Here is a 452,532-nt window from a genome sequence, read left to right as displayed (position 1 = left end):
TCAGGCCGAACTGGCCAAACGTGCTCACGCCTCGGTGGACGACATCCTGACCATCCCGCTGGCGGTCAATCCGCAGTGGACCGCCGAGCAGATCAAGAACGAACTGGACAACAACGCCCAGGGCATTCTCGGTTATGTGGTGCGCTGGATCGACCAGGGCGTCGGCTGTTCGAAAGTGCCGGACATCAACGACATCGGCCTGATGGAAGACCGTGCGACGCTGCGTATTTCCAGCCAGCACATCGCCAACTGGCTGCGTCACGGTATCGTCACTCAAGAGCAAGTGATGGAAAGCCTCAAGCGCATGGCGCCGGTGGTGGACCGTCAGAATGCCGGGGATGCGCTGTACCGTCCGCTGGCACCGAACTTCGACAGCAACATCGCCTTCCAGGCAGCCGTCGAACTGGTGATCGAAGGTACCCAGCAGCCGAACGGCTACACCGAGCCGGTCCTGCACCGTCGTCGCCGCGAGTTCAAGGCTGCCAATGGCCTGTAACTGAGCGTTTGCGCCGGACATGAAAAAGCCCTGATCGAAAGATCAGGGCTTTTTCTTTTGCAAATGCGGTTCCCTGTGGGAGCAAGCGGCGCTGACAGGTCTGGCCTAAGACTCCATCCCCAACTCATGCTTCACCAGCCCCAGCAACTGGCCGCTATCAATTGGCTTGAGCAGGAAATCCACCACACTCAAATGCATCGCCGCAATGGCGTCCTTCACGTCGGCATCCCCCGAGACGATGATGATCGGCATCGCCGCCCGCTCCGACTCACGCACCCGGCGGATCAGATCCAGGCCGCCTATGTGGCCCATTCGCAGATCGGTGATCACCAGGCCAATCGCTGGTTTCTCTGCCAGCATTTTGAGTGCGGTCTCGCCACTGGCGGCGGTCAGGCAGCGAATCCCGTCCAGCGCCAGAATTTCCGACAGCAATTCCCGGGCGTCTTTATCGTCATCGACGACCAGCACGCGCTGCGGCGGCAAGTCAGGTTCCAGCATGACGGCACTGAGCGCCTCGCGCTCGGCATCACTCAAAATATCGTGGTCGGACATGGCTTTCTCTACATGTTCAGTTCAATTCCCTAGCACAGTGGTCAGACATCGCTAAGCAGACCTTCAATGTGCACTTCGTCGGATATTTTTCCAATAGGGAGGCTGAGAGGTTTTTCGTACAATTGCGTAAGGCTTTTCCGACATTCCCTCACACACATCACCTACCTAGACTTACGTCCAATGGGCACCCGGACCGCAGGGGCCGACCATGACCGAGTCATCCGACGACAAAAAATCCAAAAAGACTGCGGTTATGGTTATGAGTAAAGCGGACGCCTTCACACAGGCAGGGAAAACCGCGGTGTTGCAGAACATCCAGGGCACCTTGCAATTCCTTCAGCGCTTCCCGCCCTTCAATCAAATGGAACACGCGCACCTGGCGTACCTGGTTGAACAGTGTCAGCTGCGTTTTTATGCGCCCGGCGAAAGCATCATCAAGCCTGCCGATGGCCCGGTTGAGCACTTTTACATCGTCAAGCAGGGCCGGGTCGTGGGCGAACGTCCGCACACGGCCAAGGGCGGCACTGAAACGACCTTCGAAATCACCACCGGCGAGTGTTTTCCCCTCGCCGCGTTGCTGGGCGAGCGGGCGACCCGCACCGAGCATCTCGCCGCCGAAGACACTTTTTGCCTACAGCTGAACAAGCTCGCGTTCATCAAACTGTTCGCCATTTCCAGCACCTTCCGCGACTTTGCCCTACGCGGCGTCAGTAGCCTGCTGGATCAAGTCAACCAGCAGGTCCAGCAAAAGGCCGTGGAAACCCTCGGCACCCAATACTCGCTCAACACCCGCCTCGGCGAACTGGCCATGCGCCATCCGGTGACCTGCAGCCCGGAGACCCCCCTGCGCGAAGCCGTGACCCTGATGCATGAACAGCAGGTGGGCAGCATTGTGGTGGTCGACGCACAAAAGGCGCCGCTGGGGATTTTCACCCTGCGTGACTTGCGTCAGGTCGTGGCCAACGGCACGAATGACTTCAACGAAACCATCGAACGGCACATGACCCATGCGCCGTTTTTCCTGTCGCCCGATCACAGCGCCTTTGACGCCGCCATTGCCATGACCGAGCGCCACATCGCCCACGTCTGCCTGGTCAAGAACCAGCGCCTGTGCGGTGTGGTCTCGGAACGTGACCTGTTTTCCCTGCAACGGGTCGACCTGGTGCACCTGGCGCGCACCATTCGCAGCGCCCAGCGCGTGGAAAACCTGGTCACCCTGCGCGGCGAGATCGGTCAACTGGTGGAACGCATGCTGGCCCACGGCGCGTCTTCGACCCAGATCACCCACATCATCACCCTGCTCAACGACCACACCGTGTGCCGGGTGATCGAGTTGACCCTGGCCGAAAAAGGCGATCCCGGCGTGCCGTTCAGTTGGCTGTGTTTCGGCAGCGAAGGGCGCCGCGAGCAAACCCTGCACACGGATCAGGACAACGGCATCCTTTTTGAAGCGCGGGACGCCGCCCACGCCGCTGAAATCCGCGGCAAGTTGCTGCCCATCGCCCAGCAGATCAACCAGAGCCTGGCCCTGTGCGGCTTCACCCTGTGCAAGGGCAACATCATGGCCGGCAACCCCGAGCTGTGTTTGTCCCGAACCGAATGGGCTCGGCGTTTTGCAGCATTTATCCGCGAGGCAACGCCGGAGAACCTGCTCGCTTCGAGTATCTATTTCGATTTGCGCGTGGTCTGGGGCAGCGAGCAAGGCTGCGAACAGTTGCGCCGCGCAATTCTCGATCAAGTCGGCGACAACCGCTTGTTCCAGCGCATGATGGCCGAGAATGCCTTGCGCAATCGTCCGCCCGTGGGCCGTTTCCGTGAGTTTGTACTGGCCCGGAAAAATGGCGAGAAGGCCACCCTCGACCTGAAGGTCCAGGGCCTGACCCCGTTCGTCGATGCTGCACGTTTACTGGCCCTGGCCAACGGCGTCGAAGCGAACAACACGCTGGAGCGCTTTCGCCAGTTGGTCGACAAGGAGGTCATCGACGCCCTGGACGGTGCAGCGTATGAAGAGGCGTATCACTTCATTCAGCAAACCCGCATGCAGCAACATCAACGCCAGACCCGGGAAAACCTGCCCTACTCCAACCGCGTGGACCCGGACAGCCTCAATCATCTGGACCGACGCATCCTGCGTGAATCCCTGCGCCAGGCCCAACGCCTGCAAAGCAGCCTGACCCTGCGGTATCAGCTATGAGCCTGTTTTCATGGTTGCGCCCGGCCGGCCCGATCCTGTCCGGGGAGCTGCAACTACGCCTGCAACGCTTGCCAACAGCGACGGGACTGAGTGAATGCAGCCTGCGCGAACAGCGCTGGGTAGTGCTGGACCTGGAAACCACCGGGCTGAACCTGAACAAGGACCGCGTGCTGTCCATCGGCGCAGTGGTGATCGAGGACGGCGCGATCGATTTCAGCCAACAGTTCGAACGCACCCTGCAATGCACCGACGTCAAACTCGGTCCCAGCGTATTGATCCACGGCATCGGCCCCAGCGCGATTGCCGCCGGCAGCGACCCGGCGCTGGCATTGGTCGAATTCATGGAGTACGTCGGCGACAGCCCGATCCTGGCCTTTCATGCGCCTTTCGACCAACACATGCTCGGCCGCGCCTTGAAAGATCATCTGGGCTACAAGTTGCAGCATCCCTTTCTGGATGTGGCGGACATTGCCCCGCTGCTGTGCCCGCAAGCCAACATCCGCGAAGCCGGACTGGACGAGTGGATCGACTGGTTCAAGCTCGAAGTCTTCGAGCGCCACAACGCCAGCGCCGATGCCCTGGCCACCGCCGAACTGGCGCTGATCCTGTTCAGCCGGGCACGGCAGCAGCAGATTCATAGCCCGTTGAATTTGCAGCAGCGCCTGAATCAGTGGAAGCGACGGCAGCGCACACCGTCCTTCTGATCTTCGGCCGCTGTTCCGGCCTCATCGTTCCCACAAGGTTATGCACAATCCCTGTGGGAGCGTGGCTTGCCCGCGATAAACGATGACGCGGCCTCCCGACCAACGCCAATTGCTTTACCTCCCCCGCCTCTGACACAATCGCGAACTATTCTCGTTAGTTAACGCTTCCCAATCGGTAATGCAACGTGACGTCAGTCCCAGGCCCCCAGAATGAGCTCGTCGGTGCGTTATATCGCGACCATCGCGGTTGGCTATTGGCCTGGCTTCGGCGCAACGTTGCCTGCCCGCAACGGGCCGAAGACCTGAGTCAGGACACGTTCGTGCGTTTGCTCGGCCGTGAGCAATTGAAGGAGCCGCGCGAGCCTCGGGCCTTTCTGGTGGCAATTGCCAAAGGCCTGCTGTTTGACCACTTCCGCAGAGCCGCACTGGAACAGGCTTACCTCAACGAACTGATGCTGATTCCCGAAGCCGAGCAACCGTCGGTGGAAGAACGGCAAATGATCCTCGAAGACCTGAAAAACATCGATCGCCTGCTCGGTAAGCTGTCGAGCAAGGCGCGGGCGGCGTTTCTCTACAACCGTCTCGACGGCCTCAATCACGCGCAAATCGCCGAACGCCTGGGCGTATCGGTACCACGGGTGCGCCAGTACCTGGCCCAGGGCATCCGGCAGTGCTACATCGCGCTGTACGGTGAGCCGACATGAACCCGATCAGTTCCAGGCCGGTATCGGCACAGGTACTGGACGCCGCGATTGCCTGGCAGCTGTCGCTGGACTCCGGCAACCCGGTCGAGCGTGAAGCGTTCGCCAAATGGCATGCCGCCCACGAAGAACACGCTCGCGCCTGGCGCCAGCTGGGCATGCTCGACCAGCGTTTCAGCGTCGCCAGCGGCCCGGCCCGCACCGCCCTGCTGCAATCGCGCGACAACCTTCGCCGACGCGTACGCAAGCTTGGCAGCGGCCTGGCCAGCGTCGTCGCCGTGATGGGCCTGGCGCTGTTCACCGCAGATCGTTACCTGCCGCTCGACTATTGGCTGGCGGACCAACGCACCGCCACCGGCGAACAACGCACCCTGCGCCTGGCCGACGGCACGCTGATCAACCTCAACACCCACAGCGCCGTGGACGTGCGCTTCGACGAGAAGCAGCGCCGGGTCATTCTTCAGGAAGGCGAGATCCTGGTCGAAACCGCCCATGGCGATGCCCGACCGTTTATCGTCGAAACCCGCGAAGGCAGCATGCGCGCCCTGGGTACGCGTTTTCTGGTCAAGCGCGAAGCAGAAGGAACGCGCCTGAGCGTGTTGCAGTCGGCGGTGGCCGCGCACCCTGAATCGAGCCCGGAAGAACAGATCCTGCGCGAAGGCCAGCAAGTGCTGATCCGCAACGACAGCCTGGGCCCGGTGGCTGCGCTGGGCCTCGGCGCCGATGCCTGGACGCGCGGCATGCTGGTGGTGGACAACGCGCGGCTGGGAGACCTGGTGCACGAACTCGGCCGCTATCGCCGCGGGCATCTGGGTGTGGCGCCGGAGGTGGCCGACCTGCGGATCACCGGCAGCTTCCCGCTCAAGGACACCCACCTGGCGCTGGACGCCCTGCTGCCGACCCTGCCGGTGCAGATTGAGCAGCACACCTCATGGTGGGTGACGGTGGCGGCGAAGACTGAGGCCAAGCGCAATCCCCTGTAGGAGCTGGCCTGCCAGCGATGGTCGTTAACGATAACGCCATGCTCATTGGATAAACGCGGGGCCTTAAAGGGCATAGCTGGGCAAACCGGCTCCTGCTGGTCCGCGATGACCTCGAAATAACTGAATCGAAATTATTTTCATCCCGCCCTATCACTTTTCAGTTTTCGCTCGGCACCTAGGCAATTGAGAAGTATTCCCTTTCAGGAGCCGCCGTATGTCCCGTTCACCAGACACCTTGTTGCGCCCCCGTTTGCTGGCGGTTGCCATTGCGCTTTGCGCCCCCCTGGCCAGTAGCCAACTGATCGCCGCTGAACAGGCCTCCAGCGTTCGCGCCTATAACCTGCCGGCCGCGCCCCTGGCCAGCACGCTGAATCAAATCGCCAGCCAGGCCGGCCTGGCGTTGTCGCTCAATCCGTCGCTGGCGGCGGGCAAGACCTCGGCACCGGTCAAAGGCCAGTTCGACGCCCCTGGCGCCCTGCGTGAAGCCTTGCGCGGCAGCGGCCTGCAACTGGAGCAGAGCGGCAGCGGCACCTACAGCCTGGCGGCCGTGCCCGAGGGCGCCTTGGCCCTGCCGGCGACCAGCGTGATCGGCACACAAGACACTGAAAGCGCCTGGGGACCGGTGCAAGGCTACCTGGCCAAGCGCACCGCCGCCGGGACCAAGACCGACACCGCTCTGGCCGAAGTGCCGCGCTCGATTTCGGTTGCCACTCGCGAGCAGATGGACGATCGCAACGTTCACAGCCTCGACGACGCCGTGCGCTATATGCCGGGCATCACCGCCAGCAGTTACGGCAGCGACACCCGTGCAGACTGGTTGCGTGTACGTGGTTTCGAACCCACCCAATTCCTCGACGGCCTGCCACTGCCTAATGGCGTATACGCCAACCCAAAACAGGAAACCTGGAACCTCGACCGCCTGGCCCTGTTGCGTGGCCCAGCCTCCTCCCTCTACGGCCAGACCCCGCCGGGCGGCCTGCTGGACATGGTCAGCCGCCGCCCCAGCGCCGAGTCCAGCAATGAAATCCAGCTGCAATACGGCAGCGACAATCAGCGCCAGATCAATTTCGCCAGCACCGGCAAGATCGACGATGAAGGTCAGTTCCTCTACAGCCTGAGCGGTGTCGTGCGCGACAGCGGCACTCAGATCGACCATGTCGACAACAAGCGCTACAACATCGCGCCAAGCCTGACCTGGAATATCGACGAAGACACCCGTTTCACCCTGCTCACACAATTCACCCGTGACGATACCGGCATCACCAGCCAGTTCCTGCCGGTCCAGGGCACCAGGATCGACATGCCGTTCGGCGATGTTTCCCATCACAAGAACCTGGGCGACCCGGACTGGGAATACTACGACCGCACCTATTACGCACTGGGCTACGCCTTCGAGCATCGCTTCAACGATGTCTGGCAGTTCCGGCAGAACCTGCGCTACACCAAATCCGATCTTTCTTTCCAGACCATCACCGTCGGCGCCTACCCGTTTACCCAGGTCGACAACGCAGGCAACGTCGGCCGCTCGACCACCAGCACCGACGAAGACATCAGCCAGTTTGCGGTGGACAACAACTTCCAGGCCGATTTCGACACCGGCGATATTCGTCACACCCTGCTGCTCGGTCTCGATCACCAGCGCAGCAATACCAACTACACCTCGATCTTCGGTAGCGCGCCGGCCACCAACGTGGTCAACCCGATCTACGGCCAGACGATCGTTCGCCCACCACGCTCCAGTGCGTTTTATGACTACGACCAGAAGACCTACCAGACCGGCCTGTACGTCCAGGACCAGATGGCCCTCGATCAATGGCGCCTGACCCTGGGGGGTCGTGAAGACTGGGTCCATACCGGCACCAGGTTCTTCAATCACGACGACGCAACCAACACTGAACGCGACAAGAAATTCAGCGGCAACGCGGCAATCAGCTACGTGTTCGACAACGGCTTCGTGCCCTACTTGTCCTACGCCGAGTCGTTCCAGCCGACCAGCAAAGCCACGGCCTCGCCGACCGACTCGTTCAAGCCGACCGAAGGCGAGCAATGGGAACTGGGCCTCAAATATCAACCGCCGGGCAGCAACACCTTACTGAGCGCTGCGGTGTATGACCTGACGCAGAAAAACGTCTCTGTCACCACCACCAACGCCGATAACGTTTCGATCACCAGCCAGACCGGCGAAGTGAAAGTCAAAGGCCTGGAACTGGAAGCCGTTTCCGACGTGACCGAGAATCTCAAGGTCATCGCCGCTTACACCCTGGCCAAATCCGAAGTGCAAAAAGGCGACTTCAAGGGCAATCGCCTGCAACTGATGCCTAACCAGCAGGCTTCGCTGTGGGCTGATTACACGTGGCACAACGGCGTGCTGGACGGTTTCGGCATCGGCGCCGGCGCGCGCTATACCGGCAACACCTACGGCGACCAGGCCAACACCTGGCTAGGCAAGGCCGACGCCTACACCGTGTTCGACGCCGCTGTTCACTATGACCTCGGCCGTCTCGACAACAGCCTTAAAGGCGCCTCGCTGGCACTGAACGCGACCAACCTGCTCGACAAGGACTACATCTCCACTTGCGACGGTTTCTACTGCTACTACGGCGACCAACGCAGTGTCGTCGCCAGTGCCACCTACAAGTGGTAATGGCTTGATCTGACACACCCTGTACCCAGGCCGTCCTCCATGGACGGCTTCGGTATTTCCGAAGGCCATGAAATGAAAAGCAAAACAATTCGCCGCTGGTCCGCCGTGCACACCTGGTCCAGCCTGATCTGCACGGTGTTCCTGCTGATGCTGGCCCTGACCGGCCTGCCGCTGATTTTCCATCACGAGATCGACCATTGGCTGGGCGATGCCGCCGAACTGAAGGTTATGCCTGCGGACACCCCGCACCTGAATTTGCAGCAACTGGTGCAGGCCGCCGAGCAGCATCGCCCCGGCGATGTCATGCAGTACTTCGGTTTCGAGGACGATGAGCCCGACGCCGTGGTCGCGATCATGGCGCCCACGGCGGGAACCGAACCGAACTCGTCTCACACCTTCATGCTCGACGCCCGCACCGGCGAAGCGCTGGAGATGCCGTCGGCCAACGGCGGCTTGATGATGGTCATGCTGCGCTTGCATGTAGACCTGTTCGCCGGGCTGCCGGGCAAGTTGTTGCTGGCGTTCATGGGCATCCTGTTCGTGGTGGCGATCATCTCCGGCACCGTGCTGTATCTGCCGTTCATGCGGCGCTTGAAATTCGCCACCGTGCGCCAGGACAAATCCACCCGGCTGCGCTGGCTCGATTTGCACAACCTGATCGGTGTCGTGACCCTGACCTGGGCCTTGGTGGTCGGCATGACCGGCGTGATCAGCGCCTGCGCCGACTTGCTGATCGCCGCCTGGCGCAACGACAGCCTCAGCGCGATGATCGCGCCGTATCGCGACGCCCCGCCGCTGACACAACGGGCGCCCGCTAGCCGGTTGCTGGACATCGCCAACGAAGTCGCGCCAGACATGCAGCCAGACTTCATCGCCTTCCCCGGCACCCGCTTCTCCAGCGAGCACCATTACGCGGTGTTCATGAAAGGCAGCACGCACCTGACCTCGCACCTGCTGACGCCAGTGTTGATCGACGCCAGCACCCTGCAAGTCACAGCCGTCGCCGAACGCCCGTGGTACATGGACGCCATGGGCATGTCGCAGCCACTGCACTTCGGTGACTACGGTGGCCTGCCGATGAAAATCCTCTGGGCGACCCTGGATGTGCTGACGATCATCGTGCTCGGCAGCGGGGTTTACCTTTGGCTGGTACGGCGCAAAGCCGCGAAACCGCTGCTGGAAAAAGCGGAGAGCGTGGCATGAGGCCCCGGCAGTCGAACTTCTGGAAGGTCTTTGCCACCCCCACTGTCATTGCTCTGTTCACAGCGGCAGGGTTGTTCGCCGCGCTGCTGGGCGATGGCGTGTGGGACGCACTGAGCTGGCTCGGCCTCGGCATCCCCGCCGTCCTCGCCCTGCGCGGTCTGCTGCAACGCAATTGACGCGCCCCCCCCTGTAGGAGCGAGCCCTGCTCGCGATGCACTCGAATACGCCGCCGGGCATCAGGCTCCCCGCGTCATCGTTGACGACCATCGCGACGGTGCGACGATTCGACAGGCTCGCTCCTACAGGTCATACGACGACTATCTATTCCGCCGGTCGCCTCACCCTGTAAATCCCCTGACATATTTGTTGACACTTTAACCTGTGTGCTTCTATAAAGACGCATGTTGTACGACAACCTACAACAACTGCAGCACCAAAAAATCCAAAAATAAAGAATGGTGAAGTGATGAAAGTCAAAGGCATCCGTTGGTGGATGGTCGGTCTGGTGACTGCCGGCCTGATGGTCAACTACCTGGCTCGCAATACCCTCTCAGTGGCCGCTCCGACCCTGATGAGCGAAATGAACATCTCCACCGAGCAGTACTCGCACATTGTCGTCGCCTGGCAGCTTTGCTATGCGTTCATGCAACCGGTCGCCGGGTACATCATCGATGCCATCGGTACCAAAATGGGCTTCGCCATCTTTGCGTTCGCCTGGTCGATCGCCTGCGCGCTGGCGGCACTGGCGACGGGCTGGCAGGGACTGGCGTTTGTCCGTGGCTTGCTCGGCTTGACGGAAGCGGCCGGTTTGCCGGCGGCGGTCAAGACCTCCACCGAATGGTTCCCCGCCAAAGAGCGCTCGGTGGCCATCGGCTGGTTCAACATCGGCTCGTCGATTGGTGCCGTGCTGGCGCCGCCTCTGGTGGTCTGGGCAATCCTGCACAGCGGCTGGGAGCTGGCGTTCCTGATCGTGGGCGGCCTGGGCGTCGCCTGGACGTTCCTGTGGATGATTTTCTACAAGCATCCACGCGATCAGAAGCGCCTGAGCGATGAAGAACGCGACTACATCCTCAGCGGCCAGGAAGATCACTTCAAAGACACAACCCACAAAAAAGGCAGCTGGAAGAAGATCATCGGCAGCCGCAACTTCTACGCCATCGCCAGCGCCCGGATACTCTCCGAGCCCGCCTGGCAAACCTTCAACGCGTGGATCCCGCTGTACCTGATGACCGAGCGGCACATGAACATCAAGGAAATCGCGATGTTCGCCTGGCTGCCGTTCCTCGCCGCTGACCTGGGCTGCGTGCTCGGCGGCTACCTGAGCCCGTTCTTCCACAAGTACTGCAAAGTGTCGCTGTTCACCTCGCGCAAAATGGTCCTGCTGTTCGGTGCTTCGTGCATGATCGGCCCGGCATGCATCGGCCTGGTCGCCAGCCCGTACACCGCCATTGCGTTGCTGTGCATCGGTGGTTTCGCTCACCAGACCTTGTCCGGTGCGTTGTACGCGATCACCTCCGACTCGTTCGGCAAAAACGAAGTGGCCACCGCCACCGGCATGGGCGGCATGTTCGGCTACCTGGGTGCGGCCGCCTTCACCCTGGTGTTTGGCGTGATGGTGACCAAGATCGGCTACAGCCCGCTGTTCGTGGTGCTGGCGATTTTCGACATCGTGGCGGCATTCATCGTCTGGACCGTGGCTCGTGAACTCAAGCCTCAGGCGATTCCCGGCCCTGAAGCCGGACAGACGCTGCAACCCGCCAGCTAAAACACAACCCCTGTAGGAGCGAGCCCGTCGAATCGTCGCACCGTCGCGATGGTCGTTAACGATGACGCCGCGCACCTGACACCGCGCGGCGCTCTCAGGTTTTTCGCGAACTGGCTCGCTCCTACAGGTGACGGTGGTCTTGAGCTATCGCATCCACACGTTATGCTGCGTGACACCGCCACCGACCGAGTCACTGCCATGTCCGCCCCGAGCATGACCCTGTATCACAACCCTCTCTCTCCCTTCGTGCGTAAAGTCATGGTGCTGCTGCACGAAACCGGTCAACAGGACCGCGTGGCCCTGCAGACCAGCGTGCTGACGCCGGTCAATCCCGACCTGGCCCTCAACGAAGACAACCCGCTGGGCAAGATCCCCGCCCTGCGCCTGGCCGATGGCAACATGATCCACGACAGTCGGGTGATCCTCGACTATCTCGACCACCAGCACGTCGGCAACCCGCTGATTCCCCGCGAAGGTCCGGCCCGCTGGCGGCGCCTGACCCTGGCGTCCATGGCGGACGGCATCATGGACGCCGCCGTGCTGATCCGTTACGAAGTGGCCCTGCGTGCCCCGGAAAAACACTGGGACGAGTGGCTCGACGGCCAGCGCGACAAGATCCGCCGCGCCCTGGCTTTACTGGAAAAAGACGCGATCGCCGAACTGACCAGCCATTTCGACGTGGCGGCGATCAGCGTGGCCTGTGCCTTGGGTTATCTGGACTTGCGCCATCCGGACCTGGCCTGGCGTGATGCCAATCCGCAGTTGGCGGCGTGGTATTTCGAGGTGAGCCAGCGGCCTTCGATGATTGCGACCATGCCGAAGATTTAACCCGGCGACACCAACGCACTAGCAGTTCTGCTAGTGGGCAAAAACCGAAAATCCTCCGATGCTCAAGGTCCGGCCAACCGGACCTTGCACGGAGCTCAACCCATGCCCAACTCACCCCATGAAACCCTGCTGTGCCGCTACCACTACGATCCGCTGGACCGCCAGAGCGGCTGCACGCTACCTCAACAACCGGTCATCCAGCGTTTTCATTGTGATGGACGATTGACCACTGAAATCCAGGGCGGTGCGCACTGGAGCATCCTTCAGCACGGCGACCAGTTGCTGGCGCAACGAAATCATCGCGAAGCAAGCGTAACCACCACGTTACTGGCAACCGATCAGCAACGTTCGGTGCTCAACGCCCTCGACGCCTCCGGACCTCATCCCCTCGCGTATACCCCTTATGGCCACCACCCAGCACTGAACAGGCTGCCAAGCCTGCGCGGCTTCAACGGCGAACAACCGGACCCGCTGACCGGGCACTATCATTTGGGCAACGGGTATCGGCAGTTCAACCCGGTGTTGATGCGGTTTAACAGCCCGGACAGTTGGAGTCCGTTTGGCAAGGGAGGAATTAATGCTTATGCATATTGCGGGGGAGACCCGGCAAATAGAGTTGATCCAAATGGGCACTGGTATAAGAGCTTCATCAAGAAACTGAGTAAAAACATCATCAGCAGCCCACACCACCCGACGAAAAAAATCTCAAAAGAGACCACCGATTCGTTTTTACATACAATTGAAATATTGGGCGGACCAAAAGAATTTAAAAAAATTGCAAACCAAAACTACAAAAAGCCAAAACACTACCTAATCAACAATACGCCTGAAGTTAAACCCCTCCCCCCTTCAGACATCGACATGACTATCAACTTTATAGTTGACACGGAGCACGCACAAAACGTAATAACCAGATTTGAGCTTCTAACCACTCACGAAAGAGTCAGTGCAGATATACTTTATGGAGTGCCCACGCTTAAACGCATCGACAGAGAGAACTTGTTCAAGCGACTGGAAAATATGGCAAGCGAGAGAGCAGCTCTATCACCACTCTACGACTTGGCCAAACAACCTCCACCCTCTTATGAAGCGGCTACTCTCCCAACCTATGCGGAGGCAATTAGAAGGGGTGGCGGTAACTGACCGAGGCGTAGCGCAGCAAGTCGGCGACATAGCGTCGGGCTTGCTCGAAGCTCCCATCTTCCCACCGGCCCGTGGATGAGCGACGCCCCCTCTATCAGATCTGCTAGTAGGCAACCGCTGTAAAAACTCCGATGCTCAAGGTCCGGCCAACCGGACCTTGCACGGAGCTCAACCCATGCCCAATTCACCCCATGAAACCCTGCTGTGCCGCTACCACTACGATCCGCTGGACCGCCAGAGCGGCTGCACGCTGCCTCAACAACCGATCATCCAGCGTTTTCATTGCGATGGCCGATTGACCACTGAAATCCAGGGCGGTGCGCACTGGAGCATCCTTCAGCACGGCGACCAGTTGCTGGCGCAACGAAATCATCGCGAAGCAAGCGGGACCGCCACGTTACTGGCAACCGATCAGCAACGTTCGGTGCTCAACGCCCTCGACGCCTCCGGACCTCATCCCCTCGCGTATACCCCTTATGGCCACCACCCAGCACTGAACAGGCTGCCAAGCCTGCGCGGCTTCAACGGCGAACAACCGGACCCGCTGACCGGGCACTATCATTTGGGCAACGGGTATCGGCAGTTCAACCCGGTGTTGATGCGGTTTAACAGCCCGGACAGTTGGAGTCCGTTTGGCAAGGGAGGAATTAATGCTTATGCATATTGCGGGGGAGACCCGGCAAATAGAGTTGATCCAAATGGGCACTGGTATAAGAGCTTCATCAAGAAACTGAGTAAAAACATCATCAGCAGCCCACTCCACCCGACGAAAAAAATCTCAAAAGAGACCCTTGATTCGTTCTCACAAACAATAGAAAGATTTGGCGGAGAAAAAGAATTAAAGAAATATGCAAAACTAAACAAAATGACCCCAAAAGAATACTTAATCAAAAATACACCGGAAGTTAAACGCCTTCCTCCTTCAGACATCGACATGACTGCCAATTCTGTAGCCAGCAGGGAAATCGCACAGAAAGTAATCACCAGATTTGAGCTTCTAACCACTCACGGGAGAGTTAATACAGACATATTTTATGGAGCACCCAAACTTAATCCCGCAGACCGAACCAAGTTGGTCGCACGGCTGAACGCGATGGCAGAGGAGAGAACAAACCTGTCACCTCTCTACGACTTGGCTAAACAACGTGTCATGGATTCTCCACCGTCTTATCGTGACGTTGTAGAGAGCGGCCTCCCAACCTATGCGGAGGCAATTAGAAGGGGTGGCGGTAACTGACCGAGGCGTAGCGCAGCAAGTCGGCGACATAGCGTCGGGCTTGCTCGAAGCTCCCATCTTCCCACCGGCCCCTGGATGAGCGACGCCCCCTCTATCAGATCTGCTAGTAGGCAACCGCTGTAAAAACTCCGATGCTCAAGGTCCGGCCAACCGGACCTTGCACGGAGCTCAACCCATGCCCAATGCACCCCATGAAACCCTGCTGTGCCGCTACCACTACGATCCGCTGGACCGCCAGAGCGGCTGCACGCTACCTCAACAACCGATCATCCAGCGTTTTCATTGTGATGGACGATTGACCACTGAAATCCAGGGCGGTGCGCACTGGAGCATCCTTCAGCACGGCGACCAGTTACTGGCGCAACGAAATCATCGCGAAGCAAGCGGGACCGCCACGTTACTGGCAACCGATCAGCAACGTTCCGTGCTCAACGCCCTCGACGCCTCCGGACCTCATCCCCTCGCCTATACCCCCTATGGCCACCACCCAGCGCTCGATAGGCTGCTGAGCCTGCGCGGCTTCAACGGCGAACAGCCGGACCCGCTGACCGGGCACTATCATTTGGGCAACGGGTATCGGCAGTTCAACCCGGTGTTGATGCGGTTTAACAGCCCGGACAGTTGGAGTCCGTTTGGGGAGGGGGGGTTGAATTCATATGCGTATTGCGCGGGGAACCCAGTCAACTGGAAGGATCCAACAGGTCACTCTGTAATACCTGCCGCTTTTTTTGACGAAATATTCATGAACTTATATAAGTCCATGAAAGGATCGAAAAGTGTACGATTTACAAACATCGTAACGTCTACAGAAGAGCTATTTGGTGGAGTAGAGAAGATAAAAGTTCTTGCGAACAGTAAAAAAATCCATCCCGACGCATTCACTGCTCGCATTCTATCCGAGCAAAAAAAACCTGTTTATTTCCCTACAGAAATTCCTCCAGACAAGGCAAAAGGCATCGAATATCTCCATAGCGCCGAGCAACACCTTCGAAGTACCTTTGATGCAGTCATTACAAATGGCGGTCTGCTCAACCCCAAAAACCCATTTCTTATACACCTGAATGAAGTTGAAATAAGAAATCTGAACACTGAGCTGCTCACTCACAAAAAAGAACTGGCACGAGTCATATCACACGTCTCTTCCCTGCGCATTGAAGGGCCCAGCCGCATCGCCGCACACTTCAATGCACAAGACTTTGTTGATACCGCAAACAGAATCAGAGATTCACGATAGGGCCAAGTCACCAGGTGAGTCAGCAACTCAACAATCCGGCTTATCCGCCGTATACCTTCTCGCCGGATTCACCGCCGCACCAAACTCACGCAAGGCCTTGGCACCAATCAGCAGCGGATAGTTGAAGCTGCTGCGGTCGGTCAGGTTGACCTCGACCGTGCGCTTGACGTTGCCCAGGCACAATTCCAGATCGACCACCGGGCGCTTGGAAGGCGCGGCGGTTTCTTCGTCCTCGTCCTCTTCGGAGCGGGTCTTGATCTTGCTGATCCGCGCGACCTTGTGTTCGTAGACCTTGTTGCTCGCATCCTTGGTGGCGAGGCGGAAACGCACCCAGTTCTCGCCGTCACGGGTAAAGGTTTCGATGTCCTTGGCCGACAGCGACGCCGTCAGGGCGCCGGTGTCCATTTTCGCCTTGAGCACTTCACCGCCGATTTCCGGCAGCGCGATGTATTCGTAACGCCCGTACAGGGTGGGCTCGGCGGCCAGCACCGGCAGGGCTAACAGGGACAGCAGTGCGAGAAGGGATTTCACGTGATGGGCATCCTGGGTGAATGGGCAGCGAAATTTTAGACCGTCAGCGGGCAATTCGTTCGTTCTTGAAATCCCTTCGCGGGCATGCCGCGCTCCCACCGGGATTTGCGTGACTCAAAAACACCGCAATCCACTGCAGGAGCGGGCTTGCCCGCGAAGGGGCCGGTGCCATCAACATCATGATGTGACCGGATTTTCCTGCCCAGCCTACCCATCCAATGGTGAAACATTCGTCATCAGCCGATTTGGCCTGCCGACTGAAGCTGCTTATCATGGCGCGCCCAAAGGCTTTCAAGAGTTACCTATGCGCCGCCTGCTCACCGGCTGTTTCGTCACCCTGCTGCTGTTGCTCAACACCCTGGTCCTGATCGGGCCATTGATGGTATTTGCCCTGCTCAAACTGGTCCTGCCCGGTCGCTTGCGCGATTACGCCTCCTGGTCGGTGATGTGGATCGCCGAGACCTGGTCGGAAATCGACAAGCTGATCTTCCGCCTGTGCATCCCCACCCAATGGGATATACGCGGCGGCGACGACCTGCGTCGCGACACCTCCTACCTGGTCATCAGCAACCACCAATCCTGGGTCGACATTCCGGCGTTGATCCAGACGCTGAACCGACGCACACCGTTCTTCAAATTCTTCCTCAAGAAAGAGCTGATCTGGGTGCCGTTCCTGGGGCTGGCCTGGTGGGCGCTGGATTACCCGTTCATGAAGCGCTACTCCAAGGCGTTTCTGGCCAGGCACCCGGAGCTGGCCGGCAAGGATCTGGAGATCACCCGACAGGCCTGCGAATTGTTCAAACGCCAACCGGTGACGGTCGTCAATTATCTGGAAGGCACTCGCTATACCGCAGTGAAAAGCGCTCAGCAGCAGTCACCCTTCACTCACCTGCTCAAGCCCAAGGCCGGTGGCGTGGCGTTTGTGCTGGCGGCAATGGGCGAACAGCTGGATGCGATTCTCGACGTCACGGTGGTGTATCCGCAGCAGGGGATTCCGGGGTTCTGGGATTTGATCAGCGGCAACGTGCCAAGGGTCATCATCGACATCAAGACCCGCGAACTCGACCCGGCGCTATGGCAGGGCGATTACGAAAACGATCCGCTGTTTCGCGAGAAAATCCAGAACTGGGTCAACCAGCTCTGGATCGAGAAGGACCGGCGCATCGACGCGTTGCGCGGCGAAAGCGGCTGATCAACTGCCGGTGCCGATACCGGTGCCCCAGATGCCGCCCAGGCTTTGCAACAGCGAACCGGCAACGCCCTGCTGACCGAGGTATTGCAGGATCACCGGGGCAAACATGCCGACCATGCCGCTGTCCATGCCCAGCGCGCTGAAGGCGTTGTTCAAGTCGTTGGTGTCCTTGACGTTGCCCAAGGCATTATCCAGTCCTGCCGCCTTGCCGCTTGCACCGAGCAAACCGGCGAGCGCGCCCAGCTCGCCACCGCCCGACAGACTGTCGATTCCCGGCACACTTTTGGCCAGTTCAGAATAATCGGTCGAACTCAGCTGATTCTTCGCCAGCCCCAGCATCGCCCCGGTGCCACCGATCACTTGTTGCGGCGTTACATTCAACTGGCTGAGCGCGCCCAGCAGGTCGGCTGTCTGCGGCGTCGGCGCAGCGTTGGTGGCCGCGTTGCCGCCCTGCATCCCCGAAATGGCGTTGGCCGCATCGCCCAGGCTGAACTGGGCGAAGACCGGGCTGGCCGCCAGGGTCATCAGCGAAGCCAGTGCAATACCGCGTGAAATCTTCATCCAGACATCCTCTATGAAAAACCGCCCGGCAGTGGGCGGTGAAACGCTGCGCGTTGGACTGGTTTCCCCCGACATTGTTCCCGCCCCTGTAGGAGCGAGCCTGCTCGCGAAAAACGCAGGGACAACGCGGTCATTCAGATAGCACGCGTTATCGTTGGCGTCCATCGCGAGCAGGCTCGCTCCTACTGGGATCAGGTTCATCACGATATTTTCCCGGTGCTGCATCCAGTGCCGCTTCACGCCCGTATATCAAGCACGGACAGACATTCCTGGCCGATTCTCCCCAAAAGGATCATCACCATGACACGCACCTCGATCAAAACACCCTTGATTGCCGGCCTACTGACCCTGGCCCTTGGCGGCGATCACACCGCAGCAAAGCCTGGAACTGTGGGCGATACCGGCCGACGGCAAACCGGTTTCCCTCGGGGTGATCCCGGCGGGCGGCAAAGGCAAGGTTGAACTGAGCGACGCGCAGAAAGCGCTGATCGGCAAACCGATTGCACTGGCGGTCAGCCTGGAGCCGAAGGGCGGTTCGCCGACCGGGCAACCGACCGGGCCGGTGTTGTATCAAGGGGCGTTGGCGGCGTTGTAATGGCCCTTATGGCGAGGGGGCTCCACTATCAGTTCTGCCAGTAGGCAGCACTGGCGGATTGCGCCACAGTGAAACCCTGAATGACCGGATATTCAGGGAGCCTTCACCATGCCGTCCAAACGCGCCACCGTGTTGTGCCGCTACCACTACGACGCGCTGGATCGACTGGCCGCCAGCACGCCCTCGGCGCAGGCAATCTCCCAGCGCTTCTACCTGAAAGACCGCCTGACCACCGAAATCCAGGGCGTCGTGCAGCGTTCGATCATGCAGCACGAGGATCAACTGCTGGCGCAGCGAGAACGCCAAACCACCGCCGTGCAAACCCACCTCCTGGCCACGGATCAACAGCGCTCGGTGTTGAGCCTGCTCGACGCCGTTGCGCGGCACCCTCTTGCCTACACCCCCTACGGCCATCGGCAGAACGGCTTGCTCAGCCTGCTCGGGTTCAATGGCGACGGCGGGATCCGGTGACGGGGTCTTATTTGTTGGGCAATGGTTATCGAGCGTTTAACCCGGTGTTGATGCGGTTTAACAGTCCGGACAGTTGGAGTCCGTTTGGGGAGGGTGGGTTGAATGCGTATGGGTATTGTGTGGGGGATCCGGTGAATCGGCTGGATCCTATGGGGCATGCTGGAATTTTTGGATTCCTGAAATGGTTAGGGAAAACCATTGGTTTGAGGCAGTCAAATACGTTAAAGAACACCGGTCTTGACGATATGCCTAATGAGATATTAGAAAAAATATTTGGAAATCTTCAGGGCAAGGATCTTGCAAATGTCTCCCAAACCTCAACACGCATGAACGAATCGGTAAAAGCCTTAACCTCCTTAAACATGATGAGGCTTATTGAAAAAACCTCTGGAAAGAACCTTTTACCTGTCATAACCGATGTCGGGTTTGGGCAAGTCAAAGGAATTGCCCCCTCGGCGGCAGTCCAATCGGGAATAACCTTTCACGATGCCATAAGAAATTATCCGTACCCGATGGTGCAGCATATGAATGACAGAGTTGTGCACTTTGGGCCCCTTCCGCTGGATTTACCTCATCCTGAGCCACTCAATGCATTGGCGTCGGGTATAGGAAGTGGAAATTGGTTTTAAGGTGCGCAAAAAGGGCGACCTCAAGTCGCCCTTTTTATCTATAGCCCTTACGCCGCACTAAACATCTTGTGCGGATCAATCACAAACTTCTTCGGCACGCCGGCATCGAACTCGCCATAACCCTGCGGCGCCTGATCCAGGCTGATCACCTGCACGCCCACCACTTCGGCGATATTGATGCGGTCCCACATGATCGCCTGCATCAGCTGGCGGTTGTACTTCATCACCGGGGTCTGGCCGGTGTGGAAGCTGTGGGATTTGGCCCAGCCCAGGCCGAAGCGAATGCTCAGGCTGCCCATTTTCGCGGCGGCGTCGACAGCACCCGGATCTTCGGTGACGTAAAGGCCAGGGATACCGATCTTGCCCGCCACACGCACCACGCCCATCAGCGAGTTGAGTACGGTGGCCGGGGCTTCGTGTTTCACGCCGTCATGGCCGTGGCCACGGGCTTCGAAGCCGACGGCGTCGATGGCGCAATCCACTTCCGGCTCGCCCAGCAGGGCAGCGATCTGTTCGTGCAGCGGGGTGTCCAGGGACAGGTCGGCGATTTCGAAACCCTGGGCCTTGGCGTGGGCCAGGCGCACGGTGTTGACGTCACCGATGATCACCACGGCGGCACCCAGCAGGCGAGCCGAAGCGGCAGCCGCCAGACCGACCGGACCGGCACCGGCGATGTACACCGTGCTGCCCGGGCCAACGCCCGCCGTCACGGCGCCGTGATAACCGGTTGGCAGGATGTCGGAGAGGCAGGTCAGGTCACGGATTTTCTCCATGGCCCGGTCGCGGTCTGGCAGTTTCAGCAAGTTGAAGTCGGCGTACGGCACCATCGCGTACTCGGCCTGGCCACCGGTCCAGTCGCCCATGTCGACGTAACCATAAGCACCGCCCGGACGCGCCGGGTTGACACTCAGGCACACGCCGGTGTGCATTTCCTTGCAGGAACGGCAGCGCCCGCAAGCCACGTTGAACGGAACCGACACCAGGTCGCCGATTTGCAGGTTCTCGACGTCGCAGCCCTTCTCGATCACTTCACCGGTGATCTCGTGGCCCAGCACCAGGCCGGTTTGTGCCGTGGTACGGCCGCGCACCATGTGTTGGTCGGAGCCGCAGATGTTGGTGGAAACCACTTTGAGAATGACCCCGTGCTCGATCTTGCGACCGCGCGGGTCCTGCATTTTCGGATAGTCGATTTTCTGTACTTCGACCTTGCCAGCGCCGAGATACACCACACCACGATTGCCAGACATGCTTTCACCTCGCTGTTGTTTTTATGTAGCGGTCGCGTCGCCAAGGAGCGGCGGCGCGTTGATTGCCCGGGTTATTGCCTGTTTGTCTTGCGTTGTCTGTCATGCCGTCATCGCGAGCAGGCTCGCTCCCACATTGGAATGCATACCCTTGTGGGAGCGAGCCTGCTCGCGAAAGCGATCTAAAGAACGACCGTGCGATTGGCGTTCAAAAACACCCGTCGCTCAATGTGATAACCAACGGCCCGCGCCAGGGTCAGGCCTTCGATATCCCGTCCCTTGGCGATCAAGTCTTCGGGGTAATGACTGTGATCCACCACCTCGACGCCCTGGGCGATGATCGGCCCTTCGTCGAGGTCGTTGTTGATGTAGTGCGCGGTCGCGCCGACCAGTTTCACGCCCTTGTTGTAGGCCTGGTGGTACGGCTTGGCGCCCTTGAAACCCGGCAGCAGCGAGTGATGGATGTTGATCGCCTTGCCGTCGAGTTTGCGGCACAGCTCCGGTGACAGCACTTGCATGTAGCGGGCAAGGATCACCAGTTCGGCGCCGGACTCTTCGATCACCTGCCAGACCTGACGCTCCTGTGACGGCTTGTCGTTCGGATCCAGCGGGAAGTGGTAGTACGGAATCTGATGCCAGTCGGCCAAAGGCTTGAGGTCCGGGTGGTTCGACACCACGGCAACCACGTCCATCGACAACTGGCCGATGCGCTGGCGATAGAGCAAGTCGTTGAGGCAGTGATCGGCCTTGGAGACCATGATCACCACTTTCGGCCGGTAGTGCGGCGGGGTCAGCTCGAAGGCCATGCCGAAGCCTTCACCGCGCGCCTGCAAACCGGCGCGGAATGACTGCTCGTCGAAACCGTCGGGCTGACGGAATTCCACGCGAATGAAGAAACGGCCCGAGAGCCGGTCATCGAAGGAATGGTGTTCGGTGACGTAGCAGCCCTGCTCGAACAGAAAGCGCGTCACCGCGTCCACCGTGCCGAGGACGCTGGGGCAGTCGGCGGTCAGAATCCATGTGTCTGGGGCGCGGCTCATAGTGCGGTGACTCCTGAGACATCGATAGTCGAAACGGCTTCTTGTGGGAGCGAGCCTGCTCGCGATGGACGTTAACGATGACGCGTTCTTCCTGATACAACGCGCCGCTCTCAAGTCCATCGCGAGCAGGCTCGCTCCTACAAGGTCGGTTGGGGTCAGGCCTGAACGCTCAGCCCGTACTCGGCCGCTGCATCCTGCAACCACAACCACCAGTAATCCGAGAAGCTGCGACGAATCAGCAGTTCCCAGGTGTCTTCGGCGGTGTGACGGATCACCAGTTGCGACTTGGCGAACACCGTGCCAACCGCCTTGCCCACCGGGAAGTTGTTGGGGTGCACGTCGTAGCTGGTGGACTTCATCAGCACCTGGCGCACGTTCGGGCCGCTCAGTTCGAGGATCTGCTGCCCGCCGCTGACGTTGACGATCTGGATGTGCAGGTCGCCCAGCGCTTCACGCAGTTTTTTCTCGGCGGCGAATTCTTCACCGGTCGGCACGATCAGCAGCCATTCATCCGGCCCCATCCATTGCAGGCTGGTTTCACCTTTGACGATGACGGTCAGCGCGGCCGGCAATTCGATGCCCAGGGCCTTGTGCACGCCGGCAGCGAACGCTGCGTCATGGCCATCGCCACGAATGGTCAGGTGACCGAGGAGTTTTTTCTCGCGCACGGTCACGCCGGCGTTCTTGCGACCCTTGCCCACCAGGCTGGCGAGGTCGGCGTGATGCAGCGACGACTCGGCCTTGGCCCCGGAGGTTGGGCGTTGTTGGTAAACATTGGCTGCGGTCATAAAGCACCTTTTCCTGAATTCTGTTGGTTCCGGCCCTTGTGGTGGCAGGTCTACTGCTATCGCGAGCAGGCTCGCTCCCACATTTGACCGGGTTTCCCTGTGGGAGCGAGCCTGCTCGCGATAGCGGCGGCACAGTCACCACAGGGCCCGAGGCCGTCAAACGTTCTGGCGCTCGCCTTTCGGATCGAAGAACACCGAAGAAACGATTTCCGCTTCGATCACGCTGCCGTCCGCCAGTGGCGCGAACACGCGCTCACCCATGCGGTTCAGGCCGCCCTTGACCACGCCCATGGCAAACGAATAGCCCAGGGAGTTGTGCGCGTAGCTGGAGGTCACGTGACCGACCATGGTCATCGGGATCGCCTGCTTGGTGTTGAACACCAGTTGCGCCCCTTCCGGCAGCCATTTGGTCGGATCGATCGGCTTCAGGCCAACCAGCTGCTTGCGTTGATCACGCACGCAGTCTTCGCGGTTCATGCCACGCCAGCCGATCCACGAGAACGGTTTGGTGCGACCCACGCACCAGCCCATGTTCAGGTCGTCCGGGGTCATCGAGCCGTCGGTGTCCTGGCCGACGATGATGAAGCCCTTCTCGGCCCGCAGCACGTGCATGGTTTCGGTGCCATATGGCGTCAGGTTGTACTTCTTGCCAGCATCGACAATCTTCTCCAGCACACCCATCGCATAGTCGGCCTGCACGTTGACTTCGTACGACAGCTCACCGGTAAACGAAATCCGGAACACCCGCGCTGGCACGCCGCCGACCAGACCTTCTTTCCAGGTCATGAACGGGAAGGCTTCGTTGCTCAGGTCGATGTCGGTGACTTCGCTGAGCAGCTTGCGGCTGTTCGGCCCGGACAGGGTCATGGTCGCCCAATGGTCCGTCACGGACGTGAAGTACACCTTCAGGTCTGGCCATTCGGTCTGTTGGTAGATTTCCAGCCATTGCAGCACGCGTGCGGCGCCGCCCGTGGTGGTGGTCATCACAAAATGGTTGTCGGCCAGGCAGGCGGTCACGCCGTCGTCGAACACCATGCCGTCTTCTTTGCACATCAGGCCGTAGCGCGCCTTGCCCACATCGAGCTTGGTCCAGGCGTTGGTGTAGATGCGGTTGAGGAACTCACGCGCATCCGGGCCCTGGATGTCGATCTTGCCCAGGGTCGACGCGTCCAGCAGACCGACGCTGTCGCGCACGGCTTTGCATTCACGCTTGACCGCGGCGTGCATGTCTTCGCCGGATTTCGGGAAGTACCAAGGACGTTTCCACTGACCGACGTCTTCGAACTCGGCGCCATTTTTCAGGTGCCAGTGATGCAGCGCGGTGAAACGCACCGGCTCGAAGATGTGCCCGCAGTGACGACCGGCCACGGCGCCGAAAGTCACCGGCGTGTAGTTCGGGCGGAACATGGTGGTGCCCATCTGCGGGATGGTCACGTTCAGCGAACGGGCGGCAATCGCCAGGCCGTTGACGTTACCGAGCTTGCCCTGATCGGTGCCGAAGCCCAGTGCGGTGTAGCGCTTGACGTGCTCGACCGACTCGAAGCCCTCGCGAGTCGCCAGTTCGATGGCGGCGGCGGTGACGTCGTTTTGCAGGTCGACGAATTGCTTCGGCGCCCGTGCGGTGTTCTTTTCATGGGGCACCTGGAACAGCGCCAGGGTCGGCTCTTCCAGACGTGTCAGGGCTTTGGGCAGCGTCGCTTCGACCGTACCGAAACCGGCTTCGCTGGCCGCGCGCACGCCGCCTTCAAAACCGTCGGCCAGGGAATCACCCAGGCCATAGACGCCGTTGATGCCGCCGACGCATACGCGTTTCTGCGGTGCTTCACCCGGTACGAAACCGAGGATGTCTTCACGCCAGATCGGCTTGCCGCCCAGGTGCGAAGCCAGGTGAACCACCGGGCTATAGCCGCCGGAGCTGGCAACCAGGTCGCACTCAAGCCATTCGCCAGGGCTGGTGACCTTGTGTCCCTTGACATCGATCGCGGCCACGCGGGCAGCGGTCACGTGCTTGCTGCCACGGGCCTCGATCACGGCGCTGCCGGTGAGGATGCGGATGCCTTTGGCGCGTGCTTCTTCCACCAGCGCCCCACGCGGGTTGCTGCGAGCATCGGCGACGGCCACGACTTGCAGGCCGGCGTCGAGCCAATCCAGCGCCACGCGATAGGCATGGTCGTTGTTGGTGCTCAGGACAAGTTTCTTGCCCGGTGCCACGCCGTAACGGCGCACATAAGTCGAGACAGCACCGGCCAGCATGTTGCCCGGCACGTCGTTGTTGCCGTAAACCAGCGGACGCTCGTGAGCACCGGTCGCCAGCACCACACGCTTGGCGCGAACGCGGTGGATGCGCTGACGCACCTGGCCAATCGGGGCGCGGTCGCCGAGGTGATCGGTGAGGCGCTCGTGAATGGTCAGGAAGTTATGGTCGTGGTAGCCGTTGACCGTGGCGCGCGGCAACAGCAGCACGTCCGGGGTGTCCTTCAGCTCGGCGATGACGCTGGCGACCCATTCCACGGCAGGCTTGCCGTCGAGGCTTTCGCGGGAATCAAGCAGGCTGCCGCCGAACTCTTCCTGCTCATCGGCGAGGATCACCCGGGCGCCACTGCGTGCAGCCGCCAGTGCAGCGGCCAGACCCGCAGGGCCGGCGCCGACGATCAGCACGTCACAGTGCTGGTTCATGTAGTCGTAGGTGTCCGGATCGTTCTCGGTCGGCGAGCGGCCCAGACCGGCGGCCTTGCGAATGTACTTCTCGTAGGTCATCCAGAACGATTGCGGGTACATGAAGGTTTTGTAGTAGAAACCCGGTGGCATCAGCTTGCCGCCGACCTTGCCGAGAATCCCCATCATGTCGTTGTTCACGCTTGGCCAGCCGTTGGTGCTGGTGGCGACCAGGCCTTGATACAGCGCTTGTTGCGTGGCGCGTACGTTCGGGATTTGCGTGGCTTCGGTGGCGCCGATCTGCAGCACCGCGTTCGGCTCTTCGGCACCGGCGGCGAAGATGCCGCGCGGACGGGAGTACTTGAAGCTGCGACCGATGATGTCGACGCCGTTGGCCAGCAGTGCAGCGGCCAGGGAGTCGCCTTCGTAGCCTTTGTAGCTCTGGCCGTTGAAGGTGAACGTCAGGACTTTGTTGCGGTCGATCCGTCCGCCGTTGGACAGGCGATTGGTCTGGCTCATACCTTCTCTCCCAGAGCCGTGCTGGCCGCTTTCGGGCTATCGGTCTTGTCGGTGAATTGTGGCTTGGTGCCGATCTTGTAGGTTTCGAGAATCTCGTAGGTCACGGTGTCGCGGGTGGCGTTGAAGTACTGACGGCAACCGGCGGCGTGAATCCACAGTTCATGGTGCAGACCGCGAGGGTTGTCGCGGAAGAACATGTAGTCGCCCCACTCCTCGTCGGTGCAGCTGTTCGGATCCAGTGGACGCGGGATGTGCGCCTGGCCGGATGCGTGGAATTCCTCTTCGGAGCGCAGTTCGCCGCAGTGAGGACAGAAGATATGCAACATGGGGATTTCTCCTGTTAGTGGGCAACCGCAGCAGCGCCGTGTTCATCGATCAACGCACCGTTGTGGAAACGGTCGATGGAGAAAGGTGCGGCCAACGGGTGCATTTCACCCTTGGCCAGACTCGCGGCAAACACGTTGCCCGAGCCAGGAGTTGCCTTGAAGCCACCGGTGCCCCAACCGCAGTTGAAGAACATGTTCGGTACCGGGGTTTTCGAGATGATCGGGCACGCATCCGGCGTGGTGTCGACGATGCCGCCCCACTGACGGTTCATGCGGACGCGCGACAGCACCGGGAACATTTCGACGATGGCCTGGATGGTGTGCTCGATCACCGGGTACGAACCACGCTGGCCGTAGCCGTTGTAGCCGTCGATACCGGCGCCGATCACCAGGTCGCCCTTGTCGGACTGGCTGATGTAACCGTGTACGGCGTTGGACATGATCACGCTGTCGATAATCGGCTTGATCGGCTCGGACACCAGCGCTTGCAGCGGGTGGGATTCGATCGGCAGACGGAAACCGGCCAGCTTGGCCATGTGCCCGGAGTTACCGGCGGTGACCACGCCGACGCGCTTGGCGCCGATGAAGCCCTTGTTGGTTTCGACACCGATGCACACACCGTTTTCCTTGCGGAAACCAATCACTTCGGTCTGCTGGATCAGGTCCACGCCCAGTGCGTCGGCGGCACGGGCAAAGCCCCAGGCCACGGCATCGTGACGGGCCACGCCGCCGCGACGCTGGACGGTAGCGCCCATCACCGGGTAGCGGGTGTTCTTCGAGCAGTCGAGGTACGGAATCTCGTCGGCCACTTGCTTGGCATCGAGCAGTTCGCCGTCGACGCCGTTGAGGCGGTTGGCGCTGACACGACGCTCGGAATCACGGATGTCCTGCAGGGTATGGCACAGGTTGTAGACGCCGCGCTGGGAGAACATCACGTTGTAGTTCAGGTCCTGGGACAGGCCTTCCCACAGTTTCATCGCGTGTTCGTACAGGTGCGCCGACTCGTCCCACAGGTAGTTGGAACGAACGATGGTGGTGTTGCGCGCGGTGTTACCGCCGCCCAGCCAGCCTTTTTCGACCACGGCCACGTTGGTGATGCCGTGCTCCTTGGCCAGGTAGTAGGCGGTCGCCAGACCATGCCCGCCACCGCCGACGATGACCACGTCGTAGACCTTTTTAGGGGTCGGCGTGCGCCACATCCGCTGCCAGTTTTCGTGGTGGCTGAGAGAGTGTTTGAAGAGGCCGAAGCCCGAGTAGCGTTGCATAGTCATTTACTCCAAAACCGCACTCAGCGATAAACCGGGAAGTCCGCGCACAGGGCCGCCACTTGCTCGGCGACATTGGCCTCGACATCGGCGTCGCCGAGGTTGTCGAGGATGTCGCAGATCCAGCCGGCCAGGGTGACGCACTGGGTCACCTTGAAGCCGCGCGTGGTCACCGCCGGGGTGCCGATGCGCAGGCCGGAGGTGACGAACGGCGACTGTGGATCGTTCGGGACAGCGTTCTTGTTCACGGTGATGTGGGCGCGACCGAGCGCTGCATCCGCCTCTTTGCCGGTGAGGCCCTGACGGATCAGGCTGACCAGGAACAGGTGGTTATCGGTGCCGCCGGACACTACATCGTAGCCGCGTTTGATAAATACGCCGGCCATGGCCTGGGCGTTGTCGATGACTTGTTGCTGGTAGGCCTTGAAGCCTGGCTCCAGCGCTTCCTTGAAGCACACTGCCTTGCCGGCGATCACGTGCATCAGCGGGCCGCCCTGGGCGCCGGGGAATACCGCGGCGTTGAGCTTCTTCTCGATTTCTTCGTTGGCCTTGGCCAGGATCAGGCCGCCACGTGGACCGCGCAGGGTCTTGTGGGTGGTGGTGGTGACCACATCAGCGTACGGCAGCGGGTTCGGGTACAGACCGGCGGCGACCAGACCGGCCACGTGCGCCATGTCGACGAACAGCAGCGCACCAACCTTGTCGGCGATCTGACGGAAGCGCGGGAAGTCCAGGGTCTTGGAGTAGGCGGAGAAGCCGGCGACGATCATCTTCGGCTTGCACTCGACGGCCAGGCGCTCGACTTCGTCGTAGTCGATCAGCCCGGTCTTGGTATCGATGCCGTACTGCACGGCGTTGTACAGCTTGCCCGAGGACGACACTTTGGCGCCGTGGGTCAGGTGACCGCCGTGGGCCAGGCTCATGCCCAGGATGGTGTCGCCCGCTTGCAGCAGGGCCAGGTAAACCGCGCTGTTGGCCGAAGAGCCGGAGTGCGGCTGGACGTTGGCGTAGTCGGCGCCGAACAGTTGCTTGGCGCGTTCGATGGCCAGGGCTTCAACCTTGTCCACGTGCTCGCAGCCACCGTAGTAGCGCTTGCCCGGATAGCCTTCGGCGTATTTGTTGGTCAGGCCGCTGCCCTGGGCCTGCATGACGCGTTTGCTGGTGTAGTTCTCTGACGCGATCAGCTCGATGTGATCTTCCTGACGTTGCTCCTCGGCATTCATCGCCGCCAGCAGTGCATCGTCGTAACCCTGGATCTGGTCTTGCTTGCTGAACATCGCGTCTCTCCCAGCGGCATCTATGCGCCATTCGTCTCGGTAAGGCACCGGTGTTTCGGCAGTGCCCTTTGATAGCGATGGTATGACCGGCGCAGACAGGCCAAATGCCTACGGACGCCACGTAAAGGTGCGTTTACGACATGGCGGGGAATGACTGGTCGGGCACTCTTCTCAAATCAGTGAGAAACCCTGTGGGAGCTGGCTTGCCAGCGATGATCGCGTCACATCCAGTATTGATGGCGACTGGTCCACCGCTATCGCTGGCAAGCCAGCTCCCACAGGGTTATACGGCGATCTGGCGGACGAGTAGCAGCACAAGGAAATGCAGGGGATACAGCGCATACGCCCAACGCCGCATCGGTGGTGGTTTTACGCCCTTGGCATGTCGCAACAAGAACAGTCCCAGCCAAGGCGCGATCAGGCATATGGCGATGGCCGGAATGGCCGCAGGATTGCCCAATCGTGCGGCGTGATACAGCACTTGCCATTGATTGGCCGCCAGGCAAACCAGTCCCGGCAACAGCGCGAAATACCAGGGCCGACGGATCACCAGCAGCAGCGCCAACGGCAACAGCACGCCAAAGAAACCGAACATCAATCGCGACCAGAAAACCGCCGCCAGCACCAGGGCGACGAGCGCCAACAGTCGCGCCTGAAGCCCCTGCACTTGCCAGCCCCGTGCCACCAGCAGGCCCAAGGCCAGGGTAGGCAAGACGTTCAAGGTGTCGGGATCCGGAATGTACATCCGGTAAGGCACTTCGCTCACCGCACTGAACAGCAACAACCAGCCCAGATAGCGCCATTGTCCCTCTGACTTCACGGCGGGCTTGCGCGCCAGATTGGCCGCCATCGCCAGGCAAAACCACGGAAACGCCAGACGCCCCGGCACATACAAAAGATCGACGGAATAACCGACATAACGCAGGTGATCGAGCACCATGCTCAGCAGCGCCAGCCACTTGAGCAGATCCAGTGCACCGTCGCGCGGCGTTAAGTGCTGCTGTGTCAAGTACATCGCCACGTGCATAATTGCCCGGTATCGCCGTAATTTTCTGACAGTGACATCCCGTGCGCTCCCCGGACGATCTTCGGTAGAGTGCGCACCCTCATTGACCACGAGACGCTTCACCATAAGCGCCCCGACCACGGAAGCAGGCCATGACCGACAAGAGCCAACAATTCGCCAGCGACAACTACTCCGGCATTTGCCCCGAAGCCTGGGCGGCCATGGAGCAGGCCAACCATGGCCACCAGCGCGCATACGGCGACGACGAATGGACCGCCCGCGCGTCCGACGATTTCCGTAAATTGTTCGAAACCGACTGCGAAGTGTTCTTCGCCTTCAACGGCACCGCGGCCAACTCCCTGGCCCTCTCGTCGCTGTGCCAGAGTTACCACAGCGTGATCTGCTCGGAAACCGCCCACGTCGAAACCGACGAATGCGGCGCGCCGGAATTCTTCTCCAACGGCTCCAAACTGCTGATCGCCCGCACCGAAAACGGCAAGCTGACCCCGGAATCGATCCGCGAAGTCGCTCTCAAGCGCCAGGACATCCACTACCCGAAACCCCGCGTCGTGACCCTCACCCAGGCCACCGAAGTCGGCAGCGTCTACACCCCGGACGAAATCCGCGCCATCAGCGCCACCTGCAAGGAACTGGGCCTGAACCTGCACATGGACGGCGCGCGGTTCTCCAACGCCTGCGCATTCCTCGGCTGCTCGCCAGCGGACCTGACCTGGAAGGCCGGCGTCGACGTGCTGTGCTTCGGCGGCACGAAAAACGGCATGGCCGTGGGCGAAGCGATCCTGTTCTTCAACCACACACTGGCCGAAGACTTCGACTACCGCTGCAAACAGGCCGGGCAACTGGCGTCGAAAATGCGTTTCCTCTCCGCGCCCTGGGTCGGGATCCTGGAAAACGACGCCTGGCTCAAATACGCCAATCACGCCAACCGCTGCGCACAATTGCTGGCCGAGCTGGTCAGCGACATTCCTGGCGTGGAACTGATGTTCCCGGTTCAGGCCAACGGCGTGTTCCTGCAACTCTCGGAACCGGCCATCGCCGCGCTGACCGCCAAGGGCTGGCGCTTCTACACCTTCATCGGCAACGGCGGCGCACGCTTCATGTGCTCGTGGGACACCGAAGAAGAACGCGTGCGGGAATTGGCCAGGGACATCCGTGAAGTGATGTCGCACTAAAAACCCTGGTTTGCACTGCCCCCCTGTGGGAGCGAGCTCGCTCGCGATGAGGCCAGCCCATCCCAAAAAGATGTCAGCTGACACACCGCCATCGCAAGCAAGCTCGCTCCCACAAAAGCCCCACCCACTCGCCCTCATCATTCGCACCTGAAGACTTCGTCTACATTGTTTGTCGAGCCCACCCGCTCTCATAACAATAACCAGGAGCGCACGCATGTCCCTTCAAGGCAAAACGCTGTTCATTACCGGTGCCAGTCGCGGGATTGGTCGGGAGATCGCCCTGCGGGCCGCACGCGATGGCGCAAACATCGTGATTGCGGCCAAAAGCGCCGAACCGCACCCCAAGCTGCCCGGCACCATCTACAGCGTGGCCAAGGAAGTCGAAGCCGCGGGTGGCAAGGCGCTGGCCTTGCAGGTGGATGTACGCGACGAAATCGCCGTGCATCAGGCCCTGGCCCAGGCCAACCAACATTTCGGCGGCATCGATGCATTGGTCAACAATGCCGGGGCAATCAAGTTGACCGGTGTGCAGCACATCGAACTCAAGCGCTTCGACCTCATGCACCAGATCAACACCCGCGCCGTGCTGCTGTGCAGCCAGGCCGCCCTGCCCTACCTGAAGAAATCCGCCGGGCACATCCTCAACCTGTCGCCACCACTGAACCTGGCGACCCAATGGTTCGCCCAATACAGCCCGTATACCGTGACCAAGTACGGCATGAGCATGCTGACGCTGGGCATGAGCGAGGAATTCAAAAACTACGGCATCAGCGTCAACTCGCTGTGGCCACAGACGATGATTGCCACCGCTGCCATCGAGTTTCAGTTGGGCTCACGGGAGTCGTTCAAGCACGCCAGGACGCCGGCGATCATGGCCGATGCCGCCCACGTCATTCTCGGCAGCGCGAATCGCAGCCTGACCGGGCGGTTGTTGATTGATGAGGAGATACTGCGGGAGAACGGGGTGACCGAGTTCGAACACTATCGGTTTGCACCGGGCACCAATGACAAACTGATGCCGGACTTGTTTATCGACTGAACGCGTTAAACACCGATCCTGCCTGTCGGGATCGGTGCCGGCTTTCACGCATTGACGCCATTGCGTTTTTTCGGAAACGGACTACATAAACGCTTCAATCCATCGTCGTAAACTGCCTCCTTGTCTACAAGGAGTGTTACTCATGGCGAACCCCGCTACATGACCATCACCGGAAAGATTCAAGGACTCATCTCCGCCGGCTGCTCAACCCCGGCGTCCATCGGGAACAAGTTTCAAGCCGCGCACACCGATGAAATCATGCTGCTGTCTTTCAACCACAACATGTCCAATATCGGGAACATCAATAAATCCACACACAGCCCGATCATCATCACCAAAGCCATCGACAAATCCTCACCGCTACTGGCCCAGGCACTCTCAAAGAGAGAAGAAATCGAATGCACGCTTCGTTTCTATCGCGTGTCTGCCTTCGGTCAAAAGGAAAAGTTTTATTCCGTTTCGATCAGTGGCGGCGTCATTGTTGACCTGACGTTTGAAGTGCCTCACGCGATTATGCAAAACGATGCAGAACCTCAGGAACATCTCGCCATCCGTTACCGTGATATCGCCTGGACCCACCACGCAGCAGGCACCAGCGGCTACAGCTCGTGGGGCGAAGAGGGATGAACCCCAACCGTTACGACATCTGGGACGTCAACAGCGCCGCAGAAAAACTGATCGCGCAGGCCCACACCCTCAGTACACGCCACCTGTCCCATGGCATGGCACGTGTGCAGTTCAATCAGGAAGTCGCCTGGTACGCCAAGCGCATTGCCGACGATGTCGCTCAAGGTCGAAAAACCCCGGAACAAGGCATACAGGCGTTGCTGCAAGAGCAGCGTGACCTGCTCATCCAATCGCAAGTTGTCACGCGCAAAGGCCCGCACGCGATCGTCGAATCGATTGAAAGAATGCCAACTTCAAGGCTCACGCAACCTGGATTGAAACCGGACTCCGAGCGTTTACTGAGGCATGTTCACGCACAAAATCTCAAAACGAATGCCGCCAGCACAGCCAACTCAGTCGAGGCAACCCCTTCGCCGCACCCAGTCCCCGACTTGAAATTCTTCCCCCGCGAGCGCTGGCCAGCGCCCATACCGGAACCCGAGCAACCGGGCTTCTACATCGTCCCCAAAAGCACGACCGCTGAAAAACTGGAGGCCCAGCTATTCAGCTCCGCCTCCCCCGCCGTCATCGCCAAATTCAAAATCCTTAATCCGAATCTGGATCACGTAAAAGCCGGGTCGATGATTGTGCTGAGTGATCCGAATAATCAGCAATGTACTTATGAGGAAGCGTTGTTGATGCAAGCCGCGCAAGCAGTCAGCACGGCACTGGAGCACCTGACTCCGGAGGAGGCTGACTTTATGGTGCAGCACTATGGCGCAATAGCAACGACCATTACCTATGGATCACTCGTTACCGGTGCAGGCCTGGCCATGTTCGGCAAGCATTTGGACGACATTGGCAACATTCTTCGTGACATTGAGGCATTGCACACTCAAACCTTCCAAAAAGACGGGCGGTTAGGCTCGCACGCTTTTTTCAACGAACGTAAACGCCTACTGAAACGGTTGGACTTTCAACTCACCGCGCTAACTAAAAAAGCAATCGGTTTCCCCGACCATTCCGAACTAAAAAAAGCGCTAGGCATCGCCACTCCGAACTTGGTGCATCGCTGGAGAAAGGCTGGTGCGGCTGGCCAGATCCCAGGCTACGCCACACATATTGAAGGCGTCGCAAAAGCAACCAAGTACGTCAAGTATGGCGGATGGATCGGCACGGCCGTGGGCGGCTCCGCCTCAGTTGTTAAAGTCCAAGGCGTATGCGCAGAGGGCAATGCACAGGCATGTGAAAAGGTGAAATACACAGAAGGGGGGAGCTTTATTGGCGGAATCGCTGGTGGCGCTACAGCCTCCGCCGCCTTAACTGGCCCAGCGATCGGCTGGATCTGCGCTGGACTGGGCGTACCAACTGGCGGGACGGGAACTCTTATATGCAGTCTTATTGTGGTCGGAGTAGGGTCTTTTGCTGGAGGGCTTATAGGCGGGATGGGCGGAGAAATCGCAGGGGAAATAATTTATGAGAATACAAAATGAGTAACACTCAATTTGTTGTTGGGTATTTGTGCGCCATAGTGATTACATCCATGTTTGTTTGGATTGGAGTAGCGCTGCATATGGCCTACACCAAACTGGATATGATGCTGGAACACTTGAAAAACTGCGCAGCCATTATGGTTCGCGCACCTCTAAGGCACGGTGGCCCATGGGGAAAGTTGATGCTTATAGGAGGGATCTCTGGAATTATTACCTTCCCTGGATTTTACCTGAGAAGAGGAGAGCTTAGTTTAAAAGACTTGCAATCGTTTCCCTCACCCATAAAGCGAAAGCTGGCTATTCTGCAATGGAGCGTATGGGGGCTTTTGATTGCCATGGCATTACTTGTTGTGATCGGAAAATCTAGCCTACTCCATTAAGCTCAATACACAGCTGAAGTTATTTACGAGACAGTGAAATGACCGTTAGCACTACAGGTACAGTTTTTATGATTGCAGGCGTTATAGATTTCGTCGAAATCTTCACCTTCCTTGGCGTCATTCTCTATATCAAACAAGATAGACATCACTTTGAACACCTATGGTCGGTGCCATCTGCGTGGCGATAGGCGCTCCAACAGGCGGGCTCAGCACGTTGCTGTGCGGCGTTATATTGTCGAGGATACGAAATGCCCCCTACTGAATCACTAATTGGCCTCCTGTGTTGACTGGTAATTTTGGGATTACTAGCTCTCATTGGAGTCAGCATGCACTTGGCACACACCAAACTGGACATGATGTTGGAACATCTTAAAAACTGTTCCGCAGTCAAAAACCGTGCCCCGCTGAAGCATGGAGGACCATTAGGAAAATTTTTGTTGGTGGGCGGTATTTCCGGAATAGTTACCTTTCCAGGATTTTATCTGAAACATGGAGGCGTAAACATAGAAGATCTACGTAACTTCCCGCCTCGCCTCAAGCAGAAACTGGCCATTTTACAGTGGCCACATGGGGATTATTTACGGCGCTTGCAATACTTATTGCAAGCGCGGAGTTCGGCATATTTTATTAAAGTCTGCTGAGAGGGCTATTTGTATGGCAACTGGACCGCCAACCACTGGTACAGCAACTCTTTTATGCGGCGTCGTCGTGGTCGGAGCTGGCTCTTTAACAGAGGGGCTTGGTGGAAAACAGCTTGGCGAAGCACCGGGAGAAAGTATCTACGAGGCAAATAAATGAGCTTGAATACTGCTAATAAAATATTTCTGTGTGTCGGCTTAATTGATCTCGTCGGTCTTTTCGTCTGGCTTGGCGTTGCACTGCATCTTGCCTACACGAGAATGGACGTAATGCTAAACCATTTGAAAAACTCTCCTGCAGTAACAATCCGAGCCCCCTTTAAAAGCGGTGGACCGTGGGGAAAATTATTTTTACTTGGCGGAATAATGGGCGCCGTAACTACACCTGGAATTTATCTGCGCGACGGAGGTGTAAACATTGAGGAAATTAAAAGTTTCCCAACTCACCTTAAACGCAAGCTGGTTATTTTACAGTGGGCCGGCTGGGTGCTTCTTACGCTAATGTTCGGCCTCTGGGCAGCAGTCACACTCGACCTCATCTAAAACACGTCCAAGAGTAAAAAATAGTGAGACTTTGGGAAACTTCCGATCTTCGCACTTCAGAAATCATATTTTTATTGATTGGCATTGTAGATTTCACAGGCATCTTCATCCTGCTTGGAATTATGTTATACGTCGCCAAAACAAAAACCGGAACAATATTAAACCATCTGACAAAAAGTTCAATTTCCAGCCGAATTATAATGCTGTGGCACGGAGGACCATGGGGGCGAATCTACATGATGGGCGAAATTTTAGGCATCATGAGAAATCCCGAAATTTACATTCACGCCGGGACACTTAGCGCAAAAGACATGGAAAATTTCCCTCGCAAGCTAAGGCAAAGCTTAATTACCCTGCATAAATACGTCTTTATATTCTGGGCAGTAATGATGTGCCTGGGTTTAGTTGCTTGGTTAGGCCTTGTTTAATATCAAGAAAAATTAAGCGCAAAAGATATTCAGAATTTCCCACCCAAACTAAAGCGCACACTACTTACACTGCATAGATACCAAAAAAATTTCGGCTTTACATTCATGGGCTTTGGCTTACTCGCCACATTCAAACTAATTTAAAACCAACTATTAATCCCCATTCGATCTCCCCTGTGGGGAGATCGGCCAATGCCTACAGACTGCTCTCAAAACTCGATCCGCACATCCCCCTTCGGCACGCTGCAGCACGACAAGATAAACCCGTCGGCTTCGTCTTCCTCGGTGATCCCGCCGTTGTGCTCCATCTCGACTTCGCCGCCCAGCTTCAGCACCTTGCAGGTACCGCAAATGCCCATGCCGCAGGCTTTCGGGATCATCAGGCCGACTTTCGCGGCAGCGGCGTGAACGGTCTCGCCCGGTGCCACGCGAATGCTCTTGCCGGAGGCGGTGAATTGCACCTCATGCAGATCGGCCGCGTCGACTTCCGGTGCATCGGCGGCCTGCTCGGCTTGTTCCACTGCATCGGCGCGGGCTTCCGGTGGTGTCGCGCCGAACGATTCCTCGTGATAGCGCTTCATGTCGAAGCCGGCGTTTTCCAGCAGGCGCTTGACCGCGTTCATGTACGGCGTCGGGCCGCAGCAGAACACTTCGCGCTCGAGGAAGTCCGGCGCCATCAGTTCCAGCATCTTGTGGTTCAGGTAACCGCGATAACCGGCCCACGGCTCACCGAGGCCGTGTTTCTCGCAGATCAGGTGCAGGCTGAAGTTGTCGATCCGCGACGCCATGTGCTCCAGCTCGCGGTGGTAAATGATGTCCTTGGGCGAACGGGCGCTGTGGATAAACGTCATGTCGACATTGCCGTTGGTGTCGTAGAACCAGCGCGCCATGGACATGCACGGGGTGATCCCGACGCCGCCGCTGAGGTACAGCACTTTCGGGCTCGGGAAGTCGATGGCGTTGAACAGCCCGACCGGCCCGTGCACCGCCAGTTCCTGGCCTTCGTGCAGGGTGTCGTGCAACCAGTTCGAAACCTTGCCGCCCGGCACGCGCTTGATGGTCACCGAAAAGCTGTACGGCACCGATGGCGAGCTGGAAATGGTGTACGAACGCATGATCGGCTGGCCTTCGATTTCCAGCTCCAGGGTGACAAACTGCCCCGGCTTGAAGAAGAACATGATCGGCTGGTCGGCCATGAAGCAAAAGGTGCGCACATCCCAGGTTTCCTGGATGACTTTGACGCAACGGACGATGTGCCGACCATTGGCCCAGGTCTGGGTGGTTACCGGGTTCAGGAAGTTGTTGGACATGCTGATCTCCACGGCCGACTGTCGGCCTTCATGTTGGCGATTCTGCGTATAGCGCGAACCACCCATTTACCTATCTGCGACATTCACATGCTTATCGCGACCAGCCCCCAACTACCGGGGCTTGCGCGTCGGGAACAGATTGCACCATGTCGCCCATGGATAAGGTTCTGGCCAGCGCCGGCCCCACACTCGCCCCATACCAAGACACAACTTTTACACCTTGCGTAGCAAACCCGAGCAGCACACCTGATTAGCCACTTTCGCCGGCCACGCAGATGGCCTTGAGGATTAAACGATGGACGTCACTACTACCCTGAGCCTGGGCGATCCGCTGGAACCCGCACGCAAGGCCACCGCCCAGATGCTGCAAGAGCGCGAGCGCACGTTCTCGCTGCCGCAGCCGTTTTACTCTGACGATCGCCTGTTTGATATCGACATGCAGGAAATCTTTCAGAAAGAGTGGCTGATCGCCGGCATGACCTGCGAGATCCCCACCAAGGGCAACTACCTGACGCTGCAAGTCGGCAAGAACCCGATCATCGTGATCCGTGGCGCCGAAGGCGTCGTGCACGCGTTCCATAACGTCTGCCGTCACCGTGGCTCGCGCCTGTGCACCAGCGACAAGGGCAAGGTCGCCAAACTGGTTTGCCACTACCACCAGTGGACCTACGAACTCGACGGTCGCCTGCTGTTCGCCGGCACCGAAATGGGCGCCGACTTCGACATGAAGCAGTACGGCCTCAAGCCAGTGAACGTGAAGACCGCTGGCGGCTACATCTTCATCAGCCTGTCGGATAACCCGCCGGCCATCGATGACTTCCTGTCGACGCTCAACCACTACATGGAACCGTACGACATGGAAAACACCAAGGTGGCGGTGCAAACCACCTTGATGGAAAAGGCCAACTGGAAACTGGTGCTGGAAAACAACCGCGAGTGCTACCACTGCAACGCGTCGCACCCGGAACTGCTGAAAACCCTGCTGGAATGGGACGACGTCACCGACCCGCGCGCCGACCAGGCGTTCAAGGACCACGTCGCCGCCTCCGCTGCTGCCTGGGAAGCCGAGAAGATCCCTTACGCCCACGCCAGCTTCGGCCTGCGCAACCGCATCGTGCGCATGCCGCTGCTCAAGGGCACCGTGTCGATGACCATGGACGGCAAGCAAGGCTGCGCCAAGCTCATGGGCCGCATCAAGAACCCGGACCTGGGCTCGATGCGCATCCTGCACCTGCCGCACTCATGGAACCACTGCATGGGCGACCACATCATCGTGTTCACCGTGTGGCCGATCAGCGCCCAGGAAACCATGGTCACCACCAAGTGGATCGTGCACAAGGACGCCGTCGAAGGCGTGGACTACGACGTGGAGCGCATGCGCCTGGTCTGGGACGCCACCAACGACCAGGACCGTCGCCTGGCCGAAGAAAACCAGCGCGGCATCAACTCCACCGCGTACCAGCCTGGGCCGTACTCCAAGACCTATGAGTTTGGCGTGGTGAATTTCGTGGATTGGTACAGCGAGCGGATGTTGAACAATCTGGGGGCTGAGCCTGCACCGTATCTGAAGGGTGTGCCGGTTAGCGGCTAGGGTTTGACGGCGCCCAGACGATAAATCGCCGAGACGTGAGCGCCTTTCAGGGTTCAGGTCTCGGCGGCGGTTAAACCGACAGGCGTTTAAAAATCACGCTTAATCAAATTCGAAAAGTGATTTCCGCGGGTTCAGATCGCAAACCCGCTGCGTTGATGGCGAATACCGTGGCCCGATACGTGCTGTTTTCAGACAAATAATCGTAGCTTGCAGAATTGCCAGAAGTGGCCTTTTCATTTCCGTCATTCAAATAACATACGAAGCTGACTTTTCCGATGTCTTCTGGATCAGTTCGCCATTGAATGTCAGTACGGGTTCCATATTTTTCAACCCAAAGTTCGATAACCGAGTTTGGAAAATCCGGAACTGTAAAGGCAGACTCCGTCGCATAGCCTGACGTCCACCCACTGTCGAACTGATCACAGGTCAACCGAAATCGCCCCGCTGGCAGTGCAACATCAGGTCTGCTTTCCCACGTCCCATCCGGCTCAACAATCGCCGTGCCATAGAGAATAGCGCCTGAGCCTTCTTCATAGAATCGGACTGTTGCGCCTGGCACTCCGTTGTATCCACTGATCAAGGGTTTTCTGGCATCTACGGTCGACCCATTTGTCGGGGTAGAGATAATGGGCGTCGGGACGGATGCCAGCACATTAAAAGTCACGAACTCTGACCAGTCTGATGTCGCACCGTTGATCGTCTGTCTGCACGCCAGTGGATGATTCCAGACCGGATGCAAGTCTACCCTTGCCTCCCAAACGCCTTGAGCGTTTACAACGCCTCCGTCATACGACCCGGCACCTCTGTCATACAGTTCAATGGTAGCTCCAGGCATCCCACCCCCCTTCACCGACGATGCACCGTTTAAATACCATCCTCCGGGCACAGGACTGGTAATTGCCAAACGACTGCCTTTTAGAATATTGCTTTCAATACATTGTTGAACCGTCAGTGCACTGTTGCGTGAGCAGAAATCGAAGTTAATGATATTGCACTTTTTTATTCGATCACCGAACTTTGGAAACCATTGAACCAGATCACTGATAATGGCGCGCGGTCCTCCTATGTTATAGACGGTCGCCGATAATGACCAAGGCGCCGTGCCGGAGGGGGGATTAGCCATGACCGATTCGATGTGCGCTAGAAGCCTGTCCAGTTCTACGATTCCGTCTCCCGCCCACTCGTGATTAATCTTGTTCCAAAAATAGGTGTTGTCGCGGCCACCTGCACAAACTTCATTAGGAACAGCGACAATAATACGCGGCCCCGGATATTGGGCTCTTATCTGTTCAAGAGTGAGCGTGCTCGCAGATCGAGGCAGCATCTTGCCGGTGTAATGCCGCATAAAATGAGCATGAATCGCTGCATAGGGAATTGGCTTATCGCTGCGTTGTTGCGATAGCTCATGAAAATCCAGAATAACGATCTCTCCCGGATTGGTTTCTTGAAACCGGTCGATATCATGCAGCATGTTGGCGAATGTTCTACCGGACGTCTGGCTATGATAAAAAATCAAACCGGAATTGACATTATCGTCACCGTAGCCGGAAAACCACCTGAGCCTTATATCAAGCACCCTTACGCCATTATCCAGTTGATTACGGAAGCTTTTATCCTGGCACGTAATATAAGAATTCGAATACGGCGCTTCATAATCCATGCCCGCGTTATGCGCGCTTGCCAGACTGAGCTGTCCGATTCGTAGAGACTTTATTGAAGAATAAAGATCCGCCATCCAGCTATTTAAACGGTAGGTACTCGTTACATCACCCTCGATTTCCTGTCCATTCTCATCGTAATTCATAACATGACTCCTTTTATTCGTTACTTGCGTTAAGTTAAAAAAACAATAACGCAAAATAAAAAACCCGGAACCTGTTAGAAATAATAGTTTTTTATAGCCATTGGCTCATAGAAAGATAAAAATACAACTTAATGGCCATAACATCAGCCTAATACCCAATCCCGGAAGTCAGCAAATATAAATAATCACCCTCGAACATCTGTGCAAAAAATGATCAACAAGGCCCCAGCGCTTGAGGAACGTGGCGTACAGACCTTTACAGACACCTTATCCACAGGACCACGCACAGTTAATGGGGACAACCGTGCGGAGCGCCGCAATTTTCGCCACAGAAGTTGAAGAAAATCCGTGACTTATCCAGAACCACGGTTTTCAGCAGCACTTGGTTGTTTTTTAACCAACGCTTTGAAACTCACGTATGACGTGGCCTGTAGCGGATGGCGAACACCTTATCCACAGAAGCGCCAACAGACTTTGGGGGCAACTATCCTGGCGCTGTGGAAAACCGCTGAAAGCTACGGATTTTCTAAGTTTGCAGGGGATTTATCCTCGAATTACAGTACTTTGATCAACTTTCAACCAGACGCCTGTAAGCCACGTATTACAAGGCCTGTAGCGGTAAGCGAACATCTTATCCACAGAAGCGCCAACAGAGATTGGGGGCAACTTATGCTGCAGCAGACCTCTTATCCTCAGAAAAAACCTGTGGAAAACCGCAGGTTAGACTGGCTGTTTTTTAACCTGAAGGCTGGAGGCCGCGAATCGTCCGGGCTGTAGCGATGGGCGAACATGTTATCCACAGATGCACTAACAGGGATTGTGCGTAAACCACCGAGGCAGTCATAGATCGAGCGCTCATTCGGACTTGTTAAAACAAAACCGAGCGGAATTCACATCCAGACTCAACTCAAACGCTTTAAACGCAGCCCACCCGAGCAATATCGATGGCACATAGCGCCCCCGCACCAACGACGGTGGAATGGTGAAACCCGGAAAGTACTTGTAGGTGATGTCCGTGGTGCCGCCCGGCAAATTCAGTACTCCTTTGAAGGTTTGAAAACGCCTCCCTGCGGTAGTGGGGGGGCGAGTTGCCAGGGGTCAGGGACCTGATGGCATTCACCTGTTTGCCCGGCGACGCCGACGTCAGGTCATCAACGTTGCCGGTATCGACAATCACCATCGTCGCGTGGTTATCCAGCCGTGCGGGGATGGTCAGCCGCTGGTTGATGTCCAGGCGCGTATAACCGATCGGCGAGTCGCAGCGGGCGTCAGGTGCGGGATTGAGCTCCAGGGCGGTGCGGGTGATTTTCAGACGCCCGAGTTTGCTGATCAGATCGAGGCCCAGCAGATTGTCTCGATCACTGACGAACACCAGTACGTTGTGGAACTCGCTATCGCCCACCTTCAATGCATCGAGAACCCCGAGTCGGGCCGACAGGTCGCTTTCGCCGTAAAACGTGCTGTAGGCGTAATGGGAGTCGGTCAGCAGGTGGATCCCCATCTGCCTGGCGGTCGCCACGTTGACCAGCGTTTGCGGCGCCCCGGTATCCAGGACGAATCGCGCGGAATGGCCATTGGCCGCGCTGACATCGATGAACGGCAGTACCTGGTCGGCGATGAAAGCGTCATTGGCATACGGATGAATGGCCAGCACTTCGTGGCGCTTCGATGGCCGCGCCGAAAAGTCGCCCGTTGCCCTCAAGGTCGATAACGATTCGTCACCGAACATCGAAAACAGCACTTTCAATTCTGGATCGGCCTCGATGGCCCGAGCGTGTTTGCGCTTGATTGCCAGATAGTAGTCCGGCAGTTGATTGGCGGCCTTGAGCTCAAACATCCGTGCGATCACTGTCACTGAACAATCGAGGTTTTCCCCGGCCTCCAGCACGCGGTCGCAGCGCTCACGCATTTGTGCCAGCGACGCCTTCTGCCCCTGCTCCGACGCCAGCCATGGGTAGAAGTCTTGATCGGGCGCATTCAGCCCGTTAGCGGCGGGAGACTGAGTCGATATCAACAGCACAGGCATGCAAAGCGATAGAAGCCTCATAGCCCTCCCACTCATAAAAACCAGGTTTTATGAACAAGCGCTGCCCCTCAGAAAGCTCCGTAATAGCGTGCTGCACCCTGACCAGCGCACAGTGAAAATGTAGCTCAGCGTCGGGCTGTATGGATCGCGTTGCCCGGATTTTATTCGCGGGGTGTCTGGAGGCCAGCGGTGTGCTGACGTTATTCGCGAGCAAGCTCGCTCCTGCAGGGCATTATCGGGTGATCAGGGCCGATACATCAGGTAGGCCTCGCCCGTGACCCGAATCATCGGATGCGGCGTGATCTGGCAGGTATCGACGATACGGAAGCCGTGGCGCTCATAGAAGCGCCGGGCGCCGGTGTTCGCGGCGTAGTCGATCAGGCTCAGGCCGTTGAGCCCGAGCCGATTGGCGCGGTCGTAGGCGTAAGCGAGAAACTGCTTGCCCAGGCCCTGGTTTCGCCAGCCCTCGTGCAGCGCCAGGCTGGATATATAAAGAGTGTCGGGGATTTCCATCGTGGCGTACGGCGCCAGCACTGGATCGGTCACTGGCGCCGCGTACGGGTCGTAACGCATCACGTAGCTGTGCAGCATGCCAATGACCTTCCCGTCGGCCTCGGCGATCAGGCAATTCTGGTAGGAAAAATCCACATCTTCACGGGCATAACGGATGGCTCCCACGTCCAACAGATCCTGCCCGGGCTCTGCTATCTGGCTCCAGATGTAATCCGAAGCGCCTTCCGAGGAAATCTGGAACAGACGCGCAATCTCGCGCGCATCCGCGCGTACCGCCGAACGAAACTCAACCGACATTGATTAAAACTCCACAGATCATCGAGCGCCCGTTGTACGTGGGCGCTCACGGCGCAGCAATGCGCCTCAGGGATGGGTGTTTTTCCGGGTATTGCGGCTAGAGGCTGGGTGGTGTCAGCGCACCACGCCCTCTTCAATCAGCAGCTTGAGAATCGCTTCAGCCCCCGCCTGCGCCGTGACGCCCTTGAGCACTTGCCCACCGCCGCCGCTGGCCTTGGCCGTTGCGGCTTTCATGCGGTCGGCACCGCTCTTGGCCTTGATGACTTTCAGGCGCTTGGGCCGTGGCTTGGCCGGTTGCAGGGTGGCGACCGCCAGCAGTTCATCGTCGACGACTTCCACTTCATTGGCCTGCAACACCCCACGCCGGGCCGGGCCGTAGGCGCTTTGCCGTGGCTTGGGCGCGGCGTTATCCACAGTTGCCAGGAACGGCAGGCGAACCTTCAAGCGACGACGCTGGCCACGGGGCAAGGCCTGCAGCACCAGCGCCGAGCTGCCATCGATGGACTCGACCTGCGCCAGCCCCACCACCAGCGGCCAGCCCAGGCTTTCAGCCAGCAGGAACGGCAACATGCCCGAGCCTTCGCCGGTTTCAGCCTGACTGCCGGTCAACACCACCTGAGCGCCGGCATCGCGCAAATACGCGGTCAGCGCCGGTAGCGCATCCGCGCCCTCGGGTTGTTCCAGGACATGCAATTGCTCCAGCCCCATGCCCAGATAAGCGCGCAACGCGGGCTCGGCGACATCGCCGGCATGCAGCACCTGCAAGTTATCCCCAGCCAACTGCAGACCCAGTTCCACGGCACGCGCATCCTGTTCGGCGCGACGCGGACGGCCGGACGTCGGGTGGGCGCCGATGGACACCAGGCTGATGATTTTCGTGCTCATAACCCTTTCCTTCCCTTAAGCCGCATCGCGCTTGGCGTCGTTGCGGTAGGCCTCTACCGCCGCGATCAAGGCTTGAAGAATCTCGGCGCTTTCGCCGATCACCGACAGGTCGGCCCGTTTGATCATGTCGCAGCCGGGATCGAGGTTGATCGCCACCACCTTGTCGCAGGCACCGATACCCTGCAGGTGCTGGATCGCCCCGGAAATCCCCACCGCCACGTAGACCCGCGCAGTGACCCAGGTGCCCGACGCGCCGACCTGGCGGTCGCGGGCCATGAAACCATCGTCCACGGCAACCCGGGACGCGCCTTCGGTGGCACCCAATGCCTCGGCGGTCCTGTGGAAAAGTCCCCAGTCCTTGACGCCGTTGCCGCCGGAGAAGATGAACTCCGCTTCGGCCATCGGAATCGCCGCCGGGTCCACCGCCACCGCCCCCAGATCCTCGATCCGCGACAGACTGCGCGCAACCGCTGTGGATAACTCCACCGGCAGGGCTTCGTGGCGGGTTTCACTGACCGGCTCGGCGCATTCGGCAGCCGCCAGAATCAGCCGTGCAAGCGGACGCGCAAGGTCTTGCAGACCGGCACCGGCGCGGCCGATGCACGCCTGATCCTTGACCTGCCAGACCCGCGTGGCCGGGCGTTCGCCCAATGCAGCGGCAAAACGGCGACCGAGCTCGCCACCGCCGGTGCGACTGTCCGGCAGCAACCAGTGACGCGGACTGAACTGGTTATCCACAGCCCGCAAGCCCTGGACCCGTTGTTCCGGTGCATAACCGCTGAATTCCTCGCCCTCAAGCACCAGCAGGCGATCGACGCCGGCGCTGGCAAAGGCGCTCTCTTTATGTTCGCCAAAGACCACGGCCAATACCGCGCCATCCTTGCCCGCCAGTTGATGGGCCAGGCCCAGGAGGTCGCGGTCGTGACCGCTCAAGCGGCCACCGACCATGTCCGGTACGACGCTGATGTAGAACGCCGGTGCAGGCACTTGATGCAGCGGCAATTGCACTTCAACGGCGGCCGAGCGCTTGGTCGCGCCGCCCTGTTGCGCGCCACTGCGGTCGATGCGCTTGATGCCGTTCGGGCCGATAAAACCAATGCCATGGGGGTTCTTGCGGATGACGCCATTAGGCCCCATCCAGCTGTGTTGCGCCGGCTGCATGGCGGCGTGCAGCGGATGCAGACGGTTACGGGCGATCCATTCGGCCCGAGGGTCGCGGCGGATAATGTCGCTCATCAGTGGGCCTCCGCAGGTTCACGTTTGGCTGGCGTGGACGGCTTGCTCGGTGCCTGGTCTTCGAGCAGCGCGTCGGCCACCAGTTCGGCAATATCCTTGATCATCGGCCGGGGTTCGACCACGCCTTCGAGCATCGCCGTGCACTGTGGACAACCCACGGCCACCAGTTCGGCGCCGGTTTCGCGGATGTCTTCCATGCGCATGTCGGGAATCCGTTGCTTGCCCGGAATGTCGGTGATCGGCGCTCCGCCGCCACCGCCGCAGCAGCGCGAGCGGAAACCGGAGCGTTGCATTTCCTTGACTTCGATCCCGAGCGCACGCAGGACCTCGCGCGGCGCCTCGTACTCGCCGTTGTAGCGGCCGAGGTAGCACGGGTCGTGATAGGTCACGCTGTCGCCCTTGTGCTGACCGAGGTTCAGCGCACCGGCCTGGATGATTTCCGCCATGTAGGTGCTGTGGTGCTGCACCAGGTAGTTGCCGTCGAAGGCGCCGTACTCGTTTTTCAACACATGGAAGCTGTGCGGGTCGCAGGTGACGATGCGGTTGAAGCGATATTTGGCCAGGGTCTGGATGTTGCGTTTGGCCAGCAACTGGAAGGTCGCTTCATCGCCCAGGCGTCGGGCCACGTCACCGCTGTCGCGTTCTTCGAGGCCCAGCACGGCGAAATCGACCTTCGCGGCTTTCAGCACTTTGACGAACGCGCGCAGAGTGCGCTGGTTGCGCATGTCGAAGGCACCATCGCCGACCCAGAACAGTACGTCGGTGGATTTCTTTTCACTGAGCAGGTTGAGGTTCAAGTCCGCCGCCCAGTTCATCCGTCCGCCCGGCGCAAAGCCGCCCGGGTTGTCGGTGGCGATCAGGTTTTCCAGGACTTCGGCGCCCTTGTTCGGGGTCGCGCCTTTTTCCAGGGTCAGGTGACGGCGCATGTCGACGATGGCATCGACGTGCTCGATCATCATCGGGCACTCCTCGACGCAGGCGCGGCAAGTGGTGCATGACCACAGGGTCTCGGCATCCACCAGACCATTGACGATCGGCTGATGGGGATTGCCGGCGTGTTCGCCAATGGCTTTGCCCGGATACGGGCTGCCGGCGAAGTTGGCATCGGTGCCGCCCGCCAGGCCGACGACCATGTCCTGAATCAGTTTTTTCGGGTTCAGCGGCTGGCCGGCGGCGAACGCCGGGCACGCCGCTTCGCACTTACCGCACTGCACGCAGGCGTCGAAACCGAGCAATTGGTTCCAGGTGAAATCCTTGGGTTTTTCCACGCCCAGCGGTGCAGACAGGTCGGTCAGGTCCAGCGGCTTCAAGCCCGTGGAGCGACCGCCACCAAAGCGCTCGGCGCGACGGTGCCAGGCCAGGTGCAGGGCACCGGCGAAGGCGTGCTTCATCGGCCCGCCCCAGGTCATGCCGAAGAACAGCTCCGATACGCCCCACAGCACGCCGATGCCGAGGATCGTCGCCAACAGCCAGCCGCCGAAGTTCTCCGGAAGGATGCCCGCCACGGGCAGGGTCACCAGGAAAAACGACGCCGAGAACGCCAGCAGGCTTTTCGGCAGGCGCATCCACGGGCCTTTGGACAAACGGCTCGGCGGGTTGCGTCGACGCAGGTAAACGAAGATCGCACCGACGAACATCACCGCCGACATCAGCAGCAGTGCGTACCCGAGGATGCGGTTATGCAGGCCGAAGCCGTGCACCAGAATTGCCAGCACGATGGACGCCACCGCACCACCGGCCGTGGCCACGTGGGTGTTGGCAATGTATTTGTCCCGCGCCACCACGTGGTGCAGGTCGACCATGTAACGCTTGGGCATGGCGAACAGGCCGCCGATCAGGTCGACCTTCGAGGCCCGGCCCCGGCGCCACATGGACACCCGCCGCAACGCGCCCAGAACCGCAAGGCCCAGGGCAGCGAACAACAGGATTGGAAGAAGGGTGTTCAACATGGTGAAGCTCCCAAAGACCTCGGGCTTAACTACCTGGATGCTTTGCTCGACCCCCTGTAGGAGCGAGCTTGCTCGCGATGGTCGTTAACGATGACGCGTGCGGTCTGAAAGAACGCGGCGCCTTCAAATTCATCGCGAGCAGGCTCGCTCCTACAAGGTTATCCACAAGCTCTTAGAAATCCTTGCACAACCGCAACGCGTCGTAGATCGCCGCGTGCACGTTACGCTGGGCCACGCAGTCGCCGATGCGGAACAGCAAATAGCCGTCGCCGCTCTGCTCCAGGCAAGGTTGCGGCTTGATCGCGAACAAGGCTTCGACGTCGATCTGGCCTTTGTTGCGCGAACCTTCCTTCAACGCGTAGTAGATTTCTTCGTCCGGGCGCACGCCGTTTTCCACGACCACCTGGTCCACCACCCGCTCCTCTTTGGCGCCGGTGTATTCGTTTTCCAGTACCGCCACGAGCTTGTCGCCTTCGCGGTAGACCTTCTCCAGCATCATGTCGCCGGTCATGATCACTTCTTTCGGGTACATGCTGCGGTAGTAAGTCGGGAACGACGTACCGCCAATCGCCACGCCCGGCTTGATGTCGTCGGTGACGATCTCGACCTGGCTGCCCTTGTCGGCGAGGAAGTCCGCCGTGGACATGCCGGTGAATTCACAGATGGTGTCGTACACCAGTACGTTCTTGCCCGGTGCCACCTTGCCGTCGAGGATGTCCCAGCTGCTGACCACCAGGCCTTCAGCCGCGCCCCAATGCTCGTTCTGCTCCAGGAACGGATGACCGCCGACCGCCAGCACTACCACGTCCGGACGCAAGTCCATGATGGTTGGCGCATCCGCCGCAGTCCCCAGGCGCAGGTCGACTTTCAGGCGTGCCAGTTCCAGCTGATACCAGCGGGTGATACCGGCGATCTGGTCCCGTTGCGGCGCTTTCGAGGCCGTGGTGATTTGCCCGCCGATGAATTCTTTCTTCTCGAACAGGGTCACGTCGTGGCCACGCTCGGCGGCCACACGCGCCGCTTCCATCCCCGCAGGACCGGCACCGACCACCACCACTTTGCGTTTCACGCCGGTGGTTTTCTCGATGATGTGCGGCAGGCCCATGTATTCACGGGAAGTGGCCGCGTTCTGGATGCACAGCACATCCAGGCCCTGGTATTGACGGTCGATGCAGTAGTTGGCGCCGACGCATTGTTTGATCTGGTCGATCTGGCCCATCTTGATCTTGGCGATCAGGTGCGGGTCAGCGATGTGGGCGCGGGTCATGCCGACCATGTCGACGTAACCGCCCTCCAGAATGCGCGTGGCCTGGTTCGGGTCCTTGATGTTCTGCGCGTGCAGCACCGGAACCTTGACCACTTCCTTGATACCGGCAGCCAAATGCAGGAACGGCTCCGGTGGATAACTCATGTTCGGAATCACGTTGGCCAGGGTGTTGTGAGTGTCACAACCCGACCCCACGACACCGATGAAATCCAGCATGCCGGTGTCGTCGTAATACTTGGCGATCTGCTTCATGTCCTCGTGGGACAGGCCATCCGGGTGGAATTCGTCACCGCAGATACGCATGCCCACGCAGAAATCGTCACCGACCTCGGCACGCACCGCTTTCAACACTTCCAGACCGAACTTCATGCGGCCTTCGAAGGTGCCGCCCCATTCGTCGGTACGCTTGTTGACCCGTGGGCTCCAGAACTGGTCGATCATGTGCTGGTGCACGGCCGACAACTCGACACCGTCCAGGCCACCGGCCTTGGCGCGACGTGCGGCTTGAGCGTAGTTACCGATGACCCGCCAGATCTCTTCCGGCTCGATGGTTTTGCAGGTGGCACGGTGTACCGGCTCGCGTATGCCCGACGGCGACATCAGCGTCGGCCAGTTGAAGCCGTCCCAACGGGAACGACGGCCCATGTGGGTAATCTGGATCATGATCTTGGCGCCGTGCTTGTGCATGGCGTCGGCCAGATTCTGGAAGTGCGGGATGATGCGGTCGGTGGACAGGTTCACCGAGCTCCACCATTCCTGCGGGCTGTCGATGGCCACCACGGACGAACCGCCGCAGATCGCCAGGCCGATCCCGCCCTTGGCCTTCTCTTCGTAATACTTGACGTACCGGTCGGTGGTCATGCCGCCGTCGGTGGCATAGACCTCGGCGTGCGCGGTGCTGAGCACGCGGTTGCGGATGGTCAGTTTGCCGATCTGGATCGGCTGGAACATTGCTTCGAAAGCCATGGCGGGTTCCTCGACTTACAACGGCTTGACGATGAACAAGCCGTCTTCGTGGCCCTCTTCGGAGCCACCGTAGACTTGCTCGGCCACGGTGCGGATCTTGCTGCCGCGAGCGGCCAGGATCTGATCCATCGCACCCGCAAACCAGCCGGTGAACATGTAGTCGACCTTGCGCCCGACCTTGCCGTAGACGTAGACGAACGCGGAGTGTTCGAGCTTGACGCTGGCGGTGCCCTTGTCGAGGTCGATGTCCTGGATCTTGAACAGGCCCCAGCCGCGCTGCGACAGACGCTTCATGTAGTGCTCGAACACCGCGACGCCTTCCAGGCCGTGGCATTCAGCTTCTTTCTCGCACCAGTGCCAGGCGGACTTGTAGCCGGCCTTGTAGAGGATCTCGGCGTAGGCTTCGGCGCCCAGCACTTCCTCGATGCCCATGTGGTTGTTGACGAAGAAATGGCGCGGCACGTACAGCATCGGCAGGGCGTCGGACGTCCAGACACCGGTCTCGCTGTCGACTTCGATTGGCAATTGCGGGGCGATCTTGGCCATGGAAACTTAACTCCAGAAAATTCGTGGTCAGTGCTTAGCAAAGCTTTTGCTTTGCTCTTATAAACAAGCCGTGTGAATGACTTTGGAGCCGTAGCGAGCACGTCGAGAGCAAGGAAGGACCGGAGCGACAAGCGAGACAGTACGGGACGTACGGCGAGCTTGGCGCGAGGACCTGACGCAGCTATCGGCGAGCGGAGTAGGCTCCGGAGTTATTCACTCGCCCCAGACGTCCTTCAGGACGTTCACCCAGTTCTCGCCCATGATCTTGCGTACCACGCGCTCGGAATGGCCGCGCTTGAGCAGGGTCTCGGTCAGGTTCGGGAACTCGCCCACGGTACGGATGCCCAACGGGTTGATGATCTTGCCGAAGCTGGTCAGGCGGCGGGCGTAGCCCTTGTCGTGGGTCAGGTACTCGAAGAAGTCCTGGCCATGGCCCTGGGTAAAGTCGGTGCCGATGCCGATGGCGTCTTCGCCGACGATGTTCATGGTGTATTCGATGGCTTCGGCGTAGTCGTCGATGGTCGAATCGATGCCCTTGGCCAGGAACGGCGCGAACATGGTCACGCCGACGAAACCGCCGTGGTCGGCGATGAACTTCAGTTCTTCATCAGACTTGTTGCGCGGGTGAATCTTCAGACCCGACGGCAGGCAGTGGGAATAGCAGACCGGCTTCTTGGATTCGAGGATGACTTCTTCGGAAGTCTTGGAGCCAACGTGGGACAGGTCGCACATGACGCCGACGCGGTTCATCTCGGCGACGATTTCACGACCGAAGCCCGACAGGCCGCCGTCACGCTCGTAGCAACCGGTGCCCACCAGGTTCTGGGTGTTGTAGCACATCTGCACGATGCCGACGCCGAGCTGCTTGAACACTTCGACATAGCCGATCTGGTCTTCAAAGGCGTGGGCGTTCTGGAAACCGAAGAGGATGCCGGTCTTGCCCTGCTCCTTGGCCTTGCGGATATCGGCGGTGGTACGCACCGGAATCACCAGGTCGCTGTTCTCGCGGATCAGTTTCTGGCTGGCGGCGATGTTGTTGACAGTGGCCTGGAAGCCCTCCCATACCGAAACGGTGCAGTTGGCAGCGGTCAGACCGCCCTTGCGCATGTCTTCGAACAGTTCGCGGTTCCACTTGGCAATAATCAGCCCGTCGATAACGATGCTGTCGGCGTGCAATTCGGCTGGGCTCATCAGGCTGTCCCCTTGTTAGCGATTCATGCGCCGAATCGTCTGCCGGCGCTTTGGGGCCAGCATATGCCTGAGGACCGGGACAACCGGGTGCAAAAACGACAGGGGGTTTGCCGAAAGCGTCAATCCGCGACAAAGGGTCGTCGCCAGGCGCAATCTGCTACCTGTTCAACGCCTTCGGCTTGGGCCAGAATTCGCCGCATCTCTTGAGGCTTTACTGGAAGCTTTACTGGAATAAGGGGCGGCAACGTAATGAAATCCATCATCCTGGCTTTGGCGCTGATAGCGACCGGCGTACATGCGGCGGAGGAATCCGACGACAACCCATGCGACAAAGTGGAAAACGACGTCCAGACCCTGGAATGCTCGGCTTACAGCAAATCCACCGCCGAAGATCTGCTGAGCGAAAACCTCAAAAGCCTGAACGAGCGCATGCAGTCGCTCTACGGCAAGAACCCGTCGCAACTGAGCGACATCACCGCCAGGATCAAGGCCGCTCAGCAGCAGTGGACGAAGACCCGCGACGCCGACTGCGCCGTCGAAGCCTTCCCGGCCACCACCGGCAGCAAGGCATTCACCATTGCGCAAAATGATTGCGTGGCGCGGATGAGTGACGAGCGGTCGGAGTTTTTGGAGTCGATTGGGCAGGAGTAAGAGAACACCGTTCCACTTGAGCTGTAAGCTGCACGCCTTCAGCCAGTAAAGGGATTCAACATGAAAGTCTGCGGCATCGAAATCAAAGGCAGCGAAGCGATCATCGCCGTGGCCATGCTGGAGGGTCAGGCGCTGGGCCATGTTGCGCTCGCGACCAAGAAAATCGCCCTCGACGATGACGACGAAGCCGCCAACGTTAAGGTGTTTGCGGCGCAGGTGGCGTCCTTTGTTCGCGAAAATGCCATTGATCGCATCGCGATCAAGAAGCGCAGCAAGAAAGGCGAGTTCGCCGGTGGACCGACCACGTTCAAGATCGAGGGTGTGTTCCAGTTGCTGGAAAATTGCGAGGTGACGCTGCTGTCACCGCAGACCATCAATGCGCAGAGCAAGAAACACGACTTTGAACTGCCGGGGACGCTGAACAAGTATCAGCATGAGGCTTACAAGGCGGCGTGTTCGGCGCTGATGAAAAAATAAAATCGAAAACAGATCAAATGTGGGAGCGAGCCAGCTCGCGATTGCGGTTTGTCATTTCAGTTGATGTCGCCTGATTCACCGCTATCGCGAGCAGGCTCGCTCCCACATTCTGTTTTGCGTTGAGCTCATACCAACTCCCGCCCATCCCCCAACCGCCGCCGATCCTCCCGTGGGCAGCGCTCATACTTCGCCCGATAACTACGGGTGAAATACGACGGCGACTCAAACCCGCAGGCAATGCTCACTTCCAGCACGCTCATGTCGGTCTGGCGCAGCAATTGCCGGGCCTTCTCCAGACGCAAGCGCAGATAGAAATTGCTCGGTGTGTCGTTCAGGTGCAGGCGAAACAGCCGTTCGAGCTGACGCCGGGTGACTTTGATCGATTCCGCCAGCTCCAGCGTGCTCAGGGGCGGTTCGCTGTGCTGCTCCATTTCACCGATCACGTGCACCAGTTTCTTGTTGCTGATGCCATATCGGGTGGCGACTTCCATGCGCTGGTGGTCTTTGCGCGGGCGGATGCGGCCAAGCACGAACTGTTCGCTGACCTGGATCGCCAGCTCCGGGCCGTGGGCTTGAGCGATAAGGTCGAGCATCAGGTCGATGGAGGCCGTGCCACCCGCCGACGTGATGCGCCGTCGGTCGATTTCGAACAGCTCCTGGGTGACGCTGAGCTGCGGGTAGGATTCCTTGAAGGCGTCGATGGCTTCCCAGTGCAGGGTCAGGCGATGGCCGTCGAGCAGGCCTGCTTCCGCGAGGATGAAACTGCCGGTGTCGATGGCGCCGAGGGTCACGCCTTCGTTGTCCAGCCGTCGCAGCCAGTGCTCCAGCGTCGGGGTGGCGAACTTCAGCGGTTCGAAACCGGCGACCACTAACAGAGTTGCGCCTTTTTTCAGCGGCTCCAGTGCCGCGTCGGCGTTGACCGACATGCCGTTGCTGGCCAGCACTGCTCCGCCATCGGCGCTCAATACATGCCACCGATACAGCTCGCCGCGAAAGCGATTGGCGACCCGCAGTGGCTCGATGGCCGAGATAAATCCAATGGCCGAGAAACCCGGCATCAACAAGAAATAGAAATCCTGGGACATGGAGCGCACTCGGTTGGCGGGAACGAGAGGGCGGGTAGCGTGTTGATGTTGATACGCCACTTGCAAGCGGCATTCAAGAGCACAGGTCGCCGCAGTGCAAGAGCTGGTCGCCGCAGTGCGCTTTCATGGCGCCTTAGCTGCGTAACTTGGCATCACCGGCGCGTCAGACGCCGGAACTCACAATAACGAACTGCCGAGGAAACCTGAGATGAAACGACTGATCAGCAGCTGTGTTCTTGCACTCAGCGGTACCGCTTTCCTGAGCGCCAGTGTCATGGCCGCCGAACCCGCCGCGTGCCAGAACGTGCGCATGGGTGTAGTGAACTGGACCGACGTGATTGCCACCAGCGCCATGACCCAGGTATTGCTCGATGGCCTCGGCTACAACACCAAACAAACCAGCGCCTCCCAGCAGATCATTTTCGCCGGGATCCGTGATCAGCGCCTCGACCTGTTCCTGGGTTACTGGAACCCGCTGATGACCCAGACCATCACCCCGTTCGTCGACGCCAATCAGGTCAAGGTGCTGCAAGCCCCGAGCCTCAAGGATGCACGCGCCACCCTCGCCGTACCGACTTACCTGGCGGACAAGGGCCTGAAAACCTTCGCCGACATCGCCAAGTTCGAAAAAGAGCTGGGCGGCAAGATCTACGGCATCGAACCGGGCTCGGGCGCCAACACCCAGATCAAGGCGATGATCGCCAAGAACCAGTTCGGCCTCGGCAAGTTCCAGTTGGTCGAGTCCAGTGAGGCCGGCATGCTCGCCGCGGTGGATCGCGCGGTGCGTCGCAACGAAGCCGTGGTGTTCTTTGGCTGGGCGCCGCACCCGATGAACGTCAACGTCAAGATGACCTACCTCACCGGCAGCGACGACGCCCTTGGCCCGAACGAAGGCAGCGCCACCGTGTGGACCGTGACCGCGCCTAAATACGCCGAACAATGCCCGAACATCGGCCGCCTGCTGAGCAACCTGACGTTCACCGCCGAAGACGAGAGCCGGATGATGCAGCCGCTGCTCGATCACAAGGACGCCTTCGAATCCGCCAGGCAATGGCTCAAGGATCACCCGCAGGACAAGCAACGCTGGCTTGAAGGCGTCACCACCTTCGATGGCAAACCGGCTGCTCAAAACCTGCAACTGACCAGCAAATGACTCACCCGTAAAAAGACCTGAATTGAACCACCGATTCGCAGCCCGGAAGGGCTGCGGACAGACTAATCACGCCTGCAAGGAACCCCCTCATGAACCACGACGTCATCATCACCTGCGCACTCACCGGTGCTGGCGACACGACCGCCAAGAGCCCACATGTGCCGGTCACCCCGAAACAAATCGCCGCTGCCGCCGTGGAAGCCGCCAAGGCCGGCGCCACCGTGGTTCACTGCCACGTTCGCGACCCTGAAACCGGCAAGTTCAGCCGTGATGTGGCGCTGTACCGTGAGGTGATGGAGCGCATTCGCGAAGCCGACGTCGACATCATCGTCAACCTGACCGCCGGCATGGGCGGCGACCTGGAAATCGGCGCTGGCGAAAACCCGATGGAGTTCGGTCCGAACACCGACCTGGTCGGCCCGCTGACCCGCCTGGCTCACGTAGAAGAACTGCTGCCGGAAATCTGCACCCTCGATTGCGGCACCCTGAATTTCGGCGACGGCGACACCATTTACGTCTCCACCCCGGCGCAGCTGCGCGCTGGCGCCAAACGCATTCAAGAGCTGGGCGTGAAGGCCGAGCTGGAAATTTTCGACACCGGTCACCTGTGGTTCGCCAAACAGATGATCAAGGAAGGCCTGCTCGACAACCCGCTGTTCCAGCTCTGCCTGGGCATCCCATGGGGCGCGCCGGCTGACACCACCACCATGAAAGCCATGGTCGACAACCTGCCGGCCGACGCGGTCTGGGCCGGTTTCGGCATCGGGCGCATGCAAATGCCGATGGCCGCACAAGCGGTGCTGCTCGGCGGCAACGTGCGAGTCGGCCTGGAAGACAACCTGTGGCTGGACAAGGGCGTGCTGGCGACCAACGGCCAACTGGTCGAACGGGCCTCGGAAATCCTCAGCCGCCTCGGCGCCCGCGTGCTCACCCCGGCTGAAGGCCGCAAGAAAATGGGCCTGACCCAGCGCGGATAACCCCTCCTTTCCCCTGTAGGAGCGAGCCTGCTCGCGAAAAAGGTACAGCCGACGCCACTCAGCGCCTGGAATACCATCGCGAGCAGGCTCGCTCCTACAAGGATCACCGAACTATTCAGGAAGTTGCCATGAGCTTTATCACCGATATCAAAACCTTCGCCGCCCTGGGCAGCGGTGTCATCGGCAGCGGTTGGGTGTCCCGCGCCCTCGCCCACGGTCTCGACGTGGTGGCCTGGGACCCGGCGCCCGGCGCCGAAGCGGCCCTGCGCAAACGCGTTGCCAACGCCTGGGGAGCCCTGGAAAAACAAGGCCTGGCCCCTGGCGCCTCACAGGATCGTCTGCGCTTTGTCGCGACCATCGAAGAATGCGTTCGCGACGCCGACTTCATCCAGGAAAGTGCCCCGGAACGCCTGGAACTGAAACTGGAACTGCACAGCAAAATCAGCGCCGCCGCCAAGCCCAACGCCTTGATCGGCTCCAGCACTTCCGGCCTGTTGCCGAGCGAGTTCTACGAGAGCGCCACGCACCCGGAACGCTGCGTGGTCGGCCATCCGTTCAACCCGGTTTACCTGCTGCCATTGGTCGAAGTGGTCGGCGGCAAAAACACCGCGCCTGAAGCGGTGCAAGCGGCGATGAAAGTCTATGAATCCCTCGGCATGCGCCCGTTGCACGTACGCAAGGAAGTACCGGGGTTCATCGCCGACCGCTTGCTCGAAGCGTTGTGGCGCGAGGCGCTGCACCTGGTCAACGACGGCGTGGCCACCACCGGCGAAATCGACGACGCGATTCGTTTCGGCGCGGGCCTGCGCTGGTCGTTCATGGGCACCTTCCTGACGTACACCCTGGCAGGCGGCGATGCCGGCATGCGCCACTTCATGGCACAGTTCGGCCCGGCGTTGCAGTTGCCGTGGACCTACCTGCCGGCGCCCGAACTGACCGACAAGCTGATCGATGACGTGGTCGATGGCACCAGCGAACAATTGGGCAAACACAGCATTTCGGCGCTGGAGCGCTATCGTGATGACTGCCTGCTGGCGGTGCTGGAGGCGGTGAAGACCACCAAAGAGAAGCATGGGATGGCATTTGCCGAATAATGAGCCCCGCAGGTCTGGCCCCTTCGCGAGCAGGCTCGCTCCCACAGGTTTGCGCTGTCCTTGTGGGAGCGAGCCTGCTCGCGAAAGCGGCGGTCCAGTCACCACCAACATTGGAACCGGAATCATGCCCACCCTCACCACCTACCAAACCAGAATCATCCCCGACTGGGTCGACTACAACGGCCACCTGCGCGACGCCTTCTACTTGCTCATCTTCAGCTACGCGACCGACGCGCTGATGGATCGCCTGGGGCTCGACAGCAACAGCCGCGAAGCCAGCGGCAACTCGTTGTTTACCCTGGAGCTGCACCTCAACTATCTGCACGAAGTGAAGCTCGACGCCGAGGTCGAGGTGCACACGCAGATCATCGGTCACGACAGCAAACGCCTGCACCTCTATCACAGCCTGCATCGTGTGGGTGATGACAAGGAACTGGCGGGCAACGAGCAAATGCTGCTGCACGTCGACCTCGCCGGGCCGCGTTCCGCGCCGTTCAGCGAAGGCACCCTGGGCCGATTGCAAGCCATCGTCGCCGAACAAACCGACCTGCCCACCCCCGAGTACATTGGCCGAGTGATCGCGTTACCCCCAAAAAAATAACAAGGAGATCGCCATGAACACCGCCGCCGCTTTTGCCGACTTCCGTACTTATCCGTTGATCAGCGCGCTGAAGGGCGTGCAGGTCATGGCCGATCGTATTCTGGTGGAGTGGGCCGACAACCGCGTCAGCCCGTTTCATCATCAATGGCTACGGGACAACTGCCCCTGCCCGCAATGTGTCTACACCGTCACCCGTGAGCAGGTACTGGAGATCGTTGACGTCCCGGAACACCTGATGCCCACAGAGGCCGGCGTCGATGCTGAAGGCTGCCTGAGCGTACAGTGGCAAGACGGCCACGGCAGTCGCTTCGACCCTGGCTGGCTGCGCGCCCACGCGTACGACGACGAATCCCGTGCCGAGCGCCAGGCTGGCAAACCGAAGGCCAGGCTCTGGCACAGCGATCTGCAACTGCCGGTGTTCGACTACGCGACGCTGATGCAGGACAACGACGCCTTGTTGCAATGGCTGCTGGCGGTTCGCGATGTCGGCCTGACCCAGGTCCGTGGCGTGCCCACCGAACCCGGCTCATTGAAGTTGATCGCGCAGCGGATTTCGTTCATCCGCGAAAGCAATTTCGGCGTGCTGTTCAACGTGCAATCCAAGGCCGATGCCGACAGCAACGCCTACACCGCTTTCAACCTGCCATTGCACAGCGATTTGCCCACCCGTGAGCTGCAACCGGGGCTGCAGTTCCTGCATTGCCAGGTCAACGACGCTGAGGGTGGCGAGAGCATTTTTGTCGACGGCTTTGCCATCGCCGAGGCGTTGCGCCAGGAAGATCCGCAAGCCTTTCAAAGCCTCTGCGAAATCCCGGTGGAGTTCCGCAACAAGGACCGCCACAGCGACTACCGCTGCCTCGCGCCGATCATCGCCCTGAACGCTTGCGGGCAGGTGTCGGAAATCCGCATGGCCAACTTTCTGCGCGGCCCGTTCGATGCGTCGGTGGAGCAGATGCCCCGGTTGTATCGGGCCTATCGGCGCTTTATCGCGATGACGCGCGAGCCCCGGTTCCGCTTGATGCAAAGGCTCAATCCCGGCGAACTCTGGTGCTTCGACAACCGCCGCACCCTGCACGCCCGCAACGCCTTCGACCCTGCCACCGGCGCCCGGCATTTCCAGGGATGCTATGTGGACCGCGATGAGTTGTTGTCGCGGATTCTGGTGTTGCAACGCTAGACCGCGTCCTTGTTCATCGCGAGCAGGCTCGCTGCCACAGGGGTACGCGATCCTCTGTGGGAGCGAGCCTGCTCGCGATGGCGTCCGCACAGGCAACACAAGACCCAGGATTCACAGGCAAAAAAAACCCCGATCAAGCCGTGACAAGATCGAGGCAGAAGGTACTGTTGAGGAGCTGCGCGCGAGGGTGACCAAACCTTCGTGAAGCAAGCTGAATCCAGTGTGCCGACTCCCTTGACCGGCAAGTTAGCCGAAAACGACCTGTTCATAGCCATTGCGGCCATCGCGACAAATCGCCCTTGCCGCCACCCTGCACCCCCACCAGAATCGAGCCACGACACCGTTCCCAGAAGAAGGATTTGCGTCATGATGCACGCCGATTTGATTGACCAGGAAGACCTGTTGGGCCAGCTCAAGGCATTGGGCTTTCAAGTACCGAACGGCTCCACGGCCGAGCAGGCTTGCGAATGTGCGGTACGAGGTTTGAACAACGAACGGGCGATCGTGCTGCGCACGATGGTCAAGCAGATGTACACCAGCAGCGCGACCATCCTGCCCGCCGTGCGTCAGGCCATCGACAAGCAATTGCTGCCGGCGTTGGCGGAGTATCAGCAGAGCCATCGCGCCTGATAAATCCAATCGCGAGCAAGCTCGCTCCCACATGGGATTCGCGTTGAACACACCCTCTGTGAACAACCCAAAAACCCTGTGGGAGCGAGCTTGCTCGCGATGAAGTCCCCTCGGTTTAGAGCCTTACGCTGGCAAACGTCGACTCGTTCCGCGCCTGACTCAGCGCCGACAACGGCCCGGACAATGGCGACAGCACCAGCGCTTGCGGCAGCGGCATCATCGCCACTTGCTGGGTGGTATTGGAGCCTACGCGCTCGTCACGCGGCGGAATGCCGAAGTATTCGCGGTAGCACTTGGAGAAATGCGGCGTGGACACGAAGCCACAGACCGACGCCACTTCGATGATCGACATCGGCGTTTGCTTGAGCAATTGCCGTGCGCGGATCAGGCGCAGTTTCAGGTAGTAACGCGACGGCGAGCAGTGCAGGTACTTCTGGAACAGCCGCTCCAGCTGACGACGGGACACGGCGACATACACCGCCAGTTCGTCGAGGTCGATCGGCTCTTCGAGGTTGGCCTCCATCAGCGCGACGATTTCCTGAAGTTTCGGCTGGTTGGTGCCGAGCATGTGCTTGAGCGGCACGCGCTGGTGATCCTGTTCGTTGCGGATGCGCTCGTAGACGAACATCTCCGAAATCGCGGCCGACAGTTCACGACCGTGATCGCGGCTGATCAGGTGCAGCATCATGTCCAGCGGCGCGGTGCCACCAGAGCTGGTGAAGCGGTTACGGTCGAGGGTGAACAGACGCGTACTCATGGCCACACGCGGGAAAGCTTCCTGCATCGCGGCCAGACATTCCCAGTGCACGCTGCAGTCGAAACCGTCCAGCAGGCCGGCGCACGCCAGGGCCCAGCTGCCGGTGCAGACCGCGCCGAGGCGACGGGACTGACGCGCCTGGCTCTGCAGCCATGACACGTGTTCGCGGGTAACGGTGCGTTGAATGCCGATGCCGCCGCAGACGATCACGGTGTCCAGGGGTGGTGCTTTGTGCATGGAGGCGTCGGGGGTGATCTGCAGACCGTCACTGGCCCAGACCTGACCGCCATCGACTGTGAGGGTGGTCCAGCGATACAGCTCGCGACCGGACAATTGGTTGGCCATTCGCAGAGGCTCCACTGCGGAAGCCAGGGAAATCAGCGTGAAATTGTCCAGCAGCAAAAAGCCGATGGATTGAGGCGCACGGTTCTGGGGTTGGGCCCCGGAGTTGAACGACGTCATCGCGGTATCTCCTCACACAAAGCGGGTGATGGCCTCAGGCGGAGGCTCTTGTTATTGCCATCGTTCTCGCATGGGAGACGGGCTTTGTAATGACAGAGCAAATGCCATGCCTAAATTTGAATGCACGTTCAATAACTCCTAAAAACGACGTCGGAATGAGTCTGCATATGACGCGCGGCGAGTAGGGTTAAGGCGGCCATCGGGCCGGACAAGTGCGCTGCCCCGTTGCGTGTGAGCAAATCGGTAGCACTTGTGGGAACAGGGCTGAAACGATGCGGAAAAGAGTGTCACCGCAGGCACAGGTGACAGACGGTCAGGGTCCCTGGCGACCCCTGACCTTGGGGTCATGATTTACCTGTTTGCGACGCGCCAAAAGGTGGCGCGTTTGAGATCGGGTGTTCATTTAGCGCGCAGTTTTGACTGGTCTGGCCCCATCGCGAGCAGGCTCGCTCCCACAAAGGAACGCATTTCAACTTGGGAGCGAGCCTGCTCGCGATTGGGGTCGACGCGGTCTCAGCACTCTACAGCGCTGACCGCCAACCCGCCGCGCGATGTCTCCTTATATTTGTCATGCATGTCGGCACCGGTATCGCGCATGGTGCGGATCACCCGATCCAGCGAGATGAAATGCTGACCATCGCCGCGCAAGGCCATCTGTGCCGCGTTGATCGCTTTGACGGCGGCAATCGCGTTGCGCTCGATGCAAGGCACCTGCACCAGCCCGCCCACCGGGTCGCAGGTCAGGCCGAGGTTATGTTCGAGGCCGATTTCCGCTGCGTTGCACAGTTGCTCCGGCGTGGCGCCGAGGATTTGCGCCAACCCGGCCGCCGCCATGGCGCAGGCCGAACCGACCTCCCCCTGGCAACCGACTTCGGCACCGGAGATCGAGGCGTTTTTCTTGCACAGAATCCCGACAGCAGCGGCGCCAAGGAAGTAGTCGACGACGTTGGCGTCGGTCACGTCTTCGCTGAACTTCATAAAGTAGTGCAACACCGCCGGAATGATCCCCGCTGCACCATTGGTCGGCGCCGTGACCATGCGCCCGCCGGCCGCGTTTTCTTCGTTGACCGCCAGGGCGAACAGGTTGACCCACTCCATGGCGCTGAGCGTCGAGCCGATCACGTTGGGCTTGTTCAACTCCTGCAAGCTGCGATGCAGCTTGGCCGCGCGCCGGCGCACATTCAGGCCGCCGGGCAGGATGCCTTCGTGCCTGAGGCCGTGATCCACGCAATCCTGCATGGCGCGCCAGAGCGTCATCAGGCCGCTGCGTATCTCTTCTTCACTGCGCCAGACCTTCTCGTTGGCCATCATTAATTCAGCCACGCGCAAGTCGTGCTTTTTGCACAGTTCCAACAGCTCGGCGGCGCTGGAGAAATCGTAAGGCAATACGGTGCTGTCGAGGTCGACGACACCGCTGGAAGCCTGGGCTTCATCGACGACAAAACCACCGCCGACCGAATAGTAGGTGTCGCGATGCAACTCGCCGTGATCGTCTTCGACAATCAGGGTCATGGCGTTGGGATGGAACGGCAGGTTCTCGTCGATCAGGCGCATGTCGCGGCCCCAGATGAACGGCACCGACAAACGACCGTCAAGCAACAGTGTGTGGGTTTCGCGCAGGGTGGCGATGCGAATGCCGATTTGCGACGGATCGATCGCATCCGGCCATTCGCCCATCAACCCCATGATCACCGCGTTGTCGCTGCCGTGGCCAATGCCCGTGGCCGACAACGAACCGAAAAGCCGGACTTCGACGCGCCGTACTTGCTCCAGCAACCCGCGTTCACGCAAGCCTTGCACGAACAGCGCCGCCGCCCGCATAGGCCCCACGGTGTGCGAACTGGAAGGGCCGATGCCGATTTTGAACAGGTCGAAAACACTGATAGCCATTACTGCCGGACTCCTGGATGTGCCAATTCCAGGCGCAAAAGCGCCCGGTGACGGAGCTGCTACGCTCAAGCTGCAATCCGTCAGGATGGCCGCATCATCAGGCTTTTAATGTGTCGTTCGACGTCTCACACCGACGCACTCATGCCCACCAACGCCGCATGTCTTTTACGTCGCGTTTTCGCCGTTTTTTTGCGACGCGGAGGGGGAAAACAGGCTGAAAAAAGCTGTAAACGACGTCACTGACACTGGATGCGACCATCCCTGTACTGGTTACGACGCACCCTGTAGGCGTCAGATTTTCACTGGTACATGATCGTATCGACTCGATTGCAAGGCGCCGTGGTAGAGCTGTCTCCAAAACGCCATCCAACCGCAACCCATAAGTGCGGTGGTCCCAGTCGGAACACTGCCAAAAAAAACACCAAGGAGTCCATCCATGAAAGGTTCCCCGTCGTTGTTGTTGGCCGCCATGCTTAGTCTGCCGCTCTTGGCGCAAGCCGCCGAGCCGGCACAATGCAGTACCGTAAACTTCTCCGATGTCGGCTGGACCGACATCACCGCGACAACCGCAACCACCAGCGTCGTACTCGATGCCCTGGGCTACAAGACCAAGACCACCATGATTTCCGTGCCGGTGACCTACAAGTCCCTGGCCGACGGCAAGAACATGGATGTGTTCCTCGGTAACTGGATGCCGACCATGGAAAACGACATCAAGGCCTACCGCGATGCCGGCACCGTCGATGTGGTGCGCACCAACCTGACCGGCGCCAAGTACACCCTCGCCGTGCCGCAAGCGTTGTACGACAAAGGGCTGCATGACTTCGCCGATATCGCCAAATTCAAGAAAGAGCTCGACGGCAAGATCTACGGCATCGAGCCAGGTAACGACGGTAACCGCCTGATCCAGAGTATGATCGACAAGAACGCCTTCGGCCTTAAAGACGCTGGTTTCAAAGTGGTCGAGTCCAGCGAAGCCGGCATGTTGTCGCAGGTCGATCGCGCGCAGAAGCGCGACACCGCCGTGGTCTTCCTCGGCTGGGCGCCGCACCCGATGAACAAGCGCTTCAAGATCCAGTACCTCACCGGTGGTGACGACTTCTTCGGCCCCGACTTCGGCGCCGCCACGGTGGCAACCAACACCCGCAAGGGTTACACCCAGGAATGCAGCAACGTCGGCCAACTGCTGAAGAACCTGGAATTCACCGTCGACATGGAAAGCTCTCTGATGGGCAACATCCTGGACGACAAGATGAAGCCTGACGCGGCCGCCAAGGCCTGGCTGAAAAAGAATCCACAGGTGCTCGATACCTGGCTCGCTGGCGTGACCACCATTGATGGTAAACCAGGCCTGGAGGCCGTGAAAGCCAAGCTTGCCCAGCCTTGAATTAGGGAGCATCGCTTACGCCGGGCGGCTCACGCCGTCCGGGCTGTTTATTTCCTTGCATGCGGACGTTCACTACCATGCTGATTGATCAGAAAATCCCCCTAGGCCAGTACATCGCGGGCTTCGTTGAATGGTTGACGCAACACGGCGCCAACACCTTCGACGCAATCGCCGTGACACTGGAAACGATGATCCACGGCGTGACGTTTGCGCTGACCTGGTTCAACCCGCTGGCATTGATCGGCCTCATCGCACTACTGGCACACTTCATTCAACGCAAGTGGGGACTGACGGTTTTCGTCATCGCCTCCTTCCTGCTGATCCTCAATCTGGGGTACTGGCAGGAAACCATGGAAACCCTCGCCCAGGTGCTGTTCGCCACCCTGGTCTGCGTGGTCATCGGCGTGCCGTTGGGCATCGTCGCCGCGCACAAACCGATGTTCTACACATTGATGCGTCCGGTGCTCGATCTGATGCAGACCGTACCGACCTTCGTGTACCTCATTCCTACCCTGACCCTCTTCGGTCTGGGTGTGGTCCCGGGCTTGATCTCGACGGTAGTGTTCGCGATTGCCGCGCCTATCCGCCTGACTTACCTGGGCATTCGCGATGTACCGGAAGAATTGATGGACGCCGGCAAGGCCTTTGGCTGCTCGCGACGTCAACTGCTTTCACGAATCGAACTGCCCCACGCCATGCCAAGCATCGCGGCCGGTATCACCCAGTGCATCATGCTGTCGTTGTCGATGGTGGTGATCGCGGCACTGGTGGGCGCCGATGGCCTGGGCAAACCGGTGGTCAACGCACTGAATACCGCTGATATCGCCCTGGGCTTCGAAGCCGGCCTGGCGATCGTACTGCTGGCGATCATGCTCGACCGTATCTGCAAACAACCCGACGCCAAAGTAGGGGGTGACGCATGAGCATTATTCGCTTCGATAACGTCGACGTTATTTTCTCCAGGGATCCACGCGAGGCGCTCAAGCTGCTGGATCAAGGCATGACCCGCAACGAGATCCTGAAAAAGACCGGGCAGATCGTAGGGGTCGAAAAGGCCAGCCTGGACATCGAAAAAGGTGAAATCTGCGTACTGATGGGCTTGTCCGGCTCCGGCAAATCCAGCCTGTTGCGCTGCATCAACGGCCTCAACACCGTCAGCCGCGGCAAACTGTTCGTCGAGCATGAAGGCAAGCAGATCGACATTGCGTCCTGTACCCCGGCAGAACTGAAAATGATGCGCACCAAGCGCATTGCGATGGTGTTCCAGAAGTTCGCCCTGATGCCCTGGCTGACGGTCCGCGAGAACATCAGCTTCGGCCTCGAAATGCAGGGTCGTCCCGAGAAGGAACGGCGCAAGCTGGTGGACGAAAAGCTTGAGCTGGTGGGCCTGACCCAGTGGCGCAACAAGAAACCCAACGAGCTGTCCGGTGGTATGCAGCAACGCGTGGGCCTGGCCCGCGCCCTGGCGATGGACGCGGACATTCTGCTGATGGACGAACCGTTCTCGGCGCTCGACCCGCTGATCCGTCAGGGCCTGCAGGACGAACTGCTGGAACTGCAACGCAAGCTGAGCAAAACCATCGTGTTCGTGAGCCACGACCTCGATGAAGCCCTGAAGCTCGGCAGCCGTATCGCGATCATGAAAGACGGCCGGATCATCCAGTACAGCGTGCCGGAAGAGATCGTGCTGAACCCGGCGGACGACTACGTGCGGACCTTCGTGGCCCACACCAACCCGCTGAACGTGCTGTGCGGTCGCAGCCTGATGCGCACCCTGGACAACTGCAAGCGCATCAACGGTTCGGTGTGCCTCGATCCGGGCGGCGATTCGTGGCTGGACCTGGCGGAAGGCAATACCATCAAGGGTGCCCGCCAGAACGGCTCGGCCCTGGACCTGCAGAACTGGGTACCGGGTCAGGCGGTAGAAGGCTTGGGTCGTCGGCCAACGCTGGTGGACTCGAACATCGGCATGCGCGATGCGCTGCAGATTCGTTATCAGACCGGCAACAAACTGGTGCTGCACGACAACAACCATGTGGTCGGGATTCTCGGCGACAGCGAGCTGTACCACGCGCTGCTCGGCAAGAACCTGGGTTAAGGCAACACACACAAAAACGCCGCGAGAGGATCGCGGCGTTTTTGTTTATCGGGATATAGGGCAATCCAGAGTTGAATCTGATGCCCCCATCGCCAGCAGGCTGGCTCCCACAGGAGCATGTATTCCAATGTGGGAGCCAGCCTGCTGGCGATGAAGCTGACGCGGTGCTTCAGACCCAAACACCGCGCACTTGCTGTTTAGCTGTACACCCGGCCAAGGAGCTGCCGATGGCTTTCAAACTGATCGAGCACGTCACGGGTGATCTGATCCTGGGTGAAGCCCATCAAGTCGTAGTCCTGGCTGCCGTTGTGCAGGTACACCTCGGCGCGGTAGTAACGCTGGCGCGTTTCATCCGACTGAGCCGATTCGGTTGGCGTGGCCAGGTAGCCGTCCAGGCTCACTTCGTAGACAAACGGGTTGCCCTCTTCCATCTCGACCCGCACGCCCATGCAACGCTTGGACTTGCCCAGCAGCGTCTGAACTTCCAGGCCTTGAGCACGCATTTGCGCCGTCGCATCCTGCAACGCCGGGCTCACATGCTTGTCCATGAAACGCTGAACGATCGACTGGCTCGGTTGCAGGTCCAGTTGCGTCAAGCGCTCGCTGAAACCACGACGACCACGCGCCGCCAACTCGGCTTGTTCCTGTTCGATCTGCACGTCCTGGCGCATGGCCTTGTGCAAGCCGAACATGAAGAACACCAGCACCACCGAGAACGGCAAACCGGCCAGCACCACCATGGTTTGCATGGCCTCGAAGTTACCGGCGAACAGCAGGCCAATGGTCACCAGGGTGATCACCACCGACCAGAAGATCCGCAGCCAGTGCGGGGCGTCTTCATCGACATTGCCGCCCTTGCACGAAAGGTTGGCCATCATCACCGCGCCGGAATCCGCCGGAGTCAGGAACAGCACGAAACCGACAAAGATCGACACGCCGATCACAACCTTCGACGCCGGGTAATGCTCCAGCAACTGGTAAATCGCCATGGACGGCTGTTCCAGCGCCGTCTTGCCGAGCTCCACCGCGCCGTGGTTCATCACCAGGTCCAGCGCCGAGTTACCGAAGATCGACAGCCACGCCAGGGTGAAACCCAGCGGAATCAGCAGCACGCCGGCCACCATCTCACGCACCGTGCGGCCACGGGAGATACGCGCGACGAACATGCCCACGAATGGCGCCCAGGATATCCACCAGGCCCAGTAGAACAGGGTCCACAGGCCCAGCCAGCGGTCGGACTTCTCGCTGTCGCCTTCGTACACATAAAGGTCGAAGGTCTTCAGCACCACGCCGTTCAGGTAGTCGCCGACGTTCTGCACGAAGCCGTTGAGCAGGTGCAGGGTCGGGCCGAACAGCAGCACGAAAATCAGCAGGCCGCTGAACAGCACGATGTTCAGGTTGGACAGACGACGGATGCCGTTTTCCACGCCCGACACTGCAGCGATGGTCGCCACGGTGCTCATCACGATGATCACGATCAGCAGGTTGGTGTTGCTGTGTTCCATGCCGAACAGGTTTTCAAGGCCCGACGACACCTGCAGCGAACCAATCCCCAGGTTGGTCACCAGACCCAACAGGGTCACGAACATGCCAAAGCCGTCCACCGCATGACCCGCCGCGCCCTTGACCCAACGTTCGCCCACCAACGGGTACAACGCCGAACGCAACGCCAGCGGCTGGTTATGCCGATAGGCAAAGTACGCCACGGCCAGGCCGACCAGCGCATAGATCGCCCAGCCGTGCAGGCCCCAGTGCAGGAATGTCAGCTGAACCGCCTGACGGGCGGCCAGGTTGCTGCCCGCCACGCCTTCCGGCGGGTTGAAGTAGTGGTCCAGCGGTTCGGACGCACCGAAGTACAGCAACGAAATGCCGATACCCGACGAGAACAGCATCCCCGCCCAGGCGCCGTAGCTGAAGTCCGGGGTGTCGTCCTTGCTGCCGAGCTTGAGCTTGCCGTAGGACGAAAACGCCAGGCCGACGACGAAAATCAGATAGGCGGCGATCACCACCATGTAGTACCAGCCGAAGCTGCGGGACAACCAGGCCTGAGCGGTGCCGAGCATTCTGCCGGCCTCTTGCGGGGCGATGATCAGAATGGCGGTCAACAACAGAATCAACGCGGTAGAGGTGTAGAACACCCAACCGTTGACCGTCACCTTTTCTGGTGGGGTCTTTATTAGCGAGGCAGAACTCATGGCACAGATGCTCCAGGCAGTGCGAGAGAAGAACGCAAGGCAGTGTGGTACCCGACCAATCGGTTAGTGGGCAGCCGACCGGTGGGTGATATAAAGACACGCCGAAAAAAGCCCGAAGCCCCGCAGACGCCAGCGCGTACAGGGTTCGAGCGTTTTCGGATGCCGGTTTTTCGCCATTTACATGTAGGAAAAATCTGTAAGCAGCGACGATTTGTCGCAGATCTTATTCTTTGTTGATTGAACGTTCAATCAAAACAAAATAGACTGGCCTCAGTCCGGTGGTCGTTCTGCGTCCGCCGGAAGGCCTAAGGAGATGTGCAAGATGCCCAAGGTCGGTATGCAACCCATCCGCCGTCAGCAGTTGATCGAAGCCACTTTGCAGGCCGTCGATCAGGTCGGAATGGGGGACGCCAGCATTGCGCTGATCGCCCGTTTGGCCGGTGTCTCGAATGGCATCATCAGTCACTATTTTCAGGACAAGAACGGCCTGATCGCCGCCACGATGCGGTATCTGATGAGCGTCCTGAGCGAGAGCGTCACCCTGCGCCGACAGGCGCTGGCGGATGACAGCCCCCGGGCGCATCTGCGGGTGATCATCGAAGGCAACTTCGACGCCAGCCAGGTCAATGGCCCGGCAATGAAAACCTGGCTGGCCTTCTGGGCCACCAGCATGCACCAGCCGTCTTTGCACAGGTTGCAGCGGATCAACGATCACCGTCTGTATTCCAACCTGTGCTGCCAGTTCCGCCGCGTGTTGCCGCTCGATCAAGCGCGCAGCGCCGCCCGTGGCCTGGCAGCCCTCATTGACGGGTTGTGGTTGCGCGGCGCGCTGTCGGGAGACGCTTTCGACACCGAGCAGGCGCAACGGATCGCTTACGAATACATGGATATCCAACTGGCCAAGCAGGTGAGTTAGAGCACACATAACCGCTCGACCCCTGAACCGCCACCGACCCGCGATGCCAAGGCTGCACGGCGCGCCCGGTGGTTAACGCCAACCACTTATGCTCTTGCGAGGACAATATGGCCCGTTTCGAACTGCAAAAACTCTACATCGATGGCGCGTACTCCGACGCCAGCAGCGACGCCACTTTCGAAGCCATCAACCCGGCTAACGGTGAAGTCCTCGCAACCGTACAGCGTGCGACCAAGGAAGACGTCGAGCGCGCGGTGGTCAGCGCTGAAAAGGGTCAGAAAATCTGGGCGGCAATGACTGCGATGGAGCGTTCGCGCATCCTGCGTCGCGCCGTGGACATCCTGCGTGAGCGCAACGATGAGCTGGCCGCCCTGGAAACCCTGGACACCGGCAAGTCATATTCCGAAACCCGCTACGTCGACATCGTCACCGGCGCTGACGTGCTGGAGTACTACGCAGGCCTGGTGCCCGCCATCGAAGGCGAGCAGATCCCGCTGCGCACCACATCGTTCGTCTACACCCGTCGCGAGCCGCTGGGCGTGGTGGCCGGTATCGGCGCGTGGAACTACCCGATTCAGATCGCCCTGTGGAAATCCGCTCCAGCCCTGGCGGCCGGTAACGCGATGATCTTCAAGCCAAGCGAAGTCACTTCCCTGACGACCCTGAAACTGGCCGAGATCTACACCGAGGCAGGCCTGCCGGCTGGCGTGTTCAACGTCCTGACTGGCAGCGGCCGCGAAGTCGGCACCTGGCTGACCGAGCACCCGCGCATCGAGAAAGTTTCGTTCACCGGCGGCACCGACACCGGCAAGAAAGTCATGGCCAGCGCTTCGAGCTCTTCGCTCAAGGACGTGACCATGGAACTGGGTGGCAAATCCCCGCTGATCATCTGTGACGACGCCGACCTCGATCGCGCCGCCGACACCGCGATGATGGCCAACTTCTACAGCTCAGGTCAGGTCTGCACCAACGGCACTCGCGTGTTCGTACCGGCCCACCTCAAAGCCGCTTTCGAAGCCAAGATCGTTGAACGCGTTGCGCGCATTCGCATTGGCAACCCGCAAGACGAAAACACCAACTTCGGCCCGCTGGTCAGCTTCGCCCACATGGAAAGCGTGCTGGGCTACATCGCCAAGGGCAAGGAAGAAGGTGCCCGCCTGCTGTGCGGCGGCGAGCGTCTGACCGACGGCGAATTCGCCAAGGGCGCCTTCGTCGCGCCGACCGTGTTCACTGACTGCACTGACGACATGACCATCGTCCGTGAAGAAATCTTTGGCCCGGTGATGGCGATCCTCACCTACGAAACCGAAGAAGAAGTGATCCGTCGCGCCAACGACACCGACTTCGGCCTGGCCGCCGGTATCGTCACCCGCGACCTGAACCGCGCCCACCGTGTGATTCATCAACTGGAAGCCGGTATCTGCTGGATCAACGCCTGGGGCGAATCCGACGCCAAGATGCCGGTCGGCGGTTACAAGCAGTCGGGTGTAGGCCGTGAGAACGGCATCAGCTCGCTAAACAACTTCACCCGCATCAAATCGGTACAGGTCGAGCTGGGCGATTACGTCTCGGTGTTCTAAGACCCGAGTCCTGTATTGCTTGCGAGGGCCTCTTCGCGAGCAGGCTCGCTCCCACAAGAGCACATGCAATCCCCCTGTGGGAGCGAGCCTGCTCGCGATTCGAGTGCGCTGCACTCGCCTGGGTCCGACCTGACCACATCTAAAGAGGGTGCATTCAATGTCCCAAGAATTCGATTACATCATCATCGGTGCCGGCTCGGCCGGTAACACCCTGGCGACCCGTCTGACTGAAGACGAAGGCGTCACCGTCCTGCTGCTCGAAGCGGGCGGCCCGGACTACCGTTCCGACTTCCGCACGCAGATGCCGGCCGCCCTGGCGTTCCCGCTGCAAGGCCGTCGCTACAACTGGGCCTATGAAACCGATCCGGAACCGCACATGGACGGTCGTCGCATGGAGTGCGGGCGCGGCAAGGGCCTGGGCGGTTCTTCGCTGATCAACGGCATGTGCTACATCCGCGGCAACGCCATGGACTACGACGGCTGGGCCAAACTGCCAGGCCTGGAAGACTGGACCTACCTGGACTGCCTGCCGTATTTCCGCAAAGCCGAAACACGCGACATCGGCCCGAACGATTACCACGGTGGCGAAGGCCCGGTCAGCGTGACCACGCCCAAGGCCGGCAACAACCCGCTGTTCCACGCCATGGTTGAAGCTGGCGTGCAGGCCGGTTACCCGCGCACCGAAGACTTGAACGGCTATCAGCAGGAAGGTTTCGGCCCGATGGACCGTACCGTGACGCCGAAGGGCCGTCGCTCCAGTACCGCGCGCGGCTACCTGGACATCGCCAAGAAGCGTTCGACCCTGACCATCGTCACTCACGCCCTGACCGACAAGATCCTGTTCGAAGGCAAGCGTGCGGTCGGCGTGCGTTACCTGGTCGGCGCCGCCGAAGAGCGTGTCGAGGTCAAGGCACGCAAGGAAGTGCTGCTGTGCTCCGGCGCCATCGCGTCGCCGCAGATCCTGCAACGCTCCGGTGTCGGCCCGGCCGAACTGCTGAAAAAGCTCGATATTCCGGTGGTCCACGACCTGCCGGGCGTCGGTGAAAACCTGCAGGACCACCTAGAGCTGTACCTGCAATACGCGTGCACCCAACCGGTCTCGCTGTACCCGTCGCTGTTGTGGTGGAACCAGCCGGCCATCGGCGCCGAATGGTTGTTCAACGGCACCGGCATCGGCGCCAGCAACCAGTTCGAAGCCGGCGGTTTCATTCGCACCCGTCCGGAATTCGAGTGGCCGAACATCCAGTACCACTTCCTGCCGGTAGCGATTAACTACAACGGCAGCAACGGTGTGAAAGAGCACGGCTTCCAGGCGCACATGGGTTCCATGCGTTCGCCGAGCCGTGGTCGCATCCAGGCCAAGTCCAAGGACCCACGCCAGCACCCGAGCATCCTGTTCAACTACATGGCCACCGAGCAGGACTGGCAGGAATTCCGCGACGGCATCCGCCTGACCCGCGAAATCATGCAACAGCCGGCACTGGACGCCTTCCGTGGCCGCGAAATCAGCCCCGGCATCGACGTGCAAACCGACGAACAACTGGACAAGTTCATCCGCGAGCACGCCGAAACCGCGTTCCACCCGTCCTGCTCGTGCAAGATGGGCACCGACGAGATGGCCGTGGTCGATGGCGAAGGTCGCGTGCACGGCATGCAGGGCCTGCGGGTGGTCGATGCCTCGATCATGCCGATCATCACCACCGGCAACCTCAACGCGCCAACGATCATGATCGCCGAGAAAATCGCCGACAAGATCCGCGGTCGCAAGCCGCTGCCACGCAGCAAGGCTGACTACTACGTGGCCGGAGATGCGCCGGTGAAAGGCAAGCCGCTGCGTGAAGTGAGCCAGGCAGTTCAGTAACAGCTCACGTACTTGCCTCAAAAAAAACCGCCAACCTTTCCGGGTTGGCGGTTTTTTTTGGCTAACACGATCTACTTACAGCAAACAACAATCATCACATCAAGTAACTAAAATTAATTACAACACCTCAATAAAAAACTCGTAACACTTGCACCAAGACCAGCTTAAAAACTTCCATTACTATCCGCGCCCCGCCCCATGGGACAGGAGAAATTTCAATGGAAATCAATAGCATGCCCAACATCGGCCGAATCAAGACACCAAGTCACTTCAGGGATCAAATATCGAAAGAAAAAACAATCACCATTGACTTCAGTTATTTGACCGGCGTGATTGAATCCTGGTGGAAAAAGAACAGCCAACTAGATACACACACCTTAAAAACACAATTAATCAACCTTCTCTTAACCTATCTGCACGCTGAAGATACTTTCCATTTCGACAAAGTAGGTCTGGCCGATGGGTGCGCAGCCGTCTGCATAAAAAATGTATTCAAACTTGACTCACCAAAACTCGCCTTAACTGTGCATGAAGCACTGGCCGACTTATTTCATCTCACCGACATAAAATACGACTACGAAGAGCACAAAGCACTGTACCTAAAACCCTCTGCAGAAATGTATCGGGAATGGGGCAATGGCCATGGCGATATCACACCACACTCCGATGATTTGTATGAAAACTTGAATGTCGATTACCTGGCCCTGACCGTTTGCCGTGACATCACAAAAACCCCCACTGCCTATTACTTCCCAAGCGATCTGCTTTGCGATTTGAACGATGACGAAATAACCGAATTACTGACTATGCAAGCAACGTTTATTTCCGGCAAAAACGTTAGCGGCCTGAAAGAGCGGGTTCGTCGTGTGGTTGAATTTTCCGAGCTCTACGGTTTCCATTTTTCGCTGGATTTCCGCATTGACTCTGAAAATGGTGAGCGAATGCGCGCAAAACATGGCGGTCAACATGTGCTGGACAAAATCCGAGCCGGTTTGCCAAACGCAAAACACCATGTTTCAACAGCTGAAACCGGTACGTTCCTGATCGTAGCCAACCACAAGATACTGCATGCCCGGCCGATGCTGAATATGGATGCCAATGAGGCTCGTGATCAAGCTCACAACTCAACATTCAGCACAACGCCAAGATTATTGTTCCGAAGCAAAGGTCCCAGGAAGCACTACTTCCCGCTGGATGAAACAACCTATACGGCGGAGGCCCATTGATGGCGACTCCGGATACGCTCATTCGATCCTCGGCCGCCAGCGTTTTTATTGAAGGGGCACGCGACGCAATTACCTTTGGTGTCGCGTTCATTTTCCTCTACTTGTCCATAGGCCTTTTAAGCGCGACGCAATCACTATCGTTGAGCCAGGCGCTGGCAACAACTCTGTTGATATTTTCCACGCCACTGCAATTTCTACTAATACAAAGCTATAACGACGGGTGGGTATTGCTTCCTATCATCGTGGCACTCAACGCTCGCTTTGTATTACTTTCCGCCACACTTGCCCCCTATATCAGAAACACTTCCACCCTGAAAACCATGGCGTCCTTGATTCTGATCACACCTTCGATATTCACGGGGTGCGTCACTCGATTCAAACGCAAGGCCGATCATCCCTTTACCTACATGATCGGCCTGGGCCTTCCCATATTCGGCATATCGATCATCTGCACCTACATCGGTTTCATCGCCGGCGCAGAGTTCACCTCCCCGGTCATCTACGCAGCGATGACACTGTTGTTGCCTCTGCAATTCACCGCCTTGGCCGGCAAACATTGGCCTCATTATTCGGAAGTATCGAGTTACTGGCTTGGTTTTATCGGTGCACCATTATTGGTCTATCTATTCAAGGACTACAGTTTGCTCTGCACGCCTTTCATTATCGGCGGATTGATCGTGCTGATTGAAAACAACTACAAAAAGCGCGAAGGCGTAACCCCATGACAATCTGGCTTCTTATCGCATTTTCCGCCCTGACCGCCTTTGCATTTCGTGCCCTGCCTTTTGCCTTCAAAAACAGCGCCGCGCTCACCCATACCCAAGGTTCCTTTTATCGATTCATCAGCTACAGCGCACAGGCAATGTTGGGTGTCATCATTTACGACACGGCATTCAACAAAAAGGATGCGCTAACCCTGTTCCAGCAATTTGAACCGCTGGATGCGCTGAAGCTGGTTTTGCTGGTCGGTACCTTCATAGCCGTCGCGAAAACAAGGAAAATCCTGCCTGTTTTTTTTGCAAGCCTGTTCATTTATGTCGCAGCTTTCGTCTATCTGAACGGCTGATCGCAGGTCTTTGCCTGACAGTGGAATTGATCGCGAGCAAGCTGCAACGCCTGTTCGCGAACACAATCAGTAGCCAACTCGTCTCCCGTCGAGCGTACTTCGCAATCCTTTCCTCCATTGCTCCGCCCTTGATCCTCCCCCCTTCGCAGGCCTAATCTAGCGCCACGCAAACGTTTCACCCCTCCCCTCGCAACGCCGCTTCACCGTCACTCCATACAAGGAGGTTCCCGAATGTTCGATTTCCATCCCCAGCTCAAGCAGCGTTTTGCTGCCTTGCGCACGGGCGCTGAATTCTTTTCCCTGCGTTATGTGCGCGAGTCCGGCCAGTACCTGTCTGTGCGCAAGAACGTCGCCGAACCGCCGAGCCTGAGCCGTGACGAAGGCGCGATGCTGACGGTGCGGGTCAACGGCGTTGAAGCCTACGCCGCCACCAACGACCTGTCGCAACAGGGCCTGCAAGCCGCCCTCGAACGCGCCGAACAGCAAGCTCGCCGACTCAAGCCGCACGCCTTGCTGGACTTGAGCGAACATGCCGTATCGAGTGCTTGTGCCGATTACTTTTCGCCGAACCTCGACCAGCCGTTCCCGTCCCTGAGTGACTGTTACCAGTTGCTCGGCGCCGAATCCGCCGCCGTGCCCAAGGACGAGCGCCTGGTGAACTGGCAGGTGAGCATCGGCATCACCCATGTCGAGCAGATCTACCTCAACAGCGCCGGCGCCGAATTGCGTCAGGCTCAGCGTTTCGTCTACCCCGGTCTCGACGTCACGGCCTACGACGGCAGCGACAGCCAGACCCGCAGCCTCGGTTGCGAGAACTTCGGCCAACAGGGTGGCGCCGACGTCATCAGCCGTTGCGGCCTGATCGGTGCCGGACCGACCGTCGCCGACCAGGCGCTGCAATTGCTGCTGGCGCCGAACACGCCACAAGGCCCGCGCGACCTGCTGCTGATGCCTGACCAGATGATGCTGCAGATCCACGAATCCATCGGCCACCCGCTGGAGCTGGATCGCATCCTCGGTGATGAGCGCAATTACGCGGGCACCAGCTTCGTCAAGGCCGAAGACTTCGGCAGCCTGCAATACGGCTCGAAGCTGCTCAACGTGACCTTCGACCCGGACATCCCCGAACAGCTCGCCAGCTACGGCCATGACGACGACGGCAGCGCCGCCAGTAAAGAGTTCCTGATCCGCGAAGGTCTGCTGCTGCGGCCATTGGGTGGCGCGTTGTCGCAATTCCGCGCCGGCCTGGAAGGCGTCGCCAACAGCCGCGCCTGCGGCTGGAACCGCCCGCCGATCGACCGCATGGCCAACCTCAATATCGAGCCTGGCGATCAGCCGCTGGAGCAACTGGTCGGCAACATCGAGCACGGCATCTTGATGAGTACCAACCGCTCGTGGTCCATCGACGATGCGCGCAACAAGTTCCAGTTCGGCTGCGAATGGGGCCAGCTGATTGAAAACGGCGAACTCAAGGGCGTGGTGAAAAACCCGAATTACCGGGCGATATCCGCGCAGTTCTGGAAGAGCCTCAGCGCCGTCGGCGATGCCAGCACCTTCAAGGTGCTCGGCACGCCCAACTGCGGCAAGGGCGAGCCGAATCAGGTGATCCGCGTCGGTCACGCGTCACCCGCCTGCGTGTTCAGCCATGTGGATGTATTCGGAGGAGACGCCTGATGAGTCCATCGAAAACCCAGGCCGAGTCGTTCAAGACATTGGTCGCCGGTTTGCGTGAAGCCCTGCGCGAACCGGAACAGTTCACCCTCAGCTATGCCGCCGAGTCGTCGGCTTTCGTGCGCTTCAACCATGCCAGGGTGCGCCAGTCCGGTCAGGTGCAGCAGGCGAGCATCGGTTTGAAATTGATCAACGAGGGGCGACACGCGGACTTGCACATCACCCTGGCTGGCGACCCGGAAGTCGATTTGCAGCGCCTGTCCGAAGGCCTGCAACAGCTGCGCGAAACCTTGCCGCTGCTGCCACCGGATCCGTATCTGTTGCTGAACTACAACGGCTGGCAGAGCAAGAACCTGCAGGAGCATCCGCTGCCGGATACCGAGCAAGTGGTCGCTGAAATCGCTCAAGCCGCGGAAGGCCTGGATCTGGTCGGCTTCTACGCCGCCGGCCCTATCAGCCGTGGTTTTGCCAGCTCTGCCGGCGCCTTCGGCTGGCATCAGGCCAACAGTTTCAACTTCGATTTCAGCCTGTTCCACGAAAATGGCCAAGCGGTGAAAGCCAGCTACGCCGGGCACGACTGGAGCAGCGAAGGCTTCGCCAGACGCTTCCGGCAGGCCCGCGAGCAGCTTGAGTTTCTGGGCCGACCATTACGCACGTTGGCGCCCGGTCAGTACCGCGCCTACCTCGCGCCAGCGGCATTGGAAGAGATCATGGGCATGCTGTGCTGGGGCGGTTTTTCGGCGCAGTCGATCGCCAGCAAAAGCAGCCCGTTGCAGAAGCTCTACGGGGGCGACCACGCGTTCAGCCCGCTGGTCTCGCTGGACGAAAAAGTCAGCGGCTCATTGAGCCCGGCGTTCTCCGACGAAGGCTATCCGCGCAGTGACCTCAAGCTGATTGTCGAGGGCAAGGCAGGGGCGCAACTGGTGGGTTCTCGCAGCGCCGCCGAATACGGCTTGACCGCCAACGGCGCCAGCGGCGGCGAATCACCGAATGCCTTGAACATGAAGGGCGGTACGTTGCCCGAAGCTGAAATCCTCAAGCAACTGGGCACCGGCTTGTACATCAGCAACCTGTGGTACCTGAACTACTCGGACCAACCGGCGGCCCGTCTGACCGGCATGACCCGGTTTGCGACGTTCTGGGTCGAGAACGGCGAGATTCAGGCACCGGTCAGCACCATGCGTTTCGACGACAGCGCCTTCAGCCTGCTCGGTTCGCAGTTGGAGGCGCTGACCCAGGAACGCGAGATGCTGTTGTCGGCCAGTACCTACAGCCAGCGGGCGACGGCTTCGGCGTTGTTGCCGGGGGCGTTGGTCAGCAAACTCACCTTGACCCTGTAAACACAAAAAACCCCGGCACACCGGGAATCCTGTGGGAGCGAGCCTGCTCGCGATAGCGGTAGTTCAGTCGACGTTAATGTTGAATGAAAGGGCCTCATCGCGAGCAGGCTCGCTCCCACATGGACTGCGATCACTTCAACCTCCAAGAGGTCCCATGCCCAACCGCCCTCCTCTCGACGCTGTCACCGCCCGCTGGGTGCCGTGGGTCGTCGCCATTGCCTTCTTCATGCAGTCCCTCGACGGGACGATCCTCAACACCGCCCTGCCGGCCATGGCTCGCGACCTGGCTGAAGATCCGCTGCGCATGCAGGGTGTGATCATCGCCTACATGCTTACGGTCGCCTTGCTGATCCCGGCTTCGGGCTGGATCGCCGATCGCTTCGGCACCCGGAAAATCTTCTTCGGCGCGATCCTGCTGTTCAGCATCGGTTCATTGCTGTGCGCGCTGTCGACCAGCCTGACCCTGCTGATCGGCGCCCGGGTCATCCAGGGCCTGGGCGGCGCCCTGATGCTGCCGGTCGGACGGCTGGTGGTGCTACGCGCCTATCCGCGTTCGGAGCTGGTGCGGATCATGGGTTTCATCACCATTCCCGGACTGCTCGGCCCGTTGATCGGCCCGACCATGGGCGGCTGGATGGTGGAATACCTGACGTGGCACTGGATCTTCCTGATCAACCTGCCGGTGGGGCTGATCGGTTGTTATGCCGTGTGGAAATTCATCCCGGACCTGCGCGGCACCGAGCGCACCCGTTTCGATAGCCTGGGTTTCCTGCTGTTCGGTGCGGCGATGATTTTGATCACCATCGCCATGGAAGGCCTGGGAGAACTGCACCTGCCGCACCTGCGGGTGATGTTGCTGCTGTTCGGCGGCATGGCGTGTCTGGCGGCCTACTGGCTACGCGCCGGACACACCGAAAACCCGCTGTTCGCGCCTTCGCTGTTCAAGACCCGCACCTTCGCGGTCGGCATTCTCGGCAACCTGTTCGCCCGCCTGGGCAGCGGCGCCCTGCCGTTTCTGGTGCCGTTGCTGCTGCAAGTGGCGCTGGGCTATTCACCGTCCCAGGCCGGGATGAGCATGCTGCCACTGGCGGCTGCGGCAATGATTGCCAAGTGGGTGGCGCGGCCGCTGATCGAGCGTCTGGGCTACCGCATCGTGTTGACCGGCAACACCCTGGCCCTGGGCATCATGCTGGCGAGCATGGGCCTGGTCAGCGAACAGACGCCGTACTGGCTGCTGCTGTGCCTGCTGGCGATCCTGGGCGCGATCAACTCCTTGCAGTTCACCGCCATGAACACCGTGACCCTGATCGACCTCGATGACGCCAGCGCCAGCAGCGGCAACAGCCTGCTGTCGGTGGTCGCGCAATTGTCCCTGAGCCTGGGCGTGGCCTGCGCCGGTGCGTTGCTCGGCGGGTTCACGGCGAAGGTTGGAAATGACGGCGTGGAGACGGTTCTGGGAGCCTTCCAACTGACATTCGTCACCGTTGGAATCATGGCGATGCTGGCGGCGACAATCTTCTCGCAGCTGTCGAAGAATGACGGACGGCGCGTCAAGCGTCCGGAACAACACATAGAGCCTTAGGGCTAATGGCCATCGGACTGGTACACTGCGCGACATTTTGTTTTGCAGGCCAGTCCCGTGACCACCATCGCCACCGCTTTTAATACTTTGCCGCTGTCCGCCGCCATGCTGGCTAACCTCGACTCCCTCGGTTATGCCCAGATGACGCCGATCCAGGCGCAAAGCTTGCCGGTGATCCTCAAGGGGATGGACCTGATCGCCCAGGCCAAGACCGGCAGCGGCAAGACCGCGGCCTTCGGTATCGGCCTGCTGAACCCGATCAATCCGCGCTACTTCGGTTGCCAGGCGCTGATCCTGTGCCCGACTCGCGAGCTGGCTGACCAGGTCGCCAAGGAAATCCGTCGCCTGGCCCGTGCCGAAGACAACATCAAGGTCCTGACCCTGTGTGGCGGCGTGTCCCTCGGCCCGCAGATCGCTTCGCTGGAGCACGGCGCGCACATCATCGTCGGCACCCCGGGGCGCATTCAGCAGCACCTGCGCAAAGGTTCGCTGGTGCTCCACGGCCTGAACACCCTGATTCTCGACGAAGCCGACCGCATGCTCGACATGGGTTTCTACGATTCCATCGAAGAAATCATCATGCAGGCCCCGGAACGCCGCCAGACCCTGCTGTTCTCCGCCACCTATCCGGTGGGCATCAAGCAGTTGGCTTCCAAATTCATGCGCAACCCGCAGCAAGTGAAGGCCGAGGCGTTCCACGACGACACGCAGATTGAGCAGCGCTTCTACGAAATCTCCCCGGAAGAACGCATGAGCGCGGTGACCAAGGTGCTCGGTCACTTCCGCCCGGCGTCCTGCGTAGCCTTCTGCTTCACCAAGCAGCAGGTTCAGGAAACCGTCGATCACCTGACCGCCAAAGGCATTTCCGCCGTCGGCCTGCACGGCGATCTGGAACAGCGTGATCGCGACCAGGTCCTGGCGATGTTCGCCAACCGCAGTACTTCGGTACTGGTCGCCACCGATGTCGCCGCGCGCGGCCTGGACATCGACTCGCTGGACATGGTGATCAACGTCGAGCTGGCCCGTGACTCGGAAATCCACATCCACCGCGTTGGCCGTACCGGTCGCGCCGGTGAGAAAGGACTCGCGATCAGCCTGGTGGCGCCGTCCGAAGCGCAGCGCGCCCAAGCCATCGAGCAGTTGCAGAAATCGCCGTTGACCTGGGACCAGGTGGACAACCTGACCTCGCAGGGCGGTGGTCCGCTGCTGCCGCAGATGAGCACGCTGTGCATCGGCGCCGGCCGCAAGGACAAGGTTCGTCCAGGCGACATTCTCGGTGCACTGACCGGCGATGCCGGTATTCCCGGCGCTCAGGTGGGCAAGATCGCAATTTTCGACTTCCAGGCCTATGTAGCGGTTGAACGCGGCATCGCCAAGCAAGCCCTGCAGCGCCTGAACGACGGCAAGATCAAGGGCCGTTCGCTGCGCGTTCGTATCCTGTAAGAACACCGCTCTCCACTGTAGGAGCGAGCCTGCTCGCGAAAAATCCGGGCTCACCGCGGTGAGCCAGGTTGCCAGCGTTATCGTTGACGTCCATCGCGAGCTGGCTCGCTCCTACAGGGACCGAAACCGCTCTGAAATTTGTGTGAGGACACCGTTTTGCGCTCTACCGAAGTCGTGATCATTGGCGCTGGCGCCGCAGGGTTGATGTGCGCGCTGACGGCCGCCGGGCGCGGGCGCAAGGTGCTGTTGCTCGACCACGCGAACAAGGCCGGCAAGAAAATCCTGATGTCGGGCGGTGGCCGCTGTAATTTCACCAACATGTACACGGAACCCGGCAATTTCCTTTCGCAGAACGCGCATTTCTGCAAATCCGCCCTGGCCCGCTACACCCAGTGGGATTTCATCGGCATGGTCGCCAAGCACGGCGTGCCGTACCACGAGAAAAAGCTCGGCCAGTTGTTCTGCGATAACAAATCCAGCGACATCCTCGAAATGCTGCTCAACGAGTGCGATCAGGTCGGCGTCAGCCTGCACCTGGACACCTCGATCCAGACCATCGAGAAGCTCGAAAAGGGTTACTTGCTGGACACCACTTTGGGCCAGGTCACCTGTGAATCCCTGGTGATCGCCACCGGCGGCCTGTCGATTCCGACCCTGGGTGCCACCGGTTTCGGCTATCAGGTGGCCAGGCAGTTCGGCCATGAATTGCTGCCGACCCGCGCCGGGCTGGTGCCGTTCACCATTACCGATCAGCTCAAGGAATTGTGCACCGAGCTGTCCGGCACATCGGTCGATTGCCTGGTGAGCTGCAATGACCAGAGCTTTCGCGAGAACATCCTGTTCACTCACCGTGGCCTGAGTGGCCCGGCAATTCTGCAGATTTCCTCGTTCTGGGAATCCGGCGACACGGTCGAGATCAACCTGATGCCCGACCATGACGTGCCGTCCTGGCTGCAACAGCAACAAGCCGAACGTCCCAACAGCGAGCTGAAAACCCTGCTAGGTGAAATCTTCACCAAGAAGATGGCCAACCTGTTGGCGGACAACTGGTTCGTCTCCAAACCGATGAAGCAGTACACCCACGGGGAAATTGCCGCCATCGCCGAGAAACTGGCGAGTTGGAAAATCGTGCCGGCCGGCACCGAAGGCTATCGCACCGCCGAAGTGACCCTGGGTGGCGTCGATACCAACGAGGTGTCGTCCAAGACCATGGAATCGCTGAAAAGCCCTGGCCTGTACTTCATCGGCGAAGTGCTCGACGTGACCGGGCACCTGGGCGGTTTCAACTTCCAGTGGGCCTGGGCTTCGGGCTATGCGGCCGCGCAGTACGTCTGACGCACACAAATCAAATGTGGGAGCGAGCCTGCTCGCGATAGCGGTCTGACAGTCGACATACATGTTGAATGTTCCGGCCTCATCGCGAGCAGGCTCGCTCCCACATTGACCGCGCGTGGTATCAAGGAACAGATTTTGCTACCAGATGTGATCGCCGCCATTGCATCGGCGTCATTACTGGCTCAATTTAGCGTCATCGCCTCGGAAGGCCCTCGCACTTCATGTCATCGACCTCGTTTCGTCAGTCTTTGCGGCGCCTTTGGGCGCTGGATAAATTCAGTTACAGCGTGCGGGTGTTCATCGCCCTGACCGGCACCATGGCGCTGTGTTGGTATCAGGATGAAATGGGGCTGTTGATCCCGCTGTTCCTGGGGATTATCGCCAGCGCCCTGGCCGAGACCGACGACAGTTGGCAAGGCCGCCTCAATGCGCTGGCGGTGACGCTGGTGTGTTTCATGGTCGCCGCGCTGTCGGTCGAACTGCTCTTCCCCTACCCCATCCTGTTCAGCATCGCCTTCGCCCTGGCGGCCTTCTGCCTGACCATGCTCGGCGCCCTCGGCGAACGCTATGGCACCATTGCTTCGGCGACGTTGATTCTGTCGGTCTACACCATGATCGGCGTCGACCAGCGCGGCGGTGCGGTGACCGATTTCTGGCACGAGCCTGTGCTGCTGGTGGCCGGTGCGGCCTGGTACGGTTTTCTGTCGGTGTTGTGGCAGGCGCTGTTCTCCAACCAGCCGGTGCAGCAAAGCCTGGCGCGACTGTTCCGGGAATTGGGTTTTTACCTGAAGTTGAAATCGTCGCTGTTCGAGCCGATCCGCCAGTTGGACGTGGAAGCACGACGACTGGAACTGGCCCAGCAAAACGGTCGCGTGGTCGCCGCGCTGAATAGCGCCAAGGAAATCATCCTGCACCGGGTCGGCAACGGACGGCCGGGCTCGAAACTCAGCCGTTACCTGAAGCTGTACTTTCTCGCCCAGGACATCCACGAACGCGCCAGCTCCTCGCACTACCCGTATAACGCGCTGGCCGAGGCGTTCTTCCACAGCGACGTGCTGTTCCGCTGCCAACGCCTGCTGCGCCAGCAAGGCAAGGCCTGCCGGGCGCTGGCCGAATCGATCCAGATGCGCCAGCCGTTCATCTATGACGCGAGCTTCGCCGAAGCCCTGAGCGACCTGCATGCCTCCCTCGAACATCTGCGCATCCAGAGCAATCCGGCCTGGCGCGGTTTGTTGCGCTCGTTGCGGGCACTGGCCGCCAACCTCGGCACCCTCGACCGCTTGCTCAGCGATGCGAGCAACCCCGACGCCCTGGCCGACGCCACCGACAGCAGCCTGCTCGACCGCTCGCCACGTAACCTCAAGGATGTCTGGGTACGCCTGCGCACGCAGTTGACCCCGACGTCCCTGCTGTTCCGCCACGCCCTGCGCTTGCCTCTGGCCTTGAGCATCGGCTACGCGATGGTGCATTTGATCCACCCGTCCCAGGGCTACTGGATCATCCTGACCACGCTCTTTGTCTGTCAGCCGAACTACGGCGCGACCCGGCGCAAACTCGGTCAACGGATCATCGGCACCGCCATCGGCCTGACCCTGGCCTGGGCGCTGTTCGACCTGTTCCCCAATCCGTTGATCCAGTCCTGCTTCGCGATTGCCGCCGGAGTGGTGTTCTTTACCAACCGCACCACCCGCTACACCGTGGCCACGGCGGCGATTACCTTGATGGTGCTGTTCTGCTTCAACCAGGTGGGTGATGGCTACGGATTGTTTTTGCCACGGCTGTTCGACACCTTGCTCGGCGGCCTGATCGCCGGCCTGGCGGTGTTCCTGTTCCTCCCGGACTGGCAGGGTCGGCGCCTGAACAAAGTGCTGGCCAACACCCTGTCCTGCAACAGCATTTACCTGCGCCAGATCATGCAGCAATACGCCGCCGGCAAAAGCGACGACCTGGCGTATCGCCTGGCCCGGCGCAACGCGCACAACGCCGACGCTGCGCTGTCGACCACGCTGGCGAACATGCTGATGGAACCGGGGTATTTCCGTAAGGAAGCGGATGTGGGTTTCCGTTTTCTGGTGCTGTCGCACACCTTGCTCAGCTACCTGTCAGGCCTGGGGGCGCACCGGGAAACGCAGTTGCCAGCCGATGTGCGCGAGCACTTGATCGAAGGGGCCGGCGTGAAACTGGCCACCAGCATCGACGAAATCGCCCAGGGCCTTGCCAGTAAATCGGCGATTGCCATTCAGAGCGATGAGGAAGAAGCGCTGGCCAATGAGCTTGAGCAGATGCCCGATGAAATCGATGAAGGCCAGCGGCTGGTGCAGACTCAACTGGCATTGATCTGCCGGCAACTGGGACCACTACGGACGCTGGCGGCCCATTTGATCAAGGATACGAGCGAGGATTGAGGGCTGCAGCGTCCTGACGGACGTCATCGCTGGCAAGCCAGCTCCCACAGGGAATTGGGTTGGACACAAATCCTGTGTAACCCACCGGACACTGTGGGAGCTGGCTTGCCAGCGATGAGGCCATCAGCCCCGCCACAATGCCTACATCCCATGCTGCTTCATCAACCGCGCATAACTCCCATCCGCCTTCATCGCCGCGATCTCGCGGTCGAAACCGGCAACGATCTGTTCATGCTGCGGGTTCTTCAGGCTGACCAGAATATGCAGGCTGTTCTCGCTCAGGGACTTGGGCAGAAACTCCACGGCGTTGCGCACCTTGGGCGACTCACGAGCCAGGTAATACCGGGCGACGTACTCGTCCTCCAGGGTCAGCTTGACCCTGGAGGCGGCGACCATGCGCACGGCCATGGCAAAGCCGTGTACCGGGATCTTCTGCAGTGATTCGTCTTCATCGAACGCCGCCGAATAGGCGTAGCCACGCACGACCGCAATCGGATAACCGTGCAGTTGCTGCAGATCGTTGAATTCGATTGGCGCGTCCTTGCGCTTGAGAAAGCGTATGCGATTGATCAGGTACCCAGCGGAGAACTGGCCGATCCTTGTGCGTTCGTCGTTGTACCAGGCGTTGACCAGCACGTCGTAGCGGCCCTCGCCCACGCCCAGCAGTGCGCGTGCCCAAGGCACCTGCTCGAACTCACTGGCATAGCCGGCACGCGCCAGGGCGGTACTGACAATATCGGTAGCCAACCCACCATTGACCAGCGTGGCGTCGGTAAACGGTGGCCAGACATCTGCCACCAGGCGCAGCTTGTCGGCCGCTGCACTTTGCATCAGCAATAACAATCCAATCAAAGCAAAGGCTCGATGCAATCGCGGCATGCTAGAAAATCCTTAGCGGGCGGGCCGCCCGACGTGTTTTTCAGCCAAACTCCAAGCCCCGTACCGGCACACCCAGGCACTAAACATTAGCTCATTGAAGCCACTGCACATCGCTTGAACCCAGATTACACAAAGATGACAGGGGCGCGAAAAATGAATGATGGCATTTTGGTCTTTGTCACAGTTTTCTCCGCCATAAAGACATCCAGCGTCGGGACGCTTAGTATCCCAAGGACGTTTTCAGGGAATCAGGACATGACAATCGATTGGGTCTGCAAACACCACAGCGATCTGGGCAAGGAACAGCTGTACGCCATTCTGCAGCTGCGTGCCGAGGTGTTCGTCGTCGAACAGAAATGCATCTATCAGGATATCGATGGCCAGGACCTGGAGGGTGACACCTGCCATTTGATGGCGTGGGACGGCGATCGCCTGGTGGCCTATCTGCGACTGCTGGACCCCGAGCGACAGGGCGGCGACGTGGTGATCGGGCGAGTGGTCATTGCCCCCGCCGCACGAGGTACCGGGCTGGGTCACGAGCTGATGGCCCAGGCGCTGAAACAGGCCGAAAAGTACTGGCCCGACGTCCCGATCTACCTCTCGGCCCAGGCGCATTTGCAGGGGTACTACGGGCGCTACGGGTTTGTGGTGGCCGGTGAGGAATACGTCGAGGATGGCATTCCACACATCGGGATGCGTCGTCAGTAAGGGCCCCATCGCTGGCAAGCCAACTCCCACAGGTTTTTAGCAAACGACACAAACCTTGTGGGAGCGTGGCTTGCCCGCGATGGCGTCATCACCGGCGCCACATATCTCAGGGATACTCCAGCACCGCCTTGATCTGCCGCAAATTGCGCTCGATCCATCCCCGATCGATCGCTCCCCACTCGCGAATCCGATAGCGCCCGGCATGGTTGCGTGCGCCCTCTTCCTGCTCGAACTCGCAAACGATATCCAGATCCGCCAATGCGGCGATGGTGTCCTGAGCCGTACGCCGAGGCATGCCAGTCACCTCGGTCAACGCCGGAACGCTGCTGGCCAACCCGCTGTCGATCAAGTACGCCACGTACAGGCGACGGTAGAAGCTGCTTTTGGTCTTGCTGACATCCATCTGACGATCCTTTTCTTTTTATTGCATATCCCGCCAGGTCAGGTAGACCCGCACATCGAACTCCACCTGGTGATAGCCCGGCAGCATGTGTTCGCACAGTTTGTAGAACGCCTTGTTGTGATCGGATTCCTTGAAGTGCGCCAACTCGTGCACCACGATCATTTTCAGAAATTCGCAAGGTGCCTCCTTGAATAGCGAGGCGATGCGAATTTCTTTCTTGGCCTTGAGCTTGCCACCCTGCACCCGGGAAATCGTGGTGTGCAGGCCGAGCGCGCGGTGCGTCAGGTCCAGACGGTTGTCGAACAACACCTTGTCGATGGCCGGGGCGTTGCGCAGGTATTCCTGCTTGAGGTCGAGCGCGTAGGTGTACAGCGCCTTATCGCTCTGCACGTCATGCTTTTGCGGGTAACGCTGGCTCAGGTAGTCGCCCAGTCGACCGTCAGCGATCAACTGGCGTACCTGGTCCTGCAGCGTGGCGGGGTAAGCCTGGAGGTATTTCAACGCGGTCATCGGTGCGGCAACACAAGTGACGAAAAGGTCGCCAGTGTAGCGAATTCAATGAGTCAGCGCGCTCCAGTCAAACGGCTGCACAAAGTGGCCGGTGTCTTCGGCCATCATCGGACGCGACACCAGAAAACCCTGCACATACTCGCAACCATTGGCTTGCAGCCAGTTGTACTGCGCAACGGTTTCCACCCCTTCGGCAATCACCAGCATGCCGTAGTGCTTGCACAGCTCGATGACACTGCGCACCAGCGCCGCATCCCGCGAAGAGTCCGGTAGCCGCGCGATCAAATGGCGGTCAAGTTTGAGCGTATCCAGTTCCAGATCGCGCAAATGAGCCAGCGAACACGGGCCGGAACCGAAATCATCCAGCGCGACCCGGACGCCAAGATTGCGCAGCAACCGCAGCTGTTTGCGGGTCTCTTCGGGATGATGCATCAAGGCCGCTTCCGTCACCTCGACCTCCAGATGACGCGCCTGCAAGCCATGACGATCCAGCACCTGACGCAACTCGGTGACCAGGTTAGGCATGGCGAATTGCGTACTGCTCAAACTGACGCCCAGCACCAGATCCTCGGCAAACAGCGCTTCCCAGGCTTTGCGCTGCCCGGCACCGCGATGGTAAATCCAGCTGCCCAGGCGGCTGATCAACCGCGCCTCTTCCAGCAACGGCAAAAACAGTCCAGGCGGCACATCGCCAACGCTGGGGTGCTGCCAGCGCAGCAACGCCTCGAAGCCACGAATCTGCCCGTCGGCGATGGACACCTGGGGTTGATACACCAGGTTGAAATCGCGATTTTCGATGGCCGTGCGCACACTTTCTTCGAGCATCAACCGCGAGCGTGCCCGGCCGTTCATTTCATGATCGTAAAAACGATACTGCTGACGCCCGGCGCGCTTGGCTTCGTACATGGCGATGTCGGAAGCCCGCAACAAACCGTCGAGATTAGCGCCGCAATCCGGAAACGTGGCGATACCGATGCTCGCGCCCAGGGCGATATCCAGGCCATCGATTTGCTGACAAATCGAAACCCGCTCAATCAGTTTTTCCGCGATCTTGGCCGCCTGCTCGGGGAATTCCAGGTCCAGAAAGGCGGTGAATTCGTCGCCGCCCATGCGTGCCAGGACATCGAACGGCCGCAGGCAGGCCTTCAGTTGCTCGGACACCCAACGCAGCACCCGGTCGCCGGCATCGTGACCGAGGGAGTCGTTGACCCGCTTGAAGCCATCGAGGTCCAGATACAACAGCACCCAGGCACTGTCGGTGCGTTCGCCGCGCAGCAGCAGATTTTCCACCGTCTGGTAAAAACCGCGGCGATTGAGCAGCCCGGTGAGCGGGTCGGTGACCGCTTGGGATTCCAGCTGCTGATGCAGGTGACGCACCACCGACATATCCTGAATCGTCACCACCATCGCCCGCTGTTCGGCGGGCAACGGCGCACAGGACAGCGCCACCGACACCTGCTGTCCCGGCGCGGTACGCAACAGCGCATCGTGCAGGCGTAACGTTTCGCCGCGCTTATACCCGGCCAACAGATCCGAATCGGCCCAGACCGGGACATGTGGTTTTTGCAGGAAATCCAGGAACTCCCTGCCTTGCAGCTCTCGCACCGGAGCATTGAGCAGCCGCGAGATCGCCGGGTTGGCAAAGCCGATCCGGCCGTCGTCGCCGACCACCAGAATGCCCTCGGCGGCGTTATCCAATACCGAGGCATTGAAGGCGCGAGCGACCTCCAGGTCATGGCTCAGGCGCTGCAACTCCCGACGATTGCGCTGGTGCTCGAGCAACGCCTGAACCTTGGGCTTGAGAATCTGCGGATCGAATGGCTTGAACAGGTAATCCACCGCGCCACTGGCATAGCCCTTGATCACGGCATCCTTGGACTGCTCGTTGGCGGTGAGAAAAATAATCGGTGTCAGTCGGGTTCGTTGGCTGCCACGCATCAGGCGCGCGACTTCAAATCCATCCATGCCCGGCATCTGTACATCCAGCAATACCAGGTCGACTTCGTGTTCAAGCAACAGGCCAAGGGCCTCGAAACCCGATGCAGCAGTGATGACGTGCCAATCCTGGCGCTGCAACAACGCGCGCAGGCTGATCAGGTTTTCAGGGTAATCGTCGACGATTAATAAGGTTGAGCTGCCTTCGGCTGGCTTGAGGTGGGCGCATTCCATGCTGCTTCTCTATATTCGGGACGTCAGGCCGGGTTCTGGCGAAACCGGACAAATACTCAGTCTTTACTCTAGACCTCGATCCAGAAAAGCAGAAGGTGTCAGAGCGCCATCATTTAACTGAAGCGTCCATTTGCCGACTAACGGTCGGCGCTGAAGACCGCTAAAACCGGCAAAGATGGCATTTCGACAGGATGTTGACGCCAACCAACTGCCGGACGGGCATTAACAAAATAGCCCTCTACGCTTATAAAGACCGCCCAAAATACGCGTGCTAGAGCGATTGGCACGTGCGTGCAGTAAAAAATCGTGGAAGCTTCTGACTATGATCGACCTCGCAACCTGGAACCTCAGCGTTCCCGTCGGCAGCCCGCCGTACACCGTCGAAACCTCCAAACTGGTGAACGGCTTCAAGGATCAATACTTCCATTCCGACACCGGCACGCTGTTTTTCTGGTCCCCGGTGACCGGCTCGCGCACTGAAAACGCCATCTACCCGCGCACCGAGCTGCGGGAAACCTACAGCAATGGCACGCTGAAAAACTGGTACTACCCGGACGCCGACAACTCCCTGCGCGCCACCCTGGCGGTGAACCAGGTACCCAGTTCGGGCAAGATCGTGATTGGCCAGATCCATGCCTATGAAAGCCAGAAGCCCCTGGTGAAGGTCGAGTACCAGTACAAGACCAAGACCTTGACCGGCAACATCGTCGCCAAAGTGCGCATGCACCCCGATGACGATGAGGGCCGGGTGATCACCATCGCCACCGGGGTGAAACTCAATCAGCAGTTCTCCTACCTCATCCACCTCAGCCCCGGCGGCGCACTGGGCATCAGTGCGGCGGGTTACCAGTGGGACACCAATATCAGCGCGACGTGGCGCAACAAACCGTTGTACTTCAAGGCCGGGGTGTATGTGCAGGACAACACCGGATACACCAGCGAGGGAGGGATGGTGACGTTCAGCAAGCTGGATATCGATCACGATAAATAGCTCGGACTCATTGTGGCGAGGGAGCTTGCCGCCACCAGGTCTTCACCCACAAAAAAAACCCGCCTTCCGACGGGTTTTTCATGCGACTCAAACGCTGAGGTCTTAGTTGACCTTGGCGTTCAACTCACCTTTGAGGTAACGCTGGAACATCGCTTCCAGGGAGATCGGCTTGATCTTCGAAGCGTTGCCCGCGGTGCCGAAGGCTTCGTAGCGAGCGATGCACACGTCGCGCATGGCGGTTACGGTGGCGCCGAAGAATTTACGCGGGTCGAATTCGCTCGGGTTGGTGGCCATCAGGCGACGCATTGCGCCAGTGGATGCCAGACGCAGGTCGGTGTCGATGTTGACCTTGCGCACGCCGTGCTTGATGCCTTCGACGATTTCTTCAACCGGTACGCCGTAGGTTTCTTTGATGTCGCCGCCGTACTGGTTGATGATCGCCAGCCACTCTTGCGGAACCGAAGACGAACCGTGCATCACCAGGTGAGTGTTCGGGATGCGCTTGTGGATTTCCTTGATGCGGTCGATCGCCAGCACGTCGCCGGTAGGTGGCTTGGTGAACTTGTAGGCGCCGTGGCTGGTGCCGATGGCGATGGCCAGGGCATCGACCTGAGTGCGCTTGACGAAGTCAGCGGCTTCTTCCGGGTCGGTCAGCATCTGGCTGTGATCCAGAACGCCTTCGGCGCCGATGCCGTCTTCTTCACCGGCCATACCGGTTTCCAGCGAACCCAGGCAGCCCAGCTCGCCTTCTACCGAAACGCCGCAGGCGTGAGCCATGGCTACGGTTTGTTGGGTCACACGGACGTTGTAGTCGTAGTCGGTCGGGGTCTTGCCGTCTTCGCCCAGGGAGCCGTCCATCATGACCGAGCTGAAGCCCAGCTGGATGGAGCGCTGGCAGACGTCAGGGCTGGTGCCGTGGTCCTGGTGCATGCACACCGGGATGTGCGGGAATTCTTCGATTGCCGCCAGGATCAGGTGACGCAGGAACGGCGCGCCGGCGTATTTGCGGGCACCGGCCGAAGCCTGGACGATCACCGGGGAGTCAGTCTTGTCAGCGGCTTCCATGATGGCGCGCATCTGCTCAAGGTTGTTGACGTTGAAGGCTGGAACGCCGTAGCCGAACTCGGCTGCGTGGTCCAGCATCTGGCGCATGCTGATAAGTGCCATTGTGTGTGTCTCTCCCGGTTTGGGTCGTTAATCGTGCCAGCCTGCCGTAGCGGCGGCGGCTATTCAAGTTATTGCAGATCGGGGGTTAATCCCCAGCTGCGAATTCGGTGTTACCAAAACCTCAAGAACTACAAAGATCCCTGTGGGAGCGAGCCTGCTCGCGATGGCCTTCGGGACAACGCGTTTAACCAGACAGCCAGCGTTATCGTTAACGACCATCGCGAGCAAGCTCGCGCCTACAGGTACGGCGTAGTCCGTTTATTGCGCCTTACAGCCACGGCCAATCAAATCATTGGTGGCGACCCAGTAAACCAGGCCTTCCTCACCTTTTATGTGAAACGCCAGCATGTTGTCGCTGTACAACGAACCGGACGCGCCCGGCTCCTGCTTCAAGCGATAGACCTGATCGGCACCGCCCAGGCGCACGTCGACTTCCTTGCGGCTGTCGTCGGTGTAGCGCCAAAGCACTTTGGCCTGGCTGTCGCAGGTCCAGGTGGTCCAGTTATCCACAGGAGCGGAGGACTGGAACAGGTTCAACTGAGCGCAACCAGCCAACAACGCCAACGCCGCAACGGCGATAAAACCTTTCATCCGTGCTCCTCGACTGACAGCCACGCCGCCAGCCCTGAGTAATCAGTCAGACCCGTCAAGGGCAACCACGTTCCTTGGCGGGCGTCTGTGTCTCGTACTTGTCCAGGCCATCGGGCCCGGAACGTTTGTTGATCACCGGATTGGTCTCCGCCTGCCACTCGGCCTGGTAGCAGCCGTTCCGGGGTGCAACCGGCGCAGGGTCCGGCGTGGCTTTCGGGTTACTCCCGCAAGCCGCCAGTGAGCCCGCGACGATCAACAGCGCTAGCGTCTTGACCATGTGAACACTCCCTTGCCTGGTCGAACGGGCGACCCTCAGGCCTTGGCCCGGCTTTCCAGGACTTCAACGGCTGGCAGCACTTTGCCTTCGACGAATTCGAGGAACGCGCCGCCACCGGTAGAAATGTAGGAGATTTGGTCGGCAACGCCATACTTATCGATAGCCGCCAGGGTGTCGCCGCCGCCAGCGATGGAGAACGCCGCGCTGTCCGCAATGGCCTGGGCCAGCACTTTGGTGCCGTTACCGAACTGATCGAACTCGAACACGCCGACCGGGCCGTTCCACAGGATGGTTTTCGACGATTTCAGCAGCTCGGCGAAATTCGCTGCGGTCTGTGGGCCGATGTCCAGGATCATGTCGTCGGCAGCGACGTCGGCGATCAGCTTGACGGTAGCTTCGGCGCTTTCGGCGAACTCCTTGGCCACCACCACGTCCACCGGCAGCGGTACGCTGACCTTGGCGGCGATGGCGCGGGCGGTGTCGAGCAGGTCCGGCTCGTACAGGGATTTGCCGACCGGGTGACCGGCAGCCGCAAGGAAGGTATTGGCGATGCCGCCGCCGACGATCAACTGGTCGCAGATCTGGCTCAAGCTGTTCAGTACGTCGAGTTTGGTCGACACCTTGGAGCCAGCGACGATGGCGGCCATTGGCTTGGCCGGAGCGCCCAGGGCCTTGCCCAGTGCGTCCAGCTCGGCGGCCAGCAGGGGACCTGCCGCAGCGATTTTGGCGAACTTGGCCACGCCGTGGGTCGAACCCTCGGCACGGTGAGCGGTGCCGAAGGCGTCCATCACGAACACGTCGCACAGGGCGGCGTATTGCTTGGCCAGTTCGTCAGCGTTCTTTTTCTCGCCCTTGTTGAAGCGCACGTTTTCGAACAGCACGATGTCGCCGGCCTTGACGTCGACGCCACCCAGGTAGTCAGCCACCAGCGGCACTTCACGGCCCAGGGCCTTGCTCAGGTAGTCAGCGACTGGCTTGAGGCTGTTCTCGGCCGAGAACTCGCCTTCGGTCGGACGGCCAAGGTGCGAGCAAACCATCACGGCCGCGCCTTTTTCCAGGGCCAGCTTGATGGTCGGCAGCGAAGCCAGGATTCGCGCGTCGCTGGTGACTACTCCGTCCTTGACTGGGACGTTGAGGTCTTCGCGGATCAATACGCGCTTACCTTGCAGATCGAGGTCGGACATCTTCAACACGGTCATGGGTCGCATTTCCTGAGTTACTGTTTTGTAGAGACAGAAAGTGAAGTAGCTGTTTGCAGATAATGCTCTGCTACATCCAGCATTCGGTTGGCAAAACCCCATTCGTTGTCGAACCAGGCCAGGATGTTGACCAGCCGGGGGCCGGAAACACGGGTCTGACTGGCATCGACGATGGCCGAATGTGGGTCATGATTGAAATCACAGCTTGCGTGAGGCAACTCGGTGTAGGCCAACAGGCCTTTGAGCGGGCCGCTGGTGGCAGCCTCACGCAGGATCCGGTTGACCTCCACGGCGTCGGTATCGCTGACGGTCTGCATCGTAATGTCGAGGCAAGACACGTTAACCGTTGGCACACGTACGGCTTTGGCCTGAATTCGCCCGGCAAGTTCCGGCAACAGGCGCTCGATGCCACGCGCCAGACCAGTGGACACCGGAATCACCGACTGAAACGCCGAGCGGGTGCGGCGCAGGTCTTCATGGTGATACGCATCGATCACCGGCTGATCGTTCATCGCCGAGTGAATGGTGGTGATCGACACATACTCCAGGCCAATGGCCTGATCCAGCAGGCGCAACAACGGCACGCCGCAGTTGGTGGTGCAGGACGCGTTGGACACCAGCAGTTCATCACCGGTCAGACAATCCTGGTTCACGCCGTAGACGATGGTGGCGTCGACATCCGACTCGCTGGCCATCGGCTGGGAAAACAGCACCCGGGGGGCGCCGGCGTCGAGGAAACGCTGGCCGTCTGCACGGGTGTGGTAGGCGCCGGAGCACTCCAGCACCAGATCGACGCCCAGGGACGCCCAATCGATGCCTTCGGGGGTGGCACTGCGCAGGACCTTCACGCAGTCGCCATTGATATGCAGACAATCGCCGTCGACCTTCACCTCGCCGGGAAAGCGCCCGTGGGTGGAGTCGAAGCGTGTCAGGTATTCGATGCTGGCCATGTCGGCCAGATCGTTGATCGCGACAATTTCAAACCCGGCCTTCTCGCCTCGCTCGAACAACGCACGCAAGACGCAACGACCAATCCGGCCGTAGCCGTTGAGTGCAACTTTGTAGGGACGCGGTTGAGGCATGGGGTTCTCGATTACCGTGGTGAATCCGTTAGTGCAGCATCGCCTGACCTACCGTTATCGCGGGCAAGCCCGCTCCCACAGGTTTTTCTGGCGCTCACAAGATACGTGTTCACTGGAGATTCCTGTGGGAGCTGGCTTGCCAGCGATGGCGTCAGAACAGACGACGCAACTTCTGGATCAGTCTTCCAGCAGTTCTTCAGCCTGACCCAGGATGTTTTCCAGGGTGAAGCCGAACTCTTCGAACAAGGCAGGCGCAGGCGCCGACTCGCCGTAGGTGGTCATGCCGATCACGCGACCTTCCAGGCCGACGTACTTGTACCAGTAGTCCGCGTGAGCGGCCTCGATGGCGATACGGGCGCTGACTTGCAATGGCAGAACCGACTGCTTGTAGCCGGCGTCCTGGGCATCGAACACGCTGGTGCACGGCATGGAAACCACACGCACCTTGCGGCCCTGCTCGGTCAGTTTGTCGAAGGCCTGAACGGCCAGGCCGACTTCCGAACCGGTGGCGATCAGGATCAGCTCAGGCTCGCCCGCGCAATCCTTCAACACGTAGCCACCGCGGCTGATGTCGGCGATCTGCAGGGCAGAACGGGTTTGGTGTTGCAGGTTCTGACGCGAGAAGATCAGGGCCGAAGGACCGTCTTTACGCTCCAGCGCATGCTTCCAGCTCACCGCCGATTCAACGGCATCGGCTGGGCGCCAGGTGTCGAGGTTCGGCGTGCAGCGCAGGCTGGCCAGTTGCTCGATTGGCTGGTGAGTCGGACCGTCTTCGCCCAGACCGATGGAGTCGTGGGTGTAGACATGGATCACGCGCTGCTTCATCAGGGCCGACATGCGCACGGCATTGCGGGCATATTCCATGAACATCAGGAAGGTCGCGCCGTAAGGCACCAGGCCACCGTGCAGGGCAACGCCGTTCATGATGGCAGTCATGCCGAACTCGCGCACACCGTAGTACATGTAGTTGCCACTGGCGTCGTCAGCGGTGACGCCCTTGCAGCCTTTCCACAGGGTCAGGTTGGAACCGGCCAGGTCAGCCGAACCGCCGAGGAACTCAGGCAGCAGCGGACCGAAAGCGTTCAGCGCGTTCTGGCTGGCCTTGCGGCTGGCGATGGTTTCGCCTTTGGCGGCCACTTCGGCGATGTAGGCATCGGCCTTTTCGCTGAAGTCTGCCGGCAGGTCGCCGCTGAGGCGACGGATCAGTTCGTTGGCTTCAGTCGGGAAAGCGACGGAATAGGCCGCGAAACGCTGGTCCCACTCGGCTTCGACGGCGCGGCCGGCTTCCTTGGCGTCCCACTCGGCATAGATGTCGGCCGGGATTTCGAACGGGCCGTGGTTCCACTTCAGCGCCGCACGGGTCAGGGCGATTTCCGCGTCACCCAGCGGGGCGCCGTGGCAGTCTTCCTTGCCTTGCTTGTTCGGCGAACCGAAGCCGATGGTGGTCTTGCAGCAGATCAGGGTCGGCTGCGAGCTTTTGCGTGCCGTCTCGATCGCGGTCTTGATTTCTTCCGGGTCGTGACCGTCGACATTGCGGATCACTTGCCAGTTGTAGGCTTCGAAACGCTTCGGCGTGTCGTCGGTGAACCAGCCTTCGACTTCGCCGTCGATGGAAATGCCGTTGTCATCGTAGAAGGCAATCAGTTTGCCCAGGCCCAGGGTACCGGCCAGGGAAGCGACTTCGTGGGAAATGCCTTCCATCATGCAGCCATCACCCAGGAACACGTAGGTGTGGTGGTCGACGATGTTGTGCCCTGGACGGTTGAACTGGGCCGCCATGACTTTTTCAGCCAGGGCAAAACCCACCGCGTTGGCCAGGCCCTGGCCCAGTGGACCGGTGGTGGTCTCGACGCCGGGGGTGTAACCGAATTCCGGGTGGCCCGGGGTGCGGCTGTGCAGTTGACGGAACTGCTTCAGGTCGTCGATCGACAGGTCGTAGCCGGTCAGGTGCAGTAGCGAATAGATCAACATCGAACCATGACCGTTGGACAGCACGAAGCGGTCACGGTCGGCGAACGATGGATTGGTCGGGTTGTGCTTGAGGTAGTCGCGCCAAAGCACTTCGGCGATATCTGCCATACCCATAGGGGCACCGGGATGGCCGCTGTTGGCTTTTTGCACGGCATCCATGCTGAGTGCACGAATGGCATTGGCACGCTCACGACGGCTGGGCATCGCTGATCTCCTGCGGGTTCTGAATCGAGAGTGATAAAAATGAAACGGAAAAAAGGCGAGCATTTTCCCTCACACGGACGTCTCGGGGCAATGACAGATAGTCATCTGGGGGCGTTTTTCCCATGGATTGCGGCGCTTTCGCCTGATGAAACCTTTCCGCTGTTCGTTTGTAGAGTTAACCACCTCGCAAGAAGTGCCATCCATCGAGCAATATCAAAACTTTTTGATATTGCCCTTGCGGTGTTTTCGACGCGTGTCTAGACTGCCGGCCTTATGAATTTACGCGTGCCTTCCATTCAACATGACGATTGCGATGAGCTGGCAGCCTTGTGCAAGGCTGGCGGCGATCCTCTGCGGTTGAATGTATTGCGCGCCCTGGCCAACGACTCGTTTGGCGTACTGGAACTGGCGCAGATCTTCGGCATCGGCCAGTCAGGCATGAGTCATCACCTCAAGGTCCTGGCCCAGGCCGACCTGGTGGCGACCCGCCGTGAAGGCAATGCGATTTTCTACCGTCGCGCCCTGCCCCACACCGAACTGCTGGGCGGCAAGCTGCACGCAGCCTTGCTCGAAGAAGTGGACAACCTGTCCTTGCCTGTCGATGTGCAGTCACGGATCACTCTGGTCCACGGGCAACGGGCAGCGGCCAGCCAGGATTTTTTTTCACGGGTCGCGGAGAAGTTTCGCGCCCAGCAAGACTTGATCGCAGGCCTGCCGCAGTACCGCGAAAGCGTGGTGGCCTTGCTCGACAAACTGAGCTTCGGCGCTGGCGCCTCGGCGATTGAAGTCGGCCCCGGCGACGGCGCGTTTCTGCCGGAACTGGCGCGCCGCTTCACACAGGTCACCGCGCTGGACAACAGCCCGGCGATGCTTGAACTGGCCCGCCAGGTTTGCGAACGCGATGCGCTGGCTAACGTTACCCTGCAACTGGCCGATGCATTGAACGGCGTCAGCCTGACGGCAAATTGCGTTGTATTGAACATGGTGTTGCACCATTTCGCCGCGCCGGCCGAAGCGCTCAAGCGCATGGCCGACTTGCTGAAACCAGGCGGTAGCCTGTTAGTGACAGAGTTATGTAGCCACAACCAGAGTTGGGCCAGGGAGGCCTGCGGTGATCTCTGGTTGGGGTTTGAACAGGACGATCTGGCCCGTTGGGCCACCGCTGCGGGACTCGTTCCCGGGGAAAGCCTCTATGTAGGCTTACGTAATGGTTTCCAGATCCAGGTCCGCCATTTTCAGCGACCGGCTGGCAACACTCACCATCGGTAAATATCAGGAAAACATCGAGATGAGCGAATACTCCCTTTTCACCTCCGAGTCCGTGTCTGAAGGGCATCCGGACAAAATCGCCGACCAGATTTCTGATGCGGTGCTGGACGCCATCATTGCTGAAGACAAGTTCGCCCGTGTGGCGTGCGAGACTCTGGTGAAAACGGGCGTGGCGATCATCGCCGGCGAAGTCACCACCTCGGCCTGGGTTGACCTGGAGCAGATCGTCCGTGACGTGATCATCGACATCGGCTACACCAGCTCCAACGTCGGCTTCGACGGCGCGACCTGCGGCGTGATGAACATCATCGGCAAGCAGTCCCCTGACATCAACCAGGGCGTTGACCGTGCCAAGCCTGAAGATCAAGGCGCTGGCGACCAAGGCCTGATGTTCGGCTACGCCAGCAACGAAACCGACGTGCTGATGCCTGCACCGATCACGTTCTCGCACCAGCTTGTACAAAGGCAAGCCGAAGCCCGTAAATCCGGCCTGCTGCCTTGGCTGCGTCCGGACGCCAAGTCGCAAGTGACCTGCCGTTACGAAAACGGCAAGGTGGTCGGCATCGACGCCGTTGTTCTGTCGACCCAGCACAACCCGGAAGTGTCGTACAACGACCTGCGCGAAGGCGTGATGGAGCTGATCGTCAAGCACGTGCTGCCTGCCGAACTGCTGTCCAAGGACACCCAGTTCCACATCAACCCGACTGGCCAGTTCATCATCGGTGGCCCGGTGGGCGACTGCGGCCTGACCGGTCGCAAGATCATCGTTGACAGCTACGGCGGCATGGCCCGTCACGGCGGTGGCGCGTTCTCCGGCAAGGATCCATCGAAGGTTGACCGTTCGGCTGCCTACGCCGGCCGTTATGTCGCCAAGAATATCGTCGCTGCCGGCCTGGCCGAGCGCTGCGAGATCCAGGTTTCCTACGCCATCGGCGTCGCTCAGCCGACTTCGATCTCGTTGAACACCTTCGGCACCGGCAAGATCAGCGACGAAAAAATCGTCAAACTGGTCCGCGAAGTCTTCGACCTGCGCCCATACGCCATCACCAAGATGCTCGACCTGCTGCACCCGATGTACCAGGAAACCGCTGCATACGGCCACTTCGGTCGTACCCCGGCGACCAAGACTGTGGGCGACGACACTTTCACCACATTCACCTGGGAAAAAACCGACCGCGCCGAAGCACTGCGTTCTGCTGCCGGCCTGTAAGCCTTCCCGCGGTACCCAAAAGCCCTGCACGGTTCGCCGTGCGGGGCTTTTTTATGCGTTCTCATCGTATTGCCGCCTTCGCGAGCAAGGATTTTTTTGGGGGGAGGCATATTCTGCGTACATCATCGAACCCTGTGGGAACAGGCTTGCCCGGGAAGAGGCCGGCACTGCCCGCAGAAATACCCGGCAAAACTCCCGCTCCTCGCACCCATCATTAATGACCTAGCTTTCAAACACCCCCATGAGCAAGGACGCTCACGATGTTCCGCAACCTGTGCCTGTCTTTCACCTGCCTGCTCATTTTCTCCTGCCTGAACGCCCATGCGGACCAATGTCCCGACTGGCCTCCCGAACGGGCCTTGATCGAAGTCACCGCCCTGCAAAAGCAAATCGAAACCTGGGACGATCACTATCACCGCCAGGGTCGCTCGCTGGTCGCCGATGAGCTGTATGACCAATCCCGGACACGCCTTGCCGAATGGCGCCAATGCTTCAAGCTCGGTTCGTCCACAGAACCACTGCGCACCGCGCGCGGCACGGTTCCCCACCCTATCGTGCACACTGGCCTGGAAAAACTGCGCGACGCCCGCGCCGTCGAGCATTGGCTGCGCGGCCGCTCCGATGTCTGGGTTCAACCCAAGGTCGACGGCGTGGCGGTCACCCTGGTGTATCGCAATGGCCTGCTGGCAAAGGCCATCAGTCGCGGCGACGGCGTAAGTGGCCAGGACTGGACGGCCACGGCGCGCCAGATCCCGGCCATTCCCGGACAACTGTCGCAACCACGGGATTTGCTGGTGCAAGGCGAACTCTATTGGGGCCTGACCGACCACGTACAAGTTCAAGCCGGCAGCCTCAACGCCCGAACCAAGGTGGCCGGCCTGATGGCCCGCAAGGTGCTGGATGCCGGACAGGCGGCGGGTATCGGCCTGTTTGTCTGGGACTGGCCACAGGGGCCCGCGACATTGCTCGCCCGCCATGCGGCCCTGAATGCGCTGGGCTTCCCGGATACCGCCGCCTACAGCCAGCCGATCGATGGTTTTGCCGACGCCGAGCGCTGGCGTGATCACTGGTACCGCTCGCCCCTGCCCTTTGCCAGTGATGGCATCGTCCTGCGTCAGGAACAGCGCCCGCCTGCCGAACGCTGGCAGGCCAAACCGCCGTATTGGATCGCCGCCTGGAAATACCCCTTCGCCCAGGCCCTGGCCGAAGTGCGCAAGGTGCATTTCAAGGTCGGCCGGACCGGGCGCATCACCCCATTGCTGGAGCTGACACCGGTGACACTCGATGACCGGCAAATCAAACGCGTCAGCGCAGGCTCCCTGCAACGCTGGCAAACCCTGGATATTCGCCCGGGCGACCAGGTCGCCATCAGCCTGGCGGGCTTGACCATTCCGAGGCTGGATGGCGTTGTATTGCGTAGCACCGTACGACCCGAATTGAGGGTGCCGGCGGCAGAAGACTTTCATCCGCTCAGTTGCTGGCAACCGACGCCGGGCTGCGAAAGTCAGTTTCTCGCGCGCCTGTCCTGGCTCAGTGGCAAGCAGGGCCTGGCCTTGCCCCAAGTCGGCCCCGGCACCTGGGAAAGACTTCTTGCAACAGGCCATCTGAACAACCTGTTGGATTGGTTGACCCTCGATGCTCAAGAGCTTGCTAACATTGACGGTTTCGGCGAGCGCAGTGCCGCTCGTCTCGTGGACAGTTTCAACAGTGCCCGGCAACGCCCTTTTGTACGCTGGCTGAAAGCACCGGGCTTGCCGCCGACAGGCCAGGCGAACCTTGCCGGCTCCTGGCAGGAACTGGCCCAGCGAGACACCGAGCAATGGCAGGCCGAGGCCGGTATCGGCCCGGGACGCGCGGCGCTATTGAGCGCATTTTTCCGCGACCCGCAGGTTCTGGCCTTGAGTGAAACCTTGCGTGAGGTGGGGATCGACGGGTTTTAACGATCCAGATGCCCGCCCGCGCGGGAACCCTGTGGTACCGATGCGCTCAAACAAGCCATCGCTGCGTCGACCCGATTGCCTTTTCACCTGGAGCTTTTATGAAATTTCTTTCACCGCTCGCCCTGTTGACCCTCTGCAGCGTGTTGGCCGCCCCGCTGATGGCCGCCGAAGAGGCACCGGAGCTGACCGGTTGCGCCGCCAAGAAGCAAGGCATCATCAATCAGATCGAGCTGGCCAAATCCCACGGCAATGCGGACCAGCAGGCCGGCCTGGAAAAAGCCCTGAGCGAAGTCACCGAACATTGCACCGATGCCTCATTGAAAAAGGAACGGGAAAACAGGGTCCTCGACGCCAAGCATGACGTCAGCAAGCGTCAGGCCGACCTCGACAAGGCCATGAAGAAAGGCGATGCCGACAAAATCAACAAGCGCAAGGACAAACTCGCCGAGTCCCGCAAGGAATTGCAGGACGCACTGGATGAGCTGGATAAGTAAGAACGGATAACGATCAGGAATCTCTGGTGTTGCCAAATCGGCCTTCGCAAGCAGGCTCGCCCCCACAGTTGTCCACATTCATCTGTAGGAGCGAGCCTGCTCGCGAAGACATCAGACCGGGTACCGCCGATCAATGATCCCGAAACGCTTTATGACACGCGCTACAGGCGTCTTCGACCTTCTGCACCGCCGGCCCCAGGTTGCCGGCCTTGTAGGGCTGAACCTGACTGGCGATCACCAGTTCACCGGTCGCTGTTTCAAGGTCGCGGGCCATGCCCTGAAAGCGTGCCTGCTGCTCCCAGACATCGCTTTTGGCGCTGGTGTGATCTTCTTCGCGCACTTGAGGAAAATGCTTCCACGGCTCATGGGACAACGCGTCGAGCTTCACGGCACCGTCCGCGAATTTCTGGCCATCGAACGCAATCCGGCCACGCAACATGCCGCCCAGGTCTTCGCCGGTCTTGAGCATCTGCTTGAAAATAGCCTTGCGCTGACCGAGCGGCGAGTTGGGATCGACACCGCCGCAAGCGGTCAACGTCAGGCAGGCCAGCAATACAACAGAAAGTCTTTTAAGAGTCATGGTGGCTTCAAGTCACTGGAAACGGCGGCCAGTATCCTCGCGTCAACAGCAAACACCAATAGCCCTATTATCAATAAGGGTTGCCTGAGCGCATGGAGCACTCAGGCAACCGGCAAAGGAAATTACTCCATGAACAGCCGTTTCAAGGCGTGGCGTCACCGCCTGGCCTGGACCCTGCCGATGGTGGCCCTGCTCGCAGGCTGCACCGGTGGTGACAACAACAAACCGAAAACCCACGCCCTGGCCACCTACTCCAGTGCCACGTGGGAAGCGCTGCCGGCGGTGTCGGATAACGACCTTGTCGCCGGTTTCGGCTCGTGGCGCAGCGCTTGCACCCGACTCAAGGCCGACCCGGTCTGGGGCACGACCTGCACAGCGGCTGCCAACGTCCCGCAGACCGCCAGCGAGATTCGTGGCTTTCTCAAGCAGAACCTTGATGTCTACGGCCTGCGCGCCGCCAACGATAACCCCAACGGCCTGATCACCGGCTACTACGAACCGGTGTACCCCGGCAGCCTGACCCAGACCGCAACGGCGAACATCCCGGTGTATGGCGTGCCTGAAGACATGATCATCGTCTCTCTGGACAGCATCTATCCGGAACTCAAAGGCAAACGCCTGCGGGGCCGGCTCGAAGGTCGCGTGCTCAAACCCTATGACGATGCAGCCACCATCGAGAGCAAGGGCGTCAAGGCGCCGGTGGTGGCCTGGCTGACCGACCCGATGAACCTGCAGTTCCTGCAAATCCAGGGATCGGGTCGCATCCAGCTCGACAGTGGCCGTCAGTTACGCATCGCTTATGCCGATCAGAACGGCCACCCGTATCGACCCATCGGTCGCTGGCTGGTCGAGCAAGGCGAACTGAAGAAAGAAGACGTGACCATGGGTGCGATCAGTACCTGGGCCAAGTCGAATCCGACGCGCATTCCGGAACTGCTGGGCAGCAACCCCAGCTACGTGTTTTTCACCCGCAACCCCGACAGCAACGAAGGGCCTCGCGGCTCGCTGAACGTGCCGCTGACGGCGGGTTACAGCGCGGCGGTGGATCGCAAAGTGATTCCGCTGGGCAGTCTGTTGTGGTTGTCCACCACCAAACCAGACGGTACGGCACTGGTACGCCCCGTGGCGGCACAGGACACCGGCGGCGCGATTGCCGGCGAAGTGCGTGCGGACTTGTTCTGGGGCACCGGCGACGCCGCCGGGCAATTGGCCGGGGACATGAAGCAGCAGGGGCAGATCTGGATGCTGTGGCCCAAAGGGGCGGCACTGCCACAAGTACCGCAGGTGGCTGATGCAGAAAAGACCAAACCCTGAGACCAGCGTTGGCCGTTAGATAGTTTTCGCGAGCAGGCTCGCTCCCACATTGGAATGCATACCCCTGTGGGAGCGAGCCTGCTCGCGAAGTGGAGATTCAAACAGATACAACAAAAAACGACACAATCAGGCCCATTCCCACCAGCCAGACCAGCGACCGCAAAATCGCCCAGTCCGCCAGATAGCAAATGATGTAAAGCAGCCGACTGGTGATGAACAACACCGACAGCACATTGATCGTCACCAGTTCGGCATTGCCGACCAGGTGCGCCACGATCACGGCCGCCGCAAACGCCGGGGTCACTTCGAAGCCGTTCAGTTGCGCCGCGTGTGCGCGACGACCAAAACCGTTGAGCGACTCGAGAAAGTCCCGGGGGTCATGGTTGTCTTTCAGGTTGTACCTGCCACTGGCCTTGGCGATACCCGTGCACAAATAGGGCAGGAAAATCGCAATCAAAATGCACCATAGAGCAACCGTCATAGAGCAGTCCTTTCTTCACGTTATAGACAATCGGGCTCCCTCGCGGGCCGGTCAGAACTTCATGACCAGCATGCCAACCAACACCAGCCCACAGGCTAAGAGCCGAGGTCTGCCAAAAGGTTCTTTCAGATAGCGCATGCCGAACAGCACCACCAGAATCACACTGATCTCGCGCAACGCCGCCGCTTCGGCAATCGAGCCCAACTGCATGGCCCACAGCACCAGAGCGTAGCTGAACAATACGCAGAACCCGACCGCCAGCCCCAATCGCCACTGCTCACGCCAAAACAGCTTGAATGCCGGCCGCTTGCTCACCCAGGCCAGCAACGGAAATGGCCAGGCACTGAGCAACGTCACCCAGACCAGGTAATCCAGCGGATGCGACCAGCGCCGCAGCGCCTGGCCGTCAATGTAGGTGTAGCAACCGATGCACAAGCCAATCAGCGCCACCACCGGCAACATCGACCACGGCAAACGCGCACCGCCGCCGCCCTGCCAAAGCAGGCACAACATGCCGAGCGGGATCAACAGAATCCCGAAAATCTGCTGATCCGTCAGCGACTCACCGGCAAAGATCAGGGTCAGCGCCAGCACCACCAGCGGCGACAAGCCTCGCATCAGGGGATAGACCAACCCCAGGTCGCCGACCCGATAGGCCTGGATCAGCAAGTAGCGATAGAGCAACTCGAACGCGGCTGACGCCAGGATCCACGGCCAGATGTCCAGCGGCGGCAACGCCACGAACGGCAGCATGATGGCGACAAAGAGCAACGCCACGCTGTCCATGCAGGCCACCACCAGCAGCCGTTCGGCGCTGAATTTGATCAGGGTATTCCACGCCGCGTGCAACAGCGCCGCTACCAACACCAGTGCTGTTGCAAACACGGCACACTCCTTTTGTTGAACCCCAACCTGTAAGAGCGAGCCTGCTCGCGAAAAACGTGAAGGCAACGCAGCCAGCCAGTGCCTACGCGTCTTCGTTCACGTCCATCGCGACGGTGCGACGATTCGACAGGCTCGCTCCTACAGTATTCGGGGCAGATAATTGATTCGCCATAAGTCAGCGGCTGTTTATACTGCAAGCGACCACGCCGCACTCAGTTGCGCACAGACCAATTCCAATAAAATCTGCCCCTGCCCGCTCTCATCGAGAACGGACGTTGGCGCGCGTATGCCTGATCACAGCGTCAAGACTACCGACAGAGACCTTGCGCATGCCACTCGCTTTGCTTGCCCTCGCTGTTGCCGCGTTCGGCATCGGCACCACCGAATTCGTCATCATGGGCCTGTTGCCCGACGTCGCCCGCGATCTGGCCGTGAGCATTCCTCATGCCGGATTGCTGATCACCGGCTATGCACTGGGCGTAGTGTTCGGTGCGCCGATCCTTGCCGTCGGCACGGCGAACATGCCGCGAAAGGCCACGCTGCTGGGCATGACGCTGATGTTCATTCTGGGCAACATGCTTTGCGCGTTGGCGCCGAACTACGCCACGCTGATGGCCGCGCGGGTGATTACGGCGCTCTGTCACGGTGCATTCTTCGGCATCGGCTCAGTGGTGGCCGCCGGACTGGTGGCGCCGAACAAACGGGCCCAGGCGATTGCCATGATGTTCACCGGCCTGACCCTGGCCAACGTGCTCGGCGTGCCGCTGGGCACGGCGCTCGGTCAGTATGCCGGCTGGCGATCGACCTTCTGGGCGGTGTCGGCGATCGGCGTGATCGCCGCGATTGCTCAGTGGGTGTGGCTGCCCAGGAACATCGCCATGGACAAAGCCAACCTGGCCAGCGAATTCAAGGTGCTGGGAAAAACCAATGTGCTGCTCGCGCTGGGCATGAGCGTGTTGGCATCGACCAGTCTGTTCAGCGTGTTCACCTACATTGCGCCGATCCTGCAGGACATCACCGGCGTCAGCCCCCACGGCGTGACCCTCATGCTGCTGTTGTTCGGCGTCGGTTTGACGGCAGGCAGCATGCTCGGCGGGCGCCTGGCCGACAGCCGCCTGCTGCCGTCACTGGTCGGCATGGCGCTGGCCGTGGTGGTGGTATTGGCTGCGTTCAGCCAGACCAGCCACTCGGTGATCCCGGCCGCCATCACCCTGGTGCTGTGGGGAATCTTTGCCTTCGCCCTGTGTCCGATCCTGCAATTGCTGATCATCGATCAGGCCCATGAGGCACCAAACCTGGGTTCGACCCTGAATCAGAGCGCATTCAATCTCGGCAACGCAGCGGGCGCCTGGATCGGCGGCCTGGTGGTGGCCAGCGGTGCCGACCTGGCCGACCTGCCCTGGACGGGCGCGCTGGTCAGCGGCTTGACCGTACTGACAGCGCTGTATTTCATCTATCTGCAGCGGCGCAATGCCGCCGTGGTCAATGTGCCCGGTTGAGCCTTGGCCTTGGTGGCCTGATCACTTTTCGACCTTCTGCGGATCGGACTCCCGGTCTCGGTCCGCCGCTTCCTTTGGTGCATCGCCTTCGCTACGAATCTGCGCATGGCTGATCAGCGCGAAAATAAAACTGCCACCGATGATGTTCCCTGCCAGCGTCGGCCCGGCGAACACCAGCCAGAAATCCTTCCACGGCAGCTCGCCGGCGAACACCAGGTAGGAAACCTCGGCCGAACCGACCACGATGTGGGTGAAATCCCCCAGCGCCATGAGGTAGGTGATGAGGATGATGATCCACATCTTGGCGCTCTCCATGGATGGAATCATCCAGACCATGGTGGCGATCATCCAGCCGGAGACGATGCCCTTGGCGAACATCTGGCTGGCATCGTTCTCCATGACCTTGCGCCCGATGTCGAGAAAGGCCACGTCGGTTTTGCTGTCGAAGATCGGCAGCTCCAGCATGACGTAGGCCACCAGCAAGGTGCCGCACAGATTGCCGACCAGCACCACCGTCCACAGCCTGAGCAATCGACCGAAGTTGGCCAGCGTGGGCTTGCTCATGATCGGCAATACGGCGGTCAGGGTGTTTTCGGTGAACAACTGTTGGCGGGCGAGGATCACCGCGAGAAAACCCGCGCAGTAACCGAAACTGGCAATCACCTTGAAGCCTTCACCCTCTGGCAGCCGGGAATTGAGCAAGCCCATGCCCATCAGGGAAAGGCCCATGGTCAGGCCGGCGGCCAGCGCCGACCACCACAGCGCGGCGATGCTGCGCTCAAGCTCCTGATCGCCCTGGGTGCGGATGATTTCGTGCAGCACCGCCGCGCGCGGCGGCTGGCTTTTTTCGACCTCGTGCTGTTCTTTCACCGAGAGGTCGGGGGTCTTGCCGTCTTTTTGAGTGTCCATGGGGCTCCTGAACCGCTGGCGTGCGATTTAGTTACGACCCTTGCGGTTCGGAGCTGTTCAGTCGTTGCGGCGATGTTGGCGCTTTTGAAGGAGCCGGTTTGCCGGCGATGGCTTCGGCGCGGCCTCACCGAGATTTCGGCGGGGATGCACATGGCGCCATCGCGAGCAGGCTGGCATCACTTGCCGACCGGCACTTCGTCCTTGAACTGGTCTTTGACGTACTTGATCTCGGTGCGGCCGTGGGGCGCCGGCAGACCGTCTTCACCGAGGTTCACAAACACCATCTTTTCAACGGTGAGGATGCTTTTGCGGGTGATCTTGTTGCGCACTTCACAGGTCAGGGTGATCGAGGTGCGACCGAATTCGGTGGCAGTGATGCCCAGTTCGATGATGTCGCCCTGGCGCGAGGCGCTGACGAAGTTGATTTCCGAAATGTACTTGGTGACGACGCGCTGGTTGCCCAACTGGACGATGGCATAAATCGCCGCCTCTTCGTCGATCCAGCGCAACAGGCTACCGCCGAACAGGGTGCCATTGGGGTTGAGGTCTTCTGGTTTAACCCATTTGCGGGTGTGGAAATTCATATTCACTCCTGAGCGTCTTGCCGAATGATGGTCGCTATCTTGGCAGACCCCGGGCTAGAGCTCTATCAACCATCGACTATGGTCTCGATTACCGTTCGGACATCGAACAACAGAAAGACTTTGGAAGATCCGCATAGCCCGCTATAATCGCCCCCGTTTCAAAACGGAAACCTCAACCTGGTACCGTTTTCCCGCCACCTGTCCGAGGGGCGCTGCAGCAGGTTCAACCTGTCAGGCTCGGATGGGGCGTTGCTTGGCTGTCATCGGCCAGACACTAAACGCACAACGGCGCCCATTCGCATACATTACGAATGGAGGCTCTTCATGAGCGCTGTTATCACGCCTGCAGATTTTACCGATTACAAAGTGGCCGACATGTCCCTGGCGGCCTGGGGCCGTCGCGAAACCATCATCGCCGAATCCGAAATGCCAGCCCTGATGGGTCTGCGCCGCAAGTACTCCGAAGAGCAACCGCTCAAGGGCGCGAAGATCCTCGGCTGCATCCACATGACCATTCAGACTGCCGTGCTGATCGAAACCCTGGTTGCCCTGGGTGCCGAAGTACGCTGGTCGTCCTGCAACATTTTCTCGACTCAAGACCAGGCCGCTGCGTCCATCGCCGCTGCCGGCATTCCGGTGTTCGCCTGGAAAGGCGAAACCGAAGAAGAGTACGAGTGGTGCCTGGAGCAAACCATCCTCAAGGATGGCGCGCCTTGGGATGCCAACATGATCCTCGACGACGGCGGCGACCTGACCGAGCTGCTGCACAAGAAATACCCACAGGTTCTGGATCGCGTCCACGGCGTGACCGAAGAAACCACCACCGGCGTACACCGCCTGCTGGACATGCTGGCCAAGGGCGAGCTGAAAATCCCGGCCATCAACGTCAACGACTCGGTCACCAAGAGCAAGAACGACAACAAGTACGGCTGCCGTCACAGCCTGAACGATGCGATCAAGCGCGGCACCGACCACCTGCTGTCCGGCAAGCAAGCGCTGGTCATCGGTTACGGTGACGTGGGCAAGGGCTCGGCTCAGTCCCTGCGTCAGGAAGGCATGATCGTTAAAGTGTCCGAAGTCGACCCGATCTGCGCCATGCAAGCCTGCATGGACGGTTTCGAAGTGGTTTCGCCGTTCATCGACGGGATCAACAACGGCACCGAAGCCAGCATCGACAAGGCTCTGCTGGGCAAGATCGACCTGATCGTGACCACCACCGGCAACGTTAATGTTTGCGACTCGAACATGCTCAAAGCCCTGAAGAAGCGCGCTGTTGTCTGCAACATCGGCCACTTCGACAACGAAATCGACACCGCTTTCATGCGCAAGAACTGGGCATGGGAAGAAGTGAAGCCACAGGTGCACAAGATCCACCGTACCGGTCCTGGCGCATTCGATGCCCAGAACGACGACTACCTGATCCTGCTGGCCGAAGGCCGCCTGGTAAACCTGGGCAACGCCACTGGCCACCCAAGCCGCATCATGGACGGTTCCTTCGCCAACCAGGTTCTGGCCCAGATCTTCCTGTTCGGTCAAAAGTACGCCGACCTGTCGCCAGCCCAGAAAGCCGAGCGCCTGACCGTTGAAGTACTGCCGAAGAAACTCGACGAAGAAGTGGCCCTGGAAATGGTCCGTGGCTTCGGCGGCGTGGTGACTCAACTGACCAAGACCCAGGCCGACTACATCGGCGTGACCGTCGAAGGCCCGTTCAAGCCGCACGCTTACCGCTACTGATCGGATCTGCTGCCTGCTCTCCCTGTGGGAGCGGGCCTGCCCGCGAAAGCGATTTATCATTCAACATTAATGTCGACTGACCCACCGCTTTCGCGGGCAAGCCCGCTCCCACATGGGATATGCAAACTTCACAGGCTTATGCGTTTTCAAGGGTATTCCCATGTCCCAAGATCGTCGCTACAGCTTCGAGTTCTTCCCTACGAAGACCGACGCTGGGCATGAAAAGCTGCTCGCCACTGCCCGCCAGCTGGCAACCTACAACCCCGATTTCTTCTCCTGCACCTACGGCGCTGGCGGTTCGACCCGTGATCGCACCCTCAACACCGTGTTGCAGCTCGAAAGCGAAGTCAAAGTACCTGCCGCGCCGCACCTGTCTTGCGTGGGCGACAGCAAGGATGACTTGCGCGGCCTGCTGAGCCAGTACAAGGCTGCCGGCATCAAACGTATCGTTGCCCTGCGCGGTGACCTGCCTTCGGGCATGGGCATGGCCAGCGGCGAATTGCGCCACGCCAATGACCTGGTTGAATTCATTCGTGAAGAGACCGGTGATCATTTCCACATCGAAGTGGCCGCTTACCCGGAGATGCACCCGCAAGCGCGCAATTTCGAAGACGATATCGCCAACTTCGTCCGCAAGGCCAAAGCCGGCGCCGACAGCGCAATCACCCAGTACTTCTTCAACGCCGACAGCTACTTCTATTTTGTCGAGCGTGTACGGGCACTGGGGGTGAACATCCCGATCGTGCCGGGGATCATGCCGATCACCAACTACAGCAAACTCGCACGCTTCTCCGACGCCTGCGGTGCGGAAATTCCGCGCTGGATCCGCAAGCAACTGGAAGCCTACGGCGACGACACCCAGAGCATTCAACGCTTTGGTGAGCAAGTCATCACCGAGATGTGCGAACGCCTGCTGCAAGGTGGTGCGCCAGGGCTGCACTTCTACACACTGAATCAGGCCGAAGCGAGCCTGGCGGTGTGGAACAATCTGAAGTTGCCGCGCTAAAAGCGATCAAAGCAAGACCAAAAGATCGCCGCCCGCAAAGGCGCCTGCTTGGAAACCGACGTTTCTGCAGGCACCTTCGCCGGCGGCGATCTTTTGCTTTAAACAGCACATTTGTTGATGCGCAACACACGGAGATAGAGCTTCTGGATCCAGTTTCTGGCTCTTTCCCGTTTCTCGTCGTAATCTCAAACCTATGCCTTTGATCACACAGTTAATCGCCGTGCTTGTTTTCACTTGCCTGAGCTTTGCCGCCCGGGGCGAGAAATTGCGCATTGTCACGGAACCCTGGGCTCCTTACGTCTATGAGGAGAACGGTAAATCCCTGGGGCTTGACTACGAAACCACGGCAATTGTCTTCAAGCGTCTGGGTATCGAAGTCGAGTGGCAATTCCTGCCGTGGAAACGCTGCCTGTCGATGCTTGAAACCGGCCAGGCCGATGGCGCGCTGGACATTTTCCACAGCGATGAACGCGACGCGACCCTGCTCTACCCCAGCGAACCGCTCTCCGAAGTGCAGTTCGTGATGTTCTACGCCAACGAACGACCGCACCCCTTCCGCACGCTCGACGAACTGCGCGGCCTGACCATCGGCACCTCGCCGGGCTACCTGTACAGCCAGGACTTCAGGGAATCGACACTGTTCACCCGTGAACCGGCGCCGAGCCATGAAGCCAACTTCGGCAAACTGGTACGCGGGCGGATCGACCTGCTGATTACCGATCGCCGCGTCGGCCAGCACCTGCTCGACGCGCTGCACATCCGCGACCAAATCACCGAAAACCCGACCGTCATCAGCCAGCAGAGCCAATTCCTGGCAGTGCGGCGCAATGCCGGCATGGACTTGCTGGTGCAACGCTTCGGCGCCGAACTCAAGCGCTTCAAGCGCGAGCCGGCCTATGCAGAGCTAAGCGCCCGTTACGGTGCCGACCCGGCCACCGTGGTGACCCCGACGGGGCCCACCGCCACTGCGACAAAAACCGTTGAGCAGCAGGAAAGCGGCGCGCAGTGATTGCTCTGTTATACTCCGGCCTTCCCGCCAGGCTCACGCCCGGACGCTCGGAATCGTTCAAGGCATCTCGACCCCGCTACAGCGCAGCTTTCCGGCCCGCGCGAGCGCTCCAGACGAGCTTTCGAAACCCAGTAGGACCGGACGGGATTGCGTTCCTCTTAAACGCCATTCGCGCCAGGCAAGACTCCCATTGGGCCAAGCCCTAACTAAAACAGGATTACTCATGTCCTTTGCTTCCCTCGGTCTCTCCGAGGCTTTAGTCCGCGCCATCGAGGCAGCGGGCTATACCAAGCCTACTCCGGTGCAACAGCGGGCCATTCCCGCCGTGTTGCAAGGTCGCGACCTGATGGTCGCGGCACAGACAGGTACTGGTAAAACCGGCGGTTTCGCCCTTCCGATCCTGGAGCGGTTGTTCCCGAACGGTCATCCGGACAAATCCCAGCGTCATGGCCCGCGCCAACCACGCGTACTGGTCCTGACCCCTACTCGCGAGCTCGCCGCGCAAGTGCACGAAAGTTTCAAGGTCTACGCACGTGACCTGAAGTTCGTCAGCGCCTGCATCTTCGGCGGCGTCGGCATGAACCCGCAGGTTCAGGCCATGTCCCGCGGTGTAGACGTGCTGGTGGCCTGCCCTGGCCGCCTGCTCGACCTCGCCGGCCAAGGCAGCGTCGATCTGTCCCACGTGGAAATCCTCGTGCTGGACGAAGCCGACCGCATGCTCGACATGGGCTTCGTCCACGACGTGAAAAAGGTCCTGGCCCGCCTGCCGGCCAAACGGCAGAACCTGCTGTTCTCGGCAACCTTCTCCAAGGACATCACCGACCTCGCCGGCAAGTTGCTGCATAACCCGGAACGCATCGAAGTCACGCCGCCGAACACCACGGTCGAGCGCATCGAGCAACGCGTCTTCCGCCTGCCGGCCAACCACAAGCGCTCCTTGCTGGCGCACCTGATTACCGCCGGTGCCTGGGAACAAGTGCTGGTGTTCACCCGTACCAAGCACGGCGCCAACCGCCTGGCCGAGTACCTGGACAAACACGGCCTGAGCGCCGTCGCGATCCACGGTAACAAGAGCCAGAACGCCCGCACCAAAGCCCTGGCCGACTTCAAGGCCGGTGACGTACGCATCCTGGTCGCCACCGACATCGCCGCCCGCGGCTTGGACATCGACCAGTTGCCACACGTGGTCAACTTCGAACTGCCGAACGTCGACGAAGACTACGTGCACCGTATCGGCCGGACTGGCCGTGCCGGTCGTTCGGGTGAAGCGATCTCGCTGGTGGCCCCGGACGAAGAAAAACTGCTGAAAAGCATCGAACGCATGACCAAGCAGAAAATCGCCGACGGTGATCTGATGGGCTTCGATTCGAGCGCGGTGGAAGCCGAGAAGCCTGAAGTCCGCGAGCGTCCGGATGTGCGTAACCCGCGCAACCCACGTGGCCCGCGCGGCGATGGCCCGAACGGCAGCGGTGGCGGTCGCAAGGACAAGGGCAAGGACAAAGGCAAGGAAAAACCGGCGGCCTCCGGTCGCGGCGAGCGCCCGGCCCGTGAGCAAAAGCCACGCGAAGGCACGCCGGCCCGCGAACAGCGCCAGCCAAGCCAGCCGCCACGCGCCGCTGCTGATCGTGCCCCGGACGAGTTCCTGGACGACGATATCGATAACTTCGGTAACCGCGTCGACTACGTGCCACAGCAGAAGCCGACCCAGGGCCGTGGCCGCCGTCCGGGTGCTCCGGCACAAGGCACGACAGCCGGTTCGGGCGCACCACGTGGCGGCAAGCCACAAGGTCGCCAGAACGGTCCGCGCAACAGCGATGGCGCCAGCACCGGCACGCCACCGGCCAAACGCAGCGGCCCACGCAATGGCGCGCCTCGTGACGGCCAGGCCCGTCGCGAAGACTCGCGTAACCGCCGTCCGGCCCGCGACGACCAGCCTCGTTCGGAACCGGCCGTGCAGAACCCGCGTGGCCCGGCACCGAAGATCATGCACAAGGAGTCGAAGGCTGATCGCTTCCCGACACCTGAGCAACTGGATCAACTGCCAAGCCGTCCTCGCGGAGAAAAACCGGCATTGCTGACCCGCAATCGCTGAGTTATCGCTGAAATAAAAAATGCCCCGACTCAAAAGAGCCGGGGCATTTTTTATGGGACAACACAATCCCTGTGGGAGCGGGCTTGCCCGCGATGGTCGTGAACGATAACGCGTTAAACCAGATGCCCAGCGGCGCCTATGGGTTTTTCGCGAGCAGGCTCGCTCCCACAATGGATGTGTGCCCGGCAATAAAAAACGCCCGTGCTCTGAAAAGCAGCGGGCGTTTTTTGTGTCAGGGGCGAAAAATTATTTCGCTTTGACGCCTTCAAACGTGATGTACAGATCGACAGCGTCGGACTGTGGACCCAGGTCCATCATCTTGCCGAAATCAGAACGCTTGATGCTGGTAGTGCCTTCGAAACCGGCACGGTAGCCGCCCCATGGATCCTTGCCTTCACCCAGGAAAGTGGCCTTGACCACGACTGGCTTGGTCACGCCGTGGAGGGTCAAATCACCGGTCACGTCGGCAGTGTCTTTGCCAGCGGCGTTTTTGCCGGTGGATTTGACGCTGGTGGACACGAAGGTGGCTGTAGCGAATTTATCCACTTCCAGGAAGTCTTTGCTGGAGATGTGCTTGTCGCGCTCAGCGTTGTTGGTGAAAACGCTCGCGGTGTGCACGTTGAACTCGATCTTGCTGTCTTCAGGCTTGGCCGCGTCGAAGCTGAACTTGCCGTCGATGTCCTTGAAGGTACCGGTGATGTAGCTGTAGCCCAGGTGGCTGATCTTGAAGTTGACGAAGGCGTGCTGGCCTTGTTTGTCGACGGTGTAATCAGCCGCCATCACATTCGCGGACAGCAGGGCGGAACCGATTGCCAGAGCGGCGAGAGTCTTTTTCAACATGCTTGGTTTTCCTTGGGAGTCGAGGTTGAACTTCAGGCTTTGCGACCCAGCATTCGCTTGAGGGTCACATCACGGTCGATAAAGTGGTGTTTCAAAGCTGCCAACGCATGGAGGCCGGAAAAAATGACCAGCGCCCACGCCAGGTAGAGGTGAATCGCACCGGCGTTATCTGCCTGGTCCGGTAGTCCGGAAACCAGCGCAGGCACTTCAAACCAGTCAAACACCGGAATCCCGACACCTTCTGCGGTGGAAATCAGGTAACCGGCAATCATCACGGCAAACAGGCAAAGATACAGAAAGGCATGGCCCAACTTGGCACCCAGACGCGTCATGGGGCTGTAGCTGCTCAACGTCGGCGGTGGCGGGCTGATGAAACGCCACAACACGCGCAACACCATGAACGCCAGCAACATCAGCCCGATGCTCTTGTGAATATCGGGGCCGGCTTTACGCCAGGGGTCGTAGTAACCCAGATCGACCATCCACAGACCCAGGGCGAACAAACCGAACACCGCCAGCGCTACCCCCCAGTGCAGGAAGATGCTGACCCAGCCATAGCGAGAAGTGGAGTTACGTAGCTGCATTGCCTAGATCCCTGTAAGTGCTGGCCCAAGACTATCGAGTTATCTATCGATTTAAAGCGGAAAATTTTGCTTTGAAATATCGAGAAATACGATCAAGAGTGTGAAATCGCTGAGTTAAGGAAAGATTAAAGGTCAAATTGTCAGAAAAAGTGAATACAAAACTGTGAACACCTGTACTGAAAGATTTATTCGATTTCTGCTCACGGTTTTTTTTCAGGCAAAAAAATCGGGCCTTGAGGCACGACGCTGACCCATTTTCCGGGCGGCATCGCGTTCTGGCGGGAGCAAAGGCACTTTTCGTTGGCGCCTTGGCCGGAGCACTCAATTTAGGAGGGGATCGGGTGGGTTACGATGGCGAGCAGTCAGGCTTTCCGGGCTCGCCATGGTTGTCTTCTCTAATTGTGGTAGACCGGACGTATCTGTAAGCATTCAGGGTCGTACGGATTCATCTCACATTTAAAGTCCAGTTCATGACCATGTCCTTTAGGAAAAAAATGGCCATCTACACATCCAGAAAGTGCGATCAATCCAATTATTAGTGCGAGTGCTTTCATATGACCTCCAGGTTTTTGAAGATCCTGGGATTCAAGAGCAGCCGCCTTCTATCATTTCGCTCTGATTCGGTTGTGGGATGTATCTGATACATCGCTGAGGCGTGTAGGACTGTGCAGCTAAAGCCGGAATGTTTCATGTTTTATGGCAAAAAAAAGCGCGACCCATGGGCCGCGCTTTTTTTACACCTGAAGGTTATTGAGCCTTCGCCTCCGTTGCCGGAGCCGGGGTGGCTGCCGGTTTGGCCGCCGGCTTCTTAGCCGGTTCAGTTTTCTTGGCAGGTGCCTTGGCCGGGGCTTTTTTCGCCTCGGTCTTGGCTGCCGGCTTCTTCGCCGGAGCCTTCTTGGCCGGCTCGGCTTTCACCGGCGTTGCAGGCTTCGCCGCTTCGACCGGGGCTGGCGCAGCGGCCGGCGCAGGTGCAGGAGCAGGAGCAGGAGCAGGAGCAGGAGCCGGCGCTGGTGGCGCGACAGGCTCAGGGGCCTTGACCGGTGCCGGTTTCTTCTCGTCATCCGAGCCACCAAACAGATTGGTGAAGAAGTTGCCTTTCTTCGCCGCCACCGCGCCGGCACCTGCTGCCGCAGCCGCCACCGGAAGCGCTTTCTCCGGCTCAAACGATTTGCCCGCCGCCAGGTCTTCTACCTGGCTGGCCGCACGCTGACCGGTGCGCAATGCGCCTTCCAGGGTGCCCGGGTACAAGGTGTCGGTGTGTTCGCCGGCAAAAGCTACACGCTGGATCGGACGTTCCCACAGGCGCCAGAACTTGCTGATCTGGCCAGGACCGAACGCCAGGTAAGCGCCGCCCATCGAGGGGTCGGTGCTGTAGCGACGGATTTCATAACCGGTAAACGCACCACGGGCCTGCGGGTAAAACGCATGCAGGCGAATCAGCACCTGATCGACCATTTGCTTGTCGCCGAACGCCTGCATCACCCGGGCGTTGTCGCCGGACAGGTTGATCACCACGTTGGCACCGCCCTTCAACGCAGGCTCGACCCACAACATGCCCAGGCCGGTGTTGCTGTAGATCTCGCCGGACATGCGCGCCTTGCTTTCCCACACCGGCGTCTTGAACTTGAGCATGATCTGGTCGCGCCAACCGTAGTTGGTGCCTTTGATTGCTGCCTGATGCTGGGCGTCCAGCGCCGGGGTCATCTGAATCTTGTTCAGGGCGCGCAACGGCACGGCCAGTACGACGTAGTCAGCTTGGTAGCCGACACTGCCGACCTTGACGGTGACGCCGTCCTTGTCCTGGGTGATGGCCGAGACCGGGGAGTTGGTCTTGATGGTTTTCAGCTGCTTGACCAAGGCCTGGGCCAGCACCGGGCTGCCCCCGACCAGACGCGAAGCGCGCAGGTCACGGTCCGACACGCCACGGTAAACACGGCTCTGCTGCGCGTAGTACAGCAGCGACAGGCGCGAAGGTTCGTCGTAGCGAGTACGAATTTGCTGGTTGATCAACTGGCGCGCGGTGGCCGGCAGGTTTTGCTTGTCGAGCCAGCTGGACACGTTGATCTGATCCAGGGCGTGCAACGTGTTGGTGGCGGCCGGGTTCTGCGGGTCGTCGATCGAACGCGCCAGGTCGTCCACGGTCTTTTCGTAGCGCTTGAGTGCGTCGGCGGTGGCCGGCTCCTTGGTCGCCAGGTCGGCAGCGCTGTAATACACGCCGTCGATCAGATAGCCCGGGGTACGCACGAACTCAGGCGCTGGCGTGGTGCTCAGCTTGAAGGTCGAGACGTACTTGTTCAAAACCGGCTGGGTCTTGTCGTTGCCGATCCACTCGCTGGTGGCCATGCCGGAGCGCCCGCCCAGGCTCGGTTTGGCTTCCAGCAGCGTGACCTGCCAGCCCTTGTTCTGCAGCTCGTAAGCCGCCGTGAGGCCCGAAACCCCACCGCCGATCACGATTGCGGTTTTATCCTTGGCCAGCGCAGACACGCTGAACAGCCCCAACATCACCAGCGCACAGGCGCGCAGCCAACCGACAGACATTCAGCGAACTCCGGAAATACACGAAAAATAGCGGTTTTTGCGAGCCAGTCGGCTCAAGAACCGCGAAGGATACGTCAGCCGCCAGACGCCTGCCAGCAGCGTCTGATCGCCCTATACAAAGTAGCTCAATCGACACAATGGGTTGTCCCCACGCGACGCATTGCATAGGCTTGCGCGATTGTAGGTCCGCGCTTGTCACGGACCGCCTCGAGGAGAGTGAAAATGGGCCTGAATAAACAGTGGATGGAACGCGATCTCGCGGTGTTGTGGCATCCCTGCACCCAGATGAAAGATCACGAACAACTGCCACTGATCCCGATCAAGCGCGGCGAAGGCGTCTGGCTGGAAGACTTCGAAGGCAAGCGCTACCTCGATGCCGTCAGCTCCTGGTGGGTCAATGTGTTCGGCCATGCCAACCCGCGCATCAACCAGCGCATCAAGGATCAGGTCGATCAACTCGAACACGTGATCCTCGCCGGTTTCAGCCATCAGCCCGTGATCGAGTTGTCCGAGCGCCTGGTGAAGATGACACCGGAAGGCCTGACGCGGTGCTTCTACGCCGATAACGGGTCGTCCTGCATCGAAGTGGCGCTGAAAATGAGCTTTCACTACTGGCTCAACCGCGGTCAGCCGAACAAGAAGCGCTTCGTGACCCTGACCAACAGCTACCACGGCGAAACCATGGCGGCGATGTCGGTGGGCGACGTGCCACTGTTCACCGAAACCTACAAAGCCCTGCTGCTCGACACCATCAAGGTGCCAAGCCCGGATTGCTACCTGCGCCCCGAAGGCATGAGCTGGGAAGAACACTCGCGAACCATGTTCGCCGCCATGGAACAGACCCTGGCCGAGAACCACGACACGGTCGCGGCAGTGATTGTCGAGCCGCTGATCCAGGGTGCCGGCGGCATGCGCATGTACCACCCGGTGTACCTCAAGTTGCTGCGCGAAGCCTGCGACCGCTATGGCGTGCACCTGATCCACGACGAAATCGCCGTCGGCTTCGGCCGCACCGGCACCCTGTTCGCTTGCGAACAGGCCGGCATCCGTCCGGATTTCCTCTGCCTGTCCAAGGCCCTGACCGGTGGTTATCTGCCACTGGCCGCCTGCCTGACCACCGAAGACGTCTATAGCGCCTTCTACGACGACTACCCTACCCTGCGCGCCTTCCTGCACTCGCACAGCTACACCGGCAACCCGCTGGCCTGTGCGGCGGCGCTGGCAACGCTGGATATCTTCGAAGAAGACAACGTCATCGAGAACAACAAGGCCCTGGCGCGGCGCATGGCCTCCTCCACGGCGCACCTGGTGGATCACCCTAACGTCAGCGAAGTGCGCCAGACCGGCATGGTCCTGGCCATCGAAATGGTCAAGGACAAGGCCAGCAAAGAGGCCTATCCATGGCAGGAGCGCCGTGGCCTGAAGGTGTTCCAGCATGCGCTGGAGCGCGGTGCTTTACTTCGACCTCTGGGCAGCGTGGTGTATTTCCTGCCGCCGTATGTGATCACGCCGGAACAGATCGACTTTCTGGCCGAAGTGGCCAGCGAAGGCATCGACATCGCGACTCGCGACAGCGTCAGTGTTTCGGTGCCGAAGGACTTCCATCCGGGGTTCCGTGATCCGGGCTGACCGTCACTGCACGACCCTGTGGCGTGGGAGCAAGCGCCCTCGCCACAAAAGCGACTCCGATCGAATTCAGTAGAGAACCCCAATGAGACTGTCCCGTTTCTTTATCGACGCCCCCCTGAGCACCGGCGAACACGAATTGCCCGAAGCCCAGGCCCATTACATCAGCCGCGTGTTGCGCATGGCCGAGGGCGATCTGCTGCAACTGTTCGATGGCTCGGGCCAGGAATTCCGCGCCACCCTGGTGGAGGTCGGCAAAAAACGGGTTGTGGTGCAGATCGACGAGCAATTCGCCGGCCAGGTCGAGTCGCCACTGCAGATCCATCTCGGTCAGGGCCTGTCCCGTGGCGAGCGCATGGACTGGGCAATCCAGAAAGCCACTGAACTGGGTGTCAGCGAAATCACCCCGATCTTCAGCGAACGCTGCGAAGTCCGGCTCAAGGACGAACGCGCCGACAAACGCCTGCTGCACTGGCGCCAGGTCGCGATCAGCGCCTGCGAGCAATGCGGGCGCTCACGGGTGCCGGTGATTCATCCGCCGGTGCTGCTGGCCGATTGGTTGAAACAGACTCAGGCTGAATTGAAGCTGGTGCTGCACCCGGTGGCCGAACCACTGGTCAGTCATGCCAAGCCTGCGACGCTGGCCTTTCTGATCGGTCCGGAAGGCGGGTTGTCGGATGCGGAAGTGGATCAGGCCAAGGCCGCTGGTTTTCATGCGGCCCGGCTGGGGCCTCGGGTATTGCGTACAGAGACTGCGCCGGTTGTGGCTCTGTCGGTAGCCCAGCAGCTTTGGGGCGATTTCTAGGCCCCTATCGCGAGCAGGCTCCCACCTTTCAAATGCGTTCCACTGTGGGAGCGAGCCTGCTCGCGATGGCCGCGACGCGGTCTATGGCAACAGCACAGATAACTATTGCACCGGATCGCTTACCGGCTTGGCAATGATCGCCTTGAGTTCGCTGGTCATCGGAAACTCAAGGTTCAAACCCTTCGGCGGGATCGGCTGTTCGAACCAGCGCTGGTAGATGCCGTTGATTTCTCCCGAACTGTACAGATCCCCCAGTGCGCCGTTGATCAGCGCCAGGAACTGCGGGTCGTCCTTGCGCACCATGCAGCTGTAGATTTCCCGCGATTGCTCCTCTCCCACCACCACCCACTTGTGTGGATCATGGGCCTTGGCGCGCTCGCCGTAGAGCAGCGCATCGTCCATGTAGAAAGCGGCGGCACGACCCGATTGCAGCATCTGAAAGGCTTCGCCGTGATCCTTGGCGCTGATCACGAACATGTCGATCTTGTGGTCGACGTTGTAGCTCTTCAGGAAGCGCTCGTTGGTAGTACCGGCAGTCGTCACCACGTTCTTGCCACGCAAGTCGGCGAAGCTTTTGATACCGCTGTCCCTGGCGGTCAGCAATTGGCCTTTTACATAGATGAAGCCATAGGAAAACGCCACTTGCTTCTGCCGCTCGGCGGTCACGCCCGTGGAGCCACACTCCAGGTCCACGGTACCGTTCTGCACCAGAGGAATGCGTGTTTGCGAGGTCACCAGGTTGTACTTCACCTTCAGGTCCGGCAACGCCAATTGCTGCTGGATACGCTCGACAATCTTGCCCGCCAGATCCACCGAATAGCCCATCGGTTTGCCGGTTTGATCACCCACGTATGAGAACGGCACCGACGCATCGCGATAGCCCAGGGTAATGCTCCTGGCATTGGCGATCTTGCTCAGGGTGCCGGTCAGTGGGGCCTCGTTGGCCTGGACCGGACTCGTGAGCAACAGTCCGAGGGTGCAGCCGAGCAACGTGATTTTTTGCATTGTTATTCTCCGTTGTGGGTGTTGGATGAGGGTCATTTCAAACGAGCGGCGATGACAGTGATTTCCACCAGCACCTGCGGTCTCGCCAGCTCGGCCTGCACGGTCGTGCGGCTCGGGGCCTGCCCTGGCGATAGCCAGTTCGACCAGACCTCATTCATGGCGGCAAAATCGTCGGTGATATTTTTCAAGTAAATGGTCGCGCTGAGCATTTGATCCTTGTGGCTGCCGGCTTCGGCCAGCAACGCATCAATCCTGGCCAGCACTTCGCGGGTCTGACCGCCCACGTCCGAGGCTTCACCCGGCACTTGGCCAGAGAGAAATACCAGATCGCCAAACGTCACGGCGCCAGACAACCTCGGGTTGCTGTGGAGTCGGGTAATGGTCATTGCAGTGTCCTCTTGGCAAATGAAAGATCAGGCGGCCCGGTGGTTGAAACCGTGCATATCGATGGAGGGCCGGCGCTGGCCGATCAGTTCACTGAGCAACCGCCCACTGCCACAGGCCAGGGTGAAACCCAACGCGCCATGACCGATGTTGAGCCACAGGTTGCGATAGGCCGTGGCGCCCAGCAACGGCACGCCGCTCGGCGTGGCCGGGCGCATCCCGGCCCATTCGGTGGCCGCGTCATAGGCCCCGGCATTGGGGAAGGTGTCACGGGCCTGACGCTTGATCAACGCCAGTCGTTTGGGGTCTATAGCAGGATCAAAGCCAACGATGTCGACCATCGCGGCCACCCGCAACTGCTCGCCGATCCGTGCGTATACGATTTTGCGGTCATAGTCGGTGATGCTCACATCCGGGGCCTGGTGTTCGGGGCCGATGGGCACCGTCAGGCTGTAGCCCTTGAGCGGGTACAACGGCAATTGCAGACCGGGCAATGCCAACAGCGGACTGCGGTGGCCGGCGGCGATCACCAATTGATCGACCGGCACCACTTGCTCGCCCAGATCGATGGCGCTGACGCTGCCGTTGGCGTGGCGAATGCCGGTCACCGCTTGCCCCAGGCGTAACTCGCAACGCCCGGACGCTTGCAACCGTGTAGCCAATAGCCGGCAGAAAGCATGGCAATCGCCCACTTCTTCGTCCGGCGTATAAATCGCACCGACAAAGGGTGCATCGGCCAGGGCCGGCTCAAGTTGAGCGCACTCGGCCGCCGACAGCACCTGTTGCTGCTGAGGGTCGGCCAGCCGCTGGCATGCATGCTCGAAGCTGGCGCGCTCCCGGAAGGTCACCAGTTTGCCGTTGCGCCGCCATTGGAAGCCTGCGAGCCCATCGTCTTCGCGCCATGCCTTCAATGTGCCTTGACTGAACAGCGCCAGCCGCAGCAAGTGTGCGGCGTTCTCACGGTTGACCGAGCGGCGGCAAGCGCCGAGAAAGGACGCCATCCAGCGCCACTGCGCAGCGTCGAACCGCGGGCGCAGCTTCAAGGGTGATTCGCCGCGCAGCATCCAGCCGATGGCTTGCAACGGCACGCCGGCGTCAGCCAAAGGTGCGACGTAGCGATAAGAGAGTTGTCCACCATTGGCGAAACTGGTTTCGCTGCCCAACGCGTCCCGCGCCTCGATGACGGTCACCTCAAAGCCGTCGCGCACCAGCGCATAGGCCGTTGCCAGGCCAATCACGCCGCCGCCGATGATGCACACACGCTGAGCCATGTCCGTCCTTAAAACCGTTGTGATGACGAAGCCGAGGTTAGGGCCAGGTGACAGGCGGCGAACAATGAATAAAGATGCTTAACCCATAAACAAAGGTTATGGACTCGCCATGCGCCTCCGTCACATCGAGATTTTCCAGGCCATCCGCCAAACCGGATCGATCAGCGCCGCGGCGCAATTGCTGCACGTCTCGCAACCGGCGGTGACCAAGGTGCTGCAGCACGCCGAGCAGCAGTTGGGGTTCCCGTTGTTCTTGCGGGTTCGCGGCAAGTTGCAAGCGACGCCCGAAGCGCTGGAGCTGGAGCGCGAGGTCGACAAGGTCAGCGAAAGCTTGCAAGGCGTGCGGCGCCTGGCCCAGAGCCTGCGTCGCGAACCCGGCCACAGCCTGCGGATCGGCGCCACTCCGGCGCTGGCCCTGTCGTTGTTGCCGCCGGCCATTCACGAGTGGACCGCACGCTACCCGGACATCGCCTGCGAACTGTCCAGCGCCCATAGCCGTGAGCTGGTGCAGAACCTGCTGATGCGTGAAGTGGATGTCGCCCTGACGCTTCAAAGACCGGATCATCCGGGGCTCAAGGCCCAAGCCTTGGCGGGCGGTGTATTGGTGGTGCTGGCACCGGCGGGTTACTGGCCATCGGCGCAGGCCGGCATGCCATTGTCATTGATGGCCCTGGCCGATGCGCCGCTGATTGGCTTGTCCAGTGCCGACCCGCTGGCCGCCCGGCTCGACAGCTACCTCGAAGCGGTCGAACCGCCGCCCCGGGTGCGCATCGCGGTGCAGACCTATTCGCTGGCCCGGGCGATGGTGGAGTCCGGTGCCGGGCTGGCGGTGATCGATCCGTTCACGGCCCTGGGCGCCTCCCCCGCCAAAACGACTATTCGCCCTCTCGCGCCACCGCTGCCCATCACCCTTTACGCGGTGACCCGCGCCACGGAACCGCCGCCCCACACTTTGAGCGACCTGTTGCAGGTGTTCAGTCGACAGGCCCAGGCACAACTCGATCGCATTGCTGGTCTTGCGCCGGATCTGTAGGAGCGGTCACAGGACATAAAAGAAAATCGCCACGAAGTGCAGCAGGCTCCCGGCAATCACGAACAGATGCCAGATCCCGTGGGCATGGCGCAGGCGATGATCGAGGGCAAAAAAGATAATGCCCACGGTGTACAACACCCCGCCCGAGGCCAACCACGCAAACCCGGCGCCACCCAGCGCCGCCAGTAATGGCTTGACCGCCACCAGTACGATCCAGCCCATCACCGCGTAAATCACGATCGACAGAATCCGCGCTTCCGAGCGCGGCTTGATCTCCTGCAAAATGCCGATCAGCGCCAGCCCCCAGACAATCCCGAACAACGTCCAGCCCCAGGGCCCGCGCAAGGTCACCAGGCAAAACGGCGTATAGCTGCCGGCGATCAACAGGTAGATCGAAAAGTGATCGACCTTCTGCATGATCGCTTTCTTGCGCCCGCGCACGCTGTGGTACACGGTCGACGCGCTGTACAGCACCAGCAAGGTGAAGGCGTAGATCGCCATGCTGACAATCTTCCACGGACTGCCGTCCAGACTGGCGACGACGATCAGCCAGACACCCCCGACAAACGCCGCTACCGCCCCGATCAGATGCGTCCAGGCATTGAGTCTTTCCCCGTGATACATGTATTGCTCACCTCGAAATTTCGTTACCGCCGTGCGCAAGGCTCAGGCTTCAAGCGTAAAAGCGCAATGCTTCAAAACACAAATCTCTTTGTAGCCAGCGTGCTGGCGACAGGACCCCAAACTCTACGTTGATCTTCATGACGCCATCGCTGGCAAGCCAGCGCCCACAAAGGTCTGCGTAACCCAATGTAAATAGGCACAATCGGATCATTCCAAAAAGAGTCCGCGCCATGCTGATTGACGAAGAGTTGACCCTGAAAAAACTCGAGGTGTTCCTGGCCTTCATGCGCACCGGCAATCTGGCGCGGGCCGCAGCCGAGTTACAGACCAGCAACGTCAGCGTGCACCGGGCGATCCATTCCCTGGAAAGCGCCTTGCGCTGCCCGTTGTTCAAACACGAAGGCCGCAACCTGACCCCGCTGGAAAGCGCCTACGTGCTGGAAGAACGGGCGCAGAAGCTGATTCAGGACGTGGTCGAGAGCGTACGCCTGACCCGCGAGGCCGCCGGATTTTCCGCTGAACGTTTCAAACTGGGCTCGCTGTATTCGCTGACCGTGAAGACCGTGCCGCAGTTGATCATGGGGCTGAAAATCCGCCGCAGCGAACTCAACATCGACCTGATCCTTGGTTCGAATTTCGACCTGCTCTACAAGCTCAAGAACATGGAAGTGGATGCGATCCTGGTGTCCCTGGACGACAGCATCAACGACCCGGATTGCGAGCAGATCCAACTGTTTTCCGACGATATCTTCCTCGCCACGCCGGCCGATTCGAAGTTCGCCCAACGCACCGAAGTCGACCTCGCCGAAGTGCGCGACGAAACCTTCATCACCCTGACCCAGGGCTTCGCCACCCATCAGGACGGCAAGCGGGTATTCGAGCAGGCGGGGTTCGAGCCGAAGGTGGCGATGCAGGTCAACGACATCTTCACCTTGCTGAGCATGGTCAGTTCGGGGGTGGGTTATGCATTGCTGCCGGGCAGGATTGCGGCGGTGTACGAGAACCGGGTGAAGCTGATCCCGTTGCAGGAAAAATACCGGTTGCAGCAGCACATCGGCGTGGTGTTTCTCAAGGCAAAGGAGCGTGACCCGAATCTGCTGGCGCTATTGGCAGAGTGTCGGATGTATGCCAATCGGCAGGGTTGAGAGCCGCCGCACATCCTTGGCGAGCAAGCCTCGCGCCTACAGGGATTACGCAATCCCCTGCAGGAGCGAGGCTTACCCTCGAAGACATCAGCCCATTAATCCGCGCATGATCAGAAACAGCACCGAAGGCCCGAGCAAACAGCCTAACGCCGTGTAGAACGCGGCGGTCAGGCAACCATAAGGAACTAGCTTCGGATCCGTGGCCGCCAACCCGCCCGCCACGCCACTGGAAGTGCCCATCAAACCACCAAAGATCACCGCACTGCGTGGATTGTTCAGACCGATTACTGGCGCCACGAACGGCGTCATGACCATCACCAGAATGGCTTTGATCAACCCGGCCGCAATCGACAGCGCCATGACCTCGGAACTGGCGCCAATGGCAGCCCCGGTTACCGGTCCGACGATATACGTCACGGCCCCGGCACCAATGGTGGTCAGGCTCACCGCATCGGTATATCCAAAGGCCATAGCCACCGCGACACCAGCGATGAACGACGTCCCGACGCCAACGAACAATGCCAGTACTCCGACAAAACCGGCACGTTTAAGCTCATCGACGCTGACGCCGAACGCCGTCGCCACAATCGCGAAATCACGCAACATGGCACCGCCCAGCAAACCGATCCCGGACAGCAATGGGATGTCCACCACGCCTTTCTGGCCACCGGTCAACGCACCACCGACGTACGACAACAACAGACCGAGCAAAATGGCGATGGCCGAGCCGTGCAGGCGACCTTTGGTAAACGTATTGGAAATCCAGTAGGACACCCACATGGTCACGCCGACAATCGCAAAGCCACTGATCAGGCCGTAACCGGTAATCACTTTCATCAATGATTCGTACATGGCGCTCACCCTACAGTCTTGGGAGGAATGACCGAAGCCGGTTCTTTGTTACCAATACGAACCAGGACCGGCACCAGCGCAAAAGCGATGGCAACTGCTGCCACTCCCGCCAGAATCGCCATTGGCCCGCCCTTGAGCGCGCCATAAACGTTCTGCTGTGCCGCCATGGCAACGACAATCGGAATGTAAACTGCGCTCCAGAATTCAACGCCCTGTTCGGTTTTTCCCTTGAACCAGCCGTTTTTGTTGAGGTAACTGCCGAGCCCGATTAACAGCAGCATCGCAATACCGACGCCGCCGACGTTGGCCGGAATGCCGATCAGCTTGCCAAGCAGTTCGCCGATGAAAATACCCGTCAGGGTACAAAAGGCGAGAAATGCCACACCGTAAATAATCATTGTTGTCGTCCTCAAATTGCATCGTCGAATATTGTTTTTGTTGTTCGAAGCCTGAGTCAGTGATCTAGGATTGGCGGCTTCCCTCCTCACGCAACAGCGCCTGCAGGGTATCGAGCCGTGCACCGTCGAAAGCCATCACGGTGCCCTGCTCGAACACCCGGCGCGCCAGCCCGGTCAACACCGCACCGGGCGGCAGTTCGATCTGTAGACGTACGCCGCGCTCATAAGCGCTTTGTACCGTGCCGCGCCAATCCACCACGCGGCACATGTTGAAAGCGAGGTCGTCGCGCAACGCTTCGATGTGGGTCACCATCCGCGCGCGGCTGCCGCTGAGATAACCCAGGACCGGCGTTTTCAGTGGCACCGTGGCGAAGGCTTCGGCCAGGACCTTCGCCGGCGCATCCAGCAGCGGACAGTGCGACGGCACGCTCACCGCCAGACGCTTGGCCAGCCCGGCGCCATTCACTTTCGCCAACTCGGCGACGGCTTTCATCGCCCCATCGCTGCCGGCAATCACCACCTGGTTATCAGCGTTGATGTTGGCCAGGTAAACCGGCGTGTCGTCGCCGTGAACCCGGGCCAGCAAACCTTCGACCGTAGCCAGATCCAGACCGATGATCGCGGTCATGCCGTAGCCCTGAGGATAAGCCTGCTGCATCAACTCACCGCGCAGGCTGACCAGATGCAACGCATCGCTGAAACTCAGGGCACCGGCCACCACCGCGGCCGGGTAGGCGCCGATCGACAATCCGGCGACGTAATCCGCAGCCACTGACAGCTGCCGTGAGGCCGCCACACCCGCGATCAACAGGCACAGCTGAACGGCCCGCGTCGACTGCAAAGCCGCAGCGGAATCCAGCCGCAAGACATCCTCGCCGAGCACGTCGCTGGCCTCGCTCAGGGTTTCCCGAGGCAAGCGCTGAAGCATGCCCGGCTGCTGCGCGCCCTGGCCGGGGAACACCAACAAGCTGCTCACGCTGCCTGCTCCTGCGGATTCCATGGATCGAGCACCAGACAGGCCTGGCTTGCGCTCTTGAGCAGCACGCGATTCGAAGAGCCGGCCCATTCACGCAAGGCGACGGCGCCAAATGGCGTCTGCAATTGCATGTCCACCACGCACATGGCGGTGTCGAGCGTCGCCAGCAACGCTTGAGCACGGGTGCGACTCAGCGGCTGCGGCGTGCGCAGGATCAGGTCGAGATCACTGCCCTCGTGCAGGGCTGAAAATCCGCTGGCCAGCTCAAACCCGGCACTGCCGCTGACACCCCAGACCCAACCACAGCTATCGAGCAGGGGCCGCAATTGAGCCAGGGCTTTCACCACCGGCAGATCACGGTCGATCACGACATGGCGCAATGCTTCCGGCGTGACCCGACGGGTGATCGACCGGATCGCCATCGACGCCGCGTAACGCTGCTCACGCAGACGGCCACGCAGACCGACCGCGACCTGCCCGGCCGCTGACAATGCACGCCGTACCACCACCGGTTGCCCGGCAAGGACAGACTCGATCACCCACGCAGGCGCATCCGCAGGCAACTGCGCCGGGGTCATCCCCCAGAGCAGGTCGTGGGCCAGCAGCGTGCTCACCACTGCGCCCTCAGCAATTGGCGAACCTGGCTTGAGGCCGCGCGATGGGCGGCACCGAGGCGGCCGCTCAGGTCGCGTCCCTTGGCAGCGACATCGCCGATCGCCAACGTCAGGCACTCAGTCACCCGCGCCAGATCGTTCGCCGAGGGTTGTTCGATCTGCTCCACCGATAAGGTTTCCCAGAGCAAACCGAGGCTGGCATAGCTGTCGATGTCATAGGCCATCGGCGGCACGCTGGCGGCCAGGGTTTCCAGTTCTTCGACACTGCGCAGCGTCACCCGCGCCGCCGAAGCCTTGCCCATGGCATGCACCATCACCCCAGGATCACGCAGGGCAATCAGCCGGTTGGCCTGATAACCGTGGGCAAGAAACGCCCCGGACATGGCCTTGCCCACCAACAAGCCGATCACGGCGTGGCCGGCCAGGCGGGCACGGGCATAACTGTCGGCGGCACCGGCCAGGGCCTGATGGATGCCGAGTGCTTCTTCGCGCCGGCCATAAGCCTGGCTCGGAACGTCGACGATGGCGATCAAGGCACGTTTTTGCGCTTTGTCCTGATCGGCCGTTATGACTTCATCCACCGCTTTGGCCAGGCCCCAACCTTCGAGCAACCCGACTTCGCCGTGACGGGCACGGACGAAACGGTTATCCGGGTCGGCCACCACCGCGATAAACCGAACGGCTTGTTCACCTAAAAATCCATCCGCCACCTTCAGCGAAGCCGGCAAACCTTCGACCGGTTTGGCGCCAGCACTCAAGGCGTTGAACCAGTTCAAGCCTCTCAGGGAATACGAACTCATGAGCGCTCTCCTTGATACAGATCGCGAACCACTGAAGGCTCGATTTGCGGCCCGGCGTCCAGACGCGCCAGCCGTTGCAGGAACAGTTCGGCCTGAGTGCTGCGGTGCTGTGCGGGCAAACCCTGTTTGAGCAATGCGCTGACCTGCTGGCGGATCTGCGCCACGTCGTCCTCGGCGTAGCGATCCACCAGGCCGGTGGCAAACCGTTGCTCGCCACCAGTCAGGCTCCAGATGAACGGACGATCCCGCGAGTCGTATTCCTCAAGCCCGGCCTCCTGTTCGATCACCTGCGGGCCGTTCAGGCCGAGGCGCGCTTCCTGAGTCACCAGCAAGTAGCTGCACAAACCCGCGGCAATCGACATGCCGCCGAAGCAGCCCACGCTGCCGGCCACCACGCCAATCACGGGTTGGTATTGGCGCAGATCGACAATCGCCGCATGAACATCGGCAATCGCCGCCAAGCCGAGGTTGGCTTCCTGCAAACGCACGCCACCGGTTTCCAGCAGCAGCACGGCACGGGTCGGGATGCCGTTGCGGTTGTCTTCGGCCGCCAGCTCCAGGGCACCGGCCAGTTTCGCCCCGCCGACTTCACCGAGGCTGCCGCCCTGGAAAGCCCCTTCGATAGCCCCGATCACCACCGGCAAACCGTCGATGCTGCCCTTGGCAATGATCACGCCGTCATCGGCCTGTGGCACCACACCCTGACGCGACAACCAGGGCGACATGACCCGTTGAAACGGGTCGAGCAATTCGCGAAAGGTGCCGGCATCGAGCAAGGCCTTCGCCCGTTGGCGGGCGCCGAGTTCGACGAAGCTGTGCTTGTGCAGCAGATCTGCGCTGTCAGTCATGGCCGATCTCCTCGAAGCCCTGCTCCAGGCGCAAACGCACCACGCCGGGGGTGGCGCCGAAATCGTGAATGTCGATGTCCATCGCCGGCGGGGTCTGCCCGTCGAACATCCGTGCAAACAGGTGCTGCCAGCGTTGCTCGCTGCCATTGACCGAGGTCTGCACGGTGATGGTCAGCTTGCCGGCCTGACCCGGCTCGATCAGCACTTCCAGATCACCCGAGCCGACACAGCCCACCAGTGTGCGGCCGCGTGGCGGCTGCCCGGCGGGGAATTCAAAGGATAAGGTTTCCATCAAAAAGCTCCCTGATTAAAGCCGTCGCCAGATTCGATGCGGTCGATGAACAGGCAGGCTGCGAGCAGATCGGCAGCACCACCGGGCGAGGCATTCAGCGCGATTAATTGTTGGTCCAGCTCGTGCAAGCGCCGGCGACCGCCGAGGCTGGCACTGCCGCCCGCGTCGAGCACCGCCTGGGCGCCACGCTGCATGGTGTACAGGCCTTGTTCGCCGGCGCGGTAGAGCACGCAGGTGTCGGCCAGTCGGGTCATGATCGCCAGCAGTGCATCGAGCCGGGCGTTCTGTTCGCCATGGCCGGCGGCGCGGCTGCGCTTGAGTTGCGGCAGTGCGCGTTGGGTGACGGCCGGGAAGCCCAACTGCGCTTCTTCCCGGGCACCGCGAGCGCCGTAGCGCTGGGCGACTTGGGCACCATGGCTCAAAGGCCGTGGCGCATGGCGGTCGTCGAGCAAGGCCAGGCGTGCGGCGCGCAAAGCGATGGAACCTGCGCCAGTCGATTCAGGTTCCAGCGCGGCAGCCGCAACCAACAGGCCCAACGCCCAGATGGCCCCGCGATGGGTATTCACGCCGTGGGTGGTGGCGAGCATCGCTTGCTCACCTTCTCGGCCGATCAGCCCGATGACCTCACGCAGGGGCAAACCGATCTCGCCGATCTCGATGGCGACTTCAGCCATTTCCTTGAATGCCGGCCACAATGCCAGTGCCGAGGCGTGCATCAGCCCCAGGTGCAAATCGGTATGGGCGCCGCTGCCGCGTCGGTCCACCAGCGCCGGTTTCGGCGACAGGTCCGCTTCGTCGATCAGCGCGTCCACCGCCAGGTCCGCCAGCCGGTCAGCCAGGGTCAGGGTTTTCGCTTGCAGGTTGAATGCGTGCATTACCAGCTCCTGAATTTGGCGGGCGGGTTGTAGAGACCACCGGACCACTCGACCAGATCGGCCACGCTTTTGGCGGCGAGCAATTCGCGGGTGGCGTCGGTGCGGCGGATACCCAGGTCTTCGGGCAAGGCGATCAGCCCTTCACGGCGCATGCGCGCCGTGTCTTTGGGGTTATGACGCAGGCCGATGGCGGTCACCCCGGCGACGGCGGCGATCATCGCCCGGCGTTCTTCCAGCGAGCGGGCCTTGTAGAGGTAGGCGATGCCTTCTTCGGTGAGCAGATGGGTGACGTCGTCGCCGTAGATCATGATCGGCGCCAATGGCATGCCGCTTTTCTTCGCCACGTCGATCGCATCGAGGGTTTCGACGAAGGTCGGCTTGCCGCCCTCCTGGAAGGTCTCGACCATCTGCACCACGAGTTTTTTGCCGCGTTCGAGCATCGGTTCAGGCGCGTCGCTGTGGCGCATGTCGAGCCAGGCCGGCGTGCCGTGGCGCCGACCACGCGGATCGTGGCCCATGTTCGGCGCCCCACCGAAACCGGCCAGGCGTCCACGGGTCACGGTTGAAGAATGGCCGTCGCCATCGACTTGCAGGGTGGCGCCGATAAACAGGTCCACCGCGTATTGCCCGGCGAGCTGGCTGAACATGCGGTTGGAACGCATGGAACCGTCACGCCCGGTGAAGAACACGTCAGGCCGGGCGGCAATGTAGTTTTCCATGCCCAGTTCGGTGCCGAAGCAATGCACGCTTTCGACCCAACCGCTTTCAATCGCCGGGATCAGCGTCGGGTGCGGATTGAGTGTCCAGTTGCGGCAGATCTTGCCCTTCAATCCAAGGGATTCGCCGTAGGTCGGCAGGATCAGCTCGATGGCGGCAGTGTTGAAACCGATGCCGTGATTGAGCGATTGAACGTTGTGTTTTTCGTAGATACCGCGAATCGCCATCATCGCCATCAGCACGTGCACAGGCTTGATGTGCCGGGGGTCGCGGGTGAACAGCGGTTCGATGTAGAACGGCTTGTCGGCCACCACCACGAAATCGACCCAGGACGCGGGAATGTCGACGCGGGGCAACTCGCTGACGTCGTCCACCAACTGGTTGACCTGGACGATGACGATGCCGTCGCTGAACGCGGCCGGCTCGATCAGGGCCGGGGTGTCTTCGGTACTTGCCCCGGTGTAGATGTTGCCGGCGCGGTCGGCCATGAACCCGGCCGAGAGCACGACGTTGGGGATCAGGTCCACCACCAGCCGCGCATAGAGTTCGATGTAGGTGTGGATCGCGCCGATTTCCAGCAGGCCGTCTTCGAGCAACTGGCTGATGCGCAAGCTTTGCGCGCCGGCGAAGGCGAAGTCGAGTTTGCTGGCGATGCCGCGTTCGAACAGGTCCAGATGCTCGGCGCGCCCGACGCTGGGCATGATCATGTGCAAATCATGCAGCTTGCCGGGATCGGCCTTGACCAAGGAGCGGGAGAGGAAATCCGCCTGCTTCTGGTTGTTGCCCTCCAGCACCACACGGTCGCCGGGCAGAATCAACGCCTCCAGCGCCGCCACGATCTTGTCGGTGGGCAACACCACACCGTCGGCAAGGCCCCGCACCAGTTCGAGACGCCGCTGCTTTTCGCTGCGCCGCCGCGTCCATCGCGAGTCGGGGGATATTGTTGTTGTCATGACCACTCCACGGGTTCGCTGTCGTGGGGTCACCTTAGGAGCGTTGGGTGGGGGGTATCAATCAAGCAGCGTGGTGGATTGTTACGGTCAGGTTAATGGTCCAGGAGCGTTGCGTTCTCAGGGCTGACGACTTCGCGGGCAAGCCCGCTCCCACATTGGATCTGCGGTGTACACAAAACCCTGTGGGAGCGAGCCTGCTTGCAATGGGACCAGTCAGGCCAATCCAGCGATCACAAGCAACTCTTCCAACGCCAGCAAATCCGGAACCCTGGCCACTTGATCACCCACTTGCACCGCTGCTTTTTCCAGCGAGCACAGCGGCACGTCGACATAGCTCAATTGACTGTCGAGCTTGTACGAGCGGGGAATGCCCTGGACCAGCATGGCGATGAATTTCAGCTCGGGGCGGCCGCCGAGGGCGTTGAGGATGACGATTCGTGCGCGCTCACCGATGATGATTTTACTGCCGCACGCCGACTCGAAACTGAGCAGCGGGATTTGCCGGTTGCGCCACGGTACTCGCCCCAGATACCAGGGCGGCGTGTCGAGGTCGAATGCCGCGGGCTGGTAGTCGATCAGTTCGGCGACCGCGACGTTGGGCAGGATCAGGTTACGGTCGGCCAGTGGCAGCAAGAGGCCGGTGAGGTGGCTGGTGCGCTGGTCGATCAGCCGCTCAAGCATGGGTTTTGCTCCATAGGGCGATGCTTTCGAGCAGTACCGACTCCTGGTACGGCTTGCCGAGGTAGTCGTTGACGCCGATGGCCATGGCGCGGTCGCGGTGTTTCTGCCCGGTGCGCGAGGTGATCATGATGATCGGCAGGTGCTTCAAACGCTCGTCGCTGCGCACCAGCGTTGCCACTTCGAAACCGTCCATGCGCGGCATTTCGATGTCGAGCAGCAATACGTCGGGCATGTGTTCTTCAAGCAGCAGCATGGCGTCGACCCCGTCCTTGGCCGTCAGCACGTTCATGCCGTGGCGTTCGAGCAAGCGGCTGGTGACCTTGCGCACGGTGACCGAGTCATCGACCACCATGATCAGCAACGGCCGTTGCGGCTCGCTCTCGGTATCGGGATTCGCCGGACGCTGTGGCACATGGGCTTGCAGGGCGCGGATCGGCGCCAGCAAATCCAGGATCAGCACCACCCGGCCATCCCCCAGGATCGTCGCGCCGGACACGCCCTTCACGGCCGCGAACTGCGGGCCGAGGCTCTTGACCACGATCTCGCGAGTGCCGGCCATGGCATCGACCAGCACCGCGATGTGCCGTTCGTTGCACTGCACCAGCAGCACCGGCAGCGGCAGGTTCTGGCCCAGCAGTTTTGGCCGTGGACTGGTTTTCAGCAGTTCGCCCAGGTAGCACAGTTCATAGCGCTGCCCGGCGTATTCATAGGTCGGCGGGTCGAGGCGGAAATGCCCTTCGAGCTCGTTGGGCAGCACACGGACGATGCCATCGATGGTGTTCAGCGGGATCGCGTACTGATCCTCGCCACATTGCACCATCAGCGCGCGGTTGACCGACACCGTGAACGGCAGGCGAATGCGGAAGTGCACGCCCTGCCCCCGTACGGAATCGATGCTCATGCTGCCGCCCAGTTGCCGGACTTCTTCATGCACGACATCCATGCCGACGCCCCGCCCGGAAATCTGGGTGATTTTCTCGGCCGTGGAGAACCCCGGCTGGAGGATGAATTGCAGCACGTCGCGGTCGCTGATCTCGCTGTTCGGGTCGAGCAAACCGCGCTTGATCGCCTTGCGCCGCACCGCCTCCAGGGGCACGCCGGCACCGTCGTCGCGAATATCGAAAATGATGTCGCCGCCCTCGCGCAACAGATCGAGGGTGATCCGTCCCTGTGCCGGCTTGCCCGCCGCTATTCGCGCCTCGGCAGATTCCAGGCCATGGTCCACGGCGTTGCGCAGCATGTGCTCAAGCGGCGCGGCCATGCGTTCGAGCACGTTGCGATCCATCTCGCCTTCAGCGTTTTCGACGATGAACTCGACGTCCTTGCCCAACTCTTCGGACACCTGACGAACGATGCGCTTCAAGCGCGGCAGCATCCGCTCGAACGGCACCATGCGCGTATGCATCAGGCCTTCCTGCAGTTCGGTGTTGATGCGGCCTTGCTGTTGCAGCAGGTTTTCCGCGTCCTGATTGCGCCGGTCGAGGGTTTCCTTGAGGTCGAGCAGGTCGGAGGCCGATTCGAACAGCGCCCGCGACAGTTGCTGCAATTGCGAGTGACGGTCCATCTCCAGCGGGTCGAACTCTTCGTAACCCAGCCGTTCGGCGTCGACTTGCTGGCGGCTGAGGATCCGACCCTGGGTTTCGATATCGAGTCGACGCAACTGATCGCGCATCCGCTCGATGGTGGTTTCCATCTCGTTCAGGGTGATTTGCGCATCGCTGACCTGCTGCTCGATGCGGCCGCGAAAGATCGATGTCTCGCCGGCCAGGTTGACCAGGTCATCGAGCAGTTCCGCCGAAACCTTGACCATGTCGGCCCCGGCATCGGGCTGCTGCGGGGCTTCGTTTTTTGCGGTGACGGGCAGCGAGATTGGCGCTGGCGCTTCAGGCAGCGTCGGGTGGCTGAAGTTCTTGATCGCGTCGATCAGCCGATCGGCCGGCGGCAAGGGTTCGCCGGCGCGGGTCGCGTCGAGCATTTGCGCCAGACGGTCATGGCTGCGTTGCAGCAGCTCGAACAACGCCGACGTGGGTTTCAGCACCCCGGTGGATAAACCTTCGTAGAGAAACTCCAGCTCATGGGCCAAATCGCCGATCGGGGCGATTTCCACCATACGGGCGCCGCCCTTGAGCGTGTGCAGGTCGCGCAGCAGGGTTTCCACTTCCTGACGATTCGACGGCTCGGCCTGCCAGCGCACCAGCGCCGCACCGGAGCTTTCGATGATGTCGAAACCTTCTTCGAGGAAGATGTCCAGCAGCTCGCTGTCGTGATGGGCCGAGTCATGGCTGGCCGCAGGTTCGATCACATCGGCGTGGCCCGTTTGCCCTTGGCGCAACACGCGGATCGCTTCGATCAACTCGCTCGAGTCGCCCAAGGGCTGGTGCTGTTGCAGTTGCTCAAGCAATTGCGCCAACCGCTCATGGCTGCGTTGCAGCAAATCGGTCAACCCGACGCTGTAGCTGTAACGACGGTCGACCAGGCCTTCGTAGAGGTTTTCCAGTTCATGGGCCAGGTCACCGACCGGCTCGACCTCGGCCATGCGCGCACCGCCCTTGAGGGTGTGCATGTCCCTTTGCAAGGACGACAGCGGCGCGACGTTCTGCGGCTCGCCCAACCAGCGCTGCAAGGCCTGGCCGGCGCTTTCGAGGATATCCACGGCCTCTTCGAGGAAGATCGAAACGATCTCGTCGTCCAGCTCACGTTCCTTTGCAGGAGCGAGCCTGCTCGCGATGGACTCACAGGCGCCGCGTCTATCCTGCGATAACGCGTCATCGTTGACGTCCTTCGCGAGCAGGCTCGCTCCCACAGGGGGCAGGCTGTTTTCGAGTTCGGCGGTGGCATCGGACAGTTCGCGGATGCTCAGGGTGCGGCTGCCGTCGCTACGGATCAGGCCCATGGCCGACGGGTCGAGGCTCTGATCGAGCAGGCCGTGCAAGGCGCGAATACGTTCCGGGCGCGGACTGACTTCCTGGCCGGCAGCCAGTTCATCAAGCATGTTGATCAGCGCTTCGTGGGCACTTTGCGCTTCCTGGAAAAACGCCTCGCTGACCGCCAGGCTGCTTTCTTCCACCGCACCGTAAAGGTCGAGCAAGGCTTCGCATAGCTCATCGACAGGATGCAGATCGGCCAGGTGCGCACCTTCGCCGAGGGTGGTCAATTCATCCAGCAACGCACTGAGTTCCTGGCGTTCGCCAGGGTGTTGCTGCCAGCGTTGCAACAGGCTTTCGGCGTCCAGCAGGATGTCCATGCCCTGGGCCAGAAAGTTGTTGATCAATTGCGGATCGCGCTTGATGCGCAGCCCTGTGCTCGAGGTGTTCGACAGGCTGGCCAGACGTTCGGCCAACACTGCCTGGGTGCGTTGGATCAAGGCCGCCGCGTCAGGGATCTCGGCCAACGGGTCCATCTTCAGTTGGCGCAGGCCGAGGCGGAACAATCCTTCGGCTTCCAACAGCAATTCGACTTCGTCCAGATCCAGGGCGATCTGGTGGGCCTTGTATTCCCGGGCCAGTTGATCCAGCGGCGCGGCCAGCTCGGCAATCGGCAACACCCCGGCCATCGACGCGCTGCCCTTGAGGGTGTGCAAGGCGCGTTGCAGCTCATCGCTGGCCTGCAGCGGCACGTGTTCGGCAGCCTGATCCAGGAAGCGGTTGAGGCTGTTCAAATGGGTTTCGGCTTCTTTGCGGAAGATCTCCAGCAGCAAGGGATCAAGGGCCGCGACGTCCTGGGTATCTTCATCGGCGGCCCATTCCTCGCCCTTGGCCAGGGCATGGGCGCGGGCAGCCAATTGGTCGACGTCGTTGCGCTGGCGTTGTGCACCGGCGGCAAATTCGGCCACCAGTTCCGGCAGCAGCGCCACCACTTCAGCCAACAGTTGTTGCACCGCAGCGCCCGGTACGACGCTGTGCTCCAGCACGCGGTTGAGCAGGTTTTCCACGGCCCAGGCCAGTTCGCCGAGCACCAGCGCACGGACCATTCGACCACTGCCCTTCAGCGTATGGAACGCGCGACGCACTTCCCCCAGGGCTGACGGGTCATTGGGGGTGGCCGACCAGCGCGGCAAGTATTCCCGAAGGATTTGCAGCACCTCATCGGCCTCTTCAAGGAACACTTCGCGCAGTTCGTCATCCACCGGCTCTTCACCGGCAGGCGGCGGCAACAGGCTGCCCGGCGTGGTCAGGGCGGGCGGGTTCAGCGCCGACACCGGGCTGGCCATCACATCCGCCAGGGTCTGGACGATGGCCGGGCCGTCCAGTTCCTGCATCTGCTGCATGACCTGCGCTTCGCTCGGGCTCAACACATCCTCGAGCACCGGCACATGCTGTTCGCTGGGGAAGAAACCGAGTGACGCCAGGCTTTTTTCGGCGATATCGAGCAATGACTCACCAGGTGCTTCCGGGTCATCGTTAAGGCGCTCCAGGTAGTATTCGAGGCTGGCGATAACGTCGGCCAGGCTGTCCAGTTCCTGCCAGTCGGGCTGGCCAGGATCGAGCAGCAGGTGCTCGCGGATGAAGTGATTGCAGGTTTCGATCAGGCTGGCCGCGCGGCTCAACGGAATCATCGCCAGCGCACCGCGAACCTGGGTCAACAGGGCCGGCAGCGCCTGTAAATGCTGACGGTCCCAGTCGGCGTCGATGTAGTCGACGATCATGTCCTTGGCCTGCTGCAGGCAAATGCGCGCTTCCTTGATCACGATCTGGTGAATCTGCGTCAGGTCGGTGGTCGGCAGACGGCTTTCTTCCTGACTCTCCGGTTCCACGGTGCCGACCATGCCGGCCAGCGTCGCTTCGACATAGAGCAAGGCCCCGGCCACATCCATGAGAATCGCGTCATCGGGCGCACGCTGGCCCTGGGCGAGACTCAGCACCACCGCCAATTGGTCAATGATGACCTTGCGCGGCTGACCGAAACCCAGCACCGCCAGGGTGTCGGCGATTTGCCGCAGCGGCGCCAACAGGCTGTCGAGATCGGAAGCGTGTTGCCGGTCGCTGCGCACGAACAGGTCCAGGCGCTCCTTGACCCGCACCAGCTCCTCGCAGAGCGCCGCCAGTACCGAACGCATGGCGTCGCGGTCGGGACCGGCCAGCCGTGCGCGTTCTTCATCGACCATCGCGCTGTCAGGCAGCGCATCGTCCAGTCCGTAGCGATCTTTCATGGTCAGCATCTGCCCGGTGGGGTGTTCGGCTTTGGCAATGTAAAACAGCAAACTCTTGAGCAGCTCCGGCGGCGCCGGTTGATTGATCGCGGACATGCCCTGTTCGAGCAGACGCTTGAGCTCCTTGTCGGCGTCCTTGAACAGGCTGCGCAAGGCGGGGCTGTTGGCAATCGCACCGCCGCGCATGCCTTCGACCAGCGCCGAAGCGACCTGCCACAACGGGCTCAAGGGTGCGGTACCGCACAGGCTTTCGAGACGACTGAATACCTTGGCCAGATAACCGAGGTTAGTCTCGTCATCCTGCTCACGGAGCAAGCCAACCAGGGCCATCTGCAACATTTGCCGCAATTTGCGCAGCACGCTCGGCAGCTCCGCCGGTTCCAGCAGCGCCAGCGATTCTTCGTCCAGCGGCGGCAGATCGGGCAGCTGCGGGCTGAACAGACTGGTTTCCGACAACAGGCCTTCACCACGGGCGCTGCGCAGATCGTTGATCAGCGGCAGCACCACCAGCGGCAAGTCGCGACGCGCGCCCTGGACCCGGTCGAGGTAAATCGGCAATTGCCCCAAGGCTTGCATCAACAGGTGCAGCGCCTCGTCACGGTGGCTGACGCGGTCCTGTTGCATGGCGCACACAAGCTGCTCCATCTCTTCGGCGAGCAGGGCCGCGCCGTAGAATTCGACCATCTGCAAACTGCCGTGAACCTGATGGATGCACGCCAGGCAATCACTCAGCGCGTGCGTCGCCTGCGGATCATCCAGCAGGGTTTCGATGGCGTGATGAGCCTGCTTCAGCGTTTCGGCAATCTCGCCTTTGACCCATTCGAGGGCCACATAGTCGTGCCGATCACCCATAACCACTCCAGTTACCACTTCAGTCAAAATGCCAACGCCCGAAGGCGGTTCAAGCGTTGTCCGTCGCCTGCGCCTGGGCGGCCGGCAAGGTGAAACCGGACACCGACCGCCGCAACTGGCTGGCCATTTTCGCCAGGTTGCCGATGCTCTCGGCGGTGGCGGTGGAACCTGACGAGGTCTGCGTCGTGATTTGCTGGATCACATTCATCGTCAGGGAAATCTGACCGGCAGACGACGTCTGTTGTTGTGCGGCGTTGGAAATACTCTGGATCAGCGCCGCCAGCGTCTTGGAAACCCCTTCGATTTCTTCCAGGGCCACACCGGCATCCTGCGCCAGCCGCGCACCTCGCACCACTTCGGTGGTGGTCTGCTCCATGGAAATCACGGCTTCATTGGTGTCGGTCTGAATCGCCCGCACCAGGGTTTCGATCTGCCGGGTCGCCGCAGATGAACGCTCGGCCAGACGTTGCACTTCATCGGCGACCACCGCGAAGCCGCGCCCGGCATCACCGGCCATGGACGCCTGGATTGCCGCATTGAGCGCGAGGATGTTGGTTTGATCGGCAATGTCATCGATCAGGCTGACAATGTCGCCGATTTCCTGGGAAGACTCGCCAAGACGTTTGATTCGTTTGGCGGTGTCCTGAATTTGTTCGCGGATGTTGTCCATGCCGTGGATGGTGTTGTGCACCACCTCGTTGCCCTTGTTGGCGATTTCCACCGAACGCTCGGCCACCGCCGAAGATTCGGCGGCGTTGGCCGACACTTGATCGATGGACTCGGCCATCTCGTTGATGGCGGTAGACGCTTCGGCGATCTGCTGCGCCTGATGCTCCGACGCTTGCGCCAGATGCATCGCGGTGGCCTGGGTTTCCTGCACGGCGGCCGCGACCTGGCCGGCCGTCAGGTTGATGGTCGCCACCAGGTCGCGCAGTTGGTCCACGGAATAGTTGATCGAGTCGGCGATGGTGCCGGTGAAATCTTCGGTGACCGATGCCGTGACCGTCAGGTCGCCATCGGCCAGGTCCTCGATCTCGTCGAGCAGACGCATGATCGCGTTCTGGTTGCGCTCGTTTTTCTCGGCGGTTTCCCGCAGTTGGCGATTGGTTTCACGCACCATCACCAAACCGATGAGGATGATCGAGGTTAACGCCAACAAACCCAGTACGTAACCGCCAATGGTATCGGTGGTGCGCCCACCCGCCAGGTTTTCGAAACCGCTGGCCAGGTGCGAGGCTTCATCAAGCAGGGTTTGCGACAGGCTGAAAATGTTGGTGGCCGATTCGCGCACCTTGAGCAGTTCGGGCGAGGTTTCGAGGATTTCGTCCACTGAGCCGGAGACGAACTCGAACAGCTCGGAAATCTCGGTCAGTCGCGCGCGCGCATCGCGGTCTTCGACCTGGCTGATCCTCTGCGACACGTTACCCTGAAGCATGCCGTTGAGCACCAGACCGAAACGCGCCGCGTCACGACCGAAAGCATCGGCGGCCTGCTGCGAGTTTTCGTCGCCGGACAATACCGTGTTCACCGCGCCGAGAATCCGTTCAGCCAGCAGCGATTGACGCTGGGCCATCGCCACCTGCCCCGCCGGGGCGCCGCGTTGCAGCAGGATCTCCACCACTTTTTCGTATTCGACCTGCAACTGCGGCACGGTTTCGGCGAGGGTGGCGGCCACCTGATGCAACGACAACACGGTCTGCTCGCTGGAAAGAATGGCGTCGGTGTTCTTCAGCAGGCGTTCCCAATCCAGTTGCACGGCACGCATTTCCGGGCGCACGGTCGCCGGCGCTGGCGGCAGGCCGGTCGCCGGGTCGCCTTTCTTCAGATAGCCCCAGCGCTGGGCAAAATCATTGCGCGCATCGCTGAGCAGCTTGAATGCCGCGGCCTTGCCGGCGGCGGCCTCGGTGGCGTTTTTGGCAATGCGCTGGGACAGCACGCGCAATTCGCCAGCGTGGCCGATGTACTGCTTATCGTAGGTGGCCTGGGTGTTGAGATACGCGAAGTTGGCGAACAGCAGCATGATGAAGATGATCAGTGCGATGAACAGCACGATGATCTGCGACCGACTGCGCGACCCTTCCACTGGCTTGCCTGTTTTTGCTTTTATCATCGGTCACCAACACCCTTTAAAGCTTGCCGAAGTACCTGTGGGAGCGAGCGTGCTCGCGATAGCGGTGGATCAATCGATAGCAATGCTGGCTGTGGGTCCGTCATCGCGAGCAAGCTCGCTCCCACAAGGGTCCACGTTTATACCGCGACGTTCATGAATCCCTGGGATCGCGCCAACGCAAACGGGCTGAACACCCGCCAATGCTGCTCGCCCTGAAAACAGCCTTCGACGAACGCCGCCACCGGCCCCTGCAATTCGTCAGCGGGTACGGCCTCCAGGCTGTCCCGAGCGAAGTGCTGGAGACCGAAGACTTCGTCGACCATCAAGCCGGCAAACACATCTTCGTGCTCCACCACCAATACCCGTCGCTGTCTTCGCGCGGTCGACAGCTCGTAACCAAAAAAGCCACACAGGTCCATGATCGGCAATAACCGCCCGCGCAAGTTGGCCACGCCCTTGACCCAGGGCTTGACCCCGGGCAGTTGCGTGAAGCGCGGCTCGTGCAGCACTTCGCCGACTTCGCCCATGGGCGCGACATACCAGTGTTCGCCCACGCGAAAGCCGATGCCACTCCAGCTGTCCTGCCGGGGCGGCTGGGACGGCAAGTCCGCGGCCAGCAGACGACAACGCTGGTCGATCTGCAGCAGAAGCTCGAAGGCGGTCAGTGACTCGCTCATGGCTGGACGATCAACCGGGCAATACGTTGTTCAGGGTCTTGATCAGGGTTTCTTCGTCGACGGGTTTGGTCAGGTAGTCCCTGGCCCCTTGGCGCGTGCCCCAGACCTTGTCGGTTTCCTGATCCTTGGTGGTGATGATGATCACCGGGATATGCCCGGTTTCCGGGTCCTTGGTCAACTGACGGGTCGCCTGAAACCCGTTGAGGCCGGGCATGACGATGTCCATCAACACTGCGTCGGGCTTTTCCTGGCGCGCCAGGGCCACGCCGTCGGCGCCGTTTTCGGCTTTCAATACTTCATGACCGTGCTTTTCCAGCATGCCGGTCAGTTTGTACATTTCAGTCGGCGAATCATCGACGATCAGGATACGTGCCATGGTCTTCCCCATTCTTGTCGACGCCAGGCACGTTGGCCGAGCGTCACTGTAGGTGTCTTACTGCGGCAAAACGGCGGCAAAGCCCGGAACATGGGCCTGGATCGCGTTCAGCAGTTCTTCCTTGCTGAAAGGCTTGGTCAAAAACTGGTCGGAGCCGACGATACGCCCCTTGGCCTTGTCGAACAGCCCGTCCTTGGACGACAACATAATCACTGGCGTGGACTTGAACGCTGGGTTGTTCTTGATCAAAGCGCAGGTCTGATAGCCATCCAGACGCGGCATCATGATGTCGACAAAGATGATGCCGGGGTGATTGTCGGCAATCTTGGCCAGGGCATCGAAACCGTCGATGGCGGTGATCACTTCACAGCCCACGTTTTTCAACAGCGTTTCGGCGGTGCGACGAATCGTCTTCGAGTCGTCGATCACCATGACCTTCAAGGCGCTGGAATGCTGTTCCATAAATGCTCTGCCGTCGCCTTTGCGAATCAAATTGTCCATTTCCGGTAACCGGAGGGCTCGAAACCCTTGATGTTCAAGGGCCAGTACCACTTGGCAGCCTTTTTAGCACAGTCTCCAACACCAATCTATCGGCCAGCCTTCGCGGTGGTTTTTCCTTGACCGGGAACACACTCAGCGCCACTCTGACGCCACTTTTATACGGTCTCTTGGACTGATTTTTTGTGGGAGCGAGCCGGTTCCTACAGGGATCGACATAGGCCTCACCCACTTTAGAGGAAACACCCATGAGCGTTCGCGTCGGGATTGTCATGGACCCTATTGCCAGCATTTCCTATAAAAAGGATAGCTCGCTGGCCATGCTGCTGGCCGCGCAGAAGCGCGGCTGGGAATTGTTCTATATGGAACAGCGCGACCTGTACCAGGCCGAAGGCCAGGCGCGGGCGCGGATGCGTCCGCTGAAGGTCTTCGCCAATCCTGAAAAATGGTTCGAGCTGGAAGCCGAGCAAGACGCACTGCTGAGTGATCTGGACGTGATCCTGATGCGCAAGGATCCTCCGTTCGACATGGAGTTCGTCTACTCCACGTACCTGCTGGAGCAGGCCGAGCGTGCTGGCGTGCTGGTGGTCAACAAGCCGCAGAGCCTGCGTGACTGCAACGAAAAACTGTTCGCCACGCTGTTCCCGCAGTGCACGCCGCCGACCATCGTCAGCCGTCGCCCGGATGTGCTGCGCGAATTCGCCGACCACCACGGCGACGTGATCCTCAAGCCGCTGGACGGCATGGGCGGCTCGTCGATTTTCCGCCACACCGCGGGCCACCCGAACCTGTCGGTGATCCTCGAGACCCTGACCCTGCACGGTCAGCAGCAGATCATGATCCAGGGCTACCTGCCCGCCATCATCGATGGTGACAAACGTATCCTGATGATCGACGGCGAACCGGTGGACTACTGCCTGGCGCGCATTCCCGCCAAGGGCGAAACCCGTGGCAACCTGGCCGCCGGTGGCCGTGGCGAAGCGCGCCCGCTGACCGAGAAAGATCGCTGGATCGCCGCGCAAGTCGGCCCGACCCTGCGCGAAAAAGGCCTGCTGTTCGTGGGTCTGGACGTCATTGGCGAGCACCTGACGGAAATCAACGTCACCAGCCCGACCTGCATTCGCGAGATCGATAATGCGTTCGGTACCGACATTGGCGGCCTGCTGATGGAGGCTATCGACAAGAAGCTGCAAGCCGCAGGCAACAAGCCAAAGGCTTGATACAGCTTGTCGCTCGACACTTGAAGCTTGAAGCTAAAAACCAACATTGCGTTATCATGCCCAGCCCACGAAAACGCGATGTTGGTTTTTTGCCCCATGACCCTCCCGTCCGATCTGCCCGCCGAACTCGCCCACCGTGGCGTGCGCCCGGCTGATCGCCTCGGTTTTACCCTGTTTCTTGCGGCGCTGATTCACCTGGCCTTGCTGTTGGGCGTCGGCTTCACGATGGTCGAGCCCAAGCAAATCAGCAAAACCCTGGAAATCACCCTCGCCACGTTCAAAAGCGAAAAGAAGCCTGAGAAAGCCGATTTCCTCGCCCAGGAAAATCAACAAGGCAGCGGCACCCTGGATAAAAAGGCGATCCCCAAGACCACCGAGGTCGCGCCGTTCCAGGACAACAAGGTTCAGAAAGTCACGCCACCGCCAGCGGCCAAGCCTGAAGTGCGGGAGGCCCCGCCCAAGGCGGCGGTGACCACCGTCGCGCCGAAGCCGAAAAAAGCCGCAGCCAAGACCGAAGAACCCAAGACCGACACCAAACCAACCGTGGCCGCGCCGACGTTTGACACTGAACAGTTGTCCAGCGACATCGCCAGCCTGGAAGCGGAACTGGCCAATGAACAACAGTTGTACGCCAAGCGCCCGCGCATCCACCGCCTGAGCGCCGCCTCGACCATGAAAGACAAGGGTGCCTGGTACAAGGAAGATTGGCGCAAGAAAATCGAGCGCATCGGCAACCTCAATTACCCCGAAGAAGCCCGGCGCCAACAGATTTACGGCAGTTTGCGCCTGATGGTGTCGATCAACCGTGACGGCTCGCTGTATGAGGTGCTGGTGCTGGAGTCCTCCGGGCAACCGTTGCTGGATCAGGCGGCACAGCGCATCGTGCGCCTGGCCGCGCCCTTCGCTCCGTTTACCGGGGATCTGTCGGATATTGACCGGCTGGAAATCATTCGCACCTGGAAGTTTGCCCGTGGGGACAGACTCTCAAGCAACTGACCTACCGTAGCCTTGTGGGAGCGAGCCTGCTCGCGATGGTCGTCAACGATAACGCTGGAAGATTGAGACCACGCGGTGTTCTCAGGGTTATCGCGAGCAGGCCCGCTCCTGCAGGGATTGTGTCGCCAACAGCAATTTGCGGCATTCCCTGCGCATCCCCAGCTTGTCAGTTTGCCCCTCCAACGCCACACTAGCGCTCATGAAAAACGTCAGCCCCAGCTACCTCAAGCATCAATTCCTGATCGCCATGCCGCACATGGTCGACCCGAACTTTGCGCACACCTTGACCTACATCGTCGAGCACACGGCCAACGGTGCCATGGGGCTGGTGGTCAACCGTCCGCAAGACCTGAATCTGGCCGATATCCTCGAGCAATTGCGCCCGGATATCGAACCACCTGCACTCTGCCAGCATGTGCCGATTTTCATCGGCGGCCCGGTGCAGACCGATCGCGGGTTTGTCCTGCATCCTTCGGGGCAGAGCTATCAGGCGACCGTTGATCTGGAAGGCGATTTATCCCTGTCGACCTCCCAGGACGTACTGTTCGCCATCGCCGACGGCGTCGGCCCGGCGAAAAGCCTGATAGCCCTCGGTTATGCCGGCTGGGAAGCCGGGCAACTGGAAGCCGAACTGGCGCAGAACGCCTGGCTGACCTGCCCGTTCGACGCTGACGTCCTGTTCAACACCAGCAGTGAATTGCGCCTGGAAGCCGCCGCCAAGCACCTGGGCATCAACCTCAGCCTGCTCACCAGCCAGGCGGGGCACGCCTGATGGCCCTGCGGCTGATCCTCGGATTCGACTACGGCACCAAACAGATCGGCGTTGCGGTAGGCCAGGTGATTACCGGCCAGGCCCGCGAGCTGTGCACCCTGAAAGCGCAGAATGGCATTCCCGACTGGGATCAGGTCGAAGCCCTGATCAAGGAATGGAAACCCGACGCCGTGGTGGTCGGCCTGCCGCTGAACATGGACGGCACGCCCAGCGACATGTGCGCCCGCGCGGAAAAGTTCGCCCGTCGCCTGAATGGCCGCTTCAACCTGCCCTTCTATACCCACGACGAACGCCTGACCACGTTCGAGGCCAAGGGCGAACGCCGTGATCGTGGCGGCCAGAAAGGCAGTTACCGCGACAACCCGGTCGATGCCATCGCCGCCGCCCTGCTGCTGCAAGGCTGGCTCGACGAAAACAGCGCTTTGTTCGAATCCTGATGCACCCAATCCTGAAGAGTCGCCATGCGGCTCTTTTAGTAACAACCCGAGCCAACCCAAGCACAACCCGACTCGGGTCCAAGAAGGAGCAACCATGAGCCTGCCCAATCCCACCGAACTGATCAGCCAGATGGCGATCCGTCTCAAGGCACACCTGGAACACCGTGGCATCAGCGAACCGCGTTACATCGGCATTCGTACCGGCGGCGTCTGGGTCGCCCAGGCCCTGCTCAAAGAGCTGGGCAGCCATGAGCCCCTCGGCACGCTCGACGTTTCCTTCTACCGCGACGACTTCAGCCAGAACGGCCTGCACCCGCAAGTGCGTCCCTCTGCCCTGCCGTTCGAAATCGAAGGCCAGCACCTGGTGCTGATCGACGACGTACTGATGAGCGGCCGGACCATCCGCGCGGCCATGAACGAACTCTTCGACTACGGGCGTCCGGCCAGTGTGACGCTGGTGTGCCTGCTGGACCTGGACGCCGGCGAACTGCCGATCCGCCCGAACGTGGTGGGTGCAACACTGTCACTCGCCGCCCACGAGCGCGTGAAGCTGTCCGGCCCGGAGCTCAAGCTCGAAGTGCAAGACCTCGCCCTTTAATTCGCCCTATTGAGAGTCCCCCTTGCGATGACGCCTCTAGAAACCAAGCGCCCGCTGCAGCTCAATGATCAGGGCCAGCTGCGCCACTTCCTCTCGCTCGACGGTTTGCGCCGCGAGCTGCTGACGGAAATCCTCGACACCGCCGACTCGTTCCTCGAAGTCGGCGCCCGCGCGGTGAAGAAGGTCCCGCTGCTGCGCGGCAAGACCGTGTGCAACGTGTTCTTCGAGAACTCCACCCGCACCCGCACCACCTTCGAACTGGCGGCCCAGCGCCTGTCGGCGGACGTGATCACCCTGAACGTGTCCACGTCGTCGGCGAGCAAGGGTGAAACCCTGCTCGACACCTTGCGCAACCTGGAAGCCATGGCGGCCGACATGTTCGTCGTGCGACACGGTGACTCCGGCGCCGCGCACTTCATCGCCGAACACGTGTGCCCGCAGGTGGCGATCATCAACGGCGGCGACGGCCGTCACGCCCACCCGACCCAAGGCATGCTCGACATGCTCACCATCCGCCGGCACAAGGGCGGCTTCGAGAACCTCTCGGTGGCCATCGTCGGCGACATCCTGCACTCGCGGGTGGCCCGGTCGAACATGCTGGCGCTGAAAACCCTGGGCTGCCCGGACATCCGCGTGATCGCCCCGAAAACCCTGCTGCCGATCGGTATCGAGCAATACGGCGTGAAGGTCTACACCGACCTGGCCGAAGGCTTGAAAGACGTCGACGTGGTGATCATGTTGCGTCTACAGCGCGAACGCATGACCGGTGGCCTGCTGCCGAGCGAAGGCGAGTTCTACCGCCTGTTCGGCCTGACCACTGCGCGCCTGGCCGGCGCCAAGCCCGATGCCATCGTGATGCACCCGGGGCCGATCAACCGTGGCGTGGAGATTGAGTCGGCGGTGGCCGACGGCCCGCACTCGGTGATCCTCAATCAGGTGACCTACGGCATCGCCATTCGTATGGCCGTTTTGTCCATGGCCATGAGCGGGCAGACTGCCCAGCGCCAATTCGAGCAGGAGAACGCCCAGTGAAGCTCAGCATTCTCGGTGCCCGCGTGATCGATCCAGCCAGCGGCCTGGATCAAGTTACCGACATCCACATTGAAGCCTGCAAGATCGTCGCCATTGGCGCCGCACCGGCCGGTTTCGTCGCCGTCGACACCCTCGACGCCAAAGGCCTGGTGGCCGCCCCTGGGCTGGTCGACCTCAATGTTGCCCTGCGTGAACCGGGCTACAGCCGTAAAGGCTCGATCGTCAGCGAAACCCGCGCGGCCGCGGCCGGTGGCGTGACCAGCCTGTGCTGCCCGCCAAAAACCAAACCGGTGCTGGACACCTCGGCGGTGGCCGAACTGATCCTCGACCGCGCCCGCGAGGCCGGCAACACCAAAGTCTTCCCGATCGGCGCCCTGAGCAAAGGCCTGGACGGCGAACAGCTGGCAGAGCTGGTCGCGTTGCGCGATGCCGGCTGCGTGGCCTTCGGCAACGGCCTGGAGAGCTTCCGCAACACCCGCACCCTGTGCCGGGCGCTGGAGTACGCGGCAACCTTCGACCTGACGGTGATTTTCAACTCCCAGGACCATGATCTGGCCGAAGGCGGTTTGGCCCACGAAGGCCCGACCGCGAGTTTCCTCGGCTTGCCGGGCATTCCGGAAACCGCCGAGACCGTGGCCCTGGCCCGGGACCTGCTGCTGGTCGAGCAAACCGGCGTGCGCGCGCACTTCAGCCAGCTCACCAGCGCTCGCGGCGTAGCCCTGATCGCCCAGGCCCAGGCCCGTGGCCTGAAGGTCACTGCGGATGTCGCCCTGTACCAGTTGATCCTGACGGACGAAGCGCTGATCGACTTCAACAGTCTGTATCACGTCCAGCCGCCGCTACGCACCCGCGCTGACCGCGAGGGTCTGCGTGCGGCAGTGAAGTCGGGCGTGATTTCGGCGATTTCAAGCCACCACCAACCCCACGAGCGCGACGCCAAACTGGCGCCGTTCGGTGCCACCGAGCCCGGCATCAGCAGCGTCGAACTGCTGCTGCCATTGGCGATGACGCTGGTGGAAGACGGTTTGCTGGACTTGCCGACCCTGCTGGCGCGCCTTGGCGCCGGTCCTGCCGAGGCCTTGCGCCTGCCGGCCGGCAAGCTGGCGGTGGGTGGCGCGGCGGATATCGTGTTGTTCGACCCTGCGGCTTCGACCGTGGCCGGGGAAAGCTGGCTGTCCAAAGGCGAGAATTGCCCGTTCATCGGACATAGCCTGCCGGGTCTGGTGCGTTACACCCTGGTGGATGGACGGATCAGTCACCAAGCGTAAGACCGTGTCATCCCAATCGCTAGCAGGGCTAGCTCCCACAGGGGATTTGTGAGGTTCACAGACCCCCCGTGGGAGCTAGCCCTGCTAGCGATGGCTTACTGAAAGGCACCTCGGCTCTGCGCGTTACGCAGCGAAACCTGGTCATTCAGCGTCCAGAAGTCATACAGCACGCCCACGAAGAACAGCCCGCCCGTCAGCAGGTAGATCAACCCGCTGATCCATTTCCCCTGGTACATCCGGTGCACACCGAACACCCCGAGAAACGTCAGCAGAATCCACGCGACGTTGTATTCGATCGGGCCGGCGGTGAACCGCAGGTCGGCTTCACGGTCCATTGACGGGATCAGGAACAGGTCGATCAACCAGCCAATCCCCAACAAACCGAAGGTGAAGAACCAGATCGTCCCCGTGACCGGTTTGCCGTAATAAAAGCGGTGAGCGCCGGTGAAACCGAAAATCCACAACAGATAACCAATCACTTTGCTGTGGGTATCTTGGTGGGGAACGGGTTGTTGATAGGTGTTCATGGATGACCTCGATTCACACGATAGATAAATATTCTTGAATTCTTTGTGACTTTTTTACGAGCACCCGACGTATGGCAAGTGGTACGTTGTCTCCCGTCAAAGCCTTATAGCACCTGACTTCTGTCCGACAATGGCGTCTTTTTGCCGCTTATTTAGTTCCGTTGACCCCCAGGTTGAATCGACCAACGGCCTCGGAAGGGACAAAAAAGCTGTTATAAAGTTGCGCGCTAACCCATACGAGCCCTGCCTAATGCGTCCATTTATAAAGACATGGCTAACCATTTGCCTGTTATTGCCACTGGCCGCCCACGCCACCAATCGTGAGCAACGTCTTCCGAACGTCAATGGTTACACGCCGAAATCCCATGCTTCTGCTCCTTCGAACAAAAGCAAAAAATCAGTCAAACACGCTCCACAGCTGGCCAGCAACAAAAAAGGCCTGGTTCCGCCGATGGCGAACAAGGAAAGCAGCAATGTGCTGAGCCGTGCGGTCAATGTCCTCGGTACGCCGTACCGTTGGGGCGGCAGCAGCCCGAGCAAAGGCTTCGACTGCAGCGGTCTGGTGAAATACGCGTTCAACGACGCCACGTTTGACCTGCCACGCACCTCCAATGCCATGGCTAGCGGTCACGGCGAGAAGGTCAATCGCAACGACCTGAAGCCAGGCGACCTGATTTTCTTCAACATCAAGAGCCGTCGAGTCAATCACGTTGCCATCTACCTGGGCAACGACCGCTTCATCCACGCACCACGTCGTGGCAAGTCGGTGACCATCGACACACTGAAGAAGCCGTACTGGGAAAACCACTACGCCGTTGCCAAACGAGTTCTGCCGAAAGATCAGAACGCGATGCGGGTTGTTCAGCGCTGATTACATCCGCTGGAACCTGCTTCGAATGTAACGACCTCTTCGCGAGCACGCTCGCTCCCACATTGGAATGCAGTCCCCTGTGAGAGCGAGCTTGCTCGCGAAGCCTCCTGTAAAGCGCCACAGCTTCCCCTCAGAAATTATCCGGTGACCGCGCCTTCTCCCGCGCATGGTCGCGGCTGACCAGGCCCTTGGCCACCAGCTCCTTCAGTCCCATGTCCAACGTCTGCATGCCCAGCGACCCGCCCGCCTGAATCGACGAATACATCTGCGCCACCTTGTCTTCGCGGATCAGGTTCCGGATCGCCGACGTGCCGAGCATGATCTCGTGGGCCGCCATACGCCCGCCGCCAATCTTCTTGACCAGGGTCTGGGAAACCACTGCCAGCAACGACTCGGACAACATCGAGCGCACCATCGACTTCTCATCCCCCGGAAACACGTCGATGATCCGGTCGACGGTCTTCGCCGCCGAGGTGGTATGCAGCGTGCCAAACACCAGATGACCGGTCTCGGCGGCCGTCAACGCCAGGCGAATGGTCTCCAGGTCGCGCATCTCGCCCACCAGAATGACATCCGGGTCTTCGCGCAGGGCTGAACGCAAGGCTGCGGGGAAGCTGCGGGTGTCGCGATGGACTTCGCGCTGATTGATCAGGCATTTGCGCGATTCGTGGACGAACTCGACAGGGTCTTCGATGGTGAGGATATGGTGGTGACGATGGTTGTTCAGGTAATCGATCATCGCCGCCAGCGTCGTGGACTTGCCGGAGCCGGTCGGGCCGGTGACCAGCACCAGGCCACGGGGAGCGTCGGTCATTTTGCGAAACACATCGCCCATGCCCAATTCCTCCATGCTCAAGACCCTGGAGGGGATGGTGCGAAACACGGCGCCAGCACCACGACTCTGGTTGAACGCATTGACCCGAAAACGCGCGACGCCAGGCAAATCAAAGGAAAAGTCGGTTTCCAGGTGCTTCTCGAAGTCCACCCGCTGGGTGTCGTTCATGATGTCGTAGATCAGCGCCTGCACTTCCTTGTGATCCAGGGGCGGCAGGTTGATGCGCCGCACATCGCCGTCGACACGAATCATTGGCGGCAGGCCCGCAGACAGATGCAGGTCGGATGCTCCTTGTTTGGCGCTGAACGCCAGCAGCTCAGTGATATCCATAGCACGCCTCAATTCCAGTAGAATGCCGCCAACCTCAGACCCGCTGGCGCCCCTTGAATGTCCACGATAGCAGACAACATTGCACTGGTTAGTTCGCGCATCCGCGCCGCCGCCCTCGCCGCCAACCGGGACGAACACAGCGTCCAGCTGCTGGCCGTGAGCAAGACCAAACCCGCACAAGCCCTGCGCGAAGCCTATGCCGCCGGCCTGCGCGACTTTGGCGAAAACTACTTGCAGGAAGCCCTGGGCAAGCAGCTCGAATTGGCCGACCTGCCCTTGATCTGGCACTTCATCGGCCCCATTCAATCGAACAAGACTCGCGCAATCGCCGAGCACTTCGCCTGGGTGCATTCCGTGGATCGCCTGAAAATCGCACAACGCTTGTCGGAACAGCGACCTGCCGATCTGCCACCGTTGAACATCTGCATCCAGGTCAACGTCAGCGGTGAGGCCAGCAAATCCGGCTGCACCCCGGCCGACCTGCCGGCCCTGGCCAATGCCATCAGCGCCCTGCCTCGCCTCAAGTTGCGCGGATTGATGGCGATTCCCGAGCCGACTGAAGATCGCGCCGCCCAGGATGCCGCCTTTGCTGCCGTGCAGAATCTGCAAGCCAGCCTGAATCTGCCGCTCGACACACTCTCCATGGGCATGAGCCACGATCTCGAATCGGCCATCGCTCAAGGCGCCACCTGGGTCCGCATTGGTACGGCCCTGTTTGGCGCTCGCGACTATTCACAGCCTTGATCCATGGCTTACACACTTTTTATAAGGACCTGACATGAGCAAGACGCGTATTGCCTTTATCGGTGCCGGCAACATGGCCGCCAGTCTGATCGGCGGCCTGCGGGCCAAAGGCCTGGACGCCGCGCAGATCCGCGCCAGCGATCCGGGTGAAGAAACCCGCGCCCGCGTGAGCGCCGAACACGGCATCGAAACCTTTGCCGACAACGCACAGGCCATCGACGGTGCCGATGTGGTCGTGCTGGCGGTCAAGCCTCAAGCGATGAAAGCGGTCTGCGAAGCGATCCGTCCAAGCCTGAAGCCTGAGCAACTGGTGGTTTCGATTGCCGCCGGCATCACCTGCGCCAGCATGAATAGCTGGCTCGGCGCCCAACCGATCGTGCGCTGCATGCCCAACACCCCGGCACTCCTGCGCCAGGGCGTGAGCGGCTTGTTCGCCACCGCCCAGGTAACCGCCGAACAACGCCAACAGGCGCAAGAGCTGCTGTCGGCCGTCGGTATCGCCCTGTGGCTGGACGAGGAGCAGCAACTGGACGCGGTCACCGCGGTATCCGGTTCCGGCCCGGCGTATTTCTTCCTGCTGATCGAAGCCATGACCGCTGCGGGCGTGAAACTCGGCCTGCCAGCCGACATCGCCGCTCAACTGACCCTGCAAACCGCACTGGGCGCGGCTCACATGGCGGTCTCCAGCGACGTCGACGCCGCTGAACTGCGTCGCCGCGTCACCTCGCCGGCGGGCACCACGGAAGCGGCGATCAAGTCGTTCCAGGCCGGTGGCTTCGAAGCGCTGGTAGAAAAAGCATTGGGCGCCGCCGCGCACCGTTCGGCCGAAATGGCTGAGCAACTCGGTCGCTAATCAGCTCTTACAAAGGAATCAATGATGCTCGGACTCAATGACGCTGCCATTTTCGTGATTCAAACCCTGGGCAGCCTGTATCTGCTGGTGGTGCTGTTGCGCTTTATCCTGCAACTGGTGCGGGCGAACTTCTACAACCCGCTCTGCCAGTTCGCCGTGAAGGCCACTCAACCGCTGCTCAAGCCACTGCGCCGGGTCATCCCGAGCATGTTCGGGCTGGACATGTCGTCACTGGTGCTGGCGCTGATCGTGCAAATGGTGCTGTTCGCCGTCATCCTGCTGCTCAGCGGCTACAAGGTGGACGTGCTGTTCCTGGTGCCATGGGGTTTGATCGGCATTTTCGCGCTGTTTCTGAAAATCCTGTTCTGGGCGATGATCATCAGCGTGATCCTGTCCTGGGTCGCTCCGGGCAGCCATAACCCTGGCGCCGAGCTGGTGCAGCAGATCACTGAACCGGTACTCGCGCCGTTCCGCCGGATCATTCCGAACCTGGGCGGCCTCGACATCTCGCCCATCTTCGCCTTTATCGCGCTGCAGTTGCTGCAGAGCTGGCTGATTCCGCGCCTGGCGTACTACGCCCTGATGCCAAAAGAGCTGTTCGGGCTGATCTGATACTGATGCGGCGGCCCGGTTGAGCGAGTCATCGCTCATCGCGGGCTAGCCCCGCTGACCACATTGGAATCTGTACTCCTGTGGGAGCGTGGCTTGCCCGCGATAGCCGCACCTCGGCCGTTCAGGAAAAATCAGGCCCGCCCTTTGCTTGCCGCTAACCCCACTGGTCTTTAGACTTACGCCTCATTTCAACGAGAGCAGGGTCGATGCCAGCTGCCTTCCCCCCCGATTCTGTTGGTCTGGTGACGCCGCAAATGGCGCACTTCAGCGACCCCCTGGCGTTGGCCTGCGGTCGTTCGCTACCAGCCTATGACCTGATATACGAGACCTACGGCACGCTGAACGCCACGGCGAGCAACGCCGTGCTGATCTGTCACGCCTTGTCCGGGCACCACCACGCGGCCGGCTATCACAGCCCCGACGACCGCAAACCCGGTTGGTGGGACAGCTGCATAGGCCCCGGCAAGCCCATCGACACCAACAAGTTCTTTGTGGTCAGCCTGAACAACCTCGGTGGCTGCAACGGCTCCACAGGCCCAAGCAGTATCAATCCCGAGAGCGGCAAGCCGTTTGGCGCCGACTTTCCGGTGCTGACCGTGGAAGACTGGGTGCACAGCCAGGCGCGCCTCGCCGATGTGCTCGGCATCGGCCAATGGGCGGCCGTCATCGGCGGCAGCCTGGGCGGCATGCAGGCCCTGCAGTGGACCATCACTTACCCGGACCGCGTGCGGCACTGCCTGGCCATCGCCTCGGCACCGAAGCTGTCGGCGCAGAACATCGCCTTCAACGAAGTGGCACGCCAGGCGATCCTCACCGACCCGGACTTCCATGGCGGTTCGTTCCAGGAACACGGCGTGATCCCCAAGCGCGGGCTGATGCTGGCGCGGATGGTCGGGCACATTACCTACCTGTCCGACGATTCCATGGGCGAGAAATTCGGTCGCGGCCTGAAAAGCGAGAAGCTCAACTACGACTTCCACAGCGTCGAGTTCCAGGTCGAAAGCTACCTGCGCTACCAGGGGGAAGAGTTCTCCGGGCGGTTCGACGCCAACACCTACCTGCTGATGACCAAGGCCCTGGACTACTTCGACCCGGCCGCCAATTTCGATGATGACCTGGCCAAGACCTTCGCCGGTGCCACCGCCAGGTTCTGCGTGATGTCGTTCACCACCGACTGGCGCTTCTCCCCTGCCCGCTCGCGGGAACTGGTGGACGCGCTGATGGCCGCGCGCAAGGACGTCTGCTACCTGGAGATCGACGCACCGCAGGGCCACGACGCCTTCCTGATTCCGATCCCGCGCTACTTGCAGGCGTTCGGCAATTACATGAACCGCATAACGTTGTGAGATAGCCATGAGAGCTGATCTGGAAATCATCCAGGAATGGATCCCCGCCGGTAGCCGCGTGCTCGACCTCGGTTGTGGCGATGGCGAGCTGCTGACCTGGCTGCGCGACAACAAGCAGGTCACCGGCTATGGCCTGGAAAACGACGCGGACAACATCGCCGAATGCGTGGCCAAGGGCATCAATGTCATCGAACAGGACCTGGACAAGGGCCTGGGCAACTTTGCCAGCAACAGCTTTGACGTCGTGGTCATGACCCAGGCGCTGCAGGCGGTGCATTACCCGGACAAGATCCTCGACGAAATGCTGCGGGTCGGACGCCAGTGCATCATCACCTTCCCCAACTTCGGTCACTGGCGCTGCCGCTGGTACCTGGCCAGCAAGGGACGGATGCCGGTTTCCGAGTTTCTGCCGTACACCTGGTACAACACGCCGAACATCCACTTCTGCACTTTCGAAGACTTTGAAGCCTTGTGTCGCGAACGTGAAGCCAAGGTCATTGATCGGCTTGCCGTGGATCAACAGCATCGGCACGGGTGGGCCAGTAAGCTATGGCCTAATCTGTTAGGTGAGATCGGTATCTACCGCGTCAGCAGCCCGGGGCTTGCAGACCATAAGGTCGCGGTCTGAATCACCCACATTCCGAGGAGAAAATCATGGGTCGTCTAGCGCTGTTTCTACTCACCGCCTGCCTGAGCGTCACGGCCATGGCCGCCGACGTCATCAAGAGCGAGCGCCAGGAAACCTTTGGCGACGTGACGGTGCACTACAACACCTTCAACTCCACGTACCTGACGCCGGACATCGCCAAGTCGGCCGAACTCATTCGCAGCAAGAATCAGGGCGTGATCAATATTTCGGTGCTCAAGGACGGCAAGCCGCTGATGGCCCAAGTCACTGGCACGGTCAAAGACCTGACCAGCCAGAGCGTGCCACTGAGCTTTAAACAGATCACCGAGCAGGGCGCCATTTATTACATCGCCCAGTACCCTGTGCCTCAACAGGAAACCCGCACCTTCGAGATCAAGGTGCAGACCGGTGACAAAATTAACACCATCAATTTCAACCAAGAGCTCTTCCCCGGCGAATGATCAACTTCACGCAACTCGTACTGGCCAGCCACAACGCCGGCAAACTCAAGGAACTCCAGGCCATGCTCGGCGACTCGGTGCAACTGCGCTCGATCGGCGAGTTCAGCCAGGTCGAGCCTGAAGAAACCGGTTTGTCGTTCGTCGAGAACGCCATTCTCAAGGCCCGAAACGCCGCGCGCATTTCCGGCCTGCCGGCGCTGGCCGACGATTCCGGGTTGGCGGTGGATTTCCTCGGTGGCGCGCCGGGCATCTACTCGGCGCGGTATGCCGATGGCAAGGGCGATGCGGCGAACAACGCCAAACTGCTGGATGTCCTCAAGGACGTGCCCGAGGCCGAGCGTGGCGCACAGTTCGTCTGCGTGCTGGCCCTGGTGAGACATGCCGAAGACCCGCTGCCGATTCTCTGCGAGGGCCTGTGGCACGGTCGCATCCTGACGGAGGCCAGCGGCGAGCACGGCTTTGGCTACGACCCGCTGTTCTGGGTGCCGGAGCGCGATTGCTCCAGCGCCGAGCTGAGCCCGGGCGACAAGAACCGGATCAGTCACCGCGCCCGCGCAATGGATCTGCTGCGCCAGCGTCTGGGCCTGAAATGACCCACGACCGCTCCGCGTCGCCGCTGATTTTCGGCGGTGCCGCGCAATCGCCTCGGGCGGCCCTGCCGGTACTGCCGCCCCTGGCGCTGTACATCCACATCCCGTGGTGTGTGCGCAAATGCCCTTATTGCGACTTCAACTCCCATACCGCCAGCCCGGTGCTGCCGGAAGAAGAGTACGTCGACGCCTTGCTGGCCGACCTTGATCAGGACCTGCACGCTGTCTATGGCCGCGAGTTGAGCTCGATTTTCTTCGGTGGCGGCACGCCAAGCCTGTTCAGCGCTGCCGCGTTGGGCCGACTGCTCAAAGGCGTGGAACAACGCATCCCCTTTGCCCACGACATCGAAATCACCCTGGAAGCCAACCCCGGCACCTTCGAGCAAGAGAAATTCGTTGCCTACAGGGCGCTCGGCATCAATCGCCTGTCGATCGGTATCCAGAGCTTCCAGCAGGCAAAGCTCGAGGCACTGGGGCGGATTCACAACGGCGACGAAGCGGTGCGAGCCGCCGGCATGGCGCGCCAGGCCGGGTTCGACAACTTCAATCTGGACCTGATGCACGGTCTGCCGGATCAGTCCCTGGAGGACGCCCTGAGCGACCTGCGCCAGGCCATCGCCCTGAAGCCGACCCACCTTTCCTGGTATCAGCTGACCCTGGAGCCGAACACCGTGTTCTGGAACCAGCCGCCGACGCTGCCGGAAGACGATACGTTGTGGGACATTCAGGAAGCCGGCCAGGCACTGCTGGCCGAACACGGTTACGCGCAGTACGAGGTCTCGGCCTACGCCCAACCGGGCCGCCCGGCACGGCATAACCTCAATTACTGGAGTTTCGGCGACTTCATTGGTATCGGCGCCGGCGCCCACGGCAAGCTCAGCCACCCGGACGGGCGCATCGTGCGCACCTGGAAGACTCGCCTGCCGAAGGACTACCTCAACCCAGCCAAAAGCTTCCAGGCAGGCGAGAAAGCCCTGACCAACGACGAAATGCCGTTCGAGTTCCTGATGAATGCCCTGCGCCTGACCGAAGGGGTCGAATCGCGGCTGTATCCGGAACGCACCGGACTGTCCCTGGAAAGCCTGGCCGAAGCTCGTCGCGAAGCCGAACAAAGTGGCCTGTTGCAGGTCGAACCGACACGTCTGGCGGCTACCGAGCGCGGACAGCTATTCCTCAACGACTTGCTGCAGAAGTTTCTGACATAAGGAAATCGAATGGATCTGGTACTCGACCTGCTCGCCACCGTTTCTCGCTGGAGCCGCAGCAATCTCTCGGAAATCGCCCTGGCCCTGGTGGGCTGTCTGCTGGTGCTGTTCGGCGCGGATTTCAAGGGCTGGGTCGACCAACGACTGGGCAGCATCGCTGGCGCCTTGCGCGTGCCGCTGATGGCCCTGCTGTGCATGATCGGCAGCGGCGCCGCCCTGATCTACGCCACGCCGTGGATCGTTCGGGGCTTGAGCCAATTCAACAACTACAGCCTGGCGCCGGTGTTGCTGGTGGTGCTGGTGCTCATCGGCGTCGTCGCTGACCGCCGCTAACTTTCGGCTGTACATAAAACAACTGTGGGAGCGAGCCTGCTCGCGATGAGGGGCTGACATTCAACCTCTTCGTCGACTGTCAGACCGCTATCGCGAGCAGGCTCGCTCCCACAGGTTTTACGCCAGTTTTTCGAACTTCAGATCCCACACGCCATGCCCAAGACGTTCGCCACGGCGTTCGAACTTGGTGATCGGCCGCTCGGCCGGGCGCGGTACGCACTTGCCGTCTTCGGCCAGGTTGCGATAACCCGGCGCGACGCTCATCACTTCCAGCATGTATTCAGCGTACGGTTCCCAGTCGGTAGCCATGTGCAGAATGCCGCCGACCTTCAACTTGCTGCGTACCAGCTCGGCGAACGACGCCTGAACGATGCGACGCTTGTGATGACGGCTCTTGTGCCACGGGTCCGGGAAAAACAGCATCAGGCGATCGAGGCTGTTGTCGGCCACGCAACGGTTGAGCACTTCGATGGCATCGCAATCGTAGACCCGCAGGTTGGTCAAACCCTGGGTCAGCACGCCGTTGAGCAACGCACCAACGCCCGGACGGTGTACTTCGACGCCGATGAAATCCTGCTCCGGAGAAGCCGCCGCCATTTCCAGCAGCGAATGGCCCATGCCGAAACCGATTTCCAGCGAGCGCGGTGCCGAGCGACCGAACACCTGGTCGAAGTCCACCGGCGCGTCGGCCAGGGGCAGCACGAACAGCGGTGCGCCCTGCTCCAGGCCACGTTGCTGGCCTTCGGTCATGCGCCCGGCACGCATCACGAAACTCTTGATGCGGCGGTGTTGGCGCTCGTCGCCTTCTTCCGTCTGGATAGGCGTGTCGTTCGATTCAGTCATCAATGGCTCTTACTTGATCAGACCATCCAGCGGCGAAGAGGCGCTGGCATAGAGTTTTTTCGGCATGCGGCCAGCGAGGTAAGCCAAACGGCCCGCAACGATGGCGTGTTTCATGGCTTCCGCCATCATGATCGGCTGTTGGGCGTGGGCGATCGCCGAGTTCATCAGCACGGCGTCACAACCCAGCTCCATGGAGATGGTCGCGTCGGAAGCGGTACCGACCCCGGCATCCACCAGCACCGGGATTTTGGCTTCTTCAAGGATGATCTGCAGGTTGTACGGGTTGCAGATCCCCAGGCCCGAACCGATCAGACCGGCCAGCGGCATCACCGCGATGCAGCCGATTTCCGCCAGTTGCCGGGCGATGATCGGGTCGTCACTGGTGTAGACCATCACGTCGAAGCCTTCCTTGACCAGCGATTCGGCGGCCTTGAGGGTTTCGATCACGTTGGGGAACAGGGTTTTCTGGTCCGCCAGCACTTCCAGCTTCACCAGGTTGTGGCCATCGAGCAGCTCACGGGCCAGGCGGCAGGTGCGCACGGCCTCGACTGCGTCGTAGCAACCGGCGGTGTTCGGCAGAAAGGTGTAGCGATCCGGCGACAGGAAATCCAGCAGGTTCGGCTCGCCCTCGTTCTGGCCGAGGTTGGTACGACGCACGGCGAAAGTGACGATCTCGGCACCCGAGGCCTCGATGGCCAGGCGGGTTTCTTCCATGTCACGGTATTTGCCGGTACCCACCAGCAAACGCGACTGGTAAGTACGACCGGCCAGGACGAAAGGCTTGTCGCTACGAACGATGCTCATGGGAAATCCTCTGTAGGAGTGAGGGTCTTGCAGAATTTTCGGCTCATGCAGGCCAGACGGCTAGCCACCGCCGATGGCATGCACGACTTCGACGTTGTCGCCGTCGTTGAGCGTGGTATCGGCATGCTGACTGCGCGGAACGATATCCAGATTGAGTTCCACCGCCACCCGGCGTCCGGTCAGGTCCAGACGGGTCAGCAGGGCCGCAACGGTTTCACCGTCGGGCAGTTCAAAGGATTCGCCGTTCAACTGAATGCGCATGCCGGATGCCGCCATCATTTTTAGGGGCTGGCATTCTAGCCCGATCGTGACCTAAAGGTCAGCAACAAGCGTCAAGCGGTAAGCTGCAAGCGCCAGGCGGCAAGGCCCAGGCAAAACCAGCCAACCAGGAATGCCAGGCCGCCAAAAGGCGTGATGATGCCAAGCTTGCTGAAGCCGGTCAGGGTCAGCACATACAGGCTGCCGGAGAACAGCAGGATGCCGATGGCAAAGGACGCACCGGCCCAGGTGATCAGCCGACCGGGAATCTGCGTGGCCAGCAGCGCCACACCCAGCAATGCCAGGGTATGCACCAGCTGATAGGTGACGCCAGTGTGGAAAATGGCCAGGTACTCGGCACTCAGGCGATTTTTCAGACCGTGGGCGGCGAACGCGCCAAGGCCGACACCGGTGAAACCGAAAAAAGCGGCCAGCATCAGAAAGCCACGCAGCATGAAGAACTCCAGTCAGACGCAATCAACAGGGTCTGTATAATGGCCCGCTCAACGGGTTCGGCCAAGCCATCTCTATGCTGCGTATATATTTCCGTCGTTTCACGAAGGCCGTGCTCTGGTTCATGGGCGGCAGCGTATTGCTGGTGCTGATCTTTCGCGTAGTGCCGCCACCGGGCACGGCATTGATGGTCGAACGCAAGATTGAATCGTGGTTCAACGGCGAGCCCATTGACCTGCAACGCACCTGGAAGCCCTGGGATGAAATCTCGGACGACCTGAAAGTCGCGGTAATCGCCGGGGAAGATCAGAAATTCCCGGAGCACTGGGGCTTTGACTTCGGGGCGATCCAGGCCGCACTGGCCCATAACGAGCTCGGCGGCACGGTTCGCGGCGCCAGCACCCTGAGCCAGCAGGTTTCGAAAAACCTGTTCCTGTGGTCAGGTCGCAGCTGGTTGCGCAAAGGCCTGGAGGCCTGGTTTACCGGACTGATCGAAGTGTTCTGGCCCAAGCAGCGGATTCTTGAGGTGTATCTCAACAGCGTCGAGTGGGATGACGGGGTATTTGGTGCCGAGGCCGCTGCACGACATCACTTTGGCATCAGCGCGAAAAACCTCAGCCGCCAGCAATCGAGTCTATTGGCCGCTGTGCTGCCAAACCCGCGCGTGTGGAGCGCCAGCCATCCGACTTCGTACGTTTCGCGGCGTGCGGGGTGGATACGGCAGCAGATGAGCCAGTTGGGGGGGGACAGTTATTTGATTGGACTGAACGATTCCCGCCGGGCGCCGTGGTCTCAGTAACACTGCGTATCCCCTGTGGGAGTGAGCCTGCTCGCGATGAGGTCATCACATTAAACATTGATGTCGTCTGATTCGACGCCATCGCGAGCAGGCTCGCTCCCACATTGGGGATGTGTGAGGCCAGAAACAAAAACGCCCCGATCAATGATCGGGGCGTTTTTTATTGCCTGCTTGCCGGTTACGCGGCAATCGACAACTTGAGTTTGTTCATCGCGCTCTTCTCGAGCTGACGAATACGCTCGGCCGATACGTTGTACTTCTGCGCCAGATCGTGCAGCGTGGCTTTTTCTTCTGCCAGCCAACGCTGATAGAGGATGTCCCGGCTGCGGTCGTCCAGCACTTCCAGCGCTTCGTGCAGATTGTGATTGGAGTTGTCGCTCCAGTCGGCATCTTCCAGTTGACGGGCCGGGTCGTACCGGTGGTCTTCCAGGTAGTTGGCCGGCGACTGGAAAGCACTGTCATCATCAGCTTCGGCAGCCGGGTCGAAGGCCATGTCATGGCCGGTCAGGCGACTTTCCATCTCGCGCACTTCCCGCGGCTCTACGCCGAGGCTTTCCGCCACGCGATGGACTTCCTCGTTGTTCAACCAGGCCAGGCGTTTCTTCTGACTGCGCAGGTTGAAGAACAGCTTGCGCTGGGCCTTGGTGGTCGCGACCTTCACGATCCGCCAGTTGCGCAGGATGAATTCGTGGATTTCCGCCTTGATCCAGTGCACGGCAAAGGACACCAGGCGCACGCCCATTTCCGGGTTGAAGCGCTTCACGGCCTTCATCAGGCCGACGTTACCTTCCTGGATCAGGTCAGCCTGAGCCAGACCGTAGCCGGAATAGCTACGGGCGATATGAACGACAAAACGCAGGTGGGCGAGCACCATCTGCCGAGCCGCCTCAAGATCCTGCTCATAGTAGAGACTCTCGGCCAGTTCACGCTCCTGCTCCGGCGTCAGCAACGGAATGCTGTTCACCGTGTGCACATAGGCCTCCAGGTTCGCACCCGGGACCAGAGCATATGCAGGTTGCAAAGAATTGGTCATACGAAAAAACCTCCGACTTACATAACTCGTGCAGTTAAGCACTGCGAAAATTGACCAGAAACCGTAGAACAAGTTCCCATAAACGCTGAAAGGTCAATACGAGCAAAATGATACTACTTAGGCGCAAGCTCCCTCAGGTGGCGTGCGACTGCAATCCATGCACCGATATACCCCAACAGCACAGCGCCAAGCAAGAGCGACAGACCGTCGGCAACCGGCACTCCGGCCAGCGCGAAATTACTGCCGTACAAACCGGCCAGTCCGACTACCGCGTCATTCAGCCAGTCAAGGCCAAACGCCAATACGCCCCAGGAAAAAATCCCCGCACCGAAACCATAAAGCGCGCCCATATAAAGAAAGGGCCTGCGCACATAGCTGTCAGTGCCGCCGACCAGTTTAATCACTTCTATCTCTGTGCGGCGGTTTTCAATATGAAGACGAATGGTATTGCCTATCACCAAAAGTAATGCAGAAACCAGAAGCACGGTCAGACCGAAGACAAAACGGTCGCCCAGCTTGAGAATGGCTGCCAGACGCTCCACCCAGACTAAATCAAGCTGCGCCTGCTGTACCTTCGGCAGATCGGAAAGTTTTTGTCTTAATGCTTCAAGTGTCGGCTTATCGACTTCTTTCGGCGTCACCAGGACCACGCCGGGTAGCGGGTTTTCCGGCAACTCCTTGAGGGCGTCGCCCAGGCCGGACTGCTGCTGGAACTCTTCCAGCGCCTGATCCCGGCCTACATATTCGGCATCGGCCACGCCCGGCATGCCCTTGATCTGCGCGCGTAGCGCCTCGCCCTCAGCCGGGCTGGCCTCGAGCTGCAAGTACAGCGAAATCTGCGCAGCACGCTGCCAGGAACCACCCAGACGTTCAACGTTACTTAGCAAAAGTGACAGGCCCATGGGCAAACTCAGGGCCACCGCCATCACCATGCAGGTGAAAAAGCTGCCGATGGGCTGCTTACCCAGTCGGCGCAGGCTGTCCAGCAGGCTGGCGCGATGGCTTTCGATCCAGGCGCGAAACAGCGTCGCAAAGTCCGGGCCATCATCGTCGTCGCCTTTTTTCTTGGTCGGTTGCGGATCGGCGGCCTTCGGCGCCACGCGTTCTGAAACCTTCGGACTGCGAGTTGCACTCATACGCCGGCCTCCCCGTCGCCGATCAATCGACCGCGTTGCAGGGTCAGCATGCGGTGGCGCATGCGCGCGATCAGTGCCAGGTCGTGACTGGCGATCAATACGCTGGTGCCCAAACGGTTGATGTCTTCGAACACGCCCATGATTTCCGCCGCCAGCCGCGGGTCGAGGTTACCGGTCGGTTCGTCCGCCAGCAGCAAAGCCGGACGGTGAACGATGGCGCGGGCAATGCCGACGCGTTGTTGCTGGCCGGTGGAGAGGTCGCCGGGGTACAGATCGGTCTTGTCCGACAGCGCCACGCGCTCCAGGGCCGAATCCACACGCTTGGCGATTTCCGCCTTGGACAGGCCAAGAATCTGCAACGGCAGCGCGACGTTGTTGAACACCGTGCGATCAAACAACAGTTGATGGTTCTGGAACACCACGCCGATCTGCCGGCGCAGGAATGGAATCTGTGCGTTGCTGATGGTGCTCAGGTCTTGCCCGGCCAGCAGCAACTTGCCGCTGGTGGGTCGCTCCATGGCCAGCAGCAGGCGCAACAACGTACTTTTACCGGCACCGGAATGACCGGTTACAAACAAAAACTCACCGCGACGCACTCGAAAGCTCAGCTCATGCAAGCCGACGTGACCGTTCGGGTAGCGTTTACCGACCTGTTCGAAACGAATCATGAACGCTCCCGCTCGGCAAACAGCGCCTGGACAAAGGGTTCAGCTTCAAAAGTGCGCAAATCGTCGATGCCTTCACCGACACCGATGTAGCGGATCGGCAGACCGAACTGCTTGGCCAGGGCAAAAATCACCCCACCCTTGGCGGTTCCGTCGAGTTTGGTCAGTGCCAGGCCAGTCAGCTCGACGGTCTGGTTGAACTGTTTGGCCTGGTTGATGGCGTTCTGGCCGGTGCCGGCGTCGAGCACCAGCAACACTTCGTGCGGTGCATCGGCGTCGAGCTTGCCGATCACCCGGCGAACTTTTTTCAGCTCTTCCATCAGGTTGTCTTTGGTGTGCAGACGACCGGCCGTGTCGGCGATCAACACATCGATGCCACGGGCCTTGGCGGCCTGCACGGCGTCGAAGATCACCGAAGCCGAGTCGGCGCCGGTGTGCTGGGCAATCACCGGGATCTTGTTGCGCTCACCCCAGACCTGCAATTGCTCGACCGCTGCGGCACGGAAGGTGTCACCGGCAGCGAGCATGACTTTCTTGCCTTCCAGCTGCAGTTTCTTCGCCAGCTTGCCGATGGTGGTGGTCTTGCCGGCACCGTTGACGCCAACGACCAGAATCACGAACGGCTTGTTTTGCGAGGTGATTTTCAGCGGTTGCTCGACGGGCTTGAGCATGGCCGCCAGTTCGGCTTGCAGGGACTTGTACAAGGCATCGGAATCAGCCAGCTCCTTGCGCGCGACCTTCTGGGTCAAGCGCTGAATGATCACCGAAGTGGCTTCGACCCCGACGTCGGCGGTCAGCAGACGGGTTTCGAGATCATCGAGCAGCTCATCGTCGATGGCTTTCTTGCCCAGAAACAGGCTGGCCATGCCTTCGCCGATGCTGGCGCTGGTCTTGGACAGGCCTTGCTTGAGGCGGGCGAAGAAACCGGCCTTGGTTTCTTCGGTGCGGACTGGCTCGACCGGCACGACGGCAGGTGCAGGCTCTGGCGCTTTGACAACCGGCGCGGCAACCACCGGCTCAATCACTGGCGACCGAACCGGCTCTTGCGCCACTGGCGTGTGCACAGGAATCGGCGGCGTCACATGGGGCGCCTGCTCATCTTCGACCAGAGCCACCGGCTCTTCCGCCACCGGCAACGTCAGCCAGGGCTGAGCGACCGGGGCCTGTGGCAATTCGGTCGGGGCTTCGTCAACAGGCGCGGCAACCGGTTGCAGCACCGGCTCGGCGATGGGCACCACAACGGGCGCAGTCTCTGCTTGTGGCGCTGGCGTTGGTTCAGGAATTGGCTGTGGCTGTTCGACGGCGGGTTCCTGCGGCTTTTTGCGCAGCCATCCGAACAGGCTTTTCTTTTCGCCAGCCGCAGCTGGGGTCTTCTTGTCGTCGTTGGAACCAAACATGGGGGACGGCTATCTCACGGTAGCGACGCGCCAACGGGCGCCCCGGCAAATAAATATTCGATGCAGAACAGACTGCGATTGACCCAGCTTGTTCACGCGCAACATTTTGTCGAGGTGCTCATCGGCACCTCAAGAAATCGACTTCTCATAGGACTAAAGCAGCAAAATCGGCGAAAAAGCGGAATTCAGTTGATAAATATCCACCTTCCGTCGTAAACCCAATCAACCTGATCAAGCATAAAGGCCTGATAGGCGTGGCCGCCGCTAAAACGGATCAGTATCCTAGCACCTCCTCGCCCGCCTAGGCTAAGACCAAGCGGACAGCCCCAAAGGTTTAAAAACGAATGAATGCTCTAGCCCGCCGCGCTGCTGGCCTGCTGCTCAGCACAGTTTGCCTGCCCCTTTCGGCCCTGGCCGCCGACCCGCAACCCACCCACGAATTCACCCTCGACAATGGCCTGAAGGTCGTCGTGCGCGAAGATCATCGCGCGCCGGTGGTGGTGTCACAGGTCTGGTACAAGGTCGGCTCCAGCTACGAGACTCCGGGTCAGACCGGGTTGTCCCACGCCTTGGAACACATGATGTTCAAGGGCAGCGAGAAAGTCGGTCCCGGCGAAGCCTCACTGATCCTGCGTGACCTCGGCGCCGAGGAGAACGCCTTCACCAGCGACGACTTCACCGCTTATTACCAGGTACTGGCCCGCGATCGCCTGGGCGTGGCCTTCGAACTGGAAGCCGACCGCATGGCCAGCCTGCGTCTGCCGCCCGATGAGTTCGCCCGGGAAATCGAAGTCATTAAAGAAGAACGCCGCCTGCGCACCGACGACAAACCGATGTCCAAGGCCTACGAGCGCTTCAAGGCCATGGCTTACCCGGCCAGCGGCTATCACACGCCCACCATCGGCTGGATGGCGGATCTGGACCGCATGAAGGTCCAAGAGCTGCGCCACTGGTATGAATCCTGGTACGTGCCGAACAACGCCACGCTGGTAGTGGTCGGCGATGTGACCCCGGATGAAGTCAAAGCCCTGGCCCAGCGTTACTTCGGCCCGATCGCCAAACGCGACGTGCCGCCGGCGAAAATTCCGCTGGAACTGGCCGAGCCCGGCGAGCGCCAGATCACCCTGCACGTGAAGACCCAACTGCCCAGCCTGATGCTGGCATTCAACGTACCGAGCATTGCCACCGCCGAAGACAAACGCTCGGTGAATGCCTTGCGCCTGATTTCCGCCCTGCTCGACGGTGGCTATAGCGCACGCATCCCGACCCAACTGGAGCGTGGCGAAGAGCTGGTGTCCGGCGCTTCGTCGAGCTACGACGCCTACACCCGTGGCGACAGTCTGTTCACGCTGTCGGCAACCCCCAACAGCCAGAAAAACAAAACCATCGAGCAGGCGGAAGCCGGTTTGTGGAAGCTGCTCGAACAGTTGAAAACCACCGCGCCGTCCAGCGAAGAACTCGAGCGCGTGCGGGCACAGGTCATCGCCGGCCTGGTTTACGAGCGTGACTCGATCACCAGTCAGGCCACCGCCATCGGCCAACTCGAAACCGTCGGCCTGTCCTGGAAATTGATGGACACCGAACTCGCCGAACTGGAAAGCGTGACCCCGCAAGACATCCAGAAAGCCGCCAAGCTGTATTTCACCCGCGAACGTCTCAGCGTCGCCCATGTTCTGCCAGAGGAGACGACTCATGAGTGAGCGTAAAAAATCGCGCCGGGCCCTGCTGGGCCTGATCGCTGCCATGTTGATCGGCTCTGCCGCAGTCTATTTCGCCAAGACTGATGACTCCATTGCCAGTGAAGCACTGGACAAAGCCAAGGCCAGCCAGAAACTGCAATCGCTGACCGAGCTCAACGGCAAGGCGCCGAGCCATCGCAAACTCGATGTCCAGAGCTGGAACACCGCCGAAGGCGCCAAAGTGTTGTTTGTCGAGGCCCGTGAGCTGCCGATGTTCGACATGCGCCTGATCTTTGCCGCCGGCAGCAGCCAGGATGGCGATGCCCCCGGTCTGGCCACGCTGACCAACGCCATGCTCAACGAAGGCGTCGCCGGCAAAGACGTCAGCGCGATTGCCCAGGGTTTCGAAGGCCTGGGCGCCGATTTCGGCAACGGGGCCTACAAAGACATGGCGGTCGCCTCTCTGCGCAGCCTCAGCGCCGCAGACAAACGCGAGCCGGCCCTGAAGCTATTCGCTGAAGTCGTTGGCAAGCCGACGTTCCCCGCTGATTCCTTTACCCGCATCAAGAACCAGTTGCTCGCCGGTTTCGAATACCAGAAACAGAACCCCGGCAAACTGGCCAGCGTCGAATTGATGAATCGCCTGTATGGCGATCACCCGTACGCGCACTCCAGCGACGGCACGGCGAACACCATTCCGGCCATCACCCTGGAGCAACTGCGCGCGTTCCACCAGAAAGCCTATGCCGCCGGGAACGTAGTGATCGCACTGGTGGGCGATTTGTCCCGCACTGAAGCCGAAGCCATTGCGGCACAGGTTTCCGCGGCCCTGCCCAAAGGCCCGGCTTTGCCGAAAATCGCGCAACCGGCCGAACCCAAGGCCAGCGTCGGCCACATCGAGTTTCCGTCCAAGCAGACCAACCTGATGATCGCGCAACTGGGCATCGACCGTGACGATCCGGACTACGCGGCCCTGTCCATGGGTAACCAGATCCTCGGCGGCGGCGGTTTCGGCACTCGCCTGATGAGCGAAGTCCGCGAGAAGCGTGGCCTGTCTTACGGCGTGTATTCGGGCTTCACCCCGATGCAGGCGCGCGGCCCGTTCATGATCAACCTGCAGACCCGCGCCGAGATGAGCGAAGGCACCCTGAAGCTGGTGCAGGACGTGCTGGCCGATTACCTTAAAACCGGCCCGACCGAAAAAGAACTCGACGACGCCAAGCGCGAACTGTCCGGCAGCTTCCCGCTGTCGACCGCCAGCAACGCGGACATTGTCGGCCAACTGGGCGCCATCGGCTTCTATAACCTGCCGCTGAGTCATCTGGAGGACTTCATGCAACAGTCGCAGAACCTGACTGTCGAGCAAGTCCGCGCCGCACTGAACAAACACCTGAGCACGGACAAAATGGTCATCGTCAGCGCTGGCCCGACCGTGCCACAAAAGCCGTTACCGGCCCCTACTGATAAACCTGCCGAGCAACCGCTCGGGGTTCCGGAGCATTAATGGCCACTTCCCGTCCTAAAAAACCGGTTCACAACGTGCATAACGGCGTGAACCAACTGCGCATCATCGGCGGCGAATGGCGCAGCCGAAAGCTGAGCTTCCCTGACGCTCCGGGCCTGCGCCCGACGCCGGACCGGGTGCGCGAAACCCTGTTCAACTGGCTGGCACCCTACGTCCCTGGCGCCAAGGTGCTCGACCCGTTCACCGGCAGTGGCGCGCTGTTTCTCGAAGCCTTGTCCCGTGGCGCAGCCATGGGCCAGGCGCTGGACGCCAGCAGCCTCGCGGTGTCCAGCCTCAAGGAGCATCTGGGTACGCTGCGCTGCACCACCGGCCAGGTACAGACCGCCGATGCCCTGCGCTACCTGGAAACCCAGCCAGCGGTTGCCTACGACCTGGTATTCCTCGACCCGCCGTTCAACCAGAACCTGTTGCCCGCCGTTTGCACGCTGCTTGAAGAGCGTCAGTGGCTGGCAGACGACGCCTGGGTCTATACCGAAAGCGAAAGCGCACCCTCGACCCTGGGCCTGCCAGGCAACTGGCGCCTGCACCGGGAGCAAAAGTCCGGGCGGGTCTATTATTCGTTGTGGCAACGTATGGCAGAGATTGCCGGCTAATCGATCGGCCTGAACAAGGTGCGTGCCTCCTTCAAGGCACGCGCCGCTGCTTCGAGAACAATCGTGTCCCATCCGTCAGAACGCTTCATCCCTGCCTTCGGCCTCGGCAACCCGCACTTGCAAACCTTGTGGGGACCGCTGTGGCGCAAAACCACACACATCGAGCGCGAGCGTGAACGCCTGTGGCTCGAGGATGGCGACTTCCTCGACCTCGACTGGCACGGCCCGCACAGCGTCGACGCCCCCCTGGTACTGGTGTTGCACGGACTGACCGGTTCGTCGAATTCGCCTTACGTGGCCGGGATTCAAAAAGCGCTGGGCGACCGGGGCTGGGCCAGCGTCGCGCTGAACTGGCGCGGCTGCTCTGGCGAACCCAACCTGCTGCCGCGCAGCTACCATTCCGGCGCCAGTGAAGACCTCGCCGAAACCATCAGGCACCTGCGGGCCAAACGCCCTCTCGCTCCGCTGTATGCCGTCGGTTATTCCCTGGGCGGCAATGTGTTGCTCAAGCATCTGGGCGAAACCGGTAGCGCCAGCGGCCTGCTCGGCGCGGTGGCGGTGTCGGTGCCGTTTCGCCTGGACCAGTGCGCCGACCGCATCGGCCAGGGTTTTTCCAAGGTTTATCAGGCGCACTTCATGCGCGAAATGCTGGCCTACATCAAGAACAAGCAGCGGCAGTTCCAGCACGACGGGCGCGAGGATGGCCTGGCAGCGCTCGCCGCGCTGGGCTCGCTGGAAAACATGCGCACATTCTGGGATTTCGATGGCCGGGTGACCGCACCGCTCAATGGCTTCACCGATGCCGAGGACTACTATCGCCGTGCATCGAGCCGCTACTTCCTGGGCGAAATCCGCACGCCAACCTTGCTCATTCAGGCAGCCGATGACCCCTTCGTGTTTTCCCACAGCCTGCCCCAGGCACAAGAGTTATCGGCCTGCACGCAATTCGAGTTGCAGGCCAAGGGTGGTCACGTCGGATTTGTCGACGGTTCGTTCCGGCAACCGGGGTACTACCTGGAACGGCGTATCCCACAGTGGCTGGCCACCCTGGCTCGCGAGTAGACCGTGAATAACCCTCAGGGCGAATCCATCCACTTCTGGCAGACCGCGCCACTGGCTGGGGTCGAGTTGTTGTCTGCGCGATACATCGAACACCGTTTCGCCCCTCATGTGCACGACGGCTACGTGATCGGCATGATCATGGCGGGCGCCCAGCGCTACCGGTATCGCGGCACCGAACATCTGGCAGGCAGCGGTACGCTGGTATTGATCAACCCGGACGAACTGCACACGGGCCACAAGGGTACGGAGGACGGCTGGCTGTACCGGGCGTTTTATCCCGATAGCGAGCAGATCCTGTCGCTGCTGGCCGAACTCGAATTGCCCACCCGTCACCTGCCGGCGTTCGGCGCCACGCTGTACCGCGATCCGGATCTGGTGAATGGCTTCTGCCAATTGCACCGCTTGCTGGAAAGCCCATCCACCGCACTGCAACAACAGACCGCCTGGCGTGAACTGATGCTTTCATTGCTGCAGCGTCACGCAGCGGTTCCGGATGCCGGAAAACCGGGCAAGGAACACCGGGCGGTGACATTGGCCAAGGACTTGCTGCAAACGCAATTGGCGGCACCGCCCTCGCTGGAAGAACTGGCTGCGGCGGTGAACCTGTCGCCCTTTCACTTTGCCCGGGTGTTCCGCCGCGCCACCGGCATGCCGCCGCACACATGGCTGATGCAACAACGCATCGCCCGGGCACGGGCACTGTTGCAGGACGGTTGTTTGCCGCTGGAAGTCGCGACGCAATTGGGGTTTGCCGACCAGAGTCATCTGAGTCGGCAATTCAAGCAGGTGTATGGGGTGGGGCCAGGGGCGTATCGCAGTGCGCGCCTGTCTTGAAATCTGAAATTCACCCTGCCCCTGTGGGAGCGAGCTCTCTCCCACAAGGATTTGCGGTGACTATTCGCCTTTGGCGACGCCGCGATCAGGCTCGTTGATCCACTCGCTCCACGACCCGGCATACAACGAGCCCAATGGATAACCCGCCAGGCACAGCGCAAACAGGTTGTGGCAAGCCGTCACACCGGACCCGCAATACGCCACCAGCTCCGTCGGCGAACGGTCTTGCAGCTTCGCCGCAAAACGCTGCTTGAGCTGATCGGCCGGCAGGAAACGCCCATCGCTGCCCAGGTTGTCGGTGAACGCCGCACACTGCGCGCCGGGGATGTGCCCGGCAATCGGGTCGATCGGCTCCACTTCGCCCTTGAAGCGCGGCAAGGCGCGGGCATCGAGCAAGGTCAGCGCGGGTTGGCCCAGGCGTTTGTGCAGCTGTTCAGCGCTGAGCAATAGTGAGGCGTCAGGGCTCCCGGCAAAGGTGCCGCGAGTGACGGACGGCGCATCCAGACTCAACGGCAACCCTGCGGCGTGCCAGGCTTTGAGCCCACCATCGAGGATGAACACACCCTCACGCTTGCCCAGCCACGCCAGCAGCCACCAGGCCCGCGCCGCATAGGCACCCGGACCGTCGTCATACAAAACCACTTCGCTGTCGGCATTGATGCCCCAGGCTTGCAGACGCTCGATCAGGGCGGCCGGCTCAGGCAATGGATGACGCCCGGTCACACCCTTGACCACTTTGCCGCTGAGATCGCGCTCGAGATCGGCGAAGCTCGACCCGGCAATGTGTCCTTCGGCATAGCTGCGCTGACCGTAATCCGGGTCTTCGAGGGCAAAACGACAATCCAGAATCACCAACCCCGGCTGGTCCTTCTTCAGGTCCAGCGCTTGCGGGCTGATCAGTTGCGCAATGGGCATAACGGGCTCCTGTGAGGTTGTCGAATGACGATCCTACTGCACTTTGCGCTTCACAGCTCTTCCAGCGCCTGGGCCAACGGCACATAAAACTCCTCGAACAAGGCGTTGACCGCATCGCGCGCCTGATCCGTGACGAAGCCGGCCTCCAGCACCAGCACTTGATAGACCCCGCGCTTGATCGCTTGCTCGCTCAGGTGACTGGAGTTTTCCCGCGTGGTGCACAGAAAGCGCACCCAGGACGTGAGGATGATCCAGGCATTAAGGGTCAGGGATTCGATCTGCACCCGATCCATCTTCAGGATGCCTGCCTCGACGAAGCCCTCGTAGATGTGCGTGCCCTGGATCAGGCAGCGCTGGGAAAAGCGCCGATAGCGCCCGGCCAGGTCTGCATCGCTGTCGAGCAAGTGTTCGAGGTCGCGATGCAAAAACCGGTAGCGCCACATCGCCGACAGCAGCTCCTTGAGGTAGAAGCGCTTGTCTTCCACCGTGGCGGCGCGGCCCTGGGGCGGGCGCAGGAAACTGTCCACCAGGCTTTCGTACTCACTGAACAGCACGGCGATGATCGCCTGCTTGTTGGGGAAGTGGTAGTACAGGTTGCCCGGAGAAATCTCCATGTGAGCAGCGATGTGATTGGTGCTGATGCTGCGCTCGCCCTGTTGATTGAACAGCTCCAGGCTGTTCTGCACGATGCGCTCGCTGGTTTTGATCCTTGGGGCCATGGCTTGAGCTTTAATTCAGAGTGCGTTGACGACCATCTTACGACCTAACCGGACAGGGATAAAACAAAGCTGCGGCAGGATGCCATTTGACTTTCTAGAGCATAGACTCTAAAACAACCCTCATTACAATAAATCCGGAGCCGACCATGACCGCTGGAATTTCCTACCTGCAAGACCAGCAGCAGCCTCTGGAAGAACTCCACAACCTCTTCAACGCGCAGCGCGCCGCCTACGCCGCCAACCCGATGCCACCCGCGGCCCAGCGCCAGCAGTGGCTCAAGGCATTGCGCGACCTGTTGAGCGCTGAACGCGAACCCCTGATTGATGCCATCAGCCAGGACTTCAGCCACCGCAGCCCCGATGAAACCCTGCTCGCCGAATTGATGCCCAGCCTGCATGGTATTCATTACGCCAGCCGCCACCTCAAAGGCTGGATGCGAGCGTCGCGCCGCACGGTCGGCGTGGCCTTCCAGCCTGCCTCGGCCAAAGTGGTTTACCAGCCGCTGGGCGTGGTCGGGGTGATCGTGCCGTGGAACTACCCGTTGTACCTGGCCATCGGGCCTCTGGTCGGCGCGTTGGCGGCGGGCAATCGGGTGATGCTCAAGCTCAGCGAGTCCACGCCTGCCACCGGCTTGCTGCTCAAGGACCTGCTGGGACGAATCTTTCCCGACGACCTGGTCTGCGTGGTACTGGGCGAGGCCGATATCGGGGTCGCGTTTTCACGACTGCGTTTCGATCATTTGTTGTTCACCGGCGCCACCAGCATCGGTAAACACGTGATGCGGGCCGCTGCGGAGAACCTGACGCCCGTTACCCTCGAATTGGGAGGCAAATCCCCCGCCATCGTGTCCCACGACGTGCCCCTCAAGGACGCCGCCGAACGCATCGCTTTCGGCAAGACCCTCAACGCCGGGCAAACCTGCGTGGCGCCAGACTACGTGCTGGTGCCCGAAGACCGCGTCGGTTCTTTCGTCGAAGCCTATCGCCAGGCGGTTCGCGGGTTTTTTCCGACCCTGGCCAACAACCCGGACTACACCGCGATCATCAATGATCGCCAACTGGCGCGACTCAATGGCTATATCAGCGATGCCACCAGCAAAGGCGCGCTGCTGGTACCGCTGTTCGAACAGGGCCAGGGACGCCGTATGGGCCACAGTTTGCTGCTCAACGTCAGCGACGACATGACGGTGATGCAGGACGAAATCTTTGGTCCGCTGCTGCCGATCGTGCCGTACAAGGATCTGGATCAGGCGTTTGCCTACATCAACCAGCGCCCTCGCCCACTGGCGCTGTACTACTTCGGCTATGACAAACGCGAGCAACACCGCGTTCTTCATGAAACCCATTCCGGCGGCGTGTGCCTGAACGACACCCTGCTGCACGTTGCCCAGGACGACATGCCCTTCGGCGGCATTGGCGCCTCGGGCATGGGGCACTACCACGGCCACGAAGGTTTCCTGACCTTCAGCAAGGCCAAGGGTGTGCTGATCAAACAGCGGTTCAACGCGGCGAAACTGATCTACCCGCCGTACGGAAAATCCATTCAGAAACTGATCCAGAAGCTGTTCATCCGCTAACGATCGTCACCGTCGGGTAATAACAACAATGAACCCAAGCCTGTCCGATACACCCGCGCTGTCACGGCGCGGCCTGCTCAAGTTCAGCCTCGGCGCCAGCGCCTTTCTTGCCACGGCCGGATTGGGAGCCAGCCTGAGCGGGTGCTCGTCGAGCATCCCGGCCAGCGGATTTTCGTCTTTGCGCAGTGGCGACCTGCTGTTTCTGCGGGCACTGGTGCCGGTCATGCTCGAGGGTGCCGTGGTCGTCGAAGGTATGTCCGACGCCGTCGAAGGTACCCTGAAAAGCCTGGATTACAACCTTGATCACCTGTCGCCGGAAATGCTCAAGCTGACCCGGCAACTGTTCGACGTGCTGGGCATGGCCGTGACCCGCGGACCACTGACCGGCATCTGGGGCAGTTGGGAAAACGCCAGCGGCGCTGAGATCCGGCATTTCCTCGATCGCTGGGAGAACAGCGCCTTGGGCCTGTTGCGCATGGGACACAGCTCGTTACTGCAACTGGTGATGATGGCCTGGTACGGCCGCAAGGAATCCTGGGCCCATTGCGGGTATCCAGGACCGCCAACGGTTTGAAATCGAGTCGACCCTATCGCGGGCAGGCTCGCTCCCACAGAGGATCGCGTACCCCTTTGCTCGCGAAGACGGCCTCATGAACACCGCTGATCCAAACCATAACAACAAGAGAACCCGAAGATGCCCGTACCCGATCCGTTCCGCGAAGGCATGGCCCGTGGCTGGAAAACCTACAACGGCTCGCAACTGACCCAGGACCTGAGCCTCGAAGCGGATGTGGCGATCATTGGCAGTGGCGCCGGCGGTGGAACCACGGCCGAAATCCTCAGCGCAGCCGGTTACAAAGTACTGCTGATCGAGGAGGGTCCGCTCAAGACCAGCAGCGACTTCAAGCTGCTTGAAGACCAGGCCTACGCCAGCCTCTATCAGGAAGGCATCGGTCGCATGAGCAAGGACGGTGCGATCACCATCCTCCAGGGCCGCGCGGTGGGCGGGACCACGCTAATCAATTGGACCTCCAGCTTCCGCACCCCGGAGCCGACCCTGGAACACTGGGCCAGGGAGCACAACGTCAAGGGCCACTCGCCGGCTGAAATGGCGCCGTGGTTCGAGAAAATGGAACAGCGCCTGGGGGTCGCCCCGTGGAGGGTTCCGCCCAATGCCAACAACGATGTGATCCGCAAGGGCTGCGAGAAACTCGGCTACAGCTGGCATGTGATCCCGCGCAACGTGCGCGGCTGCTGGAACCTCGGCTACTGCGGCATGGGCTGCCCGACCAACGCCAAGCAATCGATGATGGTCACGACCATTCCGGCCACGCTGGAAAAGGGTGGCGAGTTGCTGTACCTGGCCCGCGCTGAAAAGCTCATTCTGGCGGGCGACAAGGTCACTGGCCTGCAATGCATGGCGATGGACGAGCGCTGTGTCGAACCCACAGGGCGCCGCATCACGGTCAAGGCGCGGCATTACGTACTGGCGGGCGGCGGAATCAACAGCCCGGCGCTGTTGCTGCGTTCCGACGCGCCTGATCCGCACAAACGGCTGGGCAAACGGACTTTCCTGCATGTGGTGAACATGTCCGCCGGGCTGTTTGATGAGGTGATCAATCCGTTTTACGGGGCACCGCAGTCGATTTACTCCGACCATTTCCAATGGCTGGACGGCACCACTGGCAGGATGGCCTACAAACTGGAAGTCCCGCCGCTGCACCCCGCATTGGCAACCACGCTGCTCGGCGGTTTTGGCCAGGAAAACGCGCAGCACATGGCCAACCTTCCCCACACTCACGCCATGCTCGCGTTGCTGCGGGACGGTTTTCACCCGGATAGCCCCGGCGGTGCCGTCGAGTTGCGCGGTGATGGCACACCGGTGCTCGATTACCAGATGACGCCTTATGTGTGGGAAGGCTTGCGCCGTGCGTTCCACAGCATGGCCGAGATTCAGTTCGCCGGTGGCGCCAAGGCGGTGATGCCAATGCACGCCGATGCCCGTTATGTGAAAACCCTGGGCGAAGCGCGCACGCTGATCGATGGTTTGAGCCTGGAGCTGTACCGCACCCGGCTGGGCAGCGCCCATGTAATGGGCGGTTGTGCCATGGGCGAAGACCCGAAAACCGCTGTGACCGACAGCCTCGGTCGACATCATCAACTGGCCAATCTGTCGATACACGACGGCTCGCTATTCCCCACCAGCATTGGCGCAAACCCGCAGTTGTCGGTCTACGGGCTGACCGCGCAACTGGCGACTTCCCTGTCCGAACGTTTGAAAAACTCATGAAAACGACGAATATTCCCATCGTCTATAGTGCTTCCTTACCCAACAGGCGACTTGGCCGACCGGTTAGGCTGCGATACCATCCGACTCCCCAACGCACTCCCGCCAGGACGACGCGATGAACCGAGTGTTGTACCCAGGTACCTTCGACCCTATTACCAAGGGCCATGGCGATCTGGTCGAACGCGCCTCGCGCCTGTTCGACCACGTGATCATTGCCGTCGCCGCCAGCCCGAAGAAAAACCCGTTGTTTCCTCTGGAACAGCGCGTGGAGCTGGCCCGCGAGGTCACCAAACATCTGCCGAACGTTGAAGTCGTCGGCTTCTCGACACTGCTGGCGCACTTTGCCAAAGAGCAGAATGCCAACGTGTTCCTGCGTGGCCTGCGCGCGGTGTCGGATTTCGAGTACGAATTCCAGCTGGCCAACATGAACCGTCAGCTGGCTCCGGATGTGGAGAGTCTGTTCCTCACCCCGTCCGAGCGTTATTCGTTCATTTCCTCGACGCTGGTCCGTGAAATTGCAGCCCTTGGCGGCGATATCACCAAGTTCGTGCACCCTGTGGTGGCGGACGCCCTGACCGAGCGCTTCAAGAAATAACCCCCGCACACTGCAAGAGCGAACCTGCTCGCAATGGACGTCAACGAACGCGGGAAACCTGACACCCCGCGGCGTTCTCGGATTCATCGCCAGCAGGCTGGCTCCTGCAGTACGTCGCACCTGCGTGCAACGCAGGCGCCAATGCGGCACAATTACGCGCATTGATTTATTGCGCCCGGGCCTGCCGCCCTGGCTGGAGTTAGCATGTCCCTGATCATCACCGACGATTGCATCAACTGCGACGTCTGCGAACCTGAGTGCCCGAACGCCGCCATTTCCCAAGGCGAAGAGATCTACGTGATCGACCCGAACCTGTGCACCCAGTGCGTCGGCCACTACGATGAACCTCAGTGCCAGCAGGTCTGCCCGGTCGATTGCATTCCCCTGGACGAAGCCCATCCGGAAACTCAAGAGCAGTTGATGGAGAAGTACCGGAAAATCACCGGCAAGGCTTGAGTCTTTCGATATCTGTTCAAACGCCGTCGCGGGCAGGCCCGCTCCCACACGGATCGCTTAAACCCTGTGGGAGCCCGCAGGCGTGTCAGCGCTGACAGCGTGGGCAAAAGACGCTGGCGCGCTGCCCGAGCTTCACTTCCCGCAGCTCTGTTCCACAGACTTTGCACGGTTCAGCGCCACGGCCGTACACGAACAGTTCCTGCTGGAAGTAGCCCGGCTGACCATCACCACCGATAAAGTCCCGCAACGTGGTGCCTCCGCGCTCGATGGCAGCGGCCAGGATGCGTTTGATTTCGATCGCCAGCTTCAGATACCGCGCCCGGGAAATGCTTTTGGCCTCGCGACGGGGGTCGATCCCGGCGGCGAACAGCGCTTCGGTCGCGTAGATGTTGCCGACGCCCACCACCACCGCGTTATCCATGATGAACGGCTTGACCGCCATCGAACGCCCGCGGGATTGCTGGAACAACCGCTCGCCATCGAACAGGTCGGTCAGTGGCTCTGGCCCGAGGCGAATCAACAATTCGTGGTTGAGCGGGTCGAGGCTCCACAGCATCGCACCAAACCGTCGCGGGTCGGTGTAACGCAGGGCCAGGCCCGATTCGAGCTCGATATCCACGTGTTCATGCTTGGCCGCCGGCGTGCCGACCTCCACCAGACGCAGATTGCCCGACATGCCCAGATGACTGATCAACGTACCGACTTCGGCATTGATCAGCAGGTACTTGGCGCGCCGTTCAACCAGCACGATACGCTGCCCGGACAACCGCACATCGAGGTCTTCGGGAATTGGCCAGCGCAGCCGACGATCGCGCACGATTACCCGACTGACACGCTGGCCTTCCAGGTGCGGTGCAATGCCGCGACGAGTGGTTTCGACTTCTGGCAGTTCAGGCATGGTGTTCTCGAATCGGGCGCTCGAAAAAGAAGAAGGTCCGACACTCAGCGGTGAGTGCCGAGATCGCGAATGGTCTGCTTGAGGGTTTCGAAGTCGTAGTCCGACAGACCGACGTAATCGAGCACCAGATGCCCGATGCTGTTCCATTCGTGGTCTTCGGTCTGGTTGCCCAGCACGCGGTAGGATGCACAAATGTGCTCCGCCATCTTCAGGATCGCCAACAGGTTTTTCAACGTGCTGTTGCGCGACGATTCATCGCTGAAGATCGCCAGGGCATTGTGATGGTTGGCAATCGCGGCCGTCACATGTTCCGGCAGGCGCCAGGACTTGGCCGTGTAGTAACCGACCACCGCGTGATTGGTGTTGAACGCTTTGTTCTCGGTATCCACCACCCGGCACTCGGGGCCGGCATTGGCGTAGGCCTGTTCCAGAACGCTCATGTAGTCGGGGAAACGCTGGAGCATCAGCGGTACGCCACAGTCGTGGAACAAGCCCAGGGCATAGGCTTCATCGCCAGCCTGGGTGCCGGTGCGCTTGGCCAGGGTCAGGCAAGTCATCGCCACGTCCTGGGCCGTATCCCAGAAACGGTTCAAGGTGACGATGGTTTCATCGTTCATCTCACCCTTGATCGACTGGGCGTTGATCAGGTTGATGATCGAACGGCTGCCCAGCAGGTTCACCGCGCGCTGGATCGAGGCGATCTTGTTCGTCAGGCCGTAATAAGGCGAGTTGACGATTTTCAACAGGGAGCCCGAGAGACCTGGGTCCTGGGAAATCAGCTTCGCGATCACCTCCAGATCCGGGTCCGGCATGTACTGCTCCATCTGCAAATCCACCATGATCTGCGGTTGAGCGGGCACGCTAATGCCTTGCAGGGACTGTTGGATCTGTTCGGGAGTCAGCTCTTGGGACATAAGTACACACTCTGGGCCAGGCGCAGATTCTAGCGTCTAAAAGCGGGATTCGACATGACAAATCGACAGACATGGCGTTATCGCGAGCGGACAGCCCTCGCCGCATGTCTACCGCTGAACCTGCATACGTCTCAACACGCTATACTCCCGCTCTTTTTTCTGGAGCGACGTCATGTCCCTGCCTAGCCTGCGCCTCAAAGCCAACGCCGACCGTCGTCTGCGCAACGGTCATTTGTGGGTCTATAGCAACGAAATCGATGTAGCGGCGACCCCTTTGCACGGTTTCAAGGCCGGCGATCAGGCGATCCTCGAAGCCGCAGGTGGCAAGCCCCTGGGTATCGTGGCCATGAGCCCGAACAACCTGATCTGCGCCCGCCTGCTGTCGCGCGACATCAAGCTGCCGCTGGACAAGTCGCTGCTGGTGCATCGCCTGAACGTCGCCCTGTCGCTGCGTGATCGCCTGTTCGACAAACCTTTCTATCGCCTGGTCTACGGCGACTCCGACCTGCTGCCAGGTCTGGTGGTCGATCGTTTCGGCGACATCCTGGTCGTGCAGATCGCCTCGGCGACCATGGAAGCCCATAAAGACGACGTGATCGCGGCCCTGACCCAAGTGCTCAAGCCAAGCGGCATTCTGTTCAAGAACGACTCCGCTGCCCGTGATGCCGAAGGCCTCAATCGCTATGTCGAAACCGTCTTCGGCCTGGTGCCGGAGTGGGTTGCACTGGAAGAGAACGGCGTGAAATTCGAAGCGCCGGTCATCCAGGGCCAGAAAACCGGCTGGTTCTACGACCACCGCATGAACCGCGCACGCCTGGCGCCTTATGCCAAAGGCAAACGCGTACTGGACCTCTACAGCTACATCGGCGGCTGGGGCGTTCAGGCTGCTGCCTTCGGCGCCAGTGAAGTGTTCTGCGTCGATGCCTCGGCCTTCGCCCTCGACGGCGTCGAGCGCAACGCCGCGCTGAACGGCTTCGCCGAGAAAATGACCTGCATCGAAGGCGACGTCTTCGAAGCCCTGAAAGAGCTGAAAGCCAGCGAAGAACGTTTCGACGTGATCGTGGCCGACCCGCCGGCGTTCATCAAACGCAAGAAAGACATGAAGAACGGCGAAGGCGCCTACCGTCGCCTGAACGAGCAAGCCATGCGCCTGCTTACCAAGGACGGCATCCTGGTCAGCGCTTCGTGCTCGATGCATTTACCTGAAGATGACCTGCAGAACATCCTGCTGACCAGCGCCCGTCACCTGGATCGCAACATCCAGATGCTCGAGCGCGGCGGCCAGGGCCCGGATCACCCGGTACACCCGGCCATCGCCGAAACCCGTTACATCAAGAGCATCACCTGCCGCCTGCTGCCAAACAGCTAACACCCCCCTGTAGGAGCGAGCCTGCTCGCGAAAAACGCAAAGACACCGCGGATAGCCAGACACACCGCGTTATCGTTGACGTTCATCGCGAGCAGGCTCGCTCCTACAGGTGCAGGACATATCCTGATCCACTGTCGATACGACAACCTCCCGCCCCACGCCTACCGTTTTCTCTTCCCACCATTGAAGAGGACAACGGAATGTCCAACACGCCAAAAGCCCATCGATTACGCACAGGTCGACACTCACAATCCTGTCGCCTCTATCACCTGACCGCTGTCACCCATGAACGACAACCTCTCTTCCAGGATTCGCGCACGGGCCGATTGTTGGTGCACGAATTCAGAAGGGCTCAGGAAGCCGGCCATGCCACGTCTATAGCCTGGGTGATCATGCCGGATCACTTCCACTGGTTGATTGAACTGCACAACAGTGACTTGCCGAAGCTGGTGCAAGCCACCAAATCTCGCTGCACACGCCTCATCAATCAGAAACGGGATCTATATGCTCCTGTATGGCAAAAGGGCTACTTCGACCGAGCCCTGCGTCGTGAGGAAGATCTGAAAGCCATGGCTCGATACATCATCGCCAACCCGCTTCGCGCAGGGCTTGTCGACCGTGTCGGCAACTATCCACTCTGGGACGCCATCTGGCTCTGACGCACAATTCACTGTAGGAGCGAGCCCTGCTCGCGATGAACTCAATGACACCGCGGGGTATCAGATTCCCCGCGTTATCGTTGACCACCATCGTCGGAACGCCGCCCGGAGCAGGCTCGCTCCTACAACAAATTCAGAAAGGGCCCACGCCCTGCCGCATTGACTTGCGTCTTCATCAAATCAATTCTCGTCCACCCCTCACGGAACGAGCGCGTTGATGAATGCCGCACGCCAATGACGCCAACGAAAAGCCGTTAATCGTCCTGCTGCTGATGACCATGACCCTGCTGGGCGTATTCCCGCTGGACGTGGTTCTCCCCTCCTTTCCAGACCTGTCAGCCTCCTTCCGGATTTCGCCTTCCGAGGCGGCCCTGTCTGTCAGTCTGTTCGCCGTCAGCCTGGCGTTCTCCGTGATGCTGGTTGGCCCACTATCGGACATGTGGGGCCGCAAGAAGCTGTTGTTGGGCGGTATCGCCATCGCGGCCATTGGCGCGGCGGGATGCGCGGTTTCCAGTGAATACCGTTGGTTCCTGGGTTTTCGCGTGGTCCAGGCAATCGGCTGCGGGGCATTCTCGCTGTCACAGGCACTGGTGCAGGATTTGTTCGCGGGCCAGGAAAGGCAGCGACTGAGGATCTGGATGGTGACCGCCAGTGGCGTATTCATTTCGATTTCGCCGTTGCTCGGGACCTGGCTGCAATTGCAGCTTGGCTGGCAAGGCAGCTTTTATGTGTTTGTCGCACTGGCCGTTTCAGCAGGGTCAAGCGCCTGCTGGCTGCTCAAGGAGCCCCCAGCTATCCGCACCGCATCGCGCGGGGGATTTTTCAGTGCCTACTGGCATGTGTGCTCGAATGCACGCTTCATGGCTTACTGGCTGATTTCGGCGCTGGCCTTCGCCTGCCATTTTTCGTTCATCGTGACGTCACCCACTATTTTCATGGAACACCTGGCCCTCTCACCCTATGAATACGCCTGGACGCTATTGCTGTACGGCGTTGCGTACGTGAGCGGCGGCGCAGTCGCCAACGCCTTGCAAGATCGCCTGCGAGGGCATACGCAGATCGTTGTTGGCCTGGGGCTGATCGCGGTTTCGGGTGTGCTGATGCTGTGGCTGATTCGCCACTTCGGCCTGTCTGCCGCAGCCGTGCTGGTATCCATGCTGATCTGCACGATCGGGACCACCATCACCAGGCCAGTCGTCAATAACAAGGCGATGAGCATCCACCCGCAATACGCCGGAACCTCGACTTCGGTCGGTGCCGTGCTGATCTTCATGGGCGGCGGCGTCACCAGCGTGGTGATCAATCTCGTGTCCGGGGACCTGACCACGACACTGGCCATTGGTTTTCTGACATTGAGTCTTGCAGGCCTTGGCCTGAATGCACTGATCAACCACAAGAATCAAAGGGCGCTGGACGGTGTATGACACCTGCCGGTCGTCATCCCGCACGCTCCGTATATACCGGATCAACGCTTCACGGCATTCCCTCCTGACGCCAGCCGTGTAGAATCGCGACATTCATCGCCAGTCATCCCCCGGCGGGTTTATGAGCTCAAGCTGAAGCGCGCGGCGATCCCGCAAAGTTTTCGGCAACTTCCGGACACACGGCCATTTCTGAGTGTTCCAGACGTCAATAGAAGCTCACTTCCCTTTTGATACCTGATTTAGCCGCCCGGAGTGCTTCATGCCTGATTATCGCTCGAAAACATCCACCCACGGCCGCAACATGGCCGGCGCCCGCGCACTGTGGCGCGCAACAGGGATGAAAGATGACGACTTCAAAAAGCCGATCATCGCCATCGCCAACTCCTTCACCCAGTTCGTACCGGGCCACGTGCACCTCAAGGACCTGGGCCAACTGGTCGCCCGCGAAATCGAACGCGCTGGCGGTGTGGCGAAAGAATTCAACACCATCGCCGTCGATGACGGTATCGCCATGGGCCACGACGGCATGCTGTATTCGCTGCCGAGCCGCGAGATCATCGCCGACTCCGTCGAGTACATGGTCAACGCCCACTGCGCCGACGCGATCGTCTGCATCTCCAACTGCGACAAGATCACCCCTGGCATGCTGATGGCCGCCCTGCGCCTGAACATCCCGGTGATCTTCGTTTCCGGCGGCCCGATGGAAGCCGGCAAGACCAAACTCGCCTCCCACGGCCTCGACCTGGTCGACGCCATGGTGATCGCCGCCGACTCCAGCGCTTCTGACGAGAAAGTCGCCGAGTACGAGCGCAGCGCCTGCCCGACCTGCGGTTCGTGCTCCGGCATGTTCACCGCCAACTCGATGAACTGCCTGGTCGAAGCACTGGGCCTGGCACTGCCGGGCAACGGTTCGACCCTGGCCACCCACAGTGACCGCGAGCAACTGTTCCTGCAGGCCGGCCGCACCATCGTCGAGCTGTGCAAGCGTTACTACGGCGAGAACGACGAGTCGGTATTGCCGCGCAACATCGCCAACTTCAAGGCGTTCGAAAACGCCATGACCCTGGACATCGCCATGGGCGGTTCCACCAACACCATCCTGCACTTGCTGGCCGCTGCCCAGGAAGCCGAGATCGATTTCGACCTGCGCGACATCGACCGTCTGTCCCGTCACGTGCCGCAACTGTGCAAGGTCGCGCCGAACATCCAGAAGTACCACATGGAAGACGTGCACCGTGCCGGCGGGATCTTCAGCATCCTCGGCTCGCTGGCCCGTGGCGGCCTGCTGCACACCAACCTGCCGACCGTGCACAGCCGCAGCATGGAAGAAGCCATCGCCAAGTGGGACATCACCCAGACCACCGACGAAGCCGTGCATCACTTCTTCAAGGCCGGCCCGGCAGGCATCCCGACCCAGACTGCGTTCAGCCAGTCGACCCGTTGGGAAACCCTGGACGACGACCGTGAAAACGGCTGCATCCGCAGTGTCGAGCACGCCTACTCGAAAGAGGGCGGCCTGGCCGTTCTGTACGGAAACATCGCCCTCGATGGCTGCGTGGTGAAAACCGCAGGCGTGGACGAGTCGATCCACGTCTTCGAAGGCAATGCGAAGATCTTCGAAAGCCAGGACAGCGCCGTACGCGGCATCCTCGCCGACGAAGTGAAGGAAGGCGACATCGTCATCATTCGCTACGAAGGCCCGAAAGGCGGCCCGGGCATGCAGGAAATGCTGTACCCGACGTCCTACCTGAAATCCAAAGGCCTGGGCAAAGCCTGTGCCCTGCTCACCGACGGCCGTTTCTCCGGCGGCACCTCGGGCCTGTCCATCGGCCACGCGTCGCCTGAAGCGGCTGCCGGTGGTGCCATCGGCCTGGTGCAGGACGGCGACAAAGTACTGATCGACATCCCGAACCGCTCGATCAACCTGTTGATCAGTGACGAAGAACTGGCTGCGCGCCGGGTCGAACAGGACAAGAAAGGCTGGAAACCCGTCGAGAAGCGTCCACGCAAAGTGACCACTGCCCTGAAGGCCTACGCCCTGCTGGCCACCAGCGCCGACAAGGGTGCGGTACGTAACAAGGCGATGCTCGACGGGCTGTAAGGCTTAACCGTCGAACAAAAAATACCCCGCGAAGTGCGGGGTATTTTTTTGGACAACATCCGGTCAACTGTAGGAGCGAGCCTGCTCGCGAAAAACCTGAGAGCACCGCGGGGTATCAGGCTTCCAGCGTTACCGTTGACGACCATCGCGAGCAGGCTCGCTCCTACAGTGAAGCAAATCCTTACTGGATTTCTTCCGGCTTGACGATCACCCAGTTCTTGTCCGCCGTTACCGCCAGCCCTTCCTTGGCCTGGGCCGCGGCGTTTTTGGCCATCATGCCCTGGATCTGGGTCATGTACTTATCCTTGCGGTTGACCCACAAGTGAATGCCGCCCTTGGCCACATCGACCCCGTGGAACAGCATGTAGCCGTCACTTGTCGGGGTGTCGCCGCCGACCAGGACCGGTTTTTTCCACTCATTGATGTAAGTCAGGATCGCCGCGTGCTTGCCGGCCATCCAGGTCGCAGGTGTCCACAGGTACGGGGTCAATTCGAGGCCGAGGTTGGCTTTCTCGTCATACTTGCCTGCGGTGATTTGCTTGCGGGCGGTGGTCAGTTCGCCGGTCTTGCGATCCTTGAGCAGCGTGGTCACGCCGATCACGTTCTGCGGTTTGACGTTGTAGCCGTACTTCGGATCGGCAGCGACCATGCGCACCAGTTCTTCGGAGGCGGCGGTCATCACGTAGACCTCGATGCCGTTCTCCATCAACTTGTTGTAGAGCTCTTTCTGGCCGGTGAAGATTTTCGGCGGGTTGACGTCAAGGTTCTTGACCACGTCGCCATCGTAATAAGTGGCCGGTACCGGTTTGCCGGAGGCCATCATCTCGTCGACATAGCCCTTGAGTTCTTGCAGCGTGAAGCCGGAGAACACTTGGGCAACCCATGGGTAGCAAACCATGTCGTCGACTTCGCAGAGGCGATAGTAGTAGCTGAACAGGCTTTCCTTGTGGTCGGCGGTGTCCTTGAACGGCATCAGTTTCAGGGAGGGATCAAGGGTCTCGCGGGTGATCAGGCCCTTGTTTTCCATGAACGGCAGCAAGGACTCTTCGAGGTCATAACGGTAACTGGTGTTGTCCATGTCGAACACCGCGTAGTTACCCTTGTTGGCGTTGGCCGCGATCATCGCGTCCAGTGCCTTGGCCTGATCGGCTGGCCAGTGTTTAAGATCCGTTGCAAACACTTGGCCGGCGAGACCCAGGCAAAGTGCTGCTGCCAGAAATTTCGGTGCGAACTTCATCGGCATTTCTCCCTGATAGAAAGACATCGACGCTAACAAATAACTGTGACAGTCCTCGTCTGTCAGCGACCGCCAGCGTACCTATCGCGCCAGTTGCTTCTCCGAGAGCGACACGCGCTTATTCCAAAAACGACAGTTACGAGATGTTTTTGATATTAATTCATTAGATATCAAGCTGTTAGGCTTGCCGGTTCGCATCTGCCCCGCAAGGCAGTTGGCACATGTCTAACGGGAGTTCCAATGAATCTGCCACTGATTCTGAATCTGCTGGTGTTCCTCGCCCTGCTCCTGGGCCTGGCACAAACCCGCCGCTCCAACTGGAGCCTGGCGAAAAAAGTCCTGCTCGCACTGGGGCTGGGCGTGGCATTCGGCGTGGCCCTGCACACGGTCTACGGTGCCGGCAACCCGGTGCTCAAAGCCTCGATCGGCTGGTTCGATCTGGTGGGCAACGGTTATGTGCAGTTGCTGCAAATGATCGTGATCCCACTGGTATTCGCCTCGATCCTCAGCGCCGTGGCCCGTCTGCAAACCATCCAGACCGATTACGCCGGCAAGGTCGCCGACCTGAATGTGCCGCAACTGTTGCTGTCGTTCATCCCGCAAAACCCGTTCGCGCGTTGAACGTGAGTGGTTCGATCACGGCCGGGGCGATTACCAGCCAGGTGATGCAGCAGACGAATAAAGCGTTGCTGGATGCGGATGAGCATTCGGCGTTGGCGCAGGCTTAAGTCTTTCAACGACTGAGCGGGCCTATTCGCGAGCAGGCTCGCTCCCACAGGGTATAGCGGTGTTCACAGCATTTGTGATTCACCGCAAACCCATTGTGGGAGCGAGCCTGCTCGCGAAGCTTTTAAGCTTTTTCCCAGACTTCGAAGGTGTACGCCGGTTTGTCGCCTTCCGCCGGGTTCGGCACATTCGACACCAGTTTCCACTGGTTCAAATCAAACTCCGGAAACCACGCATCCCCCTCCGGGCTCAGCGCCACACGCGTCAGGTACAGGCGATCGGCCTGCGCCAACCCTTGCGCATACAACTGCGCGCCGCCAATCAGCATCAGCTCATCGACGCCTTGTTCCTTCGCCCATGCTTCTGCGCGAATCACCGCAGCCTCCAGCGACGGATAAACCTCCGCGCCTTCCAGCACCAGATCCGCCTGACGGCTGACCACGATGTTCAAGCGGCCCGGCAGCGGACGACCGAGGGAATCCCAGGTCTTGCGACCCATGATGATCGGCTTGCCCAGGGTGGTGGCCTTGAAGTATTTGAAGTCCCCCGGCAAGTGCCAGGGCATGCTGTTGTCGACGCCGATCACACGGTTTTCACCGAGGGCTGCGATCAGGCTGAGGGGGAGTGATTTAGTCATGCCGGCGAGGATACCAGAGGCTCGGCTTCTCGCAACGTAGCCCCCCCGACAAGCGCTACAGCGGTTATGCTCACGACTCAATCCAAGCGACGGGATGCCGCGTGACTGAACTGAACAACCTCTGGCTGACAGAAACCATCCGCCTGCGCGAAGAGCACGCCGGCCCTCTGGAGGATCTGGAAGCCAATCGCCTCGCCCGCAATGCCGGCGGTGATTTGCCGACACGCATTCAACGCCGCGCCTTGTGGCTGGCCGAGCGCGATGGCCTGAGCGACGCGCTCAAACACTGGCTGCAAGGTGCACGGCTGGCGCTGCTTGTATTGGCCGTGCTGGCCGTGGTCAGTGGCGCCGGGCTGGCGTTTGCCGCCCTGGGTGACGGCCAGATGCCGGTCAATGTGTTCTGGGCCTTGGGCAGTTTGCTCGGACTGAACCTGATCCTGCTGTTGAGCTGGGCGTTGGGCCTGGTGTTTGCCGGCGAACATGGCGCCAGCCTCGGGCGTTTGTGGCTGTGGCTCAGCGAAAAGCTCGCCCGCGACGCCAAAGCCGCGCAACTGGCACCGGCCCTGATCCTGATGTTGCAACGACACAAACTCAATCGCTGGGCCATCGGCGTCCTGGTCAACAGCTTGTGGTTGCTGGCGATGCTCAGCGCGCTGGTGATTCTGCTGACGCTGCTGGCGACCCGGCGCTATGGCTTCGTCTGGGAGACCACCATTCTCGGCGCCGACACCTTCATCAGCGTGACCCAGACCCTCGGTGCGCTGCCGTCCTTGCTCGGGTTCAGCGTGCCGACCGTGGAAATGATCCGCGCCAGTGGCGATGCCGCCCTGAACATCGAAAGCGCTCGCCAGGCCTGGGCCGCCTGGCTGGTGGGCGTGCTGCTGGTCTACGGCGTTGTGCCGCGCCTGCTGCTCGCCGCTTTTTGTCTGTGGCGCTGGAAAACCGGCCAGGCGTCCTTGCACCTGGATTTGAATCTGCCCGGCTATGCGCAATTGCGCGAGCGCTTGATGCCGACCAGCGAACGCCTGGGCATCAGCGATGCCGCACCCGAGCAACTTCATCGGGTCGAAAGCGGTGTCAGCGACCAGCAAAGCGATGGCGCGTTGTTGGTGGCCATCGAACTGGACGACCAGCGTCCGTGGCCGCCGCCACTGCCGAAGAATGTGAGTAACGCCGGCATCCTCGACAGTCGCGAGTCGCGGCACAAACTCCTCGAGCAACTCAGCCGTTTCCCGCCTGCGCGCCTGGCCATCGCCTGCGATCCACGGCGCTCGCCGGATCGCGGCAGTCTTGCGCTGATCGCCGAACTGGCCCGCAGCGCCAGCGCCACCCGCGTCTGGTTGCTGCAAGCACCACCCGGTGAAGCGCTGGACGCCGAGCGCCTTGGCGACTGGCACGTAGCATTGCAACAACTGGAGCTGCCGTTTGCCGATTGCGCACCGCTCAATTGGCTGGAGACGGGTCATGACTAAACCGCTGAAGCTCGCCGTCGTCGGCCACACCAATGTCGGCAAGACCTCGTTGCTGCGCACCCTGACCCGTGACGTCGGCTTTGGTGAAGTGTCCCATCGCCCCAGCACCACGCGACACGTCGAAGGCGCGCGCTTGTCCGTCGACGGCGAGCCGTTGCTCGACCTCTACGACACCCCCGGCCTGGAAGACGCCATCGCCCTGCTCGATTACCTCGAACGCCTGGAGCGCCCCGGCGAACGCCTCGACGGCCCGGCCCGGCTGGCTCGCTTCCTCGAGGGCAGCGAAGCACGACAGCGTTTCGAACAGGAAGCCAAGGTGCTGCGGCAATTGCTCGCCTGCGACGCCGGCCTCTATGTGATCGATGCCCGCGAGCCGGTGCTGGCCAAGTACCGCGATGAACTGGAAGTGCTGGCCGGTTGTGGCAAACCGTTGCTGCCGGTGCTGAATTTTGTCAGCAGCGCCAACCACCGCGAACCGGCCTGGCGCGAAGCCCTGGCGCGCCTCGGCCTGCATGCGCTGGTGCGTTTCGACAGCGTCGCACCGCCCGAGGATGGCGAACGCCGACTCTATGAAAGCCTCGCGCTGCTGCTCGAACATGCCCGTCCGCAGCTGGAGCGTTTGATTGCCGACCAACAGGCTCAACGCCGGGCGCGTCAGCAGAGTGCGCTGCGTTTGATCGCCGAGTTGTTGATCGACTGCGCTGCGTGCCGGCGCAGCGTGGCCAGTGATGCCGAGCAGGAACAACAGGCCATCGGCGAATTGCGCAAAGCCGTGCGTCAACGGGAACAGCGCTGCGTCGAAGCCTTGCTCAAGCTCTACGCTTTCCGCCCGCAGGATGCGGCGGCCAGTGATCTGCCGCTGCTCGATGGTCGCTGGGGCGATGACCTGTTCAACCCCGAGACCCTCAAGCAACTGGGCGTGCGGGTCGGCGGTGGAATCGCGGCCGGCGCCGCCGCCGGGGCTGGCGTCGATTTGCTGGTCGGCGGCCTGACCCTCGGCGCAGCGGCACTGGCCGGGGCCATCGCGGGTGGCGCCCTGCAAACCGCACGCAGTTATGGCAGCCGATTGTTGGGCAAGATCAAGGGGCAGCGCGAACTGACTGTCGATGACAGCGTGTTGCGGTTATTGGCGCTACGCCAACGGCAACTGCTGCACGCGCTGGACGCGCGAGGGCACGCGGCGATGGACAGCATTCAAGTGGCCACGCCCCAGGACAAGACTTGGCGCGAAGGCAAACTGCCGGAAGCCTTGAACAAGGCGCGGGCGTATCCGCAATGGTCGTCGCTCAATCCCCATGCGAAGTTGAATCAGGCGGAGCGGCAGGAACAGATCGATGTCTTGGCAAAAGATTTATAGCGTCTGGTCTGACGCCATCGCGAGCAGGCTCGCTCCCACAGGGGATTGGTGCCAGTCACAGATCCAATGTGGGAGCGAGCTTGCTCGCGATGGCCGCGACTCGGTGCCAGCGGTTTACGCCGCCAACAGCCGCGATGCCTTGTCCTTCAATACCGCCAGATCAATGACCGGCACATGCATCTCTTTGGCCTGTTCATCCCAGTGGCGCATGCGCAGACTGACCGCGCACAACGGGTCTTTTTCGAACGCCTCAGCCTCAGTCTGCGTCATCACCCCGCCCTGATACTCCAGGGTCCGGCGACTGGCTTCACTCAAGCGTTCGTAATACCCCGGCTCCCTGAGCGTCAGATAACGCTTGGCCTGAACGTGATACTCCACCAGACGCGCCATGCGTTCGCTGAAGCCGACGCTGCGCAGGTAGTCGGCGCCCAGCCGCTCATGACTGACCACGCCGAAACCGCCCATGTTCTCCGCGCCTTCGCTGCAGATATGCCCGATATCGTGAAAGAACGCCGCCAGCACCACTTCGTCATCGAAGCCTTCGGCCAGCGCACACTGCGCGGCCTGGGACATGTGCTCGATCTGCGACACCGGCTCGCCGATGTAATCGCTGTCGCCAAAGCGCTCGTACAACCCGAACACTTCGGCGATCACTTGCTCATGACGCGCCATCAGATTTCTCCCAGAACAGTGGCCACGTTGCGCTCAGCCATCGCCGGCCCGACGCTCATGCCGACGCCGGTGTGCATCAACGCCACACTCAGACCATCAGCCGGGCGCAGGAACGAAAACGGCCCCGGCCCCCGTGAACCATAGACACCCTGCCAGCGCTCAACCACTTGCACCTTGCAGCCCAGCGTCTGTTCGGCCAGCTCGATCATCCAGTCGTCGACCTGTTCGGCATTGAAGGGCGATGGATCGCGGCCGTAATGGTGGGAGTCACCGATGATCAGCTCGCCATAGGGCGTCGGGCTGATCAGCAGGTGAATGCCGTTTTCGTGCAGATGCGGTGCGTCCCGCAGGATCTCCGCCCGCACCGCCGCGGCTTCCGGCAAATTGGAGAAGGCGCCGTAATGCACGCAACTCAAACCGGTGAGCAAGGCGTGTTGCAGGTTCAGCTTGATTTGCGGTCGGGCGCGGAGCATTTGCAGGCGGCAGATTTGCGGATCGAGTTCGGCGATCTGCTCGGCCAGCAAGGTCTGATAATCGTGGCCGGAACAGACAATGATCTGCCCGGCGCTGAAACTGCCCGCCGTGCTGTGCAAGCGACCCGGCTCGATATCGCGCACCAGCGTGGAAAAGTGGAACTCGACGCCCAGGTCGCGGCGCAGGAAATCGATCAGCGCCGGAATCGCTTCGCGCGAATACAGCTGCTGGTCGTCCATGCCGTGCAATGCGGCGCGGTGGTGGCGAAATTGGCCGCCGTACAGGTCGTGCAATGCAGCACCGCGCAGCAAGTCGACGCGGTAGCCGTGTTCAACGGCGCGGCCCTCGCAGAAGGCTTCAAGCAACTGTTCTTCGGCCTCGGTGCGGGCGAACAGGTACGAGCCATTGCGCTTGAGCTGCAAGCCGGCGAGTTGCGCCCAGTCACCCCAGATGCCGCGACTGGCGCGGGCCAGCTCCAGCATCGGTCCCGGCGGCTGGCCGGTGACCAGCGCCTGGCCGAAGTTACGCACCGAAGCGCCGACGGGCGTTTCGCTGCGTTCGAAAACCGTGACCTTGAGACCGCGTTTGGCGGCGGCATACGCGTGGGACAAACCCAGGATGCCGGCGCCGACGATCAGCATGTCGTTGTGTTGTGTCATTAAGAGATACCTTAAATTCGAGACCGCTTTCGCGAGCAGGCTCGCTCCCACAGGAGAGCGCATTCCAATGTGGGAGCGAGCCTGCTCGCGAAGAGGCCCTGTCAGCCGATGAAGATTACTTGGCCACGACTTTCTCGGACTTGCCGTCATAGCGCTTGCGCCATTCGGTCAGGATCTCGTCGCGGTTTTTCGAAGCCCAGGCGAAGTCGTTCTTGATCAGGCGCTGCTCATAATCGGCCGGCAACTCGGTCTGCGGCTTGGCGATGCCCGGTTGTGCAAGGACGGCGAAGTTCTCTTTGTAGAGCTCCATGGCCTCCGGGCTGGCCGAGAAGTCCGCGAGTTTCTTCGCTGCGTCTTCGTGTGGCGTGCCTTTGATCACGGCGGTGGCTTCAATTTCCCAGCCCAGGCCTTCTTTCGGCAGGATGATGTCCAGCGGCGCGCCTTGGCGCTTGAGCTGTACGGCCGGGTACTCGAAGGAAATACCGATCGGGAACTCGCCGGCGGCCGCCAGTTTGCAAGGCTTGGAACCGGAGTGAACGTACTGGCCGATGTTCTGGTGCAGGCCGTCCATGTAGGCCCAGCCCTGCTTCTCGCCAAAGGTTTGCAGCCAGGCGCTGACGTCGAGGAAACCGGTGCCGGACGAAGCCGGGTTCGGCATGACGATCTTGCCTTTGTACTCAGGCTTGGTCAGGTCTTGCCAGCTCACTGGCTTGCTCAGGCCCTGCTTCTCGGCTTCGACGGTGTTGAAGCAGATGGTTGCAGCCCAGACGTCCATGCCGACCCAGGCAGGCGGGTTGGCGGCGTCGCGGTAGTTGCCGCCGATCTTGCCCAGATCCTTTGGCGCGTAGCTTTGCAGCATGCCTTGCTGATCGAGGATCGCCAGGCTGGAAGCAGCCAGACCCCAGACCGCGTCAGCTTGTGGGCGGGCTTTTTCGGCGAGCAGTTTGGCGGTGATGATCCCGGTGGAGTCACGCACCCACTTGATTTCAACGTCCGGGTTGGTCTTTTCGAACGCTGCCTTGTAGGCGGTCAGCTGTTCAGCTTCGAGGGCGGTGTACACCGTCAACTCGGTTTTCGCCGCATAGGCGTTCAGGCTGAAAGCGGTGAGGACAGCAGCGGCCAGGGCCATAGGCTTGAACATGATCTTTTCCTGTTTTTGAGTTGACGGGGTTGTACGCAATCAATGACCGGGCGCGGTCTGCCGCCAGGCCTGGGAGCGGCGCAGCAAGCCGCGCGAAGCCCAGGCCAGCAGCAGCGACACGCCCGCCGAGGTGAACAGAATCAGGGTCGACATCGCCGCTGCGCCGCCGACGTTGCCGGCGTCATCCATGTTCAGCACCGCCACCGCCGCGAGGATGGTGTCGGGGCTGTAGAGGAAGATCGCCGCCGAGACGGTGGTCATGGCCGAGACGAACAGGTAGCGCACGATGTCCAGCAGCGCCGGCAGGCAGATCGGCACGGTGACGCGCAGGTAGTGCCGGTACAGCGGCGCCTTGAGCGACAGCGCGGCGGCTTCGAACTCGGCGTCGAGTTGGCGCAGCGCGGTGGTGGCGGTCATTTGCGCGGTGGTCAAATAGTGAGCAATGGTGCAGACGATCAGCAGCGTCATGGTCCCGTAGAGCACATGCAGCGGGTTGCCGGTGAGGTTGAAGAAGAAGACGTACCCCAACCCCAGCACCAGGCCCGGCACGGCCATCGGCACGAAACTGAGCATGCGCAGGGTCAGGTTCAGGCCGCGCTGGCCCTTGGTTTTTTCCATCAGGTAGGCGCCGGTGAAGATCAGCAGGCTGCCGATCAACGCCGTGCCCAGGGCCATCTTCAGGCTGTTGCCGTAGGCCAGCCAGCCACCGCCGGCGGTTTCGTTGAACTGGTAGTGATTGAGCGACAGCGACAGGTTGTACGGCCAGAACTTCACCAGCGAGGAGAACACCGCCATGCCGAACACCAACAGCAACGCAGTGCTGATCAGCAGGACGATGGCCAGGTAGCAACCGTCGCGCCGCTTCGATGGCGCCGGCTTGAACACCTGGGCCCGCCCGCTCATGGAGTCGCCGTGGCGACGGCGCAACCAGGCATCGACACCGAAGCTGAACAGCGCCGGCAGCAGCAACACCATGCCAATCAGCGCACCGCGACCAAACTGTTGCTGACCGACGACGGCCTTGTAGGCTTCCAGCGCCAGCACTTGATAGTCGCCACCGACCACCACGGGCACGCCGAAGTCGGTGATGGTCAGGGTGAAGACCAGGCAGAACGCGGCGAATACGGCTTGGCGGGTCGCCGGCCAGGTGATGCTGCGGAAGGCTTTCGCCGGACTGGCGCCCATGCTGGAGGCGGCATCGAACAGCCGCGCATCCGCCAGGGACAAGGCCGACAGCAGAATCATCAGGGCGTGTGGGAAGGTGTAGATCACCTCACCCAGCACAATGCCCCAGAAACCATAGATGTTGTCCGAGAGCAGGCCACGCAACAGGCCCTGGTTACCGAACAGGTAAACCAGCGCGATCCCCGGCAGCATCGATGGCGCCATCAAGGGCAGCAGGGAAATGCCACGCCAGATGCCCTTGGCCGGGATCAAGGTGCGTTGCAGGGCGTAGGCAAACAGGTAGGCCAGCGGTACGACGATGGCCGCGACGCTGAGGGAAACTTTCAGGCTATTGCCCAGCAACCAGTGGAAATTGTCGCTGGTCACCAGCTCCCTGGCGGAGATCCAGCCACCGCCCTGCCCGGCTTCAGCACTGAACCCGCGCCAGAAAATCGCCAGCAACGGCATCAACACCGCGACGCCCAGCAACACCAACAGAAGGACTTTGCCGCCGACCACGAACAACCGATCGCCGATCTCGGCACGGGAGGTCTGCCGCACCTGCTTGTGTGGCAGCGGCAGCGCGATATTGGCGCTCATCTGGCGAAGACCTGCAGGCTGCGCGGTGGCAAGGCGACCATGATCTGTTGCGAGCCCAGACGCGGCATGGCTTCCGGCGCCAGTTCGGCCAGCAGCGCGTGCCCCGGCAACTGATCGAGCTCGAAGCTCATGCGGCAGCGATTACCGAGGAAGGTGATTTCGCGAACCTTGGCCGGGAACAGGTTTTCTTCGTGCACCGGCGGGTTGACGTTGATCGCTTCGGGGCGACAGAACAAACGGCCCGAGGCGCTTTTGGCGCTGCCGTCGGCCAGGCGCATGTTCATGCCGCCGACCCGGGCGTGACTGTCGCTGCTGCACTGGAATGGCAGCCAGTTACCCTGGCCGACGAACTCCGCCACGAATGGCGTGGCCGGGCGGTTGTAGATTTCCTGTGAGGTGGCGTATTGCTCGACCTTGCCGTTGTTCATCACGGCGATGCGGTCGGCCATCAGCATGGCCTCGTCCTGATTGTGGGTGACCATCAGGGTGGTGATGCCGAGGTTGCGTTGCAGTTGGCGCAGCTCCGTGCACAGATGTTCGCGGACCCGAGCGTCGAGGGCCGACATCGGCTCATCCAGCAACAACAGCGAAGGCGCCGACGCCAGGGCGCGCGCCAGGGCAACGCGTTGCTGCTGACCACCGGACAACTGGCCTGGGTATTTTTTCTCACTGCCAGTCAGGCCGACCAGTTCCAGCATCTGACCGACCCGGCGGCGTACTTCATCGCGACCGCTGCCGGCGAGGCCATAGGCAATGTTCGCTTCGACCGTCAGATTGGGAAACAGCGCGTAGGACTGAAACAGAATGCCGTAGTCCCGTGCCTGGGGCGCCAGGTGGGAAACGTCGCGATCACCGAGGTACAACTCGCCGCTGTCCTGCTTTTCCAGACCGGCGATGCAGCGCAGCAACGTGGTTTTGCCACAGCCCGACGGGCCGAGCAGACACACCAGCTCACCGGCCGCCACGTCGAGGGAAACGTTATCCAGCGCAGTGAACGCGCCAAAGCGTTTCTGGACGCCACGCACTTTCATGGGTGCGCCCGGGTTGGTCAGGGCAGTTGCGATCGAGTTGTTCATGGACGGGCCTCATCTGGCAGATGAAGCTCATCCTAGGGATGTAATGCGTCCGTCATGTGGCAGTGAGGCCAAAACGGCTGATAGTGGTATTCAGGGATTTGGGTTGGGCCTTCAAGGCAGGTGGTGTCTGGACTGACGCCTTCGCGGGCAATCCCGCTCCCACAGGGTTCTCCAGTGAACACAGATCTTATGAACACCAACGACACCTGTGGGAGCTGGCTTGCCAGCGAAGAGGCCAGCACAGGCAACACAACTCTCAGGCCGGCGCCATTTCCTGCGCCAGCCCCAGAAACGCCGCTGGCAGCCGTGCGTTTTTCCGCTCTTTAAGGCAGTACAAATACTCGGGGATCTGCGGTGCGTTCTCGATGGTCAGCACCCGCAGTTGCGGATCATGGGGGACTTCCTGGCGGGCAATGATGCTGATGCCGATGTTGCGCAGCACCGCCTCACGGATCGACTCGCGACTGCCAATCTCCAACAAAGGCCCGAAACACACGCCTGCACCCGCCAGCAGCTCTTCGGTCAGTCGACGGGTGGTCGAGCCCGGTTCTCGCATCAGCAAAGTGTGCCCCGCCAGTGCCCTGAGCGGCACATGATCGTGCACCGCCAGCGGATGATTGCGATGCACCGCCAGCACCAGCGGATCGCTGCCAAGCACCCGGCGAATCAACCGCGCATCCTCCAGCAGTTGCGAGGAGGCCGCGACATCGACCCGATACTCCTCTAGCGCTTCGAGCACTTGTTGCGAGTTGCCGATTTCCACCGACACCTCCACTTGCGGCAGACGCTCGCGAAAGGTCTTCACCAGATCGAGGATGTAATACGGCGCCGTGGCCGCGATGCGCAGCGCGCCTTGAACCTGGCCGCTGTTGCGCAGGAAAAACTCGATGTCGGCTTCCTGCTGCATCAGCGCCTTGACCATCGGCAACAGCCGCGCGCCCTCGTCGCTGACGCTGAGGCGGCGGCCGCCACGGTAGAACAGTTCTACCGAGTACTGACTCTCGAGGTTGCGAATCTGCGTCGTCACCGTCGGTTGGCTCAGGCCGAGCTTTTTCGCCGCCAGGGTAATGCTGCCCAGGCGGGCCACCATGTAAAAAGCCTTAAGCTCGGCACTCAGCACACCTGTCCCTCTTCTTCTACTTGCGCAACAGGCGCAAACCGTTGAACACCACCAACAGGCTCACGCCCATGTCGGCGAACACCGCCATCCACATGGTAGCGAGCCCGGCGAAGGTTACCCCAAGAAAGACCGCTTTGATGACCAATGCCAACGCGATGTTCTGTTTGAGGATGCTCGACGTTTGTCGCGACAGGCGAATGAATGCCGGGATTTTGCGCAGATCGTCGTCCATCAGGGCGACATCGGCGGTCTCGATGGCAGTATCGGTACCAGCGGCGGCCATGGCGAAACCGATTTCCGCCCTGGCCAGTGCCGGCGCATCGTTGATGCCGTCGCCGACCATTGCGACGCGATGGCCCTTGGCATAAAGCGCTTCGATGGCTTGCAGTTTGTCGGTCGGCAACAGATCGCCTTTGGCCTCGTCGATACCGACTTGAGCCGCAATGGCCTGAGCGGTGTGCACGTTGTCGCCAGTGAGCATCAGGGTTTTGATGCCCAGGTCATGCAGTTGCTGGATCGCTTCACGGCTGGAGTCCTTCACCGTGTCGGCCACGGCAAACAGCGCCAATGGGCCGGTCTGATCGAGTAACAGCACCACGGATTTGCCCTGTTTTTCCAGCGCGAACAGTTTCTCTTCCAATTCAGGCGAGCAGAGGTTCAGCTCTTCCACCAGGCGGTGGTTACCCAGGTAATAGACCTGTCCGCCCACCTCCCCGCGCACCCCGCGCCCGGCCAGGGCCTCGAAGTTATCCACAGTCAGCGGCGCGAGCTGTTTATCCACAGCCGCATTGGCGATGGCCAGAGACACCGGGTGATCCGAGCGACCGGCCAGCGCCGCGGCAAGGGCCGGGGCCACTGTTGCGGCAACGGGATCGAGTGACAGGTAATCGGTCTGTACCGGTTTGCCATGGGTGATGGTGCCGGTCTTGTCCAGGGCCAGGTAATCGAGCTTGTGACCACCCTCCAGATAAACGCCGCCCTTCACCAGAATGCCTTTGCGCGCTGCGGCGGCGAGGCCACTGACGATGGTCACGGGCGTCGAAATCACCAGCGCGCATGGGCAGGCCACCACCAGCAATACCAGTGCGCGGTAGATCCAGTCGAACCATAATGCGCCCATGAACAACGGCGGGATGACGGCCACCGCCAGGGCCAGGATGAACACGGCCGGTGTGTAGATTTTCGAGAACTGGTCAACGAATCGTTGGGTCGGCGCCCGCGCGCCCTGGGCCTGTTCGACGGCGTGGATGATCCGCGCCAGGGTCGAATGATTCGCGGCGGCCGTCACGGCGTACTCCAGGGAGCCGGCCTGGTTGATGGTGCCAGCGAACACTTTATCGCCGACGGTTTTCTCCACCGGCAGGCTTTCGCCAGTGATCGGCGCCTGATCGATGGTCGACGTGCCGGACAGCACCTCGCCGTCCAGGCCGATGCGCTCACCGGGGCGTACGCGCACCCGTGCACCGAGTTCGATGGTTTTGACGTCCTGTTCGATCCATGTGCCGTCTGCCTGCTGCACCGTGGCCCGCTCCGGGGCCATCTGCATCAAACCACCGATGGCGTTACGCGCGCGGTCGAGGGACTTGGCTTCGATCAACTCGGCCACGGTGAACAGGAACATCACCATGGCCGCTTCCGGCCACTGCCCGATGAGGATCGCGCCGGTCACCGCGATACTCATCAACGCGTTGATGTTCAGGTTGAGGTTCTTCAGGGCGATCCAGCCCTTTTTGTAAGTACCCAGCCCGCCGCTGAGGATCGACACCAGCGCAATGATCGCTACCACCCAGTTCGGCGCGGCACTGGTGAAATGAATGACTTCGGCCAGCAATGCGCCCACGCCGGACAGCGCCAAGGGCCACCAGGGCTTTTTCTCGACGGCCGGGGCTGGCGCTTCAACGCCCTGCTCCAGCGGCTCGGCCTGCATGCCGAGGGACTTGATGGCATCGATGATCGGTGCGGTGTTCGGCAGGTCGTGGGTCACGCCCAACACCCGGTTGATCAGATTGAATTCCAGCTGCTGCACACCCGCGAGCTTGCCGAGCCTGTTCTGGATCAGCGTTTGCTCGGTCGGGCAGTCCATGGCCTCGATGCGGAAACTGCTCAGCCGCGCGCCAGCGGTCGGCGTTTCGCTCAATTTGACCAGCGACGGCGCCGCCACTTTGGCGGAACAGCAGGAATCGCCGTGACCGCCATGTTCATGCTTCTGTACAGGCTGCAGCTTGTGGCTGTGATCGTGATCGTGATCGTGATCGTGATCGTGATCAGTCTCGGGTTTGTGGGTGTGAAGGGAATCGCTCATTGGGTCGCGTCCATGAAGGTGCCTGTTGCCAAGTAAAGACCCTGTAGCCACTATAGGGTCAAGCACCCATTTGGAGATTGCCGTCATGAAGATTGGAGAGTTGGCGAAACTCACCGACTGCGCCGTGGAAACCATCCGCTATTACGAGCGCGAAAACCTGCTGCCGGAGCCGGCCCGCAGCGACGGCAACTACCGCGTCTACACCCAGGCCCACGCCGAGCGCCTGACGTTCATCCGCAATTGCCGCACCCTCGACATGACCCTCGAAGAAATCCGCAGCCTGCTGGCTTTGCGCGACAGTCCGCAGGATCAGTGCGAAAGCGTGAATGCGTTGATCGACGAACACATCCACCACGTCAAGGCGCGGATCGACGGGCTGCTCGCGCTACAGGCACAACTGCTCGACCTGCGCCAACGCTGTGGCGAAGGGCCGGATATCGATCAGTGCGGGATTTTGCAGCGGCTGGAAGTGAGTGGCGGGGTGGTGGCGACGGAGGTTGAGCATTCACATGTGGGCCGTAGTCACGGCCACTGAACACACCGCTTACCCTTGTAGGAGCGAGCCTGCTCGCGATGGACGTGAACGATAACGCGTATTGCCTGAAAGAATGCGTCGTCATTGAGTTCATCGTCGGAACGCCGCCCGGAGCAGGCTCGCTCCTACAGGGGTACAGCGTACGGCTTCAGACCGCCATCGGCGCCGTCATCGGCGGATGGTGCTCGTAGCCTTCCAGCGAGAAATCGCCCGGCTCGACCAACTCCAGCCATTCCGGCTGGTACACACCCGTCTTGGCAAACTCCGGCACACGATCACTGATCACCAGTTTCGGCATCGGGAACGGCTCGCGCTTGAGCTGCTCGTTGAGCATGTCCAGGTGGTTTTCGTAGACGTGAGCGTCACCGATGAAATAGGTGAACCAGCGCGGCGTGTAGCCGGTCAGGCGACCGATCAGGCTCAGCAGCGCGGCGCCTTCGGTGAGGTTGAACGGCGTGCCCAGGCCCAGGTCGTTGGAGCGGATGTAGAGGGTCAAGGAAATCTCCTTGGTCTCTACATTCGGGTGGAACTGGTACAGCAAATGGCACGGCGGCAGGGCCATTTCATCGAGCTGGGCGACGTTCCAGCCGTGGAACAGGATGCGGCGGCTGCCCGGGTCCTTGATGATGGTATCGACGCATTGGCGAACCTGGTCGATGGCCTTGTACAGCACCACGTAGGCCTGGCCGTCTTCTTCGCCTTCGGCGATCTGGCGGTAGCCTTGCTTCAGGGTCTGCTCGATGGCGGCCTGGTTGCTGACCGGGATCTGCTTGTACGCCGGCCATTTGCGCCATTGCACGCCGTAGATCTCGCCGAGGTCGTCTTCACCCTGGCGGAACGGGTTGGCCAGCCATTGGGCGTTTTCGTTGGCGTTCTGGTCCCAGACCTTGCAGCCCAGGGCGCGGAATTCTGCCGCGTTGTTCACGCCCCGCAGAAAGCCACACATCTCGCCGATGGCGGATTTGAAGGCCATCTTGCGCGTGGTGATCGCCGGGAAGCCTTCCTTGAGGTCATAACGCAGCATCGCCCCAGGGAAGCTGATGGTGTTCACGCCCGTGCGGTTGGCCTGTTTGGTGCCGTTCTTGATGACGTGGGCGACCAGTTCGAGATATTGCTTCATGAGTTACCTGTGTCCTTGAACCCGCAGCCGTCGCTGCGGGGTTCGAATTTATACGGCTGCCGCTGGAGCTGCCGGGGCGCGGTGATACGCCAGCCAGATCAGGAACAGCCCGCCAACGATCATCGGCACGCACAGCACCTGGCCCATGGTCAGCCAGTTCCAGGCCAGATAGCCCAGTTGTGCGTCCGGCACGCGGACGAATTCGACGATGAAACGGAAGATGCCATAGAACAGCGCGAACATCCCGGAAACCGCCATGGTTGGCCGCGGCTTGCGCGAGAACAGCCACAGGATCAGGAACAGCGCCACGCCTTCGAGCGCGAACTGATACAGCTGCGATGGGTGACGCGGCAACTGCGCCGGGTCGCTGAACGGCGGGAAGATCATTGCCCACGGCACGTCGGTCGGCTTGCCCCACAGCTCGGCATTAATGAAGTTGCCAATGCGCCCGGCACCCAGGCCGATCGGCACCATGGGCGCGACGAAGTCCATCAGCTGGAAGAACGACTTGTTGTTCTTTTTACCGAACCACAAGGCCGCCAGCATCACACCGATGAAGCCGCCATGGAACGACATGCCGCCCTTCCACACCTCGAAAATCAGCGTCGGGTTGGCCAGGTACGCACTCAGATCGTAGAACAGCACGTAGCCGAGGCGGCCACCGACGATCACCCCCATCGACATCCAGAACACCATGTCGGAGAGTTTTTCCTTGGTCCAGGTCGGATCGAAGCGGTTCATCCGGCGCGACGCCAGCAGCCAGGCGCCGCCGATGCCGATCAGGTACATCAGACCGTACCAGTGGATTTTCAGCGGACCGATGGCCAGGGCCACCGGGTCGATCTGCGGGTAAGGCAGCATTGCGACTCCTCGTTAGAGTTCAAATCTCAAAAATTCCCGGGCGACGCTGCCACCTCAGGATTAAGCCAGGATTGCGCGGTGCGTCAGAGCAAGAAGTTCAGGCCGACGCAGAACAGCAAAGCGGCAAACAGTCTTTTCAGCAACTTCGGCGACAGCTTGTGAGCCAATCGCGCGCCGATGCGGGCGAAGAACATGCTGGTCAGGGCAATGCCCAGCAACGCCGGCAAATACACAAAACCGAGACTATGGGCCGGCAGCAATGGATCGTGCCAGCCCAGAATCATGAAAAATAATGCACTGGACAACGCAATCGGCAAGCCGCAGGCCGATGACGTGGCCACCGCTTGCGGCATCGGCACACTGCGCCAGGTCAGGAACGGCACGGTCAGCGAGCCACCGCCAATCCCGAAAATTGCCGACGCCCAGCCAATGACACTGCCGGCCACGGTCAGACCGAATTTACCCGGCACCGTTCGACTGGCCTTGGGTTTGAAATCCAGCGCCAGCTGCGCGGCGATGACCAGGGCGAACACACCAATGATCTTTTGCAGGTTTGGCCCGGAGATCGCTTCGGCCGTCACGGCGCCGAAACCGGCGCCGATCAGGATGCCAACGGTCAGCCAGACGAAAATCGGCCAACGCACGGCGCCGCGCCGGTGATGCTCGCGAATGGCGTTGACCGAAGTAAAAATGATGGTCGCCAGGGACGTGCCGACTGCCAGGTGCGTGAGGATCGACGGATCGAACCCTTGCGCCTTGAAACTAAAGACCAGCACCGGGACGATAATGATCCCGCCGCCGACGCCAAACAGCCCGGCCAGCACGCCGGCACAGGCGCCGAGCGCCAGATAGAGCAGAAATTCCATGGTGCTTCACCATCCAACCCCAAAACCGGAGCGGCATGGTAACGGATGCATGGCCCCCGGCTCCACTGGATGGCGATGGATACCCGCACGATGACTGCGTAGAGTGAGCAAAAAACACACAAGGACAACCTTATGTGCCTGATTGTTTTCGCCTGGCGCCCGGACCATGCCCAACCACTGATCGTGGCGGCCAACCGCGACGAATTCTACGCCCGCCCCAGCCTGCCGCTGGCGCAATGGTCCGAAACACCGCAGGTCCACGCCGGACGCGACCTGGAGGCGGGTGGAACCTGGCTCGGCATCGGCGCCAACGGTCGCTTTGCCGCGCTGACCAATATTCGCGATCCGCATCGACCGCCCGGACGCAGATCCCGCGGCGAACTGGTGGCACGCTTTCTTGACGGAGAAATACCCATTGATGAGTATTTAGCCGATGTTGTCGCACGTTCGCCGGAATATGGTGGCTTTAACCTGCTGGTGGGCAACCTGCACGAGCTGTGGCATTTCAATGCCCGGGAGTCGGAAGCCGTCATGCTGCAACCGGGAATCTACGGGGTGTCGAATGCCAGTCTGGATACACCGTGGCCGAAGCTGCTCAGGGCCAAGGCTGCGTTGAGCGCAGCCTTGGATGATCCACGACCCGAGGTGCTATTGGCCTTGCTGAGCGATCCGCAGACCGCGCCGTTCGCCGAGTTGCCGGATACGGGGGTGGGACTGGCGACCGAGACGCTGCTGTCGAGCGTGTTCATTGCCAGCCAGAGTTACGGCACCCGGGCGAGTACGGCGCTGATCGTGCACGCGGACGGTTCGCGGCATTTGGTCGAAAGGAGTTTCGGGCCCTATGGCGGGCATTTGGGGGAGATAGAGATCAGGCTTTGATTTTGTAGTGCATGGACAGGCCCCATCACGAGCAAGCTCGCTCCCACAAGGGGTTTGCGTCGTTCGCAAATCCAGTGTGGGAGCGAGCTTGTCTCGCGATGGGGCGGTCAGTGTTTCAGAGGGTTTTGACCGAAGCCGGATTGATCATCCGCGACAACCCGAGGTTCTTCAGCGCCAGTTGCAGCGAGCTGTGGATCACTTGCGGGTTGTCGATGGTCATCAGCTCGGCCAGCAATTCCTTGGCCTTGCTGAGGTTGATCTGGCGCAGCATCCACTTCACTTTCGGCAAGTTGGTGGCGTTCATCGACAGGCTGTCGAAACCCATGGCCATCAACAGCACCGCCGCCGCCGGATCACCGGCCATCTCACCGCAAATGCTCACCGGCTTGCCTTCGGCATGGGCGTCGCGCACCACGTTTTGCAGTGCTTGCAGTACCGCCGGGTGCAGGTAGTCGTAGAGATCGGCTACCCGTGGGTTGTTACGGTCCACGGCCAGCAGGTACTGGGTCAGGTCGTTGGAGCCGACCGACAGGAAGTCCACCTGCCGCGCCAGTTCCCTGGTCTGGTACACCGCCGCCGGTATCTCGATCATCACGCCAATGGGCGGCATCGGCACGTCGGTGCCTTCGTCGCGCACTTCACCCCAGGCCCGGTGAATCAGGTGCAGGGCTTCTTCGAGTTCATGGGTGCCGGAGATCATCGGCAGCAGGATTCGCAGGTTGTTCAAGCCTTCGCTGGCCTTGAGCATGGCGCGGGTCTGGACCAGGAAGATTTCCGGGTGGTCGAGCGTCACGCGAATGCCGCGCCAGCCGAGGAACGGGTTGTCTTCCTTGATCGGGAAATACGACAGCGCCTTGTCGCCGCCGATGTCCAGACTGCGCATGGTCACCGGTTGCGGGTGGAACGCGGCGAGCTGCTCGCGGTAGATCGCCAGTTGTTCCTTTTCGCTGGGGAAGCGCTGGTTGATCATGAACGGCACTTCGGTGCGGTACAGGCCAACGCCTTCGGCCCCGCGCTTCTGCGCTCGCGCCACATCCGCCAGCAGGCCGGTGTTGACCCACAGCGGCATGCGGTGGCCATCGACGGTCACGCACGGTAGATCGCGCAGCGCATCGAGGCCCAGTGCCAGTTGTTTCTCTTCCTCGACCACATCGGCGAACTGCTTGCGCAGCACGTCACTCGGGTTGGTGTAGACCTCGCCGTGGTAGCCGTCGACGATCATCTGGATGCCGTCGACCTTGGAATACGGCAGGTCGACCAGGCCCATCACCGTCGGGATACCCATGGCGCGCGCCAGGATCGCCACGTGGGAGTTACCCGAACCGAGTACCGAGACCAGACCTGCCAGCTTGCCTTCCGGCACCTCGCCGAGCATGGCCGGCGTCAGTTCTTCGCTGACCAGAATGGTGTTGTCGGGGTAGACCAGGGTTTGCTGACGCTCTTGCTGCAGGTAAGCGAGCAAGCGCCGGCCCAGGTCCTTGACGTCCGAGGCGCGCTCACGCAGGTAGGCGTCGTCCATCAATTCGAAACGGTTGACGTGATCGGTGACCACCTGACGCAACGCGCCCTGGGCCCACTGACCGGTCTTGATCACGGTGGTCACTTCACTGCCGAGCGCCGCGTCGTCGAGCATCATCAGGTAGACGTCGAACAGGGCGCGCTCTTCGGGGCGCAACTGGGTGGCGAGCTTGGCGGACAATGCGCGCATGTCGGCGCGCACACCCTCGATGGCGGTCTTGAACAGCCCCAGCTCGGCGTCGATGTCGATGATGGTCTTGTCGGGCACCACGTCCAGATCGGCCGGAGGCAGCATGACCACTGCCGTACCGACCGCCGCGCCCGGCGAACCCGGTACGCCGACGAACTTGGCTTCCTGAATGCCTTTGCCCTGACGGCCCAGGCCACGGATCGAACCGGTGGCCTCGGCGTGGGCGATAACACCGGCGAGCTGCGCGCTCATGGTCACGAGGAAGGCTTCTTCACCCTCATCGAACTGGCGGCGTTCTTTTTGCTGAATGACCAACACGCCGACGACGCGACGGTGATGGATGATCGGCGCCCCGAGGAACGAGGCGTAGCGCTCTTCGCCGGTTTCGGCGAAGTAGCGGTAGCGCGGGTGATCCGCGGCATTTTCGAGGTTCAGGGGTTCTTCACGCGTGCCGACCAGACCGACCAGACCTTCATTGGGCGCCATGCTGACCTTGCCGATCGAGCGCTTGTTCAAGCCCTCGGTGGCCATCAGCACGAAACGGTTGGTCTCGGGATCAAGCAGGTAGACCGAGCAGACCTGGCTGCCCATGGCCTCTTTGACGCGCAACACAATAATCCCCAACGCCGCCTTGAGATCCTTGGCGGAGTTAACTTCCTGGACGATCTTGCGCAGCGTATTGAGCATGGCTCGGGGTCGAACTCCGTCGTCAGTCGCGCGCTAAAAGGCGCGGGGCAAGCTCTTTGAGGGCGCGTCGATACACCTCGCGCTTGAATGTCACAACCTGGCCCAACGGATACCAATAGCTGACCCAGCGCCAGCCATCGAACTCCGGTTTACCGGTCAAATCCATCCGCACCCGCTGCTCGTTGGAGATCAGGCGCAGGAGAAACCATTTCTGCTTCTGGCCGATGCACAGCGGTTGGCTGTGGGTCCTGACCAGACGTTGCGGCAAACGATAGCGCAACCAGCCCCGGGTGCAGGCGAGAATTTCAACATCTTCGCGCTCCAGGCCCACTTCTTCGTTCAACTCGCGGTACAAGGCGTCTTCCGGCGTCTCCTGGGGGTTGATTCCACCTTGGGGAAACTGCCAGGCATCTTGATTGATACGGCGAGCCCATAGCACCTGTCCGGCATCATTCGTGAGAATGATCCCGACATTAGGACGGAAACCATCGGGGTCGATCACGGCAACAACCTCGCAAACGCATGTCGTCGCATTGTTCCACAAAGGTCGTGAAGGCAGCAACGCGCCGGCCTACCTTATGTGCACTCTTGTGAAAAGTCCGTATTCTGGACGCCTTTCTACAGACTTTTCAGCGAGTAACTGCAATGCGGCTGGCTTTATTCGACTTGGACAACACCCTTCTGGGCGGCGACAGCGACCACGCGTGGGGCGATTACCTTTGTGAGCGCGGCTTCCTCGACGCCGTGGCCTACAAGAGGCGCAACGATGAGTTCTACCAGGACTACCTGGCAGGCAAGCTGGATAACGACGCCTACCTGAATTTCTGTCTCGAGGTCCTCGGCCGCACCGAAATGGCCACGCTGGATCAATGGCACAACGACTACATGCGCGATTGCATCGAGCCGATCATGTTGCCCAAGGCGATTGAACTGCTGGACAGGCACCGCGAAGCCGGCGACAAACTGGTGATCATCACCGCCACCAATCGCTTCGTGACCGGGCCGATTGCCGCACGCCTGGGCGTCGAAACCCTGATCGCCACCGAATGCGAGATGGTCGACGGCCGTTACACCGGGCGCAGCACCGACGTGCCGTGCTTCCGTGAAGGCAAGGTGACGCGATTGAATCGTTGGCTGGACGAGACTGGGCATTCGCTGGAAGACAGCTACTTCTATAGCGACTCGATGAATGACCTGGCGTTACTGGAGCAGGTGGCGAATCCGGTGGCCGTCGATCCGGACCCCAACCTCCATGCTGAAGCCCAAAAGCGTGGCTGGCCGGTCATCAGTCTGCGCGACTGACTGATGACCCTACTGTAGGAGCGAGCCTGCTCGCGATGGTCGTTAACGAAAACGCGGGGCACCTGATGCCCCGCGGTGATCTTGGGTTTTTCGCGAGCAGGCTCGCTCCTACACTGGCTTGGCGCCCATCAAGCCGGCAATGGCGATAAAACAGACAAAGCTGAACAACGCCAAGGCAAAGCTGAACTTGCCGACACCGCCCGGCGTCTTGCGCAACCGGTTCAAGCGCACCAGCAGCCAGAACCACGCCAGCGCCGCCACAGTGTAGAGCACGCTCGATGCCAGCAGCCAGGTCTGCCCCAGCGGCCAGCCCACCAGGTGGACCATCCACCAGCCGGTAAACGGCATGCTCAGTAGCGCCAGCCCCATCAACAGCCAGACAAACACCCGCGGCCTTTGCAGGGTGCGACTTGCCGCCGTCGCATCACCGTTGCGCCGGGCCCGCCAGACCCAGATCCCCAAGCCCAATGCGCCCAGCAGCAACACGACTGTCGCCACCATGTGCGCCGTTTTCAGGGCAGTCAACGTTTCCATGGCTCGATTTCCTTATGGCTTGCCCATCAGCGTAGCCGTTCAGCCGAGAAACAGCTTATAGGCCGGGTTGTCGCTTTCGTCCCAATACGGATAGCCAATTTCCTCAAGCGCTGCGGGTACCAGGTGACGCTCATCGTGCGGCACCTGCAGGCCGGCAACCACACGGCCATCCGCCGCACCATGGTTGCGGTAGTGGAACATCGAAATGTTCCAGCGCCCGCCGAGCTTGTTGAGGAAGTTGAACAATGCCCCCGGACGCTCAGGGAATTCGAAGCGCAGGATCACTTCATCGACCACCTGGGCCGCGCGGCCGCCGACCATGTGGCGAATGTGCAACTTGGCCAGTTCGTTGTCGGTCAGGTCGATCACCGGGAAGCCTTGCTCGCTGAGGCTGGCAATCAGCGCACTGCGCGGGTCGGTTTCGGGGTGCGTCTGCACGCCAACGAAGATGTGCGCCTCGCTGCCGGTGTTGTAGCGATAGTTGAATTCGGTGATCTGGCGCTTGCCGATGGCTTGGCAGAATGCCTTGAAGCTGCCCGGCTTCTCGGGAATGGTCACGGCGATGATGGCTTCGCGACCTTCACCCAGCTCGGCACGCTCGGCCACGTGGCGCAAACGGTCGAAGTTGACGTTGGCGCCGGAATCGATGGCCACGAAGGTGTGCCCGGTGACGCCGTGCTGCTCGACGTACTTCTTGATCCCCGCCACGCCCAAGGCGCCGGCAGGTTCGGTGATCGAGCGGGTATCGTCGTAGATATCCTTGATCGCGGCGCAGATTTCGTCGGTGCTGACGGTAATCACTTCATCGACGTGGTCTTTGCAGATATCAAAGGTGTACTGACCGATCTGGGCCACCGCGACGCCGTCGGCGAAGATGCCCACGGTCGGCAGCACAACGCGCTCACCGGCCGCCATGGCGGCCTGCAGGCAGTTGGAGTCGTCTGGCTCGACGCCGATGATCTTGATTTCGGGACGCAGGTATTTCACGTAAGCCGCGATACCGGCGATCAGCCCGCCACCGCCCACCGGGACGAAAATCGCGTCCAGGCGCCCTGGATGCTGGCGCAGAATCTCCATGGCCACCGTGCCCTGCCCGGCAATGGTGTGGGGATCGTCATAAGGGTGGATGTAGACGTAGCCTTTTTCATCGACCAGTTTCAGCGAATAGGCCAGGGCTTCCGGGAACGAATCGCCGTGCAGCACCACTTTGCCGCCACGGGAGCGCACGCCTTCGACCTTGATCTCGGGCGTGGTCTTGGGCATCACGATGGTCGCTTTCACGCCCAACACCTTGGCCGCCAGGGCCAGGCCTTGCGCATGGTTGCCCGCCGAAGCGGTGACCACGCCACGGGCGCGCTCTTCGTCGCTCAATTGGGTCAGCTTGTTGTAAGCGCCACGAATCTTGAATGAGAACACCGGCTGCAAGTCTTCGCGCTTGAGCAAAATACTGTTGCCCAGCCGCTCGGAGAGCTGACGGGCAGTCTGCAATGGGGTTTCTACGGCAACGTCATAAACGCGCGAGGTGAGGATCTTTTTGACGTACTGTTCAAGCATCGGAAAGCATCACTGAGCGGGTTGGGCAGGACCACGGAGTCTAACCCGGCTTTTGGGCAGACGACCACACTAAACCGGTGGTTTTAAGTCACCCGAAAGAGATCACTCCCTGTAAGAGCGAGCTTGCTCGCGAAAAAACCAAAGGCACCGCGAGGCATCAGGTTTTACGCGTTATCGTTCACGACCATCGCGAGCAAGCTCGCTCCTACAGTAATTGGGTGTGCATCTGACCCGCCAATCGGGCAATGACCTGCCCCGCTCCCAGGGCCTATAATGCTGGCCTTTCGTTTCCCCTCTTCGGCACCTCGGAGCCCGCATGACCCAGGATCAACTCAAACAGGCAGTGGCTCAGGCCGCCGTCGACTTCATCCTCCCGAAACTCGATGACAAGAGCATCGTCGGGGTCGGCACCGGCTCCACCGCGAACTGCTTCATCGACGCCCTGGCCCAGCACAAGGGCGCATTCGACGGCGCGGTTGCCAGCTCCGAAGCCACGGCCGCCCGCCTCAAGGGTCATGGCATTCCGGTGTACGAGCTCAATACCGTCAGCGACCTGGAGTTCTACGTCGACGGCGCCGATGAAAGCGACGAACACCTGCACCTGATCAAGGGCGGTGGCGCAGCCTTGACCCGCGAGAAGATCGTCGCGGCCGTGGCCAAGACCTTCATCTGCATCGCCGACGCCAGCAAGCTGGTGCCGGTTCTGGGCGCCTTCCCGCTGCCGGTGGAAGTGATCCCGATGGCCCGCAGCCACGTGGCCCGCGAACTGGTGAAGCTCGGCGGCGACCCGGTCTATCGTGAAGGCGTGCTGACCGACAACGGCAATATCATTCTCGATGTCTACAACATGCAGATCACCAACCCGGTGGAACTGGAAAAGCAGATCAACGCGATTGTCGGCGTGGTCACCAATGGCCTGTTCGCTGCGCGCCCTGCGGATTTGCTGTTGCTGGGGACCCGTGAAGGCGTGAAGACCCTGCGCGCCGAGTAAGCCAGACACAAAAACTGTGGGAGCGAGCCTGCTCGCGATCAGGCCTGATCAGTCGACTCAGATGTTGAATGATGGACCGAAATCGCGAGCAAGCTCGCTCCCACATTGGTTTTGCAGTGCTGGTCAAGGCTGCGGCGGCTTCTTGAAGACGTAGAACAAGTTCGGCTCGCTCACCAGGTACATCGTGCCGTCGTCGTCCATGGCGATCCCCTCCGCTTGCGGAACGGTCTTTTGCAACCCCTGCCGGCCCTTGTTCAGCGACAGGGTGCTCAGCGGTCGACCGTCCACATCCAGCTCAAGAATCAGCCTCGACTCGTCGGACAGCGCCAACAGGTGACCACTGCGCTCGTCATATTGCAGGCTCGACAGGTCCCGCACGAACATCCCGGCATCACGCCTGGGATTGTTGATGACATGCACCGCGTAGGATTTTTCCGGGTTGAAATGCGGAAACCCGTGCACTTCGTAGATCAACATCGGGTCGCGCTCCTTGGCGACAAACAGACGCTTGCCCACCGAGTCGTATGCCAGTCCTTCAAACCCCTTGTTGCCGCTCATGTGCACGCCAAGCGTCATCTGTTCGGCGTCCGCCGCATCGAGGAAAGTGGTGCCCTGCTCCAGATGAATCTTGATCAGGCGCTGCTGGCGCTCATCTGTGATCACGTAGGTGTCGGCGCTGATGAACTCAACGGCCTCCGGATCGCCAAAGCCGATCAATGCCACGCGACGCAAAATGTTGCCGTCCAGGGACAGCTCGATCAGCTCCGCGTTTTTATTGGTCACGGTGAACAGGCTTTTGCGTACCGGGTCGAAGGTCAACGCCGAAACATCGTCATCCAGGCCTTCGATGACTTGTCCCTCCAGCACCACCTGATAGCGGTCCAGGCCAATGGATTGCGCATTCATCGGCTGCCAAAGCGTGTTCAGGTTGAACCAGGCGCGCTCGAACAGGCGCAGGTACTGGCCAATCGCAGACAACACGATCAGCACAATCACCGAGAGAATCAATATCAATGGTTTGGGGCGGGCAAGTCGACGCATTCAGGCAGCTCGGAATCAAAACAGACGGATGAAATATCACGCCTGTCTGAATTCAAGCTTAAAGGTCATGAGCGCTGAAAAACAATGCAGGAACAGCCGCTGGTCAGCGTTGTTTCTCGAAGCGGTAGAACAGGTTGGGCTCACTCACCATGTACAGCGCGCCGGCGTCGTCCATGGTCACGCCTTCAGCGCGGGGAATGGTGTTTTTCAGGCCATTGAAACCACCCAGCAGGGCAATGAAGCTGACCTGCTCGCCCTTTTTATCCAGCTCCAGCAACAGATGGGAATCGGCGGACAGCACCAGCATGTGCCCGGTCCGCGGATCGATGGTCAGGGCCGAGAGATTGCGCATGTCCAGTGCATGACTGACAAGCTTGACCTTGTCTCCGGTGAGCACCTTGCCGTCGCCTTTCCAGGCAAACAATGCTGGCGGGCGCTCTTCGCCCAGCATCAATTGCTGATTGCGCGAGTCCCAAGTGACCCCTTCGAACGCCTTGTTCTGGTCTTTCGACGGGCCGAGGTCGTATTTCGGGAAATTGGCGATGTTCAGCTCGCGGGTATCGGCATCGACCTTGACGATGGTAATCAAGTGCGCGCGCTCATCGACAATGGCCAACAAGCCGTTACCCAGCACCGTGACGCCTTCCGGATTACTCCAGCCCACCAGCGGCATTTTGCGCAGCACATCGCCCTGCAACGTCAACTCGACCAGAAACGGTTTTTTGCCCATGACCGAAAACAGGGTTTTGGTCTGCGGATCGTAGGCCAGGTCCGACGCTTCGTCCTTTTCCATACCCGACAGGGGCTTGGCGTCGATCACCGCGCGATAATCCGGCAGCCAGACGCTCGCCTGGCGCTCGGCCGGGCTCCTGAACTGCTCGCGCACCCACAGCACGCCACGATTGCCCCAATGCATGGCATATGCGAGGCCATAGGCGACGGCGACGACCAGCAAAAGCCAGGAATACCAACGCATGACGAAGCGCGAACGACGGGCAGGTTTCGACGTGGGCAGCGGTTGGGTAGCCATCAGGGAATGCATCCAGAAATTCAGGCTATGGGTAATAGCACAGTTGGGATCGGCTCAAATGCCGAAACCCTGGAATTATCCAGACAGAATGTGAAAAAAACGGGAAATGGCGGGAACGCCTTGTGGGAGCGAGCAAGCTTGCTCCCACAAGGTTCAGCGGTGTCTCGACTAACGAACGCTGCTGGTGAAGCGGCTGGCGCCCGGCAGCTCCAGGACAATCTCATCACCGACATTCAACGGCCCCACGCCCACTGGCGTGCCAGTGAGGATCACATCACCGGCCTGCAATGAGAAGCAGCCAGCCATGTGCTGGATCATCGGCACGATCGGGTTGAGCATCGCGCTGCTGTTGCCATCCTGGCGAACTTTGCCGTTGATGGTCAGGCGAATGCCGATGTCGGTGAGGTCGGCGAAGGTGCTGCCGGAGACGAAAGGCGCAATCACCGCCGCGCCGTCGAAGGACTTGGCGATTTCCCAGGGCAGGCCCTTGGATTTCAGCTCGGCCTGCTTGTCGCGCAGGGTCAGGTCCAGGGCCGGGGCGAAACCGGAGATGGCGTCGAGCACTTCTTCACGGCTTGGCTTGGTCGACAATGGCTTGCCGATCAACACCGCGATTTCCGCTTCGTAATGCACCGAACCGCGATCGGTCGGAATGCTGAAGCCACCCTCCAGAGGCACCACGCAACTGCCCGGCTTGATGAACAGCAATGGCTCGGTCGGGACCGGGTTATCCAGTTCCTTGGCGTGTTCCGCGTAGTTACGGCCGATGCACACCACTTTCCCCAGCGGGAAATGAATACGCGTACCGTCGACATACTGGTGCTGATAGCTCATGGACCGACTCCTGGTTCGTAGCGCTTGAATTCGAAAATCAAACAGCGAAAATCTTGCCCGGGTTCATGATGCCGTTCGGGTCGAACACCGCTTTGACGGCTTTCATGTACTCGATCTCAACCGGGGAACGGCTGTAGGTCAAGTAATCACGCTTGGTCATGCCAACACCGTGTTCGGCGGAGATCGAACCGTTGTACTTCTCGACGGTTTCGAATACCCACTTGTTGACGGTCGCGCACTTGGCGAAGAACTCGTCCTTGCTCAGGTTATCCGGCTTGAGGATGTTCAGGTGCAGGTTGCCGTCACCGATGTGACCGAACCAGACGATTTCGAAATCCGGGTAGTGTTCGCCGACGATCGCGTCAATTTCCTTCAGGAACGCCGGGACTTTCGACACAGTGACCGAAATGTCGTTTTTGTATGGCGTCCAGTGGGAAATGGTTTCGGAGATGTATTCGCGCAGCTTCCACAAGTTCTGCAGCTGGGTTTCGCTCTGGCTCATCACGCCGTCCAGCACCCAGCCCTGCTCGACGCAGTGCTCGAAGGTTTCCAGCGCGTGATTGGCCACTTCTTCGGTCGTCGCTTCAAATTCGAGCAGCGCGTAGAACGGGCAATCGGATTCGAATGGCGCCGGCACGTCGCCACGGGCCATGACTTTGGCCAGGGCTTTATCGGAGAAGAATTCGAAGGCGGTCAGGTCGAGTTTGCTCTGGAACGCGTGCAGCACCGGCATGATCGAGTCGAAATCGGCGGTGCCGAGGACCATCGCGGTGAGATTTTTAGGTGCCCGATCCAGGCGCATGGTCGCTTCGACCACAAATCCGAGGGTGCCCTCGGCGCCGATGAACAGCTGACGCATGTCGTAGCCGGTGGCGTTCTTGATCAGGTCGCGGTTGAGTTCCAGCACGTCGCCCTTGCCGGTGACCACTTTCATGCCGGCCACCCAGTTACGGGTCATGCCGTAGCGAATCACCTTGATCCCGCCGGCATTGGTGCCGATATTGCCGCCAATCTGGCTCGAACCTGCCGAAGCGAAGTCCACCGGGTAGTACAGGCCGTTTTCTTCGGCCACGTTCTGTAGATGCTCGGTCACCACGCCCGGCTGACAAACGGCGGTGCGGTCGGTGAGGTTCACATCGAGAATCTGGTTCATGTAGTCGAATGACACGACCACTTCGCCATTAGCCGCCACGGCGGCGGCGGAAAGCCCGGTACGACCGCCCGATGGCACCAGTGCCACCTTGTGTTTATTGGCCCACAGGACAATGGCCTGGACCTGTTCGGTGGTCTTCGGGAACACGATGGCGGTCGGGGCCGGGGCAAAATGCTTGGTCCAATCCTTACCGTAAGCATTCAGGGAGTCGGCATCGGTCAGCACCTTGCCGGGCTCAACCAGGGTCTTCAGCTCATCAATCAGGGCAGGATTGGTCATCGACAGAACTCTCGAACAATTCATGGTCATCCTGAGAACGCTTCACGTCGCAGGAATGAGTGTTTAGCGGGGCGCATATGCTAGCATACCGACCCCGCAGCATAGTGCCCAACGGCTGTTCTGCGGCGACGGCTTTCCTGCCGTCCGGGTCAGCTCCGGGCTGCTCCCTTCCCTGCCATTTTTCTCCGGGATACAGGTTTACGCAGATGAGCAAGACTTCTCTCGATAAGAGCAAGATCAAGTTCCTTCTTCTCGAAGGCGTCCACCAATCGGCTGTCGACGTCCTCAAGGCGGCGGGCTACACCAGCATCGAGTACCTCACAGGTTCTCTGCCGGAAGCCCAGCTCAAGGAAAAGATCGCTGATGCTCACTTCATCGGCATTCGTTCGCGCACTCAACTGACCGAAGAAGTCTTCGATCACGCGAAAAAGCTCGTGGCTGTAGGGTGTTTCTGCATCGGCACCAACCAGGTCGACCTGGACGCGGCCCGCGAGCGCGGTATCGCTGTGTTCAACGCACCGTACTCCAACACGCGCTCCGTTGCCGAGCTGGTGCTCGCCGAGGCGATCCTGTTGCTGCGCGGCATCCCTGAGAAGAACGCTTCCTGCCACCGTGGCGGCTGGATCAAGAGCGCGGCCAACTCCTTCGAAATCCGTGGCAAGAAGCTGGGCATCGTCGGCTACGGCTCGATCGGTACTCAACTGTCGGTCCTGGCTGAAGGCCTGGGCATGCAGGTGTACTTCTACGACACCGTGACCAAACTGCCATTGGGTAACGCCACCCAGGTCGGCAGCCTGAACGAGCTGCTGGGCATGTCCGACATCGTGACCCTGCACGTGCCGGAAACCGCTGCGACCCAGTGGATGATCGGCGAGAAGGAAATCCGCGCCATCAAGAAGGGCGGCATCCTGATCAACGCCGCGCGCGGCACCGTGGTCGAACTGGACCACCTGGCCGCTGCCATCAAGGACAAGCACCTGATCGGCGCTGCCATCGACGTATTCCCGGTGGAGCCACGCTCCAACGATGAAGAGTTCGAAAGCCCGCTGCGTGGCCTGGACAACGTGATCCTGACCCCGCACATCGGTGGTTCCACCGCCGAGGCGCAAGCCAACATCGGTCTGGAAGTGGCAGAAAAACTGGTCAAGTACAGCGACAACGGTACCTCGGTATCGTCCGTGAACTTCCCGGAAGTGGCCCTGCCGGCTCACCCTGGCAAGCATCGCCTGTTGCACATCCACGAGAACATTCCGGGTGTGATGAGCGAGATCAACAAGGTCTTCGCCGAAAACGGCATCAACATTTCCGGTCAGTTCCTGCAGACCAACGAGAAAGTCGGCTACGTGGTTATCGACGTAGACGCCGAGTACTCGGAGCTGGCGCAAGAGAAGCTGCAACACGTCAACGGCACCATCCGTAGCCGCGTGCTGTTCTGATCGTGAGCTGATAAAGAAGGGAGCCTTCAAGGCTCCCTTTTTCATGCGCGCAACAGCGTTATTTGACGTTTACGGTGATCTTCTTCGAAACGATCGGCGGATCGAACGGCATGTGGCCGCTGTCGCCCAACTCCAGTTGAAGGGTGTGCTTGCCCGGTGTCAGGGTTACTTCAGCCTGGGTCTGCGCCTTGCCGAAGTGCAGGTGGTTGGCATCGTTCGGAATCGGCGCGCCCGCCGCCGGCAGTTTGTCCACATCGATCAGCAGGTGATGGTGGCCCGTGTTCTTGGTGGGATCGCCTGCCGGCGCCAGCGCGATATTCTCGACAGCAAACTTGACGACGACAGTCTGTGGGACCGTCGCACCGTCTTTAGGAGAAACGATGGACACTTCAGCACCCGCAGGCGCCGGAGTCGCAGCACTGGCCAGCACAGAAACGCCCATCAGCAGGCCAGCCAAAGCAGCACGTGACATAAAGGTTTTCATTCTCTTCTCCAGTTTTTCCGTAAAATCCGCGTGACCATCACAACTTCATGGTCAATCGTTGTCGAAGGCACTCGACAACCATAGCAAAGCGAGCCTGAATCAGAGGGTCGCGATAAAAAATTCAAAGGAGTGACCATGCGCTTTCTGCCTGGCCTGATCTGCCTGCTACCCCTTCTGAGCCCTTTGGCTCATGCCGAACTGATTGATGACGTAAACGACCGCGGCGAACTGCGCATAGCCCTTGAGGCTAATACACCCCTTTTCAGTTTCAAGAAAGACGACAAGCTTGAGGGCTTCGAAGTTGAATTGGGTCAACTGCTCGCCGACGAACTGGATGTTCGGGCTGACTTCGTCGTCACCGACGGCAGCGATTTGCTGACCGGTGTCGAAAGCGGCAAGTACGACATCGCCATCAATCACATAACAGAGACCCCGGCGCTCAAGGAACGTTTCGACTTCAGCGAACCTTACGGTCGCGCCGATGCACAATTGATCGCGCAGAAGGATGAGCCACGCTCAATGCTGCTGGTGCAATCACTGACGGAAGAGAAGCCGAAAACCGGTTCACCCGTGAACCTGGCGATTCCGTTTCAGAAGGGCAATCCGGCATTTCATGCCAGCCTGGAAAACGCATTGCAGCGGATCAAGGCCGATGGCCGGCTTCAGGCGCTGGAGGAGAAGTGGTTTGGGGCAGATGCGGATGCAACGCTGAAACAATGACTCTGCAGGAGCGAGCTTGCGCGCGAAGGACTCAAGTGCGCCGCGCTTACCCAGCTCACACGCGTTATCGTTAACGGCCATCGCTGCGATGTGGCGACCCGACAAGCCAGCTCCTTGAGTTCGGGGTCAGCTCAGGTTTTCCAGGGCTGCCGCCGCTTCAGCCAGCTCCAGCTCGCTGAAGACTTGCACGCCGTGGCGCTTGAGCAGTGCAGCCGTCACGCCTTCGCCACTGACCTTCACCCCACTGAACGTGCCGTCATAGGTCAGCAGATTGCCGCAGGACGGGCTGTTGGCCTTGAGGATGGCAATGCGGATGCCGTGCTGCTGCACCAGTTCCAGTGCCTGACGGGCACCACTCAGGAACTGCGCGCTGACGTCCTCACCCTCGGTCGTCAGCACCGACGCCTGGCCATCCAGCACCTCGCCACCCTGCCCACCGGGAATTTCGGCAGCGGCCCGTGGTGTCGGCAATCCTCCGGCGACCTCCGGGCACAACGGCACGACGCGGCCTTCGTCGAGCCATGCCTGAAGCGGATCGAACGGCCCGCTGGCCCCGCCGTCGTAACGTACGCGATGCCCCAGCAGACAGCGGCTTACCAGAATTTTCTGCATGATCAGAACGGCTCGTTGCCGCGACGCCGGAACCACCCGGTCAGCGACAGGCGCTCGCGGGTCGCAGGCAACACTTCATGGGGAACTTCGCCCGACAGGAAGACCACCAGGCAGCCGCCAGTCGGTATCACATCGTATGCCGCACCTTCATCCAGGTACATGCGCAACTGACCACCGTGTTCGGGCAGCCAGGCGTCGTTGAGGTAGACCACCGCCGAGACCATGCGCCGGTCGTCATCGCGAAACCGGTCGACGTGCTGGAGGTAGAACGCCCCGGGCGGGTACATCGCGAAATGGCTTTCGAAATCTTCCAGGCCCAGGAACAGATCGCGGTTCAGGGCCTCGCGCAGGCTGTCCATCAATCCCAGATAGCTGTCGCAAGCCTCGGCCTGGCCGGGCTCGATCCACTGGATATGATCGCCGCGAATGCCCTCGCGAATCTCCGAGGTGGGCCCGCGCCCTACCGCAGCCGGGGCCAGTTCACCCTCGGCAGCACGTTTACGGCACTCGGCCGCCAGTGCTCGGGTCAGATCCAGAGGCAGGAAAATATTCTGCTGCGACCAGCCATTGGCGGCCAGGTCATCGACGATTCGTAACAGCAACGGGTGATCAGAAGGTATTTGCATGGCGCGCATAGTATTCCTGCGCCTGAAAATCCGACAGAGCCACGCAGCGGGTTGATACGAATTCTCGACAAGTCCGTATGCCACACGGAGAATGGTCGCCTGCTGACAGGAGTCCCTATGCGCCGTTTGCTTTTCTCCCTGCTGATGTTCTGCGTGTTGCCCGCTTGGGCAGACGGCCATGACCAGTTGTACAAGGTCGCCGGCTGGCCAGAACAACGCGCGCATTTCAACGATGCCCTTTCAGCCGCCCAGCAGCGCTACCAGAGCAGCCTGCCACCCGCCGTGTTCCAGGCACTGATCAACAACAGCAATCAGCGCTTTGACCCCAAAGCCATGGACCAGCGCGCCGAATCGCAGCTGCGCAAGCACCTCGCCGATCCGAAACCGGCACTGGACTTCTTCCAGTCGCCCCTGGGCAAGAAGATCGTCACCGCCGAATTGCTGGCGACCCGCCGCGATCAACTGGCGAAAAACGCCAAGGGCTTGCCGAAGATGCAGGCCAGCGACAGCCGCCTGTTGATCATCGGTCACCTGGCCCAGGCCCTGCCCGCTCGCGAGGCCGGCGCGGAAGTCAGCCTGGCGATTGCCGGTGTCGCGGCCGACAGCCTGAGCGCGATGATCCCCGGCCTGCTCGGCGCCGGCCAGGCGCAAGGCATGTTGAACGGACAGCGCCAGCGCTTGATGGAGCAGATCGGCAGCGACCTGAACAACACTCTGCTGTATGTCTATCGCGACCTGTCGGATGAAGAACTGGAAGAGTTCGCCACATTTGCCGAGTCGGCAGAGGGCAAGGCTTATTACCAGGCGGCACTGGCGGCGATTCGGGCGGGGCTGGCGGTGGGGCAAAGCACGTCGAACCTGGCCCAGTAATTTTTGGGAGCCCGATCAATCGCCATCGCGAGCAGGCTCGCTCCCACAGGTCGTTGGTCAATTTTGAAAGGCCACACATCCTGTGGGATCGGGCTTGCCCGCGATGGGGCACGCATGGTCACTGACCATTCCGGCCCTTGATCCGCTTGGTCAAGAACCCGAAGTACTGCCCTCGCAACGCCGGCATTTCATTCGCCAGATGATGCCTTGCCTCGGGCAGCATCAGCACCTGCGGCCGATCAAACTTGCCCCGCAACACCTCAAGGTTATGTTCCCAATCCACGGTCATGTCCGCCTGGCCTTGCACAATCAGTGGTCGCCGGGGGCTCGCCGGTGCGGCTTCGACGCGTTTGATCCAGCGTGCCAGCGCGCCTACCCAAGCCGTCGGCAGACGCAGTGGCTGCAAAGGATCGGCCTGCAGGAAGGGCAAAAATTCCGGGTCGTTGGAGTTTTCGCTGAAACGTCGGGCAATGCCTTTGACGAAAGGCTTGAGCAGGTAATAGCTGAATTTCGACCAACCCCACGCCCGCGGCCGCACCAGCGGTGCCAGCAGAATCACCTGGCCCTGCGCCGGGCTGCTCGCCCCCGCATTCAGCACATGATCGATCACAATGGCGCCGCCGGTGCTTTGCCCGCACAAATGCCACGGTTGCGGCAGCTCCAGGGATTGCGCCTCGTTGAACAGCCCTTGCAGGGTGTCCTGGTACTCGGCGAAATCCCTGATGCTCGCCCGCTCGCCGCTGGACAGCCCATGCCCCGGCAAATCGCAGGCAATCACGGCAAACCCCTGATCCAGCGCCCACTCGATCACGTGCCGATAAAGTCCGGTGTGGTCATAAAAGCCATGAAACACAAACAGCGTCGCCTTCGCCCGTTCGGGCCACCAGAACTGGCTGACGATTTCATAGCCATCGACCTGAAAACGCCCCAGTCCGCTGCGTACATTGCGCGTAGAAAAGTCCAGCCCGTAAAACCGCTGATAAGCCTGTGCCTCTACTGACAGCGGCTGCCTCTCGGCCAATGGACGCAGGCTGGCGCGCAGGTGATCAGGGTCGAAGGTGGCCGGCATGAATTATTCCAGAGCGTGAAACGGACTTTATGGATCTGCGATATTCATCTGTCGCAGCAAGCATGGCAAGCTAGCCGACTTTCAAGGAGTGAACCCATGCGCTCGCCCGTCCGCGCCACCCTGTTTGTCAGCCTGCTAGCGCTCGTGTGTGCCGGGGTGCTGTGGGCTGCTTACGACTGGTTTCAGGGGCGTTACCTGCGTGCGTTCAGCGATCACACCGCCTTGTTCTCCGGTGATCCGCTGCGCCTTCCCGCTGACCTCGCCGGCCCTGGCGCCATCCGCCTGGTGCATTTCTGGGACCCGTCCTGTCCGTGCAACGTCGGCAATCAACAACACCTGACCGAACTGGTCGAGCGCTACGTACCGCAGGGGGTGGAGTTTTTTGCGGTTCAAAAGCCCGGCAGCCATGGCCAGCTACCCGGCACCTTGAGCCGCCTGAAAAGCATCGAGGTTTTGCCCGGTGCCGAGCAAATCCCTGCCAGCCCGGCCGTGGCGATCTGGGATCGCAGCGGCAAACTGGCGTATTTCGGCCCCTACAGCGAGGGCCTGACCTGCAACTCGAGCAACAGCTTTATCGAACCGATTCTGCAAGCACTGAACGAAGGTCGTGAAGTGAGTGCCACGCACACGCTCGCGGTGGGTTGTTACTGCCCCTGGCGCGTCGATACCGCAAAGTAGGGAAACACAGGGCCATACGAATCCCTCCTACGGGCGATGGGCCAAACCGGCCTGCCATGTTAAACAGTGGCGCCTGGGAATCGCTGTTCATACATGACAACAAGGAGACACCATGAAACGTAGCCTGACCGCACTCGGTTTGCTGATCGTCGTGCTTGCCGCTGGAGCCGGCTGGTACGTCTACAGCAAGCAGCCGTCACGCCAGGGCATGGTGGAACTGCAACACCTGCAAGGTTCGGTCACCGTGCGCTACGACGAACGTGGCATCCCGCACATCCGCGCCGAAAACGAATCCGATCTGTACCGCGCCCTCGGCTACGTCCATGCCCAGGACCGGCTGTTCCAGATGGAAATCCTGCGTCGCCTGGCCCGTGGCGAGCTGGCTGAAGTGCTGGGGCCAAAACTGCTCGACACTGACAAGTTGATGCGCAGCCTGCGCATTCGCGAGCGCGCCGAAACCTACCTCGCGAACCTGGACAAACAATCCCCCGCTTTCATCGCCATGCAGGCCTATCTGGATGGCATCAACCAGTATCAGGACACTCACGCGAAACCCGTGGAGTTCGACGTACTGGGCATCCCCAAGCGGCCGTTCACGGCCCGGGACACCATTAGCATCGCCGGTTACATGGCCTACAGTTTTGCCGCGGCGTTTCGCACCGAACCCCTGCTGACCTACGTGCGCGATCAGTTGGGCGCCGACTACCTGAACATTTTCGATCTCGACTGGCAGCCCAAAGGCGTATTGGCGAAGCGTCACAACGGCACGGCGCTGTCGCTGGCCAGTACTGACTGGAAAGACCTGAACGCCCTCGCCCGCCTCAGCGAACAGGCGCTGGCCGACAATGGCCTGCCGCAATTCGAAGGCAGCAACGCCTGGGTCGTCGCCGGCAGCCGAACCAAAAGTGGCAAACCGCTGCTGGCAGGTGACCCGCATATCCGTTTTTCCGCACCGTCGGTGTGGTACGAAGCGCAACTCTCGGCGCCGGGTTTCGAACTCTACGGCCACTATCAGGCGTTGATGCCCTTCGCCTCGCTGGGCATGAACCGTGACTTCGGCTGGAGCATCACCATGTTCCAGAACGATGACCTCGACCTGATTGCCGAGAAGGTCAATCCGGATAACCCCAACCAGGTCTGGTATCGCGGCAAATGGGTGGACATGGTGACCAGCGAACAACAAATCGCGGTCAAGGGTCAGGCACCGGTCACACTGGTATTGCGCCAGTCGCCCCACGGCCCGATCGTCAACGATGCGCTGGGCAGCGGTGTGGGCAAGACGCCGATCGCCATGTGGTGGGGTTTTCTCGAAAGCCAGAACCCGATCCTCGAGGGCTTCTATCAGCTCAATCGCGCCGACACCCTGGCCAAGGCCCGCAGCGCTGCCGCCAAGGTCCAGGCACCCGGCCTGAACATCGTCTGGGCCAACGCCAAGGGTGACATCGGCTGGTGGGCCGCCGCACAGCTACCCAAGCGCCCCGCGGGTGTGCGCCCCGGCTTTATCCTCGACGGCAGCACCGCTGATGCTGACAAGGACGGTTTCTATCCCTTCAGCGCCAACCCGCAGGAAGAGAATCCGGCGCGGGGCTACATCGTCTCGGCCAACTTCCAGCCAGTGTCACCGACGGGTATGGAGATTCCCGGTTATTACAACCTCGCCGACCGTGGTCAGCAGCTCAATCAGCAGCTCAGCGACAAGGGCATCAAGTGGGACCTGGAATCCAGCCAGAAGCTGCAACTGGGCACCACCACCGCCTACGGCCCTCGCCTCCTGGCGCCATTGCTGCCGGTGTTGCGTTCGGTGGTCAGCGACCCGGCCGAACTCAAACTGGTGGAGCAACTGGCCCAGTGGAAGGGCGACTACCCGCTGGAATCCACCAGTGCCACGCTGTTCAACCAGTTCCTGTTCAATCTGGCTGACGCGACGATGCACGATGAATTGGGCAACGACTTCTTCGAAACACTGCTTTCGACCCGCGTGATCGACGCCGCGCTACCACGCCTGGCCGCCAGCCCCGACTCACCCTGGTGGGACAATCGCAACACGCTTGGCAAGGAAACCCGCGCCGATACCGTCAAGGCTGCGTGGCGGGCCAGCATCGCCCACCTCAAGACCACCCTCGGTCCGGACTTCGCGCAATGGCAGTGGGGCAAGGCCCATACGCTGACCCATGGCCATCCGTTGGGGCAGCAAAAGCCGCTGGACCGCCTCTTCAATATCGGTCCCTTCGCCGCCCCCGGCAGTCATGAAGTGCCGAATAACCTGTCGGCCAGGATCGGTCCGGCACCCTGGCCGGTGACTTATGGCCCGTCGACCCGACGCCTGATCGACTTCGCCGACCCGGCTCACAGCCTGACCGTCAACCCGGTCGGCCAGAGCGGCGTACTGTTCGACCGTCACTATGACGATCAGGCCGAGGCGTATATCGAAGGGGTTTACTACCAGGCGCATCTCAATGATGAAGAGGTGACGGCCAATACGCGCAGTACGTTGAAGCTGTTGCCGGCGCGGGGCGCTCAGTAAATCTTTTTGGCTGGACTGGCCTCATCGCGAGCAGGCTCGCTCCCACATTGATCCGGTGCACGCAGATCCATTGTGGGAGCTAGCCTGCTAGCGATGAGGCCCGCGAGAACAACGCAATTCCTGACTCAAACCATCGCCGCAAAGTTCAGCCTGAACTGTTGCGGCGTCACCCCCAGCCTGCGGTTGAACACACTGCGCATGTGCTGGGCATCGCGGAAGCCGCATTGATAGGCCACGGTCTTGAGCGGCGCACCCGTGCTTTCCAGCATCACTCGCGCCGCGTCCACCCTGGCCCGCTCGACGAATTCGGCCGGGGTGATTTTCGCTTCTCTGGCGAACACTCGGGAAAAGTTGCGCGCACTCATGTTGGCGGCGTTGGCCAGATCGGCGATGGTCAGGTCGCCGGTCAGGTTGGCCAGCACGTAGTGCTGAACCATCGCCACTGCCGAAGTCGGTTCGGCGTGGGGTGTCAGGAACGGGCTGAACTGTGACTGGCCGCCCGAGCGCTGGGTGAACACCACCAGTCGTTTGGCCACGCTCAACGCCACTTCCGGCCCATGGTCGCGACCCAGCAGGTACAACGACAAGTCGATCCCCGCCGTGACGCCGGCCGAGGTGTAGAGATCGTCATCCTGCACGTACAAGCGATCGGCTTCGACCCGAGTGGTCGGGCAAAGCGCCGCCAATGCGGCGGCATCATTCCAATGCGTGGTCACGGTGCGCCCCTCCAGCAAACCCGCCCGGGCGAGCATGAATGCACCATTGCAGATCGAGCCAAACCGTTGCGCCCGGCCGCAGGCCTGATGCAGCCAGGCATTGAATGCCGCACCGAAATCCGTGAACGGCAACTGAGGTCCACCCGCCACCAGCAGCAAGTCGCAGGCTTGCAATGCTTCGCTGAAATGTCGGTGGGCGTTGAGTGACAGGCCGTTGGAGCACGCCATCGCACCGCGCTCCACGCCTATCACTTCCAGCTGATAGTGATCCTCGGGGGCGAGAAATCGATTAGCTTCGGAAAACACGTCCATGGGACCGGTGACGTCCAGCGACTGCACGCCGGCGAACACCACGATGGCAACGGTTTTACTCATGACGTGAATTGCCTTTTATGGATCGGATCACACCGATTCCTGTAGGAGCGAGCCCGCTCGCGATGGACGTCAACGATAACGCGGGCTGCCTGGATGAACGCGTTGCTCTTGCGTGCATCGCGAGCGGGCTCGCTCCTACAGGGGCTGTGTGCAAACTTAGCCAATCCACACTCAACAAGCGAGGTTGGCGCGATATGCACGCTCATTGGCCGTGATCGCAGCCATGGATCGATTGTCCGGTTTGGGGTGGACGAACAGACTGAAACCCTCAGCGCCACCACGGCGTTCATCACGAGGGAACTCCCATGAGCACCACCATTGCCGGTATCAAAATCCCTGACAGCGCGTTGGCCAGAGCCACCACCGAATATATCCGCGACATCGAATCAGACCTGCTCTACCACCACTCGCGCCGGGTGTTTCTGTTTGGCGCGTTAAGCGGCGAGCGCAAGCAACTGGCCTACAACCCAGAGCTGTTGTACGTCGGCGCGATGTTCCATGATCTCGGCCTGGTGGAAGGCTACCGCAGCGACAACGAGCGCTTCGAAGTCGATGGCGCCAATGCGGCGGCCGCGTTCCTCAAGCCCTACGGGCTCAGTGATGACGATATCGAGCAAGTCTGGTTGTCGATCGCCCTGCACACCACCCCCGGCGTGCCCCAACATTTGCGGCCAACCGTCGCGCTGGTGACCGCCGGTGTCGAGATGGACGTGCTGGGGATGGACTACGCAGCGTTTCCCACCGCGCAGCGCGAAGCCGTGGTGCATGCGCATCCACGGGGTGAAGGGTTCAAGGAATGCATCATCTGCGCCTTTGCCGACGGCTTGCGCCATCGTCCGCAGACCACGTTCGGCAACGTGAAGACGGATGTGTTGATGGATCAGGAGCCGGGGTTCAAACCGATGAACTTTGTCGAGGTCATCCGCAAATCCCCTTGGGTTGCCTGATTTCCAAACCACCTGTGGGAGCGAGCTTGCTCGCGAAGGAGTGTCAGTCAACGATGATGTCGACTGGGAGTCCATCGCGAGCAGGCTCGCTCCTACAGTGGATCAGGGTCAGCCACGAAATGGTGGCCAACCCCACATCAAGCTCAAGCCGCTTCCGGTGCCTGCGCGCGGCGCACGTCCGGTTGCTTCCACGAATCGGCCGCGCTTTCTTCGATGGCCTGCTGGATCGCACGCTTGCGCGCTTCTTCTGCGCGTCGGCTGAAGAACCAGACCAGGAACGTCATCAGCGACACCGCCAGCAGAATCAGACTGGCCACGGCGTTGATCTCCGGCTTCACGCCCAGGCGCACCGCCGAGAACACTTCCATCGGCAGGGTGGTGGAACCCGGCCCCGACACGAAGCTCGCCAACACCAGGTCATCCAGGGACAGGGCGAAGGACATCATGCCGCCCGCACCCAGGGATGGCGCGATCATCGGGATGGTGATCAGGAAGAACACCTTCCACGGCCGTGCGCCGAGGTCCATGGCGGCCTCTTCGATGGACAGGTCCAGCTCACGCAAACGCGCCGAGACCACCACCGCCACATACGCCGCACAGAACGTGGTGTGAGCGATCCAGATGGTGACGATGCCGCGTTCCTGCGGCCAGCCGATCATCTGCGCCATGGCCACGAACAGCAGCAACAGCGACAGACCGGTGATCACCTCGGGCATGACCAGCGGCGCGGTCACCAGGCCGCCGAACAGGGTACGCCCCTTGAAGTGGGTGATACGGGTCAGGACGAATGCCGCCAGTGTGCCCAGTGCCACCGCCGCCACCGCCGTGTAGCAGGCGATTTCCAGCGAGCGCACCACCGAGCCCATCAGCTGGGTGTTGTCGAGCAGACCGACGTACCACTTGATCGACCAGCCGCCCCACACCGTCACCAGTTTCGAGGCGTTGAACGAGTAGATCACCAGGATCAGCATCGGCGCATAAATGAACAGCAGACCCAGTACCAGCATCAGGCTGGAGAAACGGAAGCGCTTCATTCTTTACCCTCCATTTCCTTGGCCTGACTGCGGTTGAACAGGATGATCGGCACAATCAGGATCGCCAGCATCACCACCGCCAGGGCAGACGCCACCGGCCAGTCACGGTTGTTGAAGAATTCTTGCCAGAGCACTTTACCGATCATCAGGGTTTCCGGACCGCCGAGCAGTTCCGGGATCACGAACTCACCCACCACCGGGATGAACACCAGCATGCAGCCGGCGACGATGCCGTTTTTCGACAGCGGGATCGTGATCTTCCAGAAGCTGTTGAAGGTGCTCGAACCGAGGTCGGAAGCGGCTTCCAGCAGGCTGTTGTCGTGCTTCACCAGGTTGGCGTAGAGCGGCAGGATCATGAACGGCAGGTACGAATAAACCACGCCGATGTAGACCGCCAGGTTGGTATTGAGGATCTGCAGCGGCTCGTCGATCCAGCCCATTGTCATCAGGAAACCGTTGAGCAGACCGTTGTTGCTGAGGATCCCCATCCACGCATACACGCGGATCAGGATCGCGGTCCAGGTCGGCATCATGATCAGCAGCACCAGCACCGTTTGCAGCTCTTTGCGGGCACTGGCGATGGCGTAGGCCATCGGGTAGCCGATCAGCAGACAGAGGATGGTGCTGATCAGCGCCATCTTCAACGAGCCGAGGTAGGCGGCGATGTACAGCTCGTCGTCGCCCAGCATCGCGTAGTTGCCCAGGTTCAACAGCACCTGCAGCTTCTGCTCGGCGTAGCTGTAGATCTCGGTGTACGGCGGAATGGCCACGTCGGCTTCGGCGAAGCTGATCTTCAGGACGATGAAGAACGGCAACATGAAGAACAGGAACAGCCAGATGAAAGGAACCCCGATGACCAACTGACGGCCACCGGGAATTATTCGATTGAGGCGGCGTTTGAATTTGCGCATGTTCATGAGCGAAGCACCACGCCGCTGTCATCTTCCCACCACACGTAAACCTGATCACCCCAGGTCGGCCGCTGGCCACGGCGCTCGGCGTTGGCGACGAACGACTGGACGATCTTGCCGCTCGGCAGCTCGACGTAGAACACCGAGTGACCGCCGAGGTAGGCGATGTCGTGCACCTTGCCGCTGGACCAGTTGTATTCGCAGGTCGGCATGGTCGGGGTCACGAGCAGTTTTTCCGGGCGGATCGCGTAGGTCACGGACTTGTCTTGCACCGAGGTGCTGATGCCGTGGCCGACATAGATCTGGCGATCCAGGTCCTTGCAGGTGATGGTCGCGTGGCCTTCGGCGTCATCGATCACTTCACCGTCGAAGATGTTGACGTTGCCGATGAATTCGCAGACCAGGCGGCTGGTCGGGGTTTCGTAGATGTCGATCGGGCTGCCGATCTGGGCGATCCAGCCCAGGTGCATGATCGCGATGCGCTCGGCCATGGTCATGGCCTCTTCCTGGTCGTGGGTCACCATGACGCAGGTTACGCCGACGCGCTCGATGATCTCGACCAGCTCCAGCTGCATTTGCGAACGCAGCTTCTTGTCCAGTGCACCCATCGGTTCGTCGAGCAGCAGCAGCTTCGGCCGCTTGGCCAGGGAGCGGGCCAGGGCCACACGCTGACGCTGACCACCGGACAGCTGATGCGGTTTGCGCTTGGCGTACTGGCTCATCTGCACCAGCTTGAGCATGTCGGCCACGCGCGCATCGATTTCCGCGGCCGGCAGCTTGTCCTGCTTGAGGCCGAAGGCAATGTTCTGCGCCACGGTCATGTGCGGGAACAAGGCGTAGGACTGGAACATCATGTTGATCGGCCGCTCGTACGGCGGCATATCGGTGATGTCTACGCCATCGAGGAAGATCCGCCCTTCGGTTGGACGCTCGAAACCTGCGAGCATGCGCAGCAAGGTGGATTTGCCCGATCCCGAACCGCCGAGCAGGGCGAAGATTTCGCCTTTCTTGATTTCCAGGGACACGTCGTCCACGGCAATCGTCTCGTCGAACTTCTTCGTGACCCGGTCGATTTTGACCAACACCTCTTTAGGTGATTGGTCGCCCTCGAGGGCTTTCTTATAGGCGCCGGAGGCAACTGCCATTTACGAAACTCCCAGAAAAAAAGAGTGCAGTTCGCTCAAGGTGAGCCAACCTTGGATAGTTTGAGCCTTGAAGCTATTTACCCGACTTGACCGTGGTCCAGCTGCGGGTCATCAAACGCTGAATCTTCGGTGGTAACTCGATGGACACGTAGGTCTTGTCGAGCACGGTTTGCGGTGGATAAACCGCTTCGTCGGTGCGAATGGATTGTTCCATCAGTTTGTCCGCCCCCGGATTAGGGTTGGCATAGCCGACGTAATCACTGACCTGGGCGATCACCTCAGGCTTCAGCAAATAGTTGATGAAGGCATGGGCCTCTTTGACGTTGGCCGAGTCCTTCGGAATCGCCAGCATGTCGAACCAGAGCGCGCCACCTTCTTTCGGAATGGTGTAGGCGATGTTGATGCCTTTCTTGGCTTCTTCGGCGCGGGTGCGGGCCTGGAAAATATCGCCGGAGAATCCGACGGCGATGCAGATATCGCCATTGGCCAGGTCCGAGATGTATTTGGAAGAGTTGAAGTAAGTCACGTAAGGCCGCACGGCCAGCAACTTGGCGGTCGCTTTTTCGTAGTCCTTGGGGTCGGTGCTGTTGGCGTTCAGGCCCATATAGTTGAGGACCGTGGGCATCATTTCATCAGCGGAGTCGAGGAACGCCACACCGCATTTCTGCAGCTTCTTGATGTTCTGCGGCTCAAACAACACGCTCCAGGAATCGATCTTGTCGACGCCTAACACTTCCTTGATTTTGTCGACGTTGTAACCGATGCCGTTGGTGCCCCACAGATACGGCACGGCATACTGGTTGCCCGGGTCGTTCTGCTCCAGGCGCTTGAGCAGCGCCGGGTCGAGGTTCGAATAGTTCGGCAACTGCGATTTGTCGAGCTTCTGGAAAGCACCGGCCTTGATCTGCTTGCCGAGGAAGTGGTTGGAAGGCACGACCACGTCATACCCGGTATGCCCGGCCAGCAACTTGCCTTCCAGGGTTTCGTTGGAGTCGAAGACGTCATAGACCGGCTTGATGCCGGTCTCTTTCTGAAAGTCTGCCAGGGTGGTCTGACCGATGTAGTCCGACCAGTTATAAATATGCACGGTGCCGGCGGCCTGAACATTGACGGCAAGCGTCAACCCGGCAGCAACCAGCATGGCATTGCGCAACAAAGAAAAAATAGGCAAGTGGAGGTCCTCTAAAATTAGTTGGGCCCAAGTTGCCCCGCGTTACATGACAGCCATGGCTGCCTGGCAACAAAACCGGCGCGCAACTTACCCTCGAAAAACCGTTCCAGCAAAACTTTTATGCAGATACCTGCAGGAGCGAGCCGGCTCGCGATGGTCGTCAACGATGACGCGGGGTGCCTGACACCCCGCGGTGCTCTCAGGCTCATCGCGAGCAAGCTCGCTTCCACAAGGTTTACTTGTTACTTACCGGATTTGATCTTGGTCCAGCTGCGAGTCAGGATCCGCTGGGTCGCGGCCGGCAAGTCGGCAATCGCGTACAGCTTGGCCAGCACGTCCGCTGGCGGGTAGATGCCTGGATCGCTGGTGATGTCTTTATCCACCAGTGGCGTGGCAGCCGCGTTACCGTTCGGGAAACGCACGGCGTTGGTGATTTCAGCCATGATTTCCGGCTTCTGCAGGAAGGTCATGAACTTGTAGGCGCCTTCGACGTTTTCGGCATCTTTAGGGATGGCGACCATGTCGTAGAAGCTGCCCGCACCTTCTTTCGGAATGTTGTAGCTGACTTTCACCTTGTCACCGGCTTCAGCCGCGCGGGACTTGGCCTGGTAGATGTCGCCCGAGTAACCCACGGCCACGCAGATGTTGCCGTTGGCCAGGTCGGAGATGTACTTGGAAGAGTGGAAATAAGCGATCGAAGGACGAACCTTCATGATCAGCGCTTCAGCCTTGTCGATGTCTTCTTTCTTCTGGCTGTCGGTTGGCAGGCCCAGGTAGTGCAGCGCCACCGGAATCATCTCGGTTGGCGAATCGAGCAGGCTGATACCGCACGACTTCAACTTGGCGGCGTTCTCAGGCTTGAAGATCAGGTCCCAGGAATCGGTCGGTGCGTCGGCACCCAGTGCAGCCTTGACCTTCTCGGCGTTGAAACCGATACCGATCGAACCCCACATGTACGGGAAGGCGTGTTCGTTGCCCGGGTCGCTGACCGATACGGCCTTGAGCAGGTCGGTGTTCAGGTTTTTCCAGTTTGGCAGCTTGGACTTGTCCAGCTTCTGGTAAACGCCGGCCTTGATCTGCTTGGCCAGGAAATTGTTCGACGGAACGACGATGTCGTAACCGGACTTGCCGGCCAGCAACTTGGCTTCGAGGGTTTCGTTACTGTCGAAGACGTCGTAGACAACTTTGATACCCGACTCGTCTTCAAACTTCTTGATCGTGTCCGGAGCGATGTAGTCGGACCAGTTATAGACGTGCAACACCTTGTCGTCCGCCTGAACCGCGCCCGCCATAATGCCCATCAGGGACATGGCGAGAAGAGTCTTGCCAGCAAACTTTTTGCCTAATGCCTTCATGCGTGATGCTCCAAATTTTTCTCTTTTGAACCACTATGTTCAGCGGCCGAACCCGGGCAACTGGAACCGCGGCTAGTCTGGCAAGATCCGAGGCGGTCTTTCAACAAAAGGCCGCCTCTTATGACTGTGCCGAGCGAAAGTTTCATACTCCCGCTCAGAGCCTAGCACTTAGCCCTGCAATGCACTGAGGGTCAGGTCCAGGCACTTGCGTGCCTTGGTCACCAACTCATCGATTTCCGCCAGTGTAATCACCAGGGGTGGCGCGATGATCATGGTGTCGCCCACGGCGCGCATGATCAGGCCGTTATCGAAGCAGAACTGCCGGCAGATCATGCCAACGCCCTTGCCTTCGTAACGCTTGCGAGTGGCCTTGTCCTGCACCAACTCGATAGCCCCCAACAGACCTACCCCGCGAACTTCGCCCACCAATGGGTGATCGTTCAGCTCCCGCAGACGTTTCTGCAAATACGGTGCCGTTTCGTTGTGCACGCGCTCGATAATTTTTTCTTCGCGCAGGATGCGGATGTTTTCCAGTGCCACCGCAGCCGCCACCGGGTGCCCGGAGTAGGTGAAGCCATGGTTGAAATCGCCGCCTTCATTGAGCACCGCCACCACTTCATCACGCACGATCAGGCCACCCATAGGGATGTAGCCGGAAGTCAGGCCTTTGGCGATGGTCATCATGTCGGGCTTGAGGCCGTAGAAGTCGGAACCGAACCACTCACCGGTGCGGCCGAAACCACAGATCACTTCGTCAGCCACGAACAGGATGTCGTACTTGGCGAGGATTTCCTTGATGCGCGGCCAGTAGGTGTCTGGCGGAATGATCACGCCGCCGGCGCCCTGGATCGGCTCGGCAATAAAGGCGCCCACGTTGTCGACGCCGATTTCCAGAATCTTCTCTTCCAACTGATTGGCGGCCCAGACACCGAACTCCTCCGGCGTCATGTCACCGCCTTCGCCGAACCAGTACGGCTGGGCGATGTGGACGATGCCCGGGATCGGCAAGTCGCCTTGTTCATGCATGTAAGTCATGCCGCCCAGGCTCGCGCCGGCCACGGTGGAACCGTGATAGCCGTTCTTGCGGCTGATGATGACTTTCTTCTTCGGCTGGCCCTTGATCGCCCAATAGTGACGAACCATGCGCAGCATGGTGTCGTTGCCTTCGGAGCCGGAACCGGTGAAGAACACATGGTTCATGCCTTCAGGCGCGATGTCGGCGATGGCTTTGGCCAGCTCCAGCACCGGTGGGTGAGCGGTCTGGAAGAACAGGTTGTAGTACGGCAGTTCGCGCATTTGTTTGCTGGCGGCATCGGCCAGTTCATCGCGACCGTAACCGATGGCCACGCACCACAGGCCAGCCATACCATCGAGAATCTTGTTGCCTTCGCTGTCCCACAGGTAAACGCCCTTGGCGTTGGTGATGATCCGTGGGCCTTTCTCTTTCAACTGCTTGAAGTCGCTGAACGGGGCCAGGTGGTGATCGTTGCTCAGGGCTTGCCATTCACGGGTTTGCGGGTTGTTGCTGGTCATACCAATCTCCTAAAGAAAATCAGGTGGAGGCGCCGTCTGGCGACAACGGACGCCCGGCGTGTCAGACGGCAAAAAGCAGGAACTCCCGTTCCCACGAACTGATCACGCGCTTGAAGTTTTCATGCTCGGCCCGCTTGACCGCCACGTAGCCAGTAATGAAATTTTTGCCCAGGTACTTCTCGATGGTCGCGCTGTTTTCCATGCGTTCCAGCGCATCTTCGATGGTCAGTGGCAGGCGCAGGTTACGGCGTTCATAGCCACGGCCCACGACCGGCGCACTCGGGTTCAGTCCTTCGACCATGCCGATGTAACCGCAGAGCAGGCTCGCGGCAATCGCCAGGTACGGGTTCGCATCGGCGCCCGGCAGGCGGTTTTCCACCCGACGGTTTTGCGGCCCGGCATCCGGAACCCGCAGGCCCACGGTGCGGTTTTCTTCGCCCCACTCCACGTTTACCGGTGCCGAGGTATCCGGCAGGAAACGGCGGAACGAATTGACGTTGGGCGCAAACAGCGGCAACAGCTCGGGAATGAGTTTCTGCAAGCCACCGATGTGGTGCAGGAACAGCTGGCTCATGGTCCCGTCTTCATTGGAGAAGATGTTCTTGCCGGTTTCGATGTCGATGATGCTCTGGTGCAAGTGCATGGCACTGCCGGGCTCGCCGGTCATGGGCTTGGCCATGAAGGTCGCCGCCACGTTGTGCTTGAGCGCGGCCTCGCGCATGGTGCGCTTGAACACCAGGATCTGGTCGGCCAGGGACAGGGCATCGCCGTGACGGAAGTTGATTTCCATCTGCGCCGTGCCGTCCTCGTGGATCAGCGTGTCGAGGTCCAGCTCCTGCAGTTCACACCAGTCGTAGACGTCTTCGAACAGCGGATCGAATTCGTTGGCCGCTTCAATGGAAAACGATTGGCGACCGGTTTCAGGGCGCCCGGAACGGCCGATCGGCGGCTGCAGCGGGTAATCCGGGTCATCGCTGCGCTTGGTCAGGTAGAACTCCATTTCCGGCGCCACAATCGGCTGCCAGCCCTTGTCGGCATAGAGTTTCAGGACTTTTTTCAGCACGTTGCGCGGCGACAGCTCGATCGGGTTGCCTTGCTTGTCGTAGGTGTCGTGAATGACGATGGCGGTGGGCTCGATGGCCCAAGGCACCAGGTACACCGCGCTCTGGTCGGGACGGCAGATCATGTCGATGTCGGCCGGGTCGAGCAGCTCGTAATAGATGTCGTCTTCGACGTAATCGCCGGTCACGGTCTGCAGCAGCACGCTCTCTGGCAGGCGCATGCCCTTTTCGGCGATGAATTTGTTGGTCGGCGAAATCTTGCCCCGGGTGATTCCGGTCAAGTCGGCGATCATGCATTCGACTTCTGTGATCTTGTGGTCTTTCAACCAATCGGTGAGCTGGTCGAGGTTGTTACTCATAAATGCCTCTAGGCTTTGAGTTTCCTGACTCTTGCAGGAGTCGGGCAATGTTTGACGCATCGGCGCCGCGTTGGAATTCAGGTGTACGAAAGGCTATCGTGTTTTTTTTGCACCACGTCGCAAAATGCCAGGCGTGCAGAATCGCAAGCGGCGCCCAAGGCAATGGAGGCGCCACTATTATTCTGAATCGGTTCTATATTGAATGGAGTAACCGTAATGGGGGTGCCATCAAGGCCGTCCAGAATATCGGACGCAAAGCGTCGATTTGCCAGGGACGGAAAGATCACCGGCACGCCGGGAGCCGCGAAGGCTGCGACGCTGACGTGAATATCGCCACTGATGTGATAAGCATGCAAACCGTTCAGCTTACCGCAGTCGGTGATGCCGATTAACGACAGGCGAGACATGTAGCACCCCGGTATTATTGCTGTTATGGGTTTGATTCGAGCTTAGCCTTGTTCATTTTTTTACACAACACCCCCGTAAAAAATACAACACGGCCCGCTCAAGTGTGCAGACGGCATAGCGCTGACGGGCATAAAAACGCCCCAAAGTGCCTCAAAAAAGCCGTACGAGCGCTTTTTTGGGGCAAAAACGGCCTCGCTTGACTTCGGCATGCCGTTCGGGTTGACTGGAATCCGAAGAGATCAATGATTGATATTTTTAACAACAAAGGTGTTGCATCATGTCGGTACCCCCGCGTGCCGTTCAGCTTAACGAAGCGAACGCGTTCCTTAAGGAACATCCTGAGGTTCTGTACGTTGACCTTCTGATTGCGGATATGAATGGTGTGGTGCGCGGCAAGCGCATCGAACGCACCAGCCTCCACAAGGTTTACGAGAAAGGCATCAACCTGCCGGCCTCTCTATTTGCTCTGGATATCAATGGCTCGACGGTGGAAAGCACCGGCCTGGGCCTGGACATCGGCGATGCTGACCGAATCTGCTATCCAATTCCCGACACCCTGTGCAACGAGCCATGGCAGAAGCGCCCGACCGCGCAACTGTTGATGACCATGCACGAACTCGAAGGTGATCCTTTCTTCGCCGACCCGCGCGAAGTGCTGCGACAAGTCGTAACCAAGTTCGATGAACTGGGCCTGACCATCTGTGCCGCGTTCGAACTGGAGTTCTACCTGATCGACCAGGAGAACGTGAACGGCCGCCCACAACCACCGCGCTCGCCGATTTCCGGCAAACGCCCGCACTCGACACAGGTTTACCTGATCGACGACCTCGACGAATACGTCGACTGCCTCCAGGACATTCTGGAAGGTGCGAAAGAGCAAGGCATCCCGGCCGACGCCATCGTCAAGGAAAGTGCCCCGGCGCAGTTCGAAGTGAACCTGCACCACGTGGCCGACCCGATCAAGGCTTGCGACTACGCAGTCCTGCTCAAGCGCCTGATCAAGAACATCGCCTACGACCATGAAATGGACACCACCTTCATGGCCAAGCCTTATCCGGGCCAGGCGGGCAATGGTCTGCATGTCCACATCTCGATTCTCGACAAAGACGGCAAAAACATTTTTGCCAGTGAGGATCCCGAGCAGAACGCCGCACTGCGTCACGCGATCGGCGGTGTGCTCGAGACCCTACCGGCGCAGATGGCTTTCCTCTGCCCGAACGTCAACTCCTACCGTCGTTTCGGCGCACAGTTCTACGTGCCGAACTCGCCGTGCTGGGGCCTGGACAACCGCACTGTCGCCCTGCGCGTGCCGACCGGTTCCGCCGACGCGGTTCGACTGGAACACCGCGTGGCCGGTGCCGACGCCAACCCCTACCTGCTGATGGCTTCGGTCCTGGCAGGCGTGCACCACGGCCTGGTCAACAAGATCGAACCGGGCGCTCCAGTGGAAGGCAACAGCTACGAGCAGAACGAGCAGAGCCTGCCGAACAACCTGCGCGACGCACTGCGCGAGCTGGACGACAGCGAAGTCATGGCCAAGTACATCGACCCGAAATACATCGATATCTTCGTGGCCTGTAAAGAGAGCGAGCTGGAAGAGTTCGAACACTCCATCTCCGACCTCGAGTACAACTGGTACCTGCATACCGTTTAAGCGGTTGCAGTAAAAAAGAACGCCGTCGGCTATTGAAGCCTACGGCGTTTTTTTATGGCCGCCTGCGGCGGATCGCTGGCAAGCCAGCTCCCACAGTTGATCTCCAGTGAACATAAATTCCGTGTACACCGGAAATTTCTGTGGGAGCTGGCTTGCCAGCGATGGCGGCCGACGAGACAACACGCAACCCCGCTCGTACAATGCCCGCTGCCCCGCAGGAGACTTCAATGACACGCGTAGCCACCCCCCGCAAACCCCGCGCACGCAGCCAGGCCCGGATCGATTCGATACTCGATGCGGCCCGCACACTGCTGGCCGCCGAGGGCGTGGCCAGCCTGTCGATCTACAGCGTGGCCGAGCGCGCGGAGATCCCGCCCTCCTCCGTCTATCACTTCTTCGCCAGCGTCCCGGCCCTGCTCGAAGCCCTGACCGCCGACGTCCACGCCGCCTTCCGCGCCTGCCTGCAAGCCCCCATCGACCACCAAGCCCTCATCGGCTGGCGGGATCTGTCGCGCCTGGTGGAACAACGCATGCTCGAGATCTACAGCGAAGACGCCGCCGCCCGCCAACTGATCCTCGCCCAACACGGCCTGACCGAAGTCACCCAGGCCGATCGTCAGCACGACATCGAACTGGGCGACCTGATGCACAAACTGTTCGACCAACACTTCGAGCTGCCGAAGCTGCCGAGCGATGTCGATGTGTTTGCGCTGGCCATGGAGCTCGGTGATCGGGTTTATGCGCGCTCGGTGCAACAGCATGGTCAGATCACACCGCGCATGGCTGAGGAAGGGATGCGGGTATTTGACGCCTATCTTGGGCTGTATTTGCCGCCCTACCTGCCCAAGCGAGCTATACCTGCCTGATTTTTATCGGCCTCGCCGGCCCCATCGTCGGAACGCCGCCCGGAGCAAGCTCGCTCCCACAGTGGATGGGTGTTGAACACAAATTGTGTGGCCAACCCAAAAACCTGTGGGAGCGAGCCTGCTCGCGAAGGCCGCGCCGCGGCCTCACTGACGGCCCACGCCCTTACAACTTGGCGATCGACACCTCGGTGGATTTCACGAATGCGATCACTTCGCTGCCCACGACCAGCTCCAGCTCTTTCACCGAACGCGTGGTGATCACCGAAGTGACGATGCCGGAAGCGGTTTGCACGTCGATTTCCGACAGCACGTCGCCGAGCACGATTTCCTTGATGGAGCCTTTGAACTGGTTGCGAACGTTGATGGCTTTGATAGTCATGATGTTGATTCCTGTCGTTGGATAAAGCTGGAGTTATTGAGCCCAACGCAACTGCGTAGGCAAGGGTGAAACAGGTTCCGGCTCCGGCGGTTGGCCGGGCAGTGACAGCACACGGTTGAGGACTTCGGTTTCCAGCGCCGCCAGTCGATGGGAACCGCGGACCCGAGGGCGCGGCAACTCCACATGCAGGTCGAGGCCGACTTCGCCGTCTTCGATCAGGATCACCCGATCGGCAATCGCCACCGCTTCACTGACGTCGTGGGTCACCAGCAACACGGTGAAACCGTGCTGTTGCCAGAGCCGTTCGATCAGTTGCTGCATTTCGATTCGGGTCAGCGCATCCAGCGCGCCCAACGGCTCGTCGAGCAACAGCAGGCGCGGTTGATGAATCAACGCGCGAGCAAGGGCCACGCGTTGCTTCTGCCCTCCGGACAGCGCGGCTGGCCACTCGTTGGCGCGATCCGCCAGGCCGACCGCTTCCAGCGCTTCCAGCGCTTGCGGCCGCCAATTGCCCTTGAGCCCCAGGCCGACGTTATCGATGATCTTTTTCCATGGCAGCAGACGCGCTTCCTGGAACATCAAGCGTGTGTCTTCCCGCGCCTCACTGAGCGGCGCGGAACCGGCCAGCAATTCGCCGCCGGTAGGCTGATCGAGACCGGCGAGCAAGCGCAGCAAGGTGCTCTTGCCGCAGCCGCTACGACCGACCACGGCGACAAACTGGCCTGCCGGAATGTGCAGGTCGATCTCGCGCAACACTTGCCGCGAACCGAAGGTTTTTTGCAGATTGCGCACCACCAGCGGAATCCCGCGCAGCAGGCGTGGAGGTTGTTGAGCCGTCATGCAGCACCTCCCTTGGCGACTTGATAAGCCGGATGCCAGCGCAGCCACACACGTTCGAGCCCACGGGCGGCGAGGTCGGCCAGCTTGCCGAGCACCGCGTACAGCAGAATCGCCAGCACCACCACGTCGGTCTGCAGAAACTCCCGGGCGTTCATCGCCAGGTAGCCAATGCCGGAACTGGCGGAAATGGTCTCGGCGACGATCAGCGTCAACCACATGAAGCCCAGTGCGAAGCGCACGCCGACCAGGATCGAAGGCAGCGCCCCCGGCAGGATCACCTGACGGAACAGGCTGAAACCGGACAAACCATAACTGCGCGACATCTCCACCAACGCCGGATCGACGTTGCGGATGCCGTGGTAGGTGTTGAGGTAGATCGGAAACAACGTGCCCAGCGCCACCAGGAAAATCTTCGCCGACTCGTCGATGCCGAACCACAGGATCACCAGCGGAATGAGCGCCAGATGCGGCACGTTGCGGATCATTTGCACCGAGCTGTCGAGCAGGCGTTCACCCCATTTCGACAGTCCGGTGATGAAACCCAACGTCAGGCCGATGCTGCCGCCGATGGTGAAACCCAGGGCAGCACGCCAACCGCTGATCGCCAGATGCGTCCAGATCTCGCCGCTGCGCACCAGGCTCACACCGGCTTCGATCACGGCGATCGGTGCCGGCAGAATCCGTGTCGACAACCAGCCCGCCGACACCGACAACTGCCACACCGCCAGCAACAACACCGGCAACGCCCAGTGCGCGAGGCTGTGGATGATTTTCTTCATGGCGCGCCTCAGCTCTGGGACGCGGCTTTGGGAAGAATGTCATTGGCCACCATCTCGCCGAACGGGCTGACGTAACCGGCGCTTTTCGGCAGTTCGGGACGTTCGATATCGAGGTGCGGGAACAACAACTCGGCAACGCGATACGACTCTTCCAGGTGTGGATAACCGGAGAAGATGAAGGTGTCGATGCCCAGGTCCGCGTACTCCTTCACGCGAGCGGCCACGGTCGGACCATCGCCCACCAGCGCCGTACCGGCACCGCCGCGCACCAGGCCAACGCCAGCCCACAAGTTGGGGCTGACTTCCAGGTTGTCGCGACTGCCGCCGTGCAGCGCAGCCATGCGTTGCTGGCCGACCGAATCGAAGCGCGCCAGGGAAGCCTGGGCGCGAGCGATGGTGTCTTCGTCCAGCTGCGAAATCAGGCGGTCCGCCGCTTGCCAGGCCTCGGCGTTGGTTTCGCGCACGATCACATGCAGACGAATGCCGAAACGTACGGTACGACCGAGCTTCGCGGCCTTGGCGCGGACTTGTTCAATCTTTTCGGCAACGGCGGCGGGTGGTTCGCCCCAGGTCAGAACCATTTCAACCTGCTCTGCCGCCAGGTCCTGCGCCGCCTCCGAGGAGCCACCGAAATACAGCGGCGGACGCGGTTGCTGAATCGGCGGATAGAGCAATTTGGCACCCTTCACGCTGATGTGCTGACCGTCGTAATCAACGGTTTCGCCTTCCAGCACGCGGCGCCAGATGCGGGTGAATTCCACCGAGGCCTGATAGCGCTCGTCATGGCTGAGGAACAGACCATCGCCGGCCAACTCTTCCGGATCACCGCCGGTCACCAGGTTGAACAGCGCACGACCGCCGGACAGGCGATCCAGGGTTGCAGCCTGACGCGCCGCCACCGTCGGGGAAATGATCCCGGGGCGCAGGGCGACAAGGAATTTCAAACGCTGGGTGACCGGGATCAGCGACGCCGCCACCAGCCACGAGTCTTCGCAGGAGCGACCGGTGGGGATCAGCACCCCGCCGAAGCCCAGACGATCCGCCGCTTGCGCGACTTGTTGCAAGTAACCGTGGTCGACGGCGCGAGCGCCTTCGGCAGTGCCAAGGTAATGGCCGTCGCCGTGGGTTGGCAGGAACCAGAAGATATTGAGGCTCATGGAGTGGTCTCCTTGGGGAATCGATTTACTGGGCTTTGGTGACTGCGCTTTGGGCAACGGCTGCCGGTGGCGTCCAGATCACGTCTTTGATGCTCAACGGTTTCGGAATCAACTTGAGCTGGTAGAAGCTGTCGGCGATTTTCTGTTGTGCGGCGACCACGTCCGGGGTCAGGAACAAGGCCCCGTAACCCTGGCGTTTCACCGAGGTCAGGGTGATGTCCGCCGGCAGGCCGAGCAGTGGCGACACTTGTTGGGTCACCTCTTGTGGATTGGCCTTGGACCACTCGCCGACGGCACGCACTTCTTCCACCAGGGTCTTGATCACCTCAGGATTTTTCTGTGCGTAAGGCTTGGTCGCCAGGTAGAACTGATGGTTGTCGACGATGCCTTGGCCATCGCGCAGGGTGCGCGCTTGCAGTTGCTGTTCGGCGGCTGCCTGGTACGGGTCCCAGATCACCCAGGCATCGACGCTGCCACGTTCGAACGCGGCGCGGGCATCGGCTGGTGGCAGGAACACGGTCTGGATATCGGTGTACTTGAGGCCGGCGTCTTCCAGTGCGCGAACCAGCAGGTAGTGCACGTTGGAGCCTTTGTTCAGGACGACTTTCTTGCCCTTGAGGTCCGCCACCGATTTGATCGCCGAGTCCTTCGGCACCAGGATCGCTTCACTGTGAGGGGCTGGGGGTTCGTAGGCGACGTAAAGCAAATCAGCGCCCGCCGCTTGAGCGAACACGGGCGGGGTTTCGCCGGTGACGCCGAAGTCGATGGAGCCGACGTTCAGGCCTTCGAGCAGCTGAGGCCCGCCAGGGAATTCAGTCCATTGCACATCCACGCCTTGGGCGGCGAGGCGTTTTTCCAGAGTGCCTTTGGCCTTGAGCAGCACCAGGGTGCCGTATTTCTGATAGCCGATTCGTAATGTTTCAGCTTGAGCTTGTGTAATGGCGCCGAAGGCTACAGCCGCTGCAAACAGAGCGACCAGACCGCGACGCAAAATAACAGGGCGCATGGCGCTCTCCTTTTTGCAGTTGGGTTTTGGCTGCACCTGCTTGCCCGTTAGCGGGCGAGTAAGGCCAGTACATCAATTTGGGATAGGGCTTAAATGCTCCAGCGAGCACTCAACAAACGTTCATTCAACAGGTTCGGATCGAGCGGCTTGGGCCGTCGGGCCATGGCGCTGAAAAACAGCTCCAGCGATTCATTCAGTCGTTGCTCCAGCTCCGGCGCCAACTGCGCCAGCGCGCCGCCTTCGCCGTAGGCGATCTGGCTGTCCACCGCGAAAATGCCGTGGAGCATTTCCTGGGCCTTGAGTGCCGACAACACCGGCTTGAGTGCGTAATCCACCGCCAGCATGTGGGCGATGCTGCCACCGGTTGCCATTGGCAGAACCACCTTGTGGCTCAGCGCGCGCTCGGGCAGCAGATCCAGTACCGTTTTCAACGCGCCGGAGAACGACGCCTTGTACACCGGTGTGGCGATCAGCAGGCCGTCGGCGTTCTCAATCTGTTGCAGCAGGTCGATCACCTTCGGGCTGTCGAAGCGTGCATGCAGCAAGTCTTCGGCCGGGAAGTCCCGTACCTGGTAACTCACCACTTCCACGCCTTGCTCTTGTAACCAACGCTGGGAGCGGTCCAGCAGCACCCCGGAACGGGAGCGTTGGCTTGGACTGCCACCGAGTGAGACGACCAGCATTCAGACAATTCCTGAGTGGGGGCGATTCGCGGTTTGCGATCTCGCTTCGATGGAGAGACCTTAACAGTTGATTAATATATCCATAAATCATATTTATTCATTTGGTTATGCAATTTAGAGATATAAAAATCCACTTCTTCCAGGCGAAAAAAAAGGCCGTCGAAACGGCCTGAAATCCCCTGCTTTGTGGATCTGCACAAACCCCTGTGGGAGCGGGCTTGCCAGCGATGGCGGTTTGACTGACAGACCGCGTCGCTTCAATCGCCAGCAAGCCGGCTCCTACAAAAGCGATTAGCGATTGGGCTGCGGTGTCAGGCGCAGGTATGGCTTCACCGCGCGGTAGCCCTTGGGAAAGCGTTGCTTGATTTCATCTTCATCCTTGAGCGAAGGCACGATCACCACCTCATCACCGTCCTGCCAGTTGGCCGGGGTGGCCACCTTGTAGTTATCGGTGAGTTGCAGCGAGTCGATCACCCGCAGGATTTCATGGAAGTTGCGGCCGGTGCTCGCCGGGTAGGTGATGGTCAACCGGACCTTTTTGTTCGGGTCGATCACGAACAGCGAGCGCACCGTGAGTGTGTCGTTGGCGTTCGGGTGGATCAGGTCGTACAGGTCCGAGACCTTGCGGTCGGCATCGTCGAGGATCGGAAAGGTGACAACAGTGTTCTGGGTTTCGTTGATGTCTTCGATCCATCTGTGATGCGAATCCACCGGGTCGACGGACAGCGCAATGGCCTTGACCCCGCGCTTGTCGAATTCATCTTTGAGCCTGGCCGTGAAGCCCAGTTCGGTGGTGCACACCGGCGTGAAGTCCGCCGGATGGGAAAACAGCACGCCCCAGCTGTCGCCCAGCCATTGGTGGAACCGGATGGTGCCGGCACTGGAATCCTGTTCGAAGTCGGGGGCGATATCGCCGAGTCTGAGGCTCATGGTGCTGCTCCTTGTGAGTGCTTGATGAGCTCAACTGTGCCTGTGTTTTTTATCCATTAAAAAGAATAAATATCGATTTATTTAGACCCAGAAAGAATATTAAAGATCTGTTCACTGGACGCGCCTGCGCATCCCGCCGAACATCGCCAGCGAGGTTCGAGAAGGCCTTGAGTTGCTGCAAAAAGGGGAGTTTCAAGGCAGGTTTACGGGGGTGAGCCCGCCTTGAAAACGCAAAAGCCCCGCCCGGCGAGATGCCGGGCGGGGCTTTTTTTTGGTTCTTCACGGATTACCGGGAAAGACGCTCTTGATCTTCATGAAAAAGAATTCGCTATCCCGGTAACCGTACGCCATCCGCTTAATGACCTTTATTCGATTGTTGATGCCTTCCAATTGGCCCGTATGCATCGGCCAGCGAACACGACTGACGATGCCTCGCCAGTAACCCTTCAGTCGTTTGGCAAACTGGATCAGAGGTGGTATTTGGCTTTCATGAGCGTGGCGCAACCATTGCTGCCAGGCTGATCGCCAGCCCCAAGCGGTGCTCGGTGCCCAAAGCGTTTTGAGTTCAGCCTTCATCAAATAGACCGTCATCAACGCTTGGTTGGCCGCCAGCAGATCCTCCAAACGGACCTGTTGCTCCGGCGTTTTCAGGTTCTGCGGGTTGCGCAGCAACAGCCATCGCGCTTGCTTGATGACCTTTCGGGCAGGCTTGTCATGACGTAGCCGATTAGCTTCATCGACGCGGACTCGATCAATCACCTCTCGGCCATATTTAGCCACCACATGAAAGAGGTCGTAGACCACGCGCGCTTTTGGGCAGTGCTGACGAACCTCCAGGTCAAAGGCGGTGTTCATGTCCATCGCCACCGCTTCGATGCGAGCGCAACCCTCTGGCCCCAGCTCTTCGAAGAATGGCCTGATCGCCGCGCGGCTGCGACCTTCGCCAATCCAAAGCACTCGCCGGGTATCGGCGTCCAGCACGACGCTGGCGTAACGATGACCTTTGAACAGAGCGAATTCATCCATCACCAAGCGCCGTGGCTGCGCCTTTGGCAAAACACTCAACGCCACTTGCAAGGCTCGACGCTCTAGCAACCGAACGCTGTCCCAATGCAGACCGAACAGTTGAGCCACGTGTTTTGTGGGGAGACGCTCGCAGGCTTGAATGACCGCCTCGGCCAGGCGGCGCGTCATGCGGGCATAGCGATCCAGCCAACTGACCGCTTCCATGCGTTTACCACAGTCGCGACACCCAACACGCCGAAGCAAAACGCTGAGGCGCACTGCTCGGCCAAGAATGGGCAGATCGCGGATGACTCGTTGGCAATACTCATGCGTGGTCGAGCACGGTTTTTGGCAGCCGCTACAAGAGGGGAATTGGGTGGCGTGGGGTGTCAGGTCGATCTGTAGCGCATCGCCATCGGGCTTGATGGTGACGACAGAAAAGCCCTCCCAAAAGGGAAGGAAAGTATTAATATCGCGCATAAGAACGCCGGTTTGTTAGATGTGTTTGCTCGCACGAACATCATCAATCAAATCGGCGTTCTTGTTTCTGTGTTTCCCGGGATTCCGTGAAGAACCTTTTTTTTGGTTCATCGCGGCTTGCTCCCGAAGACGTGTGTCATTCAGCACGTTTGTGGCTGAGACGACGCCTTCGGGAGCAGGCTCGCTCCCACACGCTATTACAACAGCGGGATCGAGTAGCTGACGATCAGGCGGTTTTCGTCCTGCGAACGGGTGTTCGGCAGGTCGGTACGCCAGCTGGCGTTTTTCCACGCCACGCCCAGGTTTTTCAGTGCGCCAGACTGGACCACGTAACCAACGCTCAAGTCGCGCTCCCACTCGGAAGCGCCGTTCGCCGCTTCGGCACCACGCGCGTTCACGGTGTCGATGTTATCGCCATGCAGGTACACCACACCCGCCGTCAGGCCAGGTACACCGACTTTGGCGAAGTCAAACGAGTAACGTGCTTGCCAGGTACGCTCGCCGGCACGGGCGAACTTCTGGATTTGCGAGTCGGTGATGGTGTAGTTCGACGAACCGTCGCCCTGGTTCAGCCATGGGAAGTCACTGCTGCCGTTGCTGACCTGGTAACCGCCACCAAAGGTGTGACCGGCAACGCTGTACAGGAACAGGCCGCTGTAGAGGTTGTTGTCGACCTTGCCTTTACCGTTCGCCACGCCGCTGTAGTTGCCGGTGCTGTAGTAAAGCGGATTGCTGCCGTTGGCACCGTCGTCGGTGCTGTTGAAATAACGGAAGTCAGACTTCAATACGCCCGGACCGATTGCCCAGTTGTGAACCAGACCCAGGAAGTGTTGCTTGTAGAAGTCTTCCAGGTTGCCGTAGTAGTACTGGGCAGTCAGGTCTTTGGTGATTTTGTAGTCACCGCCAGCGTAGATGAACTTGTTGCTATTGATGGTGCGTGGGGAAGCACCGTTGATAGCCAGCTGCTCATTGTTGCTGGAGTTACGGCCTTTAACGTGCTCGATCTGGCCGCCGACCAGCGTCAGGTCCTTGATGTCACCGGAGGTGAGCTGACCACCTTCCCAGGTTTGCGGCAGCAGGCGACCGTCGTTGGTCACGATGACCGGCAGTTTTGGCTGCAGAGTACCGAGCTTCAGCTCAGTCTGGGAGATCTTGGCCTTGGCGGTCAGACCCAGGCTGGAGAAGTCATCAACCGCTTCGCCATTGGATTTGCTTGGGAAAACAGTGCCGCCATAAGCAGCACTGTTAGCTGCGCCGTTGGTGCCGCCGCCCGAATCCAGCTTTACACCCAACAAGCCGATCGCATCGATACCGAAACCGACGGTGCCCTGGGTGTAACCGGAGATGAAACGCAGATCGAAGCCTTGGCCCCATTCTTCGTTTTTGTTCGGGCCGGTACCGTCACGGTAATCGGTGTTGATGTAGAAGTTGCGCAGGCCCAAGGTAGCCTTGCTGTCTTCGACAAAGCCGGCAGCGCTCGCCTGCTGCGCCAAAACCCCTGCAGCGATGGCCAGGGCCAACGTGGACTTGTTCATTGTTTCGCTCCTATCGTTTCTAATTCTTTTGGTCCCGGGTCGAGTGCCCTGAATCCTTGATTCGCCTGGCTTTCGCCATAGAGACCCTCGCACTGAAGATCTCCCCCCCTTCATTTGGGCGGCGCAGCATACCTTTTCATAAATCCGAAAAGAATCACTTAGTGTTTTTTGATATCCAAATGGAATATCGATGTATACACGTCACGGGAACGAGATATCGGTGTTGAAACCGATTCCTGTGGTCGTGGTTATCGGAAGTTGAACGGGCTGAGCGTAAAGCGAGGGGCCTGTAGGTCAGGTGGGGCCAACTGTAGGCGTTTGCGGAAAAATCTAAAAAGAATAAAAAACGATTAGAAGCAATCTTTTGGAAATATAGAAGCCGAAGGCATATGAAGGAGCGAGCAGGCTCGCGAAGGTCGTTAACGATTACGCGTTTTTATCGGGTAAACGCGTCGTTCTCGAATCCATCGCGAGCCAGCTCGCTCCTGCAGGTCTACTGCTTACATGAAGCTGTAGGTGTAGTTGAAGATCAGGCGGGTTTGATCCTCATCGGCGGTACTGGTGTTGCCACGGTACATGCCGTGACGCAGCGTCGTGCCAAAGCCTTTGAGCGGGCCAGTCTGGATCACGTAATCCACACGCAGGTCGGTTTCACGCTCGTTCAGGTCCTTGCCCACACCGGAGGTGGCCTTGATGTCCTGACCGTACAGGTAAGCAGCCGAAGCTTTCAGACCTGGGACGCCCAACGCGGCGAAGTCGTAGGAGTACTGACCATAGGAGGTGTTTTCACCAGCACGGATAAAGCTGCCGACGGTGGCATCGGTGAACGAGTAGAAGCTGGCGCCACCGGCACCTTCGTTGCGACCGTTGCCATCGACAACGTTACCCTGGTTCAAGAAGACAAAGCCGCCGTCATCGCTGACACGCTGATGGCCGAGCAGGAACGCGCTGCCACCCAGGGTATAGGTGAAGGTGGCGCTCCAGGTCTTGTTATCGACCTCGCCCAAGTGCTTGGCGTAGCCATTGTTGTTGTTGAAGCGGTAGCCGGCGTCACCGTTCTTGCCGTCGGAGCTGCTATCGAAATAACGAAGATCAGTCTTGAACGACTGGTTCGGAGCGATCGGGTAAACGTGCACCAGACCGAGGAAGTTCTGCTTGTAGTAGTCTTGCAGGTTCGCGTAGTAGTACTGCAGCGTCAGGTCTTTGGTGACCTTCCAGTCAGCACCGGCGTAGCGGAACTGGTTGCTGTCCTGAGTACCACCAGCCACGGCCAGGCCAGTGCTGTTGCTGGACGCACGACCCACTGCGTGCTCCAACTGACCCAGGTTGAAGGTCACGTTGTCGATTTCCTTCGAGCTGATAGTGCCACCTTCAAAGGTCTGTGGCAGTACGCGGCTGTCGTTCGCGATCAGGATCGGCAGGTTTGGCTGCAGAGCGCCACCAACATGGGCCTCGGTCTTCGAGAAGCGTGCCTTGACGTTGCCCGCCACACGGCTCCACGAGCTCTCTGCCGAACCATCGGAATCGCTAGGGTTAAAGGAGTTGTTGTCCGGGTGATGGCCCTTGCCCCCGTCCAGGTGGATACCGACCAGCGCCTGGGCATCGATACCGAAACCTACGACACCTTGGGTGAAGCCCGACTGGTAATCGAACTTCAGACCTTCGGCAGTCTCGCGCTGGCGGTTGGCAGGAGTACTGGCGCCTTCACGTTTATCGGAATCGAAATAATAGGTGCGGGAACTAACGGATGCCTTGCTGTCTTCGATGAAACCGGCGGCGCCTGCCTGCTGCGCCAAAACCCCAACGGCCACGGCCAAGGCCAAGGTGGACTTGTTCATTGTTTAGCTCCTCTCGTTTCTAATTCTTGTAGTCCTGGTCCCGAATCGAATGCCCGGAATCCTAAGATGCGCGATTAGCGCCGTAGCGTGACTCACAAGTCAATCGTAACATTGTGTGTCTACGACCATGGTCTAATCCCACTTTTTTGGCTTACTCAGGGTCATGAACTTGTCACAAACCTGAAAAGAATGACTGGATTCCTTTCTCATTCCATTTAGGAATTAAGCCCGACTTCGCGCATCCCCTCAGGATAGAGAGGCTTGCTCATAAGCTAATTCATAAATGTTATTTATTTTGCGTTTTTTAGATCGATTAGGTTTAGAAGCAATACTGAAACAAAACCTGTCGAAAGGAACAACGCCATGATGACCAAACGCGCACTATCCAGACCATTTGTTACAGTTTGTGTATCGCTCGCCATTTCTTTTTCAGCCCATGCGACGAACCTCACGGTCGGCTACCAGACCGGTATCGACCCCAGCAAAGTCCCTCAGGCGGACGGCGTTTACGAAAAAACCATCGGCGAAAAAATCGACTGGCGCCGCTTCAATAGCGGCCCGGAAGTGGTCACCGCGATTGCGTCCGGCGACGTGCAGATCGGCAATCTCGGCTCCAGCCCTCTGGCTGCGGCCGCCTCGCGCAATCTGCCGATTGTCGCGTTCATTGTGTCCGCGCAAATCAATGCCGCCGAAGCCTTGGTGGTGCGCAATGGCAGCGGCATCGATAAACCGGAAGATCTGATCGGAAAAACCATCGCCACGCCGTTCGTATCGACGTCTCACTACAGTCTGTTGGGCGCCCTGAAGCATTGGGGCCTGGACGCTTCAAAAGTCAAAGTGGTGAACCTGCAACCGGCGGAGATCGCCGCCGCGTGGAAACGTGGGGACATCGACGGCGCGTTCGTCTGGTCGCCGGCCCTGGGTGAAATTCGTAAGACGGGCAAGACCTTGACCGATGCCGCCCAAGTCGGCCAATGGGGTGCGCCGACGTTTGAAGTCTGGGTGGCGCGCAAGGATTACGCCGAGAAACACCCGGAGGTCGTGGCCAAATTCGCCAAGGTCACTCTGGACTCTTTTGCCGACTATGCAGCGCATAAGGACAGCTGGACCGAGCACTCGCTACCGGTGCAGAAAATCGCCAAATTGACGGGTGCCAACGCCGCTGATGTACCGGAGCTACTGGCCGGGTCCGCGTTTCCGGATGCCAAGGCGCAACAGTCCAGCGCGTTGCTGGACGGTGGCACCGCCAAGGCGATTGGCGAAACGGCGAAGTTCTTGAAGGAGCAAGGGAAGGTCGAAACGGTACTGCCGGATTATTCGCCGTATGTGAGCGCGAAGTTCGTCACCGAGTAATTGCCGAATACGGCTGTGCAGCCCATCGCGAGCAAGCTCGCTCCCACAGGGTTCTCTGTTGTCCGCAGAACTTGTGGGAGCGCGCTTGCTCGCGCCAGGACCACCACGGTCAAAGGGTCTTTTCGAAGATCTTCGAATTACGCTGATAGTTGTACAGCGACGCCCGCGCCGACGGCAGGCGTTCGACGCTGCTCGGCTCGAAGCCACGCTCGCGGAACCAGTGCGCAGTGCGGGTCGTCAGTACGAACAGGGTCTTGAGCCCTTGCGCCCGGGCGCGGGTTTCAATGCGCTCCAGCAGCTCATCCCCGCGACCGCCATGACGGTACTCCGGGTTCACTGCCAGGCACGCCAGCTCTCCGGCATCGGAATCGGCAATCTGATACAGCGCCGCGCAGGCGATGATCATGCCTTCGCGCTCGACCACACTGAACTGCTCGATCTCACGCTCCAGCACTTCGCGGGAACGCCGCACCAGAATCCCCTGTTCTTCCAGCGGGATGATCAGATCCAGCAGACCACCGACGTCTTCGATGGCCGCTTCGCGCACCACTTCGAATTGTTCCTGGGCGACCAGCGTGCCGCCACCGTCGCGGGTGAACAGCTCGGTCAGCAGAGCGCCGTTTTCGGCATAGCTGACGATATGACTGCGCGCCACGCCGCCACGGCAGGCTTCAGCGGCGGCATCCAGCAGTTCCGCCTGATAATTGCTGCCCAGACGCTGCAGGTGCGCGGGCACCTGTTGCGGACGCAATTCACGAACCAGACGGCCATGCTCATCGATCAAGCCCAGCTCGGCGCCAAACAACAGCAGTTTGTCCGCGCCCAGATCAATGGCGGCGCGGGTGGCGACGTCTTCGCAGGCGAGATTGAAAATTTCACCGGTCGGCGAGTAACCCAATGGCGACAACAGCACGATGGAGCGCTCGTCCAGCAGGCGATTGATGCCCTTGCGGTCGACCCGGCGGACTTCGCCGGTGTGGTGATAGTCGACGCCTTCGAGCACGCCGATCGGCCGGGCCGTAACGAGGTTGCCGCTGGCAACGCGCAAGCGCGAGCCCTGCATGGGCGACGAGGCCATGTCCATCGACAACCGCGCTTCGATGGCGATGCGCAACTGGCCGACGGCATCGATCACGCACTCAAGCGTTGCGGCATCGGTGATGCGCATGCCGTGATGGTAATGCGGGGTCAGGCCACGGGCAGCGAGGCGCGCTTCGATTTGCGGACGCGAACCGTGAACCAGCACCAGCCGCACGCCCAGGCTGTGCAACAGCACCAGGTCGTGGACGATATTGCCGAAGTTGGGGTGTTCAACGCCGTCGCCGGGCAGCATGACGACAAAGGTGCAATCGCGGTGGGCGTTGATGTAAGGCGAAGCGTGACGAAGCCAATTGACGTATTCGGGCATGAACCTGGGCCTGTAATAAATAGCAGCCGAAGAAAGGGCGAAACAGAAAACGCACAGCGGGCTGATGGTTATCGTCGGAACAGGCTTGGCGACACGCGAACTCTCCTCATGAATACGGGTTTGGGTACCGGCAATTTATACGAGTTGGCCGGTGATGGTACAGAACCTGTGGGAGCGAGCCTGCTCGCGAATTCGATGTATCAGACGCATGCGTATCAACTGACACACCCTCTTCGCGAGCAGGCTCGCTCCCACATTGATCAGCTTTCAAGCGACTGGTGTCAGGCAGTAATGTTCAATCAACTGACGCAATAGATGCACCGTAGGCTGCAAACGTGACATTTCGAGGTATTCCCCCGGTTGGTGGGCGCAGGCGATGTCGCCAGGGCCGAGCACCAGTGTTTCGCAGCCAAGTTGCTGAAGATAAGGCGCTTCGGTGCCGAACGCCACTGCTTCGGCAGCATGGCCGGTGAGCTTTTCGGCGATCCGTACCAGTTCCGCGTCTTCGGCTTGTTCGAACGGCGGCACTTCGGGAAACAACGGCGCGTAATCGATCTTGACCTGATGCCGTTCGGCAATCGGGTTGAGTTTCTGCAAAATCGCCGCGCGCAGGGCTTTGGGGTCCATGCCCGGCAATGGCCGCAGGTCGAACTCCAGGGAACATTGCCCGCAAATCCGGTTGGGGTTATCGCCGCCATGGATACAGCCGAAATTCATCGTCGGCATCGGCACGCTGAATTGTGGATTGCGAAATTCACGCTGCCACAACAGACGAAGCCCCCGCAGTTCGCCAATGGCATCGTGCATGGCTTCGAGGGCGCTGTGCCCCAGGCGTGGATCGGAGGAGTGGCCGCTCTGCCCGAGAATGTCGATGCGCTCCATCATGATGCCTTTGTGCATGCGGATCGGCTTGAGCCCGGTCGGCTCGCCGATGACAGCCGCTCGCCCCAATGGCCGTCCGGCTTGCGCGAGGGCGCGAGCGCCAGACATCGAACTCTCTTCATCACAGGTGGCCAGGATCAGCAACGGTTGCTTGAACGGCTGATCGAGCAGCGGCTTGACCGCCTCGATGGCCAGGGCGAAAAAGCCCTTCATGTCACAACTGCCCAGGCCGACCCAGCGACCGTCGACTTCGGTCAGCTTCAGCGGGTCGGTCTGCCACAGCGCACCATCGAACGGCACGGTATCACTGTGGCCGGCCAGCACCAGGCCGCCGGGACCGGAGCCGAAACTGGCCAACAGGTTGAATTTGCCGGGACTGACCTGCTGGATGTCGCAGGCAAACCCCAGATCGCCGAGCCAGGCGGCCAGCAGGTCGATCACCGGGCGATTGGATTGATCGAGGCTCGCTTGGGTGCAACTGACCGACGGTGCAGCGATCAATGCAGCGAATTGATCTTTCATGGATGGCAAAGGCATCGCTGGCTCCAACTCGCGAATTGAAGTCCATCATAGAACCATCCGGCGACAGGAATAAACCGTCGCAGGGCGGAGCAAGGACGAGTCCTGTACACTGCACGACCTTGGCAGCCACACATTCCCCCCGGCTGCGCTCCCGATCCTGGATTTTCCGGCCATGCAGAAAGAAACCGAAATCAAACTCCGCGTCAGCCGCGAAACCCTCGCTGCCCTGCGCGAGCACCCGCTACTGAAAAAACGCAACAAAAGTGGCTGGGAACGCCGTGAGTTGATGAACCAGTACTTCGACACGCCCGAGCGCGACCTGGCCCGCGCCAAGGTCGCCCTGCGCTTGCGCAAGGATGGCGAAGAAGTCATTCAAACGCTCAAGACCCGTGGCCAGAGCATCGCCGGCCTGTCCGAGCGTAACGAGTACGACTGGCACCTGCCCAAGGCCAAGCTCGACGTGAAGAAACTCGACGGCGAATGCTGGCCCGAAGCACTGGCCGAACTCGACAAGAAAACCCTGAAACCGATCTTCACCACCGATTTTGTCCGCGAACGCGCTGAAATCGCCTGGGGCCGCGGCAAGACCAAAGTGGTCATCGAAGCCGCGCTGGACCTCGGCCACGTAGTGGTCGGCAAACAGAAAGAAGAAATCTGCGAGCTGGAACTGGAACTGCGCGAAGGCGAACCGGCCGCGTTGCTGGAACTGGCCGCCGAGCTGGCCGCGACCCTGGCCCTGATGCCTTGTGACATCAGCAAGGCCGAACGCGGCTATCGCCTGTACGACGCCAACAGCTATTCGCTGAGCCTGCCGGCCCCGCAGATCAGCGCCGAAACGCCGCTGGACGACGCCTTCGCCGCCCTGAGCTGGCACTTGCTGGGCAGCAGCCAGCGTCTGGCCGAGCAGTATCGCTTCAATGGCCACTGGCGCCTGTTGCAGGACTGGGTGGAAAACCTCGCCGAATTGCGCGCGCTGGCCAGCAGCCTCGGCCAGGCCGCGCCGCGTCAATCGACCCACGACCTGCGCGTCGCACTCGATGCCCTGCTCGAAGACTGGCGTCCGCTGGTCCAGGCCGGTCTGGATGACGAGGACGTGCGCAAAGCCGCGCCGGAGCAGTTCCTCGAAGAACTCGAAGACCCGCGCTGGGGCCTGTTCTCCCTGAACACCTCGCGCTGGTTGCTCGCTCGCACCTGGACCGCCGACCGCAACACCCGCGGCAATCGCCAGGGCGCCGCGCAACTGGGCAGCTGGTTGCCGCGCCTGTTGGGCGAAGAAGCCAACTCACTGCAATTGCAGCGTTACCAGCAGCAACCGGAAGACCTGGCGGAACAACTGCCGCGCATCGAGCGTATCCAGGCCTGGCTGCACCACGCACGCCACGTGCTGGACATCCCGGAAATGGATCGCCTGTATGGCGAGCTGAACAAACTGGCGCAACTGGCCAACGAGCCGATCACCGACGAAACCCTGGATGCGCGCAAGCAGCAGGCGATTGCGGTTTATCAGAATCGTGCCTGGAAGATGCTTCTGCGTCTGTAATACCCCCATCGCGGGCAAGCCCGCTCCCACAGGACCGATGGCAAACACAAAATTTGTGTATGACTGTTAATCCCTGTGGGACCTGGCTTGCCAGCGATCAGGCCAGCACAGTCACCACAACACTTCAGACCGGTAAACGGGTGGTCGACTTGATCTCCGACAACGCCACAACCGAGTTGACCTCCTGAATCCCCGGCACCAACGACAGCTTCTCGAAGAAGAATCGCTCATACGCCTCGATGTCCGCCGCGACGATTCGCAGCATGAAATCCACCGCGCCCATCAGCACATAACACTCCAGCACTTCGGGAAAGCCGCGGACGGCCTCGGTGAATTCGGTGAAATTCGAACGGCCGTGGGCGTTGAGTTTGACCTGCGCGAATATCTGCGTGTTGAGGCCGATTTTCTTGCGGTCGAGCAGCGTCACCTGGCCACGAATGATCCCCTCCTCCTTCATCCGCTGAATCCGCCGCCAACACGGCGACTGCGACAGCCCTACCTGCTCCGCGATCTGCGCACTGGAGAGCGAAGCGTCCTCTTGCAGCAGCGCGAGAATCTTGCGGTCGTAGCCATCCAGCTCGCTGTGCATAAAAAAACCCCTGATTACCGACAATCTGAATTAAACGATTCGATAAAACCGTAATACGCCCCATCATAGATAAGAAATACCCGGCCACGAATGTAAAAATTTCTCCAGCGATTTGGAGATCGACCATGCCACACCTGGAAGCCGTGAACACCCCGCCCACCCGCGCCGATGTCTGGAACATCAGTAACACCCATTGCCGCGTTCGCTATCAGTTGCTGGCCGAAGCCGAGCCCGACCTGCTTTGCCGAGCACTGAACCTGTTCGCCCTGCAGTTTCTGACGCCGGAACAGGTGAACGTGCAGCGCCAGGACGACCTGCTGGACATCGATGTCGTCATCGACGGATTGAGCTGGCACCGCGCCCAAGTGATTGCAGAAAAACTGCGTAATTTGGTCAGCGTTTGCTCGGTCGAGCTGCAATCGGCGGATTCTGCCTGGGGCGATACGGCTCAGGCGGCAGGCTGAAAAAAGTCGATTCGGCTTCGTCGGGTAGTGGCCCAGCGGTCAGTGGGGTCACGACTATCCTTTGCGAACGGTTGTTCACAAGGAGCCCGCATGTCCGTTCAACTCGCCCTTCAGGACCGCTGGCTGGATCTCAGTGATGTGCTGCGTGAACTGGTCGCCCAGGGCTTTATCAGCCAGGATTCGGCCGAACACGCGCTCAATGCCCGCCGCCGCCACGTCGCCCATGGCCAGATGCACCCACTGGAATTCATCGCCAGCCAACAGCTGGAAGACCTCAGTCGACCCGGCAAGCACCTCGACCTCGAAAGCCTCACATTGTGGCTGTCACAACAGGCCGGCCAGCCTTACCTGCGTATCGACCCGCTGAAAATCAATGTCGCGGCCGTCACGCCCCTGATGTCCTACGCCTTCGCCCAGCGCCACAAGATTCTCGCGGTATCCATCGATCGCGATGCGGTGACCGTGGCCAGCGCCCAACCCTACGTCACCGGCTGGGAGGCCGACCTGACCCATGTACTGAAGCTGCCCATCAAGCGGGTGGTGGCCAATCCGGTGGACATTCAACGCTTCAGCGTGGAGTTCTTTCGCCTGGCCAAATCGGTCACCGGCGCAAACAACACCGATCAGCAAGTGAACACCCTGGGCAACTTCGAACAGTTACTCAACCTCGGCGCCAGCGATCAGGAGCCGGACGCCAACGATGCGCACATCGTCAACATTGTCGACTGGCTGTTCCAGTACGCGTTCCAGCAACGCGCCAGCGATATCCACATCGAACCCCGGCGCGAACAGGGCACCGTGCGTTTTCGCATCGACGGCGTGCTGCACAACGTCTACCAATTCCCGCCACAGGTCACCATGGCCATCGTCAGCCGCCTGAAAAGCCTGGGGCGAATGAACGTCGCGGAGAAACGCAAACCCCAGGACGGGCGGGTGAAGACCAAGACCCCGGAAGGCGGCGAAGTCGAATTGCGGCTATCGACACTGCCGACCGCCTTCGGCGAAAAAATGGTCATGCGGATCTTCGACCCCGAGGTGCTGCTCAAGGACTTCGATCAGCTCGGCTTTTCAGCCGACGATCTGCGGCGCTGGCAGGACATGACTCGCCAGCCCAACGGCATCATTCTGGTGACCGGGCCGACCGGGTCCGGCAAGACCACCACGCTCTACACCACGCTGAAAAAGCTGGCGACGCCGGAGGTCAACCTCTGCACCATCGAAGACCCGATCGAAATGGTCGAGCCGGCGTTCAACCAGATGCAGGTCCAGCACAACATCGACCTGACCTTCGCCGCTGGCGTGCGCGCACTGATGCGGCAAGACCCGGACATCATCATGATCGGCGAGATCCGCGACCTCGAAACCGCAGAAATGGCCATTCAGGCGGCGCTCACCGGGCACCTGGTGCTGTCGACCCTGCACACCAACGACGCGCCCAGCGCCATCAGTCGCCTGCTGGAACTCGGTGTGCCGCATTACTTGATCAAGGCCACGCTGCTGGGCGTTATGGCCCAGCGCCTGGTGCGCACCTTGTGCCCGCACTGCAAGGCTCCGCAAACCCTGGGCGAAGAGGACTGGCAGACCCTGACCCGACCCTGGCAAGCGCCGCTCCCCACCCATGCCCAACGCGCCATCGGTTGCCTGGAATGCCGCGACACCGGCTATCACGGCCGCGCCGGGGTCTACGAAATCATGCAACTGAGCGATGGTCTCAAGGTGCTGATCAACCCCGACACGGACTTGCTCGCCGTGCGGCGTCAGGCCTTCAAGGAAGGCATGCGCAGTCTGCGATTGTCCGGCGCACAGAAAGTGGCGGCCGGTTTGACGACGATTGAGGAGGTGCTGCGAGTGACGCCGCAGAGTGAGCAAAAGTAGATTTGCCGCCATGGAACTCGATTGGGGGATCGCTATCAAACACCGGAGTTAACCCTGTGGAGTCACTTTTATGCGTCTCAAACTTGCTGTCGCTACCATCGCCCTGTTGTCCCTGCCTGTCGGTTCGGCGATGGCCGATAGCTTTTGGCGTAACGTCCTGTCCTCCGGTGCCACCACCGGCTCGACCTACCTGACGTTCAAGGATCACAAACTGATCGTCGCCGCCCAGGACGATGCCGGCAGCTTCGTCGCCAGCGATGGCGGCATCCGCGGCCCGTACCTGGAAGCCGCCATGCAGAAAGTCCGCGCCGACAACCCTGGCCTGCAGGCGACGGACATGGAACTGGCGAATGCGATCCTGGCGAAAAATGCCGTGGCGTCGGAATAAACCTTCAGGTTGAACAAAAATGCCGCTCACATGGAGCGGCATTTTTTATGTTCAATGCAAAACATGTGGGAGCGGGCTTGCCCGCGATAGCGACGGCACATCCAACATTGTTGTGTCAGTAAAATCGCTATCGCGAGCAAGCTCGCTCCCACAGGGGTCATGAGTGACCGATATTTCAACGGTACTCATCCACCGGCACACACGCACAAAACAGATTTCGGTCGCCGTAGACATTGTCCACCCGGTTCACCACCGGCCAATACTTGTGGGCCTTGGTGTGGGCGTCCGGTGTGACCGCCTGTTCGATGCTGTAAGGCCGCTCCCAGACACCGGTGATGTCGGCCAGGGTATGCGGCGCACGTTTCAACGGGTTGTCCTCGCCCGGCCAGTTGCCGTTCTGCACCTCGGTAATTTCCGCGCGAATGCTCAGCATCGCTCCGATAAAACGGTCCAGTTCTGCCTTCGATTCACTTTCGGTGGGTTCGACCATCAAGGTCCCTGGCACGGGGAACGACATGGTCGGCGCATGGAAGCCATAGTCCATCAGGCGCTTGGCAACGTCCTCTTCGCTGATACCGGTCAGCGCCTTGAGGGGGCGCAGGTCAAGAATGCACTCATGGGCCACCCGCTCGTTGCGCCCGGTGTAGAGCACCGGGAACGCCCCGGACAGGTGTTGCGCCAGGTAATTCGCGGCGAGGATCGCCACTTCACTGGCGTCCGCCAGTTGCGGCCCCATCATGGCGATGTACATCCAGCTGATCGGCAGAATGCTCGCGCTGCCCCAGGGTGCGGCACTGACGGCACCGTTCTGCGGCAGCGGCCCGTCGATCGGCACCACCGGGTGATTGGCCACAAAGGGTGCCAGATGCGCGCGCACGCCAATCGGCCCCATGCCGGGCCCGCCGCCGCCGTGGGGAATGCAGAAGGTTTTGTGCAGGTTCATGTGCGACACATCCGCGCCAATGTCCGCCGGACGGGCCAGCCCGACCTGGGCATTGAGGTTGGCGCCGTCCATGTAGACCTGGCCGCCATGGCTGTGGATCACTTCACAGATCTCGCTGATGCCTTCCTCGTACACACCATGGGTCGAAGGATAAGTCGCCATCAGGCAGGCAAGTTTGTCCCCGGCCTGTGCCGCTTTGTCTTTCAAGTCATCCAGATCAACGTTGCCCGCCTCGTCGCACTCGACAATGACCACACGCATCCCGGCCATCTGCGCCGAAGCCGGGTTGGTGCCATGGGCGGAAGACGGAATCAGGCAGATGTCCCGAGCCCCCTGATGCCGGCTCTCGTGGTATTTGCGGATGGCCAGCAACCCGGCGTACTCGCCCTGTGCACCGGAGTTGGGTTGCATGCAGATCGCATCGAAACCGGTGATCGCGCACAGCCAGCGTTCCAGTTCTTCGATCATCAGCGAATAGCCGGCTGCCTGCTCTTTCGGTGCGAACGGATGCAGATTGGCGAATTGCGGCCAGGTAATCGGGATCATCTCGCTGGTGGCATTGAGCTTCATGGTGCAGGAGCCCAACGGGATCATCGATTGATTGAGCGCCAGGTCTTTGTTTTCCAGCTGCTTGAGGTAGCGCAGCATCTCGGTTTCGCTGTGATGGGCGTTGAATACCGGATGGCGTAGATAAGGTGAGGTGCGCGCCAGAGCGTCTGGAATGCCGGGGCTCAAAATTCCGGCGTCCAGCTCGTCGACATTGAACCCATGGTCGACGCCCAGGAACACATCGAACAGTTTCGCCACCGTGGCTTCGTCAGAGGTTTCGTCCAGGCTTAGGCCCAATCGCCCGCGCCCCAAGATGCGCAAATTGATCTGCGCGGCTTGGGCGCTTTTAATGATCGCGGTCTGGGCGCCGCCGACGTCCAGGGTCAGGGTGTCAAAGAAGTGCTGATTGACGCGGGTCACGCCCTTGCGCTCGAGGCCGGCGGCGAGAATGCAGGTCAGGCGGTGCACGCGCTGGGCAATCCGCTTCAGCCCTTCAGGGCCATGATAGACCGCGTAGAAACTGGCGATATTGGCCAGCAGCACCTGGGCCGTGCAGATGTTCGAGTTGGCCTTCTCCCGGCGGATATGTTGCTCACGGGTCTGCAGCGCCATGCGCAGGGCCACATTGCCACGCGCGTCCTTCGACACACCGATGATCCGCCCGGGTATCGCACGTTTGTATTCGTCGCGGCTGGCAAAAAAAGCGGCGTGAGGCCCGCCGTAGCCCATGGGCACGCCGAAACGCTGGGAAGAGCCGAACACCACGTCCGCGCCCAGCTCCCCCGGCGGGGTCAGCAACAACAGACTCAACAGGTCGGCAGCAACACACGCCAATGCGTGCTGGGCATGCAGGTGATCAATCAAGGGCCGCAGATCGCGAATCTCGCCGTGAGTGTCGGGATATTGCAGCAGCGCACCGAACACCTGGTGCTGTTTCAAGTTATCCACAGGGCCGATGACCAGCTCGAATCCAAAACCCTCGGCGCGGGTCTGCACCACGGAAATGGTCTGCGGATGACAGTTTTCGTCGACAAAGAACACATTGCTCTTGGACTTGGCCACCCGTTTGGCCAAAGCCATGGCTTCCGCTGCCGCCGTGGCTTCGTCGAGTAACGAGGCATTGGCCAGCTCAAGGCCCGTGAGGTCGATGGTCAGTTGCTGGAAATTCAGCAACGCTTCGAGACGTCCCTGGGCAATTTCTGGCTGATAGGGCGTGTACGCGGTGTACCAGCCGGGATTTTCCAGCACGTTGCGCAGAATGACGGTGGGTGTGAGCGTGCCGTGATAGCCCATGCCGATCAGGCTGGTCCAGACCTGGTTCTGCTCAGCGTAGCCCCGCAGCTTGGCCAGCGCAGCCTCTTCATCGAGGGCCGGCGGCAGGTCGAGCACCCGGTTCAGGCGAATACCCGGCGGCACCGTTTGCTCGATCAACTCGACCCGACTGCCGAGGCCGAGGCTGTCGAGCATCGCCTGTTGCTCGGCGGCATCGGGCCCGAGGTGACGGCGAAGGAAGGCATTGGGATCGCGTAACTGACTCAGGGACGGCAACTGGGACATGACGGGCTCTCTCTGGACTGGCGCTCAGCGTCGATGCAACACGGTCAAACCAGCATAGCAGCCAGCGCCGACACGGAGAGCATGGCGCCGCCGGGCATTACGGATCATCATGCTCGTCGCCGCCCCAATACCCGCTGATGAGGTGCCTACATTTATGAGCCAACTGCCTTTCCTGCCCTTCTCCAAACCCACTATCGACGAAGCCACCATCGCCGCCGTCGGCGAGGTCCTGCGTTCGGGCTGGATTACCAGCGGCCCCAAGGTTCAGGCCTTTGAAGCGCAACTGTCGGAGTACTTTGGCGGACGCCCGGTGCGCACGTTCAACTCCGGCACCTGCACCATGGAAATCGCCTTGCGCATCGCCGGTATCGGAGCGGGTGACGAAGTGATCACCACCCCGATTTCCTGGGTCGCCACCGCCAACGTCATTCTGGAAGTCGGCGCCACACCGGTGTTCGCCGATATCGACCCGGTGACCCGCAATATCGATCTGGATCAGCTGGAAGCCGCGATCACCCCACGCACCAAAGCCATCATCCCGGTGTATTTGGCCGGCTTGCCCGTGGACATGACTCGCCTGTACGCCCTGGCACACAAGCATGGCCTGCGGATCATCGAAGACGCGGCGCAAGCGTTGGGCTCAAGCTGGAACGGCCAGCGCATCGGCTCGACTGGCGATTTCGTTTCCTTCAGCTTTCAGGCAAACAAGAACGTCACCTCGTCGGAGGGCGGCTGCCTGGTGCTGAACAATGCCGAAGAAGTGAAGCTGGCAGAAAAATACCGCCTGCAGGGCGTTACGCGCAGCGGCTTTGATGGCCTGGATGTCGATGTGCTGGGCGGCAAGTTCAACATGACCGATGTCGCAGCGGCCATTGGCCTGGGGCAATTCGCCCATCTCGAAGCGATCACCGCACATCGGCGGGAACTGGCCAAACACTACTTCAGTTGCTTTGGCGAAGATTTTGAAGCGCAGTACGGGGCGCAACTACCTCCGGCGGACTTCGAGAACAGCAACTGGCATTTGTTCCAGTTGGTATTGCCCGAGCGCCAGGATGGCAAACCGGCCCGGGCCACTTTCATGGAACAGATGCAGGCATTGGGTATCGGTATCGGCTATCACTACCCGCCGATTCACTTGCTGAGTCTTTACCGCGAGCGCGGTTTCAAGGAGGGGATGTTCCCGACAGCCGAACGGGTGGGACGCTTGATTGTCTCGCTGCCGATGTTTACGGCGATGACCAAAGCGGACGTCGAACGTTCGGTAGCAGCGGTCAAAGCCGTGCTCAAGCCTTGAGTCCACCCCCGCAGGAGCCGGGTTGCCGGCTCCTGCGGGGAGCACCTTACTCGCCGATGGCGGCCTTGTAGCCCGCTGCGTCGAGCAGCTTGTCCAGGTCAGCGGCGTTGCTTGGCTTGAGTTTGAAAATCCACGCGCCGTACGGGTCGGAGTTCAGCAGCTCTGGCGAGGCGCTCAGCTCTTCGTTGATCGCGATCACTTCACCGCTGATCGGAGCGTAGATGTCGGAAGCGGCCTTGACCGATTCCACCACACCGGATTGATCACCGGCTGCAAAGGTCTTTCCGACTTCGGTCAGCTCGACGAACACCACATCGCCCAGCGCTTCCTGCGCGTGATCGCTGATGCCCACGGTGACGGTGCCATCGGCTTCCAGGCGTGCCCATTCGTGACTTTCGGCAAAACGCAGGTCGGCAGGGATATCGCTCATGTTCTGTATCCTCGGAAATTGTCAGCGGTCGATGCCGCCAGAAAAGGTTAGATCAAGGTTTTGCCATGGCGTACGAAGGTCGGTTTGACCACTCGGACCGGGTACCACTTGCCACGGATTTCCACTTCTGCGCGGTCGGCAGTTGCCATCGGCACGCGCGCCAGTGCAATCGACTTGCTAAGCGTAGGAGAGAAACTACCACTGGTGATCTCCCCTTCGCCAACATCGGCGATGCGGACCACTTGATGAGCGCGTAAAACCCCGCGCTCCTCGAGGACCAGTCCGACCAGTTTGTGCTGTATGCCACCGCTCTGCTCGGCTTCCAAAGCCGTGCGACCGATGAATTGGCGGCTGGCCGGTTCCCAGGCGATGCTCCAGGCCATGTTGGACGTCAGCGGCGAAACCGCCAGATCGATGTCCTGCCCGTAAAGATTCATCCCGGCCTCGACCCGCAAGGTATCCCGCGCGCCAAGGCCAATCGGGGAAATGCCCGCGCCGACCAGATCATTGAAGAATCCTGGCGCCTGATTGGCTGGCAAAATGATCTCCAGGCCGTCTTCACCGGTATAACCGGTGCGCGCGATGAACCAGTCACCGTCGGGGTGCCCTTCGAAGGGTTTGAGCAGCTGGATGAGATTGCCACGGGACTGGGTCACCAGCTCGGCCACTTTGTGCCTGGCGTGGGGACCTTGAATGGCCAGCATCGCCATTTCGGAACGTTCGCTGAGCTTTACATCGAAGCCGTCGAGATGGGCCTGCATCCACGCCAGATCCTGATTGCGGGTAGAGGCATTGACCACCAGGCGATAACCGTCGTCGAGGCGATAAACGATCATGTCGTCGACGATGCCACCCTGCTCGTTGAGCATGGCGCTGTACAAGGCACGGCCCGAGCTGTGCAAACGTTCGACGTCATTGGTCAGCAGATGCTGAAGCCAGGCCTTGGCCTGGGAGCCGCCGACATCGATCACGGTCATGTGGGATACATCGAACACACCGCAGTCGCGGCGCACCTGGTGGTGTTCCTCGACCTGCGATCCATAATGCAGAGGCATATCCCAACCGCCAAAATCGACCATCTTCGCGCCGAGAGCGAGATGAAGGTCATACAGAGGCGTACGCTGTCCCATGGGTTTCTCCTTCCGGGCGTGGCGAAGGTGCGGTTGAGTGTCTATTTGAGCGAAAGCCTTGAAATAAAAGGCTTCCAGCCGATTTTCACTACCTTGTCTGTCAGACGGACCGCACCGAATGCCGCGCATTGTAGCTGCAAGGTGTAGGACTGACACCTAGCTGTTTCGATGTGCCGAACGTCGAATCAATCCGATGACCGGTAGCAGCCCTACCAACACCAGGGTCAACGCCGGCAAAGAGGCCCTCGCCCACTCACCCTCGCTGGTCATTTCAAAGATCCGTACCGCCAGCGTATCCCAGCCAAACGGGCGCATCAGCAGGGTCGCGGGCATTTCCTTGAGCACGTCGACGAATACCAGCAGCGCCGCGCTCAACGAGCCGGGCAGCAACAGCGGCAGATACACTTTGAAAAACAGTCGTGGCCCACTGACGCCAAGGCTACGTGCCGCTTCGGGCAAAGAAGGCCGTATACGCGCCAGGCTGTTTTCCAGCGGCCCATAGGCCACGGCAATGAAGCGCACCAGATACGCCAGCAACAACGCCGACAGACTGCCCAGCAGCAGCGGCTTGCCAGCCCCACCCAGCCATGCGGACAGCGGAATCACCAGCTCGCGGTCCAGGTAACTGAACGCCAGCATGATCGATACCGCCAGCACCGAACCGGGCAAGGCGTAGCCCAGGTTGGCCAGGCTGACCCCGGCACGGATCCCCTGGGTGGGCGCCAGGCGCCGGGCGAATGCCAACACCAGGGCGACACTGACCGTGATCAGCGCTGCCATCGCGCCCAGGTACAAGGTGTGGATGATCAGCCCGGCGTACCGCTCATCCAGATCGAAGCGCCCACGCTGCCAGAACCACACCAGCAATTGCAGCATCGGAATGACGAAGGCACAGGCAAACACCAGCCCGCACCAACTCATGGCCAGCAGCGCTTTGAAACCTCGCAGGTGATACAAGGCCTTGACCCGTGGCCGTTCATTGCTCGCCCGGTTGGCGCCCCGCGCTCGACGCTCGCCGTACAGCACCACCATCACCACCAACAGCAACAGGCTGGCCAGTTGCGTGGCGGTGGAGAGGCTGAAAAACCCGTACCAGGTCTTGTAGATCGCCGTGGTGAAGGTGTCGAAGTTGAACACTGACACCGCGCCGAAATCCGCCAGGGTTTCCATCAGTGCCAGCGCCACGCCCGCGCCGATGGCCGGTCGCGCCATGGGCAACGCCACCCGCCAGAATGCCTGCCAGGGCGATTGCCCGAGGACGCGCGCCGCTTCCATCAGGCCCTTGCCCTGGGCCAGGAACGCGGTACGTGCCAGCAGATAAACGTAGGGATAAAAGACCAGCACCAGAACCAGAATCACCCCGCCCGTGGAACGCACCCGAGGCAAGCGCATGCCCGTTCCGAACCACTCGCGCAGCAGGGTTTGCACGGGGCCGGCGAAATCCAGCAGCCCGACGAAAACGAACGCCAGCACATAGGCCGGAATCGCAAACGGCAGCATCAGCGCCCAATCCAGCCAACGCCGGCCGGGAAATTCGCAGAGGCTGGTGAGCCAGGCCAGGCTCACGCCCAGCAACGTAACGCCGATACCGACGCCAAGCACCAGCGTCAGCGTGTTGCCCAGCAAGCGTGGCATCTGCGTGTCCCACAGGTGGGACCAGATCTGCTGATCGATGGTTTGCCAGGAAAGCAGCAAAACGCTCAGGGGCAGCAGGACCAGCGCAGCGATGGCGAAGACCAGCGGGTACCAGCGGCGTTGGGCGGGGTGGGCCAAGGAAGATCTCTAGAATAATGTGAAGCCACCGTCAGTCGACAGTGGCGTCAATCTGTGGCGAGGGAGCTGGCCCCTCGCCACAACTCAGTTCCAGCCAGCGCGATCCATCATGCGAATCGCTTCGGCCTGACGCTTGCCGGCGACTTCCACCGGCAAGGTATCGGCCACGAACTGACCCCAGGCAGCGACTTCAGCCGATGGTTGTACGGCGGGGTTGGCCGGAAACTCCTGGTTGACGTCGGCGAAGATTTTCTGCGCCTCAGGCGTGGTCATCCACTCCACCAGCGCCTTGGCGGCTTCCGGATGCGGGGCATGGCGGGTCAGACCGATGCCGGACAGATTGACGTGCACGCCTCGATCCGCCTGGTTCGGCCAGAACAGTTTTACCGGCAGATCAGGTTTCTGTTTGTGCAGACGACCGTAGTAGTAGGTGTTGACGATGCCGACGTCGCACTGACCGGCGTTGATGGCCTCCAGCACCGCGACATCGTCGGAGAACACGTCGGTGGACAGGTTGTTGACCCAGCCCTTGAGGATCTTCTCGGTTTTCTCGGCGCCATGCACTTCGATCATGGTGGCGGTCAGGGACTGGTTGTAGACCTTCTTCGCCGTGCGCAGGCACAGGCGGCCTTCCCAGTTCTTGTCGGCCAGGGCTTCGTAGGTGGTCAGTTCACCCGGCTTCACCCGCTCGGTGGAATAGGCGATGGTCCGCGCCCGCAGGCTCAGGCCGGTCCAGGCGTGTGAGGATGCGCGGTACTGAGGCGGGATGTTGGCGTCGATGGTTTTCGAGGTGAACGGCTGGAGGATGCCCATCTGCTCGGCTTGCCAGAGGTTGCCGGCGTCGACGGTCAGCAGCAGGTCGGCGGTGGCGTTCTCGCCCTCGGCCTTGATCCGCTGCATCAGCGGTGCTTCCTTGTCGGTGATGAACTTCACCTTGACCCCGGTTTTCGCGGTGTAGGCATCGAACACCGGTTTGATCAGCTCATCAATACGCGAGGAGTAGACCACCACCTCGTCGGCAGCCTGGACGGCGGTGCTGCCTATCAGGGTCAGGGCCAGTGCGGTCAATAGACGCTTTGGTGCCAACATGGGAGCAGTCTCTCGATTGAAAAATTGAGGGCAAATGATAAGGACTCACATTTAGCTTCTCAATCGAACAGTTTGCGGAGGAGTTACCAGATGTTGCACCGCAGGAAATCCACGGTGGATGTTCCGGCCCCATCGCGAGCTTGCTCGCGACGGGGCCATTGGCCTCGGTAAAAATCTCAGGCCTTGGCCAGCGCCGGCAAATCCCCGGTCAACCCAAGGGCCTCACGCACGAACAACGCCTTGGCCTCGGGCATCTGCTCGACCATTTTCAACCCGGCATTACGCAACCAGCGCACAGGCAACGGATCGGCCTGGAACAACCGCTCGAACCCCTCCATCGCCGCCATCAACGCCAGGTTATGGGGCATGCGCCGGCGCTCGTAGCGACTCAGCACTTTCACATCCGCCAGGCGCTCACCCCGGCTCGACGCTTGCAGCAGCACTTCGGCCAGCACGGCGGCATCGAGGAACCCGAGGTTCACGCCCTGCCCGGCCAACGGGTGAATGGTGTGGGCCGCGTCGCCGATCAGGGCCAGGCCTTCGGCGACATAACGCTTGGCATGGCGCTGACGCAGCGGTACACACAGGCGCGGGTCAGCGCTGAGCACGGTGCCAAGCCGGCCTTCAAAGGCCCGCTCCAGCGCGCGACAGAAGCCTTCGTCATCCAGCGCCATCAGCTGTTCGGCTTCGCTCGGCGTGGTCGACCAGACGATCGAACACCAATCCTGCTGACCGTCGCGTTCCAGCGGCAGGAACGCCAACGGGCCGTTGTCGGTAAAGCGCTGCCAGGCGGTCATTTGATGAGGTTTTGAGCTGCGCACGCTGGTGACGATCGCATGGTGCATGTAATCCCATTCGCGCGTCGCGACACCGGTCAGGCGCCGCACCGCCGAATTGGCGCCATCCGCTGCGACCACCAAAGGCGCGCGCAGGGTGCGGCCATCGGCCAGGGTCAGCAGCCAGTCGTCGCCAGAGCGGCGCATTTGTTCCAGACGAGCGTTGGCCAGCATGCCCAGGTCGCAGTCGTGCAAACGGTCAAGCAAGGCGTCCTGAACCACGCGGTTCTCGACGATATGGCCCAGTACCTCGGCATGCACGCTGGCGGCCGAGAAGTGGATTTGCCCGGTGCCGCTGCCGTCCCAGACCTGCATCTCGCTGTAAGGACTGCTGCGGCGGCTGACGATGCCGTCCCACACACCCAGCCGCTCGAGAATCCGCTGACTGGCGGCAGACAAGGCGCTGACTCGCGGTTCGAACGGTGCCTGGACGTCAAAGGGTTTGACACTCAAAGGGCTGCCGTCCAGCAACAGGACTTCCAGCCCACTGTCCTGCAACGCCAGCGCCAGGGCGCTGCCGACCATTCCGGCTCCGACAATCAGCAGATCTGCGCGCATTTCCATGCTTTAAGCCTGTCTCGCTTGCGGCTTGAGCCGCACGTAAAGGGTTTTTCCGACGCGCGCCACCAGATGGCCGTCACCGTCGTGAATATCGACCTGCAATTGCGGCAGGTACTTTTCGCCACCCGCGGTCTGCCGACGGATCTCGTCGAGCAAGGTGTCGTCGATGTTGAAACGGGCATACACCGTGCCTTTGCCCGACGCGATGAAATCGATGTCGGCGGCTTTGTCCCAGACGATGTAGTGGCGCCCGAGGTTTTCCATGAGCATCAACATGAAGAATGGGTCGACCATCGAATACAGGCTGCCACCGAACTGGGTGCCGACGTAATTGCGGTTGTACCAGCTCAATCCCATGGACACCTGGATGTCGCGAAAGTCATCGCTGATGTGCCGCACTCGAACCCCGGCACCGAGGTACGGCGGATAGAGGCCCATGAACCAGCGCATCAGCCGCGCCTTGCCGAATTGTTGGGTCAGCCACTTAAACATCGGGACGCGTACCCAGGCCCATGGCCTGCCGGGCGAACCAGCGCTTGGCCGGTGGCAACAGATCGAGGCCCAGCAGGCCCAGGTTGCGGCCCATGGAAACCAACGGCTGCGTGCTGCCGAACAAGCGCGTGACCTGATCGGAGAAGCCCACGGTGAGGTTCTGATCCAGGCGCTGGCGTTCGCGGTAGGCCTGCAAGGTCGCGAAATCCCCCAGCGCCTGTTCGCTGGCGAGCAGCGCATCGGCCAACGCCTGGGCATCGCGCAGGGACAGGTTGAAACCCTGGCCGGCAATCGGATGCAGGCTGTGAGCGGCGTTGCCGAGAATCGCCAGATGCGGACGCACCTGCTCTTCGGCCTCCACCAGCGCCAGCGGATACAGATGCCGGGCACCGACCTGCTTCAGGGTGCCGAGGCGATAGCCGAACACACCCTGCAATTCACTGAGGAAACTGCGTTCATCGAGGGCGGCCAGCCTTTGCGCATCCATGCCCTGGCGAGTCCAGACCAGTGCACAACGGTTATCCTGCAGCGGCAGCAACGCCATCGGTCCATCGTCGGTGAAGCGCTCGAACGCCATGCCGTTATGGGCTTCGCTCGGCGTAATGTTGGCGATCAGCGCGCTCTGGTTGTACGGGCGTTTCTTGACGCCGATGCCCAACTGCTCGCGCAGGCCGGAACGGCCGCCATCAGCGAGCACAGCCAGGTCGCATTCCAGAGTGGTTTCATCATTGAGGGTCAGGCGATAGCCGTCGGTCAGCGGTTCCATGCGCGTGACTTCCGCCGGGCAGCGCCAACTGATCACGTCCTTGTCCAGGCCTTGCCAAAGGCATTGCCCGAGCCAGGCGTTTTCCACCACGTAACCCAGCGCGGGAACGCCCTCTTCCATCGCCGACAACCGCGCCGTGGAAAAGCGCCCACGGTCGGAGACGTGAATCTGCTTGATCGGCTCGGCGCGACGGGAAATCTCCTGCCACACGCCCAGGCGCTGATAAATCTGCCGGGCGCCAAAGGACAATGCCGTGGAGCGCGCGTCGTAGCTTGGTTGCCAGGTGTGACCGGGAGCGAAAGGCTCGATCAACAGGATCTTCCAGCCACGGGCCTTGGCCCCGGCCTGCAAGGCCAACGCCAGGCTGGCACCGACCAGGCCACCACCGATAATCGCCAGATTGACTCGACTCATGCCGCTTGTGTCCGTGCTTCGGCCATCAAGGCCTCGATCTCGGCGACCGTTTTCGGCACGCCTTGGGTCAGGATTTCACAGCCGCTTCTGGTCACCACCACGTCGTCCTCGATGCGCACGCCAATGCCACGCCATTTCTTTGCCACGTTCTGGTTATCCGGGGCGATGTAAATCCCCGGCTCCACGGTCAGCGCCATGCCGACCTCCAGCACGCGCCATTCGCCGCCGACTTTGTATTCGCCGACGTCATGCACATCCATGCCTAGCCAGTGCCCTGCACGGTGCATGTAAAACGCCTTGTAGGCTTCGCTGGCGATCAGTTCGTCGACATCGCCCTGCAGCAGCCCCAACTCGACCAGACCGGCAGTAATCACCCGGACCGTGGCCTCGTGGGCCTGATTCCAGTGCTTGTTCGGGGCGATCTCGGCAAACGCCGCTTCCTGCGCCGCCAGCACCAATTCGTAGATAGCCTTCTGTTCCGCAGAATATTTGCCGTTGACCGGCCAGGTGCGCGTGATATCGCTGGCATAGCAGTCGATTTCGCACCCGGCGTCGATCAACACCAGATCGCCGTCCTTGAGTACCGCGTCATTCTGTTGGTAATGCAGGATGCAACTGTTGCGCCCCGCCGCAACGATCGAACCGTAGGCCGGCATCTTCGCCCCGCCCTTGCGGAACTCGTAATCAAGCTCGGCTTCCAGGCTGAATTCGTGCAACCCGGCACGGCTGGCCTGCATCGCACGCACGTGGGCCTGGGCGGAAATCCGCGCAGCTTCGCGCATCACTTTCACTTCTGCCGCTGATTTATACAGGCGCATGTCGTGAAGCAAATGATCCAGGGCAACGTATTCGTTCGGCGGCTGGGCGCCAAGATTGGCTTTGGAGCGAATCACATTGATCCACTCCATCAGATGCCGGTCGAATTCCGGGTTGCTGCCCATGGCCGAATACACCCGGTCACGACCCTCGATCAGGCCTGGCAGGATGTCGTCGATGTCAGTGATCGGAAAGGCGTCGTCGGCGCCGAAGTCGCGAATCGCGCCTTCCTGCCCGGCACGCAGGCCGTCCCACAACTCGCGTTCGGCGTTGCGTTCGCGGCAGAACAGGATGTACTCACCGTGCAATCGCCCCGGCATCAACACCAGCACGGCCTGAGGCTCGGGAAAACCGCTCAGGTACTGGAAATCGCTGTCCTGACGGTAAACGTGCTCGACATCGCGGTTGCGGATGGCCACTGCGGCGGCGGGCAGGATGGCGATGCTGTTGGGTTCCATCTGCGCCATCAAGGCCTTGCGGCGACGGCTGTATTCCGATTTCGGGATATGGATCATGGGCAGATGGTGTTCCCTGGCGTTGATCAGTGCAGCGACGGTTTGGCGGCAGCAGTCGCGTCCGGCTTCCTGGTTTCGGAAAACAGCAGCAGCGGCGCGACGCGCAGGTACTCCATGACTTCCATATAGTCGTTTTCGCCGTCGTCGGATTCTTCCAGAGCATCTTGCACCTGGGAAATCGCCGCCAGATCCTGCAGCACCTCGGTCGCCTCAGTGCTCAGCATGCTGCTGTCGCGGCAGTTAAGGCCGAAACCGCTGAGGAAACCCTGACACCACTGACCCAGCGCCGCGGCACGTTCGGCAAGCGGGGTATCATCGGTTGGCAGCAGCAGAACGACGGTCACGTCGTCGCCGGTGAGTTCGCCCTTGACCATCTCTTGCAGGCCGATCAAGGCATTGCGGACGTTGTCCTGTGGCTCGGTTTCCAGCAGCTCGGCGGCATCGATCAGCCAGCCTTCGACATCGAAACCGGCACCGGCGCAGCTGCGGCCGAGCAGCAGGCCGTGCAATTCGGCAGGCGAGACGTTATGACCGCTGGATGTCAGCAGGGTGGCGAAGGCTTGGTACGGGGAATTCTGAATGGGCATGGGTAGCTAGGCGCCAGACGGCGCTATGTCTAGAATGAAGGCCTTGTATCCTACAACGACTCCTCTGTAGGAGCGAGCTTGCTCGCGATGAACCCCAGAACGCCATGGGGTGTCAGGGACCCAGCGGTAGCGTTGGCGACCATCGCGGGCGGGCTCGCTCCTACAGTTCGCCCCCATCAGACAGTGAAGACAATGGAAGACACCGACCTGCAAGCGCTGATGGCCAGACTCGAACTGCTGATTACCCGAGTCGAGCAACTAAAGAGCCAAAACGGACTCTTACTAGCTCAGGAAAAGACCTGGCGCGAGGAACGCGCTCACCTCATTGAAAAAAACGAAATCGCCCGGCGTAAGGTCGAATCGATGATTTCGCGCCTCAAGGCCCTGGAGCAAGACTCATGAGTTCAAGCAATAGCGTCACCGTGCAGATCCTCGACAAAGAATATTCGATCATCTGTCCCCAGGAAGAACGCAGCAACCTGGTGAGCGCCGCTCGATACCTGGACGGCAAGATGCGTGAAATCCGCAGCAGCGGCAAAGTCATCGGCGCCGATCGCATTGCCGTCATGGCCGCGCTGAACATCACGCACGACCTGCTGCACAAGGAAGAACGCCCGGATGTTCAGGCCAGCGGCTCGACCCGCGAACAGGTGCGAGACCTGCTCGATCGTGTCGATTTGGTGCTGTCGACCGATCCGGACGTCACCAAAGGCTGATTCGCGCCAACGCTTGCGGTATACTCCCAACACTCCCTGGGGTGCTTGCCAGTTGGCGATGTCCCTGAGCCGATTTGCTATACCCTGGAGGTTGCACGTTGGGCTGGTGTGCATGTCCGCTAGACGGAAAGCCTTAAAGCCTACTGCATCTTCCACCTTGAACTTTCGGGTTCAAGGGCTAAGTCGACAGCGGTTCACCCGGGGAGCCTGATTGCAGTCCGATGCCGGTTTTAATACCGGCATCGGCGTTTTTACGGGTACGCTCCGCGTATCCGATCTGCTGAAGCCCGAATCCATGACCGAACCTGCGCTGCTTCCCCGCCCGCAACTTCGACGCATGCTGCGCAAGGCCCGCCGCGCACTGACAGCCAGTCAGCAGCGCCAGGCCGCTCGCGGGCTGTACAGGCAATTGGCCCAGCAACCGCTGTTTCGCCGCGCCAGACACATCTCTCTATACCTGCCCACCGACGGTGAAATCGATCCGCGCCTGCTGCTGCGTGCCGCCCAGCGTCGGGGCAAGGCCACCTATCTGCCGGTGCTCAGTGCCTGGCCGCGAACCAAAATGGTGTTCCAGCGCATTCGCCCCGGTGAAAAACTCAAACTCAATCGCTTCCGGATTCTCGAACCCAGGCACAACCTCGCCCGACAGCGCAAAGTCTGGGCGCTGGACCTGGTGCTGCTGCCGTTGGTGGGGTTTGACGATGTTGGCGGACGCCTGGGCATGGGCGGCGGCTTCTATGATCGCAGCCTGGCTTATCTGGCCCGCCGTCATGACTGGCGCAAGCCGACGCTACTGGGACTGGCCCATGAATGTCAGAAAGTCGAGCGCTTGGCTCAGGCGAGCTGGGATGTGCCGTTGCAGGGAACGGTGACGGACAAGGCCTGGTATTACGCAGGCTAGACGCCACCGGGATCAGCGGCGTCGAAGGACAGGTTCAGCGTTTGAAAGCGGTCGACTGTTGTTGCAACGGTGCAACCTCGACCGGTGCGTCGGTCTTGTTGGTCCACAGGCTTTGGGCATAGCCGGTGGTCACGACCCCAAGGCCGAACAAAATAACCAAAATCCATAGTAAATCCGGTTTGCGTTTCATCGATTGCCCCCCAAAGGCACATCAACACGATGACAGCAGCGGTTTCCGTTTGTTGGCCGTGCAGCAGCGTCAAGCTTTAAAGGCCGGCATTTTGCGACAACGTGAACCGGCACGCAAACGCTGACGTCAACCGACTGTCGGTTTGTCATAAAATGGCCGGACCACCTGTCCACTCACCTCGCAAGGAGCAAAAAACATGGCCTATTGGCTGATGAAATCCGAGCCCGACGAACTCTCGATCAAAGGGCTGGAGAAGCTCGGCAACGCGCGCTGGGACGGGGTTCGCAACTATCAGGCGCGTAATTTCCTGCGGGCCATGGCAGTGGGGGACGAGTTCTTCTTCTACCATTCCAGCTGCCCCGAGCCGGGGATTGCCGGGATTGGCAGGATTGTCGAAGCGGCGTATCCGGACCCCACGGCACTGGAGCCTGAAAGTCATTATTACGATCCAAAGGCAACCGCGGAGAAAAACGCCTGGAGCGCAATCGATGTCGCCCATGTCGAGACGTTCTCCAGGGTGTTGAAGCTCGATTACCTGAAACAGCAAACCGCATTGGCGCAAATGCCACTGGTGCAGAAAGGCAGTCGGTTATCCGTGATGCCGGTGACTGACGAACAATGGGCGGCCGTGCTCGATTTACGTTAAATAAAGCAGAAGGCACCGATCGCCCCCATTGGCCTGGCCAATGAGATTAGTCTTGTCCCTCAGTTGACGGGTATCAAATCGCCTCGGTGCTCGATCAGTCAGACTAGGACGTAACAGTCGCAGGATGCCCGCATGTCTACACACAGTCGCTCTTCGATTTTCTTCGCCAGTTCGTTGATGGTTTTGCTGATGGCCGCCGGAGGCTTCGGTTACTGGAAGTCAATGCATGACCGGTTGCCTGAAGGCTTGTACGTCGGCAATGGCCGCCTCGAAGCCACCGAAGTACAGATCGCCAGCAAGACACCCGGGCGACTGGCAGAGGTGCTCGTCGATGAAGGCGACAAGGTCACCAAGGGCCAACTGTTGGCCCGCATGGATACCCGCACCCTCGAAGCGCAGCGCAACCAGGCTGAAGCCGAGGTGTTGCGTGCCCGGGAAAACCTTTCCGCCGCCCAGGCCAACGTGCAACTGCGCCAGAGCGAACAATTGCTGGCTCAACAGGAGCTCAAGCGCTCTCAGGAATTGATCAAACACGGTTTCGTGAGTAGCCAGATCGTCGATCAACAACAGGCGCGCCTGGACACCGGCGTCGCAGCGGTCGCCGCGTCCAGGGCACAGGTCTCGGCGGTCGGTGCGACGATTGGTGCGGCCCAGGCCCAAGTGGCGATGTTGACCAGCGAAATTGATGACGCCAGCCTGCGCGCGCCCATAGACGGAGTCGTCCAGTTGCGCATGGCCGAACCCGGCGAGGTGCTGGGTGCCGGCGGGCGCGTGCTGTTGCTGATAGACCCCAGCGACCAGTACATGAACCTCTACCTTCCGGCCTCCGTTACCGGACGCCTGGCAGTTGGCGATGATGCACGAGTCCTGCTCGATGCCCTCCCCGACCGCCCGCTGCCGGCCAAAATCAGTTTCGTCGCCGCCAAGTCGCAATTCACTCCCAAGGAAGTCGAAACCCGTGACGAACGGCAAAAACTGGTGTTTCGCGTCAAACTGCGCCTGACCGATCCGGGCGCCCTGCCCCAGGCCAAGCCGGGCATGCCCGGTGCCGGTTATGTGCGCACCGCACCGATTGATTGGCCGGCCAAACTGCAATGAACGGCCTGGCGCTGCAAGCCACCGGCATCAACCACCTGTATGGCAAACAGCAGGCCCTGACCGACATCAGCTTCAGTCTGCCCACCGGCACACGCTGCGGCCTGATCGGACCGGACGGTGCAGGCAAGTCGAGTTTGCTGGGTTTGATCGCGGGCGTTAAAACCCTGCAACAAGGGCAATTGGAGGTGCTCGGCGGCTCGATCCAGGATCGTCGCCATCGCAATAGCCTCTACCCGCGTATCGCCTTCATGCCTCAAGGCCTGGGCGGCAACCTGTACCCCGAGCTGTCGATCAGCGAAAACATTCAATTTTTCGCCACGCTGTTCGGCCTGTCAAAAGCCGAATGCGACCAGCGCAGGCACAGCTTGCTGTTGGCCACCGATCTGTTGCGCTTTGCCGATCGCCCGGCCGGCAAACTGTCTGGCGGCATGAAGCAGAAGCTCGGCCTCTGCTGCGCGCTGATCCACGAGCCGGACCTGCTGATCCTCGACGAACCGACCACAGGCGTCGATCCCTTGTCCCGGCGGCGCTTCTGGGAACTGGTGGACGATGTACGGCGTCAACGCCCGCAACTGACACTGCTGGTTGCTACCGCGTACATGGAAGAGGCCGAGCAATTCGAACATTGCCTGATGCTCGACAGCGGTCGGTTGATCGCGACGGGCCTGAGCAGCGAATTGGCGGCCGTCACGCCCGGCGGCAAACTCGACGAGGCGTTCACCCATTTCCAGGGCGACAGTGGCCACGACAACCAGCCACTGGTGATTCCCCCCCGCCCCGGCTCCACCACCGACATTGCCATCGAGGCCCACGACCTGACCCTGCGCTTCGGCGATTTTACCGCCGTGGACAAAGTCAGCTTCGCCATCGGTCGCGGCGAGATTTTCGGTTTCCTCGGCTCCAACGGCTGCGGCAAAACCACCACCATGAAAGTCCTCACCGGGCTGATGCCGGCCAGCGAAGGCAGCGCCACGTTGCTGGGCAATCCGGTGAATGCCAAGGACCTGGCCACGCGAAAACGGGTCGGCTTCATGTCCCAGAGCTTCTCGCTGTATGGCGAGCTCAGCGTGCGACAAAACCTCGACTTGCACGCCCGCCTGTTCGATTTGCCCAAGGCCGATAGCGTCCAGCGCATCGACGAACTGATCCAGCGCTTCAACCTGGGCGGCGTGGCCGACCAACAATCCGGCGCTTTGCCCTTGGGCTTGCGCCAGCGGCTGTCGCTGGCCGTCGCGGTGCTGCATCGTCCGGAAGTCCTGATCCTCGACGAACCCACTTCCGGTGTCGACCCGGCCGCGCGAGACGACTTTTGGCGACTGCTGATCGAACTGTCGCGCGAGCAAGGCGTGACGATTTTCCTCTCTACCCACTTCATGAACGAGGCCCAGCGCTGCGACCGTATCTCGCTGATGCACGCTGGCAAGGTGCTGGCCTGCGACACCCCGGCGGCGCTGCAACAACAGTTCAACGGCGAAACGCTGGAAGCAGCGTTTGTCACCTGCCTGGAACAGGCTCAGGGAGCGACCGAAACACCGGCTTCACCCGCCCCGGACCCTGCACCCGTCACACCGGCCAAGCCGACGAAGGAGCGCCGCTTCAGTGTCGGGCGCCTGGTGGCCGTGGCCACCCGCGAAGGCAAGGAGTTGCTGCGCGACAAAGTGCGAATGGCCTTTGCCATGCTCGGAGCCATTTTCATGATGGTGATCTTCGGCAATGGCATTTCGCTGGACGTGGAAAAACTCGCGTTCGCCGTATTCGATCAAGACCAGACACCGCAAAGTCGCACTTATCTGGAGGCGTTTCGCAGCTCTCGCTACTTTGCCGAACAATCCCCCATCCACGACACGAAAGAACTGCACCGACGCCTTCAACGCTCGGAAATCAAACTCGCGCTGGAGATCCCGCCGGGTTTTGGTCGCGACCTGTACGCCGGACGCCAGCCCGCCGTAGCCGCCTGGCTGGATGGGGGCATGCCGTTTCGTGCCGAGACCAGCCGTAACTACGTGGAAGCGGTGCACCAGTCAGTCCTGGAACGACTGGCCGAACAGAGCAGTCGCGCACGGAATGCCCCCGCGGCGGCCAAACTGGAAACCCGATTCCGCTACAACCAGGACGTGGTCAGCGTCAACGCCATCGGCCCCGGGGTAATGGCGCTGATCCTCGCGTTCATCCCGGCCATGCTGACGGCCCTGGGGATCGTGCGGGAGAAAGAACTGGGATCGATCACCAACTTCTATGCCACGCCTCTGACCCGACTGGAGTTCCTGCTGGGCAAACAGGCGCCGTATCTGGCGATCAGCCTGATCAATCTGGCCGTGCTGACGGCGATGAACCGTTGGCTGTTCGGCGTCCCCTTCAAGGGCAGCGGGCTCACCCTGGCCTTCGGCGGACTGCTGTACGTACTGGCAACGACCAGCATGGGCCTGCTGATCTCGGCATTCACCCGCACCCAGATCGCCGCGATCCTCGGCACCATGATCATCACCAGCCTGCCGACCATCCAGTTCTCCGGGCTGATCGTGCCGCGCTCCTCCCTTGACGGTGCGGCGGCGGTGATGGGGATATTGTTTCCGGCCGGTTATTTCCTCGATATCACCGTCGGCACGTTTACCAAAGCGCTGGACCTGCGGCAGCTGTGGCCGCAATGCCTGGCGCTGTTCGGGTTCTTTCTCGGGTTCACCGGGCTGAGCCTGATCATGCTGAAAAAGCAGGAGGCCTGATGCACAAGCTCGCTCACATCTTGCGTCTGGGCATCAAGGAGCTGACCAGCCTGCGGCACGACAGCGTGTTGCTGGTCTTTCTGTTCTACGCCTTCACCGTGGCGATCTATATGCCGGCGGCCGGCTCGGTGATCGGCGTGCACAACGCCAGCGTGGCGATGGTGGACGAGGATCACAGTCACTTGTCACGGCAACTGGCCCAGGCCCTGCAACCGCCGGAGTTTCAGCGCCCTGTACCGCTGCCTTATGGGCAACTCGATCAAGTCCTGGACAGTGGCCGGTACACCTTTGTGATCAACGTGCCGGCGAATTTCCAGACGGATTTGCTCGCCGGCCGCCAGCCTGCGGTGCAAGTGAATGTCGATGCCACGGCCATGAGCCAGGCGTTCATGGGGGCTGGCTACATCGGGCGGATATTCCAGCGTGAACTGGTGACCTACAGTGGTCAGAGCGATCCCGCCAGCCAGGCCCCCATCCTGCTGACCACCCGCTCGCTGTTCAATACGAATCTGGAAGGTGGCTGGTTCCTGGCCGTGATTCAGATCGTCAACAACATCACCATCCTCGCCATCGTCCTCACCGGTACGGCTCTGCTGCGTGAGCGCGAACACGGCACCCTCGACCATTTACTGGTGCTGCCGCTGACGGCGCTGGAGATCATGCTGGCGAAAATCTGGAGCAACATGCTCGTCGTCGTGGTGTGCACCTGGATTTCACTGGAGGTGATCGTCAAAGGCGCGCTCGGCGTACCGCTGGCCGGTTCCATGAGCCTGTTTTTGATGGTGACGGCCGTTTATCTGTTCGCCAGTACGGCACTGGGGATTTTCCTCGCGACCCTGGCCCGCTCGACACCGCAGTTCGGTCTGCTGGCCATTCCGGTCATCATTCCGATGCTGCTGCTGTCCGGCGGCAGCACGCCGCTCGACAGCATGCCGCAGTGGTTGCAATGGGTGATGCAGGGTTCACCGTCGACACACTTCGTCAGCCTTAGCGCCGCGATCCTGTTTCGCGATGCGGGGCTAAGCGTGGTGTGGCCGGACTTGCTCGCGCTGACCGCCATCGGCCTGCTGTTCTTTGCGATCGCGCTGATGCGGTTTCGAAAGAGCCTGGCGTCCTGAAGCGATGCTCCTGCCAGCCCCATGGCTGGCTGGTGATCGCGCGCCCGAAGGTGCGATCACCAGTAACCCAGCGCCAGTAGATCCGGCGTTACTGGATGATCAGGTTGTTGAACAACAGATCCTCGACCACCGGTTTACCGGTTTCGTCAGTCATGACCTGCTGGGTTTGCTTCAGGGCTTCCTGACGCAATTTTTCCTTGGCTTCGACGTTATTCATCGTCTCGGTGGTCTGCTGGGCGAACAGCGCCACCAGTTGATTGCGGATCAGCGGTTCATTGGCTTTCACCGCTTTGGTGGCCTCGTCACCGGTCACGCGCAATGCCACGTCGGCCTTGTAGACCTTGAGCTTCGGCGTACCGTCCAACCCATAGTTACCCACGAACGGCGGGCTGAGGGTGATGTAGTTGACCTTCGGAGCCTCACCTTCTTTTGCCTCTTCGGCCACCGCTGCCACAGGCAGAGACAGGGCCAGCATCAACACGATCCACGCTTTCACAATTCACTCCTTATCCGGTTTGCGGCCTAGCATAACGACCCGCCGCTCAAGCACAAGCTTATGGCTGACTATCAGGGCCGGGCATGCTCGTTGACCCCTCGACTCACACACCTACACTTATCGGCCATCACTCCCAAAGGAATAGCCCTGATGAAAGCCGTGCTGTGCAAAGCCTTCGGCCCTGCCGAATCGCTGGTGCTGGAAGACGTCGCCAGTCCTGTCGCGAAGAAGAACGAAGTCCTGCTGGACGTGCACGCCGCCGGGGTGAATTTCCCGGACACGCTGATCATCGAGGGCAAATACCAGTTCAAACCGCCCTTCCCGTTTTCCCCGGGTGGCGAGGCCGCTGGCGTCGTGAGCGCGGTGGGCGAAAAGATCAGCCACCTGAAGGTCGGTGACCGGGTCATGGCCCTGACCGGTTGGGGCAGCTTCGCCGAACAGGTCGCGGTGCCGGGCTACAACGTGCTGCCCATCCCGCCCTCCATGGACTTCAACACCGCCGCAGCCTTCAGCATGACCTACGGCACCTCCATGCATGCCCTCAAGCAACGGGGCCACCTGCAACCGGGTGAAACCCTGCTGGTACTCGGCGCCTCCGGCGGTGTCGGTCTGGCCGCCGTGGAAATCGGCAAAGCCATGGGCGCCCGGGTCATCGCCGCCGCCAGCAGCGCCGAAAAACTCGCCGTGGCCAAGGCCGCCGGTGCCGATGAACTGATCAACTACAGCGAAACCAGCCTCAAGGACGAAATCAAACGCCTGACCGATGGCCAGGGCGCCGACGTGATCTACGATCCGGTGGGCGGCGACCTGTTCGACCAGGCCATCCGCGCCATCGCCTGGAACGGTCGTCTGCTGGTGGTGGGCTTCGCCAGCGGACGCATCCCCGAACTGCCGGTAAACCTCACCCTGCTTAAAGGTGCCGCCGTGGTCGGCGTGTTCTGGGGCTCGTTCGCCCAACGCCAGCCACAGGACAATGCGGCGAACTTCCAGCAACTGTTCGGCTGGTTCGCCGAAGGCAAATTGAAGCCACTGGTATCGCAGGTGTACCCGCTGAGCAACGCCGCACAGGCCATCAATGACCTCGGCCAGCGCAAGGCGGTCGGGAAAGTGGTGGTGCAGGTTCGCTGAGTCTTCACCGGACACAAAATAGGCCAGAACAACTGACGAGGTTGTTCTGGCCTATTTACTCGCAGCTCTAAAGCAACGAAGCGGGTGTGCAGGTAATGCTGCCTGCGCCGGCTCACATCGGCGGTGCATCCGCCTGATCGGATTTTGACCTGCAGCGCTTGAGTCGGGCTTCCAGATTCCGATCGGGCATGGCATGGCTGCGCAGGGCGTGGGCGGTCTGCTCGACATAATCGCGAGTGGTGCCGTAGCGCCCACATGCGTTTTCGAACACATGACTGAGCACGTGATCCGGCAAATTACCGGCATAACTGGGCAGATGACGCTCCAGGACAAATCCCAACGCCTGAACCTGGTTGCCGTCTTCAAGGCGGCAGTTGAGCCAGTGCGGACGATAGGACGGAAAAGGCATTTCCCTTTTCCAGAGCGCATACAGCGAGGCCTCCAATTGCTCTTCCGGCAGTCGGTAGGCAAAGCCACTGCAAGAGCCGCCACGATCCAGGCCAAACACCAGCCCAGGCATTTCCGGCGTGCCGCGATGTTCGTGGGACCACAGGTACAAGCCGCGATGGTAGCCATGCACCCGCCCGCGAACCCGCTCAACCGCCGTGCATTCGGGACGCCAGATCAGTGACCCATACGCGAACAGCCACACCGGGCCGCCCTTGTGGCGTGCCATGGTCGACTGCATCGAGCTGAGCAATTGTTCGTGAGTGAGCTGCGGCCCCAGATCGAGCCGCGGAGGGTAAGCCAGATTCAGAAAAGTCGATTCAATGGCTGTCATGGTGGAAGTGTTCGGCCCCACAAGTATTACAAGATGTAGCAAATTTCGTTTCATAGAACATATAGCAGTAACTGTAAAACGAAAAGTGCTAAGAGATGTATGACACTCGTGATACCACTAAATACCGGTAATCACCGCAGCCATCCCGTTTTATATAGCCTAATACTATTTTCAAAATGACTTAAATACCTGAATGACATATGCATAAGCCTTCGATCTGTTCAGGGCACGTTCATAATGCACAGGAAATTTCCTACTAAACTCTCGGACTTTCTGCCTTCCCCGTGGCTGGACGCCCACGTATAACGACCTCCCCAGGCGCAAGCCATAGCGCTTAACAGAGGCTGAATGATGAAAAAAGCGGGGCTTGTCGCCATGTTGTTGATGATCCAGGCCAGCCATGTAATGGCGACGGATGATGCACAACAAGACAAAGGCTTCTGGTATGTGCAGACCAGCGTCTACACCAAACATTACTCGCCTGATCCCGACCACAATAACAATCAGGACCTGATTGGCATTGAACGTAATCAAGCGTCTGGCTGGGTATTTGGTGGGGCGACTTTTCGCAACTCGTTCCGCCAGCGCTCCAACTATGCCTACGCCGGCAAACGCTATGAGAGTACGGAGTATCCGGTGTATCTGAAATTGACCGGCGGGCTGCTCGAGGGCTACAGCGGCCAGTACAAGGACAAGATTCCGCTCAACCACTTCGGCATTGCGCCGGTGATCATTCCATCCATTGGCGCGCACTACGGCCCGCTGGCCGCCGAGTTGGTGTTCCTCGGCGCCAACGCGGCCATGGTGACGACGGGCATACGCTTCTAGAAAGGGCCTGCCGGGTGGCGATCAAGGGCTCGGTCAAGCGCGCGGATCAAGATCGCGGATCAAGATCGTGGCTCAAGAGCGCGGATCAAGATCGTGGCGCGTATGCAAATACGTCGGCGCGCATCTGATGGGCGTCCATCCCGGCCTCGACCAGCGCATCCAGCGTGCCGTAGACCATCGCCGGCGAGCCACTGGCGTACACGTGCAGCGCCTTGAGATCGGGAAAGTCTTCACAAACGGCTTCATGCAACATGCCGCAGCGCCCCTGCCATCCGCATTGATCGCTGACGACTTTATGCAGGAACAGGTTGGGCAACTTCAGCCATTCGTCCCAATGCTCGATTTGATAAAAGTCTTCGGGACGACGCACCCCCCAATACAGATGCACAGGATGCTTGAAGCCGGTGGCGCGACAATGTTCGATCAGGCCGTGGACCTGGCCCATGCCGGTGCCCGCTGCAATCAATACCAATGGGCCGTCCGGCAACTCGGCCAGGTGCGTGTCGCCGAACGGCATGTCGATCCGCACCATCGTGTCGCGCTGCAGTTGCTTGATCAGGTTTAGCGCGCTGGCTTCGCGCGCCAGCACATGGATTTCCAGATCACGCCCGGAGGAAGGGGCCGAGGCCAGGGAAAAGGACGACTTTTCGCCGTTGTCCCGATGAATCATCAGGTACTGGCCCGCATGGTAGCGCGGCGGCTTGCCGGCCGGGGCCCGCAGTCGTACCCGCCAGGTATCACCGCCGACGTCGGTACAACTGGTGACCTGGCACGAAAGACTGCGCACCGGCAATTCTCCCAGCGCGAGCACGCCATCCCACAGCACGATGCAGTCTTCCAGCGGCTCTGCTATGCAAGTGTAGAACTCGCCATGGTCGCGCACACCGCCGTCCTGTTCGACACGCCCTTCCACCAGCAGCGCGGCACACACGTGGCAATTACCGTTACGACAGCTTTGCGGGCATTCATAACCCAGACGGCGTGCGCCATCGAGAATCCGCTCGCCGGGCAGAATATCCAGCACTGCTCCGGAGGGCTGCAAAGTTACACGCATCAATCTATTCCTAACTGATTCCAGATGGCATCGATCCGCTTGGTCACGGCTTCGTCCTTGACGATGACCCGACCCCATTCCCGCGTCGTTTCGCCCGGCCATTTATGCGTGGCATCGAGCCCCATCTTCGAGCCCAGACCGGACACCGGAGAGGCGAAGTCGAGGTAGTCGATCGGCGTGTTTTCGATCATCACCGTGTCGCGCTTGGGGTCCATGCGCGTGGTGATGGCCCAGATCACGTCGTTCCAGTCCCGTGCGTTGATATCGTCGTCAGTGACGATAACGAACTTGGTGTACATGAACTGTCGCAAAAACGACCAGACGCCGAGCATTACCCGCTTGGCATGGCCCGGATACGACTTCTTCATGGTCACGACGGCCATGCGATACGAGCAACCTTCAGGCGGCAGGTAGAAATCGGTGATCTCCGGGAACTGCTTCTGCAGGATCGGCACGAATACTTCGTTCAACGCCACCCCGAGAATCGCCGGTTCATCCGGTGGACGCCCGGTGTAGGTGCTGTGGTAAATCGGCTTGATGCGGTGGGTAATGCGCTCGACCGTGAACACCGGGAAGCTGTCGACTTCGTTGTAGTAACCGGTGTGGTCGCCATACGGACCTTCGTCCGCCATTTCGCCTGGATGAATCACGCCTTCAAGGATGATTTCAGCCGTGGCCGGTACTTGCAGGTCGTTGCCACGACACTTCACCAGCTCGGTTCGGTTACCGCGCAGCAGGCCGGCGAAGGCGTACTCGGAGAGGGTATCGGGCACCGGGGTCACGGCGCCGAGGATGGTCGCGGGATCCGCGCCCAGCGCCACGGCCACGGGAAACGGCTGGCCCGGATGCTTCTCGCACCACTCACGGTAATCCAGCGCGCCACCACGATGACTCAACCAACGCATGATGACCTTGTTGCGGCCAATCACTTGCTGGCGATAGATACCGAGGTTCTGGCGATCCTTGTTCGGGCCCTTGGTGACGGTCAGGCCCCAGGTGATCAGCGGGGCGACATCGCCAGGCCAACAGGTCTGTACCGGCAACATGGCAAGATCGACATCGTCGCCTTCAATGACCACTTCCTGGCAGATGGCATCTTTGACGACCTTGGGCGCCATCGAGATGATCTTGCGGAAGATCGGCAGCTTGGACCAGGCATCTTTCAGCCCCTTCGGCGGCTCGGGTTCCTTGAGGAACGCCAGAAGCTTGCCGATCTCGCGCAGCTCGCTGACCGCTTCCGCGCCCATGCCCAGTGCGACGCGCTCAGGCGTCCCGAACAGGTTGCCGAGCACTGGAATGTCATAACCGGTTGGTTTTTCGAACAACAGCGCCGGGCCTTTGGCACGTAGCGTACGGTCACAGACCTCGGTCATTTCCAGCACAGGGGACACCGGAACCTGGATGCGCTTGAGTTCTCCGCGCTGTTCCAGGCCGCTGATAAAGTCGCGCAAGTCGCGATACTGCATGCGTGAGCCTCGTTTTGGCCGTGGCGTTCGGGGGCTGGCAGTTTAGCGCCGAACCCTTCGGTTCAGAACCACGAACTGGCGTTTGATCAAAAAACAGATAGCAAAAAGCCGGGTTTCCCCGGCTTCTGAAGACCTGATCGTCTTACTTGCGCTTCATCGACAGGAAGAACTCGTCGTTGGTCTTGGTCGTTTTCAGCTTGTCGATCAGGAACTCGATGGCAGCCACTTCGTCCATCGGGTGCAGCAGCTTGCGCAGGATCCACATGCGCTGCAACTCGTCGTCTGCGGTCAGCAACTCTTCGCGGCGGGTGCCGGAACGGTTGATGTTGATCGCCGGGAAGACGCGTTTTTCGGCGATACGGCGATCCAGAGGCAGTTCCATGTTGCCGGTGCCTTTGAATTCCTCGTAGATCACTTCGTCCATCTTCGAACCGGTTTCAACCAGTGCGGTGGCGATGATGGTCAGCGAGCCGCCTTCTTCGATGTTCCGTGCGGCACCGAAGAAACGTTTCGGTTTCTCCAGGGCGTGGGCATCGACACCACCGGTCAGCACCTTGCCGGAGCTCGGGATCACGGTGTTGTAGGCACGGGCCAGACGGGTGATGGAGTCGAGCAGGATCACCACGTCTTTCTTGTGCTCGACCAGGCGCTTGGCCTTCTCGATCACCATTTCGGCAACCTGCACGTGGCGGGTTGGCGGCTCGTCGAACGTCGAGGCAACCACTTCGCCGCGCACGGTGCGCTGCATTTCGGTTACTTCTTCCGGACGTTCGTCGATCAGCAGCACGATCAGATGAACTTCAGGATTGTTGCGCGCGATGTTGGCCGCGATGTTCTGCAGCATGATCGTTTTACCGGCTTTCGGCGGTGCAACGATCAGACCGCGCTGGCCTTTGCCGATCGGGGCGCACAGGTCGATGACACGACCGGTCAAGTCTTCGGTGGAACCGTTACCGGCTTCCATCTTCATGCGCACGGTCGGGAACAGCGGGGTCAGGTTCTCGAAGAGAATCTTGTTTTTCGCGTTTTCCGGACGGTCGAAGTTGATCGTATCGACCTTGAGCAGCGCGAAATAACGCTCGCCTTCCTTCGGAGGACGGATCTTGCCAACGATGGTGTCACCGGTGCGCAAGTTGAAGCGACGGATCTGGCTCGGCGAGACGTAGATATCGTCTGGGCCGGCGAGATAAGAGGCGTCTGCAGAGCGGAGAAAGCCGAAGCCGTCCTGGAGAATCTCCAGCACGCCATCACCGGAGATTTCCTCGCCGCTTTTCGCGTGCTTTTTCAGCAGGGAGAAAATCACGTCCTGCTTGCGCGAACGGGCCATATTTTCTATGCCCATCTGTTCGGCCAATTCGAGCAGTTCGGTAATCGGCTTTTGCTTGAGTTCAGTCAGATTCATATAGGAATGACGTAATCATTTATGGAGGGGGGAAATTAAGCTTTTGGCTTAATGAGGCCGCGCCGCGGAGAAGGCGACAGGATCGCGTACTTATTCGAAAAGGAGAGCGTCGGCGACGGCTAGCAGGGGGCACTGGAGAAACCAGTGCGGGGCCGAATGTAACACCTGAGTTTCGGAGCGTCTAGCCCTCAGCAACGAAAAAGGCCCCGCGATTTGCGGGGCCTTTTCAATAACACGACATCGACGCTTAGATGTTGGCGTCGAGGAAGGCCGCCAACTGCGACTTCGACAGCGCGCCGACCTTGGTCGCTTCAACGTTGCCGTTCTTGAACAGCATCAGGGTCGGAATGCCACGCACGCCATGCTTGGCCGGGGTTTCCTGGTTTTCGTCGATGTTCAGCTTGGCAACGGTCAGCTTGCCTTTGTAAGTCTCGGCAATTTCGTCCAGAACAGGAGCGATCATTTTGCAAGGGCCACACCACTCAGCCCAGTAATCGACCAGTACAGCGCCTTCAGCCTTGAGTACATCGGCCTCGAAGCTAGCGTCGCTAACGTGTTTGATAAGATCGCTGCTCATGGAATTCTCCGGGGTTGTAAGCAAAAACGTGGCCCATCATAGCCGCCCTTCCCGTGTTCAGGAAGCCGCAGATGATTGAGTCTCGCTATGGTGTTCCATGAGTTTGGGTATAGCCCAAGTCACGTCATGGCGGGAGCGACGAAAGCGATTCCAGTGCGCAGTGCGGCATTGCGCACGTGCTCATGCATGGCTTTCTGGGCGGCGCCCGAGGCCCGCCGGGCCAGCGCACGAAGGATTTTACGGTGCTCCTGCCAGGTCTCCATGGCCCGCTCGGCCCGGATGAACGGTAGTTTCTGGCTTTCCAGGAAGATGTCGGCACTGGCGGTCAGGATGCTCAGCATCGCCTGGTTGCCGCTGGCGAGCAGAATGCGCCGATGGAATTCGAAGTCCAGACGCGCCGCGGCCTCAAAGTCCCCGGCCTTCAGTTCGTTGCGCATGGCGGCGACATTATCTTCCAGCGCATCAAGCTCATCGGTGCTCAAGGTCACGGCAGCCAGCCCCGCAGCGAACCCTTCCAGCGCATAGCGCAATTGAAAGATATCCAGCGGCGAAGCCTGGGCCGCGAACGGCCAGCTCGGCGCGCCCTCGCCTCGCGGCAGTTCCACGGGCGACTGCACGAACACGCCTTTGCCCGGCTGGATACTGATGACACCCAACGCACTGAGTGACGATAACGCTTCGCGCAACGACGCCCGACTGACCCCCAATTGCACCGCCAGGTCCCGTTGCGAGGGCAAGGCATCGCCCGGCCCGAAACCTTGTTCGGTGATCAGTTTGCGGATGGCTTGCAGCGCCACTTCAGGTACGGCGCGGGAGATCGAGTTCATGGTTTTCCAGACGAACCAGGCCAATGTGCGGGTAGTTGTAAAGCTATTCACGGCGTCCGGCAAGTCGTGCCCCATGGGGGTTCGGCGATTTTCACAGATGCGCCATCGAGGTGCGAAATAACACCTGACTGTTCAGACCAGTAAGACCTTGCCACATCAGTAAAACCGCGGCCTGGCACCCGGAAAACCCTATCTTGGCATGCCCCGTGCTCTGTCGAATCGCAGAAATTACTCCTCGCCGATTCGGAGATTTGCCATGATCCAGCGTTACAGCGCCCTACTCGCTGCCCTGTTTGCCAGCCTGATGCTGAGCCAGGCACCCGCCCACGCCGACGGTCTGGAAGATGTGCTCAAGCGTGGCGTCCTCAAAGTCGCCGTGCCTCAGGACTTTCCGCCCTTCGGCTCGGTCGGCCCGGACATGAAGCCACGCGGCCTCGACATCGACACCGCGAAGCTGCTGGCCGACCAGCTCAAGGTCAAACTCGAACTGACGCCGGTCAACAGCACCAACCGGATCCCGTTCCTGACCACCGGCAAGGTTGACTTGGTGATCTCCAGCCTTGGCAAGAACCCTGAGCGCGAAAAAGTCATCGACTTCTCCCGGGCGTACGCGCCGTTCTACCTGGCCGTGTTCGGTCCGCCAGACGCCAACGTCAAGAGCCTGGACGACCTCAAGGGCAAAACCATCAGCGTCACCCGTGGCGCCATCGAAGACATCGAACTGACCAAGGTCGCCCCCGAAGGCGTGACCATCAAGCGTTTCGAGGACAACAACTCGACCATCGCCGCTTACCTGGCCGGTCAGGTCGACCTGATCGCCAGCGGCAACGTGGTGATGGTGGCGATCAGCGAGAAAAGTCCGAAACGCGTGCCCGCGCTGAAAGTGAAGCTCAAGGATTCACCGGTCTATGTCGGCGTGAACAAGAACGAGCCGGCACTGCTGGACAAGGTCAACCAGATCCTCGTCACCGCCAAGGGCGATGGCGCCCTGGAGAAAAACGCCCTGACCTGGCTGAAAGAACCGCTGCCGGCCGACCTCTGACTCTGCGTGCAGGAGCCCCTATATGGCTTATCAGTTCGATTTCCTGCCGGTGGTGCAAAACACCGATCTGCTGCTGCGCGGTGCGCTGTTCACCCTTGAGCTGACGGCCATTGGCGCGGTGCTCGGGGTGAGTATGGGCATCGTGGGAGCGTTGGTGCGGGCGTGGAACATCCGCCCGTTCGCCGGGATTTTCGGCGTCTATGTCGAGTTGATCCGTAACACGCCATTCCTGGTGCAGCTGTTTTTCATCTTCTTCGGCCTGCCGTCGCTGGGGCTGCAGATTTCCGAATGGCAGGCCGCGGTGCTGGCGATGGTGATCAACCTGGGCGCGTACTCCACCGAGATTATCCGCGCCGGCATCCAGGCGATTCCACGGGGTCAACTGGAGGCCGCGGCGGCATTGGCGATGACGCGCTTCGAAGCGTTCCGTCACGTGGTGCTACTGCCCGCGCTGGGCAAAGTCTGGCCAGCCCTGAGCAGCCAGATCATCATCGTCATGCTCGGCTCGGCCGTGTGTTCGCAAATCGCCACGGAAGAGCTGAGCTTCGCCGCCAACTTCATTCAGTCGCGCAACTTCCGCGCCTTTGAAACCTACGCCCTGACCACGCTGATCTACCTGTGCATGGCCCTGCTGATCCGCCAGTTGCTCAACTGGATCGGTCATCGGTTTGTCGCAAGAAACAGCGCAAGGAGCAGCCGATGAGCGATTTCACCTTCCTGGACATCGTGCGCAACCTGCTCACAGGCCTGCAATGGACGCTGGCGCTGTCGCTGGTGGCGTTCATCGGTGGCGGCTTGATCGGGCTGCTGATCATGGTGATGCGCATCTCGGACAGTCCCCTGCCGCGCAACGTTGCCCGCACCTACATCGAACTGTTCCAGGGCACGCCGCTGCTGATGCAGCTGTTTCTGGTGTTCTTCGGCGTGGCGTTGGCCGGGGTGGAGATTTCGCCGTGGGCGGCAGCAGCGCTCGCCTTGACCCTGTTCACCAGCGCTTATCTGGCGGAGATCTGGCGGGGTTGCGTCGAGTCGATCCCCAACGGCCAGTGGGAAGCCTCGTCCAGCCTGGCGCTGAGCCGACTGGAACAGTTGCGCTACGTCATCCTGCCGCAGGCACTGCGCATCGCCGTGGCGCCGACCGTGGGCTTTTCGGTGCAAGTGGTCAAGGGCACCGCCGTGACCTCGATCATCGGTTTCACCGAGCTGACCAAAACCGGCGGCATGCTCGCCAACGCCACCTTCGAACCATTCATGGTCTACGGCCTCGTTGCCCTCGGCTACTTCTTGCTCTGCTACCCCTTGTCCCTCAGTGCGCGCTACCTGGAAAGGAGACTGCATGCCTCTGCTTAGAATTTCCGCCCTGCATAAATATTACGGCGATCACCATGTGCTTAAAGGCATCGACCTGAGTGTCGAGGAAGGCCAGGTGGTGGCAATCATCGGGCGCAGCGGCTCGGGTAAATCGACCCTGCTGCGCACCCTGAACGGTCTGGAATCGATCAACGACGGCGTCATCGAAGTCGACGGCGAATACCTCGACGCCGCCCGCGCGGACCTGCGCAGCCTGCGGCAAAAAGTCGGCATGGTGTTCCAGCAGTTCAACCTGTTCCCGCACCTGACGGTGGGCGAAAACGTGATGCTCGCGCCGCAAGTGGTGCAGAAAGTGCCGAAAGCCAGGGCCGCCGAGCTGGCGCGGCAGATGCTGGAACGCGTCGGGCTGGGCGAGAAATTCGATGCCTTCCCTGATCGACTGTCCGGTGGGCAGCAACAACGCGTGGCGATTGCCCGTGCGCTGGCGATGTCACCGAAAGTACTGCTGTGCGATGAAATCACCTCGGCGCTGGACCCGGAGCTGGTCAACGAAGTGCTCAGCGTGGTCCGGCAACTGGCCAGGGAGGGCATGACGCTGATCATGGTCACCCACGAAATGCGCTTTGCCCGGGAGGTTGGGGATAAGTTGGTGTTCATGCATCAGGGCAAGGTGCATGAAGTGGGGGATCCGAAAGTGCTGTTCGCCAATCCACAGACGGCGGAGCTGGCGAATTTCATTGGGACCGTGGAAGCAGCGGGCTGACGGATCTTCGGCGTCGTAAAGACCGTCATCGCGAGCAGGCTCGCTCCCACATGGAGGTCCTGTGGGAGCGAGCCTGCTCGCGATTGACCGCGAAGCGGTCACCTACGCGTTGGCGGCAGCCTTTGATCGTGGCACGATGGCAGGGTTATCGACCGAGAGCCTGACCATGCCGCAATCCCAAGCCAAGAATCTGTCCCTGATCGCCGCAATCGACCTGGGCTCCAACAGCTTTCACATGGTCGTGGCCAAGGCCCAGAACGGCGAAATCCGCATTCTCGAGCGTCTCGGGGAGAAGGTTCAGCTGGCGGCCGGCATCGACGAGGAGCGCAAGCTCAGCGAAGAATCGATGCAGCGCGGGCTCGATTGCCTGAAACGCTTCGCCCAACTGATAAACGGTATGCCACTGGGCGCCGTACGCATCGTTGGCACCAACGCCCTGCGCGAAGCCCGCAACCGGGCTGAATTCATCCACCGCGCCGAAGAGATACTCGGCCATCCGGTGGAAGTCATTTCCGGCCGTGAAGAAGCGCGCCTGATCTATCTGGGCGTCTCCCACACCCTCGCCGATACCCCGGGCAAACGCCTCGTGGCCGACATCGGCGGCGGCAGTACCGAGTTCATCATCGGCCAGCGTTTCGAACCCCTGCTGCGCGAAAGCCTGCAGATGGGCTGCGTCAGCTTCACCCAGCGCTACTTCAAGGACGGCAAGATCACCCCGGCCCGCTACGCCCAGGCGTACACGGCGGCACGCCTGGAGATCATGAGCATCGAACACGCCCTGCATCGCCTGACCTGGGATGAAGCCATCGGCTCCTCGGGCACCATCCGCGCCATCGGCCTGGCGCTGAAGGCGGGTGGTCACGGCACGGGGGAAGTGAACGCCGAGGGCCTGGCTTGGCTCAAGCGCAAACTGATCAAGCTCGGCGACGTCGAGAAAATCGACTTCGAAGGCATCAAACCGGACCGTCGCGCCATTTTCCCGGCCGGCCTGGCGATTCTCGAAGCCATTTTCGACGCCCTCGAACTGCAACGCATGGACCATTGTGAAGGCGCGCTGCGTGAAGGCGTGCTCTACGACCTGCTGGGTCGCCATCATCACGAAGACGTGCGTGAGCGTACCCTGACCTCGCTGATGGAGCGCTACCACGTCGATCTGGAACAGGCGGTACGGGTCGAGCGCAAGGCCCTGCATGCGTTCGATCAAGTGGCCAAGGATTGGGATCTGGAAGACGGTGTCTGGCGCGAACTGCTCGGCTGGGCCGCCAAGGTCCACGAAGTGGGTCTGGACATCGCCCACTACCAGTACCACAAGCATGGCGCCTACCTGATCGAACACTCGGACCTGGCCGGCTTCTCCCGCGAAGACCAATTGATGCTCGCGCTGCTGGTGCGCGGCCACCGACGCAACATTCCCAAGGACAAGTTTGCCGATTTCGGCGATGACGGCATCAAGCTGATTCGCCTGTGCGTGCTGCTGCGCTTCGCGATCCTGTTCCATCACATCCGCGGCACCCAGCAAATGCCTCAGGTGGAACTGAACGCCAATGGCAACAGCCTGGAAGTGGTGTTCCCGGAAAACTGGCTGGACGACAACCAGCTGACCCAGGCCGACTTCGCCATCGAAGCGGAATGGCTGACGCGGGTCGATATCGTCCTGAGCGTGCGCTGAACCCCCTGTAGGAGCGAGCTCGCTCCTGCAGGGACGGCGGCGAAAACAAAAATGGCGACCCCTTGGGATCGCCATTTTTTACAACTGGCCGGCGTTAACGCACGGCCAGGATCGGGCTGCCCAAACGCTCCAGCAGCGTCGCCTGGGCGCTGCGCGGGTTCTGGTTGCCGGTTGGCGTGTTACGGATGTAACGACCGTCCGACTGCAGGCTCCAGCTGTGGGTGTTATCGGTGAGATAAAGCTCCAGCTCTTTCTTGACCCGCATGATCAGCTTCTTGCCTTCCACCGGGAAGCAAGTCTCGACGCGCTTGTCGAGGTTGCGCTCCATCCAGTCGGCACTGGAGAGGAACATCTGCTCTTCACCGCCGTTGAGGAAATAGAAGACCCGCGTGTGTTCCAGGAAACGGCCGATGATCGAGCGCACGTGAATGTTGTGCGAAACCCCGGCGATGCCCGGCCGCAGGCAGCACATGCCACGCACTATCAGATCGATGCGCACGCCAGACTGACTGGCCTTGTACAACGCGCGGATGATCTTCGGATCGGTCAGCGAGTTGAACTTGGCGATGATGTGCGCCGGTTTGCCGTCGAGGGCGAACTGGGTTTCGCGGGCAATCATGTCGAGCATGCCCTTCTTCAGGGTGAACGGCGCATGCAGCAGCTTCTTCATGCGCAGCGTCTTACCCATACCGATCAACTGGCTGAACAGCTTGCCGACGTCTTCACACAAGGCATCGTCGGAGGTCAGCAGGCTGTAGTCGGTGTACAGGCGGGCGTTGCCGGCGTGGTAGTTACCCGTGCCCAAGTGCGCGTAACGCACGATTTCACCGGCCTCGCGACGCAGGATCAGCATCATCTTGGCGTGGGTCTTGAAGCCGACCACGCCGTAAATCACCACCGCCCCCGCCGCTTGCAGACGGCTGGCCAGTTGCAGGTTGGACTCTTCGTCGAACCGCGCACGCAATTCGATGACGGCGGTGACTTCCTTGCCGTTACGTGCGGCATCCACCAGCGCGTCGACGATTTCCGAGTTGGCGCCAGAGCGGTACAGGGTCTGGCGTACGGCCAGAACGTGCGGGTCTTTTGCCGCCTGACGCAGCAGGTCGACCACCGGGGTGAACGACTCGAATGGGTGCAGCAACAGGATGTCCTGCTTGCTGATCACGCTGAAGATGTTTTCGCTGTTCTGCAGCAGTTTCGGGATCTGCGGCGTGAACGGCAGGTATTGCAGCTCGCGCTGGCTGTCCAGGCCGGTGATGCTGAACAGTCGCGTCAGGTTCACCGGGCCGTTGACCTGGTACAACTCGGTCTCGCTCAGGTTGAACTGCTTGAGCAGGTAGTCGGACAGGTGTTTCGGGCAGGTATCGGCCACTTCCAGGCGTACCGCGTCACCGTAGCGACGGGAGAACAGTTCGCCGCGCAAGGCGCGGGCCAGGTCCTCGACATCCTCGGAGTCCAGCGCCAGGTCGGCGTTACGGGTCAGGCGGAACTGATAGCAGCCCTTGACCTTCATGCCCTGGAACAGGTCATCGGCGTGAGCGTGGATCATCGACGACAGGAATACATAGTTGTCGCCAGGGCCACCGACTTCTTCCGGCACCTTGATGATCCGTGGCAACAGACGCGGTGCCGGGATGATCGCCAGACCGGAATCGCGACCGAAGGCGTCGATGCCTTCGAGCTCGACGATGAAGTTCAGGCTCTTGTTCACCAGCAATGGGAACGGGTGCGTCGGGTCGAGGCCGATCGGGGTGATGATCGGGGCGATCTCGTCGCGAAAATAGCGGCGAACCCACGTCTTGAGCTTGGTCGTCCAGTAACGCCGACGGATGAAGCGGACCTGATGTTTTTCCAGCTCCGGCAACAGAATGTCGTTGAGGATCGCGTACTGACGATCAACGTGCCCATGCACCAGCTCGCTGATGCGGGCCAGGGCCTGATGGGGTTGCAGACCATCGGCGCCGGCCTGTTCACGGGCGAAGGTGATCTGTTTCTTCAGGCCGGCCACGCGAATTTCGAAGAACTCGTCCAGGTTGCTGGAGAAGATCAGCAGAAACTTCAACCGCTCCAGCAACGGGTAGGACTCATCCAGCGCCTGTTCCAGTACGCGGATGTTGAACTGCAGTTGCGACAGCTCGCGGTGGATGTACAGGCTGCTGTCATCCAGGCCTGGAATGACAATCGCTGGCGCTGCCGCAGCGGTTTCGGCGACCACCACAGGCGGAGCAGGCTCCAATTCCGGCGGGGTTTCGGCGATTTGCTCCACCACGGGTTGAGCGTCTTTTACGGCAACTTCAGTCAGTCCTTCGGTATTCATCACATGTTCCTGGGAGGGCTATTTTGGCTCTCGTAACAATTGAGCTGCGCGAACGGCAAAGTACGTCAGGATGCCATCAGCGCCGGCACGTTTAAAGGCGGTCAGGGATTCGAGGATCACCCCTTCACTCAACCAGCCATTCTGGATCGCGGCCATGTGCATGGCGTACTCGCCGCTGACTTGATAAACAAAAGTCGGCACTTTGAATTCTTCCTTGACCCGCCAGAGGATGTCCAGATAGGGCATGCCAGGCTTGACCATGACCATGTCTGCGCCTTCTGACAAGTCAGCCGCCACTTCGTGCAGGGCTTCGTTGCTGTTGGCCGGGTCCATCTGATAGGAGGCTTTGTTGGCCTTGCCCAGGTTCAGCGCCGACCCGACGGCATCGCGGAACGGCCCGTAATAGGCACTGGCGTACTTCGCCGAGTAGGCCATGATCCGCACATTGACGTGATCGGCCAGTTCCAGCGCCTCGCGAATGGCCTGGATGCGGCCGTCCATCATGTCCGACGGGGCCACCACCTGAGCGCCGGCTTCGGCATGGGACAGGGCCTGCTTGACCAGTGCGTCGACGGTGATGTCGTTCTGCACATAGCCTTCTTCGTCGAGAATGCCGTCCTGGCCATGGGTGGTGAACGGGTCCAGCGCGACGTCGGTGATCACGCCCAGCTCAGGAAACTGCGCACGCAGGGCACGGGTGGCACGCTGGGCGATACCGTTGGGGTTCCAGGCTTCGGCGGCATCCAGCGACTTGAGTTCCGGTGGCGTCACCGGGAACAGCGCCAGCGCCGGAATCCCCAGCTCGACCCATTTGGCCGCTTCTTCCAGCAACAGATCGATGGTCAGGCGTTCGACGCCCGGCATCGAGGCGACCGCTTCGCGACGGTTTTCACCGTCCAGCACAAACACCGGCAAAATCAGATCATCGACGGTCAACACGTTTTCACGAACCAGACGACGCGAAAAATCATCACGGCGGTTGCGGCGCAGGCGGGTTGCAGGGAACAAACGGTTGGCGGGGGTAAAGCTCACGGCAGACTCCTGAGCCCGCTGGCGTGCGAGCGTGACAGTTATAAGCGGCCATTATGACGATCGCGTGACAGTTATGTGCACACTGCGACATGTAGCCGCATTCCATTGTCCTTGTAGGAAATGTTCACGTCGAGACACATTTCGACACTTTCCTGAATGAGTACGAAGGGTTAGGCTGCGCGTTCATTTCGCCAGCACCCAGACAATGCTCCAACAATTTCTGCATGACTTCGGCTATTTTGCCTTGTTTCTCGGCACGTTCTTCGAAGGCGAAACCATTCTGGTGCTCGCAGGCTTCCTCGCGTTCCGTGGATACATGGATATCAACCTGGTGGTGGTCGTGGCGTTCTTCGGCAGTTATGCCGGCGATCAGCTGTGGTACTTCATGGGACGAAAGCACGGTCGCAAGTTGCTTGCGCGCAAACCTCGCTGGCAACTGATGGGTGACCGGGCGCTGGAACACATCCGCAAACACCCGGACATTTGGGTGCTGAGCTTCCGCTTCGTCTATGGGTTACGCACGGTGATGCCCGTGGCCATCGGTCTTTCGGGCTATCCACCGGGGCGATACCTGCTGCTCAACGGCATAGGCGCGGCGGTCTGGGCGACTGCGCTGGCCGCTGCCGCGTATCACTTCGGCGCGGTGCTCGAAGGCATGCTCGGCAGCATCAAGAAGTACGAGCTATGGGTCCTCGGCGCCCTGCTGGTGCTGGGCCTGGTCCTGTGGCTGCGCCGACGCTTCAAGAATGCCCGCCTGGCCCGGCAGATTTATGCCGACGAGCAAGCCTTGAAGGCTGAGCAGGCCAAAATCGAAAACGCTAAGACGCCAGCCGAGTGAAGCGGTTTCTGCAGCAGTAGAGACCGATACCGCTGAGCAGGCTGTAACTGAGCAGGCCGACCCAGCCCACCGCGCTGGCCGGCCACAGCCCCACCAGTGGCGCCAGCCATACCAGCGGCACATTCGACGCCAGTCGCAACAACTCCAGCTTCAACGCCCACGGGCGATTCTCCAGGGCCACCCCCAGCACGAACAGCCCCAACGCCACGGCACTCCAGCCCAGGATCAGGGCAGCGGTCGGCAGGCTCGGCTCCAGATTCATCAAGTAGCTGCCCAACGCGATGTAAACGCAGAACTGCAGCAAGACGTAGAGCTGCTGACGTCCGTCCAGCGGCACCTCGAATTTGCGGAACTGGCTCAGGTCCGGTTTGTTCATCGGGTATTTGGCCGCCACATCCGCCGGCCGCCAACCGGTGCGCATGAACCAGATCCGCCATTTGTCCCAGGTGCTTTCGGCGCGCCGCGCATCCGCCCACAACTGCGCATAGAACTGCACATTCGCCCAGATCGGATTCCAGCTCGCCAGCGGCGTGGTCACACCGAAAATCACCGGTTCGTTGTCGTCCTCCTCCTGGAACGAGCCGAACAGTCGGTCCCAAATAATGAACACCCCGCCATAGTTGCGATCCATGTAGAGAGCGTTCTGTGCATGGTGAGCCCGATGGTTGGACGGCGTGACAAAGAACCACTCGAACCAGCCGAGCTTGGGAATGTGCCGGGTATGCACCCAGAACTGGTACAGCAGGTTCAGCGCGGCGACGCTGACGAATACCAACAGCGGTATGCCAACCACCGCCATGGGCAGGTAGAAGATCCAGCTCAGCAGGAACCCGGTGCTGGTCTGACGCAGGGCGGTGGAGAGGTTGTAGTCCTCGCTCTGGTGATGCACCGAATGCGCGGCCCAGAGGATGTTGCGTTCATGGCCCATTCGATGCAGCCAGTAATAGCAGAAGTCGTAAAGGACAAAGGCGAAAACCCAGACCCAAACGCTGTCGGCCGAAAGCTCGAACAGCGCCAGATGCTTGAGGGCAAAGGCATAGGTGACCAGCCCCACGCCCTTGGTCAGCAGGCCGGTGGTGGTCGACAGCACGCCGGTGCTGATGCTGTTGATCGCGTCCGCCACCCGATAGTTGCTCACCCCGCGCCAACGGTCGGCCAGCAGCTCGACGGCAATCAGCACAAAGAAAAACGGCACCGCATACAGAATGAAGTCCATGACGCGCCCTGATCGGAATCCTGGGGACAGATCCTATGTGTAGCCGCGATTTAACCCTATGGCAACGAGTGACAAATTAGTGGACATTTAACGCCATGAATCTGGAGAAAAGCCCATGAGCAAAAAAGTTGCAGTGATCCTTTCCGGTTGTGGCGTGTACGACGGCGCAGAGATCTACGAAAGCGTGATCACCTTGTTGCGCCTGGACCAGCGTGGCGCGCAAGTGCAGTGCTTTGCCCCGAACATCGCGCAGCTGCACGTGATCAACCACCTGACCGGCGAAGAAATGCCCGAGTCGCGCAACGTGCTGGTGGAGTCGGCGCGCATCGCCCGTGGCGAGGTCAAGGACATCCGCGAAGCCAACGCCGAAGACTTCGATGCCTTGATCGTTCCCGGCGGTTTCGGTTCGGCCAAGAATCTCTCCAACTTTGCCGTCGAAGGCACCGGCTGCACCGTGCAACCGGACGTACTGGCCCTGACCGAAGCCTTTGCCGAGGCCGGCAAACCGGTCGGTCTGATCTGCATCTCGCCGGCCCTGGCGGCGAAGATCTACGGGCCGGGCGTGACCTGCACCATCGGCAACGACGCCGACACCGCTGCCGCCCTGAACAAGATGGGCGCGACCCACAAAGACTGCGCGGTCAGCGAAATCGTCGAAGACAAGGCGCGCAAACTGGTGACTACACCGGCGTACATGCTGGCGCAGTCAATCAGCGAAGCGGCCTCCGGTATCAACAAACTGGTCGACCGCGTGCTCGAGCTGACCCACGAAAACGACGCCTGACACCCTCTAATTGTGGGAGCAAGCTCGCTCCCACAGGGTTTTTCGTCCGACTCAGGCGTTACGCGATAACCGGGTCAATATCCGATCCAGCGCATTGGCAAACGCCTGCTTTTCCCGCTCGCCAAACGGTGCCGGGCCACCGCTCATCTGCCCCTGCTCTCGCAGATCGGTGAACAGGTTACGCACCGCCAGCCGATCACCCATGTTCTGCGCATCGAACTCCTTGCCTCGCGGGTCCAGCGCGGCTACGCCCTTCTTCACCAGGCGGTCGGCCAGCGGCACATCGCTGCAGATCACCAGCTCCCCAGGCACGGCGTGCTCAACCAGGTAATCATCGGCCGCGTCCGGGCCGCTCGGCACCACGATCAGCTTTACCAACGCCAGACCCGGCTTGATCTGCGGCTGCCCGGCCACCAGCACCACTTCGAGCCGGCGCTTCAGGGCGAACTTCACCACCAGATCCTTGGCCGCCCTGGGGCAGGCGTCGGCATCGATCCAGACACGCATCAGTTTTTCCTCTTCCAAAAAGCATCGCGAGCAGGCTCGCTCCCACAACGTTAGCGCTAATCCTGTGGGAGCGAGCCTGCTCGCGAATGTGAGCGAAGCGAATGCTTTAAGAAACAGCTACCCGACGCTTCTCAGCCACCCAGCTTCGACCATACAACACAACAATCGCAACAATCGCCACCGCCTGAGCACTCAGCGAATACGCATCGGCATGGATCCCCAGCCAGTCGAATTCAAAGAACGGCACCGGCCGCGTACCGAAAATCCCGGCTTCCTGCAGCGCCTTGACGCCATGCCCGGCAAACACCACCGACAGCGCGCACAGCAGAGCGGCGTTGATGCTGAAGAACAGTGCCAGCGGCAGTTTCGCTGAACCACGCAGGATGACCCAGGCGAGACCGACCAACAGCACCAGCGCCGTCGCCCCACCGGCCAGTACCGCGTCGTGACCGGCCGGGCCGGCCTGTAGCCACAGGGTTTCGTAGAACAGGATCACTTCGAACAGTTCACGATAAACCGAGAAAAACGCCAGGATCGCAAAGCCGAATCGCCCGCCACCGCCCACCAGGCTGCTCTTGATGTAATCCTGCCAGGCCGCAGCATGACGACGGTCGTGCATCCACACGCCGAGCCACAGCACCATGACGCTGGCAAACAGCGCCGTCGCGCCTTCCAGCAGTTCGCGCTGGGAGCCGCTGACATCGATCACATACGCCGCCAGCGCCCATGTCCCCAGACCGGCCAGCAACGCCAGGCCCCAACCGACGTTGACACTGCGCACCGCCGACTGCTGGCCGGTGTTACGCAAGAAAGCGAGGATCGCCGCCAGTACCAGGATGGCTTCCAGACCTTCGCGCAGCAGAATCAACAGGCCGGAAATGAAGCTCAGGGACCAGCTCAAACCATCGCTGCCCAGCAAGCCGGCGGACACTTTCAACTTGGCCTTGGCGGCTTCCAGGCGCTGCTCGACCTGTTCGACCGGCAAACCGTCCTGCAACGACTGACGGTAAGCCATCAGCGATTTCTCAGTGTCTTTGCGCACGTTGGCGTCGACGTTATCCAGCGAGCTTTCGACCAGCTCGAAACCTTCCAGATACGCCGCCACCGACAAGTCATAGGCTTGATCGTGTTCGCCGGCGCGATAGGCCGCGAGGCTCTTGTCCAGCGTGGCGGCGGTGTAGTCGAGCAACTGCGCCGGGCCGCGCTTGACCTGCGGGGGTTGCGCCCGCTGGGCCCGGAAGGTTGCAGCCGCTTGCGGGCCGTCGGCAGCCTGTACTTCGGCCGGGGTCTGACGGGCCAGATCGGCAATGTTGTAGGTCTTGTCGCCGCTGGCGGTCGCCGGATCGGCGCTGAAGCCGGCGATATAGGTGGCCAGATCCCAACGCTGGCGATCGTCCAGTTGGTCGGCGAAGGCCGGCATGTCGGTGCCTTCGACGCCGAGCCCCAGGGTGCTGTAGATCCCGTAGAGGCTCAGTTGATCCAGGCGCGCAGCATCACGCAGATTGGCCGGTGGCGGGGTCAGGCCGACACCCGCAGGGCCGTCGCCAGCGCCTGCATCACCGTGGCACACCGAACAATGCTGGGCGTACAGGGGCGCGCCGCGAGTCGGGTCGGGGGTAATGACCGGGGCCTGGCTGACCTCGTAGGCCACGGCCAGTTTCGCGCCCAGTTGCCGGGCCTGGCGGGCGACCTCCGCGCCGTCCTGACGCGCCGTGATCGCCGCATGCAGCGCACTGATGCCCTGCTCCAGCCCGGCTTTTTCCGGCTTGCCCGGCATGGCGGCGACCAAACCTTGCAACACCCCGGTGAATTCGAGCTGTTCGCGGTATTCAGATTCGTCAATGACCTTGCCTGCCCGCACCGTTGCCGGGTAATCCGCGCCGATGTAGTCGAGCAGGTGCAGCGCTTGCGGCGCACCTTCCACCGTGTCGGCCAGCAGGTGGGAGCTGCATAAGGCCAGCAACGGTACGAAGAACCAGGCCAGGAAACGGGACGGGGCAATCATGAATGAATCTCAATTGGAAACACGAAGTAATATATTGTTCACTCTCAATGACTTTCGCTCAAGCTTTGTCTGCTCTGCTGGCGTCAGGGCGAAACCAAGGGCCAGCGCCCGTATCGACCACCTGCCACCCTCTCGGTAAAGGGCGCCAAGCCAATCGGATGCGCTGACCCCGCCCTTGCGACAATAAAAAAGGCGACCTGTATAGGTCGCCTTTTTTGTCAGCGTGGGTTTAAACGGCGGCTTTGCGCAGGGTCGCCATGAAGGCAGCGGCACCAATAAACAGCCCGGCAAAGGTGCGGTTCATGCGTTTTTGCTGCTTGGGCGTGCGCAACAGGCGCAGCACCCTGGACGCCAACCCGGTGTAACCGGCCATAACGATCAGGTCGACGCAGACCATGGTCACACCAATGATCAGGTACTGAGCCAGCAGCGGCGCGTGGGGATCGATGAATTGTGGCAACACCGCCAGCATGAACACCAGCGCCTTGGGGTTGCTGATGTTGACCAGGAAGCCACGGAATATCAGCACCAGCGGTTTGCCGATCGGGCGCACAGCGGCGTTATCGCTCATGTCGCTGGGCAACGCCCGCCATTGCTTGATCGCGAGATAAACCAGATACGCCACACCGAACCATTTGATCGCATAGAACGCGGTCGCCGATGCCGTAAGAATCGCGCCCACACCGGCGCCGACAATCGCGATCTGCAGCGCCAGCCCCAATTGCAGGCCAAGGGCATTCCAGTACCCACGCCAGAAACCGTATTGCAGGCCGCTGGACATCGACGCAATGGCGCCAGCCCCCGGAGAAAGACTGATCACCCAGCAGGCGGCAAAAAAAGCCAGCCATGTTTGAAGCTCCATCGCACACCTCGACTCAGACTCGTAACAGACGTCTAAGCTAATGCGGCTTTGGGCCGATGACTACCGATTTTTTGTCGGACATGACGACCGCCGACCCGCGTGGCCGGCGTGTCGGCTACTTTTCGAAACCGCTTGAAGGAAAGGCATCACTGCCGCGCCAGCGTCGAACCGAGCGCTGAAAGAACAAACTGTTCGGCACTTGCACCATGGCGCTGCCGGTTCCGAGCTCTTCGGCTTCGACCAAAGTGGTGTAAAGCAAATTGATCGCTACTACCCGACCTTTGACGCCGGGCTTGTCGGTGGTGTCCACCAACTCGACCACATCCCCCAGCCGAAACGGGCCGACGGTGAAGATCAGAATCGCGCAGAGCAAGTTGGAGAGCACGCTCCACATGGCGAAAAACGCGACTGCAGCGACCGCGACAAAACCCGACAGCGCCGTCCAGAGCACCGTGGCCGAAACCCCGAGGCGCTCCAGCACGAAAATCAGCGCGCTGCCCATGATCAGCCAACGCAGGCCTCCGCGCAGGGGCATCAGCAACTGTGGCGGAAACGGGTAGCGTTCACCGAGTCGGGTCAGGCATTTCGCGACGAAGCGCTGGGTAAAGTAACCGGCCAGCAGGATCAGCAGGATTTGCACGCCGAGCCAGATCGGCTCGACCCACACCGCTGGCAACGGCAGCTTGAAGGCGTCCATCAGGACAGCGCCTCCAGCTCCGCCTGCATGCTTTCCAACAGCTCCAACGCTTCCATCCAGGCTTCTTCCAGCTCCGCCTCACGCACCTTCAGCTTGGCCTGTTCGGCCAGCAGATCACGCAATTCGTTCTTGCGCGCCGGTTCGTAGATGTCGCTGTCGCCGAGGCTGGCATCGATCTTCGCCAGTTTCTCGTGAAGCTTGCCCAACTCGGCTTCAAGCTTGTCAGCCTCACGCTTGTGCGGCGCCAGTTGCTGACGCAACGCCGCTGCGGCCTGACGCTGGGCTTTCTTGTCGGTCTTGTCCGGGTTGACCGGCGTGGTGCTGACCGGGGCATTGCGCTGGCGATACTCCACCAGCCAGCGGGTGTAGTCCTCCAGGTCGCCGTCGAATTCTTCGACCTTGCCATCGGCTACCAGATAGAAATTGTCGGTGGTGCTTTTGAGCAAATGACGATCGTGGGAGACCACCAGCACCGCGCCACTGAATTCCTGCAGGGCCATGGTCAGCGCCAGGCGCATTTCCAGGTCAAGGTGGTTGGTCGGTTCGTCGAGCAGCAACAGGTTCGGCCGGTCCCAGGCGATCAGCGCCAACGCCAGACGCGCCTTCTCGCCACCGGAGAAATTCAGCACCGGCTCATCGATCCGCGCGCCCCGGAAGTCGAAGCCACCGAGGAAGTCTCGCAGTGTCTGCTCGCGCTCGGTCGGCGCCAGGCGCTGCAAGTGCAGCAGCGGGCTGGCCTTGGAGTCCAGGGAATCAAGCTGATGCTGGGCGAAGTAACCGACAACCGTGTTTTCGCCACGGGTCAAGCGACCGGCCAGCGGCGTGAGTTCACCCGCAAGGTTCTTGATCAGGGTCGACTTGCCCGCGCCGTTGGGACCGAGCAGGCCGATCCGCGCGCCGGGGGTCAATTGCAGCTTGACCTTCTCCAGCACGGTTTTCTCGCCGTAACCCAGACGGGCATCGGACAGGTCGATCAGCGGGCTGGAGATTTTCTGCGACTCGCGGAAGACGAAGTCGAACGGTGAGTCGACGTGGGCCGCGGTCAACTCTTCCATCCGCTCCAATGCCTTGATCCGGCTCTGGGCCTGGCGGGCCTTGGTGGCCTGGGCCTTGAAGCGGGCGATGTAGCTTTCCATGTGCGCACGTTGCGCCTGCTGCTTCTCGTACGCCTGTTGTTGCTGGGCCAGGCGTTCGGCGCGGGCGCGTTCGAAGGCGCTGTAGCCACCGCGATAGAGCGTGATCTTGCGCTGATCGACGTGAGCCACGTGATCGACCACGGCATCGAGGAAATCCCGGTCGTGGGAGATCAGCATCAAGGTGCCGGGATAACTTTTGAGCCACTCTTCCAGCCAAATGATGGCGTCGAGGTCCAAGTGGTTGGTCGGTTCATCAAGCAGCAACAGGTCCGATGGGCACATCAAGGCCTGCGCCAGGTTCAGACGCATCCGCCAGCCACCGGAGAAATCTCCGACCTGACGATCCATCTGGTCATTGGTGAACCCAAGGCCCGCCAGCAGCTTGCGGGCACGGGCATCGGCGGTGTAACCGTCGGCGCTGTCGAGTTCCGAGTGCAGACGGGCCTGAGCGGCACCGTCATGGGCCGCTTCGGCTGCGGCGAGGTCGCGTTGCACCTGGCGCAGGCGCAGGTCGCCATCGAGCACGTAGTCGACCGCCAGGCGTTCGAGCGTATCGACCTCCTGGCGCATGTGGGCGATACGCCAGTCGGCCGGCAGGAAGCAGTCACCCGAATCCGGGTGCAGCTCACCCCGAAGCAAGGCGAACAGGCTCGATTTGCCGGCGCCGTTGGCACCGATGAGGCCGGCTTTCTGGCCGGCGTGCAGCGTCAACTCGGCGTCTTCTAGCAGACGTTGCGGGCCACGCTGTAAAGTCAGGTTCTGAAGTCGAATCATAATGGCGGCGGAGTCTACCAGCTTCGCTCGCAACTGGCGCGAGTAGCACTATGTCCTCTGACCTGTGGAGCTTTTCCCTGAGTACTTATGCCCGTCCGGGCGTTGAACAGGCGTGTCTGCAATTGCAGTCGGCGGGCGTCAACGTGTGCCTGCTGCTGTGTGCGGCATGGCTGGGACAGCGGGGAGTGGCCTGCAATGAGCAACGCCTGCAGCAACTTCGCGGTGTGGCTGAGCCGTGGGACAACGATGTGGTGCAACCGCTGCGGGCATTGCGCACGCAATGGAAAACCATCGCCATGCTGGACGCCGACCTGCATGGGCTACGCGAACAGGTGAAGACCCTGGAGCTGGAGGCCGAGCGACATCTGTTGCTACGACTGGAGCGATCGGCCCAAGGTTGGCCGCAAGAGAAAGGGACCGATCTCTCGGCCTGGCTGGAAGGTGTAGCGGCAGGCGCCGCTCACCTGGACCGAGACGCGCTGCATCAGCTGCGCGTCGCGGTATCCGGCACTTAGGAAGCGCTGGTTGGGTGGGTGGTGGCTGCGCTCGGAACAGCGGCCGGCGTTGGAGCAGACACGGCTGTCGAGGGGGTGGCGGCCGGAGCTGATGTTGCCGCCGCAGCCGGGACGGCTGGCTTGGCAACTGGCGCGGTGGCCGGCTTGGCGGCAACCGGTTTTTTCACGGCGGGTTTAGCGGCGGGTTTGGCCGCAGGTTTTGCAGCAGGCTTGGCTGCGACTGGCTTGGCAGCAGCGGCAGGTTTCGCCACAGCAGGTTTGGCGGCTGGTTTAGCCGTCGTTTTTGCAGCAGGTTTAGCCGCTGGCTTGGCCGCGGTTTTAGCGGCGACAGGCTTGGCGGCCGGCTTGGCAGCAGGCTTGGCCGCTGCAGTTCTGGCGGCTGGTTTGGCCGCTGGTTTCGCAGCAGCGGTTTTCGCTACGGCCGGTTTGGCAGCGGCTGTTTTTGCAGCAACCGGTTTGGCAGCGGCTGGTTTCGCAGCCGTCGTTTTAGCCGCCGGTTTCGCAGCGCTGGCCGCGACAGGTTTTTTCGCCGCAGGTTTTGCAGCAGGCTTGGCTGCGGCTTTCACCGGTGCCTTGGCAACCGGTTTGGCGGCAGGCTTGGCCGGTGCTTTTGCAGCAACCGGTTTGGCAGCGGCTTTCTTCGCAGGGGCCGCAGCAGGCTTGGCTGCACGCAGGGACAACGCCTTGCCGACAGCCTCTTGAACGCGACCAACGCCCTGGGCCAGTTTCAGGCTTTCTTGAGCGTCGCGCTTGAGTTGCAGGATATAGCCGCGAGTGTCCGACTGACGCTCCTTGAGGGCATCCAGCAGTTCCTCGAGTTCCTTCACTGCGTCCTTGGCTTTGGCTTGCGCCTTGGCCTTGCCGGCCGATGCAGCGTCCTGCAACTTGGTGCGGGATTTGTGCAATTTTTCCTGCGCTTTTCCGCGCTGCTTTTCCAGCTTGGCGAGCAGTTTTTCAGCATCAGCCAGCGCTTCGGAACAAGCGGTTTCTAAGTGCTCGAGCAAGCTGCCCGAGAGTTGTTGAAGTAAGTGCAACGGGGTATTTACAGGCTTCTTGGTGGCCGACATGGTTTACCTCCTGGCTGACGTGGGTGCGGCTCATACTAGACCTCTGCTGCTACCGCCGCTAGGGCATCTTGACAGTATCCAAAGCGTTGCGTTGCAACGAATCGAAAATGTTCTGCGCTTGTGTAAAAGCAGTTCACCGTTGAACGCATTCTCACTGGCATAATCGCCCGCATCTCAGGTTGGAGAGTGCCCATGTCGCGCTACTTTTTTTTATCGCTGTGCGTGATTTTTTCCGCGGCCCACGCTGCAGAAAAAACGCCGGAAAATGACGCTCACAACCTCGCTTACAGCCTGGGTGCGAGCCTTGGCGAACGCCTGCGCCAGGAGGTTCCCGATCTTCAACTTCAGGCGCTCGTCGAAGGTTTGCAGCAAGCCTATCAAGGCAAGCCACTGGCACTGAAAGACGAGCAGATCGAACAGATCCTCAACGAGCACGAAGCCCGGGTCGCCATGCAATCACCTGAGCCGCAAAGCGAATTGGCACTGGAAAAAGAACAGCGTTTTCTCGCCGAGGAAAAAGCCAGGCCCGGTGTTCGTGAACTGGCGGATGGAATACTGCTGACAGAACTGGCGCCAGGTACGGGTGCCAAGGCCGGGCCAAACGGCAAGGTCCAGGTGCTGTATGTCGGTCGCCTTCCCGACGGTACGGTGTTCGACCAGAACAGTCAGCCGCAATGGTTCAGTCTCGATAGCGTGATCAGCGGATGGCGCAGTGCACTGCAGCAAATGCCGGTCGGCGCGAAATGGCGCCTGGTGATTCCATCGGCGCAAGCCTATGGCGCCGATGGTGCCGGCGACTTGATCGCGCCGTTTACACCGCTGGTGTTCGAAGTCGAATTGCGCGGCGCCACTGGCTGAACCACGGAAACGAAAAACGGTGCGCAAGGCGCACCGTTTTCAGTATTGCGAAGAGTGACTTCAGGCCTGAACCGAATCTTCTGCCTTGTGAGCGGTGTGCAGAACTTCGATCAGGCAATCCTCCAGCTCGAAGCGCTCGTGCAACAGACCACCCAGTTCCTTGAATTTCTCTGCCACGCACTTGCCTGCATCGCACAGGTCATTGAACGCGAGCAGTTTTTCGGTGATGACGTCGATGCGCGGGTAGAGGGTTTCTGCCAACTCCAGACCACGCTTGTCATTGAAAGCCTTGGCTTCACCGGTCAGCTGTTCGTAGATTTCGAAATGCCCGGCGGACACGTAATCAACCAGGACACCGCAGAATTCCTGCAAAGGTTTGCGGTTTTCCCCCAGAGCCTCGGGCTTGGCACCGAGAGTGTCATAGGCATGAACCAGTTCGTGACGTTCCTGCAACCAACGATCGATCAGCAGATGTACTCCACCCCAACGTTCCTGAGCATTCTGACAACTTTCGAGCATGGCGGTCTCTCTTCCCTTGTGGGTCATGCTGCCCAACACCCGTCGTAATCTTGAAGACCAAGAATCGGCCAGGCAGAGCGTCATCGAGCAACATAATTCCAATGACACGTGCCGGCCAGATTATGCCCGCACGTCTGTGGCTTCAAGGTACGCAGGCGATAAAGTTCATACAAGTGTTTAATCACCTACAAGCGTCCGGTGCGACGACTCGCCGCTGAGCGGTCGCTGCAAGGCGACCCAGGCTTGACGCAACAGCTGATAAATCCCCAGGGTCATCATCGAGATAAAGAACAACAGACTCCACTCCGGGATGCTCAAATCAAACAGCGTCCAGGAGATTTGTGCGCAGTCGATGGTGCCTTTGAACATCTGCCGCACGACGCACATCCAGGGCGAGTTTGCGAACAGATCACTCAGATTGGGCGCGCAAGTCGACAATTGATGTGCCGGATCGCTTTGCAGCAACACCTGCCGCCACGCGAAGACTGTTCCGGCCAAGCTGAAAAGCACACCGAACAGCCAATACAGGACAGTCCCGAAGCGACCGGGCCCCTGCACCGAAGCCGTCAGACAGACACCTGTCAGCAGTGCCAGGCAACCTCGTTGCAACAGGCACAAGCCACAAGGTTGGAGGCCGACCGCATACTCCAGATAGTACGACACGCCCAGCACCAGGGCGCCCGCAATGAAAACCAGGAAAAACAGGGAGCGTGAGCAGGCCAGAGGCATGGCTTTTCCGTAACAGTAAGGACCGACAGCTACGGTAGAGGAAAGCGGAACAGCCTTTCAAGACAGGCCGGCGGGGACACTTCAGCGCAAGTGTAGGGAATTCCCGACAGAAGCGAGAGGATCAGGTGTAGCCCCTTGTAGGATTCTGCTGAAGACGCATCACGAAAGAAAAATTCCGACAAAATTTTCGCCATCGGATCGCCCCTTCGGGCGACCCTTCTCTCACGGTCAAGCGTGAGCCGGCACCGGCAGCGGTGCTGCCAACAAGCGCTCGTCCAGCAAGCCCAGACCTTCCTGGAACAGCTGATTACTGCGCTCGGTATCACCCATCTGCGCCAGCAGCCGAGCCAGTTCTGCGCAGGCTTCCGGGTTGCGCTGCGCGCGCAGACTGCTTTCCAGATAATCCCGCGCCTTGCCCCACAGGCTGCTTTGCAGGCACAGGCGACCCAGGGTCAGCAACAGACTCGGGTCGGCTGGATGCTCCTTGAGCCAACCTTCAGCCAGTTGCAACTGACGCGCCGGATCACTGCCACGAACCAAACCATAGAGCCGCGCCAGGTGACTGTCGTAGTTGCGCTTGAGCGCTGTCCTCAAGACTTCTTCGGCCTCGACCTGCGCACCCAGCTGACGCAGTTGCTCGGCATAGGCGAGTACCAGTTGCGGCTCCTGGCGCTGGGCCGAACTCAACTGCTGCCAGGCTCGGTTGAGCGTTTGCAAGCCGACGGTTCCGTCTGCTTCCTGATGCGCCGCCAGAGACAGGTTCTTGCCCCAGGCGCGACGCTCCAGTTCGGCCAATTCAGCGGCTGGCAGGACCTTGTCCTTGCGCAACTCCGGTAACAGGCGAATCAGGGCCGGCCAGTCGCCCCGCTGCTGATGCAGGCGCTGCAACTGGCGCAGGGTCTGGACGTTATGAGGGTGGCGTTCATGCATCGCTTGCAGGGTCGCAAGGGCGCCTTCGGTGTCGCCGCGATCGGTCTGCAATTGAGCATGGCTCAAGGCAATTGCCAACTCGGCCTGGGGCTGTCGCTCCAGCGCACGCTCCAGCAGGTTGTCGCTTTCCTCGTAATGACCTTGTTCGTTCGCGGCTCGGGCAGCGCCAAGGTAGTACAGCAGCGGCTGGCGCTCGGCTTCCGCCGCCCGGGACAGATGACGCTGCGCGCTGGCCCAGCGACCTTCGGCCAGATCCAGTTGACCATGCTCGATCGCAACCTGCACCCGACGACTGCGATTGCGCCGTGACCACGGGTTGACCACGCCACTGGACGTCGTTACCAACTCGACCAACGCCTTGATGCCCCAGAACAGCAGCCAAAGGACGGCCACCAAAGCCAGCGTTGCCCAGAGGCTCGATTCGTATCTGAACGTCTTGTAAGCGATCAGCACGTAGCCGGAGTGCTCGGCAATCGCCAAGCCTAGCGCCGCCGTCGCAGCGATGACCAGAAACACGATCACATACAGGCGCTTCATGGCGTGGCCTCCTGCGCCGTGTTCGCGGCAGGTTTGGCCATTGGCTTGACCGAGTCTTCGGCATTCACGTTACGCCGTTCCAGATAAGCCTGAACCGCACTCAGTGTGCCAGTCAGATCCGGGGTGACCACGGTGACGGGCTGCTTGCTCAACTCGGCCACCTGTTCAAGCATCACTTTGCTCTGCGGATTGTCCGGGTTGAAATTGCCCTTGAGCACATCGCGCGCTTCGTCCAGTGCCTGGGAATACACCGCCGCCTGCCCATTGAGCGCGGCCCATTGCGCTTGCTCGAGTGTCAGGCTCAGGGCCAGTCGCACCTGGCTCAGGCTCTGCCCGGCCAGTAACGGGCGGACGTTTTTATCGGCGTTGAAATCGATGCGGATGTAGCGCGAAATCTGATCCCACCACTGGGCCCAACGGCTGGCGCCGTCGCCATCGGCGGTCAGGCCGAGCAACGATTCGCCGCGATCCTTGTACTCGGGCGCCAGTTCGGTCAGGCCGATCACCTGCTCACGCAAGGCCCCCAACCGCAGGAACAACCCAGTGCGATCCGGTTGCTCGGTGCTGCGCAAGGCCACCAGGGTTTTGGCCACTTGCTCGCGCGCGGCGAAGGCTCCGGGATCATTTTGTTCGCGCAGAATTTCATCGGCGCCCTGCACCAGGGCCTGGGCGCTGCTGATGTCCTGCAAGGCAGACAATCGCAAACTGGCCAGACGCAGCAAGTGCTCGGCTTCGGCCAGGCGCCAATCCTTGCGGCTGGCACCGAGAACGGTTTCCAGACGCTGGTTCAGACGCTGCTGATCACCCTGCAGTTGAATCACCAGGCGACTGCGTTCCTCCAGCACATCGGCGCCCGGCATCTGTTCCAGGCGCGCACTCAGGCGCTGCTCATTGAGCTTCAGGCTTTGCGCCTCATCACTCAACGCCTGCACCTGACTCAGCTGTTGTTGGTTAGTCGATTGCAGGTGACGCACCTGCCAGACTCCCCAACCACCCACCGCGACACCGGCAGCGCCCAACAACAGCGCGACAATCGCCAGCCCATTGCCTCGGCGCTGCTCTGCCGCAGGTGGTGGTGTTTCAACCGGTGCATCGAGCACTGGCCGGACGTCATCTTTAGGCAAGGCTGTTTCGCTCACGTATCCATCCTTTGCATTAGAGAACGGGCACGGGGTGCTCCCGTAACGCCGTCAGCAAAGCCGCGGCACTGGCGCCGCGGCAATCCACAACTGTCAGGGCCCCGGCGGCATGTGCCAGCTCGGCAACCCTGGGGCTTGGTACAAACAACGGCAACCGCGCCAACCGTGGCCAGGCATCGCCAGCCAATTGATGCAGGTGCTCAAAACCCTGTCCACTGCTGACCACCAGCCCGTTCAGGCGTTCCGCTTCGATCTGCCGTGGCAACGCGGCCGGCAGGTAGTGCGGCAGTTCGCGACGGTACAGTTCCAGATACTCGACACTAGCACCTCGCTCGCGCAGGCGCTCTGCCAGTAACTCGCGACCACCCTCCCCGCGCATGATCAGCACGCGCGGTTCAGGCCCGGCGATGGCCTCGCGCAATGCCTCAAGTTCAAGCAAGGCTTCACTGTCATCGCCCTGCGCCGGACAGCTCACATCCAGGCCACGATCGGCAAGAATCTGCGCCGTCGCCGCGCCGACGCTGAACCATTTCACTCGCGGCAAGGGCGAGCAAAACCGGTCGATCAACTCGATGCCGATTCGAGCAGCGGGCTTGCTGACCACGATCACAGCGCTGTAGCGATCCAGTTCCTGGATCACCTGGCGCATTGTGTCAGAGGCAGGGATCGGCGCTATGTCCAAAAGCGGCAAGCTGCTGCTGAAAATCCCCTGTTCGGCCAGGAGACTGCTCAGCGCCGCCGACTCATCCGCCGGACGCGTCAACAGCAGGCGCCAGCCCGTCACTCGTGACCTGCCTCGCCATAGACCGCTTTGAGAATCTCGTTGGCGCCCTGGCTCAACAGGTCTTCGGCCACTTGCACACCCAGGGCCTCGGCCTCGCCTCGGGGCGCGCGGGCTTCAGCACTGAGCAGCAGACCGCCATTCGGATCGCCCACCAGGCCACGCAACCAGATCTGCTCGCCTTCAAGCACCGCATAGCAGGCAATCGGCACCTGGCAGCCACCATTGAGGTGTTTGTTGAGGGAGCGTTCGGCGGTGACGCGGGTGGCGGTGTCCTGGTGATGCAGCGGCGCCAGCAATGCGTGAATTTCACTGTCTGCACTGCGGCACTCGATGCCCACGGCGCCCTGTCCACCAGCAGGCAGGCTGTCGTCGACACTGATGGCCGACGTGATGCGATCTTCAAAGCCCAAGCGAATCAACCCGGCGGATGCAAGGATGATGGCGTCGTATTCACCGGCATCAAGCTTGGCCAGGCGAGTGTTGACGTTGCCGCGCAGGAAGCGGATTTCCAGATCAGGTCGACGGGTCAGCAATTGGGCCTGACGGCGCAGGCTCGACGTGCCGACGATACTGCCTTCAGGCAGCTCGTCCAGGCTGGCATAGGTATTGGAGACGAATGCATCGCGCGGGTCTTCACGCTCGCAGATACAGAACAGGCCGAGACCTTCGGGGAAGTCCATCGGCACGTCTTTCATGGAATGCACGGCGATGTCGGCTTCGTTTTCCAGCAACGCGGTTTCCAGCTCCTTGACGAACAGGCCCTTGCCGCCGATTTTCGACAGTGGTGAATCAAGCAGCTTGTCACCACGACTGACCATGGGGACCAACGTCACGAGCAGACCGGGATGGGCCTCTTCCAGACGGGCTTTGACATATTCGGCCTGCCACAGGGCGAGAGCACTTTTGCGGGTGGCGATGCGGATCTGGCGAGAGGACATGGATCAATCCGTACTGAAAAGATACGGCGGATAATAACAGCTCAGCCAAATCCACTTTGACTTGTATCAGAAACTACTCGGCCTCCCTGGCCCCGGATGTCCGGCAATCGGGTGTGGAAATTCGCCTGCGACCAGCGAATCAAAGCTGTTGCATCATCTTCCGCACGCCCGCCACGTGGCGCCGACTGACGATCAAGGCGTCACCGTTCAGGCCTTTGAGGAACAGCTGAAAATGCCCGAGTGGCGTTCGTTGCAGCCGTTCGATGCGATCGCGAGCGACCAGTGCGTTACGGTGGATCCGCACAAAGCGGTCACCGAACTCGTCCTCGAGGGCCTTGAGCGGTTCATCCAGCAGCACTTCGCCGCTCTCGTGGCGCAAGGTCACGTATTTGTGATCGGCAATGAAGTAAACCACCTGATTCAGCGGGATCAGCTCGATCCCCTTTCGGGTTCGGGCGCTGATGTGGCTGCGTGGACCATTGCCACTTTCGGCGGCCGGGCGGGTCAGGGCCGCGAGTTGAACACGATTGGGTCGCTCGGCTTTCTTTAAGGCGTCATGTAGATGTTCGGTTCGCACAGGTTTCACCAGATAGCCTACGGCGCTGGCCTGTAAGGCTTCCACGGCAAATTCATCGGGCCCTGTGCAAAACACCACGGCGGGCGGGGTTTCGCGTTCGCACAATCGCGCGGCCACTTGCAGGCCATCAAGGCCTGGCATGCGGATATCGAGCAGCACGATATCCGGCTTGTGGCTGTCGATCAGTGCCAACGCCTCTTCGCCGTTCGTGGCGCTGGGCTCCAGGACACTGTATCCCTCGAGTTCGCCAACCATTCGGCTCAGGCGCTCGCGGGCTAGGGGGTCGTCATCAACGATCAGGACATTCATATTGCGCTGGATTCCTGCGTGAGTCTCGCACAAGGATAGCGTAGACAGGGTAAGTGACGTCCGTCACCGCGATCCACGCTAAGACTAGCGCGAGCGTCAAAAAGTGCCGCGAGACCGACGGCTAAATTTTCATCCGCCGGGCAATTGGCGGCCCAGGCTCGCATTGGCGACACAGCGCCACAGGGTTTGCTGATACGCAATCTGAACACCCCCTCTTCATATAGTCCACTTGCGCACCGAGAAGTGCACCAACCCTACTGTCCAACTGTAGACGGTTGCCGAGACGATAGAGCTCAAATGAAAAATATCGTTGAGCGAATTGCACAAGACTTGCCCCGGACGCGCGCGGGCCATGAAAAAACCAGGCGACCAGTGTCAGCGACAGCAATGGCAACCCTGTTATTATCCGCGCCAGCTTTCAACGCCATCTTTCTTCAGCCGATACGAGCGAATTCATGAGCACTGACAAGACCAATCAGTCCTGGGGCGGCCGCTTCAGTGAACCCGTCGACGCCTTCGTCGCCCGCTTCACCGCCTCCGTCACCTTCGACCAGCGCCTGTATCGCCACGACATCATGGGCTCGATCGCCCACGCCACCATGCTGGCCAAGGTCGGCGTGCTCACCGATGCCGAGCGCGACAGCATCATCGATGGATTGAAGACCATCCAGGGTGAAATCGAGGCCGGCCAGTTCGACTGGCGCATCGACCTCGAAGACGTGCACATGAACATCGAGGCGCGCCTGACCGACCGCATCGGCGTGACCGGCAAAAAGCTGCACACCGGACGCAGCCGTAACGATCAGGTTGCCACCGACATCCGCCTGTGGCTGCGTGACGAAATCGACCTGATTCTGGGCGAAATCACCCGCCTGCAAAAAGGCTTGCTGGAACAGGCCGAGCGCGAAGCGGGCAGCATCATGCCCGGCTTCACCCACCTGCAGACCGCACAGCCCGTCACCTTCGGGCACCACATGCTGGCCTGGTTCGAAATGCTCAGCCGCGACTACGAGCGCCTGGTCGACTGCCGCAAGCGTACCAATCGCATGCCGTTGGGCAGCGCCGCGCTGGCCGGCACCACCTACCCGATCGACCGTGAATACACTGCCCAATTGCTGGGTTTCGACGCGGTGGGCGGCAACTCGCTGGACAACGTGTCCGATCGTGACTTCGCTATCGAATTCTGCTCGGCCGCCAGCATCGCGATGATGCACCTGTCGCGCTTCTCCGAAGAGCTGGTGCTGTGGACCAGTGCGCAATTCCAGTTCATCGATCTGCCAGACCGTTTCTGCACCGGCAGTTCGATCATGCCGCAAAAGAAAAATCCGGACGTGCCGGAACTGGTGCGTGGCAAGAGCGGCCGTGTCTTCGGTGCATTGATGGGCCTGCTGACCTTGATGAAGGGCCAGCCCCTGGCCTACAACAAGGACAACCAGGAAGACAAGGAACCGCTGTTCGACGCCGCCGACACCCTGCGCGACTCGCTGCGGGCGTTCGCCGACATGATTCCGGCGATCAAACCCAAGCACGCGATAATGCGCGAAGCGGCATTGCGTGGTTTCTCCACCGCCACCGACCTGGCCGACTACCTGGTACGCCGTGGCCTGCCGTTCCGTGATTGCCATGAAATCGTTGGCCATGCGGTGAAATACGGCGTGGACAGCGGCAAGGACCTGGCGGAAATGAGCCTGGAAGAACTACGCAAGTTCAGCGACCAGATCGATCAGGACGTATTCGCCGTACTGACCCTGGAAGGCTCGGTCAACGCCCGTAATCACATCGGCGGCACAGCGCCGGCGCAGGTGAAGGCAGCCGTGGTTCGCGGCCAGGCGTTGCTCGCCAGCCGCTAAATCGCCAAAAGCATCGCGAGCAGGCTCGCTCCCACATTGATCGGCGGCAGACACAAAATTTGTGTCTGCCGCATACCTCCTGTGGGAGCGAGCCTGCTCGCGATGCGATCGTAAGAGCGCTACAAAACTACTTCCTGGACGCGACCATCGCCATAAACGCTGGCATCGCCGCGTCCTTGTCCGCCGCGATCCGCTGCACATTCGGATTCTGCTCCAGACGCTCCAGCAGCGCCTTGGCCTGCGGCACTTCAGCCAACAGATCAATCCCGAACAGTTTGTACGCCACGCCACACGCCAGCGGTACGCTGTACAGGAAATACAAATCCGCCACGCTCAAGCTGTCGCCCGCTACATAAGGGGCGAATTTGCCGTGCCGGCCCAGGGCCGCCATTCCCAGCAGCAACTCGGCTTTGGTCTTTTCCTTGATCGCGTCGGGCACGGTCATGCCGAAAAACGCTTCGGCGAAACAGGCACGCGCCGGCAGTTCGATGTACAACTCGATTTCCCTGGCCAGCGCCAACACTTGCGCGCGCTCGAATGGACCACTCGGCAGCAGGGGCCGGCCTTGCTGGCTCTGCTCGATGTACTCGAGAATCACACTGGTTTCGTTGATGAAGCCCTGCTCGACCTGCAACACCGGCACCTTGCCGCGCGGGCTGATGGCCAGCGCCTCGGGGCTGGTGCCGCCGTAGAACGGCACCTCCTCGAAGGGCAGGCCTTTTTCCAGCAGCGCCAGTTTGACCATGTTGTAGTAGTTGCTGACTGAAAATCCATAAAGCTTGATCATCACAGAGCCTCCAGGCCGTGCGGGGTGGGCAGTGCCTGTTTATAGATTGCTCGAGGCTTTCTTGCCAGCAGCATCACGCGGCTGAATGCGGGTAAACTGGCCGCCTTAACTTGAGGAGCCTGCCATGAGCGAGCCAACAGACATCGATAGCGACGAAGAAGAATTCACCGAAAACACCCTGATCGAAGCCATCGAAAACCAGATCGAAAGCGAAAATCCGCCGGCAGCCAAGGCGACCTTCAACAAGCTGACGCTGGTGGGTTACGAGAAGGAAGAAATTCTCAATCTGATGGCTCATGTTTTGGCCGTGGAAATCGACGCAATCCTCGAAGAAGACCGCGCGTTCGACACCGAATGGTACGAAGCGGCACTGCGTGCGCTGCCCGAGTTGCCCCCGGAAAAGAAATAACCCCTTCCCCCTGCAGGAGCGAGCCCGCTCGCGAAAAACCCGAGGGCACCGCGGCGCGTCAGGTTTCCCGCGTCATCGTTGACGACCATCGTCGGAACGCCGCCCGGAGCCGCTCGCCCCTGCAGGTCCCGAAAACGGGGAATGCTCACCATCATGAAAAAACCCTGTCGCGAGGGCTGGACATGCCGCACGAGTGGGATCACCTTAGGGGCGCTGTCGTCTAATTCCTAGAAAGTCTGGAGTCCTTATGTCGCTTACCCCTGAGCTGGTTGCCGAACTGGAAATCCTTGCACTCTTCAACCTGGACAGTTCCCAGGAAGGTTTGAAAATTCATCAAACCGCTGCCCCCAAAGCCATTGCCGCTGCCCAACGCCTGTTTGAAAAAGAACTGATCGACCAACCCGATGGCGGTTACCTGACCAGCCTGGGTCGTGATGCCGCGCAAAACATACAAACCGTTCTGACCATCCTGCGCGTCCGGGAAACAGCCTGAATTGCACCGTATCGCCCACGGAAACCTCCACCACGGGATTTCCGCGGGCAAACTCTTTTTCGGCAGTCGCCACGCGATAAAAATCTGACGCCAGAAATACAAAATCAGCTTAAACGCCCTGGGGCCGAGGCGCTAAACTGCCCCTCATCCCAAGAGCCCCACATCCGAGCCCTGTGAGCCGGTTTGAGCTGACATGACCCGCACCCATGAAATCCGCCCCGATCTGGACGAGGGAATCGACCGCAAGGTTCTCAGCCAACTGCGCGCGCGGTTTCTGAAGCTCAATGAGGGCCGCATGGCTCGCGCCATGGAGGGGTTGTCGACCCGCCAGCAAGGGGTGCTCAACCTTCTTCCGCTGTTTTTTCACGTCAATCATCCGCTGTTGCCGGGTTACGTTTCCGGCAGCACACCGGCCGGGCTGTCGAATTTCGAGCCGGATGCCAATGCCCTGGCCGAAGCTCAACGCCTGACCCGCTCGTTTTCCTATAAGCCGCGCCACGGTAGCAATCCGCCGCGCCCGATTCACGGCCTGTTCCTGATGGGCAGCCTCGGCACGCTGGCTCAGGCCGATCAGAGCGATATGGACGTGTGGGTCTGCCACAGTCCGGATTTGAACGAGCAGGAACTCGCCGAGTTGCGCAAGAAATGCCAACTGCTCGAAGCCTGGGCCGACAGCCAGGGCGCCGAAGCGCACTTTTTCCTGATCGACCCGGCTCGCTTCGTGCGCGGCGAGCGCGATAGCCAATTGAGCTCGGAAGACTGTGGCACCACCCAACACTATTTGCTGCTGGACGAGTTTTACCGCACCGCGATCTGGCTGGCCGGACGCACACCGATCTGGTGGCTGGTACCGGTCTATGAAGAGGCGAGTTACGACCGCTATACCCATACGCTGATTTCCAAACGCTTCATCCGTGCCGACGAAACCCTCGACCTGGGGCACCTGGCCTATATTCCGCCCGGCGAATTTATCGGTGCCGGACTCTGGCAACTGTTCAAGGGCATCGAGTCGCCCTACAAATCGGTGCTCAAGCTGCTGCTGACCGAGGTTTACGCCAGCGAACACCCCAGGGTCCAGTGCCTGAGCCTGCGCTTCAAGCAGGCCGTATTCGCCAATCGGCTCGACCTCGATGAGCTGGACCCGTACGTCGTGGTTTATCGGCGCATCGAGGAATACCTCATCGCCCGCAACGAACCCGAGCGCCTGGAAGTGGTGCGTCGCGCGCTGTACCTGAAGGTCAATCGCAAACTCACCGGCAGCAGCGGTCGAACCCAGAACTGGCAACGTTCGCTGCTGGAACGGTTGGCCCACGAATGGCAATGGGACCCACGGCAATTGGCGCTGCTCGATAGCCGCAGTCAGTGGAAAGTCCGCCAGGTCGGCTCGGAGCGCCGGGCACTGGTCAACGAGCTGAACTACAGCTACCGCTTCCTGACCCGATTTGCCCGCAACGACCAAACCGCCAGCCTGATCAACAAACGCGACCTCAGCGTGCTGGGCCGACGTCTGTATGCCGCCTTCGAGCGCAAGGCAGGCAAGGTCGAATTCATCAACCCGGGCATCGCTCCTGACCTGGCTGAAGACACCCTGACGCTGGTATACGCATCGAGCAAAAAGGGGTCGGAGCCAAGCCAGTGGGGTTTGTATAACGGCAGCCTGGCCGCCCTTGAGTGGGAACACTTCGCCCCGATCAAGCGCAGCCGTCAATTGCTTGAACTGCTGACCTGGTGCCACCGCAACGGCGTGATCGACAGCAGCACCCGTCTGGCCCTGCATCCCGGAAGCAGCGACCTGAGCGAGTTCGAACTGTTCAACCTGCTGGGCAGCCTGCAACAAAGCATTCGCCTGCCGCTACAGACCGTCGCCGAAGAACCGTTGCTGCGCGCCAGCGTGCCCAGCGAGGTGCTGATCCTGGTGAACGTCGGCGTCGACCCGCTCAAGCACCATCGCGACCTGAACATCCTGATGACCACCGAGCGCACCGACTCCCTGAGCTATGCCGGCGTCAGGGAAAACCTGGTGCTGACCCTGGATCAAGTCACGCTCAATAGCTGGAACGAAGTCCTGGTCAGTCGCTTCGACGGCCCTCACGCCCTGCTCGACTGCCTGCGCGACTACCTCAACAATCTGCCCAACGGACCGCTGCAGCCCCGATTGCGAGTGCAGTGCTTCTGCCACAACCGCGCGCAATTCATCGCCCAGCGCGTCGAAGAGATCCTCGACACGGCGCAGAACCTGCTGCTGAGCAACCTCAATTACCGCTACGTGATTCAGGTCCAGCAGCATTACCACGTACTTGAGCTGATACCCGGCCAAGTCAATCACGTCACCCTGGCCTCATTGCCTGCGCTGTTCGATTACCTGAGCGAAGACCTGGCCAGCTACAGCCCGCTGCACCTCGATCACAAGGCCCTGGAAGACCACAACCTGGCGCTGCTCTTGCCCATGGGGCAGCCCGACTGCATCCAGGTGTTCTACCGGGTCAACGAAGACCAGGCCGATCTGTACGTACTCGATGAATTCAATGCCTTGTGGCACCAGCGCTTGCCGTGGCACGACGAGCAAAGCCTGCTGATGCCGCTGCAACGGTTCCTCCAGTCGATCCTGTACCGGCGCGACACCTTGCTGCCAATGGACGCGGCCCACCCCCCGAGCCTGGACACTCTGTATTACCGGCTGCTGCCTTCCAGCGCGGGGCGGGCGCGCAGGGTCGAACCCCGACCGGCACCGCTAGCCGCCGCCAACAAACCGTTCTATGACGTACAGGCGATCGTCGGCAAAGCGTTACCGGGCAAGGTACAGGTCACCTTGTATTGCAATCAGCGGGAGTTTTCAGAACTGGAGCATGGCGACCAACTGTTCAGCGTGGTCGCCCGGGAAATCATCGAACAGCGCCGCGAAACCGAGCGCTATCGCTGCTACATCACCGACCTTGACCTGACAGGCCTGCTCGGTGATGGGCAGAGTTCAAGCAATTTGTATCTGCGTTACAAGGCCGACCTGGAGCACGCACTGAACGAGGCGCTCGAACAGGCCTGACAGGTTTCACTCGGGGAAGGCGCCGCCATTGGCTGGCTGCGATTCGACTTCCAGCAGGGTCAGTTTCAGGGTCTTGCCACCCGGCGCCGGCCAGTCGATGTGCTGACCAACCTTCAGGCCGAGCAGCGCACTGCCCACTGGCGCCAGGATCGAAATCCGGCCTTCGTCGGCGTTGGCATCCTTCGGATAAACCAGGGTCAGGTGATAATCCTTGCCACTGCTCTCTTCACGGCAGTGCACGCGGGAATTCATGGTCACGACATCGGCCGGCACTTCTTCGTGGCTGACCAATGTATCGGCGCGATCCAGTTCGGTTTGCAGCGCGATAACGCCCGGCAGCGTGTCATCCAGGCTGTCGATCAGACGCTCCAGACGCTGTACGTCCAGACGAGTAAGGGTGATGGAAGGTGCGGTCATGATCAGGGCAGACTCCTTTCTTCTGCACGAAAAAAGCAAAACCCCGCCAGAAAAAGGCGGGGTTTTCACAAGCCTCGATGAGTTGAGGCGTACCCGGACACTAACACAGCTCAAAAAATATACAAGCCAGAACCGGACAGCGCGCAACCCTGCAGGCGCCGGCTTGCCGGCGATAAGATCTGAAGGGGTACGACCGCCATCGCTGTCAGGCCAGCGCCTACAGAGACCGGCGTTTCAGAGCCTGTTCGCAAATCACCCGGCGCCGCTCGTCATCCGCCGAGCGCCATTCGCGGATGTCTTCGACGTGGCGGAAACAGCCGAGGCAGACTTTTTGCTCATCCAGCCGGCACACGCCACTGCACGGCGATGGCACCGCCGGGCTGATATTGCTGTAGAGCGGCTTGGGCGGACGTACCGGCGCAGACTGTGTCACGTTGTTACAGACCTTCGAAATCGAGTTCGACATCAGCCTGGGCCTTGACGATGCGCTCGAGCATCTCGCCCAGTTGTTCTTCACTCTTGTCGCACATCCAGCGATCGCTCTCTTCGTCGTAATCGAAGTGGAAACCACCGGACACCGCCGCGAGCCACAACTGCCGCAACGGCTCTTGTCGACTGAAGATCAACTGAGTTCCGTTTTCGAACTTGACGGTGAGCACACCGGCCGAGCTTTCCAGATCGATATCCAGGTCGCTGTCGTCAAAGATGTCCTCCAACGTCTGTTGGGTGGCATCGACCAGGTCATGGAAACGCGCTTCGGACAAACTCATTACGGCAACCTCAAAAAGTGTCTGATCAGGCTCAAGCGCCGCAAGATACGACCGAGGCCTCCCGATTGCAAAGGATAACGCCCAGCAACCCCAATCTGTGAGAGCGAGCCTGCTCGCGATGACGCTGCCACATTATGGTCAACAGAAACACCGCTATCGCGAGCAAGCTCGCTCCCACAAGGATTGCATGATACCGACCGGCATCGAGCCGAGGCCCGCCGGACGGGAGCCCCGTCGCATAGGCAAGCCGCCGGGCGGCCGGTATACTCCGGCGCAATTAATGCATTTTCAAGGATTTCGCCATGAAGCGCCTGATCTCTTCCCTTGCTGCGCTCCTCGCGGTTGCCTGCCTTGTGTCGGCCTGCGGTCAAAAAGGCCCGCTGTACCTGCCCGACGAAGACCAGGACCCTGCGGCACAGGCCCAGTCCTCGCAAAAGCCTGCCTCCAAGGCGCACAAGCACGACGTCTACCAATAAGGGAACCTCATGGACGCTTTTAACTACCGTGACGGTGAACTGTTCGCGGAAGGTGTTGCCCTGTCTGCTATCGCCGAGCGCTTTGGTACACCGACTTACGTTTACTCCCGCGCCCACATCGAAGCCCAGTACCTGGCTTTCGCCGATGCGCTGGCGGGCATGCCGCACCTGGTCTGCTTCGCGGTCAAGGCCAACTCCAACCTGGGTGTACTGAATGTCCTGGCGCGTCTGGGCGCCGGTTTCGACATCGTTTCCCGTGGCGAGCTGGAACGCGTACTGGCCGCCGGCGGCAGCGCCGACAAGATCGTGTTCTCCGGTGTCGGCAAGACCCGTGACGACATGCGTCGCGCCCTGGAAGTCGGCGTGCACTGCTTCAACGTCGAGTCCACCGACGAGCTGGAACGCCTGCAAGTGGTGGCCGCCGAACTGGGTGTTCGTGCGCCGATCTCGCTGCGCGTGAATCCGGATGTCGATGCCGGGACTCACCCGTACATTTCCACCGGTCTCAAAGAAAACAAGTTCGGCATCGCCATTGCCGATGCCGAAGACGTGTACGTGCGCGCCGCGCAGCTGCCGAACCTGGAAGTGGTCGGCGTCGACTGCCATATCGGCTCGCAACTGACCACCCTGCCGCCCTTCATCGACGCCCTCGATCGCCTGCTGGGCCTGGTCGACCGCCTCGGCGATTGCGGCATTTACCTGCGCCACATCGATCTCGGTGGCGGCCTGGGCGTGCGTTATCGCGATGAAGAGCCGCCATTGGCTGCCGACTACATCAAGGCCGTGCGCGAACGTCTTGACGGTCGCGACCTGGCGCTGGTGTTCGAACCGGGCCGCTTCATCGTGGCCAATGCCGGCGTGCTGCTGACGCAGGTCGAGTACCTCAAGCACACCGAACACAAGGATTTCGCCATCGTCGACGCGGCCATGAACGACCTGATCCGCCCGGCGCTGTACCAGGCCTGGATGGACGTCACGGCCGTGCGCCCGCGCAACACGGCCGGTCGCGCCTACGACATCGTCGGCCCGATCTGCGAGACCGGCGACTTCCTGGCCAAGGATCGTGAATTGGCCCTGGAAGAAGGCGATCTGCTGGCCGTGCATTCGGCTGGCGCCTACGGGTTTGTCATGAGCTCCAACTACAACACCCGTGGCCGTGCCGCTGAAGTGTTGGTGGACGGTGATCAGGCGTTTGAAGTGCGTCGCCGTGAAACGGTAGCCGAGTTGTTTGCTGGCGAAAGCCTGCTGCCGGAGTAAAACCATGCTGCTGCGTTTTACCAAAATGCACGGCCTGGGCAACGACTTCATGGTCCTCGACCTGGTCAGCCAGCACGCGCATATTCTGCCCAAGCACGCCAAGCTTTGGGGTGACCGGCACACCGGTATCGGTTTCGACCAGCTGCTGATCGTTGAAGCGCCCAGCAACCCGGACGTGGATTTCCGTTATCGGATCTTCAACTCCGACGGCTCTGAAGTGGAACAGTGCGGCAATGGTGCGCGCTGTTTCGCCCGCTTCGTGCTCGACAAGCGCCTGACCGCAAAACGGCAGATCCGTGTCGAAACCAAAAGTGGCATCATCGAGCTGGACGTGCGCAGCGACGGGCAGATTGGCGTGAACATGGGCGCCCCGCGCCTGGTACCGGCCGACATCCCGTTCCAGGCACCCGAGCAGGCCCTGAGCTATCAGGTCGACGTCGATGGCACACCGGTAGAACTGGCCGCCGTGTCCATGGGCAATCCCCATGCGGTTCTGCGGGTCAGCGATATCAACAACGCACCGGTCCATGAACTGGGGCCGAAAATCGAACATCACCCGCGCTTCCCGGCACGGGTCAATGTCGGTTTTCTCCAGGTCATCGACCGGGGCCGCGCGCAGCTGCGCGTCTGGGAGCGTGGCGCCGGGGAAACCCAGGCCTGCGGCACCGGCGCCTGTGCCGCCGCAGTGGCCGCGATCAGCCAGGGGTGGATGGATTCGCCGCTATTGATCGACCTGCCTGGCGGGCGCCTGTCCATTGAATGGGCAGGCCCTGGCCACCCGGTCTTGATGACCGGCCCGGCAGTCCGTGTATATGAAGGACAAGTGCGTCTTTGAGTGAGCCAAAGCCATGACCGATAAGCCTCAGGTACCCGCCCGACAGTCCGACGAATCCCCGTCCGAGAGCCTGGAGGCGGCGGCAATTGCCGCGTACCTGGAGGCTCATCCGGACTTCTTCGTCCAGCATGAAGAACTGCTGCCGGCCTTGCGCATTCCCCACCGGCGCGGCGATACCGTGTCGCTGGTCGAGCGCCAGATGACCATCCTGCGTGACCGCAACATCGAGTTGCGGCACCGTCTCTCGCATTTGATGGACGTGGCCCGCGACAACGACCGGTTGTTCGACAAGACCCGCCGCCTGATCCTTGCACTGATGGATGCCGCCAGCCTGGAAGACGTGGTGATGTCCGTCGAAGACAGCCTGCGCCAGGACTTCCAGGTGCCTTTTGTCAGCCTCATCCTGCTCGGCGACAACGCCATGCCGGTCGGCCGCTGGGTGACCCACGCCGAGGCACAAGTGGCCATTGGCGGCTTGTTGCAGGAAGACAAAAGCGCCAGCGGCAGCCTGCGCGAGCACGAGCTGGACTTCCTGTTCGGCGAAGAGCAGCGCAAGCAGATCGGTTCCACCGCCGTCGTCGCCATCAGCCATCAGGGTATCCACGGCATCCTGGCCATCGCCAGCCGTGATCCGCAGCATTACAAAAGCTCGGTGGGCACCCTGTTCCTGAGCTACATCGCCGAAGTCATGGGCCGCGTGCTGCCACGGGTCAACAACTCCCTGCGCTCGGTACGCTGAACATGGAACGGCAACTGGACGCTTACTGCGAACACCTGCGCAGTGAGCGACAGGTGTCGCCGCACACGCTTTCGGCCTATCGTCGCGACCTCGACAAGGTGCTGGGCTGGTGCGTCAAACAGAACATCGGCAGCTGGGCGGCGCTGGACATCCAGCGTCTGCGTAGCCTGATCGCTCGCCTGCATGCCCAGGGCCAGTCCTCCCGCAGCCTGGCGCGACTCTTGTCGGCGGTGCGCGGGCTCTATCACTACCTGAACCGCGAAGGCCTGTGCGACCACGACCCGGCCAACGGCCTGGCGCCACCCAAGGGCGAACGCCGCCTGCCGAAAACCCTGGACACTGACCGCGCGCTGCAATTGCTTGAAGGCGGTGTGGAGGATGATTTTCTGGCACGCCGCGATCAGGCGATACTTGAGCTGTTCTACTCTTCCGGGCTGCGCCTGTCGGAGCTGACCGGACTGAATCTTGATCAGCTTGATTTGGCGGATGGCATGATCCAGGTGCTCGGCAAGGGCAGCAAAACCCGTCTGCTACCGGTGGGCAAAAAGGCGCGCGAGGCATTGGAGCTCTGGTTGCCGTTGCGGGCATTGGCCAATCCAACGGACGACGCGGTGTTTGTCAGCCAGCAAGGCCGGCGACTGGGCCCACGGGCGATTCAGCTGCGGGTAAAAGCCGCTGGCGAACGGGAACTCGGGCAAAACCTGCACCCGCACATGTTGCGCCACTCCTTCGCCAGCCACTTGCTGGAGTCCTCCCAGGACCTGCGGGCGGTGCAGGAACTGCTCGGCCATTCGGACATCAAGACCACGCAGATCTATACCCACCTGGACTTCCAGCACCTGGCCACGGTCTATGACAGTGCTCATCCACGGGCCAAACGCATTAAAGGCGATGATTCATGACTCTCCAACTGATCACCTTCGACCTCGACGACACCCTGTGGGACACCGCGCCGGTGATCGTCAGCGCCGAAGCCATATTGCGTGAATGGCTGGCTGAACACGCACCGAATCTGGGCGCGGTGCCGGTGGAACACTTGTGGGCCATTCGCGAACGCATCCTGAGCATCGAGCCTAACCTCAAGCACCGCATCAGCGCCCTGCGCCGCCGGGTGCTGTTCCAGGCGCTGGAAGAAGCCGGTTACGCCCATACGGAAGCGTCCGACCTGGCCGATCAGAGTTTCGAAGTGTTTCTGCATGCCCGGCATCAGCTGGAAATCTTCCCTGAGGTACAACCGACCCTGGAAGTGCTGGCCAACCATTACACCCTCGGCGTAGTGACCAACGGCAATGCCGATGTGCGGCGCCTGGGGCTGGCGGATTATTTCAAGTTCGCGTTATGCGCCGAAGACATCGGCATCGCCAAACCTGACTCTCGATTGTTCCATGAGGCGCTGCAGCGTGGTGGCGCCACTGCCGAGACGGCGGTGCACATCGGTGACCACCCGGGCGACGACATTGCCGGCGCCCAGCAAGCGGGGCTGCGGGCGATCTGGTTCAACCCGGCCGGCAAGGGCTGGGAAGCGGACCGGTTGCCGGATGCCGAGATTCGCAGCCTGACCGAGTTGCCGGCGTTGCTGGCGAGCTGGACCAAGGCCTCGAACTGACAAGGAAACCTGTGCGAGCTTGCTTGCGATGAGGGCGCAACATTCAAAATAAAGGTTGCCTGACACTCCGCCATCGCGAGCAAGCTCGCTCCCAGAGGGATCACCACCGTTTTCATCTTTTTGTTTCAGGCATGAAAAAGCCCGCAGCGACGGCGTAATGCTGTTCACTTAAGCGGAGCAGCCTTACGGTCCACCGGAAATCGGGTTTTTGAAATTTTCACCGTCCTTGGCCTTGAAGGCCTTGGGCGGTGATCCAGAAACAGCCCGGCAACGCCTTTTCTTAGTTCTGCTAACCGTCTACCCGTCGCCGAAACGGGATTGGCCGCAGCCATCACGATCAACTGCACGGCGATGTACTGGCAAGCCGGCTTGAATCGGATGTCCGACGGCGCTCGGCCAAACGCCACTGCTGCCTGACTCGCCTCCCGGCGAATCACGTTGTAAGCCAGCAACAGCCCCCATACTTCCTGGTAGATCAGGTCGACTTTTTTGCTGCGCAAGGTCACTGCGTTCTGCTGCATTGAGCTTTTGATATCCCTGAAGCCCAATTCGATTTCCCAGCGTTCTTGATACAACGCGGCAACGGCCTTTGTGCTGTAGGTCTTGGCCGGCAACGATGTCATGACTGTTTTTACTTTGCCTTGAATTTCATAACTGACTTCACGCGCCTCCCAGTGTGTAGGAAGAGTCGGATTTCGCTTTCTGGCTTGCGGCGACACTTTCATACGCACCAAACGATCGTTGTGGTTGTAACGAGCTACCTCCTCGCAAACCAATCCCTTTTTTGCCGGAATTAGCCAATGGCGGTGATTGCCGTCGCCGCTCAGGCTGAGCATGAGATCGGCGCTCCAGAATCCCTTATCGAACAGCGTCACGGAGTGGTCGGGAATCTTCTGCAAAAACTCATCGGCCAGACGCATTTCGCTGCGTCGGTAAGGGCTAAGTTGTGCATCCAGGATCAGGTGCGAACGCACATTCATCAGCGCCACCAGGCGCAGCATGGGAAAGGGAGTCTGGCGGTCGGTCGAGGTGTTTCCAGAACCGAAATGGTCTCGCAACTCAGGTGTATCCGGCGTGCGCAGAAGCGCACCATCGACCGCAAATACTTGCAAGTCCTGCCAGGCATCATCGGGATAGCGCTGCGCGCCCCATTGAGTGCCAGTTTTGCGAAACAACCACTCAACCGGGTCGGCCCCAAGCCGCTTGCGGGCCTCGGTCACACCGCTACGGGCCAACAGATGGTCAGAAGCCAGGCCTTGGGCGCAGATGTTCAAACGCCGGGCGACTTCATGAACAGGTTCGTCGCGAAACAATGCCATTCCGAGCACCAGCCAGAGCACTTGGTCGGCAGGCAAGCGACGCCGCCGGATAGTGGCCTGGCTGGACAAATCCAGCGCAGACGCGACCCACTCGATGGGAATATTTTGAGTGAAAGTGCTCAAGTCACAGAAGTTGAAAAGGTCGCCGAGGTCGAGCAAGTCCTGTTGAACAGACATAAAAAATCCGATGCCAGAGGTCTGGCATCGGATTTTCTAGGAAGCCCGGCTTTGACTCAAATGCTTAAGTGAACAGCATTACGCAGCGACGGCGGGCTTTTTCAGCAAACAAGGAAACAGGCTTAGATAGGCCGGCTGCCGTACTTGTTATCAGGCTTCTTGGGAGGATCGGCGACCACATTGGCCTCCACTTCCTGAACCTTGCCGCCACGAGCCAGGAACTCTTCCATGGCCTTGGCCAGGGCGTCGCGTTCCTTGTTCTTGGCTTCGACACTTGGCAGCTCATCGACCGATACCGCTGCCTTGGCTTTGCCTTTGGCGGTCGGAACCGGCGCATCACCGCCCTCATCTTCAGCGACATCTTCCGCCGCCGCTTCCAGACCTTCTTCGGTTTCGTCGTCGCCTACTTCGAGGTCGTCGTTTTCCAGATCATCGTCGCTCATGTTCTACCTCATGACTTGCGAAAAGCAGATTAGTTATAGCCCAGCTTTGCCCTCTGTCGAAGGCTGCCGGAAAAAAATCAACAGCCGCTGCTGACCAGCGGTTATGCCCCTTCACCGTGCACGGTGGCGAGGACTTTACGAGCACCGCCGTGATCACGGTGCTCGCCCAGATAAACGCCTTGCCAGGTCCCTAACGCCAATCGGCCTGCCGATATCGGCAGACTGAGCTGACAGCCAAGCACACTGGCCTTGAAGTGCGCCGGGAGGTCGTCCAGGCCTTCGTCGTTATGCTCATAGCCGTCTGCTCCTTGTGGGATCAGACGATTGAAAAACCGTTCGAAGTCGCGACGTACCGCCGGATCGGCGTTCTCGTTGATGGTCAACGACGCCGAGGTATGCTGTAGCCACAAATGCAGCAGACCAACCCGACACGCCCTGAGTTCAGGCAAGCCGGCGAGTAACTCGTCCGTTACCAGATGAAAGCCCCGGGGCCTCGCCCGCAGAGTAATCAGAGTCTGTTGCCACATACAGTTCTCCGCACGTTCGGGGCGCATTCTAGCGCGCTCTGGGAAAAAACAAAGGCCCTAATATTCCTTCAATCCTGTAAGCCATCGGCGGCACAAAAACCCGCGTCGCAAACAGTGCAAAAGCTGTCAGAAAAAACCTTTCAGCGCTTCCCTTAACGACAAAATCCGGACAAAAAAATGCCCGGCAAGCCGGGCAAGTTTTCTCATGCGCGTGCTTACAAGTTGTAGCCGCGTTCGTTGTGAAGCGCCAGATCGATACCGACGGCTTCTTCTTCCTCGGTGACACGCAGACCCATGACGGCATCCAGCACCTTGAGAATGATGAAGGTGACGATCGCGGTGTAGATCACCGTGAAGCCCACGCCTTTGCATTGAATCCAGACTTGTGCGGCGATGTCGGTGACGGTACCGAAGCCACCCAGGGACGGTGCAGCGAAAACACCGGTCAGGATTGCACCGAGGATACCGCCGATACCGTGCACGCCGAAGGCGTCCAGGGAATCGTCATAGCCGAGTTTGCGTTTCAGGGTCGTGGCGCAGAAGAAGCACACCACGCCTGCTGCCAGGCCGATCACCAGAGCGCCCATAGGGCCTACGGTGCCGGCCGCCGGAGTAATGGCCACCAGGCCTGCAACCACACCCGAAGCGATGCCCAGTGCGCTTGGTTTGCCGTGGGTGATCCACTCGGCGAACATCCAGCCCAATGCAGCAGCGGCGGTTGCGATCTGGGTCACCAGCATCGCCATGCCGGCAGTGCCGTTGGCCGCCGCAGCGGAACCGGCGTTGAAACCGAACCAGCCGACCCACAGCATCGCCGCACCCACCAGGGTATAGCCAAGGTTGTGCGGCGCCATTGGGGTAGTCGGGAAGCCTTTACGCTTGCCCAGCACCAGGCAGGCAATCAAACCGGCCACACCGGCGTTGATGTGCACCACGGTGCCACCGGCGAAGTCCAGCACGCCCCAGTCCCACAGCAGGCCGCCGTTACCGGACCAGACCATGTGCGCAATCGGTGCATAAACCAGAGTGAACCAGACGCCCATGAAAACCAGCATCGCGGAGAACTTCATCCGCTCGGCGAAGGCACCGACGATCAGCGCCGGGGTGATGATGGCGAAGGTCATCTGGAAGGTGACGAACACCGCCTCAGGGAACAGGGCCGCAGGGCCGGTCAGGCTGGCAGGGGTGATGCCGGCGAGGAACGCCTTGCCCATGCCGCCAAAGAACGAGTTGAAGTTGATGACGCCTTGTTCCATGCCGGTGGTGTCGAACGCGATGCTGTAGCCATAAATGACCCACAGGACGCTGATCAGACCGGTAATGGCGAAGCACTGCATCATCACGGAAAGAATGTTTTTCGACCGAACCATGCCGCCGTAGAACAGCGCGAGGCCGGGAATGGTCATGAACAGCACGAGGGCTGTCGAGGTCAACATCCAGGCGGTATCGCCGGAGTTGAGGACTGGAGCCGCCACTTCGTCTGCCGCCATGGCCAGGCCGGGCATTACGATGGACAACAGGGCTCCTAGCCCTGCGAATTTACGCAGAGTCATATTGTTTTCTCCTGGGGCGTTGGGTTTGTGGCGGCTTAGATTGCGTCGGTATCGGTTTCGCCGGTACGGATGCGAATCGCCTGTTCCAGATTGACCACGAAGATCTTGCCGTCACCGATCTTGCCGGTGTTGGCGGCCTTGGTTATCGCCTCGATAACCCGGTCGAGATCCTTGTCGTCAATGGCGACATCAATCTTCACCTTTGGCAGGAAATCGACCACGTACTCCGCGCCACGATACAGCTCGGTGTGTCCCTTCTGCCGACCGAAGCCTTTGACCTCAGTGACGGTAATGCCCTGCACGCCGATCTCGGACAACGACTCGCGCACATCGTCCAACTTGAACGGCTTGATGATGGCAGTGACTAGCTTCATGAAAACTCTCTCCCGAATTGGTGGACTTGCCCCAGGAAAACAAACCCGTCTCAAGTCTAAGCGCAGTGCCTGGCTTTGTAACGCATCGTCGACCTTACTTGCCCGTCCGACGCCAGCTACCCGCTCCTTACGAAACACTTCCCGTGCTCCGCTTGGCGCACTGCATTCGTCACATCGACTGCATCAGTGCATGGGTCACTACGGTCTAAGCAGAAAGCTTGCCATCTCCACAAAACGTACTGTTTTCAAGCCTTTACCAGCAGATGGCAGCGACTTCGCAACAACACCGCACGGGTTACGCACAACAACGGTGCGATGCCGTCCGTCCCCATGCGCGAAAAGCGTGCATCCTTTGCCCGCGAAATGACTATAGACACTGCGTGATACACTGCCGGCCATTGTTATCAGGACCTTTCCCATGCTCGCGCCCAAAGACTTCCTCGACGCCCTGACAGGCACCGCCTCCCGTCTCTTCAGCGGCGACACCCCATTGCCGAAAAGCGAAATCGAAAGCCAGTTCAAGGCCCTGCTGCAAAGCGGCTTCAGCAAACTGGATCTGGTGAGCCGGGAAGAGTTCGATAGCCAGATGGTCGTGCTGGCGCGGACGCGGGCACGGTTGGAAGCACTTGAAACGAAGGTCGCGGAGATGGAAGCGAAGCTCAATCCGCCTGCCGAATAACGTCTCCCTCCTCAATGGTTAACCCCATCACGCCGTGTAAGCGAGCCTGCTCGCAACAAGGTCGTAACGACCGTCAGATTTATCTGTAGGAATTGCCGAGACTGCTGGCTTCAAGCCCGCAAGAGTCCCGGCAACATCCTACGAACCTCTCATCCGCCGTCTGATTGCGCCGCAAATCCACCCTTTCTAAGCTCAGCTTTCAAATGACTCATTTGAACGCGAGCGCTGAATCCGCACGAAAAAAATATAGCCCGCAGTGAATATTAGTTATTGATACCAATGGAATGTTCATATCACCACAAGGAGTAACACCCATGAAAACATACACGTCTTTAATTGCTGTTCTTGCATTGACGGCACTTCACACAAACCCAGCTGTCGCCGGACCACCCGTTACAGTTACCTTCAAAAACCTTGGAACACAGACTGCTACGTATATACCCACAACCAACAATGAACTTATTACAAAAACAAACGCAGAACCCACTCCAAAAACCACCATAAATGCAAATAGCTCGGAGACTTACACGGTACAAAGCCAGACATCCCCTGACTACAACCACGCTAATTTGCGATATAAAATCGGCGCAAAAAGCTGTGTATATCTATCTACATTTGTGACGACCCCCGGCCCAGGCGGAAACAAAATCCCAAAGTGGAATAATACAGCCACTCCCAGCGGTGGTGCTACCTGCACCATAAGAGCAACCAGAACAAACCCGTCCACCTTTGCTTGGTCAGTAGAAATCACGATGAAGTAAAGAACGTCGCGGGCCTCGATAGACCTTCCGCCCTTGCCAACAGGTAATTTTTTCGGCAGGTCATATCTGACTTATAAAAACAAAGGAGCAGCAATGATGATTAATTCAACAAGCAATCCTGGAGTTGAAAGCGGTCTAGCACTGACTGGATCAAAAATGATGACACTCAATCCTGATGGAAATACAGGCATCAACCAGAAAACTTCCCAAGCCCCAGCTGATGTAAGTCGCAGCACTACTGTTTCCACGATGGCGAATCAATTAAGCGAGGCCTCATTACGTGCTCAGGCCCGAGATGCACGCCTGACCAGAGTGGAGCTGGAGTCGCTGGCTAGAAACACAGTCAATGAGCTCCTAAGCCCGTACTATACTGCAAACAAATTGAAACACGACACCGAAGTTCCTGACACAGACGACCCCACGTTATTAGCACGCGCCGAAAAAGCAACTTTATATACAAGAGGACTGGCCAGTAATCCATTTTCGGGAATGCCGGCGGATCAACTGGCTTTAATTACATACGATGACAGCGGCACGTTTACCGTCAATGAAAGACGGGCAGCGCTGGAAGAGTCAGACAAACAAGAATTCGCATGGAGGCAAAAAGTTGTTGCCGAGGCAGAGCATGAATACAACACCACCGGAAAACTGACCAAATTCTTCCAAAGCGTCCTTGACCATTACAAAGGCTTACCTCAAATAGAACAAGCAGAGTACCCGAGCGACTACGAATCCAGACTTAATGATTTGATAGCTTTAGACTTTAACTACTTGACGCATGTCGCAGAAGGCAAAAAGAAGATCGACATAGAAAGCTTTATACTAAAAATTCTAAAGGGTGATAGCAACCTGCCTGACGACGAACATTCTTCCTCAAAGCAGCCTCAGCCAAACGAGAGATCCTGAGCCAGCCAAGTAGGCCACCTATATTTTCCCACACGCAGCAATGCAAGAACTGACACTTTCCACCAACACTAGCGCATCGCACATCAATGTCTCTTCAAAGAAATTAAACGATGGAATGTTTGTGGCGAGGAGCGCTCCCCTCGCCACAGAATCAATACGCTGCCCGTGGAACGGCGCAACATCCTGCGAAAGTTTGTTGCCCGGGTCATCACACCGAAACGCCTTCCCACAACTACCCTTCAAAAACCCGCAGGAAGCGGCCCCCGTACAACTCAAGGAACGACCATGTCCCTCTCCATCGTCGTAAGCGCTCCATGAACCCCACCTATTCAAAAATAGGCGGCGCGCTTAGCAAGGCGATGCGAGCGAGCAGTTCCAAGGCAGCAAGGCCTCAAAGTCTTCTACCCTCGAGGCTTGTGGCAGGCGCTCAAGTGCATGGCGCAGCCACGCATAGGGCTCTTGGCCGTTGGCTTTAGCCGTCTCGACCAAACTGTAAAGTTGAGCGCTGGCTGTCGCGCCTTTGGGCGTGTCGCTGAACAGCCAGTTCTTGCGCCCGACAACGAAGGGCCTGATCGCACGCTCTGCCGCATTGTTGTCGATCGGCAAGTAACCGGCTTCGGTGTAGCGCACCAACTTGATCCAGTTGCTGGCCAGGTAGCTGATGGCTTTGCCCAGTGCATTCTGCGCCGTCACTTGTGGCTGGGTTTTCTCCAGCCATGTGTGCAACTGCGCCAACACCGGCAGGCTGTTTTGCTGTCGGCTTTCGTGGCGATGTTCATCGCCGGCTTCTTTTAAATCTCGCTCGATACCGTACAGCTTGTTGATCAGATTCAGCGCGATATCGGCGCGCCCGGTTTTGCCTTTAGGCTGCACCTTTTGCGCCTCGACAAACTTGCGCCGCGCATGTGCCCAACAGCCTAAACGTTCGACACCGGATTGCGCGCCCAAGGCGTTATAACCAGCGTAATCATCGGTCATCAGGTAGCCGCGATAACCTTCAAGCAGGCGCGACGGAACTTCCTGCGCCCGGCTGGTCGAGTAGTCAAACAAGATAACGGGCTGATCCGGCGGCCCGCCGGTTTGCACCCACATCCAGGATTGGCTGGTTGGCTCTCGATCTGGCTCTTTCATTACCTGGACACGCGTTTCGTCGCAATGGATGACGCGACTTTCCAGCAGTCGATCCCGCATTAAATTCAGCAAGGGTTGCAGGTGTTCGCCGCACTGGATCACCCAGCGCGCCAAGGTTTGGCGTGGAATATCGACGCCGTGGCGACCGAGGACTTTTTCGAAGCGGTGCAGTGGCAGGCCATCGACGTATTTGGTCGTCAGCAACATCGCCAACACACTGGGGCTGGCCATGCTCTTTTCGATCAGTTGCGCCGGCTTGTCGGCGGTAACCGGTGCGGTTTCGCAATCGCGGCAACCGTAGACCTTGCGCACATGTTTGATCACGCGGATTTGCATCGGCACGATATCGAGCTGCTCGCTGATTTCCTCGCCAATGGCGTGCTTGCGGCAACCGCAGGCGCAGGTCAGCTCGTGCTCGGGCAGTTCGTGAATGACTTCGATACGCGGAAGATCGGCGGGCAGAGGCTTGCGTTTGCCCCGTCGCCTGGACGGCGCGACGGCCTCTTCTTCAACCGCTTCGTCGACCGTCTCGGCGACGCTTTCAGCTTCGTTGAACAAGGCCATTTGCGGGGTCGAAGGATCGGCTGTCTGCTCTGACTTGCGCCCGAAAAGGCGCTGACGCAGCAGTGCGTTTTCTTCTTCGAGATGAACGATCTTGCCCTTATCCGACTCCCGCTCACTCAGCATTTGCTCAAGCAGCTGCTTGAGCAAAACAGGGTCGTCAGGAAGGTCTTTGGGCATGGAAATCATGCCCTGGATTATACCGAATCAGGCGACGAATCGAGGCGTCAAAACTTGATGCGGACGGTTGCGCCACAAATCAAAACCGTCCAATAACCAGTTGAGTTCTTGAACCGTCAGCACGATGGCTTCATCCGAACAATCCGGCGATGTTTTGAAGCGCTCGGATTCCAGGCGCTTTAGCCAAAGGCAAAAGCCGTTGCGCTCCCAATACAAAATCTTCACTCGGTTGCGAGGCTTGTTGAGAAAGACGAAAAGCACCGGATCAAACACCGCGACTTTGATGTCCAGTTCGACCAGAGCGGCGAGGCCATCGATGGATTTTCGGAAGTCGACAGGCTTGGGATAGAGATAGACTTTTTCGACTTTTGCGTCGGGACGCATCATGAGGTGCTGGCTCCGTAAAGGAATCGGGAGCACAGCATCGGGGATCAGGTGACGGCTTTGAATGTGGGGTTTATGGAGCGCTTACCCATCGTCCACAGCCGCGCCCAGATTGGCGTGGATGCCCCCGCCGTCACCGTCGAAGTTCATCTGGCCAATGGCTTGCCGTCGCTGACCATGGTCGGCCTGCCCGAAGCGGCGGTGAAGGAGAGCAAGGATCGGGTGCGCAGTGCGATCATCAATTCAGGTCTGCAATTCCCCGCGCGACGCATCACGCTGAATCTGGCGCCAGCAGATTTGCCCAAGGATGGCGGAAGGTTCGATCTGGCGATTGCCCTGGGGATTCTTTCGGCCAGCGTGCAGGTGCCGACGTTGACGCTCGATGACGTGGAATGTCTGGGTGAGCTGGCCCTGTCAGGCGCAGTGCGTGCGGTGCGGGGCGTGTTGCCGGCGGCACTGGCCGCGCGCAAGGCAGGGCGTTCGTTGATGGTGCCGAGCGCGAATGCCGAGGAGGCGTGCCTGGCGTCGGGTTTGAAGGTGATTGCGGTAGATCATCTGCTGCAGGCCGTGGCGCATTTCAATGGACACACGCCGGTAGAACCCTATGTCTCCGATGGATTGATCCACGCCAGCAAACCCTACCCCGACCTGAACGAAGTGCAGGGCCAGCAAGCAGCCAAACGGGCATTGCTGATTGCAGCGGCGGGCGCGCATAACCTGCTGTTCAGCGGGCCTCCGGGAACGGGCAAGACGCTGCTGGCGAGTCGCCTGCCAGGGCTGTTGCCGCCCCTGGCCGAGTGCGAAGCACTGGAAGTGGCGGCGATTCAGTCAGTCACCAGTTGCGTCCCGTTGAGTCATTGGCCGCAACGCCCCTTCAGACAACCGCACCACTCGGCTTCAGGCCCGGCGCTGGTCGGTGGCGGCTCGAAACCGCAACCCGGTGAAATTACCCTCGCCCACCACGGTGTTTTGTTTCTCGATGAGCTTCCAGAGTTCGACCGCAAAGTACTGGAGGTGTTAAGGGAGCCGCTGGAGTCGGGCCATATCGTAATTTCCCGGGCGAAGGATCGCGTGCGATTCCCGGCACGTTTTCAGCTGGTGGCGGCAATGAATCCGTGCCCCTGTGGATATCTTGGCGAACCCACTGGCCGCTGCTCCTGCACGCCGGACATGGTTCAGCGCTATCGCAACAAACTGTCCGGGCCCTTGCTGGATCGGATCGATTTGCACCTGACGGTTGCGCGGGAGGCCACGGCGCTGAATCCGACGGTGAAACCCGGAGAGGACAGCGCCAGCGCGGCGGAGCGGGTCGCTGAAGCCCGTGAACGCCAGCAAAAGCGTCAGGGGTGCGCCAACGCCTTTCTTGATCTACCGGGGCTGCGCCGGCATTGCAAGTTATCCACAGTCGATGAGACCTGGCTGGAAACGGCCTGTGAAAGGCTGACCCTGTCGCTGCGCTCGGCGCATCGGCTGCTGAAGGTGGCGCGAACCTTGGCGGACCTGGAGCAGGTCGACGGGATCAGGCGCGAGCATCTGGCGGAAGCATTGCAGTATCGGCCGGCGACGCAGTAAGTGCGGGCATCGCGTCGACCCTATCGCGGGCAAGCCACGCTCCCACAGGCTCAGTGTCGTTCACAACATTCCAGACCAACAAAAACCTGTGGGAGCGTGGCTTGCCCGCGATGGCGATTTCAGCTGCACATCAACGAAACCGGTCAACCTCTGATCGCAAATCCGCCGCCAGCTTCTCCAACTCTTTGGCAGTGACCGCCAGGTTCGACACCACTTCCCGCTGCTCGCTATTCGCCAGGGCAATGCTTTGCAAGTTGCTGCTGAGCAGGGTCGCGGTGCTGCTCTGCTCCTGGGTCGCCGTGGTGATCGCGGCGAATTGCTGGCCGGCCGAACGACTTTGCTCGTCGATACGCGCCAGTGCGGAGGCGACGTTGGCGTTGCGCGACAAGCCTTCCTGCATCAGAACATTGCCCTGCTCCATGGTGCTGATGGCGTTGCCGGTTTCCTGCTGGATGCTCTGGATCATCACGGAAATCTCGTCCGTGGCCTGACGGGTGCGCGAGGCCAGGTTGCGCACCTCATCGGCCACCACGGCAAAGCCACGCCCCTGCTCACCGGCACGCGCCGCTTCGATCGCAGCGTTAAGCGCCAACAAGTTGGTTTGCTCGGCGATCGAGGTGATGACGCCAACGATGCCGCCGATTTCCTGGGAGCGCTGGCCCAAGGTGTTGATCACCGTCGCGGTGCTGTTCAGTGCACCGGCGATTTGCTCCAGGGACGAGGACGCTTCATCCATCGACGTGCGACCGATCTGGGTTTGCTGGGCGTTTTCCTGGGCCAGACGCTGGGTGTTGCCCATGTTGTCGGCGATGTTCAGGGAAGTGGCGCTGAACTCCTCCACGGCACCGGCCATGCTGGAGATCTCGCCCGATTGCTGCTCCATCCCTTCATAGGCACCGCCGGACAAACCGGACAAGGCCTGGGCGCGACTGTTGACCTCCTTCGAAGCATTGCGGATGTGCTCGACCATGGTCGACAACGCTTGGCTCATCTGGTTGAACGCGCGGGCCAACTGGCCGATTTCGTCGTTACTCGACACGCTCAGGCGCACGCTCAAATCACCGGCACCCAAGGCCTCGGCCTGACGCACCAGATCACCCAACGGCGCCAGTTTGCTGCGCAACAGCCAGACCGCCGCGCCGACCGCCAGCAACATCGCCAACAGACTGCCGATAGCCAACTGGATACCGACACTCCAGGTCACAGCGCTGATTTCGGTTTTCGGCATGCTCGCCACCACCGACCACGGGCCGCCTTCAAACGGCACGGCAATGCTGTAGAAGTCTTCGGACTTGTCGCTCCAGAACCGGCCTTTGCCTGGCACCTTGGCCAGGGCCACGACCGCCGGGACGGCCTGATCCAGCGCTTGCACACCGGCAATCGGCACCAGCCATTTGTTCTGCTCGTCCAGCAGCGCCAGAGAACCGGTCTGGCCGATGCGGAAACGCTTGAGGTTTTCGAACTGCGCGTTCTGCGCGTCGGTGTAATCGAAGCCCACGAACAGCACGGCAATCACCTTGCCGCTGCTGTCCCGTACCGGGGTGTATTGCGTCATGTAGGAGCGATCGAACAGCAAGGCACGCCCGACATAGCTCTGCCCCGCCATCAGGCGTGCATAGGCCGGGTGAGCATGATCAAGCATCGTGCCGATGGCCCGGCTGCCGTCCTGCTTGCTCAGGGACGTGCTGACCCGGATAAAGTCTTCGCCGCTGCGCACGAACACCGTGGCCACACCGGCAGTCATCTGCTTGAACTCGTCCACTTCCCTGAAGTCGTTGTTCAGCACATCGCCGCCCAGGTGCAGGCCCGGAGTCTGCGAGCCGGCCACCGTCACCGGCTCATCCGGGTGCAGGCTCAGGCCGGCGCTGAAACGCTTCTCGAACAGGCCCGCCAGGCGCTGGGTACTTTCGCGCAGCGTACCGTGGAAGGTGCTCAACTGATCGGCCAGCAATCGGGCTTCGCTCGCCAGATGCTCTTCGCGGGTGGCCAGGTTGGCGGCGTCCAGCGAACGCAGGGCGAACAAGGTACTTGCGCTGATGACAGTTACCAGAATCACAGCGAGCGCAAGACCCAACTGTGAGGTGATCCGGGCACGAGGTTGAGACATGACGGCTCCTGGCCGAGCGCCCGGATCATCCCGATCGCAACGCGTACTCAGCAAAATTTCTGATAATGGGGAAAGCGTCGAACCTGCACGAAGGTCCCACTTGCAGATTTTCGGCGGCGAAAGGGAATACTTGAGTAAAAAACCGGGATATGGCTTAAAGCCACTATTGTGGCGGCTCTATCGTTTCAGCTCAAGTGCTCGACATCCGGCAATTCCATCGCCCGGACTTCACTTTGCAGGAAATCGCTGAGCCGACGCATACGCTCGCCACCGGGACGGGTTTTCGGCCAGACCAGGTAATAACACTCGCCGCTGGCGACCGCCGTCGGCCATGGCAGGCTCAAGCGTCCCTGCGCCACATCCTCCGCCACCATCAGCAGATCCCCCATGGACACGCCGTAGCCGCGGGCGGCCGCGATCATGCCCAGTTCCAGCGTATCGAACACCTGGCCCCCCTTGAGTGACACTTGATCGGCCAGGCCCATGCGCTCCAGCCAGTTACGCCAGTCGCGCCGGTCCGGTGTCGGGTGCAGCAACTCGGTGTTCGCCAGGCGTGCCGCGTCCCAGGGCTGATCGCTCGGCAGGTTGGGCGCGCCCACCGGGATCAGTTCCTCGGGAAACAGATAACTCGCCTCCCAATCCGGCGGGAAGTGCCCGTTGCTCAGCAACACGGCACAGTCGAACGGCTCGTCGTTGAAATCCACCGAATCGACATCCATCCAGGCGCTGGTCAATTGCACCTCGTTGCCCGGTTGCAAATGACGGAAGCGACTCAGGCGCGCCAGCAACCAGCGCATGGTCAGGGTCGACGGGGCTTTCATGCGCAGGATGTCGTCTTCGGCGCGCAGGGTGTTACAGGCGCGCTCCAGCGCGGTGAAGCCCTCGCGGATGCCCGGCAACAGCAAGCGAGCCGATTCGGTCAGTTGCAGATGGCGGCCACTGCGATGAAACAAGCGGCAGGCAAAGTGCTCTTCGAGCGTACGAATGTGCCGGCTGACCGCACTCTGGGTGATCGACAGTTCTTCAGCCGCTCGCGTGAACGAACTGTGACGCGCCGCAGCTTCGAATGCGCGCAAGGCATACAAGGGAGGAAGACGACGTGACATTGGGAAAGCTCCTACAGCGGGATTAGGCCACCCTAGCAGAAACTCTCCAGCATGAGTTTTAATCATGCCACCCATCCTTTTTATCCCTTTGTGCATTCCGCGCAGAGCGCCGAGAATCGACGCTTTCCTGTCCTCTTTGATTAATGAGCGTGATGACCATGCAGCATCCAGCGCGTATTGAACTCTGGGCCATCCTGCGGCTGGCGGGGCCGTTGATTGCCTCGCAGTTGGCGCACATGTTGATGGTCCTCACCGACACCTTGATGATGGCGCGCCTGAGTCCCGAGGCACTGGCCGGTGGCGGACTCGGCGCGGCGACCTATTCGTTCGTGTCGATTTTCTGCATCGGCGTCATTGCGGCGGTCGGCACCCTGGTGGCGATCCGTCAGGGTGCCGGCGATATCCTCGGCGCGACCCGGTTGACCCAGGCCGGGTTGTGGCTGGCGTGGCTGATGGCGCTGGTCGCCGGTTTGCTGTTGTGGAACCTGAAACCAGTGCTGCTGCTGTTCGGCCAGACGGAAATCAACGTCCAGTCGGCGGGTCAGTTTCTGATCTTTCTGCCGTTCGCCCTGCCCGGCTACCTGAGCTTCATGGCCTTGCGTGGCTTCACCAGCGCCATCGGCCGGGCCACGCCAGTGATGGTGATCAGCCTGGGCGGTACGGTGGCGAACTTCCTGCTCAACTACGCCCTGATTACCGGCATGTTCGGCCTGCCGAAACTGGGGCTGATGGGGATTGGCCTGGTCACGGCGATTGTCGCCAACCTCATGGCCCTGGCATTGGCGCTGCACATTCGTCGGCATCCGGCTTACGACGCCTATCCGCTACGTCATGGCCTGCTGCGGCTCAACCGGCCGTACCTGAAAGAGCTGTGGCGCCTGGGCCTGCCGATTGGCGGCACCTACGCGGTGGAGGTCGGGTTGTTTGCCTTCGCGGCGCTGTGCATGGGCACCATGGGCAGCACGCCATTGGGAGCGCACCAGATCGCCCTGCAGATCGTTTCGGTGGCGTTCATGGTGCCGGCGGGGATTTCCTACGCGATCACCATGCGCATCGGCCAGCACTACGGCGCCGGGCAACTGCCCGATGCACGACTGGCTGGCCGAGTCGGCCTCGCTTTCGGTGCCGCGGCGATGCTGTGTTTTGCGATGGTGTTCTGGCTGTTGCCGAACCAGTTGGTGGGGTTGTTTCTTGACCACAACGATCCGGCGTTTCGCGACGTCATCAACCTGGCGGTGAGCCTGTTGGCGGTGGCGGCGTGGTTCGAACTGTTCGACGGTACGCAAACCATCGCCATGGGCTGTATTCGTGGCCTCAAGGACGCCAAGACCACGTTCCTGGTCGGCCTGGCTTGCTATTGGCTGATCGGCGCGCCAGCGGCGTGGTGGATGGCGTTCGACCTGCAATGGGGGCCGACGGGCGTCTGGTGGGGCCTGGCGCTGGGCCTGGCGTGCTCGGCGGTGAGTCTGACGCTGGCGTTCGAGTGGAAAATGAAGCGCATGATTCGGCGGGACACAACGTCAGAACAGCGCTTCGGGGTTGCTCAGACCGACTGAGCCCCCTTGTAGGTGCGAGCTTGCTCGCGATAAACCTGAGAACGCCGCGGGGCACCTGCCAGCCAGCGTTATCGTTGTCGATCATCGCGAGCAAGCTCGCTCCTACAGGGCTCCGTGGCAGCCTATTATTCGCGGTCAGCTCACCACTTCCAGCATCGCCTTCTGGCTGGAGTCAAACGTCAGGTACTCCACCAGATCCACCAAGGCCAACGGCTTGCTGATCAGATAACCCTGTACCTGATCGCACTCAAACCCGCGCAACAGGTCCAGTTGCTCCGGCGTCTCCACCCCTTCGGCGACGACTTCGAGGTTGAGGTTGTGCGCCAGGTTGATCATCGCGTGGACCAGTTTGCGATTCTCTTCCCGTTGCTCCATGCCGCCGACAAAACTCTTGTCGATCTTCAGCAGGGTGATCGGCAGGCTATTGAGGTGTACGAACGATGAAAACCCGGTGCCGAAGTCGTCGAGGGAGAAGCGCACCCCAAGACGCCCGAGGGCATCCATGGTCTGCTTCACCAGATCGCTGCGGCGCATGACCGCGGTTTCGGTCAATTCGAACTCCAGCCATTGCGCCTCGACGCCACGTTCGGCAATCAGCCGGCTCAGGGTCGAGAGCAGCTGACTGTCTTGAAACTGTCGGAATGACAGGTTGATCGCCATGTGCAATGGCGGTATCCCGAGCTCGAGCAATGCCTGCATGTCGCGCAAGGCCCGGGAAATGACCCAGTACCCCAGCGGCACGATCAGACCGCTTTGCTCGGCCAGCGGCACGAATTCGCTCGGTGGCAGCAAGCCACGCTCGCCGTGGCGCCAGCGCACCAACGCCTCGAGGCCGACGATTTGCCCGTCCTCAAGGTTCAGGCGTGGCTGGTAATGCAGTTCCAGCTCATCGCGGCGCAATGCCCGGCGCAGTTCGCTTTCGAGGTCGGCGATGCTGCGGGCATTGCGGTTGATGCGTTCGTTGAAGATATGGAAGGTACAGCCCTGAGTGCTCTTGGCCTGTTGCATGGCGATGTGCGCATGCCACATCAACGGATCGGCACCGGCCTGGGCCCGGGCGTGGGCAATGCCCAGGCTGGAACCGATCAACAGGCTCTCACCGTCGACCCAATACGGCTCGGCCAGCGCTTCGGTGATGCGCTCGGCCATCCACTCCGCGCGTTGAGGGGCGCGGCGGGTGTCGATCAGCAACGCGAATTCATCGCTGCCCAGCCGTGCCAGTTGATCGCCGGCCTCAAGCTGGCTTTTGAGCCGCGCGACCACTTGCAGGATCAACCGGTCACCGGCCTGATGGCCGAGGGCGTCGTTGGCATGGCGGAAGTTATCGAGGTCCAGGTGACCCAGCGCCAGGCCTCGCCCTTCGTTTTCGGCCAATCGCGCCGTCAGCAAGGTCTGGAAGCCCTGGCGATTGGCAATGCCGGTGAGCGGGTCTTGCTCGGCGAGTCGTTGCAGGGTGGTTTCCAGCACGCCACGCTCACGCACATGCCGCAGGCACCGGCGCAGCATGCTCGGGTCGAGATGGTCGCGTACCAGCCAGTCACTCACACCGTCGGGTGGAGTCAGCGGCTCATGCTCAAGCAGCAACACCGCCGGCAGACAGCAACGGCCAGGCGCCGGCTGAAGAGCCGGGACGGTCAACAACACCGCACTGCGGTTGTCATCGAACAGACTGCTGACCGACTCCCAACTCGGCGCGCTGATGAGCACGGCCGAGCTCCCCATCGGAGCCAGACACTCGCGCAACAACGCTGCCCACGCTGGCTCTTCGGCCAGTAGCAGCAAACGCAAGGGTTCGACAGGCGTAGACAAGCTAGCTCCCTAGACTCTGCAAATATGTAGGCGGTGGGCATTATGCCGTGCCGATAACCAATGACCAATGGCCAATGACATCAGTTATCAAAACGAAGCCTTTGTATCCGGAATTACGAACAGTAGACGCAATTTGGTCGCGCATCCTGCGTGAAAGTAACAAAACCGGCAAATAGAGATCGCGTTGTACGTCACAAGTCGGACAGAGCAGCACAAATCGCTGAGCCTGTTAAAATGCCGGCCCATTTCGTACTGACTCCTGAATTTACGTATGTCCCGACTCAATCCCCGGCAGCAAGAAGCCGTGAGCTACGTCGGCGGCCCTCTTTTGGTGCTCGCCGGCGCTGGCTCCGGCAAGACCAGCGTGATCACGCGCAAGATCGCACACTTGATCCAGAACTGTGGCATCCGCGCCCAGTACATCGTCGCCATGACCTTCACCAACAAGGCGGCGCGCGAGATGAAGGAACGGGTCGGCACGCTGCTGCGCGCCGGTGAAGGCCGCGGTTTGACGGTCTGTACCTTCCACAACCTGGGCCTGAACATCATCCGCAAGGAACACGTGCGGCTGGGCTATAAGCCAGGCTTCTCGATTTTCGACGAGGCCGACGTCAAGGCCCTGATGACCGACATCATGCAGAAGGAATACTCGGGCGACGACGGCGTCGACGAGATCAAGAACATGATCGGCGCCTGGAAGAACGACCTGATCCTGCCGCCCCAGGCCCTGGAAAACGCACGCAACCCCAAGGAACAGACGGCAGCCATCGTCTACACCCACTACCAGCGCACGCTCAAGGCGTTCAACGCGGTGGACTTCGACGACTTGATCCTGCTGCCGGTGAAGCTGTTCGAAGAACACGCCGACATCCTGGAGAAGTGGCAGAACAAGGTGCGTTACCTGCTGGTGGACGAATACCAGGACACCAACGCCAGCCAGTACCTGCTGGTGAAAATGCTCATCGGCAAGCGTAACCAGTTCACCGTGGTCGGCGACGACGACCAGTCGATCTACGCCTGGCGCGGCGCGCGCCCGGAAAACCTGATGCTGCTCAAGGACGATTACCCGTCGTTGAAAGTGGTGATGCTGGAGCAGAACTATCGCTCCACCAGCCGCATCCTGCGCTGCGCCAACGTGCTGATTTCGAACAACCCCCACGAATTCGAAAAGCAGCTGTGGAGTGAAATGGGCCACGGCGACGAGATCCGCGTGATCCGCTGCCGCAACGAAGACGCCGAAGCCGAGCGCGTGGCCGTGGAAATCCTCAGCCTGCACTTGCGCACCGATCGCCCTTACAGCGATTTCGCCATCCTGTATCGCGGTAACTACCAGGCCAAGCTGATCGAGCTGAAATTGCAGCACCACCAGGTGCCGTATCGCCTGTCCGGCGGCAACAGCTTTTTCGGACGCCAGGAAGTGAAAGACCTGATGGCCTACTTCCGCCTGATCGTGAACCCGGACGACGACAACGCCTTCCTGCGAGTGATCAACGTCCCGCGCCGGGAAATCGGCTCGACCACCCTGGAGAAGCTGGGCAACTACGCCACCGAGCGAAAAATCTCGATGTACGCCGCCACCGACGAAATCGGCCTGGGCGAGCACCTGGATACGCGCTTCACCGATCGCCTGTCGCGCTTCAAGCGCTTCATGGACAAGGTGCGCGAGCAATGCGCCGGTGAAGACCCGATCTCGGCCCTGCGCAGCATGGTCATGGACATCGACTACGAGAACTGGCTGCGTACCAACAGCTCCAGCGACAAGGCCGCCGACTACCGCATGGGTAACGTCTGGTTCCTGATCGAGGCGCTGAAGAACACCCTGGAAAAAGACGAAGACGGCGAAATGACCGTCGAAGACGCCATCGGCAAACTGGTGCTGCGCGACATGCTCGAGCGTCAGCAGGAAGAGGAAGACGGTGCCGAAGGTGTGCAGATGATGACCCTGCACGCCTCCAAGGGCCTGGAATTCCCCTACGTGTTCATCATGGGCATGGAAGAGGAAATCCTCCCCCACCGCTCCAGCATCGAAGCCGACACCATCGAAGAAGAACGCCGACTGGCCTACGTCGGGATCACCCGCGCGCGTCAGACCCTGGCCTTCACTTTTGCCGCCAAGCGCAAGCAATACGGCGAGATCATCGACTGCGCACCGAGTCGCTTCCTCGATGAACTGCCGCCGGACGACCTGGCCTGGGAAGGCAACGACGACACGCCGACCGAAGTCAAAGCCGTTCGCGGCAATAGCGCATTGGCGGATATACGCGCGATGTTAAAGCGCTAGAATTGACCACTTTTTAAACGAACACTTTTTGACAAGCTAGGCGCATTTCGCGCCAGTAGAGGAACGCTTCATGGAAGCACTGCACCAGAAAATTCGCGAACAAGGCATCGTGCTTTCCGACCAGGTCCTGAAGGTCGACGCCTTTCTGAACCACCAGATCGACCCGGCCCTGATGAAGCTGATCGGCGACGAGTTCGCCTCGCTGTTCAAGGACTCGGGCATCACCAAGATCGTCACCATCGAAGCCTCGGGCATCGCCCCGGCGATCATGACGGGTCTGAACCTTGGCGTACCGGTGATTTTCGCCCGCAAGCACCAGTCCCTGACCCTGACTGAAAACCTGCTGTCGGCGACGGTGTACTCGTTCACCAAGCAGACCGAGAGCACCGTGGCGATCTCCCCGCGCCACCTGACCAGCAGCGACCGCGTACTGATCATCGACGACTTCCTGGCCAACGGTAAGGCGTCCCAGGCGCTGATTTCGATCATCAAGCAGGCCGGCGCCACCGTCGCAGGCCTGGGGATCGTGATCGAGAAGTCGTTCCAGGGCGGTCGTGCGGAGCTGGATGCGCAGGGTTACCGCGTCGAGTCCCTGGCTCGCGTGAAATCCCTGGCCGGCGGCGTCGTGACCTTCATCGAGTAACGCCCGAACACTGCAATACCTGTGGGAGCCAGCCTGCTGGCGATGGCGTCGTGTGAGTCGAAACCTTCATGACTGACAGATAGCAATCGCCAGCAGGCTGGCTCCCACAGTTGGTTTTGCGGTGGGCGTTATGGCGCGGTGGCCTTAAGGCCCGCGAGCAACAATCGCTGATACAAATCCTCTTTCAATCCTTCAGGGTTGGTCAGTTGCATGCGTTCCAGATGATCGGGAAACGCCGCAGGCTCAGGCGCATCCAGCGCAGCCTTGCCCAACTCCAGAATCTCGCTCAGCTTGAATTTGCTCTTGAGCCAGTTCAGTGCCCGCAACACGTCCCGCTCCACTTCCGTGAAATCGCAGCCCAACGGATACTCCGGAAACAAGTGCGGGTGCCGCGCCTGAATCGCCTGCAAACGTTGCGGGCTGTTATCGGTGAAACGCGGATCGAGACGGAAATCCTTCGGCAATTTGCCGACCTTCTGCGCCTGCTCGATCAACCCCGGCTGGAAACGTGAGTCGCTGATATTCAACAACGCTTCTATAACTGCCGCATCGGTCTTGCCCCGCAGGTCGGCGATGCCGTACTCGGTGACCACAATGTCGCGCAAATGCCGCGGGATCGTGCAGTGGCCATACTCCCAAACCATATTGGAACTGACCTCGCCACCCGACTCGCGCCAGCTGCGCAGCAGCAGTATCGAACGCGCGCCCTGCAGCGCATGGCCCTGGGCAACGAAGTTGTACTGCCCGCCCACCCCACTGAGCACGCGCCCGTCCTCCAGTTGATCCGCCACGCCCGCACCGAGCAAGGTCATGGTGAATGCGGTGTTGATGAACCGTGCATCGAGGCGCTGCAAGCGCTTCAACTCTTCCTGGCCGTAGAGTTCGTTGATGTAGCTGATACGGGTCATGTTGAATTCGAGCCGCTTGCCTTGCGGCCATTCGCGCAAGCGCTCATAGAAACTGCGCGGCCCGAGGAAGAAGCCGCCATGCACCGAAATGCCGTCAGTCTGTGCCGCTTCGTCCAGGGTGCCGGCATTCGCCTGTTGCTGGGTCGGCACGTCCGGGTAGACCTTGCGCCGTACGATCCCGGCATCCGCCAGCACCAGCAGACCATTGACGAACATTTCGCTGCAACCGTAAAGGCCTTTGGCGAACGGCTCGGTGCCGCCTTCGCGGTCGATTAATTGTGCCCACTGGCTCAGATTCAGGTCTGCCAGCAAGGTCTTGTAGCCGCCGTTATCGGCCTGCCGTGCCAGCAACGCGGTGGTCAGCGCATCGCCCATGGCGCCGATACCGATCTGCAAGGTGCCGCCATCGCGCACCAGCGTGCTGGCATGCAAACCGATGAAGTGATCCTGGAACCCCACCGGCATGTTCGGCGTGGAGAACAGCGTGGTGTTGTCCTTCTCGTCGATCAGCAGGTCAAACGTATCGATGGCGACTTCGGCATCGCCGGGCATGTAGGGCAAATCGTTGTGCACCTGGCCGAGCATCAGGATCGTCTCCCCGGCGGCCCGGCGCCTGGCGATCATTGGCAACAGGTCGAGGGTGATGTCCGGGTTGCAGCTCAGGCTCAAGCGGTCTGGATGCTCGGCCTGACTGGCCACCAACTGCGCAACCAGGTTCAAACCGGCGGCGTTGATATCCCGCGCGGCATGGCTGTAGTTGCTGCTGATGTAATCCTGTTGGGCCGATTCACTGTGCAGCAGACTGCCGGGCTGCATGAAAAACTGCTGGATATGGATGTTGCGCGGCAAGCTGTCGCGACGCAGGTCGGCAAGGAAATCCAGTTCCGGGTAATCGCCGAAAACCCGTTCGGTGAAGGGTTCAAGGAAACGCTTTTGCAACCCGTCACCCAACGCGGGGCGCCCCAGGCACAGCGCGGTGTAGATCGTCAGCCGCCGCTGCGGCAATTGCGCGACACGTTGGTACAACGCATTAACGAAGTGATTGGGCTTGCCCAGGCCCAAAGGCAGGCCCATGTGGATATGCGTCGGCAACCGTGCCAACACGTCATCAACCGCTTGCTCGATAGAACACAGCTGAACCATCCAAACCTCCTGACATTCCATGATGCGGGGTTGGACTGAGCTTGCCGGGTCTTGGTTGCAATGAACAGCCCGCAAGCAATACAAAGCCCTGTAGGAGCGAACTCGTGATGGATTAGAAGGCGCCGAGGAGTGTCAGGTTCACCACGCTATCGTTGGCGATCATCGCGAGCAAACTCGCTCCTGCAGGGGTCAGCGGCGATCCGCGGGCACAAAAAAACCGTCCGGAGACGGTTTTTTGCGAAAGATGCAGCGCCTTACTTCAGGCCGGACATCTTCTGGATCGCGCCTTTGAGCTCGGCGTCGGAGCAATCGGCGCAGGTGCCTTTAGGCGGCATCGAGTTGATACCGGTAATGGCTTTGGCCAGGATGCCGTCCAGGCCGCCCTGGTGATCGGCACGATCTTTCCAGGCAGCGGCATCACCGATTTTCGGTGCGCCCAACAGGCCGGAGCCGTGGCAAGCGTTGCAATGTTTTGCAATCACTTCGTCAGGCGTCTTGGCACCGCCACCGCCGCCGGCAGAGGCGGCGACTTCCATGCCTTTGCACTCTTTACCCTGAACACAAACCTGGCCGACTGGCTCAAGGCGCTTGGCAATATCGTCGTTGGTCGCAGCTTGAGCGCTGACAGCCCAGAGGGCCAATACGGTTGCTGGTGCAGCCAGCATTTTCATAATTAGATTCACGCGTTCACCCTCAATGGTGGCTAGTCACGCCTACGGCCACGGTTCGCAGGCGGGCGCAAGTATAGCGGTAAGCCCGCGACACTGAAACAACCCCAAAGTCGAAGGGGTCTTGTTGCGTAACGGTAAAACAGCCCGGGGGCCTCGGCCATGCTGGCAGGGCGCCTCTTTCCTTAAAAATTCGCCGGTGTAGCTGCGCTGATTAGTCGCGCTGGCGCATCGAACGGATTACGGAAACGATGCGGCTTGGTACTTTCAAAGTAGTAGCTATCGCCCGCCTCGAGCACAAATGTTTCGAGTCCCACCACCAGTTCCAGCCGTCCCTCGACCAAAATGCCGGTTTCCTCGCCCTCATGGGTGAGCATCTCTTCACCGGTATCGGCGCCTGGCGGGTAGATTTCAGTGAGGAACGTGATAGCCCGGCTCGGGTGTGCCCGGCCAACCAGTTTCATGGTCACTGCACCATCGGAAATATCGATCAGCTCGTTGGCTTTGTAGACGATCTGAGCCGGTTTTTCCTGCAGGATTTCTTCGGAGAAGAACTCGACCATGGACATGGGAATCCCGCCCAACACTTTGCGCAGCGAGCTGATCGAAGGGCTGACGCTGTTCTTCTCGATCATCGAAATGGTGCTGTTGGTGACGCCCGCACGCTTGGCGAGCTCACGCTGGGAAAGACCTTTCAGCTTACGGATTGATTGCAGTCGCTCACCGACGTCCAATGCTGGAGCCTCCAGGAATTCAGGTTGTTGGAATAATGAGCGTTATCATGGCGACAGCGTTCAGTATTTACAACACTTTGACCTGAATCCTGTTCGGCGAGACAACTTCCGGTCCGGCCTGTCTGGCCTTAGCTCCCGGAATAGAGCAGTGGCACCCGGCGCAGGTTGCAGAAGATCTGGTAAGGAATCGTCCCGGCCGCAATGGCCACGTCGCTGGCCAGAATGTTCTTGCCCCACAGCTCCACGGTAGAACCCAGGCCCGCTTGCGGCACATCGGTCAGGTCGATGCACAGCATGTCCATCGACACGCGGCCGATCAACTGGCTACGTTGTCCGGCGACCAGCACTGGCGTGCCGGTTGGCGCCAGGCGCGGGTAGCCATCGGCGTAACCCATGGCCACCACGCCAACGCGCATCGGTTTCTGGGTGATGAATTTGGCGCCATAACCAATCGGCTCGCCGGCCGGCAGTTCACGCACGCAGATCACTTTCGATTCGAGGGTCATCACCGGTTGCAGGCGTGCAGCCACGGCATTGGCTTCTTCGAATGGCGTGGCGCCGTAGAGCATGATGCCCGGGCGCACCCAATCGCTCGGTATCTGCGGCCAACCGAGCACCGCCGGCGAGTTGCGCAGGCTGACCTCGGCCGACAACCCCTGACGCGCCGCTTCAAACACCGCGACCTGCTCGGCGCTCGCTTGACTGTGCAACTCATCGGCACGGGCGAAGTGGCTCATCAGCACGATCTTCGCGACCTTGCCACTGGCCAGCAGACGTTGATAGGCCGCCTGGTAATCCTTCGGATGCAGGCCCACCCGGTGCATGCCCGAGTCGAGCTTGAGCCAGACCACAATCGGTTTGCTCAATGCAGCCTTCTCGATCGCTTCGAGCTGCCACAGCGAATGCACCACGCACCAGAAGTCATGCTCGACGATCAGCGACAGTTCATCGGCTTCGAAAAAGCCTTCCAGCAACAGCACCGGCGCACGAATGCCCGCGGCCCGCAGTTCCAGGGCTTCTTCGATGCAGGCCACGGCAAAACCGTCGGCCTCGGCTTCCAGCGCCTGGGCACAACGCACCGCGCCATGGCCATACGCGTCGGCCTTGATGACCGCGAGGGCCTTGGCACCCGAGACTTCACGGGCGATTTGGTAGTTGTGACGCAGGGCTTGAAGGTCGATCAGGGCACGGGCAGGACGCATGGCGGCAGACTTCTGGTCGGTCGTTTGGAAGAAAAACCGGCGCTGGCTGATGACATTAGCCGCCAGCAGCGCCGGGAGAGGGATCTTTCAGACTTGCTTACGGCAGAGCGGCTACAACCGACAGCTCCACCAGGATTTCCGGTTCACACAGTTTCGCTTCGACGGTAGCACGGGCCGGTGTGGCGCCTTTGGGCAACCACTGGTCCCAGACCGAGTTCATGCCTTCGAAGTGTGCATCAATGTCTTTCAGGTAAATCGTCACCGACAGCAGACGGTTTTTGTCGGTCCCGGCCAGATCGAGCAAACGCTCGATATTGGCGAGAGCTTCACGAGTCTGCTGTTCAATCCCGGCGTTCATGTCATCGCCAACCTGCCCGGCCAGATAAACCGTGCCGTTGTGGGTGACGATCTGACTCATGCGCTCATTGGTGAGCTGGCGCTGGATTGACATGCTTTGCGGACTCCTGGGTTTTGTTGCCATAACGGGAAATATCGAGGCCTTCGGCGCTGATTTGCGGCTTCTTCTTCGCCATCAGATCAGCCAGCAAGCGGCCGGAACCACAAGCCATGGTCCAGCCCAAGGTGCCGTGACCGGTGTTCAGGAACAGATTCTTGAACGGTGTGGCACCAACGATCGGCGTGCCATCCGGAGTGGTCGGACGCAGGCCGGTCCAGAAGCTGGCCTCGGCCAGATTACCGCCCTGAGGATAAAGGTCGTTGACGATCATCTCCAGGGTTTCGCGCCGACGCGGGTTCAGCGACAGGTCAAAACCGGCGATTTCAGCCATGCCGCCGACGCGGATGCGGTTGTCGAAACGGGTGATTGCGACCTTGTAGGTCTCGTCGAGAATGGTCGAGGTCGGGGCCATGGCCGGGTTGGTGATCGGCACGGTCAGGGAGTAACCCTTGAGCGGATACACCGGGGCCTTGATGCCCAATGGCTTGAGCAGTTGCGGCGAGTAGCTGCCGAGTGCCAGGACGTAGCGGTCTGCGGTTTCCAGCTTGCCGTCGATCCATACACCGTTGATGCGATCGCCGGCGAAGTCGAGGCGCTGAATGTCCTGACCGAAACGGAATTGCACACCGAGGTTCGCGGCCATCTCTGCCAGCTTGGTGGTGAACATCTGGCAGTCGCCAGTCTGGTCGTTCGGCAGGCGCAGGGCACCGGCGAGGATATCGGTGACGCTGGCCAGGGCCGGTTCGACGCGGGCAATGCCTTCGCGATCGAGCAGTTCGAACGGCACGCCGGACTCTTTCAACACAGCGATGTCTTTCGCGGCGCCGTCGAGCTGGGCCTGGGTGCGGAACAATTGAGTCGTGCCGAGGCTGCGGCCTTCGTAGGCAATGCCGGTTTCGGCGCGCAATTCGTCGAGGCAGTCACGGCTGTACTCGGACAGGCGGACCATGCGCTCCTTGTTCACCGCGTAACGGCTGGCGGTGCAGTTGCGCAGCATCTGCGCCATCCACAGGTATTGGTCGATGTCGCCAGTGGCCTTGATCGCCAGCGGCGCGTGGCGCTGCAACAGCCACTTCATGGCTTTGAGCGGCACGCCCGGTGCGGCCCACGGCGAGGCATAACCCGGCGAAACCTGGCCGGCGTTGGCGAAACTGGTCTCCATCGCGGCAGCCGGCTGCCGGTCGACGACCACCACTTCAAACCCGGCACGCGCCAGATAGTAAGCACTGGTGGTACCGATGACGCCGCTACCCAAGACCATAACGCGCATTTTCATATCCCTCATCGCGGCTAACCGCTGACGTTTGTTGTTCAGAGCTTTAGATAGGCGCAGTGTAAAAAAGAATAGCCAGTGATTTTCACTATATAAGCGCTTATATTTGGCGACAATTCTCGGCAAAAACCCTTTTCACGGAGGCGCATCCCCTATGCGTACCAACACTCAAACCAAACGTGAGCTGGACAAGATCGACCGCAACATCCTGCGGATCCTGCAAGCGGACGGGCGTATCTCCTTCACCGAGCTGGGGGAGAAGGTCGGACTCTCGACCACGCCCTGCACAGAGCGGGTGCGACGCCTGGAACGCGAAGGGATCATCATGGGTTACTACGCGCGGCTCAATCCGCAGCACCTCAAGGGCAGCCTTCTGGTGTTCGTGGAGATCAGTCTCGACTACAAATCCGGCGACACTTTCGAAGAGTTCCGACGCGCGGTGCTGAAGCTGCCACACGTGCTGGAGTGCCATTTGGTGTCAGGGGATTTCGACTATCTGGTGAAGGCGCGGATTTCCGAAATGGCCTCGTACCGCAAGCTACTGGGCGACATCCTGCTCAAGCTGCCCCACGTGCGCGAATCCAAGAGTTACATCGTGATGGAAGAGGTGAAAGAGAGCTTGAATTTGCCGATTGCGGATTGAAGAGCTGCGTTGTCCGGTCTGGCCCCTTCGCTAGCAGGCTAGCTCCCACAATTGATCTTCAGCGGACACACATTCTGTGCATGACACAGATCCAGTGTGGGAGCTAGCCCGCTAGCGATTACAGGCGACTCGGTCTTCCCTCAGACGAGGACCTGCCGATTCGAAGCCATGTACTCGAACACCTGCTTCTCCACCCGCGGATGAATCAGCTCCACCGGTCCCCGGCCATTAGGGCACGGCAAGCGCTTGGTCGTGCCGAACAACCGGCAGATCAGCGGCCGCTCGTCATACACCGTGCAGCCGTTCGGTCCCAGATGCACACAGTTGAGTTCCTCCATCGCCGCGTCCTGCTCGGCCCGGGTCTTGCGCGGCAGGCGAGACATTTCTTCCGGCGAGGTCGTCACCGGACCACAGCAGTCATGGCAGCCGGGGACGCACTCGAACGAGGGAATCTGCTGGCGAAGCGTGCGGATTTTCTGACTGTTGCAGCTCATCGAAGCGGTGACCGATATCGGAATAGAGCGTGATTCTGACGCAAAAGCCCTGTTCCAGACAGCAGCAACCGACCAATGTTGCCCGTCTGCGAAGGTCCGGCTTATGCTCCGTCAAATTTTATAAACACAAGAATCAGGATCACGCAGATGACTGCTCGTGCTCGGCAACCTGTCTCGAACCACCAGCATACGACCTCCTACTACGCCGCCAGCAGCTTGCCGCAGCCGCAGCATCCGGTGCTCAAGGGCGAAGTGCTGGCCGACGTGTGCGTGGTCGGTGGCGGGTTCTCGGGATTGAACACGGCGCTTGAACTGGCCGAACGCGGCCTCGGCGTGGTGTTGCTCGAAGCGCACAAGATCGGCTGGGGCGCCAGCGGACGCAATGGCGGGCAGTTGATTCGCGGTGTCGGTCACGGCCTCGATCAGTTCGCCAACGTGATCGGTGCGGACGGTGTGCGTCAGATGAAACTCATGGGGCTGGAAGCGGTGGAAATCGTCCGACAGCGCATCGAGCGATTTCAGATCCCCTGCGACTTGACCTGGGGATACTGCGACCTGGCCAACAAACCCCGCGACCTCGAAGGCTTCGCCGAAGACGCCGAAGAACTGCGCAGCCTCGGTTATCGCTACGAAACCCGCCTGCTGCAACCCCATGAGATGCACACGGTGGTGGGCTCCGAGCGCTACGTCGGCGGTCTTGTCGACATGGGTTCCGGGCACCTGCACCCGCTGAACCTGGCACTGGGCGAAGCGGCTGCCGCACAACGATTGGGCGTCAAACTGTTCGAACAGTCCGCCGTTACCCGAATCGATTACGGCCCCGAGATCAAGGTTCATACCGCCCAAGGCTCGGTCCGCGCCAAGACCCTGGTACTGGGCTGCAATGCTTACCTCAATCAACTCAACCCGCAGCTCAGCGGCAAGATACTGCCCGCCGGCAGTTACATCATCGCCACCGAACCGTTGAGCGAGGAACAGGCACACGCTTTGCTGCCGCAAAACATGGCGGTCTGTGATCAGCGGGTGGCGCTGGATTACTACCGGCTCTCGGCGGATCGACGCTTGCTGTTCGGCGGCGCCTGCCATTACTCAGGTCGAGACCCGAAAGACATCGCCGCCTATATGCGGCCAAAAATGCTGGACGTGTTCCCGCAGCTGGCCGGCGTGAAAATCGATTATCAATGGGGAGGCATGATCGGCATCGGCGCCAACCGCTTGCCGCAAATCGGTCGACTCAACGACCAGCCGAACGTGTATTACGCCCAGGCCTATTCCGGCCATGGCGTGAATGCCACGCACCTGGCGGGCAGGTTACTGGCCGAGGCCATCAGTGGTCAGCACAGCGGTGGATTCGATCTGTTCGCCAAGGTGCCACACATCACCTTCCCCGGCGGCAAGCATCTGCGCTCGCCATTGTTGGCGCTGGGGATGTTGTGGCATCGGCTGAAAGAGTGGGTGTGAAGGATTGGTTTCGCTCTTACCTGCTACATCGCGAGCAAGCTTGCCCCCACGGGTCCATCTCATCCCTGTGGGAGCGAGCTTGCTCGCGATTGGTCCGCCACTCAGATCCGCCAGAAAGGCTTGAGCCCCTCCTCCCGCGCCTGTTCACGGGTCAGCCCGATATCCTTGAGCTGCTCGGACGTCAGCCTCAGCAACGCCTTGCGCGTGTGCAGACGATGCCAGAACAGATCCCAGCGACTCAGGCCGGACGGTGCGTTGCGCATGACGGACCTTTGCGCACCGTTGTCCTGCCCTGCCACCAGTTCCTGACTGTGTAACGTCAGCCGCACATCGCTCAAGCCGTTCATTTTCATTGCTCCTGTTTACTTGGGTAGCCAGAGATTCCATGATGCGCGGGCGAGCAAAACCATTACAGATTCAACAGCCATGTATTATCCCCATACAGATTTGCCGTTCGAAGCACTGAATTGTCGATTTTTGCCGCATCTGTACTGGTTAACCGAATCCCCCGCACCGAGGCAGTGCCATGACCCTTTATGTGAATCTCGCCGAATTACTCGGCACGCGTATCGAACAGGGCTTCTATCGCCCGGGTGACCGCCTGCCGTCGGTACGGGCGCTGAGCGTTGAACACGGGGTCAGCCTGAGCACGGTGCAGCAGGCCTATCGCATGCTGGAAGACAGCGGGCTGGCCACACCAAAACCCAAATCCGGGTACTTCGTGCCGGTCAGTCGCGAGCTACCGGAACTGCCGGCGATCGGTCGCCCGGCCCAGCGCCCTGTGGACATTTCGCAATGGGATCAGGTGCTGGAGCTGATCCGCGCGGTACCGCGCAAGGATGTGGTGCAACTGGGTCGCGGCATGCCGGACATCACCACGCCCACCCTCAAACCGCTATTGCGCGGTCTGGCGCAGTTGAGCCGTCGGCAGGACATGCCCGGCCTGTATTACGACAACATCCACGGCAATCTCGGCCTGCGCGAACAGATTGCTCGCCTGATGCTCGATTCCGGCTGCCAACTGAGCCCTGGCGACCTGGTGGTGACCACCGGATGCCATGAAGCGCTGTCCACCAGCATTCGGGCGATCTGCGAGCCGGGCGACATCGTGGCGGTCGACTCACCGAGCTTTCACGGCGCCATGCAGACCCTCAAGGGCCTTGGCATGAAAGCCCTGGAAATCCCCACCGACCCGCTTACCGGCATCAGCCTGGAAGCGCTGGAACTGGCATTGGAACAATGGCCGATCAAGGCCATACAGTTGACCCCCAACTGCAACAACCCGCTGGGCTACATCATGCCGGAGTCGCGCAAACGCGCGCTGTTGACGCTCGCACAGCGTTTCGACGTGGCGATCATCGAGGACGATGTGTATGGCGAACTTTCCTACACCTACCCGCGCCCTCGCACGATCAAATCCTTCGACGAGGACGGCCGCGTCTTACTGTGCAGCTCATTCTCCAAGACGCTGGCCCCCGGCCTGCGCATCGGCTGGGTGGCGCCCGGTCGTTATCTGGAGCGGGTGCTGCACATGAAATACATCAGCACCGGCTCTACCGCGCCACAACCCCAGATTGCCATCGCCGAATTCCTCAAAGGTGGACATTTCGAACCCCATTTGCGGCGGATGCGTACGCAATACCAGCGCAATCGCGACGCCATGATCGACTGGGTCACCCGCTACTTCCCGGCGGGCACGCGCGCCAGTCGCCCACAAGGCAGCTTCATGCTGTGGGTTGAATTGCCGGAAGGATTCGACACCCTGAAACTGAATCGGGCCTTGCACGACCAGGGCGTACAGATTGCCGTCGGCAGCATCTTTTCCGCCTCGGGCAAGTACCGCAATTGCCTGCGGATGAACTACGCTGCCAAACCGACAGCACAGATCGAAGACGCGGTGCGCAAGGTCGGTGCTGCGGCCATTCAATTGCTGGCCGAAACCAGCGAGCTCAACGACTGACCTTTCTGCGGATACCAACGTCCATATGCCAATACCTGCCGCCAACCGGAACGATCCCACTTGAGAGTCACAAAGCCCCTGCTTGCTCTTGTGTTACTGGCCTCGTTCCTCGGCGGCTGCGCCAGTCTCGACGTGCAGCGCGAACCGAGCCAGGCGCTGCCAGCGAGTGACTCGGCATTCGGCCGCTCGGTCCTGGCCCAGGCAGCGCCCCATCAAGGGCAGTCCGGTTTTCGCCTGCTTTCCGACAGCACCGAAGCCTTTACCGCGCGCGCCGAGCTGATCCGCAATGCGCAACGCAGCCTCGATTTGCAGTACTACATCATTCACGACGGCATCAGCACACGAATGCTGGCCAATGAACTGCTCAAGGCCGCTGACCGTGGCGTGCGCGTGCGCATCCTGATCGACGACACCACCAGCGACGGCCTGGACTTCATCATCGCCACGATGGCGGCGCATCCGCAGATCCAGATCCGCGTGTTCAACCCGCTGAATCTGGGCCGCAGTACCGGCGTGACGCGGACCATGGGGCGCCTGTTCAACCTGTCGCGACAACACCGGCGCATGCACAACAAACTGTGGCTGGCCGACAACAGCATGGCCATCGTCGGTGGACGCAATTTGGGGGACGAGTATTTCGATGCCGAGCCCAACCTGAACTTCACCGACATCGACATGCTTGGCGCAGGTCCGGTTGCCGAGCAGTTGGGACACAGTTTCGACCAGTACTGGAACAGCGCCCTGAGCAAACCGATCGATGGGTTTCTATCCAGCAAACCGACTGCCAAGGACCTGGAAAATACCCGGACCCGGCTCGAAGAATCCCTGGAGGAAACCCGCAAACAGAACCACGCGCTCTACAAACACCTGATGATTTACGCGACCAAACCGCGCCTGGACATTTGGCGCAAAGAGCTGATCTGGGCCTGGAACCAGGCGTTGTGGGATGCACCGAGCAAGGTGCTGGCCGATGGCGAACCAGACCCTCAGTTGCTGTTGACCACGCAATTGGCGCCCGAACTCAATGGCGTCAGCAAAGAATTGATCATGGTCTCGGCCTATTTCGTGCCGGGCCAGCCGGGGCTGGTGTACCTGACCGGGCGCGCCGACGCCGGGGTGTCAGTGCGGCTGCTGACCAACTCCCTGGAGGCCACCGACGTACCGGCGGTGCATGGCGGTTATGCACCGTATCGCAAGGCGCTGCTGGAGCATGGCGTGCAACTGTTCGAGTTACGCCGCCAGCCGGGCGAAGGCGGCGGCAGCGGCCCTAACCTGTTCTACAGCCGATCCTATCGCGGCTCCGATTCCAGCCTGCACAGCAAGGCGATGATCTTCGACCAGCAGAAAGCCTTCATCGGCTCGTTCAATTTCGATCCGCGCTCAGTACTGTGGAACACCGAAGTCGGAGTACTGGTGGACAGCCCGGAGCTTGCGGCACACGCACGTGAACTGGCGCTGCAAGGCATGGCACCGCCCCTGAGCTACAAAGTGGAACTGGAAAAAAGCCAGATCGTCTGGGTCACCGAAGACAACGGCAAACTGCACACCCTGACCAGGGAGCCAGGCAGTTGGTGGCGACACTTCAATGCCTGGCTCAGTAATACGGTTGGCCTGGAACGGATGTTGTGACCCTGTGGGAGCACGCTCCCACAGGGATCAGGCCGGTTCGGCAATCGAGCCAAATGCCCCTTGCCGCGACACCACGATCAGCACGCCCAACGCCCCCACTGCCATCAGCAACGGCAAGGCGTGCCCGCTGATCCACTGGCTGCCGGCACCGGCCAGCAAGGGCCCGATCAGGCAACCGATGCCCCATAACTGCGCGATGTGCGCATTGGCCCTGACCAGCGCGTCGTCGCGATAACGTTCGCCGATCAGAATCAGCGACAAGGTGAACAACCCACCCGCGCTGGCACCAAACAACACCCACAACGGCCAGATCAGCAGCGTGTCGATCAGCAACGGGATGGCCAGACTCGACCCCAGTAGCACCACCGCGCAGCCGGTAAACAAGGCGCGCCGCGACAGGCGATCGGCCAATGCGCCAATCGGTAATTGCAGCACGGCATCACCGACCACCACCGTACTGACCATCGCCAGGGCGATTTCCGTGGTGAAGCCCTGGCGCAGGCAGTAGACCGGCAGCAGCGTCAGGATCATCGCCTCGAACGCGGCAAACAGCGACACCGCCCAGGCAATCGCCGGCAGCCCCCTGCAGAACCCAAGCAAATCCCTCAAGGTCACGCTACCGGCCTCACTGCTCGGCGCACCACTGCGGCCCAACAACAGGAATGGTGCCGCCATCAGCAGGCCGACGCCAACCCAGAAACCATAATCGTGCTCAGTACCAAGAAAGCCCAACAACACCGGCCCGGCCAGCTGACTCAGTGCATAACTGCTGCCATACAGCGCGACCAACCGCCCACGCCATTGCTCGACCACCAGTTGATTGATCCAGCTTTCACCGAGGATGAATACAAGGGTCAGGATCACCCCGATCATCAGCCGCAGTGCCAGCCAGATCGGGTAGCTCGGCAACAGCGCCAGCAAGCCGATGGAAATCGCCCCGGCCCACAGGCATAGACGCATCAGGTTGGCCGTACCAAGGCGCGCCGCCAGACGACTGGAAATTTTCGCCCCGACCAATACGCCAATGGCTGGCATCGCCGCCATCACACCGATGGCAAACGAGCCGTAACCCCAGCTTTCCAGGCGAAACGACACCAGCGGCATGCTGACACCCAGGGCCAGGCCGACACTCAAGACAGACGCCAATACGGCGAAATACGTCGCCCAACGCATGTTCCACGCTCCTGTGGATAGTTTTATGTACAGCACAAAACACTGTGGGAGCGAGCCTGCACGCGATAACGGAGCAACATTCAACTTGTTCGTCGACTGTCACACCGCTATCGCGAGCAGGCTCGCTCCCACAAGGGATCTGCTTCGTTCAGGAGGCCTGCTCTGCAACAGGCCGCCTGTAACGACTTACAGCTTGATCCAGGTCGCCTTCAGCTCGGTGTACTTGTCGAACGCGTGCAGCGACTTGTCGCGACCGTTGCCGGACTGCTTGAAGCCACCGAACGGTGCAGTCATGTCACCGCCATCGTACTGGTTGACCCACACGCTACCGGCACGCAGTGCACGGGCGGTCAGGTGCGCCTTGGAGATATCGGAAGTCCACACTGCAGCGGCCAGACCGTACGGGGTGTCGTTGGCGATCGCGACGGCTTCTTCGGCGCTGTCGAAGGTAATGACCGACAACACTGGCCCGAAGATTTCTTCCTGGGCGATTTTCATCGCGTTGCTCACGCCATCGAAAATCGTCGGTTCAACGTAGGTGCCACCGGTTTCCTGGAGGATACGTTTACCACCGGCCACCAGTTTGGCGCCGTCGGTGTGACCCGATTCGATGTAGGACAACACGGTGTTCATCTGCTGGGTATCCACCAGCGCGCCGACGTTGGTCGCCGGATCCAGCGGGTTGCCCGGCTTCCAGGTTTTCAGGGCTTCGATCACCAGTGGCAGGAATTTGTCCTTGATCGAACGCTCCACCAGCAGTCGCGAACCGGCGGTGCAGACTTCGCCCTGGTTGAAGGCGATAGCACCCGCGGCAGCTTCAGCTGCTTCCTGCAGGTTCGGTGCGTCGGCGAACACGATGTTCGGGCTCTTGCCGCCGGCTTCGAGCCAGACGCGCTTCATGTTCGATTCGCCGGAGTAGATCAGCAGTTGCTTGGCGATCTTGGTCGAACCGGTGAACACCAGGGTGTCGACGTCGTTATGCAGGGCCAGGGCCTTGCCGACGGTATGACCGTAACCCGGCAGGACGTTGAGCACGCCTTTCGGAATGCCGGCTTCGACTGCCAGAGCAGCGATGCGGATGGCGGTCAGCGGCGATTTTTCCGACGGCTTGAGGATCACCGAGTTACCGGTGGACAGGGCTGGGCCGAGCTTCCAGCACGCCATCATCAATGGGAAGTTCCACGGCACGATGGCGCCGACAACGCCGACCGGTTCGCGCGTCACCAGGCCCAGTTGATCGTGCGGGGTAGCTGCGACTTCGTCGTAGATCTTGTCGATGGCTTCGCCGCTCCAGCTCAGGGCTTGTGCCGCGCCAGGAACGTCAATGTACAGGGAATCGCTGATCGGCTTGCCCATGTCCAGGGTTTCAAGCAGGGCCAGCTCTTCGGCGTGCTGTTTGAGCAGGCCGGCAAAACGGATCATGGTGGCTTTGCGTTTGGTCGGCGCCAGGCGCGACCAGACACCGGAATTGAAGGTGGCACGGGCGTTTTCAACAGCGCGCTGGGCGTCGGCGGCATCGCAGCTGGCGATTTTGCCCAACAGACGGCCATCGACCGGGCTGATGCACTCGAAGGTCTCGCCGGAGACGGCATCGGTGTATTCGCCATTGATGTAGGCGCGGCCTTCGATCTTCAGATCGCGAGCCCGTTGTTCCCAGTCGGCACGAGTCAGGGTGGTCATACGAGTGTCCTCCTCTTATTGAATACGACACCCGCGTTCTTCGCGGGCGCTGTCAGGAATTCTGCCCGGCCAGCCTGCTTTCGGCCCAAGGCAACTGCCACCCTAAACCAGCGGCAGGGGAAGTTTCAATATATTTGACAAAAGGCCGGCAAACGACCTTGCGATGTTCATTTTAATAAACATAGACTTTGGCGATACCAACAATAACGGAGGAATACAACAATGAGCATCCAGAACATCGTCGACTTCGGCCAGGCTACCACCGAGCCCGAGCGCTATCGACCAGACCCGGCAAAGGTGCTCAAGGGCGATCCAGAGCAAGCGGTCTACAACCACTACAACAGCCCTTGCGGCCAATTGAATGCCGGCGTGTGGGAAGGCGCAGTCGGCCAGTGGCTGGTGAACTTCACCGAGCATGAATACTGCGAAATCGTTCAGGGCGTTTCCGTCCTGCGCGATAACGATGGCAACAGCAAAACCGTGCGCGCAGGTGATCGCTTCGTGATCCCGGCCGGTTTCCGGGGCACTTGGGAAGTGCTGGAGCCTTGCCGCAAGATTTATGTAGCGTTTGAGCAGAAGGCCTGAAGACTTTCATTGTCTGGACCCACCTCATCGCGAGCAAGCCACGCGCCCACGAAGATCTGCGTCGTTTGCAAAACCTCTGGAAGCGGGCTGGCTCCGGGCGAAGCTACGCCGATGAGGCCCTGACAAACATCACAAAACTCAAGCAACAAAAAAGGCCCGTATCTCGCGATACGGGCCTTTTTCGTAAGAGGGAAAAATCAATTACTTGATTTTGCCTTCTTTGTAGATCACGTGCTTGCGAACAACCGGATCAAATTTCTTGATCTCGATTTTGTCCGGAGTAGTACGCTTGTTCTTGTCGGTAGTGTAGAAGTGACCAGTACCGGCGCTCGAAATCAAACGAATCAATTCACGCATGATTAGCTCCCTTAGATCTTGCCGGCTTTGCGGATTTCGGCCAGCACGGCAGTGATGCCACGCTTGTCGATGATACGCATGCCTTTGGCAGATACGCGCAGACGCACGAAACGTTTCTCTTCTTCAACCCAGAAGCGGTGATGCTGCAGGTTCGGCAGGAAACGACGACGGGTTTTGTTGTTTGCGTGGGAAATGTTATTCCCAGTCACCGGACCCTTACCGGTAACTTGACAGACTCTAGACATGCCTCAGCCCTCTAAAACCACATGCCCAACCCGGCATGGGTTGGCCGCTTAATCTCTCAGTCATTTGGCGCCAGGCGCCGCGTTTCTTTAGGGGTCTTACCGGCTACACCTACAAACGAAGGAACCGGGCCCCTAGAAAAGAGCGCTGCTTTATACCAGAAAGACTAGAGAGCAACAACATTCGCTGTACATTGAGTTGATAAAAACCCTGTTTTTCGGGCGTCAGGCGCTTTGGGTAAAGGCTATCGTCGACTCCGACCGCTCGTCGCAGAGAATCTGCCCGACACGCCGTCCCAGCGTTTTTTCCAACCGGCACACAGCAAAATCAGTCGCCGATAGTCTCCTCAAAATCAAAAAGGGGATAGTCATTTGCAATCGAGCCCACTAGGGTAAGCCTTTTCCAGACTGCACTTGCAGATGGGCCTTCGATCTGTAAAGGAACCCGACCATGCGCCTCGCTGCCCTACCGTTGTTGCTCGCCCCGTTTTTGCTGAGCCCACAGGCCTTCGCCGCCGCCCTGAGCGTCTGCACCGAGGCCAGCCCGGAAGGCTTTGACGTGGTGCAATACAATTCGCTGACCACCACCAACGCCTCGGCCGACGTGCTGATGAACCGGCTGGTGGACTTCGACACCGCCAGCGGCAAAGTGATCGCCAGCCTGGCGGACAGCTGGGAAGTCAGCCCCGATGGCCTGATCTACGTCTTCAAACTGCGCCCGCAGGTGAAATTCCATCGCACCGAGTATTTCAGCCCGACCCGCGAGTTGACCGCCGAAGACGTCAAATTCAGCTTCGACCGCATGCTTGACCCCGCCAACCCGTGGCACCAGGTTGCCCAGAGCGGTTTCCCCCATGCGCAATCGATGCAATTGCCAGCGCTGATCAAGAAAATCGACGCCCTTGACCCGCTGACCGTGCGCTTTACCCTCGACCACCCGGACTCGACCTTCCTCGCGACCCTGAGCATGGGTTTCGCCTCGATCTACTCGGCTGAATACGCGGACAAATTGTTGAAGGCCGGCACCACGGACAAGCTCAACAGCCAGCCAATCGGCACCGGCCCGTTTGTTTTCACGCGTTTCCAGAAGGATGCCTCGGTTCGCTACAAAGCCAACCCGGACTACTTCGGCGGCAAACCGTCAGTGGACCCGCTGATCTTCGCCATCACCCCGGACGCCAACGTGCGCTTGCAGAAGTTGCGCCGCAACGAGTGCCAGATCGCCCTGTCGCCCAAACCACTGGACGTACAGGCCGCGCTGAAAGAGCCGACCCTGAAAGTGGAAAAGACTGACGCCTTCATGACCGCATTCGTCGGCATCAACAGCCAACATCCACCGCTGGACAAGCCCGAAGTGCGACAGGCGATCAACCTCGCCTTCGATAAGGCCAACTACGTCAAAGCCGTGTTCGAGGACACCGCCGAAGCGGCCAACGGCCCGTACCCACCCAATACCTGGAGCTACGCGAAGAACCTGCCGGGCTACCCCCATGACATCGAGAAAGCCAAGGCCTTGATGGTCAAGGCCGGGCTCAAGGACGGCTTCCAGACCACCATCTGGACCCGCCCTTCCGGCAGCCTGCTGAACCCGAACCCGAGCCTCGGCGCGCAGCTGCTGCAATCTGACCTTGCGGAAATCGGCATTCAGGCCGAGATCCGCGTGATCGAATGGGGCGAACTGATCCGCCGCGCCAAGGCCGGTGAGCATGACCTGCTGTTCATGGGTTGGGCTGGCGACAATGGTGACCCGGACAACTTCCTCACACCGCAGTTTTCCTGCGCGGCGGTCAAATCCGGCACCAACTTCGCCCGTTATTGCAATGCGGATCTGGACAAGCTGATCAGTGCCGGCAAAACCACCGGCGAGCAAGGCGTTCGCACCAAGCTCTATGAGCAAGCGCAAGCGCAGATCCAGCAACAGGCGCTATGGCTACCGCTGGCCCATCCGACGGCTTTCGCCCTGACGCGCAAGAATGTCGAGGGTTATTCAGTCAGCCCGTTTGGGCGTCAGGACTATTCAAAGGTCAAACTGTAGGAGCAAGGTTGCTCCTACAGTGATGCACTCATTCACATCCACCCATACTCGGCCATGGACAACGGATCGCCGTCGCCGATGATGAAATGATCAAGCACCCGCACATCGATCAACTCCAGCGCCTTTTGCAAACGCTTGGTCAACACCCGATCAGCCTGACTGGGGTCGGAGTTCCCTGACGGGTGGTTGTGGCAGAGGATCAAGGCTGCTGCGTTGTTAGCCAGCGCACGCTTGACCACCTCCCGCGGATGCACACTCGTATTGTCAATGGACCCGCGAAACAGCGTTTCGAAGCTCAGTACCTGATGTTTGGAATCCAGAAACAGGCAACCGAATACTTCATGCGGCTCGTGACGCAGCATCGATTTCAGGTATTCACGGACCACGTGGGGGTTTTCCAGTGCCGGTTTCTGGCGCGCCCGTTCAGCCAAATGCCGCCGGCTCATTTCCTGGGCTGCCTGCAATTGAGCGAATTTTGCCGGGCCCAGCCCCAAATGCATGCTGAACATGACCAGATCGGCCTCGAGCAGTGCGCGCAGACTGCCAAACTGGCCCAGCAGATGCCGCGCCAGATCCACCGCGCTTTTGCCGGATACGCCGGTTCGTAAAAATATCGCCAGTAACTCGGCGTCTGAAAGACTCGCGGCTCCCAGCGTCAGTAATCTCTCCCGCGGCCGCTCCGCCACCGGCCAATTGCGAATACTCATAGCACCTCCCTGTCTGTGGGCGCCGCTGTTCCGTAGCGGTCGCTGTGATATCGTAGCCCATCTTTTTTGCTGGCGAATTCATCCCTGGGGAGGGGGTATCGCCAAGCAGCCACCAACGAATTGAAAGGCAGGCCTATGCAGCGGCTGTATCGGAAACGCATCGTTCTGGGCGTCGGCGGCGGTATCGCTGCCTATAAAAGCGCCGATCTGGTTCGCCGCCTGATGGACCAGGGCGCCGAAGTGCGCGTAGTCATGACCCGTGGCGGCGCCGAATTCATCACCCCGCTGACCATGCAGGCCCTGTCCGGGCACCCGGTTCATCTGGATCTGCTGGACCCGGCAGCCGAAGCCGCCATGGGTCACATCGAACTGGCGAAATGGGCCGATCTGGTGTTGATCGCGCCGGCTACCGCCGACCTGATCGCTCGTCTTGCCCAAGGCATTGCCGATGATTTGCTGACCACGCTGGTGCTGGCCACCGACGCGGTCGTCGCCGTCGCCCCGGCGATGAACCAGGCCATGTGGCGCGATCCGGCGACCCAGGCCAACCTGCAAACCCTCGAAAGTCGCGACCTGAAAGTCTTTGGCCCTGCCTCTGGCAGCCAGGCCTGCGGCGATGTCGGCCTGGGGCGCATGCTCGAAGCCACCGATCTGGCCCAGTGCGCCGCCGACTGCTTCCAGCACCAGGCGCTGACAGGCAAGCACGTGCTGATCACCGCTGGCCCGACCCAGGAAAACATCGACCCGGTGCGCTACATCACCAACCACAGCTCCGGAAAAATGGGTTTCGCCCTCGCTGAAGCAGCTGTTGAAGCTGGCGCTCGGGTGACGCTGATCACCGGCCCCGTGCATTTGCCGACCCCGGACCGTGTCACACGCATCGATGTAGTCAGTGCCCGCGACATGCTTGCCGCCTGCGAAGCTGCGATCCCCTGCGACCTGTTCATCGCCTCTGCCGCAGTTGCGGACTACCGTCCGGAAGTAGTCGCACCACAAAAACTTAAGAAAGATCCTACGAACGGCGACGGCTTGTTGCTGCAAATGGTGCGCAACCCGGACATCCTGGCCAGCATCGCAACACGCCCCGACCGTCCGTTCAGTGTCGGTTTCGCCGCTGAAACCGAACACCTGCTCGACTACGCTGCCCGCAAGTTGAAAGACAAGAACCTCGATTTGATCGTCGCCAACGACGTCGCCAACCCGAGCATTGGCTTCAACAGCGAAGAAAACGCCTGCAGCGTGATCGACCGCGAGCTTCACGCCACACTTTTCGCCCAGACCAGCAAGAGCAAGATTGCTCGTCAGCTGATCACTTTTATCGCCGAACGTCTGAACCAGGTTTAATTTACATGCACGCTTTGCAAGCCAAGATCCTCGACCCCCGCATCGGTACCGAATTCCCGTTGCCGCAATACGCCACACCGGGCTCCGCCGGCCTCGACCTGCGCGCCATGCTGGAGCAGGACATCGTGATCAAACCGGGTGAAACCGTGCTGATCCCGACCGGCCTGTCGGTGTACATCGGCGATCCGAACCTCGCCGCGCTGATCCTGCCGCGCTCCGGCCTGGGCCATAAGCACGGTATCGTGCTGGGCAACCTGGTGGGTCTGATCGACTCTGATTACCAGGGCCCGCTGATGGTTTCTTGCTGGAACCGTGGCCAGACCGACTTCACCATGGCCGTGGGCGAGCGCCTGGCGCAACTGGTGCTGGTACCGGTGGTGCAGGCACATTTCGAGATGGTCGAAGAGTTCGTCGAGACCCAGCGCGGTACCGGCGGTTTCGGTCATTCCGGTAGCCATTGATCCGATAGAGGATCTCTGTGGCGAGAAAGCGCTCTCGCCACGGATTTCGAACGGCCCCAACAGCAAGGTTGACCGCCCAATATCAAGGCATTGGCCAACCCGTTAGCCGCTGACTTCGGCAAGATGGCCTTTTCGCACCACGAACTCTCTGTGGAAAACGCCGTCATACCCTTCAGTTTGAGTCTGCCGAGTCCCTCGCAGGCGGGTCCAACCACATTCGAGATGGAGTTTCCCCAGATGAGCACCCCGGCCCAAATTGCCCCCAAGTTCCCAGACAGCATCTTCCGCGCCTACGACATTCGCGGCACCGTCCCGGAATTTCTGAACGCAGAAACGGCCTACTGGCTCGGTCGCGCCATCGGTGCACAGAGCCTCGCGCAGGGCGAACCCAACGTATCCGTTGGCCGTGACGGTCGCCTGTCCGGCCCGGAGCTGGTGGAAAAATTGATTCAAGGCCTGGCCGAAAGCGGCTGCCATGTCAGCGATGTCGGCCTGGTGCCAACGCCAGCGCTGTACTACGCGGCCAATATCCTGGCCGGCAAATCCGGCGTGATGCTGACCGGCAGCCACAACCCGTCGAACTACAACGGTTTCAAGATCGTCATCGCCGGCGATACCTTGGCCAACGAACAGATCCAGGCCCTGCACGACCGCCTCAAGACCAACGACCTGAGCAGCGGCAAGGGCAGCATCACCAAAGTCGAGATCCTCGACCGTTACACCACCGAAATCGTCCAGGACGTCAAACTGGCCCGTCGCCTGAAAGTGGTCGTGGACTGCGGCAATGGCGCGGCCGGTGTGATCGCTCCGCAATTGATCGAAGCGTTGAACTGCGAAGTCATTCCGTTGTTCTGCGAAGTCGACGGCAACTTCCCGAACCATCACCCGGATCCGGGCAAGCCTGAAAACCTCGTTGACCTGATCGCCAAGGTCAAGGAAACCAACGCTGATATCGGCCTGGCCTTCGACGGCGACGGCGATCGCGTCGGCGTCGTGACCAACACGGGCAGCATCGTCTATCCGGACCGCCTGCTGATGCTGTTCGCCCGCGATGTGGTGGCGCGCAACCCGGACGCGGAAATCATCTTCGACGTCAAATGCACCCGTCGCCTGATCCCGCTGATCAAGGAATACGGCGGCCGTCCGCTGATGTGGAAGACCGGTCACTCGCTGATCAAAAAGAAAATGAAACAATCCGGCGCCCTGCTGGCCGGCGAAATGAGCGGGCACATCTTCTTCAAGGAGCGCTGGTTCGGTTTCGACGACGGCATTTACAGCGCCGCGCGGCTACTGGAGATCCTCAGCAAGGAAAAATCATCGGCCGAAGAGCTGTTCGCGACCTTCCCGAATGATATTTCTACGCCGGAAATCAATATCCATGTGACCGAAGAGAGCAAATTCAGCATCATTGATGCACTGCACGACGCGCAGTGGGGCGCAGGCGCCGACCTGACCACCATTGACGGCGTGCGAGTCGACTATGCCAAAGGCTGGGGCCTGGTTCGCGCATCCAACACCACACCGGTGCTGGTGCTGCGTTTCGAGGCCGATGACGAGGCTGAATTGCAGCGCATCAAGGACGTCTTCAAAGTCCAACTGAAGCGTGTTGCACCTGATCTCCAACTACCGTTTTGATTTATTGAAGCACCGGAGCCCTGAATGACCCTCGAACGCGAAGCCGCCGCCAACACCGCCAAGGTCCTGTCCGAAGCACTGCCCTACATTCGCCGTTATGTCGGCAAGACGCTGGTGATCAAATACGGCGGCAACGCGATGGAAAGCGAGGAGCTGAAAACCGGCTTCGCCCGCGACATCGTGCTGATGAAAGCCGTGGGCATCAACCCGGTAGTCGTTCACGGCGGCGGTCCGCAAATCGGTGATTTGCTCAAGCGCCTGTCGATCGAAAGCCATTTCGTCGATGGCATGCGCGTCACCGACGCAGCGACCATGGACGTTGTGGAAATGGTTCTCGGTGGCCAGGTCAACAAGGACATCGTCAACCTGATCAACCGCCATGGCGGCAGCGCCATCGGCCTGACCGGTAAAGACGCCGGGCTGATCCGCGCGAAGAAGCTCACCGTCACTCGCCAGACGCCGGAGATGACCCAACCGGAAATCATCGACATCGGCCAGGTGGGCGAAGTGGTCGGGATCAACACCGAACTGCTGAACCTGCTGGTCAAAGGCAACTTCATTCCGGTGATCGCGCCTATCGGCGTCGGTGAGAACGGCGAGTCTTACAACATCAATGCTGACCTGGTGGCCGGTAAAGTCGCCGAAGCGCTAAAAGCCGAGAAGCTGATGCTGCTGACCAACATTGCCGGCCTGATGGACAAGTCGGGCAAGGTCCTGACCGGCCTGAGCACTCAGCAAGTCGACGATCTGATCGCCGATGGCACGATCTACGGCGGCATGTTGCCGAAGATCCGTTGCGCACTGGAAGCGGTTCAGGGCGGCGTCGGCAGCTCGCTGATCATCGACGGTCGCGTGCCGAATGCGATCCTGCTGGAAATCTTCACCGATACCGGTGTGGGCACCTTGATCAGCAATCGCAAGCGTCACTAAGCGATCGCGCAAATAAAAAAGACCCCGCTCAGCCTGGCTGAGCGGGGTCTTTTTTATTCCACAATCCCTGTAGGAGCGAGCTTGCTCGCGAAAGACGTCAACGATAACGCGGGGTGTCTGGCGAAAAGCGGCGCCCTGAAGGGCATCGCGAGCAAGCTCGCTCCTACAGGGGCATTGCAGTTAAACGCCGAACTGGGCGCGGTACGCTTCTACCGCCGGCAAGTGCTGCTTGAGTTGTGGATCGTCGGCCAGGAATTCCAATACCTGATTCAGCGAAACGATGCTGATCACCGGAATGCCGAAGTCGCGCTCCACTTCCTGGATCGCCGACAGCTCGCCGTTGCCACGCTCCTGACGGTTCAGGGCGATCAACACGCCAGCGGCCTTGGCGCCTTCCTGGGACGCGATGATCTGCATCACTTCACGGATGGCGGTGCCAGCGGTGATCACGTCGTCGATGATCAGTACGTTACCGGTCAATGGCGCGCCGACCAGGCTGCCGCCTTCGCCGTGGGCCTTGGCTTCCTTGCGGTTGAAGCACCAGGGCAGGTCACGGTTGTGATGCTCGGCCAATGCCACGGCGGTGGTTGCCGCCAACGGGATGCCTTTGTAGGCCGGACCGAACAGCACATCGAAGGAAATACCGCTCTCGGCGATGGCTGCGGCGTAGAAACGCCCCAGCTGCGCCAGGGCAGAACCCGTATTGAACAGGCCCGCATTGAAGAAGTAAGGACTGGTACGTCCGGACTTCAGGGTGAACTCACCGAAGCGCAAAACGCCGCGATCGATGGCAAAACGAATGAAATCGCGTTGATACGCTTGCATGGAAAAACCCCAAATACCACGGATTTAGCTAATTAGCTTGACGCCGTGTATCATACACGCACGCGATTTTTGGGGCCATTTATGCGGATCATCAGTGTGAACGTCAATGGTATTCAGGCAGCAGTCGAGCGTGGTTTGCTCAGTTGGCTGCAAGCACAGAATGCCGACGTCATCTGCCTGCAGGACACCCGCGCCTCCGCCTTTGAACTGGACGATCCAGCCTTCCAACTGGATGGATACTTCCTTTATGCCTGCGATGCCGAAGTCCCCGCCCAAGGTGGCGTGGCTTTGTATTCGCGGCTGCAACCGAAGGCTGTCATCAGCGGTCTTGGTTTCGAGACGGCCGACCGCTACGGGCGCTACCTGCAAGCCGATTTCGACAAGGTCAGCATCGCGACCTTGCTGCTCCCTTCGGGGCAGAACGGCGATGAAGACTTGAACCAGAAGTTCAAGCTAATGGACGACTTCGCCCGTTATCTCGATAAACAGCGACGCAAACGTCGCGAGTACATCTATTGTGGCTCGCTGTACGTGGCGCAACAGAAGCTGGATATCAAGAACTGGCGCGACAGCCAGCAATCCCCGGGATTCCTGGCACCTGAACGTGCCTGGATGGACGAGATTGTCGGCAACATGGGCTATGTCGATGCCCTGCGCGAAGTCAGCCGTGAAGGCGATCAGTACAGCTGGTGGCCGGATAACGAACAAGCCGAAATGCTCAACCTCGGTTGGCGTTTCGACTATCAGCTGCTGACCCCGGGCCTGCGTCGTTTCGTACGCAGCGCACGCTTGCCGCGCCAGCCGCGCTTCTCGCAACACGCGCCGCTGATCGTGGACTACGACTGGACGCTGACCATCTAAGCGTTGTGCCGAATGAAAAAATGCCCGTATCGCAAGATACGGGCATTTTTTTGGATCATCGGCGGTGTTCGGATCTTCAGGCAGCGGCGAAGATCGGCAACGCAAGGTACGACTTGATCACGATCACATTAATGATGTCGATGAAGAAAGCTCCCACCATCGGCACCACTAGAAACGCTATCTGCGAAGGTCCGTAACGCTGAGTCACCGCTTGCATGTTAGCGATCGCCGTTGGCGTGGCGCCCAGCCCGAACCCGCAGTGTCCTGCTGCCAGCACTGCCGCATCGTAGTTGCCGCCCATGACCCTGAAGGTCACGAACATCGCAAACAACGCCATGACCAGCGTTTGCGCAGCCAGGATAATGAAAATGGGCAAAGCCAGTGCGGCCAGGTCCCAAAGCTTGAGTGACATCAGCGCAATCGCCAGAAACAGCGACAAGCTGACATTACCCAGCACGGAAACTTCACGCTCAAACACCTGATACAAGCCAAGCGCCGAAAGCCCATTACGCAAAACCACACCCACGAACAAGACGCAAACGAACGTTGGCAGCTCGAAGGCCGTGTCCTTCAGCAGGCCGTTCAGGAGTGAACCCACCAGCAAGCTGACCGCGATCAGGGCGAGTGTCTCGATAAACGAAAATGGCGTGATTGAACGCTCTCTGTTCGGCTGCTCGAAGCCCTTTGGCATCCCTGGCTTTGCTTGCTCGATACCGGGTACCTGGACACGGTTGATGAGCAGGCGAGCGACCGGCCCACCAATCAATCCACCCAGCACCAGGCCAAACGTTGCAGAAGCCATCGCAAGCTCGGAAGCAGAAGCCAGACCATACTTCTCGCTGAACGTCGCGCTCCACGCAGCGCCTGTACCGTGCCCACCCGCCAGCGTAACGGAGCCTGTCAACAGGCCCATCAACGGATCGAGCCCCAACGCCGTTGCGAGACCGATGCCCATGGCATTCTGAACCACCAGAAGCCCAATGACCGCCAGTAGAAAAACCCCCACTACGCGCCCGCCTTTCTTCAAGCTGGCGAAGTCTGCACTCAAGCCAATGGTCGCAAAAAACGCCAACATCAAGGGTGTTTGCAGCGATGTATCAAATCGAACTTCAATGTCCAGGCTTCGCAAGGCCAGAAGAACCAGAGCAACCAGCAGACCGCCTGCTACAGGCTCAGGGATATTGTAGGTCCGTAAAAAACCAACGCGCGTGACAAGTCCGCGCCCCAGTAACAGCACCAGGGAGGCAGCCACAAGTGTTCCGTAAAAATCGAGCTGAAGCATTGTGATAATTCATTTACATATATTCAGGGGCGAACTTTTTACCTGGACTCGCCTCTTGAACAGGTTGATATATCAACGCTGATTAATTGAGATTCAAGTACCGTCAATGGTTTGAATATATCGAAATATTTCTTGATGAATATTACTTGGCGCAACCTTATCAACCACGCAGCCCCATTGCCAAGCAGACAGGCCGTGATGAAGCCTTGCAGTTGTGACTAAACGTGTAAGACGAATCCATACAAGTGTGTGAGAAAATGTCTGCAGCGCCTGAATTCCGTAATGGCAACTGTTACACACAACTTGAAACATTCAGCTGTATTTAGAAGAGCCAACACTCCGAAGTTGAAGCATTGACTTAAATCGGGACAGACGACCGAGTAAAGTCGACTTTTCTGGACAACAACTTGCGCCCACAGGGGACGGGTTGCTTATTTGATCAGGCGCCAAGTGAACGGATACCGATAAGGCACCCCTTCATTGGCCTTCACGCCAGCAATGATCGTCAGCACTAACGCACCGATCGCGATCAGTCCTAACAGGAAGAACCCGATGATGACTACCATCAGCAGAAAGCAAATGGCGGATGCAATAGCAACGGTAAGCTGAAAGTTCAGCGCCTCCTTGCCTTGTGCATCGACAAACGGGTCCATCTCGCGCTTCATCTGCCAGAGAATCAACGGGCCAATCAAGGTACCGAACGGAATCCAGATCCCAAGCAAGGCGGACAAGTGACAAAACATCGCCCACTGCCGAGCTTCTTTGCTCGGGGTGGGAAGCAGTTGCTGTTCATCACTCATGGCGTCCTCCTTGCCTGGAACATTCCGGTTAGTCAGCCAGCGCAGCCTTTTGCAGGTCGAAGATCTCGTTCATGCCTTTCTTCGCCAGCTCCAGCATGGCGTTCAGCTCTTCAGGCTGGAACGGCGCGCCTTCGGCAGTGCCCTGGACTTCGATGAAGCCACCGGTACTGGTCATCACCACGTTCAGGTCGGTCTCGGCGGCCGAGTCTTCCAGGTAATCGAGGTCAAGCACTGGCTCGCCCTGATACATGCCCACCGAAACGGCACCGATCATTTGCTTGAGCGGGTCGCCGCCCTTGAGGCCGCCGCGCTTCTTGATCACTTTCAAGGCATCGACCAGGGCAACCATGGCGCCAGTGATGGACGCGGTGCGGGTGCCGCCGTCGGCCTGGATCACGTCGCAGTCGACATACAGGGTGACGTCGCCCAGTTTGGACATGTCCAGCGCGGCGCGCAGGGAACGACCGATCAGACGCTGAATTTCCAGGGTACGGCCGCCTTGCTTGCCGCGACTCGCTTCACGCTGGTTACGCTCGCCGGTGGCACGCGGCAGCATGCCGTATTCGGCGGTCAACCAGCCTTGGCCCTGACCTTTGAGAAAACGCGGCACGCCGTTTTCCACGCTGACAGTGCAGATGACTTTGGTATCACCGAACTCGACCAGTACAGATCCCTCGGCGTGTTTGGTGTAGTTGCGGGTAATGCGGATCGAGCGGAGCTGATCGGCAGCGCGACCACTTGGACGTTTCATAAGGGATACCTGTACGGGGACGGAAAACTGCGGAGCATTATAGAGCCGACGGCCACCGCTGGGCACTTCTAAAAAAAACCTCCGACGACCGAAGGCTCTGAACAGCCTGTCACCGGAGCGTTGCAGCCATTTGTGACAGCCTGTGTTTGGGCGCATCCGCGCCACTGCGCTACAATCCTGCGCCTTTGCTGCCAGTCGGCTTAAATTCATTGATATCGGATGACCGGAATCGCTGTTCCGGCCGATCTGCATTGCGAGGTACCTCCATGGTGCACAGCATGACCGCCTTCGCCCGCGTCGAAAAAGCCGGCGTTCAGGGCACCCTGAGCTGGGAACTGCGCTCGGTCAACAGCCGCTACCTGGAACCCCATTTGCGTCTGCCCGAGTCTTTTCGTGACCTCGAAGGCGCCGTTCGCGAAGCCCTGCGCCAGGGCGTGTCCCGAGGCAAGCTCGAATGCACCCTGCGCTTCACCGAAGAAAACACCGGCAAACCGCTGCAAGTCGATCAGGCGCGCGCCGCGCAATTGGTCGCCGCCGCCGAGACGATCGCCAGCCTGATCAAAAATCCGGCAGCGCTGAACCCTCTCGAAGTCCTGGCCTGGCCCGGCGTACTGGTAGGCGATGCCACCGACCCGCAAGCGCTGAACGCCGAAGCACTCGCACTGTTCAACCAGGGCCTGAAGGAACTCAAGGCCGGTCGCGAGCGCGAAGGCACAGAGCTGGCGCGGTTGATCAACGAGCGCCTGACCTCCATTGAAGAAGACGTGGTGACCTTGCGCGAACTGGTCCCGCAGATGCTCGCCACCCAGCGCCAGAAGGTCCTCGACCGCTTCGCCGACATGAAAGCCGAGATGGACCCGCAGCGCCTGGAGCAGGAAATGGTCATGCTCGCGCAAAAAAGCGACGTCGCCGAAGAACTGGATCGCCTGAGCACTCACATCATCGAAGTTCGCCGGGTACTCAAGTCCGGTGGCGCTGCCGGGCGGCGCCTGGATTTCCTGATGCAGGAACTCAACCGCGAAGCCAACACACTGGGCTCCAAAGCCTTCGACCCGCGCAGCACCCAGGCTGCGGTCAACCTCAAGGTGTTGATCGAGCAGATGCGCGAACAAGTGCAGAATATTGAGTAAGGCATTCCCGACATGACCCACAGCACCGGCACCCTGTACATCATTTCCGCCCCTTCGGGCGCGGGCAAAAGCAGCCTGGTCAAGGCCCTGACCGACGCCGACCCGGAGATCCGCGTCTCGATCTCCCACACCACCCGCGCCATGCGCCCCGGTGAAGTGAACGGCGTGAACTACCACTTCGTCGAACGCAGCGAGTTCGTGAAGATGATCGAGCACGGGGATTTCCTCGAGCGCGCCGAGGTCTTCGGCAACCTCTATGGCACCTCGCAAAGCCACCTGCAGCAGACCCTCGACGAAGGCCACGACCTGATCCTGGAAATCGACTGGCAGGGCGCCGAGCAAGTGCGTCAACTGATGCCCAAGGCCCGCTCGATCTTCATTCTGCCGCCATCGCTTCAGGCCCTGCACCAGCGCCTGACCAACCGTGGCCAGGACAGCGACGAGATCATCGACGGCCGGATGCGCGAAGCGGTCAGCGAAATGAGCCACTACGTCGACTACGACTACCTGATCATCAACGACGATTTCGCCCACGCACTGAACGATCTGAAGGCGATTTTCCGCGCCAATCAGCTGCAACAAAAACGCCAACAACAGCGTTTTGGCAAGTTGCTGGCTGAATTGCTCGACTAATCAGCTCTTCCCAAAACCGCTGCAAGGGCTTTACATTGGCACTTGCAGCGCGTTGAAGGGCCTGGTCAAAAATCAGCGCTTCCCTAATCGCTGGTGATTTTTTAAACTGTTGAGTCCGCTCGCCCATCCGGGCAGCGCGCATATTGCATTTGCTACGAGGAAGACCATGGCCCGCGTAACCGTTGAAGACTGCCTAGAACACGTGGATAACCGCTTTGAGCTGGTCATGCTCTCTACCAAGCGTGCCCGTCAACTGGCCACCGGCGGCAAAGAGCCGAAAGTAGCATGGGAAAACGACAAGCCTACCGTCGTCGCCCTGCGTGAAATCGCTGAAGGCCTGATCGACTACGCAGCTATCGCCGAAGCCGAAATCGTTGAAGATGAACCGCTTTTTGCTGCATTCGAGGACGAGTCCAACGAGGCCGTCTAAGCCTATGCCTGGTCGACGTAGCACGGCGCGGGATCACAGCTTGCGGCAGGAGTCATCATGCCGAGCATAGACGCCCTCGCCGATCGCTTATCGACCTACCTCGGCAAGGACCAGGTCAACCTGGTCCGCCGGGCGTATTTCTACGCCGAACAAGCCCACGACGGCCAACGCCGCCGCAGTGGCGAGGCGTACGTCACGCACCCTCTCGCGGTGGCGAATATTCTTGCCGAAATGCATATGGACCATCAGAGCCTGATGGCAGCCATGCTGCATGACGTGATCGAAGACACCGGCATTGCCAAGGAAGCGCTGCAAGCGCAGTTCGGCGAAACCGTGGCCGAATTGGTCGACGGGGTCAGCAAACTGACCCAGATGAACTTCGAGACCAAGGCCGAAGCCCAGGCTGAAAACTTCCAGAAAATGGCCATGGCCATGGCACGCGACATTCGCGTGATCCTGGTCAAGCTGGCCGACCGCCTGCACAACATGCGCACGCTGGAAGTGCTGTCCGGCGAAAAACGCCGTCGCATCGCCAAGGAAACCCTGGAAATCTATGCGCCCATTGCCAATCGGCTGGGCATGCACGCGATCCGCATAGAATTCGAAGACCTCGGCTTCAAGGCCATGCACCCGATGCGTTCCGCGCGAATCTACCAGGCGGTCAAGCGCGCCCGGGGCAACCGCAAGGAAATCGTCAACAAGATCGAGGAATCCCTCAGCCACTGCCTGGCCGTTGATGGCATTCAGGGCGAGGTCAGCGGTCGGCAGAAACACCTCTACGGCATCTACAAGAAAATGCGCGGCAAGCGCCGGGCCTTCAACGAGATCATGGACGTCTACGCGTTCCGGATCATCGTCGACAAGGTCGACACCTGCTATCGCGTCCTGGGTGCCGTGCATAATTTGTACAAGCCGCTGCCGGGTCGCTTCAAGGATTACATCGCAATCCCCAAGGCCAACGGCTATCAGTCGCTGCACACGACGCTGTTCGGCATGCATGGCGTTCCGATCGAAATCCAGATCCGCACCCGCGAAATGGAAGAGATGGCCAACAACGGCATCGCCGCCCATTGGCTGTATAAATCCAGCGGCGACGAGCAGCCAAAAGGCACTCACGCCCGCGCGCGCCAATGGGTCAAAGGCGTGCTGGAAATGCAGCAGCGCGCCGGCAACTCGCTGGAATTCATCGAAAGCGTGAAGATCGACCTGTTCCCGGACGAGGTCTATGTGTTCACGCCCAAAGGCCGGATCATGGAGTTGCCCAAGGGCTCCACGGCAGTCGACTTCGCCTATGCGGTGCACACCGACGTCGGCAACAGCTGCATTGCCTGCCGGATCAACCGTCGACTCGCACCGCTGTCCGAACCCCTGCAAAGTGGCTCCACGGTCGAAATCGTCAGTGCTCCGGGCGCGCGCCCGAACCCGGCGTGGCTCAACTTCGTGGTCACCGGCAAGGCGCGTACGCACATTCGCCATGCACTGAAACTGCAACGCCGCTCCGAGTCCATCAGCCTGGGCGAACGCCTGCTGAACAAAGTCCTCAACGGCTTCGACAGCACGCTGGAAAAAATCCCGGCCGAGCGCGTCAAGGCGATGCTCACCGAGTATCGCCTCGAGCTGATCGAAGACCTGCTGGAAGACATCGGCCTGGGCAATCGCATGGCCTACGTCGTCGCCCGACGCCTGCTCGGCGAAGGCGAACAGCTGCCGAGCCCGGAAGGTCCACTGGCGATTCGCGGCACAGAAGGCCTGGTGCTCAGCTACGCCAAGTGCTGCACGCCGATCCCGGGCGACCCGATTGTCGGCCACCTGTCCGCGGGCAAAGGCATGGTCGTGCACCTGGACAACTGCCGCAACATCAGCGAAATCCGCCACAATCCGGAAAAATGCATCCAGCTCTCGTGGGCCAAGGACGTCACCGGCGAATTCAATGTCGAACTGCGCGTCGAGCTGGAACACCAGCGTGGCCTGATCGCCCTGCTGGCCAGCAGCGTCAACGCGGCCGACGGCAACATCGAAAAAATCAGCATGGACGAACGCGATGGTCGCATCAGCGTGGTCCAACTGGTGGTCAGCGTGCACGACCGCGTGCACCTGGCCCGCGTGATCAAGAAACTGCGCGCCCTGACCGGGGTGATCCGCATCACCCGGATGCGCGCCTAAGCCACCCATTACAAGGAGTCATCAATGACCAAGACCGTTATCACCAGCGACAAGGCCCCGGCCGCCATCGGTACTTACTCCCAGGCGATCAAGGCTGGCAACACCGTTTACATGTCGGGTCAGATTCCTCTGGACCCAAAAACCATGGAACTGGTTGAAGGCTTCGAAGCCCAGACCGTCCAGGTCTTCGAGAACCTCAAGGCCGTGGCTGAAGCCGCCGGCGGCTCGTTCAAGGACATCGTCAAGCTGAACATCTTCCTCACCGACCTGAGCCACTTCGCCAAGGTCAACGAGATCATGGGCAAGTACTTCGACCAACCGTACCCAGCGCGCGCCGCCATTGGCGTAGCCGCCCTGCCAAAGGGTTCGCAGGTTGAAATGGATGCCATTCTGGTCATCGAGTAATGCGTCCGGCGCAGCCTCTGGCTGCGCCGACTGCTCTGCTGTAAAGAAAGCTTGATAGGATTCCACCATGCGCAAAGCGCTTGCTCTCTCGCTGCTCGCCCTGTTCTTGGGCGGTTGTGCCAGCAACCCTGCCGACCGTGATATCAGCGGCACCTGGATCAATCAGGCGGCGATCGATACTGCATCCAAAGGCGTCCCCCTGCGTGAGGCGCTCCAGACCTATGGCCCGAACCTGGAATGGAACGTCAACACCAAGGCCGGTCAGGCCCGCTACACCAATGGCTTTGAAAATGTCGAAGGCAAGATGCTGGGCGAAGAGTCCGGCGCCTGGAAAATCGACTTTTATGGCAGCTCGGCCAGCGAGTTGAAACGTGACGGCAAGCAACTTAGCCAGTCCGCCAGCGACAACGAGCCGGCGCAAGTCTTCGACCGCGCACTGATCCCGGTACCAGAGGGCGCACCGATTGGCGCCAGCTTCGAACGCGCGCTGTATTCGGCTTACATGGGCGGTAGCTGGAAAATCGTCAGCGGTCCGGGTGAAGGCAATACCGTGCAGTTCCAGGCCGACGGCCAGGTGACCGGTTTGCCGAACACTGATCGCTACGCACTGTGCCTGGCCGGTGACTGCGCGTCCATGAGCGGCGGCAACGACAACATGTGGCTGCAACTCAACGGGCAAGGAAATGCGTGGATCTTTACCCGTAAAGGCAAAGAACTGGAAATCTTCCAGACCGTGAACACCGCACAGGCAGACGAGATGCCTTCGTTCACGCCGGGTGATCGCAAGTGGCTGCTCGAGAAGCAGTAAACAATACACAAGCACCTGTGGGAGCGAGCTTGCTCGCTCCCACAGGTGCTTGTGGAGCCTGAACGTCAGCAGCGCCCTTCAAGAATCGCTGCATACCCTTCGCGAAAACTCGGATACTTCGGCGCCCAGCCCAAGGCTTTTGCCCGCGCATTACTGCAGCGTTTGCTTCCGGTGCGGCGCACGCTGGCATCGTCGGCCCATTCGGTCACACCCAGATACTCGCGTAACCAACCCACCACATCCGCCAACGCGGCGGGCGCGTCATCGACGCCGATATAGACATCCTCCAACGCCACGCCACGTCGAGCGGCCTCAAGCAAAAACGCCATCAACCCTGCAGCGTCATCGGCATGGATCCGATTGGCATACAACGGTGGATCGACCGCCACGCGATAGCCCCGGCGCACCTGGGTCAGCAACCACTCGCGGCCCGGACCGTAAATACCGGTCAACCGTACAATGCTGGCCGGGATGCCGCTCTTAAGGGCAATCTGCTCGGCTTCGAGCATCACGCGCCCGGAATAGCCCGCCGCCACGGCTGGCGAAGTCTCGTCAACCCACTCGCCCTCCTGCTGCCCGTAAACACTGCTGCTGGAAACGAACAACAAGCGTTCAGGAACCTGCCCATAGTCGTTCAACCAGCCCAGAACGTGTTGCAAGCCCTGGACATAAGCAGCGCGGTAACCGGCTTCATCGTGATCGGTAGCGGCCGCGCAATACACCAGGTAGTCCACGGCGCCGATTGGCCAGGTGGCCGGACAGTCCTCATTGAACAAGTCGCCCGCAACGCCGATGATCCCCTCGGGCAAACGTGAAATGTCACGCCGCAGGCCATGAACCTCCCACCCCAAAGCCAATAATTGCGTGGCCAGACGACTGCCGACATCACCGCAACCGGCGATCAGAACAGAAGGTGCGGACATCAAAAAAACTCCTCTCGGAAACGGATAAGCTAACGCCGACAGTGGACGAGCGGTTAGCAATGCAGGAAAAAAAAGACTCTATCGCTTTTGTTAACAAGAATTAATTGCAATAATGCACGCCACTTTGTTCTCGGCCTCACGAGGCCTGGAAGAACATTAATCGAATTTTCCTCTCAGGTCCGGCCCAGCATGACATGTAATCAACTCTCCGCTTTGCCAACCAAACGACCTCGTGCCTGGAGCGCGGTGGCCGCCCTGCTGTTCAGCCTGATAGTGGCGCCTGCCGCCGCGTTCGCTGACGCGCAAACGCCGGCCACTCCGGCCTCCGCCACCGCACCGGCTTCAGCCGATCACGCCGCCCCGGTTGTCACTCCGGTCGCCACCGACCCAGCGCAGACCCCAGCGATCGCCGGCGAAGACGCTCCCGAAGTACTCGAAGCCGACAACTCCCTGGGCATGGCCCACGACCTGTCGCCGTGGGGCATGTACAAAAACGCCGACATCATCGTGAAAATCGTGATGATCGGCCTGGCCATCGCTTCGATCATCACCTGGACCATCTGGATCGCCAAAGGCCTGGAGCTGATGGGCGCCAAGCGCCGTCTGCGCAGTGAAATCGCCCAGCTGAAAAAATCTGCCTCGCTCAAGGAAGCCAGCGTCACGGCGGCGAAGGAAGGCACCCTCGCCAATCTGTTGGTGCACGACGCTCTCGAAGAGATGCGCCTGTCGGTTAACAGTCGCGAAAAAGAAGGCATCAAGGAACGCGTCAGCTTCCGCCTCGAGCGCCTGGTGGCGGCCTGTGGTCGCAACATGAGCAGCGGCACCGGCGTGCTTGCCACCATCGGTTCAACCGCGCCATTCGTGGGCCTGTTCGGTACCGTGTGGGGCATCATGAACAGCTTCATCGGCATCGCCAAAACCCAGACCACCAACCTCGCCGTCGTGGCTCCCGGCATTGCCGAGGCCTTGTTGGCCACCGCCCTGGGGCTGGTCGCAGCGATTCCAGCGGTCGTAATCTACAACGTGTTTGCCCGCTCCATCGCCGGCTACAAGGCTCAGGTGTCCGACGCGTCGGCACAGGTGCTGCTGCTGGTCAGCCGCGACCTCGACCACCAGCCCGAGCGCAGCTCGCAACCGCACATGGTGAAAGTGGGGTAATCGGCCATGGGCCTGCATTTGAAAGAAGGCGCAGACGACGATCTGGCCGAGAATCACGAAATCAACGTCACGCCGTTCATCGACGTGATGCTGGTGCTGTTGATCATCTTCATGGTGGCGGCGCCGCTGGCCACTGTGGACATCAAAGTCGACCTGCCCGCGTCCACCGCCAAACCGGCGCCACGGCCGGAAAAACCGGTGTTCCTCAGCGTCAAGGCTGACCAACGCCTGTTCCTCGGCGAAGATGAAGTGAAGGCCGAAGCACTCGGCGCCACGCTCGACGCCAAGACCCAGGGCAAGAAAGACACGACGATCTTCTTCCAGGCCGATAAAGGCGTGGATTACGGCGACCTCATGAGCGTGATGGACACCCTGCGCTCCGCCGGTTACCTGAAGGTGGGTCTGGTCGGTCTCGAGTCGGCAGTCAAGAAATGATCACGACGCGCCAAAAGCTGACGCGATATGGCGGTAGCCTGGCCGTGGTGCTCGGCGTTCATGCGCTGGCCATCGCGCTGGCCGTGAACTGGACCGCCCGCCCGCCCATCGAATTGCCACCCCAGGCAATGATGGTCGAGCTGGCGCCGCTTCCCGCCCCGCCACCGCCTGCTCCGCCAAAGGTCGTCACCCCGCCACAGCCACCGGCCCCGGTAGAGGAACTGCCAATACCGAAACTCGCCGAAGCGCCGAAGGCGGAAATCGCGGTGCCCAAACCGGTCAAACCCAAGCCGAAGCCTCAACCGCCCAAGCCTGTGGAGAAAAAACCGGAACCGCCGAAGGAAAAGCCGTCCGAAGCAAAACCGAGCGAAGAACCACCAACGCCGGCACCAACGGAGAAATCCGCTCAGCCCGCTCCAGGGCCATCGGCAGCTCAACTAGCGGCCAAGGCCAGTTGGGAAGGCACCTTGCTGGCGCACCTGCAAAAGTACAAAAAGTACCCGCCCAGTGCACAGGCACGGGGAAAGGAAGGCATTAACCGCCTGCGTTTCGTGGTGGATGCCGAAGGCAACGTCCTGTCATTCGAGCTGGTGGGCGCCTCAGGCACTGCCGATCTGGACAGGGCGACCCTGGACATGATCCGCCGTGCGCAGCCGCTGCCCAAACCTCCGGCCGACATGCTCAAAAATGGCTCCATCGAAATCGTTGCACCCTTTGTTTACTCGATAGACAAACGCCGGCGCTGATTAATGTTGGTCGCTTCAACAGGTTCTGCGGCGATACGCGAAAGGCACCGAAAAGGTGCCTTTCGCATATCTGGAAACGGCAAACGCGCATTACCCGGTGTCACTCAGCACATACTGTCTGATAACGTGCGTCTATCGATTGCAAGCGTTATGCTTGGCCCGCAACTTCATGGACGCTTGCTATGACCCTCACAGAATTACGCTACATCGTTACCCTCGCCCAAGAGCAGCACTTCGGCCACGCGGCCGAGCGTTGCCACGTCAGCCAGCCGACCCTTTCGGTAGGCGTGAAAAAGCTCGAAGACGAACTCGGTGTGCTGATTTTCGAGCGCAGCAAAAGCGCCGTGCGCCTGACCCCGGTTGGCGAAGGCATCGTGGCCCAGGCACAGAAAGTCCTGGAACAGGCCCAAGGCATTCGCGAGCTGGCACAAGCCGGCAAGAACCAGCTGACCGCCCCGCTGAAAGTCGGCGCGATCTACACCGTCGGCCCGTATCTGTTCCCGCACCTGATCCCGCAACTGCACCGGGTTGCCCCGCAGATGCCGTTGTACATCGAAGAAAACTTCACCCACATCCTGCGTGACAAGCTGCGCAACGGCGAGCTCGACGCGATCATCATCGCCCTGCCGTTCAATGAAGCCGACGTCCTGACCCTGCAACTCTACGACGAGCCGTTCTACGTCCTGATGCCGGCCCAGCACCCATGGACGCAAAAAGAATCCATCGACGCCAGCCTGCTCAATGACAAGAGCCTGCTGTTGCTCGGCGAAGGTCACTGCTTCCGCGATCAAGTGCTGGAAGCCTGCCCGACCCTGACCAAAGGCAACGACGGCGCCAAACACACCACGGTGGAATCCAGCTCGCTGGAAACCATCCGCCACATGGTCGCCTCTGGCCTTGGCGTGTCGATCCTGCCGCTGTCGGCGGTCGACAGCCATCACTACGCCCCAGGCGTGATCGAAGTTCGGCCGTTGTCGGCGCCGGTGCCGTTTCGTACCGTGGCCATTGCCTGGCGTGCGAGCTTCCCGCGTCCGAAAGCCATTGAAATCCTCGCTGACTCCATTCGCCTGTGCTCGGTGGCCAAGCCATCCGCACCGGTGGTGGCCGGCTAAGCAAGCGTCATGACCGAGTTGTCGCAAGTGTCGGTGACGGCACTCAAGGGTGTCGGCGAAGCCATGGCCGAGAAACTGGCCAAGGTCGGCCTGGAAAATCTCCAGGACGTCCTGTTTCACCTGCCATTGCGTTACCAGGATCGCACGCGCGTAGTCCCGATCGGTGCGTTGCGCCCGGGGCAGGACGCCGTGATCGAAGGCACGGTCAGCGGCGCTGACGTGGTCATGGGCCGACGCCGCAGCCTGGTAGTGCGCTTGCAGGACGGCACCGGCGGGCTCAGTCTGCGCTTCTACCATTTCAGTAACGCCCAGAAAGAAGGCCTCAAGCGCGGCACGCGAATTCGCTGCTACGGCGAAGCGCGACCCGGTGCGTCGGGTCTGGAAATCTACCACCCGGAATACCGCGCCATTACCGGCGACGAGCCGCCGCCGGTGGACGAAACCCTGACGCCGGTGTACCCGCTCACCGAAGGCCTGACGCAGCAACGCTTGCGCCAACTGTGCATGCAGACCCTGACATTACTCGGCCCCACCAGCCTGCCCGACTGGCTGCCGACCGAACTCGCCCGCGACTATCAATTGGCACCGCTGGCCGATGCGATCCGCTACCTGCATCATCCGCCGGCCGATGCCGATGTCGACGAACTCGCCCTCGGCCACCACTGGGCCCAGCACCGCCTGGCCTTCGAAGAACTGCTGACCCATCAACTGTCCCAGCAACGCCTGCGCGAGAGCATGCGTTCGCTGCGCGCGCCGGCCATGCCCAAAGCCACGAAGCTACCGGCCCAATACCTGGCCAATCTCGGCTTCAGCCCCACGGGTGCACAACAGCGGGTGGGCAACGAAATCGCCTACGACCTCAGTCAACACGAGCCGATGCTGCGCTTGATTCAAGGTGATGTCGGCGCGGGCAAGACCGTGGTCGCGGCGTTGGCTGCATTGCAAGCATTGGAGGCTGGTTATCAGGTCGCCCTGATGGCGCCCACCGAAATTCTCGCCGAGCAGCACTTCATCACCTTCAAGCGCTGGCTCGAACCCTTGGGCATCGAAGTCGCGTGGCTGGCCGGCAAGCTCAAGGGCAAAAACCGTGTGGCCGCGCTGGAGCAAATCGCCAATGGCACGCCGATGGTGGTCGGCACCCACGCGCTGTTCCAGGACGAGGTGCAGTTCAAGAACCTGGCACTGGTGATCATCGACGAGCAGCACCGCTTCGGTGTGCAACAGCGCCTGGCGTTACGCCAAAAAGGCGTCGGCGGGCGCATGTGCCCACACCAACTGATCATGACTGCGACGCCTATCCCGCGCACGCTGGCCATGAGTGCCTACGCCGACCTCGACACCTCGATCCTCGACGAATTGCCGCCCGGCCGAACCCCGGTGAACACGGTGCTGATCACCGACACCCGGCGCGTCGAAGTCATCGAACGGGTACGCGGCGCCTGTGCCGAAGGTCGACAGGCCTATTGGGTGTGCACGCTGATCGAAGAGTCGGAAGAGCTGACCTGCCAGGCCGCCGAAACCACTTATGAAGACCTCACCGCCGCGCTCGGCGAACTGAAAGTCGGGCTGATTCACGGCCGCATGAAGCCTGCCGAAAAAGCGGCCGTGATGGCCGAATTCAAGGCCGGCAACTTGCAGCTGCTGGTCGCCACCACCGTGATCGAAGTAGGTGTCGACGTGCCCAACGCCAGCCTGATGATCATCGAAAACCCGGAGCGTCTCGGCCTGGCGCAACTGCACCAGTTGCGCGGTCGCGTCGGGCGGGGCAGCGCCGTCAGCCATTGCGTGTTGCTCTACCATCCACCGCTGTCGCAGATCGGGCGCCAGCGACTGGGCATCATGCGCGAAACCAATGACGGATTCGTCATCGCCGAAAAAGACCTCGAGCTGCGCGGCCCCGGTGAAATGCTCGGCACGCGGCAGACCGGTCTGCTTCAATTCAAAGTCGCCGACCTGATGCGCGACGCCGACCTGCTGCCGGCGGTGCGCGATGCCGCTCAGGCCTTGCTTGAACGCTGGCCCGATCACGTCAGCCCATTACTTGATCGTTGGTTGCGTCATGGGCAGCAATACGGCCAAGTGTGAGCACCGTCTCAGTTTCTGAGCGATGGGTTCGAGCAAGCTGGTTATACTCCTGCCAATTGTTTTAAAACGGATACAGACCATGACCGAAGTTGCCCTCGCACCCGCTACCCCGCACGCGCCGTCGGTCATTCGGCTGTTGCTGGGCAAAATGGGCATTGCCTACCAGGAAGTCCTCGACCACCACGGCCTGAACCCCGCGCGCAAAGTTCAGGCTGCGCTGCTTGATGACGCCGTCGGTGCGCTGATGGTGTTGTTCCCGCAAAGCCAATTGCTGGATCTCAATCGCCTCACCGAACTCACCGGCCGCCGCCTCACTGCGGTGCCGACCGAGCGCCTGGAAAAGATGCTCGGCAAGCATAACCTGAGCCTGTTGCCCGGCCTGCCGGCACTGACCAGCTCACCGTGCCTGTACGACGAAAGCCTCTTGCGTGAGCCGATGGTGCTGGTCAACTCCGGCGAGCCTGGCGTACTGCTGGAAATCACCAGCGAAGCCTTCAAATCCATGCTGAATAAAGCCAGCGCCGCCAACTTCGGCGAAGCGCTGACCAGCATCCGCCCGAACCTCGACCGCCCCGACGACGACCGCGAGGAAATCACCCAGGCCGTCCAGGCGTTCACCGCGCGGCGCATCCAGCAACGCCTGGAAGCGACCATCGAGATTCCGCCGCTGGCCGAGACCGCGCAAAAGATCATCAAACTGCGCGTCGACCCCAACGCTACCATCGACGACATCACCGGCGTGGTCGAGACCGACCCGGCGCTGGCGGCGCAAGTGGTGAGCTGGGCAGCGTCGCCGTACTACGCTTCGCCGGGCAAGATCCGTTCGGTGGAAGACGCCATCGTGCGAGTACTGGGTTTCGACCTGGTGATCAACCTGGCGCTGGGCCTGGCCCTGGGCAAAACCCTGAGCCTGCCCAAGGACCACCCGCAACACAGCACGCCTTACTGGCAGCAATCGATCTACACCGCCGCCGTCATCGAAGGCCTGACCCGCGCCATGCCGCGCGCCCAGCGTCCGGAAGCCGGCCTGACCTACCTGGCCGGCCTGCTGCACAACTTCGGCTACCTGCTGCTGGCCCACGTGTTCCCGCCGCACTTCTCGCTGATCTGCCGCCACCTGGAGGTCAACCCGCACCTGTGCCACAGCTACATCGAGCAACACTTGCTGGGCATCAGCCGCGAACAGATCGGCGCCTGGCTGATGCGCTACTGGGACATGCCCGATGAACTGGCCACCGCGCTGCGCTTCCAGCACGACCCCCATTACGACGGCGATTACGCCGAGTACCCGAACCTGGTGTGCCTGAGCGTGCGCTTGCTGCGCAGCCGCGGCATTGGTTCCGGCCCCGACGAAGACATCCCCGACGCCCTGCTCGAACGCCTGGGCCTGACCCGCGCCAAGGCCGACGACGTGGTCAGCAAAGTCCTTGAAGCCGAAGTATTGCTGCGCGAACTCGCTTCGCAATTCACTCAGGGCTGAAAGCATCGCGGGCAAGCTACGCTCCCACATAGATGATCCCTGTGGGAGCGGGCTTGCCCGCGATGAATCCAACCCGGTTTAACCGCCCCACTCAAACCTTGGCGACAGTTTTCGCCTTCTTAGGCTTCAAATACTTGGTCAGCCCCTGGAACCAGATCACCAGCGCCGGGTTGCCCTTGATCTGAATCGACTTGTCCTGAATCCCCGTCATGAACGCCAACTGCTTGTTCTTCGCCTGCATCGTGGCAAAGCCATACGCGGCGTCTTTGAAGGCGATGGCAAATGCAGGCTCGGCATACACGCCCGCCTTGCTGGTAATTCGCTGATCCTTAACCCGGAAATGCCGCGCCACTTTCCCGTCCAGGGTCTGCAGCTGAAACACCAGGTCCTTGTCGCCCAACTGCTGCTGAAACGCAGGATTGGTCCGACTGGCCTTGCCCATCAACAAACCCAACATCCACAGCAGAAAACGAAATTTCATGCGCAAGCCTCAAAAAGAAAATGAACGGCCGGGGCAGTTTAACGGCTTCAAGCCATAACGCCAGCATCCAGTTCCATTAGGAGGAGATCATAACCATTAGCGGCACGATGACTACCAAGTCACAATTTTTGAAGCCTTCTGCCAGACCACTCGCCACATCATTCCCACACCAAACGAAACACAGTCTGTAAGAGCCGGCTTGCCGGCGATGACCTCACGTGCGCCGCGTTTATCCAGTCCACACGCGTTATCGTTAACGACCATCGCCAGCAAGCTCGCTCCTACAGGTGTTGTGTTATCAATTTCCGGGATGGCACGAAACCAAAAAAATGGGCACCCAACCTGGTTGGCGTGCCCATTCTTTGTTCCGCTCCCCTGCTACGCAGGGTATGGCGACGGATTACGGATTGACGCTGTCTTTCAACGATTTACCTGGCTTGAACGCAACGGTGTTGCTGGCCTTGATTTTGACGGGCTCACCGGTTTGCGGGTTTTTGCCGGTGCGGGCGCCGCGGTGGCGTTGCAGGAAGGTGCCGAAACCTACCAGCGTGACGCTGTCTTTACGGTGCAGGGCGCCGGTGATTTCTTCGAGAACGGCGTTGAGAACGCGGTTGGCCTGCTCTTTGGTGAGGTCTGCTTTTTCAGCAATTGCTGCGGCGAGTTCTGGTTTACGCATATTAGTGAAGCCCCTTTGACGGTTTTTTGTTGTTATGTCCGTGCTGCTCTCTGCGGAGCAGCGCCCAAAGCGCCGCAGGTGCTCTACTCTGCGGCAGACGGGAGTGAGGATGGCACGCAGCGAGGAGCCGCGCCAGTGTCGGCGCGGCCAATGTATGGGCAAAAGGGGGGTGATTCCGACAGAACGACCGGTATTTACGCCAGCAGCGCCGGAAGTTCTTTGTTCAGGGCCAGTTTTTCCGTCACCGCCGCGCCTGTCAGGGCATAACCGAGCAGTTTACCGCCGGCATCGCGGCATAAAACCTTGATGTCGGCACCCTGCCCTTCGACGGTCCAAACGCCCTCCATGCCGCGTGGCGGCGGGGACACCACCAATGGGCACACCGGGGTTTTGACGGTGATGGGCATCGGGCCATAAGTGACCGTCGTCGGGTTGCCGGCGAGGGTCTGGGCCAGCGCTCTCGCACAGCTCATCAGGGGCATCACGTACAACAGGTTCAGCCCATCGACCTCGGCACAGTCGCCCAGGGCGTAGATGTTGGCGTGGGAAGTTTGCAGATGGCGGTTGACCACGATGCCGCGATTGACTTGCACGCCGGCAGCGGCGGCCAGGTCGATGCGCGGACGCAGGCCAATGGCCGACACGACCACGTCGCACGGTATCACCTGGCCATCGGACAGGTGCGCCTCCAGCCCATCAGCGACGCGCTGCAGGCGATTGAGCACCGGCCCGAGGTGGAAACGTGCACCCAGGCTTTCCAGCCCGGCCTGCACCGCCGCAGCCGCCGCCGGGTGCAGCAGGGTCGGCATGACTTGTTCGCACGGCGCCACCAGTTGCACCTCGTAGCCGCCCAGACTGAGGTCGTTGGCGAACTCGCAGCCGATCAGCCCGGCGCCGAGCAACAGCACCCGACGCTTGCCGGCCGCTGCCGCGCGAAAGCGTGCGTAATCCTCCAGGTCGTTGATCGGGAAAACGCAGTCCGCCGCATCACCTTCGATGGGCACGCGCACGGTTTCTGCGCCCCAGGCCAGGATCAGGTCACGGTAGTACACCGCTTCTTCGCCGATCCACAGACGCTTGTGGCCCGGGTCGATACCACTGATGCGCGTGTGGGTGCGCACTTCGGCTTTCAACTGCTCGGCCATGGTGCCGGGTTCAGCCATGCTCAGGCCGTCGGCGTCCTTGTTTTTGCCGAAACCGGTGGAGAGCATCGGCTTGGAGTAGGAACGCCCGTCATCGGCGGTAATCAGCAGCAGCGGGGTTTCGCCATCGATTTTGCGAAACTCGCGGGCCAGGTTGTAGCCCGCCAGTCCGGTGCCGACGATCACGACAGGTGCGTTCATTCCTTACTCCTTCCAGGTGTCTTAGTTGATTTCGATCATTTCGAAATCCATTTTGCCGACGCCGCAATCCGGGCACAGCCAGTCTTCGGGCACGTCCTGCCACAGGGTGCCCGGCGCGATGCCGTCATCCGGCCAGCCATCGGCTTCGTTGTAGATCAGGCCGCAGACCACACATTGCCACTTTTTCATTCAGGTACTTCCTCAGGATTCAGGCTTTTGCCGGCGCGAACGGTCGATGGTTGCAGCGCTGCCGTCCGGCTCAGGGCGTTTTGTACTGATGGGGCCGCGCAGATGCAAGCCTGTTCGGCGCAACGGACGGCCAGATCACTCAAATTCATGAGCCGACATGTTAAGCTCGCCGCCTCCTTTGCTGCCAATAATGACTCACTGTGCCGCACTCAAAATCCGCTTGCCCGGCCCCGCTCTGGCTCCCTCACAGCCAACTGACGCCCCTCCCCGATACGTCCACCCTCGACTGGCTATTCGACGAAGGTTCGCTGACCCGCCGCCTGACCCGTTTGTCGAACGACGGCTTCAGCGTCACGCCGCTGTTCGAAGGCTGGCAGACCCTGCGCGCCGACGAATGCGCCGCGCTGGATCTGGCCGACGGCAGTGAGGGCTGGGTTCGCGAGGTGTACCTGCGCGGTCACGGCGAGGCCTGGGTGTTTGCCCGCAGCGTGGCCTCGCGCAGTGCATTGCAGGGCGACGGCTTGCACATGGATGAGTTGGGCAGCCGCTCCCTGGGCGAATTACTGTTTTGCGATCACGCCTTCCAGCGCCGGGCCATCGAGGTTTGCCACTATCCTCAAGCGTGGCTGCCGAACGAGGTCCAGTCGCCTGAACTATGGGGCCGCCGTTCACGGTTCGACCGTGGCACCTTGAGCGTGCTGGTGGCCGAGATTTTCCTGCCGACCCTGTGGAACGCCGCCCGCGCCCATCCGGAGAATTGCTGATGTACCAGAGCCTGCTCAAGTCCCTGAACCGCTTGAACCCACGGGCCTGGGATTTCATTCAGCTGACGCGCATGGACAAGCCAATCGGCATCTATCTGTTGCTGTGGCCAACGCTGTGGGCACTGTGGATTGCCGGCAAGGGCTCGCCGTCGCTGGCCAACATCGTGATTTTCGTCCTTGGCGTGGTGTTGACTCGCGCCGGTGGCTGCGTGATCAACGATTGGGCGGACCGCAAGGTCGACGGCCATGTGAAACGCACCGCACAGCGCCCACTGGCGAGCGGCAAGATCAGCTCCAAGGAAGCGTTGGTGTTCTTTGCGCTGCTGATGGCCGTGAGTTTCCTGCTGGTGCTGTGCACCAATGCGACCACCATCTGGCTGTCACTCGGCGGCCTGGCGCTGGCCTTCACTTACCCGTTCATGAAGCGCTACACCTATTACCCGCAGGTGGTGTTGGGCGCGGCGTTTTCCTGGGGCATGCCGATGGCATTCACCGCCGAAACCGGTGATTTGCCGGCAGCGGCGTGGCTGCTGTACATCGCCAACCTGATGTGGACGGTGGGCTACGACACCTATTACGCAATGACCGACCGCGACGACGACCTGAAGATCGGCGTGAAATCCACGGCGATCCTGTTTGGCGAGGCGGACCGGGTGATCATCCTGACCCTGCAAGGATTGGCGCTGGGTTGTCTGTTGCTGGCGGGTTCGAAATTCGAGCTCGGTGGTTGGTTCCACCTTGGGTTGGCGGTGGCGGCAGGCTGCTTCGCCTGGGAGTTCTGGTACACCCGCGACAAGGACCGGATGCGCTGTTTCAAGGCGTTCCTGCACAACCACTGGGCCGGGTTGGCGATTTTTGTCGGGATCGTGCTGGATTACGGGTTGCGCTGAGACAGGATTGATATCGCCCCCGCAGAGCATTCACGCGGGGGCGGATCGAGTCGGTTACTTCTGCGACTCATGAACGATGTGCCAGACGTCTTTCATGCCGTCACCCTTCATTTCTCCAGGCTTTTCGTCCTTCACGAAGGTGTACAGCGGCTTACCGTCATACGCCCACTGCATCATGCCGTCATCGCGCTTGATGGGCGTAAATTTGCCTTCAGCCTTGGCGCCGGCCGGAGCCATCATGGGTGGCCAATTCTTCGCGCAATCACCATTACACATCGACTTGCCGCCTGAGTCCTTATCGAACGTGTATACGGTCATGCCTTTATGGTCGACCATCATGCCGTCTTTCATCATCACCGGTTCAGCGGCGAGCGCCAAGGTCGGCAGCGTTAGCGCGGCCGTTACCAGTAACGCCTTCCAGGATTGAGCGATGCAATTCATGGAAACCTTCCTTTGCGGTTGTCAGGATTCGGACTTAGAGCTTAGTTCAGGTTCACGACGATCGCCGGGCGACTAAAATACTGTCACACGACTGCAATAATTCCGTTATCTAATGCGGCGCAAGACAGTTAAATGACAAGAGGATTAAGGCATGGTTGGCAGGAGCATTCTGATCGTCGACGACGAAGCGCCTATTCGCGAAATGATCGCCGTTGCATTGGAAATGGCCGGCTATGACTGCCTGGAGGCCGAGAACTCCCAGCAGGCCCACGCCATTATCGTCGACCGCAAACCGGACTTGATCCTGCTCGACTGGATGCTGCCCGGCACCTCCGGCATCGAATTGGCCCGCCGCCTCAAGCGCGATGAACTGACCGGTGATATCCCGATCATCATGCTCACCGCCAAGGGCGAAGAGGACAACAAGATCCAGGGCCTGGAAGTCGGTGCCGACGATTACATCACCAAACCCTTTTCCCCCCGTGAGCTGGTCGCACGCCTCAAAGCCGTGCTGCGCCGCGCCGGTCCTACCGATGGCGAAGCGCCGATTGAAGTCGGTGGCCTGCTGTTGGACCCGATCGGCCACCGCGTGACCATCGACGGCAAACCGGCCGAAATGGGGCCGACCGAATACCGCCTGCTGCAATTCTTCATGACCCACCAGGAACGCGCCTACACGCGCGGCCAGTTGCTGGATCAGGTCTGGGGCGGCAATGTCTATGTCGAAGAGCGCACCGTCGATGTGCACATCCGCCGCCTGCGCAAAGCCCTCGGCGACGCCTACGAAAACCTGGTACAAACCGTGCGCGGAACCGGCTACCGGTTCTCTACCAAGGCCTGAGCCGGCCGCCAGACTCGCTGACAAGGACGCATATTTTTCGTGAACCAAAACTGGCATGGCACCCTGATTCGCCACATGCTGCTGCTGGTCACCGCTTGCCTGGTGATCGGCTTGATCAGCGGCTACTACGGCTGGAGCCTCGCCGCGGGCTTGGGCCTCTACCTGGCCTGGACCCTCAAGCAACTGCTGCGCCTGCACGAGTGGCTGCGCCTGCACCAACCCGATGAAGCCCCGCCCGATGGCTATGGCCTGTGGGGCGAAGTGTTCGACAGCATCTATCACCTGCAGCGTCGCGATCAGCGAGTGCGCGGGCGGTTGCAAGCGGTGATCGACCGGGTTCAGGAATCCACCGCCGCATTGAAAGATGCGGTGGTCATGCTCGACAGCGACGGCAACCTGGAATGGTGGAACCGCGCCGCCGAAACCCTGCTGGGCCTCAAGACGCCACAGGACAGCGGTCAGCCGGTGACCAACCTGGTGCGCCACCCGCGCTTCAAGGAATACTTCGAGCAGGACAGCTACGTCGAGCCGCTGGAAATCCCTTCGCCGACCAACGACCGGATGCGTATCCAGCTGTACATCACCCGCTACGGCAACAACGAGCACCTGATGCTGGTACGCGACGTCACACGCATCCATCAGCTCGAGCAGATGCGCAAAGACTTCATCGCCAACGTTTCCCATGAATTACGCACACCCCTGACGGTGATATGCGGCTACCTGGAAACCCTGCTCGACAACGTCGAGGACGTGAACCCGCGCTGGAGTCGCGCCTTGCAGCAAATGCAGCAACAAGGCGGGCGCATGCAGACGCTGCTCAATGACTTGCTGCTGCTGGCCAAACTGGAAGCGACCGATTACCCCTCGGATAACCAGCCAGTGGCCATTGATGGCCTGTTGCAGTCGATCAAGAGTGACGCTCAGCAGCTCTCCGGCCAGAAAAACCAGCACATCACCCTGGAAGCCGACCCGACGATTCTGCTCAAGGGCAGCGAAGCCGAACTGCGCAGCGCTTTTTCCAACCTGGTGTTCAACGCGGTCAAGTACACCCAGGCCGAAGGCAACATCCGCATTCGCTGGTGGGGCGATGAACAAGGCGCGCACCTGAGCGTACAGGATTCCGGGATCGGCATCGACAGCAAACACCTGCCGCGCCTGACCGAACGCTTCTATCGCGTCGACTCCAGTCGCAACTCCAATACCGGTGGCACCGGCCTGGGGCTGGCGATCGTCAAACACGTGCTGTTGCGCCACCGCGCACGGATGGAAATCAGCAGCGTGCCGGGGCACGGCAGTACCTTTACCTGCCATTTCGCCCCCGCCCAGGTCAGCAAATCCAGGGTCATTAGTCCAATGGACTGATAGCAGTACTAGGCAATCGCTGAGTCAGCCGCTACATTGGCTGACTTGTGCCTGCCTTTCAGGCCCACTTTTTCTTTCCTTTCGAATACACGGAACCCGCAAAACTCCATCATGGACCCTTCCCCTGGTTTGACCCTCGCCACACTGTTCGCCGACTTCGGCATGATTCTTTTTGCTCTGATCCTGGTGTTGCTCAACGGTTTTTTCGTTGCGGCGGAATTTGCCATGGTCAAACTGCGCTCGACCCGGGTCGAAGCCATCGCTGAACAACACGGCTGGCGCGGGCAAATCCTGCGGACCGTGCACAGTCAGCTCGATGCCTACCTGTCGGCGTGCCAACTGGGTATCACCCTCGCCTCCCTGGGCCTCGGCTGGGTCGGCGAACCGGCGTTCGCGCACATCCTCGAACCGTTGCTCGACGCCGTCGGCGTGCAATCGGCCGAAGTGATCAAAGGCGTTTCGTTCTTCGCTGCGTTTTTTGTCATCTCGTACCTGCACATCGTGGTCGGCGAACTGGCCCCGAAATCCTGGGCCATCCGCAAGCCCGAGCTGCTGTCGCTGTGGACCGCCGTGCCGCTGTACCTGTTCTACTGGGCCATGTACCCGGCGATCTACTTGCTCAACGCCAGCGCCAACGCGATCCTGCGCATCGCCGGTCAGGGCGAGCCCGGCCCGCATCACGAGCATCACTACAGCCGCGAAGAACTGAAACTGATCCTGCACTCCAGCCGTGGCCAGGACCCGAGCGACCAAGGCATGCGCGTATTGGCTTCGGCGGTGGAAATGGGCGAACTGGAAGTGGTCGACTGGGCCAACTCCCGCGAAGACCTCGTGACACTGGAGTTCAACGCCCCCCTCAAGGAAATCCTGGCGATGTTCCGTCGCCACAAGTTCAGCCGTTATCCGGTGTACGACAGTGAGCGCCAGGAGTTCGTCGGCCTGCTGCACATCAAGGACCTGCTGCTTGAACTGGCGGCACTGGATCATATTCCCGAGTCGTTCAACCTGGCCGAACTGACCCGTCCGCTGGAGCGCGTGTCCAGGCACATGCCGCTGTCGCAACTGCTCGAACAGTTCCGCAAGGGCGGCTCGCACTTCGCCGTGGTTGAAGAGGCCGACGGCAACATCATCGGCTACCTGACCATGGAAGACGTGCTGGAAGTGCTGGTGGGCGACATTCAGGACGAACACCGCAAGGCCGAACGCGGGATCCTCGCCTACCAGCCGGGCAAACTGCTGGTACGGGGCGATACGCCACTGTTCAAGGTCGAACGGCTGCTGGGCATCGACCTGGACCACGTTGAAGCCGAAACCCTCGCAGGGCTGGTCTACGAAACCCTGAAACGCGTACCGGAAGAGGAAGAAGTGCTGGAAGTCGAAGGCCTGCGCATCATCATCAAGAAGATGAAAGGGCCGAAGATCATTCTGGCCAAGGTCTTGATGCTGGACTGAGTGCTGCACCCGGCGCTTGTGGCGAGGGAGCTTGCTCCCTCGCCACAATTAATTTTCGCAAACCCTCGTTATTGCTTGCCCAACGCAAAGTTGGGCAATGAGCTCACCGGCTGGTTGAACTGATACGGAATCGACACCAGGCCCATCCCGGTATTGCGCTGCACCACGAAATGCAGATGCGGCCCGCTGCTGTTGCCGGTATTGCCCGACAGCGCAAGCGCGGTGCCCACCATGACCCTTTGCCCCTCCCGAACGCTGACCGAGCCTTTCTTCAGGTGCAGGTACACGCCCATGGTCCCGTCATCGTGCAACACCCGCACGAAATTGCCCGATGGATTGGTGCCGCGTCCGGTCTGCCCGTTTTCGATCTTCACCACGACCCCGCCACGTGCGGCAATGATCGGTGTGCCTTCGGGCATGGCGATGTCGATGGCGTAACGGTTCTTCGGCCCAAAGTGGCTGTATTGACCCTCGGCGCCCTGTGTCATGCGAAACGGCCCGCCACGCCAGGGCAACGGGTATCGATAGGCCATGGAGGCGCCTGCGGGGTCGCCCAGGGAGTATTCGAACCTGGGGATATAGGCGATCGGCCTTGTGGCCTCCGTGGCCGTGAGCATCGCCAGGCGAATGCTGCTGCGTGACGGCATCACCCGACGAATCGGCCGGCTCGGCGCGCCACTGACGTTCTTCAAGCCATCGAAACTCAATTCGATTTCCACCGGCGCATAGAGGTCGTTTCGCACGTATACGCTGTCCACGCCTTCCTTCTTCATGATCACCAGGTACACCTGACGCTCAAGGTGCTCTTCCATGCGATCGCGGAAGGTGAACACCTTGGAGCCTTTGGTGGGGCGGTCACTGTAGGAGACCACGCCATTGGCGTCGGTGGACTTGTAGATCGTCACGGCCATCGCCGGGGTGGCGGCCATGAACAGACCACATAAAAACAGCAGGCGCGCGAGCATGGGCAGGATTCTGTCGTGTGAGGCCTGGAATGAGCCTAGCAGTCGGAATTGACCTGTGTTGTCGGCAGATGTTTCGAAGTGGATGGTTTAGCTGATGTGTGGTGACTGCTCTAGCGTCATCGCGGGCAAGCCCGCTCCCACAGGTTCTGCACTGTACCTGTGGGAGCGGGCTTGCCCGCGATGGCTGGCTGACAGGCGACGCCTGACTTACGCGCCCGGAACGAAGTGCTTCTGTGCGGTGCCACGGGCGATCAGGCGGGAAATGTAATCGAGCTTCTGCGAGTCCTGATCGACGAAACGGAAGGTCAATTGCAACCAGTCGCTGTCCGGCTTGGGCTCATGGGCGACGACGGCGTGCAAATAGCCATTCAGACGAGCAGTCTCGGCGTTGTCGCCCTGCTCCAGGTCGAGCACGGCACTGTCCAGTACTTGTGGCAGTGTTTCGGAGCGTTTCACCACCAGCAGCGCTTCCTTGAGGCTCAGCGCCTTGATCACGCATGGCTGGATACCGTTGGGCAGGCGCAATTGCCCCTGACCACGCCCGCCCGCCCCAGTGGCAGCAGGAGCGGGAGCCTTGACCGGCGGACTGTTGAGCAAACCACGGGATGGCGCGGCAGCAGGAGTCGGGGCAGAAGGCGATGGCGCGACCACGGCGGCCTTGCCGCCGGTCAATGCATTCAGGGAGTCGTTGCCGAACGCCGAACTCGTTTTCGTCGATGCAACGTTCACCAACGCGTCGAGCTTGCCGACCTTGTGCAGTGCCTGCCTGACCTTGTTGATCAATTGCTCGTTGGTGAACGGCTTGCTGACATAGCCGGAAACCCCGGCCTGGATTGCCTGGACGACGTTCTCCTTGTCGCCACGGCTGGTCACCATCACAAACGGCATGGTTTTGAGGCTGTCCTGCCCGCGACACCAGGTCAGCAGTTCCAGGCCGGACATTTCCGGCATTTCCCAGTCGCACAGCACCAGGTCGAACGCTTCCCGGGCCAGCAATGCCTGAGCCTTTTTGCCATTGATGGCGTCTTCGATCCGCATGCCCGGGAAATAGTTACGCAGGCATTTCTTCACCAGGTCACGAATAAACGAGGCATCGTCCACGACCAACACACTGACCTTACTCATCCATAACCCCTTAAAAAACCCCGGCAAGCATACCGCTTTGCTGATGGCATATTGCCAAAACCTTCAGTCACGCCGGGACTTTTCGTTCGCGGGTGCTGCTTTTCGAATTCGAGAACCGCAAACAAAAACGCCCGGCCAATAGGCCGGGCGCTTTACTTGGGCAATCTTACTTATCGTCAGGTTTGCCCGGAACATTAGCGGTTTCGCCGGCGGTTCCTTCAACTTCTTCTTTCATGCGCTTGAGGCCAAGGTGACGTACGTCAGTGCCGCGCACCAGGTAAATCACCAACTCGGAAATATTGCGCGCGTGGTCGCCGATGCGCTCCAGCGAACGCAACACCCAGATAATGCTCAAGACGCGCGAGATAGAGCGCGGGTCTTCCATCATGTAGGTCGCCAGCTCACGCAGGGCGGTCTTGTATTCACGGTCGATGATTTTGTCGTACTGCGCCACGGACAACGCCAGATCGGCGTCGAAACGGGCAAAGGCGTCCAACGCGTCACGAACCATGTTACGCACCTGGTCGCCGATGTGGCGCACTTCGACGTAGCCGCGCGGCGCTTCGCCTTCTTCGCACAACTGGATGGCACGACGGGCGATCTTGGTCGCTTCGTCACCGATGCGCTCCAGGTCGATCACCGACTTGGAGATGCTGATGATCAGACGCAGGTCAGACGCCGCCGGCTGACGACGGGCCAGAATGCGCAGGCATTCTTCGTCGATGTTGCGTTCCATCTGATTGATCTGGTCGTCGATTTCGCGAACCTGCTGGGCCAGGCCGGAATCGGCCTCGATCAGCGCGGTGACCGCGTCGTTGACCTGTTTTTCCACCAGACCGCCCATGGCCAGGAGGTGGCTGCGCACTTCCTCCAGTTCGGCGTTGAACTGCTGGGAGATGTGGTGGGTAAGGCCTTCTTTGCTAATCATGTTGGCGTCCTTGGAGCGTCCGGTAAGGTGCGGTGGACCGCAGCGTCAGTTCAGTGAGCAACGACAACTTCCTAGCCGTAACGACCGGTGATGTAGTCTTCGGTCTGCTTCTTCGCCGGATTGGTGAACAGGGTGTCGGTGTCGCCGAATTCCACCAGTTTGCCCATGTACATGAAGGCCGTGTAGTCGGATACCCGAGCGGCCTGTTGCATGTTGTGGGTCACGATGACGATGGTGAATTTGGATTTCAGTTCGTAGATCAGCTCTTCGACTTTCAGCGTCGAGATCGGGTCGAGTGCCGAGCACGGTTCGTCGAGCAGCAGCACTTCCGGTTCCACGGCGATGGTGCGGGCGATGACCAGACGTTGCTGCTGACCACCGGACAGGCCCAGTGCCGATTCATGCAGACGGTCTTTGACTTCATCCCACAGGGCCGCGCCTTTCAACGCCCACTCGACCGCTTCGTCGAGGATGCGCTTCTTGTTGATGCCCTGGATCCGCAGGCCGTAAACCACGTTTTCATAGATGGTTTTCGGGAACGGGTTCGGCTTCTGGAACACCATGCCGACGCGACGACGCAGCTCGGCCACGTCTTCGCCCTTGCGATAGATGTTGTTGCCGTACAGGTTGATCGCGCCTTCGACGCGGCAGCCATCCACCAGATCGTTCATGCGGTTGAACGTACGCAGCAATGTGGACTTGCCGCAGCCGGACGGGCCGATGAAGGCGGTCACGCGCTGTTTCGGGATGTTCATGCTGACGTCGTACAGCGCTTGTTTCTCACCGTAGAACAGGCTCAGGCTCGGTACCTCGATGGCCACGGTTTCCTGCTCGAGATTCAGGCTCTGCTTGTCGCGACCCAGGGCCGACATGTTGATGCCGTGGGTATGTGCTTCGTGCTGCATGGGAGGCTCCCTGTGCTAACAAATTCGGTTCGTTTAGCCGCTGGTCTAGCCAGCGGGTTACTCAAAATTCATGTCTGGCTGCGATCCCTTGTGGGAGCTGGATTGCCAGCGATGGCATCGCTGCGGTGTGACTGATAAACCGCATCGTCTGCATCGCTGGCAAGCCAGCTCCCACAGGGACCGTGTCGATCCTGCTTAACTATCCAGCGCCTTGTACTTCTCGCGCAGGTGGTTACGGATCCACACGGCCGACAGGTTCAATGTCGCGATCACCAGGACCAGCAGCAGCGCCGTGGCGTATACCAGCGGCCGCGCGGCCTCGACGTTCGGGCTCTGGAAGCCGACGTCATAGATATGGAAGCCCAAGTGCATGATCTTCTGGTCCAGGTGCAGGTACGGGTAGTTACCGTCCACCGGCAGCGACGGCGCCAGTTTCACCACACCCACCAGCATCAGCGGCGCCACTTCACCGGCGGCGCGTGCCACGGCGAGGATCATGCCGGTCATCATCGCCGGGCTGGCCATCGGCAGCACGATCTTCCACAAGGTTTCAGCCTTGGTCGCGCCAAGGGCCAACGAGCCTTCGCGAACGGTGCGGGGAATCCGCGCCAGGCCTTCTTCGGTGGCCACGATCACCACCGGCACCGCCAGCAGTGCCAGGGTCAGCGAAGCCCAGAGCAGGCCCGGCGTACCGAAGGTCGGTGCCGGCAAGGCTTCCGGGAAGAACAACCGGTCGACCGAACCACCCAGCACGTAGACGAAGAAGCCCAGACCGAACACGCCGTACACGATGGCCGGAACGCCCGCCAGGTTGTTCACTGCGATGCGGATCACGCGGGTCAGGGTGTTCTGCTTGGCGTATTCACGCAGGTACACCGCCGCCAGCACGCCGAACGGGGTGACGATCATCGCCATGATCAGGGTCATCATCACGGTGCCGAAGATCGCCGGGAAAATCCCGCCTTCGGTGTTCGCTTCACGCGGGTCGTCGCTCAGGAACTCCCAGACCTTGCTGAAGTAGAAGCCGATCTTGGTCATGGTGCTCATGGCGTTCGGCTGATAGGCGTGAACCACTTTGCCGATGCCGATTTCGACTTCTTTGCCGTTGGCATCACGAGCCGTCAGGCTGTCGCGGTTGAACTGCGCGTGCAGATCGGCCAGACGAGCCTCGATGTCCTGGTAGCGAGCGTTCAGCTCGGCGCGCTCGGATTCCATGTCCGCTTGCGCGGCAGGGTCGAGTTTGCCTTCCAGCTCCAGCTTGCGACCGTGCAAGCGGATACGCTCGAGACCGGCGTTGATCGCGCCGATGTCGGTTTTTTCCAGGCTCTTGAGCTGAGCGGCCAGCTTGTTGACGCGATCCACACGGGCCTGCAACTCAGGCCATGCGGCTTCGCCTTCAGCGATGACCTTGCCGTCCTGTTTGACGTTGACCAGGTAGCCGTAGAAGTTGCCCCACTCACGACGCTCGATGGCCATCAGCTCCGGCGGCGTCGTCTGGTTGGTCAGCCACTCGCCGACGGTCCAGGTGAAGTCGTTGCCGTTCAGGTCGCGGTTGCCGACCTTGATCAGCTCGCGGGTCATGAATTCCGGGCCTTGATCCGGCACCGGCAAACCAGCGGACTTCAGACGTGCACGGGGCACTTCTTCCTTCTGTACCACTTCGCCAATGACCAAGTGATTAGCCTGGCCCGGCACGTCGTAGTTGGCGTGGATCAGATCCGCCGGCCAGAAGTGACCCAGACCGCGCACGGCGATCACCGCCAGCAGGCCAATGGTCATGATGACCGCGATGGACACCGCGCCACCGCTGATCCAGACGCCGGGGGCGCCGCTCTTGAACCATCCATTCAGGGAGTTCTGTTTCACAGACTTCTACCTTTCTTAAAGCGACGAGTATTTCTTGCGCAGACGCTGACGAATCAGTTCCGCGAGGGTGTTCATGACGAAGGTGAACAACAGCAACACCAGCGCCGAGAGGAACAGCACGCGGTAGTGGCTGCCACCGACTTCCGATTCGGGCATTTCCACCGCGACGTTGGCGGCCAGGGTGCGCAGACCTTCGAACAGGTTCATCTCCATGACCGGGGTGTTACCGGTGGCCATCAACACGATCATGGTTTCACCGACCGCACGGCCCATGCCGATCATCAGCGCCGAGAAAATGCCCGGGCTGGCGGTGAGGATCACCACGCGCGTCATCGTCTGCCACGGCGTGGCACCGAGGGCCAGGGAGCCGAGGGTGAGGCCACGCGGTACGCTGAACACGGCGTCTTCGGCGATGGAGTAGATGTTCGGGATGACCGCAAAGCCCATGGCCAGGCCGACCACCAGTGCGTTGCGCTGGTCGTAGGTGATGCCCAGGTCGTGGGAGATCCACATGCGCATGTCGCCGCCGAAGAACCAGTTCTCCATGAACGGGCTCATGTACAGCGAGAGCCAGCCAACGAAGAGGATCACCGGGATCAGGATCGCGCTTTCCCAGCCATCCGGCACTTTCAGGCGAATGGATTCAGGCAGGCGACTGAAGACGAAACCAGCGACCAGAATGCCGATCGGCAAGAGCATCAGCAGGCTGAAGATGCCCGGCAAGTGCCCTTCCACATACGGGGCGAGGAACAGACCGGCGAAGAAACCGAGGATCACCGTCGGCATCGCTTCCATCAGTTCGATCACCGGCTTGACCTTGCGGCGCATGCCCGGAGCCATGAAGTACGCGGTGTAGATCGCAGCGGCGACGGCCAGTGGAGCCGCCAGCAGCATGGCGTAGAACGCGGCCTTGAGGGTACCGAAGGTCAGCGGCGACAGGCTCAGCTTGGGTTCGAAATCGGTGTTGGCGGCGGTCGATTGCCAGACGTACTTAGGCTCGTCGTAGTTCTCGTACCAGACCTTGCTCCACAAAGCGCTCCACGAAACTTCCGGGTGCGGGTTGTCGAGCAGCAACGGTTGCAGCTTCCCGCCGGCTTCCACGATCACGCGGTTGGCCCGTGGCGACAGGCCGAAAATGCCTTGGCCTTCGACCACCTGATCCACCAGCAAGGTGCGGTGGGCCGTACTGTGGAACACGCCGAGCTTGCCGGAGGCGTCCAGGGCGACGAAGCCCTTGCGGCGCTCTTCGGCAGTGATTTCAACAATCGGCGTGGTGCCCATCTGGAAGGTACGGATCTGCTTCAGGCGTTGCTCGCCATCATGGTCGCGCGCCATGAACCATTGAGCCAGGCCACCTTTGGAGTCGCCGACGATCAGCGAGATACCGCCAACCAGTTGCGTGCTGGCAGTGACTTGGGCTTCACCGTCTTCAAGCAGTTTGTAACGACCGTTGAGGCTCTTGTCGCGCAGGCTGAATACGTCGGCCTGGGCACGCCCGTTGACCACGTACAACCATTGCTGACGCGGATCGACGAAGATGTTTTTCACCGGCTCGGTCATTTGCGGCAGATCGATACGCTTCTGCTCGTTGGTGATTTCGCCGGTCATCATGTTTTCTTCGCTGGTCAGCGACAACACATTGAGTTGCGAACCGGTGGCACCGACCAGCATCAGGGTCGAATCGTTGGCGTTGAGGCTGACGTGCTCCAGCGCACCGCCCGCCTCGTTCACCACGATCGGCGTTTCGCCGTACGGGTATTCGACCGCTGGCGAAATGGTTTTCTTGCCGTCCGGGTAACTGACTTTATACGTGTGACGGAATACCAATGCCTGACCGTTGGACAGGCCCACGGCCACCAGCGGGTGACCTGGCTGGTCTTCAGCAATGGAGGTCACGGTGACACCGGCCGGAACGGGCAAATCGACGCGCTTGAGTTCAGCGCCACTGTCGATATCGAAGAACAGCGCCTGGCCTTTGTCGGAAACCCGCATGGCCACTTGGTTCTGCTCTTCCAGGGAGATCATCAACGGCTTGCCGGCGTCTTGCATCCAGGCAGGCGTGATGGCGTCCTTGGCGGTCAGGCTGGCCCCCTGGAACAGGGGCGCGACGACATAGGCAAGGAAGAAAAAGATCAACGTGATCGCACCCAGCACGGCCAGGCCACCCACGAGGACGTACCAGCGGGTCAGGCGATCTTTGAGCGCGCGAATGCGGCGCTTGCGTTGCAGCTCAGGCGTATTGAAATCAATCCGCTTGGGGGGATTAGTAGTCATGTTGGAATTGGCCAGATCATTCATGCGCACACCCTAGCGATCCTGTATGACAGAAAGATGACAATGCAGTGACGCAACAAATCCGCCGCCAGAGGTGACTGGCAGTGGATAGAGAATTAGAGGTGTATGAGGGCAGCTCCTGCCGCCCCCATGTGAATCCGGTGAAGTTCACACCGGACTCAATTTGTTACTTTTTTGCGACTTCAGCGCCGCCTTCCGACAGACCCAAGTCAGCCAGGGCTTTGGCTGCAACTTTGGCTGGCAGTGGGATGTAACCGTCTTTCACTACAACTTCCTGACCCTGTTTCGACAGAACCAGTTTCACGAACTCGGCTTCCAGCGGGGCCAGAGGCTTGTTCGGGGCCTTGTTGACGTATACGTACAGGAAGCGGGACAGCGGGTATTTGCCGTTCAGGGCGTTTTCTTCGCTGTCTTCGATGAAGTCGGTGCTGCCTTTCTTGGCCAGGGCCACGGTCTTCACGCTAGCGGTTTTGTAACCGATGCCCGAGTAACCGATGCCGTTCAGCGAGGAGCTGATCGACTGCACGACCGAAGCCGAACCTGGTTGTTCGTTGACGTTTGGCTTGTAGTCGCCTTTGCACAGGGCTTCTTCTTTGAAGTAGCCGTAGGTGCCGGATACCGAGTTACGACCGAACAGTTGAACCGGCTTGTTGGCCAGGTCGCCGGTCACGCCCAGGTCACCCCAGGTTTTGACTTCGGTCTTGGCGCCGCACAGACGAGTGGACGAGAAGATCGCGTCGACTTGTTCCATGGTCAGGTGCTGGATCGGGTTGTCTTTGTGCACGAACACCGCCAGGGCGTCCACGGCAACCGGGATAGCGGTTGGCTTGTAGCCGTACTTCTGCTCGAAGGCAGCCAGTTCGGTGTCCTTCATCTTGCGGCTCATCGGGCCCAGGTTGGAGGTGCCTTCAGTCAGCGCAGGTGGCGCGGTGGCGGAGCCAGCGGCCTGAATCTGGATGTTTACGTTCGGGTATTCTTTTTTGTAGTTCTCAGCCCACAGGGTCATGAGGTTGGCCAGGGTATCGGAACCGACGCTGGACAGGTTGCCCGACACACCAGTGGTCTTGGTGTAGCTCGGGATAGCAGGGTCAACAGCGGCAACCGCGTTGGCAGTCGCAACGCCAGCAGCGACAAAAGTCATTGCCGCCATCAAACGCTTCAGTTTCATGCCTTACTCCTAGCAGATAGGGTGTGTTATTCGGGGCCAAGTATCAGCAGGCCGTGTGAACACTCTATGGCTGAAATATGACAATTGGATGAAAGGCCAGTATTTGGGTGTTACGCGATAATCCGCGCCGCCCTTATCGCGAGCAGGCTCGCTCCCACAGGGTATGTGATCGACACAGACCTACTGTAGGAGCGAGCCTGCTCGCGATGGCGCCGGAATAGACAATAAAAAAGTCGAAATTAACGACCCTTCTTCCAGAGATACCCACCCACCAGAATCCCGACCCCGCACAGGATCGCGACGTAGTAAGCCGGCCCCATCGGGCTTTCCTTGAGCAACAAACTGACGATCATCGGCGTCAGGCCACCGAAAATGGCGTAGGCCACGTTGTAGGAAAAGGACAAGCCGCTGAAGCGCACCACAGGCGGGAACGCCTTGACCATGACGTACGGCACCGCACCGATGGTGCCGACCAGCAGGCCGGTCAGGGCATACAACGGGAACAGCCAGTCAGGGTGGTCGGCCAGGCTGTGGTAGAAGGTCCAGGAGCTGGCCAGCAGGGCCGCACAACCGAATACGAACACCCGCCCCGCACCAAAACGATCGGCCAAGGCGCCGGCAATGATGCAACCAACGCTAAGGAAAATGATCGCCACACTGTTCGCCTGCAGGGATGTGGTTGGCGAGAAGTGGTAGACCGTTTGCAACACGGTCGGGGTCATCAGGATCAATACCACGATGGCCGCGGACAGCAGCCAGGTCAGCAGCATGGAAATCGCGATCGCGCCACGATGGTCACGCAGCACCGCGCGCAGCGGGACTTCCTCGGCCAGGGCCTTGCGCAATTGCAGTTCGGCGAACACCGGGGTTTCGTGCAACCAGCGGCGCAGGTACACCGAGAACAGGCCAAACACACCGCCCAACAGGAACGGAACCCGCCAGGCGTAATCCGACACTTCCACCGGGGTGTAAAGGCTGTTGATCGCCGTCGCCACCAGAGATCCCAGGAGGATGCCTGCCGTCAGACCGCTGGTCAGGGTGCCGCAGGCGTAGCCGATGTGCCGTTGCGGTACGTGCTCGGAAACGAAGACCCAGGCGCCCGGCACTTCGCCGCCGATGGCCGCGCCCTGGATCACCCGCATCAGCAGCAACAGGATCGGCGCCCACATGCCGATCTGCGCATAGGTCGGCAGCAGGCCCATGATCAGGGTCGGCACCGCCATCATGAAAATGCTCAAGGTGAACATCTTCTTGCGCCCCAGCAGATCGCCGAAGTGCGCCATCACGATGCCGCCCAGTGGTCGAGCCAGATAGCCGGCGGCAAAAATGCCGAAGGTCTGCATCAAACGCAGCCACTCCGGCATGTCCGCCGGGAAGAACAGCTTGCCCACCACCGTGGCGAAGAACACGAAGATGATGAAGTCGTAGAACTCCAGCGCGCCGCCCAGGGCCGACAGCGATAGGGTCTTGTAGTCGTTACGGGTCAGCGGACGTGCAGGTTGGCTTGGCTGCGCGATACTCGAGGGCGCTGTGGTCATGGCAAGGGCTTCTCTTATAGTCAGGTCTGCCGCCCCAACAACGCTGGCAAGGGCTCGGGCAGGACCGGCACCATAACAAATTGTTCGAAAAAGCACATAGAGGCGCGTTTTTGACAGTCAAAATGAGAACCGGACGGTCGTCTCGGAGTCTACCGACCGATATACTCGCCATCTTGCTGCAGTTTGAAAGGGTTGCTGTGCGAAAACGCCTGTCAGGTTCATAGGCGATTTCGCAGAGTTTCCCTTTAGGCGCCTTAAGAAAAACGTGACGAACGTAGTATGTTCGGTGCTTGGATCGTTTTTCGCGAAGACGGCTACCACCAGCAATACCAACGAAGAGTCACGGGTCAGAGGCACCCCCGGCATGATAGAGCTCGAACAAGAAGATCCGATTCCGCAAGGCGACCTGGCCCTGCAAATCACCGCCCTTCCTCGCGAAACCAACGGCTTTGGCGATATTTTCGGCGGCTGGCTGGTTTCACAAATGGACTTGGCTGGCACCGCTATGGCCAGCAAGGTTGCCGGTGGGCGCGTGGCCACGGTGGCGATCGACCGTATGGCGTTCCTGGTTCCGGTGGCGGTGGGCGCTCAGCTCTCCTTCTATACACAGGCACTGGAAATCGGCCGTAGCTCGATCAAGATGATGGTCGAGGTCTGGAGCGACGATCCGCTTTCCAGCGAATGGCGTAAAGTCACTGAAGCGGTGTTCGTGTTCGTCGCCATCGATGGCAGCGGCCGCACCCGTTCGGTTCCGCCCAGAGCTCGTTAATAAAACGCTTCGTTAAACCCGGCGATCTTTTTGCAGTCTGTAGTCGTCATTGTTCCCGATCGAGAGCTGCCCCATGAACACGCCCAACGTTGAAGCCGTGAAACTGGATGAACTGAACTGCTGGCGCATCCGCCACGGCCAGGCCGAATTGCTGGTCGCCCAGCAAGGCGCGCAGATCCTCAGTTATCAACTGGCTGGCCGGCCACCTTTGATCTGGCTCAACGACGAAGCGGTGTTCAAGACGGGCAAGAGCATTCGTGCCGGCGTACCGGTTTGCTGGCCGTGGTTCGGCAACCTGGCGCGCAACCCACAGAGCGTTCAGTCGATGCGCGTCAGCCACGAACCGGCTGCAGCTCACGGTCTGGTACGAGCGATGGATTGGGAACTGGGCGGCATAGAAGCCGAGGGCGAGAGCCTCAAGATCGACTTCCTCCTGCCCTACCCCGAAGGCGGTCTGCCGGGCTGGCCGCATCAGGTGGACTTGAAGCTGAGCATTCGTCTGGATGAACAGCTGCATATCAAGCTGACCAGCCACAACCAGGGCGCTGAAAACGTCACCATCAGCCAGGCGTTGCACAGCTATTTCGCCGTCAGCGATGTGCGCAACGTGCATGTCGAAGGGCTGGATGGCCTGGATTACATCGAGACGCTGGACGACTGGAAAACCGTGACTCAGTCCGGCGACTTGCGCTTTACCGGCGAGACCGATCGCATCTACCTGAATACCCCGGCGACGCTGAGCATCGTCGATCCAGCCTGGGAGCGCCGCATCGCGCTGACCAGCAGTGGTTCACGCTCCGCAGTGATCTGGAACCCGTGGATCGAGCGCGCCGCCGCGTTCAGCGACATGGCCAACGATGGCTGGCAGCGCATGCTGTGCATCGAGACGGCGAATGTGATGGGTGATGTGGTTTCGCTGGCGCCGGGTGCAAGCCACACCCTGGGCGTCAGCATCGCCAGCAAGGCGCTCTAAGCTGCACTGAAAAACCAGTGTGGGAGCGAGCTTGCTCGCGATGAGATCACCCCATCCAACATCATCGTTGGCTGTCAGGTCGCTATCGCGAGCAGGCTCGCTCCCACATTTGAATCTCTACAGATCCGACTCTTTCACCACCCGCACCTTCGCCGCATCCAGTGCATACGCCGCATCGGCCAGGTCATTGCTGACCTTCTCGATCTTCAGCGTGCCGGTCACCCACAGCGGTGTGTAGATGTCGTTGAGCTTCAAACCTTGCGGATAACGCACCAGCACCAGTTGATTCGGTGGCGGTGGCGGCACGTGGATGCAGGCACCCGGGTACGGCACCAGGAAAAACAGCGTGCTGCGTCCTTTCGCGTCGGTCTCCAACGGCACCGGATAACCACCGATACGAATGTTCTTGTCGTTCATCGACGCTACGGTTTTGGTCGAATACATCACCGCCGGCAGGCCTTTGCTCTGCTTCATGCCACCCTTTTCGGTAAAGGTGCCATTGGCTTCGGGGGAGTTGTGGTCGATTTCAGGCATGGCCTCGAGGGCTTTCTGGTCCGACTTGGGCATCAGTTCGAGCCAGTCGGTTTCCGGCAGTTCGGCGGCATGAGCTAGGCCCGTGCCCAGGAAAAGAAGAGTCAAAAGAAGACGGCGCATGAAAGTGCTCGGTAAAGGGAGGACGGTGAGTCGCCGAGCATTCTAGCCCTCTCGGGGTGCGCGGCCGAGAGGGCTTTGTCGCTTAAATCAGTTCTTTTTGATCAGACCGTAGATCACCAGCAATACGACGGCGCCAACCAGTGCGCCAATGAAGCCCGCACCTTGGCCGGCCTGATAAATGCCCAATGCCTGGCCACCGTAAGTAGCCGCCAGCGAACCGCCAATACCGAGCAGGATGGTCATGATCCAGCCCATGCTGTCATCGCCCGGCTTGAGAAACCGCGCCAGCAGGCCGACGATCAGGCCGATAAAGATGGTTCCGATGATTCCCATGGCATTTCCCTCTGAATGGATAGTCATGCGAAAGCCTAGCCAGACTTTCGCATCCTGCCATGAGAGAACGGCGGCCCCTGAATGGTTCCGCCGCTGCCACATGAAACTATTCGGCGATGAGCGCTTCGACCTTGAGGATCTGTGCGGACAGCGTCTCGCGGTCTGCACAACGCAGGTTGGCGTGACCGACCTTGCGCCCGACCTTGAAGGCCTTGCCATAGTGGTGCAGGTGGCAATCGGCGATGGCCAGGACTTTCTCGGTCTCCGGCACCTTGCCGATGAAGTTGAGCATGGCGCTTTCGCCGACCTTGGCCGTCGAACCCAACGGCAGGCCGGCTACGGCGCGCAGGTGGTTTTCGAACTGGCTGCATTCGGCGCCTTCGGTGGTCCAGTGCCCGGAGTTGTGCACGCGCGGAGCGATTTCGTTGGCCTTGAGGCCACCGTCGACTTCAAAGAACTCGAACGCCATCACACCCACGTAATCCAGTTGCTTGAGCACGCGGCTGGAATAGTCTTCGGCCAGCGCTTGCAGCGGATGATCGGTGCTGGCCACGGACAGCTTGAGGATGCCGCTGTCGTGGGTGTTGTGCACCAGCGGGTAGAAGCGGGTCTCACCGTCACGGGCACGCACGGCGATCAACGAGACTTCACCGGTGAACGGCACGAAGCCTTCCAGCAGGCAGGCGACGTTGCCCAGCTCGGCAAACGTGCCGACCACATCTTCAGGGGTGCGCAGGACTTTCTGGCCCTTGCCGTCGTAACCCAGGGTGCGGGTCTTGAGCACGACCGGCAGACCGATGGAGGCCACGGCGGCGTCGAGATCGGCTTGCGACTGAATGTCGGCAAACGCCGGGGTTGGAATCCCCAGGTCCTTGAACATGCTCTTCTCGAACCAGCGATCGCGGGCAATGCGCAAGGCTTCGGCACTCGGATAAACCGGAACGAATTGCGACAGGAACGCCACGGTTTCGGCCGGGACGCTCTCGAACTCAAAGGTCACCAGATCGACTTCATCGGCCAACTGACGCAGGTGATCCTGGTCACCGTAGTCGGCGCGCAGGTGTTCACCCAATGCCGCAGCGCAGGCGTCCGGCGCCGGGTCCAGAAAAGCGAAGTTCATGCCCAGCGGAGTGCCCGCCAGCGCCAACATGCGGCCCAACTGGCCGCCACCGATTACACCGATCTTCATCGTCAACAACCTCAGGCGATGCGTGGGTCTGGATTTTCCAGGACGCTGTCTGTCTGCTCAGCACGGAAGGTTTTCAACACCGCGTGGAACTGCGGGTGCTTGGCGCCCAGGATACTCGCCGACAGCAGCGCGGCGTTGAGCGCGCCAGCCTTGCCGATGGCCAGGGTGGCGACCGGAATGCCCGCAGGCATCTGCACGATAGAGAGCAACGAATCGACGCCCGAGAGCATCGACGACTGCACCGGCACGCCCAGCACCGGCAGGTGGGTCTTGGCCGCACACATGCCAGGCAAGTGGGCCGCGCCACCGGCACCGGCGATGATCACCTCGATGCCACGCGCCTCGGCTTCTTCAGCGTACTGGAACAGCAGGTCCGGGGTGCGGTGGGCAGAGACCACTTTCACCTCGTAGGGGATGCCGAGCTTTTCCAGCATATCGGCGGTGTGGCTAAGGGTGGACCAATCGGACTTGGAGCCCATGATCACGCCAACCAGTGCACTCATCGTCGTGCCTCTTCTCTCTGGGCGCCCGCAGGCGCGTCAAAAAACAACAAGCCACGCAAAATGCGTGGCTTGATTGTACGAATTATGGCCGGGCGAACCGGCCGAAGGCCGCGCAGTATACCGCAATACGCCAGATAAACAGCCCCTGTTGCGACCATCTGTCATGTGATGCCCGACAGCGGCTTTACTGACTTGAAAATCAAGTTTTTCAGTGCCACCAAGACACAATAAAAATAGTGTCCACGCACTTGAAGTTGAACCTAATACGCTCGCAACAACATCCAAAACATTCAAAGACGCCAGCGCAAAAGACCGGTGATATATAACCACCGCAACGACCAATTAGTTGTCGCAACAGAATACCCAGGGGTTTATTACCCATTTAAAACCAAACACATCCCACATCACCAAACATCAAGTTTTTTTCAAAGGCACTGACCATGTCGAAACGACCACTAACACTGACAACATTTATCCATGAAGACTTGAAGGATTACGACACAGACCGCCTCTATCAAGATCACTTTGACTGGATACTGGATGAAATTGCACGAATTTCGGGCCGAACTCTGGACATGGTCTTCGTGCCCCCTACAGACGCTAAGGTGATCGGCGCTTATGAATATAAAAAGGAGGATGAAGGCGAGTCACTACAAGGCTTGCTTTATCGAATCAGGTCGTACAAACGCCAAATGCGGGCAAACCACAACCGGATTTACGACGACAACACTGACAAGTTCCTGCTATTAACACGCGACGACATTAACAACCGAGCCCTAGGAGTTGCTAACTTACCAGGACAATTGGCAATCGCGTCGATTTCAGAAAAAACAACCGTCGCCCACGAAATAGGCCACATGTTCAATGCGAACCATGAAGACTTCGACGAAAATATTACGACTTACTACGGGCCGCACCATTCCATTATGGATCCTTACGCTCGACCCAACGCGTTCGCCTTTAGCAAAAAAAACCGGGAAAATATTGTTAATTACCTCAATCAGTTCGACTGAAGTTGAACGACGCCCTCTTCGGTGGATCAAGGCCAACTCGATTGGCCTTGATCCTTTTACCCTCAAGAAGCCGTACCCGCCGCTCCCCCTTCCAGCTTGCGCCACAACAACCGCACATTCGCCTTGCGCACCAGCGCGCAGCGATACAGACGAATTTCCAGTGGCACATGCCATTGCGGACCGCCGCAGACCACCAGTTCACCGCGTGCCAGTTCGGCGCGCACACTCAGTTGCGGCACCCAGGCGATGCCCAGTCCCTCCAGCGCCATGCTTTTGAGGCTGTCGGCCATGGCGGTTTCGTAGATGGTGGTGAAGCGCAACGCTCGCTGGCGTAACAGCATATTCACCGAGCGGCCGAGAAACGCACCGGCGCTGTAGGCCAGTAACGGCACACTGCCCTCGCCTTCCAGATCGAACAGCGGCTTGCCCTCTGCATCCGCCGCGCAAACCGGGAGCATCTCGGTATGGCCCAGGTGTAGCGAAGGGAAAATTTCCGGGTCCATCTGCATGGCCGCATCCGGGTCGTAGAACGCCAGCATCAAGTCGCAGCCGCCTTCCCGCAAGGCATGCACCGCATCGCCAACGTTGGTTGCCACCAACCGTGTGGCGATGTTCAGGCCTTCGTTGCGCAGTTGGGCGATCCAGCGCGGAAAGAACCCCAGCGCCAGCGAGTGAGCGGCAGCGACCTGCATCACTTCCCCCTGCCCGCCTTCCAGATGATGCAAATGACGCAACACCTCACCGAGTTGCTCGACCACGGTCCGTGCGGTGACGAGGAACAACTGCCCCGCCGCCGTCAGCTCCACCGGTGTGCGCGAGCGGTTGACCAGCGTCAGCCCCAGCGCGGCCTCCAGGCTGCGGATCCGCCGACTGAACGCCGGCTGGGTCACGAAACGCCGTTCCGCCGCCTGGGAGAAGCTGCGGGTGGCAGCCAGAGCACTGAAGTCCTCCAGCCATTTGCTTTCCAGATTCATCACGTCCTCCCGGACACGCACCAATTTAGGTCACACGCTCGCCGCACACACGGCGTCACACAGGCATTATGCCGAATGTGCATAGGCCAGTGTTTAACAGCATTGGCCCAAATTTCTCCACAAGCCTAGCATTTGCGGTGTTCCGGCACAGACCGGGTCCATATCGAGATGATTTCTATCATGTCCTCCGCTGCATCTTTCCGCACAGAAAAAGACCTGCTTGGCGTACTCGAAGTACCGGCTCAAGCGTATTACGGCATCCAGACCCTGCGAGCGGTGAACAACTTCCGTCTCTCCGGCGTTCCGATTTCGCACTACCCGAAGCTGGTTATCGGCCTGGCCATGGTCAAACAAGCCGCCGCTGACGCCAACCGTGAATTGGGTCACCTCAGTGAAGCCAAGCACGCAGCCATCAGCGAAGCCTGTGCACGTCTGATCCGCGGCGATTTCCACGAAGAGTTCGTGGTGGACATGATTCAAGGCGGCGCTGGCACTTCGACCAACATGAACGCCAACGAAGTGATCGCCAACATCGCACTGGAGGCCATGGGTCACCAGAAAGGCGAATATCAGTACCTGCACCCGAACAACGACGTGAACATGGCGCAATCGACCAACGACGCTTACCCGACGGCTATCCGCCTGGGTCTGCTGTTGGGTCACGATGCGCTGCTGGCCAGCCTCGACAGCCTGATTCAGTCGTTTGCCGCCAAAGGTGAAGAATTCAATCACGTCCTGAAGATGGGCCGTACCCAGCTGCAAGACGCCGTGCCGATGACCCTCGGCCAGGAATTCCGCGCTTTCGCCACTACCCTGGGCGAAGACCTGGCACGCCTGAAAACGCTGGCACCTGAACTGCTGACCGAAGTGAACCTGGGCGGCACCGCGATCGGCACCGGCATCAACGCCGACCCGCGCTACCAGCACCTGGCCGTTCAGCGCCTGGCAACCATCAGCGGTCATCCGCTGGTACCGGCAGCCGACCTGATCGAAGCCACTTCCGACATGGGCGCCTTCGTGCTGTTCTCCGGCATGCTCAAGCGTACCGCGGTCAAGCTGTCGAAGATCTGCAACGACTTGCGCCTGCTGTCCAGCGGTCCACGCACCGGCATCAACGAAATCAACCTGCCAGCGCGTCAGCCGGGCAGCTCGATCATGCCAGGCAAGGTCAACCCGGTTATCCCGGAAGCCGTTAACCAGGTCGCGTTCCAGATCATCGGTAACGACCTGGCGCTGACCATCGCGGCCGAAGGCGGCCAGTTGCAACTGAACGTGATGGAGCCGCTGATCGCGTTCAAGATCTTCGACTCGATCCGCCTGCTGCAACGCGCCATGGACATGCTGCGCGAACACTGCATCGTCGGCATCACCGCCAACGAAGAGCGCTGCCGTGAACTGGTCGAACACTCGATCGGCCTGGTCACCGCACTGAACCCGTACATCGGCTATGAAAACGCCACCCGCATCGCCCGCATCGCACTTGAAAGCGGCCGCGGCGTGCTGGAACTGGTGCGCGAAGAAGGCTTGCTCGACGACGCCATGCTCGCCGACATCCTGCGCCCGGAAAACATGATTGCTCCGCGTCTGGTTCCGCTTAAAGCCTGATCCGACGCATTACCTGTAGCACCGCTCACCAGGTCGAGGGACTAGACACCTCTCACCTTTTGAGGGCTTGGAGATCAGTCTCCAGGCCCTTTTTTTTACTTTCTTGCAGGAGACGGGCTTCGCCTTCAACGGCCCAGGCCGAACCCCATGACGAACCTGCAACGCAACGCTGATGGGTAGATGACGGGCGCATACTCTGCGTCCGTCAGTTAAAGTTCGAAAAACTGTGGAGGCGAACAAGCTCACTCCCACAGGCACTCTTGCTCCCGGAGAATCCCCATGAATTCCTCGAACTACCCTGCCGCCCAGCACGTCATGGTGCTCTACACCGGTGGCACCATCGGCATGCAAGCCAGCGCCCATGGTCTGGCCCCGGCCTCCGGTTTCGAAGCGCGCATGCGCGAGTACCTGCACAGCCAACCGGAACTGATGGTGCCGCAATGGCGCTTTCGCGAGATGTCGCCCCTGATCGACAGCGCCAACATGACCCCGGCCTACTGGCAGCAACTGCGTGAAGCCGTGGTCGACGCCGTTGACGTGCAAGGCTGCGACAGCGTGCTGATCCTTCACGGCACCGACACCCTGGCCTACAGCGCTGCGGCGATGAGCTTCCAGTTGCTCGGCCTGCAGGCCCGCGTGTGCTTCACCGGTTCAATGCTGCCGGCCGGCGTCACTGACAGCGATGCCTGGGAAAACCTCAGCGGCGCGCTGGTTGCCTTGGGCCAAGGCCTGGCACCGGGTGTGCACCTGTACTTCCATGGTGAGCTGTTGGCACCGACCCGCTGCGCGAAAGTACGCAGTTTCGGTCGGCATCCCTTCAAGCGTCTGGAACGTCAGGGCGGCGGCGTGAAAGCGCCTTCGATTGCGCCGCAGTTGAACTACAACCAACCCAGGCAACTGGCGAACGTCGCGGTACTGCCACTGTTCCCCGGCATCGGCGCCGAGGTACTGGACGGCTTGCTCGCCAGCGGCATTCAAGGCCTGGTGCTGGAGTGCTACGGCAGCGGTACCGGACCGAGCGACAACCCCGGGTTCCTCGCCAGCCTCGGGCGAGCGCGGGACAAAGGCGTGGTGGTGGTCGCGGTCACGCAGTGCCATGAGGGTGGCGTCGAGCTGGATGTATACGAGGCCGGCAGTCGCTTGCGCGGCGTCGGCGTGTTGTCCGGCGGCGGCATGACCCGTGAAGCGGCATTCGGCAAATTGCACGGGTTGTTGGGGGCGGGGCTGGAAACGGGCGAAGTCCGTCAACTTGTAGAACTCGACCTCTGTGGCGAACTGGTCTGAGGCAAACGGGACTGGCTTGCAACCTTGCAAGCCTTCCTTTGTGTCGCCGTCAGGAAGGCTTGCCCTGTCGCTTGAGTCTATAGATGGAAAAACACCTGTTTGGCCATCATCGGGCTAATCTCGCCGCGCCATATGCTGGTCACTGAGAGGCCTGCGGCCTGTTGATCCTTCTGAAATTTCAGACCCAGGCGACGCTGCGCGGTCGTTTTCAGATGGGCCTTGGTAAAGGAATCTGGCGCAGCCACCTTTGTCCGGTAGTGAAAATGTGCGTACCACAGCCCAGTGTTGTTGGCGGTGTCGCGAATCTCGTATTCCTGCAAAAAATCAGTGTCTTTATCCGTAGCGAGGGCGATTCGCTCGCCGACCTTACGGATGCTTATCTCTTCTTTCCCCAACAGATACTCCACCGCTCCCGCAGTCGGGTTCCGCGACTTGTACATTTCAATGCGTGTTTGTTGTGCCAGCTTCCGAAGACGCGTGGCGGTATCCCTCAACTTATCGACGACCGCCTTCAGAGACTCCTCACCCGCCGGCCGGGTCAATTGCTCAATATTGTCGGCTGCGGCTTGATACGGGTCAGCCTGATCCATAATGAGACTCTCCACATCGGCCGGCGAATGAGTAGTTTTGGACATCCGCCTGGCGTCAGCCACCTTCCCGTCGTATCCGGCCAATAGCTCTCGCGCATCTTTCTCCAGTTTCTTGAGCTTCCTTTTGGCCCGGACACTAAGCCCTGCGCCTCCCAGCAGCCGTAGGCGGAAATCGAAGCTCCAGCGACCCTGCTCGTCGCTTTTCAACCAGGGTCCCCTGCGCGACGCAACCCGCGGATCAGTGATCACGACCCCATCCAATGCGGGTGACACCCGAAACCAGTTATCTTCGACGCAGGCATACCAGTAGCCGCCCTGCTTATATAGCCCGCGAAACTCGCCGGATTTGACCAACGATTCTCCGCGCAGCGGTCCCGAGAGCTTGAATGAGTCGAGATCGGCCAGCTGCCGAGCTGACAACTGGCCTCGCGCACTGCTCCAGCCATAAGAAAGCTTCGGCTCCCCCCCGAAAGGGCCGACAGGCTGCCTGTCGATTTTGTTGTCGAGCGGGATGCGTTGATCGAGCGCGGTTTCACCGACAACGCCGGACGCTTCGGTGCGCGCAATAGCAGGCACGGGCGAACCCGAATGCACCAGTATCAAGGCCAGGTCCATCAACACATCGGCCGCTGCTTCCAATCGATTCTCGGCTTTTTCGTGTTTAACAAACCCTTCAATGCTTTTGGTGAGTTGGACCAAAAGGCTGATAGTTGCCAACGGGCCGTCCAACAGAGGTTGTAGCAAGTTGAACAATACCCACCCGAAGTCCTTTAGTTGATCCAAACGGGCCTCTGAGTTCGATACGGAATCACCTTTGGCCTGCTCGATCAGCGCTTGGGCGCAAGACCGGTAGAGCTCGCTGAACACGTCAACTGCCAGCGGCCGGCTGGCGAGCGAAACGCTTTGCGACTGGAGCGCGTCGTAGTCACCGATGACTACCCGTCCCACATGGGGCTCCACGAAGCCGCCGTTGTCATAGACATCGCGAACCGAGGGTGCCAGCCCGGCAAGCACGCTGCGCTGCAATGATCCATTCTCCTGAATGGCGCTCAACAGAGCTGCCCACGAAGCAAACTCAAGCATTGGCTTGTCCCAGGCAGGCCGGTAAAGAATATGTGGCCCGCGTCCAAGCTCCTGCGGGCCAATCACAAACATGTTCAAGACGTAGTCAGCTCTGGTGTCGGTTCCAATCTGGAATCCCAGCGGTCTGACCACCATGGCATGTTCCTCCACCTGGCGATCGACAGTTTCCGGTTGCAGGGCGGCGACAACCTGGCGATAAGCCAGATCCGACAGGCGATTGCGGATTTTCAGCTCCAGCGCCAACAGCGGCAGCTGAATGCGCATGCTCGCGCGAAACTGTTGTCGCCGCTGGCTGCGCTCAAGAGGGTCGTCCAGCAATTTGCGCTGCAACATGTCGGGATAACGCTGGCCGATGTCGGCAAGAGTGGTCAGTTCCCTCAGGTAGTCATAGGTCAGCCAAAGCGGTGGTTCGCCCTTGAGATAATGAATCTGCGATAGAACCTGGGGCAAGGCGCCGATATTTTTCACCGCCAATTGCACAAATGTCGAACGGGTGGTCTGGTAGTGAGGCTCGGGGAATGGCGGGAATAAGATTTCTATCGGCGTGTTCACCAATCGATGCAGCGTCACCTCGATACCGCCCACATTGATATCCTTTCGGGTCGGATCGTCCTCGACCATGAGCGCCTTCAATACCTTCTCGGCATATTCATGAATCGGGGCAATGTCCGACAGGAATGAGGTACCGGTTCTATTCCGGGCTGCCAGCAAGGCCAGCAGCTTGCTGTAAGCACCACGCTCCGCCGGATACGCTTGCTTGAGCCATGACGGCAAAAAGCCCTCAAGGGTCGACAACCTGGTTTCATGATCTGAACGAAAGGCACCGAACAACATCGTCGGGCTACCGAGCTGCTCCAACCGTCGCTCAAGGCTCGGCAAGTCGACGAAGGCCGCGGGCTTGATCGCCGCAATAACCTGCAGCTGACGCTCGAGAAGGCTCAGGGTCAGCGCCTCGAAAATGTCATGTTCCGCCCAGTAGTTTCTTAGCGACAGGCACCGGCGTGCGCCAAACCATGATTGCCTCATGGCTTCCTCGGATCTGAACACTTCGATTCCGCCGGACAATGTGTAGAGCAACGCAATGGTCCGCCCTTCCACTTTGCGGAGCATCGACAGGACCAGTACATCATCCGGCGCCAGGGTGCTGGCGTCCTCGTACACGAATGTCACGGCAGCCTCGGTCGCCGCATCGCCCTGGACTGTTTCGCGCTGGGTGCTATCGGGGTAATCAAGCACGCTCTTGACCGTCAGAAATAGATCTCCAACAAGTGCCTCCGAGGCTATGGTCAATTGCTTCAGGAACAGGTCGCGAAGTTGTTGCCAGGGACTGCCATCGTCCTCGTTCGATTGGCTCCAGAAAGTTGCCAGTTCATATTGATAGCACGCCAGCAACTGCGGCCCCCACTCGTCGAGCATCTCGCGGATTTCGCTCAAATCGATGTCAATGGCCGGAGGCGTTTCTACGCTGGCGTACCGTGAAAGAAAGCTCTTGTCACTGAATGCTCTGCAACGGCCGTTCCAGTAACTTTCGAGCAAAAGATCCGTCAGTCCATGGCTTTGATAACCGGCAAAGCTTGGCCCTTCCGGGGTTTCACTCCACCGAGGTTCGAGAACGACAGCGGTAGCCACCGGGATATCGAAGCCGGGAAACTGGTCATCAAAGACTTGTTGCAAGGTCCTTCGTGCCGTTTCCCGCAAGGTCGGGCGATCGGCAAACAGGTGCAAAATGCTCAAGGCCTGTGAAACCACCTCGGCGTCCGGACGCAGCGGACAGGAAACGGTTGGGGTAGTGTCTGCAGATGTCATGGTTCAGGTCCATCCTTGGGTACATGAAATGTCGTAAAGACAGCCAACGCACAGGCGCGACAGTCATGACCAAGGTAAGGGGCTTACAGGCATGGGAGGCGTTAACGGGATACTACGTCTGTTACCAATGGTTTCGCCGGACCTGTCGAAACCCTATCGATCAGGCACACAACTTGCTCCCATTCCAGCAACTCAAGAATGGAACATCCCATGCTCCACTCCCACCTCACGACCCTCAATGCCGTCTCGCTGATCCTCAACACCTTCAAGGCCGAAGGCTTGTCCAGTGAAGCGCTATTGGCCGGCAGCGGCATCAGTGCGGCGGATCTGAACCGCGCCGACACGCGCATCACCACCAATCAAGAGATGCAAGTCTGCGCCAACGCTGTCGCACTCAAGCATGACATCGGCCTGGAATTGGGTCGGCGGATGCACGTGTCCTGCTACGGCATTCTCGGTTATGCACTGCTCACCAGTGCCACCTTCGGTGACGCTTTGCGTCTGGCGATGCGTTATCCGGCGCTGCTGGGAACACTTTTCGAACTGAGCCTGGAGGAAGATGGCGAGCGTGTCTGGTTCGTCGCGGCCGACTATCGGGAGAGCCCGGCGATGGCGGTGTTCAACGCCGAGTTCTGCCTGGTTTCGCTGAAGGTCATCTGCGACGACCTGCTCGGTCATCCGCTGCCACTGCTCGCCGCTCGCTTCGAACATGCCGCACCCGACTACGAAGCGACCTATGCCGAACACTTCAACTGCCCGCTGCATTTCGGGGCACGGGACAACGCATTCGCCTTCGACAAGCACTGGCTCGATCAACCCTTGCCCTTGGCCGACGTGATTACCCATCAAGCCATGGCCGAACGCTGCCGCAAGCAGAATACCGAGTTCACCGGACGCCAGGCGTGGCTGGGGCGAATCCGCCAGTTGCTGAGCGCGCAACTGAATGCGGCGCCTGGGCTGGAGGGCCTGGCGGAGCAGATGAACTGTTCGGCGAGAACCCTGCGTCGGCATCTCAAGGACCTGGGCTGCAGCTATCAGGAGTTGCTCGATGAATTGCGCTTCGAGCAGGCCAAGCAAATGCTGTGCGAGGATCAGTTGCCGATCTATCAGATTGCCGAGGCCCTGGGTTTCAGCGAGACCGCGAGCTTTCGCCATGCCTTCGTGCGCTGGAGTGGTGTAGCGCCGAGCCAGTTCCGCCCACATGGATAACCCTGTGGGTGGGGGCAAGCCCGCTTCCACAGCGTCTGCATTCCATGCGCCACGCCAGGGTCTGGCGCATTAAAAAGGGGCGAATTTCGGTCAGTTTTTTTGGCCATATCGATCCCCTTTTGGCCTTTCCTGCCGTTTTCCAAAATCGTCCATGCCGCAAGACTGTGTTCAACCGAATCAGCCTGCGGAGAACAAGAAATGCTGACGATTTACTCGAACGATCACCATCTGCACCACGGCCGTTGTGAATTGATAGATGGGCAACTCAAGCCCTGCTTCGAAATGCCTTCGCGCGCCGACCACGTGTTGGCCCGCGTGCAAAACCAGAGCCTCGGCCCGGTAGCAGCGCCCAAGGATTTCGGCCTCGGCCCCATAGAGCGCATACACAGCCGCGACTACCTCGATTTCTTCAAAGGCGCCTGGGCGCGCTGGACCGAATTCAACACCGACGGCGACCTGCTGCCCTACACCTGGCCGGCCCGCACCCTGCGCCAAATCAAACCGACCAGCCTGCACGGCCAGCTCGGTTACTACAGCTTCGACGGCGGTGCGCCGATCACTGCCGGAACCTGGCAGGCAGCGTACAGTGCAGCGCAAGTGGCATTGACCGCCCAGGCGCAAATCCAGGCTGGCGCACGCAGTGCCTTTGCCTTGTGCCGTCCACCGGGACACCACGCCGCTGGCGACTTGATGGGCGGTTATTGCTACCTCAACAACGCAGCCATCGCCGCCCAGGCCTTCCTCGACCAGGGTCACAAAAAGGTCGCAATCCTTGACGTGGACTACCACCACGGCAACGGCACCCAATCGATTTTCTACGAGCGCAGCGACGTGCTGTTCACCTCGATCCATGGCCATCCGGAAGCCGAGTTCCCGTTTTTCCTCGGCTATGAAGATGAGTTGGGTGAAGGCGCCGGTGAAGGGTTCAACTTCAACTACCCGTTGCCCGCCGGCAGCGGCTGGGACACCTGGAGTGCCGCGCTGGAACAGGCCTGCAAAGAGATCGAAAGCTACGGCGCGGACATCATTGTCGTGTCCCTGGGCGTCGACACCTTCAAGGACGATCCGATTTCGCAATTCAAGCTCGATAGCCCGGACTACCTGGCCATGGGCAAACGCATCGCGGGCCTCGGCAAACCAACGCTGTTCGTGATGGAAGGCGGTTACGCGGTCGAGGAAATCGGCATCAACGCGGTGAACGTCCTTGAAGGTTTTGAAAGCGCTCAGTGAGGAATTAAAACAATGAAAAGACTCAAGCGTTTTATCGTGCCAGCCCTGGGTGCCATGGTGCTCAGCGGTGCCGTGCACGCCGAAGAACGAACGTTGCGCGTCTACAACTGGTTCGACTACATCACCCCCAAAGCCCTGGAAGATTTCAAGGCGCAGAACACCCAGACCAAACTGGTCTACGATATTTTCGACACCAACGAAGCCCTCGAAGCCAAGCTGCTGACCGGTAACTCCGGTTACGACGTGGTGGTGCCGTCCAACGTGTTCCTCGCCAAGCAGATCGAGGCTGGCGTGTTCCAGCCGCTGGACCGCAGCAAGCTGCCAAACTGGAACCATCTCGATCCCAAGCTGATGAAGCTGATCGAAGCCAACGACCCGGGCAACAAATTCGCGGTGCCCTACATGTACGGCACCATCCTGATCGGTTTCAACCCGGCCAAGGTCAAGGCCGCCCTCGGCGATAACGCACCGGTGGACAGCTGGGACCTGATCTTCAAGGAAGAGAACATCAGCAAGCTCAAGCAGTGCGGCGTCGCCCTGCTCGACTCGCCCTCGGAGATCCTGCCGCTGGCCCTGCAACACCTCGGCCTGGACCCCAACAGCAAAAAGCCTGCGGACTACGACAAGGCCGAAGCGCTGTTGATGAAGATCCGCCCGTACATCACCTACTTCCACTCATCGAAGTACATGGCCGATATCGCCAACGGTGACATCTGCGTCGCCGTCGGTTATTCCGGCAGTTTTTCCCAGGCCGCCAACCGTGCCAAGGAAGCCAAGAACGGTGTCGTCGTCGACATGCGCCTGCCCAAAGAAGGCGCGCCGATCTGGTTCGACATGCTCGCCATTCCGAAAGGCGCGAAGAACCCGGATGACGCCTACACCTTCATCAACTACCTGCTGCAGCCCCAGGTGATTGCGCCGGTCAGCGACTTCGTCGGTTACCCGAACCCGAACAAGGACGCCACGGAGATGGTCGACCCGTCGATCCGCAATAACCCGAACCTGTACCCGACCGAAACGGCGATGGGCACGCTCTACACCCTGCAACCGTTGCCGCGTGATGCCGAACGCGCGCGGACCCGGGCCTGGACCAAAATCAAGTCAGGCACCTGACACGCATCGCTTCAACCGCTTACCCGGACCTGCGCGTGCGCAGGTCTTTTTTTGCCCGCGATATTTATATACCGCCTTCATTCACCTGCCCGTCACTACCTTGCACCGGATCGCGCTCCGAACGTCTCGCGATGCCTGCGGCTCCCACAAAGGATGTGACCATGCCCGACGCTACCAACTCTCCCGTATTACCCGGCCTTTCCGCCGACCAGGATGCCCTGCTCACCCAATTGATCACCGGCCCCTCGATCAGGGAAGTCGCCACCCATGCGCTGCAACCGGCCCTGAAAGCGCTGTACCCGAATCTGCAAATCGATCCTCGCCTGGCCATGGTGGTCACGCCCACCTGGGCTCTCCACGAACAGCGCGTCGAACCCGGGCCACGGCACTTCGAATCGCTGACCGATGCACTGGTGCGCCATGGCGTAGCAGGCACGCCAGTGGTCTACCTCGATGGCGAGCATTACCTCACGCTGCACCCCTTGAAACAGACACCGGCACAACTGCCGGTCAGCATCGACGCCATCGGGCGCCTGCTCAATGAGTTGGCGCCGCTGCTGTTCCTGGCGTTTCAAGAACAGCAGGTCGATTACTGGAATCAGTTCACTCGCCCGTCGACTCCACGCTGGCAGGAACTGTCCAAATCCTTGCACGATCTGTGGAACATCGAGGCCAACCCGGACTGGGACACCGACCAACACGCCATGGCCGGCAAACTGTTCGCCTACCCCGATAAAAACGCACGCCGTTCCCATGACCCCTATCAGTCACGCGCCTGCCTGATCGACCTGGACGCCACGAGCGGTGCCGACTCGACTCACCTCAACATCCTCGACATGGCGGTGCTGATCGGAACGCTGGGGACCCGAACCCTGATAATCACTCACACCATCACCCGTGGCTTCCAGACGTTTGACTCCCTGCATGAACTGGGTGCGTGGTTGCTGGAGGATAGCGATGGGCAAGTACCGGGCAACGTCCTGCATTGGCGCCTGATCGAACCCCAGGGCAATTATTTCGACCGCCTGGCGTGCAACCTCATCGCCCTGCAAGCCAACGCAATCGGTGCACTGGCCAACGAACCCGTCGCGAGCAATCCGGACCTGGCGCCCCACGTCAGCCATACGACCAGCGAGTTCGACCCGAAGGACAAGCAGTCATCCTCGCGATTCAATCGGGTCGAGCAATCGCTGCCAGACTGGATGGCCGACGCATCATCCGGCGATCTCACTGCTTACAGTCGGCATCTGATGGATCTGGTGACGGTGCGCAATCAGAACGCCGGGAAGTCCTTCCAGGACGGGGTCAAGCCGATCCGCGAGTTTGCACTGGATCAACTGCGCGAGGGCATGCTCAAAGATCATGCCGATGCGGCAGGACTGAACCTGGCGGACATCGAGGTCGTGGTCGACAGCGTGGTGGTCTGGGGCAGCTTTGTGCCGATGGTGGAGCCCGAGCGCACGACCCTGAGCCTGCTCGACCTCGCGCTGCAAAACCTGATTGCCCTGCCTCAGGGCAACAAATCCGTGCGCAGTTCCAGCGCCGCCGCGCTGCCGCAATGGATGACGGTGAGCTACCTGGAGGCGCTGATCACTCGCATCGACATCGGCCAGAGCTACCCGGCGCTGATCAAAAGCAAGCTGCTCGTCGATCCCGTCGACAGCCTGCGACGGCAGAACCTGTTCACCAGTCATTTGCGCGTCGAGTTGCCGCTGCTGGCCTTGCAGCTGAAGATTCGCAGGCGGAACGGCATCGATGAAACCGGTTATCGCTATGTCGCTGCCGTGGTCCAGGTGCTCGACGCCAATCGCTGGGTGGATGGCCAGGAGATCGTGATTCGCCCACTGGCCTTCACGCCAGGCTGGCGTATCGGGGGAGCCACTGATGAAGTGACCAACATGTTCGTGATCGGGCCCCGGCAGATGGACAAGGGGCCATGCCTGCTTTACCGGCCAATGCTTGAGCAACCGTTGAGCCAGTACCCGACGCCGGCCAACCTGATCTACGCCATCAAACACTCGCCGACGCTGCGCCAATCCGTACTCGCCTGGCTGCCGGACAACACCCGCGCCAACTACGCCAACTATGCGTTCACGGGCGACCGACCTTCGGTCTGGAGCATTTCGCAATTGCTGGCCGACCCGCTGACCTCCCTGCAAATGAGCGGCCCAATGTCCCTTGGTCAGCGGGTCCTCAGCGGCGATTACCTGGCCACCCTGTACAAGGCCAACGTCAATGCACTGGTTGAATTGGCTCAACGGCAATCGCTGTCCAATGCGCAATATCGCTGGGCGACGTTCAAGCGCGTGGCCTGGATGCTGCTCAATGCCGCACTGCCCTTTCTCGGTCGAACCGTCGGGACGGCCGCGTGGATCTGGCAAGTACTGGATGACTTGCAGCAAACCCTCGACGCGGCCGACGGCGGCGACCAACAGCAACAGAAATCAGCCATGACCGATCTGTTGCTGACCCTGGCCATGGTGCTTGCCCATCAGGCCAGTACGCGTAATCCCCCCGTGCGCAGGCTCCAGGAAAAGCCGATGGCAGCAGCGATCGAGCCCCCGGAAAAACCGGTCCTGAAACCTGTGACCGTCGTGCAATTGCCCGACATCCTCGGCGAGCACCCGCCTGTGCAACATCGCCAGTCCGTAATGACCGATACAGCCCTGGACCTGGTCAAAACCCTGGATCGCTTCGCTATCACGCCACCCGAATCACTCACAGCGCCCGACAGTGGCAATGGCATATTTCGTCACCTCTACCGAAAGGGAAACACCTGTTACGCGCCCGTGGATAAACGCTGGTTCGAAGTCTCCGTCGAGGACACGGGCGAAGTGTCGATCATCGACTCTCGTCAGCAGCCCGTGCGAAGCGGCCCTGCGCTGATCAGCAACCAACGGGGCGAGTGGTTCGTCGATACGCGCCTGCGCCTGCGGGGCGGCGGTCTGTCGAGCCGGCGCAAGGCACTGAAACAGAAAAACCGCGAGCGCATCGCCGAACTCAAAAAGCAATTGGCTGAGTTTGACAAAGAACGCGAACGGGCACGGACAGAGCTGACTGACGCCCACAAAGCCGTGAAAAATTCGGTCGGCGACGAGGTTCTGCTGACTGCACAAACGCAATTCCTCGAGAAGCTCGAGCGCCGCACCCAAGAGTACGCAGCCCCTATCGAACAGCTGAAATCCCTGAACCTGCTCGATACGGTGCCCAACTACCGCACCGCCATGGTCGAGATGCTCGGCACCCAATTGTTCTTCAACCAGACATGGCTCGACCAGCGCAATGCAACCTTCGCTCAAACGCTGACGGAAACCCTGGCGCTGCTGGAAGCAGAAGAAACGGCAGCGGGCACCGGCGACCGCGCCACCTACCGGAAAATGATCGACCTGACCGAGGGCATGATTGGCAAAATCGAGTTTGCCCAGTCCTGTCTCCAGGAGTTGAGCCGACTCGGTAGAAGTGCGGCCGAAGTGGCCAGCACCTACCGGGCAAAATTGCCGACTTTCAGCCTTAACGATCTCAAGGCGCTTCAGGTTTCGCTGGCCCGCGACGTTTGCCTGAAGGAGGGAAACAGCGTTGCGTTGAGGCAGGCCCGCAGCGAATTCACACGCCTGCTCGACACCTCCAACCTGGTTATCCAGACATCGCAGGAACTTATGCTGGAAGGAGGCAGCTGGCTTTCGGGAGAACGCATCGAAGGCCTCAACGGGATGCTCGAGCAGTTTTCAGCCATCGACCAGTCATTCGAAGACTTCGTCCTCAGCCATAAGGAGGCCGTGCTTGAGCAACCGTTCGCGCACGTGCGCACTCGGATCAGTGATTTTCAACGCGAGACTGAGGCCTGTCTGGCGCAATGGCTGCGAGAGCAACGGCTACTGGAACCCAGGCCCGGCCCCTCAAAGCCCGAACCTGCCTCGCGAAAACGGGTGATCAAGACGCGCTTCAAGGGCACGGTTGTGGGCGAAGTACGTCCCTCGGCACCGGGTCAACCGATACTGCTCGACGTCAAAGCACCCATGACCGGCCAAGTGATCGCCACCTTTCACGAAAAGACGCCGGGTGTCTGGGTCGAGCGAGTAAAGCCCAGACGTCACCGCCCGACGGTGCAAGTCCCTGACCTCGACACGCAAATCACCCAAGGCCAGACGCTGCTCGATGGCGTGGAAAGCTTCATTAGGCAAACCGAGGCGAGTGCAAAAAAGCCTGGCCGTATCCCGGTGGAAATCGACGAGTTGTTCCAGCAAAAAGCCGAGCAACTCGACAAAAGCGCCAAGACACTGGAACAAACCCTGACCGGTTCAAATACAACAACCAACGCGACAACGTTGGCTACGCAATTGAGCGCAGCACGCGATCGACTGTACGCCGAGGGCCAGCGGATTCGGGTCGAGATGATCAAACAGCAGCCGCCCACGGCCGCACGTGTCGAATGGCTGTTAAGTAAAAATGAAATCGACATCGCGTCCAGCGGTGGTCGTCGTCGGCTCAAAGGCCCGCGCAAGGATTACCTGCAGGAGTACGAGATCCGCGAGCGTCGTACCGGGCGAACATTGTGGTATGCCCACTTCCATTACGCCGGCCCCGACACGCCCGCCGAGGCGTTTACGGCCGCCCACCTGAAATTACGAGATCAACGGCTGATGGCCGGGGCAATCGATCTGCATTCGGCCTCCAGCCGTCAGGTGATCGCGATCTATCGCAGCGAAATCAGCCCGCCACTGGCCACTTCACTGTTCTTTTCAAAAGCCTCGAACGTCAAAAAGGAAACTGGCGATGACTGAACACCCAGCTCAGCGAGCGCGCCACACCGTGCGTAATCGCTCCAGTGCCGCCTCGATCGATTTCTCGGGCACCGCGGCAAAGCCCAGCACCAGCCCGGCGCGTTGATCGATCGGGGTGGTCGAGTCCGGTAGCCAATAGCTGCTCAAGCCGTTGATCTCGACATCGACGCCTTTGGCCAATTCGATCAGCTCTCGCTCGCGCGCCACGCTATCAACCGGCACAGTCATGTGCAGCCCGGCGGCGACTGTGGGTAACGGGCCGACGCCGGGCATGTCCAGCGGCCAACCGCCCAGCAGCGCATTACGCCGACTCAACGCCGCACGGCGCATCCGGCGGATATGCCGCTGGAAGTGTCCGGACGCCATGAACTCGGCCATCACCGTCTGAGTGCTGACTTCCGAATGACGAACATCCACCGCACGACGCTGGGCAAAGGCTTGCACCAGACCCGCAGGCAACACCAGGTAACCCAGGCGCAACGCGGGAAACGCCACCTTGCCGAACGTGCCGACGTAAAGCACCCGGCCTTGCCGGTCCAATGCCGCCAGGGGGGCCAGCGGTGCGCCGCTGTAGCGGTACTCGCCATCGTAATCATCCTCGATGATCCAGCCCTGCGTGCGCTCGGCCCAGGCCAACAACTCCAGACGACGCGCCAGGCTCATGACCACCCCGGTCGGGTACTGATGCGAGGGCGTGACGTAGGTCAGCCGGCAATCATTGAGCCTGGCCAGCTCACGGCAGTCGATGCCCTCGCTGTCCACGGCGACCCCGTGCAACCGCGCACCCGCCACGGCGAATGCATGACCCGCCGCGCGATACCCCGGATTCTCAATCGCCACGCCGTCGCCCGGCTCCACCAGCAACTGTGCACAAAGGCTGATCCCCTGCTGCGCACCACTGGTGATCACTATTTGCTCAGCCGTGCACTGCATGCCTCGCGAACTGCGCAAGTAAGCTGCAATCAACCCGCGTAATCGGGCGTCGCCTGCCGGGTCGCCGTAACACAACTGCTGCAGATCGGGTTTACGCCAGAAAGCCGCATTCAGCTTGGCCCAGACCTCAAAGGGAAACAGGTCGAACGCCGGAACGCCGACCCGAAATGCTCGCGGCGGACCACTCGGCGGCATCGCCAGATGGTTCTTTTCAACGCGCTCCAACGCATCGCTGTGGATAACTTTGCTGGATGAAACCACAGGTAAATCCAGCCAATTTGTGGATAAGGCTGTGGGTAAGCCTGTTGACAACCCTGTGGATACTTTTGTGGATAGTTTTTTTGCCGGTATTGCGGTTTGCGGCAACTGAGCCACATAGGTCCCGTCTCCGACCCGCCCTTCGATAAATCCTTCGGCATAGAGCTGATCGTAGGCACGCACCACGCTGTTACGGGAAATCGCCAACGCCGCGGCCAGATCACGACTGGCCGGCAGTCGCGTACCGCTGGCCAATCGTCCATCGAGGACGCGAAGGCGCAAAGCCTGATAGAGCTGGCGGCTCAGCCCCTGGCGACGGTCGAGTTCGATACCGGCGGGGTTGAACGACAAGGAAAGCGGCGCGTCCGTCATGGCAATGGACCTATGAAATTGGTCGTTAATGGCTCTTACAACAGACCAATAGCCTGCCTAGGATGCAGGCATTCGCCAAGGAAAATATCCCCATGTACACGCCGCGCGCTTTTGCCATCGACGAGTTGTCCCAACTGCATGAACTGATCCTCGCCACCCGCCTCGCCATATTGGTGACCCAGGGCGAGAGCGGCCTGCAAGCCAGTCACGTGCCGGTGCTGCTGCATTGCGAACAAGGCTCGAACGGCACGTTGTACGGGCATCTGGCCAAAGCCAACCCGCAGTGGAAAGACCTGCGCGACGGTGCCGAAGCCCTGCTGATTTTTGCCGGTGCCGACGCCTACGTCAGCCCCGGCTTCTACCCGAGCAAGGCCGAACACGGCAAAGTCGTGCCAACCTGGAACTACGTCGCGGTACACGCTTATGGCCGAGCCGAAACCTTCAGCGATGGCGGGCGGCTGCTGGACATCGTCAGCACCCTCACCGACCGTCATGAAGCTGGCCGCTCTCAACCGTGGTCAGTGGCCGATGCCCCCGCCGATTACATCGACGGCATGCTCAAGGCCATCGTCGGTTTCGCCATTCCCATCGACCGTCTGGAAGGCAAGCGCAAGCTCAGCCAGAACCGCAGCGCCGCCGACATCGCCGGCGTACGTGAAGGCCTGGCCGCCAGCCCCGAAGTCAACGACCAAACCCTCGCCCAATTGATGCGCTAAGGAATTCGCCATGAGTCAAATCGACATTCGCCCAGTCACCGCCGACGACCACGCCGCGTGGTTGCCTCTATGGCAAGCTTACCTGCGCTTCTACAACACCGAATTGCCGGATGCTGTCACCCAAAGCACCTGGCAGCGCATCCTCGCCACAAACGAACCGACCCACGCCGCGCTGGCCTGGGCTGACGGTCAAGCCGTGGGCATGGTGCATTTCATCTACCATCGTTCAAACTGGAGCATCGAAAATTCCTGCTACCTGCAAGATTTGCTGGTAGTGCCAGAAACCCGCGGCACGGGCGTGGGCCGCCAGTTGATCGAATTCGTCTACACCACAGCCAAGGCCGACGGTTGCTGCAAGGTGCATTGGCTGACCCACGAAACCAACGCCACCGCGATCCAGCTCTACGAGCGCATCGCCGAACGTCCCGGTTTCATCCAGTTTCGCAAAGCCATTTAAGGTTCAAGGAGAACAGCATGTCGATTTCACTCGCGGACTGGAAAGGCGTCCCGGCACCCTCGGTCCAACTCATCGAAGGGCGTTTCATCCGCCTGGAAAAACTCGATCCGGCGCGCCACGGCGACGGTCTGTTCGAAGCCCTGCAAGGCCCGGGCGCCGACCCCAAACTCTGGGACTACTTGCCTTACGGTCCCTTCCCGGAGCGCAGCGCGTTCAACGACTGGCTGAACAACCATGCGGCCAATAGCGACCCGTACTTCTTCAGCGTGATCGATAAAGCCACAGGCGAGGTTCAAGGCATTCTCAGCCTGATGTCGATCGTGCCGGCCCAGGGTCGCATCGAAATCGGCCACGTGACCTTCGGCGCGCCGATGCAACGCTCGCCAAAGAGCACCGAGGCGGTTTACCTGTTGGCCAAGGAATCATTCGCCCTGGGTTACCGGCGCCTGGAATGGAAATGCAACAACGCCAACGCCCGCTCCAAATACGCGGCCGAGCGCCTGGGTTTCAGTTTTGAAGGCGTGTTCCGCCAGCACATGGTGGTCAAGGGACAGAACCGCGATACCGCGTGGTACTCGATCCTCGATTCGGAATGGCCGGCGATTGGAGCCGGGTTCGAGCGCTGGTTGAGCGATGAGAACCAGACAGAATCGGGGCAGGTGAAAACCCTGGCAGAGTGCCGCGGGTAGATCTTCAGCGCCTGGACGGGCGCCTTCGCGGGCAAGCCTCGCTCCTGCAGGGTCTTGCGATGGTCACATTATCGTGGCCAGTCCAAACCTTGTGGGAGCGAGCCCGCCCGCGAATGGCTTCACGCCAGTTTCTGGGCAAGCACAGCAATATGCTCCGGCCCGATCCCGCAGCACCCGCCCAAATGGCTCGCCCCACGCTTGCGCCAATCCGCCGCCCATTGCAGGTAACCTGGCGGATCGAGATCGTCGCGCAATGGGTCCAGCCCATCGTTAGCCGTCGCCTCTTTCGGTTGCGGCGGGAAGGCATTGGCGTACGCGCCGATTTGAATGTTCACCCCCAACCGTTCAAACGCTTCCCGCGCCGCATCAATCGCCGCGCCGATCACTTCCGGCTGGCTGCAGTTGAACAGCAACGTCTCGACGCCCAGCTCAACCGCCACTGCCGCCGCCTCGGCCACTGGCTCGCCAGAACGCAAACGCGGCACTTCGTCGACGTCTTCATCCTTCAAGGTAAACGACAGCCAGAACGGCTTGCCGTCCTTCGGCAGACCGGCGTGTATCGCTCGCGCCTCAACGATCGAGCTCTGGGTTTCCGCCAGCCATAGGTCAACATGCGGCGCGAGCCCCTTCACCAGTGGCGTCAGCAATTCAGTGACACGTTTGGCGTCGAACAGGTCCGGACGATAAGAACCAAACAGCGGAGGCAATGAACCTGCCACGCGCACCGGTTTGCCCGCCGCATCGACTGCTCGCCGCGCCAGCTCACCGGCCAACGCCGCGAGAGCCTGACCTTCAGCGGCGAAACGCTCTTCACCGATATGGAACGGCACCACCGCGTAGCTGTTGCTGGTGATCACATTCGCGCCGCTTTCGATATAAGCCGCGTGAACCGCCTCTACCGCTTGCGGTGCTTCGCTCAAGGCCAGCGCCGACCATTCGGGCTGCCTGAATGGAGCCCCTCGGCGCTGCAACTCGCGGCCCATGCCACCATCCAGAATCACTGTGCTTGCTGCGCCCATATGCTATTCACTCATAAGCTTATGAAAATAACTCACTACCAGAGTCGTTGTTATAACTATTTAATACGCACCAATCGGTTAATAACAATCATTTTTTTATCAGGGATCGACTGTGAAATTCCAACCGCTACTGGCCCTGGGCCTGACGATTCTGGCTGCCTCCACCCAAGCCTTTGGCGGCGCCACGCTGGATCGCATCGAACAAAAGAAAGAACTGGTGGGCGTGTTGATGGAAAGTTATCCACCGTTCTCGTTCCTCAACGACCAGAACCAGCTCGACGGTTTCGACGTCGACGTGGCGAAAGCCGTGGCCGAGAAGCTGGGTGTGAAACTGCGCCTCGAAACCCCGTCCTGGGATGTGATTGCCGCTGGCCGCTGGAGTGGTCGTTACGACATCTGCATCTGCTCCATGACCCCGAGCAAAGCCCGCGCCGAGGTCTTCGACTTCCCGGTCGAGTACTACGCCTCGCCGGCGGTGATCGTGGTGAACGCCAAGGATGAACGCATTCACAATGCCAAGGACCTGAGCGGCAAGAAAGTTGGCCTCACCAGCGCCTCCAGCTACGAAAGCTACCTGAACAAAAACCTGGTGATCGAAGGCGCCGAAGACACGCAATTGCAGTACCCGTTCGAAGACGTGCAGATCGCCCCGTATGACACCGACAACGTCGCCTTCCAGGACCTGGGCCTGGGGGCCGGGGTTCGACTGGACGCGATTCTCACTAACCTGGTGACCGCCCAACCGCGCCTGAACGAAGACAAGCGCTTCAAACTGGCCGGCGACCCGCTGTACTCGGAGCCGAACTCGGTCGCCATTGAAAAGGGTGACGCCCAGTGGGACAGCAAAGTACGTGAAGTCTTCGCCCAGTTGAAACAGGACGGCACATTGAGCAAGCTCTCGCAAAAATGGATCGGCGCCGATATCAGTAAATGACTTCTTTCCAGCAACCTCCCCAGCCACCGCAACCGGTGGCTGAGTCACGACTGCAACGGATCTTCAGTTTCCGCACGCGGCTGTACCTGACCTGGGCGGCCATGCTCGGGTTGTTCACCAGCTTCTTCCTGAGCTTCGACCTGAAGTTCTCAATCATCCTCGACAAACTGCCCAACCTCGTCGGCCTGCACCTGGCGCCCAACGGCTTCCTGCAAGGTGCGGCGCTGACGTTGTTTCTGTGCCTGTGCTCTATCGTCGCCTCATCGCTGCTGGGTTTCATCACCGCCCTGGGCCGGCTGTCGAAAAGCGCCGTGGCGTTCGGCATCGCCAGTTTCTACGCCTCGTTCTTTCGCGGCACACCATTGCTGATACAGATTCTGTTGATCTACCTCGGCCTGCCTCAACTGGGCTTCGTACCGGGCGCCATCGCGGCCGGGATCATCGCCCTGTCGCTGAACTACGGCGCCTACCTGAGCGAAATTTTTCGCGCAGGCATCCTCGGCGTTCCCCATGGCCAACGGGAAGCATCACTGGCCCTGGGCATGCGCGAAACGGTGATTTTCTGGCGCGTCACCCTGCCCCAAGCCATGCGCACCATCATCCCGCCGACCACCAACCAGTTCATCTCCATGCTCAAGGACTCGTCGCTGATCTCGGTGATGGGGGTTTGGGAAGTGATGTTTTTGGCGCAATCCTATGGGCGGTCGAGCTATCGGTACATTGAGATGCTGACGACTGCGGCGGTGATTTACTGGCTGATGTCGATTGGATTGGAATTGATTCAGGCAAGAATGGAGCGGCACTACGGGAAGGCGTATTTGCATAACCGATGAGTTCACTTGAAGTGTGGTGACTTCATAAATACGACTCGGCCAACAACGCAAAAAAAAGGGGAGCACATGCCCCCCCGAGGTTTAAAGCGGTGTATCGAGGCTGTTAACTCAGCCTTCGATCTCGATCAGGATTTCGCCTGGATTCACCCGGTCACCCTTGGCCACGTGAATGACGGTGACCTTACCGGCGATGGCGGCCTGGACTTCGGTTTCCATCTTCATCGCTTCGGTGATCAGCACAGCCTGGCCAGCCTTGACGGTGTCGCCTTCCTTGACCAACACGTCGACGATGTTGCCCGGCATGGTGGTGCTGACGTGGCCCGGCTCAGTCGCTTGTTTGCGCTTGCTGCTGCCGCCGCTGACGAACTCGTTGAGCGGCTCGAACACGACTTCTTCCGGCATGCCATCGATGGACAGGTAGAAGTGACGCTTGCCTTCGGCCTTCACGCCCACACCGGTGATGTCGACGCGGTAAGTTTCGCCATGGACGTCGATGACGAATTCGGTCGGTACGCCTTCGCCGCCCGCCGAGGCCATGCCGCCGGCTTCTGGAATAGGCAACAACACTTCCGGCGTCAAGGTGCCAGCGGCACGCTCTTCAAGGAACTTGCGGCCAATGTCCGGGAACATGGCGAAGGTCAGTACATCCTCTTCAGACTTGGCCAGGGCACCGATGTCGGCACGCAGCTTGGCCATTTCCGGCTTGAGCAGGTCGGCCGGGCGAACGTCGATGACTTCTTCGCTGCCGATGGCCTGGCGACGCAGTTGCTCGTTCACGGTGCCCGGCGCCTTGCCGTAACCGCCTTGCAGATAGAGCTTCACTTCGTTGGTGATGGTCTTGTAACGCTCACCGGCGAGCACGTTGAAGAACGCCTGGGTGCCAACGATCTGCGAGGTCGGGGTCACCAGCGGCGGGAAGCCGAGGTCTTCGCGAACGCGCGGGATTTCAGCCAGCACTTCGCCCATACGGTTCAAAGCGCCCTGCTCTTTCAACTGGTTGGCCAGGTTGGAAATCATCCCGCCCGGAACCTGGTTGACTTGAACACGGGTGTCGACGGCGGTGAATTCGCTTTCGAACTGGTGGTATTTCTTGCGCACGGCGTAGAAGTACAGGCCGATCTCTTGCAGCAGTTCCAGATTCAGGCCGGTGTCGAACTCGGTGCCTCTCAGGGCGGCAACCATCGACTCAGTGCCGGGGTGGCTGGTGCCAGAGGCGAAGCTGGAGATCGCGGTGTCGATGTGGTCGGCGCCGTTTTCGATCGCCTTGAGTTGGCACATCGCGGCCAGACCCGCAGTGTCGTGGGAGTGAATGAATACGGGCAGCGACTGCTCGGATTTCAATGCCTTGACCAATTCGCCAGTGGCATACGGCGTCAGCAGGCCGGCCATGTCCTTGATCGCCACCGAGTCGCAACCCATGGCTTCCATTTGCTTGGCTTGCGCCACGAACGCGTCGATGGTGTGCACCGGGCTGGTGGTGTAGGCGATGGTGCCCTGGGCGTGTTTGCCGGCGGCTTTCACCGCTTCGATGGCCACGCGCAGGTTACGCACGTCGTTCATGGCGTCGAAGATGCGGAATACGTCGATGCCGTTGACCGCCGCCTTGGCCACGAAGGCTTTGACCACGTCGTCGCTGTAGTGGCGGTAGCCCAACAGGTTCTGGCCGCGCAGGAGCATTTGCAGACGGGTGTTAGGCAGCGCGGCGCGCAGCTGGCGCAGACGTTCCCACGGGTCTTCTTTGAGGAAGCGGACGCAGGCGTCGAAAGTCGCGCCGCCCCAGCACTCCAGCGACCAGTAGCCGACTTTGTCGAGCTTGTCGCAGATCGGCAGCATGTCTTCGGTGCGCATGCGCGTGGCGAGCAGCGATTGGTGGGCGTCGCGCAGGATGGTATCGGTTACGTGAATCTTCTTAGTCATTGTTCTATTCCTCACAGGCCTGCGTGGGCGGCGATGGCGGCGGCGATGGCCAGGGCCAGCTCTTCGGGTTTGCGCTTGATCGAGTAGTTGGTCAGTTCAGGGTGGCTTTCAACGAAGCTGGTGTTGAACTGGCCGCTACGGAATTCCGGGTTACGCAGGATTTCCTGGTAGTACGCGGCGGTGGTCTTGACCCCTTGCAGACGCATGTCATCGAGGGCACGCAGGCCACGGTCCAGCGCCTCTTCCCAGGTCAACGCCCACACCACCAGTTTCAGGCACATGGAATCGTAGAACGGCGGAATGGTGTAACCGGTGTAGATCGCCGTGTCGGTCCGCACGCCCGGGCCGCCGGGAGCGTAGTAACGAGTGATCTTGCCGAAGCTCGGCAGGAAGTTGTTTTTCGGGTCTTCGGCGTTGATCCGGAACTGCAGGGCGAAACCACGGTGCTGGATGTCTTCTTGCTTCACCGAAAGCGGCAGCCCGGAGGCGATGCGGATCTGCTCGCGAACAATGTCGATGCCGGTGATTTCTTCGGTGATGGTGTGTTCCACCTGCACCCGGGTGTTCATTTCCATGAAGTACACCTCGCCCTCGGCGAGCAGGAACTCCACAGTGCCGGCGTTCTCGTAGCCCACAGCCTTGGCTGCACGCACCGACAGGTCGCCGATGTAGGCGCGCTGTTCAGGGGTCAGTTGCGGGCTCGGGGCGATCTCGATCAGCTTTTGGTTGCGACGCTGGATCGAGCAATCACGCTCGAACAGGTGCACTACGTTGCCAAAGCTGTCGCCGAGGATCTGCGCTTCGATGTGCTTCGGATTGACGATGCACTTTTCCAAAAACACTTCCGCAGAACCGAAAGCCTTGGTGGCTTCGGAAATGACGCGTGGGAAGGCTTGTTCGAGTTCTTCGCGGCTGTTGCAACGACGAATGCCGCGACCGCCACCACCGGAAGTGGCCTTGAGCATCACCGGGTAACCGATGCGATCGCCTTCAGTCAGAGCCTCTTCGATGCCCGACACGTTGCCTTCGGTGCCTGGCGTCACCGGCACGCCAGCCTTGATCATGCTGCGGCGAGCTTCGGTCTTGTCGCCCATGCGACGAATGACTTCAGCCGATGGACCAATGAATTTGATCCCGCGTTCGGCGCAGATGTCCGCCAATTCGGCGTTTTCCGAAAGGAATCCGTAGCCGGGGTGCAGCGCATCGCAACCGGTTTCCACAGCCAGGTTCACCAGCTTGCGCGGGTTCAGGTAACCGGCCAGCGGCTCGGCACCGATGCTGTGGGCTTCGTCCGCACGCTTCACATGCAGGGCATGGCGGTCGGCGTCGGAATAGATCGCGACCGAGCGAATGCCCATTTCGGCGCAAGCACGCACGATTCGTACGGCAATCTCACCACGGTTGGCGATCAGGATCTTTTTTATCACTTGGAGGTTCCCATGAGCCGGTGGTACCCACGACCTGCTAGACCAGGTCGACGCGTGACCAAATGTTTCAATCTGGTCGCGGCCCCACACTAGCCCTCACAAGGAATTAACAAAAATGAATAATTATTGGGTCATGCATAAGTAAAGACTTATAGTTGAAACATCTGCCGGCGAAGAGAGCGAGCAAAAAATGCGTAAGTCATTGATGCGTATGACATTGCGTCAATTGCAGATTTTCAATGAAGTCTGTGACCTGAGGTCCTACAGCCGTGCAGCCGACGAAATGTCGCTCACACAACCGGCCGTCAGCCTACAGATTCGGCAACTTGAGGAGCTGATTGGCCAGCCTTTGTTCGACTACGTCGGCAAGAAACTCTACATGACGGAAGCGGCGGAAGCCCTTCAACGCGCCAGCCGGGACATTTTCGGGCGCCTGGAAAACCTCGACATGCAGCTCTCGGACATGCAGGGCTCGCTGCAGGGCCAATTGAAGCTGGCGGTGGAATCCAGCGCCAAGTATTTCGTTCCGCACCTGTTTGCCGCCTTCAAGCGCCAGCACCCGGAAGTGAACCTGCAACTGACGGTGGTCAACCGCGGACAGGTGATTCGACGCCTGTCGGACAACCGCGACGACCTGGTAATCATGTCGATGGTGCCGCAGGACATGGGCCTGGAATTCTTGCCGTTCCTCAACAATCCCATCGTCGCCGTGGCGCCACCGGATCATCCGCTGTGCCACATGGGGCCGCTGCGATTGCAGGATCTTGAGCCCTACACACTGCTGATGCGCGAGTCCGGCTCCGGGACGCGACTGGCTTGCGAAGAGTATTTCAAAGAGAAGCGCGTGCACTTCAACCAGACCCAGGAAGTCTCGTCAGCCGAAGCCCAGCGTGAATGCGTATTGGCGGGTCTGGGCGTTGCGCTGTTGACGCGCCACGCCCTGAACCTTGAACTGGCGACCGGCGGATTGATCGAGTTACCGGTCGAGGAGCTGCCGCTGTATCGCAGCTGGTGCCTGGTGCAGGCCAAGGCTAAACGGCTGTCACCGGTGGCTCACGCATTCCTTGCGTTCATTCGCAGCGAACGCGTACAGATCAGCGCGCTGGTTGAGCGTTTCGACGGGAAGCTGTCGATGCAGCCTGCCAAAAGTTGAGTTCCGGATCTTCAGGAAAATCACCAATCTCGGCCAGAAGCTGACGGCGTTCACAGCGATCTTCGATGGCGCGGCGAAATTCCATGCGGCGCTGATCTTCTTGCTGGCGACGGGTTTTGACAGCGCTGTTGCGTTCTTCGTAAGGCAGGGCCATATCGAGTCTCCCAAGGCGAGTACGGGAGCTTCAAGATAGGCGCGGGGGATGACGGTTTGGCGGCTCGATGATTACAGACCGATGAAAATTGCGGCGTATGGGAGATTGCCATCGCGAGCAGGCTCGCTCCCACAGGTTATGCGGAGCACACAATCCAGTGTGGGAGTGAGCCTGCTCGCGATAAGGTCGGAACGACCTTCCGGCAGTCTCAGCCAGGATCATTCGTCCAGTGCTTTCACCGACTTGGGCGATAACCGCAAACCGCGAAGGCTGCGCTTAACGCTCTTGAGGTGATTGACCAGACTCGGACCACGGGCCATGGCCACCCCCATCGCCAGGACGTCGATCACCACCAGGTGTGCAATACGCGAGGTAAGCGGTGTGTAGATTTCGGTGTCTTCATGCACATCGATCGCCAGGTTGACGGTCGACAGTTCGGCCAACGGCGTCTGACTCGGGCAAAGCGTGATCAATGACGCACCGCTCTCACGCACCAGGTTGGCGGTGATCAGCAAATCCTTGGAACGTCCAGACTGGGAAATACAGATCGCCACGTCGGTCGGTTTCAGGGTCACCGCCGACATTGCCTGCATGTGAGGGTCGGAATAGGCCGCAGCCGTGAGCAGCAAACGGAAGAACTTGTGCTGGGCATCCGCCGCGACCGCACCCGATGCGCCGAAACCATAGAATTCCACGCGCTGAGCCTGTGACATCAGCGTCACGGCTCGCTGCAACTCCAGGGGATCGAGCTTCTCGCGAACCTCCATCAAGGTGTGCAACGTGGTGTCGAAAATCTTCAGGCTGTAATCAGCGACCGAATCGTCTTCGTGGATCGCGAACTGCCCGAAGCTCGCGCCTGCCGCCAGGCTCTGGGCCAGCTTCAGCTTCAGGTCCTGGAACCCGGAGCAACCGATGGCGCGGCAAAAGCGCACGATGGTCGGCTCGCTGATGCCCACGCTATGGGCCAGATCAGCCATGGAACTGTGCATCACGGCCGCAGGATCAAGCAGCACGTGGTCGGCGACCTTGAGCTCCGACTTGCGTAACAGGTGGCGAGACTGGGCGATGTGTTGCAGCAGATTCAAAGGGGTGGACTCTTTGTTATGGGCAAGCGCCGGGGGATGTAGCAAGCTTGTAGTTATACTACATGAAACGGCTTTTTGCCTGCTCAATGCGTAACCAGATCCCTCGATTTCACGTGCCTGCGCTTCATGTAGCAGTCCTGCCTGATGCTTGAAGCAGCCCCTTGCCCCCCTTTTTGCGGTCACTACGGCCTTCAGCCGGCTAAGTGATGGCTCATCCCGAATCGCCAGAACAATAAAAACAATATACATAGCCTTACAAACACAACTTGATTTTATTACCCGCAACCAAACTTTGCTGGATATATTAACTCCGCAGGAAGCAACAATAATTAATTAAAGGAACTCTATATCATGAACATTAAAACCAAGAACTGGACCGCACAAATCGATCGCATGCCTGGCGCCAAATCTTTCCGCACCTTCGGCACCGTAACCGTTGCCCATACGGGCATCACACCCAAGCTTGAGCTCAGTCCGATACAGGACAAATCCTATGACCTCAGCCTGGATTTGAAACTTGAAACTTCCAATCAGATTTCTTTACAGGTCGAGACCGACAAACTTGTCGAATATAAAGTATCTGGCGAATCCTATGTCACTGGCGTCAGTATCTTCCACGACGGCAAGTTAATTCACCATATCGATGAAGTTCTGATGACCCACTAAGAAAACATCAAATTCCCGATTTCCCGTCGGCATTCAAACCTGCCCGACGGGAAATCTTGCCATTCAACCGGCGAATTGCTCCCGCAACAGGATCGCCAGGCTCTCCGCCTCGATGGGCCGGCTGATCAGATACCCTTGCACCTCATCGCAGCTTTCCTTTTTGAGGAATTCAAGTTGCTCCTGACGCTCGACCCCTTCCGCCACTACCTTCAACGACAAGCCGTGAGCCATGGCGATGATCGCCCGGGTAATCGCCGCGTCTTCGCTGCCCTCCACCAGGCCTCGAATGAACGCCTGATCAATCTTCACGTAATCCACCGGGATGCGCTTGAGATAGCTCAAAGACGAATAGCCGGTACCGAAATCATCGATCGCCAGCTTCACGCCCAAATCACGTAACTGCTGGAAAGTCGCGATGATGTGCTCGACGCTGTCCAGCAACTGGCTTTCGGTGAGCTCCAGCTCCAGGTAATGCGGCGCCAGACCGGTTTCCTCCAGCACCTGCCGAACCAGGCTGACCAGTTTGCCCTGACGCAGTTGATGCACCGATAGATTGACCGACACCCGAATCGGCTCAAGCCCCTGTCGCTGCCACTCACAGGCCTGCCAGCAGGCCTGACGCAACACGAACTCGCCAATTGGACCGATCAGCCCGGTTTCTTCCGCCAGGCCGATGAAGTCTCCCGGTGGCACGCGGCCCATGGTCGGATGGTCCCAGCGCACCAATGCCTCGGCAGCGTTCAGCTTGCCCGTGACGAGACACAGCTTCGGCTGGTAGAACACCATCAACTGATTCTCATCAATGGCTTTGCGCAACTGGTTTTCCAGCTGCAAGCGCTCCAGCGTGCTGGCTTGCAGGCTGTCGGTGTAGAACTGGAAATTATTGCCGCCCAGATGTTTGGCATGTTGCATGGCCATGTTCGACTGGCTGACCAACGCGGAAATTTCCCGGGCGTTGTCCGGCAACAGGCTGATGCCCATGGATGAGCTGACCACCAGTTCATGGCCATCGATGGTCACCGGCAAACGCAACTTGTTCGACAAGCGCGTCGCTACCCGCGCCAGGCTCGAGAGGTTGCCGTAGGAATTGAATAACACGGCAAACTCGTCGCCCGACAAACGCGCAATGGTGTCCGCCTCGGGCAACGCGTTGACCAACCGTCGAGCCATTTTCTGCAGCAATTGGTCGGCGACTTCATGGCCAAGACTATCGTTGAGCTGTTTGAAACGATCCAGATTGATATGCAGCAGCGCCAGGCTGCGATAGCCGCCCTGGCGCACTCGCTGATGCGCTTCGCTGAGCCGTTCGCGGAACATCGCCCGGTTGGCCAGACCCGTCAGTTCGTCGTAATGGGTCAGATAGCGCATGCGCTCTTCGGATTCTCGCCGCGCCGAAAGATCGGAGAAGAAGCCGACAATATGGCTTACCTTTCCCCGAGTATCGCGCACAGTGTTCAATTGCAGCCATTGCGGGTACATCTCGCCGTTCTTGCGGGTTTCCACCAGTTCACCCTGCCAGCTGCCGTATTGCTCCAGCGCCTGGTGAATCGCTCCGTAGTGTCGGCGCGCATCGCGACTGCAGGGCAACTCGACGACGTTGCGCCCCAGCATGTCTTCGATCTCATAGCCAGTCACGCGACTGAAGGCCTGATTGATGGCGATCAGGGCGTAATTCGGATCAAAAATCACAATGCCCTCGCTGGCCGCCTCGAACACCGTCGCCGCCAGTTGCTGCTGCTCTTCGAGCGCCTTGCCGGCGCTGATGTCGCGACGGGTGCCGACCATGCGGATCACCCGGCCATTTTCAGCGCGCTCCACCGCTCGCCCGCGATCTTCGATCCACACCCAGTGGCCGTCGGCATGACGCACCCGGTATTCAATCTGGTAATCCTCGGTCCGTCCCTTCAAATGTTCGACCAACGCCTTTCTCAGCGCAGGAAGATCGTCGGGATGCAGGCGTGGCTTGAGATGACGCAACATGGCCGTCACGTATTCCGGCTCCAGGCCGAACAGCTCCTGAATCTGGGTGTGATGGACCTCATCGGTTTGCAGGTTCCAGTCCCATAGCCCCAGCTCACTGGCCTCCAATGCCAGGGCCAGTCGCGCCTCACTCTTGCTCAGCGCCTGGTTGGCGGCGTCCAGCTCCAGGCTGCGTTGTGCAACACGGCTTTCCAGGCCGGCCTGAATTTCACGCAGTTCGTCTTCGGCGCGACGGCGCTGCTCAACTTCGCTGGCCAGCTTTTGATTGAGCTGGTCGCTGCAGTTTTGCGCCTGCTGCAAATGCTCGATCAACGCTTGGTTCTGGAAACGTCGCAATAATTCTCGATCGATCAGGCGGTTGACCTGCCAGGCCACCACGCTCAGGGCGCCCAACAAAATCAGGCCGAACCAGCCCCAGCCTTGCGCCTGCTCATCGCCGCCCCAGAACAGATAGGCGATGGCCGGCAACAAACAGGGCAAAGTGAACGACAGGAACCCCGGCAGGCTGACCGCATAGGCCACACTGGCTGAAAGTGCCGCGGCGCCGATCAGACCGAAAACCCAGGCCTGCTGGATGAAGTTATCGGCGGGGACCAGCGCGATGCCTGCGCCAGCGAGGGTCAAGCCAGTGAGACCGGAGCCCAGCAAAAACATGCGTCGCCAGACGGGATGCGCCTGACGGTTGGGAATCGCCGAATCGAAGGCGGCGACCTGAATCACGCGCAAGGCCACCAGGGACAGCAACCACACCATCCAGACACTGACCAGGAAGTACCGCTGCGGGCTCCAGAGCAACCCGGCGCAGACCAGACCATTGATCAACATGAACAATGTCGGCAGCAAAGAGCCCTGATACAGCAGACGCGTGCGTTCGACCGCCATTTCCATGGCGTATTGTTTACGGATAACCCGAGGCTCCACTGTGGGGCCCGACAGGTGGGAGCTGAAGATCATAGGCAATATTCTTGTTCTTATAATGACGAGCACAGGCCCGAAACGTGAACGGAGCATACACAAGCAAATGCCCGGACCAAACAGCTACAGGTCAAAAAACAGTCAAAAGTACGACCACCCGTCTCGGCAGTAAAAGCCGCTGGACAAGGCCGGCCAACGTCTGCAGACAATGACTGACCGGTCGTCCCGTGCGCCTCTTTCATCGGCTAAAACAAAGCGGGGTTTGCCCGGTGTGACGCAGCCCCCTAGAATGCCCCGATGCGCGATGATCTCTCCCTTCTGCTGAACTCCCTCAACGATGCCCAACGGCAGGCCGTAGCAGCCCCCGTGGGTCGTCAGTTGGTCCTGGCCGGTGCTGGTTCCGGTAAAACCCGAGTGCTGGTGCACCGTATCGCCTGGTTGATCCAGGTCGAAAACGCATCGCCTCACTCCATCCTGTCGGTGACCTTTACCAACAAGGCCGCTGCCGAGATGCGTCATCGCATCGAGCAGTTGATGGGTATCAACCCGGCCGGCATGTGGGTCGGCACCTTCCACGGCCTGGCACACCGCTTGTTGCGGGCGCACTGGCAGGAAGCCGGGCTGAGCCAGACCTTCCAGATTCTCGACAGCGACGATCAGCAGCGACTGGTCAAGCGGGTCATCCGCGAGCTGGGCCTGGACGAACAACGCTGGCCGGCCCGTCAGGCCCAATGGTTCATCAACGGGCAGAAAGACGAAGGTCTGCGTCCGCAACACATTCAAGCCAGCGGTGATTTGTTCCTGGCAACCATGCGCAGCATCTATGAAGCCTATGAGGCCGCGTGCCTGCGCGCCGGCGTCATCGACTTCTCCGAACTGCTGTTGCGCGCACTGGACCTGTGGCGCGATCACCCGGGGCTGCTGGCGCATTATCAGAAGCGCTTCCGGCACATTCTGGTGGATGAGTTCCAGGACACCAACGCCGTGCAATACGCCTGGTTGCGCCTACTGGCCAAGGGTGGCGACAGCCTGATGGTGGTTGGCGATGACGATCAGTCGATTTATGGCTGGCGTGGCGCGAAAATCGAGAACATCTATCAGTACTCCGAAGACTTCCCGGACGCCGAAACCATTCGCCTGGAGCAGAACTACCGCTCCACCGCCGGGATTCTCAAGGCCGCCAACGCGTTGATCGCCAACAATACCGGGCGCCTGGGCAAAGAGCTGTGGACTGACGGCGGCGAAGGCGAAGCCATCAATCTATACGCTGCATTCAACGAACACGACGAAGCCCGCTACGTTGTCGAAACTATCGAAAGCGCGCTGAAAACCGGCTTGTCCCGTAGCGATATCGCCATTTTGTATCGCTCCAACGCCCAATCGCGCGTTTTGGAAGAAGCCTTGCTGCGTGAGCGCATCCCTTACCGCATCTACGGTGGGCAGCGCTTCTTCGAACGCGCGGAAATCAAGAACGCCATGGCCTACCTGCGCTTGCTTGAAGGTCGAGGCAACGATGCGGCACTGGAACGGGTGATCAACGTCCCGGCCCGTGGCATTGGCGAGAAAACCGTCGAAGCGATTCGCGACCACGCGCGCCACAGCGATGTGTCGATGTGGGAAGCCATGCGTCAGCTCGTGGCCAACAAGGGCCTGACCGGTCGCGCGGCCAGCGCTCTGGGGGCATTTGTCGAGCTGATCGAAAACCTCGCGGCCAAATGCATGGAGATGCCGCTGCACCTGATGACCCAGACCGTCATCGAGCAGTCCGGGCTGATTGCCTATCACGAAGCGGAAAAAGGCGAGAAAGGCCAGGCCCGGGTCGAAAACCTTGAGGAACTGGTCAGCGCCGCGCGCAACTTCGAAAACAGCGAGGAAGACGAGGACCTGACGCCACTGGCGGCGTTCCTCGGTCATGCGTCGCTGGAGGCCGGGGATACCCAGGCCGACGAGCACGAAGACAGCATTCAGTTGATGACCCTGCACAGCGCCAAGGGCCTGGAATTCCCTTATGTGTTCCTGGTGGGCATGGAAGAAGGCCTGTTCCCGCACAAGATGAGCCTGGAAGAGCCCGGCCGCCTTGAAGAGGAACGGCGTCTGGCCTATGTCGGCATCACCCGGGCCATGCAGAACCTGGTGATGACCTATGCTGAAACCCGACGCCTGTACGGCAGTGAGACCTATAACAAAGTCTCGCGTTTCGTACGCGAAGTGCCGAAAGGCCTGATTCAGGAAGTGCGCCTTTCCAACAGCGTCAGCCGTCCTTTCGGTGGCAACCAGTCGATGAGTGGCAGCAACCTGTTCAGCGGCAGCGAGATCCCGCAGACCGGCTTCAGCCTGGGTCAGACCGTACGCCACTCAGTGTTTGGCGATGGTGTGATCCTCAACTTCGAAGGCGCCGGGGCCCAGGCCCGCGTGCAAGTGAACTTCAGCGAAGGCAGCAAGTGGCTGATGCTGGGGTATGCGAAGCTGGAAGCGATCTAGCTTTTCTGTGGGAGCGAGCTTGCTCGCGATAGCGGTAGATCAGTCGACATTATCTCTGGCTGTCAGTCCGTCATCGCGAGCAAGCTCGCTCTCACAGGATGCAGGCCGACAATTGAATTTAAGGTGCGATGAGATGGGCACAGGCTTCTTTTCTTCCTGGACATTCTGGGCCCTGTTGTCCGCTGTATTTGCGGCGATGACCGCCATTTTCGCGAAAGTCGGCGTCGAAAACGTCAATTCCGACTTTGCCACCCTGTTGCGAACCATCGTGGTTCTGGTCAGCCTGGCCTTGATTTTGTACGCCACGGGCCAATATCAGTCACTGGGATCGATTTCCACCAAGAGCTATCTGTTCCTGCTGCTGTCGGGGCTGGCCACTGGCGCATCGTGGATTTGCTATTTCCGTGCACTCAAGGTCGGCCCTGCTTCACTGGTCGCCCCGGTGGACAAACTCAGCGTGGTGCTGGTCGCGGTGCTCGGCGTGATCCTGCTGGGTGAAAAACTCGACCTGCGCCAATGGGGCGGAATCGGTCTGATCACGGCCGGCGTCGTCATGCTGGCGTTGCGACGCTAGAGATCTTCCCTACAGAACTTATCCACTCATCCTACAGACCAAAGTTAACAGGCCTTATTGCATTGGCTAAAGCTGAATGAAACCTGTCAAGCAAAAGCCCGAAACACTCTGCCGCTAGCCAGTGACACTTCAGCTGTGCAACATGGCGCGCGTGCCCTCCACAAACGGGAATTCCCTTTATGAAACGTTTTCTTAGCATCGCCATGGCGCTGTGCATTGGCCTGACGATGAGTCTCGACGTCAATGCCGCCAAGCGCTTCGGTGGTGGCAAAAGCGCCGGCGCGGCGCCGACACACCAAACCAGCCAGATGGCACCTTCTTCTCCAGGCATGGGCGGCGCTGCTGCGACCGCTGGCGCTGCAGGTGCCGCGGGTGCCGCAGCCAAGGCCGGCGGTGCTTCACGCTGGCTCGGCCCTCTGGCCGGTATCGCCGCCGGTGGCCTGCTGGCGTCCATGTTCATGGGCGGCGGCTTCCAGGGCATGCAGATCTTCGACATCCTGATCATGGCGGTCATCGCCTTCCTGATCTTCCGCTTTATTGCCGCTCGTCGTCGCAAGCAGCAGGAGCACATGGCTCCGGCAGGTTACGCACCCATGCAGCGTGAAGTGTTCGAGCAGAAGCCTGCCGGCGGCTCGATCTTCGGCGGTTCGGCCGCACCGGTTGCTGCACGTCCGGTGATCAATGCGCCAGCCTGGTTCAATGAAAAGAACTTCGTCGAAGCGGCCCGAAACCATTTCCAGTCCCTGCAACAACACTGGGATGCCAACGAAATGGACAAGATCGCCGAGTTCGTGACCCCGCAAATGCTGGATTTCCTCAAGCGCGAACGTGCCGATCTGGGCGACGCCTTCCAGTCCACCTACATCGATAACCTCGTTGTACAACTGGACGGTGTGGATGATCGCGCCGACAAGACCATCGCCACCCTGACCTTCAGCGGCGTGTCGAAAACTTCGCGTTTCGACCAGGGCGAAATGTTCAGCGAAAGCTGGAACATGGAACGTGCCCAGGGCGAAAACCAGCCTTGGCTGGTGGCCGGTATCCGCCAGAACGGTTGATTAACCTCCGCGGCTTACGTGCAGTAATAGAAAACCCCGGGCTCGTGTCCGGGGTTTTCTATTTCACGGTTGCATCTATAGCGAGCTACTGTATAAACCGCCCCATATAAACCGCGCCATTCAAGCAAGAGGATCCCGGACGTGGAAGAAGTCATTGAACAACTGCGTGAAGCCAATGAACCCGTACCGGTTCCACTGGAATTGCCTGACGACGACCAACTGGTAGAGATCGAAGAAGAGCTCTTCATCAACATACCGTTCGTCTTCAAGGAGTTCCTGCTGACCGTCAGCGACGTGGTTTACGGCAGCCTCGAGCCGGTAACCGTCACCGACCCGCAATCGCACACCTACCTGCCGGATGTTGCAGCCAACGCTTGGGACGTCGGCGTGCCGCGCGACCTGATCCCGCTCTGCCAGGACGGCGATAACTACTACTGCGTTGAAGAAGACGGCACCGTGGTGCTGTGGTCCGGCGAAGAAGAGCTGATCACCGAAGAATCCTGGGAATCGGTTTGGCACTGGGCGCGGGACGTCTGGCTGGAAAGCTGAGTGCGCAGACGCCCCCAACGGGTCAATGCCCGGATGAATCCTTGTGATTGTCCAGAGTATCCAGCAACGCAATTTGCATCCTCGTGTGGACGCGGATAAACCAGCGCCACAGCAGCGCCGCCACGGCGGCCGCGACCACGACGATCAGCATCAGCAACTTGTTGGTCGGCAGAATACTGGCCGACAAGGCTGCCAACAGCAGGAAGATCACCAACAGCGAGAGGATCGGGATGACTTCTGCAATCACCCGACGCACTCGCTGTGTGTGGCGCCCGGCCATCTCCGGCTTCACGCCCATTTCCGCCAGCAACATCGACAGTGCCTTGAGCTTGCGATACGCGGCAATCAGGAAGGGCAGCGACAATAGCAGCGCTCCGCCCCAGATCAGCGCCTTCTGCCAGCTCGGATCGCTGATCAGATCTTGCACATAGGCGGACATTCGTTCGGCGAAATAAGCGCCGGCGAAGAAGATCGCGATCACCAATGCCAGATTGACCCCGACTTGCAGCAGAATTCGTCGAATCATCGATGCCAGCAGCGCACCCTCGCCCTGCGGCTGGATGCTGCGAAGCCATTCGCCATACATCCCCAATACTCGTCCCAGGCGCTGCGGCATCACGGCGGCCAGCTTGATCGACAAAGGATCGGCCGCGCGAATCAAATAGGGTGTCAGCAGCGTGGTGATCACCGATACCGCTACCGCCACCGGATACAGGAAATTGCTGGTGACCTGCAGGGTCATGCCCAAGGCAGCGATGATGAAAGAAAATTCGCCGATCTGCGACAGCCCCATCCCCACCCGCAGTGAGGTGCGTCCGTCATTGCCGGCGATAAAGGCGCCAAGACCGCAGGACAGCATCTTGCCGAGCACCACAGCGACGGTGATCACCGCAATCGGCCAGGCATATTGCAGCAGGATCATCGGGTCCAGCATCAGCCCGATGGCGACGAAGAAAATCGCGCTGAACAAATCGCGAACCGGTTCGATCAGGCGCTCGATCTTCAGCAACTGCCGGGACTCGGCCATGATGGCACCGATCAGGAACGCGCCCAGCACCATGCTGTATTCGAGTTTGACCACCAGCAGGCAGAAACCAAAACACAGGCCCAACACCGTGATCAGCAGCATTTCATTGCTCTCGAATCTGGCCACATAGGCCAGCAATCGCGGTACCAACAGAATGCCGATGACCAGCGCGACGATCATGAACAGCGAGAGCTTGCCGACTGTGGAGAACACTTCGCCGGAGCTGACCGTGCCGCTGACCGCGATACTCGATAGCAAAGCGATGATGCCGATGCCCAGAATGTCCTCGACGATCAACACCCCGAAAATCAGCTGCGCAAAGCGCTCATTCTTCATCTTCAGATCGTTGAGCGCCTTGACGATGATGGTGGTCGAGGAAATCGCCAGGATCGCGCCCAGGAACAGCGAATCCATGGTGTTCCAGTCGAACCACCGACCTATCTCGTAACCGATCCAGATCATCAGCACGATTTCCAGGAACGCCGCGATAAACGCTGTGGCGCCCACTTTGAACAACTTGCGCAGACTGAACTCCAGACCCAGGCAGAACATCAGGAAAATCACCCCCAGCTCCGCCAGGGTCTTGATGGTTTCTTCATCGTGGATCAAGCCGAACGGCGGGGTGTATGGGCCAATGATGAAGCCGGCGACGATGTAGCCCAGAACCACCGGTTGCTTGAACCGATGAAAAAGCACGGTCACCACACCTGCGACCAGCATGATGACTGCCAAATCCTGAATGAAACTGATGGCATGCATGGTGTGAGGCTCCTTGACTGACATTGCTCAATCGGACGCAGGAAAAGTCTGATCAAGCAGGGTAATAAATCCGCTTTCCGCGTAGGAATTGCCCTTGGGCATGGGCTTTTGAAGGGTAACACCGCGACTTCCGGCAGAAAGGCAGTGCAATATAAGGAAACAGATCGATCCGGCGTGACGGCGGCGCACGCTACGGCGTCCCGATAACGTTGGTTTGAAAAAACCGTACAGGCACCCGCAGAGGTGCGTCCCCTCAGACCTTGCCTTGACCCGTGAGAATGCTATGGAACCCGGAAACGCCCAGCTGTCGATGACGGTATTGATGACCCCTGACATGGCCAACTTCTCTGGCAATGTTCACGGCGGGACCTTGCTCAAGTACCTCGATGAAGTGGCCTACGCTTGCGCCAGCCGTTATGCCGGCCGCTACGTGGTGACCCTGTCGGTGGACCAGGTGATTTTCCGTGAGCCGATTCATGTCGGCGAACTGGTGACCTTCCTCGCTTCGGTCAACTACACCGGCAACACCTCGATGGAGGTGGGCATCAAGGTCGTGACCGAAAACATTCGTGAGCGCTCGGTGCGCCACACCAACAGCTGCTTCTTCACCATGGTCGCGGTGGATGACCAGCGCAAACCGGCAGCCGTGCCGCCCCTGCAACCGCAAAACAGTGAAGACAAGCGTCGCTACATGCAGGCGCAACAGCGCCGGCAGATTCGCCAGGAACTGGAAAAGCGCTATCAGGAAATCAAGGGCGACGCCTAAGCCGAAGGATCGCAGCCTGAGGCGGGCTGCGATCTTTTTTGCCGCGATCCGCTTACAAACTGATCGAAGTCGCTTCAAACCGCACCCGGGGATGGGCAATCCGGTCCTGCGCCCGCACCAGTTCCAGTTCATAACTGGCGCAGGCCTGGGTTTCCAGCAACACCTCATGCACCGCCGACGCGGCGAACTCGAAAGCGGCCACCAGGCTGTCGCCCAATAGAACGCGGGCCAGGAACAGCCCGGAGGTCAGGTCGCCAACACCCACCGGCTGACGCGGGAACGCCAGCAGCGGACGCTGCAAATGCCAGCTGCCTTCTGCGGTCACCAGGAGCATCTCGAAGACGTCCGGCGTTTTGCCGGGATAGTCCAGATGCTTGACCAGCACCGCCTTCGGACCACGCGTCAGCAACGCTCGCGCCATCGCCAGGCAATCGAACAGCGACTGCGGCTTGCGCCCCGAAAAGCTGTCGAGCTCCAATTGATTCGGGCACATGAAGTCCGCCACGGCGGCGGCCTCTTCCAGCAGGAAATCACTGACTTCCGCCGGCACGCTGCAACCTTTCTCCGGATGCCCCATCACCGGGTCACACAGGTACAAGGCCTTGGGATTCATCGACTTGATCCGCGCCACACCCGTGAGGATGGCCCGGCCCTGGGCCGCACTGCCGAGATAGCCCGACAACACCGCATCGCAATTGCCCAGTTCGCCAATCGCCGCGATACCTTCAACCAGGTCGGTGATCTGATGAGGCGCCAGCACTTCGCCCGTCCATTGGCCGTACTGGGTGTGATTGGAGAACTGCACGGTATTGAGCGGCCACACGTTCACCCCGACCCGCTGCATCGGGAAAACCGCGGCACTGTTGCCAGCGTGGCCGAACACCACGTGGGACTGGATAGCGAGCAGATGGGGTGTACGTTTCATGCGGTGAGTTATCCGTAAAACGATTGAAATTCGAGCCGCGCAGTATGCGACTAAACGCAGCCTGTACGACAGACCAGCGACGCAGTTAAGCTGACACTATCTTGTTGGAGCACCCTGTTGATGCTGACCCTTGGAAATATTTTCGTGCTGATGTTGTTCGCCACGGCGGGCGCTTGGCTTTGGCACAACCACGGCCTGC

Annotated in this window: 417 protein-coding genes, 1 other RNA gene, 6 pseudogenes and 1 riboswitch (2 of these 425 cut by a window edge); of the genes and pseudogenes, 208 read left to right on the top strand and 216 right to left on the bottom strand. The window is 60.3% G+C overall.

Going from position 1 to position 452,532, the window contains the following annotated elements; all coding sequences use genetic code 11:
• Positions 1 to 496, top strand: partial view of a malate synthase G gene (locus ACX3YF_RS09710; protein WP_458973678.1) — the 3' end only. It extends 1,682 nt beyond the left edge of the window; only the last 496 of its 2,178 coding nucleotides appear in the window; the start codon falls outside the window, past its left edge; it ends in the stop codon at positions 494 to 496.
• Positions 497 to 601: 105 nt separating this feature from the next.
• Here ACX3YF_RS09710 and ACX3YF_RS09705 read toward each other — a convergent pair whose 3' ends face one another.
• Entirely contained in the window at positions 602 to 1,048 is a 447-nt protein-coding gene (locus ACX3YF_RS09705) for a response regulator (protein ID WP_130210216.1), read from the bottom strand.
• A 253-nt stretch (positions 1,049 to 1,301) separates the two neighbouring features.
• Between ACX3YF_RS09705 and ACX3YF_RS09700 the strand changes: the two genes are divergently transcribed.
• The 12 genes from ACX3YF_RS09700 to ACX3YF_RS09645 all read left to right on the top strand — a co-directional run bounded on the left by ACX3YF_RS09700 (position 1,302) and on the right by ACX3YF_RS09645 (position 15,684).
• A complete protein-coding gene (locus ACX3YF_RS09700) occupies positions 1,302 to 3,242 on the top strand; it encodes a putative nucleotidyltransferase substrate binding domain-containing protein (RefSeq protein ID WP_448647518.1) in 1,941 nt (646 codons plus the stop codon).
• On the top strand, positions 3,239 to 3,946 hold the full coding sequence (locus tag ACX3YF_RS09695) for a 3'-5' exonuclease (RefSeq protein WP_288094916.1): 708 nt from the start codon (positions 3,239 to 3,241) through the stop codon (positions 3,944 to 3,946). The genes ACX3YF_RS09700 and ACX3YF_RS09695 overlap by 4 nt, the downstream gene beginning before the upstream one ends.
• Positions 3,947 to 4,131: 185 nt before the next feature.
• Positions 4,132 to 4,650 carry an RNA polymerase sigma factor gene (locus tag ACX3YF_RS09690; protein WP_198132828.1) on the top strand — a complete coding sequence of 173 codons (519 nt, stop codon included), beginning with the start codon at positions 4,132 to 4,134 and terminating at the stop codon, positions 4,648 to 4,650.
• A complete protein-coding gene (locus ACX3YF_RS09685; RefSeq protein ID WP_458973677.1) occupies positions 4,647 to 5,630 on the top strand; it encodes a FecR domain-containing protein in 984 nt (327 codons plus the stop codon). The genes ACX3YF_RS09690 and ACX3YF_RS09685 overlap by 4 nt, the downstream gene beginning before the upstream one ends.
• A 214-nt stretch (positions 5,631 to 5,844) precedes the next feature.
• Positions 5,845 to 8,274, top strand: coding sequence for a TonB-dependent siderophore receptor (locus tag ACX3YF_RS09680; protein ID WP_458973676.1), 2,430 nt, complete (start codon positions 5,845 to 5,847; stop codon positions 8,272 to 8,274).
• A gap of 72 nt (positions 8,275 to 8,346) precedes the next feature.
• Positions 8,347 to 9,477 carry a PepSY-associated TM helix domain-containing protein gene (locus tag ACX3YF_RS09675; RefSeq protein WP_448647522.1) on the top strand — a complete coding sequence of 377 codons (1,131 nt, stop codon included), beginning with the start codon at positions 8,347 to 8,349 and terminating at the stop codon, positions 9,475 to 9,477.
• Positions 9,474 to 9,653 (top strand): hypothetical protein, encoded by a 180-nt coding sequence (locus ACX3YF_RS09670; protein ID WP_130210202.1) that lies wholly within the window; start codon positions 9,474 to 9,476, stop codon positions 9,651 to 9,653. The genes ACX3YF_RS09675 and ACX3YF_RS09670 overlap by 4 nt, the downstream gene beginning before the upstream one ends.
• A 290-nt stretch (positions 9,654 to 9,943) precedes the next feature.
• Positions 9,944 to 11,242 (top strand): MFS transporter, encoded by a 1,299-nt coding sequence (locus ACX3YF_RS09665; RefSeq protein WP_130210200.1) that lies wholly within the window; start codon positions 9,944 to 9,946, stop codon positions 11,240 to 11,242.
• Between the two features lie 198 nt (positions 11,243 to 11,440).
• Positions 11,441 to 12,070 (top strand): glutathione S-transferase, encoded by a 630-nt coding sequence (locus tag ACX3YF_RS09660; protein WP_196586983.1) that lies wholly within the window; start codon positions 11,441 to 11,443, stop codon positions 12,068 to 12,070.
• Positions 12,071 to 12,172: 102 nt separating this feature from the next.
• Positions 12,173 to 13,213 carry an RHS repeat-associated core domain-containing protein gene (locus tag ACX3YF_RS09655; protein WP_448647524.1) on the top strand — a complete coding sequence of 347 codons (1,041 nt, stop codon included), beginning with the start codon at positions 12,173 to 12,175 and terminating at the stop codon, positions 13,211 to 13,213.
• 175 nt (positions 13,214 to 13,388) lie between these two features.
• A complete protein-coding gene (locus ACX3YF_RS09650; protein WP_448647525.1) occupies positions 13,389 to 14,450 on the top strand; it encodes an RHS repeat-associated core domain-containing protein in 1,062 nt (353 codons plus the stop codon).
• Between the two features lie 175 nt (positions 14,451 to 14,625).
• On the top strand, positions 14,626 to 15,684 hold the full coding sequence (locus tag ACX3YF_RS09645) for an RHS repeat-associated core domain-containing protein (RefSeq protein ID WP_448647526.1): 1,059 nt from the start codon (positions 14,626 to 14,628) through the stop codon (positions 15,682 to 15,684).
• A gap of 27 nt (positions 15,685 to 15,711) precedes the next feature.
• Here the strand turns inward: ACX3YF_RS09645 and rloA2 are convergent, their stop codons facing one another.
• Positions 15,712 to 16,215, bottom strand: coding sequence for a retropepsin-like aspartic peptidase RloA2 (rloA2, locus tag ACX3YF_RS09640; RefSeq protein WP_130210190.1), 504 nt, complete (start codon positions 16,213 to 16,215; stop codon positions 15,712 to 15,714).
• A gap of 304 nt (positions 16,216 to 16,519) precedes the next feature.
• Here rloA2 and ACX3YF_RS09635 point away from each other — a divergent pair, with 304 nt between their 5' ends.
• On the top strand, positions 16,520 to 17,407 hold the full coding sequence (locus ACX3YF_RS09635) for an acyltransferase (protein ID WP_458973675.1): 888 nt from the start codon (positions 16,520 to 16,522) through the stop codon (positions 17,405 to 17,407).
• Here ACX3YF_RS09635 and ACX3YF_RS09630 read toward each other — a convergent pair whose 3' ends face one another.
• Positions 17,408 to 17,968 carry a DUF2780 domain-containing protein gene (locus ACX3YF_RS09630; protein ID WP_103404157.1) on the bottom strand — a complete coding sequence of 187 codons (561 nt, stop codon included), beginning with the start codon at positions 17,966 to 17,968 and terminating at the stop codon, positions 17,408 to 17,410.
• Between the two features lie 346 nt (positions 17,969 to 18,314).
• Between ACX3YF_RS09630 and ACX3YF_RS09625 the strand changes: the two are divergent.
• From ACX3YF_RS09625 to ACX3YF_RS09610, 4 genes and pseudogenes are all read left to right on the top strand, one after another.
• Positions 18,315 to 18,563 (top strand): annotated as a pseudogene (locus tag ACX3YF_RS09625) (anti-sigma factor); the annotation flags it as partial.
• Positions 18,564 to 18,671: 108 nt separating this feature from the next.
• Positions 18,672 to 19,034 (top strand): hypothetical protein, encoded by a 363-nt coding sequence (locus ACX3YF_RS09620; protein WP_458973674.1) that lies wholly within the window; start codon positions 18,672 to 18,674, stop codon positions 19,032 to 19,034.
• Positions 19,031 to 19,132 (top strand): annotated as a pseudogene (locus ACX3YF_RS09615) (RHS repeat-associated core domain-containing protein); the annotation flags it as partial. The gene ACX3YF_RS09620 and the pseudogene ACX3YF_RS09615, both read left to right, overlap by 4 nt.
• 33 nt (positions 19,133 to 19,165) lie before the next feature.
• Positions 19,166 to 19,663 (top strand): F-box protein, encoded by a 498-nt coding sequence (locus tag ACX3YF_RS09610; RefSeq protein WP_458974835.1) that lies wholly within the window; start codon positions 19,166 to 19,168, stop codon positions 19,661 to 19,663.
• A 47-nt stretch (positions 19,664 to 19,710) separates the two neighbouring features.
• On the opposite strand, the gene fdhA is transcribed toward ACX3YF_RS09610, so the two are convergent.
• The 8 genes from fdhA to ACX3YF_RS09570 form a co-directional block, all read right to left on the bottom strand.
• Entirely contained in the window at positions 19,711 to 20,910 is a 1,200-nt protein-coding gene (fdhA, locus tag ACX3YF_RS09605) for a formaldehyde dehydrogenase, glutathione-independent (RefSeq protein WP_458973673.1), read from the bottom strand.
• 179 nt (positions 20,911 to 21,089) lie between these two features.
• The gene (gene purU / locus ACX3YF_RS09600; protein ID WP_458973672.1) at positions 21,090 to 21,947 is read right to left on the bottom strand and encodes a formyltetrahydrofolate deformylase; all 858 of its coding nucleotides are present in this window, start codon (positions 21,945 to 21,947) and stop codon (positions 21,090 to 21,092) included.
• Positions 21,948 to 22,102: 155 nt separating this feature from the next.
• Positions 22,103 to 22,735, bottom strand: a complete 633-nt coding sequence (locus ACX3YF_RS09595) for a sarcosine oxidase subunit gamma (protein WP_130210176.1) — start codon at positions 22,733 to 22,735, stop codon at positions 22,103 to 22,105.
• A 156-nt stretch (positions 22,736 to 22,891) separates the two neighbouring features.
• Positions 22,892 to 25,909 (bottom strand): sarcosine oxidase subunit alpha, encoded by a 3,018-nt coding sequence (locus tag ACX3YF_RS09590; RefSeq protein ID WP_130210174.1) that lies wholly within the window; start codon positions 25,907 to 25,909, stop codon positions 22,892 to 22,894.
• Positions 25,906 to 26,235 carry a sarcosine oxidase subunit delta gene (locus tag ACX3YF_RS09585; protein WP_047534309.1) on the bottom strand — a complete coding sequence of 110 codons (330 nt, stop codon included), beginning with the start codon at positions 26,233 to 26,235 and terminating at the stop codon, positions 25,906 to 25,908. Before ACX3YF_RS09585 ends, ACX3YF_RS09590 begins: the two co-directional genes overlap by 4 nt.
• A gap of 14 nt (positions 26,236 to 26,249) precedes the next feature.
• Positions 26,250 to 27,500, bottom strand: a complete 1,251-nt coding sequence (locus tag ACX3YF_RS09580) for a sarcosine oxidase subunit beta (RefSeq protein WP_007980419.1) — start codon at positions 27,498 to 27,500, stop codon at positions 26,250 to 26,252.
• Between the two features lie 23 nt (positions 27,501 to 27,523).
• Entirely contained in the window at positions 27,524 to 28,777 is a 1,254-nt protein-coding gene (glyA, locus tag ACX3YF_RS09575; protein WP_130210172.1) for a serine hydroxymethyltransferase, read from the bottom strand.
• 283 nt (positions 28,778 to 29,060) lie between these two features.
• Positions 29,061 to 29,804, bottom strand: coding sequence for a TraX family protein (locus ACX3YF_RS09570; protein WP_458946221.1), 744 nt, complete (start codon positions 29,802 to 29,804; stop codon positions 29,061 to 29,063).
• A 131-nt stretch (positions 29,805 to 29,935) separates the two neighbouring features.
• Here ACX3YF_RS09570 and ACX3YF_RS09565 point away from each other — a divergent pair, with 131 nt between their 5' ends.
• The 8 genes from ACX3YF_RS09565 to ACX3YF_RS09530 all read left to right on the top strand — a co-directional run bounded on the left by ACX3YF_RS09565 (position 29,936) and on the right by ACX3YF_RS09530 (position 36,103).
• Positions 29,936 to 30,976, top strand: a complete 1,041-nt coding sequence (locus tag ACX3YF_RS09565; protein WP_130210168.1) for a threonine aldolase family protein — start codon at positions 29,936 to 29,938, stop codon at positions 30,974 to 30,976.
• A 214-nt stretch (positions 30,977 to 31,190) separates the two neighbouring features.
• Positions 31,191 to 32,015, top strand: coding sequence for an SDR family oxidoreductase (locus tag ACX3YF_RS09560; RefSeq protein WP_448647530.1), 825 nt, complete (start codon positions 31,191 to 31,193; stop codon positions 32,013 to 32,015).
• Positions 32,016 to 32,174: 159 nt separating this feature from the next.
• A complete protein-coding gene (locus ACX3YF_RS09555) occupies positions 32,175 to 32,642 on the top strand; it encodes an Hcp family type VI secretion system effector (protein WP_458973671.1) in 468 nt (155 codons plus the stop codon).
• A complete protein-coding gene (locus ACX3YF_RS09550) occupies positions 32,639 to 34,114 on the top strand; it encodes a hypothetical protein (RefSeq protein ID WP_458973670.1) in 1,476 nt (491 codons plus the stop codon). Before ACX3YF_RS09555 ends, ACX3YF_RS09550 begins: the two co-directional genes overlap by 4 nt.
• Entirely contained in the window at positions 34,111 to 34,494 is a 384-nt protein-coding gene (locus tag ACX3YF_RS09545) for a hypothetical protein (RefSeq protein WP_458973669.1), read from the top strand. The genes ACX3YF_RS09550 and ACX3YF_RS09545 overlap by 4 nt, the downstream gene beginning before the upstream one ends.
• 326 nt (positions 34,495 to 34,820) lie before the next feature.
• Complete coding sequence (locus ACX3YF_RS09540) at positions 34,821 to 35,135, top strand: hypothetical protein (protein ID WP_458973668.1); 315 nt, start codon at positions 34,821 to 34,823, stop codon at positions 35,133 to 35,135.
• Between the two features lie 153 nt (positions 35,136 to 35,288).
• Positions 35,289 to 35,675 (top strand): hypothetical protein, encoded by a 387-nt coding sequence (locus ACX3YF_RS09535; RefSeq protein ID WP_448647534.1) that lies wholly within the window; start codon positions 35,289 to 35,291, stop codon positions 35,673 to 35,675.
• A 23-nt stretch (positions 35,676 to 35,698) separates the two neighbouring features.
• Complete coding sequence (locus ACX3YF_RS09530) at positions 35,699 to 36,103, top strand: hypothetical protein (RefSeq protein WP_458973667.1); 405 nt, start codon at positions 35,699 to 35,701, stop codon at positions 36,101 to 36,103.
• Between the two features lie 209 nt (positions 36,104 to 36,312).
• On the opposite strand, the gene gbcB is transcribed toward ACX3YF_RS09530, so the two are convergent.
• A complete protein-coding gene (gbcB, locus tag ACX3YF_RS09525; protein WP_130210164.1) occupies positions 36,313 to 37,413 on the bottom strand; it encodes a glycine-betaine demethylase subunit GbcB in 1,101 nt (366 codons plus the stop codon).
• A 295-nt stretch (positions 37,414 to 37,708) separates the two neighbouring features.
• Between gbcB and gbcA the strand changes: the two genes are divergently transcribed.
• Positions 37,709 to 39,004, top strand: coding sequence for a glycine-betaine demethylase subunit GbcA (gene gbcA, locus ACX3YF_RS09520; protein ID WP_448647536.1), 1,296 nt, complete (start codon positions 37,709 to 37,711; stop codon positions 39,002 to 39,004).
• A 103-nt stretch (positions 39,005 to 39,107) separates the two neighbouring features.
• Here gbcA and ACX3YF_RS09515 read toward each other — a convergent pair whose 3' ends face one another.
• A complete protein-coding gene (locus ACX3YF_RS09515) occupies positions 39,108 to 40,808 on the bottom strand; it encodes a hypothetical protein (RefSeq protein WP_458944192.1) in 1,701 nt (566 codons plus the stop codon).
• A 348-nt stretch (positions 40,809 to 41,156) separates the two neighbouring features.
• Between ACX3YF_RS09515 and ACX3YF_RS09510 the strand changes: the two genes are divergently transcribed.
• Positions 41,157 to 41,585: a hypothetical protein gene (locus tag ACX3YF_RS09510; protein WP_448647538.1), complete on the top strand. Its 429-nt coding sequence runs from the start codon at positions 41,157 to 41,159 to the stop codon at positions 41,583 to 41,585.
• Positions 41,586 to 41,663: 78 nt separating this feature from the next.
• Here ACX3YF_RS09510 and ACX3YF_RS09505 read toward each other — a convergent pair.
• The 8 genes and pseudogenes from ACX3YF_RS09505 to ACX3YF_RS09470 form a co-directional block, all read right to left on the bottom strand.
• A pseudogene (locus ACX3YF_RS09505) lies at positions 41,664 to 42,834 on the bottom strand (retropepsin-like aspartic protease).
• A 243-nt stretch (positions 42,835 to 43,077) separates the two neighbouring features.
• Positions 43,078 to 43,644, bottom strand: coding sequence for a GNAT family N-acetyltransferase (locus ACX3YF_RS09500; protein ID WP_196586044.1), 567 nt, complete (start codon positions 43,642 to 43,644; stop codon positions 43,078 to 43,080).
• Between the two features lie 114 nt (positions 43,645 to 43,758).
• Positions 43,759 to 44,529, bottom strand: coding sequence for an electron transfer flavoprotein subunit beta (etfB, locus tag ACX3YF_RS09495; RefSeq protein ID WP_458944191.1), 771 nt, complete (start codon positions 44,527 to 44,529; stop codon positions 43,759 to 43,761).
• 15 nt (positions 44,530 to 44,544) lie between these two features.
• Positions 44,545 to 45,765: an electron transfer flavoprotein subunit alpha gene (gene etfA / locus ACX3YF_RS09490; protein ID WP_448647539.1), complete on the bottom strand. Its 1,221-nt coding sequence runs from the start codon at positions 45,763 to 45,765 to the stop codon at positions 44,545 to 44,547.
• Positions 45,765 to 47,714, bottom strand: a complete 1,950-nt coding sequence (gene dgcB, locus ACX3YF_RS09485) for a dimethylglycine demethylation protein DgcB (RefSeq protein WP_448647540.1) — start codon at positions 47,712 to 47,714, stop codon at positions 45,765 to 45,767. Before dgcB ends, etfA begins: the two co-directional genes overlap by 1 nt.
• 172 nt (positions 47,715 to 47,886) lie before the next feature.
• Entirely contained in the window at positions 47,887 to 49,947 is a 2,061-nt protein-coding gene (dgcA, locus tag ACX3YF_RS09480; RefSeq protein ID WP_130210154.1) for a dimethylglycine demethylation protein DgcA, read from the bottom strand.
• A 15-nt stretch (positions 49,948 to 49,962) separates the two neighbouring features.
• On the bottom strand, positions 49,963 to 50,493 hold the full coding sequence (locus tag ACX3YF_RS09475) for a DUF5943 domain-containing protein (RefSeq protein WP_007975505.1): 531 nt from the start codon (positions 50,491 to 50,493) through the stop codon (positions 49,963 to 49,965).
• 213 nt (positions 50,494 to 50,706) lie between these two features.
• A complete protein-coding gene (locus tag ACX3YF_RS09470) occupies positions 50,707 to 51,684 on the bottom strand; it encodes a dipeptidase (RefSeq protein WP_008033250.1) in 978 nt (325 codons plus the stop codon).
• 249 nt (positions 51,685 to 51,933) lie between these two features.
• On the opposite strand from ACX3YF_RS09470, the gene ACX3YF_RS09465 reads away from it, so the two are divergent.
• Together ACX3YF_RS09465 and ACX3YF_RS09460 are read left to right on the top strand one after the other, a co-directional pair.
• Positions 51,934 to 52,335, top strand: a complete 402-nt coding sequence (locus ACX3YF_RS09465) for a lysozyme inhibitor LprI family protein (protein WP_130210150.1) — start codon at positions 51,934 to 51,936, stop codon at positions 52,333 to 52,335.
• Between the two features lie 60 nt (positions 52,336 to 52,395).
• Complete coding sequence (locus tag ACX3YF_RS09460) at positions 52,396 to 52,812, top strand: DUF3010 family protein (protein WP_448647541.1); 417 nt, start codon at positions 52,396 to 52,398, stop codon at positions 52,810 to 52,812.
• Positions 52,813 to 52,937: 125 nt separating this feature from the next.
• Here the strand turns inward: ACX3YF_RS09460 and ACX3YF_RS09455 are convergent, their stop codons facing one another.
• Positions 52,938 to 53,897, bottom strand: a complete 960-nt coding sequence (locus ACX3YF_RS09455; RefSeq protein WP_204149855.1) for a GlxA family transcriptional regulator — start codon at positions 53,895 to 53,897, stop codon at positions 52,938 to 52,940.
• 208 nt (positions 53,898 to 54,105) lie between these two features.
• Here ACX3YF_RS09455 and ACX3YF_RS09450 point away from each other — a divergent pair, with 208 nt between their 5' ends.
• The 6 genes from ACX3YF_RS09450 to ACX3YF_RS09425 all read left to right on the top strand — a co-directional run bounded on the left by ACX3YF_RS09450 (position 54,106) and on the right by ACX3YF_RS09425 (position 59,529).
• Positions 54,106 to 55,050 carry a choline ABC transporter substrate-binding protein gene (locus tag ACX3YF_RS09450; protein WP_047534331.1) on the top strand — a complete coding sequence of 315 codons (945 nt, stop codon included), beginning with the start codon at positions 54,106 to 54,108 and terminating at the stop codon, positions 55,048 to 55,050.
• A gap of 89 nt (positions 55,051 to 55,139) precedes the next feature.
• Positions 55,140 to 56,027 (top strand): beta-keto acid cleavage family enzyme, encoded by an 888-nt coding sequence (locus ACX3YF_RS09445; RefSeq protein WP_090466673.1) that lies wholly within the window; start codon positions 55,140 to 55,142, stop codon positions 56,025 to 56,027.
• A gap of 128 nt (positions 56,028 to 56,155) precedes the next feature.
• Positions 56,156 to 57,121 carry an L-carnitine dehydrogenase gene (locus ACX3YF_RS09440; protein ID WP_196586049.1) on the top strand — a complete coding sequence of 322 codons (966 nt, stop codon included), beginning with the start codon at positions 56,156 to 56,158 and terminating at the stop codon, positions 57,119 to 57,121.
• A gap of 124 nt (positions 57,122 to 57,245) precedes the next feature.
• On the top strand, positions 57,246 to 57,722 hold the full coding sequence (locus ACX3YF_RS09435; protein WP_130206534.1) for a thioesterase family protein: 477 nt from the start codon (positions 57,246 to 57,248) through the stop codon (positions 57,720 to 57,722).
• 13 nt (positions 57,723 to 57,735) lie between these two features.
• Complete coding sequence (locus ACX3YF_RS09430; RefSeq protein ID WP_458973666.1) at positions 57,736 to 58,899, top strand: gamma-butyrobetaine dioxygenase; 1,164 nt, start codon at positions 57,736 to 57,738, stop codon at positions 58,897 to 58,899.
• A 366-nt stretch (positions 58,900 to 59,265) separates the two neighbouring features.
• Positions 59,266 to 59,529 (top strand): hypothetical protein, encoded by a 264-nt coding sequence (locus ACX3YF_RS09425; RefSeq protein ID WP_103404192.1) that lies wholly within the window; start codon positions 59,266 to 59,268, stop codon positions 59,527 to 59,529.
• A gap of 115 nt (positions 59,530 to 59,644) precedes the next feature.
• On the opposite strand, the gene gbdR is transcribed toward ACX3YF_RS09425, so the two are convergent.
• Entirely contained in the window at positions 59,645 to 60,748 is a 1,104-nt protein-coding gene (gbdR, locus tag ACX3YF_RS09420; RefSeq protein ID WP_047534337.1) for a choline metabolism transcriptional regulator GbdR, read from the bottom strand.
• A gap of 513 nt (positions 60,749 to 61,261) precedes the next feature.
• On the bottom strand, positions 61,262 to 62,638 hold the full coding sequence (locus tag ACX3YF_RS09415) for an L-serine ammonia-lyase (protein WP_130206537.1): 1,377 nt from the start codon (positions 62,636 to 62,638) through the stop codon (positions 61,262 to 61,264).
• A 436-nt stretch (positions 62,639 to 63,074) separates the two neighbouring features.
• Here ACX3YF_RS09415 and ACX3YF_RS09410 point away from each other — a divergent pair, with 436 nt between their 5' ends.
• From ACX3YF_RS09410 to choV, 3 genes are all read left to right on the top strand, one after another.
• On the top strand, positions 63,075 to 64,025 hold the full coding sequence (locus tag ACX3YF_RS09410) for a choline ABC transporter substrate-binding protein (protein WP_448647545.1): 951 nt from the start codon (positions 63,075 to 63,077) through the stop codon (positions 64,023 to 64,025).
• A gap of 77 nt (positions 64,026 to 64,102) precedes the next feature.
• Positions 64,103 to 64,948 carry a choline ABC transporter permease subunit gene (gene choW / locus ACX3YF_RS09405; protein ID WP_027926639.1) on the top strand — a complete coding sequence of 282 codons (846 nt, stop codon included), beginning with the start codon at positions 64,103 to 64,105 and terminating at the stop codon, positions 64,946 to 64,948.
• On the top strand, positions 64,945 to 66,123 hold the full coding sequence (choV, locus tag ACX3YF_RS09400) for a choline ABC transporter ATP-binding protein (RefSeq protein WP_130206541.1): 1,179 nt from the start codon (positions 64,945 to 64,947) through the stop codon (positions 66,121 to 66,123). The genes choW and choV overlap by 4 nt, the downstream gene beginning before the upstream one ends.
• A 197-nt stretch (positions 66,124 to 66,320) precedes the next feature.
• Here choV and ACX3YF_RS09395 read toward each other — a convergent pair whose 3' ends face one another.
• Positions 66,321 to 68,261 (bottom strand): BCCT family transporter, encoded by a 1,941-nt coding sequence (locus ACX3YF_RS09395; protein WP_223272667.1) that lies wholly within the window; start codon positions 68,259 to 68,261, stop codon positions 66,321 to 66,323.
• Between the two features lie 379 nt (positions 68,262 to 68,640).
• On the opposite strand from ACX3YF_RS09395, the gene betI reads away from it, so the two are divergent.
• From betI to yccS, 12 genes are all read left to right on the top strand, one after another.
• The gene (gene betI / locus ACX3YF_RS09390) at positions 68,641 to 69,234 is read left to right on the top strand and encodes a transcriptional regulator BetI (RefSeq protein WP_130206545.1); all 594 of its coding nucleotides are present in this window, start codon (positions 68,641 to 68,643) and stop codon (positions 69,232 to 69,234) included.
• Positions 69,235 to 69,341: 107 nt separating this feature from the next.
• On the top strand, positions 69,342 to 70,814 hold the full coding sequence (gene betB, locus ACX3YF_RS09385; protein WP_458973665.1) for a betaine-aldehyde dehydrogenase: 1,473 nt from the start codon (positions 69,342 to 69,344) through the stop codon (positions 70,812 to 70,814).
• A 157-nt stretch (positions 70,815 to 70,971) separates the two neighbouring features.
• A complete protein-coding gene (betA, locus tag ACX3YF_RS09380) occupies positions 70,972 to 72,675 on the top strand; it encodes a choline dehydrogenase (protein WP_196585979.1) in 1,704 nt (567 codons plus the stop codon).
• 218 nt (positions 72,676 to 72,893) lie between these two features.
• Positions 72,894 to 73,901 carry a hypothetical protein gene (locus ACX3YF_RS09375; RefSeq protein WP_448647547.1) on the top strand — a complete coding sequence of 336 codons (1,008 nt, stop codon included), beginning with the start codon at positions 72,894 to 72,896 and terminating at the stop codon, positions 73,899 to 73,901.
• Positions 73,901 to 74,626: an AzlC family ABC transporter permease gene (locus ACX3YF_RS09370; protein ID WP_196585980.1), complete on the top strand. Its 726-nt coding sequence runs from the start codon at positions 73,901 to 73,903 to the stop codon at positions 74,624 to 74,626. The genes ACX3YF_RS09375 and ACX3YF_RS09370 overlap by 1 nt, the downstream gene beginning before the upstream one ends.
• Positions 74,623 to 74,967 carry an AzlD domain-containing protein gene (locus ACX3YF_RS09365; RefSeq protein ID WP_448647548.1) on the top strand — a complete coding sequence of 115 codons (345 nt, stop codon included), beginning with the start codon at positions 74,623 to 74,625 and terminating at the stop codon, positions 74,965 to 74,967. The genes ACX3YF_RS09370 and ACX3YF_RS09365 overlap by 4 nt, the downstream gene beginning before the upstream one ends.
• 231 nt (positions 74,968 to 75,198) lie before the next feature.
• A complete protein-coding gene (locus tag ACX3YF_RS09360) occupies positions 75,199 to 76,641 on the top strand; it encodes a TldD/PmbA family protein (protein WP_458973664.1) in 1,443 nt (480 codons plus the stop codon).
• A complete protein-coding gene (locus ACX3YF_RS09355; protein WP_458973663.1) occupies positions 76,641 to 77,978 on the top strand; it encodes a TldD/PmbA family protein in 1,338 nt (445 codons plus the stop codon). Before ACX3YF_RS09360 ends, ACX3YF_RS09355 begins: the two co-directional genes overlap by 1 nt.
• A 154-nt stretch (positions 77,979 to 78,132) precedes the next feature.
• The gene (gene mdtD / locus ACX3YF_RS09350; protein WP_130206555.1) at positions 78,133 to 79,560 is read left to right on the top strand and encodes a multidrug transporter subunit MdtD; all 1,428 of its coding nucleotides are present in this window, start codon (positions 78,133 to 78,135) and stop codon (positions 79,558 to 79,560) included.
• Positions 79,561 to 79,665: 105 nt separating this feature from the next.
• On the top strand, positions 79,666 to 81,003 hold the full coding sequence (gene dbpA, locus ACX3YF_RS09345) for an ATP-dependent RNA helicase DbpA (protein ID WP_231977978.1): 1,338 nt from the start codon (positions 79,666 to 79,668) through the stop codon (positions 81,001 to 81,003).
• A 156-nt stretch (positions 81,004 to 81,159) separates the two neighbouring features.
• Positions 81,160 to 82,338 (top strand): BaiN/RdsA family NAD(P)/FAD-dependent oxidoreductase, encoded by a 1,179-nt coding sequence (locus ACX3YF_RS09340; protein WP_130206559.1) that lies wholly within the window; start codon positions 81,160 to 81,162, stop codon positions 82,336 to 82,338.
• A gap of 221 nt (positions 82,339 to 82,559) precedes the next feature.
• Complete coding sequence (gene yccS / locus ACX3YF_RS09335; RefSeq protein ID WP_130206561.1) at positions 82,560 to 84,743, top strand: YccS family putative transporter; 2,184 nt, start codon at positions 82,560 to 82,562, stop codon at positions 84,741 to 84,743.
• A 141-nt stretch (positions 84,744 to 84,884) separates the two neighbouring features.
• On the opposite strand, the gene ACX3YF_RS09330 is transcribed toward yccS, so the two are convergent.
• Positions 84,885 to 85,622, bottom strand: a complete 738-nt coding sequence (locus ACX3YF_RS09330) for a substrate-binding periplasmic protein (RefSeq protein ID WP_448647551.1) — start codon at positions 85,620 to 85,622, stop codon at positions 84,885 to 84,887.
• A gap of 255 nt (positions 85,623 to 85,877) precedes the next feature.
• Between ACX3YF_RS09330 and ACX3YF_RS09325 the strand changes: the two genes are divergently transcribed.
• On the top strand, positions 85,878 to 86,330 hold the full coding sequence (locus tag ACX3YF_RS09325; RefSeq protein ID WP_130206565.1) for a GNAT family N-acetyltransferase: 453 nt from the start codon (positions 85,878 to 85,880) through the stop codon (positions 86,328 to 86,330).
• Between the two features lie 106 nt (positions 86,331 to 86,436).
• Here the strand turns inward: ACX3YF_RS09325 and ACX3YF_RS09320 are convergent, their stop codons facing one another.
• The 3 genes from ACX3YF_RS09320 to ACX3YF_RS09310 are packed head-to-tail and all read right to left on the bottom strand — an operon-like array spanning position 86,437 to position 89,412.
• Entirely contained in the window at positions 86,437 to 86,733 is a 297-nt protein-coding gene (locus tag ACX3YF_RS09320) for a winged helix-turn-helix domain-containing protein (protein ID WP_007894945.1), read from the bottom strand.
• Positions 86,734 to 86,751: 18 nt separating this feature from the next.
• On the bottom strand, positions 86,752 to 87,243 hold the full coding sequence (locus ACX3YF_RS09315; RefSeq protein ID WP_130206567.1) for a YgjP-like metallopeptidase domain-containing protein: 492 nt from the start codon (positions 87,241 to 87,243) through the stop codon (positions 86,752 to 86,754).
• Positions 87,244 to 87,288: 45 nt separating this feature from the next.
• Positions 87,289 to 89,412, bottom strand: coding sequence for a putative bifunctional diguanylate cyclase/phosphodiesterase (locus tag ACX3YF_RS09310; protein ID WP_130206569.1), 2,124 nt, complete (start codon positions 89,410 to 89,412; stop codon positions 87,289 to 87,291).
• 322 nt (positions 89,413 to 89,734) lie between these two features.
• Between ACX3YF_RS09310 and ACX3YF_RS09305 the strand changes: the two genes are divergently transcribed.
• Positions 89,735 to 90,403 (top strand): polysaccharide lyase family 7 protein, encoded by a 669-nt coding sequence (locus tag ACX3YF_RS09305; protein ID WP_130206571.1) that lies wholly within the window; start codon positions 89,735 to 89,737, stop codon positions 90,401 to 90,403.
• Between the two features lie 102 nt (positions 90,404 to 90,505).
• On the opposite strand, the gene fba is transcribed toward ACX3YF_RS09305, so the two are convergent.
• From fba to tkt, 6 genes are all read right to left on the bottom strand, one after another.
• Positions 90,506 to 91,570 carry a class II fructose-bisphosphate aldolase gene (gene fba / locus ACX3YF_RS09300; RefSeq protein WP_019694035.1) on the bottom strand — a complete coding sequence of 355 codons (1,065 nt, stop codon included), beginning with the start codon at positions 91,568 to 91,570 and terminating at the stop codon, positions 90,506 to 90,508.
• A 258-nt stretch (positions 91,571 to 91,828) separates the two neighbouring features.
• Positions 91,829 to 92,161, bottom strand: coding sequence for an MliC family protein (locus tag ACX3YF_RS09295; RefSeq protein WP_047534398.1), 333 nt, complete (start codon positions 92,159 to 92,161; stop codon positions 91,829 to 91,831).
• A gap of 55 nt (positions 92,162 to 92,216) precedes the next feature.
• Positions 92,217 to 92,438, bottom strand: a complete 222-nt coding sequence (locus ACX3YF_RS09290) for a hypothetical protein (RefSeq protein WP_130206573.1) — start codon at positions 92,436 to 92,438, stop codon at positions 92,217 to 92,219.
• A 35-nt stretch (positions 92,439 to 92,473) separates the two neighbouring features.
• A complete protein-coding gene (locus ACX3YF_RS09285; protein WP_103402760.1) occupies positions 92,474 to 93,637 on the bottom strand; it encodes a phosphoglycerate kinase in 1,164 nt (387 codons plus the stop codon).
• A 17-nt stretch (positions 93,638 to 93,654) separates the two neighbouring features.
• Positions 93,655 to 94,719 carry an erythrose-4-phosphate dehydrogenase gene (gene epd / locus ACX3YF_RS09280; protein WP_090466638.1) on the bottom strand — a complete coding sequence of 355 codons (1,065 nt, stop codon included), beginning with the start codon at positions 94,717 to 94,719 and terminating at the stop codon, positions 93,655 to 93,657.
• Between the two features lie 177 nt (positions 94,720 to 94,896).
• Positions 94,897 to 96,894, bottom strand: coding sequence for a transketolase (gene tkt, locus ACX3YF_RS09275; RefSeq protein WP_196585172.1), 1,998 nt, complete (start codon positions 96,892 to 96,894; stop codon positions 94,897 to 94,899).
• 39 nt (positions 96,895 to 96,933) lie between these two features.
• Here tkt and ACX3YF_RS09270 point away from each other — a divergent pair, with 39 nt between their 5' ends.
• The 5 genes from ACX3YF_RS09270 (at position 96,934) to ACX3YF_RS09250 (ending at position 101,807) form a co-directional block, all read left to right on the top strand.
• Positions 96,934 to 97,155, top strand: coding sequence for a hypothetical protein (locus ACX3YF_RS09270; RefSeq protein ID WP_196585173.1), 222 nt, complete (start codon positions 96,934 to 96,936; stop codon positions 97,153 to 97,155).
• 12 nt (positions 97,156 to 97,167) lie between these two features.
• Positions 97,168 to 98,163, top strand: a complete 996-nt coding sequence (locus ACX3YF_RS09265) for an ArsR/SmtB family transcription factor (RefSeq protein WP_130206581.1) — start codon at positions 97,168 to 97,170, stop codon at positions 98,161 to 98,163.
• 19 nt (positions 98,164 to 98,182) lie between these two features.
• Complete coding sequence (metK, locus tag ACX3YF_RS09260) at positions 98,183 to 99,373, top strand: methionine adenosyltransferase (protein ID WP_130206583.1); 1,191 nt, start codon at positions 98,183 to 98,185, stop codon at positions 99,371 to 99,373.
• A 260-nt stretch (positions 99,374 to 99,633) separates the two neighbouring features.
• Complete coding sequence (gene ligB / locus ACX3YF_RS09255; RefSeq protein WP_458973662.1) at positions 99,634 to 101,313, top strand: NAD-dependent DNA ligase LigB; 1,680 nt, start codon at positions 99,634 to 99,636, stop codon at positions 101,311 to 101,313.
• Between the two features lie 98 nt (positions 101,314 to 101,411).
• Positions 101,412 to 101,807: a DUF1090 domain-containing protein gene (locus ACX3YF_RS09250; protein WP_130206587.1), complete on the top strand. Its 396-nt coding sequence runs from the start codon at positions 101,412 to 101,414 to the stop codon at positions 101,805 to 101,807.
• Between the two features lie 130 nt (positions 101,808 to 101,937).
• Here the strand turns inward: ACX3YF_RS09250 and ACX3YF_RS09245 are convergent, their stop codons facing one another.
• Positions 101,938 to 102,387 carry a c-type cytochrome gene (locus ACX3YF_RS09245; RefSeq protein ID WP_448647556.1) on the bottom strand — a complete coding sequence of 150 codons (450 nt, stop codon included), beginning with the start codon at positions 102,385 to 102,387 and terminating at the stop codon, positions 101,938 to 101,940.
• Between the two features lie 129 nt (positions 102,388 to 102,516).
• Between ACX3YF_RS09245 and mltA the strand changes: the two genes are divergently transcribed.
• The gene (mltA, locus tag ACX3YF_RS09240; RefSeq protein ID WP_458973661.1) at positions 102,517 to 103,701 is read left to right on the top strand and encodes a murein transglycosylase A; all 1,185 of its coding nucleotides are present in this window, start codon (positions 102,517 to 102,519) and stop codon (positions 103,699 to 103,701) included.
• 97 nt (positions 103,702 to 103,798) lie between these two features.
• On the opposite strand, the gene ACX3YF_RS09235 is transcribed toward mltA, so the two are convergent.
• A complete protein-coding gene (locus tag ACX3YF_RS09235) occupies positions 103,799 to 104,182 on the bottom strand; it encodes an MAPEG family protein (RefSeq protein WP_103402767.1) in 384 nt (127 codons plus the stop codon).
• Between the two features lie 51 nt (positions 104,183 to 104,233).
• Entirely contained in the window at positions 104,234 to 105,067 is an 834-nt protein-coding gene (locus ACX3YF_RS09230) for an EamA family transporter (protein WP_130206593.1), read from the bottom strand.
• Between the two features lie 329 nt (positions 105,068 to 105,396).
• On the opposite strand from ACX3YF_RS09230, the gene ACX3YF_RS09225 reads away from it, so the two are divergent.
• Complete coding sequence (locus ACX3YF_RS09225; protein WP_448647558.1) at positions 105,397 to 106,566, top strand: MFS transporter; 1,170 nt, start codon at positions 105,397 to 105,399, stop codon at positions 106,564 to 106,566.
• A gap of 21 nt (positions 106,567 to 106,587) precedes the next feature.
• Here the strand turns inward: ACX3YF_RS09225 and ACX3YF_RS09220 are convergent, their stop codons facing one another.
• Positions 106,588 to 107,475: a formate/nitrite transporter family protein gene (locus ACX3YF_RS09220; protein ID WP_449106498.1), complete on the bottom strand. Its 888-nt coding sequence runs from the start codon at positions 107,473 to 107,475 to the stop codon at positions 106,588 to 106,590.
• A 176-nt stretch (positions 107,476 to 107,651) separates the two neighbouring features.
• Positions 107,652 to 108,059: an acyl-CoA thioesterase gene (locus tag ACX3YF_RS09215; protein ID WP_130206599.1), complete on the bottom strand. Its 408-nt coding sequence runs from the start codon at positions 108,057 to 108,059 to the stop codon at positions 107,652 to 107,654.
• Between the two features lie 198 nt (positions 108,060 to 108,257).
• Positions 108,258 to 108,360, top strand: a riboswitch (S-adenosyl-L-homocysteine riboswitch).
• A gap of 23 nt (positions 108,361 to 108,383) precedes the next feature.
• Between ACX3YF_RS09215 and ahcY the strand changes: the two genes are divergently transcribed.
• From ahcY to ACX3YF_RS09195, 4 genes are all read left to right on the top strand, one after another.
• Entirely contained in the window at positions 108,384 to 109,793 is a 1,410-nt protein-coding gene (ahcY, locus tag ACX3YF_RS09210) for an adenosylhomocysteinase (protein ID WP_130206601.1), read from the top strand.
• A gap of 160 nt (positions 109,794 to 109,953) precedes the next feature.
• Positions 109,954 to 110,799: a methylenetetrahydrofolate reductase [NAD(P)H] gene (metF, locus tag ACX3YF_RS09205; protein ID WP_047534440.1), complete on the top strand. Its 846-nt coding sequence runs from the start codon at positions 109,954 to 109,956 to the stop codon at positions 110,797 to 110,799.
• A gap of 193 nt (positions 110,800 to 110,992) precedes the next feature.
• Positions 110,993 to 111,808: a substrate-binding periplasmic protein gene (locus tag ACX3YF_RS09200; protein WP_130206603.1), complete on the top strand. Its 816-nt coding sequence runs from the start codon at positions 110,993 to 110,995 to the stop codon at positions 111,806 to 111,808.
• A gap of 223 nt (positions 111,809 to 112,031) precedes the next feature.
• Positions 112,032 to 113,900: a DEAD/DEAH box helicase gene (locus tag ACX3YF_RS09195; RefSeq protein WP_458973660.1), complete on the top strand. Its 1,869-nt coding sequence runs from the start codon at positions 112,032 to 112,034 to the stop codon at positions 113,898 to 113,900.
• 246 nt (positions 113,901 to 114,146) lie between these two features.
• Here ACX3YF_RS09195 and ACX3YF_RS09190 read toward each other — a convergent pair whose 3' ends face one another.
• The 3 genes from ACX3YF_RS09190 to ACX3YF_RS09180 all read right to left on the bottom strand — a co-directional run bounded on the left by ACX3YF_RS09190 (position 114,147) and on the right by ACX3YF_RS09180 (position 117,862).
• Entirely contained in the window at positions 114,147 to 114,740 is a 594-nt protein-coding gene (locus ACX3YF_RS09190) for a YceI family protein (protein ID WP_198132251.1), read from the bottom strand.
• A gap of 32 nt (positions 114,741 to 114,772) precedes the next feature.
• Positions 114,773 to 115,324: a cytochrome b gene (locus tag ACX3YF_RS09185; protein WP_130206609.1), complete on the bottom strand. Its 552-nt coding sequence runs from the start codon at positions 115,322 to 115,324 to the stop codon at positions 114,773 to 114,775.
• A gap of 747 nt (positions 115,325 to 116,071) precedes the next feature.
• Positions 116,072 to 117,862, bottom strand: a complete 1,791-nt coding sequence (locus ACX3YF_RS09180; RefSeq protein ID WP_458973659.1) for a flavin monoamine oxidase family protein — start codon at positions 117,860 to 117,862, stop codon at positions 116,072 to 116,074.
• 222 nt (positions 117,863 to 118,084) lie between these two features.
• On the opposite strand from ACX3YF_RS09180, the gene ACX3YF_RS09175 reads away from it, so the two are divergent.
• Entirely contained in the window at positions 118,085 to 119,491 is a 1,407-nt protein-coding gene (locus ACX3YF_RS09175; protein ID WP_458944179.1) for an adenosylmethionine--8-amino-7-oxononanoate transaminase, read from the top strand.
• A gap of 82 nt (positions 119,492 to 119,573) precedes the next feature.
• Positions 119,574 to 120,293: a 16S rRNA (uracil(1498)-N(3))-methyltransferase gene (locus tag ACX3YF_RS09170; protein WP_130206615.1), complete on the top strand. Its 720-nt coding sequence runs from the start codon at positions 119,574 to 119,576 to the stop codon at positions 120,291 to 120,293.
• A 102-nt stretch (positions 120,294 to 120,395) separates the two neighbouring features.
• Here the strand turns inward: ACX3YF_RS09170 and ACX3YF_RS09165 are convergent, their stop codons facing one another.
• From ACX3YF_RS09165 to ACX3YF_RS09155, 3 genes are read right to left on the bottom strand one after another with little or no spacing between them, the layout of a single operon-like run.
• Positions 120,396 to 121,298, bottom strand: coding sequence for a transporter substrate-binding domain-containing protein (locus tag ACX3YF_RS09165; protein ID WP_458973658.1), 903 nt, complete (start codon positions 121,296 to 121,298; stop codon positions 120,396 to 120,398).
• A 32-nt stretch (positions 121,299 to 121,330) separates the two neighbouring features.
• The gene (locus tag ACX3YF_RS09160) at positions 121,331 to 121,684 is read right to left on the bottom strand and encodes a RidA family protein (RefSeq protein ID WP_103402780.1); all 354 of its coding nucleotides are present in this window, start codon (positions 121,682 to 121,684) and stop codon (positions 121,331 to 121,333) included.
• Between the two features lie 27 nt (positions 121,685 to 121,711).
• Positions 121,712 to 122,953 carry a D-amino acid dehydrogenase gene (locus ACX3YF_RS09155; protein ID WP_458944178.1) on the bottom strand — a complete coding sequence of 414 codons (1,242 nt, stop codon included), beginning with the start codon at positions 122,951 to 122,953 and terminating at the stop codon, positions 121,712 to 121,714.
• A gap of 109 nt (positions 122,954 to 123,062) precedes the next feature.
• Here ACX3YF_RS09155 and ACX3YF_RS09150 point away from each other — a divergent pair, with 109 nt between their 5' ends.
• Positions 123,063 to 123,986: a LysR family transcriptional regulator gene (locus tag ACX3YF_RS09150; RefSeq protein WP_448647565.1), complete on the top strand. Its 924-nt coding sequence runs from the start codon at positions 123,063 to 123,065 to the stop codon at positions 123,984 to 123,986.
• Positions 123,987 to 123,992: 6 nt separating this feature from the next.
• On the opposite strand, the gene trhA is transcribed toward ACX3YF_RS09150, so the two are convergent.
• Complete coding sequence (trhA, locus tag ACX3YF_RS09145) at positions 123,993 to 124,610, bottom strand: PAQR family membrane homeostasis protein TrhA (RefSeq protein ID WP_458973657.1); 618 nt, start codon at positions 124,608 to 124,610, stop codon at positions 123,993 to 123,995.
• Between the two features lie 230 nt (positions 124,611 to 124,840).
• Here trhA and ACX3YF_RS09140 point away from each other — a divergent pair, with 230 nt between their 5' ends.
• A complete protein-coding gene (locus tag ACX3YF_RS09140) occupies positions 124,841 to 125,755 on the top strand; it encodes a LysR family transcriptional regulator (RefSeq protein ID WP_198132258.1) in 915 nt (304 codons plus the stop codon).
• 87 nt (positions 125,756 to 125,842) lie between these two features.
• On the opposite strand, the gene madM is transcribed toward ACX3YF_RS09140, so the two are convergent.
• From madM to pilG, 15 genes are all read right to left on the bottom strand, one after another.
• Positions 125,843 to 126,607, bottom strand: coding sequence for a malonate transporter subunit MadM (gene madM, locus ACX3YF_RS09135; RefSeq protein WP_448647568.1), 765 nt, complete (start codon positions 126,605 to 126,607; stop codon positions 125,843 to 125,845).
• A 5-nt stretch (positions 126,608 to 126,612) separates the two neighbouring features.
• Positions 126,613 to 127,005 (bottom strand): malonate transporter subunit MadL, encoded by a 393-nt coding sequence (madL, locus tag ACX3YF_RS09130; protein ID WP_448647569.1) that lies wholly within the window; start codon positions 127,003 to 127,005, stop codon positions 126,613 to 126,615.
• A 64-nt stretch (positions 127,006 to 127,069) separates the two neighbouring features.
• Positions 127,070 to 127,981 (bottom strand): malonate decarboxylase subunit epsilon, encoded by a 912-nt coding sequence (gene mdcH, locus ACX3YF_RS09125; protein WP_130206629.1) that lies wholly within the window; start codon positions 127,979 to 127,981, stop codon positions 127,070 to 127,072.
• Entirely contained in the window at positions 127,978 to 128,598 is a 621-nt protein-coding gene (locus tag ACX3YF_RS09120; protein ID WP_458973656.1) for a malonate decarboxylase holo-ACP synthase, read from the bottom strand. The genes mdcH and ACX3YF_RS09120 overlap by 4 nt, the downstream gene beginning before the upstream one ends.
• Positions 128,592 to 129,395, bottom strand: coding sequence for a biotin-independent malonate decarboxylase subunit gamma (gene mdcE, locus ACX3YF_RS09115; protein WP_458973655.1), 804 nt, complete (start codon positions 129,393 to 129,395; stop codon positions 128,592 to 128,594). The genes ACX3YF_RS09120 and mdcE overlap by 7 nt, the downstream gene beginning before the upstream one ends.
• Positions 129,392 to 130,243: a biotin-independent malonate decarboxylase subunit beta gene (locus ACX3YF_RS09110; RefSeq protein ID WP_458973654.1), complete on the bottom strand. Its 852-nt coding sequence runs from the start codon at positions 130,241 to 130,243 to the stop codon at positions 129,392 to 129,394. Before ACX3YF_RS09110 ends, mdcE begins: the two co-directional genes overlap by 4 nt.
• On the bottom strand, positions 130,236 to 130,535 hold the full coding sequence (locus ACX3YF_RS09105; RefSeq protein WP_034147532.1) for a malonate decarboxylase subunit delta: 300 nt from the start codon (positions 130,533 to 130,535) through the stop codon (positions 130,236 to 130,238). The genes ACX3YF_RS09110 and ACX3YF_RS09105 overlap by 8 nt, the downstream gene beginning before the upstream one ends.
• Complete coding sequence (locus ACX3YF_RS09100) at positions 130,535 to 131,410, bottom strand: triphosphoribosyl-dephospho-CoA synthase (protein ID WP_458973653.1); 876 nt, start codon at positions 131,408 to 131,410, stop codon at positions 130,535 to 130,537. The genes ACX3YF_RS09105 and ACX3YF_RS09100 overlap by 1 nt, the downstream gene beginning before the upstream one ends.
• Entirely contained in the window at positions 131,410 to 133,080 is a 1,671-nt protein-coding gene (gene mdcA, locus ACX3YF_RS09095) for a malonate decarboxylase subunit alpha (protein WP_130206641.1), read from the bottom strand. The genes ACX3YF_RS09100 and mdcA overlap by 1 nt, the downstream gene beginning before the upstream one ends.
• Before the next feature lie 213 nt (positions 133,081 to 133,293).
• Positions 133,294 to 133,761, bottom strand: coding sequence for a chemotaxis protein CheW (locus ACX3YF_RS09090; RefSeq protein ID WP_448647574.1), 468 nt, complete (start codon positions 133,759 to 133,761; stop codon positions 133,294 to 133,296).
• Positions 133,754 to 139,762 (bottom strand): Hpt domain-containing protein, encoded by a 6,009-nt coding sequence (locus tag ACX3YF_RS09085; RefSeq protein WP_458973652.1) that lies wholly within the window; start codon positions 139,760 to 139,762, stop codon positions 133,754 to 133,756. The genes ACX3YF_RS09090 and ACX3YF_RS09085 overlap by 8 nt, the downstream gene beginning before the upstream one ends.
• A gap of 49 nt (positions 139,763 to 139,811) precedes the next feature.
• Positions 139,812 to 141,872 (bottom strand): methyl-accepting chemotaxis protein, encoded by a 2,061-nt coding sequence (locus ACX3YF_RS09080; protein WP_130206647.1) that lies wholly within the window; start codon positions 141,870 to 141,872, stop codon positions 139,812 to 139,814.
• 137 nt (positions 141,873 to 142,009) lie between these two features.
• Positions 142,010 to 142,549 (bottom strand): chemotaxis protein CheW, encoded by a 540-nt coding sequence (locus ACX3YF_RS09075; RefSeq protein ID WP_458973651.1) that lies wholly within the window; start codon positions 142,547 to 142,549, stop codon positions 142,010 to 142,012.
• A 10-nt stretch (positions 142,550 to 142,559) separates the two neighbouring features.
• Positions 142,560 to 142,925, bottom strand: a complete 366-nt coding sequence (gene pilH / locus ACX3YF_RS09070) for a twitching motility response regulator PilH (protein ID WP_047539122.1) — start codon at positions 142,923 to 142,925, stop codon at positions 142,560 to 142,562.
• A gap of 57 nt (positions 142,926 to 142,982) precedes the next feature.
• Positions 142,983 to 143,387 carry a twitching motility response regulator PilG gene (gene pilG / locus ACX3YF_RS09065; RefSeq protein WP_090326068.1) on the bottom strand — a complete coding sequence of 135 codons (405 nt, stop codon included), beginning with the start codon at positions 143,385 to 143,387 and terminating at the stop codon, positions 142,983 to 142,985.
• A 284-nt stretch (positions 143,388 to 143,671) separates the two neighbouring features.
• Here pilG and gshB point away from each other — a divergent pair, with 284 nt between their 5' ends.
• The 7 genes from gshB (at position 143,672) to ACX3YF_RS09030 (ending at position 149,746) form a co-directional block, all read left to right on the top strand.
• Positions 143,672 to 144,643 (top strand): glutathione synthase, encoded by a 972-nt coding sequence (gene gshB, locus ACX3YF_RS09060; protein ID WP_130206653.1) that lies wholly within the window; start codon positions 143,672 to 143,674, stop codon positions 144,641 to 144,643.
• Between the two features lie 96 nt (positions 144,644 to 144,739).
• Complete coding sequence (locus ACX3YF_RS09055) at positions 144,740 to 145,639, top strand: energy transducer TonB (RefSeq protein ID WP_130206655.1); 900 nt, start codon at positions 144,740 to 144,742, stop codon at positions 145,637 to 145,639.
• Positions 145,640 to 145,838: 199 nt separating this feature from the next.
• Positions 145,839 to 146,411, top strand: a complete 573-nt coding sequence (locus tag ACX3YF_RS09050; RefSeq protein ID WP_130206657.1) for a YqgE/AlgH family protein — start codon at positions 145,839 to 145,841, stop codon at positions 146,409 to 146,411.
• Positions 146,411 to 146,848 carry a Holliday junction resolvase RuvX gene (gene ruvX, locus ACX3YF_RS09045; protein ID WP_130206659.1) on the top strand — a complete coding sequence of 146 codons (438 nt, stop codon included), beginning with the start codon at positions 146,411 to 146,413 and terminating at the stop codon, positions 146,846 to 146,848. The genes ACX3YF_RS09050 and ruvX overlap by 1 nt, the downstream gene beginning before the upstream one ends.
• A 94-nt stretch (positions 146,849 to 146,942) precedes the next feature.
• Positions 146,943 to 147,446 (top strand): bifunctional pyr operon transcriptional regulator/uracil phosphoribosyltransferase PyrR, encoded by a 504-nt coding sequence (gene pyrR, locus ACX3YF_RS09040; RefSeq protein WP_047534509.1) that lies wholly within the window; start codon positions 146,943 to 146,945, stop codon positions 147,444 to 147,446.
• A 27-nt stretch (positions 147,447 to 147,473) separates the two neighbouring features.
• On the top strand, positions 147,474 to 148,478 hold the full coding sequence (locus ACX3YF_RS09035) for an aspartate carbamoyltransferase catalytic subunit (RefSeq protein WP_047534513.1): 1,005 nt from the start codon (positions 147,474 to 147,476) through the stop codon (positions 148,476 to 148,478).
• Positions 148,475 to 149,746, top strand: coding sequence for a dihydroorotase (locus ACX3YF_RS09030; RefSeq protein WP_458973650.1), 1,272 nt, complete (start codon positions 148,475 to 148,477; stop codon positions 149,744 to 149,746). Before ACX3YF_RS09035 ends, ACX3YF_RS09030 begins: the two co-directional genes overlap by 4 nt.
• 95 nt (positions 149,747 to 149,841) lie before the next feature.
• Here ACX3YF_RS09030 and ACX3YF_RS09025 read toward each other — a convergent pair whose 3' ends face one another.
• Positions 149,842 to 150,273, bottom strand: a complete 432-nt coding sequence (locus ACX3YF_RS09025) for an NINE protein (protein WP_130206663.1) — start codon at positions 150,271 to 150,273, stop codon at positions 149,842 to 149,844.
• Positions 150,274 to 150,523: 250 nt separating this feature from the next.
• Between ACX3YF_RS09025 and ACX3YF_RS09020 the strand changes: the two genes are divergently transcribed.
• Positions 150,524 to 151,144: a C40 family peptidase gene (locus ACX3YF_RS09020; RefSeq protein ID WP_130206665.1), complete on the top strand. Its 621-nt coding sequence runs from the start codon at positions 150,524 to 150,526 to the stop codon at positions 151,142 to 151,144.
• Between the two features lie 130 nt (positions 151,145 to 151,274).
• Here the strand turns inward: ACX3YF_RS09020 and ACX3YF_RS09015 are convergent, their stop codons facing one another.
• Entirely contained in the window at positions 151,275 to 152,309 is a 1,035-nt protein-coding gene (locus ACX3YF_RS09015; RefSeq protein WP_448647578.1) for a type IV pilus twitching motility protein PilT, read from the bottom strand.
• A gap of 57 nt (positions 152,310 to 152,366) precedes the next feature.
• Here ACX3YF_RS09015 and ACX3YF_RS09010 point away from each other — a divergent pair, with 57 nt between their 5' ends.
• The 9 genes from ACX3YF_RS09010 to ACX3YF_RS08970 all read left to right on the top strand — a co-directional run bounded on the left by ACX3YF_RS09010 (position 152,367) and on the right by ACX3YF_RS08970 (position 159,081).
• The gene (locus ACX3YF_RS09010) at positions 152,367 to 153,053 is read left to right on the top strand and encodes a YggS family pyridoxal phosphate-dependent enzyme (protein ID WP_103402805.1); all 687 of its coding nucleotides are present in this window, start codon (positions 152,367 to 152,369) and stop codon (positions 153,051 to 153,053) included.
• A gap of 34 nt (positions 153,054 to 153,087) precedes the next feature.
• Positions 153,088 to 153,906 (top strand): pyrroline-5-carboxylate reductase, encoded by an 819-nt coding sequence (proC, locus tag ACX3YF_RS09005; RefSeq protein WP_204149753.1) that lies wholly within the window; start codon positions 153,088 to 153,090, stop codon positions 153,904 to 153,906.
• Positions 153,907 to 153,930: 24 nt separating this feature from the next.
• Complete coding sequence (locus ACX3YF_RS09000) at positions 153,931 to 154,518, top strand: YggT family protein (protein ID WP_047534529.1); 588 nt, start codon at positions 153,931 to 153,933, stop codon at positions 154,516 to 154,518.
• Between the two features lie 206 nt (positions 154,519 to 154,724).
• Positions 154,725 to 155,864 (top strand): homoserine O-succinyltransferase MetX, encoded by a 1,140-nt coding sequence (gene metX / locus ACX3YF_RS08995; RefSeq protein ID WP_130206673.1) that lies wholly within the window; start codon positions 154,725 to 154,727, stop codon positions 155,862 to 155,864.
• Positions 155,865 to 155,871: 7 nt separating this feature from the next.
• Positions 155,872 to 156,492, top strand: coding sequence for a methionine biosynthesis protein MetW (gene metW / locus ACX3YF_RS08990; RefSeq protein ID WP_047534534.1), 621 nt, complete (start codon positions 155,872 to 155,874; stop codon positions 156,490 to 156,492).
• 26 nt (positions 156,493 to 156,518) lie between these two features.
• Positions 156,519 to 156,953: a DUF4426 domain-containing protein gene (locus tag ACX3YF_RS08985; protein ID WP_090326107.1), complete on the top strand. Its 435-nt coding sequence runs from the start codon at positions 156,519 to 156,521 to the stop codon at positions 156,951 to 156,953.
• Positions 156,950 to 157,546 (top strand): RdgB/HAM1 family non-canonical purine NTP pyrophosphatase, encoded by a 597-nt coding sequence (rdgB, locus tag ACX3YF_RS08980; RefSeq protein WP_130206677.1) that lies wholly within the window; start codon positions 156,950 to 156,952, stop codon positions 157,544 to 157,546. The genes ACX3YF_RS08985 and rdgB overlap by 4 nt, the downstream gene beginning before the upstream one ends.
• Positions 157,543 to 158,748, top strand: a complete 1,206-nt coding sequence (gene hemW, locus ACX3YF_RS08975; RefSeq protein ID WP_458973649.1) for a radical SAM family heme chaperone HemW — start codon at positions 157,543 to 157,545, stop codon at positions 158,746 to 158,748. The genes rdgB and hemW overlap by 4 nt, the downstream gene beginning before the upstream one ends.
• A gap of 9 nt (positions 158,749 to 158,757) precedes the next feature.
• Positions 158,758 to 159,081, top strand: a complete 324-nt coding sequence (locus ACX3YF_RS08970; protein WP_130206681.1) for a DUF3392 domain-containing protein — start codon at positions 158,758 to 158,760, stop codon at positions 159,079 to 159,081.
• A gap of 117 nt (positions 159,082 to 159,198) precedes the next feature.
• On the opposite strand, the gene trmB is transcribed toward ACX3YF_RS08970, so the two are convergent.
• From trmB to ACX3YF_RS08950, 4 genes are all read right to left on the bottom strand, one after another.
• Positions 159,199 to 159,924 (bottom strand): tRNA (guanosine(46)-N7)-methyltransferase TrmB, encoded by a 726-nt coding sequence (trmB, locus tag ACX3YF_RS08965; protein WP_448647580.1) that lies wholly within the window; start codon positions 159,922 to 159,924, stop codon positions 159,199 to 159,201.
• Between the two features lie 9 nt (positions 159,925 to 159,933).
• A complete protein-coding gene (locus ACX3YF_RS08960) occupies positions 159,934 to 160,728 on the bottom strand; it encodes a thiazole synthase (protein WP_103402814.1) in 795 nt (264 codons plus the stop codon).
• Between the two features lie 60 nt (positions 160,729 to 160,788).
• Positions 160,789 to 160,989 (bottom strand): sulfur carrier protein ThiS, encoded by a 201-nt coding sequence (gene thiS, locus ACX3YF_RS08955; protein WP_007953386.1) that lies wholly within the window; start codon positions 160,987 to 160,989, stop codon positions 160,789 to 160,791.
• Positions 160,990 to 161,060: 71 nt separating this feature from the next.
• The gene (locus tag ACX3YF_RS08950) at positions 161,061 to 161,441 is read right to left on the bottom strand and encodes a DUF423 domain-containing protein (RefSeq protein WP_047534549.1); all 381 of its coding nucleotides are present in this window, start codon (positions 161,439 to 161,441) and stop codon (positions 161,061 to 161,063) included.
• A gap of 74 nt (positions 161,442 to 161,515) precedes the next feature.
• Here ACX3YF_RS08950 and mtgA point away from each other — a divergent pair, with 74 nt between their 5' ends.
• A complete protein-coding gene (gene mtgA, locus ACX3YF_RS08945) occupies positions 161,516 to 162,238 on the top strand; it encodes a monofunctional biosynthetic peptidoglycan transglycosylase (protein ID WP_047534552.1) in 723 nt (240 codons plus the stop codon).
• A gap of 178 nt (positions 162,239 to 162,416) precedes the next feature.
• Here mtgA and rpoH read toward each other — a convergent pair whose 3' ends face one another.
• From rpoH to ftsY, 4 genes are all read right to left on the bottom strand, one after another.
• A complete protein-coding gene (gene rpoH / locus ACX3YF_RS08940; protein WP_047534555.1) occupies positions 162,417 to 163,271 on the bottom strand; it encodes an RNA polymerase sigma factor RpoH in 855 nt (284 codons plus the stop codon).
• Between the two features lie 113 nt (positions 163,272 to 163,384).
• Positions 163,385 to 164,407, bottom strand: a complete 1,023-nt coding sequence (ftsX, locus tag ACX3YF_RS08935; RefSeq protein WP_047534558.1) for a permease-like cell division protein FtsX — start codon at positions 164,405 to 164,407, stop codon at positions 163,385 to 163,387.
• On the bottom strand, positions 164,404 to 165,075 hold the full coding sequence (gene ftsE, locus ACX3YF_RS08930; protein WP_003229148.1) for a cell division ATP-binding protein FtsE: 672 nt from the start codon (positions 165,073 to 165,075) through the stop codon (positions 164,404 to 164,406). Before ftsE ends, ftsX begins: the two co-directional genes overlap by 4 nt.
• The gene (ftsY, locus tag ACX3YF_RS08925; RefSeq protein ID WP_458973648.1) at positions 165,072 to 166,469 is read right to left on the bottom strand and encodes a signal recognition particle-docking protein FtsY; all 1,398 of its coding nucleotides are present in this window, start codon (positions 166,467 to 166,469) and stop codon (positions 165,072 to 165,074) included. The genes ftsE and ftsY overlap by 4 nt, the downstream gene beginning before the upstream one ends.
• A gap of 344 nt (positions 166,470 to 166,813) precedes the next feature.
• On the opposite strand from ftsY, the gene ACX3YF_RS08920 reads away from it, so the two are divergent.
• The 5 genes from ACX3YF_RS08920 to ACX3YF_RS08900 all read left to right on the top strand — a co-directional run bounded on the left by ACX3YF_RS08920 (position 166,814) and on the right by ACX3YF_RS08900 (position 172,162).
• Entirely contained in the window at positions 166,814 to 168,169 is a 1,356-nt protein-coding gene (locus ACX3YF_RS08920; protein ID WP_130206685.1) for a M16 family metallopeptidase, read from the top strand.
• Positions 168,162 to 169,652: a M16 family metallopeptidase gene (locus ACX3YF_RS08915; RefSeq protein WP_458973647.1), complete on the top strand. Its 1,491-nt coding sequence runs from the start codon at positions 168,162 to 168,164 to the stop codon at positions 169,650 to 169,652. The genes ACX3YF_RS08920 and ACX3YF_RS08915 overlap by 8 nt, the downstream gene beginning before the upstream one ends.
• A complete protein-coding gene (gene rsmD / locus ACX3YF_RS08910) occupies positions 169,652 to 170,266 on the top strand; it encodes a 16S rRNA (guanine(966)-N(2))-methyltransferase RsmD (protein WP_130206689.1) in 615 nt (204 codons plus the stop codon). The genes ACX3YF_RS08915 and rsmD overlap by 1 nt, the downstream gene beginning before the upstream one ends.
• 63 nt (positions 170,267 to 170,329) lie before the next feature.
• On the top strand, positions 170,330 to 171,328 hold the full coding sequence (locus ACX3YF_RS08905; RefSeq protein ID WP_130206692.1) for a hydrolase: 999 nt from the start codon (positions 170,330 to 170,332) through the stop codon (positions 171,326 to 171,328).
• A 3-nt stretch (positions 171,329 to 171,331) separates the two neighbouring features.
• Positions 171,332 to 172,162 (top strand): AraC family transcriptional regulator, encoded by an 831-nt coding sequence (locus tag ACX3YF_RS08900; RefSeq protein WP_448647582.1) that lies wholly within the window; start codon positions 171,332 to 171,334, stop codon positions 172,160 to 172,162.
• A 60-nt stretch (positions 172,163 to 172,222) separates the two neighbouring features.
• Here the strand turns inward: ACX3YF_RS08900 and ACX3YF_RS08895 are convergent, their stop codons facing one another.
• A complete protein-coding gene (locus ACX3YF_RS08895; RefSeq protein ID WP_198132631.1) occupies positions 172,223 to 173,077 on the bottom strand; it encodes a sulfurtransferase in 855 nt (284 codons plus the stop codon).
• Positions 173,078 to 173,127: 50 nt separating this feature from the next.
• Complete coding sequence (locus tag ACX3YF_RS08890) at positions 173,128 to 173,796, bottom strand: TetR/AcrR family transcriptional regulator (protein WP_047534581.1); 669 nt, start codon at positions 173,794 to 173,796, stop codon at positions 173,128 to 173,130.
• Between the two features lie 146 nt (positions 173,797 to 173,942).
• On the opposite strand from ACX3YF_RS08890, the gene ACX3YF_RS08885 reads away from it, so the two are divergent.
• The 5 genes from ACX3YF_RS08885 (at position 173,943) to ACX3YF_RS08865 (ending at position 178,714) form a co-directional block, all read left to right on the top strand.
• Positions 173,943 to 175,373, top strand: coding sequence for a coniferyl aldehyde dehydrogenase (locus tag ACX3YF_RS08885; protein ID WP_448647583.1), 1,431 nt, complete (start codon positions 173,943 to 173,945; stop codon positions 175,371 to 175,373).
• A 28-nt stretch (positions 175,374 to 175,401) separates the two neighbouring features.
• The gene (locus ACX3YF_RS08880) at positions 175,402 to 175,947 is read left to right on the top strand and encodes a twin-arginine translocation pathway signal protein (RefSeq protein WP_458944160.1); all 546 of its coding nucleotides are present in this window, start codon (positions 175,402 to 175,404) and stop codon (positions 175,945 to 175,947) included.
• Between the two features lie 120 nt (positions 175,948 to 176,067).
• The gene (locus ACX3YF_RS08875) at positions 176,068 to 177,663 is read left to right on the top strand and encodes a GMC family oxidoreductase (RefSeq protein WP_458973646.1); all 1,596 of its coding nucleotides are present in this window, start codon (positions 176,068 to 176,070) and stop codon (positions 177,661 to 177,663) included.
• 115 nt (positions 177,664 to 177,778) lie between these two features.
• On the top strand, positions 177,779 to 178,258 hold the full coding sequence (coaD, locus tag ACX3YF_RS08870; RefSeq protein WP_007939322.1) for a pantetheine-phosphate adenylyltransferase: 480 nt from the start codon (positions 177,779 to 177,781) through the stop codon (positions 178,256 to 178,258).
• Positions 178,259 to 178,462: 204 nt separating this feature from the next.
• The gene (locus ACX3YF_RS08865) at positions 178,463 to 178,714 is read left to right on the top strand and encodes a YfhL family 4Fe-4S dicluster ferredoxin (protein ID WP_003176712.1); all 252 of its coding nucleotides are present in this window, start codon (positions 178,463 to 178,465) and stop codon (positions 178,712 to 178,714) included.
• An 85-nt stretch (positions 178,715 to 178,799) separates the two neighbouring features.
• Here the strand turns inward: ACX3YF_RS08865 and mutM are convergent, their stop codons facing one another.
• Both mutM and ACX3YF_RS08855 read right to left on the bottom strand, forming a co-directional pair.
• Positions 178,800 to 179,612, bottom strand: a complete 813-nt coding sequence (gene mutM / locus ACX3YF_RS08860) for a bifunctional DNA-formamidopyrimidine glycosylase/DNA-(apurinic or apyrimidinic site) lyase (RefSeq protein WP_047534590.1) — start codon at positions 179,610 to 179,612, stop codon at positions 178,800 to 178,802.
• 44 nt (positions 179,613 to 179,656) lie between these two features.
• Entirely contained in the window at positions 179,657 to 180,472 is an 816-nt protein-coding gene (locus ACX3YF_RS08855; RefSeq protein ID WP_189340380.1) for an HDOD domain-containing protein, read from the bottom strand.
• A gap of 226 nt (positions 180,473 to 180,698) precedes the next feature.
• Between ACX3YF_RS08855 and ACX3YF_RS08850 the strand changes: the two genes are divergently transcribed.
• The 4 genes from ACX3YF_RS08850 (at position 180,699) to ilvD (ending at position 186,079) form a co-directional block, all read left to right on the top strand.
• Positions 180,699 to 181,895 (top strand): class I SAM-dependent rRNA methyltransferase, encoded by a 1,197-nt coding sequence (locus tag ACX3YF_RS08850; protein ID WP_090326160.1) that lies wholly within the window; start codon positions 180,699 to 180,701, stop codon positions 181,893 to 181,895.
• A gap of 200 nt (positions 181,896 to 182,095) precedes the next feature.
• On the top strand, positions 182,096 to 182,554 hold the full coding sequence (locus ACX3YF_RS08845; RefSeq protein WP_458973645.1) for an REP-associated tyrosine transposase: 459 nt from the start codon (positions 182,096 to 182,098) through the stop codon (positions 182,552 to 182,554).
• A 221-nt stretch (positions 182,555 to 182,775) separates the two neighbouring features.
• A complete protein-coding gene (locus ACX3YF_RS08840) occupies positions 182,776 to 183,978 on the top strand; it encodes an MFS transporter (RefSeq protein ID WP_458944157.1) in 1,203 nt (400 codons plus the stop codon).
• 259 nt (positions 183,979 to 184,237) lie between these two features.
• The gene (gene ilvD, locus ACX3YF_RS08835) at positions 184,238 to 186,079 is read left to right on the top strand and encodes a dihydroxy-acid dehydratase (protein ID WP_458973644.1); all 1,842 of its coding nucleotides are present in this window, start codon (positions 184,238 to 184,240) and stop codon (positions 186,077 to 186,079) included.
• Between the two features lie 181 nt (positions 186,080 to 186,260).
• Here ilvD and ACX3YF_RS08830 read toward each other — a convergent pair whose 3' ends face one another.
• Positions 186,261 to 187,316, bottom strand: a complete 1,056-nt coding sequence (locus ACX3YF_RS08830) for an HAD family hydrolase (RefSeq protein ID WP_130205831.1) — start codon at positions 187,314 to 187,316, stop codon at positions 186,261 to 186,263.
• Positions 187,317 to 187,556: 240 nt separating this feature from the next.
• Between ACX3YF_RS08830 and ACX3YF_RS08825 the strand changes: the two are divergent.
• Positions 187,557 to 187,931, top strand: a pseudogene (locus ACX3YF_RS08825) (cation:dicarboxylate symporter family transporter); the annotation flags it as partial.
• 235 nt (positions 187,932 to 188,166) lie between these two features.
• Here ACX3YF_RS08825 and ACX3YF_RS08820 read toward each other — a convergent pair.
• The gene (locus tag ACX3YF_RS08820; RefSeq protein WP_130205829.1) at positions 188,167 to 188,679 is read right to left on the bottom strand and encodes a dihydrofolate reductase; all 513 of its coding nucleotides are present in this window, start codon (positions 188,677 to 188,679) and stop codon (positions 188,167 to 188,169) included.
• A gap of 101 nt (positions 188,680 to 188,780) precedes the next feature.
• Between ACX3YF_RS08820 and ACX3YF_RS08815 the strand changes: the two genes are divergently transcribed.
• Together ACX3YF_RS08815 and ACX3YF_RS08810 are read left to right on the top strand one after the other, a co-directional pair.
• Entirely contained in the window at positions 188,781 to 190,151 is a 1,371-nt protein-coding gene (locus ACX3YF_RS08815; protein WP_458973643.1) for a DUF2868 domain-containing protein, read from the top strand.
• Positions 190,144 to 191,508, top strand: coding sequence for a GTPase/DUF3482 domain-containing protein (locus ACX3YF_RS08810; protein ID WP_458944154.1), 1,365 nt, complete (start codon positions 190,144 to 190,146; stop codon positions 191,506 to 191,508). Before ACX3YF_RS08815 ends, ACX3YF_RS08810 begins: the two co-directional genes overlap by 8 nt.
• 114 nt (positions 191,509 to 191,622) lie before the next feature.
• Here the strand turns inward: ACX3YF_RS08810 and ACX3YF_RS08805 are convergent, their stop codons facing one another.
• From ACX3YF_RS08805 to ACX3YF_RS08775, 7 genes are all read right to left on the bottom strand, one after another.
• On the bottom strand, positions 191,623 to 192,180 hold the full coding sequence (locus tag ACX3YF_RS08805) for a phosphonate degradation HD-domain oxygenase (RefSeq protein WP_196585332.1): 558 nt from the start codon (positions 192,178 to 192,180) through the stop codon (positions 191,623 to 191,625).
• Complete coding sequence (locus ACX3YF_RS08800; protein ID WP_458973642.1) at positions 192,180 to 193,313, bottom strand: TIGR03364 family FAD-dependent oxidoreductase; 1,134 nt, start codon at positions 193,311 to 193,313, stop codon at positions 192,180 to 192,182. The genes ACX3YF_RS08805 and ACX3YF_RS08800 overlap by 1 nt, the downstream gene beginning before the upstream one ends.
• A 115-nt stretch (positions 193,314 to 193,428) precedes the next feature.
• Complete coding sequence (locus tag ACX3YF_RS08795; protein ID WP_130205819.1) at positions 193,429 to 194,454, bottom strand: putative 2-aminoethylphosphonate ABC transporter substrate-binding protein; 1,026 nt, start codon at positions 194,452 to 194,454, stop codon at positions 193,429 to 193,431.
• 39 nt (positions 194,455 to 194,493) lie between these two features.
• Positions 194,494 to 196,218: a putative 2-aminoethylphosphonate ABC transporter permease subunit gene (locus ACX3YF_RS08790; protein ID WP_458973641.1), complete on the bottom strand. Its 1,725-nt coding sequence runs from the start codon at positions 196,216 to 196,218 to the stop codon at positions 194,494 to 194,496.
• Complete coding sequence (locus ACX3YF_RS08785; RefSeq protein ID WP_458973640.1) at positions 196,215 to 197,294, bottom strand: putative 2-aminoethylphosphonate ABC transporter ATP-binding protein; 1,080 nt, start codon at positions 197,292 to 197,294, stop codon at positions 196,215 to 196,217. Before ACX3YF_RS08785 ends, ACX3YF_RS08790 begins: the two co-directional genes overlap by 4 nt.
• A gap of 256 nt (positions 197,295 to 197,550) precedes the next feature.
• Positions 197,551 to 198,414 carry a LysR family transcriptional regulator gene (locus ACX3YF_RS08780; RefSeq protein WP_130205813.1) on the bottom strand — a complete coding sequence of 288 codons (864 nt, stop codon included), beginning with the start codon at positions 198,412 to 198,414 and terminating at the stop codon, positions 197,551 to 197,553.
• Positions 198,415 to 198,430: 16 nt separating this feature from the next.
• Complete coding sequence (locus ACX3YF_RS08775) at positions 198,431 to 200,716, bottom strand: heavy metal translocating P-type ATPase (protein ID WP_458973639.1); 2,286 nt, start codon at positions 200,714 to 200,716, stop codon at positions 198,431 to 198,433.
• Between the two features lie 85 nt (positions 200,717 to 200,801).
• On the opposite strand from ACX3YF_RS08775, the gene cadR reads away from it, so the two are divergent.
• Positions 200,802 to 201,251: a Cd(II)/Pb(II)-responsive transcriptional regulator gene (gene cadR / locus ACX3YF_RS08770; protein WP_090466519.1), complete on the top strand. Its 450-nt coding sequence runs from the start codon at positions 200,802 to 200,804 to the stop codon at positions 201,249 to 201,251.
• Positions 201,252 to 201,399: 148 nt separating this feature from the next.
• Here cadR and ACX3YF_RS08765 read toward each other — a convergent pair whose 3' ends face one another.
• The 3 genes from ACX3YF_RS08765 to ACX3YF_RS08755 all read right to left on the bottom strand — a co-directional run bounded on the left by ACX3YF_RS08765 (position 201,400) and on the right by ACX3YF_RS08755 (position 204,098).
• Positions 201,400 to 202,371 (bottom strand): thymidylate synthase, encoded by a 972-nt coding sequence (locus ACX3YF_RS08765; protein WP_458973638.1) that lies wholly within the window; start codon positions 202,369 to 202,371, stop codon positions 201,400 to 201,402.
• A 48-nt stretch (positions 202,372 to 202,419) separates the two neighbouring features.
• On the bottom strand, positions 202,420 to 203,232 hold the full coding sequence (lgt, locus tag ACX3YF_RS08760) for a prolipoprotein diacylglyceryl transferase (RefSeq protein ID WP_103402844.1): 813 nt from the start codon (positions 203,230 to 203,232) through the stop codon (positions 202,420 to 202,422).
• An 83-nt stretch (positions 203,233 to 203,315) separates the two neighbouring features.
• Positions 203,316 to 204,098 carry a sulfite exporter TauE/SafE family protein gene (locus ACX3YF_RS08755; protein ID WP_130205807.1) on the bottom strand — a complete coding sequence of 261 codons (783 nt, stop codon included), beginning with the start codon at positions 204,096 to 204,098 and terminating at the stop codon, positions 203,316 to 203,318.
• 132 nt (positions 204,099 to 204,230) lie between these two features.
• Between ACX3YF_RS08755 and ACX3YF_RS08750 the strand changes: the two genes are divergently transcribed.
• Entirely contained in the window at positions 204,231 to 204,977 is a 747-nt protein-coding gene (locus ACX3YF_RS08750) for an NRDE family protein (RefSeq protein ID WP_130205805.1), read from the top strand.
• A gap of 115 nt (positions 204,978 to 205,092) precedes the next feature.
• Here the strand turns inward: ACX3YF_RS08750 and ptsP are convergent, their stop codons facing one another.
• Positions 205,093 to 207,372: a phosphoenolpyruvate--protein phosphotransferase gene (ptsP, locus tag ACX3YF_RS08745; RefSeq protein ID WP_130205803.1), complete on the bottom strand. Its 2,280-nt coding sequence runs from the start codon at positions 207,370 to 207,372 to the stop codon at positions 205,093 to 205,095.
• A 22-nt stretch (positions 207,373 to 207,394) separates the two neighbouring features.
• The gene (locus ACX3YF_RS08740; RefSeq protein WP_007897732.1) at positions 207,395 to 207,874 is read right to left on the bottom strand and encodes an RNA pyrophosphohydrolase; all 480 of its coding nucleotides are present in this window, start codon (positions 207,872 to 207,874) and stop codon (positions 207,395 to 207,397) included.
• Positions 207,875 to 208,017: 143 nt separating this feature from the next.
• On the opposite strand from ACX3YF_RS08740, the gene ACX3YF_RS08735 reads away from it, so the two are divergent.
• The gene (locus ACX3YF_RS08735; RefSeq protein ID WP_196585339.1) at positions 208,018 to 208,674 is read left to right on the top strand and encodes a histidinol-phosphatase; all 657 of its coding nucleotides are present in this window, start codon (positions 208,018 to 208,020) and stop codon (positions 208,672 to 208,674) included.
• 108 nt (positions 208,675 to 208,782) lie between these two features.
• Here ACX3YF_RS08735 and ACX3YF_RS08730 read toward each other — a convergent pair whose 3' ends face one another.
• Both ACX3YF_RS08730 and ilvA read right to left on the bottom strand, forming a co-directional pair.
• Positions 208,783 to 209,208, bottom strand: coding sequence for a DUF2269 domain-containing protein (locus tag ACX3YF_RS08730; protein WP_198132401.1), 426 nt, complete (start codon positions 209,206 to 209,208; stop codon positions 208,783 to 208,785).
• Positions 209,209 to 209,247: 39 nt separating this feature from the next.
• A complete protein-coding gene (gene ilvA, locus ACX3YF_RS08725; RefSeq protein WP_448647594.1) occupies positions 209,248 to 210,762 on the bottom strand; it encodes a threonine ammonia-lyase, biosynthetic in 1,515 nt (504 codons plus the stop codon).
• Between the two features lie 316 nt (positions 210,763 to 211,078).
• On the opposite strand from ilvA, the gene rpiA reads away from it, so the two are divergent.
• Complete coding sequence (rpiA, locus tag ACX3YF_RS08720; protein ID WP_090466508.1) at positions 211,079 to 211,753, top strand: ribose-5-phosphate isomerase RpiA; 675 nt, start codon at positions 211,079 to 211,081, stop codon at positions 211,751 to 211,753.
• A gap of 123 nt (positions 211,754 to 211,876) precedes the next feature.
• On the opposite strand, the gene ACX3YF_RS08715 is transcribed toward rpiA, so the two are convergent.
• The 4 genes from ACX3YF_RS08715 to ACX3YF_RS08700 all read right to left on the bottom strand — a co-directional run bounded on the left by ACX3YF_RS08715 (position 211,877) and on the right by ACX3YF_RS08700 (position 216,090).
• Complete coding sequence (locus ACX3YF_RS08715; protein ID WP_458973637.1) at positions 211,877 to 212,794, bottom strand: SdiA-regulated domain-containing protein; 918 nt, start codon at positions 212,792 to 212,794, stop codon at positions 211,877 to 211,879.
• Positions 212,795 to 212,897: 103 nt separating this feature from the next.
• Entirely contained in the window at positions 212,898 to 213,824 is a 927-nt protein-coding gene (locus ACX3YF_RS08710) for an SdiA-regulated domain-containing protein (RefSeq protein ID WP_130205791.1), read from the bottom strand.
• 168 nt (positions 213,825 to 213,992) lie between these two features.
• Positions 213,993 to 214,658: a fumarylacetoacetate hydrolase family protein gene (locus tag ACX3YF_RS08705; protein WP_288100030.1), complete on the bottom strand. Its 666-nt coding sequence runs from the start codon at positions 214,656 to 214,658 to the stop codon at positions 213,993 to 213,995.
• A gap of 37 nt (positions 214,659 to 214,695) precedes the next feature.
• Positions 214,696 to 216,090, bottom strand: coding sequence for an FAD-binding oxidoreductase (locus tag ACX3YF_RS08700; protein ID WP_103402854.1), 1,395 nt, complete (start codon positions 216,088 to 216,090; stop codon positions 214,696 to 214,698).
• Between the two features lie 206 nt (positions 216,091 to 216,296).
• Between ACX3YF_RS08700 and serA the strand changes: the two genes are divergently transcribed.
• A complete protein-coding gene (gene serA, locus ACX3YF_RS08695) occupies positions 216,297 to 217,526 on the top strand; it encodes a phosphoglycerate dehydrogenase (RefSeq protein WP_130205788.1) in 1,230 nt (409 codons plus the stop codon).
• A gap of 58 nt (positions 217,527 to 217,584) precedes the next feature.
• Here serA and ACX3YF_RS08690 read toward each other — a convergent pair whose 3' ends face one another.
• A complete protein-coding gene (locus tag ACX3YF_RS08690; RefSeq protein ID WP_130205786.1) occupies positions 217,585 to 218,010 on the bottom strand; it encodes a DUF4399 domain-containing protein in 426 nt (141 codons plus the stop codon).
• Positions 218,011 to 218,145: 135 nt separating this feature from the next.
• Here ACX3YF_RS08690 and ACX3YF_RS08685 point away from each other — a divergent pair, with 135 nt between their 5' ends.
• Positions 218,146 to 218,730, top strand: coding sequence for a transporter substrate-binding domain-containing protein (locus ACX3YF_RS08685; RefSeq protein ID WP_130205784.1), 585 nt, complete (start codon positions 218,146 to 218,148; stop codon positions 218,728 to 218,730).
• 126 nt (positions 218,731 to 218,856) lie between these two features.
• Here the strand turns inward: ACX3YF_RS08685 and ACX3YF_RS08680 are convergent, their stop codons facing one another.
• Together ACX3YF_RS08680 and ACX3YF_RS08675 are read right to left on the bottom strand one after the other, a co-directional pair.
• Positions 218,857 to 219,342 (bottom strand): 2-thiouracil desulfurase family protein, encoded by a 486-nt coding sequence (locus ACX3YF_RS08680; RefSeq protein WP_130205782.1) that lies wholly within the window; start codon positions 219,340 to 219,342, stop codon positions 218,857 to 218,859.
• A 2-nt stretch (positions 219,343 to 219,344) separates the two neighbouring features.
• A complete protein-coding gene (locus ACX3YF_RS08675; protein ID WP_198132408.1) occupies positions 219,345 to 219,977 on the bottom strand; it encodes a 2OG-Fe(II) oxygenase in 633 nt (210 codons plus the stop codon).
• A gap of 108 nt (positions 219,978 to 220,085) precedes the next feature.
• Here ACX3YF_RS08675 and ACX3YF_RS08670 point away from each other — a divergent pair, with 108 nt between their 5' ends.
• Positions 220,086 to 220,838: a DUF2059 domain-containing protein gene (locus tag ACX3YF_RS08670; protein ID WP_130205780.1), complete on the top strand. Its 753-nt coding sequence runs from the start codon at positions 220,086 to 220,088 to the stop codon at positions 220,836 to 220,838.
• Positions 220,839 to 220,956: 118 nt separating this feature from the next.
• On the opposite strand, the gene bipL is transcribed toward ACX3YF_RS08670, so the two are convergent.
• Entirely contained in the window at positions 220,957 to 221,907 is a 951-nt protein-coding gene (gene bipL, locus ACX3YF_RS08665) for a phospholipase BipL (protein WP_130205778.1), read from the bottom strand.
• Positions 221,908 to 222,003: 96 nt separating this feature from the next.
• Here bipL and ACX3YF_RS08660 point away from each other — a divergent pair, with 96 nt between their 5' ends.
• Positions 222,004 to 222,585, top strand: a complete 582-nt coding sequence (locus tag ACX3YF_RS08660) for a DUF6436 domain-containing protein (RefSeq protein ID WP_458944146.1) — start codon at positions 222,004 to 222,006, stop codon at positions 222,583 to 222,585.
• A 112-nt stretch (positions 222,586 to 222,697) separates the two neighbouring features.
• Positions 222,698 to 225,109 (top strand): penicillin acylase family protein, encoded by a 2,412-nt coding sequence (locus ACX3YF_RS08655; RefSeq protein ID WP_448647598.1) that lies wholly within the window; start codon positions 222,698 to 222,700, stop codon positions 225,107 to 225,109.
• A 125-nt stretch (positions 225,110 to 225,234) separates the two neighbouring features.
• Here ACX3YF_RS08655 and ACX3YF_RS08650 read toward each other — a convergent pair whose 3' ends face one another.
• Positions 225,235 to 226,200 (bottom strand): GlxA family transcriptional regulator, encoded by a 966-nt coding sequence (locus ACX3YF_RS08650; RefSeq protein WP_458973636.1) that lies wholly within the window; start codon positions 226,198 to 226,200, stop codon positions 225,235 to 225,237.
• 305 nt (positions 226,201 to 226,505) lie between these two features.
• Here ACX3YF_RS08650 and ACX3YF_RS08645 point away from each other — a divergent pair, with 305 nt between their 5' ends.
• The gene (locus tag ACX3YF_RS08645) at positions 226,506 to 227,147 is read left to right on the top strand and encodes an HD domain-containing protein (protein ID WP_130205770.1); all 642 of its coding nucleotides are present in this window, start codon (positions 226,506 to 226,508) and stop codon (positions 227,145 to 227,147) included.
• A 143-nt stretch (positions 227,148 to 227,290) separates the two neighbouring features.
• On the opposite strand, the gene ACX3YF_RS08640 is transcribed toward ACX3YF_RS08645, so the two are convergent.
• The 4 genes from ACX3YF_RS08640 to ACX3YF_RS08625 all read right to left on the bottom strand — a co-directional run bounded on the left by ACX3YF_RS08640 (position 227,291) and on the right by ACX3YF_RS08625 (position 231,408).
• Positions 227,291 to 228,181 (bottom strand): ABC transporter permease subunit, encoded by an 891-nt coding sequence (locus ACX3YF_RS08640; RefSeq protein WP_047534698.1) that lies wholly within the window; start codon positions 228,179 to 228,181, stop codon positions 227,291 to 227,293.
• The gene (locus ACX3YF_RS08635; protein ID WP_189340347.1) at positions 228,178 to 229,059 is read right to left on the bottom strand and encodes an ABC transporter permease subunit; all 882 of its coding nucleotides are present in this window, start codon (positions 229,057 to 229,059) and stop codon (positions 228,178 to 228,180) included. The genes ACX3YF_RS08640 and ACX3YF_RS08635 overlap by 4 nt, the downstream gene beginning before the upstream one ends.
• A gap of 35 nt (positions 229,060 to 229,094) precedes the next feature.
• Positions 229,095 to 230,237 (bottom strand): ABC transporter ATP-binding protein, encoded by a 1,143-nt coding sequence (locus tag ACX3YF_RS08630; RefSeq protein ID WP_130205766.1) that lies wholly within the window; start codon positions 230,235 to 230,237, stop codon positions 229,095 to 229,097.
• 73 nt (positions 230,238 to 230,310) lie between these two features.
• Positions 230,311 to 231,408, bottom strand: a complete 1,098-nt coding sequence (locus tag ACX3YF_RS08625) for a polyamine ABC transporter substrate-binding protein (RefSeq protein WP_130205764.1) — start codon at positions 231,406 to 231,408, stop codon at positions 230,311 to 230,313.
• Between the two features lie 120 nt (positions 231,409 to 231,528).
• On the opposite strand from ACX3YF_RS08625, the pseudogene ACX3YF_RS08620 reads away from it, so the two are divergent.
• Positions 231,529 to 231,657 (top strand): annotated as a pseudogene (locus tag ACX3YF_RS08620) (outer membrane lipoprotein carrier protein LolA); the annotation flags it as partial.
• On the opposite strand, the gene ACX3YF_RS08615 reads toward ACX3YF_RS08620, so the two are convergent.
• The 4 genes from ACX3YF_RS08615 to ACX3YF_RS08600 form a co-directional block, all read right to left on the bottom strand.
• Complete coding sequence (locus ACX3YF_RS08615) at positions 231,651 to 232,763, bottom strand: polyamine ABC transporter substrate-binding protein (protein WP_130205760.1); 1,113 nt, start codon at positions 232,761 to 232,763, stop codon at positions 231,651 to 231,653. The pseudogene ACX3YF_RS08620 and the gene ACX3YF_RS08615 overlap by 7 nt on opposite strands.
• Positions 232,764 to 232,931: 168 nt before the next feature.
• Positions 232,932 to 234,296 (bottom strand): aspartate aminotransferase family protein, encoded by a 1,365-nt coding sequence (locus ACX3YF_RS08610; protein WP_458952174.1) that lies wholly within the window; start codon positions 234,294 to 234,296, stop codon positions 232,932 to 232,934.
• Positions 234,297 to 234,357: 61 nt separating this feature from the next.
• The gene (locus ACX3YF_RS08605; RefSeq protein ID WP_130205756.1) at positions 234,358 to 235,716 is read right to left on the bottom strand and encodes a glutamine synthetase family protein; all 1,359 of its coding nucleotides are present in this window, start codon (positions 235,714 to 235,716) and stop codon (positions 234,358 to 234,360) included.
• Between the two features lie 77 nt (positions 235,717 to 235,793).
• Entirely contained in the window at positions 235,794 to 236,123 is a 330-nt protein-coding gene (locus ACX3YF_RS08600) for a glutamine amidotransferase (protein WP_189340339.1), read from the bottom strand.
• Positions 236,124 to 236,401: 278 nt separating this feature from the next.
• On the opposite strand from ACX3YF_RS08600, the gene ACX3YF_RS08595 reads away from it, so the two are divergent.
• Both ACX3YF_RS08595 and ACX3YF_RS08590 read left to right on the top strand, forming a co-directional pair.
• Positions 236,402 to 237,778 (top strand): glutamine synthetase family protein, encoded by a 1,377-nt coding sequence (locus tag ACX3YF_RS08595; RefSeq protein WP_130205754.1) that lies wholly within the window; start codon positions 236,402 to 236,404, stop codon positions 237,776 to 237,778.
• 227 nt (positions 237,779 to 238,005) lie between these two features.
• On the top strand, positions 238,006 to 238,644 hold the full coding sequence (locus ACX3YF_RS08590) for a TetR/AcrR family transcriptional regulator (RefSeq protein ID WP_130205752.1): 639 nt from the start codon (positions 238,006 to 238,008) through the stop codon (positions 238,642 to 238,644).
• A gap of 163 nt (positions 238,645 to 238,807) precedes the next feature.
• On the opposite strand, the gene ACX3YF_RS08585 is transcribed toward ACX3YF_RS08590, so the two are convergent.
• The 10 genes from ACX3YF_RS08585 to ACX3YF_RS08540 all read right to left on the bottom strand — a co-directional run bounded on the left by ACX3YF_RS08585 (position 238,808) and on the right by ACX3YF_RS08540 (position 249,276).
• A complete protein-coding gene (locus ACX3YF_RS08585) occupies positions 238,808 to 239,023 on the bottom strand; it encodes a TOBE domain-containing protein (protein ID WP_003229256.1) in 216 nt (71 codons plus the stop codon).
• 33 nt (positions 239,024 to 239,056) lie between these two features.
• Positions 239,057 to 239,863: an aliphatic sulfonates ABC transporter ATP-binding protein gene (gene ssuB / locus ACX3YF_RS08580; protein ID WP_288100048.1), complete on the bottom strand. Its 807-nt coding sequence runs from the start codon at positions 239,861 to 239,863 to the stop codon at positions 239,057 to 239,059.
• The gene (gene ssuC / locus ACX3YF_RS08575) at positions 239,860 to 240,642 is read right to left on the bottom strand and encodes an aliphatic sulfonate ABC transporter permease SsuC (RefSeq protein ID WP_458973635.1); all 783 of its coding nucleotides are present in this window, start codon (positions 240,640 to 240,642) and stop codon (positions 239,860 to 239,862) included. The genes ssuB and ssuC overlap by 4 nt, the downstream gene beginning before the upstream one ends.
• 8 nt (positions 240,643 to 240,650) lie before the next feature.
• Positions 240,651 to 241,799, bottom strand: a complete 1,149-nt coding sequence (ssuD, locus tag ACX3YF_RS08570; RefSeq protein ID WP_458973634.1) for an FMNH2-dependent alkanesulfonate monooxygenase — start codon at positions 241,797 to 241,799, stop codon at positions 240,651 to 240,653.
• Between the two features lie 25 nt (positions 241,800 to 241,824).
• Positions 241,825 to 242,805 carry a sulfonate ABC transporter substrate-binding protein gene (locus ACX3YF_RS08565; protein WP_288100049.1) on the bottom strand — a complete coding sequence of 327 codons (981 nt, stop codon included), beginning with the start codon at positions 242,803 to 242,805 and terminating at the stop codon, positions 241,825 to 241,827.
• Positions 242,806 to 242,894: 89 nt separating this feature from the next.
• Positions 242,895 to 243,488, bottom strand: coding sequence for an NADPH-dependent FMN reductase (ssuE, locus tag ACX3YF_RS08560; protein WP_130205746.1), 594 nt, complete (start codon positions 243,486 to 243,488; stop codon positions 242,895 to 242,897).
• A gap of 291 nt (positions 243,489 to 243,779) precedes the next feature.
• Positions 243,780 to 244,418, bottom strand: coding sequence for a peroxiredoxin (locus ACX3YF_RS08555; protein ID WP_130205744.1), 639 nt, complete (start codon positions 244,416 to 244,418; stop codon positions 243,780 to 243,782).
• Between the two features lie 279 nt (positions 244,419 to 244,697).
• Entirely contained in the window at positions 244,698 to 245,903 is a 1,206-nt protein-coding gene (locus ACX3YF_RS08550) for an ISL3 family transposase (protein ID WP_130211659.1), read from the bottom strand.
• A 197-nt stretch (positions 245,904 to 246,100) separates the two neighbouring features.
• A complete protein-coding gene (locus ACX3YF_RS08545; RefSeq protein WP_130205740.1) occupies positions 246,101 to 247,438 on the bottom strand; it encodes an OprD family porin in 1,338 nt (445 codons plus the stop codon).
• Positions 247,439 to 247,938: 500 nt separating this feature from the next.
• Entirely contained in the window at positions 247,939 to 249,276 is a 1,338-nt protein-coding gene (locus ACX3YF_RS08540) for an OprD family outer membrane porin (protein WP_130205739.1), read from the bottom strand.
• A 363-nt stretch (positions 249,277 to 249,639) separates the two neighbouring features.
• Here ACX3YF_RS08540 and tauA point away from each other — a divergent pair, with 363 nt between their 5' ends.
• The gene (gene tauA, locus ACX3YF_RS08535; protein WP_454838352.1) at positions 249,640 to 250,629 is read left to right on the top strand and encodes a taurine ABC transporter substrate-binding protein; all 990 of its coding nucleotides are present in this window, start codon (positions 249,640 to 249,642) and stop codon (positions 250,627 to 250,629) included.
• Between the two features lie 109 nt (positions 250,630 to 250,738).
• Here the strand turns inward: tauA and argA are convergent, their stop codons facing one another.
• Together argA and argE are read right to left on the bottom strand one after the other, a co-directional pair.
• Positions 250,739 to 252,037, bottom strand: a complete 1,299-nt coding sequence (gene argA / locus ACX3YF_RS08530) for an amino-acid N-acetyltransferase (RefSeq protein ID WP_458973633.1) — start codon at positions 252,035 to 252,037, stop codon at positions 250,739 to 250,741.
• Positions 252,038 to 252,304: 267 nt separating this feature from the next.
• Positions 252,305 to 253,456 (bottom strand): acetylornithine deacetylase, encoded by a 1,152-nt coding sequence (argE, locus tag ACX3YF_RS08525; protein WP_196585220.1) that lies wholly within the window; start codon positions 253,454 to 253,456, stop codon positions 252,305 to 252,307.
• A gap of 157 nt (positions 253,457 to 253,613) precedes the next feature.
• Here argE and ACX3YF_RS08520 point away from each other — a divergent pair, with 157 nt between their 5' ends.
• On the top strand, positions 253,614 to 254,981 hold the full coding sequence (locus tag ACX3YF_RS08520) for a CYTH domain-containing protein (RefSeq protein WP_130205735.1): 1,368 nt from the start codon (positions 253,614 to 253,616) through the stop codon (positions 254,979 to 254,981).
• 124 nt (positions 254,982 to 255,105) lie between these two features.
• On the opposite strand, the gene ACX3YF_RS08515 is transcribed toward ACX3YF_RS08520, so the two are convergent.
• Positions 255,106 to 255,570, bottom strand: a complete 465-nt coding sequence (locus ACX3YF_RS08515; RefSeq protein ID WP_130205733.1) for an Lrp/AsnC family transcriptional regulator — start codon at positions 255,568 to 255,570, stop codon at positions 255,106 to 255,108.
• A 125-nt stretch (positions 255,571 to 255,695) separates the two neighbouring features.
• On the opposite strand from ACX3YF_RS08515, the gene ACX3YF_RS08510 reads away from it, so the two are divergent.
• The 3 genes from ACX3YF_RS08510 to ACX3YF_RS08500 all read left to right on the top strand — a co-directional run bounded on the left by ACX3YF_RS08510 (position 255,696) and on the right by ACX3YF_RS08500 (position 258,297).
• Positions 255,696 to 256,034 carry a hypothetical protein gene (locus ACX3YF_RS08510; protein ID WP_130205731.1) on the top strand — a complete coding sequence of 113 codons (339 nt, stop codon included), beginning with the start codon at positions 255,696 to 255,698 and terminating at the stop codon, positions 256,032 to 256,034.
• 90 nt (positions 256,035 to 256,124) lie between these two features.
• Entirely contained in the window at positions 256,125 to 257,909 is a 1,785-nt protein-coding gene (locus tag ACX3YF_RS08505) for a GspE/PulE family protein (protein ID WP_448647603.1), read from the top strand.
• Positions 257,910 to 257,979: 70 nt separating this feature from the next.
• On the top strand, positions 257,980 to 258,297 hold the full coding sequence (locus ACX3YF_RS08500; protein ID WP_047534773.1) for a DUF2388 domain-containing protein: 318 nt from the start codon (positions 257,980 to 257,982) through the stop codon (positions 258,295 to 258,297).
• A gap of 175 nt (positions 258,298 to 258,472) precedes the next feature.
• Here the strand turns inward: ACX3YF_RS08500 and gcvP are convergent, their stop codons facing one another.
• A complete protein-coding gene (gene gcvP, locus ACX3YF_RS08495; protein WP_458973632.1) occupies positions 258,473 to 261,346 on the bottom strand; it encodes an aminomethyl-transferring glycine dehydrogenase in 2,874 nt (957 codons plus the stop codon).
• 154 nt (positions 261,347 to 261,500) lie between these two features.
• On the opposite strand from gcvP, the gene ACX3YF_RS08490 reads away from it, so the two are divergent.
• Positions 261,501 to 262,640, top strand: a complete 1,140-nt coding sequence (locus ACX3YF_RS08490) for a DegT/DnrJ/EryC1/StrS family aminotransferase (RefSeq protein WP_196585223.1) — start codon at positions 261,501 to 261,503, stop codon at positions 262,638 to 262,640.
• A 46-nt stretch (positions 262,641 to 262,686) separates the two neighbouring features.
• Here ACX3YF_RS08490 and gcvH read toward each other — a convergent pair whose 3' ends face one another.
• The 9 genes from gcvH to ACX3YF_RS08445 form a co-directional block, all read right to left on the bottom strand.
• On the bottom strand, positions 262,687 to 263,070 hold the full coding sequence (gene gcvH, locus ACX3YF_RS08485) for a glycine cleavage system protein GcvH (RefSeq protein WP_130205724.1): 384 nt from the start codon (positions 263,068 to 263,070) through the stop codon (positions 262,687 to 262,689).
• A gap of 47 nt (positions 263,071 to 263,117) precedes the next feature.
• A complete protein-coding gene (gene gcvT / locus ACX3YF_RS08480; protein ID WP_090466462.1) occupies positions 263,118 to 264,200 on the bottom strand; it encodes a glycine cleavage system aminomethyltransferase GcvT in 1,083 nt (360 codons plus the stop codon).
• A gap of 156 nt (positions 264,201 to 264,356) precedes the next feature.
• A complete protein-coding gene (locus ACX3YF_RS08475) occupies positions 264,357 to 265,973 on the bottom strand; it encodes an ABC transporter permease (RefSeq protein WP_130205720.1) in 1,617 nt (538 codons plus the stop codon).
• An 84-nt stretch (positions 265,974 to 266,057) separates the two neighbouring features.
• Positions 266,058 to 267,062, bottom strand: a complete 1,005-nt coding sequence (locus ACX3YF_RS08470) for an extracellular solute-binding protein (protein WP_448647607.1) — start codon at positions 267,060 to 267,062, stop codon at positions 266,058 to 266,060.
• Positions 267,063 to 267,238: 176 nt separating this feature from the next.
• Complete coding sequence (locus ACX3YF_RS08465; protein ID WP_448647751.1) at positions 267,239 to 268,456, bottom strand: 2-octaprenyl-3-methyl-6-methoxy-1,4-benzoquinol hydroxylase; 1,218 nt, start codon at positions 268,454 to 268,456, stop codon at positions 267,239 to 267,241.
• A gap of 9 nt (positions 268,457 to 268,465) precedes the next feature.
• A complete protein-coding gene (locus ACX3YF_RS08460; RefSeq protein WP_458973631.1) occupies positions 268,466 to 268,951 on the bottom strand; it encodes a DUF4442 domain-containing protein in 486 nt (161 codons plus the stop codon).
• Positions 268,944 to 270,131 carry a 2-octaprenyl-6-methoxyphenyl hydroxylase gene (gene ubiH, locus ACX3YF_RS08455; RefSeq protein ID WP_130205712.1) on the bottom strand — a complete coding sequence of 396 codons (1,188 nt, stop codon included), beginning with the start codon at positions 270,129 to 270,131 and terminating at the stop codon, positions 268,944 to 268,946. The genes ACX3YF_RS08460 and ubiH overlap by 8 nt, the downstream gene beginning before the upstream one ends.
• Positions 270,128 to 271,462, bottom strand: a complete 1,335-nt coding sequence (pepP, locus tag ACX3YF_RS08450; protein WP_458944135.1) for a Xaa-Pro aminopeptidase — start codon at positions 271,460 to 271,462, stop codon at positions 270,128 to 270,130. Before pepP ends, ubiH begins: the two co-directional genes overlap by 4 nt.
• 26 nt (positions 271,463 to 271,488) lie before the next feature.
• Entirely contained in the window at positions 271,489 to 272,049 is a 561-nt protein-coding gene (locus ACX3YF_RS08445; RefSeq protein WP_130205708.1) for a YecA/YgfB family protein, read from the bottom strand.
• Positions 272,050 to 272,241: 192 nt separating this feature from the next.
• Between ACX3YF_RS08445 and ACX3YF_RS08440 the strand changes: the two genes are divergently transcribed.
• The 4 genes from ACX3YF_RS08440 to ACX3YF_RS08425 all read left to right on the top strand — a co-directional run bounded on the left by ACX3YF_RS08440 (position 272,242) and on the right by ACX3YF_RS08425 (position 273,666).
• Entirely contained in the window at positions 272,242 to 272,451 is a 210-nt protein-coding gene (locus ACX3YF_RS08440) for a TIGR02449 family protein (RefSeq protein ID WP_007982902.1), read from the top strand.
• Entirely contained in the window at positions 272,448 to 272,765 is a 318-nt protein-coding gene (locus ACX3YF_RS08435) for a cell division protein ZapA (RefSeq protein WP_007899404.1), read from the top strand. The genes ACX3YF_RS08440 and ACX3YF_RS08435 overlap by 4 nt, the downstream gene beginning before the upstream one ends.
• A 30-nt stretch (positions 272,766 to 272,795) precedes the next feature.
• A non-coding RNA gene (gene ssrS, locus ACX3YF_RS08430) (6S RNA) lies at positions 272,796 to 272,974 on the top strand.
• A gap of 86 nt (positions 272,975 to 273,060) precedes the next feature.
• The gene (locus ACX3YF_RS08425; protein ID WP_130205706.1) at positions 273,061 to 273,666 is read left to right on the top strand and encodes a 5-formyltetrahydrofolate cyclo-ligase; all 606 of its coding nucleotides are present in this window, start codon (positions 273,061 to 273,063) and stop codon (positions 273,664 to 273,666) included.
• Between the two features lie 34 nt (positions 273,667 to 273,700).
• Here the strand turns inward: ACX3YF_RS08425 and ACX3YF_RS08420 are convergent, their stop codons facing one another.
• Positions 273,701 to 273,856, bottom strand: coding sequence for a hypothetical protein (locus tag ACX3YF_RS08420; protein WP_090466451.1), 156 nt, complete (start codon positions 273,854 to 273,856; stop codon positions 273,701 to 273,703).
• A gap of 196 nt (positions 273,857 to 274,052) precedes the next feature.
• Here ACX3YF_RS08420 and ACX3YF_RS08415 point away from each other — a divergent pair, with 196 nt between their 5' ends.
• The 4 genes from ACX3YF_RS08415 to ACX3YF_RS08400 all read left to right on the top strand — a co-directional run bounded on the left by ACX3YF_RS08415 (position 274,053) and on the right by ACX3YF_RS08400 (position 279,438).
• Positions 274,053 to 274,502, top strand: a complete 450-nt coding sequence (locus ACX3YF_RS08415; RefSeq protein WP_448647608.1) for an EVE domain-containing protein — start codon at positions 274,053 to 274,055, stop codon at positions 274,500 to 274,502.
• A gap of 132 nt (positions 274,503 to 274,634) precedes the next feature.
• The gene (locus ACX3YF_RS08410; protein WP_130205702.1) at positions 274,635 to 275,600 is read left to right on the top strand and encodes an HlyD family secretion protein; all 966 of its coding nucleotides are present in this window, start codon (positions 274,635 to 274,637) and stop codon (positions 275,598 to 275,600) included.
• Positions 275,597 to 278,320, top strand: coding sequence for a ribosome-associated ATPase/putative transporter RbbA (gene rbbA, locus ACX3YF_RS08405; protein ID WP_130205700.1), 2,724 nt, complete (start codon positions 275,597 to 275,599; stop codon positions 278,318 to 278,320). Before ACX3YF_RS08410 ends, rbbA begins: the two co-directional genes overlap by 4 nt.
• A complete protein-coding gene (locus tag ACX3YF_RS08400) occupies positions 278,320 to 279,438 on the top strand; it encodes an ABC transporter permease (RefSeq protein WP_130205698.1) in 1,119 nt (372 codons plus the stop codon). The genes rbbA and ACX3YF_RS08400 overlap by 1 nt, the downstream gene beginning before the upstream one ends.
• Before the next feature lie 88 nt (positions 279,439 to 279,526).
• Here ACX3YF_RS08400 and ACX3YF_RS08395 read toward each other — a convergent pair whose 3' ends face one another.
• Complete coding sequence (locus tag ACX3YF_RS08395) at positions 279,527 to 279,934, bottom strand: flagellar basal body-associated protein FliL (RefSeq protein ID WP_047534823.1); 408 nt, start codon at positions 279,932 to 279,934, stop codon at positions 279,527 to 279,529.
• A 150-nt stretch (positions 279,935 to 280,084) separates the two neighbouring features.
• Here ACX3YF_RS08395 and ACX3YF_RS08390 point away from each other — a divergent pair, with 150 nt between their 5' ends.
• Positions 280,085 to 281,062, top strand: coding sequence for an NADPH:quinone oxidoreductase family protein (locus tag ACX3YF_RS08390; RefSeq protein ID WP_458973630.1), 978 nt, complete (start codon positions 280,085 to 280,087; stop codon positions 281,060 to 281,062).
• 112 nt (positions 281,063 to 281,174) lie between these two features.
• On the opposite strand, the gene ACX3YF_RS08385 is transcribed toward ACX3YF_RS08390, so the two are convergent.
• Positions 281,175 to 281,843: a gamma-glutamylcyclotransferase gene (locus tag ACX3YF_RS08385; protein ID WP_130205694.1), complete on the bottom strand. Its 669-nt coding sequence runs from the start codon at positions 281,841 to 281,843 to the stop codon at positions 281,175 to 281,177.
• A gap of 351 nt (positions 281,844 to 282,194) precedes the next feature.
• Here ACX3YF_RS08385 and ACX3YF_RS08380 point away from each other — a divergent pair, with 351 nt between their 5' ends.
• Positions 282,195 to 282,671 (top strand): sn-glycerol-3-phosphate transporter, encoded by a 477-nt coding sequence (locus ACX3YF_RS08380; protein ID WP_130205837.1) that lies wholly within the window; start codon positions 282,195 to 282,197, stop codon positions 282,669 to 282,671.
• An 85-nt stretch (positions 282,672 to 282,756) separates the two neighbouring features.
• Here the strand turns inward: ACX3YF_RS08380 and ACX3YF_RS08375 are convergent, their stop codons facing one another.
• From ACX3YF_RS08375 to ACX3YF_RS08355, 5 genes are all read right to left on the bottom strand, one after another.
• The gene (locus tag ACX3YF_RS08375; RefSeq protein WP_130205692.1) at positions 282,757 to 283,725 is read right to left on the bottom strand and encodes a CDP-6-deoxy-delta-3,4-glucoseen reductase; all 969 of its coding nucleotides are present in this window, start codon (positions 283,723 to 283,725) and stop codon (positions 282,757 to 282,759) included.
• The gene (gene ubiD / locus ACX3YF_RS08370) at positions 283,725 to 285,191 is read right to left on the bottom strand and encodes a 4-hydroxy-3-polyprenylbenzoate decarboxylase (protein ID WP_130205690.1); all 1,467 of its coding nucleotides are present in this window, start codon (positions 285,189 to 285,191) and stop codon (positions 283,725 to 283,727) included. The genes ACX3YF_RS08375 and ubiD overlap by 1 nt, the downstream gene beginning before the upstream one ends.
• A gap of 142 nt (positions 285,192 to 285,333) precedes the next feature.
• Positions 285,334 to 286,593, bottom strand: a complete 1,260-nt coding sequence (gene rho / locus ACX3YF_RS08365; RefSeq protein WP_017845130.1) for a transcription termination factor Rho — start codon at positions 286,591 to 286,593, stop codon at positions 285,334 to 285,336.
• 247 nt (positions 286,594 to 286,840) lie between these two features.
• Complete coding sequence (gene trxA / locus ACX3YF_RS08360) at positions 286,841 to 287,170, bottom strand: thioredoxin TrxA (protein ID WP_003206727.1); 330 nt, start codon at positions 287,168 to 287,170, stop codon at positions 286,841 to 286,843.
• A gap of 119 nt (positions 287,171 to 287,289) precedes the next feature.
• On the bottom strand, positions 287,290 to 287,997 hold the full coding sequence (locus ACX3YF_RS08355) for a FadR/GntR family transcriptional regulator (protein ID WP_198132320.1): 708 nt from the start codon (positions 287,995 to 287,997) through the stop codon (positions 287,290 to 287,292).
• Positions 287,998 to 288,253: 256 nt separating this feature from the next.
• Between ACX3YF_RS08355 and ACX3YF_RS08350 the strand changes: the two genes are divergently transcribed.
• From ACX3YF_RS08350 to ppx, 5 genes are all read left to right on the top strand, one after another.
• Complete coding sequence (locus ACX3YF_RS08350; RefSeq protein ID WP_047534861.1) at positions 288,254 to 289,039, top strand: transporter substrate-binding domain-containing protein; 786 nt, start codon at positions 288,254 to 288,256, stop codon at positions 289,037 to 289,039.
• A gap of 22 nt (positions 289,040 to 289,061) precedes the next feature.
• Entirely contained in the window at positions 289,062 to 289,742 is a 681-nt protein-coding gene (locus ACX3YF_RS08345) for an amino acid ABC transporter permease (protein ID WP_458973629.1), read from the top strand.
• Positions 289,739 to 290,389: an amino acid ABC transporter permease gene (locus ACX3YF_RS08340; protein WP_130205684.1), complete on the top strand. Its 651-nt coding sequence runs from the start codon at positions 289,739 to 289,741 to the stop codon at positions 290,387 to 290,389. The genes ACX3YF_RS08345 and ACX3YF_RS08340 overlap by 4 nt, the downstream gene beginning before the upstream one ends.
• Positions 290,376 to 291,113, top strand: coding sequence for an amino acid ABC transporter ATP-binding protein (locus ACX3YF_RS08335; RefSeq protein ID WP_103402899.1), 738 nt, complete (start codon positions 290,376 to 290,378; stop codon positions 291,111 to 291,113). The genes ACX3YF_RS08340 and ACX3YF_RS08335 overlap by 14 nt, the downstream gene beginning before the upstream one ends.
• Positions 291,114 to 291,279: 166 nt before the next feature.
• On the top strand, positions 291,280 to 292,782 hold the full coding sequence (gene ppx / locus ACX3YF_RS08330) for an exopolyphosphatase (RefSeq protein ID WP_130205835.1): 1,503 nt from the start codon (positions 291,280 to 291,282) through the stop codon (positions 292,780 to 292,782).
• 94 nt (positions 292,783 to 292,876) lie between these two features.
• Here ppx and ppk1 read toward each other — a convergent pair whose 3' ends face one another.
• Positions 292,877 to 295,099, bottom strand: coding sequence for a polyphosphate kinase 1 (ppk1, locus tag ACX3YF_RS08325; protein WP_449106546.1), 2,223 nt, complete (start codon positions 295,097 to 295,099; stop codon positions 292,877 to 292,879).
• 18 nt (positions 295,100 to 295,117) lie between these two features.
• Positions 295,118 to 296,131 carry a porphobilinogen synthase gene (gene hemB, locus ACX3YF_RS08320; RefSeq protein WP_288100080.1) on the bottom strand — a complete coding sequence of 338 codons (1,014 nt, stop codon included), beginning with the start codon at positions 296,129 to 296,131 and terminating at the stop codon, positions 295,118 to 295,120.
• Positions 296,132 to 296,336: 205 nt separating this feature from the next.
• On the opposite strand from hemB, the gene ACX3YF_RS08315 reads away from it, so the two are divergent.
• A complete protein-coding gene (locus tag ACX3YF_RS08315; protein ID WP_196585754.1) occupies positions 296,337 to 296,969 on the top strand; it encodes a DedA family protein in 633 nt (210 codons plus the stop codon).
• Here ACX3YF_RS08315 and ACX3YF_RS08310 read toward each other — a convergent pair.
• Positions 296,950 to 298,185: a sterol desaturase family protein gene (locus tag ACX3YF_RS08310; RefSeq protein ID WP_458973628.1), complete on the bottom strand. Its 1,236-nt coding sequence runs from the start codon at positions 298,183 to 298,185 to the stop codon at positions 296,950 to 296,952. The genes ACX3YF_RS08315 and ACX3YF_RS08310 overlap by 20 nt on opposite strands.
• Before the next feature lie 115 nt (positions 298,186 to 298,300).
• On the opposite strand from ACX3YF_RS08310, the gene elbB reads away from it, so the two are divergent.
• On the top strand, positions 298,301 to 298,969 hold the full coding sequence (elbB, locus tag ACX3YF_RS08305) for an isoprenoid biosynthesis glyoxalase ElbB (RefSeq protein ID WP_130205674.1): 669 nt from the start codon (positions 298,301 to 298,303) through the stop codon (positions 298,967 to 298,969).
• A gap of 51 nt (positions 298,970 to 299,020) precedes the next feature.
• On the opposite strand, the gene ACX3YF_RS08300 is transcribed toward elbB, so the two are convergent.
• The 5 genes from ACX3YF_RS08300 to ACX3YF_RS08280 form a co-directional block, all read right to left on the bottom strand.
• Positions 299,021 to 299,476 (bottom strand): YaiI/YqxD family protein, encoded by a 456-nt coding sequence (locus tag ACX3YF_RS08300; RefSeq protein ID WP_458944128.1) that lies wholly within the window; start codon positions 299,474 to 299,476, stop codon positions 299,021 to 299,023.
• A gap of 106 nt (positions 299,477 to 299,582) precedes the next feature.
• Positions 299,583 to 301,481, bottom strand: coding sequence for an FTR1 family protein (locus ACX3YF_RS08295; protein ID WP_458973627.1), 1,899 nt, complete (start codon positions 301,479 to 301,481; stop codon positions 299,583 to 299,585).
• A 229-nt stretch (positions 301,482 to 301,710) separates the two neighbouring features.
• On the bottom strand, positions 301,711 to 302,343 hold the full coding sequence (gene rhtB / locus ACX3YF_RS08290) for a homoserine/homoserine lactone efflux protein (RefSeq protein WP_196585758.1): 633 nt from the start codon (positions 302,341 to 302,343) through the stop codon (positions 301,711 to 301,713).
• Between the two features lie 115 nt (positions 302,344 to 302,458).
• On the bottom strand, positions 302,459 to 303,040 hold the full coding sequence (locus ACX3YF_RS08285) for a mechanosensitive ion channel family protein (protein WP_288100083.1): 582 nt from the start codon (positions 303,038 to 303,040) through the stop codon (positions 302,459 to 302,461).
• Positions 303,040 to 304,950 (bottom strand): ATP-binding cassette domain-containing protein, encoded by a 1,911-nt coding sequence (locus ACX3YF_RS08280; protein ID WP_288100084.1) that lies wholly within the window; start codon positions 304,948 to 304,950, stop codon positions 303,040 to 303,042. Before ACX3YF_RS08280 ends, ACX3YF_RS08285 begins: the two co-directional genes overlap by 1 nt.
• 50 nt (positions 304,951 to 305,000) lie before the next feature.
• Between ACX3YF_RS08280 and ACX3YF_RS08275 the strand changes: the two genes are divergently transcribed.
• Positions 305,001 to 305,465: a TIGR02444 family protein gene (locus tag ACX3YF_RS08275; RefSeq protein WP_196585761.1), complete on the top strand. Its 465-nt coding sequence runs from the start codon at positions 305,001 to 305,003 to the stop codon at positions 305,463 to 305,465.
• Here the strand turns inward: ACX3YF_RS08275 and ACX3YF_RS08270 are convergent.
• Positions 305,462 to 306,532 carry an AlgP family protein gene (locus tag ACX3YF_RS08270; protein WP_448647614.1) on the bottom strand — a complete coding sequence of 357 codons (1,071 nt, stop codon included), beginning with the start codon at positions 306,530 to 306,532 and terminating at the stop codon, positions 305,462 to 305,464. The two genes, ACX3YF_RS08275 and ACX3YF_RS08270, sit on opposite strands and share 4 nt — an antisense overlap.
• Before the next feature lie 192 nt (positions 306,533 to 306,724).
• Here ACX3YF_RS08270 and ACX3YF_RS08265 point away from each other — a divergent pair, with 192 nt between their 5' ends.
• The gene (locus tag ACX3YF_RS08265) at positions 306,725 to 307,390 is read left to right on the top strand and encodes an FKBP-type peptidyl-prolyl cis-trans isomerase (RefSeq protein WP_130205658.1); all 666 of its coding nucleotides are present in this window, start codon (positions 306,725 to 306,727) and stop codon (positions 307,388 to 307,390) included.
• A 60-nt stretch (positions 307,391 to 307,450) separates the two neighbouring features.
• On the opposite strand, the gene ACX3YF_RS08260 is transcribed toward ACX3YF_RS08265, so the two are convergent.
• The 7 genes from ACX3YF_RS08260 to ACX3YF_RS08230 all read right to left on the bottom strand — a co-directional run bounded on the left by ACX3YF_RS08260 (position 307,451) and on the right by ACX3YF_RS08230 (position 313,852).
• Positions 307,451 to 307,909: an Rsd/AlgQ family anti-sigma factor gene (locus tag ACX3YF_RS08260; RefSeq protein ID WP_047534903.1), complete on the bottom strand. Its 459-nt coding sequence runs from the start codon at positions 307,907 to 307,909 to the stop codon at positions 307,451 to 307,453.
• Between the two features lie 177 nt (positions 307,910 to 308,086).
• Positions 308,087 to 308,638, bottom strand: a complete 552-nt coding sequence (locus ACX3YF_RS08255; protein ID WP_130205656.1) for a disulfide bond formation protein B — start codon at positions 308,636 to 308,638, stop codon at positions 308,087 to 308,089.
• 228 nt (positions 308,639 to 308,866) lie between these two features.
• A complete protein-coding gene (locus tag ACX3YF_RS08250) occupies positions 308,867 to 310,105 on the bottom strand; it encodes a heme biosynthesis protein HemY (RefSeq protein WP_130205654.1) in 1,239 nt (412 codons plus the stop codon).
• Positions 310,102 to 311,244, bottom strand: a complete 1,143-nt coding sequence (locus ACX3YF_RS08245) for a uroporphyrinogen-III C-methyltransferase (protein ID WP_130205652.1) — start codon at positions 311,242 to 311,244, stop codon at positions 310,102 to 310,104. Before ACX3YF_RS08245 ends, ACX3YF_RS08250 begins: the two co-directional genes overlap by 4 nt.
• Before the next feature lie 16 nt (positions 311,245 to 311,260).
• Positions 311,261 to 312,028, bottom strand: coding sequence for a uroporphyrinogen-III synthase (locus ACX3YF_RS08240; protein WP_458973626.1), 768 nt, complete (start codon positions 312,026 to 312,028; stop codon positions 311,261 to 311,263).
• Positions 312,025 to 312,966, bottom strand: a complete 942-nt coding sequence (gene hemC / locus ACX3YF_RS08235) for a hydroxymethylbilane synthase (protein WP_047534915.1) — start codon at positions 312,964 to 312,966, stop codon at positions 312,025 to 312,027. The genes ACX3YF_RS08240 and hemC overlap by 4 nt, the downstream gene beginning before the upstream one ends.
• A gap of 139 nt (positions 312,967 to 313,105) precedes the next feature.
• Entirely contained in the window at positions 313,106 to 313,852 is a 747-nt protein-coding gene (locus ACX3YF_RS08230) for a LytR/AlgR family response regulator transcription factor (RefSeq protein ID WP_047534918.1), read from the bottom strand.
• Positions 313,853 to 314,307: 455 nt separating this feature from the next.
• Between ACX3YF_RS08230 and argH the strand changes: the two genes are divergently transcribed.
• Positions 314,308 to 315,702: an argininosuccinate lyase gene (gene argH, locus ACX3YF_RS08225; RefSeq protein WP_130205648.1), complete on the top strand. Its 1,395-nt coding sequence runs from the start codon at positions 314,308 to 314,310 to the stop codon at positions 315,700 to 315,702.
• Positions 315,703 to 315,829: 127 nt separating this feature from the next.
• On the opposite strand, the gene ACX3YF_RS08220 is transcribed toward argH, so the two are convergent.
• Positions 315,830 to 316,489, bottom strand: coding sequence for a glutathione S-transferase family protein (locus tag ACX3YF_RS08220; RefSeq protein WP_288100090.1), 660 nt, complete (start codon positions 316,487 to 316,489; stop codon positions 315,830 to 315,832).
• A gap of 124 nt (positions 316,490 to 316,613) precedes the next feature.
• Here ACX3YF_RS08220 and ACX3YF_RS08215 point away from each other — a divergent pair, with 124 nt between their 5' ends.
• The 3 genes from ACX3YF_RS08215 to ACX3YF_RS08205 all read left to right on the top strand — a co-directional run bounded on the left by ACX3YF_RS08215 (position 316,614) and on the right by ACX3YF_RS08205 (position 320,431).
• On the top strand, positions 316,614 to 316,898 hold the full coding sequence (locus ACX3YF_RS08215) for a hypothetical protein (protein WP_090326520.1): 285 nt from the start codon (positions 316,614 to 316,616) through the stop codon (positions 316,896 to 316,898).
• 247 nt (positions 316,899 to 317,145) lie between these two features.
• Positions 317,146 to 317,391, top strand: a complete 246-nt coding sequence (locus ACX3YF_RS08210; RefSeq protein WP_103402917.1) for a TIGR02647 family protein — start codon at positions 317,146 to 317,148, stop codon at positions 317,389 to 317,391.
• A 193-nt stretch (positions 317,392 to 317,584) separates the two neighbouring features.
• The gene (locus ACX3YF_RS08205; protein WP_458973625.1) at positions 317,585 to 320,431 is read left to right on the top strand and encodes a class I adenylate cyclase; all 2,847 of its coding nucleotides are present in this window, start codon (positions 317,585 to 317,587) and stop codon (positions 320,429 to 320,431) included.
• Between the two features lie 6 nt (positions 320,432 to 320,437).
• Here ACX3YF_RS08205 and rnk read toward each other — a convergent pair whose 3' ends face one another.
• The 3 genes from rnk to cyaY all read right to left on the bottom strand — a co-directional run bounded on the left by rnk (position 320,438) and on the right by cyaY (position 321,618).
• Positions 320,438 to 320,848: a nucleoside diphosphate kinase regulator gene (gene rnk / locus ACX3YF_RS08200; protein ID WP_047534936.1), complete on the bottom strand. Its 411-nt coding sequence runs from the start codon at positions 320,846 to 320,848 to the stop codon at positions 320,438 to 320,440.
• A 217-nt stretch (positions 320,849 to 321,065) separates the two neighbouring features.
• Positions 321,066 to 321,281 carry a DUF1289 domain-containing protein gene (locus ACX3YF_RS08195; protein WP_081997964.1) on the bottom strand — a complete coding sequence of 72 codons (216 nt, stop codon included), beginning with the start codon at positions 321,279 to 321,281 and terminating at the stop codon, positions 321,066 to 321,068.
• A gap of 4 nt (positions 321,282 to 321,285) precedes the next feature.
• Positions 321,286 to 321,618 carry an iron donor protein CyaY gene (cyaY, locus tag ACX3YF_RS08190; RefSeq protein WP_090466405.1) on the bottom strand — a complete coding sequence of 111 codons (333 nt, stop codon included), beginning with the start codon at positions 321,616 to 321,618 and terminating at the stop codon, positions 321,286 to 321,288.
• A 302-nt stretch (positions 321,619 to 321,920) separates the two neighbouring features.
• Between cyaY and lptM the strand changes: the two genes are divergently transcribed.
• Genes lptM through ACX3YF_RS08160 form a run of 6 tightly spaced genes read left to right on the top strand, consistent with a single transcriptional unit; the run spans position 321,921 to position 326,531 of the window.
• Positions 321,921 to 322,094 carry an LPS translocon maturation chaperone LptM gene (gene lptM / locus ACX3YF_RS08185; protein ID WP_047534942.1) on the top strand — a complete coding sequence of 58 codons (174 nt, stop codon included), beginning with the start codon at positions 321,921 to 321,923 and terminating at the stop codon, positions 322,092 to 322,094.
• A 9-nt stretch (positions 322,095 to 322,103) separates the two neighbouring features.
• Positions 322,104 to 323,351: a diaminopimelate decarboxylase gene (gene lysA, locus ACX3YF_RS08180; protein WP_130205642.1), complete on the top strand. Its 1,248-nt coding sequence runs from the start codon at positions 322,104 to 322,106 to the stop codon at positions 323,349 to 323,351.
• 4 nt (positions 323,352 to 323,355) lie between these two features.
• Positions 323,356 to 324,186, top strand: a complete 831-nt coding sequence (gene dapF, locus ACX3YF_RS08175; protein WP_047534948.1) for a diaminopimelate epimerase — start codon at positions 323,356 to 323,358, stop codon at positions 324,184 to 324,186.
• A gap of 13 nt (positions 324,187 to 324,199) precedes the next feature.
• Complete coding sequence (locus tag ACX3YF_RS08170) at positions 324,200 to 324,925, top strand: DUF484 family protein (protein ID WP_458973624.1); 726 nt, start codon at positions 324,200 to 324,202, stop codon at positions 324,923 to 324,925.
• Between the two features lie 2 nt (positions 324,926 to 324,927).
• Positions 324,928 to 325,827, top strand: coding sequence for a tyrosine recombinase XerC (xerC, locus tag ACX3YF_RS08165; protein WP_198132681.1), 900 nt, complete (start codon positions 324,928 to 324,930; stop codon positions 325,825 to 325,827).
• Positions 325,824 to 326,531 (top strand): HAD family hydrolase, encoded by a 708-nt coding sequence (locus ACX3YF_RS08160; protein WP_130205636.1) that lies wholly within the window; start codon positions 325,824 to 325,826, stop codon positions 326,529 to 326,531. Before xerC ends, ACX3YF_RS08160 begins: the two co-directional genes overlap by 4 nt.
• 164 nt (positions 326,532 to 326,695) lie before the next feature.
• Here ACX3YF_RS08160 and ACX3YF_RS08155 read toward each other — a convergent pair whose 3' ends face one another.
• The 5 genes from ACX3YF_RS08155 to glnK form a co-directional block, all read right to left on the bottom strand.
• A complete protein-coding gene (locus ACX3YF_RS08155) occupies positions 326,696 to 328,027 on the bottom strand; it encodes an IS4 family transposase (RefSeq protein ID WP_454838281.1) in 1,332 nt (443 codons plus the stop codon).
• 122 nt (positions 328,028 to 328,149) lie between these two features.
• Positions 328,150 to 328,470, bottom strand: coding sequence for a transcriptional regulator SutA (sutA, locus tag ACX3YF_RS08150; protein ID WP_458973623.1), 321 nt, complete (start codon positions 328,468 to 328,470; stop codon positions 328,150 to 328,152).
• Between the two features lie 101 nt (positions 328,471 to 328,571).
• On the bottom strand, positions 328,572 to 328,997 hold the full coding sequence (locus ACX3YF_RS08145; RefSeq protein WP_047534955.1) for a secondary thiamine-phosphate synthase enzyme YjbQ: 426 nt from the start codon (positions 328,995 to 328,997) through the stop codon (positions 328,572 to 328,574).
• 215 nt (positions 328,998 to 329,212) lie between these two features.
• Positions 329,213 to 330,550 (bottom strand): ammonium transporter, encoded by a 1,338-nt coding sequence (locus tag ACX3YF_RS08140; protein ID WP_130205634.1) that lies wholly within the window; start codon positions 330,548 to 330,550, stop codon positions 329,213 to 329,215.
• A 35-nt stretch (positions 330,551 to 330,585) separates the two neighbouring features.
• Positions 330,586 to 330,924 carry a P-II family nitrogen regulator gene (gene glnK, locus ACX3YF_RS08135; protein ID WP_002555808.1) on the bottom strand — a complete coding sequence of 113 codons (339 nt, stop codon included), beginning with the start codon at positions 330,922 to 330,924 and terminating at the stop codon, positions 330,586 to 330,588.
• Between the two features lie 418 nt (positions 330,925 to 331,342).
• On the opposite strand from glnK, the gene ACX3YF_RS08130 reads away from it, so the two are divergent.
• The 3 genes from ACX3YF_RS08130 to ACX3YF_RS08120 all read left to right on the top strand — a co-directional run bounded on the left by ACX3YF_RS08130 (position 331,343) and on the right by ACX3YF_RS08120 (position 333,270).
• Positions 331,343 to 331,603: an accessory factor UbiK family protein gene (locus ACX3YF_RS08130; RefSeq protein ID WP_130205632.1), complete on the top strand. Its 261-nt coding sequence runs from the start codon at positions 331,343 to 331,345 to the stop codon at positions 331,601 to 331,603.
• 314 nt (positions 331,604 to 331,917) lie between these two features.
• Positions 331,918 to 332,364, top strand: coding sequence for a hypothetical protein (locus ACX3YF_RS08125; RefSeq protein WP_458944104.1), 447 nt, complete (start codon positions 331,918 to 331,920; stop codon positions 332,362 to 332,364).
• A 93-nt stretch (positions 332,365 to 332,457) separates the two neighbouring features.
• Positions 332,458 to 333,270, top strand: coding sequence for a hypothetical protein (locus ACX3YF_RS08120; protein ID WP_458973622.1), 813 nt, complete (start codon positions 332,458 to 332,460; stop codon positions 333,268 to 333,270).
• A 348-nt stretch (positions 333,271 to 333,618) separates the two neighbouring features.
• On the opposite strand, the gene tnpC is transcribed toward ACX3YF_RS08120, so the two are convergent.
• Positions 333,619 to 335,151, bottom strand: coding sequence for an IS66 family transposase (gene tnpC / locus ACX3YF_RS08115; protein ID WP_130211648.1), 1,533 nt, complete (start codon positions 335,149 to 335,151; stop codon positions 333,619 to 333,621).
• A gap of 18 nt (positions 335,152 to 335,169) precedes the next feature.
• A complete protein-coding gene (gene tnpB / locus ACX3YF_RS08110) occupies positions 335,170 to 335,529 on the bottom strand; it encodes an IS66 family insertion sequence element accessory protein TnpB (RefSeq protein ID WP_019412232.1) in 360 nt (119 codons plus the stop codon).
• 72 nt (positions 335,530 to 335,601) lie between these two features.
• Between tnpB and ACX3YF_RS08105 the strand changes: the two genes are divergently transcribed.
• Positions 335,602 to 337,098 carry a YifB family Mg chelatase-like AAA ATPase gene (locus ACX3YF_RS08105; protein WP_458973621.1) on the top strand — a complete coding sequence of 499 codons (1,497 nt, stop codon included), beginning with the start codon at positions 335,602 to 335,604 and terminating at the stop codon, positions 337,096 to 337,098.
• 130 nt (positions 337,099 to 337,228) lie between these two features.
• Here the strand turns inward: ACX3YF_RS08105 and ACX3YF_RS08100 are convergent, their stop codons facing one another.
• Both ACX3YF_RS08100 and ACX3YF_RS08095 read right to left on the bottom strand, forming a co-directional pair.
• Entirely contained in the window at positions 337,229 to 339,205 is a 1,977-nt protein-coding gene (locus ACX3YF_RS08100) for a methyl-accepting chemotaxis protein (RefSeq protein ID WP_448647623.1), read from the bottom strand.
• Positions 339,206 to 339,390: 185 nt separating this feature from the next.
• Positions 339,391 to 340,311 carry a LysR substrate-binding domain-containing protein gene (locus ACX3YF_RS08095; protein WP_196584666.1) on the bottom strand — a complete coding sequence of 307 codons (921 nt, stop codon included), beginning with the start codon at positions 340,309 to 340,311 and terminating at the stop codon, positions 339,391 to 339,393.
• Positions 340,312 to 340,469: 158 nt separating this feature from the next.
• On the opposite strand from ACX3YF_RS08095, the gene ACX3YF_RS08090 reads away from it, so the two are divergent.
• On the top strand, positions 340,470 to 341,867 hold the full coding sequence (locus ACX3YF_RS08090; RefSeq protein ID WP_458973620.1) for a NorM family multidrug efflux MATE transporter: 1,398 nt from the start codon (positions 340,470 to 340,472) through the stop codon (positions 341,865 to 341,867).
• Positions 341,868 to 342,002: 135 nt separating this feature from the next.
• Here ACX3YF_RS08090 and ACX3YF_RS08085 read toward each other — a convergent pair whose 3' ends face one another.
• Positions 342,003 to 343,676, bottom strand: coding sequence for a putative bifunctional diguanylate cyclase/phosphodiesterase (locus ACX3YF_RS08085; protein ID WP_130211022.1), 1,674 nt, complete (start codon positions 343,674 to 343,676; stop codon positions 342,003 to 342,005).
• Between the two features lie 271 nt (positions 343,677 to 343,947).
• Here ACX3YF_RS08085 and rep point away from each other — a divergent pair, with 271 nt between their 5' ends.
• Entirely contained in the window at positions 343,948 to 345,957 is a 2,010-nt protein-coding gene (gene rep / locus ACX3YF_RS08080; protein ID WP_130211023.1) for a DNA helicase Rep, read from the top strand.
• Positions 345,958 to 346,027: 70 nt separating this feature from the next.
• A complete protein-coding gene (locus tag ACX3YF_RS08075) occupies positions 346,028 to 346,600 on the top strand; it encodes a xanthine phosphoribosyltransferase (RefSeq protein ID WP_196584668.1) in 573 nt (190 codons plus the stop codon).
• A gap of 128 nt (positions 346,601 to 346,728) precedes the next feature.
• On the opposite strand, the gene ACX3YF_RS08070 is transcribed toward ACX3YF_RS08075, so the two are convergent.
• The 6 genes from ACX3YF_RS08070 to dadA all read right to left on the bottom strand — a co-directional run bounded on the left by ACX3YF_RS08070 (position 346,729) and on the right by dadA (position 352,982).
• Positions 346,729 to 348,651 carry an acetyl-CoA hydrolase/transferase C-terminal domain-containing protein gene (locus ACX3YF_RS08070; protein ID WP_458973619.1) on the bottom strand — a complete coding sequence of 641 codons (1,923 nt, stop codon included), beginning with the start codon at positions 348,649 to 348,651 and terminating at the stop codon, positions 346,729 to 346,731.
• A gap of 254 nt (positions 348,652 to 348,905) precedes the next feature.
• Positions 348,906 to 349,322, bottom strand: coding sequence for a c-type cytochrome (locus ACX3YF_RS08065; RefSeq protein WP_047535053.1), 417 nt, complete (start codon positions 349,320 to 349,322; stop codon positions 348,906 to 348,908).
• 182 nt (positions 349,323 to 349,504) lie between these two features.
• Positions 349,505 to 350,053, bottom strand: coding sequence for a cupin domain-containing protein (locus ACX3YF_RS08060; RefSeq protein ID WP_090326586.1), 549 nt, complete (start codon positions 350,051 to 350,053; stop codon positions 349,505 to 349,507).
• A gap of 128 nt (positions 350,054 to 350,181) precedes the next feature.
• Positions 350,182 to 351,255: an alanine racemase gene (gene alr / locus ACX3YF_RS08055; protein WP_130211026.1), complete on the bottom strand. Its 1,074-nt coding sequence runs from the start codon at positions 351,253 to 351,255 to the stop codon at positions 350,182 to 350,184.
• 97 nt (positions 351,256 to 351,352) lie between these two features.
• Positions 351,353 to 351,706, bottom strand: coding sequence for a RidA family protein (locus ACX3YF_RS08050; protein ID WP_047535056.1), 354 nt, complete (start codon positions 351,704 to 351,706; stop codon positions 351,353 to 351,355).
• Entirely contained in the window at positions 351,678 to 352,982 is a 1,305-nt protein-coding gene (gene dadA, locus ACX3YF_RS08045) for a D-amino acid dehydrogenase (RefSeq protein ID WP_288099153.1), read from the bottom strand. The genes ACX3YF_RS08050 and dadA overlap by 29 nt, the downstream gene beginning before the upstream one ends.
• Before the next feature lie 157 nt (positions 352,983 to 353,139).
• On the opposite strand from dadA, the gene ACX3YF_RS08040 reads away from it, so the two are divergent.
• Complete coding sequence (locus ACX3YF_RS08040) at positions 353,140 to 353,628, top strand: Lrp/AsnC ligand binding domain-containing protein (protein WP_047535058.1); 489 nt, start codon at positions 353,140 to 353,142, stop codon at positions 353,626 to 353,628.
• 140 nt (positions 353,629 to 353,768) lie between these two features.
• Here ACX3YF_RS08040 and ACX3YF_RS08035 read toward each other — a convergent pair whose 3' ends face one another.
• Complete coding sequence (locus tag ACX3YF_RS08035) at positions 353,769 to 354,122, bottom strand: YkgJ family cysteine cluster protein (RefSeq protein WP_458973618.1); 354 nt, start codon at positions 354,120 to 354,122, stop codon at positions 353,769 to 353,771.
• Between the two features lie 147 nt (positions 354,123 to 354,269).
• Between ACX3YF_RS08035 and ACX3YF_RS08030 the strand changes: the two genes are divergently transcribed.
• On the top strand, positions 354,270 to 355,583 hold the full coding sequence (locus ACX3YF_RS08030) for an NAD(P)/FAD-dependent oxidoreductase (protein WP_458944084.1): 1,314 nt from the start codon (positions 354,270 to 354,272) through the stop codon (positions 355,581 to 355,583).
• Positions 355,584 to 355,684: 101 nt separating this feature from the next.
• On the opposite strand, the gene ACX3YF_RS08025 is transcribed toward ACX3YF_RS08030, so the two are convergent.
• On the bottom strand, positions 355,685 to 355,930 hold the full coding sequence (locus tag ACX3YF_RS08025; RefSeq protein ID WP_130211030.1) for a DUF1127 domain-containing protein: 246 nt from the start codon (positions 355,928 to 355,930) through the stop codon (positions 355,685 to 355,687).
• A 179-nt stretch (positions 355,931 to 356,109) separates the two neighbouring features.
• Here ACX3YF_RS08025 and ACX3YF_RS08020 point away from each other — a divergent pair, with 179 nt between their 5' ends.
• Both ACX3YF_RS08020 and ACX3YF_RS08015 read left to right on the top strand, forming a co-directional pair.
• Positions 356,110 to 357,543 (top strand): aminotransferase-like domain-containing protein, encoded by a 1,434-nt coding sequence (locus tag ACX3YF_RS08020; protein WP_448647630.1) that lies wholly within the window; start codon positions 356,110 to 356,112, stop codon positions 357,541 to 357,543.
• A 60-nt stretch (positions 357,544 to 357,603) separates the two neighbouring features.
• Entirely contained in the window at positions 357,604 to 359,172 is a 1,569-nt protein-coding gene (locus ACX3YF_RS08015) for a phospholipase D family protein (protein WP_130211032.1), read from the top strand.
• Positions 359,173 to 359,199: 27 nt separating this feature from the next.
• On the opposite strand, the gene ACX3YF_RS08010 is transcribed toward ACX3YF_RS08015, so the two are convergent.
• Both ACX3YF_RS08010 and ACX3YF_RS08005 read right to left on the bottom strand, forming a co-directional pair.
• A complete protein-coding gene (locus ACX3YF_RS08010) occupies positions 359,200 to 360,345 on the bottom strand; it encodes an MFS transporter (RefSeq protein ID WP_448647631.1) in 1,146 nt (381 codons plus the stop codon).
• Positions 360,346 to 360,531: 186 nt separating this feature from the next.
• Complete coding sequence (locus ACX3YF_RS08005; RefSeq protein WP_090326607.1) at positions 360,532 to 362,025, bottom strand: aldehyde dehydrogenase; 1,494 nt, start codon at positions 362,023 to 362,025, stop codon at positions 360,532 to 360,534.
• A 222-nt stretch (positions 362,026 to 362,247) separates the two neighbouring features.
• Between ACX3YF_RS08005 and ACX3YF_RS08000 the strand changes: the two genes are divergently transcribed.
• Positions 362,248 to 362,610 carry a cupin domain-containing protein gene (locus ACX3YF_RS08000; protein ID WP_130211035.1) on the top strand — a complete coding sequence of 121 codons (363 nt, stop codon included), beginning with the start codon at positions 362,248 to 362,250 and terminating at the stop codon, positions 362,608 to 362,610.
• Between the two features lie 201 nt (positions 362,611 to 362,811).
• On the opposite strand, the gene rpmG is transcribed toward ACX3YF_RS08000, so the two are convergent.
• Together rpmG and rpmB are read right to left on the bottom strand one after the other, a co-directional pair.
• Positions 362,812 to 362,967: a 50S ribosomal protein L33 gene (rpmG, locus tag ACX3YF_RS07995; RefSeq protein ID WP_007894709.1), complete on the bottom strand. Its 156-nt coding sequence runs from the start codon at positions 362,965 to 362,967 to the stop codon at positions 362,812 to 362,814.
• 11 nt (positions 362,968 to 362,978) lie between these two features.
• On the bottom strand, positions 362,979 to 363,212 hold the full coding sequence (gene rpmB, locus ACX3YF_RS07990; protein ID WP_034147715.1) for a 50S ribosomal protein L28: 234 nt from the start codon (positions 363,210 to 363,212) through the stop codon (positions 362,979 to 362,981).
• 448 nt (positions 363,213 to 363,660) lie between these two features.
• Between rpmB and ACX3YF_RS07985 the strand changes: the two genes are divergently transcribed.
• On the top strand, positions 363,661 to 365,244 hold the full coding sequence (locus ACX3YF_RS07985; protein WP_103402936.1) for an ABC transporter substrate-binding protein: 1,584 nt from the start codon (positions 363,661 to 363,663) through the stop codon (positions 365,242 to 365,244).
• Positions 365,245 to 365,276: 32 nt separating this feature from the next.
• Here the strand turns inward: ACX3YF_RS07985 and radC are convergent, their stop codons facing one another.
• On the bottom strand, positions 365,277 to 365,951 hold the full coding sequence (radC, locus tag ACX3YF_RS07980) for a RadC family protein (protein ID WP_448647632.1): 675 nt from the start codon (positions 365,949 to 365,951) through the stop codon (positions 365,277 to 365,279).
• A gap of 135 nt (positions 365,952 to 366,086) precedes the next feature.
• On the opposite strand from radC, the gene coaBC reads away from it, so the two are divergent.
• The 4 genes and pseudogenes from coaBC to argB all read left to right on the top strand — a co-directional run bounded on the left by coaBC (position 366,087) and on the right by argB (position 370,321).
• Positions 366,087 to 367,295, top strand: coding sequence for a bifunctional phosphopantothenoylcysteine decarboxylase/phosphopantothenate--cysteine ligase CoaBC (gene coaBC, locus ACX3YF_RS07975; RefSeq protein ID WP_458973617.1), 1,209 nt, complete (start codon positions 366,087 to 366,089; stop codon positions 367,293 to 367,295).
• Between the two features lie 5 nt (positions 367,296 to 367,300).
• The gene (gene dut, locus ACX3YF_RS07970; RefSeq protein ID WP_047535088.1) at positions 367,301 to 367,756 is read left to right on the top strand and encodes a dUTP diphosphatase; all 456 of its coding nucleotides are present in this window, start codon (positions 367,301 to 367,303) and stop codon (positions 367,754 to 367,756) included.
• A gap of 231 nt (positions 367,757 to 367,987) precedes the next feature.
• Positions 367,988 to 369,391: pseudogene (locus tag ACX3YF_RS07965) on the top strand (phosphomannomutase/phosphoglucomutase); the annotation flags it as partial.
• 24 nt (positions 369,392 to 369,415) lie between these two features.
• Positions 369,416 to 370,321 carry an acetylglutamate kinase gene (argB, locus tag ACX3YF_RS07960; RefSeq protein WP_047535093.1) on the top strand — a complete coding sequence of 302 codons (906 nt, stop codon included), beginning with the start codon at positions 369,416 to 369,418 and terminating at the stop codon, positions 370,319 to 370,321.
• Positions 370,322 to 370,501: 180 nt separating this feature from the next.
• Here the strand turns inward: argB and pyrE are convergent, their stop codons facing one another.
• Positions 370,502 to 371,146 (bottom strand): orotate phosphoribosyltransferase, encoded by a 645-nt coding sequence (pyrE, locus tag ACX3YF_RS07955; protein WP_198131649.1) that lies wholly within the window; start codon positions 371,144 to 371,146, stop codon positions 370,502 to 370,504.
• Positions 371,147 to 371,227: 81 nt separating this feature from the next.
• Here pyrE and ACX3YF_RS07950 point away from each other — a divergent pair, with 81 nt between their 5' ends.
• Positions 371,228 to 372,007 carry an exodeoxyribonuclease III gene (locus ACX3YF_RS07950; RefSeq protein WP_003176915.1) on the top strand — a complete coding sequence of 260 codons (780 nt, stop codon included), beginning with the start codon at positions 371,228 to 371,230 and terminating at the stop codon, positions 372,005 to 372,007.
• A gap of 76 nt (positions 372,008 to 372,083) precedes the next feature.
• Here ACX3YF_RS07950 and gltS read toward each other — a convergent pair whose 3' ends face one another.
• The 3 genes from gltS to rph all read right to left on the bottom strand — a co-directional run bounded on the left by gltS (position 372,084) and on the right by rph (position 374,840).
• Positions 372,084 to 373,289: a sodium/glutamate symporter gene (gene gltS, locus ACX3YF_RS07945; RefSeq protein ID WP_448647634.1), complete on the bottom strand. Its 1,206-nt coding sequence runs from the start codon at positions 373,287 to 373,289 to the stop codon at positions 372,084 to 372,086.
• Between the two features lie 431 nt (positions 373,290 to 373,720).
• Entirely contained in the window at positions 373,721 to 374,089 is a 369-nt protein-coding gene (locus ACX3YF_RS07940; RefSeq protein WP_130211041.1) for a DUF4870 domain-containing protein, read from the bottom strand.
• Between the two features lie 28 nt (positions 374,090 to 374,117).
• Positions 374,118 to 374,840 (bottom strand): ribonuclease PH, encoded by a 723-nt coding sequence (rph, locus tag ACX3YF_RS07935; protein ID WP_047535109.1) that lies wholly within the window; start codon positions 374,838 to 374,840, stop codon positions 374,118 to 374,120.
• 266 nt (positions 374,841 to 375,106) lie between these two features.
• Between rph and ACX3YF_RS07930 the strand changes: the two genes are divergently transcribed.
• From ACX3YF_RS07930 to ACX3YF_RS07905, 6 genes are all read left to right on the top strand, one after another.
• Positions 375,107 to 375,970, top strand: a complete 864-nt coding sequence (locus ACX3YF_RS07930) for a YicC/YloC family endoribonuclease (protein WP_458944075.1) — start codon at positions 375,107 to 375,109, stop codon at positions 375,968 to 375,970.
• Between the two features lie 12 nt (positions 375,971 to 375,982).
• On the top strand, positions 375,983 to 376,603 hold the full coding sequence (gene gmk / locus ACX3YF_RS07925) for a guanylate kinase (protein ID WP_047535114.1): 621 nt from the start codon (positions 375,983 to 375,985) through the stop codon (positions 376,601 to 376,603).
• A 166-nt stretch (positions 376,604 to 376,769) separates the two neighbouring features.
• On the top strand, positions 376,770 to 377,033 hold the full coding sequence (gene rpoZ / locus ACX3YF_RS07920) for a DNA-directed RNA polymerase subunit omega (protein ID WP_007921129.1): 264 nt from the start codon (positions 376,770 to 376,772) through the stop codon (positions 377,031 to 377,033).
• A gap of 57 nt (positions 377,034 to 377,090) precedes the next feature.
• Positions 377,091 to 379,196 carry a bifunctional GTP diphosphokinase/guanosine-3',5'-bis pyrophosphate 3'-pyrophosphohydrolase gene (gene spoT / locus ACX3YF_RS07915; RefSeq protein WP_130211042.1) on the top strand — a complete coding sequence of 702 codons (2,106 nt, stop codon included), beginning with the start codon at positions 377,091 to 377,093 and terminating at the stop codon, positions 379,194 to 379,196.
• Between the two features lie 24 nt (positions 379,197 to 379,220).
• Positions 379,221 to 379,601: a RidA family protein gene (locus ACX3YF_RS07910; protein ID WP_003229509.1), complete on the top strand. Its 381-nt coding sequence runs from the start codon at positions 379,221 to 379,223 to the stop codon at positions 379,599 to 379,601.
• 67 nt (positions 379,602 to 379,668) lie between these two features.
• On the top strand, positions 379,669 to 380,409 hold the full coding sequence (locus tag ACX3YF_RS07905) for a hypothetical protein (RefSeq protein WP_047535125.1): 741 nt from the start codon (positions 379,669 to 379,671) through the stop codon (positions 380,407 to 380,409).
• 65 nt (positions 380,410 to 380,474) lie between these two features.
• On the opposite strand, the gene ACX3YF_RS07900 is transcribed toward ACX3YF_RS07905, so the two are convergent.
• On the bottom strand, positions 380,475 to 381,332 hold the full coding sequence (locus tag ACX3YF_RS07900) for an SDR family oxidoreductase (RefSeq protein ID WP_130211043.1): 858 nt from the start codon (positions 381,330 to 381,332) through the stop codon (positions 380,475 to 380,477).
• Between the two features lie 189 nt (positions 381,333 to 381,521).
• On the opposite strand from ACX3YF_RS07900, the gene exbB reads away from it, so the two are divergent.
• The 6 genes from exbB (at position 381,522) to ACX3YF_RS07870 (ending at position 388,348) form a co-directional block, all read left to right on the top strand.
• The gene (exbB, locus tag ACX3YF_RS07895; RefSeq protein WP_198131654.1) at positions 381,522 to 382,490 is read left to right on the top strand and encodes a tonB-system energizer ExbB; all 969 of its coding nucleotides are present in this window, start codon (positions 381,522 to 381,524) and stop codon (positions 382,488 to 382,490) included.
• A 6-nt stretch (positions 382,491 to 382,496) separates the two neighbouring features.
• Positions 382,497 to 382,925: a TonB system transport protein ExbD gene (gene exbD / locus ACX3YF_RS07890; protein ID WP_047535134.1), complete on the top strand. Its 429-nt coding sequence runs from the start codon at positions 382,497 to 382,499 to the stop codon at positions 382,923 to 382,925.
• Positions 382,922 to 383,671, top strand: a complete 750-nt coding sequence (locus ACX3YF_RS07885; RefSeq protein WP_204149568.1) for a TonB family protein — start codon at positions 382,922 to 382,924, stop codon at positions 383,669 to 383,671. The genes exbD and ACX3YF_RS07885 overlap by 4 nt, the downstream gene beginning before the upstream one ends.
• Before the next feature lie 182 nt (positions 383,672 to 383,853).
• Positions 383,854 to 384,783, top strand: a complete 930-nt coding sequence (locus tag ACX3YF_RS07880; protein WP_090326662.1) for a hydrogen peroxide-inducible genes activator — start codon at positions 383,854 to 383,856, stop codon at positions 384,781 to 384,783.
• 9 nt (positions 384,784 to 384,792) lie between these two features.
• Complete coding sequence (recG, locus tag ACX3YF_RS07875) at positions 384,793 to 386,868, top strand: ATP-dependent DNA helicase RecG (RefSeq protein ID WP_130205604.1); 2,076 nt, start codon at positions 384,793 to 384,795, stop codon at positions 386,866 to 386,868.
• Between the two features lie 79 nt (positions 386,869 to 386,947).
• Positions 386,948 to 388,348: an aminoacyl-tRNA deacylase and HDOD domain-containing protein gene (locus ACX3YF_RS07870; protein WP_458973616.1), complete on the top strand. Its 1,401-nt coding sequence runs from the start codon at positions 386,948 to 386,950 to the stop codon at positions 388,346 to 388,348.
• Between the two features lie 91 nt (positions 388,349 to 388,439).
• On the opposite strand, the gene ACX3YF_RS07865 is transcribed toward ACX3YF_RS07870, so the two are convergent.
• The 4 genes from ACX3YF_RS07865 to ACX3YF_RS07850 all read right to left on the bottom strand — a co-directional run bounded on the left by ACX3YF_RS07865 (position 388,440) and on the right by ACX3YF_RS07850 (position 391,037).
• Positions 388,440 to 388,829 (bottom strand): helicase, encoded by a 390-nt coding sequence (locus ACX3YF_RS07865; protein WP_448647636.1) that lies wholly within the window; start codon positions 388,827 to 388,829, stop codon positions 388,440 to 388,442.
• 400 nt (positions 388,830 to 389,229) lie between these two features.
• Positions 389,230 to 389,505 carry an HU family DNA-binding protein gene (locus tag ACX3YF_RS07860; protein ID WP_003213368.1) on the bottom strand — a complete coding sequence of 92 codons (276 nt, stop codon included), beginning with the start codon at positions 389,503 to 389,505 and terminating at the stop codon, positions 389,230 to 389,232.
• Positions 389,506 to 389,699: 194 nt separating this feature from the next.
• Complete coding sequence (locus ACX3YF_RS07855) at positions 389,700 to 390,848, bottom strand: NAD(P)/FAD-dependent oxidoreductase (protein ID WP_458973615.1); 1,149 nt, start codon at positions 390,846 to 390,848, stop codon at positions 389,700 to 389,702.
• A 21-nt stretch (positions 390,849 to 390,869) separates the two neighbouring features.
• The gene (locus tag ACX3YF_RS07850) at positions 390,870 to 391,037 is read right to left on the bottom strand and encodes a rubredoxin (protein ID WP_007954349.1); all 168 of its coding nucleotides are present in this window, start codon (positions 391,035 to 391,037) and stop codon (positions 390,870 to 390,872) included.
• A gap of 200 nt (positions 391,038 to 391,237) precedes the next feature.
• Between ACX3YF_RS07850 and ACX3YF_RS07845 the strand changes: the two genes are divergently transcribed.
• On the top strand, positions 391,238 to 391,801 hold the full coding sequence (locus tag ACX3YF_RS07845) for a chorismate--pyruvate lyase family protein (protein WP_458944064.1): 564 nt from the start codon (positions 391,238 to 391,240) through the stop codon (positions 391,799 to 391,801).
• A complete protein-coding gene (gene ubiA / locus ACX3YF_RS07840) occupies positions 391,801 to 392,691 on the top strand; it encodes a 4-hydroxybenzoate octaprenyltransferase (RefSeq protein ID WP_130205594.1) in 891 nt (296 codons plus the stop codon). The genes ACX3YF_RS07845 and ubiA overlap by 1 nt, the downstream gene beginning before the upstream one ends.
• 54 nt (positions 392,692 to 392,745) lie before the next feature.
• Here ubiA and ACX3YF_RS07835 read toward each other — a convergent pair whose 3' ends face one another.
• Positions 392,746 to 393,132, bottom strand: a complete 387-nt coding sequence (locus ACX3YF_RS07835; RefSeq protein WP_130205592.1) for a COG4315 family predicted lipoprotein — start codon at positions 393,130 to 393,132, stop codon at positions 392,746 to 392,748.
• Between the two features lie 151 nt (positions 393,133 to 393,283).
• Between ACX3YF_RS07835 and phoB the strand changes: the two genes are divergently transcribed.
• The 3 genes from phoB to ACX3YF_RS07820 all read left to right on the top strand — a co-directional run bounded on the left by phoB (position 393,284) and on the right by ACX3YF_RS07820 (position 396,787).
• Positions 393,284 to 393,973, top strand: coding sequence for a phosphate regulon transcriptional regulator PhoB (gene phoB / locus ACX3YF_RS07830; protein WP_034149326.1), 690 nt, complete (start codon positions 393,284 to 393,286; stop codon positions 393,971 to 393,973).
• 75 nt (positions 393,974 to 394,048) lie between these two features.
• Complete coding sequence (gene phoR / locus ACX3YF_RS07825) at positions 394,049 to 395,335, top strand: phosphate regulon sensor histidine kinase PhoR (RefSeq protein ID WP_458974834.1); 1,287 nt, start codon at positions 394,049 to 394,051, stop codon at positions 395,333 to 395,335.
• Between the two features lie 111 nt (positions 395,336 to 395,446).
• A complete protein-coding gene (locus tag ACX3YF_RS07820) occupies positions 395,447 to 396,787 on the top strand; it encodes a hemolysin family protein (protein WP_047535182.1) in 1,341 nt (446 codons plus the stop codon).
• 68 nt (positions 396,788 to 396,855) lie between these two features.
• On the opposite strand, the gene ACX3YF_RS07815 is transcribed toward ACX3YF_RS07820, so the two are convergent.
• The 8 genes from ACX3YF_RS07815 to ACX3YF_RS07780 all read right to left on the bottom strand — a co-directional run bounded on the left by ACX3YF_RS07815 (position 396,856) and on the right by ACX3YF_RS07780 (position 407,577).
• Positions 396,856 to 397,752, bottom strand: coding sequence for a peptidoglycan DD-metalloendopeptidase family protein (locus ACX3YF_RS07815; RefSeq protein WP_130205588.1), 897 nt, complete (start codon positions 397,750 to 397,752; stop codon positions 396,856 to 396,858).
• A gap of 207 nt (positions 397,753 to 397,959) precedes the next feature.
• Positions 397,960 to 398,877, bottom strand: a complete 918-nt coding sequence (locus tag ACX3YF_RS07810) for a response regulator (protein WP_448647639.1) — start codon at positions 398,875 to 398,877, stop codon at positions 397,960 to 397,962.
• A 166-nt stretch (positions 398,878 to 399,043) separates the two neighbouring features.
• Positions 399,044 to 399,805, bottom strand: a complete 762-nt coding sequence (phoU, locus tag ACX3YF_RS07805; RefSeq protein WP_047535192.1) for a phosphate signaling complex protein PhoU — start codon at positions 399,803 to 399,805, stop codon at positions 399,044 to 399,046.
• A gap of 71 nt (positions 399,806 to 399,876) precedes the next feature.
• A complete protein-coding gene (gene pstB / locus ACX3YF_RS07800; protein ID WP_047535196.1) occupies positions 399,877 to 400,710 on the bottom strand; it encodes a phosphate ABC transporter ATP-binding protein PstB in 834 nt (277 codons plus the stop codon).
• Positions 400,711 to 400,905: 195 nt separating this feature from the next.
• A complete protein-coding gene (pstA, locus tag ACX3YF_RS07795; RefSeq protein WP_448647640.1) occupies positions 400,906 to 402,576 on the bottom strand; it encodes a phosphate ABC transporter permease PstA in 1,671 nt (556 codons plus the stop codon).
• Between the two features lie 15 nt (positions 402,577 to 402,591).
• Positions 402,592 to 404,874: an ABC transporter permease subunit gene (locus tag ACX3YF_RS07790; RefSeq protein WP_448647641.1), complete on the bottom strand. Its 2,283-nt coding sequence runs from the start codon at positions 404,872 to 404,874 to the stop codon at positions 402,592 to 402,594.
• A gap of 163 nt (positions 404,875 to 405,037) precedes the next feature.
• The gene (locus ACX3YF_RS07785; protein ID WP_047535203.1) at positions 405,038 to 406,039 is read right to left on the bottom strand and encodes a phosphate ABC transporter substrate-binding protein PstS; all 1,002 of its coding nucleotides are present in this window, start codon (positions 406,037 to 406,039) and stop codon (positions 405,038 to 405,040) included.
• Between the two features lie 239 nt (positions 406,040 to 406,278).
• A complete protein-coding gene (locus ACX3YF_RS07780; RefSeq protein WP_458973614.1) occupies positions 406,279 to 407,577 on the bottom strand; it encodes an MFS transporter in 1,299 nt (432 codons plus the stop codon).
• A gap of 364 nt (positions 407,578 to 407,941) precedes the next feature.
• On the opposite strand from ACX3YF_RS07780, the gene ACX3YF_RS07775 reads away from it, so the two are divergent.
• Complete coding sequence (locus ACX3YF_RS07775; RefSeq protein ID WP_047535207.1) at positions 407,942 to 408,346, top strand: acyl-CoA thioesterase; 405 nt, start codon at positions 407,942 to 407,944, stop codon at positions 408,344 to 408,346.
• A gap of 73 nt (positions 408,347 to 408,419) precedes the next feature.
• Positions 408,420 to 409,319, top strand: coding sequence for a D-hexose-6-phosphate mutarotase (locus tag ACX3YF_RS07770; protein WP_448647642.1), 900 nt, complete (start codon positions 408,420 to 408,422; stop codon positions 409,317 to 409,319).
• Positions 409,320 to 409,436: 117 nt separating this feature from the next.
• Here ACX3YF_RS07770 and ACX3YF_RS07765 read toward each other — a convergent pair whose 3' ends face one another.
• The 4 genes from ACX3YF_RS07765 to purE all read right to left on the bottom strand — a co-directional run bounded on the left by ACX3YF_RS07765 (position 409,437) and on the right by purE (position 411,998).
• Positions 409,437 to 409,973 carry a DUF3299 domain-containing protein gene (locus ACX3YF_RS07765; protein WP_047535212.1) on the bottom strand — a complete coding sequence of 179 codons (537 nt, stop codon included), beginning with the start codon at positions 409,971 to 409,973 and terminating at the stop codon, positions 409,437 to 409,439.
• A gap of 87 nt (positions 409,974 to 410,060) precedes the next feature.
• Entirely contained in the window at positions 410,061 to 410,306 is a 246-nt protein-coding gene (locus ACX3YF_RS07760) for a GlsB/YeaQ/YmgE family stress response membrane protein (RefSeq protein ID WP_008030708.1), read from the bottom strand.
• 106 nt (positions 410,307 to 410,412) lie between these two features.
• Positions 410,413 to 411,495: a 5-(carboxyamino)imidazole ribonucleotide synthase gene (locus ACX3YF_RS07755; RefSeq protein ID WP_458973613.1), complete on the bottom strand. Its 1,083-nt coding sequence runs from the start codon at positions 411,493 to 411,495 to the stop codon at positions 410,413 to 410,415.
• Between the two features lie 11 nt (positions 411,496 to 411,506).
• The gene (purE, locus tag ACX3YF_RS07750) at positions 411,507 to 411,998 is read right to left on the bottom strand and encodes a 5-(carboxyamino)imidazole ribonucleotide mutase (protein WP_458973612.1); all 492 of its coding nucleotides are present in this window, start codon (positions 411,996 to 411,998) and stop codon (positions 411,507 to 411,509) included.
• Between the two features lie 440 nt (positions 411,999 to 412,438).
• Here purE and ACX3YF_RS07745 point away from each other — a divergent pair, with 440 nt between their 5' ends.
• Positions 412,439 to 413,011 carry a M12 family metallo-peptidase gene (locus ACX3YF_RS07745; protein ID WP_458973611.1) on the top strand — a complete coding sequence of 191 codons (573 nt, stop codon included), beginning with the start codon at positions 412,439 to 412,441 and terminating at the stop codon, positions 413,009 to 413,011.
• 62 nt (positions 413,012 to 413,073) lie between these two features.
• Here ACX3YF_RS07745 and ACX3YF_RS07740 read toward each other — a convergent pair whose 3' ends face one another.
• Positions 413,074 to 413,985: a LysR substrate-binding domain-containing protein gene (locus tag ACX3YF_RS07740; protein ID WP_130205574.1), complete on the bottom strand. Its 912-nt coding sequence runs from the start codon at positions 413,983 to 413,985 to the stop codon at positions 413,074 to 413,076.
• 180 nt (positions 413,986 to 414,165) lie between these two features.
• On the opposite strand from ACX3YF_RS07740, the gene aspA reads away from it, so the two are divergent.
• Together aspA and ACX3YF_RS07730 are read left to right on the top strand one after the other, a co-directional pair.
• Entirely contained in the window at positions 414,166 to 415,590 is a 1,425-nt protein-coding gene (gene aspA, locus ACX3YF_RS07735; RefSeq protein WP_198131667.1) for an aspartate ammonia-lyase, read from the top strand.
• Between the two features lie 279 nt (positions 415,591 to 415,869).
• A complete protein-coding gene (locus tag ACX3YF_RS07730) occupies positions 415,870 to 416,874 on the top strand; it encodes an asparaginase (RefSeq protein ID WP_448647644.1) in 1,005 nt (334 codons plus the stop codon).
• A gap of 77 nt (positions 416,875 to 416,951) precedes the next feature.
• Here the strand turns inward: ACX3YF_RS07730 and ACX3YF_RS07725 are convergent, their stop codons facing one another.
• Positions 416,952 to 420,353 carry a dermonecrotic toxin domain-containing protein gene (locus tag ACX3YF_RS07725; RefSeq protein ID WP_458973610.1) on the bottom strand — a complete coding sequence of 1,134 codons (3,402 nt, stop codon included), beginning with the start codon at positions 420,351 to 420,353 and terminating at the stop codon, positions 416,952 to 416,954.
• A gap of 210 nt (positions 420,354 to 420,563) precedes the next feature.
• Here ACX3YF_RS07725 and ACX3YF_RS07720 point away from each other — a divergent pair, with 210 nt between their 5' ends.
• From ACX3YF_RS07720 to ACX3YF_RS07705, 4 genes are all read left to right on the top strand, one after another.
• The gene (locus tag ACX3YF_RS07720; protein ID WP_130205566.1) at positions 420,564 to 421,562 is read left to right on the top strand and encodes an AraC family transcriptional regulator; all 999 of its coding nucleotides are present in this window, start codon (positions 420,564 to 420,566) and stop codon (positions 421,560 to 421,562) included.
• Between the two features lie 198 nt (positions 421,563 to 421,760).
• On the top strand, positions 421,761 to 422,792 hold the full coding sequence (locus ACX3YF_RS07715) for a histone deacetylase family protein (protein ID WP_130205564.1): 1,032 nt from the start codon (positions 421,761 to 421,763) through the stop codon (positions 422,790 to 422,792).
• A gap of 12 nt (positions 422,793 to 422,804) precedes the next feature.
• A complete protein-coding gene (locus ACX3YF_RS07710) occupies positions 422,805 to 423,905 on the top strand; it encodes a polyamine ABC transporter substrate-binding protein (RefSeq protein WP_130205562.1) in 1,101 nt (366 codons plus the stop codon).
• A gap of 161 nt (positions 423,906 to 424,066) precedes the next feature.
• Positions 424,067 to 428,686, top strand: coding sequence for a dermonecrotic toxin domain-containing protein (locus tag ACX3YF_RS07705; RefSeq protein ID WP_458973609.1), 4,620 nt, complete (start codon positions 424,067 to 424,069; stop codon positions 428,684 to 428,686).
• Positions 428,687 to 428,695: 9 nt separating this feature from the next.
• Here the strand turns inward: ACX3YF_RS07705 and pdxR are convergent, their stop codons facing one another.
• Positions 428,696 to 430,249: a MocR-like pyridoxine biosynthesis transcription factor PdxR gene (gene pdxR, locus ACX3YF_RS07700; protein WP_458973608.1), complete on the bottom strand. Its 1,554-nt coding sequence runs from the start codon at positions 430,247 to 430,249 to the stop codon at positions 428,696 to 428,698.
• 92 nt (positions 430,250 to 430,341) lie between these two features.
• Here pdxR and ACX3YF_RS07695 point away from each other — a divergent pair, with 92 nt between their 5' ends.
• Genes ACX3YF_RS07695 through ACX3YF_RS07685 form a run of 3 tightly spaced genes read left to right on the top strand, consistent with a single transcriptional unit; the run spans position 430,342 to position 432,111 of the window.
• On the top strand, positions 430,342 to 430,965 hold the full coding sequence (locus tag ACX3YF_RS07695; protein WP_130205556.1) for an FMN-binding negative transcriptional regulator: 624 nt from the start codon (positions 430,342 to 430,344) through the stop codon (positions 430,963 to 430,965).
• Positions 430,966 to 430,975: 10 nt separating this feature from the next.
• Positions 430,976 to 431,422, top strand: a complete 447-nt coding sequence (locus tag ACX3YF_RS07690; protein ID WP_448647648.1) for a GNAT family N-acetyltransferase — start codon at positions 430,976 to 430,978, stop codon at positions 431,420 to 431,422.
• 17 nt (positions 431,423 to 431,439) lie between these two features.
• Positions 431,440 to 432,111, top strand: coding sequence for a GNAT family N-acetyltransferase (locus ACX3YF_RS07685; RefSeq protein ID WP_130205554.1), 672 nt, complete (start codon positions 431,440 to 431,442; stop codon positions 432,109 to 432,111).
• Between the two features lie 119 nt (positions 432,112 to 432,230).
• Here the strand turns inward: ACX3YF_RS07685 and ACX3YF_RS07680 are convergent, their stop codons facing one another.
• Positions 432,231 to 433,130: a homocysteine S-methyltransferase family protein gene (locus ACX3YF_RS07680; protein WP_090466316.1), complete on the bottom strand. Its 900-nt coding sequence runs from the start codon at positions 433,128 to 433,130 to the stop codon at positions 432,231 to 432,233.
• Positions 433,131 to 433,242: 112 nt separating this feature from the next.
• Between ACX3YF_RS07680 and ACX3YF_RS07675 the strand changes: the two genes are divergently transcribed.
• Both ACX3YF_RS07675 and ACX3YF_RS07670 read left to right on the top strand, forming a co-directional pair.
• Positions 433,243 to 434,064: an ABC transporter substrate-binding protein gene (locus ACX3YF_RS07675; protein ID WP_047535257.1), complete on the top strand. Its 822-nt coding sequence runs from the start codon at positions 433,243 to 433,245 to the stop codon at positions 434,062 to 434,064.
• The gene (locus ACX3YF_RS07670; RefSeq protein WP_448647649.1) at positions 434,061 to 434,897 is read left to right on the top strand and encodes an amino acid ABC transporter permease; all 837 of its coding nucleotides are present in this window, start codon (positions 434,061 to 434,063) and stop codon (positions 434,895 to 434,897) included. The genes ACX3YF_RS07675 and ACX3YF_RS07670 overlap by 4 nt, the downstream gene beginning before the upstream one ends.
• A 108-nt stretch (positions 434,898 to 435,005) precedes the next feature.
• Here ACX3YF_RS07670 and oadA read toward each other — a convergent pair whose 3' ends face one another.
• Complete coding sequence (gene oadA, locus ACX3YF_RS07665; protein WP_448647650.1) at positions 435,006 to 436,814, bottom strand: sodium-extruding oxaloacetate decarboxylase subunit alpha; 1,809 nt, start codon at positions 436,812 to 436,814, stop codon at positions 435,006 to 435,008.
• An 11-nt stretch (positions 436,815 to 436,825) separates the two neighbouring features.
• Complete coding sequence (locus tag ACX3YF_RS07660) at positions 436,826 to 438,241, bottom strand: acetyl-CoA carboxylase biotin carboxylase subunit (RefSeq protein WP_103402976.1); 1,416 nt, start codon at positions 438,239 to 438,241, stop codon at positions 436,826 to 436,828.
• A 190-nt stretch (positions 438,242 to 438,431) separates the two neighbouring features.
• On the opposite strand from ACX3YF_RS07660, the gene ACX3YF_RS07655 reads away from it, so the two are divergent.
• Positions 438,432 to 439,394 carry a LysR family transcriptional regulator gene (locus ACX3YF_RS07655; RefSeq protein ID WP_047535268.1) on the top strand — a complete coding sequence of 321 codons (963 nt, stop codon included), beginning with the start codon at positions 438,432 to 438,434 and terminating at the stop codon, positions 439,392 to 439,394.
• Here ACX3YF_RS07655 and ACX3YF_RS07650 read toward each other — a convergent pair.
• Positions 439,336 to 439,548 carry a PA3496 family putative envelope integrity protein gene (locus tag ACX3YF_RS07650; RefSeq protein ID WP_081997966.1) on the bottom strand — a complete coding sequence of 71 codons (213 nt, stop codon included), beginning with the start codon at positions 439,546 to 439,548 and terminating at the stop codon, positions 439,336 to 439,338. The genes ACX3YF_RS07655 and ACX3YF_RS07650 overlap by 59 nt on opposite strands.
• A 218-nt stretch (positions 439,549 to 439,766) precedes the next feature.
• Complete coding sequence (gene hexR, locus ACX3YF_RS07645; protein ID WP_047535270.1) at positions 439,767 to 440,633, bottom strand: transcriptional regulator HexR; 867 nt, start codon at positions 440,631 to 440,633, stop codon at positions 439,767 to 439,769.
• Between the two features lie 351 nt (positions 440,634 to 440,984).
• Here hexR and ACX3YF_RS07640 point away from each other — a divergent pair, with 351 nt between their 5' ends.
• Positions 440,985 to 441,299: a hypothetical protein gene (locus ACX3YF_RS07640; protein WP_130205548.1), complete on the top strand. Its 315-nt coding sequence runs from the start codon at positions 440,985 to 440,987 to the stop codon at positions 441,297 to 441,299.
• A 63-nt stretch (positions 441,300 to 441,362) separates the two neighbouring features.
• On the opposite strand, the gene ACX3YF_RS07635 is transcribed toward ACX3YF_RS07640, so the two are convergent.
• Positions 441,363 to 444,233 carry an EAL domain-containing protein gene (locus tag ACX3YF_RS07635; protein ID WP_130205546.1) on the bottom strand — a complete coding sequence of 957 codons (2,871 nt, stop codon included), beginning with the start codon at positions 444,231 to 444,233 and terminating at the stop codon, positions 441,363 to 441,365.
• Between the two features lie 258 nt (positions 444,234 to 444,491).
• On the opposite strand from ACX3YF_RS07635, the gene uvrD reads away from it, so the two are divergent.
• The 4 genes from uvrD (at position 444,492) to ACX3YF_RS07615 (ending at position 448,856) form a co-directional block, all read left to right on the top strand.
• Positions 444,492 to 446,675, top strand: a complete 2,184-nt coding sequence (gene uvrD, locus ACX3YF_RS07630) for a DNA helicase II (RefSeq protein ID WP_130205544.1) — start codon at positions 444,492 to 444,494, stop codon at positions 446,673 to 446,675.
• Positions 446,676 to 446,808: 133 nt separating this feature from the next.
• Complete coding sequence (locus tag ACX3YF_RS07625) at positions 446,809 to 447,249, top strand: EamA family transporter (RefSeq protein WP_448647651.1); 441 nt, start codon at positions 446,809 to 446,811, stop codon at positions 447,247 to 447,249.
• Positions 447,250 to 447,428: 179 nt separating this feature from the next.
• Positions 447,429 to 448,307, top strand: a complete 879-nt coding sequence (locus tag ACX3YF_RS07620; protein WP_458973607.1) for a Tim44 domain-containing protein — start codon at positions 447,429 to 447,431, stop codon at positions 448,305 to 448,307.
• 141 nt (positions 448,308 to 448,448) lie between these two features.
• Positions 448,449 to 448,856 carry an SMI1/KNR4 family protein gene (locus ACX3YF_RS07615; protein ID WP_130205538.1) on the top strand — a complete coding sequence of 136 codons (408 nt, stop codon included), beginning with the start codon at positions 448,449 to 448,451 and terminating at the stop codon, positions 448,854 to 448,856.
• A 22-nt stretch (positions 448,857 to 448,878) separates the two neighbouring features.
• On the opposite strand, the gene ACX3YF_RS07610 is transcribed toward ACX3YF_RS07615, so the two are convergent.
• Entirely contained in the window at positions 448,879 to 450,642 is a 1,764-nt protein-coding gene (locus ACX3YF_RS07610; RefSeq protein ID WP_288099310.1) for a cation:proton antiporter, read from the bottom strand.
• Between the two features lie 283 nt (positions 450,643 to 450,925).
• Here ACX3YF_RS07610 and ACX3YF_RS07605 point away from each other — a divergent pair, with 283 nt between their 5' ends.
• A complete protein-coding gene (locus tag ACX3YF_RS07605; RefSeq protein ID WP_003229693.1) occupies positions 450,926 to 451,408 on the top strand; it encodes an acyl-CoA thioesterase in 483 nt (160 codons plus the stop codon).
• A 52-nt stretch (positions 451,409 to 451,460) separates the two neighbouring features.
• On the opposite strand, the gene pdxY is transcribed toward ACX3YF_RS07605, so the two are convergent.
• Entirely contained in the window at positions 451,461 to 452,333 is an 873-nt protein-coding gene (gene pdxY / locus ACX3YF_RS07600; protein WP_458973606.1) for a pyridoxal kinase PdxY, read from the bottom strand.
• Between the two features lie 120 nt (positions 452,334 to 452,453).
• Between pdxY and ACX3YF_RS07595 the strand changes: the two genes are divergently transcribed.
• Positions 452,454 to 452,532: the beginning of a DUF3301 domain-containing protein gene (locus tag ACX3YF_RS07595; protein ID WP_047535298.1), read on the top strand. Its footprint extends 335 nt past the window's final position; the window shows 79 of its 414 coding nt (coding positions 1-79); it begins with the start codon at positions 452,454 to 452,456; the stop codon falls past the right edge of the window.

It is taken from the genome of Pseudomonas fluorescens group sp. PF-69, from assembly GCF_054481235.1.
This window is presented reverse-complemented; position numbering and strand designations above follow the sequence as displayed.

Excerpts from the sequence above, each read along its gene's own strand:
- ACX3YF_RS09705 (WP_130210216.1), bottom strand. The coding sequence starts at position 1,048 with ATGTCCGACCACGATATTTTGAGTGATGCCGAGCGCGAGGCGCTCAGT.
- ACX3YF_RS09700 (WP_448647518.1), top strand. The coding sequence starts at position 1,302 with ATGGTTATGAGTAAAGCGGACGCCTTCACACAGGCAGGGAAAACCGCG.
- ACX3YF_RS09695 (WP_288094916.1), top strand. The coding sequence starts at position 3,239 with ATGAGCCTGTTTTCATGGTTGCGCCCGGCCGGCCCGATCCTGTCCGGG.
- ACX3YF_RS09685 (WP_458973677.1), top strand. The coding sequence starts at position 4,647 with ATGAACCCGATCAGTTCCAGGCCGGTATCGGCACAGGTACTGGACGCC.
- ACX3YF_RS09680 (WP_458973676.1), top strand. The coding sequence starts at position 5,845 with ATGTCCCGTTCACCAGACACCTTGTTGCGCCCCCGTTTGCTGGCGGTT.
- ACX3YF_RS09675 (WP_448647522.1), top strand. The coding sequence starts at position 8,347 with ATGAAAAGCAAAACAATTCGCCGCTGGTCCGCCGTGCACACCTGGTCC.
- ACX3YF_RS09670 (WP_130210202.1), top strand. The coding sequence starts at position 9,474 with ATGAGGCCCCGGCAGTCGAACTTCTGGAAGGTCTTTGCCACCCCCACT.
- ACX3YF_RS09665 (WP_130210200.1), top strand. The coding sequence starts at position 9,944 with ATGAAAGTCAAAGGCATCCGTTGGTGGATGGTCGGTCTGGTGACTGCC.
- ACX3YF_RS09660 (WP_196586983.1), top strand. The coding sequence starts at position 11,441 with ATGTCCGCCCCGAGCATGACCCTGTATCACAACCCTCTCTCTCCCTTC.
- ACX3YF_RS09655 (WP_448647524.1), top strand. The coding sequence starts at position 12,173 with ATGCCCAACTCACCCCATGAAACCCTGCTGTGCCGCTACCACTACGAT.
- ACX3YF_RS09650 (WP_448647525.1), top strand. The coding sequence starts at position 13,389 with ATGCCCAATTCACCCCATGAAACCCTGCTGTGCCGCTACCACTACGAT.
- ACX3YF_RS09645 (WP_448647526.1), top strand. The coding sequence starts at position 14,626 with ATGCCCAATGCACCCCATGAAACCCTGCTGTGCCGCTACCACTACGAT.
- ACX3YF_RS09635 (WP_458973675.1), top strand. The coding sequence starts at position 16,520 with ATGCGCCGCCTGCTCACCGGCTGTTTCGTCACCCTGCTGCTGTTGCTC.
- ACX3YF_RS09630 (WP_103404157.1), bottom strand. The coding sequence starts at position 17,968 with ATGAAGATTTCACGCGGTATTGCACTGGCTTCGCTGATGACCCTGGCG.
- ACX3YF_RS09620 (WP_458973674.1), top strand. The coding sequence starts at position 18,672 with ATGCCGTCCAAACGCGCCACCGTGTTGTGCCGCTACCACTACGACGCG.
- fdhA (WP_458973673.1), bottom strand. The coding sequence starts at position 20,910 with ATGTCTGGCAATCGTGGTGTGGTGTATCTCGGCGCTGGCAAGGTCGAA.
- purU (WP_458973672.1), bottom strand. The coding sequence starts at position 21,947 with ATGAGCCGCGCCCCAGACACATGGATTCTGACCGCCGACTGCCCCAGC.
- ACX3YF_RS09595 (WP_130210176.1), bottom strand. The coding sequence starts at position 22,735 with ATGACCGCAGCCAATGTTTACCAACAACGCCCAACCTCCGGGGCCAAG.
- ACX3YF_RS09590 (WP_130210174.1), bottom strand. The coding sequence starts at position 25,909 with ATGAGCCAGACCAATCGCCTGTCCAACGGCGGACGGATCGACCGCAAC.
- ACX3YF_RS09585 (WP_047534309.1), bottom strand. The coding sequence starts at position 26,235 with ATGTTGCATATCTTCTGTCCTCACTGCGGCGAACTGCGCTCCGAAGAG.
- ACX3YF_RS09580 (WP_007980419.1), bottom strand. The coding sequence starts at position 27,500 with ATGCAACGCTACTCGGGCTTCGGCCTCTTCAAACACTCTCTCAGCCAC.
- glyA (WP_130210172.1), bottom strand. The coding sequence starts at position 28,777 with ATGTTCAGCAAGCAAGACCAGATCCAGGGTTACGACGATGCACTGCTG.
- ACX3YF_RS09570 (WP_458946221.1), bottom strand. The coding sequence starts at position 29,804 with ATGCACGTGGCGATGTACTTGACACAGCAGCACTTAACGCCGCGCGAC.
- ACX3YF_RS09565 (WP_130210168.1), top strand. The coding sequence starts at position 29,936 with ATGACCGACAAGAGCCAACAATTCGCCAGCGACAACTACTCCGGCATT.
- ACX3YF_RS09560 (WP_448647530.1), top strand. The coding sequence starts at position 31,191 with ATGTCCCTTCAAGGCAAAACGCTGTTCATTACCGGTGCCAGTCGCGGG.
- ACX3YF_RS09555 (WP_458973671.1), top strand. The coding sequence starts at position 32,175 with ATGACCATCACCGGAAAGATTCAAGGACTCATCTCCGCCGGCTGCTCA.
- ACX3YF_RS09550 (WP_458973670.1), top strand. The coding sequence starts at position 32,639 with ATGAACCCCAACCGTTACGACATCTGGGACGTCAACAGCGCCGCAGAA.
- ACX3YF_RS09545 (WP_458973669.1), top strand. The coding sequence starts at position 34,111 with ATGAGTAACACTCAATTTGTTGTTGGGTATTTGTGCGCCATAGTGATT.
- ACX3YF_RS09540 (WP_458973668.1), top strand. The coding sequence starts at position 34,821 with ATGCACTTGGCACACACCAAACTGGACATGATGTTGGAACATCTTAAA.
- ACX3YF_RS09535 (WP_448647534.1), top strand. The coding sequence starts at position 35,289 with ATGAGCTTGAATACTGCTAATAAAATATTTCTGTGTGTCGGCTTAATT.
- gbcB (WP_130210164.1), bottom strand. The coding sequence starts at position 37,413 with ATGTCCAACAACTTCCTGAACCCGGTAACCACCCAGACCTGGGCCAAT.
- gbcA (WP_448647536.1), top strand. The coding sequence starts at position 37,709 with ATGGACGTCACTACTACCCTGAGCCTGGGCGATCCGCTGGAACCCGCA.
- ACX3YF_RS09515 (WP_458944192.1), bottom strand. The coding sequence starts at position 40,808 with ATGAATTACGATGAGAATGGACAGGAAATCGAGGGTGATGTAACGAGT.
- ACX3YF_RS09500 (WP_196586044.1), bottom strand. The coding sequence starts at position 43,644 with ATGTCGGTTGAGTTTCGTTCGGCGGTACGCGCGGATGCGCGCGAGATT.
- etfB (WP_458944191.1), bottom strand. The coding sequence starts at position 44,529 with ATGAGCACGAAAATCATCAGCCTGGTGTCCATCGGCGCCCACCCGACG.
- etfA (WP_448647539.1), bottom strand. The coding sequence starts at position 45,765 with ATGAGCGACATTATCCGCCGCGACCCTCGGGCCGAATGGATCGCCCGT.
- dgcB (WP_448647540.1), bottom strand. The coding sequence starts at position 47,714 with ATGTTGAACACCCTTCTTCCAATCCTGTTGTTCGCTGCCCTGGGCCTT.
- dgcA (WP_130210154.1), bottom strand. The coding sequence starts at position 49,947 with ATGGCTTTCGAAGCAATGTTCCAGCCGATCCAGATCGGCAAACTGACC.
- ACX3YF_RS09475 (WP_007975505.1), bottom strand. The coding sequence starts at position 50,493 with ATGGCCAAGATCGCCCCGCAATTGCCAATCGAAGTCGACAGCGAGACC.
- ACX3YF_RS09470 (WP_008033250.1), bottom strand. The coding sequence starts at position 51,684 with ATGAGCCCAGCCGAATTGCACGCCGACAGCATCGTTATCGACGGGCTG.
- ACX3YF_RS09465 (WP_130210150.1), top strand. The coding sequence starts at position 51,934 with ATGAAATCCATCATCCTGGCTTTGGCGCTGATAGCGACCGGCGTACAT.
- ACX3YF_RS09460 (WP_448647541.1), top strand. The coding sequence starts at position 52,396 with ATGAAAGTCTGCGGCATCGAAATCAAAGGCAGCGAAGCGATCATCGCC.
- ACX3YF_RS09455 (WP_204149855.1), bottom strand. The coding sequence starts at position 53,897 with ATGTCCCAGGATTTCTATTTCTTGTTGATGCCGGGTTTCTCGGCCATT.
- ACX3YF_RS09450 (WP_047534331.1), top strand. The coding sequence starts at position 54,106 with ATGAAACGACTGATCAGCAGCTGTGTTCTTGCACTCAGCGGTACCGCT.
- ACX3YF_RS09445 (WP_090466673.1), top strand. The coding sequence starts at position 55,140 with ATGAACCACGACGTCATCATCACCTGCGCACTCACCGGTGCTGGCGAC.
- ACX3YF_RS09440 (WP_196586049.1), top strand. The coding sequence starts at position 56,156 with ATGAGCTTTATCACCGATATCAAAACCTTCGCCGCCCTGGGCAGCGGT.
- ACX3YF_RS09435 (WP_130206534.1), top strand. The coding sequence starts at position 57,246 with ATGCCCACCCTCACCACCTACCAAACCAGAATCATCCCCGACTGGGTC.
- ACX3YF_RS09430 (WP_458973666.1), top strand. The coding sequence starts at position 57,736 with ATGAACACCGCCGCCGCTTTTGCCGACTTCCGTACTTATCCGTTGATC.
- ACX3YF_RS09425 (WP_103404192.1), top strand. The coding sequence starts at position 59,266 with ATGATGCACGCCGATTTGATTGACCAGGAAGACCTGTTGGGCCAGCTC.
- gbdR (WP_047534337.1), bottom strand. The coding sequence starts at position 60,748 with ATGACGTCGTTCAACTCCGGGGCCCAACCCCAGAACCGTGCGCCTCAA.
- ACX3YF_RS09415 (WP_130206537.1), bottom strand. The coding sequence starts at position 62,638 with ATGGCTATCAGTGTTTTCGACCTGTTCAAAATCGGCATCGGCCCTTCC.
- ACX3YF_RS09410 (WP_448647545.1), top strand. The coding sequence starts at position 63,075 with ATGAAAGGTTCCCCGTCGTTGTTGTTGGCCGCCATGCTTAGTCTGCCG.
- choW (WP_027926639.1), top strand. The coding sequence starts at position 64,103 with ATGCTGATTGATCAGAAAATCCCCCTAGGCCAGTACATCGCGGGCTTC.
- choV (WP_130206541.1), top strand. The coding sequence starts at position 64,945 with ATGAGCATTATTCGCTTCGATAACGTCGACGTTATTTTCTCCAGGGAT.
- betI (WP_130206545.1), top strand. The coding sequence starts at position 68,641 with ATGCCCAAGGTCGGTATGCAACCCATCCGCCGTCAGCAGTTGATCGAA.
- betB (WP_458973665.1), top strand. The coding sequence starts at position 69,342 with ATGGCCCGTTTCGAACTGCAAAAACTCTACATCGATGGCGCGTACTCC.
- betA (WP_196585979.1), top strand. The coding sequence starts at position 70,972 with ATGTCCCAAGAATTCGATTACATCATCATCGGTGCCGGCTCGGCCGGT.
- ACX3YF_RS09375 (WP_448647547.1), top strand. The coding sequence starts at position 72,894 with ATGGAAATCAATAGCATGCCCAACATCGGCCGAATCAAGACACCAAGT.
- ACX3YF_RS09370 (WP_196585980.1), top strand. The coding sequence starts at position 73,901 with ATGGCGACTCCGGATACGCTCATTCGATCCTCGGCCGCCAGCGTTTTT.
- ACX3YF_RS09365 (WP_448647548.1), top strand. The coding sequence starts at position 74,623 with ATGACAATCTGGCTTCTTATCGCATTTTCCGCCCTGACCGCCTTTGCA.
- ACX3YF_RS09360 (WP_458973664.1), top strand. The coding sequence starts at position 75,199 with ATGTTCGATTTCCATCCCCAGCTCAAGCAGCGTTTTGCTGCCTTGCGC.
- ACX3YF_RS09355 (WP_458973663.1), top strand. The coding sequence starts at position 76,641 with ATGAGTCCATCGAAAACCCAGGCCGAGTCGTTCAAGACATTGGTCGCC.
- mdtD (WP_130206555.1), top strand. The coding sequence starts at position 78,133 with ATGCCCAACCGCCCTCCTCTCGACGCTGTCACCGCCCGCTGGGTGCCG.
- dbpA (WP_231977978.1), top strand. The coding sequence starts at position 79,666 with ATGCTGGCTAACCTCGACTCCCTCGGTTATGCCCAGATGACGCCGATC.
- yccS (WP_130206561.1), top strand. The coding sequence starts at position 82,560 with ATGTCATCGACCTCGTTTCGTCAGTCTTTGCGGCGCCTTTGGGCGCTG.
- ACX3YF_RS09330 (WP_448647551.1), bottom strand. The coding sequence starts at position 85,622 with ATGCCGCGATTGCATCGAGCCTTTGCTTTGATTGGATTGTTATTGCTG.
- ACX3YF_RS09325 (WP_130206565.1), top strand. The coding sequence starts at position 85,878 with ATGACAATCGATTGGGTCTGCAAACACCACAGCGATCTGGGCAAGGAA.
- ACX3YF_RS09320 (WP_007894945.1), bottom strand. The coding sequence starts at position 86,733 with ATGGATGTCAGCAAGACCAAAAGCAGCTTCTACCGTCGCCTGTACGTG.
- ACX3YF_RS09315 (WP_130206567.1), bottom strand. The coding sequence starts at position 87,243 with ATGACCGCGTTGAAATACCTCCAGGCTTACCCCGCCACGCTGCAGGAC.
- ACX3YF_RS09310 (WP_130206569.1), bottom strand. The coding sequence starts at position 89,412 with ATGGAATGCGCCCACCTCAAGCCAGCCGAAGGCAGCTCAACCTTATTA.
- ACX3YF_RS09305 (WP_130206571.1), top strand. The coding sequence starts at position 89,735 with ATGATCGACCTCGCAACCTGGAACCTCAGCGTTCCCGTCGGCAGCCCG.
- fba (WP_019694035.1), bottom strand. The coding sequence starts at position 91,570 with ATGGCACTTATCAGCATGCGCCAGATGCTGGACCACGCAGCCGAGTTC.
- ACX3YF_RS09295 (WP_047534398.1), bottom strand. The coding sequence starts at position 92,161 with ATGAAAGGTTTTATCGCCGTTGCGGCGTTGGCGTTGTTGGCTGGTTGC.
- ACX3YF_RS09290 (WP_130206573.1), bottom strand. The coding sequence starts at position 92,438 with ATGGTCAAGACGCTAGCGCTGTTGATCGTCGCGGGCTCACTGGCGGCT.
- ACX3YF_RS09285 (WP_103402760.1), bottom strand. The coding sequence starts at position 93,637 with ATGACCGTGTTGAAGATGTCCGACCTCGATCTGCAAGGTAAGCGCGTA.
- epd (WP_090466638.1), bottom strand. The coding sequence starts at position 94,719 with ATGCCTCAACCGCGTCCCTACAAAGTTGCACTCAACGGCTACGGCCGG.
- tkt (WP_196585172.1), bottom strand. The coding sequence starts at position 96,894 with ATGCCCAGCCGTCGTGAGCGTGCCAATGCCATTCGTGCACTCAGCATG.
- ACX3YF_RS09270 (WP_196585173.1), top strand. The coding sequence starts at position 96,934 with ATGAAACGGAAAAAAGGCGAGCATTTTCCCTCACACGGACGTCTCGGG.
- ACX3YF_RS09265 (WP_130206581.1), top strand. The coding sequence starts at position 97,168 with ATGAATTTACGCGTGCCTTCCATTCAACATGACGATTGCGATGAGCTG.
- metK (WP_130206583.1), top strand. The coding sequence starts at position 98,183 with ATGAGCGAATACTCCCTTTTCACCTCCGAGTCCGTGTCTGAAGGGCAT.
- ligB (WP_458973662.1), top strand. The coding sequence starts at position 99,634 with ATGTTCCGCAACCTGTGCCTGTCTTTCACCTGCCTGCTCATTTTCTCC.
- ACX3YF_RS09250 (WP_130206587.1), top strand. The coding sequence starts at position 101,412 with ATGAAATTTCTTTCACCGCTCGCCCTGTTGACCCTCTGCAGCGTGTTG.
- ACX3YF_RS09245 (WP_448647556.1), bottom strand. The coding sequence starts at position 102,387 with ATGACTCTTAAAAGACTTTCTGTTGTATTGCTGGCCTGCCTGACGTTG.
- mltA (WP_458973661.1), top strand. The coding sequence starts at position 102,517 with ATGAACAGCCGTTTCAAGGCGTGGCGTCACCGCCTGGCCTGGACCCTG.
- ACX3YF_RS09235 (WP_103402767.1), bottom strand. The coding sequence starts at position 104,182 with ATGACGGTTGCTCTATGGTGCATTTTGATTGCGATTTTCCTGCCCTAT.
- ACX3YF_RS09225 (WP_448647558.1), top strand. The coding sequence starts at position 105,397 with ATGCCACTCGCTTTGCTTGCCCTCGCTGTTGCCGCGTTCGGCATCGGC.
- ACX3YF_RS09220 (WP_449106498.1), bottom strand. The coding sequence starts at position 107,475 with ATGGACACTCAAAAAGACGGCAAGACCCCCGACCTCTCGGTGAAAGAA.
- ACX3YF_RS09215 (WP_130206599.1), bottom strand. The coding sequence starts at position 108,059 with ATGAATTTCCACACCCGCAAATGGGTTAAACCAGAAGACCTCAACCCC.
- ahcY (WP_130206601.1), top strand. The coding sequence starts at position 108,384 with ATGAGCGCTGTTATCACGCCTGCAGATTTTACCGATTACAAAGTGGCC.
- metF (WP_047534440.1), top strand. The coding sequence starts at position 109,954 with ATGTCCCAAGATCGTCGCTACAGCTTCGAGTTCTTCCCTACGAAGACC.
- ACX3YF_RS09200 (WP_130206603.1), top strand. The coding sequence starts at position 110,993 with ATGCCTTTGATCACACAGTTAATCGCCGTGCTTGTTTTCACTTGCCTG.
- ACX3YF_RS09195 (WP_458973660.1), top strand. The coding sequence starts at position 112,032 with ATGTCCTTTGCTTCCCTCGGTCTCTCCGAGGCTTTAGTCCGCGCCATC.
- ACX3YF_RS09190 (WP_198132251.1), bottom strand. The coding sequence starts at position 114,740 with ATGTTGAAAAAGACTCTCGCCGCTCTGGCAATCGGTTCCGCCCTGCTG.
- ACX3YF_RS09185 (WP_130206609.1), bottom strand. The coding sequence starts at position 115,324 with ATGCAGCTACGTAACTCCACTTCTCGCTATGGCTGGGTCAGCATCTTC.
- ACX3YF_RS09180 (WP_458973659.1), bottom strand. The coding sequence starts at position 117,862 with ATGTCTGTCGGTTGGCTGCGCGCCTGTGCGCTGGTGATGTTGGGGCTG.
- ACX3YF_RS09175 (WP_458944179.1), top strand. The coding sequence starts at position 118,085 with ATGGGCCTGAATAAACAGTGGATGGAACGCGATCTCGCGGTGTTGTGG.
- ACX3YF_RS09170 (WP_130206615.1), top strand. The coding sequence starts at position 119,574 with ATGAGACTGTCCCGTTTCTTTATCGACGCCCCCCTGAGCACCGGCGAA.
- ACX3YF_RS09165 (WP_458973658.1), bottom strand. The coding sequence starts at position 121,298 with ATGCAAAAAATCACGTTGCTCGGCTGCACCCTCGGACTGTTGCTCACG.
- ACX3YF_RS09160 (WP_103402780.1), bottom strand. The coding sequence starts at position 121,684 with ATGACCATTACCCGACTCCACAGCAACCCGAGGTTGTCTGGCGCCGTG.
- ACX3YF_RS09155 (WP_458944178.1), bottom strand. The coding sequence starts at position 122,953 with ATGGCTCAGCGTGTGTGCATCATCGGCGGCGGCGTGATTGGCCTGGCA.
- ACX3YF_RS09150 (WP_448647565.1), top strand. The coding sequence starts at position 123,063 with ATGCGCCTCCGTCACATCGAGATTTTCCAGGCCATCCGCCAAACCGGA.
- trhA (WP_458973657.1), bottom strand. The coding sequence starts at position 124,610 with ATGTATCACGGGGAAAGACTCAATGCCTGGACGCATCTGATCGGGGCG.
- ACX3YF_RS09140 (WP_198132258.1), top strand. The coding sequence starts at position 124,841 with ATGCTGATTGACGAAGAGTTGACCCTGAAAAAACTCGAGGTGTTCCTG.
- madM (WP_448647568.1), bottom strand. The coding sequence starts at position 126,607 with ATGTACGAATCATTGATGAAAGTGATTACCGGTTACGGCCTGATCAGT.
- madL (WP_448647569.1), bottom strand. The coding sequence starts at position 127,005 with ATGATTATTTACGGTGTGGCATTTCTCGCCTTTTGTACCCTGACGGGT.
- mdcE (WP_458973655.1), bottom strand. The coding sequence starts at position 129,395 with ATGAGTTCGTATTCCCTGAGAGGCTTGAACTGGTTCAACGCCTTGAGT.
- ACX3YF_RS09110 (WP_458973654.1), bottom strand. The coding sequence starts at position 130,243 with ATGACTGACAGCGCAGATCTGCTGCACAAGCACAGCTTCGTCGAACTC.
- ACX3YF_RS09105 (WP_034147532.1), bottom strand. The coding sequence starts at position 130,535 with ATGGAAACCTTATCCTTTGAATTCCCCGCCGGGCAGCCGCCACGCGGC.
- ACX3YF_RS09100 (WP_458973653.1), bottom strand. The coding sequence starts at position 131,410 with ATGCACGCATTCAACCTGCAAGCGAAAACCCTGACCCTGGCTGACCGG.
- mdcA (WP_130206641.1), bottom strand. The coding sequence starts at position 133,080 with ATGACAACAACAATATCCCCCGACTCGCGATGGACGCGGCGGCGCAGC.
- ACX3YF_RS09090 (WP_448647574.1), bottom strand. The coding sequence starts at position 133,761 with ATGCTTGAGCGGCTGATCGACCAGCGCACCAGCCACCTCACCGGCCTC.
- ACX3YF_RS09085 (WP_458973652.1), bottom strand. The coding sequence starts at position 139,762 with ATGGGTGATCGGCACGACTATGTGGCCCTCGAATGGGTCAAAGGCGAG.
- ACX3YF_RS09080 (WP_130206647.1), bottom strand. The coding sequence starts at position 141,872 with ATGATAAAAGCAAAAACAGGCAAGCCAGTGGAAGGGTCGCGCAGTCGG.
- ACX3YF_RS09075 (WP_458973651.1), bottom strand. The coding sequence starts at position 142,549 with ATGAGCGAGTCACTGACCGCCTTCGAGCTTCTGCTGCAGATCGACCAG.
- pilH (WP_047539122.1), bottom strand. The coding sequence starts at position 142,925 with ATGGCACGTATCCTGATCGTCGATGATTCGCCGACTGAAATGTACAAA.
- pilG (WP_090326068.1), bottom strand. The coding sequence starts at position 143,387 with ATGGAACAGCATTCCAGCGCCTTGAAGGTCATGGTGATCGACGACTCG.
- gshB (WP_130206653.1), top strand. The coding sequence starts at position 143,672 with ATGAGCGTTCGCGTCGGGATTGTCATGGACCCTATTGCCAGCATTTCC.
- ACX3YF_RS09055 (WP_130206655.1), top strand. The coding sequence starts at position 144,740 with ATGACCCTCCCGTCCGATCTGCCCGCCGAACTCGCCCACCGTGGCGTG.
- ACX3YF_RS09050 (WP_130206657.1), top strand. The coding sequence starts at position 145,839 with ATGAAAAACGTCAGCCCCAGCTACCTCAAGCATCAATTCCTGATCGCC.
- ruvX (WP_130206659.1), top strand. The coding sequence starts at position 146,411 with ATGGCCCTGCGGCTGATCCTCGGATTCGACTACGGCACCAAACAGATC.
- pyrR (WP_047534509.1), top strand. The coding sequence starts at position 146,943 with ATGAGCCTGCCCAATCCCACCGAACTGATCAGCCAGATGGCGATCCGT.
- ACX3YF_RS09035 (WP_047534513.1), top strand. The coding sequence starts at position 147,474 with ATGACGCCTCTAGAAACCAAGCGCCCGCTGCAGCTCAATGATCAGGGC.
- ACX3YF_RS09025 (WP_130206663.1), bottom strand. The coding sequence starts at position 150,273 with ATGAACACCTATCAACAACCCGTTCCCCACCAAGATACCCACAGCAAA.
- ACX3YF_RS09020 (WP_130206665.1), top strand. The coding sequence starts at position 150,524 with ATGCGTCCATTTATAAAGACATGGCTAACCATTTGCCTGTTATTGCCA.
- ACX3YF_RS09015 (WP_448647578.1), bottom strand. The coding sequence starts at position 152,309 with ATGGATATCACTGAGCTGCTGGCGTTCAGCGCCAAACAAGGAGCATCC.
- ACX3YF_RS09010 (WP_103402805.1), top strand. The coding sequence starts at position 152,367 with ATGTCCACGATAGCAGACAACATTGCACTGGTTAGTTCGCGCATCCGC.
- proC (WP_204149753.1), top strand. The coding sequence starts at position 153,088 with ATGAGCAAGACGCGTATTGCCTTTATCGGTGCCGGCAACATGGCCGCC.
- ACX3YF_RS09000 (WP_047534529.1), top strand. The coding sequence starts at position 153,931 with ATGCTCGGACTCAATGACGCTGCCATTTTCGTGATTCAAACCCTGGGC.
- metX (WP_130206673.1), top strand. The coding sequence starts at position 154,725 with ATGCCAGCTGCCTTCCCCCCCGATTCTGTTGGTCTGGTGACGCCGCAA.
- metW (WP_047534534.1), top strand. The coding sequence starts at position 155,872 with ATGAGAGCTGATCTGGAAATCATCCAGGAATGGATCCCCGCCGGTAGC.
- ACX3YF_RS08985 (WP_090326107.1), top strand. The coding sequence starts at position 156,519 with ATGGGTCGTCTAGCGCTGTTTCTACTCACCGCCTGCCTGAGCGTCACG.
- rdgB (WP_130206677.1), top strand. The coding sequence starts at position 156,950 with ATGATCAACTTCACGCAACTCGTACTGGCCAGCCACAACGCCGGCAAA.
- hemW (WP_458973649.1), top strand. The coding sequence starts at position 157,543 with ATGACCCACGACCGCTCCGCGTCGCCGCTGATTTTCGGCGGTGCCGCG.
- ACX3YF_RS08970 (WP_130206681.1), top strand. The coding sequence starts at position 158,758 with ATGGATCTGGTACTCGACCTGCTCGCCACCGTTTCTCGCTGGAGCCGC.
- trmB (WP_448647580.1), bottom strand. The coding sequence starts at position 159,924 with ATGACTGAATCGAACGACACGCCTATCCAGACGGAAGAAGGCGACGAG.
- ACX3YF_RS08960 (WP_103402814.1), bottom strand. The coding sequence starts at position 160,728 with ATGAGCATCGTTCGTAGCGACAAGCCTTTCGTCCTGGCCGGTCGTACT.
- thiS (WP_007953386.1), bottom strand. The coding sequence starts at position 160,989 with ATGCGCATTCAGTTGAACGGCGAATCCTTTGAACTGCCCGACGGTGAA.
- ACX3YF_RS08950 (WP_047534549.1), bottom strand. The coding sequence starts at position 161,441 with ATGCTGCGTGGCTTTCTGATGCTGGCCGCTTTTTTCGGTTTCACCGGT.
- mtgA (WP_047534552.1), top strand. The coding sequence starts at position 161,516 with ATGCTGCGTATATATTTCCGTCGTTTCACGAAGGCCGTGCTCTGGTTC.
- rpoH (WP_047534555.1), bottom strand. The coding sequence starts at position 163,271 with ATGACCAATTCTTTGCAACCTGCATATGCTCTGGTCCCGGGTGCGAAC.
- ftsX (WP_047534558.1), bottom strand. The coding sequence starts at position 164,407 with ATGAGTGCAACTCGCAGTCCGAAGGTTTCAGAACGCGTGGCGCCGAAG.
- ftsE (WP_003229148.1), bottom strand. The coding sequence starts at position 165,075 with ATGATTCGTTTCGAACAGGTCGGTAAACGCTACCCGAACGGTCACGTC.
- ftsY (WP_458973648.1), bottom strand. The coding sequence starts at position 166,469 with ATGTTTGGTTCCAACGACGACAAGAAGACCCCAGCTGCGGCTGGCGAA.
- ACX3YF_RS08920 (WP_130206685.1), top strand. The coding sequence starts at position 166,814 with ATGAATGCTCTAGCCCGCCGCGCTGCTGGCCTGCTGCTCAGCACAGTT.
- ACX3YF_RS08915 (WP_458973647.1), top strand. The coding sequence starts at position 168,162 with ATGAGTGAGCGTAAAAAATCGCGCCGGGCCCTGCTGGGCCTGATCGCT.
- rsmD (WP_130206689.1), top strand. The coding sequence starts at position 169,652 with ATGGCCACTTCCCGTCCTAAAAAACCGGTTCACAACGTGCATAACGGC.
- ACX3YF_RS08895 (WP_198132631.1), bottom strand. The coding sequence starts at position 173,077 with ATGCCCATTGCGCAACTGATCAGCCCGCAAGCGCTGGACCTGAAGAAG.
- ACX3YF_RS08890 (WP_047534581.1), bottom strand. The coding sequence starts at position 173,796 with ATGGCCCCAAGGATCAAAACCAGCGAGCGCATCGTGCAGAACAGCCTG.
- ACX3YF_RS08885 (WP_448647583.1), top strand. The coding sequence starts at position 173,943 with ATGACCGCTGGAATTTCCTACCTGCAAGACCAGCAGCAGCCTCTGGAA.
- ACX3YF_RS08880 (WP_458944160.1), top strand. The coding sequence starts at position 175,402 with ATGAACCCAAGCCTGTCCGATACACCCGCGCTGTCACGGCGCGGCCTG.
- ACX3YF_RS08875 (WP_458973646.1), top strand. The coding sequence starts at position 176,068 with ATGCCCGTACCCGATCCGTTCCGCGAAGGCATGGCCCGTGGCTGGAAA.
- coaD (WP_007939322.1), top strand. The coding sequence starts at position 177,779 with ATGAACCGAGTGTTGTACCCAGGTACCTTCGACCCTATTACCAAGGGC.
- ACX3YF_RS08865 (WP_003176712.1), top strand. The coding sequence starts at position 178,463 with ATGTCCCTGATCATCACCGACGATTGCATCAACTGCGACGTCTGCGAA.
- mutM (WP_047534590.1), bottom strand. The coding sequence starts at position 179,612 with ATGCCTGAACTGCCAGAAGTCGAAACCACTCGTCGCGGCATTGCACCG.
- ACX3YF_RS08850 (WP_090326160.1), top strand. The coding sequence starts at position 180,699 with ATGTCCCTGCCTAGCCTGCGCCTCAAAGCCAACGCCGACCGTCGTCTG.
- ACX3YF_RS08845 (WP_458973645.1), top strand. The coding sequence starts at position 182,096 with ATGTCCAACACGCCAAAAGCCCATCGATTACGCACAGGTCGACACTCA.
- ACX3YF_RS08840 (WP_458944157.1), top strand. The coding sequence starts at position 182,776 with ATGCCGCACGCCAATGACGCCAACGAAAAGCCGTTAATCGTCCTGCTG.
- ilvD (WP_458973644.1), top strand. The coding sequence starts at position 184,238 with ATGCCTGATTATCGCTCGAAAACATCCACCCACGGCCGCAACATGGCC.
- ACX3YF_RS08830 (WP_130205831.1), bottom strand. The coding sequence starts at position 187,316 with ATGAAGTTCGCACCGAAATTTCTGGCAGCAGCACTTTGCCTGGGTCTC.
- ACX3YF_RS08820 (WP_130205829.1), bottom strand. The coding sequence starts at position 188,679 with ATGACTAAATCACTCCCCCTCAGCCTGATCGCAGCCCTCGGTGAAAAC.
- ACX3YF_RS08810 (WP_458944154.1), top strand. The coding sequence starts at position 190,144 with ATGACTAAACCGCTGAAGCTCGCCGTCGTCGGCCACACCAATGTCGGC.
- ACX3YF_RS08805 (WP_196585332.1), bottom strand. The coding sequence starts at position 192,180 with ATGGCGCGTCATGAGCAAGTGATCGCCGAAGTGTTCGGGTTGTACGAG.
- ACX3YF_RS08800 (WP_458973642.1), bottom strand. The coding sequence starts at position 193,313 with ATGACACAACACAACGACATGCTGATCGTCGGCGCCGGCATCCTGGGT.
- ACX3YF_RS08795 (WP_130205819.1), bottom strand. The coding sequence starts at position 194,454 with ATGTTCAAGCCTATGGCCCTGGCCGCTGCTGTCCTCACCGCTTTCAGC.
- ACX3YF_RS08790 (WP_458973641.1), bottom strand. The coding sequence starts at position 196,218 with ATGAGCGCCAATATCGCGCTGCCGCTGCCACACAAGCAGGTGCGGCAG.
- ACX3YF_RS08785 (WP_458973640.1), bottom strand. The coding sequence starts at position 197,294 with ATGAACAACTCGATCGCAACTGCCCTGACCAACCCGGGCGCACCCATG.
- ACX3YF_RS08775 (WP_458973639.1), bottom strand. The coding sequence starts at position 200,716 with ATGAGCGATTCCCTTCACACCCACAAACCCGAGACTGATCACGATCAC.
- cadR (WP_090466519.1), top strand. The coding sequence starts at position 200,802 with ATGAAGATTGGAGAGTTGGCGAAACTCACCGACTGCGCCGTGGAAACC.
- ACX3YF_RS08765 (WP_458973638.1), bottom strand. The coding sequence starts at position 202,371 with ATGAAGCAATATCTCGAACTGGTCGCCCACGTCATCAAGAACGGCACC.
- lgt (WP_103402844.1), bottom strand. The coding sequence starts at position 203,232 with ATGCTGCCTTACCCGCAGATCGACCCGGTGGCCCTGGCCATCGGTCCG.
- ACX3YF_RS08755 (WP_130205807.1), bottom strand. The coding sequence starts at position 204,098 with ATGGAATTTCTGCTCTATCTGGCGCTCGGCGCCTGTGCCGGCGTGCTG.
- ACX3YF_RS08750 (WP_130205805.1), top strand. The coding sequence starts at position 204,231 with ATGTGCCTGATTGTTTTCGCCTGGCGCCCGGACCATGCCCAACCACTG.
- ptsP (WP_130205803.1), bottom strand. The coding sequence starts at position 207,372 with ATGCTCAATACGCTGCGCAAGATCGTCCAGGAAGTTAACTCCGCCAAG.
- ACX3YF_RS08735 (WP_196585339.1), top strand. The coding sequence starts at position 208,018 with ATGCGGCTGGCTTTATTCGACTTGGACAACACCCTTCTGGGCGGCGAC.
- ACX3YF_RS08730 (WP_198132401.1), bottom strand. The coding sequence starts at position 209,208 with ATGGAAACGTTGACTGCCCTGAAAACGGCGCACATGGTGGCGACAGTC.
- ilvA (WP_448647594.1), bottom strand. The coding sequence starts at position 210,762 with ATGCTTGAACAGTACGTCAAAAAGATCCTCACCTCGCGCGTTTATGAC.
- rpiA (WP_090466508.1), top strand. The coding sequence starts at position 211,079 with ATGACCCAGGATCAACTCAAACAGGCAGTGGCTCAGGCCGCCGTCGAC.
- ACX3YF_RS08715 (WP_458973637.1), bottom strand. The coding sequence starts at position 212,794 with ATGCGTCGACTTGCCCGCCCCAAACCATTGATATTGATTCTCTCGGTG.
- ACX3YF_RS08710 (WP_130205791.1), bottom strand. The coding sequence starts at position 213,824 with ATGGCTACCCAACCGCTGCCCACGTCGAAACCTGCCCGTCGTTCGCGC.
- ACX3YF_RS08705 (WP_288100030.1), bottom strand. The coding sequence starts at position 214,658 with ATGAGCTATCAGCACCAGTATGTCGACGGTACGCGTATTCATTTCCCG.
- ACX3YF_RS08700 (WP_103402854.1), bottom strand. The coding sequence starts at position 216,090 with ATGACCAATCCTGCCCTGATTGATGAGCTGAAGACCCTGGTTGAGCCC.
- serA (WP_130205788.1), top strand. The coding sequence starts at position 216,297 with ATGAGCAAGACTTCTCTCGATAAGAGCAAGATCAAGTTCCTTCTTCTC.
- ACX3YF_RS08690 (WP_130205786.1), bottom strand. The coding sequence starts at position 218,010 with ATGAAAACCTTTATGTCACGTGCTGCTTTGGCTGGCCTGCTGATGGGC.
- ACX3YF_RS08685 (WP_130205784.1), top strand. The coding sequence starts at position 218,146 with ATGCGCTTTCTGCCTGGCCTGATCTGCCTGCTACCCCTTCTGAGCCCT.
- ACX3YF_RS08680 (WP_130205782.1), bottom strand. The coding sequence starts at position 219,342 with ATGCAGAAAATTCTGGTAAGCCGCTGTCTGCTGGGGCATCGCGTACGT.
- ACX3YF_RS08675 (WP_198132408.1), bottom strand. The coding sequence starts at position 219,977 with ATGCGCGCCATGCAAATACCTTCTGATCACCCGTTGCTGTTACGAATC.
- ACX3YF_RS08670 (WP_130205780.1), top strand. The coding sequence starts at position 220,086 with ATGCGCCGTTTGCTTTTCTCCCTGCTGATGTTCTGCGTGTTGCCCGCT.
- bipL (WP_130205778.1), bottom strand. The coding sequence starts at position 221,907 with ATGCCGGCCACCTTCGACCCTGATCACCTGCGCGCCAGCCTGCGTCCA.
- ACX3YF_RS08660 (WP_458944146.1), top strand. The coding sequence starts at position 222,004 with ATGCGCTCGCCCGTCCGCGCCACCCTGTTTGTCAGCCTGCTAGCGCTC.
- ACX3YF_RS08655 (WP_448647598.1), top strand. The coding sequence starts at position 222,698 with ATGAAACGTAGCCTGACCGCACTCGGTTTGCTGATCGTCGTGCTTGCC.
- ACX3YF_RS08650 (WP_458973636.1), bottom strand. The coding sequence starts at position 226,200 with ATGAGTAAAACCGTTGCCATCGTGGTGTTCGCCGGCGTGCAGTCGCTG.
- ACX3YF_RS08645 (WP_130205770.1), top strand. The coding sequence starts at position 226,506 with ATGAGCACCACCATTGCCGGTATCAAAATCCCTGACAGCGCGTTGGCC.
- ACX3YF_RS08640 (WP_047534698.1), bottom strand. The coding sequence starts at position 228,181 with ATGAAGCGCTTCCGTTTCTCCAGCCTGATGCTGGTACTGGGTCTGCTG.
- ACX3YF_RS08630 (WP_130205766.1), bottom strand. The coding sequence starts at position 230,237 with ATGGCAGTTGCCTCCGGCGCCTATAAGAAAGCCCTCGAGGGCGACCAA.
- ACX3YF_RS08615 (WP_130205760.1), bottom strand. The coding sequence starts at position 232,763 with ATGAAGGCATTAGGCAAAAAGTTTGCTGGCAAGACTCTTCTCGCCATG.
- ACX3YF_RS08610 (WP_458952174.1), bottom strand. The coding sequence starts at position 234,296 with ATGACCAGCAACAACCCGCAAACCCGTGAATGGCAAGCCCTGAGCAAC.
- ACX3YF_RS08605 (WP_130205756.1), bottom strand. The coding sequence starts at position 235,716 with ATGAGTAACAACCTCGACCAGCTCACCGATTGGTTGAAAGACCACAAG.
- ACX3YF_RS08600 (WP_189340339.1), bottom strand. The coding sequence starts at position 236,123 with ATGTCTCGCCTGTCGTTAATCGGCATCACCGACTGCGGTAAGCTGAAC.
- ACX3YF_RS08595 (WP_130205754.1), top strand. The coding sequence starts at position 236,402 with ATGTCGGTACCCCCGCGTGCCGTTCAGCTTAACGAAGCGAACGCGTTC.
- ACX3YF_RS08590 (WP_130205752.1), top strand. The coding sequence starts at position 238,006 with ATGACACGCGTAGCCACCCCCCGCAAACCCCGCGCACGCAGCCAGGCC.
- ACX3YF_RS08585 (WP_003229256.1), bottom strand. The coding sequence starts at position 239,023 with ATGACTATCAAAGCCATCAACGTTCGCAACCAGTTCAAAGGCTCCATC.
- ssuB (WP_288100048.1), bottom strand. The coding sequence starts at position 239,863 with ATGACGGCTCAACAACCTCCACGCCTGCTGCGCGGGATTCCGCTGGTG.
- ssuC (WP_458973635.1), bottom strand. The coding sequence starts at position 240,642 with ATGAAGAAAATCATCCACAGCCTCGCGCACTGGGCGTTGCCGGTGTTG.
- ssuD (WP_458973634.1), bottom strand. The coding sequence starts at position 241,799 with ATGAGCCTCAATATCTTCTGGTTCCTGCCAACCCACGGCGACGGCCAT.
- ACX3YF_RS08565 (WP_288100049.1), bottom strand. The coding sequence starts at position 242,805 with ATGCGCCCTGTTATTTTGCGTCGCGGTCTGGTCGCTCTGTTTGCAGCG.
- ssuE (WP_130205746.1), bottom strand. The coding sequence starts at position 243,488 with ATGCTGGTCGTCTCACTCGGTGGCAGTCCAAGCCAACGCTCCCGTTCC.
- ACX3YF_RS08555 (WP_130205744.1), bottom strand. The coding sequence starts at position 244,418 with ATGAGCCTCAGACTCGGCGATATCGCCCCCGACTTCGAACAGGATTCC.
- ACX3YF_RS08550 (WP_130211659.1), bottom strand. The coding sequence starts at position 245,903 with ATGCGCGATATTAATACTTTCCTTCCCTTTTGGGAGGGCTTTTCTGTC.
- ACX3YF_RS08545 (WP_130205740.1), bottom strand. The coding sequence starts at position 247,438 with ATGAACAAGTCCACGTTGGCCCTGGCCATCGCTGCAGGGGTTTTGGCG.
- ACX3YF_RS08540 (WP_130205739.1), bottom strand. The coding sequence starts at position 249,276 with ATGAACAAGTCCACCTTGGCCTTGGCCGTGGCCGTTGGGGTTTTGGCG.
- tauA (WP_454838352.1), top strand. The coding sequence starts at position 249,640 with ATGATGACCAAACGCGCACTATCCAGACCATTTGTTACAGTTTGTGTA.
- argA (WP_458973633.1), bottom strand. The coding sequence starts at position 252,037 with ATGCCCGAATACGTCAATTGGCTTCGTCACGCTTCGCCTTACATCAAC.
- argE (WP_196585220.1), bottom strand. The coding sequence starts at position 253,456 with ATGCCTTTGCCATCCATGAAAGATCAATTCGCTGCATTGATCGCTGCA.
- ACX3YF_RS08520 (WP_130205735.1), top strand. The coding sequence starts at position 253,614 with ATGCAGAAAGAAACCGAAATCAAACTCCGCGTCAGCCGCGAAACCCTC.
- ACX3YF_RS08515 (WP_130205733.1), bottom strand. The coding sequence starts at position 255,570 with ATGCACAGCGAGCTGGATGGCTACGACCGCAAGATTCTCGCGCTGCTG.
- ACX3YF_RS08510 (WP_130205731.1), top strand. The coding sequence starts at position 255,696 with ATGCCACACCTGGAAGCCGTGAACACCCCGCCCACCCGCGCCGATGTC.
- ACX3YF_RS08505 (WP_448647603.1), top strand. The coding sequence starts at position 256,125 with ATGTCCGTTCAACTCGCCCTTCAGGACCGCTGGCTGGATCTCAGTGAT.
- ACX3YF_RS08500 (WP_047534773.1), top strand. The coding sequence starts at position 257,980 with ATGCGTCTCAAACTTGCTGTCGCTACCATCGCCCTGTTGTCCCTGCCT.
- gcvP (WP_458973632.1), bottom strand. The coding sequence starts at position 261,346 with ATGTCCCAGTTGCCGTCCCTGAGTCAGTTACGCGATCCCAATGCCTTC.
- ACX3YF_RS08490 (WP_196585223.1), top strand. The coding sequence starts at position 261,501 with ATGAGCCAACTGCCTTTCCTGCCCTTCTCCAAACCCACTATCGACGAA.
- gcvH (WP_130205724.1), bottom strand. The coding sequence starts at position 263,070 with ATGAGCGATATCCCTGCCGACCTGCGTTTTGCCGAAAGTCACGAATGG.
- gcvT (WP_090466462.1), bottom strand. The coding sequence starts at position 264,200 with ATGGGACAGCGTACGCCTCTGTATGACCTTCATCTCGCTCTCGGCGCG.
- ACX3YF_RS08470 (WP_448647607.1), bottom strand. The coding sequence starts at position 267,062 with ATGTTGGCACCAAAGCGTCTATTGACCGCACTGGCCCTGACCCTGATA.
- ACX3YF_RS08465 (WP_448647751.1), bottom strand. The coding sequence starts at position 268,456 with ATGCGCGCAGATCTGCTGATTGTCGGAGCCGGAATGGTCGGCAGCGCC.
- ACX3YF_RS08460 (WP_458973631.1), bottom strand. The coding sequence starts at position 268,951 with ATGTTTAAGTGGCTGACCCAACAATTCGGCAAGGCGCGGCTGATGCGC.
- ubiH (WP_130205712.1), bottom strand. The coding sequence starts at position 270,131 with ATGAGTCGAGTCAATCTGGCGATTATCGGTGGTGGCCTGGTCGGTGCC.
- pepP (WP_458944135.1), bottom strand. The coding sequence starts at position 271,462 with ATGATCCATATCCCGAAATCGGAATACAGCCGTCGCCGCAAGGCCTTG.
- ACX3YF_RS08445 (WP_130205708.1), bottom strand. The coding sequence starts at position 272,049 with ATGCCCATTCAGAATTCCCCGTACCAAGCCTTCGCCACCCTGCTGACA.
- ACX3YF_RS08440 (WP_007982902.1), top strand. The coding sequence starts at position 272,242 with ATGGAAGACACCGACCTGCAAGCGCTGATGGCCAGACTCGAACTGCTG.
- ACX3YF_RS08435 (WP_007899404.1), top strand. The coding sequence starts at position 272,448 with ATGAGTTCAAGCAATAGCGTCACCGTGCAGATCCTCGACAAAGAATAT.
- ACX3YF_RS08425 (WP_130205706.1), top strand. The coding sequence starts at position 273,061 with ATGACCGAACCTGCGCTGCTTCCCCGCCCGCAACTTCGACGCATGCTG.
- ACX3YF_RS08420 (WP_090466451.1), bottom strand. The coding sequence starts at position 273,856 with ATGAAACGCAAACCGGATTTACTATGGATTTTGGTTATTTTGTTCGGC.
- ACX3YF_RS08415 (WP_448647608.1), top strand. The coding sequence starts at position 274,053 with ATGGCCTATTGGCTGATGAAATCCGAGCCCGACGAACTCTCGATCAAA.
- ACX3YF_RS08410 (WP_130205702.1), top strand. The coding sequence starts at position 274,635 with ATGTCTACACACAGTCGCTCTTCGATTTTCTTCGCCAGTTCGTTGATG.
- rbbA (WP_130205700.1), top strand. The coding sequence starts at position 275,597 with ATGAACGGCCTGGCGCTGCAAGCCACCGGCATCAACCACCTGTATGGC.
- ACX3YF_RS08400 (WP_130205698.1), top strand. The coding sequence starts at position 278,320 with ATGCACAAGCTCGCTCACATCTTGCGTCTGGGCATCAAGGAGCTGACC.
- ACX3YF_RS08390 (WP_458973630.1), top strand. The coding sequence starts at position 280,085 with ATGAAAGCCGTGCTGTGCAAAGCCTTCGGCCCTGCCGAATCGCTGGTG.
- ACX3YF_RS08385 (WP_130205694.1), bottom strand. The coding sequence starts at position 281,843 with ATGACAGCCATTGAATCGACTTTTCTGAATCTGGCTTACCCTCCGCGG.
- ACX3YF_RS08380 (WP_130205837.1), top strand. The coding sequence starts at position 282,195 with ATGAAAAAAGCGGGGCTTGTCGCCATGTTGTTGATGATCCAGGCCAGC.
- ACX3YF_RS08375 (WP_130205692.1), bottom strand. The coding sequence starts at position 283,725 with ATGCGTGTAACTTTGCAGCCCTCCGGAGCAGTGCTGGATATTCTGCCC.
- ubiD (WP_130205690.1), bottom strand. The coding sequence starts at position 285,191 with ATGCAGTATCGCGACTTGCGCGACTTTATCAGCGGCCTGGAACAGCGC.
- rho (WP_017845130.1), bottom strand. The coding sequence starts at position 286,593 with ATGAATCTGACTGAACTCAAGCAAAAGCCGATTACCGAACTGCTCGAA.
- trxA (WP_003206727.1), bottom strand. The coding sequence starts at position 287,170 with ATGAGCAGCGATCTTATCAAACACGTTAGCGACGCTAGCTTCGAGGCC.
- ACX3YF_RS08355 (WP_198132320.1), bottom strand. The coding sequence starts at position 287,997 with ATGAACTCGATCTCCCGCGCCGTACCTGAAGTGGCGCTGCAAGCCATC.
- ACX3YF_RS08350 (WP_047534861.1), top strand. The coding sequence starts at position 288,254 with ATGATCCAGCGTTACAGCGCCCTACTCGCTGCCCTGTTTGCCAGCCTG.
- ACX3YF_RS08345 (WP_458973629.1), top strand. The coding sequence starts at position 289,062 with ATGGCTTATCAGTTCGATTTCCTGCCGGTGGTGCAAAACACCGATCTG.
- ACX3YF_RS08340 (WP_130205684.1), top strand. The coding sequence starts at position 289,739 with ATGAGCGATTTCACCTTCCTGGACATCGTGCGCAACCTGCTCACAGGC.
- ACX3YF_RS08335 (WP_103402899.1), top strand. The coding sequence starts at position 290,376 with ATGCCTCTGCTTAGAATTTCCGCCCTGCATAAATATTACGGCGATCAC.
- ppx (WP_130205835.1), top strand. The coding sequence starts at position 291,280 with ATGCCGCAATCCCAAGCCAAGAATCTGTCCCTGATCGCCGCAATCGAC.
- ppk1 (WP_449106546.1), bottom strand. The coding sequence starts at position 295,099 with ATGAATACCGAAGGACTGACTGAAGTTGCCGTAAAAGACGCTCAACCC.
- ACX3YF_RS08315 (WP_196585754.1), top strand. The coding sequence starts at position 296,337 with ATGCTCCAACAATTTCTGCATGACTTCGGCTATTTTGCCTTGTTTCTC.
- ACX3YF_RS08310 (WP_458973628.1), bottom strand. The coding sequence starts at position 298,185 with ATGGACTTCATTCTGTATGCGGTGCCGTTTTTCTTTGTGCTGATTGCC.
- elbB (WP_130205674.1), top strand. The coding sequence starts at position 298,301 with ATGAGCAAAAAAGTTGCAGTGATCCTTTCCGGTTGTGGCGTGTACGAC.
- ACX3YF_RS08300 (WP_458944128.1), bottom strand. The coding sequence starts at position 299,476 with ATGCGTGTCTGGATCGATGCCGACGCCTGCCCCAGGGCGGCCAAGGAT.
- ACX3YF_RS08295 (WP_458973627.1), bottom strand. The coding sequence starts at position 301,481 with ATGATTGCCCCGTCCCGTTTCCTGGCCTGGTTCTTCGTACCGTTGCTG.
- rhtB (WP_196585758.1), bottom strand. The coding sequence starts at position 302,343 with ATGGAGCTTCAAACATGGCTGGCTTTTTTTGCCGCCTGCTGGGTGATC.
- ACX3YF_RS08285 (WP_288100083.1), bottom strand. The coding sequence starts at position 303,040 with ATGGACGCCTTCAAGCTGCCGTTGCCAGCGGTGTGGGTCGAGCCGATC.
- ACX3YF_RS08280 (WP_288100084.1), bottom strand. The coding sequence starts at position 304,950 with ATGATTCGACTTCAGAACCTGACTTTACAGCGTGGCCCGCAACGTCTG.
- ACX3YF_RS08275 (WP_196585761.1), top strand. The coding sequence starts at position 305,001 with ATGTCCTCTGACCTGTGGAGCTTTTCCCTGAGTACTTATGCCCGTCCG.
- ACX3YF_RS08270 (WP_448647614.1), bottom strand. The coding sequence starts at position 306,532 with ATGTCGGCCACCAAGAAGCCTGTAAATACCCCGTTGCACTTACTTCAA.
- ACX3YF_RS08265 (WP_130205658.1), top strand. The coding sequence starts at position 306,725 with ATGTCGCGCTACTTTTTTTTATCGCTGTGCGTGATTTTTTCCGCGGCC.
- ACX3YF_RS08260 (WP_047534903.1), bottom strand. The coding sequence starts at position 307,909 with ATGCTCGAAAGTTGTCAGAATGCTCAGGAACGTTGGGGTGGAGTACAT.
- ACX3YF_RS08255 (WP_130205656.1), bottom strand. The coding sequence starts at position 308,638 with ATGCCTCTGGCCTGCTCACGCTCCCTGTTTTTCCTGGTTTTCATTGCG.
- ACX3YF_RS08250 (WP_130205654.1), bottom strand. The coding sequence starts at position 310,105 with ATGAAGCGCCTGTATGTGATCGTGTTTCTGGTCATCGCTGCGACGGCG.
- hemC (WP_047534915.1), bottom strand. The coding sequence starts at position 312,966 with ATGTCCTCTCGCCAGATCCGCATCGCCACCCGCAAAAGTGCTCTCGCC.
- ACX3YF_RS08230 (WP_047534918.1), bottom strand. The coding sequence starts at position 313,852 with ATGAATGTCCTGATCGTTGATGACGACCCCCTAGCCCGCGAGCGCCTG.
- argH (WP_130205648.1), top strand. The coding sequence starts at position 314,308 with ATGAGCACTGACAAGACCAATCAGTCCTGGGGCGGCCGCTTCAGTGAA.
- ACX3YF_RS08220 (WP_288100090.1), bottom strand. The coding sequence starts at position 316,489 with ATGATCAAGCTTTATGGATTTTCAGTCAGCAACTACTACAACATGGTC.
- ACX3YF_RS08215 (WP_090326520.1), top strand. The coding sequence starts at position 316,614 with ATGAGCGAGCCAACAGACATCGATAGCGACGAAGAAGAATTCACCGAA.
- ACX3YF_RS08210 (WP_103402917.1), top strand. The coding sequence starts at position 317,146 with ATGTCGCTTACCCCTGAGCTGGTTGCCGAACTGGAAATCCTTGCACTC.
- ACX3YF_RS08205 (WP_458973625.1), top strand. The coding sequence starts at position 317,585 with ATGACCCGCACCCATGAAATCCGCCCCGATCTGGACGAGGGAATCGAC.
- rnk (WP_047534936.1), bottom strand. The coding sequence starts at position 320,848 with ATGACCGCACCTTCCATCACCCTTACTCGTCTGGACGTACAGCGTCTG.
- cyaY (WP_090466405.1), bottom strand. The coding sequence starts at position 321,618 with ATGAGTTTGTCCGAAGCGCGTTTCCATGACCTGGTCGATGCCACCCAA.
- lptM (WP_047534942.1), top strand. The coding sequence starts at position 321,921 with ATGAAGCGCCTGATCTCTTCCCTTGCTGCGCTCCTCGCGGTTGCCTGC.
- lysA (WP_130205642.1), top strand. The coding sequence starts at position 322,104 with ATGGACGCTTTTAACTACCGTGACGGTGAACTGTTCGCGGAAGGTGTT.
- dapF (WP_047534948.1), top strand. The coding sequence starts at position 323,356 with ATGCTGCTGCGTTTTACCAAAATGCACGGCCTGGGCAACGACTTCATG.
- ACX3YF_RS08170 (WP_458973624.1), top strand. The coding sequence starts at position 324,200 with ATGACCGATAAGCCTCAGGTACCCGCCCGACAGTCCGACGAATCCCCG.
- xerC (WP_198132681.1), top strand. The coding sequence starts at position 324,928 with ATGGAACGGCAACTGGACGCTTACTGCGAACACCTGCGCAGTGAGCGA.
- ACX3YF_RS08160 (WP_130205636.1), top strand. The coding sequence starts at position 325,824 with ATGACTCTCCAACTGATCACCTTCGACCTCGACGACACCCTGTGGGAC.
- ACX3YF_RS08155 (WP_454838281.1), bottom strand. The coding sequence starts at position 328,027 with ATGTCTGTTCAACAGGACTTGCTCGACCTCGGCGACCTTTTCAACTTC.
- sutA (WP_458973623.1), bottom strand. The coding sequence starts at position 328,470 with ATGAGCGACGATGATCTGGAAAACGACGACCTCGAAGTAGGCGACGAC.
- ACX3YF_RS08145 (WP_047534955.1), bottom strand. The coding sequence starts at position 328,997 with ATGTGGCAACAGACTCTGATTACTCTGCGGGCGAGGCCCCGGGGCTTT.
- ACX3YF_RS08140 (WP_130205634.1), bottom strand. The coding sequence starts at position 330,550 with ATGACTCTGCGTAAATTCGCAGGGCTAGGAGCCCTGTTGTCCATCGTA.
- glnK (WP_002555808.1), bottom strand. The coding sequence starts at position 330,924 with ATGAAGCTAGTCACTGCCATCATCAAGCCGTTCAAGTTGGACGATGTG.
- ACX3YF_RS08130 (WP_130205632.1), top strand. The coding sequence starts at position 331,343 with ATGCTCGCGCCCAAAGACTTCCTCGACGCCCTGACAGGCACCGCCTCC.
- ACX3YF_RS08125 (WP_458944104.1), top strand. The coding sequence starts at position 331,918 with ATGAAAACATACACGTCTTTAATTGCTGTTCTTGCATTGACGGCACTT.
- ACX3YF_RS08120 (WP_458973622.1), top strand. The coding sequence starts at position 332,458 with ATGATGATTAATTCAACAAGCAATCCTGGAGTTGAAAGCGGTCTAGCA.
- tnpC (WP_130211648.1), bottom strand. The coding sequence starts at position 335,151 with ATGATTTCCATGCCCAAAGACCTTCCTGACGACCCTGTTTTGCTCAAG.
- tnpB (WP_019412232.1), bottom strand. The coding sequence starts at position 335,529 with ATGATGCGTCCCGACGCAAAAGTCGAAAAAGTCTATCTCTATCCCAAG.
- ACX3YF_RS08105 (WP_458973621.1), top strand. The coding sequence starts at position 335,602 with ATGGAGCGCTTACCCATCGTCCACAGCCGCGCCCAGATTGGCGTGGAT.
- ACX3YF_RS08100 (WP_448647623.1), bottom strand. The coding sequence starts at position 339,205 with ATGTCTCAACCTCGTGCCCGGATCACCTCACAGTTGGGTCTTGCGCTC.
- ACX3YF_RS08095 (WP_196584666.1), bottom strand. The coding sequence starts at position 340,311 with ATGTCACGTCGTCTTCCTCCCTTGTATGCCTTGCGCGCATTCGAAGCT.
- ACX3YF_RS08090 (WP_458973620.1), top strand. The coding sequence starts at position 340,470 with ATGCAGCATCCAGCGCGTATTGAACTCTGGGCCATCCTGCGGCTGGCG.
- rep (WP_130211023.1), top strand. The coding sequence starts at position 343,948 with ATGTCCCGACTCAATCCCCGGCAGCAAGAAGCCGTGAGCTACGTCGGC.
- ACX3YF_RS08075 (WP_196584668.1), top strand. The coding sequence starts at position 346,028 with ATGGAAGCACTGCACCAGAAAATTCGCGAACAAGGCATCGTGCTTTCC.
- ACX3YF_RS08070 (WP_458973619.1), bottom strand. The coding sequence starts at position 348,651 with ATGGTTCAGCTGTGTTCTATCGAGCAAGCGGTTGATGACGTGTTGGCA.
- ACX3YF_RS08065 (WP_047535053.1), bottom strand. The coding sequence starts at position 349,322 with ATGAAAATGCTGGCTGCACCAGCAACCGTATTGGCCCTCTGGGCTGTC.
- alr (WP_130211026.1), bottom strand. The coding sequence starts at position 351,255 with ATGCGTCCTGCCCGTGCCCTGATCGACCTTCAAGCCCTGCGTCACAAC.
- ACX3YF_RS08050 (WP_047535056.1), bottom strand. The coding sequence starts at position 351,706 with ATGTCAATCCAGCGCCAGCTCACCAATGAGCGCATGAGTCAGATCGTC.
- dadA (WP_288099153.1), bottom strand. The coding sequence starts at position 352,982 with ATGCGCGTTATGGTCTTGGGTAGCGGCGTCATCGGTACCACCAGTGCT.
- ACX3YF_RS08040 (WP_047535058.1), top strand. The coding sequence starts at position 353,140 with ATGCGTACCAACACTCAAACCAAACGTGAGCTGGACAAGATCGACCGC.
- ACX3YF_RS08035 (WP_458973618.1), bottom strand. The coding sequence starts at position 354,122 with ATGAGCTGCAACAGTCAGAAAATCCGCACGCTTCGCCAGCAGATTCCC.
- ACX3YF_RS08030 (WP_458944084.1), top strand. The coding sequence starts at position 354,270 with ATGACTGCTCGTGCTCGGCAACCTGTCTCGAACCACCAGCATACGACC.
- ACX3YF_RS08025 (WP_130211030.1), bottom strand. The coding sequence starts at position 355,930 with ATGAACGGCTTGAGCGATGTGCGGCTGACGTTACACAGTCAGGAACTG.
- ACX3YF_RS08020 (WP_448647630.1), top strand. The coding sequence starts at position 356,110 with ATGACCCTTTATGTGAATCTCGCCGAATTACTCGGCACGCGTATCGAA.
- ACX3YF_RS08010 (WP_448647631.1), bottom strand. The coding sequence starts at position 360,345 with ATGCGTTGGGCGACGTATTTCGCCGTATTGGCGTCTGTCTTGAGTGTC.
- ACX3YF_RS08005 (WP_090326607.1), bottom strand. The coding sequence starts at position 362,025 with ATGACCACCCTGACTCGTGCCGACTGGGAACAACGGGCTCGCGATCTG.
- ACX3YF_RS08000 (WP_130211035.1), top strand. The coding sequence starts at position 362,248 with ATGAGCATCCAGAACATCGTCGACTTCGGCCAGGCTACCACCGAGCCC.
- rpmG (WP_007894709.1), bottom strand. The coding sequence starts at position 362,967 with ATGCGTGAATTGATTCGTTTGATTTCGAGCGCCGGTACTGGTCACTTC.
- rpmB (WP_034147715.1), bottom strand. The coding sequence starts at position 363,212 with ATGTCTAGAGTCTGTCAAGTTACCGGTAAGGGTCCGGTGACTGGGAAT.
- ACX3YF_RS07985 (WP_103402936.1), top strand. The coding sequence starts at position 363,661 with ATGCGCCTCGCTGCCCTACCGTTGTTGCTCGCCCCGTTTTTGCTGAGC.
- radC (WP_448647632.1), bottom strand. The coding sequence starts at position 365,951 with ATGAGTATTCGCAATTGGCCGGTGGCGGAGCGGCCGCGGGAGAGATTA.
- coaBC (WP_458973617.1), top strand. The coding sequence starts at position 366,087 with ATGCAGCGGCTGTATCGGAAACGCATCGTTCTGGGCGTCGGCGGCGGT.
- dut (WP_047535088.1), top strand. The coding sequence starts at position 367,301 with ATGCACGCTTTGCAAGCCAAGATCCTCGACCCCCGCATCGGTACCGAA.
- argB (WP_047535093.1), top strand. The coding sequence starts at position 369,416 with ATGACCCTCGAACGCGAAGCCGCCGCCAACACCGCCAAGGTCCTGTCC.
- pyrE (WP_198131649.1), bottom strand. The coding sequence starts at position 371,146 with ATGCAAGCGTATCAACGCGATTTCATTCGTTTTGCCATCGATCGCGGC.
- ACX3YF_RS07950 (WP_003176915.1), top strand. The coding sequence starts at position 371,228 with ATGCGGATCATCAGTGTGAACGTCAATGGTATTCAGGCAGCAGTCGAG.
- gltS (WP_448647634.1), bottom strand. The coding sequence starts at position 373,289 with ATGCTTCAGCTCGATTTTTACGGAACACTTGTGGCTGCCTCCCTGGTG.
- ACX3YF_RS07940 (WP_130211041.1), bottom strand. The coding sequence starts at position 374,089 with ATGAGTGATGAACAGCAACTGCTTCCCACCCCGAGCAAAGAAGCTCGG.
- rph (WP_047535109.1), bottom strand. The coding sequence starts at position 374,840 with ATGAAACGTCCAAGTGGTCGCGCTGCCGATCAGCTCCGCTCGATCCGC.
- ACX3YF_RS07930 (WP_458944075.1), top strand. The coding sequence starts at position 375,107 with ATGGTGCACAGCATGACCGCCTTCGCCCGCGTCGAAAAAGCCGGCGTT.
- gmk (WP_047535114.1), top strand. The coding sequence starts at position 375,983 with ATGACCCACAGCACCGGCACCCTGTACATCATTTCCGCCCCTTCGGGC.
- rpoZ (WP_007921129.1), top strand. The coding sequence starts at position 376,770 with ATGGCCCGCGTAACCGTTGAAGACTGCCTAGAACACGTGGATAACCGC.
- spoT (WP_130211042.1), top strand. The coding sequence starts at position 377,091 with ATGCCGAGCATAGACGCCCTCGCCGATCGCTTATCGACCTACCTCGGC.
- ACX3YF_RS07910 (WP_003229509.1), top strand. The coding sequence starts at position 379,221 with ATGACCAAGACCGTTATCACCAGCGACAAGGCCCCGGCCGCCATCGGT.
- ACX3YF_RS07905 (WP_047535125.1), top strand. The coding sequence starts at position 379,669 with ATGCGCAAAGCGCTTGCTCTCTCGCTGCTCGCCCTGTTCTTGGGCGGT.
- ACX3YF_RS07900 (WP_130211043.1), bottom strand. The coding sequence starts at position 381,332 with ATGTCCGCACCTTCTGTTCTGATCGCCGGTTGCGGTGATGTCGGCAGT.
- exbB (WP_198131654.1), top strand. The coding sequence starts at position 381,522 with ATGACATGTAATCAACTCTCCGCTTTGCCAACCAAACGACCTCGTGCC.
- exbD (WP_047535134.1), top strand. The coding sequence starts at position 382,497 with ATGGGCCTGCATTTGAAAGAAGGCGCAGACGACGATCTGGCCGAGAAT.
- ACX3YF_RS07885 (WP_204149568.1), top strand. The coding sequence starts at position 382,922 with ATGATCACGACGCGCCAAAAGCTGACGCGATATGGCGGTAGCCTGGCC.
- ACX3YF_RS07880 (WP_090326662.1), top strand. The coding sequence starts at position 383,854 with ATGACCCTCACAGAATTACGCTACATCGTTACCCTCGCCCAAGAGCAG.
- recG (WP_130205604.1), top strand. The coding sequence starts at position 384,793 with ATGACCGAGTTGTCGCAAGTGTCGGTGACGGCACTCAAGGGTGTCGGC.
- ACX3YF_RS07870 (WP_458973616.1), top strand. The coding sequence starts at position 386,948 with ATGACCGAAGTTGCCCTCGCACCCGCTACCCCGCACGCGCCGTCGGTC.
- ACX3YF_RS07865 (WP_448647636.1), bottom strand. The coding sequence starts at position 388,829 with ATGAAATTTCGTTTTCTGCTGTGGATGTTGGGTTTGTTGATGGGCAAG.
- ACX3YF_RS07860 (WP_003213368.1), bottom strand. The coding sequence starts at position 389,505 with ATGCGTAAACCAGAACTCGCCGCAGCAATTGCTGAAAAAGCAGACCTC.
- ACX3YF_RS07855 (WP_458973615.1), bottom strand. The coding sequence starts at position 390,848 with ATGAACGCACCTGTCGTGATCGTCGGCACCGGACTGGCGGGCTACAAC.
- ACX3YF_RS07850 (WP_007954349.1), bottom strand. The coding sequence starts at position 391,037 with ATGAAAAAGTGGCAATGTGTGGTCTGCGGCCTGATCTACAACGAAGCC.
- ubiA (WP_130205594.1), top strand. The coding sequence starts at position 391,801 with ATGTACCAGAGCCTGCTCAAGTCCCTGAACCGCTTGAACCCACGGGCC.
- ACX3YF_RS07835 (WP_130205592.1), bottom strand. The coding sequence starts at position 393,132 with ATGAATTGCATCGCTCAATCCTGGAAGGCGTTACTGGTAACGGCCGCG.
- phoB (WP_034149326.1), top strand. The coding sequence starts at position 393,284 with ATGGTTGGCAGGAGCATTCTGATCGTCGACGACGAAGCGCCTATTCGC.
- phoR (WP_458974834.1), top strand. The coding sequence starts at position 394,049 with ATGCTGCTGCTGGTCACCGCTTGCCTGGTGATCGGCTTGATCAGCGGC.
- ACX3YF_RS07820 (WP_047535182.1), top strand. The coding sequence starts at position 395,447 with ATGGACCCTTCCCCTGGTTTGACCCTCGCCACACTGTTCGCCGACTTC.
- ACX3YF_RS07815 (WP_130205588.1), bottom strand. The coding sequence starts at position 397,752 with ATGCTCGCGCGCCTGCTGTTTTTATGTGGTCTGTTCATGGCCGCCACC.
- ACX3YF_RS07810 (WP_448647639.1), bottom strand. The coding sequence starts at position 398,877 with ATGAGTAAGGTCAGTGTGTTGGTCGTGGACGATGCCTCGTTTATTCGT.
- phoU (WP_047535192.1), bottom strand. The coding sequence starts at position 399,805 with ATGATTAGCAAAGAAGGCCTTACCCACCACATCTCCCAGCAGTTCAAC.
- pstB (WP_047535196.1), bottom strand. The coding sequence starts at position 400,710 with ATGCAGCACGAAGCACATACCCACGGCATCAACATGTCGGCCCTGGGT.
- ACX3YF_RS07790 (WP_448647641.1), bottom strand. The coding sequence starts at position 404,874 with ATGAATGATCTGGCCAATTCCAACATGACTACTAATCCCCCCAAGCGG.
- ACX3YF_RS07785 (WP_047535203.1), bottom strand. The coding sequence starts at position 406,039 with ATGAAACTGAAGCGTTTGATGGCGGCAATGACTTTTGTCGCTGCTGGC.
- ACX3YF_RS07780 (WP_458973614.1), bottom strand. The coding sequence starts at position 407,577 with ATGACCACAGCGCCCTCGAGTATCGCGCAGCCAAGCCAACCTGCACGT.
- ACX3YF_RS07775 (WP_047535207.1), top strand. The coding sequence starts at position 407,942 with ATGATAGAGCTCGAACAAGAAGATCCGATTCCGCAAGGCGACCTGGCC.
- ACX3YF_RS07770 (WP_448647642.1), top strand. The coding sequence starts at position 408,420 with ATGAACACGCCCAACGTTGAAGCCGTGAAACTGGATGAACTGAACTGC.
- ACX3YF_RS07765 (WP_047535212.1), bottom strand. The coding sequence starts at position 409,973 with ATGCGCCGTCTTCTTTTGACTCTTCTTTTCCTGGGCACGGGCCTAGCT.
- ACX3YF_RS07760 (WP_008030708.1), bottom strand. The coding sequence starts at position 410,306 with ATGGGAATCATCGGAACCATCTTTATCGGCCTGATCGTCGGCCTGCTG.
- ACX3YF_RS07755 (WP_458973613.1), bottom strand. The coding sequence starts at position 411,495 with ATGAAGATCGGTGTAATCGGTGGCGGCCAGTTGGGCCGCATGTTGGCG.
- purE (WP_458973612.1), bottom strand. The coding sequence starts at position 411,998 with ATGAGTGCACTGGTTGGCGTGATCATGGGCTCCAAGTCCGATTGGTCC.
- ACX3YF_RS07745 (WP_458973611.1), top strand. The coding sequence starts at position 412,439 with ATGTCGAAACGACCACTAACACTGACAACATTTATCCATGAAGACTTG.
- ACX3YF_RS07740 (WP_130205574.1), bottom strand. The coding sequence starts at position 413,985 with ATGAATCTGGAAAGCAAATGGCTGGAGGACTTCAGTGCTCTGGCTGCC.
- aspA (WP_198131667.1), top strand. The coding sequence starts at position 414,166 with ATGTCCTCCGCTGCATCTTTCCGCACAGAAAAAGACCTGCTTGGCGTA.
- ACX3YF_RS07730 (WP_448647644.1), top strand. The coding sequence starts at position 415,870 with ATGAATTCCTCGAACTACCCTGCCGCCCAGCACGTCATGGTGCTCTAC.
- ACX3YF_RS07725 (WP_458973610.1), bottom strand. The coding sequence starts at position 420,353 with ATGACATCTGCAGACACTACCCCAACCGTTTCCTGTCCGCTGCGTCCG.
- ACX3YF_RS07720 (WP_130205566.1), top strand. The coding sequence starts at position 420,564 with ATGCTCCACTCCCACCTCACGACCCTCAATGCCGTCTCGCTGATCCTC.
- ACX3YF_RS07715 (WP_130205564.1), top strand. The coding sequence starts at position 421,761 with ATGCTGACGATTTACTCGAACGATCACCATCTGCACCACGGCCGTTGT.
- ACX3YF_RS07710 (WP_130205562.1), top strand. The coding sequence starts at position 422,805 with ATGAAAAGACTCAAGCGTTTTATCGTGCCAGCCCTGGGTGCCATGGTG.
- ACX3YF_RS07705 (WP_458973609.1), top strand. The coding sequence starts at position 424,067 with ATGCCCGACGCTACCAACTCTCCCGTATTACCCGGCCTTTCCGCCGAC.
- pdxR (WP_458973608.1), bottom strand. The coding sequence starts at position 430,249 with ATGACGGACGCGCCGCTTTCCTTGTCGTTCAACCCCGCCGGTATCGAA.
- ACX3YF_RS07695 (WP_130205556.1), top strand. The coding sequence starts at position 430,342 with ATGTACACGCCGCGCGCTTTTGCCATCGACGAGTTGTCCCAACTGCAT.
- ACX3YF_RS07690 (WP_448647648.1), top strand. The coding sequence starts at position 430,976 with ATGAGTCAAATCGACATTCGCCCAGTCACCGCCGACGACCACGCCGCG.
- ACX3YF_RS07685 (WP_130205554.1), top strand. The coding sequence starts at position 431,440 with ATGTCGATTTCACTCGCGGACTGGAAAGGCGTCCCGGCACCCTCGGTC.
- ACX3YF_RS07680 (WP_090466316.1), bottom strand. The coding sequence starts at position 433,130 with ATGGGCGCAGCAAGCACAGTGATTCTGGATGGTGGCATGGGCCGCGAG.
- ACX3YF_RS07670 (WP_448647649.1), top strand. The coding sequence starts at position 434,061 with ATGACTTCTTTCCAGCAACCTCCCCAGCCACCGCAACCGGTGGCTGAG.
- oadA (WP_448647650.1), bottom strand. The coding sequence starts at position 436,814 with ATGACTAAGAAGATTCACGTAACCGATACCATCCTGCGCGACGCCCAC.
- ACX3YF_RS07655 (WP_047535268.1), top strand. The coding sequence starts at position 438,432 with ATGCGTAAGTCATTGATGCGTATGACATTGCGTCAATTGCAGATTTTC.
- ACX3YF_RS07650 (WP_081997966.1), bottom strand. The coding sequence starts at position 439,548 with ATGGCCCTGCCTTACGAAGAACGCAACAGCGCTGTCAAAACCCGTCGC.
- ACX3YF_RS07640 (WP_130205548.1), top strand. The coding sequence starts at position 440,985 with ATGAACATTAAAACCAAGAACTGGACCGCACAAATCGATCGCATGCCT.
- ACX3YF_RS07635 (WP_130205546.1), bottom strand. The coding sequence starts at position 444,233 with ATGATCTTCAGCTCCCACCTGTCGGGCCCCACAGTGGAGCCTCGGGTT.
- uvrD (WP_130205544.1), top strand. The coding sequence starts at position 444,492 with ATGCGCGATGATCTCTCCCTTCTGCTGAACTCCCTCAACGATGCCCAA.
- ACX3YF_RS07625 (WP_448647651.1), top strand. The coding sequence starts at position 446,809 with ATGGGCACAGGCTTCTTTTCTTCCTGGACATTCTGGGCCCTGTTGTCC.
- ACX3YF_RS07620 (WP_458973607.1), top strand. The coding sequence starts at position 447,429 with ATGAAACGTTTTCTTAGCATCGCCATGGCGCTGTGCATTGGCCTGACG.
- ACX3YF_RS07610 (WP_288099310.1), bottom strand. The coding sequence starts at position 450,642 with ATGCATGCCATCAGTTTCATTCAGGATTTGGCAGTCATCATGCTGGTC.
- ACX3YF_RS07605 (WP_003229693.1), top strand. The coding sequence starts at position 450,926 with ATGGAACCCGGAAACGCCCAGCTGTCGATGACGGTATTGATGACCCCT.
- pdxY (WP_458973606.1), bottom strand. The coding sequence starts at position 452,333 with ATGAAACGTACACCCCATCTGCTCGCTATCCAGTCCCACGTGGTGTTC.